Genomic DNA, 343,708 nt, shown 5'->3' on the forward strand with positions numbered 1-343,708 from the left:
ACTCAAATATAGGTGCTTTGTTTACAATTAAACTAAGAGAACAAACTATTTAAATTAGGTATAATTTCGAAATAATAACAGATGTAAGAGTGTGTTATTTAAATTTCAAGTTAAAGGGTTCATAATGAATCACATTCCTAATGGTAAGTATAAGCCTTATCCAAAGATAGATTTGCCAAATAGACAGTGGCCAAACAATAGTATAACAACTGCTCCAGCATGGTGTAGTGTTGATTTAAGAGATGGAAATCAAGCTCTTATCAACCCTATGACAATGTCGAAAAAACTTGAACTTTTTACACTCTTACTTAAACTCGGTTTTAAAGAAATAGAGGTTGGTTTTCCATCTGCTTCAAAAGTAGAGTTTGACTTCTTACGTCGTCTTGTTGATGATAAACTAATCCCTGATGACGTAACTATTCAAGTACTTGTTCAAGCTCGCGAGCACCTTATACAAAAGACGTTTGAATCATTAAAAGGTGTAAAAAAGGCAACTGTTCACCTTTATAACTCAACCTCAGTCGCACAAAGAAAGATAGTTTTCTCAAAATCTCAAGAGGAGATTATTGCTCTTGCCATAGAGGGTGTAGAACTTGTAAAAAAATATGAATCTTCTCATGATGGTCAGATATTTTTAGAGTACTCTCCTGAGAGTTTTACAGGGACTGAGTTAGAGTTTGCTGCAAAAATTTCAAATGCTGTAACAGAGTGCTGGGGAATTAGTGACAAACGTAAAGTCATCATCAACCTTCCTGCAACAGTGGAGATGTCTACACCAAATATCTATGCTGACCAAATAGAGTGGATGGCAATGCATCTTAATAATCGTGAAAATGTAATCATCTCTACACATACACATAACGATAGAGGAACATCAATAGCTGCAACAGAGTTAGCTCTTTTAGCAGGAGCGGATAGAGTTGAGGGAACACTTTTAAGTAATGGTGAGAGAACAGGTAATGTAGATATTATAACCCTAGCTCTTAACATGACAACGCAAGGTGTAGACTCAAAACTTAACTTCTCAGATATTACTGAAGTCTTAGATGTAGTTGAGAGATGTACTGAGATGGATACACATGCTCGCCATCCATATGTTGGTGAACTCGTATATACTGCATTTTCAGGTTCACACCAAGATGCTATAAATAAAGGTCTAGCTTATCAAAAAGCTAAGGATGATGCATTTTGGGAGGTTCCTTACCTTCCTATCGATCCTGCAGATGTTGGACGTACGTATGAGAGTATCATCCGTATTAATTCTCAATCTGGAAAAGGGGGAGTCGCTTATATTTTAGAGAAAAACTATGGCTACCAGCTTCCAAAAACAATGCATCCTGAGATAGGAAAAATTGTTCAAGCTCAGACTGATATAGAGGGGCGTGAACTTAGTGCTGATGAGATATACGAAATATTTTGCAATACTTACTTTAAGCCAATAGAGCATATAACTTTTGTACACGTGAACCTTTCATCAAAAGATGGGCTTTCAAAATGTACTTTAACATATGAGTATAATGGAGAGAAGATTGTTGCAAAAGGAAGTGGAAACGGTCCTATTGATGCATGTAAACATGCTCTTATGCAAAACTATAAAAACCAGTTCACTATTAAATCTTATGCTGAGCACTCTTGTGGTGATTCTAGTGAAGCAAAAGCGGTTGCTTACATTGAGATACAAGCGAAAGAAGTTTACTCATGCTACGGCGTGGGTGAAGATAACAACATCGCTACAGCTTCTATAAAAGCGATGTTTTGTGCTTTAAATAGAGCCTTTAGTTAAGAAGCTCTATTTAAAATAGTAACTCTTCTTCTGAGTCTGAAGTCATTTTCATTCTTGGAGGTTTAGAGATATCACTAAAGTACTCTTTTCTATTATCTACTTCGACTTCTATAATACCTTCAGGAACATCAAATTCTCTTTTAATCTGAGGATATAACTCAAGTACTCTTTTATAATAATGCGCAAAAGCTGGACCAGATATTCGTCCACCCGTCTCTTTTTTATACATAGGAGTGTTGTTATCATTTCCAAACCAGACTATAGTTCCAATAGTTGGTGAGTAACCAGCAAGCCAACCATCTACATTATTATTTGTAGTTCCAGTTTTACCAGCAAGTTCAATCCCTTTTACTCTAGCACGTCTTGCCGTACCACGATTTACAACATCTCGAAGTATCGTAGTCATGATAAATGACTGAGTCGGACTACTCATCTGCTCTCTCTCATCCATCTTCTCATATATAGTCTTGTTTGCCTTGTCTATGCTAAGTATCAAGTGTGGTTGCACTTGAACACCAGCATTTGAAAATGATGTATAGTATTTTGCAAGTTCAAGAGGAGACATAGACATAGTACCAAGTGAGATAGAAAGATCATGTGGAATATTCTTCACATTAAACTTTTTGAGCTCTCTTACAAGGTTGTTTAGTCCTATCTCATTTACAAGGTTTATCGTTGCTAAATTTCTTGAGTGTATAAGAGCTTCTCTTAGAGTGACCAAACCCTTATAATTTTTTTCATAATTTTTTGGCTGCCATTTCATCTCTTCACCATCTTTTTCGTACTCGTATGTCTTTGCTATATCAACAAGTTCAGAGGCTCCTGAGTATCCTAAATCAAGAGCTACTTGATATATAAATGGTTTAAACGCGGAACCAGGTTGGCGTTTACCTTGTGTTGCGCGATTATAAGAACTTTTTTTATAATCTACACTTCCTACAAGTGCCAAAATATCTCCAGAAGCGGAGTCTAAAGATACAAGTGCACCATTAAGTTGCGATACATTTACATCTTGAAGTTCAAACATCTCATTTTCTGAAGGATTATCTATTTTTTGAAACTCTGCTAATTTTTTCAGCTCTTTTTCTTTGTATTTTTCGATTCTCTCTAATGATTCATCATATGCAAATTTGAGAGACTCCTTAGCTGCACTTTGAAGTCTTAAAGATATACTCGTATATATCTCATATCCACCAGTTTTTAAGTCCTCGATTCCCATATCTCTAAACCTACGAGAGACTTCATCGACTATAAATGGTGCCTTGTTTTGAGTGAGTGTATCATCATAAACAGCAGGAGTTTCTATAAGTGCAACTTCATATGTTTTATCATCAATCCAGCCAAGAACATGCATTCTCTCTATTACACGGTTTGCTCTTCCCATAGAGATATCATAGTTTTTTGTTGGTGCATATGTACTTGGTGCTTTTGGAAGTCCAACTAAAATAGCCATCTCTTTAAGAGTTAAATCTTCAAGGCGTTTATGAAAATACCCATCAGCTGCAGTTTTAACACCATAATAACCATGCCCATAATAGATCTCATTTAAGTATCGCTCTAGAATTTGCTCCTTACTCAGATGTCTCTCTAACTTAATTGCGTAAATCGCTTCTTTAATTTTACGAGAGAGTTTTTTCTCGCGTGTTAGTAGGACATTCTTCACTAACTGTTGTGTTATTGTACTTGCACCTTCAACTGCTCTACCAGCTCTCACTACCTTTATAGCTGCACGAAAGATTGCGTCAATATTTATACCAGGGTGCTCAAAAAATGTCGTATCTTCAATGGCTACAAGCGCTTCAACAATACGTGGAGGTATCTCATCAAAAGAGGCATAATATCTGTGTTTCTTGTCAAAAATATTTGCTATTTTTTCGCCATTTCTATCATATATTCTACTCGTTACCGATGGCTTATAATCTACTAATGATGAGATATCAAAATCATCATTACTTAAATAGTAGCCGACAACCACAAAGGGAGATAGAACTCCTAAAATAAATAGTAGTATAAATAATCGTTTTATAAATTTCATGTTCTAAATTCCCTATTGGCAAAACTTGCCTCTATTAAAGTTTTTGTATACTCTTCTTTTGGAGATTGCATAACGCTCTTCATATCTCCACTTTCAAGAATCTTTCCATTTTTAATAACACAGATATTTTGACATAAATTTTTAGCTGAAACTATATCATGTGTTACAAAAAGCATTTTAAAGTTCTCTTTTTCTTGTAGATTTTTTAAAAGGTCTATTATCATCACTCGCGTTTGAGGATCAAGTGCTGTAGTTGGTTCATCAAGAAGCAATAACTTAGGTTTAGACTCTAATGCGATGGCAATTACAACACGTTGAAGCTGTCCACCTGAAAGCTCTGGTGGAAATCTATCCAACAAATCATACTCTAAACCGACTTCATCAAAAAGCTCTTTAACTCTACTCTCATCTACAAAAAACTGTTTAGAAATTTTAGTCAAAGGTGAGAGTGCAGTGAAAGGGTTTTGAGGAATAAAAGAGATATTCTTTCCAGCTATAAGCTCAAACTCTGCATCATGCTTCAACTCTAAGCTCATGTTGTAAGGTAACATACCTAAAAGAGCTTTGAGTGTTAAACTTTTACCACTCCCACTCTGACCAACCAAAGCTAATGAAGACTCTATGCTAAACGCCACATCAAGCAGTGCTTTATTCTCATATATGATTTTTAGCTTGTTGATATTCATTGTTTTATTTTAGCCAAATTTTTACATACATCTCTTAACTCATTTTCACTTTGTCCCAGTCTTACAATAAGACGTATGATAGCACTAGGAACTGTCGGCTGTCTTATAGCACCAACTCCAAAACCTAAAGCTAATAGTTCTTTTTTTATCTCTACAACTCTTTTATTGTCACCTATCAAAATAGGGACGATTAAACCCTCTACATAAACTCCAAGCTCTTCATAAACAATCTCTTGTCTTTTTTTTATCTCTTCTTTTAAACTTTTTGTGTTGTGTAAAATATATCTAAGTGCATTGTGGGCTAAAAGTGTGTCATACAGTGAAAGAGAAGTCGCATATACTATAGGTTTTGCACGGTTTATAAGATACTCTACTATATGCTCAGATGCAAGGATAAACGCACCAAAACTTCCATAAGCTTTTCCAAGTGTTCCCATTTTGATATGGTTTGCTTTAATCTCAACGCCATAATAATCAAACACACCCATAAGCTTCTCGCCTATTACTCCACTACTATGCGCCTCATCCACTATTAAGATGGCGTTTGCTTTGTCGACCAGTTCAAAGACCTCTTTAGAGCATAAATCTCCATCCATAGAGTAGATGCCTTCAACCGCGACTATCTTGCGTTTAGCAGTTGAATTTTTTAATAGTTCTTGTAACTCTTTCATATCATTATGCTTAAAAAACACAACATCTAAGTCATTAAGATTTGAAGCAAGAACACCCGATGCATGGTAAAGTTCATCCATAAAAAGAGTATCTCCCTTTCTCACAAGCGACTCTATAAGAGCAATGTTGGCGTTAAACCCACTCCCTAAAACTACTCCCGCCTCAAAACCATTAGCTTTGCAGAGTGCATCTTCAAAATCTTTATGTATTTTGTGATAACCATTAACAAGGAGTGAGGCTTTTGAACTATGTACTTCTAATGATGAGAGTTCCTTGCAGGTTTTTTCATGAAGAGTTTTGTTGTGAGAGAGTCCTAGATAGTCATTTGAAGCAAAATCTTTGAGCGAATAATCAAGTACTTCTCGAGTTCTATAACGCCCCGATTTTTTAAGTGCTTTGAGTTCATTTTCATAAAACATTAGATAAATCTTTGGAGCACTTCTACACTTAATCCCATAGCCGTACTCTCATAACCTCTCACCTCTTTTATATAACTCTTACAAAAGCCCTCTACCATACAAGCACCCGCCTTGCCTCTCCACTCTCCACTCTCTAGATATTTATCAAGTGCATCCATATCAAACTTATCAAATAGATAATCAGTTTGAGAAATGTCAATGAGTTTCATCTCTTTTGAGTGGTAAATCATACAGGTAATAATGCTAGTAATATTTCCACTTTGTGTCATTAAAATATTACGAGCGTCATCTATGCATTTTGCTTTTCTGAGGATTTGATTCTGTGAGGTTACGACGGTGTCAGCGACTAAAAGAGGATACTCATCATATCCAAAAGCTTTTAGATTCGCTTCATATTTTCCCATTGTGGCTTGATAAACAAAGTTTTTTGGGCTTGAGGCTATAATCTCTTCTTCATCAAAATCCACACTCTCTTGCACAAACGCAACTCCTGCGTTTGAGAGAAGCATATGTCTAGTTTTAGAAGAAGAGGCTAGTCGTATCATTTTATAAAACTGAAGAGAAGTATGAACCTATGAAAATAGCTATTACTCCAAGAGTGATATTGATGGGAACCATCACCGCTCCAATAAGTCCAAGTTGATTTTTAGCCAAGACAAAGTCACCCTCAGCTATGGCTTTTTGTGCTCTGTTTCTTCGCATAACCATAACGATATATGCGACAAGCATTACACTCCAGATACCCTCTTTAGCATACCCAAGAACTTTATAATCACTCGCAGAGATAGAGTAACCTTTGATCATAATGATCGCCGTAATAAAAAGCGTAAGTATGAAAGGAGCTACTATCATAAAAAGATTTTTAAGCGCGTGAGATACTCTCTCTAAGCGATGAGCAGGTGATTCTATCTGCATAAACGATGGGTGTGCCGCAAAACGCAGAGCTATCATTCCACCAACCCATACAACAGCGGAGATAACATGTAAAAATACTATAATCGTTTTATATTCAGCAAAAAACTCAGACATTATGAAAGTGCCTCCGTAATAAATTTAAGCGCTTCTTCTTTTGCCTCAGGCAATTTTGAAGCGTCTTTTCCACCAGCTTGAGCGAAGTCAGGACGACCACCGCCACCGCCACCTAAGATAGGAGCGATTTTTTTAATCCAATCACCCGCTTTAGCGTTTGCGTCTTTAACGCCGGCAGCTATTAAAACTTTATCGCCTTTTACTTGAAACAGCATTGCACAGAGTTTCTCGTTTTGGTTTTTAAGCTCATCAATTTTATCTTTAATATCTCCAGCTGGATACTCTTCAACTACAACGCTAACGCCATTTATCTCCTGTGCTAATACTTCAACTTTAGAAGACTCTTGAGCCTCTTTAAGTTCTGACTTGAGTTCAACTATGCTTGATTTAAGTCTTGAAATTCCAGCGATAAGGTCTAAATTTTTCACCTCAGACTGAGCCTCTTTTAAAAGAGCTCTCTGCTCGCTAAAGTATTTATAAGCCGCGTTTCCACAAACTGCTTCAATACGTCTAACCCCAGCTGAAACGCCAGACTCTTTTGTAATGATAAACGAGCCAATGTTTGCAGTGTTGCTTACATGAACGCCACCACAAAACTCTATAGAAGCATCAGCAAAGCTTACTACGCGAACTTCATCACCATACTTCTCGCCAAACTGAGATTTTGCGCCGCTCTTTTTAGCGTCTTCGATGCCTAAAACTTCCGTCTTAGTTGGTATTGCTCTCATAATTTCATTGTTTACTCTGTTTTCTATTTCTGAGAGTTCCGCTTCACTTACAGCCTTTGGATGAGAGAAGTCAAAACGCAGACGAGTAGCTTCATTTAGTGAGCCCGCTTGAGATATGTGATCTCCTAAAACGTCAAAAAGAATGGCATGTAATAGGTGTGTAGCTGAGTGATGTTTAATAATCTCTCCACGAGAAGTGTCAACATGAGAGTCAACAATAGTTCCAACTTTTAACTCTTTAGCAACTTCTATTTGTGCAAGAGAGAGACCAAAGAATTTTTTAGTGTCAACTACTTTTGCAAAACCCTCTAACTCTCCACTATCACCAGTTTGACCACCAGACTCTGCGTAAAAAGGAGTGACGTCTAAAAGAACCCAACCTTTCTCGCCAGCGGCTAAAACTTCTGCATGCTTAAAGTTCTCATCAAGAAGTGCTAAAACTTCTCCGGAGTGCTCAGTAAAATCATAGCCAACAAAAGCGTTCTCGCCAAACTTCTCTAAAAGCTCTTTAAAGTCACCTTGAGTTGCAGCATCTCCACTACCTTTCCAAGCAGCTTTTGCGCGAGTGCGTTGCTCAAGCATCAACTCTTCAAACTTAGCAGTGTCTAGTGCTAAGTTTTTCTCCTTTAACATATCTTCTGTAAGGTCAAGAGGGAAACCACAAGTATCATAAAGTTTAAACGCCACTTCACCTGAAAATACGTCTTTTGTATTTTTAAGCTCTTCATTAAAAAGCTCTATGCCATTTGCAATAGTCTTAAAAAATCTAGCCTCTTCAAGTTCTATCTGCTCTTTAACCGCATCTGCTTTTGGCGCTAAGTAATCATACTCGCCACCCATAATAGTGATAAGTGTATCTACGAGTTTATACATAAAAGGAGAGCGAAAACCTAAGAGGTAACCATGACGAACCGCGCGACGAAGAATACGACGAAGTACGTATCCACGACCTTCATTTGAGAAGTTTACGCCCTGAGAGAGAAGAAAAACAGCCGTTCTGATGTGGTCGGCTATAACGCGGTAAGAAGCGCCAGTCGTATACTCATACTTTTTACCTATCATCTCCTCTACTTGATTTATCATAGGCATGAAAAGTGAAGAGCCATAGTTTGAAGTTTGTCCCTCTTTTATAGCTACAACGCGTTCAAGTCCCATACCAGTATCGATAGAAGGTTTTGCGAGTGGAATTCTCTCTCCACCTTTTTCTTTTACTTCGTACTGCATGAAAACAAGGTTCCAGATCTCTAAAAATCTATCACCCTCTCCACCCATCTTATCTTCAGGGCCATTAAAATTCTCTGCGCCTTGATCGTAAAAGATTTCAGAACATGGCCCACATGGTCCAGTATCGCCCATCGACCAGAAGTTGTCTGCGTCGCCTAAACGCATGATTCTATCTTTTGAGATATGCTTCATCCAAAGTTCTTCTGCTTCGTCATCTGAGTCATGCACTGTTACCCAAAGCTTATCTACTGGTAGTTCAAGCACTTCAGTTATAAATTCCCAAGCGTGAGCGATTGCTTCTTCTTTGAAGTAATCTCCAAAAGAGAAGTTACCCATCATCTCAAAAAAAGTATGATGACGAGCAGTGTGCCCTACGTTTTCTAAGTCGTTGTGTTTTCCACCTGCGCGGATACAAGTTTGACATGAAGTTGCTCTAGGGTTGGCAGGTCGTGGGATTTCACCTGTAAATATAGACTTGAAAGGGACCATTCCCGCATTGTTAAAAAGGAGAGTTGCATCATCTGGAACTAAAGGTCCTGAGGCAATTCTATCGTGTTGTTTTGATTCAAAAAATTTTAAATACTCTTCTCTAATATCCATAATCTATACATCTCTCTTATAAAGTTGCGCGATTATATCTAAAATGGGCTAAAAATATAGAGTTTTTAGCCCTTAAAGCTGCAGCCATCCATTAAGCGTGGAGATACCTACTATAAGCAGTAGCAAACCTGCCGTTTTTTCTATAATGTTTTTATATCTTGAAAACTCTTCCACTACGCCTTTAGCCATCTTGGAGAGTATGATTCCAAAGATTAAAAACGACGCGCTAACCGCGCCGATTCCAAAAACTATTCCAAACGCCATCGATTGGTAGAGGCTACTCGCGTTTATGCTCACAGAGACCAAACTCATTACTGGTATGCAAGGATTTAAAGAGATTCCAAAACCTAACATGAAATAGCCTATTTTTGAAGAAGCGTTTTTGGATGTCGTTGAACAACATGCCGAGGTTCCCTTAAAAGCATTAAAGAGTATTATCGAAGCTATGATGATGGTAGTGGAACCTAAAATTGTTTGTGAAATTGTTTCGTTATTTATAATCCCTTTTATCCAAATGGCACTATAAAAAGCTGCTGTCGCTATAAAGGTATAACTTACTATCCTACCAATGGAAAATGGCGTTAAAACTGCAAAACTAGAACGGATACTCGAGGAGTTCGTAAGCATAAGTGGGCTCAAAAACGGCATACACGTAAACATGCATGCGGTTGAGCCATAACTAAGACCTAGTAAAAACAGAGAGGTAAACGTAGCAAACTCCAAACTATTTTTTCCACCATTTATCTATTTTCACGCGTTTTTTAAAGTATGGCTTTGAAGAACTAAAAACTGGCATTGGAGCAAATTTAAATGCCATAATATCGTCATGAGGACAAAACTCAACGCACTTTCCACAAAGAGTACAATCAGTAAATGTTATGTTTTGATTTACTACGGGTGCTTGTATCTCATAGATATCCATCGGACAAGCGCTCACGCAGCTTGAACATGTATCACATTTACTTGATCCATTTTTAACAAGTCTTAAAAGACCAAACTTTTTAAATACCGCTTGCATAGGCAACATTGGGCATATTCTACAAAATGGCTGTTTTATAAATAGTGCTAACGCTATCATCAAACCAAAAAGTAGGTCTGCAAAAATCGAGAAAGTCATATAACCGGCGGACGCGTTATCGACAACTATTTGAGAAGCGTCTCCTACCGCTAGGGTAGTTAAAATTCTACTAGGGCATATTCTACAAAAAGCATCGCCAAACTCATGTCCTAAAAAACCTAAACCTGTTAAAACAGGAAAGATAAATATAAAAAAGATAAATATAAACCACTTAATAACTCTTGTTTTTTTAACCACTTCAAATGAGAGAGAATTTACCTGTTTTATTTTTAGTTTTGTCCCTATCATGCTTATTACTTCTTGAAAAAAACCAAGTGGACAAGTCCATCCACAAAACGCTTTGTTAAGAACAACTATAAGAATAAAAAAAGTCGCTAATGTAATAGCCGTTCCCATAAGCCCAGCCATTGCCGAACTTGTTCCATCTATAACACCAGCTACGCGGTGGTCCATCTGATGTTGCAAGGGAATTAAAACACAATAGTCCCCACCATCTTGATCATAAGCACATGAGAGAGATGGGAGTGCTCCGGTGAGTTTATCTTCTGAGTAAAAAGTAGTCATAAAAAGACTTCCATAAACCAAAATAACAAAGAAAAAGAGTTGTGAGATACGTCTCAGAACTGTTAGAGTAAGTAGTTTATCCATTTTTTGACTTCCTATATATTAATATTCCAAACACTAAACCTAGTAGTGCCACTAATCCACCATACTTGCTGTTTTGCCAGTAGTCATTTGGGTTTACATGATATGGCATAGTAAAGCTAGTTTCATACTCTTTAGTATTCTCTTTTATCTTTGAACTTAAAATAAAATGCGATGGTCTGTTAGCTCGTTTTGAGTTCTTCACATCCTTAAAGTCATTTGGCAGGATTACTGAAAATCTTCCATCTTCATCGCTTGTGTACTCTACTGTAGTTCCATTTAGCGTTTGAAGGTTTATCTTTGTAGATATGGGTTTAGCGTTTAGAGTAACTATAAAGCCATACTTCTTTGAAGTTTTATACTCATCATGCTCTTTTGGCAGGGGATTTGGTTTTATTTCAAAAGCCAATTTATCTAAAAGAGTTATTTTTGTCGGTGAAACATTTGATGGTTTTCCATATTTGTATATATAGTACGAGGCTCCAACAAACTTCTCATTAGTATCTGACTTTGCGATGATGGCATGGTAGTTATCATTCTTTCCTCTTGGCATCTTCACAGGCTTTCCACTATACTCTAGATCTATTTTTTCTAAGTTTGAGAGGTAGTATGAAAGTTCTACCTTAGAGTTTTCATCCACGTCCATTAACTGATACAGAGGCGCTTTTCGCATATGCCCAGAGTGTGTGCCATCTTCTTTTTTAGCGCTCTTTTCATGATAGGGGAGAATATGCATCGCGCTACTCTCACTCACCATAAAAACGAGTGAACAGATAACTAAAAGTATTAATTTATTCATAATCATTTTCCATCTAGATTTATTTAGTCTGAAATAATAGTAAAAGAGTGTTACATAAGTGTTAAGTTTTGAGTAAATATTAAATGAATATAAAAATTATGACTTAACACTTATGTAACACTCTTTCGTTAAAGTTCCATCAATAATTTAAACCAATCAGGAAACAAAATGAAAATAAAACACTCATTAATGGCACTTCTTGCCATCTCATCACTTAATGCTCAGGAGTACTCTTTAGACTCTATGAGTATCACAGCAACTAAGATAGCTACTTCAACTAAAGACGTATCACAATCTATTGCAGTTGTAGATGAAAAAACTATTAACGATAAAAACATATTAAATATTCAAGAAGCTATAGAGAATATTCCTGGTGTAAACGCAGAATCATCATCAAACACTGCAAGTCCAAGACTTATCATTCGTGGAGCTGGACTTAAGGCTAGATATGGCGTTCGTGAAATCATGATTATGAAAGATGGTGTTCCTATGACTGACCCTGATTCATTTACAAGATTTGACTTTATAGATATGCAAGATGTATCAAGCATAGAAGTGCAAAAAGGACCAGGTTCTATCAATGCGGCAAATGCAACGGGTGGCGTTATCCAGCTTGTAACTAAGTCAGTATTTCAAGACCAATCAAACAGAATAAAAGTAGGTCTTGGAAATGATGGTCAAAGAAATATCAACTTAAAAGTAAGTGATCAACTTAGTGAGAATGATTTTATAGCTGCGACAATATCTCACCGCGCGATAGACAATGCTTGGAGAGATAACAATGAGTTTGACTCAACGCAAGCGACGCTTAGATATGGGCATATCTTCTCAGATGACTCAACTATAGAGACTGAACTCTCTTATACTGAGTCAAACTCAAACTTGCCAACAAGTATGACGGCTGCTGAATTTGCAGAGTTTGAAAAAACTGGTGAGCAAAAAAATACTTCTTACCAGTGGCAACATAGTGCAAGAGATTCTAAAATATTTTCTTTAAACGCGAAGTATGAAAAAGAGATAGGCGACGTACTTTTAAAGCCACGCGTTTATTTTAATACTTGGGAGCACTTTCACCCAGTTACGGGTATGATAAATGATAGTAGTGACAACAGCGTTTATGGTACTGATTTAGAGCTTAACTACTCGCATAAACTATTTGGAAACAAAGCAACGCTGGTAGCGGGCGTGACTGCTAAAACTGATATTACTAATAATGCTGAGAAATACCAATATGCAGACGTAAACACAACGTCTACTTTACCAGCGTTTGGTGCACCAATTCCATATGACGTAATTAACTTTACAACATCAAATAGAAAAGGGGTGTTAGCTGAAACGGAAGATAGTGCAACAACGCTTATCGGTGCTTACTTTATGGAAACACTCTCACCTACAGAGAATTTTATAGTAGATCTAAGCGTAAGAGCTGATAAGCTGAGCTTCAACATAGACACCAATGAAATAACTAGATACGACTATGGCACAAGAAGCTATAAAACTGGACAAGGAGAGTTCTCAATCAACAAAGATTATCAACTTCTATCTTCAAAACTTGGCCTTTTATATAAACTAACTAAAACGACTAATATATACGCCTCAATAGCAAGTTCTAATCAAGCTCCAACTGGTAGTGAAATTGCTGCCGCTCAAGATGAGGGCATCTCGCTTGATAAAACGACTAGCACTAACTATGAGATTGGTCTAAAAACAAGAACTCAAACCTTTTCTTATGATGTAGCAATTTATCAAAACGACGTAACAAATGAGATAGTGCAGATTCAAGACGCAGGTGGTAATGTTATATACGACAATGCTGGTGAAACACAAAAAAGAGGTTTAGAGCTTAATGGAGTTTATCAACTAATCGACTCGCTGCAACTTGGTGCTTCATATGCATATAGTGATTTTAAATTTTCTAAATTTGAAGAACAGGTTGGATATGGAAGCAGAGCAACTTGGGAATCTAGAGATGGAAACTATCTTCCATACATTCCACAGCAACAATACTCTATGTTTGCGGCGTTTAATATGGAAAATGGCTTTAAAGCGAGAGTTACGACAAAAACATGGGGTGAGTACTACATGGATAACGCAAACACGCAAAAGTATGATGGATATCAGTTTGTAACTGACCTGATGTTAGGTTATGAGTATAAAGCACATAACATTCAGTTAAACGTAAGAAACATTACAAATGAGTACTATGCAATGTCCGCTTCAAAAGACGCAAACGGCAATGAGACATACAAAGCAGCAGCTCCGATGCAAGGTATGATTACTTACAGTTACACATTTTAAGCACAACTAAAACTTCTACTTTTTATAGTAGAAGTTTAAAAATCTAACTCACTCTCTATTTTCACATCCTTGTAATGTTTTTCAAACATACTAGCAGCTATTCCACTACCTAATTTAAGAGTCTCATTTTTATCATTTAAAATAGGTGTAGTTTCATATCCACAGCTTGGACTTTTTGACTTGAGAATAATTCTATCTATATTTTTATGTAGTTGCATAAAGGAGTTTATCTCATCTTCTAAAAGTGAAGTTACGTCTTTTTGAGTAGAGTCTGTAACGATTCTATTTTGTCCATCTACCTCAACTACACTTATCCTCTCTCTAGGAGTTCCAAAAAGAGGTGCTTCGGGGCAAAAAGGAACTATCTCATAATCTTTAAAAGCATCTATGACTGCGTTTACTTCTTTTGTTTTTCCATCATAACGACACTGCTCGCCTAAAAGGCAAGCAGAGATAATGACTCTTTTTCTAGCAGATGACAACGCTTTTTATCTCTGTCATCTCTTCAATTGCAAAACGAGGACCTTCACGCCCAACTCCACTAAGTTTAACACCACCATAGGGCTGTATGTCAAAACGCAGAGTTGGCATGTCGTTTATAACGATTCCACCAGCGTCAAGTTCTGATATAGCTCTTTGCGTTAGTTTTAAGTCATTTGTAAAGACTGAAAACTGCAAACCATAAGGAGAATTGTTCATACGAGGAAGAGCGTCATCAAAAGAGTCTACTTTTACAAGACTTACTATAGGCGCAAACACCTCTTCACAGACTATGGCCATGTCGTCAGTTACGTTTGCCATAACGCAAGGATGAAACATTCGCCCTTCTCTATGAGGCGGTAGAAGTGGTACGGCGCCCTCTTCTATAGCTGACTCTACCCAACCCATAGCACGACTTGCAGCCTCATCATCTATAAGTGGTCCCATAAAAGTATCGTCATCATAAGGGGAACCAACTACTAGTTTTTTTGTCTCCTCTGCCATCAGTGAAGCAAACTCATCGTATATATCCGCTTCTACATAAATACGCTGTAGTGAGATACATACTTGACCAGAGTTTACAAACGCGCCAAGAGCGCACCTGTTTGCCGCAAGAGCTAAGTCTGCCGACTTCTCTACGTATGTAGCTGCGTTTCCACCAAGCTCTAGTCCTACCTTTTTTATCCCTGCGTTTTTAGTGATAATCTCACCCACTGGAACGGAACCAGTAAAAGATATAACGCGAGGAATGTCTGAAGTGATAAGCGCGCTTCCAACTTCAGCGTCTCCATAAACAACGCTCAATGCATCTTTGATAGCGTATTCACTCTCTATGAAAAGTTTTGCAAACTTGTAAGCAGTAAGTGGCGCTTCTGGCGTTGGCTTGAGTACTACTGTATTTCCAGCTACAAGTGCAGGTGCTAGTTTATGTGCGACTAGATTAAGAGGAAAGTTAAAAGGAGTGATGGCTACTACAACGCCTACTGGTTCACGAGTAAAAAATGCCGTAGTTTTTTTGCCACTTGGCATAGCGTCCGTGTTAATAGTTTCGCCATGCATAGTTCGCATAGTCTCAGCGGAAAGCTTAAGAGTCTCTATACAGCGTTCAACTTCTACACGAGCGAAAGTGATAGGTTTACCTACTTCATCAGTAAGCGTTTTTGCGATATCTTCTTTGTTAAGACGAAGCTTTTGCGCAACGTCTATTAACCAGCTACATCTTTGTGAAAGCGTTGAAGCTTTTGTTGCCACTTTTGCTTCTTGAGCAATCTTAAGAGCTTTTCTTGCATCTTCCGCACTGCATATCGGTGCAGTTGAGACAACTTCCCCAGAGTATGGGCTTACTCTTTCACTAAAGGTATCCGTAACGGCTTCTGTCGAGCCAAAAAATATTTTTGCTTGCATAAAATCTCCAAGTTTATAATGATAAAATTATAACATTTATAAAGTAATGTTTTCTACTAGCTCTATACTCTTTGGTGTTACAACTACGGCATCTAACATAAAATCAACATCCAAGCTGTTTTTTTTCATGTAAACATTTGCAGTCTTAATCAAACGCGAGAGTTTAGTTGGAGTGATATTTTGAATGGCGAGCTCATAATCAAGAGCACTTTTAACTTCTATGAAGTGAAGGACTTTATCTTTTGAAGCGATGATGTCTATCTCGCCAAAACGAGAGTAGAAGTTTCTCTCAAGTATAAAAAAATCTTTAGAGCTAAGAAAATCAGATGCCTTATCTTCAGCAATATTCCCTTTAGCTCTACTCATATTTATTTCTACTCAATCTAATTAAATATATTGATTATAGTCGTTATGCTTTAAGCTTATTCATTTTATGAGTGATTTTATCCATGGCTTTGTCTATCTGTTTGTAAGTTCCATGACTTGTAGCTTCCGCTTTTTTAATTGCAAGGTTCTCTTGTACTATTTTTAACTCATCATAATTATCACTTAACTTACCGTTAAGAGCATTTTTCATGTCTAGTTTTGCTTCTTCTGATATTTCCATTTTTAATTCCTAGTGATTATTTTACTATATATTTGAGAGTATATTTATACGCACTTATGCGCTAACAATTTCAACTTGTATAGACTTAAATGCAGCCGTCATAATAAGCTCATCACTCTTATCGCCAAAGATATGGTTTAGTTTTGAGTTTGCATGGTGAAACGTTGTATAGAGTGTTTTTGGACGGACTTTGTCTGTAAACTTCACCGTAAGTGGATTTGTCTCTCCATACTCAGTTTTTAATATAACCTTCTCACTTGTAAAGTCAGCTGCATCATCCTCATGCACAAGTAGTAAGTCTTCAGTGTGGCGTTTCATCAACTTCTCAGTGTACTTAGTCTGAGCGGAGTTGTTGTAGTGAGCCATAATTCTACCAGTTGTAAGGTGATACCCTTTAAGCTTTTTGTTTATGATCTCCTCTACCATGCCCGAGAGAGTATAACCATGGTATCTAAACGCGCCTATGCCATCTTGCGTTCTAAAGTCTTCACGATGAAGAACTGGAGTACCTGTTCCATCATCTTTAATTGGCCATGATATTCCCGCTTTTTCATTATCACGAAGGACTTTATATGAAGCTCCGCTAAATCTGTTTGTAGCAGTTTTTCTCACGTCTTCCCAGATATCTTCAGATGAGTTGAAGTCATAACCACCACCCATCTTCTCATCAAGAAGCTTAATAACTTCCCAATCATCAGGTAGGTCTGATTTTACTAGTGGTGTTGAAAGGTGTACTTTTCTCATAGCGTTTATGTAAATACCAGTCTTTTCATAAGCAGACTTTACACCTACAACGATGTCAGCGCGCTCTGCTATATCTGTCATAAATAGCTCTTGCACGAAGATAAGTTCTAAGTTTTCAAAAGCTTTGATAAGCTTGTTAAGATTTGGATGAATATGCGTTAAATCCTCTCCTATGTTAAGCACGCCCCTGATTGTACCATCAAGCATTCCATCTACTAGTTGAGGAGTCATAAGACCGACCTCTTTTGGTGCTTGATAATCTGGCGCGTAATAAGGAAGCATACCCATATCACATACGCCTTGAACGTTTGTCTGACCTCTTAAAGGCATAACGCCGGCACCATCTTTACCAATGTTACCAGTCATAAGAGCAAGGTGAACTATCGCCATAACAGCGTACGAGCCATCAACGTGTTCAGTAATTCCAAGTCCCCAAAGTATTAGAGATTTTTTAGTAGCATACTCACGAGCTATCTCTGGAAGCATATCAGCTAAGTACTCATAGCCTGCAACATCTCTGAAAAACTCTGGATTTGCATATGGGTCAGCTAAGATATTCTCTTTAAAATGCTCAAAGTTTTTCGTTCTATTTTTTATAAAGTCCTTGTGATACAACTCTTCTGTGATAATCGTGTAAGCTATCATATTTAAAACGAGTAGGTTTGACTCATGCGGTGTTATGGCTTTGTACTTTGAAAATTTGTGAAGCTTTATTTCACGCACGTCAAAACAAGCTATCGGCGTACCATTTTGTGCAGCTTTTATCATGCGATTACCAACAATAGGATGCGCTTCAGTCGTATTTGAACCCATAACTATCATGAACTCTGTTTTATAGATATCGTCAAATGGATTTGAAGCAGCACCTTCACCGATAGTTAAACGCATGCCCTTTAATGATGGAGAGTGACAAACGCGAGCACAGTTATCAACATGTGGAGAGTTTAGTGTAAAACGAGTAAATTTTTGGAAATAGTATGCAGATTCACAAGAGCTTCTAGCACCACCAAGAGAGCATACAGACTTCTCTCCATATTTTGCTTGAATGTCTTTAAGCTTCATCGCTCCAGCAGTTGTAGCAGAGTCTAAATCAGACTCATACCATGTATTATCTAACTCTGTAAGTGAAGTAGCTATCACTTCTTTTATGTGAGGGTTTTTCTCTAAAAAACTTTTACGGATTCTAGGTGCATTGATTCTCTCTTTAGCATCAACAAAATCGTATCCATAAGTACCCTTAACACAAAGCTTTCCTTCAGATGTAGCTCCATCGGGATGTGCAAAGATTTTTTTGATCTTATTCTCTTTTATATCAACATGAGCAGCGATATCGCAACCAACTCCACAGTATGCACATACACTATCTATAGTTACAATATTTTCCATCCCAAACCCTCAGACTTTTAGTTGAGGAATTCTACAATTTTCTCTCTTAAAAAGCTTGGAAGAATATTTAAAAATCTAATAATTAAGTAAAACCTAAATGGAAAAGCATAAAACTTTTTTTCTCTCTCTATTGCATTTTTTATTCGTCTTACTCCCTCATCAGTTTCAAGGAGAAATGGCATATTAAAGTCATTTTTGTCTGTAAGTTCACTTTTGATAAAGCCTGGAAGTATGTTTATAACCTTCACTCCATACTTACTATATTTGTAGCGCACTCCCTCTGCATATGCATTAAGAGCACGTTTTGAGGATGAATATACTTTAGAACTTGGCATAGAAAATAGAGAAGCGAGAGAGGAGATAAAAACTATCTTGCCACTCTCTTGAGCTTTAAAGTGGGGCAAAAGAACCTCAAGGATAGCATGGTTTGAGAGCACATTTACATCATAAAGATTTTTAAACTCAGCTATTGTTGGAATCTCATCAGAGTGGCCTAAAGATATGCCAGCATTTAATATAACCATATCAACGCTACCTATCTCTCTTATCTTCTCTTGGAGCATTTCAAACTGAGTAACGTCTGCAATGATTATATCAACAGATTTTGCACTCTCAAAAAGCTCGCTTCTAAGTTGAAAAAGCTTATCTTCTCTACGAGCTAAAAGTATCAACTCATTCTCTTTTGTTGCATATTGACGAGCAAGCTCTGCACCTAAGCCAGAACTTGCTCCTGTTATTAATATTTTCATTGAATTAATTGCCTATTAATATTAAGGATATATAACTTCTCTTGTTTGTGAGCTTACATTTGGTGTATCTAAAGTCTCTGTTGTAACTGGAATATCAGGAGTTTCTGGTGTTTGAGGAACTTCAGGAGTCTCCTCTACTATATCCTCTTTAATTATCTCATCTACTCTATTTTGAATGACGGTATCTTCAACATTTTCTATAACTACTATCTGATCATCTTCTTCAATCTCTTTGATCTCTTTATATCGTTTTTTATCTATTTTTTTTTCTATTTTTTTTTCTCTAAATAGACTATTTTTAAGAACCTTCAACTCTTTAGTTCCCAGGTCATTTTTTGATAGTTCAACACTCATCCCAGCATCTATAGTGCTAATAGCATCAAGATAGTCTATGGTAATCGCACCACTATAGCACTTAATAATCTCTTTGTCGGGTCGTATATCTCCAGAGAAGTCAGTTCCACGTATACCAATAGTTGCAGATGCGGTTTTCACCTTAAACCTCTCCGGAGAGAGCTTACCTATCTTTCCTGTAACAGATCTAAAAAAACCACGACTTGCATTCATTGTAACTTCTGATTTATCAGTTCCATCAAAATAAAACTTCTCAAAAGTAAATATTGCATTTTGACCTATAGTTAAGATCGTGTCATCATTGAGTTTTATCTGAACTCTTGTTTTATCTTTAGTTATAAGCTTATCATCTTTATAGACTTCCATTAGGTTTTTTACCGGAATTTCAGCACCTGCCCTATCTATATATGCTTTACCTTTCATAGCCATAACTTGACCTATTTGTGCCCAGAGTGAGACAGCTAACAAAAGCGCCAATAATATTTTAATCATAGTTAATCCTTAATATTTTATTTCTAAACCAAGCATACCAACATATTTCCTATACTCTGCGGGAACATAGTTGGAACTATTTTGGGCATACTCAAGAGATGTAAAGAGTTGAAAATTTTCATCAAAATCATGAAAAAGCTTCACTTTCACTTGGTTGTAATTGTCACTTCTTTTTGTATCACTAGCTAATAAACTATCCTCATACCTCGAACCTCGATAAAGATAATCTACTCTACTACCAAGCCATTCATTAACTCTGTAACTCATTCCCAAAGAGAGTGAATAGAGTAACTTACTCACATAAGCACCACTGTTTGAAGTTTTTGAAGAGTGGTTATTTACTTTTGCGTTTAGATAAACAAAGTTGTTTTCTAAAAGATAGTAAACTCCTAAAGAGCCGCCTATGGCACTATATCCTCGAGACTCATACTCTGCTTTTAAATATGAACGATTCAAATAACTTATATTAGATAACAAAATGAAGTTTTGATCTAATGCATAAGTGAGCTGTGGGTTTAGACTATACTGAGAAAACAGATCTGTCTCTAGATAGTGCAGTCTATTATATGCCAAAGGAATATAAAGGTTATAGTTAGCTCTTGCATATCCTACTCCAGCTTCTACTCCTCCAAAAAACATATCATAGTAGTGTGCATCTAGATTGTTTTGATAGAAGAGATTTCCCTTTGCTTTTACATACCACTCATCCTTACTTTGGAGCTCATTTTTATACTCTATCGCTCCATTTACTGTTCCAAAGAGTGTTGACTCTGCTCCTATGTTTCCGCCTACTCCGTAGTACTTATTTAACTCATCAACATCTGCGGAAACATTTATGTTTGAGTCATATCCTACTCCAGCTAAAGCTCTTAGGGAGTAAGTTTCAAGCTGTCTGCCTTGTATCTTAGAAATATACTCTTTTTGCACTTCACTTATATCTTCTTGTTCTAAAGTTTGTAGCATACTCTCACTCAGCTCAACTCTTCCACTCTCATCATAAAGTTTCAGTAATGCCAACTCAGCTTCAACATTATGCTCATCAAATATCAGTGCTCTCTCAAACGCAGCCATCGCTTCATTTGTATTTCCCAATCCAAGTTCACACTTTCCCCAGAGCAGATGTAGTTTTGCATTTTCATAGTTTAGTGTATCTTTTTTGATGTACTCTATAGCCTTCTCATAGTTTGCAATTTTATAATAAAAGTTTGCGAACTTATAATTATTGGCATATAGTGTGCCTAAAAAGACACATAAAAGTAAAATTATTTTTTTCATTTAATCCCTTTTTATTCTATTGTTATAAATACAGCACCTAATGCAGTTCCACCATTACCATCATCTACTACATAGCCGAACCCACCGAGTCCTAAAGCACTTGGAATAAATGTAATAATACCATCAATTGGTAGTGAGACAGTCCCATTAACACTCAATAAAGTATTTGTTATAGTAAGAGTATCTCCATCAGCATCTGTATCGTTTGCTAAAAGCTCTGCTACACTTATTTCAATAGGTAGAATGGAACTCGTAACATATGTAGGAATAGTTTTTGTTACAGACACTTCAACTTGTGAAGAGTCTAGCACTTTTAGTATAGATGCATCCGCATCCCCAGCTAATACTTCACCAGGACTTGAGATATATGTTGTTCCATCACTCATATATAAGTCTCCTCCAGTGTATGTTGCTTCGTAATATGTAGCAGCCGCATCTATGACTACTTCAATAGCTACATCTCCATAAATAAGACTTCCAAACACAACAGTAGAATCAGAATTGATTTTTTGCGTATAGACTTCATTTTTACCTGCATTTATCACTCTATCGACTGCTAGTGCATACTCTTCATTATTAAGTTCTGCTATTTTAACTACAACACCTTTATCAAGTTCTGTAGCCCCACCACTCAATGTACCGTTTGCATCAAACATTTGAGTGTATATATAATCTTGTGTTCCTCTTTCTCCAAACCAAGCTAGAAGCATTTTCCCATCAGGACCAATAGAGCTGATATCTGGTTTTGTATCATGTTGGTCTGTTGTACCTATAGCTTCATGTATACTTACACTACCATTTAAGGTTCCATTTGAGTTAAATATTTGAGTATAGACTGAGTTATCACCACCTTCATCTTCACCTGTCCATGCTACTGCATAAGCGCCATCTACACCAAGAGCGGTTATGCTTGGTGTTGTATCCACTTTATTTAGTACATTTATTGCTTCTAAATGAACTACAGGACCATCAAATGAGCCATCAGCAGCAAATTTTTGAGTAAATATTGAATAATCCCCACCATCTAAGTCTTGACCAGACCAAGCTACTGAGTATGCTCCACTAGTCCCTAATCCAGTTACAACTGGCATAATGTCTTGTTTTTGAATCACATCTGAGACAAGCTCAGTTACATTGCCATCTAGGCTTCCATCTGCATGAAACTTTTGTGAGTAGATAGTTAGATCATTTGTACTATCTTTACCCGACCACACCGCTACATAAGAGCCATCACTCCCTATACTAGCAAGTTGTACTTCACCATCATCTTTGTCTGTGATTCCTGTTGGTTCCAACCTTGTAGCATTTCCATCAAGAGTTCCATCCGCTGCGAATCTCTGTATAAATACTGACCAATCACCACCCTCTGATCCATCTTCTTGACCAGTAAACGCCACTATAAAAGAGCCATCCGTCTTAGGAGCAAGTATAGTAGGAAACTTATCATCTTTAGTTGTTGAACTTGGAGCTTCTAGTATTGTTGTAGCTCCATCTAAACTTCCATCAGAACTAAATTTTTGCACAAATACAGAGAATTCCCCTCCTCCATCGCTATCTTCACCATACCATGTAACTGCATAAGAACCGTCATATGCTAAACCTGTAACCTGAGGTTCAAGGTCGTCTTTATTAAACTTATTGATAGCTTCAAGGATAGTAGTATTTCCATCACGTGTTCCATCTGGATTCATCTTTTGAGTAACTATAGAATAGTCACCATCCAAATCATCTCCTTGCCATACAATGACATATCCACCAAGGTTGTCAATTTTTGCTATGCTTGGATTTGTCCCATTCATTGGACTAAAACTAAACTCTGCATTTTGTTCTAAATAGCCATCAATTCCTGCCACAGGTGCATCATTAACTCCAGTTACCGTAACCTCCACTAAACCAAGCACACTAAGGTTGCCATCACTAAGTATGTAAGAAAAAGATGCTAATCCACTAAAGTCTGCATTTGGAGTAAAAGTTATATCTCCATTGACATCATTAAATGATACTACTGCATGGATTGGATTACTCACACCTGTGATACTTATCGTATCTCCATCAGGATCACTATCATTTGCTAAAAGTGAAGAAGAAGGAATTACGAGTGAAGGGGTGTCTTCTACAGTTGTATTTACATCATTCACTGCAATCGGTGCATCATTTACAGCTGCAACTGTAATCGTTAAAGTACCTGTATCACTAAGTAAACCATCCGTCACGGTGTAGTCAACTGTATCAATTCCATTGAAGTTAAGTACTGGTGTATAAGTATATGATCCATCACTAGCAAGAACAAGTGAACCACCATTACTTGTTACTAATGTACCAGGAGTTACAGTTAATATATCTCCTTCTAGATCTGTATCGTTTGCATTTAAATTAACCGTTGAAGTAAAGAGTATATCTTCACTTGTGTTTACTACATCATCTACTGCAACTGGTGCATCATTTATAGATGCAACTGTTACAGTTACTGTTGCTGTGTCAGTAAGATTGCCATCACTTAGAGTATAGTTAAATGTAGCTTCTCCATTAAAGTTAGCATCTGGAGTAAACGTTATATCTCCGTTTGTCTCTAAAACTACAGTCGCGTTTAGAGGAGTATCTACTGCTGTGATACTTAGAGTATCTCCATCTGCATCACTATCGTTTGCTAGAAGTGTTGCTGATGTTATTGTAAGTGGATTATCTTCATCTACTGAAGCTATATCAGCTACTGCAACTGGTGCATCATTTAGTGGCGTTACTGTTACATCTACTGAACCTACCGTTGTAGTATTACCATCACTTAGAGTATATTTAAATGTTGCTACTCCATTAAAGTTTAGAGTTGGTGTAAAAGTTATATCTCCACTCACTAAAGTAACGCTACCACCAGTTTGAGTTGTTACCGCTGTTATACTTAGGGTATCTCCATCTACATCTGTATCGTTACTTAGAAGTGTTGCTACTGGTATTACTAAAGCTAAATCTTCTGTTGTACTAGCTACATCATCAACTGCAACTGGTGCATCATTTATAGATGCAACTGTTACAGTTACTGTTGCTGTGTCAGTAAGATTACCATCACTTAGAGTATAGTTAAATGTAGCTTCTCCATTAAAGTTTGCATCTGGAGTAAATGTTATATCTCCGTTTGTCTCTATAACTACAGTCGCGTTTAGAGGAGTATCTACTGCTGTGATACTTAGAGTATCTCCATCTGCATCACTATCGTTTGCTAGAAGTGTTGCTGATGTTATTGTAAGTGGATTATCTTCATCTACTGAAGCTATATCAGCTACTGCAACTGGTGCATCATTTAGTGGTGTTACTGTTACATCTACTGAACCAACTGTTGTAGTAGTTCCATCACTTAGAGTATATTTAAATGTTGCTACTCCATTAAAGTTTAGAGTTGGTGTAAAAGTAATATCTCCACTCACTAAAGTAACGCTACCACCAGTTTGAGTTGTTACCGCTGTTATACTTAGGGTATCTCCATCTACATCTGTATCGTTACTTAGAAGTGTTGCTACTGGTATTACTAAAGCTAAATCTTCTGTTGTACTAGCTACATCATCAACTGCAACTGGTGCATCATTTATAGATGCAACTGTTACAGTTACTGTTGCTGTGTCAGTAAGATTACCATCACTTAGAGTATAGTTAAATGTAGCTTCTCCATTAAAGTTAGCATCTGGAGTAAATGTTATATCTCCGTTTGTCTCTAAAACTACAGTCGCGTTTAGAGGAGTATCTACTGCTGTGATACTTAGAGTATCTCCATCTGCATCACTATCGTTTGCTAGAAGTGTTGCTGATGTTATTGTAAGTGGATTATCTTCATCTACTGAAGCTATATCAGCTACTGCAACTGGTGCATCATTTAGTGGTGTTACTGTTACATCTACTGAACCAACTGTTGTAGTAGTTCCATCACTTAGAGTATATTTAAATGTTGCTACTCCATTAAAGTTTAGAGTTGGTGTAAAAGTAATATCTCCACTCACTAAAGTAACGCTACCACCAGTTTGAGTTGTTACCGCTGTTATACTTAGGGTATCTCCATCTACATCTGTATCGTTACTTAGAAGTGTTGCTACTGGTATTACTAAAGCTAAATCTTCTGTTGTACTAGCTACATCATCAACTGCAACTGGTGCATCATTTATAGATGCAACTGTTACACTTACGGTTGCTGTGTCGGTAAGATTACCATCACTTAGAGTATAGTTAAATGTAGCTTCTCCATTAAAGTTTGCATCTGGAGTAAATGTTATATCTCCGTTTGTCTCTATAACTACAGTCGCGTTTAGAGGAGTATCTACTGCTGTGATACTTAGAGTATCTCCATCTGCATCACTATCGTTTGCTAGAAGTGTTGCTGATGTTATTGTAAGTGGATTATCTTCATCTACTGAAGCTATATCAGCTACTGCAACTGGTGCATCATTTAGTGGCGTTACTGTTACGTCTACCGAACCTACCGTTGTAGTAGTTCCATCACTTAGAGTATATTTAAATGTTGCTACTCCATTAAAGTTTAGAGTTGGTGTAAAAGTTATATCTCCACTCACTAAAGTAACACTACCACCAGTTTGAGTTGTTACTGCTGTTATACTTAAGGTATCTCCATCTACATCTGTATCGTTACTTAGAAGTGTTGCTACTGGTATTACTAAAGCTAAATCTTCTGTTGTACTAGCTACATCATCAACTGCAACTGGTGCATCATTTATAGATGCAACTGTTACAGTTACTGTTGCTGTGTCGGTAAGATTACCATCACTTAGAGTATAGTTAAATGTAGCTTCTCCATTAAAGTTAGCATCTGGAGTAAATGTTATATCTCCGTTTGTCTCTAAAACTACAGTCGCGTTTATTGGAGTATCTACTGCTGTGATACTTAGAGTATCTCCATCTGCATCGCTATCGTTTGCTAGAAGTGTTGCTGATGTTATTGTAAGTGGATTATCTTCATCTACTGAAGCTATATCAGCTACTGCAACTGGTGCATCATTTAGTGGCGTTACTGTTACATCTACTGAACCTACCGTTGTAGTATTACCATCACTTAGAGTATATTTAAATGTTGCTACTCCATTAAAGTTTAGAGTTGGTGTAAAAGTTATATCTCCACTCACTAAAGTAACGCTACCACCAGTTTGAGTTGTTACCGCTGTTATACTTAGGGTATCTCCATCTACATCTGTATCGTTACTTAGAAGTGTTGCTACTGGTATTACTAAAGCTAAATCTTCTGTTGTACTAGCTACATCATCAACTGCAACTGGTGCATCATTTATAGATGCAACTGTTACAGTTACTGTTGCTGTGTCAGTAAGATTACCATCACTTAGAGTATAGTTAAATGTAGCTTCTCCATTAAAGTTAGCATCTGGAGTAAATGTTATATCTCCGTTTGTCTCTAAAACTACAGTCGCGTTTATTGGAGTATCTACTGCTGTGATACTTAGAGTATCTCCATCTGCATCACTATCGTTTGCTAGAAGTGTTGCTGATGTTATTGTAAGTGGATTATCTTCATCTACTGAAGCTATATCAGCTACTGCAACTGGTGCATCATTTAGTGGTGTTACTGTTACATCTACTGAACCAACTGTTGTAGTAGTTCCATCACTTAGAGTATATTTAAATGTTGCTACTCCATTAAAGTTTAGAGTTGGTGTAAAAGTTATATCTCCACTCACTAAAGTAACACTACCACCAGTTTGAGTTGTTACCGCTGTTATACTTAGGGTATCTCCATCTACATCTGTATCGTTACTTAGAAGTGTTGCTACTGGTATTACTAAAGCTAAATCTTCTGTTGTACTAGCTACATCATCAACTGCAACTGGTGCATCATTTATAGATGCAACTGTTACAGTTACTGTTGCTGTGTCAGTAAGATTACCATCACTTAGAGTATAGTTAAATGTAGCTTCTCCATTAAAGTTAGCATCTGGAGTAAATGTTATATCTCCGTTTGTTTCTAAAACTACAGTCGCGTTTAGAGGAGTATCTACTGCTGTGATACTTAGAGTATCTCCATCTGCATCACTATCGTTTGCTAGAAGTGTTGCTGATGTTATTGTAAGTGGATTATCTTCATCTACTGAAGCTATATCAGCTACTGCAACTGGTGCATCATTTAGTGGTGTTACTGTTACATCTACTGAACCAACTGTTGTAGTAGTTCCATCACTTAGAGTATATTTAAATGTTGCTACTCCATTAAAGTTTAGAGTTGGTGTAAAAGTAATATCTCCACTCACTAAAGTAACGCTACCACCAGTTTGAGTTGTTACCGCTGTTATACTTAGGGTATCTCCATCTACATCTGTATCGTTACTTAGAAGTGTTGCTACTGGTATTACTAAAGCTAAATCTTCTGTTGTACTAGCTACATCATCAACTGCAACTGGTGCATCATTTATAGATGCAACTGTTACAGTTACTGTTGCTGTGTCTAATGATCCATTTACATCACGAATAGTATAAGTAAAGTTATCTGCTCCGTTAAAGTCTGCAGTTGGAGTATAAGTAAACACACCACTACTCTGCACTAAACTTCCATTTGCTGCTTGAGTGTAACTATCTATAGATATAGTATCTCCTAAGTCATTTAGTAGGACATTAATATTGATACTACTATCTTCTAAAACTGAGGCAGTATCATCTGTAGCTACAAGTCCTGCATTTATAATTACATTTAAATTCACTGTAACTATGACACTCTCAAATGTATCATTAATCGTATATGTAAAACTATCAGCCCCTAAGAAGTCACTATTTGGAGTATATGTATATGTCCCATTTGCATTATCTACTAAAGAGCCATTTGTTGGTTGAGTAAAACTCTCAATAACTATAGTGTCCCCATCTACATCACTATCATTTACTAGCAAAGAAGCACTATTAATCAATAAATTAATATTTTTATATGTACCAAAAGCATCTGTAATACCTACTGGTGCATCGTTTACTGGCGTTACCGTTACACTTACTGATGCAACTGCTGTAGTTACTCCATCACTGATTGTGTAGTTAAATGTAGCTTCTCCATTAAAGTTTGCGTTTGGAGTAACTGTTACATCTCCGTTTGATTCAAGAACTACAGTCGCGTTTACTGGGCTACTTAGTGCTGTTATGGTAAGTGTATCTCCATCTGCATCTGTATCATTTGCTAGAAGTGTTGCTGAAGTTATAACTACTGGTGTATCTTCTAGTGTTGTTGCTGTATCTGCTGTTGCTAGAGGTGCATCGTTTGTAGTTGTAACTGTTACACTTACTGTTGCTGTGTCAGTTAGATTACCATCACTCACACTATAGTTAAATGTTGCTACTCCATTAAAGTTAGCATTTGGAGTAAACGTTATATCTCCGTTTGTTTCTAAAACTACAGTTGCGTTTATTGGAGTATCTACTGCTGTGATACTTAGAGTATCTCCATCTACATCACTATCGTTTGCTAGAAGCATTGCTGATGTAATGGTTTTTTGAGTATCTTCACTCGTTGTTGATATATCATTCGCTGCAACTGGTGCATCGTTTACTGGCGTTACCGTTACACTTACTGATGCAACTGCTGTAGTTACTCCATCACTGATTGTGTAGTTAAATGTAGCTTCTCCATTAAAGTTTGCGTTTGGAGTAACTGTTACATCTCCGTTTGATTCAAGAACTACAGTCGCGTTTACTGGGCTACTTAGTGCTGTTATGGTAAGTGTATCTCCATCTGCATCTGTATCATTTGCTAGAAGTGTTGCTGAAGTTATAACTACTGGTGTATCTTCTAGTGTTGTTGCTGTATCTGCTGTTGCTAGAGGTGCATCGTTTGTAGTTGTAACTGTTACACTTACTGTTGCTGTGTCAGTTAGATTACCATCACTCACACTATAGTTAAATGTTGCTACTCCATTAAAGTTAGCATTTGGAGTAAACGTTATATCTCCGTTTGTTTCTAAAACTACAGTTGCGTTTATTGGAGTATCTACTGCTGTGATACTTAGAGTATCTCCATCTACATCACTATCGTTTGCTAGAAGCATTGCTGATGTAATGGTTTTTTGAGTATCTTCACTCGTTGTTGATATATCATTCGCTGCAACTGGTGCATCGTTTACTGGCGTTACCGTTACACTTACTGATGCAACTGCTGTAGTTACTCCATCACTGATTGTGTAGTTAAATGTAGCTTCTCCATTAAAGTTTGCGTTTGGAGTAACTGTTACATCTCCGTTTGATTCAAGAACTACAGTCGCATTTACTGGGCTACTTAGTGCTGTTATGGTAAGTGTATCTCCATCTGCATCTGTATCATTTGCTAGAAGTGTTGCTGAAGTTATAACTACTGGTGTATCTTCTAGTGTTGTTGCTGTATCTGCTGTTGCTAGAGGTGCATCGTTTGTAGTTGTAACTGTTACACTTACTGTTGCTGTGTCGCTTAAGTTACCATCACTCACACTATAGTTAAATGTTGCTACTCCATTAAAGTTTGCATCTGGAGTAAACGTTATATCTCCGTTTGTTTCTAAAACTACAGTCGCGTTTATTGGAGTATCTACTGCTGTGATACTTAAAGTATCTCCATCTACATCACTATCGTTTGCTAGAAGCATTGCTGATGTAATGGTTTTTTGAGTATCTTCACTCGTTGTTGATATATCATTCGCTGCAACTGGTGCATCGTTTACTGGTGTGACTGTTACACTTACTGATGCAACTGCTGTAGTTACTCCATCACTGATTGTGTAGTTAAATGTAGCTTCTCCATTAAAGTTTGCGTTTGGAGTAACTGTTACATCTCCGTTTGATTCAAGAACTACAGTCGCATTTACTGGGCTACTTAGTGCTGTTATGGTAAGTGTATCTCCATCTGCATCTGTATCATTTGCTAGAAGTGTTGCTGAAGTTATAACTACTGGTGTATCTTCTAGTGTTGTTGCTGTATCTGCTGTTGCTAGAGGTGCATCGTTTGTAGTTGTAACTGTTACACTTACTGTTGCTGTGTCGCTTAAGTTACCATCACTCACACTATAGTTAAATGTTGCTACTCCATTAAAGTTTGCATCTGGAGTAAACGTTATATCTCCGTTTGTTTCTAAAACTACAGTCGCGTTTATTGGAGTATCTACTGCTGTGATACTTAAAGTATCTCCATCTACATCACTATCGTTTGCTAGAAGCATTGCTGATGTAATGGTTTTTTGAGTATCTTCACTCGCTGTTGATATATCATTCGCTGCAACTGGTGCATCGTTTACTGGTGTGACTGTTACACTTACTGATGCAACTGCTGTAGTTACTCCATCACTGATTGTGTAGTTAAATGTAGCTTCTCCATTAAAGTTTGCGTTTGGAGTAACTGTTACATCTCCGTTTGATTCAAGAACTACAGTCGCATTTACTGGGCTACTTAGTGCTGTTATGGTAAGTGTATCTCCATCTGCATCTGTATCATTTGCTAGAAGTGTTGCTGAAGTTATAACTACTGGTGTATCTTCTAGTGTTGTTGCTGTATCTGCTGTTGCTAGAGGTGCATCGTTTGTAGTTGTAACTGTTACACTTACTGTTGCTGTGTCAGTTAGATTACCATCACTCACACTATAGTTAAATGTTGCTACTCCATTAAAGTTAGCATTTGGAGTAAACGTTATATCTCCGTTTGTTTCTAAAACTACAGTTGCGTTTATTGGAGTATCTACTGCTGTGATACTTAGAGTATCTCCATCTACATCACTATCGTTTGCTAGAAGCATTGCTGATGTAATGGTTTTTTGAGTATCTTCACTCGTTGTTGATATATCATTCGCTGCAACTGGTGCATCGTTTACTGGCGTTACCGTTACACTTACTGATGCAACTGCTGTAGTTACTCCATCACTGATTGTGTAGTTAAATGTAGCTTCTCCATTAAAGTTTGCGTTTGGAGTAACTGTTACATCTCCGTTTGATTCAAGAACTACAGTCGCATTTACTGGGCTACTTAGTGCTGTTATGGTAAGTGTATCTCCATCTGCATCTGTATCATTTGCTAGAAGTGTTGCTGAAGTTATAACTACTGGTGTATCTTCTAGTGTTGTTGCTGTATCTGCTGTTGCTAGAGGTGCATCGTTTGTAGTTGTAACTGTTACACTTACTGTTGCTGTGTCAGTTAGATTACCATCACTCACACTATAGTTAAATGTTGCTACTCCATTAAAGTTAGCATTTGGAGTAAACGTTATATCTCCGTTTGTTTCTAAAACTACAGTTGCGTTTATTGGAGTATCTACTGCTGTGATACTTAGAGTATCTCCATCTACATCACTATCGTTTGCTAGAAGCATTGCTGATGTAATGGTTTTTTGAGTATCTTCACTCGTTGTTGATATATCATTCGCTGCAACTGGTGCATCGTTTACTGGCGTTACCGTTACACTTACTGATGCAACTGCTGTAGTTACTCCATCACTGATTGTGTAGTTAAATGTAGCTTCTCCATTAAAGTTTGCGTTTGGAGTAACTGTTACATCTCCGTTTGATTCAAGAACTACAGTCGCATTTACTGGGCTACTTAGTGCTGTTATGGTAAGTGTATCTCCATCTGCATCTGTATCATTTGCTAGAAGTGTTGCTGAAGTTATAACTACTGGTGTATCTTCTAGTGTTGTTGCTGTATCTGCTGTTGCTAGAGGTGCATCGTTTGTAGTTGTAACTGTTACACTTACTGTTGCTGTGTCAGTTAGATTACCATCACTCACACTATAGTTAAATGTTGCTACTCCATTAAAGTTAGCATTTGGAGTAAACGTTATATCTCCGTTTGTTTCTAAAACTACAGTTGCGTTTATTGGAGTATCTACTGCTGTGATACTTAGAGTATCTCCATCTACATCACTATCGTTTGCTAGAAGCATTGCTGATGTAATGGTTTTTTGAGTATCTTCACTCGTTGTTGATATATCATTCGCTGCAACTGGTGCATCGTTTACTGGCGTTACCGTTACACTTACTGATGCAACTGCTGTAGTTACTCCATCACTGATTGTGTAGTTAAATGTAGCTTCTCCATTAAAGTTTGCGTTTGGAGTAACTGTTACATCTCCGTTTGATTCAAGAACTACAGTCGCATTTACTGGGTGTTATGGTAAGTGTATCTCCATCTGCATCTGTATCATTTGCTAGAAGTGTTGCTGAAGTTATAACTACTGGTGTATCTTCTAGTGTTGTTGCTGTATCTGCTGTTGCTAGAGGTGCATCGTTTACTGCAGCCATATTTACATTTGCTGTAGCAGTAGTTGTAACCTCTCCATCACTTAAAGTAAAACTAAATGAAGCTAATCCAACAAAATCTTTATCTGGAGTAAACGTTATATCCCCATCCGTATTTAGACTTACTGTTGCATTTGTTGGATTACTAACATTGATAATAGATAATGGATCCATACCTGAGTACTCGAGAATAAGGTCTGATGCTTTGATAATCAGTACCGTGTCTTCAGTGTTACTCAAAGCACTGCTGCGTACAACTGGTAATACGGTCGGATCTTTTACAATTTCAAATGTTTCAATACTTCCTTGTGCGCTAATACCAAACATTACATCTTTTAATTCACTATAATATATGTCACTCGCTATGATAGATGAGTTAGTTTCTATATAACTCTCTTTAGTTAATAAAGAACTATATACATCTCCTATAAGTATTTTATTATGCGAAGCTCTAAAAAATACTTTTGATGTAAAACTTTCATCGTTATAGGTATTTAATATTTTAGATTCTGACAATACACTCATTCTGCTTTTCAAGTTTGTGCCATCTAATGATGCTACAAAAACTTTACCAAGCGAGTTTAATATCATTAAAGTAGAGAGTTCAAAATGTTGATCCTTAATAATCTCTATATTTTTCACACCTCCAGGTATGCTAATACTGCTTAAAAGAGTTAAGTTCTCATCATATATAATGACACCCGAGTCATAATCTGCAAGATATACCCTTCTCTGCCCATTTTCATCTATGGCAGTTGTCACATCAAGCATAATTCCACTTGCATCTAACTCATTAAGCAGTGATGCAGTTCCATTACTCTCAAGTGTAAACTCTTTAAGACCATAATCAACTCCAACAGCATAGACCTTGTCAGTACTATTTGTATCTAAGCGACTTAGTGTGATATTTTGGATGTTATATGTAGATGCAAAAATCTCTTTTTGAACTACTTCTCCCTCGAGTAAATCTAAAAAGTGTAAACCACTACTTTTAGTTGCAACAACAAGAGAGTCACTATCTATCCACTCTAGTGCAGTAATGGTTGAGGGGAGCTCATACCTATGCAGCTCTGTAACATTTTGCAAAGTTTTATTTAAATACTCAAAAGAGTAAAATAGAAGTTCATTTGCAGAAGCTACACAGATAAGAGAGTCTGCTCCATTTTGAGATATTTTTATAAGTGAAGTAGGATGATTTAGCTCAACAGCTTCGACCTGTTGGTATGTGCTGTTTGCTTTTATGGCACTCACTTCATCTATTGCTCTAAAAGTCCAACTAGTCATATTTGTATCGAAAGGGTTTGAGTACATATCTTCTATAGTCTCAAGTAACTCAATTGTATACTCTTTGTTATACTCTAGGCTCTCTAGAGGCTTAAAGGTCAATGTGGAGTTTAGAACCTTTGTACTTCCGTTTATCTCTACTCCATTTTCATCTAGCATCTTAAAGACTTTTGTTCCAGTACTAAACTTTGATAAAAGACGATTAAACTTAAGTGAAAAGTCCATACCAGTTCCCACAATCGAGCCATCTCCTGGCTTTATATCTACCAGCACTAAGGGAGAAGTCTCAACAGCATCGTCTCTAGTCTCAAATGAATGTATAAAATCCTCTTCAAGTGATAATCCAGAGAGATCTTTTAAATCTCTAGTTACAAAAAGAGTATAAGTGCTGTTAGGGTGAAAATATTTGTATGGAGTAAGTAGTACTTTATCGTTTTGCGCACTTAGTGCTTCTACAGATAAAGTAAAAGGCACTAACTGTTGCTCAGAGTCTACAAGATAAACTGTTGCATTATTCACACTGCTTGGATCTAACTTTGAGCCAAATTCTACTGCAATCTGATTAAATGTAGATACATCAAAAGAAGCAGGTGCTTTTTTGATTGATAGGTATCTTACTTCTGAAGATGGACTAGTCTCGTTTTGCAAAGAAGTTACTTCATTTTCACTAGTACATCCAATAATAAAAAAGCTAAGCATTAAACTCAATAATAAATTATACATATTTTCTCCTATTTAAATTAAAACTATATTTTTAATTATAGCGCTCTTTAGTGATTTTATGGTGATGAAAAAAACTACTATTTTCTTCTCATTTTAAATACAGGGCTAAACTCTTTATTTGGGTTTTCTATGTAGTCAAGACATCTTGCTATATAAAACTCATAAAGCTTACTAGGGTTCTCATTTTCCAATCTAAGAAAAATATCATATGCTTTATTTAACTCAGCTGAACGAAAGAGCTTTAATGCCTTAGCATACAAATCAAGCTCCTCATCTGGAATAAGCTTATTGCTACAAAGGACTTCATAAATCTCCACTACCTTATGTCTTCCTTTTACTTCAACAAAATCTATAGGTCTGATTCTGTATTCTCCCACTAGTTCTTGAAAAGTTGCATTAGAGATTAAAATTTGTGCATTATATAGTTTTGTCAAGCCCTCTAATCTCGATGCAAGGTTCACATTATCTCCAATAATAGTGTAATCAGATCTACCAACTGAACCCATGTCACCAGCTGTTACATTACCAGTATGTATGCCAATACCTATCATAATTTCCACATCATATTTAGGTTTTATAAAAGTGTTTATCTCTTGGAGCTTTTCTATCTGCTCTATTGCGCTTTGGACTGCTTTATCAGCATGGTTTTCAACCTTTACAGGAGCATTCCAGTAAGCCATAACGGCATCACCTATAAACTTATCTATCGTACCCTTATGCTCTACAATATTATCTACCATTGGGGTCATGTACTCATTTAACATCTTAATCAGCTTATCAGGAGAGCCAACTTTTTCAGAGATAGCGGTAAAGGAGCGGATATCACTAAAGAGTATACTTACCTCTACCTCTTTAGACTTTGTCAATTCATCACTAGAGTGCTTAAGTAAATAGTCCATAACCTCAGGAGAAACTTTTTTACCAAGTACTCTTTTTACCTCTTCTTTTTGTCCAGAGACCACAATGTAATCAATACCAACTGAGACAACTAATGTTAAAGAGTAAGCCATAAGAGGGAATAATATATTTATAAGTATTCCCTCTCCAAAAAGTAGCCAATAATAGAGTTCATAAAAACCGTATATACTTACAACAGCAATGGGAATTATAAACCATGAGCGTATAATGGCAAAGAGTATAGTAAAAAGAAAAATTGTTCCCCAGATAATCATTAAATCATAAACAACTATCTCAGCAGGTTTTCTTAAAAAATCACCTTGTAAAATATTATCAATGGCGTTGGCATGTACTTCAACTCCTGCAATTGCACTATCAAATGGTATAGACCGAAGATCAAAAAGTCCAACGGCAGAGGTTCCAATGATGACAAATTTATTTTCTATATCTGTAGAATTAAAATCTCCACTTAATATATCTGCCGCACTTACATGCTTAAAATACTTTCCTTTTCCCCTGAAGTTTACACTCAAACGCCCAACTTTGTCTAGCGGTACATTGTACTCACCAAAGACCACATTGCTCGCTCCAGCATCATCGCCAAAAACTTCTACCTTAGTTACTCCACTATATATACGGATCATCTCTAGCACTAAAGAGGGATATAAGACACCATCATATTTCATTAAAAGAGGAATACTTCGAATCATCCCTCCCTCATCGGGTGTATTATTAAAAAAACCACTTGAGTACATTGCATCTTGCAGGGTTTCTATATTTAAGACTATGCCCTTAGGCTGTAAAATAGTATCTTTTGTCATCCCTTTTTCTAAAAATATTGCTGGAATCATAGGTGTATTTTCTTCATCATTTTCATCAAAAGTAAAGATGAATCCACCTATTACAGGTGTTTGACTCAAGGTTGCAGCAAGTATTTCATCATAATTTTCCAGCTCATCTGAAAGCTCTGGAAATTTTTTCTTAAACCTATGGGGTGAGGTTCTATCCTCTTCTGCAAAAACTATATCTAAACCTATTATTCCAGCTCCTGCATCAGAGAGATTATAAAGAAGTTCAGAAACCAAATCTCTTTGCCAAGGCCACTGGCCATGCTCCTTAAGAGCTTTTTCATCTATATCAACTATAACTACTTGATTATTTTTTGGAAGCTCTCCACGTATTATAAATAGAAAATCTCTAAGTCTATTGTCTAAAGAGAAAAATGATTGTGGCATGTAAAGATATGCAAGGGAGAGAGAAATAGCCAAGAGTATGGCTATTAAGATTTTATATATGTAAATTTTCATTAAGCTGTGAGTACCAAGTTCCCTTATTTTATTCCTAGATTATAGAACTTAGTAAATAAGAGAGTACTTAATATATTAAAGTGGCTAAACTATCCTAATCATAACCGGACGAGCATTAACGAACTCTAGTCCTTCAATCTCATCTATCATTGATTGAATGTCAGACTCTTTTGCTATGTGTGTCGATATCAGAAGATTTGCAGACGTATCAGTTGATTTACGCTGTAGCATTGTTTCAACTGAGATATTATGCTCTTCAAATATCTTAGTTATGCGAGCTAAAACGCCTGTCTTATCTGAGACATTTATACGTAGATAATATTTTGATTCAATGTTAGCAGTTGGTTTTAAAACTAACTGACTCCCTTCCATTGGCTTATCAAACCCTAACATTGGTGTTGATTTTCCACTTCTTGCTATGTCTATGATGTTTGCGACAACAGCTGAAGCCGTAGCATCTCCACCAGCACCAGCACCATAATAAAGTGTTTCACCAACTTTATCTCCCACAACTGAAATACCATTCATAACGCCATCTATTTTAGCAATCATTTCATCTTGAGATATAAGAGCGGCATGAACGCGAAGTTCTACTTCATTGCCATCTTTTTTAGCGATTCCTAGAAGTTTTATAGCATAGCCAAACTCTTTAGCAAACGCTATATCTTCGCTTCGTACATTGTCTATTCCCTCTATGAGGATATCTTCAGGTTTAGCGTCTATGCCATAAGCGATAGAAGCTAAAATGAGAAGCTTATGGGCCGCGTCAAAGCCGCCTACGTCAAAGGTAGGATCAGCTTCTGCATAACCTAATTCTTGTGACTCTTTTAAAATAGCATCATATGAAACGCCATTGTTTGTCATCTCTGTCATCATATAATTACAAGTACCATTCATGATTCCCATAATCGATTCTATATGATTTGCAGAGAGTCCATCACGTAGAGCGGTAATGATAGGAATACCACCAGCAACCGCCGCTTCATACTCAAACGCTATATCTTTTGCTATGTCTTGAAGTTCATATCGGTGATACGCGAGTAGCGCTTTATTTGCCGTAACTACAGCTTTTCCAGCTCCAAGTGCACGCTTAACAACTTCAAACGCTTCTTCAACGCCACCCATAAGTTCAACTACTATATCAATCTCATCATCATTTAAAATATCATCTACATTATCGGTGATGCTAATATCTAGCCCTCTGTCTTTGTTTAAGTTTTTAACAACTCCGCTCTTAACTACAATATCAACACCTGCACGTGCGGAGATAACATCAGCATTATCTCTTAATATCTCAGCGACACTTGTACCAACTGTACCAACGCCAATTATTCCAACTTTTAACATACTATTTTCCCTCTACTTCTGAGTGCTTCTCTTCACTTTGAAACTGTTTTAAAAACTCTTTAATATTTCTTGCTGCTTGACGGATACGGTTGTCGTTTTCTATAAGAGCTATACGAACGTATCCCTCACCATACTCGCCAAATCCGATACCAGGAGCAACAGCTACACCAGCCTCTGTAAGTAAACGCTTTGAAAATTCTAAAGAACCAAGATGCTCTACACATTCAGGCATTTTTGCCCATGAAAACATACTCGCTTCATTTTTTTCTATATGCCAACCAGCTCTATCAAAAGCTTCTATAAGAACCTCTTGACGATGATTATATTTGTCAGTGATATCTCTTACACACTGTTGATCACCATTAAGTGCTACAGTAGCGGCAACTTGAATAGGTGTAAACATACCGTAGTCTAACCATGACTTCATTTTTTGAAGTGCACCTATAAGCTTAGGATTTCCAACAAAGAAACCAACACGCCAGCCAGCCATGTTATAACTTTTAGAGAGTGTAAATGACTCAACTGCAACATCTTTTGCCCCAGGAACCGACATGATAGATGGAGTCTTATAGCCATCAAAAGTGATATCACCATAAGCAATATCTGAGATGATGTAAAACCTTTTCTTTTTAGCCATTGCAACAAGTTTCACATAAAACTCTGGCGTTACCGTTGCTGTAGTTGGATTATGAGGGAAGTTCACTAAAACATACTTTGGTTTTGGAGATGACTCCATAAAAACACGATTTAGATTTTCAAAAAAATGATCTTCATCAATACGATACTTCTCATCAAACTTGATACCAAACTTTACAACATTTCCACCCGCTAAGATGAAAGAGAACTCATGAATTGGGTAAGTAGGATCTGGAACAACAGCTACATCACCTGGGTTAGTTATGGCATATGTCAAGTGAGCATAACCCTCTTTAGAACCCATAGTTGCAACACATTCTGTCTCAGGGTCTAGTACACAGTCATAACGTCTCTCATACCAGTCTGCGATAGCTTTTAGGAGTTTAGGAATACCTTTAGATGTAGAGTATCCATGTGTTTTTGTCTTCTGGGCTGACTCAATAAGTTTCTCACGAATGTGTTCTGGAGTATCTCCATCAGGATTTCCCATAGAGAAATCTATAACATCTTTTCCTGCACGACGCTCTGACATTTTAATATCATTTACTTCTGCAAATACGTACTTTGGAAGCCTTTCTACTCTATTAAATCTTATCTCATCAAACATTTCTAATCCCTAGTAAATTATTAATGCTATTTTATCTAAAAATATTTAGAATAAGATAATGTTTTAGAAGTTATTTAACCTCAATTGGATAAACAACAAGCTCGTCTTTGATATTTTTCAGAGTATATAAATCACCTACTTTTATATATTTAGTAGTTTGTGGAATGTTTAATCGTATTGACTTATGTATAGTTTCTTTTTTAACCACTTTAAGTAGATGAAGCGACGCGTCATAATATGCAATATCAGGGTACCATCTATTTCGCCTAGAACTTTGAATTTCTAAGCTTGCAACTTCAGATACGTCTAACCAATGTACGTATATCGAGTGCTTTAGAGTTAAACTCTCTTTTGCATCAACTTTAGTAACATTTAAGTAACCCCCAACCATATCGACTATATATGTCCACTCAACTTGCGAGTTTCTTTGCAGGTCTATTATTTTACATCCAGATTTTGCTAACTCTTGTTGTAGAATTAAGGGATCCGTTACATACTCTGACATAAGATTAATATTCCATGTAAACTCTGAAGCATCAAGATTTGATGCTACAGTAACATAACGATAATAGCCTATATTTCTTAGTGTATCTTCCATTATTTTTACAAAGAAAAGAGGTGACCCACTTGTTTTGAAGTTAAGTCTAAGCTCCCTTGGTGATTTAAAAAATAGCTCGAGTAACCCATTCTCTTTTAGTGTTTGAACAACCTTAACACTATCTACTCTGTTGTTTACATAAAAAGAGCTTTTTGGCTCAAAAATTACATTTATAAACTCTTGGTTTTCATCATACGTAGCTTTGTCTAAAAAACTTTTAACCTTTTTTGTGAGTGGGTCATCTTCAACGATAACCTCTTCTAAAAAATCTATCTCATTTGAATAAGAGAAGCTAAAAGTAAGGAAAAAACAGATCAGTAACCTTACCATTTACGGCCTCTGTTTAATCTCTTAAACATTTTAATGCTAATTGCTTTTAGCTCTCCATCACGATATGAAAAACGTTTGTTTCCAGTAGAGTTAAAACTCTGTTTCTCTCCATCTACATATATATCTATAAAGCTATGACCAAAAAGAAGTAGCCAATCTTCATTAGGGTCCAAATCAAATTCACCTTTAAAAATTTTTTGGTTTTTCTTATTTGTTTTGATATTAATATAACCAAACCAAACTTTCTTACTGCTCTTGATTTTGAAAGATTTTTCTAGCTCTACAGCCTCTTGCATCTCTTCTACAGCACTATTTTCATTAGTGACTTCAAGAAACTCTGTAGCATTAGTTTCTGCAATAGCCTCAACACTATTCTCTTGCATAGTTTTCTCTTGAAGTTGAGTCGAATTCTCATCACCAGTAACCGTTGTAGTAACTGTCTCCTCTTCTATCTCACTATTATCTGTTATAGCTTTTTCAACTAAAGGAGTTTCTATTTTCTCATTGTTAGTTAGTATGCCTGAACTGTAAAAGTAAACACCTACGATAAGAAGAAGAACTATAAAATATATTGTGATTTTATTTTTATTCCCTTTTTTAGGGGCCATAAGATTAGTCTCTTTTTCTACAGTTTTTATTTCATTAAAGTATTTTAAACCAGCTGCTTTTAGTAGTGGCAATTCCTTTGCATACTCTCTTTCAAGTATGGATATAAAACCTAAAAACTGTACTTTTGCAAACCCTTCGAAGCTTCCATGAATTAAAGCTTGAATATGTTCAAGAGGAATATGTGTATCTTCATATATCTTCTGTGCACCTAGATTTTTTAAATCCTCTAACTCTTCATTCATTATCTCATCCTATCCATCAAAATAGCACCTGCTACACTCACATTTAGTGAGTCAAATTCATGAGCCATTTTTATACTTACTGCACAGTCAAGCTTTGAGACTACACGAGAAGTAAGTCCCTCTCCCTCGCTTCCTAAAACTAGTACTTTTTTTCTATCAATTCGAGTCTCTTTTATATCCATTCCACTCATATCTGCACCATAAATTGTAAACCCTGACATCTTCATATCATTTAAAACATCATGTATATTATTTTCTATTGCAAAAGGCATATCGTACAATGCACCCGTACTTGTTCTCAAAATAGTCTCCATTGGAAGCTGTTTTACTCCACAAGCGATAATTGCATCAACACCAAAGGCATAAGCACTTCTAACAAGCGCTCCAATATTACCAACATCAGTAAGCCCTGAGAGAATCAGAACAAACTTTTTTTCAAAAAAGAAGTCATAAGGCTGGAGTTTATAATCATCGACTTCAGCTAAAAAACCCTGATGAGAAGCATTTTTACACATTTTTTGTGCTGCCTCATTAGGTATACGTTTGATCTCAAAACCCATTTTCATAAGACGTGAGTACTCTTTTTTTTCTAGTTCTTTTGCTAGATAGAGTGTCTTGATTTTATTTGGATAATTTTCTATAAGGTAGTAAATTGGTTGTTTTGCATAAATTAACATAGAGGTATTTTAGCTAAAAAAAGCGTTACATTTGCAAGTTAGATAAAAAAACTTATATAAACTATAGTTGAAGCAGTCTTTGATAGCAAGCTTTTGTATTTTCGCCCGTGATTTTACTGATGAGTTTAGCCTGCGTTTTCTTTGGTAAATCCAATTCCAGTATATCTTTTTGACTTATTGCGGAGTCTGCTTGAGCTTCGCCGCTACTGAGTACTACAACCCACTCACCACGAAAGTTTCCACTAAGTTCATCTAGAGCTTCTCTAGCGGTTCCTCTAAAGTATTTTTGATACTTCTTCGTCAACTCTTTTGCAAGAAATATCTCGCGGTTAGGCTCTTCTTCTTCTATCTCTAAAAGTAGTTTTTCTAAACGATGAGGAGATTCATAGAGTATGGTAAAAAAGCCATTGTGTAAGGCTTTTTGCAGTCCAGCTGAACGCGAACTTCCCTTATGGTCTAAAAATCCAAAAAAGAGCATCTGAGTCTCGCCAAATCCACTTGCTACAAATGCAGTTAGCAGAGCGTTTGCGCCAGGAAGTACGTCATAAGCGATACCGTTTTTTATACAGTATGAGACTAAAAGCTGTCCAGGATCACTTATGCCTGGCATTCCAGCATCGCTTGCATAAACAATATTTTGCTCAAAAAAAGATGGTTCTAGTTTTTCAACAAAAGATTTTTCATTGTGTGAATGTAGAGATATAAACTCTTGATTTTCTTTAAAAGTAGTGTTGTATCGCTCTTTTAAAATATGAATAAGTTTTTTTGTAACGCGAGTATCTTCGCAGAGGAGTATATCAGCCTCACTCAAAGCTTCAATAGCTCTAAGTGAGATGTCGCCTATGTTACCAATCGGAGTTGGAACTAGACTAAGCAAGAAAAATCTTGACTATTTTTTAGCGTAACGTGCGTTAAACTTCTCGATACGACCAGCAGTATCTACCATTCTCTCAGAACCTGTAAAGAATGGGTGACACTCATTACAAATGTCAATTTTAAGCGTATCTTGAGCCGCTTTGTTCTCAAATGAGTTACCACAAGCACATGTTACAGTACAAGTTACGAAGTTAGGGTGTAGTTCTTTTTTCATTTTTTTGCCTTTTGCATCGCGTCTCGGTGCGCAATGCTATATATTTTTTAAATCCGTATGGGTGCAGATTTTTGAACTGAAATTATATCTAAATAATTCTTAAAGCTAAAGCTAGAGTAAAATCTTACTTGCCACCGCCATAACGGCAGACTCAGAACGAAGAACCATCGCAGAGTTTAGTCTAAATACCTCTTGCGTTTTAAGTAACTCTTTTTCATCTTTAGAAAAGCCGCCTTCACACCCTATAAGTACTCTTTTAAAGTCGCTATCTCCTTTTAATGTTTTGTCTGTAAAGTCAAAAACTTTTGTATCGGGAAACTCTTTTATAAATTCTTTTATATTTTTGTAAGCATCAAATTCCATAATTGAAGTTCTTCCACTCTGCTGCATAGAAGCTTCCACAATTCTATCGAGGCGTTTAAAATCTAACTTGAAGTTCTTTTGAGAGCGTTCACAAGAGATAAAAGAGATTCTACTTACTCCTATCTCACAAAGTGAAGGAAGCACTTTTTCTATAGACTTAGATTCTATAACGCACCAAGCTACATGAAGCTCTTTTTCACTTTTTACCTCATGAGTCTCTGATGAGACCAATCTAAGTTCGACTGAACGTCCATCTAGCTCATTTATCTCATAATTATAAAGTGTTTTTATATCTTCTTTTGCTCTTATGGAGATCTTATCACCCTCTTTATGTCGGCGAACTTTTATAAGATACTTGTACAGTTCCCCTTTTAATGTTAAACTCTCTTTGCCTGCATTATCGTCAAATATATATATCAAATCAACCACATCCATAAAGAGATAAGTAGCGTTAAAATAAATTCAACTTGTAAAATTCTACGAGCAAATGGTCTATATGCGTCAAAAGCTCGCTCTTTAGTTTCATTCATATGTTGTAAAGACTTTATGCGCTTAAACTCTAAAACCATATAGATAAGTGAGATAATTATCATCACAATATTTTCTAATGTAAAATCTAAATGCTTTGCCGCCATCATAATAATACCTGTAAAAACAAGAATTCCAAATAGAGTTAAAGTGAGAGGAATCAAAAAAATGCTCATCAATCTTTTGTATTTTTTCAACTCATTTGTAGATATTAAAAGAAAAAGATTCAAAAAAATAACCGCCAAAACAGCTATCGCACCGACGCTATGTAGGGATAAGCCCAAACTATACATTTCATTCATAACGAAATTATATTATAATATGTCCAACTAAACAAAGGCTTCAATAAAATGTCAGTTAGCGTAGAACAAGCACTCGAACTTATTTATACAAATACAAGTAAAAAGTCCCTAAAAATTTTGCCCATTGAGCATGCTCTTGGCTCAATCCTTGCCGAAGACGTCTATGCTACTCACAACCTCCCTCCTTTTGACAACTCTGCTATGGATGGCTATGCGGTAAAGATTGAAGACTCAAATAAAATAGTAAACGTTAATGCGACTATCTTTGCGGGAGACAACTTCAACGGTGAGCTTCAATCGGCTCACGCCATAAAAATAATGACTGGGGCTAGGATTCCTATGGGAACTCAGACTATTGTTCCCATAGAAGATATTATCCATCAAGAAAACGGCATCAAACTTCCTGATAATCTCACAATGAGTAAACATATTAGATTAGCGGGTGAAGACATTAAAAAAGGGGAGAAACTTCTCTGCGTTGGTGATAAAATTGATGCTCATCAAATGACCCTTTTAACTTCTCAAGGCATAACTCATATAAAGGTCTATAAAAAACCAAGAGTAGCGCTCTTTGCCTCGGGAAATGAGCTGAAGATGCATTTTGAAAACGTTACTGACTATCAACTTTATAATACAAATACACCTACCCTACTTTCACGAACTTTAGAGCTAGGCTGTGAGGTAGAGTTTATAGGTACAGCACAGGATACTCTTGAAGATATACATACTCATATAAAGAGTGCTCTAGAGTGTGACTTCATCATTACAAGCGGTGGTGTAAGTGTTGGCGATGCGGACTTTACCAAAGAGGCTTTTGGAGAGTTTGGATATAACATCCTCTTTGACAAGGTGGAGATTAAACCAGGTAAACCAACAACATTTGGCAAAATTGGTAGTACCGTAGTCTTAAATCTTCCAGGAAATCCTTTAGCCGCCGCTCTTAACTTTGAGCTTTTTGGTCGCAGTATTATCTATGCTCTAAGTGGAGCAAAGTCGAAGTTTATAAACACCATAAATGCCAAGATGAAAAGTAAGTATAAATTAAGAGCTGGTAGAAGGAGTCTAATACCTGGTTTTTTTGATGGAGAGTACTTTACAATCTGTGAGCAGTTCTCTCCTGGAATGATATCTCCACTCGCTTATGCAAATGCTTTTATAATGGTAGATGAGAGTTGTGAAATACTTGAACCAGAGAGTCCAGTTAAAATAATAAGTACTAAATTTAGCTTTAGTATGCAAAAGCCAAAGAGTCTAATTACTCTTTAGGCTCTTTGAGTTTGAGTATATAAAAATTTCTCTGTATATCGGTTATATCTTTAGATTTCCAGTACTTCAAAAACATACTCTCCCCATTTGGTCCTTTTCCATGCGTTAACCAGCGTTTCCATATAAAAACGTCAAAATCTTCAAGCTTCATATCATCTGGTAGTTTCTCTTTAAACTCAGAGTATCGATTCTCTCCGGGAATAATAAGAGAGTTGCCTTCTCTTAAAAAAGTAAAAAGTTTCTCCTGCGTATGAAGACCCACTACGTCATGTCCAAGCCAAGTGTTAAGAGAACCATATTCATTCCAGTAACTCTTGTGAAGATTGTAATCTCCTAGAGCTTTAGTGATGTTATTTTTCTTTATATACTCTTTTGCAGGGAGCATCTCTGCCTTACCTATCATTCTCATTGTAAAACCAAGCGTTAAAAAGAGTGGTATAAATGCCACAACCAAAAGTACAGGACCTCTTCTAGCTACATTTTTACTCTCATAAAAGATAAATCCTAAAGTAAAAACAAAACTAAATAGCGCTAGAGGGAAAAGTATCTCTGGCCACCACTCAGGCATAGGCGACAGGTGAAGATACAGTGCAACAATCACTAATGGAACTATGCTCAGCACGATCGCACTTAAACGCATCATCCAAACATAAACATCTTCATACTGTTTTACATAAGCTCTCCAGTAGAGATAGGCTATGAGAAGTGTAGCACTCACAGCTGGCAATGCATAAATATCTCCACGATATGGATGGATAGTAAAAAATGCCAAAGTTGGGAGGAGAATACTAAATGCCAACTTTATAAGCTTCATCTCTTTAGCATTTAAAATACGGGCTTCCATGCTAAATATCGTCTTTAATGCTATAAGGTAAGAAAAGACTGCTGCAAACATCCAAGGTGCGACAAAATATGTAAAGATCGGGAAAAAGGCTTCAGTCCAAGGAACACCATTCGCACCCTTACTCATAGACTCTTTGATTATATATTTCTCTATAAAAACTTCACCATCGTAGATCAGTATAGGTATATATGCCGCAAAACCAATCAAGATACCGATAAAGAGAGATATCCATGTATTTTTATCTAGCACTCTCTCTTTAATCTGCAGAGTAATTACCCAGTAAACTAATACACTAAAGCCTAAAAAGACACTATATGCAGGGGATTTAAACCAACCTGTCATACCTATAAAAGCCCAAAGTAAGATATTTATAAAGAGTCTGTTATCATAATCAAGACGATGTAAAAGGTACATGACAATAGCATAAAATATCACTAGTTCAGCTTCCATCTGAGAAGCGAACATATGCGAGTAGAGTCCGATACTTACAGAAAAACTTGAAGCGTAAAAAAGTCCCCAAGATTTGTCATCTAACTCTTTTACAAACATCTTATACAGAAGTAAAGTAGCTGCTATAAGGCCAAAAAAGTTCATATATACAGTTGCAAACATACTATTTGTGCCAAAGAGAAAAAAGCCGATTTTTAAAAAGATAAGATGAAGAGGACCTTTGTAGTAGTCTGGCTCGTCAAATAGAGTTTGCATAAACCAATGCCCATCACGTTGCATCTCAAGTGCCTGCGCTACATAAGTTTTTTCATCACCTGTTGTACGAAGAAGCATATCGAGTTGGAAGTATAGATAGACTATAGATATTATAAGTACAAGTGTAGTCTGTGGATATTTTAAAAGGAGTTCTCTAAGTTTATTCATACTTGAGTTATACACTTAAAGGGTTTAAAAACTTTTCACCGCGTTTCATCTTTTCAAAGAGTTCACTATCTGCCCACTCCTCTTTAACGTCTTGAGAAAAAACTATATCTTCAAGAGCTATAGTGCCCATCTGTTTACTATATGCATCATCCACAAAACACTGTGCGTATCCCGTCTGCGTTTCATGCACTATAACACTTGAGAGCTTTACCTCTTTTTCGCCATTTACACTTGTAGTAAGTTGTAAAAGTTTATCTATCATCAAAAATATAACACGAGAAAACTGCTCAGCCGAAGGAGAAACTGGAAGTTCTACCCATCTAGCAGAGTGTTTTTTCATATCTTTAACGTACTCTGCGTTATCTCCACTCCAAATGGCAATAGCATGGTCAAAACTCTCAACAAGAGCTTTCATATTTTGCTTCATCAAGCCAAAGTCATAAACCATCTGACCATTATCTAAGAAGTTTGATTCAAAAAGGAGTTCTATTTTATAAGAGTGTCCATGAACCGAGCTTCTACATTTTTCGCTTGAGCATCCACGCACTATATGAGCATTTTCAAATTTAAAAAGTTTTCTGATTATCATTTTCTGATTCCTTGAAATTCAGTTACTTTATGGATCTGTTTTAGAGACCCAGAGCGAAGCGAGGATTCGTTCTCTAAAGCGGATCCATAAAGTAACTCAAAGCTATACACCCTTGTTTTGATCCCAAATCCGTATATGAAGCCTATCGCTAAAATTATACCCTTTAGCCTTGCAAAACTCAATAAGAGGCTCAGTATTTGCCTCCACTTCAGCCTTTGTCCCACCTAGTGGCATACAGTAGACTTCCGTTTTTAAAGAGTGAATGACTATGTTAGATATCTCCTCTTCTAAACCTAAGTGAATAGATTCAAAATCTATTGAGAACTTAAAAAACGCCTCTTTAGCGTTTGATGCCAAGTTATGTATAACAGCACCATTTACACGCTTAGATTCACTCTCATTTGAGTTTGAAAGTTTCACTGAAAGAGCAAAGACGCACTCTTTATAAACCGGATATTTTTCAAAATCTACATTTATGGAGCCATTTGTCTCAAAGGTGATTCTGTGTCCATTCTTTACAAGAGTCTCTAAAAACGTAACAAAGACTTCATCATTTGCATATATGAGAGGCTCTCCACCTGTAAGTACTATGTCGACTGCTCCAGGAAGGTCGTAAAGATTTAAAATATTTAACAGCTCTGAGGCTTTTTCTACTGGAGCCCAAAGGTGCGAAAAGTTCTCTTTATTTACCGCATAGACAGTATCGCATCCTAAAACTTCAACGCCATTAGGCGCTTTTTCTTTGCAGCCAAAGCCTTCACACTTCATATTACATCCACCAAAGCGAAAAAAAAGTGAAGGCGCGCCTACATGTTTTCCTTCACCTTGTATAGAGTAGAAGTGCTCCACTAAATAGAGCATATATGCTCCGTAAAAACTTTAGTTTTTGAGCCTACTGCTGAAGTAAACCTAGCGTTAATGTAGTTACTTGGACTTTGTTCAAGTAATGTCAAAATAAACATTCTCAGCCTCCAGTCTCGTAAAATGCACGAGATGATGACTCGTCGTCTTCTCCACCCCAGCGATTTTTCTCAGGTTTAGTTCTTACTACCTCTTTTAAAACAAGAGCAGCACCTTTAATGTCTCCGCGTTTAATAGACTCGCTGATACTCATAGCCTCGTCAAAATAGAGACATGGAATAAGATTTCCCTCAGCAGTCAGACGAATGCGATTACACTGCTTACAAAAGTCATCTGCATAAGGCTCGATAATGCCAAACCTATACCCATCGTTCATACGATAATAGTGTGAAGGAGAAGTTCCATCAAAACCTTCGTCTACAAACTCGTATTTCTCTCGCAGTATACTCAGGAGTTCATCTGACTTTAGTCCAGCTATCCCCTCTTTTGCATGTTTATTTTCCATATACTCTATAAAGCGAATGGACATACCTTTCTCTTTACAGTATTCAAGTACGTCTATAATCTCATCTGCGTTTACTGTCTTCATTGGAACCATGTTTACTTTTACTTTGAGTCCAACTTTAAGCGCTTCTTCAACGCCAGCTAAAACATTTTTAAGAACGTCTTTTCCTGCAATCTCTTGAGCAACGCTTGGTATGAGAGTGTCTATACTCACATTTATGCGCTTAAGTCCCGCGTCTTTGAGTCTCTGCGCCGTACCTTTTAAAAGAAACGCGTTTGTAGTCATAGCAAGGTCAATTGATGGCTCGTAATCATAAATCATCTTAATGAATTTATCTAGATCCTCACGAAGTAGCGGTTCACCACCTGTGATACGAATCTTTTTAATGCCCTCGTCAATTGCGACTTTCATAAACTCAAAAAGCTCTTCAAAAGAGAGTAAGTTCTCTTTTGGAACCCATGAAAAGGGTTTTTCTGGCATACAGTATTGACATCTAAAATTGCAGCGTTCTGTTACTGAAACACGTAAGTAGTCTACGACTCTATCATAGCTATCAATTAACATATATTTCCCTGATTATTATTTATCTCGCAATTATATCCATTAGAGTTGAAAATATCTTGACTTAATTTAAGTAGTATTAGAGTTTATCTGTACATTCACATATTAGGCTTTCTTATTTTAAACTCTTTAACTTATTTTGTTATAATTCGGCCATGAGATTCCGCAAACTAAAACAGCAAACAAAACAGACAAAAGAGCCAGAACAACGCTATATATATGCATCTTATCCTTTAAAAGTAAAAGCTTTTATAGTAGATATGTTTATGATATATGCTCCCATACTTTATATAATTACATATGCATTTATGGATGGAAAAGATGAGTTTCAATCCTCCCAATTAGCTCCATTAATTGGCGTTAGTATCTACGGACTCATATACTCTACGTTACTGGCAAAAAATGGACAAACACCAGGGAAAAAAGCTTATGATATAAAAGTTGTAGATGATAAAAGTTTTGAAAATATTTCATTTTTAAGAGCTATTATGAGATTTATAGCATTTCTGTTTTCAGCAACCATCTTAATAGGTTTACTGGTTCCATTTTATAGAAAAGATAAAAAAGCCTTGCATGATGTTTTATGCTCAACTATTGAGATTGTTACAGAAGAGTAGAAATAGCTTGCCACTAAAGAAGTGGAAAGCTTTATATCTATCTAAATTTATTAATAAGTAAATATATATCTTACAATTGTTTCAACACCAGCTTCATCATTTTTTTGACTAAAAACGGATGAAAGATTAAATGTGTCATTATCTGAAAATATCCCTTTAAAAATCACATCAAAACCATATATTGGATCTATACTAGACATATAACCACCTACTTCTACATCTGAATCTAATGATGTACTCTTATTTGTATAGTTATTAACATCTAATGCTAAAAAAGTCGATGCTCCAACAAATCCAGATAATCCAAAGTTTGAAATAGGATAAAATGTTCCACTAAGTACTGTACTAGGCTTTACTCCTACTCCATAACTTGTTTCATCGTAGGCATAATTTAGGCCATTGTTATTATTAACAGAAAAGTCACCGCTTAATGTGTATGCGATTGCATGTAAAGCTGTTGAATTTTTCAATTTAAACATATCACCATCATATATATTTACACTAAAAGATGGTCTAATTCCCAAATAAAATCCATTTTTTTCATAACTATTATTATATATGTTTCCACTATCTGTAAATCGCCCATTCTTAAGCTTACTATCAATAACACCTGCAGTATATGAAAGTTCAAACATCTTTCCTATCATAGTGCTTGTATTAGCAGGAAGAGTTACTATTATCCCTTTATTATCATAATCAACATCACCTATTTTATCTTCAAAATAAGCATCTTCCAATGATAGTTTAACATTAAACTGAATATAACCAATACCAATCTGATTCTCGTTCATTTCAAACACTTCAATTGGTGTACTAGAAGGTAAATCCATCCCCTTGTCTTTTGCCATTAACGATGTCAACATCAATATAGATGCAAATACCAACTTCATTATCTTATTCATTTTAAACTCCTAATATTATCTTAGCCTTTAAAAATTATATTAATGGCTTATAACTATTATAGCTATTCATTAATTCATATAAAATAAAGTATATTAAATATTACTAGATTAGAGAGAAGTAAACTGTATGATTATATATCTGTAAAGAAGAAGAATGGCAGTAAAATAAAAATTAAACTACCATTAAAAGAGAAAAGAAACTCTTTTCTCTTATTGTATTATTTAGTGAAGATCTCTCCAAACTTGTTTTTTCCATAACAGTGCAAGTATCGCAAATATAACAATATAAATCATTACATTTCTACCAACTTCTGCACGTTCATGGCGTTTAGTATCTCCAGCGTCTAGTAGGTACTCAACAACTTTCTCAGCTGCATGAGCATTTACACCAACGCGAGGCATAGCGGTACCAGGTAAATAGTTCTGTGGATTTTCCACGAATGTGCTTACATAGTGCTCTCCGCGAGAACGGATATACATACTTAAGTCTGGTGGTAATGAACCCATATAAGCTTTAAGTGAATCTTTATAATCTAAGACTTGAATGTCAAACGCCAACTCATCTCTTTTATGTTTAAACGTAGGTTTAGTACCTATCTGAGTCCAGTTTTCATATCTAACTTCATGACATCTTCCACAAGCGTTCTCAAACGCTATCTCAGGAGTTAAATCTTCAGCTTTAACGGCAATGGACTGAAGGTAAGCAACCATATCTGCTACTTCTTGGTCTATATCTCCACCTGCTCCATAAAATGCCACCATTGGATGCATTTGACCTTGATTAACGTCAAACTTGTGCTCAACATTCAGAGCATGTGCAGGATTTTTGATTAGGTTCGCTAAGAACTTTGCATCATATACTGCACCGGCGTTACTTAAATCAGGAGGATTAACACCATAAGAAGCTGCTGCGGTAGTTGCATCCATAGAAGCTGGCATACCTTCAACTTCTATAGAGTGACATCCAGCACAAGCACCAGCGCCCATAACTAAATCTTTACCATTAGCCACATTGCCAGTTTTAGTGATAGCAGGCAGATCAGCATAAGCAAAAGCTTCACTCTCAATATGTTTATGCATCTGTGAGTGAGCAAATGGCTCAACAAGATAATAAGTTACAAGAGTAAAAACTGTTACGACTACTAATATTAATAATTCTTTCATTCTCTTCTCCTTATATCTTTTTTTCAAATTTTGTGATGATCGGAAGCGCTATCCATAAAAGGATAAACGCTATCGCCGCTACAAAACCTATCGTGCTAAATATTCCCTCAGGAGGGAGTTTACCCATAGCTGTCAGTACTATCATATCTACAAGCATAGCCCAGAACCAGTACTTAAACAGCCCTCTACGAGATGCTGGAACTGTGTTTGGACTTCTGTCTAAAAATGGGAGTCCTATAAAGATAACTTGAGCAAAACCAAACGCTATAAGACCAACGTCAACAGAGAAAGGACGAAGAATCTCATAAGACCACAAGAAGTACCACTCAGGGTAGATATGTGCTGGAGTCTTAAGCCCGTCTGCTGGATCAAAGTTTACAGGGTCCATTGCAAAACCATAATTATAAAATACAAGGTAGAAAAAGAAAACAAGGTAAACGCCAACAACCATCATATCCTTAGACATAAAATCATTTGCGAATCTAATAACTTTTGAACCGGCTTTATCACCTGCTAAATACTTTTTACTCTCAACATCAAAATCAATCTCGTCACCATCTTGATTGTTAACATGAGGTATACGAAGAGCTGCAAAATGAAGCCCAATAAGACCCATAATAGCTAATGGTAGTAGAAGTACATGAAGCATAAAGAATCTCGTTAAGAACGCTTGAGCGGGAACGTAATCCCCACGAATCCACTCTACTAAAAAGTCTGCATGCAGAGAACCACCAGAAAATAGATTGGTTATAACCATACCAGCCCAGTAAGACATCTGACCCCATGGAAGCATATAACCTGAAAACGCTTCAGCAGAGAAAGTTACAAAAAGAAGCATTCCAGAGATCCAAATCATCTCACGTCCCTTTTTATATGAACCATAGTATATACCTGTAAACATATGTATGTAGATTATTAAAAACACTACTGACGCAGCTACACCATGTACATGTCTCCATAACCAACCAAAGTCTACTTCTCTCATAATTGTGTAGTTTACACTATCAAACGCAGTTGCTACATTTGGTTGGTAGTACATCAAAAGAAATATTCCAGAGACTAAAAGAAGTACGAAGGTCATTACAAGAACCATTCCCATTGCCCATAAAAAGTTAATATTTTTCGGAATCCAATACTCCGACATCATTACCTTTTCTACTTTTTCGATTGCTAAACGCTGGTTCAACCAATCTTTAATACTTGTCGCTTTTGTAAAATTTGCCATTCTTTCCCTTTTAAAGCGTTATGCCAGTGTCTTTCATAGCTTGATACTCAGGTCCAACTTCGCCAAGTACTAACTTATTGCCATCTATTTTAAACGGAGGAATATCTAGGCCACGAGGAGGTGGAACTTTTGTTACTGCACCAGAGAAGTCAAACTGACCACCATGACATGCACATAAAAAGTCTTCTGTACTTGGCTTGTATGCAGGTATACATCCTAAATGTGTACATAATCCAATAGCTATCATATAGTGAGAGCCATCTATCATTACGTCACGTTCTGCTTGTACTGGAGTTTGACTAGAAACCATTTTTGCAGTTTTTTTCAAAACAAAAATCGGCTTACCTCTCCATTTTTCTACTACTAACTCATTTTCTTTGTATGCAGACATATCTAGAGTTGTAAAACCTGCTGCTTTAACACTTGGAAGGGGATCCCAAGATTTTTTCATAGCATACAATGAAGCCACAGCGCCTACTGCTGCAAAGCCACCAAATGCCTTTCCCATAAAACCTCTACGGCTGCTATCTTTCATATTTACTCACTTCTTGTGAAATTTATGAGCCTATTATATACTATTAAATTTATATTAATTATTAATTCAAGTTCTTTTTTTAAAAATTTGTAATTTACTTAGCATCTCTTTTTGCAATTTTGATATAAATGTGTAGTATCTCAATAGCCGCTGGCGTTATACCACTAATGTTCATTGCCGCCTGAAGAGTTGGTGGAGCAAAGCTTTTTAGTTTTTCTTGAACCTCTTTTGAGAGCCCACTTACTTTTGTAAAGTCAAAGCCTTCTGGAATGGCGATTTTAAGATACTTTTTCATTCTCTGTATCTCTTCGCTTTGCTTATCTATATAGCGAGCGTATTTCCCTTCAACGAGAATTTCCTCTTTTATATAATCATCAAATTTTTCTAGTTCAGGCATAATTTTAAGCATCTTTTGCACGTCAAAAGTTTTTCTTGCAACAAGTTGTTGCGCTGTTGAGACATCTTTTAAAGGTGGCTCATCCATAGATTCCAAAAGTGCGTTAAACTCTTTATTTGGAGTAAATTTTGTATCTTCTAAAAGCTGCGCTCCATACCTAATCTGCTCATCTTTTAACTTTATTCTCTCATATTCTGCATCTGAAATTAGTCCCAGTTCATGGCCATATTTACCAAGCCTCGTGTCTGCTGATTCTTCACGAAGCAGAAGTCTATACTCCGCACGTGAGGTAAACATCCTATAGGGCTCATTTGTCCCTTTTGTAACAAGGTCGTCTATTAAAACACCTATATATGCTTCATCGCGTCTAAGCACCAAAGGCTCTTTTCCTTGGAGTGAAAGTCCTGCGTTTATACCAGCCATAATACCTTGAGCGGCTGCTTCTTCATAACCAGTTGTACCGTTAATCTGACCGGCGCAATAAAGTCCACTTATCTTTTTAGTCTCTAGTGAGTGTCTAAGCTCGCGTGGATCTACAAAGTCATACTCTATTGCATATCCATAACGTACTATTTTTGCATTTTGCATTCCAACAACCGAGTGAATCATCTCGCGTTGAACTTCTGGAGGGAGAGAAGTTGAAAGGCCATTTATGTAGCACTCCGTATTGTCCCTCGTTTGTGGTTCTATAAAAAGGTGGTGTCTCTCTTTATCTGCAAATTTACTTACTTTATCCTCGATACTCGGACAGTAACGCGGTGAATTCCCCTCTATCTGGCCGGTAAAAAGTGGTGCACGGTAAAAGTTTGAAGAGATAATCTCATGCGTAAGAGGATTTGTATATGCGATGTAGCAAGGAAGTTGCACCTTATTTGCACGAAACTCTTCACGATTAGTTCTAAAAGAAAAAGGGGATGGCAACTCATCACCACCCTGCTCTTCCATCACAGAGAAGTCAATAGTTGAGCTATCTATACGTGCACAAGTTCCTGTCTTTAAACGCGATAAGTTTAGCTTAGCGTCGTTCTTAAGTGAAGCAGAGAGACCTTCACTTCTCTCCTCTCCATAACGCCCGGCTTTTTTTTGAATCTCACCAACGTGAATGATTCCATTTAAAAAAGTTCCTGACGTTATGATGACTTTAGAAGCCATATACTCATTTAAGAGATCAGTCTTTACTCCTTTAACCACATCTTTTTCAATGATTAAAGACTCAACCGTCTCTTGAGCTAAGGATAAGTTTGGAGTATTTAAGATGACGTTACGAGCGATAACTCTGTACTTGTCCATATCTATCTGAGCGCGAGATCCACGAACTGCTGGACCTTTTGTCTGGTTAAGTATGCGAAACTGTATACCCGCTTCATCGGTAATAAGACCCATCTGCCCACCAAGAGCGTCAAGTTCACGAACCAAATGCCCTTTTGCAAGTCCACCAACAGCTGGATTACAAGAAGTAGCGCCTACATTTTCCGCAAGCATAGAGATTAAAAGAGTTTTATGTCCCATTCTTGCCGCTGCAAGGGAAGCCTCAACGCCAGCATGACCACCACCAACTACTATTACATCATAATTCATTATTTATATCCTATCTGATTTCTTGCGACTGGTTTATATAAGTGGCTGCATTAGCGGATTTTGACAATCAAAAAAGAATTCAAGGATGAATTCTGATTTTCAACCCTCGCAGAAATCACAGGATGTGATTTCGAGAATGAGCTGATGAAGTCACTTATATAAACTTACAACTTTTTATTAAACCGAATTTTATCATTTTTGAGTATCATTTGCATAATATAAACAAAATTAGTAAAGAAAATCAAACTACTTTTAAAAAACTAATCAAAACAAAAAATGAGGTCACATGATAGAAGAAGCAAACGCAGCTTATAATGCAAAAGATTATGACAAAGCATTTAAGTTATTTACAGAGCTTGCAGAGCAAGGAAACGCAGATGCGCAGACGTCTTTAGGGTTTATGTACCAAAACGCTCAAGGGTGTGAGCAAAATGAAGCGAGAACACTAGAACTTTATACTGCAGCGGCAGAGGCAAAACAGCCCTATGCCCTTTTTAACCTTGCAATTTTGTATGAAAATGGAATTGGTGGCGTTGAACACGACCAATTTAAAGCGCATGAACTACATATGGAAGCAGCAACAAGAGAAGTTCCACCCGCTATGTATGAAGTAGGATTAATGCTTGAACGTGGCCTTGGCTGTATGCAAAACTACTCAGAAGCTGCTTTTTGGTACGAAGAGGGGGCTAAACGCGGACACTTACAGTGCTTTAATAACCTTGGCGTTTTATATAAAGAGGGTCATGGTGTGCCTAAAGATGATGCAAAATGTTTTATCTGCTTTACGCGAGCGGCCAATGGCGGTCTTGCTCAAGGTTACTATAATCTAGGTCTTCTGTACGACCAAGGTGTAGGGTGTGAACAAGATAATGATAAAGCGCTCGACTTATGTCGTAAAGCGGCATATGCAGGACATGAAAAAGCAAAAGAGATCATCAAAGGCCTTCAAGAAGAGGGTAAAATAGTCTTTTAGGTTTGATACATAAATCGGAACAAGTCCCGATTTACTTCGCTTCACCACACTTATGCTTTAGCAACGATGGTGTCGTCATTTAATGACAGAGCCGCTGAGGCACTAAAGCTTGCCTCTTTGAGGCAGATAAAACTTTACGATATTAAGGAAAACATTTGTTTACAGGACTAATAAGAGAAATTGCAACTGTTAAAAGCTTAGTTGGAAGTACTCTGAGCGTCAAAGCTAAACATCAGGCCTCCCTTGGTGATTCTATCGCTATAAATGGTGCATGTTTGACGGTTATTAAAGTTGCACATGATGGATTTAGCGTTGAGTTATCTCCTGAGTCACAAAGTGTCCTTGCGATGGAGAACTATAAAAACGAAGTACATATAGAGCCTGCTATGATGATGGGTGATAGATTTGAAGGTCACATCGTCCAAGGTCATGTTGATACTATTGGAACTGTAAAAGAGATAAAAAACAGTGGAAACTCTTTTGACGTTTATATAGAAGTAGATAAAAAATCTATCCCCTTTTTAGTTCCTAAAGGCTCTGTAACCATAGATGGAGTCAGTCTTACTATAAATGACGTAAACGCTAATGTTTTTAGACTGACTATCATCCCACATACGATGAAAGAGACGCTTTTTAAGAACTATAAAAAAGGCTCAAAGGTCAATGTTGAAACAGATATGTTTGCCCGCTATGTCTCTCATATAATCACTCATCAAAAACAGACTACTCTCTCTTGGGATGAAGTAGACGCTATAAACACTAGCTATTAGGAAAACTCTTATTAAACACCAAGTACTAAAAGATAGCTTTGGACACAACAGCTTTAGAGAACTTCAAGAGGATGGTGTTGACGCCATCTTAGAGAACCGCGACCTCTTAATGATACTGCCAACTGGTGGTGGAAAATCTCTAGTCTTTCAGCTCCCTACACTTATGATGGATGGGATAAGCATAGTTGTCTCTCCTCTTATAGCTCTCATGCAAGACCAAGTAGCAGCCCTGCAAGCTCAAAATATTGCTGCTGCTATGATCTCATCAGCTCAAAGCTTTGATGAAGTAGATGAGATCATTCACTTAGCTCAAACCAACAGGCTCAAGTTTTTATACCTCTCTCCTGAGCGTTTAAATAACGGCTCGACTATCAATATGCTCCACTCACTCAAGATAAACTTTTTTGTCATTGACGAAGCGCACTGTATAAGCCAGTGGGGGCATGAGTTTCGTGATGATTATAGAGCTCTTGGAAATTTAAAAGAAAATTTTCCTCACACTACCATAGCTGCGTTTACCGCCACTTCTACAGATAATGTAACCTCAGATATACTCAGAGAACTTCGCATGGAAAATCCCCTTTTACTCAAGGGAAAAATCTTTAGAAAAAACCTCTTTATATCTGCTCAAAGAAGAATAGCTAATGGCCATGCACAACTTAAAAACTTTCTCTTAAGACATGTCGATGAGAGTGGCATCATCTATGTAAGTTCTCGAAAAAAAGCCGAAGAGTTGAGCTCATTTTTAAATGTAAATGGCTATAAGTCTCTTCCTTATCACGCAGGACTTCCTCAACACGTTCGTGAGCAGAACTTCAAAATATTTGTCAATGACAAAGTTGACATCATGGTAGCTACCATCGCATTTGGAATGGGAATAGATAAGAGCGACATTCGCTTTGTTGTGCATATGTCCCTTCCAAAATCTCAGGAAAATTATTACCAAGAGATAGGACGAGCGGGACGTGATGGAGAAGATAGTGAAGTCCTACTTCTATTTAACGCAGCCGATATGGTAATGCAAAAACGATTTCTTTTAGAGATAGAAAACGAAGAGTATAAGACTCATCTAGATCAAAAAATAGACAAGATTTATAGCTATGCCACAAGTGAATTATGCTTTCATAAACAACTTGCCGAGTACTTTAACGATACGCTTGATGAGTGTGGCGATAGATGTGACAACTGCTTAAACTCTGATGATAAACGCCAAGATATAACCAAAGAGGCCCAGATGCTTCTAAGCGCTATCTACAAAAGTAACCAGAGTTTTGGAAAGAACTATATCATAGATATACTCAGAGGCTCAAAAGAGCAAAAACTCTTAAGTAATGAAGCAGATAAACTATCGGTCTATGGTATTGGAACTCATTTGAGTAAAAAAGAGTGGTTTGTCATACTAGAGCGTTTAGTAGAGTTAAAGATACTTTCGCTTGGTGAGTTCAGCGTTCTAAAACTCACTAATAGTGCTATAGAGATACTCAAGTCTCAAAAGCAAGTAGATATTAAATCTTCGCGTTTAGACATAGATGTAAAAGAGAAAAAAATCAAACAAGAAAAAGAGTTTGACTACGATGACGAACTTTTTGAGACTCTTCGACTTAAACGCAGTGAACTTGCAGCTGAGCTTGGCGTTCCAGCTTATTTAATATTTAGCGATAAAACACTCAAGCACTTAGCAAATGACAGACCTGTTGACAAGCTCTCTATGCTTGAAGTAAATGGCATAGGGATGAAGAAGTATGAGCAGTTTGGTGAAGAGTTCTTAGAAGTTTTAAACTCTTAAAAAAAGAGTTTTTAATCCTTTTTAATTAAATCGTACACAGTCCCTTCCACCATCTTTTGCTTCATAAAGAGCATCGTCTGCCCTTTTAATGAGCTCATCTTTGGAATCATTAGCATGAAACTCGCTTACGCCAATGCTTACTGTCTGCTTACCAACATCTTTAAAAATATGGTTGGCGATTAACTCTTTTAATTTGGTAGCAATTTTTATCGCTCCCTCTTTAGTAATCTCTGGCAGTAAAACTACAAACTCTTCACCACCCCAACGTCCAAACTTATCAGTGATGCGTATGGACCTAGAGATTATCTCTGTTATCTCTTTAAGTACATAATCTCCCTTGTCATGTCCATAAGTGTCATTCACCTTTTTGAAGTGATCAACATCAATCATAAGTAGAGCAAAAGCCCTTGCATATCTCTTATAATTTGCTATCTCTATATCAATCTCTTCATTTATTTTATGTCTGTTGTAGATTCCCGTAAGGGTATCTCTTGTTGCTAATGTTTTGAGCTTACTCTCAAGTTCCATTCTATTGGTTACGTCCTGTGCTGTAACTATAAAGTTATTTATCTCACCCTCTTCATCTCGCATTGGGGTGATTGTCATCTCTTGATAAAAATTTTGCTTATCTTTTTTAGTATTAATGATTATCTCTCGAAATATATTACCACTAAGTACAGTTGTCCATAATTTTTTATAAACTTCATCGCTATTGTGTCCTGACTTAAAAATTTTAACATGCTTACCGATGAGTTCTGATTTTTTATACCCTGTATGTGCTACAAGTGCTTCATTTGCATATTTAATAATTCCATTCAAGTCGACTATGCTTACAAGCTCATCCGTTTGCTCAACTGCTTGACTCAAGAGCTCAACTCTTTTTTTAATATTTACAACATCAGTGATATCAACAAAAGATACAAGAGCTGTTTTTTTTCCTTTATAGTTAATTATGCTTGAGCTTGCCCTTGCAATAATCTCTTTGCCACTTTTAGAAACAATGCCAAAATTATCATACTTAACAGTTGCTCCGCTTCCATGAATACGACTTTCTAGAAGCTCTTTAGTCTTCTCTTGCAGCTCTGGTCTTACTAACTCCCAAAGCGAGAGTTTATGCAATTCATCACGACTATAACCTGATAACTGACACGAGAGATCATTAGCGTAGACTATCTTTTCATTGTACATGAATATACCCACAAGGGAGCTCTCTACTATACTTCTAAACTTACTTTCACTATCGATTAAAGCTTTTCGTTCTTCATTTCTTTGAGAGATATCCTGTGCAATAACAATAAAAACCTCTTCATCCTCTAGCTTCATTTTATGGAGTCTAATTTCTACATCATAGACACTCCCATCTTTACGTTGATGGAGTGTCTCAAAAACTAAATGCTCTACTTCATTTTTCAATAAAGGTTTCATAAGTTTCATAAACTGTTTTTTGTTATATTGAGGTTTAAGATCATAGGGACTTAGTGTTTTAATCTCTTTGAGTGTATAACCGATATTTTTATGTGCAGACTCATTCATATAGGACATTTTAAATGTCTGAGCATCAAAGATATAGACCTCATTCATACTATTTTCAACAATAGTGGAGAGGGATTTAATCTGTTTATCTTTAGTCAAACTAAGACTTTCATCACTATACGAAACAATGATGTCACCATTTTCTAGTCTATTGACTAAATTTTTTCTCCATCCACTGATACGCTCATCTTCATAAAAGTTTATCTCTAGCTCTTTTTCAACGCCATTTTTATGTACATCCAAAAGCACATCAAAGAGTCCAAATCTTTTTATACCTGGAAAAACAGCACTTAACTTTTTATCTAAAACATCATCTAGCTCTAAGTTTTCTGTCTTAAGCGCAGATTTGTTAAAACATATAACTCTGAAATCATTCTCTTCGTAACGATATATTGCTATATTTATAGGTAAATTATCTAAAATTGTTCTAAGTTCTTGCATGCTTAATATCCATATCTATTTAGTCTACTATCATTTTATCAAAAAAACTTATAATGATATATAAATCTTTTAATCCATTAGAGGTTTGATACTAGGATTGCAAGATATCTTATGCTCCATATCCACATAATCAAAAAAAGTTAGCTGGCTAAGTGATGCAACCGTAGCGGCTCTAAAGCTCTCTCCCTTATTTAAATAGATATTAAATCCATTCTCATACAGAGCGAGTCGTGTCTGCAGGGCTATTGAGTAAGTTGTCAAAACACCCTCTTTTTTTATGGCGTTTGCTATGTCTTTAAAGTACTCTTTTGTCCAAAGAGTGGGATTTGTAGTTGGAGAAAAGGCGTCTTGATAGACTATGTCAAATTTGTTTTGAAATCTTCTTACATACTCTCTTGCATCACCTAAAAAGAGTTCTATATATAGAGTGTCATCTTCATAAACGCCATCTATAGAGATGGCGTTTATTATCTCCCTAAATTGTTCAAACTCTTGAGGATAAGAAAAACTTGTAAGTGACTTTATCAAAGAAGCATCGAGTTCTGGTGAGTATATTTTTAGTTTTGTTTGTGGAGAATTTTGTTTATAATATAAAAGAGTACAAAGAGTGTTAAAACCCAAGCCATAACAGATATCTAAAATAACAACTTCATCTTTATTGCTAAGTGATTTAAATGCAGGTATGACATGTTTTTCATAGGACTCTTTTAGAGCCCCATCTTTTGTGGAGTGATAATGCTCATCATACTCTTTAGAGTAAGCAGTATAAGAGCCATCTTCACTGAGTGTCAGAGTATGTGTTTCATCATTAAAGTTTTTCAATTATGACTTAACTTTAAGCACTATGCGTCTGGGGAGATACTATCGTAAACAGCGACTTGGTTCCTGCCGTTTTCTTTTGCCGCATAAAGAGCTGCATCGGCTTTTTTATAGAGCACATCTAAGTTATTTATATCTCCATCTGTACATGTTACTAAACCACTAGAGATGGTTAAAAAATCCGAAGCGTCGTTCTTTTTATGCTCAACTGCCTCAAGAAGAAGAGCCTCTTGAAGTCTACTGACTCTTTCTAAGAGGTCTTCTTTTTTGTTATGAGTTATGAGTACGGCAAACTCCTCTCCACCTATACGAAAAGAGAGTTCACTTGCTCTTTGAAATGTTGACTTTATCACTCTTGCAACTGTTTTAATTGCCTCATCTCCAGCTTGGTGGCCATAAGTATCGTTATAGCGTTTGAAAAAATCTATATCCATCATAAGCATACTAAAGCACAAGCCTTCGCGTTTAGCTCTATTTATCTCGAGTAAACCTTGCTCATTAAAATATTTTCTATTGTAAAGACCAGTAAGTTCATCCGTGACAGCAATGTTTGCAAGATTATCTGCCATCTCATTAATCTGAAGTTCTCTTTTTCTACTCAGTACTTTCCACATAACAAGCAGAAGTACCGTAAAGACTCCTATACTAATAGAGAGTATCAGCATCATTTTTATAAAAAGTCCTCTCTCAAATGTAGCATTTGTCAAAAATATAAAATAACCAATATCTGTACCTTGAATATCTTTTATAGGATTCACTGATGTATGGTAGTATTTCTCATTCATCTCAATATGTAAATCTATCTCCATATTTTCAGCACATAGCTTTTGCATCTCATCTGGAACAGCAACAGTATTATAAACGATATAATAATCTTTAGTCTCAACACAATCGTGAATCTCTTGCATTATATGCGTGGATGCATCCCTATATATCTCTTTCTTAACAGCCATCAAAACTTCAACATCAATGATTTTAGAGATAGCACTCATTATCTTATCTATCTCTTTACCAAGCTCTATATAGCCTATTAATTTACCATCAACAAACCAAGGATGAACATTGCGTAGAGTAAAATTCTTTTTGATACCAAACTCAAGTCCACTAAAAGGTTTTTGTAGGAGTTTTGCTTGCTTAAAAGTATATCTATCAACTATATCTGAATGGCGATTTTTATCATGCACTCTTAAGATAACTTTTCCGTTGATATCTAGAAAATATAAATGTGTAACATCCATTTTTTCATTTAATCTATTATATATTGGTTGCATAAAATCGAAAAGTTTATCAGTTTTCTTGGAGAGAAATAGCTCTTGTATCTCTTTATCATACTTAAGCAACTCTATAAGTACATCAAAGGCATTTACATTGTTTTTTACACGATTTGTAAACTCCTGTTCAAAATTAGGAGCACTCATCATCTTTCGCTCTTCTATTGCAGCGAACTGTAAATATAAAACTATTGAAAATACAGATGCAGCCACGATAAGTATGCTTATACTTACCGGAATAAAAAGATTGAGTTTATAAGATTTTGAGTTCATAGATTTAGACTAATCTTAGTTTATCTGTTTGAGTTTTTTTGCACTTAACTGAAGTGCATCATTATCCATAACACCTATTTTATGACTAAGAATATCATTTGCAATTTTCTTAGCATTTTTAAGTGAGTGCATTTTATATGTTCCACACTGGTAGAGGTTCAACTCAGGAATATCACTTTCACTTTTTACTTCTAAAACATCTTTCATAGATTTTTTCCATGCTTTTGCTACTTTTTTCTCAGCTGGTTTTCCAAGCACAGACATATAAAAACCTGTACGGCATCCCATAGGAGAGAGGTCGATTATCTCAACGTCTTTGGCGTTTAAGTGATTACGCATAAAACCTGCAAAAAGGTGTTCAAGAGTATGTATACCCTTTCCATCCATTAAGCCTTCATTTGGCTTGTAAAAACGCAGGTCATAAACGGTAATATCATCTCCTGATGGAGATTTCATTCCCTTTGCACGGCGAACTGCCGGTGCTGGCATGATAGTGTGGTCAACTGTAAATGAGTCTAGTAATGGCATATTTATAATTCCTTAATTGTATTTCATAAAATGAAGGAAACCTCCATCTTATACTCCCGTAAAGGAATAAAATCCCTTTACTCCGCTTGCGCCGCATGAGACGACTAAAGTTATTTAATTACAGATATTTTAGCGAAAAAGTTTGATTGTAAATTGAAGTCATTTTCTCTATGCTCTATTTTGCAAAAACTTCACAGCTTCTAATGCATTATCAAAGATGATATCCGTATGTTCTTGTAGTGTTTCTAAAGTGTCATACCCACTCAAAACTCCTATGGATTTTACACCTGCGTTTTTAGCACTAATGAGATCGAGTTTAGTATCCCCTATCATCCATATCTCTTGCTCCTTCGTATCAAAAGATTCTAGTGCTTTTAAAATAGGCTCTTCATGTGGTTTTGGATTCTCAACATGTTCTCTTCCTATCAAAACTCTAAAGTACTCCATAAGTTTTAAATGCTCCATAATCACTTGAGAATACTTTCCTGTTTTTGTAGTAACTATACCTAAAGAAGCAAAGGAGTGAGCTAGCATTACCGCTTCTCTAGCAGACTCTATAAGATATGTCTTTTGTGTAGATATCTTTTGATAATACTCTTTATAAGTGTTCACATAATCCCAGACAACGTCTTTCTTAACCCCAAGTTCACCATACATCACATCTAGGGGATACCCTATAAGAGCTTTTATATCTTCATCGCTTGGACATTTAGCCTCATAAGTATCAAAAGTGTGGTGAAAACCCTCTAAAATTGCATCCGTTGAGTCTATGAGTGTTCCATCTAAATCAAAAAGTATTATCAATTAAAAACTCACTTATATATCTTTAGTGTATAACGCAATAGAGTTGTTGAGTTTTTGAATCTCAACCGAGTAATCTTGAACAAACTTAGGAAGAAACTCATACTTTTTATAAAGGAGTTGCTTGTGCATCTCTGTTGCTAAAGTATTCATATCATATGCACATATAGAGCCAGAGAGACCTTTTAAGTCTAGACATAGCATTTTAGCTTGCTCATATCGATGATCTTCAATCAACTCAGCAAGGAACTCATCACTTTTTCCATATGCATCCTTAAACTCCATCAGTAACTCTTTATAGAGCATAGTATTTCCTTCTATCTGCTCAACTCCATGCTCTATATCTAGTCCATCATAAGATACTTTCTCTTGGATACCCTCATCTGTCTCCTCCACTACTTCGCTTTTTTGCATAAACATGCTAAATGCACTAAAGAGTTTCTCTTTTTTGAGTGGTTTTGCGATGTAGCCGTTCATTCCAGAGTTAAACATCTGTCTTACTTCGTCTGTTGATGTAAGTGCACTTAGTGAGATAATTGGTAACATATCAAACTTAGGATTTTCACGAATGATTTGTGAAGCTGTATAGCCATCCATAAGAGGCATATTTATATCCATCAGTACTAAGTCAAACTCTTTGTCGGAGTTAACAATCTCTACGGCCTCTTCACCATTGTTTGCTATGGTAATGCCTATACCTGATTTTCCCAAAAGACTCACAATTACTTTTTGGTTGATTAGATTATCTTCAACAAGGAGTAGTTCTCTACCTTTAAACTCAGAAAATCTCTGCAGTGTAACATTTGGAGTACTGTCAAAAACACCCCTGTTTACTTTTAGTTTTTGAGTCCTAGATGCATGTTTAGTCTCATCTAAGAGATCTTTTTTCTCTTGAGGAATGTAAGCTTCACTGAGTATATGGTAAATTCTCTCTTGAGTAAATGGTTTGTTCAGGTGTTGCACATCTAAGCCATCTATGTTTAGAGTTGAAGAGCTAAAGAAATTCTCAACTGAAACAACCTTACAATCACTCTCTTTTAAACTTGCAAGTGCTTTAGTTGTGAAGAGTCTCTCATCAATTACCACCATATCATACATGGAAAAGTCATATAAGTTTTGAAGGTACTCGTTTCTATTTTCTACTTTAACGCTGTACTTGAAGTTTAAAAATATCTTCTCTAATGCGAGTGCAGAATCTGGGTTATCATCTACAACTAAAACTTTTTTATTTGCCAATCTTTTGTCAAGCTGTCTTCTGTACTTTTTCTCAGTATCTTTTGCTGAATGAAAAGGAATCGTTAAAGAAAACTCAACATTTTTACTCTTGGTATTTTTAACACTTAACTTGCCGTCCATAAGCAGAGATAAATCTTTAGCGATAAAAAGTCCAAGTCCCTCATACTGGTTTGTCTCTTCGTTATAGTTGTAGTTAAATAGAGACTCATCAACATCAAATTTAATATCCGTAGTAATAGTAAAGTTGAGTTTTTTCACTAATGAAAACTCATTTACCTTTGTCACATGCATGAGTGTCTTTCTTGATTTGTTATACATACTATACTCAAGAATATTTCGTAAAATATTACCAAGGTTCAGAGTGTCACCCATAAGTATGTAGGGAATATCGCTATCTACATCATAAATAAGTTCGACATTAGAGTTCTTAAAATCATTTATCAGGCTACCCGAGATATCATTTAAAAGGTTTACAAATGTAAAGTTGTTATTTACTATTTCAACTTTTTTAGATTTTAAACGCAAGAACTCTATTAAGTTCCCTGTCATGTCATAAAGTTTTTTCTCTGAATCCATAACTTTTACTAAATCTCTATCTTGAGGATTCTCTTCTATTTTTTGAGATAAAAGTCCCTCTTTACTGACCACATCTTGCACTACGCTATAGATATTTTCACTCATATCAGAGATTATTTTATCTTGAGCGTCCTTGATGACGTTTTGTCTCTCTTTGACTTTAGAGTACTCTTTTTTTAACTTTATAAACTGATAAGAGGAGGATATAAGTGCTATAAGACTGGCAATACTTAGCAGTATCCAAAGAACTCTTTCAGAGTCGTTCATAAATGTCTGGTCAATTAACTCTTGAGAGAGAAGTAGCGTACTCATGCTGAGAAAGATAAAAAGGTATTTCATTTTCATGCCTTAAAAATTAGGTTTGCTTATTGTACTGAAAATAAGTTTTACTAATCTTTAGTCCACTCAATATAGTTATGCCATATACCGCCAAGAGCTGGTTTTATATTTTTTACATTCTTATTTACTGCTGATATCTCATTTGGAATATACAAAAAAAGATAGGGATTATCATCTGTTATAAGCTCAAACATCTCCTGCCAAACAAGAGAGAGTTTCTCTCTATCTATCATACTTTGAGACTTCTCAATAAGCTTGTTCACCCTAGGGTTATCATAGCCTACAAGATTAAATCCGCCCTTTGTATCACTATCTTTATGCCAAAAAAGGTATGGATCTGGCGTTGGCGAGAGTCCCCAGCCTAAAAGAACCGAGTCAAACTTATGAGGAAATACGACCATATTTAAAAATGCTTGCCACTCCATAACACGAAGATTTACCACTACTCCTGCTTTTTTTAACTGATGCTGTAAAACTTGTGCTGCATAAGGGCGAACTGGCGATGAGTTTGAAGTAACTATCTCAAATGTAAAAGGATTATTCTCATCATAGCCTGCCTTTTTAAGAAGTCTTTTTGCCTCTTGTATATTTGGCGTTGGAACTTTTACACTCTCGTTAAACGCAGAAGTTCCCGGCAAAAAAGGGCCACTGCATACTTTTGCATGTTTAAAAAAAAGTATATCTACTAACTCTTGTCTATCTACCGCTAATGAGAGTGCCTTTCTTACATCAGGATTTTTGAACTTTTCTACTCTAAGATTAAATCCAAGATAAGTATATGAGAGACTAATTTTCTCATAAATGTTAAACTTGTCAAAAAAGTCTTTATCGAGTTGTCTCTCATAAGCCATTGGCTCAACTCCACCAATGTCAAGTTCAGATGACTTGAGCATCAAAAAACGGGTCATCTGGTCTGCGATGACATGAAAAGATATCTTATCTATTTTAGCCCTGCCCTCAAAGTACTCATCAAAAGCGCTCAGTTCTATATTTTTTGAGTACTCAAGTTTTGAGAGTCTATATGCTCCTGTACCTATGGGGTTTGTGTTAAAGCTTGAGCTCATAAAGTTTTGCTCATCCCTTAAGATATGTTCAGGCAGTATTCCCATCATCCAAGTCTCTAAGGCTTTAAAATAGGGTTTAGTATACTTTACTTCTACTCTATACTTATCTAACACCTTTACACTCTGCACAAAACGAAAACCAGTGCTGTAGGGTGAAGATATTTTATCAGATATAAGGACTTGGTATGTAAAAAGAACATCTGCTGATGTAAACTCCTCCCCATCATGCCACTTTACACCTTTTTTCAGCTCAAACACTAATGTTTTATCATCAAGAAAATAAAATTTCTCTGCCAAATCACTTATAATATTTTTAGAGTCTTTATCAAACTTTACGAGACCATTAAATAGATAACCAGCTATTAAAGAGGAGCTAGAGTCAGTTGCTAGGATGGGGTTTAAACGCGATGGATTTGATGATGTCGCTAGGTGGAGCGTTGATGCAAAATAAAGGGTATAAGCAAATACTAGTAGGAAGATGGCTCTCATTCATTTACCCTCAAATTATAATTGAGGGTATTATATATCAATAGAGTTAATGTAGAAAAGCTCTTAGTTAGCTTCTACTTTTCTGTCGTGAAGTTCTTGAACTGGGCGTTCATTGTCAACATAAAACTTTCTAAAGTGTTCTATCTGCTCTTTTGAAGCAGTTATAGGTTTTTTCAATAAGTACCACTGTACATTTTCAGAACATGGTGGTGTCGTTAGAGAACCTATATAGTGATAGTAGTGAGAAGTATCTAAAGGCATGAAGTCTTGTGGATCAATCTTTACAGTTGAGCCAACATTATTTATAATTTTTTCTAAAACAACACTTTTTTCTCCCGCTTCAAAGAAAACTGCTACAACAGCAAGTTGCTCTGTTTTAGGGTTTTGATGAACCATATGAGCGACCATATCAAAACGCTTGCCATCTATAGTATGCTCACTCTTACCATGAAAGTGAAACTGTAAAAGATTAAAATCTTCGCCATGAAGAGTAATCGCTCCACCATGCTCAGGAGTTACTTTTATAGAGTGCCCATTATCTATAACTTTTGCCATACCTGTAATATCATCATGCATACTTAAATCATACTCATGATTCATAGACATAGTCTTACCTGGAATAATATTTATAGGTGATTGGTGAATCCCCTTGCCGCATGTTTTGGAAAACTCCTCCCAATGGGCAGGACCATTATGACTTCCATAATCCCAATGCTTGTCGTGTGCTGAAGCTTCTTTAGGTTTTACATTCTGCGAACCATTACATCCAACTAATGCTAATGTTACTATAGCTGTTGCTAAAAGTGTTTTTTTCATATACTTTCCTTAATTAAAATTGATAGTTTGCTATAGCTCTATACTGAGTTAATTTATCAGTCTGAGAAATAGAACCTAATTCACTTGCTAAAGTGTCATTATAAGTCAAAATAGCTTTAAGTGCAATAGAGAAGTTTTGAGAGTGTTTGTATGCTATAACTGCATTATAATCATTTTGATCTTTAAAAAATCTACTATTTGAGCTATTTAGGTATGCAAGAGTAGTGCTTAAGCCCTTAAAACCAAAAGAGTCATATTTTTGATTATAAAATATTTTCACACCCTGAGTTCCACCAATATATACACTATCAGCCTTAAGAGCATTTCCGTAAATAGATTGAAAAAGATTGTTTGAAGTAATCATATTTGTAAATAGAGGTGTACCATCCCATGGAAGCACTAAAGAGTCATGTGCATTGTCATTACTAATAACTTTTGAGTAATCAATTCCAATTTTAGCACTTTTAATGGCAAGTTCCGCCTTAAAAGCCACTGCATTTACTACAATTATTTTACCGCCAGTAAGTGAGCCTGTATTTTTTAAATTCTTATCTGCATTACCTATACTGTCTTGACGTATATACTGTGCACCTAGAGTTAGTTTATTATCAGCAATTTTCATATCTAAAGTAGAGTCAAGATAGATAGAGTTCATAAAATGATTTGCATAGTCATCATAAACTCTAAAGTTAAAATCATCACGATTATATATCACACCAACCTGTGCAAGATAATCATTTTTCGACTCTGTTATCGCATCTCTATTTGCACCTAAGGCATGTTCAATTATGCCCATAAACCTATTTGAAGTTCTCTGCTTAAACTTGTTAATAGCCACAACTTCTATTTTTAGATTTTTATTTTTTGTATACGATGCAAAAATTCCTGAAACTGCAGAGGGAAGCATTCTTACATCTTTAGCATTCATAAGTGGAGATTTAATAACTTTTCTCCCTGCATCAATGTTTATATTGGCATTTTTATAAGAGATATAAAGTTCACCAAGGGTTGAGAATCCCTCTGTTGCATCTCCACCCAATGCCCCATTATCTTTAGCGATGATAGATGTGTCTACATTTGGTGAGAGTAAAAATGGGTTGGTAGTCATAAATGTAGTGCTGGCGCTAAAACCGTTAAGAGTTGCAGTTTGCATATTAAACTGGCCACCTACAGAGTTTGCATATGCTGATGTACTTGGCAGATTTGTTTTTTCTTTATCTGTTTGAATATAGTAATATTTTATCTTTGCATTAACATTTGCCTTGTCGAAAAGCTCTGATATGTTTTGCGCTTGTGTCGCTGCAAGTAGTGTTGATGAGAATAATAGGAGTGCATATATTATATATTTCAAGGTATTCCTTTTTTTGAGAAGGAAATTTTACAACTAATATAATAAAATCTAAATAAATCTATAAAATAAATTGATAGTGTATCTTGAGTGTAGGGAGAAGTTTACCCAGAGAAAACTCTGGATAAAAAGTTTGAAAGTAGAAATATTAACGTTTAGAGAACTGACGAGAACGACGAGCTTTTCTCTTACCTGGTTTCTTACGTTCAACAACACGTGAATCACGAGTCATCATACCCTCTGGTTTAAGGATAGCTTTTATTTCTGGGTTGAATGCTACAAGTGCACGAGATATACCGTGACGAAGTGCATCAGCTTGACCACCAAAACCACCACCTAAAGTAGTAGCAACGATATCAACTGAACCATCTTGCTTAGAAAGAACTAATGGTTGTTTAACACGAAGCTTTTTAGCTTCAAGTCCACCTAACCATGCATCTAGTGAAAGACCATTAATAGTCATGTTACCAGTTCCTGGAGTTAACCATACTTTTGCGATTGACGCTTTACGGCGTCCTGTTGCATATATTGTTTTTGCCATCTAGTAAATCCTTACTTAGCTATTTGTGCAGTGTGAGGGTGTTCAGCACCTGCATATATTTTTAATTTCTTAAGCATTTTAGCACCTAACTTAGTCTTAGGAAGCATACCACGAGCTGATAACTTATAAAGTTTCTCAGGGTTTTTCTCTAAAAGTTCAGTCATTTTAACACTCTTAGTAGAACCAAAGTAACCAGAATGAGAGAAATACTCTTTGTTAGCTATTTTACCAAGACCATTAAATTTAGCCTTAGAAGCATTAATGATAACAACATAGTCACCACAATCAATATTTGGAGTCCAGCAAACTTTGTTCTTACCACGAAGAAGTGTTGCTACTTCTGTCATCATACGACCAAATGTTTTACCTTCAGCATCAATCAAAATCCATTTTTGATCAATTTGTTCAGCAGATGCAATTTTAGTAAATTTCATTTTGAACCTTTATTTGAGTAATTTGTTTAATAAACGCGAACGCTTATTTAAGTGGCGAAAGTATAGCTATATAAACTTATAAGAAGCTGAATTTAAGGATATTGTAAGTTTTTAGGATTCTATAGTAGTGGATCAATATTTATAAATTATTTTAGAAATATAATTATATCTAGATTTTTAAATATAGCCCTACTCATTACTATCTAATCAGATGAAATATGATAGTATATTCACATGAAAAAAGAATTCAATCATAATAAATTCAAATATGAAGTAGTCTCCCCAGCATCTCCTAGTAGTCTAGAACTTATGTACTATAAAGACTATCATAATGCAGATGGTATTTACTTAGGCTGTAATGAAGCTTTTGCAAAGTTTTTAAACCTGCCTATGGAGGAAATTATTGGCCATACTGATATTGAGATACTTGGCGAGAGTACTGGAGCTATAGTTCAAGCACTTGATAGAGAACTTATAGCCCAAAAGATAGCAAAAAAGAGTCAAGGGTGGATTAGACTTCAAGATGGTTCAAGTGTGCTACTCAGTACCTCAAAATCTCTTATTTATAATGCAGCACAAGAAGTCATTGGCCTTATGGGGATTAGCATTAATATTACAGACTCTTATGAAAATGAAAAAAAACTCAAAGTACGAGAAGAAGAGCTTATCAACTCTAATAATCTTTTACATACAATCATCAACACAGTTCCGGTGCGCATTTTTTGGAAAGATTTAGATTTAAACTTCCTAGGTTGTAATGAACTCTTTGCAAATGATGCACGGAAGAAAGATGAGAGTGAGATAATTGGCAAAAGCGATTATGACTTAAGCTGGAAAAATGAAGCTGAAATATATAGAGCAGATGATAGAAGTGTTTTAGATTCACAAATCCCAAAACTATTTTTTGAAGAACCCCAAACAAATTCTGATGGGGAAGAGATGTGGCTAAGAACTTCTAAAATCCCTCTCTATGATAGTGAGAATAAACTCTTTGGGCTCTTAGGTATGTATGAGAATATTACACATGCTAAAATTTCTGCTAACAAACTCAAAGAGAGCCAGCAACACCTCCAAGCTATCATAGAAAATGAGCCAGAGTGTGTAAAGCTTGTAGATCCAAATGGTAGGTTGATTACAATGAACCCTGCGGGACTAGCTATGCTTGAAGCTGAGTCTCTTGAAGTGGCACAGCAGCAAACTCTAGTAAACTATATGTGTAAAGAGTGGAGAACTCCTTTTTTAGAGCTCCATCAAAAAGTCATGCAAGGTCTAAATGCTAGCTTAGTGTTTAAAATCAAAGGATTAAAAGGAACCTCGCGTTGGCTAGAGACAAATGCAGTTCCTATGAGAGATGCAGATGGAGATATAACTGCTCTACTTGGTATAACGCGAGATATTACTCAGAGAAAAAAAGATGAAGAGAACATAATATATCTTGCAAATTACGACTCCTTGACTCAACTTCCAAATCGTGCAAACCTAGACACTACTCTACACAATACCCTAGCAAGAGCTAAACGCAACACAGAAAACTTCGCTTTGATGTTTTTAGATATTGACAACTTTAAAGAGATAAATGACAACTTAGGACATGATACAGGGGATAAACTTCTTGTTGAAGTTTCAAGATGTTTAACTTCTATACTAAGAGAAGAAGATACTGTAGCTAGACTTGGAGGGGATGAATTTATCATTTTATCCCCAAATACAAATGCGAATGGAGCACATGAAGTAGCAAAAAAAATACTCAAAGAGATTCAAAACCCACGCTACATTGATGACAATACACTTAGTGTGACTGCATCCATAGGCATTGGAATCTATCCAGATGATGGAGAAGATAAGGAGACTCTTTTTAAAAATGCCGATACTGCTATGTACAGGAGTAAACGAGAGGGGCGAAATAACTACTCATTTTTTACAAAAGAGATGCAAATTAGCTCTAAACGCAATCTTGAGCTTAGTCATGCTCTAAGAACTGCTCTTAACAACAACGAACTTCACCTAGTTTATCAGCCTCAAATCTCTCTGCATAATCAAGAAGTTATAGGTGCTGAGACTTTACTAAGATGGACACACCCGGAGTTTGGCAATATCTCGCCTGCTGAGTTTATTCCAATAGCTGAAAATAATGGACTTATTATAGAGATTGGTGAATGGGTACTTCGCAGCGCTACAAAACAGTTGCAAATATGGATAGATGAGGGAATAAAGCCCTTTGTAGTATCTGTAAATCTCTCAGCCATTCAGTTTCGTCATGCGAACCTTCCAGAGTCTATATCTGAGATACTCAAAGAGAACTCTCTTGAGGCAAAATACTTAGAGTTAGAACTCACAGAGAGTGTTACGGCAAAAGATCCGCATCAGGCTATAGAGATCATAAATGCCATCAATGAGATAGGCGTAAAAATATCTATAGATGATTTTGGAACAGGCTATTCAAACCTTAGTCATCTTAAAAAATTCAAAATCTATAAACTAAAAATTGACCAATCTTTTGTTCAAGACATAAAGGATGACCAAGAAGACAGAGCCATAGTCTCAGCCATCATAAATATGTCAGATGCACTAGGACTTAAAACTATAGCTGAAGGTGTAGAAACAATAGAGCAACTTCAGTATCTTCGCTCTCAAGGATGTCAAGAGGTGCAAGGCTACTACTTTAGTAAACCTTTAGTTGCAGAAGATTTTATCTCATTTATAAAAAAGAGTTAAATTAAAGTAGTTCCATCTTCTTTTCATACTCTTCGTTTATCTCGTCAAGCTCGCTTTGAGCTATTTCGAGTTCTTCAAAGAGCTCTTCTACTTCAGATTCCTCTTTACTTACTAGTTTAGAGAGTTCTATTAAAGAGGCACTATCGCCACTGTTTGAGACCTCAACCAACTCTTTGTGATGGAGTTCAAGCTGTTCTTCTATCTCCATAATATTTGTTTCTATCTTTTGCACTTTTTTCTTTAGAGGCGAGGTTATTTTGTTTCGCTCTCGCGTTAAATCTGCTTTTAGTTTTTTATTCTCTTTGGTATTTGATTTAGGAGCAGGTTTGTTTTTTTCAAGTTTTTCATCTTCACCTTCATCCCAACCAATTTTTTCAAGAAACTCATCATAACCGCCATCAAAATACTCAGCGCCCTCTTTGGCAAAGATAACAAGTCTGTCACAAACTCTACGGAGTAACTCTTCAGAGTGGGTTACGATGATAACTGCCCCCTCAAAGTTTCTTATGGCATTTGTAAGTGCTTCTATGGAGTCCATATCAAGGTGATTTGTAGGCTCATCCAAAAAGAGTAAGTTTACTTCTCGTGCTAAAATTTGTCCTAACATAACGCGAGACTTCTCTCCACCCGATAAAAGTGAAACCTTTTTATCCGCGCTATCGCCACTAAACATCATAGCCCCAGCTATACTTCTTATACTCTGCGTTGGGAGTTTTGTATTTGCGGAGTGTATCTCATCTATTACCGTCGCGTTTGCATGAAGTCTATCTATGTTTGTTTGACCAAAGTGGGCAAACTCTACTGATGGATGAGAGCTTATGGTTCCACTAAGTTGTTTTAACTCTCCGGCTAAAGTATTTAGGAGAGTTGATTTTCCTTTTCCATTTTTTCCGATGATGCCTAAACACTCCCCACGTTTAATAGAAAAAGAGATATTTTTAAAGAGTATGTTTTCTGGTGTATATCCAAAGCTAAGATTTTCAACCTCTAACATTAACTTTGCAGGCGTCTCTTTAAAGTTAAAGTCAAATGCCAAAGTGTTGTCAAACGCCAAGTCATCAAGAAGTTCCATCTTTTCTAATTGTTTAACCTTAGACTGTGCAAGAGACGCAGTAGACGCGCGAGCCTTATTTTTAGCTATGAACTCTTCTAACTCTTTTACTTTTTTATCTTGTGCAATTTTCTGTTTTGCATAGAGTTCATCATTGGCATTTAACTGCTCATAAAATTTATGTGTATCACCTTGGATTATCTCTATCTTTTTTCTCACGATTCCCATGGTATGGGTACAAACACTGTCCATAAAGTCACGGTTGTGTGTTATAAGAATAACCTCACCCTCAAAAGCTCTTAAAAATGACTTCAGCCAACGCAGAGAGACGATGTCAAGGTAGTTGGTAGGCTCATCGAGTAGAAGTAAGTTAGGTTCGGTCACAAGGAGTTTTGCAAGGTTGATGCGGATTTGATATCCACCTGAAAATGAGAGTGGATCTTTTTCTAAGTCCTCTTGAGTAAACCCAAGTCCAAAGAGTATCTTCTCCACTCTATAAACGTCATACTTCATCTCGTCTTCTAATGCTAAAGCCGCCTCTTCTCTAAGTGTGCTCTCACTAAACGTAAGGTGCTGTTTTAGCGTGCCTATCTTGTAGTTTTTTGGGATGATTATCTCACCGTCATCGGCAGACTCTTCACCAAGTATGAGTTTGAAAAGTGTTGACTTTCCACTTCCATTTCTTCCAACTAGTCCAGTGCGATTTCCTGCATTTAGTTTTAAGTTGAGATTGTTAAAAAGTTCTTGGGAGGCGAAATTTTTAGAGATGTTTTGTAGTTGTATCATAGGACTCTTTTTATTTATATCTGCCGTATTATATCAAGACAAAATAGTCAGTTTGCTTATTACTTTTTGTGTATTAACGAGACATTGGTTACTCTATTTCTTCCATTGAGTTTAGATTTATATAAGGCTCTATCTACAAGTTTTAAAACATGGTCTACATTTTCGCCTTCAATTATGGAAGAGTGATAGAGTCCACAACTTATTGTCTTTGAAAAACTAATATCATCAACGCTAAAGACATGTTGCTCAATGAGTTTTCTTATTTTCTCGGCAATATTGCTTACATCCGTATAATCGATACGATTGAGCAGTATCACAAACTCCTCTCCACCAGCTCTATAGACCTTATCATTTTCACGTACTGCTTCTTTTAATATCTTTGATATCTCTTTTATGACCCTATCACCAATATCATGTCCATAAGTATCATTCACATCTTTAAACCAGTCTATGTCAAACATTAAAACGGCATAAGGAGCCTTATGATCTCTCTCATGACTTATCGCTCTTTCAACATCTTTTTCAAGTGTAAGGCGATTTCTCAGTCCTGTCAGAGGGTCATGCAGTGCCAAATCTTTGAGTTTGACATTTGCATCTTCAAGTTTCATCGTTCTTATAAGCACTTCATTTTCTAAATTATTTAAGATACTTTCATTTTTACGATAGAGGTCGACTATCTCTCGTGTGAGTGGTTGAAATATAAAAATAACCTCTAGGAGTAGAACAATTATTATGAGTACCCAAGTAACAACTTCAAGCCATCTTAGATCTTTTAACTTCTCTTCGCCCTCTTCTTGGTACTCCATTACAACTCTATCTATATCTAAAAGTAAAAGTTCAGATAATCTATCCACTTTTTCTATAAGTATATCTACATCACTATGCTTACTCATTTTAAAAATTTCATATGCACTCTCGAGATACTCATCAACTCTTTTTTTTAGATTTACATCCCCAAAGTAGGTCTCATCAAGCACCCTTGAAAGTTTCACTTTACTGCCATTTGGCAAAAAACCAGTTGAGAGGATTCTATTAGCTTCTGACATCTCTTTTATATCTGCCATAAGTGTTTGGACTAAGATATTGTTATGAACAATACCCTCATTAATCTTGGAGTCCTCTATATCTTTATGTAATCTATGGAGAGCCAGAGCTATATGCTGAGAGAGCATTCGCTGTTTTCCTGAAATATTTACAATGTAGGCAGTATTTTTAGACTCTTCTAATGCTTTAAATAGGACGTAAAATGAAGCACTTGATAAAAGTGCGATTAATAAAAGCGCCACTACATACTTAAGAGTAATACTTCTTTGTAGCGATAAAATATTCATCTATCTTCCTATTTTTTAAAGAATAATTCTAAATTATATCTACATAATTAATAAAGTATACTAAATTTTAACAAGTTTAACACTATCGGCTAATATATAACAGATATATCCATTTACTAACTCTGCAGTTATATCTTCTATAGCCCGTTTATAGTAACGGACTTGTTTCACATGGTGTTCAGAAAAACTTAGTGAACTTTTATAATCAAGTATATTCCAAGAGCCCTCTTTATGTTTTACTAAAAGATCTACATAACGCAGGTTATTTTTATAACGCAGAGCTTTTTCTCTGTAACAATCGCCATCTATAAGCTTAAGCACCTCTTCATTTTCTACAAACATCTCAACTCGACGGACTATATCTTCTATCTCATCAACTTGGAGTTCAAAACCAAACTTATTTATCATCATATCTTTGGCGTTTGGTATGGACTCTTTATTAAAGGAGCTCATCATCTCCAGCATATAGTGAAGAGCTAAACCAAAATTAATGGCGTTTATATTTTCCGCTTGCTCACTCTCTAACGCCAGTATGTCACTCTGTGTTCCATAGTAAAGCTCTTTGTGTTCCAAAGGTTGAAGATCTTTTTTCTTCTCTTTTTGAACTCTTTCACATTGCAACTCACCACTACTTTTTGCATCTAACTCTAGCAGATCAAAAGAGGACTTTTTAGACTTTTTAATTATGATGAGATTCTCTCTTGCCCTTGTAAACGCCACATAGAGTGCATTGAGACTATCTTCACGCACAAGTTTCTGCTCTTTATGGAGCGCATTTTCATAACTTCTGTCTATCGCTTCTCTATTTTTAGTTCTTAGATATACGTTTTGCAAAGCTATTCCATCATATTCATAAATGATACTTGAGCGAGAAGCTGGTGGGTTTTTAAGCCTATCCATCACGATAACGTGAGCGTATTCCAAACCCTTTGACTTATGAACGGTGAGCACTCGCACGCCATTGAGGTCTGACGCTGCTGCAGAAGTATCGAGTCTTTCATACTCAAAGAGTAGTGCTTCTATGTCTTCATACCCTTTTATGGCATTTAGAAAACGCAGGAGATGAAAGTCATGCTCAAAGAGATTATATTTCTCTATGGCGCGTTTGACAACGTCAAAGAGTTTGACCTTATTAAAGTCCACAGAAGATATGCTCTGTATCTCTTGGGATATAAGCGCGAAGAAGTTATGTTTATAGATATCTTCTTTAAAGTAGAGATACTTCAAGTACTCCAAAAGAGCCTTCACGCTTCTTTGGTTTATGAGTTTTGTCGTTGTCTCTGTTACAACTTCAATCTCATTTTCTTGAAGCGAGAGCTTTATGGCTTCTCCATCCCCATTAGTCGCACATAAAATTGCAATCTCATTTAAATCAGCACCAAGAGCTATGAGTCTTTGCACCTGTGTTAGAGTCTCTTCTAAAAGTTCGTCATTCTCTAAGACCTCTACATATCCGCCTTGAGCCTCTTTGCGAACAAGTTGGTCGCTATAACCTTCTATCTTATCTCTAAAAGTAGCGTTTACAAACTCTATGACCTCTTTTTGTGAGCGGTAGTTTGTTAGAAGTTTTTCAACCTCAGTATCATTCTCTTCTACCACCTCGCCAAAAAGAGCCGAAACGCCACCACGAAACCTATAAATAGACTGCTTCACATCCCCAACAAAAAAGAAACTTCCATTTTCAAAGATTCCATTTCCAGAAGTTATCTCTTCAATGAGAGGTTTTAAAATCTTATACTGAAGTACACTCGTATCTTGGAACTCATCAAGTAGTATATGTTCTATCTTAGCATCAAGACGAAAGTATAAAAACTGACTATCGTCATTTTTATGCAGTATCTCATAAACAAGAGAGGTTACGTCTGAAAAACTCAGTTCGCTATCATCCATATAAAGAGCTTTTTTTGACTTTTGATAGATCTCAACAAGTTCATTAAGTGCATAAAAAAAGTTCTGCTCTTTAGCTCTATGATGATTTGCCACGGTAGTTTGTATGGTATGAAGGTAATGATTCATCTCAAGAGTAAAACACTTCTTAAACGCCCAGTACTCCAGAGACTCTTTTTGCACCCATGTTTTATCTTTTAGCTCTGCAAAACTCTCCACTTTAACGGCGCCTTGAAGTTGTCCACTTGCCTTGTCACAGTTGGCCACTATCCCTTGAAGTCCCGATAAAGCGCTCATGGCTTCGTCTTCAAAGGCTCTCAAGTCGATTTTTGTAAAACTTATGTTTGAGAGTTCCTCTTTTTTTATGTAAAACTCATCTAAAAGAGTAAAGATGTCACTGATTCTTTTTTTAGACTCCAAAGAGAGGTTTATGAGAATCTCGCGTTTATTGGCAGCACTTACTTCACTTAAAAAACGCGACATAAGTTTGAGCTCATGTTGAGAACTAAAAGTGGAAAAGTCTGGCATCAAAGAGGCATAGAGAGAAAACTTTCTAAGAACTTGCGTAAAAAAACTATCTATTGTCATTATTTTCGTGTGTGAGTTTAAAAACTCTTGGAGTATTTTTTTTCGGTTAGCTAGAAGATGTTCACGAGACAAACCGGTTACCTGCATAATGACATCAAGTTCACCACGAGACTCAAGCTCTTCGAGTGTTTCAACTATTCTCTCGCTCATCTCTGAAGCTGCTTTGTTTGTAAAGGTAAGTGCTAGTATCTTTGAAGGCTCCGCTTGCATAAAAAGCAGGGAGAGATAACGCACAACAAGCATAAAAGTTTTGCCACTTCCAGCACTCGCTTCGTAAGCTAGGTTATTTTTAAACATTTCATTATTCAATAGTAAACTTTCCTATTATTCCCTTTATAGAGAACATCATATTTAGAAGATTATATCAAAATTAGAGCAAAGAGAATATTTGAAATTTTTAGGCTCTTAAAAATAGTAAGCGGCACCAACAAGCAGAAGGATAGTTCCCAGCCATAAGATAGGGATTATCCTATAACTTAGCACTACATCTTTTAGTTGCATAAAATGTTCTATGACTAGTAAGCCTTTTATAAATGTGCCCAGGAGTAAGAGAGTGATGATTGCATCACTTACAAGTTTAAAGTATCCTACTAAAAAAGTAAAGCTTGTAAGTGAAACTAAAATAATCCATATTTTATCTATATTCATATCATCTCATTATATATATAAGTGGAAATAGAACTATCCAAAGTAGGTCAACTAAGTGCCAGTAGATTGCACCTGTTTGTAAACCTCTATAGTCTTCTAGTGTGTATCCACCATTCTTAGCTTTTTTTTGCATGTTAAAAAGAACTATAAGACCTAAAAGTACATGCATAAAATGAAAGACTGTGAGCATAATGTAAAACATAAAAAAGGTATTTGTACTGAGGTCTATACCTTGTTCAGACTTTTGCATAAATTCAACAATTTTGTTTATGATAAAAAAAGAGCCAAGTCCCATTGCCCCAAGTAGCCATCTTGAAGTAATATAATTTGCCTTGTCTCTATCTTTTAGTTGTATAGATTCTACAGCTTTTACAACAAAATAACTACTAGTGATTAATATAATTGTATTTACAAAGCCAAACCTCTGATCAAGCAAAAGTTGAGACTCATTAAAGAGTTCAACCTCAAGTCTACGAGAAAAGGCATAGCCTAAAAAGAGTGCACCAAAAGTCACAAGCTCTACATAAACAATTATCCATACTCCAAAATCACCTGGAGGTAGTACTTGTTTTACTCTCACGAACTAAAGTGTAAACCAATAAGTTTTCGCAGTACTTCTAAAACCTCATCTTCATCACTTAAAGACTCAACGATAGAGTGCATACAAGCTTGGTAAGGGTCAAAACCATTTACTATTAGTTTCGCACTATATACAAGTAATCTTGTTGAGACTGCCTCTTCTATATCGCTATCTGTGAGTTGTCGAATCTCTCCTGCTATGTTTACAAGCTTTTGTGCGACTTCAGCGTTTACTCCACTCTCTTTAATGATTATCTCTTTTTCTATTTCAGGTTTAGGGTAATCAAAACTAAGAGATATAAAACGCTGTTTTGTACTTGGCTTCATTCCCTTGAGTACATTTTGATATCCAGGATTATAAGAGACTACCAACATAAAATCAGGATGTGCTTCAATAAGTTCGCCTGTTCTATCTATGGGTAAAACACGACGATAATCAGCAAGTGAGTGAAGAACTACAGTTGTATCTTTTCTGGCTTCTATAATCTCATCTAGATAACAGATTCCACCCTCACGCACTGCTTTTGTAAGAGGACCATCTTGCCAAAAAGTTCCATGCTCATTTATAAGGTGACGCCCTATTAAATCTGCTGCACTCAGATCATCATGGCAAACTACAGTATAAACCTTTCTATCTAGTTTTTCGCCCATCGACTCTATAAAGCGAGTCTTTCCACATCCTGTTGGTCCCTTGATAAGTACAGGAAGATTCATAGAAGCCGCTGCTTGGAAAAGTTCAACTTCGTTTGATTGTGATAAGTAGTAAGTATTTGACATAATTGTTCTCCTTATTTTGTTAAGTTCATATATATTTCTGGCACTATAGTCGGTAGCTTTTTAGGCTCTCGTATAACTGCATAACCATTTCTTCCAAAGAGATATGGTAAGTACTCTTTGGCCTCTAAATCAATCGTGATACAAAAAGGAGTGAGTCCCATTTTCTTAGCCTCTATAATCGCTTTTTTAGTATCTTCTATACCGTAGCGACCATCATATCTATCTACGTCGTTTGGCTTTCCATCGCTGATAATCAACAGTAGTTTATTTTGTGTTTTTTGTTTTGCTAGTATCTTTGTAGACTCTCTAATTCCTGCACCCATTCTAGTGTAGTATCCAGGCTTAATGGCATCGATTCTTCCACGGGTAAAGTCACTATATTTTTCATTAAAATTTTTTACAATTTCATATCTTACATTTGTATTTTTCAGCGATGAAAAAGTATAGATGGCGAACTTGTCTTGTAGTTTCTCTAAAGCTTCTGAGAAAACTATAAGAGCATCTTTTATCATATCTATCACTCGTATCTCTTGCGTTATACCCGCTTCGGTTGAGAGTGAGACATCTGCTAATATAAGAGTAGATATATCACGGCTTTTTCTCTCATAACTTTCATAAAAATTCTGATGATGCCCTGATTTATTTAGATGTCCCTTGTAATCTATCCATGTATCTAGATTTATCTCATCTCCATAGGGAAGACGACTGTTTTTAACACGCTCAAGTTCCATGAGGTCTAGTTCTCTCTCTATTTTTTTGACCATTTTCTTTAAACGCAGAGGAAGCTTTAACTCCTCTATATTTGTAATGATATGTGTATTTATACAGACATAATTTTTAAGATAGGAGTCTGTTTTATAGTTATACTCATCTATAAAGTGACCATCACCTACTGGATACTCCTCTTGAGAGTGTACTGCTAAGTCTAAGTCCATTTTGAGTCTAGCCGAGAGATTTGCTTTTTTATTTCCTAAAGTAATCTCATCTAAATCTTCTGCATTATAAAGAGCGTCTTCATCAAAACTATCATCTTCACTTCTATCTACATTGACCTTATCCATTATACTCATCATAGACTCTGGAAGAAACGCCACTAAACCATCTGTCTCTTTGTCATCATCCATCTTCTGAGATTGCTTTTTCATCTTTAGAGTTTCAGTTAGCTCCGGCTTTTCATCTCCACGAACTGGCTCATCCTCATCGTCAAAATCACTATACTTACTTTTTGAATCCTTAGGAGGATATATCCACATCACAAATGGGTAAGCGTTAAGACTATCTATTGATTGTGCATCTACTAAAGCTTCTTCATTAAAAGATTTAATATATGACAATTTTTCATTCTGCTCTAAAAGATAAGCACTAGCAGATTCATAAAAAACTCTAAAACCTGGATATCTATTTATGAGCTCTTGTGCCGCATTATTATTTTTATAAAAAAGAGTTCCTCTGTAATAGTCTGTTTTTGTAGCCATTGCAACCAGCCAAAAGTAGAGCATCTCGTTAAGCTCTTTTGTAGCAAAGTAAGCGAATGATGCAGGCAAGTAAAGTGCCTTTTCATCTTGAGACGCAAGAAAAAAACTATTTCCTGCATTTGATATTTTCTCATACAGTGAGCGAGAAGTATCTATATGGCGTTTATCTGTAACTTGGAGCTCTTTAGCTCTTTGACCACCTAAAAGGTGATAAAAAACTTTTAAAGCTTTAGATTTGTCTTCAAAAAAAACACGCTCACTCTCATGAGACTTACTTGTTTTTTTATCTAAAAATTTGTTCCAAAACTTGCCAATAGTCTCTTCAAACTCAAGTATTGAGAGTAACACAGAACTATTTTCCTTCTTCTTTTACAAAGAAACTATAGAAGTAAGCCAAAAGTCCAGCTAAAGTCATAAGACCAAAAAGAAGACGGACTGTGTAAACTGGGATTATCTCAGCTTGAGTATCCATAAATGAAAGTACGTCTACACCAACACGCTGTAAAAATACCTGCATTGTTCCGGCTATTACGAGTGCTGATGTAATGCCAAGCATACCAATAACCATCATCCAAAAGCTTGCAAGTTCAACTTTTTGTGCCTTTACACCATTTCCATGAACTCTTCCTCTCATAATTGGCATTGCATAAGAGATGATTGTAAATAAAATCATAATATACGCGCCAAAAAACGATAGGTGACCATGAGCTGCTGTTAGCTGCGTTCCATGAGTAAAAAAGTTTACAGGAGCAAGAGTATGTAAAAATCCTAGAACACCAGCACCTAAAAATGCCATTACTGCTGTACCTTTTGCCCATGTAAGTGCTATTTTATTATCATGGTCTATTCTTCTCTGTTTTGCCATAGTAAATGCATACAAAATCATCATAAAGAATGGTAATGGCTCCACAGCAGAAGCAATAGACCCTATCCATAACCAGTAATCCGGTGTACCAATGTAGAAGAAGTGGTGACCTGTTCCTACGATTCCAGATATTAATGTCATAGCAATAATCAGGTATAGCCATTTATCAATATGTTCACGGTCAACACCAGTCACTTTAATAAGTACAAACGCAAGGATAGCCCCTAAAATAAGCTCCCAAACACCTTCCACCCATAAGTGAACTACATACCACCAGAAGAATTTATCTAAAACAAGATTATCAGGTACATAAAACGCGAATAAAAAGAATACCGCTAGACCTAAAAGACCAGTAAGTAAAACAACCGTAATAACTGTTTTTCTACCCTTAAGCACTGTCATGCCAATGTTCAAAATAAAAGAGAGAGCTACTATAACTATACCTATCTTAGTAATAGTTGGTTGTTCTAAAAACTCTCTACCCATAGTTGGCAGTAAGTTGTTATATGTGAGCTCCGCTAAGGTTGCATAAGGAACAAGTAAATATCCTAAAATTGTAGCAACACCCGCTGCAGCAAAAATCCAAAAAGTAACTTTTGCAAGCCAAGGACTCCAAAGTTCCCTCTCAGACTCTTCTGGAACTAAATAATAAGCAGCACCCATAAATCCGAATAAAATAAGTACTATAAGCAAGTTAGTGTGAACCATACGAGCAACATTAAAAGGTATCTCAGGAAATAAAAAGTCACCAGAGATATACTGAGTACCAAGTATTAGACCAAAAAGAACCTCTCCTGCAAGAAGAATCAGTGCAAAAATAAAATAATTCTTTGCAACCATTTGTGAACTGTATTTCATCTATTTATCCTTCAATGTTTGGTGGCCATTCGTTATCATCGATACGAGATGTCCATATTAAAAAGTCAGCTAAGTCGTTAACCTGAGTTTGCGTTAGGTTGAACTGTGGCATTTTTCTTCTACCAGGTTCACTAAGAGGCTGTGCAGCCATCCATCCATTTAAATACTCTTTAAATGAAGCTTCATCGCTAGCTCCGCGACGATCAAATACATTTGCAAGCTCTGGTGCATAGTAAGCACCCTCACCCATAATAGTATGGCAACCCACACAGTTGTTTGTCTCCCATAAGTTTTTACCACGCGCAACAGACTCTGTAATCTTATCTGCGTTTGATAGTTTGGGTACTTTTTGTACTGTATCTACGCTCAGGCCGGCAAATACTAAAATAGCAAACAGTCCCCCACCGAAGTAGATATTTCTAGCCATATTTTTATTAATACGTTCAGACATTGATAACTCCCTTATTTAATTCTACCTATGAGTAGTATATGAAAGTTTAGCAGAGTTATATTTAATTCTACCTTGAAGTAGTATTTAAAAGTTTATTAATATGATTAGAGTATACTTAGCAAAATAGTTGGAGAGAAGATGCAATTACACAAAACATCACAGTATGCTATTCGTATACTTTCATACATAGCTAACTCTAGTGATACCCTGCTTAGTGCTAAGGTGCTCTCAGAGACTTTAGATATCTCATATAAATACTTAACAAAAATAATGACTGAACTTGTAAATGGTGGATTTATACTCTCAATAAGAGGTAGAGAAGGTGGTTACAAGTTAGTAAAGAGCGCTTCTGAAATTACTATACTTGAAATTTTAAATTATTTTAAAGAGCTTGAGGAGTATAACGAGTGTATCTTAGGTACAGGATTTTGTAACCCTAATAACAAGTGTATCTTGCATGACCAGTGGCTTGAACCAAAAGGCCTTATAACAAAAATGTTTGCAGAAACTACTCTTGATAATTTTGATAGCGAACATTTTAAAATCTAAACTTATTCTCTACCACACATAATTTTATACTCACAGTAGAGACAATTCTTTATATCTTCGCACTGCTTAGTATCAATCTCTTCAAGTGCTAATAAATCTTTTATATGAGATTGGAGTATCGATAACTTCTCAGTTAAAAACAGTTCAGGAATAATGGTAGACTCTTTTAAATCATAAAATCCGCATCCAGTCACATTTCCTAAACTTCCCGAGAGTATATGATAAAACTCTAACTGAAAGTCTGTAGCCTCAGTGAAATTATTTTTATTGTAAAGAGTGTATGAGCCTGTTTTATAATCTAGCACTTCTATATCATTGTCTAGTTTATCTACTCTATCTATCTGTCCCATTAGAGTCATGCCATGATAAGGAGCTTTAAAACTCTCTTCCGTTGCGACTACTCTATACCCTTGAGCAAAACGCTCTATTTCATTTTTTGAAAATGCCCTAAGTCGTTTTTTTTGTATGGCTATCAAGTACTTGTCTAACTCGCTTCTACCCTTAACACCATCAAGTTCTCGCTCAAGGTCGCTTTGTAACTCTTTTTCATCTGTGTAAAAATTCTTTTTAGAGTAGAGATTCTTTAAGGCCTCATGAACTGCATTTCCTATTTCATGTTCTTGGGGCATGTCTTTAGGAATAATATGCGAGCTTAAGCGCTGAATGTATTTATGGTAATACTTGCGTTTACATGTAAGGAATGTTTTAAGTCTTGTACTTGATAGCTCCACGCCTTTAAAACTATAGGCAATAATCTTATCTTCAAACTCTACTCTTTGCTTATCCTCTCTTGTAAAGAGTAGTGATGCAACATCTACTTCTTCATGTATATTTTTATCTTTGATGCCGAGTTGTTTTAAGAACCTAGAAGCACTACTCTCACTTGAGGCTACAAAAGAGATCGCTACCTCTTTAGAGGAGTTTATAAGCATCTCATAGTAGTGGCGTTGGAGGTTCTCTCTATCACTCATGGTTGGCAAGTTTGCGTTTTCCCTAACTTGTGAGTTTAAGAACATATCTTTATCACTGCGTTTAGGCACATTTTTATCATCAAAGTCTACGATTATGACCGCATCAAACTTCACAGAACGAGTTTCAAGCACTCCCATAACGGTAACTTTACCACCCCTAACGTCATCTAAACTTCTAGCGGCCAACCTTTGCAAAAAGAGTTTTAACAAAGACTTCACACTCATATCTAACATAAAAGGGATGACTTTTTTAAAGCTATGAACCTCTTCAGCAAACACCTTTAGTTCGCGTTTATTAGATATCAGCTCTTGAATGGTTTGAAGTAGTTCTATAAAGTCAAACTCACTCGCTTTTTTACCAAAGATTCCCAGTAGTAAGTTTTGAACTTCTCTGCCCACTCTCTCAACTCTGGCATAGTTCTCTTTTGAGTCTTGTTCAATCTCTTTGAGTGACGCGTTTAACTGCTTATAAATTTCGCTCTTGCTAAATGACTCACCCATAGCAAGGTTAAGGTTTGATTTATCATCAAAACTTTTAAGAGTATCTGCCATCTTCTCATTAGGAAGTATTACGGCTATATTTTCAGGCTGATACCCTTTTTTCACAAACTCATATATTTTATTTTTAACAAACGCCACTTGAATGATAGACTCGCTAAAACTCTCACAGCTTACGTTTGTGTTTTTAACAATCTTCTCTTTTGAACTGACATCTTTTTCATTAAGTGATATTTTATACTCATATCCACTCTCAAGCCTTATACCTAACTCTTCAAATCTACTCTGCATTTTAGAATTAAATTGACTTGTCGTAAAAACTAGCTCCACTCTGCAAAACTGAGTACATTTTTCTAAAAGTTCAAACTCAAAGTTAGTCAGATGTCCATCCACTTTTATAGTGATACTACTGTGTGTTTTAGCATAAGAGTCGTTAAACTCATAAAGTTTTGGTAAAAATATTTTATCTAAGTACTCTCTCTCCTTACACAGTTTTTCATAACGTTTATAAAGCTCTTGAAGTATACTGATATGCTCTTCATACTCAGCATAAGTATCTGCGTTTAAAAGATTTTCAATCTCATACATCTCAGCGCTAAGTTCTGCAAAAAATTTAAAGATATAAGTAGAGTTTTTAGTAAAAGTAAAAAAGTTTCTCTCTATCTGAAGATTTGAGAACTCTTTGAAGTCAGAAGCCTCAAGAAGAAGTAAAACGCGACTATCATCATCTATATACTTATACCCTTTTACGATGCACAGTTTAGAGATAAAATCACTCATAGTGATGTAGTTAGGTAAAAAAAGGGTTTCTTCTTCTAAGGAGAGTTGCTCGTGGCGAATTGCACGAGCTGAGGGTAAAACTATAGTAGTCTCATCCATTTTCTAGTATTCGTATGAGGTTGGATTTCTAGTGTCAGATTTTATATTTAAAAATCTATAATTTTTTCCTATTTCTACTTTTAAAATTAGGTTCCATACGCCAGCCTTGCTAAACTTAGCATCTGTAAATGTATAGACTCCATTCTCAACAATAGTAGGACTAAGGGTTTGATCTAATTTATTTGTTTCAGGTCGACTTATTGCAAGAGTTAAGACAGCATCATTTACAGCATTCCCATTTTTATCACTAATTTTATATGAAATATCCGTATCTTCTTTTAATGTAGTGCTATTTAAATACTTTACATTATACTTTTTATCAAACTCTATTTTTGCCTGTATCAATATATTTGCATTCAGATCGGCTACTTGATACTTGCTCATATATGCATCACTCTCTTGTATCTCGGCACTCTGTGTAACAACGATAGTCGCAACACAAAATCCAAATACTAATATAATTGATGCCGCAATTGAATATGGCCAGATTCTTCCTTTACTCATTCTCTTTTCTCTTTCTTCTCATGTAAATTTTTCTCTTAATGTACATAAATACTCCATAAACTATGAAACTATAAAAGAAAAACTTCACAGCCAAAATCACATAGTCACTATTCTTACTAGAAAATGAATCTAGCCTAGTCCCTTTACTCACAGCAACCTGTTCTGCTATATCAAGATATCCATTAAACATAGAGCCAGAGTACTTTCCAAGTAGTTCACCTTTTTTAGCTTTAGAAGCTAAAAGTGGTAAAATACTTCCTCCATAATCGCTACGCATCTCATTAAAATCATCCCATGATTTTGTGTAAAATATTGCCATGAAATAAGCTTGAACGAGAGAAGCCGATGGGCTTAGTACCTGTTTTTTATTAAAATAGTTATATAAAGACATATCATTTACTGCGATATCAACCCTTGAATCCATTTCCGAAAAAGTCAGTAAAATAGTAGGCTCATTGAACTCTTTTAAGAGCTCCTTTTCATAATCTACAACATTAAGACCATTAGGTAGTTCTTTAAGCATTACAAGACGTAAAGATATACCAGTTTTTTTATAAAGTTCACTACCAAGAGATTCTATCTCTTCATTAAACTTTGGATTAAAAATCACTTCATCTTTATATAAATATTCTGCAAATAGTTGAGTTTGAAAAAACAGGGTAAGGATGAGGGCCGCAAGCCCTCGTGAGTATTTCAATAAAACTTCCTAACCAACAAAGAGATGATTTGGAGTTACGACAACATAAATTGTGTAAGCTGCCATAAGTACGAGACCAAGTGCAATAATTTTTTCCATTCTTTTCCCCTCTACTTTACATCTACAATGTGATTAACTCTACTTTGAGTATCAAACATTTTAATTGATTTTTCATCTTTTATATCATAATAGTTCGTAGCACTTTCTGTTTGATAATCATATGACAGATAAGCCAATGTCAAAACAACTACAACTAGAACTACAGTAGCAATTAAAAAGCCTACCATTCCATCAAGGACCATTAGCCCTCTTTTAGTATTTACGCGATCGTCATTCATAATTGCCTCCCTTACTTACTTAGGCTAGTGATGTATGCACCAACAGCTTCTTTTTGTTTAGCATTTAGTCTATCAATAGCTGGCATAACACCTATTGCACCCTTCATACCATGATTAAGCACATTTGTAACAAGAGCAGTGTCAAATGAAGCAATATTTGGAGCAACATACTCCATACCCATTCCTGTTTCACCATGACATGAAGCACAAGTACTAGCAAATACATCGCCACCAGCTCCATTCATACCATTTGCTACATAAGCAGATACAGCATCGATTTCAGCATCTGTAATTAAAGCACCTGTATTCATGTTGAAGAGGCCATTACGGTCTGGCATAGGATTTTCAGATCCCATTAGCATATTGTTAGAGCCATTTTCAATTACATGTTTAACAGATTTTGCTGCGATTCTTTGATTAAGATTTGCAGCTTTTCCATCAATTCCATCAGCAGCAATACCGTGACAAACTTTACACTCTGCTAAAAATACAGACTCACCCATCTCAATTAGTCTATCACCAGTTATTGAGGCATACTCTTTTTCAAATTTAGCATTATGAGCTGCTGTATCTTCATTATACTCACCAATTTGTGAATACGAATTTACAGGATAACCCATAGTAAAATACCACATTGCCCATACTAAGGTAGCAAGAAAAATAATTGCCCAACCCATTGGTATAGGATTTTTATACTCGCCAATATCATCCCATGACTCATCCGCTAATTCACCATCAGCAGTATCAACTTGCATTTGGCGAACATATTTAATTACAACAAATACTGTAATTATTACAAGTGCAATTGCACCTGCAACTGCAAGCATATTTACTATATCACCATTAAAGCCACCCTTAGAGCCAATTACTGAAACGTAAGTGAAACCAAGCATTGCAGCTGTTATTATAATTCCCCAAAGATAAATCTTATTCATATATCTCTCCTATTTCTCTTTTTCTTGCGATTTAGCGTTTACCGGAGTATCCCCTAAGTCATCATGAAGTGCAAGGTCAGCATACTCTTCATAGTCGTGACCATCTGCATCTTTTCTGTTTTTATATAAGTGATATATATATGCATACAGAGCGACTGTCATAAATACAACCACTGCAAGATAAGCATAAGCTTGAAATTCAGCAATATCCACTTTAAATCCCTCTTATTTTAGACTATTCATATAAGCAATAATAGCAACAATTTCAGGAATCTGACCATTTGCAACTGCTTCTTTAATGTTTTCGTCTTTCATATCAGCTACGATTAATTTTGCTTCTTCTAAAGCTAAACTTCTCGCATCCGCAATATTATCCCCAATTAATACTATAGATGTACTACCATCTCTCATAGGTATTAATTGTGCTTTATCTGTCCCTTTATCTTTGTTGAAAGTATAAGGTACAGCAAATACACTTTCAACTGTTAATTGCTCTGCATAAGCAGTATCAATATCAGTCATATTATCATATAACCAACCATACGGAGGCATAATAGAACCAGGTACAACACCCGCTGGATCTTTCATGTGATTTTCATGCCAGTCAGTAGTTCTGTAGTTACCAACTCTCATTAAATCTGGACCAGTACGCTTTGATCCCCAAAGGAAAGGACGATCGTATGCATACTCACCACTTAAAGAGTAGTGACCATAACGGTCAGTCTCAGACTTAAATGGGCGAATCATCTGTGAATGACAAGCATTACAGCTATTTTTAATATATATTTGACGACCAGCTAACTCTAATGTAGAGTAAGGCTTTGTCCCAACTAGAGGACGTGCAGACTGTACAAAGTTAGGGATGATCTCAACTAAACCAGCAAAAGCAATTGTAATAAATACACCTAGCGCAAAAGCAAAGGGATTTTTTTCTAACCAATGAAACATAATATAATCCTTTTATTAAGCGCCCATAGGCGATGCATTTTGTAGCTCTGACTCTTCAACACGACGAGCAGATGTAGTTTTATAGATGTTATAAGCAAACATCAAGAAACCAACTAAGTAAAGTGTACCACCAACAGCACGAATTGTGTAGTATGGGTGAAGTACTGTAACTGTATCGATGAATGAGTAAGCAAGGTTACCAAACTCATCGTGAGCACGCCACATCATACCTTGAGTAATACCTGCAATCCACATAGAAGTAAAGTAGAGTACTATACCTAATGTTTGAACCCAAAACTGTGTAGCCATTAATGACTTAGAGTAGATCTCGCGTTTAAAGAAGCGTGGAGCCATGTGATAGATTGCAGCAACTAATGTAAATCCAACCCAACCAAGTGCACCATCATGAACATGACCAACAATCCAGTCAGTAAAGTGAGCAATAGCATTTACAGATTTAATAGCTTGAATCGGACCTTCTAATGTAGAGAACATATAGAATGTTGAACCAAGAATCATAAACTTAATCAATGGAGATGAAGCAACTTGTTGCCACTCACCCTTCATTGTAAGAAGCATATTAATCGCTGAACCCCATGAAGGTAGGATTAGAACTACTGAGAAAATAGATCCCATAGTTTGAACCCAATCAGGAACAGTCGTATAAAGAACATGGTGTCCTCCAGCCCATAAATAAACAAACATTAAACCCCAAAACGAAAGTAATGAGAGTTTATATGAGTAGATTGCTTGACCAGACTCTTTTGGTAAAAAGTAATATATTACCGCAACGATTGGTGTAGTTAAAACAAATGCAACTGCATTGTGACCAAACCACCACTGAACTAATGCATCATTAGTACCAGCATACATAGAAACAGAGTGATACCATGCACCAATCATTGTCTCACCTGCTGGTGATGTAGCAAACATTGTTGGAACTTCTAAGTTGTTTAGAAGGTGAAGCATTGCCACTGCTAAGAATGTAGCAATGTAATACCATATAGAGATATAAAGTGATTTCTCACGTCTCATACCAACTAAACCAGCTATTCCAGCACCCCAAAGCAACCAAATTACAGTAATACCAAGATCTAATGGCCACTCAAATTCTGCGTACTCTTTTGATGTAGTAATTCCAAGTAATAAAGATATAACGATGACTGCTGAAGCAGCAAAGTAAATCCAGAAATGAAGTTTCCCGATAATCATAAGTGTTTTTGACTCAGCCATAGAGACTTTTAGTACACGTTGACCAACAAAATACCAACTTGACCAAACGGCACTTAGCACAAAACCATAGATAACACTATCTGTATGAAGCACTCTTAATCGACTAAAGTTTGTATATTCAGCCAAACCTTCACCAAGAAATGAGTTAAATTCAGGATAGGCCATTTGCCATGCCATTATAACCCCTACCAACATACCAACTGTACCGACGAATATTGCATTCATCATAAACAGTTTAGCTACTGTATAGTCATATTCTAAAGGACGATTTTCCATTTAGACTCCTCAAAGATTGAAATATAAAGATTTAGCTGAATATAAACTAAAACTAAATTTTTATGTTTCATATTTTATCGGTTAATTAATTTAATAATCCTTAAAAGCTGTTATTATATTCACTATATGTTTTTCTTATCTCTCTTTAAAGCTTCAATTAAGTCTTTGTTTTCAATCTGCATTTCTTTAAAAGAATCTTGTAGGTATTTATGAAGATTATCTTCGTTTACTCCTTCTTTAATTGCTTTTGAATAATAATCAAAAAAATTATTATAAGGCGTAATCCCTGATGAGACTACCATCTCTAAATCAATCTCTTTAAAGTAACTATTCCAAGATGGAGTGATCTTTTTCACTACACTCTTTTTTAGTTTCCATGTTATAGCTGCAACAACCATCATTAAAATAGATGAAAGTACTATGTAAAGTACAATACAAGTTGCAATACCTAATTTATCAAATACATATTGGTTAAAGACAACAAAGTATTCTATGACAGGGAGGGAAATAAAAAAAAGTATGTATACAATGTTACTTAATCCACCTATTGGGGCAGAATTAAATATCATAAGCTTTTTTCCGGATGAAGATGTAAATGTTGATAATATCTCTTTTAATGAGAACTCAGGATTTTTCATAACAATTCCTTGAAAATATGTGGGGTTGAAGAGAGGCTGCAACAAAAAATCTGTTGCATGATGAAGCTTAGACTTTTAAGAACTCATCTATGCTTACTAATATAATAGTTGCTAAAAAAGCACCATTAATCTGATAAAAAATAGCTCTTGCTTTTTTAAGTACAAAGTTTTTACTAAGTAGCTGTAAACTACTAGCAAAACCAAGTATAGCTGTAATTATAAGTAAGATATTAATAGTCATACTAGCAGGTTCAAATATACTAACCATAAAATAACCTGTCTGTATAGTGAAAATCAACCATACAAAAGTTAGCTTTTGCAAAGTATTTTTTCCAAAAAGACGCATAGCAGTTGGATAGCCACCATTATCATAATCACCGTAAAATAGCATTACCAATAACCAAAAGTGAGGTATCTGCCATATAAAGTAAAATAAACCTAGAGCGTAAAACTCTACTTCAAGTAGACTATGCCCAGCAGCTAGCCAGCCAATTGCTGGAGGTATCACACCAAGTAGGGCACCTGGTACAACCGCTAAAGCACTAGTCTTCTTTAATGGTGTATAAACAAGGTTATACCAAATAAATGCAAATAAAAATAAATTGAACCCTATCATACCTAGTAGGTTGTAAATAATAACTAGTGAGACAAGTATCAGTAAAGATCCTATGTATATACCACTCATAGGAGACCATTTACCAGAAGCTATTGGTCTATTTTTTGTACGTTCCATTAGTGCATCTGATTTATATTCTTGTACTTGATTAAGCGTAGACACACCCATAGCAACTAAAAGTACAGCAAACGTTGCTATATACATATCAGTCCCAGTTTCGCCCTTTGCCATTATATATGCAAAGAGAGCCGAGAGGCTCACAGCAAAAGATAGAACAAACTTAGTTAATGATATCAAATCTTTAATCACTGACAATCCTTATTTTAATAATACATCTAACCATAGTTAATTGTTGGAATCATACCATGAAACCATTTTGTTAACTTTAATTATAAACTTATATAAGATCATTCACATGAGCTTAAAAAAGTCTACAAAAAAAGTCCCCTTACCTATGTAGTAAGAGGACAATTCTTTATAAATAAGGATAAAATCCTTTAATTATTTTGTGCTATTGAGATATTCAGCAATTGCTGAAATTTCTTCTTCTGACACATAAGGGAATGCTGGCATAGTACCCATCATACCCTCTTTACCATTCTTCAATACATTACGTAAAAGGTCTGCATCGTATTCTACAAGATTTGGAGACATACCGTACATACCTTTACCATCTTCACCATGACATGAACTACATGCTGCAAATGAAGCTGGTTGATCACCTTTCATACCACTAGCAACATAAGCTGCAATCTCTTGAGCATCTGTACCAGTAGCCATACCAGCTGGCATCGCACCCATAGCATAACCAAGTTTATCTTGACCATTATTGATCACATCTAATACTTGCTCTGTAGTCAATCTTCTAGTGTTAAGAGTTGGTCCTATAAGTTGTTTATCTGTTCCAACTGCATGACAGCTTTTACATCCATGTTGTTGTAATACAGCATCACCTGATTTACCATAGTCACCTTTTGGTGTATCATCACTACTATTGAACCAAGCATTATATTCTGCTTCTGGAAGTACAACAACTCTAGAGTACATATATGAGTGATCAGTACCACAGTACTCAGCACACTCAACATCATATTCACCAATATTTTCAGCTTTAAACCACTGTTTTGTTACACGACCTGGAACCACATCCTCTTTTATACGGAAAGCTGGAACATAGAATGCATGTAAAACATCATCAATTGGTGCACTCATCTCTAAGATGATATTAGTATTAACTGGTACATAAAGTGCCGATTTACCCATTGTACCTTTTTCAAGGACATTTCCTTTGTCATCTTGCTTAGGCTTAGTAAATGCTCCACCAAGTTTGTGAACAAAACCATTTGCATTTGCTGGATATTCATATCTCCATTTCCACTTAGAGCCTTCAACTTTAACTGTAATACTTTGATCAGCATTAGGTAAGTCTCTTGCTACTGTCATAGATGAATAACCATAATAAAATAGTACAAATAGCATAGCTGTTGGGATAGCTGTCCACAAAATCTCCATTAGAGTATTATGTGTTACATTTTTGATATCTTCATTTTTAACATTACTCTCACGGTATTTCCATGCGAAATAGATCATTGGCAGTACAACAGATGCAAAAAGCACTATTGAAACTATTAAATTTATATATAAAGCTTCGTCAATACTTGCCCCGGTGATAGTACCACCAGAATCAAATCCTTGAAGAGTGTTTGCAATAACTTCTTTAGACATTTTTATGACTCCTTAGTGTTCTGCATGTGCTTCTGGAGCACTGTGTGCTGCTGGAGCACTTTTTGGTGAATTAGTGATATGTGACTCTTCAGCAAACTGAAAATTACTCACATCGTATATAACAACTAGAAAAAAGAAAATAACTAAGAAAACTGAAAACACTACAGACCATCCAATTAGTTTTTCACCTTTAAGGTGCATGTAATAGAATAGAATCATTAATGCTTTGATAAGACCAATTAATAACTGGATACCAAATATATTTTCTGTTAAGAACATTGTTGGCTGAATAAATGTTACAGCCGTTAGAACTAAAAGTCCAATAAGAACTTTATAGTATCCACCCTTCTCTGCTTGATAATCTACTTTTACATTAGTGTCCATGTGTTACTCCTCCTGTTACGTCGCCTGCACCTATCATATAGAAATATGGAAATACAAATACCCAAATTAAGTGAACTAAATCCCAGTAAAGAGCTATATTCCAATGCAATATATGGTGACCTGGAGTTACTTTGTTTGCATTAATACGTTTGATTAACCATATCATAAGACCAATACCTATAATGATGTGAAAACCGTGAAGACCAGTCATTGTAAAGTACATACCAAAGAAAAGGATTTCACCAAATGCTTTAGAGTGTGCATTTCCTGACTGAAGTGCATCAAGACCTAAAAACACTCCGTGATTATACTCAGCAGTCCACTCAACAGCTTTTACACCTAAGAAAACTATAGCAAGTAATATCGTAGCCCAAATCATAAGTTTTGCACCCTTAACATCACCACTACGCATTTTTAATAGACCAAGACCCATTGTTAGTGCTGATATCAACAGAACCACTGTATTAAAACCACCAAGGTATCTGTTAAGACTAGCAGATGCATTGATAAAATCTGCATGATGCAGTGTAAAATAGTAAGTTAATGTAAGGAACATAGCTCCAAACATCATTACCTCAGTAAGCATGAATAACCAAAATCCTAACTTACCACCGTAAAAATCACCTTGCCAACCTTGAACTTCGTATTCTTTCCCATCGCGACTAGTCGCGATTTCTGGTACATATTCGTGTCCCATTAGTCAATCCTTTTCATAGTTTCATAATCAAATTTTACCACTGGCTCACCATGGTGATACTCATAAGGCTTAAAGTCAACATAAGGAACTTTAGAATGGTTCTCTAATGGTGGTGGTGATGTTGGACAGTGCCACTCAAGTGTAGTTGCATGCCATGGATTAAGACCTGACTCTTCACCATTTCTCCATCCAGCAATTAAGTTTAAGAACATTACCGTTAAACCAACAAATATAACTACTGCACCAACTCCTGAAATTTGATGATAAATTTCAAACTCTGGTAAATAATCAAAATAACGTCTTGGCATACCGTAGTAACCAGCGATAAACATTGGGAACCAAAGTAAGTTAATACCAATAAAGTTTAGGTAAAAAGCAATTTTAGCCGTTCCTTCATTGTACATTTTACCAGTTACTAATGGGAACCAATAGTGAAGACCAGCAAATAGTAAGAATACAACACCACCAAGAATAGCATAGTGGAAGTGAGCAACTGAATAGTAAGTATCCTGTAAGTGAATATCAGCACCAATCATTGCAATTGTAACACCTGTAAGACCACCAATAGCAAAAGTAATAATTGTACCTAGTGCCCATAACATTGGTGATTTAAGGATAATTTTACCCTTATACATTGTAGCAATCCAGTCATAAAACTTAATACCAGTTGGAATAGCAACAAAAAATGTTAGGAATGAGAAAATAGTTTTAGCTATATCTGACATACCAGAAGTAAATAGGTGGTGACCCCAAACAATATAACCAATACCTGCGATTGATGCAGATGAAAGAGCAATTGTACGGTAACCAAAGATTTCTCTTCTTGAAAACACTGGAATGATTTCAGACATAATACCAAATGCTGGAAGAATCATAAGATAAACAGCTGGGTGAGAATAAATCCAAAATAGGTGCTGGAATAAAACTGGATCTCCACCTTTTGCAGGGTCAAATATACCAATACCAAAATATTTCTCTAAGATAGCAAGAACTAATGTAATACCTACAACTGGAGTCGCAAGAAGTTGAATCCATGCTGTAGCATAGATACCCCATACAAATAGTGGCATTTTAAAGAAGTCCATACCTGGAGCACGTAAACGGTGAATTGTTACAAGGAAGTTAAGACCTGTAAGAATTGAAGCCATACCAAGAACAAATGCTGCAACAAGTGTAGTAATAACATTTGTACCAGTATTTAAACTATATGGTGCATAAAATGTCCAACCAGTATCTGCAAAATTAAAGTCTAAGCCTTCGCCTGTAAAATTAAACAGTGAAGTTAGAGCGATAATACAACCTACGATGTACAACCAGAATGTAAACCAGTTAAGACGTGGGAAAGATACATCTTTAGCCCCAATCATTAATGGCATAACAATATTTCCAAAAATAGCTGGAATACCTGGAATGATAAATAAGAAAATCATAATTACACCATGTAGTGTAAAAGCCTGATTAAATGTATCCCCATCCATAAATTGTGCACCTGGTGCAAATAACTCTAATCTCATTAGCATTGCCGTAGAAACAGCAACTAAAAAGAATGTGAACATAAACAACCGCATACATAATACCAATACGTTTGTGGTCGATTGTCAACATCCACTGCCAAAATGTGCTTTTTGGGTGACCAATAGCACAGTGTGTTTCGTCGAAATAAGTTTTACTCATTGTTTTCTCCTTTTTTTTGATGGTCGTCCTCTTTTCTTCCAGACTTAACTAGAAAGTAGAAAAAGCCAAATACTAGCGTTAACATTATTATTGCTGCAAATTTTTCCCAAGCAAAGATATATGTCTTTCCTTTAGCATCATATGCAAAACAATATGGTAATGCTTTAGCGATTGTCGAGCCGATTTTACCCTCTGCAGCATCTATTAATGATATTTTAGCATTGAATGGAAGTTGCTCAATACCATTTAAGTATCGAGTCACTTTTCCTTCAGGTGATAAAACAATTAATGCAGCAGTATGAATATAATCAACTTTTCCATTATCAGCTACTGTTTTTTGGAATGAAAATCCTACAGTATCTGCCAAAACTCCCGAACTATTGTTCTCGCCAATAACAAAATGCCAAGCATCAGCGACATACTCTCTAGTCATAGATGCAAGTAAGTTTTTACGCTTTGCCGCTGCTAAATCTGCTGGTTCATCCTCAGCAAAACTAACAGTAAGAACTTTATAATCCGTGTTTTCAGCTAGGTCTAATCGACTAAGCATTTTTGCTAAATCATTTAGTTGTGGAGTACAGATACCTGCACATCTAAAATAATTAAGCGTAAGAATTGTTGGTTTTCCATCCATTAACTCTTTTAAGGTTTTACTTTTTGATTCTTCATCGATAAATGTTAAATCAAGTGGTACCATCACCCCTAACTTCTCTTTGATACCTATAGTATCTGCATTTGCAAAAGTAAGAAGTAAAGATAATACCAATATAAATTTTCTCAAATGTACCCTCCTGTAGAAAATAACGCAGAAGTATACAAAAGTTTTGTTTAAATCAAACTTGAACTAATTTATCTATTTTAGATTGATTTAAGTTTTATAACTGATAGTGATGTTGGTCGTATTAATATAAGTGTAACTAATGCTATTAACAAAAACAGATAGAAGTATAAAATCTCCCCTGAGACCTTGTATGCGATAATACCAAAGACTGTATTGCCTTGGGGTATAAGAAAATACAACAACTTAGTATGCTTTTTTATTTTTAAGTTTAAGTCATAATTATTATTACTTTTACTTAAGTCACTATTAGATTTACTTAATTTTCTGATATATCTATACATTAGAATATAATATAATACAGGTAATTCGATTAGCTTATATATAATAAGAAAATAGATAATAAAAATATTGTACTTTCCATCAAAATAAGTAACTGGATCTAATGAAAAGTTTATGTGAAAGATAAAACCAATAATGGCTATGATGAAGATTGCAGATATCATAATGATTCTGCGTTTATGAAGGTACGTAACTAGTTCTTGCATCTGCTTTAGTATAGACTTCTTATACTCACACCTATATAGATTGCAATAAGTCCAAGCAGGATGTTAATTGGTAAAAGATGTTCACTTACTAGCCACATACAGTCACTCTGTTTTTGTGGCTTACAGAGTCTACAATTTGCCTTACTTAATATCCATGTCATCAATATCATGTTCATAACCATGACTATCCAGATAATAAACTTTGCATTGATGTATTTATATGCTTCAAATTTACTACTATCTAATATAAAACCTTCTGCATCCATAGCTTCTTCTCTATAGCCCAATCCCATTAGTATTGAAGTTAGTAATGAAACACTAATAAAAGGAATTAAAGCGATAAAAAACTTTTTAAAGAGTCCTGCCCTACTTGCAAACCTACGATCTACTTGAGTATCCTTACTTGCAGCTCTAGTTAAAAAGTGAAGTGCAGCCATTCCCCCTACCCATACAGAAGCAGTTACAACATGTAAAAAAATCACTATATTTGGATAATTATCCATAATAGCATAAATTAGTTCTCTCATAAAATTCTCCACTCGATATTATATAAACTGAATCATATCAGCTAATATATTCAAACACTCTTAAATATCAACTTCCACATTTTCCAGATGCACAGCCACTCTCTTTTGAGTCCATAGCTTTCATAGTGGAGTTTGAGTTATGTAGAAATTTATCATACTGCTTGTAAGCTTTAATAAGAGTCCATCCACCATAAAAAATAACAGTTATCGCAGCTAGATTTAGCATAATTTGTCTAAATCTATTTTGTGTGAAAAGCCCTACTATAAATGCAAAGCTAAAGAGTGTTGGAATAGTAAAAATTCCAAATATAAACATTACTATTCCGCCAAGTAGTGCTGATTCAGTTGTAGTTGCGGTTACTAGCATTGTGTAAACTAATCCACACGGAAGAAGTCCATTTAACATTCCAAGTATAAAAAAACTTTTTAGGGTAGCTGAGCTAAGCTGAGCTTTGAAAATTCTCTTAAACCAATTATGTTTTGTAATAGGATACTCAATAGTGTTTAAAAATTTCAACTTACCTGCAAAGGAGAGGCCCATCAAAATCATCATAATACCAGTAAGTCCAAATAAAATTGCTCTTGAAAGCGGGGTTACATCCCATAAGGAACCAAAATATCCAAATAAAATACCCAGAAGTGTATAAGAAGTAACCCTTCCAATGTTATATAAAAAATGAGAAAATATTTGTGCTGTTTTTGAATCTTCAGGTTTGATTTTTGCAGTAGTGTATGTAACTATAAAGCCTCCACACATTCCTATGCAGTGACCGATAGAGCCTAGTAAAGCAAAACTAATAATCGCAGCTAATTCAATATTTTCCATGTGTATAATTAAGCTTTAATCTAACTATCTATTTTCTTTCATAAGAGTCACAAACTCAGAAAATATATATGCACTCTCTTTTGGACCAGGGCTAGCTTCAGGATGATGCTGTACTGAAAATATTGGAGAATCTTTATATTTCAGTCCTTCTATTGTGTTGTCAAAAAGATTAGTATGAGTTATATCAGCAATTTCAACTATATTATCAGGAACATTATAGTTATGATTTTGTGCAGTTATCTCAATAAAGCCACTCTTTTCATTTTTAACAGGATGATTTCCACCATGATGGCCAAACTTTAATTTAAAAGTATCATAACCATGTGAGATGGAGAGAAGTTGATGGCCCAAACATATACCAAACATTGGTATCTTTGCTGTGATCAGCTTTTTAATCTGCTCTTGTTCTTTTTTAAGTACAAGTGGATCACCAGGACCGTTTGATAAGAAAACACCATCTATTGACTTCTCTTTATATGCTTGTATTAAATCTTCGGCAATAAAATCATTTGGTATTACTTCTACTCCTATTCCCGCTCCAACAAGTTCATTTAAGATATTGCGTTTAACACCGAAATCTATAACTGCTATTTTTACTTCTGTTTGTGGAGCTTCATTATATTTAAACTCCGTAGAAGAGTATGTGCCACTTGTATGTTTATAAACTTTTTTTGTACTTACTTGCTCTATATAATTAATATCTTCAATACGAGGAGATGATTCAAGAATCTTTTTCAGTTCATCTTTGTCGCTTATTTCACTAGAAGCTATCATCATCATGGAACCTTCGGCTCTTAACATTTTTGTTAAATATCTTGTGTCAATATTACAGATACCCATAACATTGTGTTTAACTAAAAAACTATCAAGCGATTCTTCCGCTCTAAAGTTAGAATAACGTGGCTGGTATTTTCTTACTATCATGCCTTTAGCATGTGCGCCTGCGCTCTCCATATCCTGCTCGTTAGTCCCTACATTACCTATTTCAGGCATTGTAAATGTAACAAATTGACCAGCGTATGATGGATCAGACATAATCTCTTGATAACCGCTAAGAGAAGTGTTAAATACAATTTCACCCACTACCGTATTATCTGCACCAAAGCTATTTGCTTCTAAAAATGTTCCATTTTCAAGGTATATCCAAACTTTTTTCAATGCATCACTCATTTTTTACTCCATACCTCTTTTAGTCATCTCTTCACGATAGAGCTTTTCATGTAAAATTTCAAACTCATCAGTTCCTGGAATAAACTTTCTCTTATATGAACGAATTTTATCCATTACTGCGTCTTCAATTTCTGAAGTATCTGCAAGAAAAGACGTCATTGCGTTATAAATAATATTTTTAATGCGATTTTCCGTAACGTCAAAATGGATTAAATCTTCTTCATATAGTTCATCTAAAACTTTATGAGCAATATCTGAAAATCTCTCTTCATAATTTAAGATTACGTCAAATTCTGGAGCTAGTTTTTTCTTAATCATAAAAAAGAGTTGTCTCTCATCTGCGAGCATAAATTCTATCTCTTCTTCATTATCATCGCAGATGTCATTTACCTTATCTTCGAGTGCCATCTCTTTTTTAACATTCTCTTCAAGAATTTTTTGAGCTTCAAAAGCAACAGGCTCTAAGCCCCTAGTCATAGTTACAACACCACTTTTATTTAAATCAATCGCTATTTTATTTGATATATGAGGAATAGTTTTTAGTGATATTTTCATCTGTGTAGGACCCTACTTATTAATTAAATTTGGACATTTTACACTAATTAAAGTAAAAGTTTGATTACTTACTTAAAAGTTGTGAGAGGAGTGATGCTTTTTGTGGATCCATTTTAGTTAAAATTTTTCCTACTACTTTCGGTTTAAGTGATTGTAAAATAACTGAGGCTTCATTTGCTTGCATCTCAGAAAGTATATTGGAAGCTGCAGCTGGCTTCATCTTTGCAAATGTTTGAGCAATTTTACTCATTTTAGTATCTCTTAGCTGCTCTAAAATAGCCTCATTTTTAGCTAACATCTCTTTTATACTCTTCTCTTTTTGAGATACTTCTAAAAGCTTAGAATCAACGCCTTCTTCTTGGATAGCCAGTTTCTTCTCTTTTTGTTTTAGCAACTCTTCTGTTGCAGTTTTAAGTGCACTTAGAGACTGTTTTTGTTCATCAATTCTTTCTAGTTCAACAAGAAGTTCACTTTTTCTTTCTTGAAATATCTCTGTACATTCAAACAATCTATCACTAGTATCAAGTGAAAATAGAAGTGAATAAAAGAGAGATAAAAGTAGTATAATTTTCATGAAGCTTCCTCTATATTTCTTTTATTATCATAAGTAATAAGTGCTATATCATCTAACTCTTTGGACTCTTTTACTTTTTGAAGTTTAATCATCATTTTTATCTCTTGAACGTCAAGATAGTTAAATTTTTCAAACTCAATCATATCTAACTTTAGTCTCTCTTTAGCAGCTCTAATCTCATTTTTAGCAAAATCAACCCACTCTTCATTATGCTTTATCAATGAACGCTGAGAATCTAAAAGGGTTCTTGATGATAAAAATTCTGATATTGTGCCAGATTTAGGAGTATGTATGTTTTGAAGTTGTGTGTATGAGGATTCAAGTGCCTCTTGTGCATTTTTTAAATTATTATTAGCAGACTCTAAAACTCTCTCACTCTTTTGCATTATGTTTTTTTTAACACTTACAAGAGAGGTATATCGAGTTTTCATAACGAGTGCCTTAAAGTTTGAATTACATTAGAGTATTATTGTGTCTTCTCTCTCAGGTGATGTTGAGATTATACCAACTTTTGTTTTACTAATCTCTTCAATGATTTTTACATACTCTTGAGCTGTAGCAGGAAGTTCATCAAAAGTTCTAGCGCCTACAGATTTATCCCAGCCTTTAAAAGTTTTATAGATTGGCATTACATCTTCAAGGTTTGATGGAAGATAATCAATCTCTTTTCCATCAAGTTCATAAGCTATACATACTTTTACTTCATCAAAACCATCAAGAACATCAAGTTTCATTAAAGCTAACTCATCACAACCATTTAAACGCGAAGCATATCTAGTAGCTACTGCATCAAACCAGCCACAACGACGAGCACGACCAGTAGTAGTACCAAACTCATTGCCTTGTTCACCTAAACGCTTACCAGCTTCACCTAAGTCTTCACTTGGAAATGGTCCATTACCAACACGAGTACAGTATGCTTTTACAATTCCTGTCACTTTACCAATATCTTTTGGATTGATTCCAAGACCAGTACAAGCACCAGCACTTACAGTTGCGGAAGATGTTACATAAGGGTACGTACCATGGTCAATGTCAAGCATAGTCCCCTGTGCACCTTCTAGTAAAATTCTTTTGTTCTCGTCCAATGCTTTCCATACCATTTGTGTTGTATCTGTAATAAAAGGAGCTAACTTCTCTTTATAACCCTCAAGTTCTGCTAATAACTCAGACTGAGTTGGAGTAGGAATCTCATAAATATCAAAAATAGCTCTATTTTGCTCAAAATATTCTATGATTGAAGCAGCTAGTTTTATAGGATTTAAAAGTTCGCCAACTCGAAAACCAGTACGATTGATTTTATCAGAGTAGGCAGGCCCAATTCCTTTACCAGTAGTACCAATGGCCTTATCACCTTTGAGTCTCTCTTTGGCTTGGTCTATTAAAGCGTGATAAGAGAGGTTTAAGTGCGCTTTATCAGAGATGTATAAACGCCCTTCTAAACCTTCAAACTGTACCATCTCTTTTATAATTGATGAAGGAGAGAGAACGACACCATTTCCTACAACATTAATAGCATCAGGGTTTAAAACACCAGAAGGAATAAGATGAAGTGCGAACTTAACGCCATCTACCCAGATAGTATGACCCGCGTTGTGACCACCTTGGCTTCTACAAACCATATCGTACTCTTTTGCTAATCTATCAACTATCTTACCTTTACCTTCGTCACCCCATTGGATTCCTACAATTAAATCTGCTTTCATTATCTCTTTCCTCTTTCTCTAATTACTTCGTTAATTCTTCACAGATAGTATCTGTGTATATTGCAAAACCTACTGATGTGAGATTTTCATTTTTATATCTTCCACCACGTGCATAAACTTCATTACCATTAATACATCTAAAAAAGACTTCATCATAATAGAGCATTTTTGCATAATACAGAGGTGCAATTACCGTATTTTTACATGATATTTCAGAACACAATTTCTTCATTTTTTCTAGTTCTTCTTTTATTGCTTGTGGCGCCAAAGCTATAACATCATCTATCTGCTTAACATATTGTAAATATACAAGTTTTGTAAGCCATTCTACTTTTAAGCTTATAAACTTATCGATATTTATATGTATAAAATCATCAATACTTAGTTCATCAAACATTTCAACTAAAAGTTTAGGAATCATGATATTTGATATCTGCGTTAATGGATTAATCTCTAACTTATCAAAAATATCTATCGCTAAATTTAAAACAGTTGATAACTTCTGCTCACCCATGTACTCCACGCCAACTTGATACTGTTCATGTGTTGGATAAGTTACAACCGGCTGAATGTAAAACCACTTTTTCTGCTCTGTATTTGCTCCTAGACGCTTCTCAATAATACGAACCACGTCAATGGTAGAGTCAGCACGGAGTGATAAAGAGTTGTTCTTTTCATCGTTTACTCTAATAAGCTTTTTTTCATCAGCAATACTTAGATGCTGGTGATATGAAAAGATTGGAGTTACTATCTCTTCATATCCATCTGCATATAAAATTTCACTAGCGACATTTTCTACATGGCGTTTAACTCTTGCACTTTGGCCAAAGTAAAGTTTTGAGCCATTTGGAATTTCATGTTCAAGTATCATTATTTAGCCATTGCAAATGTAATTTCATTAAAAATTCGATTTGCAGTTCCATCATACTTTCTTCTGCCAAGCTTATCAAGTGAAAGCTCAACAGCGTTTACAACCCATGCCATTTCATAGTTTGAGATAAGCCCCATTTGGTTAATGCGAAATATTTTACCTTTTAAGTGGTCTTGCCCACCTGCTACATTTACGTCAAATTTTTCTTTTAATAGATTACGAATTTCACTAGCATTTTCATCATCTATTGTTGTCATTGACTTTGCAGGAGACTTAGGATAAATGTGCAGTCCTAAAGCTTCTAACGCAGAGCCAACGGCATTTGAGCGAACTTCAGTATCAGCATAAAGCTTATCTATTCCACCATCAACTTCAATCATTTTTAAAACTTCTAAAAGGCCAATTATTAGAGTTGTAGCAGCTGTCCATGCAGTTGTATTTTCTCTTTGCTTAGCTATTTCGGTTGCAAGATTTAAATAATAACCTTTACCTGCTCCTATTTTTTCTATAGCACTATTTGAGAGTCCTAAGATTGATAAACCTGGTGGAAGCATAAGCGCTTTTTGACTTCCAGCAATTAAACAGTCAATATTTGTAATGTCAATTGATTCAACGCCAACAGCTGTGATTCCATCAGCTATTATCATAATATTTGGGTTTATCTCTTTTGCCGCTTTAGCTATCTCTTCTACTGGGTGGCGAAGTCCACCAGCTGATTCGCTAATTTGTACCGCAATCGCATCAATACTTGAATCACTTTTAAGAGCACTAACAATAGCTTCAACACTTACAGGCGTATTCCATTCATTTTTTATCTCTTGTGAACCCAGCCCATTTGCTTTTGCTATCTTTCCAAAACGCTCACCAAATTTTCCAGAGTTAACATTTAAAAGTGTGTTATGACACAAGTTAATTACAGCCGCTTCCATAGCACCCGTACCACTTGAAGCTATCATTACAACTTCATCAGTTTTAAAAAGCTTAAAAAGATGCTTTCTTGTCTCTTCGAATATCGCTTCAAATTCAGGAGTACGGTGATGCATCGTCTCATCACTCATTGCATTACGAACATTTTGTGGAACTGGAGTTGGTCCAGGAGTAAAAAGTAACATTATAAATTCCTAACAAGGTTTAGTGTTTCATACAGATAAAAAGGTCTTCTCTATCATAAAAACCTCGTATTATATCGAAATAAGTTTAAATATAGTTCCCTGTTAATCCACTTTGGCATTCTAGCCCTCATTTTATATCTATTGAACTATTTTGATTAGAACTATAACCTCAACTATTAAGGAACTTATTTTGATGCCATTCTTGCTGTTATTTTGTCTAATGTTGTAAAAATTGTATTTTCGTTAAATGGTTTCACTAAATAACCATTTGCCCCTTTTCTTATCATCTTTAGTACATCTTTCTTTGTACCATCTGTTGTTGCCATAACTATACGTATTCTATTCCACTCTTTATGCTCGCGAACTCTATCGACGACCTCTTCACCATTCATGTTTGGCATATTCCAATCAAGAAACATAATATCAATTCGCTCTTTTTTCATAACCTCTAATGCTTCAATTCCATCTTGCGCTTCAAAGGTTTTAAATGCTTTCCAATGAGATTTATCAAAATAACGGCTTACTGCACTTGATAATACATGTCGGCTAATCTTACTGTCATCTACAATTAGTATGTTCATGCTTTTGCCTTTGTGCTATTATAATAAAATATTATCACAAATAACTACAATTGCAAATTATATAAACTCTAACCTCAAAAAGTCAAAAGCTTTTTTAGATAAAATTTGTAAAAATTAATACAAATATAAAAGTAATAAAGGATTATAATGGAGATATTTGACTCTGTCATTTTAGGTGCGATTGAAGGGTTTACTGAGTTTTTACCTATTTCATCTACTGGGCACTTAATTGTAGCTAGTGAATTTTTGGGCATAGATCAGACCAGTGTAACTAAAGCTTACGAAGTAATTATCCAGTTTGCTGCAATTTTGGCTGTAATTTTCAACTATAAAGATAAGTTTACATTTAAAAAAATAGATTTATGGAGTAAGGTTTTTTTAGCCTTTATTCCTATTGGAGCTGTTGGTTTTGTTTTTTCAAGTCAGATAAAAGAGCTTTTTACCATAAATATCGTTGCTATAATGTTTATAGTTGGTGGTGTAATTTTTTTAATAGTTGAAAAGTTTTTTATCAAAGAAAATGCAAAACTCATCGATGATGTAGAAGATGTTTCACTTAAGCAATCTTTAGTGATAGGTTTTGCACAAATTTTTGCTTTAGTTCCAGGGACGAGTAGAGCAGGTTCTACGATTATAGGTGCGTTATTAGTAGGTCTTAGTAGAAAAGCGAGTGCTGAGTTTAGTTTTTTACTTGCGTTTCCTGTGATGAGTGCTGTGACAGCTTATGACTTACTTAAGCATTACAATGAATTTACATCTGCAAACTTAGATGCATTAGCAGTTGGTTTTGTTATCTCATTTTTAGTGGCGTTTGTTACTATTAAACTACTTCTTAAATTTTTAGAAAAATTTACTTTTGTTGCATTTGGAGTCTATCGAATAATTTTTGGAGTTCTTCTTTTAATACTTTTTAATTAAGAGAAAATGGAATAAATATTGCTTAATAATCCTTGACAAATTAAATGTTAAAGGAGATATCATGAAAATAATTATTCACTATATTAACCAATTACATCTATTTTTAAAAAATCTAGAAATAAGGTTTTGTAAACTTAGTCTTAAACTCCTATAGAGTTTTTATGATTTTAGTTGCAAGACTTAATGCTTTTGAGCGGTGAGATAATTTCTTTTTTATCTCATCACTAAGTTCACCTAATGTTTTATCATAGCCACTTGGTACGAACATAGGATCATATCCAAAGCCACCCTCACCTTTTGTCTCTGTTAATGCCGTTCCATACATCCAGCCATGCACCGTTCTCTCAATCCCTTTCGTTACAATAGCAATAGCAGCTGTATAGTGTGCAGGTGAACTACTCACACCTTTTTTCTTTATATCTTCTATGAGCTTATGAAGGTTCTCTTTGTCCGTTGCATCCTCGCCTCCATACCTTGCACTATATATACCAGGCTCCCCATCAAGTACATTAACACTTATACCGCTATCATCAGCAATCACGATCACATCATCATCACCAAGTGCATTATAAACTGCTCTAGCTTTTATAAGTGCATTATCCTTAAAACTGTCTGCATCTTCAACAATGTCAAACTCTTCCATCAACTCTACATAGGGCACAACTTCATAATCTTGACATAAGGCTTTTATCTCTCGCACTTTGCCTTTATTAGATGTAGCTAAAACTAATTTCAAATTCATTTCCTTATATATATGTAACAAAATTTTGTAGTATAATCCTGCAATTATACTATAAAGGGCTTCATATGTTTAAAAAAGTGTTACCACTTTCATCCATTATCTTTCTAAGGTTTTTAGGACTATTTTTAGTTTTACCAGTTCTCTCCGTTTACGCGCTAGATCTTGAGGGAGCAACTCCCTTTCTCGTTGGTATTATTGTAGGTGGTTATGCGCTTACTCAAGCTATCTTTCAACTTCCATTTGGAAAAATGAGTGATAAGATAGGAAGAAAACCAACTATTCTTTTTGGTCTCATAATCTTTCTAGTTGGTTCAATTATTTGTGCATACTCTACAGATATTTACACTCTAATGATAGGACGTTTCCTACAAGGTGCCGGAGCAATTGGTTCAGTTGCAACAGCAATGGTTTCAGACTTAGTTGAAGAAAATAGCCGTGGAAAAGCAATGGCAATCATGGGTGGATTCATAGCGATAAGTTTTGCACTTGCAATGGGACTTGGTCCAGTTGTTGCATCATCATTTGGTATAGATACAATATTTTTAATTACAGCGGGACTAGCAGTACTTTCAATTATACTTCTTTTTACAAAAGTACCAACACCACCAAAGATTAAACATATTTATCATAATGATTCTAGAACTTTAGATATCTTAAAAGATAACAACCTTTTAAATATGATAGTTATCAACACTCTTCAAAAAGGTCTCATGACAATGGCGTTTGTATTGATTCCTATTATTTTAACAAAGCCAGAGTATGGTTTTAATTGGGAAAAGTCTGAGTTATGGATGGCATATCTTCCAGCTATGATAGCTGGTCTTATAGCTATGGGCCCAGCAGCCGTATTTGGTGAGAAAAAAAATATCCCTAAACAGATTTTCTTAATCTCTATAGTACTATTTTTAGCATCATTTTTAATTATGGGCTTTACTAGTTCAAGCACAGTGTTTGTAGTTGGTGTTGTATTTTTCTTTATCGGTTTTAACATGATGGAACCTCTTGTTCAATCTATGATTAGTAAATTTGCAAAAGTACACCAAAAAGGTGCGGCATTAGGAATCTCAAACTCTTCTGCATACTTTGCAACTTTTTTAGGTGGTACATTTGCGGGAATTTATTTAGACTTTAGTGACAGAGAGACACTAGCAGCAAGCATATCTATAGTAGTAGTACTATGGCTTATCTGGACCGCACTTAAGTTGCAAAACCCTATTAGACACTCTCATCTTTATATTTCACAAGACGAGGTAGATATGGATAAGTTAAATAAACTAGAGCATGACCATATAGCAGAGTGGTATCTTAATGAAACAGAAAATTTAGCCGTAATTAAATATGTACCAGAAGCAATTACTGAGGATGACTTAAAAGCTAAAATCATAAAATAATATACTCTTATATACTTTTAGATATAATTTTTTAAAAGTATATAAAATAGGAGTTTTTATGAACAAAAGTATGTCTTCTCTAACTAAGATACAGTATGCAAATATAATATCTTTAGGTATATTTTTCATCGCCCTTATCGTTGAAATATATAATTATGGCTTTGACATAATGAGAGTAGTTAATCTTGCCAACTTTGCTTTAGCTTGGTACATGTTTATTAACATTCGAAAAGTACAGTCAAATATCCGTCTTTTTAGCACTGCTATGGCAGATGCACAATCTGGTATCTTACATAACGAGATAAAAGATTATAAGGAAGGTGGCGAGCTTGAAGATCTACGTAACCACTTTAATTCACTACTCGTTCAACTCAATGCTTTTGTTACATCAGTATCGGCATCCATTACTGAAGCCAGTGCCAAGTCTTCATATCCTCATATAGATGAAGATAAATTCTCAGGGCAATTTCTAGAAAATATAAATATCACCAATAATGCTATAGCTAGTATGCATACAGATACAACACATATTGAAAATGCTGAAGTAAATGCTGTAATATCTCAAATAGGCCAAGGTGTTTTAGGCGAGCTAAGTATTCTCCAAGTTGATTTAAGTAAATCACTAGAAAGTATAGAAAAAATAGTAGAAGTAAGTAAAGATACAGAAGACTCTGTCTCAGCTAGTAGTGGAGCAATAGATGATGTAAGTGAAAACCTACAGCATCTCACAGAGGGAGTACTCCAAGCTTCCCAAAAGATAGATGAACTAAATCAAAAAACTGCAGATATTAACTCTGTCGTAGATTTAATAAAAGACATCGCTGATCAAACAAACTTGTTAGCGCTTAATGCAGCTATAGAGGCTGCACGTGCAGGTGAACATGGCCGTGGCTTTGCAGTTGTGGCTGATGAAGTAAGAAAACTAGCAGAACGCACTCAAAAAGCAACAGGCGAAATATCTATATCAATACAAACATTCCAACAAGATGCTTCTGACTTACAAGATGGATCCGCTTCTATGATTGAGATAGCTGAAAAGTCGAGTGAAACTATTAATAACTTCAGTAGCACATTAGAAAGCTTTAGACATGATGCTAAGGTAGCATCATCATATGCTGTAAATTTAGAGAATATGGTCTTTGTTGTTTTAGCTAAAATAGACCACACTATTTATAAGTCAAATGCCTACTCATCAGTATTTAGACGAAAAAAACGTATTGACTTTCCAGATGTACATTCATGTAATTTAGGTAAATGGTATTTAGGTTCCGCTAAAGAGAAGTTTTCTTACTCCCCTATTTATAAAGAGATTGAAAAACCTCATATCAAAATACATCAATTAGTAGATAAAAATATCTCTTATATTGAACCAGAAGATAGGGTTTTAGAAAATAGTGATGAGATAGTAGAGAATTTTCAAAATATAGAAAAACTTAGTACTCTACTCTATCAATTAATGGAAGATATGTTGGAAAATGGCCGTAAAGACTCCTTAGCAGGAACTCATTAAGTAAAATATATCTTTATAGTCTTGAGATTAATACTTCATTAATCTCATTAAAAATATCTTCTACAGCTTCACCGCTTTTCGCGGATGTTTTATAGATATTTATAATGTTATCAGATAATTTTCGTAAACTCTCAATTGATATCTTGATATTTGTTTCTAAATCATTTTTATTTAATGCTATACAAATAGGTGCATCTTTGGATGATGATAAACATAACTTTATATGATTAGGCAATGCTCTTATACTGCTCTCACAAGTCAAATCAGCTACTATTATAAAAGCTTTAGCTCCTAAAAGATACTGTTTAAAGATAGACTTCTGCTCAGTTCTTCCTTCTATATCCCACAGCATAGCGGTAGAGTCTATTTTAGTATGCAATAATTTTTTTGATATTGACACACCAATACTACTTAAATACTCTTCACTAAAACTATTATCAACAAAACGCTGGACCAAACTAGTTTTTCCAACTCCAAAGTCGCCAACCATTACTACTTTGTATATAAACATTGACTCTCCCATAATTCTTAGAGTATTATAGATTATTATAGTTAAATAGCTAGTTAAAAACACTATTTTTTTGCTATTATAATAATAAAGAAAGTGAGAAGATAAATTTTGAGTAATACAAACTATAAATCAAGTTTAAATCAAACTTTAGCAATTTTATATGCTGAATCTAATGCCGATCAAGACTACAATAAAGCAATACTTAGCTTTGTATGTAAAACTCTTGAGAGTTCCTTAACATTAGATAATATCCTTGCTCAATACATAATTTATAAAAAAAGATATGGGTATTATTTTGACTTTGTAATAGTAGATAATACATTTGACCTAAATGTAGTTGAGAAAATATTAGAAATTAATCCTCGACAAAAATTTATCATGAATGTTAAACTAGATACAGACTTTAATAAGACTGTAGATAGTACTCATGGCATAGAAAATCTTATATATGAACCCATAAAAACATCTATTATTAGCAAACTTTTCGTAGACATATTAAAATTAGAAGAAGATAACTCACTTTTAGCAAGATATTTCAGAGAAAATGAGAAAATTGAACAGGCAAATCTAGCAATTGCTGATGATAATCACAAAAAAATAATGCTATTGGAAAATAAGCTTAAATCTCAAGGTGACTTTTTTGCCAGCATGAGTCATGAAATACGTACACCGATGAATGCCATTATAGGAATGAGTCAAATACTTCTTGATGATAGCTCTTTATCCAAAAAACAAATCCAGACCGTTAAAACAGTAAATAACTCATCAAATATGCTTCTTGGAATTATCAATGACATATTAGATTATTCAAAGATCGAAGCAGGTATGCTTAAATTAGAAAGTATCTCATTTGATTTAAATATGATTTTAGATTATGTAGCAGATATGATTGGATTAAAGATACAAGAGAAGGGTTTAGAGCTCGTATTTGATGTAAACCACAATGTAAATAAACAATTTATTGGTGACCCTCTAAGAGTCTCTCAGATACTCCTAAATTTAGTAAGTAATGCTGTCAAATTTACAGATGAAGGAAGTATCCTGCTGCAAGTAAAAACCTTACAACACAATGAAAATGACTCTTTTCTTAGCTTTGAGGTTAGAGATACTGGTATAGGCATAAAAAAAGATAGATTAAACTCTCTTTTTGAAAACTATACACAAGCGGATGATGAAACAAGTAGAAAGTATGGTGGAACTGGTCTAGGTCTCTCAATTTGTAAGCAGCTTGCTACGATTATGCAGGGGGATGTATGGGCTGAGAGTGACTATGGAAATGGGAGCTCCTTTTTTGTAACATTAAAGTTACAAAACGAGTTTGATAATTCTAAAAGAAACTATAGACTTCCTTCAAAAGATTTAACCAATAAAAATATACTACTTGTAGACTCCCGTGTTAAAACTATAAATGCGCTTAAATATATGCTTGAATATTTCAAAATGCAAGTAGACTTCACACATAATATAGCTGAAGCTAAAAAGTATATAAAAGATAATAAGGTTGATATACTATTTATTGATGAAGATATATATAATCAAACTGCTTGGGATGATATATATGTTGATAAGATAGTGCTCATTGAGGACTGGATGGTTAGTATTAAAAAGAATGAAGATGAATACCTAGAACATCTTACTTATTTAAAACGACCATTTAATCAACAGATGCTATTTGAAACTATCTTAAGTCTTTATGGCTACAAAGACAAAGAGACTTTAGCAAAAGACAAAAAATATACAAAAGATGACTTAAAGAAACTAACACCACAAAAAATTCTACTTGCAGAAGACAACCATATCAATCAGGCAGTTATCAAAGGTCTACTCACTGGGACTAATATAGAGGTTTTTTGTGCTAATGATGGTGAAGAGGTTTTAGAAGAGTTGTTTACATCAGAGTACCCATACAAGCTGATTCTTATGGATATAAATATGCCAAACTTAGATGGCTATGAGGCTACATCAAAAATTAGAGAAAATTACAAATACGATGATATATCAATTATTGCACTATCTGGGGATGTATCAACTGAAGATATTGAAAGAACTAAAAATAGCGGTATGCAGGAGCATTTAGCTAAACCTATAGATATACAAGAGTTCTATAGAGTATTAATTTCTACTCTATCTTAAAGGAAGAGTAACTCAAGAAAAAATCTTGAGTTGTTAGAGTTCTACTTCTGTGGTGTTACATACATATTGAAGTAACGACCCTCAAATTTAGGTGGCTTTTCCATCACACCTATGTCTTCAACCATTGGCCAAACACGAAGAAGAACTTCTTTTCCAGCTTCAGGATGAGCCATTTCACGACCACGTAAAAATACTCTAAACTTAACATGAAAACCTTTTTCTAAAAATTCTCTTGCATGTTTCACTTTGTACTCTATATCATTTTCAGCAATTTTAACAGATAGTTTAATCTCTTTTACAACTATTTTAACTTGATTCTTACGTTGTTCTTTGAGTTTCTTCTCTTCTTGATATCTGTATTTACCGTAATCCATAATCTTAGCAACAGGTGGTTTTGCATCTGGAGCGATTAAAACTAAATCTTGTCCTAACTCATTTGCTTTTTCCATAGCCTCATCAAAAGAGATGATTCCTAGAGAATCTCCTCCATCTACATTACATCTTAACTCTGTCGCACGGATATCGTCATTCATGATGACGCGGTTTTTCTTTTGAATCAAAAATTTACCTCATTAATTTTAGTTTGTATAAGTGTTAAGAATTCTTCTTCACTTATATTGTATTGTTCTCTTGTTCTTCTATCTCTAATTGCTACTGTTTTGTTTTGAATCTCTTCATCACCAATAACTACTATCATAGGAACACGAGTTTTTTCAGCCGTTCTGATACGTTTATTTAACGAATCGTTCTTAGCGTATATTTCACTATCGGCATTAATATCAATAAGTTTATCTGATAATTCCTTAGCATAATCTTTATGACTCTCCGCAACTGGCACAATAGCTACCTGCGTTGGAGCGATGAACATTGGAAATTCTCCAGCATAATGCTCTGTTAAAATACCAATAAAACGTTCAAATGAACCTAAGATAGCACGGTGAATCATAACAGGTTGTATCTTGTCATTATCTTCACCATTATACTCAAGTTTAAATCGTTCAGGAAGATTAAAATCTAACTGAATCGTTCCACACTGCCACTCACGCCCGATTGCATCTGTGATTTTAATATCGATTTTAGGACCATAAAACGCCCCTCCACCTTCATCAATCTCATATGGAAGTTCATTTTTATCCATAGCGTTTTTAAGCGCTTGCGTTGAAACATCCCAAACCTTATCGTCACCAACTGCTTTTTCAGGTTTTGTAGATATCATCATCTTGTAATCAAACTCAAATGTTGACATTATTTTATCTACAAAGTCTACAACTTCTATAATCTGCTCTTCAATCTGATCAGCCGTACAGAAGATATGTGCATCATCTTGAGTAAATTCACGAACACGAAAGAGTCCATGAAGTGCACCTGTAAACTCATGGCGGTGAACAACGCCATACTCAAAGTATTTAATAGGTAGATCACGATATGAGTGTAAATCATCTTCATAAACTTTAATATGACCAACGCAGTTCATAGGCTTAACGCCAAACTCTACGTCATCAATACTAGTAAAATACATGTTTTCACCATAGTTTTGATAGTGCCCTGAAGTTTTCCAAAGATCTGAACGCAGCATTTCTGGACCACGAACTGGCTCGTATCCGCGTTTACGGTGAGCTTTAAAGAGTAATGATTCTAAACGAGCGCGAAGACGTCCACCTGCAGGAAGCCAGATCGGAAAACCCGCTCCAACTTCTTCACGAAAAGTGAAAAGTTTCATCTCGTTTCCAAGTTTTCTATGGTCGCGTTTTGCAGCTTCTGCCAACATGTCCATATGAGCCTTAAGAGACTCTTTATCTGCAAATGCAATACCGTAAATACGCGTTAACATCTCATTTTTAGAGTCTCCACCAAGATATGCACCAGCTATTTTTGTAAGTTTAAAGTAGCGAATCAGTCCAATATTTGGAAGATGTGGCCCGCGGCATAAATCTTCAAACTCGCCTTGCTTGTATATTGAGACAGTATCTGAGGGTATTCTCTCCATTACAGATAATTTTAAATGATCATCTTTAAACTTCTCTTTTGCTTCGTCCATGGAAATAGAGTACTTTTCTATCTCATACTTTTTCTTAGCAAATGAAAGCATCTGTTTTTCTATCTTTTTAAGATCTGCTTCACCTACTTCTTCGTTTGTTTTGAAGTCATAGTAAAAGCCCTCTTTTACAACAGGCCCAACATAAAATTCAGCATCTTTATAGATAGACTGGATAGCTTGTGCCATAAGGTGAGCAGTTGAGTGACGAAGAACTTCTAATGAGTCAGCTGAATTATCAAGATGAATTTGCTCACCCTCAAATCCAAGCTCTTTAGCCGTTTGTAGGTCAATTATCTCTTCATTATGTTTTATTGCAATTACATTCAAAGTAATATTTTCCTTTTTATAATTCTGTTTTTAATATAGCGCCGTTAGACGCGTTTGAGACTAAAAGCTGATAGCGTTTTAACCATTTAGACGTAACCTCATTTTTGTAAGGTTTCCATTTCGCACGACGTTCTGCAATGATATCTTCACTAACATTTAGCTGGAGTAAATGAGCATCTACATCTAACTCAATCTCATCACCATCTTCTACTAATGCTATAAGGCCACCTTCAGCAGCTTCAGGAGAAACATGTCCGATAGATGCGCCACGAGTAGCACCAGAGAAACGTCCATCAGTTATAAGTGCAACAGACTCACCAAGACCCATACCCATAATGAGTGAAGTAGGTGCAAGCATCTCTTGCATTCCAGGTCCACCTTTTGGTCCCTCGTAACGGATAACTACAACGTCTCCACCTTTTACTTTATGACCCATGATACCAGCTAATGCTTCTTCTTGGGAGTTAAAACATACCGCTGTACCTTTAAACTTTCTCATATCTCCTGTGATACCAGCTGTTTTAACAACCGCACCCTCTAACGCCAAGTTGCCAAAGAGTATAGATAAACCACCAACTTTAGAATAAGCGTTTTCAGTTTTATGAATAACAGCTTCGTCTAAAATCTCACAACCTTCGATACGTTCTGCTAAAGTCTCACCTGTAATCATTAAAGAGTCAAGGTTTAGGCTACCGTTACGTTTAGAGACTTCACACATTACTGCGTTTACTCCACCTGCACGGTTAACATCATCCATATGAACATCACTTTTTGATGGAGATATTTTAGCTATGTGTGCTACTTTATCTGCTATCTTATTGATATTTTCAATTTTATAATTTATATCTGATTCTCTTGCTATTGCCAAGAGATGAAGAACAGTGTTTGAGCTTCCACCCATTGCCATATCTACAACGAAAGCATTGTGAATAGCTTTTTCATTTAGAATATTTTTCATTCTAAACTTTTCATTGTTTTCCATCTTAGCTAACTCAACAATACGACGAGCTGCTTTTTTTACGAGTTCTATTCTCTCTGGTGTCATCGCTAAAATTGTTCCATTACCCGGAAGGGCTATACCCATAGCTTCACAAAGAGTATTCATTGAGTTTGCAGTAAACATACCAGAACATGAACCACCTGATGGACAAGCTTCACACTCAATCTCATAAAGTTCTTCGTCAGTCATCTTCCCTTCAGCATGTTTTCCAACAGCTTCAAATGCAGTTGCAAGGTCAATAGGAGTACCATCTTTCTTATGTCCAGCAGCCATTGGACCACCTGAAACAAAAATAGTAGGAACATTCACACGAAGTGAACCCATAATCATACCCGGAACAATTTTGTCACAGTTTGGTATACAAATCATTGCATCTAGTTTGTGAGCATTCATAACTGTTTCTATAGAATCAGCAATGATTTCTCTTGAAGGTAGAGAGTAAAGCATACCATCATGACCCATAGCGATTCCATCATCAACACCAATGGTGTTAAATACGAATGGAACTCCACCAGCTTCACGAATAGCCTCTTTAACTATCTCTCCATATTCATGTAAAAAGAAATGACCTGGAATAATATCAATATAACTATTCGCAACTCCGATAAATGGTTTATCGAAATCTTCATCTTTTAAACCTGTAGCACGTAACAGCGAACGATGAGGGGCTTTATCAAACCCCTTTTTAATAGTATCACTTCTCATAAGTATCCTTATAATTTATTATAAATGTGATTATATCATTTTTTTTGCAATTTATATTAAAAACTCTTTACAAATGAAAAACAATCGGCTATAATTCCGGCTCACTTACAAACTTGTATTGTAAGAGTATGGATGCGGGAGTAGCTCAGTGGTAGAGCATAACCTTGCCAAGGTTGGGGTCGCGAGTTCGAACCTCGTCTCCCGCTCCATTTAATTTAACATTATAAAAACTGTGATTTCATAGCAGATGCCCGGGTGGCGAAATTGGTAGACGCAGGGGACTTAAAATCCCCCGGTAGCAATACTGTGCCGGTTCGAGTCCGGCCCCGGGCACCATTGATATGAAAGATATAATTGACTGGTGCCATCGCCAAGTGGTAAGGCCGCAGCCTGCAAAGCTGCTATCCCCAGTTCAAATCTGGGTGGCACCTCCAGTTTTATGATTTTATAACAAACTACACGTGGATCTTTGGCAGAGTTGGTCGAATGCACCGGTCTTGAAAACCGGCGAGGGTTACACCTCCCAGAGTTCGAATCTCTGAGGGTCCACCACTTCATTATCCCTTTAAACACCCTAAACAACGACATCATAAGCGACTTTAAGCTTTAACCTAATTATGCATTGGTAACCTATTGGTAACCACTATTCATATTAACAATCTTTTTACTATTATCAAACTCTCTACGCCTGAGAAAGAAATTATATTTTTTCGTCCTTCTACTTACTCATTGTAATTTTACACAATGGAAGCTGTCTATAATTTCCATATTGCTCATCAAACCACTCAATAACATTTTCAATAGCTACATTTATAACTTTATATTCTTGCTCTTCATGTAAATTTATGAGATTTTGCATCTTCTGAGAAAACTGTCCAATGAATAAATTGTTTTGAACTAAGTTGTATGGTTTATTTGGATAGCGTTTTTCAAGTGAAACCTCTGAACCAGCAATTAGGGTAACTTTATTCTTATCATGTTGAGATTTATAACTCATATATAAATCGGATAATCCCATTACAAAGGTCTTCTTGTTTGGTTGTGCATAGTTCTTATTATTATCTAGATTTTCTGTAGATGTCGTTTTCTGTTGAGAGAACACTTCATTATCAGTTACAATAATCAATCTTTTCTTCGCCCTAGTCATTCCTACATAAAAAAGGCGAATGAAATCATCGTTTAATTTCATTTGATGTGCAACTAAAACTACAGTATCAAACTCTTTACCTTTTGATTTATGTATAGTAGATACCAAGACTTTATTATAAGTTGAGATAAGTTGTTCTGAGGATATTTCATCTAAATATATATGCCAAAGAGATGGAGTATATACTTCATGATCATCTATAAAGCCTTTAACTATTTTATACACAATGGTCATATTTTTGGAGCCAGCATATCTCTCTTTAACTTTCTCATAACACGCCCAAAGAAGATTTTCAGTTAAGTCTTCATCTTTTAAAAGTTCATCTAAGAACCTGATTTCTACAAGTGAATTTAGCTTAAAGCCTTCATTATCTAATAAATAATTTACCTCAATATTTCCTTCATGTAAAAGAGCATAGATATCTGCCACTTCATTATTACTAAAAGCAAGTACAGCACTACTACTCTTAGGTTCAAGATACTTTTTAATCTCTTCAACTGCAGGTTGCTGTAGATGGGGTGAAGTACAGTTTACTATAACAACTTCACCAGCTTTTTTTGAATATGCACTTAAAGGATGCTGTTTGTATCGAATGGCAACATTTTCGATGAACTTGTTTGAATAGTCGACTATATTTTGAGAGCTTCGGAAGTTTGTTAAAAGCTCATACTGAGCATAGGACTTACTATTTTCATCATCAAATCCAAATTTCTCTTCAAACTCTTTTATAAATTTTATATCTGCACCGTTTACATTGGATAAGATACATTGATCATCATCACCCACAGCAATGATTCGTTTTTTATTTTCATGTGCATTAGAAAGTGCTTGTATTAGCTTAAATCCATCACTATTGATATCTTGGTACTCATCTAATACTACAACTGTTTTAAATGGGATATCAATCTTGTTATCATTAATGTGTTGCGCTGCAAGTGCTACAACATTTTTAAGGATACTATCATTGTTGGTAACTTTTCTTCCTATGAGTTGCAATGCAAATCCATGAAATGTAAAAATATCAATATCGTAAGCGAGTTGTCCTATCAGCTCAAATAGTCTAGATTTGAACTCCATCATTGCGGTACGAGAGTAAGTTAGCATAAGGAACTGATCAGCTTTAATATCTTCTTGTAAAATCAGAGAAGCTATTTTATGTACTAAAACCTTCGTCTTACCACTTCCTGGCCCGGCTAAAATCATCATAGCTTGAGACTCTTTATCGTCAATAACTTTTTTCTGTTGGTCCGAGAGTGAATTGAATATTTTATTATAACGATACTCTGTCATAGGTCTTTTAAACTTCTCTTTTAATTCACCGTATTTATTAACAAACATTCGATACGAAAGCGTAAAGTAATCTTTCATAAAAGCTTGAGCATGTTTTGAGTTTTTAACCAATCTCTCAGAGTATTCACCGACTATATGTATGGACTCCATTTTCCTCTGGTAGTAAGGCTCTAGTCTAGATTTATATTCAAGCTTTGTATATTTTTTATTTGGAACTAACATCTTATCTAGCTTTTTTATATTCATAGGAGCATAGTAAATAAATCGTCCATTACCTAGTTCTAGTATTCTGAGTTCATGTAAATGCAATAATGCTTTATCGATAATTTTTGTACTGTGTACCTCTTTTAAATCTAATGCTTGCTGAAGTTCTAGCATAGAGAACTCAACAACCTCTTTAGTATTGTACTTTTTCTCTTGAAGGTTCGTTGATAAAAAGTTTATAATTTTCAGACCGATGTAGTGCTTGTAATCAATAATACTTTTGACTTTTTCACTATCAATGAACTCGAAGTACCACAAATCTTTTTGTCTATCAAGTCGGTTAAATTTAAATTGATGCTTGTAACCTATCCAGCTTTTAAGTAGCATTTTTATAATCGATGTAATATTTTCATCTTTTATATTTAAACTTTCCTCATCTAGTAATACTTGGTTTAATTCACTCATTCTGATACTATGGCTATGTTCTCTCATTAAATATTCAAACAATATCTTCTCTATTTGAGTATAGCTTTGATATAAGGACAAGCTTTCTTTACTAATCTTCAAACTTAAGTCTTTTGCATCTGAGACTATTTTCATATCTTTTAATTCTAAGACAGACTGAGTTACGAGTTCATGAGGATAACCAAGTATTTCAGTTAATTCATCAAGCTGAACAGCTTCTGGTTTCCCACTCCCAAGTAAGGTTTGAAGAACTCTTGATAATCTTGTTTGAGATTCTTCACTATACTCTCTGGTTTTAAATGCTTCATGTAAGATTGCTAAAGAGTCTTTTGCTACAGCATCTGCATAATATTGAACTTTATTTCTAGAACGTTCTAAATAGTCTTCTCTTTCCAGTTCAAGCAGAGCAGTTTTAACTTTCATATCGTAGTCGCTAGATTTATCTTCCGTGTCCCATCCAGCTTGAGAAGCAATCTCTCTGGTTGTAAGAGTTACTGGATTTCGACCATCATTTTTAAGAACTCTAAAGATTGCATTTATCTCATCCGGATTAATTTTAGAGCGAGTTAATGTAGTGAAGTGTTTATCTAAATCATTTTGTGAGAAAAGTAGTGGACAAGACGCTCGAATATTTTGATCTCTTGCCCCTCTTCCTGCTTCTTGAGAATAGTTTTCTAAGGATTCTGATATCTCGTAGTGGATGACATTCTTAATATTTGGCTTATCTACTCCCATTCCAAATGCAGTAGTAGCTACAACGATATCTACTGTGTCATCTATATACTCTTTTAAAATTTGCATTTTAATATCAGTATCAAGCTTTGAATGGAAAGATTTAACATTTTTACCTGTGTCTACGGCCAGCTGTTCTGCAATCTCATCGCACTTTTTCGTTGAAGATGGTATATATATAAGTGTCGAACCTTCTTTAGTATTTATAAGCTCTAGTAAGTTCGTATATTTAGCTTTATCTCCATCTAGTTCATATCCTTCATAATCAAGATTTTTTCTCTCAGGCACTGCAATATAACGATTCATTTTAACATTTAAAGAGGATTCAATATATTCAGTTATATCATCCATAACTTTTGGTTTTGCAGTTGCAGTAAAACAAGAAACTGGGATACTGTCTTGAAAAGGCTTTTGATCCAAGAGGTCATTTATAAATGCACCAATATAAAAATAGTCATGTCTAAAATCATTTCCCCATGTCGAAAGACAGTGGGCTTCATCTATTACAAATCTCTCTATAACTCTATTCTTAAGTAGATTAAACACTGCATTAGAACGTAAACTCTCTGGAGCCAAATATAAAATATCAGCATCACCATTCACAACTTTTTCCATAGTGTCAGCTCTCTCACTTGGAGACATATAGCCACTTAAAGCTACAGCTTTATAATTAGCTACTGTTTCATGAAAACTTTCCATATGATCTTTTATAAGAGCTTGTAAAGGAGAGATAACAACAGTAAGTGTTTTTAGTGATTTTGCTTTTATGATGGATGGTAGCCAGAAAGTAAAGGTTTTTCCTCCACCTGTCGGTAAAATAGCTAGAAATGATTCATTTTTAAGTCCTGCTGTTACAATCTCTTTTTGAGAGATAGTAGTTCCTGTTTCAAGTGTAGCATCTTGGCGAGGAAAATCTCTAAATGTTCCAAACCCAAAAATATCTTCAGCAGTTGAGCTAAGTTCATCTACGGAACTTTCATAATCAAAGCAAAGTCTTTCTTGTAAAGATGTTATATCTCTATAATCGTACAGCACTTTAGGCGGTTGGGCATTTACTTCAAGCTCAGGCATACGGATGGCTAATATAAAAGCAAGTTCAACTCTATTGTTTTCAAGTGCTTCATTAAGGACATCTGCACTTTTAATAATAGTTTTGAAAATATTTAATATGGAACCTTTGAGAATTATTTCACTCAGTTCTTCAAAGAGTTTTAATTTAAGTATAAGTTCAAAGAAACCTTTAAATACCTCTTCCTGTTTAAGTAAGGTATATAAAATATTTCTTTGTAATGTTGGAAGTGTTTTGAATTTTTCTACTGATTTTAAAAGTAGCTCTTTTGATAATTTAGCATCTTTAACCGGGTTATTTAAAAAATTGTCTTCACTCTTATAATTCTTTGGTAGATTATGAAATGTTTTTTCATTAAACAGTAGCATTGAAATCGGAAGTGTATCTACGAATATTTTATCATCTAGTAACTGATTAATAGAAGTGCTTTTTAGTAACTCCTTATCAAAAGCAATAACATTATGACCAGCTATATATTTAGTTGGGGTATTGTGAATATATTCATAGGCTTCTTTAATCGAATTAGTTTTTAACTCATCTTCTTGAAATATAATTCCTATTTCTTGGATATTGGAGTCAAATGTTGCTTCTAGATCTATATAAAGAGCTTCTATAATCATATATTAAAAGCCTCATGACCTCTGTCGTGAATCAAATAGTCACTCTTATTACATAAAGATTCTATAGCAGTGTTAAGAACCTTATCCTCTGCTATCTCTCTACCAATCAAAGCAACCTCTATCTGTGACTTAAATAGTAGTGGCATAGCCCGTTGATAATCATTCCAATAATTCATTATAATATCTGCTCGTTTCTCAATGAGTTTTCGAGTTGGAATCTTAGCTTTTTTCTTTTGCTGGTTAAGTATTCTGTCTGTTGGCAACATATTCCACAAATCATTGTTGAACCAAACAGAGAACGGTAATACATGATCAACATCATAGTTCTTGCCTTTTAACTCTTTCCCTGACCAAATACACTCTTTTTCTTGGCCTAGTATTTTCCTAATGGATGTTGTTTCTCTTACTTCTAGTGTGTCGCCTGATAGCTTCTCAATAATATCTTTGACAGTCTCTTGATTGGCATTTAGAGAGTTGGTTTTTTGTTTCCACTTAGCCATAATTGTTGATGTACCATAAAGTGTTTGACCTAAATAACGAAAGATATTGTAGTGCTGCTCTGATATAGAGAAATAACCAAAATCACTCATTACAAAACTAGAGTTGTACATCTCATTATTAGCCAATTTCACTGATCCAAACTTATACCTTTGGGGAGTAAAAAATTCATACTCCGACTTGCCCGTATACTTCATAGGCATATTTACAATTTTATTTGCCATTTTTTTTGAAAGATTGAGGAACTCTTTTGATAACTCTAGTGACATAGTAGGGTTTTGAAATGCTTTTGTGAATTGCGTATATCCATATACCCATTCTGTTGATATGTCTAAGTTGAGTAGTTTGAATATTTTGTTATATATATCCGTAATTGGTTTATCCAAAACAGTTGTTTTACTTGAGCCTTGCAGGATATCTTTAAATACGAAAGGCATATAGTCAAGTATCCATTGTTCAACAATAAGTCCTAGTGGGATATTAGCTCTAGAGTTTTCTATGTTTATTAAGTGGTCATATTTTTGTGAAGCATTAATAACGCTTTTGAGAAGAACATACTTATATGTACTTGATGCAGAGTCATGTTCGATGATATAGTTAATCTGTCTTAATGCTTCTGTGTTTATCATGCCGATAGATTAGCATAAAGCAAATTAAGCAATTATTTTTTAGGGACTATTATAACAATAAAATCGAAAATTAAATATAAAAAAATACTACAATTATAACTTCAACTATTAGACACTCTCTTGTTCCATAATCCCTTAAGATTTGTGGAACACGAAAAACTAATATGAGTGCTTCGTATTCCAAAACTAAGGGTTTCAGACTAAGTCTTAGCCTAAAGGATACATAAGAAGCACAGGATTAACACTGGTATCTGTATTACTAAGTGCTACACTACAAGAGTGATATTGGTTTTTGGGCGTTTATAAAAAGTAAGTTGGATACCGTTGTTAGATAACATTTCCAGCACAAAGTATTACTACTATTCGAGATATTAGCACTTTGATAAACTCTAAAAGATTCACTACATGCTGATTATGTAATACTGAATGCATTCAAAGTCGATTGACTACGATATTCCCCACTAATCGATACATGAAATTTTTCAAAATCAGAGAATTTTTTCTTACTACTTAAAATTGATTCAATGTACTCACGAGTATTATTTGATTTCTTATCTTCTATGACTATTAAGTCAAAATCCTCTGGAACATAAAATTTATACTCATTTTTATCTTCATCTAAAGCTTCGAATGTATGTTTAAGATAGTTTATTTCATAGATAATTACTTTTTTATTGTACTTCTTCTTGCGTTTATCTAAGGTTTTACGTCTTGTTTTTATTTTTTCAATTATTGTGTCCGTATCTTCTTTCAAAACCTCTGTAGAACGATTTTCATTAGGTTGAGTAATTTTAATGTAATCTATATTATCTGAATTGATGATATTTACTAGAGAACCTGCAATATTATCATCAACTTCATTTATATCAATATAATCTTCATTCAAAATGTTTTTTACGGTTTTAAAAATATCACTTATATTAGTCTCTATTTCAGTAGTCTTAGGTAAATGAACTTTCACTTGAAAACATTTTTCATATAATGAAACATAACTATTTCTATAGTCAGTATTGTTAGCGCTAGTTAAATTATTCACGGTAGGATAAACATTTTTTAAAAAATTCATTGGAATATTATGCAGACCTACACTACCGTCTGCATTATCTAATTCTATTATTAAAGTTGTAATATCTTCATCTATTATATTTTTAATATACTCAACTATACTCTCATTTATAGGGCATAATTTATCCGACATATTGTATTTGTTTTCTTTTATTTTTCCAAAAATATATTTATCAACTACAGATATATCATTATCTTCCCATTTGTCAACTTCCGTAACAAAATGATTTTCAAAGTCATCTATGGTGTTTACTTCATGTTCTTTATAAGTTGTAAACCATCCAAAACCTTCAGAATGTTTAAAAAACTGAGCCATATTATCAAATGGATCTTTTGATTCCAGCTTTAATTCTTGGATATTAGTACGGTCCAGTTTTTCATCATTATTTACATATTTTGTTTTATATGAACCCTCCATAACTTGATATAAAAGTTTTTCATAAAATCTTGCAGAACGATTAGACTTTTTGATTATATAGCCATACTCATTTTTTTCTTTTCTTTTAAATAAAAGAATTGAAAATATATTCTTTTTCTTTTTCGTATCGGTGTAAAAATTAAATAATGAATATCTCATTTTACTTCCTTATATAACTCTAGTAACGTTTCGTTTGTAGGTGTATTTTTCTCATACCAATCACTAAATGAAAGATATGAACTTGGTTGTTCAGGGCTTTTTAAATAAGAAAAAAGATTTTTATCTAGATCCTTAATACCATCTTTTTCTATAGCATCTAAAATTTCATCTTTTAAATTTGTATCTATATCAGCTCTATATTCATCTAAATACATATCAAACTTTGTCATAAATATGTCTAAGTCTGTTGGATTTACATATTCAAATCCCATACGCGGCCAAACTATTATACCATCAGCAGTTGCATCAATATGAATTTCTTTAAAAGAATTAGCTTTGTATAATTCATTTTCATTATTAGCTATTTGACGGGCAGTTCCATCTCCTTTAACACTTAACGCGAATATATGATGGTAAGCAACTTTTCCAGAATTACTTTTACCTCTTAACTTTTTATCGGCATAGTATTCTCTAACAACAGGTATATATTCTAAATCTAATGAGCATTTGTAGCGTAACTTTTGCTTGTGGTTTATAATATTCCCATTTTTATCATATAGAGAAATACATACATGTTTTATTTTAGTAACATCATCGCAATTATTATAATCAATATTAATTTTAGATAGATTATCTACATTATAAATTTTTTCAATAGTAGCATCTGATATAATAGTAGCCTTACACTGATTCATACACCCTCTTTATAATATTTTCGCGTATAATACCATATATATTAATATGTATAATTAATTATATTTCATGGGCTTTCTAGTTTTTGCAACTTCTTTAAGTAGTTCACCCGCTTTAGTAATTACTTCCATATCTGGAGTTTTTTTCTTGAAGTTACGATTGCAGCCGATATAGTCCTCTTTTCCTCCTCGCTAAATTCAAATCTCTTTAATACATCATGAACAGTAGTGCCTTTATAAAAAGCTATTTCAAGTTCCTCCGCATTAGTCATTTTTAAATACCACCGTTACCCATGTTAAACTGTCTCTATCTAAGCTGTCATTATTTGTAAGCATTTCAACGAGAGTAAATCCTTTGACATTGAATAACTCGGTAATATAATCCAAATCTACCTCTTCAAAATATCGTTCATCATTGGCTCTACTACCTTGTGAGTAACTTATAACTACTGTAGATTGACTTTTTAGAACACTCACTATACTCTCTACTACATCTTTATATTTAGAGTGTTTTAGGTGCATCCATATAGCTATAGTTATAACTACATCAAGGTCTTTTGGGAAACCTATGTCTTTTCTATCAAATGGTACGCTCTCTTCAAGGAATTGGTTTTGTTGTGAAGGAAATCTCTTTTTAGCATTTTCTACAAATTTAGCTGATGGATCTATGCCCCATATGTCATAACCATTGTCATGTAAGAACTGTAAATCTCTTCCAGAACCAAACCCAATATCTAGAATACTGCTATTTTTGGGAATATGTTTTAGTAAAAGTTGGTGAAGCGATGACATATTTGCATTATCGTATCTGTCTATGAGTTGTGTAGCATTTGTATTGTAGTAATCTATTGTTGTCATTTTTGTGTGAGCCTCATATTTAGATAATAATTCTATCATTTCCTTAATAAAATGTAATTGTAAATTTTCATTCCTATAGCATTAGAGCTAATATAGTGAGTAAAAATGATAAAAAAACAGGTATATAAGATGTAGAGATATATAGCTTATCTCTCAAATCCTCTCACTACACACAACAATCATAAAACTTTCTACTTTACAATTATTGTGTGTAGCATAAAGGAGTACCTATGTACTACTACTTCTTAAGGCATCCATTGATGCAATTTCCAAACAAACCAGCCAATAATTCAAGCTATTGTCCATTTCTTACCGAGTCATAATCATGCCATTGAAAGAAATAGCAACGGTAGTTGTAACGGTTATTGTCGTAGTTGCTGAAACAATCGGTCAATCTTGTAAAAAATAAGGAGATATAAATATTATGTCTGTATTGCCATTAAATGAAAATGAATTAAGAAATCAAGCCCCAGCACTCTTTACAGAGGAACCACACTACGATGTAAGTGATAAATATCACTTTGTATCAACAATAGATGTTATCAGTGAAATAAAATCGCTTAACTGGTATCCAGTTTCAGTAGAGCAATCATCAGTAAAAGATGAAGACAAAGAGGGATACCAAAGACACCTCGTTCGTTTTCGTCACTTTGATGATCTACTTAATCCACAAGAAAATGCAGTTGAATTATTATTGTTCAATAGCCATGATAGAAGTACAGCATTTTCCATAAGTGCTGGAATCTACCGCTTTGTCTGTAGTAATGGACTTGTTATTGCAGAAAGTGTATTTGAATCTTACAAGATAAAGCATATAGGAGACAGATATAACGACATCCAAACAGCTATAGATAAGATAACTTCTTTCAAGCCACAGTTACAGCATAAGATAAATAGCTTTGAGTCTATTACGCTCTCACAAGCAGAACAAGAATCTTTCGCTCGTTCATCACTTCCACTTAGATTTGAAAAACACTTAGAAGTAGATATCAAAGATTTACTTGTTCCACACAGAGATGAAGACATTAAAGATGACCTCTATACAACGCTCAATGTAATTCAAGAAAACCTACTTCGTGGAAATATTTCCGGTGTTAATAATGTAACAGGTCGTAAGTTTACCTCTCGTGAGATTACTTCTATAGGTAAAGATGTAGATGTAAACCAAGGTCTTTGGGATATAGCAGAGCGTATAGCTTCAATTAAACAGCCAGAGATGGCATTAGCAGCATAAGGAAAATAAAATGAAAATGACAAACTATAGATTACAAACAGAGATAGAACACTTAACACCACTAAGCCAAAAAGATTGGTTTAAAAACTATGTAAAAGAGGTACTTGAAAGCGATAAACCATACCATGTAAAAGCAGACTACATAGGATTATCGTTCCAGGAACTACAAAACAAGATTGATTATCTATCATCAGATATCAAAGAGCTACAGGCTCTTAAAAGGACTCTCACACAATCAAAAACTTTAGCACAAGAAGTTACAGCTGCTATTCTTCTAGATTATGGAATTGACCGCTTAGATGGAACATCAATATCTAGTATAACAATCCAAGCACATAAAACTAAGCTCAAAGAAACATTCAAAATTATAAATGCAGAAGCACTTATTAAACTAGGGTTTTGCACAGTAACTGTGGATGAACAAGCAGTCAAAGATGCAATGCTCACAGTTGAAGGGATGGATGAGATAGATGAGTTTGTAAAGGTTGATGTAACAAGTGAAGAAGTCCCAGCAAAAATCAAAGTAAACGCCAGAAGATCTAATCAAAATAACCAAGCTACAGAACTACTGAATTTAGTAGATTCTCAAGAAGCAGCATAAAGGAGATAATAATGTTTAACGATAAAACAAATCAGGTCTTAACTTATGATTTAGATAACAGTAGAATTAAAAGTCGCCAAAAAGGCAATATTACCCTCTCATATTTGGAAGGGTTCGATATTATCGAAACGGCTAATAGAGTCTTTGGTTTCGGTAACTGGGACTACTCAACTAAGCTAGAAGTTGTATCTCAAGAAATCAATCAAAACCAAAATAATATCATCTGCTATAAAGCACTTGTCAATATTGTTGTTCATGATGCATCACACTCTAAGCTTGTATCTCGGGAGGATGTAGGATTTGGTACAGGGATAGCAAAAACTCTAGCAGATGCTCATGAAGGTGGAGCTAAAGAAGCAGTTACGGATGCTATCAAAAGATGCTTTCGCAGTTTCGGAAATCAGTTTGGCAATTCGCTGTACGACAAGAGTCGTCAACATCAGAACCAACCGCAAAACCAAGCACAAAACTTTCAACAACCTGCACAGCTACAACAACAGCAACAGCAACAACAACCATCAACGCAACAAGTGCAAAACAACGCACCACTAGACTATTCCTCATTGTATAACTTAGGTTTAACGGTAATGGAACAAGGTCAAAACTTAGTAGTCATTGGTGATGACATCTTTTCTAAAAAAGACAGTATTAAAGCTTGCGGTTTTAGATGGGATGGTGCTAGTAAGATGTGGTACAAGCCAATAGAACAGCAATCAGCTGCATAAAAAAGGAAAATAAATGCTACAAGCAATGAAAGACAAAGCACTATCAACAGGTGCAAAAATATCTATAAATCAATATATCAAAGAGTATGGCGAAATAGTAAAACTCAATCTCAACTCTCAATTCAAGAGTATGGTCTTAGAAGTAAAGCTTGATGGCGAGAATGAAAACCTAAGAGTTGAAATCGAAAACTATAAGATCACTGAAGATGATTGTCTGAAGATTAGTGGTGTCACAACTTCTAGGACTTGGATAAACAGATTGGCTTCACAGCACCTAGAAAGTAAAGAGTTTAAAGTACCAGCGGAATATGCTCAGGTGTTAAGAACAATAGTTTAAGAGGACGAGACTTTGAAAAAAACATTAAAACGGAATACTCCCTATATTACTTTATTAACCTTTATCTCAATTGGCTTAATAGTAGTTAGTTACAGATCTCAAAAGGAGAAAAATTATGAGTAAGTTAATACCACAAACACTCTTGTCTGATATACCAGACCTATATGAAACAGAAGGATCTCTAAATCCAATTTGTCATGTGAAACTATTTACCCCTGATAGTTGTTTTACATGGTATGTCATTGAGTTATCTCAAACTGATGTAAACACTTGTTATGGGTATGTGCAAGGGCCAGAGAGTGAACTAGGTTACTTTACACTAGAAGAACTTGAGTCTATTCATGGTCCACTCGGACTTACAATTGAAAGGGACTTATCTTTTAGTCCTATATCCTTTTCTCAAATTAAGAAGGACAAATATGACAACTCTTACCAAAAATGAAACTAATATTAGATTTATGTTATGAGTTTTTTAGATCTCATCATTTATCTTGTAATTAGATTACTACAGTTCATTGTTTTTCTCTCCCGTGCTTTCTCTGATGCTATAAATTAACCACTCCTTGGAGTGGTTGAATATCATTTATTTTTTAGCTTGCATTTCTAAAAAGCTATTTGCCTACATCTCATAAGTTAATATATAGCTCTAGTTAATTATTTATTGTCTTCTTCTTAAATTATTCACAACTTCATGTAATACTATGTTAGAATATCTTCTATTATAATCAAAGAAAAGGACACTATCATGGGGAAAATCTTACTAGCAGTTATCTTTACAGTTACTTTAACACAAGCATGGGATTCACCATTAATTTACTGTAAACCAGGCACTCATCAAGTAAATATATATAGTGGCAAATGGGTAACAGATAACAAGACAGGAGAAGTTACATATGTTCAAGATAAGGGAAGGCCTATTATTAAATGCGTAAAAGACGAAAGTAAAAAATAATATTTGGAAGCATATGAAAGTGATAGTTTCACTTAAAGCACTAGATTCATCTACCTCGTTTAGAGGTGTGACAATATCAGTATTATCAAGTGAAGGATTTTCTTCAATGGAAAGGTCCTGAGAATGTAGCTAAAATCATTAGTTATTCACAACCTCCATTAATAAACCCTAGTTAAATATAAAAGTCTTGCTATCAAGCAAGTTGATTATAAATTACAGAACTTCTAGTTTTCCAATCATAAAATTCAGAATGAGAACCATGTGTATGAGCAGCCATTTCACATTCAATATTCTTAAACTTATAGTCTTCCACACTTTTTGCATGTTCTATTTTTAATATCTCATCAATGTGCTTAGGTTCCCATAAATAAAAAGTGCTTTTTGAACCTTTTAAATAACCTTCATTGTCTATTTTGGAGTTCAAATAAGGACGACTTGTTAGTCTATCTACGAAAGACTGATCTCGCCTTTTTTGAACACGAATAATCTCCATCCCAATAAAAGCTTTGAACATTTCTTCTTTAAGACTGTAAGTAATAACAGGCTGTCTAAGCATTAGTTTATCAAACATTTTTGACTTTGATAGAATAATAAAATTATGGAGTAGTCTTTGTGTAAGTAATTCTATAAGATTCTGATCTCTTGTGTGACCTTGTAAATAGATATTACATAGATGAATGAACTCAGATTGAGAGATAAGATGTGAAACCCTAATAACAGATGTCTTTTTGCAGTAATTACACTTAATACGTCGCCTTACATCATTGTTAAAACCATGTGTACTAAGATCACTCATTCCACACTTGTCACAATGCAAAAGAGGTTTTTCTAGATTCTGTCGACTAGATAAATGCATGTTGTATTTCCGAATTAATCTATAACAGTAGCCTGCTAGTATATAAGTTACATCCCCATCATATTTATTAAGAAGAAAGTGCCATGAATCTTTAACTTTACTAGCTTCATCTGAATCTATTCTATCTGCTTGTATACAAGCTTGAATAAAAGTGTATCTATCTTTTTCATTATCTGAATATGATTTATCTGTGTCGGTCTCAATAATAGAACTATCGATGTATTCATGTACCTTCTTATTATTTTGTATCATTTTTAAGATACGATTTTTATACTGAATACTTACTTCTCGTCCATGATCAATAAAGCCATCTTCAAAAAACTCAGAAAACAATTTAGTTAGATTCCAAACCTTCCAATTAACAGTAAAGCTTTTTCCACACTTACATTTTCGTCTGATTCTGCCTTTTTTGTCACGACCATTCCTTTTACAGTTCTTTCCATCACAATAGGGACAGCACCTAAAGGATGCTTCATGAAATAGTCGGTCTCCCGTGTATGCACACCCTTCTTTTTGTGGCTTAATTTTTATTTCCCTAGGTTTAGGTTTTTCCACTAAAGTTGTAATTCTCGGTTTTAAACTTAATGGGTATTTTGAGGTCTCGGCTAAAGGATTAATAAACGCTTGCCCTAATGGTAAGCATTTATTATTGTCATCAGTGCACACTTGTAGAGAAAAAATCATTTGAGACCTTCTCTTTATACACTAAGAAGTGCTACTGAAGCACACTTACTAGCTAGGTATTCACTATATAGAACTTTAGTATGTTCTGGGTTTAAAATTGTGCCATCGTCAAGTACACCCCATGCAGTCCAATAACTTATTCTCTGTGCTTCAGTGGCTTCTAGTGATTCTACTAGGTAATGCTCACGACCAAAATCTACATTAATGAAGAAATATACATCAACCAGATTACTCCTTACATTAGGAACGGAATTTTTCAATTGTGCAAATTGCTCTGGAGAGTTCTGCTTCATTTCACTTCGTATAATATTGCATATCTCTTCCTTAGATAAAGAGTTATCACACGTTACAAAACGGTTTTCTCCAAGATGGTACACGCCATAGCGTTCTTTGGAAGGTATATAGAATGGATTTCTAGAGTATCCTGATAGTGTTAACTCCACTCGATCTAATGTTATGTCTAAATTTATTCTTGATTCGTTTTTCATAGTATTTTCCTTTTATGTAATTACTTTTCTTGTCTCTTATATAGTAAGGAACAATAGATATTTTAAATATCTCTTCAATCTCCCTGCTACACGTATGATTCTCTCTATTTCTAAAACTTAAAATTGGGAATTGCCTTGTAGAAATCAACAGCCTTGTTAAAGGTCTTACTATCTAATGATAGTTCCTTACAAATAGCTGCTCTTCTACCCTTCACAAAACGATTAACCTTCATTGGTTTTAGCTTATTTGCCTTCATCCAGCTCAAAAATCTGTCTCTTTTTTCTAATGCTTCCTTAATACGAAAGTAGTCTTTATACTTATAAGTATCTCCATGAGCAAATGCTACGAAATCAGTAAGTACAGAGTCTACATCAATATTCAATGTGTATTTTGTAAGTCCATCATTAGAATAAACTTCAATCTTATCTCTAAAGTATTCGTCTGTTTTTTTTATTACCTTCTCAAAACTATTTCTATTCTCAATCAGGTCTGTAACTTTCCAAGATGTTAGCTGAGAGCTAAGTCGTAACTCCAATCTAGTTAAGTCTGTCGAAAATATCTTTAGTTGAGCAGATTTATCATAAGCGGTAAAGACATGCCCTCTAGCGTTATTGTAAGTAGTTGATTTTTGCCGTTGATTATTAGATATAGTCTTTGATAAATTTTTAACTATCAAATCATCCCGTTTTTTGTTAATATCAACTGCAATATCAATTCTTCCAATAGAAATTTTTCTATCAGAAAAATATGAAAAAAGCTCTTGAAGCAACTCATACCGATGTAGGTTTGTGCTATAATTCAATAGTTTTCCTATCTCAAACTTCATAGTTCTGGATCTGAAATGATATGTAGCTGTAATTGACTCTCCGTCCGCCAAGAAGAGGAGCCATTTACACTGATATATTAAACAATCTTTAGTCTTACATACATAACTTTTATCCTTGCAAAGCCTTTTTAAGTCGAATCTATTCATATCAATTATGACATGCACAGAATCTATCCCTACGGTTACTTTTAATGCTTCTTGTATTAATATTGGTGGTGCATTTATATTAAGCATTCTTTTTTCTCTTATTTAAGTGATTTCACTTTATTTTGTAGTCGAATTTTAAGTTCAAGTTTTTGAATTTCACTGAAGTTTGTTTTTTCAATATATATATTTAGACACTCGTTAACAGTGCCGACATTATGTGTAAGAAGTTTTATGGAGTTTTTGTAAAGTTGATATACAACTTCCTGTTCATCAAAAAGATCATTTGCAAGCATTAAACATCTACAGTAATCCATTGAAGTAGTTGCCGATTCAATCGCTAGTGGAAGAAACCTTCTTGTTTCAAGCTCATTCTCTAGCCTATTGATAATGTCAAAAGCAGACTTTTCTATCTCACTATAGCTTTCATAACTATCAGCTAGCACCTGATTAATTTGAAATACATTACCATTTAAAGTTTTCAGTAAACTATCCATTTCATAATCAATAGCTGGAGTTAAATCTCTCATACGTTTAATCTCATTAAGTCTTTCAGTGGGATTTATGTATTCATCATGGCTATCTTCTGCATATTCTATGAATGTAGCGAACGGTGTTGGATCCACACTATCGTCTGAATAAATTGCCGATACATCTTGTTGTTCAGCTTCTGTAGGCACTAGAATTGCCTGGTATTTTAAAGTAATTTCTTTCATCTTATTTTCCTTGTGTTTTAATTGATTAGGTTCATATGAACCAGCCCTACTTTCGATTTTATGCACTATTTCAGGTGCATTTCCTATAGCTTTAACAGTAATTATTTAAAGAACTCAGGTAAAGATATCTTTACCTGCTCAAAATGCTTCAGCAAGCACTTTAAGCAGCTAGAGAAAGGACAAAACCTAACTCTTTGTCATGCTGTTTGTATAGTTTTTGAAGCAAAGAAATTAGCTACACTAATCAAACTAAACATGACTTTTGCATTCTTAGCATCACCCATTTTTTTATAATTAGGAAGACCATAACCGAGTTTAATTTGATTGTCGACTGTAGAAAGAGAACAGCCAGAAATTGTTGCATATTGTTTTTTAGATATAAGTAGAGGATAACCTTCAGCTTTTAATTCGCTATATAAAGCTTCCGCTTCTAGGTTAATAAGTAGTTGAGATACTGTTGTAGATAAGTTTGAATTTGTTTCCATAAATTTCGCCTTCTTTGGATAAGATGACAAAATTATAGTGGTTGAGTGAAACCTTTTCTAGAAGTCTTTACCGCAATTTTGCGGAGGTAACATTTTTGGTGCATGTACACATTTTATAGCAATTGGTTCTGATGTATCCTTAAGTTCTTTTTTTGAATATATCTTTTTTAAAATTTTTTCATACTGTGGGGTTCTTTTATAACCAAAAAAAGTTGTAGCAATAACCTTCCCAATATCAAGAGTATTTTTATCTCTAGGGTTATAAGGTAAGTAGTCTAAATCCATTAGCATATTCTCGACTATCGTAGATTTATTATCAGGTATAATTAGAGTTGTTTCGATAAAAGAGTATTTTTTTATCTCTTCGTAATTTTTTTTGATAGTTGCAGTATCTCTATTGTAATCACTCTCACTAATCGTAAACCCTTGAAATATTTTAATTTTATATTTTGCATCTAGCAATATCTTAATAAAACTTGGTTTGTCTAGAATGTCAAACATTGAAAAAAAATAAATTAGTTCGTCCATAAATGATGCTGTTTTGAAAGATTCATATTCAGATAGCCTCTTGTTTATCCGTCTGAGAATGGAGAGTGTACGATCAGCTTCTCCCTCTTCCATTAATTCATAAATACACCTATTTTTATATTTACTATCTTTAAATGCGATATAACCATCATGGTATTGAAGCTCAATTAACTCAACATCATGTTTAATTGCACTTATTTCATCATCAATTATTTGTAGTATTAACTCTTTATCATCCATGTTTACTGCTCCTTGTAAAACTACTACCTAGTATTTTAGTTTGTTGTAATACTTTAATTATAAAGTCCCTCTACAGCATCTCTACCAGTATCAGGGGCAAGTTTTGCATATCGTAAAGTCATATTTATATCTTTGTGGTTCATCAACTTTTTTATGGTGTAGATAGGTGTTCCATTGATTGCGAGATGTGAAGCAAAAGTATGACGTAGTGTATGAGGAACAACTTTGTACTTAGGATCAGTCACTTCTTTGTTAAACATCTTATGCAATACTACTCCAACTTTATCTTTCATCTGGTCATATAACTTTGCACCGTTCTCTTGTAAAATAGGTGTATCTTTTTTCCTATTAGCACACCGGATTTCAAGTAACCTCTCTAACTCTTCGTTACATATAAAGGTTGTGTATCTTTCATCATTCTTTTCATCAATAGTATCTATAGTTTTAGTCTTTAAGTTTATATCTCTCGGTGTAATTTGTACAAGTGCTCCAATCCTAGCACCTATATTTAGAGCCAATAAAATACAAAGATAAACTTGTTCATTATCTTTTGTATATTCAAGCAATTCATTAATCTCTTCTTGATCTAAATATCTCAGTCTCTTATTGTCAAATTTCAATGGTTTAACTTTTCTTACTGGATTTTCATTGTGAATATTATTTTCAAGAGCATATGTATAAACTGTTCCCAACTCTCCAATAATAGTATTGACCATTTTAGGTGCAAACTTTTTAGCATGTATAGATTGTAGCTTTTGTATTTCTTCTGTAGTTATTCTTGTAATATCTTTTTGACCCAATGTTGGAGATACATGCATTTCATATTTTCTTTTAGATGTTTGATTACTTTTATTATGTAATGCTTTGATTGTATAACTCATCTCTGCAACAGCATCAAGGGTAATGATATTCTTTTTCTTCTTCTTAGTAACAGCAGGAGGTTCTTCTCCAAGATTGATTTGATTGATAAATTCATTTCGCTTGTTATAAGCATAAGTCTCTGTGATACCAGCTGATTTTTTACCTACCGTAAAACGCTTTGTTTTATTGTCTTCATCTTTATATGTAATAGAATAGCTCATATCTCCATCAGCAAGTTCATTAAGATAAACACCTGTATATTTTTTACTTTTAATTCTACTCATAGCGCCCTCAAAATATAGTAAGTTTATATTATATAATTTTTCATGTTTGTGCTCCATGAATATATCAAGAAACATATATTATGTGTAAAAAATACAACTTATTACCCATATAGTATTAATTTAGGTAAAATATCTTATAAATTACTCATATAGTAAAAATAGGTGTAAAAATGAATAATGAGTACACACATCCTTTTCTTCCTTTAAAACAAGAGATAGAAAGTAAAAAAGTATTAAAAAAGATTGTCAGTGCCAACATTGCCCTTGCAGAACTAAAAGGTGCAGTGAAGTCTATCCCTAATCAAAGTATCTTAATCAATGCTCTATCTCTTCAAGAGGCTAAAGATAGTTCTGAAGTTGAAAACATTGTAACTACACATGATGAACTATATCGTGCTGATATAAGTACATCTAACATATCTCATCAAGCTAAAGAGGTACAGAATTACAGAGAAGCTCTTTATAGAGGCTTTAGTTTAGTACAAGAACATAAACTACTTCTTAAGAAGCATATTATAGAGATCCAGCAAGTCCTGGAAAAGAATAATGCAGGGATAAGAACACAAGCTGGTACAATGCTGAAAAACGAAAAAACTGGAGAAGTGATATACACACCTCCTCAAAACCATCAAGATATTCAAAATCTAATGGATAACCTAGAACAATATATTAATGATCCGGATATGGATGATTATGATACTCTTGTTAAAATGGCAATTATTCATTATCAATTTGAATCTATACATCCATTTTATGATGGAAATGGAAGAACAGGTAGAATTATCAACATTCTCTATCTCATGCTAAATGGTTTACTAGAGCTACCTATACTTTATCTAAGCTCTTATATCATTAGCAACAAAAATGACTACTATAGACTATTAACAGAAGTAAGAACTGAAAATTCTTGGGAAGAGTGGATCCTCTACATGCTTGATGGTATAGAGCAAACTTCAAAAGAAAGTGTAAAGCTAATTGCAAATATCAATGTAACTATGACTGAAGTCAAATTATCTCTTAAAAGCAAACTGCCAAAGATATACAGTAAAGATTTACTTGAGCTTATCTTTAAACACCCTTATACAAAAATAAGTTTTTTAGTAGATGAACTTGGAGTAACAAGAAAAACTGCTACTTCATATCTTAGAGCTATTGAAGATATTGGTATATTAGAAAGTACAAAAGTTGGTCGGGATGTTTACTTCATTAATAAGCAATTATTTTCTTTGTTACAGAATAGATAAGCAATGGATTGGTAACCTATTGGTAACCACTATATGTAAAACATGGTAAAACTCTCCATAACTTGCTATAATGATATATTCTCTACAGAGCCTATTAGTAGGTAACTTGAAGAGGTTTTACATGACTTTAAGGAACTTTGCAAATACATATGGATAGAATTCGAATCTCTGAGGGTCCACCACTTCAAAACCCCTATTTTACAGCACTTAATCAAAATTTTTCAAAAACAAAACAATAATATTATATGACTTAAGCTTTCTATGGTTCACACTTTCACTTGTATTAAACAGTACTACAATCGCCAATTCAAATAGCCATCAATGATACAATGAAAGTACATAAATGAATCAAAAAATGATACAATTATCTTATGAAAACATATCATCAAGCAAAAAAGTGGATTTGGGAAGATAGTAACTTTCCTAACTTTGCCTATGAAAATATCAGCTTAGATACACTAAATTACAAATTTGGTCAGTTAGATATGGTTAAAAAGTTTATGAATGAAGATGATACCAATCAACTGCAATTAGAGCAACTATTAAATGAAGCACTTTCTACTTCAGCTATTGAGGGTGAAACACTCCAACGTTCTTCTGTACGATCTTCTATCAATAAAATTCTCAAGCTTGGACTTGAAGATGACTATAGCTACACAAGAGAATCAGATGCACTCATAGAGATATTAATTGATGCAAAAACAAATAAAGAGCCACTCGATAAACCAAGAATACTGCAGTGGCACAAAGCCCTTTTTCCAACAGGAAGTTCAGGGCTACGAGATATCAATGTTGGGCACTTTAGAACAGATAATGAAGATATGCAAATTGTTTCAGGTGCTTGGAACAGAGAAAAGGTTCACTATGTAGCACCACCATCTTCTAAGATAGAAGAACTAATGGATGGATTTCTTCTTTGGCTCAATAGTGATAGTGAGTTAGGTAGCATCTATAAAGCTACCATAGCCCATCTGTACTTCGTACTCATACACCCTTTTGATGATGGTAATGGAAGGATAGCAAGAGCCATTACTGATTATGTTCTTGCAGAGTCATCCTTTGCCAATCCTAAATTTTACTCTATCTCAACTATTATCTACCAAAAGAGAAAAGAATACTATGAGGTGCTTGATAAGGTTTGTATTGCGACTGACCAAGATATATCATTATGGATGCGATGGTTTATAAAACTTCTAGAGGAGTCTATTGACTCTACACTTATAGCGATAGAGGCTGTTGGGGTTAAAGCAAAGTTCTGGGACAGACAAAGAGAGACTAAACTCAACGAGAGGCAAAAGAAAGTGATTCTCAAGATGCTATCATATTTGCCCCAAGAGTTTGAGGGTGGTATGCGAGTACAAAAGTATATGAGTGTAACAAAAACAACAAGACTAACTGCTAGTAGAGATCTTTCTGATTTAGTCTCAAAAGGTGTAATGTTAAGTCATGGAAAAGGTAGAGGTGTATACTATAGTTTAGTGCTTTAAGATTAAAATTGGACAGATATTAGGTAAGATATTCTTTTGCTCAAAGGGGTTATATAATACTTTTATAGAATCTTTCTAGAACTATATTGCTTAAAATGGTAATATAATACTTTTTTAGTATTATTTTCAGATTATTTCGCTAAAATAGTACTATATTACTTTTTAATAAAAGCACTAAAAATGGAAAATGAAAATTATGAATGAAAAGAAAGCCATCAAAAGCACTGAGCAGAATTCAATACAAACCAAATTAGGTAAAGCTCTCAACCTAAATAAACATGTGAGCAGCGTAGTTGGGAAAAAAATAGGAAAACAAGTAGTTCCTTCAAAAAAACCCCAAAGCGAAACAATCAAAGATTTAATGACTCTTGGAGAAATGATTAAGTATAAACGTACTAAATCAAAATTGTCAATCAAAAAAACAGCTCAACTATGTGGAATAAGTGATAAAACACTTAGAACTGTAGAAAACGGTGGAAATATAAATACCTTAACCCTTATGACAATTATAAATATGCTTGGTTTAAAGATGACTCTAGGAGAATAAAGGTGAATTTACTCTATATACACTGCAACAAATCTTTAGTAGGAACTATCTCGTATGAAGCCCTAAACAAAAGCTATTCTCTTGAGTATGATGAAGATTGGAAAAATGATGGTTTTGAGATTAGTCCCTCTATAGGTTTTAATAATCCTAGTAACGAAGCTGTTGGAAGATTTATAGAGAATCTTCTTCCTGAGGGAAATGGATTGGAAGAACTTAGCGTTTATTTTCAAATATCTAAAAGTGAAAAATTTTCCATTTTAAAACAGATAGGATTAGAAACAACGGGTGCATTGACTTTCACTGATAGTAAAGTATTTGAACCCAATACCACTTTCGAAGAAATCACAGTGGACGAGTTAGAAGTAAAAGTCACCACTAGAGAGAGTAATCCAATCCATATTTGGAATGGTAAGCCTAGACTAAGCGTAGCCGGAGTTCAAACAAAACTTCCTTTGACAATACTTACGGAAAAGTTTGGATTTGGAGAAGGGGATATCTGTTCAACCCATATATTAAAATTCAATAGAGTTGGAGAAAATGTAGTTACCAATGAATTTATCTCTATGAAGTTGGCGTTAGCGATGGGCTACAACGTTGCCGAAGTTGCTTGTGCAGAGCTAGCGAATGAGTGTGTTTTATTTGTAACAAGATTTGATAGAGAAATAATTAATGATGAACTAATAGAGAGAAAGCACATCATAGATAGCGTTCAAGCGCTTGGTTTTCCAATTTCATACAAGTATGAGAGAAATCTAGGTATTAATATGCCTAATTATCGAGAAGGGGTCTCATTTTCGAAACTTTTTTCATTAGCGAACAAAGCAATCGTTCCAGCACTTTTTAAAGAGCAAGTAATTAAATGGAGTATTTTAAATATTATTTTAGGTAATAGCGATGCTCATGGTAAAAATATATCATTTTTTGTAAGCAAAGAGGGATTGGAAGTAGCACCCTTTTATGATTTGGTTAATGTCACAATGTATCAAGATAAATATGAACAGGATATGGCTATGGCAATTGAGGATGTATTTCAATTTGACAGCCTAAATGAACTTTCTTTTCGTGAGTTCTTTGATGAAAATAATATCTCAACAGAGTTCTATTTCAATGAATTTAAAAGTAGTGCAATGAAGCTAAAGAGAGCATTTAAAGATATGGCATTTTTAGATGATAATGACTTCGTGAAGAAAAATGAAGATTTTATTCTGAAATACATAGAAAATGTTAAAAACAGAGTGAACTTCATATCTGACCTATTAAACTCGGTAAGATATTTAATGCCTTTAGAAGATCAAACACATGGTGAATTTTTCAAAGAGAGTATTAGGGATATTAAAAAACTCTTAGGTAAAGAATACAGTGCAGTAGATACTCCTGATAATATCGTTAAAAAATATATTTCTAAAGTTACAGGAAACTTTATTGTTAAGCTATAAATATCCTAAGCCCATTATTGATTCTAGGTTCTATCTCTTTAAGTTTAAAAGTTGTACGCTCGTTTATACGCTCTTAGCTATGGATTAGTTCTGTTTTAGCTATTTATTATGCAGATCAAGGGGCATAAATTGAACAAATGATATCTTTTTAAATCCCATAAAATAGGGATAAACCTCTATAATAGGTACATTTAAAGCATCCTAAGATATACTTTTAAATTGAATTCGAATCTCTGAGGGTCCACCACTTCTAAACATACAACAAGCTCCCTAAAACAAGAACTTCAAACACTTTTAAAACAACTAAAATTTATTTTAATATGTGCCAGCAATATAATGCTCATATATTCGTTACAGTTTTGACTTGGAATTTTTGTCAAAATAATATTATCACAAATAGCTACAGAAGATAAAAAAGGATTACTGTAAATGAGTAAAAATATACTGGACCAAAGATCAGATGAAGAGAAGAAACAAAGTAAAATGAGAGCTGCTTATATGGATGCTGAGACATATGCTCTCGAGGCTATATTAGAAGAAGAGATGGCTAAAGACAGCAATAACTTAGAACATTTTTTTCTTCATGTTAAGTATGAAAAGTTAAAAAAAGACTGTAAAGTAAACAAACTAATTTACCTATATGTAGGCATAGTGGTAGGTATAATCTCATCTCTATTTATGGCCGTCCTTTTTTCATAAATTAAATACAAAGGAACACTAATGACTCCAGAAGAATATAAAGAATATGTCAATTTAATATTTGATAATTATCTCAGAAAGCTATTATATGCAGGTGCAATTATTATAAGTATATTTTTAGTAATCAAATATTTAAATGATGGAGATAAATTCTTAGAATCTGTTATGGTAATAATGGGCGTCCTTATTTTTGGAGAACTTTTCCTACAAACTTTTAGATGGTTGTTCAGTAAGGCTCCCTCACTTTTTAGAGTTCCTGCTGCTGCACGACAACTAGCAGATACTAAAGAGATGAAGAAAAAGAATAAGTCCCGCAAGAAAAAGAACAATATAACCAATAAACCATTTTGACTACTCTCATTACCCAATCCTTTGTAGTCTATAAAAAAGATGATAAAATACCAAAAATAAAAAGGATACAACATGTCACATACACTAGTTCATAATGAAGCAGAATCTAAATATGAGTACCACATTGATAAATATATAGCTTACATCACTTACGATGAAGATAAAGATGGGAATATGCATCTTACACATACCATAGTCCCTGATGAACTTGCAGGTAAAGGTCTTGCGAAAATACTTCTTGAAGATGTTTTAGCCGAATTAAAAAAGAATAATAAAAAAGCAGTTGCACAATGTTCATATATTGTAAAGTACCAAGAAAAACACCCTGAGTTAAGTGACCTATTTGCTTAGAAGTTAGGATGTCATAACTATAAAACACTCTCTCTTAGAGCCTTTCTTGTGGTTCTGTCAACTAGAGTAAAAATTTCATCTATCTTATTTTTGGTAGATGACTTTTTATGCCCTTTCACCTTAATAAATTCACAATCTAAAATATCTAACCTTTTAAAAAAATCTTTATATAGTTCATGATTTTTTATCACTTTATCTTTACTCGTCATATACTCATTTTTTTCAAGCCTTTCTCTTCTATCTTTAAGGCCTATTATATTTTGACAATCTGTATATACTTCTATTTTATAGTTTATTAGACTCTCCTCATTTAGTGCCCATAAGAGTGTCTCTAGCTCTAGTTTTGTTGAAGAGCTATCCTTAAACCTTTTAACTTTTATCTTTTTTTGTAGTTCGTTAGGCAGGACTTCTAGAGTATCTAAAAGTAAATAAGCGCCAAATCCTATTTTACTCTGAGGACTGACGCTTCCATCTGTAAATAAATAGATTTTTGCTTTAGTTTTATTCATATTTTATTTTACTGTAATAATCAATTTTTTCAATAGCTTACATTTATAAATGTTCTAAATAATATTATCTGCTATACTTTTTAAAATTTATACAAAAAGAGAGTGTATGGCAGCAAATGCAACAATATATAAGGCTAATATAAACATAGCAAATATGGATACTCACTATTATGCGGAGCACAGTCTTACACTGGCCAAACATCCATCAGAAAATGACTTAAGATTAATGGTTCGATTATTAGCTTTTATCTTTAACGCCAACGAAGAGTTAGTTTTTTGTAAGGGAATATCTCAAGACGACGAACCTGATATTTGGCAAAAAAATTTAAGTGGAGATATCGAACTTTGGATAGACCTAGGGCAACCTGATGAGAAGAGAATAAAAAAGGCTTGTGGTCGCTCAAAAAAAGTCATAATATATTTATATCAAGAGGGAATGGCTGAGGCATGGTTTAAGCAAAATAAAAAACTTTTAAACAGGTTTGATAATCTTAGTCTAATCTATCTAAACATAGAGGGTGACATAGAAGAGTTATGTGATCGATCTATGTCGCTACAATCAAATATAAGTGATGCAGAACTTAGTTTAATCAATGATGAAAATACAGTTTTAGTAACTGAGGTAAATTGGAAATAAAATGAAAAAACAACAAAGTAACATAGCAATGTTTATAGATTGCGATAACGTAAGTGCAAAATACATAGAAAGTATATTTGATGATTTGTCGCAATATGGAACTGTCAATATCAGAAGAGCCTATGGGGACTGGAAAGATAAAAAACTTCACGGCTGGGAAAATATTTTGCAAGACTACAACATTAAACCCATTCAGCAATTTGCATATACAAAAGGTAAAAATGCTACTGATATCGCTATGATAATAGATATCATGGACATTCTCTACACTAAAGAGCTTGAAGCCGTTGTTTTGATAACCAGCGATAGTGACTTTACTCCTATAGTTACAAGAATACTCTCCGATGGACTAACGGTATATGGCTATGGAGAGTCAAAAACTCCTATGGCGTTTGTAAACGCATGTTCACAATTTATATATGTTGAGAAATTAAGTATTTTAGAGGATGAAGATGAAGATGAAGTTGAAAATAGAGTTATAAATAATAATCAACATGCCGTAACTGAAGCTGTAACAAAATATGTTGGGAACAACTATGACATCCGTAAGGACTATAAGCTTATCAATATACTTAAACAAGGTGTTGAAAGAACATCAGATGAACAAGGATGGGCAGATGTTAAAGATATGTCTATGTATATAAGAAAAAACTCTTCTTTTTCTCAAGTTAACTACGGATTTAAAAAAATGGCCGACCTAATCAAAGCCTTAGATTTGTTTGAGATGGAGTATATTGGGGAGAGAAAAACCCAATTAATAATTAGAATAAAAGGTAAGCGAAATAGATAACTATCTATTTCTAACCTTGATCTTTTTTAAGCTTTTTGTCATTACGCTTCTCTTTTAAACTTTTTGTAGGTGCTTTTTTAACTGATTTTTGACTATCTTTGCCTTTTGCCATCATTTCTCCTTTAGTAGAAATTTACTAACTATCTAGTCTTGTATACATTGTATAGGAGTTATACTTAAAGGAGACACTTTTGGCAGTTTATCCCCATTTACGGATTGTATTAGCTATTAACCCTGCTTGCCAATGAATAATTTCATCGGAATTATCTTGCACTATAGTTGATGTTTGAGATGAAGTCCAAGGGCGTATAGCTATAATAGGTTTTTTATATACTTTAGCCAGCTCTATCTCTTTATTTATCCATTTGCTATAAGTAAAGTATTTACCAGCCATTATCACCAGACAACTCGACTCTTTTATTTTTTTCTCTATTGCACTTGCTAGCTCTTTTTCTGTTCCATTGACATGAACAGGGTCCTCTTCAGCAATAGAGTACTTTTGAAACTCTATACCCTCATTTTTAATAATCTCTTCAAGCCCATCATAGATATCTCCATCTGTCCATGAGTGGCTCATAAATATTTTATATTTTTTACTCATAATATAGTTTCCTCTTGTGTTTAAATAATTAGCGATGAAAAAAGTCTTAGAAGATGCATGGAGGTTTTCTCTATATTAAGCATAATTTTCTTTAATTTGTATATTTTATATAAATCTAGCTTAAAAATAAAAATTATATTTGTTATAAGAGGTTTCTATAAAGAATAGTTCGCAAAATACTAATAACGCCAATATATATTTTTCTTCTGTTTTGTATTAATATTTTCATGATAATTTAACTGACAAGAGTTTAAGCCTTCTACTGCTTCTCTAAAAGTTAAAAATATGTTTTCTTGAGCTACTAGTTCCGGAATCAGCTCAATATTTTTGAGCATATCTTTTGGTTGCTTTTGAATCTCACTCAACACCACAGTGATATTCTTTTTATGTAACTCTAAGATGGCATCTTCTATTGCATACATTCCGGACTGGTCAATAGATGGAACATTATGCATTCTAAAAATAACTATACTAACACTAGGTAGCTCTTTCATCATCTTTTTAAAGTGTGCCGTAAATCCAAAAAATATAGGGCCATCGAAATGTTGAATGTATACTTGATTTTTAATATCATCAGGGATAGCTTTTTCATCATCTTCAAGGTCACGATGATGAAAATCATCCAACAGCGTCGAACTTACGGCTTTAGATTCTGATATGTCTCCCATCTGCTTCATAAACAAAAGAGAAGCCATAACTAGCCCCATGGCAACTGCTTGAAGTAAGTCTACAAAAACAGTTATCACCACAACAATAATCATAACCACTGCATCAGAACGAGGTATACGAAAGAGATGTTTTATGCCCTTATAATCAATGATACCAATACCTACAGTAATTAAAATCCCTGCTAATACAGGAAGTGGAATAAGTTTAGCATAGTCACCAACGCCAAAAAGCACTATAAGAAGTACTAAGGAGTGTACAACTCCAGACAATCTCCCCCTTCCCCCAGCATGAATATTTACAACCGTACGCATAGTGGCCCCTGCACCTGGAAGCCCACCAATGATACCTGCAACCATATTCCCAATACCCTGACCGATGAGTTCTTTGTTTGAGTCATGTTGCGTTTTTGTCATGTTATCTGCTACAACGGAGGTTAAAAGTGAATCAATTGCTCCAAGGGAAGCTAAGGTAAGAGCGGGAATAATCATAACCATTGGATGATGCCAATCCATACCTATCAAAGTATCTAAGTGAATATCAGGAAGGCCCTTAGGGATGTCTCCTATTATTGGTACGTTTAGAGCCATCATAGAAGAGATTATAGATAGGCTCAAGAGTGCAACTAATGTAGATGGTACAGCTTTAGTTACTTTTGGAAATGTATATATTATTGCTATAGTCGCAAACGCGAGTATCATTGCATTTATATTTAGACTATTTTCTATTGTGCCAAGATTGGAGAATATATCTATTATACTCCCTGGTGATTTCATTCCAAAAACTGGAAAAATCTGCATAAGTATAATAATTATACCTATACCACTCATAAAACCAGAGATTACAGGGTATGGCATATATCTTATATACTGACCAATGCGAGATATCCCCATCAGCACCATAAATAGACCTGCTAAAACAAATGTTGCCACTATGGTTCCAATAGCTGCTTCTATGGAACCATAAATTGCGATTTCTCCAGCGATTATTGCTGATGATACTACTGTCATGGGGCCTGTTGGACCAGATATCTGAGTGTGTGTTCCTCCAAAAAGAGAAGCAAAAAAGCCCAGAGCTATCGCTCCATAAAGCCCCGCTATTGCTCCCATACCAGATTGAACTCCAAATGCTAGAGCAAGAGGAAGAGCAACTATGGCCGCTGTCATACCACCAAAGAGATCGCCAGATAAATTTTTATTTTTTAGCACTTAATTTCCTATTATTTTTGTTTTTCTTAATTTATAGTTTTCTTAAATATAAAATTTATTATATACAAATTTATTATAATTGTACTCTTTTTGCTATAATATCTTATGGGCTAAACAATAAATCATATTTTAAGGTATTAATTGAGTACAACTATTAAAAACTCTGAAATCATCGATAAAGTTCGTAGACTTATGTATGTGCTTATCGGCATTATCACCATTATTGTTTTGCTATTCTTATATATGGGTTATCTACATAATAAGTATGCTTTTGAGACTATAGAAAAAGAAGAAAAAAAAATTGCCTCTAAGATATATGAAAACACCTTTAATGATTTTATTAAAAAATATGAGTCCATCGCTGAAAATATTTTGCTCGATAACAATGTACTCCAAGCACTTAAAAATAGTGATAGAAAAGCCCTTTTAGATATTACACTACCAATTTATAAAAACCTCAATAAAGAGAATCCATTTCTGCAAGTAATGCATTTTCACACAAAAGATACAGTAAGTTTTTTAAGACTCCATAAACCAGAAAAATTTGGAGATGATCTTAGTTCTATTCGACATATGATTAATAAAGTAAATAGTACACATAAAAAACAGATAGGCATAGAGGTAGGTCGTTATGGTATATACTCTAGAGTAGCTCTGCCTATCATAAACAAAAAAAACGAGTTTTTAGGTGTCTTGGAATTTGGTATAAATATAAACTATATACTTGATGTTTTTGGCAAGAAGTATGACTTTCACCCTATCCTTCTTATAGAAAAAAAGCTCTTTACTATCATTTATAAAGGCTATGAAGGAGTTGCATATAGCTCCTATTCAGATGGGTATTACGCTATTGACTCACAAAGTGAAAATGAAAGAGAAAAATCCTGCAACAATAGTATAACTTTTAAAGTTACCGATCTCAAAAGTGCAACTAACGACAATATTGGTCAGATTCTTTTTACAAAGGATATGACACTCTATATGAATCTAAAAAATACGACTAGAAACTTATCTATAATCTCTGCTCTGATTATGGTTTTTATAGCCTTATATATCATTCGCATCATACTTAAACGCCATATCCATGTCATTAATGAGTATGAGAGTAGGCTAAATATTAAACATAGATCGCTTCTCAAACTAAGTAACACTGACCACCTAACAAAAATAAATAATCGTCAAGCAATAGAAAGATACCTCTCAAAAGAGTTAAAACGCGCTAAAAGACACAATGTGCAACTCTCTTTACTTATGATAGATATAGACAACTTTAAAAGTATAAATGATACTTTTGGTCATAATACTGGAGATCATGTAATAAAAAATATTGCTAAAATAATCTCCACAACTATTCGTGATACTGACTACTGTGGTAGATGGGGTGGTGAGGAGTTTATAATTCTCTGTCCTGAAACATCATCCACAAACGCCATTGTACTTGCTGAGAAAATCAGAGAAGCCGTACACGCATTTAACTTTAAAATAGGTAGAGATTTAACATGTAGCATTGGCGTATGTGAATATGCAGAGGGCTATGATGCTGAAATGTTAGTTGGCAATGCCGACAGTGCACTCTATAGTGCAAAAAACAGTGGAAAAAATAGAGTCATCGTTTATCAGACTCCATAGTGCGGATATAGCGCGCTTGCACAGCTAGTACACAAAAAATTGATACTATTCTTTAATATAAAGGATACAAATCATGAAATTTTTTCTTTTCTTTCTACTCTGTTTTACTCTAAACGCTAAAACTATCAGTTTAGATGATGCTATAAACTTAGCCTTAAAAAACAACCCCTCCCTAGAATCAATAAATAAAAAAATCGAGATAAATAGACAAAATATAAAACTATCTACAAAATTTTCAAACCCTCAACTACAGCTTACTAAAAACACTCTAGATAGCTCACAAGCAATGAGTCAAACCACTCTAACTCTCTCTCAAAAACTTCCCCTTACGTCTAAACGCCACTTAAGAGAAAGAGTAAGCATGGCAGAACAGGAGCTTATCTATGAAGAGATGCGAGATGCCAAAGTGGCGTTAGTCAAGGAAGTTAAACTTGAAGCTTACACTCTTTGGGAACTCCAAGAGTTAAAACAGATAATAAAAGAGTATATAAACCTAACAGAGCAAAACATTGAACTCTATGAGTCTTATACCAGCATAAGCGATAACCAACATATGGGAATCATGAAAGCTAAACTATCACTTTCAGATTTAAAGATTGGGATAAATATAATCAATACTAAAATCAAATCCTCCTATGCAAGGCTCTCATATCTTTGCTCATCTGATATCTCCGACTTAGAGGTAAAACTTCTTATGGGAGACAAACCTGAGTTTCCTAGACTTCAAGACTCACTAAAGAACAATACAAAGATAGCTATAAAAGCCAAAGAGAGACTCAAACAAAATGCAAAAATAGAAGTTGCTTCCATTGAGAACTACCCAGATATTAATCTTATGGCAGGCTACTCGCATAGAGAAAACTTTGATGACTTTCTCAACATTGGCATAGGTCTCTCTCTTCCCATCTACTCTAGAGAAGATTTAAAAGAGGAAAAAGAACGCCAAGAGTCGCTCCGTATCTCTTCTTTAAGCGAAGATGTTACTAACACTATAAACACAGAGCTAAATATCTACTACTTACAAATGCTCTCATCATATGATATCTATCACATCATACAAGATGATTCACTCCCACAAGTAGAACATATGTTTGAGCTAACACACACTTCCATCTCTACTGGCTCCGATCTTTTTAAATACGTGGACATTCTATTTAGCAAACTTAAATTAGAGCAAAAAAGTATAAACGCCATAAGTAACTATAACCGAGCAAAAGCTGAAATATCTGCTCTAGGAGGAGCGCTACAATGAAACTTATAAAATTATTTTTACTACTCTTACCCATTCTACTTACCGCTAAAGAGTCTACCGTAGAGCAACTCTTTAACGTACAAACCATAAAAGCAAAAAGCATTCAGACAAGTCATACGAAAAAGGCATATGCTTATGTAAAGCCTGATGATGAGAGAGTCTATCATGTCACTCCGCGTTATAGTGGGTTTGTTATAAAAGTACATGCAAATAAAATCTATCAGTATGTAAAAAAAGGAGAACCTCTCGTCACTCTCTACTCTCCCGAAGTCTACAAGGCTAAAGAGGAGTACATAAATAGTTACAACTACACCAAAGGAAGAGACAACAAAGGAATGTTAGAGAGTGCTAAGTTAAAGCTTCAACTTCTAGGTATCAGTAACAAGGAGATAAAGTCGCTACTAAAAAGTAAAACGGTTTCTCAAAACACTACTATCTACTCTCCAGTGAGTGGTTATATATTTATAAAAAATATCACCAATGGCTCTGCGTTTAATGCAAAATCAATGCTTTATGAGATAGTAAATCTAGATAAAGTTTGGCTTGAAGCGAAGATATTTGAAGAAGATATCTCTTGGATAAAAAACGCCAACTCTTTTGAAGTGGCTTTTAAAAGTACAAATAAGCTATACACAACAAATAAAATGTTTTTATATCCAAACCTAGATCCAAAAGAGGCAAGCGTGACTATGCGTTTAGTCTTAAACAACAAAGAGCACCAGCTGTTTCCAGGTATGTATGCCACTATAATCATAAAAGACAAAAAACAGACATATCTTACCCTTCCATCAACTGCGGTTATTCGTAAAAACGCAACCCACTATGTTTTTATAAGTGGAGAGTATGAAGGTGAATATGAGCCTAAAGAGGTTCACGTCAAAGCTTTAAATAACGAAACGTACATAATAGTAGATGGACTTACAGAGGGTGATGAAGTTGTAAATAATGCCCTCTTTATGATGGATAGCGATGCTCAAATAAATGGGCTTTACTAGGAGCATATGATGATAGAAAAACTCATAGCGTTTAGCATACACAACAAGTTTCTTATCCTTATATCTTCTCTATTTTTAGTTATAGCCTCTTTTTGGAGTATAAAGAACACTCCACTTGATGCCCTGCCAGACCTCTCTCCTCCTCAGGTCATAGTTCACCTCAAGTGGAGAGGTCAATCTCCAAAAATCATAGAAGAACAAGGGACTTATCCTCTAGTATCTCAATTTTTATCTATCTCAAATATAAAGAGTGTTCGTGGTTACTCTAGCTATGAAAATGGTCTTATCTACATCATATTTAAAGACTCGACCGATTTATACTGGGCGAGAACTCGCGTCTTAGAGCAACTCTCCTCTATCTCTTCACAGCTTCCTAGTTCTATGGAAGTGACGCTAGGGCCAGACGCAAGTGGCGTTGGATGGATTTATGAGTATGCTCTGAGCTCTAAAACAAAAAACTTAGCCGAGCTAAGAACGCTACAAGATTACTACTACAAGTATGCGTTGCTAAGCGTTGATGGCGTTAGCGAGGTTGCTAGCATTGGTGGATTTGTCCCTAACTATCAGGTAAGTATAAACAACGACAACCTCATCCGTTATGATTTAAGCATACAAGATGTCGCTAATGTCATCAAAAAAAACAATAATGACACCGGAGGCAGGATAGTTATAGAAAATGGGTATGAGTGGATGATTCAAGCCAAAGGATATCTCAAAAACCTTAACGACATCCGCTCCCTAGTTATTCCATCAAAAAGAGAAACGCCACTCACCATAGGAGACATAGCAAGGGTTGAGATAGTTCCTTCCGCTCGTCGTGGCATGGCTGACTTAAATGGTCAAGGTGAAGTAGTTGGTGGCATAGTAATGGTTCGTTATGGTGAAGACGTTTACTCAGCGATAAAACGAGTAAATGAGAAGATGAAATCGCTCAAGGTTGACGATGTAGACATTACAGTCGTTTATGATCGCTCCGGGCTTATTGACAAAGCCGTAGACACTCTCACAAGTACGTTGGTTGAAGAGAGTATCATAGTCGTACTCATCATTGCTCTATTTTTAATGCACCTGCGTTCATCGCTTATCGTTCTTCTTATCTTACCACTTACTATTGGGGCTACGTTTACGCTTATGAAACTCTTTGGTATTAGCTCAAATATTATGAGCTTAGGTGGCATCGCTATTGCCATTGGCGCCATGGTAGACGCAAGCATAGTGATGATAGAAAACTCCCATAAGGCGCTTAACAAGTTTGAAGAACATAACGCAAGGGTTCCAAATGAGAAAGAGAGAGTTCAAATCATCCTCAAATCTTCTCAAGTTGTCGGTCGTCCAATCTTCTTCGCGCTTGCGCTTATAGTCGTCTCATTTTTACCTATCTTTGCGCTCAGTGGCCAAGAGGGCCTACTTTTTACTCCCCTAGCCTATACAAAAACATTTACCATGTCTGCAGGAGCACTCTTAAGCATAACTCTCGTACCTGTACTTATGGTTTTTTTCATAAAGGGGAAAATCGCCAAAGAGAGTAAAAACCCAATCAATAGATTTTTTATATGGGTATACCATCCAATAATCACTTATGGTTTAAAACTAAAATATCTTCTACTCATACTTACTCTTTTATCTCTAGGTTATACATATCCTCTTTATAAGGGCCTTAAGTGGGAGTTTATGCCTATGCTTAACGAGCAGACATTTATGTATATGCCTGTTACTCCTTATGGGATTTCAGTAGACCAGAGTAAGGCCTTAACGCAAAAAACAGACGCTATCATAAAGTCATTTCCCGAAGTAAAAAATGTCTTTGGAAAAGCTGGTCGTGCTTCAACTGCAACAGACCCCGCTCCACTAGGCATGATAGAGAGCATAATTACCTTTAAAGATAAGTCTCAGTGGAGAGATGGCGTTACATATGCAAGCCTTCAACAAGAGATGGAAGATGCACTGCAGGTTCCAGGCCTTATAAACTCATGGACCTATCCAATTCGTGGTCGTATAGATATGCTTTTAAGTGGTATTAGAACTCCTTTGGGGATTAAACTCTATGGACCATCTTCAAAAGGTCTGCAACACTATGGCAAACTCATAGAAAAGAAGCTTCGAGCATTTGATAAAACGCTATCCGTCTTTGGAGACCAAGCGAGTGCGGGCTACTATCTCAACATAGATATAGATGAGAAGAAACTTCAAAGGTATGGAATGAGCAAAAATACTCTACTAGAGCAGACTTCTTTAGCCATAGGAGGGATGAGAGTTTCCACCCTTTACAAAGGACTAGAGCGTTATCCCATTAGTCTGCGTTTAGAAGATGAGCAGAGAAGATCGATTGAGTCTCTCAAAAATATTCAGATTAAAACAAAACTTGGCTTTGTTCCCTTTGACACGTTAGCGAATCTCTCTTACCAAGAGAGCGCTTCAATTATAAAGAGTGAAATGGCGTCGCCCGTTACCTACATATATATAACGCCAAAAGAGGGAGTAAGTGCCACTGCATATAAAAGCCAAGCAAAAGAGCTTCTAGATGAGATTAACTTTGAGAGTGGGTATCACATAGAGTGGGCGGGACAGTCTGAGTATTTAGAGTCTGCGATGGCTAAAATTATTTGGATTATTCCTATTGTTTTAATGCTTATATTTATGCTTATTTATCTAGCCCTTAAAGATTTGATACCTACAATAATAGTCTTTTTTACTCTTCCCTTTGCTCTTCTTGGTGGACTTATATATATTGAGTACTTAAATTTTTCTATGAGCATAGCTGTCATAGTTGGATTTTTAGCCCTTCTTGGAGTTGCTGCTGAGACTGCCATAGTGATGATAGTCTATCTTCAAGAGAGTATATCTGAGTCAAAAAAACTGCATGGAACCTCATTTGGTAAAACTCACTTAAGCAGTGCCATATATGAAGGTGCCGTTCAGCGTTTACGTCCTAAGCTTATGACCCTCTTTTCTATTTTAATAGGTCTGGCTCCCATTATGTACATTAGCGGAGTTGGAAGTGAAGTGATGCAGAGAATCGCTGCTCCCATGATAGGAGGTCTTGTAAGTTCTGCTATTTTAACCCTTGTTATCATCCCTATTTTATTTGAGATCTATAATAGTTATCTTTTAAAAAAGAGTTCTTAATGCTAAGGAGTGCACACTCTTTGCACATACGCTCAGTATACTATCTTCATAATATATAGGAGAAAAAATGAAAACTTTAACAAAAATCTTACTCATACTATTTATGGGAGTCACTCTAATCCATGCTTCAGCGTTTACAAAAGAAGCTAAGTATAAAAAGACAAAGATAGTACTAAGCTCTCAAAAGCCCTTAAGTGTTGGAACAAATACCCTAACATTACATATTACGAAAAAATCAAAAGTTATTAAGAACGCTAAAGTCTCCATCAAAGCCTTTATGCCTGCTATGCCAGGAATGCCTGCGATGGAGTATGAAACAGATACTAAAGAGCTTAAAGATGGTGTTTATGAAGGAAAAGTACAACTCTCTATGCATGGGACATGGCAAATCCATATTTTTATAACTCCCCAGAGTGGCAAAAAATCAAGAGTAAAAAGCTCTCTTACCTTTTAAGAGAGCTTCGCTAACTCTTTTTTAATCTCATCTGCCACTCTAAATGAGTTGGCGTATATGGTCCATGTGTATGGTACGCTCCCCCCTGTTGGCATAAATGAAGCGTCACTTACATAGAGGTTTTCTAAGTCGTGTGCCTTACAGTTTCTATCTAGAACGGATGTTTTAGCATCATCACCAAACCTACATCCACCTGCTACAAGGTTCGGTGGAGGAGATGCTGAGATGGAGTAGTCTATCTCCTCGGCCCCCATCTCTTCTAGAACCTTAACGGCTTTTTTAGCCAAATGCTCCCCTACCGCTAAGTCATGAGGATGTCCATAGAGGTTTATAACGCCAACTGGCACGCCATACTTATCAACTTCTTTTTCATCTACACCTACAAAACAGTTGTCAGTTGGCAACCAATCATTAAAAACTTCAAAGGTTAGCACTCTAGAGGTGGTAAGACGACTATGGAGCTTGTCTGCAAGTTTTTCTCCCCACATGATATTTCCCTCATCGTCATACAGCTCTCTGCTTGCTCGTGAGATGATGTTTTGATGCTCAAAGAGAAAGTCTATAGTCCCACCCTTATATATTCGACATCCATCATTATAATCATACCAATCTTGAAGCGACCGGTTAAAAAAGAGTCCCGGTTGCATTAGCTCAGACTGCTGCTCTTTTGTTAAGTTCTCAAAATTAAACCTACCACTTCCACTTCCTCCTGCTGAGAAAATAAGGTTTTTACCAACTTCACCACTCGAATTTGCTAAACCATTAGGAAAAAATTGATTTTTTGAATTTAGTAGTAAACGCGAGCTCTCTATCGCTTGAGCACTAAGAATAAATATCTTTGCTTTAACAGCATGAGAAAACCCATGCTGAGTATAATAGTATGCCTTAGTCACTCTCTCTTGTGTACTTTTTAACTTATAAACAAAAGCATCTGTTATAATCTTCACATCACACTTTTGAAGAAGTGCCGCTCTTGCACTCCCTTTTGCCCCGCTCGCACACCCATAACTTCCACAAAAGTTTGAGTAGTAGCATCCATGGCGTTTAAGAGAGTCACCTGATAGTACTGCACGAGGAGTGGGAATGCTCTCAAAGCCCAATACGTCACAAGCCTTATCAAACCATTTTGTAGCACCATTGGTAGCGAGTTCTTTTTGTGGAAAATCCTCAGTTGAACGCGGCTCTTGATGTTTGTGTTTTACAACTCTGCCACTTACCCCTATGACCTCTTCTACTTTAGTATAGTAAGGTTCTAGATCCTCATAACTGATAGCCCAATCAACAATGTTTGCCCCTTGTATCTTCCCATAAGAGGAGAGGAGTTTAAAGTCTCTAGGTTTCATTCTATGAAAGTAGCCACTCATAAGGTTTGATGAGCCTCCAACCATAGAGCCATTCCAAAAACTCCATCCAGCTTTAGCCCCATCATACCTTGTAAAGTCACTGGAATTACTATATTCGTTGATAATGTGCTTTTGCTCATTTAATGGTGGAGTAAACATATCTCTACGAGAGACTGCCAACTCATCTTTAGAAAAATCCTCTTCAGTGTAATTTTCCCCTTTTTCTAGTACTACAACTTTATATCCTGCGTTTGAAAGTTCATATGCTATAGGAGAGCCTCCCGCACCACTTCCAATGATACAGACATCATACTTCATAGGTAGACCTTTTTTGGACTAGGTTTTCCACCCTCATAAGCCAACCATTTCCAAGCAGCTTCATTTTTGTCTCCTCTATAGATGGGGTCACCCAGTGTCGCTTCAAGAATGTATTGCATCATATACCTTATCCAACTCTCACCCCAGTCTGTTTTTGCAATAGATTGAAGTACTTTTTGGCGATTTAAATCGGAGAGTTTTATGTATGTTGTTTTAAAAAGTAGAAGTGCTTCTTCATTGAGCCATTTAACGCCATTTTTTAAAAAATCTTTATCTTCTTGAGTAATTCGTGAGTGGTTAAAGACTATCTTCATATAGTCTGCTGTATCGATATTTAATTCTTTTGCTTTTGGAAAAAGATCCTTATGAACTACCCTGATAGTATCATGAAGAGTAACTATGCCAAACACATCACACCCGTTCATAATAACAACGCCACTAGAGAAAAAACCCAACTTCATAAAAGTTCTTCGAGAGTTCATCCAATACATATCTAGTCTATAGATCTTCTAGGAGTGAGTGAAAAAATGACTTCTTTTTCTTTGGTTTGTATGCAGACGTTCGCTCATCAACAAAATCAGGGTCACCCTTCTCAAATTGTTCTTTAGAAACTTTTTGTATATGCTTAGGCGGTTTTACTTCTTTGACAAAACCATTACTTTTTGAGCCCATGGCTCCATGAGGGATACACATAGGATCCTCCTTTGACTCTATTTAACATTATTATATCTCAAATCTGTGTATAAACTGTGCATAAATTTTAATACAAGTATGAAAATATAACCGATCCATATTTATGGTTTCCCTTCTCTTTTTTAAACTTTTTAGAGTTTATAGTGTATATAAAATCAAGTTCGTACTTTTCATACCTTGCACTAAAACCAAATGAAGCATTTGCCACAAAAGGCTCTTTTTCGACTGAATGACTATCAGTAAGCAGATTTCCATCAAGTAGCATACTTTTTACAACTGCCTCTCCTGCTAATGTGAGGTTAAGAGTGTAACTAATATCTTTTTCATCTAAGCACAAGCAATCTTTTTTGATTGGAATACCATTTTCTCCACCAATATCTATAGAAGAAGAACCAAAGTCCTCTGCTGGATTTAGCCCTATACGCATGAGTATTCCTGTTCTTGCATATGTTTTCACATTTCCTATGCCTACTTCACCAAAGGGAATATAACTCTGTTCAAACCACCCTATTGGCTCAGGGGTATAACGCCACTTATGCTGGTATATAAGGTTAAGTCCAAGCTCATCTTCAAGCTGGTTGTCCCATCCTTTTGGAGAGTCTATACTGATGAGTGAGTGTAAAGCTTTTTGAAACTGTTCAGCTCCAGAAGCTCTGCCTCCTACAACTCCTACCTGCATCACTAAAGAGTCTAACTCTGCAGGACAGCTATAGTGCATTCCAAGCTCAAGATATGTCCAACCCGAGTAGGGTCTCTCATCTAACACAACTTCTGTAGATTCTGTATCTTTGGGTGTATAGATTTGCTGTGCAACTGCAACTGAGAAGAAAGTTGAGTCTTCATCTGATTTTAAAAATGGAATCTCTATAAAATCAGGCTCATCTGATGGTAGATAGTAAACATTTGAGAGTTTATAACCGCCTGTATACTCATTATCAGTCTCGGCAAAAGTATCATTTTCAAAATAGAGGTTGAATCTCTTTAGAGTCCATGTAGAGCTATCAGCAAAAAGAGATAAATTCATAATCAATAATAAGAGAATACTATTTCTTAATTTCATGCTCAATTATAACTCATTTAAGTTTTAAAAACTAATCTTCTTTGTCTTTAAATAAAAACCTATCGAGTGAAAAACTACCTGCTCCATGAGATAAAAAGAGAAACAGAAATAACATATAATAAAGTGGTATTTCATAACCATTATCTCCCGCTGAGAAGCCATGAGGGAGGTGGACTGTTACTATTGCCACTATCATCACAACTATAAGTGGTAAGGATATAGCTCTTGTAAATAATCCTAAAGTTAGTAAAAGCACACCTAATGCTTCTGTACTAGCTGCCATATAAGCGTTTAACGTTGGAAATGGAATGCCCATAGAGCCAAACCAAGTAGCAACTGACTCTATACCACTCCACTTCATTTTAGCAGGTTCATAAAATCCATAAGCAACAACTAGCCTTGCTAATAACAGGCTAAATGATTTAGCGTAACTTGTCACTCTCGTAAACTCTAGATAAAAATCTTTGCACTTCATAATGCACTCCTTAAAATAGCTTTAACACAATCTTACTCTTTGGCTGTGCAAAGTTTGTGTACAAAACTAAACGGATATAATATCTTTAATTCTGCCTTACACAGTTGATGCACAATCTTTTTGCTATACTACATCATATAATAATCACACCCTTTAGAATACTTATTTGGAGAACATCGTGAAACAATTCTTTTTAATGACACTGACACTTTATTGTAACTTACTCTTTGCAAGCAAGGTAGAGCTAGAAATTCTAGGTGCGGGTGGACCAGAAATAGATGGAATGGCTAGCTCTTCATATATACTATGGGTAGATAATGAAGCAAGACTTATTGTAGATATGGGAAGTGGTTCACTACTAAACTTTGAAAAATCAGGTGCAAAGATAGAAACACTTGAAGCCGTTGTACTAACTCACTTACATATAGATCATTGTGTTGACTTACCTGCATTTGTCAAGGCTGGCTATTTTACTTCAAGACGAAAGTCTTTAGATATATTGGGGCCAGATGGTGGAGTAATGTTTCCATCAACTACTGCCTATGTAGAGACACTTTTTGGTAAGAATGGTGCATATAGATACATGCATGATGTTCTAACTCCACAAAGTGAATCATTTGAGATAAAACCTTATGACATCAAAAAAAGGACCTCAAGAGAGTATCCAAGTTTTAAACTCTCATTTATAAAAGTGCCCCATGGCCCAGTCCCATCATTAGCATTAAAGATAGATATTCAAGGAAAAATTATCATCATAAGTGGTGATACAAATAATGAAAGTGGTATGCTAGAGGAGTTTGCTAAAAATGCAGATCTTTTTGTAGCAGATCATGCCGTACCTGAAACAGCTGAGGGACATGCAACAAAACTTCATATGTCTCCATCCATCATTGCCAAGATTGCTAAAACCGCTAACGTTAAAAAGGTTGTTTTAACGCATAGAATGAATAGAACGCTAAGAGTTGAACAGAGAAGTATGATGATAATAAATAAAATATATTCTAAAGAGATTCTGTTTGGAGAAGATAGAATGAAGTTGAAGATTTAAAAAGAGTAGAGCGGGAAGATTAACTTCCGCACTTTCCTTTACCGCATTTACTAGCTGGAGCTTTTTTCGCACCACCACATTTACTTTTTATTGCCTTTTTATTACAAGAAGTACATTTTGGATTCACTTTAGTATCTGTACAGATACAATTCTTGTTTTTCATGGCTTTTCCACATTTACCACTATCGCCACATTTCATTGACTTTGCTTTTTTAGCTTTACCACATTTTCCGCTGTCGCCACACTTCATAGCTTTAGCATTTTTGCCATTGCCACACTTTGCAACACCACACTTTGCTTCTTGTGCATTAAGTGATACAGCCCCTAAACCCATAAATAGTGCTGCACCGAGTAGCATAGCAACCATGTTTAACTTTTTCATTTTCATTTCCTTGAATGTGAGATTTTAAGTATTATACTTATGAAGTGTGTAATGTTTGTGCATACTCACTTAAGAGCTAAATATGCTACACTTCGACAATACAAAAAGGAGCTTACCTTGATAGCAAAAGTAAAAAAATATGCAACAACAAACACTCTTGTAATAGTTGGTATACTTCTGGGTGCTCTCTTTGGTAGCATTTTACCAGAACTTGCACTCAAACAAAAAGTTTTAGGTACTGCATTTGTTTACTTTTTAAAGATGCTAGTAGTTCCTCTTGTTTTTTCAAGTATCTATGTTGCTATCTTAGGTCTTGGCTCAGTCGAACACCTCAAACGCATGGGATTAAAGACTATAGGGCTCTATCTTCTCACTACCACATTAGCAGTTTTAACTGCAATAATTGCTATGAATATATTTCATATTGGTGAGCATGTAAGTAGTGCAGGTTTAGAATTTTCACAAGCATCAACTCTTGCTCCTTTTTCTTTTGAGAGTATGATTTTAAGTTTTATCCCCACCAACATCTTTCATGCGTTAAGTAGTGGTTCTATGATGCAGATCATAGTTTTTGCTATTTTATTTGGTGTGGCGTCTTTGTATCTTTCAAAAAGTCAACAGGAGCCAATGATAAATCTCTTTACTTCAGTGAGTGAAGCGATGCTTAAAATGGCTGAGTGGGTTATTTTACTGACCCCTATAGGTGTTTTCTCGCTTATCTCTTATGTCATAGCTGAACAAGGGATAGAAGTTATCTTTGGTCTATACAAGTACATCTTAGTCGTAGTTGGCGTTATACTTTTTCATGCACTTTTTACTCTGCCTGCTGTGCTAAGATTATTTACAAAGATAAATCCATACAGATATCTCTCTGATGTTAGAGAAGCACCTATCATGGCCTTTTCAACTGCCTCTTCTGCTGCTACTCTTCCTGTATCTATGAGAGTAGTCGAAGAGATGGGAGGAGTCGATAAGAAAAATGCCTCTTTCGTTCTTCCTTTGGGTGCGACAGTCTCTATGGATGGGACAGCTGCATATCTGAGTGTCGCTGTTTTATACATAGCAAATCTAGCGGGAGTTCCTCTTAGCTTTGGCGATCAGGTTTTACTTGGCGTTACAGTAGTAGCTCTTAGTGTAGGTGTAGCAGCACTCCCTAGTGCTTCACTTGTTATGATGGTAGTTATCTTAAATCAAATCGGTCTACCTGTAGAATATATGGCTCTCATCGTTGCCGTTGATAGAATCTTAGACATGTGTAGAACTTCACTAAATGTGACGTCTGATCTTATAGTTACTAAAATAATTGACGAATATGAAAAACGAAGATAGACTCTACCAATACCTCTTAGCTCTGGCTATGCTCTTTTGGGGTGGAGGTTGGACCGCACTGAAAATTTTAACCTATGAGCTACCTATGGACGTTATCATCTTTTGGCGTTTCTTTTTGATGACTCTCTCGTTCATACCTATTTTATACTTTTTTAAAATGCCAATAAAGTTAAACCTACACTCTATAAAGTATATAGCAAGTAGTTCAGTTTTAAATATCTCTTTTATGGTCTCTTCATTTTTAGGCATAAAGTATGGATTTGCGGGTGCCGGGAGTGTTATCATCACTTCACTTAGTCCCATTATGACCTTCTTGCTTGTTTTGGTTTTGTTTAGAAAAAGAGTTGAGACTCTGCAGCAGTTTGGATTGGCGTTAGGTGTTGTTGGAGGGTTTATCATTTTACAGCTTAATGATTTAAGCCTCTTTTTTAATGGTTCAAACACATACTTTTTACTTTGTGCCATAATCTGGGCTGGTGTTACTGTGCTATCTCAACACTCTCAAAAACATATACATCCAGTTCACTATAGTTTTTTTATATCTCTCATCGCAACTTTTGCTTCATTTATATATGCGTTTAATTCTAATCTTTTAGCCGTTTTTGAGCAAGGTCTTATCTTTTGGATAGCACTTATATATCTCGCTGTCTTTGGTCAAACCGTTGCAACTACCATATTTTACATGGCTTCTGGGAAGTTAGGGAGTGAGAAAACAAGCTCTTTTATGTTTTTAGTTCCGGTGTTTGCGCTTTTAAGTGCTTGGATAGTACTTGATGAACCCTTCCAATTACACATAATAATTGGTGGATTCATAAGTATTCTAGCTGTTATGTTTATAAATAAGCGAAAAACTACTTAACTAGTTTATTTTGCTATAATCAAAGCAAATAGATAAGGTGGGAAATATGAAAAAAGTTATTTTGGGTATGTTTTTGGTTTTTAGTTTGAATCTTCATGCAGATTTGGGAAGTGATGCAATCAAAGAGTATAGATGGGGAAATGAGACAAAAGCAGCCACTATGTTTGAAGAAGCATGTAACAGCGGTGATGATCAAGCTTGTTACAATCTTGGGGTACTCCATGCAAGTGTAAGAGGATATCAACGCGACTTTAGAGTTGCCGCTCACTACTACAAAAAAGCATGTGACAACAACTATGGAGATGCTTGTGCTAACCTTGGCGTTTTGTATGACAACGGCGAAGATGTACAAAGAAACTATAAATATGCAAGAGTACTTTTCTCAAAAGCTTGTAAACTTGGAAATCAAACGGGATGCCATAATCTTGGAGTGATTTATGAAAAAGGAAAAGGTGTAGAGACTGACTATGCAAAGGCTAGAAAATACTATAATACTTCTTGCCAAAATAATGTAGGACAAGGATGCTATAACCTTGGCTATCTTTACAAAAAAGGTAAAGGTGTTAGACAAGACCTTAGTATTGCCAAAGAGCTTTATGGAAAAGCATGTGATTTAGGAAACTCAAATGGGTGTCGAAAATATAGAAGATTGAATGAGGATGGTGTTATTTAACATCTCTTTAATATCATTTTATGTAATATTTATTATTTAAAATACATATACAAGGATATATAAATGAAAAAAATACTCATTTTAGGCGGTGGTTTTGCTGGTTTAGACAGTGCCATCCATCTTAGAAAAATGGACTATGATGTTACACTTGTAAGCGATAGAGACTATTTTTATATATATCCTACTTCTATCTGGATACCTACTAGAGAGAGTGAATTTAAAGACATATGTGTAGACTTAAATGCCCTTCAAAAAGCTCACGGCTTTAAACTTCTCATAGATAAAGTAGAGAGCATAAACGCCAAACAAAATAGAGTAACTCTCACAAGCTCGAAAGTTTTAGATGATTATGACTATCTTATTCTCGCAATGGGTGCTTCAAAGATGAAACACAAGGGCATGGAGAATACTCTTTCCATCTGTGGAGCTCCAGAACAGTCACTTCAAATACGAGATGAGCTTGATAGACTTATAGAAAGAGGAAGTGGAAAGATTGCTATGGGCTTTGGTGGTAATCCAAATGATACTTCGGCAGTTCGTGGTGGACCTGGCTTTGAGCTTATGTTTAACGTTCATAACATGCTCAAGAAAAAAGGAATAAGAGAAAACTTTGAACTGACTTTCTTTGCTCCAATGCCAGAACCAGGCAAGCGTTTAGGACCAAAAGCACTGAAGATGATGGATAAGATGTTTAACTCTCTTGGTATCAAGCAACACTTTGGGAAAAAGATGAAGATGTTTGAAAAAGATGGCATTATTTTTGAAGATGACTCAAAACTCGAAGTAGACTTTACTATGTTTATTCCTGCAGGAGATGGTCATCAGGTTATCAAAGATTCTGACCTTCCAACAAATAACGCTGGTTTTGTAAAAACGGATGATTATTCTTGTGTACTAAGTGAAGATGAAACTCAGTCAAATATCTATGCAATTGGAGACATAGCATCTCTTGAGGGTTATGACTGGAGAGCAAAACAGGGTCATATCGCTGAAGTTATGGCTAAAAATGTCGCTTTCAATATTGTAAGTAGGGATAAAGGATTATCAAACTTTAAGGGCTATCATAAGCATCTAAATATATTATGTATGATGGATACGGGAAATGGTGCAGCACTTTTTTATAGAGATGATAAAAAAGCATACATGATTCCAATGCCAATCTTTGGGCACTGGATAAAAAAAGGCTGGGGGAATTATTGTCGTCTCTCTAAACTTGGTAAAATGCCTAGAATAAAAGGTATGTAAAAAGAGTTTTACATGAGGAGCATTAAGACTCCTCTTTAGCCTTGCGTTTAAGTTTCATATGCCGTTTTGCAAGTTCTCGCATATCTTCAGTCGTATCACTCTCATCCATAATCTCAATGCCTAGAATTGTCTCAATACAATCCTCAAGAGTTAATATCCCTTCCGTTTGATCATAGTTGTCCATAACCAAGAACATATGATCTTTTTTACTTATAAACCTATCAAGAGCTTTGCTTACAGGAACGTTTTCATTGATGGCAAATATATCTTTTTTAATTGACTTTAGTGTTACGCTATCATCTAGAAGTGCTTGTTTGAAGATTTTTTTAGTTAAAACAAGACCTGTGACATCTTCTATACTGCCTTTATAAACAGGTATACGAGAGAACTTAAAAATTGACTCTTGGGTATTTACTACCTCTTTGATAGTCATATTCTCATCCATTGCAAACACAACACTTCTTGGCGTTAAAACATCCGCAATCTTAATGTTATGTAGATTTAAAATATTTTCTATTACATCTGACTCTTGCTCACCAATAACGCCTTCATCTTCACCTTGAAGCATACTCTCTAAGAGTTCCTCTTTTGTAAGTGAATTTGCATCATCATTTCCACTTGAGATTTTGTTTGTAACAGCTAGAGTAGTTAAAATAATCGGATAAGTTATCCATATGAAAACTCTTATAAACTGTGCAGCGATAGGTGCTAATTTTTTCCAGTGAATAGCACCTATGGTTTTTGGAATAATCTCAGATAAAAATAAAATAGCAAAAGTAAGAACTACAGATACCACAACGACCGCATCATTTCCAAAAACTAAAGAAGCTTGCGCACCTACTGCTGCTGCACCAAGCGTATTGGCTATTGTGTTTAGGATGAGTATAGAAGCTATAGACTTGTTAATATTTTCTTTTTGTGAGCGAAGAAGACTACCTACAGCAGGACTTTCTCTCTCTAAAACTGCTACATACGACATATTGATAGATAATAGAACAGATTCTAAAATAGAGCATAAAAATGACACTCCAACAGATAACACAAAAAATATTATTAGTAAATCCAATTTTTACAAATTCCTTATAGTAAAATATATGTTGCTAAGCCTAAAAAGCTAAAAAATCCTACAACATCTGTAACAGTAGTAAGTATAACGGTACTTCCAATAGCGGGATCTATATCCATTTTTTTTAAAAAAAGTGGTACAGAAGCCCCAAAAAAACCGGCCATAAAGAGGTTTATAATCATACTTAGGCCTATGACAACACCAAGCATTCCTTTGTCAAACCAGACTGCTGCAATTATTCCTATAATTATAGCGAATAAGATACCATTTATAAGTGATATGATTACCTCTTTTTTAATTATCCGCATCGCGTCACCCTGAGAAATATCTCCAAGTGCCAATTGACGTACGACGACAGTCAAACTTTGTGTCCCTGCGTTTCCACCCATCGAAGCGACTATAGGCATTAAAATAGCAAGGGCTACCATACTCTCTAGCGTAGTGGAAAATAGTCCGATAACAAGAGAAGCTGCAATAGCCGTTATAAGATTAAACGCGAGCCAAGTTGCACGTTTTTTACCAGCGGGAAGTATCTCATCATCCTCTTCAGCCTCATCGTCAAGACCTGCAAGGTGGTACATCTGCTCTGTTGCATGTTCGTTGATAATGTCATACATATCATCAGAAGTAATCCGTCCAAGTAAAACGCCATAAGCATTTACTATGGCTAAAACGGAGAGATCAAACTCTTCAAAAATATGTACTACCTCTTTAATATCTTGAGTATCAATTGCTTTAATAGGCTCAAAACTCTCATCTGATGCTTCTATATTTTCTATTACAGTTTTAGAGAAGTCAAATATAAGTAGATCATCTAAACCTACTGCATACTCTAGTTTATTATCTTTGTTGGTAATAAAAAGGTTTTGAACGTTTTCTACTTCATTCTCTTTGCGCAGTCTTGCAAAACGCTTGATTACGTCTTGAACTATTTCATCTTTAAACGCAGTAAAAAGTTCAAACTGCATGTGAGAACCAGCTTCATCTTCATCATAGTTATGAAGCTTTATTATCTCCTCTTGGTCATCTTCGTGAAGAGACTCAAAGACTTCTGACGCCTTGTCTACATCTACTTCACCAAGCTCAAGCATAAATGCCGCCTGATCATCAGACTCTAGTTCTCTAACAGCATGCGAGAGCTCATCTACACTTAAACTCTCTACAACATCATCAAAAAGTCTATCTGGAAGTGCAAGTGCAACATCACCTAGTAAATCTTTTGGCACAAGCTTTATAGCTTGAGTTAATTCATCATCACTAAGTGTTTTTAGAATCTTGACAATAGAGGCGGGATGCATCTCACTAAGTTCATGAGAATCAAGATAATCTTGTAGGTTTTTCATACTCGGATTATATCACTATTTATCCATAAGTATCTCAAAAATTAAATCTTGTTAACGATCTCATTTGTTAAATCAACAAATACTTTTGCATACATTCCAGGAAAAATCATATCGCTTGTTTTTTCAAAATGAACTCGTATCTTAAAAGTGTGTGCCATAGGGTTAGCACTTGGGACTATCGCTTTTATATAACCAGATGCCTTGTAGTTGAGTGATGGTATCTTTATGCGAACAACCTTATGTCTTCTGACATATTTTAAATCAGATTCTGCAACTTCAGCCTCAACTTCTAAATGGTCCATATCTACAAGTATCATCGTTAGCATACCTGGCGCAACCATATCACCTACCTGGATTCGTTTATCTACCAAAATTCCATTATTGGGCGCTTTTATTTTTAAGTAACCCGCAATTGTTGCAAACTGTTTTGTCTTCTCACTTACTTGTTCAACTAAAACTTGAGCTGACTCTATAGAAGCTGTAACATTATCCATGCTATCACTCATCTCTTCCATATCAGCTCTATAGTTACTAGCAGACATCAACTTTCTATCGCGTTTTAATCTCTTCTTTCGATTTTTATAAACATTAAGTCTTGTTTGATAAACATCAACCATAAGTTTTGCTTGTTCAAGTGCTAAGTCTGCTTGGGATTCAAGTATGTCGAACTCTGCTGATTCTAGTTCAAAAAGGGTATCTTCTCTCTCCACACTATCTCCAACTTCAAAGTGGATTTTTTTTACATAACCCATATACCTAGCGGGTATCATCTTTTGATTATTTGAGATTACTGTACCTGTTAAAATTAACTCAGCACCATAAAGCGAACTTAGCATAAAGAGTAGAAGAAGAGTATATTTCATAATTCCTACCAGTTACGCATTTCGTTATGGCACTTTACACACTGACCCATAATCTTTGTGTAAGCTTGAACAGCTTGAGTAGTGTCACCACTTTTAAATCGTTGTAGTATTGTAAGTGCCTTTTTATTTATCTTCTTTACAATCTTATTTGACATTTGAACCTTTTGATTCATAAACTTTGCCATTATGTCTTTTTCATTTAGCTCTTCTGTAGGAGGTCTCATCTTTGCTACAACCGTAGTAAGATCATCAACACCTGCAGCAACAGTTTCATAGTTGTTGTAAAAGAAACCGCTTTGAATGACATTCATTGCATTTGCCATGCCATTCATATCTCTGATTCTATCCTCTTTTGTGTAGCTAGCTCCAAAGAGTAAACCACTAAATATAACTAATCCAATAACTGCTTTTTTCATTTTTTCCCCTTCGTAATTTCAACTATTATAGCCTAAATAAATTTAAAAATTTGAAAAAAAACTAGGACATTTCTTAATTTAAAATAAATCTTACAAAATAACTATTACTAAATATCTAAATATAAGATTAACTCATAATTTTAACTATTTTTAAGTTTTGATACAGCTTCAAAGGGTTATAGTATAACCAGAACAAATATAAAAAAAGGGTGTAACATGACAAAAAAAGTAATAATAAGTGCTGTGGCAGCATTAGCGCTTACAACTAACTTATCGGCTGAATTTAGCTTTGGAGATATGTTCAAAGATATGAAAGATGGTATAACATCTATGAGTAAAGATGCTAAAGAAGCTGTTCAGTCTGGTGTTGATGGTGGTGTTGAAGTATCTAAAAGTGGTGAGCGTACTGTAACAAGTGTGAGTCACGATGCAAAAGATACAGCTGTAAAAGCTTCCGATGACCTTAAAACTGCAGAAATTGCAACTGTTAAAAGTGGATCAGACACTACAACTGGTATCTCAAAAGATTTAAGAGACTCTACTATAGAGATCGCTGAAGACTCTAAAGACTCTATTTCTAATACTACAAGAGACTTTAAAGATAGTTCAACAATGGCTACTAAAGACTTTAAAGATTCAACTATATCAGTTTCTCATGATGTAAATGATGCAACAAAGAACACTTCAAATAATTTAAATGACTCAACTAAGACAATGTCAAATAACTTGAATGATTCAACAAAGACAACTTCGAACAACATGAATGACTCAACTAAGACAATGTCAAACAACTTAAATGATTCAACAAAGACAACTTCGAACAACATGAATGACTCGACTAAGACAATGTCAAATAATTTGAATGATTCAACAAAGACTACTTCGAACAACATGAATGACTCAACTAAGACTATTTCAAATAACTTAAATGATTCAGCTAAGACAACTTCGAATAATATGAATGATTCAACGAAAACAATTTCAAATAATATTAATGACTCAGCTAAAACTACGTCAAATAATATGAATGATTCAACTAAGACAATCTCTAACGATTTAAGAGATAGCTCTAATACTGCTACTAACAATGTTAATGATAGTACAAAGACTATGTCAAACAATCTCAATGATTCAACTAAGACAATCTCTAATGATTTAAGAGACTCTTCTAACACTGCTACAAACAATGCTAATGACAGTACAAAAACGATTTCAAATAATGCTAATGACTCAGTTAAAACTTCGTCAAATAACTTTAATGATTCAACAAAGACAATCTCTAACGATTTAAGAGACTCTTCTAATACTGTTTCTAACAATGTAAACGATAGCACGAAAACCATTTCAAATAATGTTAATGACTCAACTAAGACTACGTCAAATAACTTTAATGATTCTACAAAGACAATCTCTAACGATTTAAGAGACTCTTCTAACACTGCTACAAACAATGCTAATGACAGTACAAAAACGATTTCAAATAATGCTAATGACTCGGCTAAAACTTCGTCAAATAACTTTAATGATTCTACAAAGACTATCTCTAACGATTTAAGAGACTCTTCTAATACAGTTTCAAACAATGCTAATGACTCGGCGAAGACTACGTCAAATAACTTTAATGACTCGACTAAGACTGTTTCTAACAATGCTAATGACAGTACTAAAACTATCTCTAACAACCTAGATGATAGCACAAGAAGTATCTCAGACAATGCAAATGACTCAACTAAGTCAGTTTCAAATAATATCAACTCAAATGATTATGATGACTACTTAAAATTAAAAGCTAAATATGAAAAAGGTAAACTTTAATCTTTAGCTTTTTCTACAACTTCTCAAGCTAAATGCTTGGGAAGCTTACTTTCCTAAACAAACCTCAATCATTCACAAATCACAAGTTATCTTCTTTAAAATTATAAATCTTTTCTAGCTCTACTGTATTGTATTTTGACCTTGAGGAAATCTGTTGCTAATCATTGATGAAAGAGTAGAGCTAGAGGGAAGGAAGTGCAGTAAAGCATACAACTCCTCTAAGATGAATAGAGTTGAGTTACATTAATCTTTTAACTCACACTCCTCAGAATGCATATCTTCTTCTAGTGGACATATCGCTTTTGCCTTAGCCATAAGAACTGGAATATAAAAAAGAGACACAAGTGTTGAAGCGATACTACCGAAAATAAGTGCAATTCCTAGGCCACCAAAGATTGGATCTGTTGCAAGCAGTAGTGAACCTAGTATAATTGCCACGGCAGTTAGTAAGATAGGTTTAGCACGAGTAGCTGTTGAGATAGCTATCGCTCTATTTTTCTCTATACCGCTTGCTACAAGAGACTTTGTAAAATCTATAAGGAGTAGAGAACTTCTAGCACTTATCCCCATTAAAGAGATAAATCCAATAAGCGAAGTGGCAGTAAGATAAAAATGAACCCCTGTAAAGAAAAGAGCTATAAGGTCAGTAATATAGTGTCCTATTATAACACCAATAATAGAAAGGAAGCTCCCCACAAGTACTATTCCGCTTAAAGCAAAAGATTTATAATAAACAACCATTAGTAGAAACATTAAAACAAGAGCAGCAATAAACGCACCACCCAAATCTCTGAACGTATCAAGGGAAACCTTCATCTCTCCATCCCATCTTAAAAGAATTTTATCTCCGCTCTCTTTATGAACAAGTGCTAAATCAAACATATACGTACTTGCACCTATGAGTCTATCTATCTCAAAGTCTCTCTCTAACTTCGTAATCATCAACTCTCTTGCATCCATAAGAGGATAGACCTGAGAGACCATGTCACACTCAGCTGTAACTGAGACCATATTTCTCATATTTTTCTTAAAAATAGTTGGATTTGCCACAGTCGGAATAATCTCAACTACCTCTTTAATAGGAACCATTATTCCCTGCTTATTTAAAAGTTTTAAACGCGAAAGCTTTAGTTCCAACTCTCTTTTACTTCCACTCTCAAGAGTCTTAGTCTCTTCATTTAGTGAAACAAATATTGGTATTTGATCTTGTTGTAGGGTTGAATTTTTTGTTGCGATTACACTCCCTTTAAACGCCATATAGAGTATCTCACTTACCTGATTTACTCCCAGATTTGAGCTAATAATCTTTTCTACGTTAGGAATAATTTCATATTTTTCATAAACATCATCTTGCATTATATCTATGTCTACTAAGCCCTCCGTCTCTTTTAACGCCTCTTCGACCACTTTAGATGTGTCTCTTAGAAGGAGAGAATTTTTTCCATAAAGGTTTACAACTATAGTAGCAAAAGTAGGAGGTCCAGATGGCATCTCAATAAATCTTACCGTAGTCCCTTTATAGAGTGACTCACACTTATTTTGAATAATTGGTCTTATGCGATGAACCATCATATATGAAGGTTCATCACGGCTATGTTTATCGGAGAGGTTAATAACAATCTCTGCTTGATTCTTCAAACTTTTAAATGTACTTCCCTTTACTAATCCAGCATAATCAAGAGGAGCACCTTGACCTAAAAACATCTCCATATTTTGAACATTTTCTTCCTTTCTCATAACGCTTGAAACACACTCTACAACCTCTTTTGTTTGCTTAATAGTTGAGTTTGTTGCAGTATCTACATATATGGTAAAAGTATTTGCACTTTTTCCTGGAAGCATTTTTGCGAGTACAATTTCTGTGGGAATCATCATGAGTGAAAAGATCAAGAATCCTAAAACGATAAAACCAACTCTTCTTTGAGCTGACTTGGAGCTCACTATTTTGTATATTCTCTCTTCCATTTCTAGTGAGTCCCTTTCGTACGTTTAATAAGTTTTCTCGCTAAATATGGTGCAAAGACGTAAGCTACAAATAATGAAATAGCTAAAGCTACCGGGACATTAAGTGGAATTGGTAGCATAAACTGTCCCATCATTCCCCCAACAAACGCCATTGGAATCATTGTGAGCATAATCGCGATTGTTGCAATATTTGTTGATGGTCCTATCTCGTCTGTTGCTTCAATAATAATCTGATTAAAACTTTGATTTTCAGTCTCTTTTAGATGCATCCGTCTGTGAATATTTTCTATAACAATAATAGCATCGTCAACAATTAGACCAAGTGAAAGTAAGAATGCAAATAGTGTAATTCTATTTATAGTTTGATCTGTCATAAATGCTATAAAAAGTGTAGCTGCAAGTATCATAGGCACAGCAATTGTTACAACAAGAGACTCTCTCCAACCCAAAAAAGGAATAAGAATAAGAGAGATTATTCCAATAGTTAAAACAAGGTGATGCACAAGTTCATTTACTGCTTCATTTGCCCTTTCACCATAGTTACGAGTAACTATATAACCTAATCCATTTTTATCTAAATCCTCTATATTCTCTTCTAGCGTTTGAATGATTTTCTCAGCTAAATGAACTGCATTAGTCCCTTTTAGTTTTGATACAGTCATAGTCACTTGGTCTTGTGAATCTGTAAATGAAATACCATCTGCCTGAAATGAGATAAGTGCCTCTTGATAATTTTGTATATCATAGTAATAGTTTACATCTGCAATATCTTTGAGATATATGAGTGAACCCATATATTTGGCAATAACAAGATTCCTCAAATCATCTATAGAGTTAATAGCATTTTTCACACCAAAAACAACAAGTCTACTATCTCTAGTTGGTAGATCAATTTCTGGAGCATTCTTTGCTATGGCCTGAATAGATTGCACAACTTGACCAATTGAGATGTGGTATGCTGAGAGTCTATCAAGATCAAGTAAAACATTAAACTGTGGCTTTTTTGCTCCCTTGAGAGTAGTCTTAGAGATATTTTCAATAGAGTTTATCTCTTGTTGTATATCTTTAATCTGCTTATAGAGTCGAATATGATCAATTCCTAAATCTTTCTTTTTGTAAAAGGCTATAGTGACTATGGGCACGTCTATGTCTATATCAAAAGGCTTAACCATTGGCATCATTGTCCCACCAGGGAGTGAGTCCATATTTTGCATGACTTTATCATAAAGCTTGAGATTTGAAGACTCTCTATCCTCTCCTATATCATACTGAATATTTAACATTCCTACATTATGCATTGCAGTAGAGTAGATATCTTTTATACCCTTAATTTCACTAATTCGGCGTTCAAGCGGTTTTAAGATTGCATTATTAATCTCATCTGGCGATGCTCCAGGCATAGGAACTATGATGGAACCACCACTCACGGCAATTTGAGGATCTTCTTCTCTTGGCATTACTTCTAAAGATATATACCCCAAGGACATGATTGAAAAAGCTAAAATGGCAGTAAGTGGATTTGTCAAAAAAATTTTTGCTAGTTTACCAGCTATATTTTTACTTTTAATTTCAGGGCTTTTTGACATTATTTAATTCCCTTATACTCTTCATAGGACTCTTCTATCATCTTTACTATTTTCTCTATCTCCTCATCATTGAGTAATTTCTCTTTATGTTGTAGGTTGATTTGACTCATAAATCTAGCAGCATTATCTTTTACTGCCATCATTGCTATATTATTTTCAAACCACTGATCACGTCTGAGTTTTCCATAAGAGGCAACATCTGCTAAAAATTTCTCTCTTTGTGTATATACAACACCTTTTATCTTTGTTAAGTTCTTATACTGAAACTCATCAATTCCATGTTCTACTAAGTGCTTCAAAAGATTTTCACTCAAAGTATAAGATGATGCTTTTTTTAAGTAGTTATCAGAATGATAAAGCTCAACTCTCCTCTTATCAAATATCATATATGTAAATATTTGTACGGTGTAGAATTCACTCTTTTTTGCCAGTTGTAAAAATTTTTTAATTTTTTCTATCTCTTCTTCATTTAAGGTAGTGGAGTACTTACGAAACATATCTTTTTCTTCATCTTGCTCGATAGTAATTACATACTCTACTCTAGGTAAAATATTTTTTACTTGTTTAATATTTATTTTAGAATTTTGATACTCATAGAAGTTTGATGATTTCTCATTTATTATGTTTACTTCATAGGCTATGAAGATTAATACTATTAGAATAGATACTATTGTAACCTTTACCAAACTATCCAATATTCTCATCCGCTTCTCCTAAAATATTAGTACACGATTCTATATAGTAGCTAATAAATATAAATTCTAAGCTTTTATAAAATAAATATTAATATTTGTAATTACTATATTACACACAGTAATTATAAATAATTACAAAAATTTAACTATAAAGTTTATTTATATATTTATAGTGCTACTCTAGTATAAATTCTAATATAAAAGGGGTATTTATAATGAATAAAAATTTAATAGTTTCTCTATTGGTTATCTTTCTGGGTTTTAATCTTTATGCAAAAAATATAGATGCAAGACTTATCGTTAAAAAAGAGGGCATAGCTTATGAGAAGTCAAAACAAGATCCATTTACGGGTAATGCATACTTCTTTTTCAAAAATGGAAAAACAAAAAAAATAGTACCTTACTATCAAGGTGAAATTGATGGCCGTTTGACGGAATGGCGAGAAAATGGCACCATTAAAACTGTAGCTTATTTTAGAAAAGGAAAACAAGATGGTGAGTACATTGGTAATTACACCAATGGAAAAAAATCTGTTATTGCTTATTACAGAAAAGGGAAACAAGATGGTGAGGTTGCAACATGGTATGCAAATGGACGCAAAAAGAGCTCAGCTTATTATAAAAATGACATCCAAGATGGTGAAGCGAAGACTTGGTATGACAACGGAAAGTTGAAGATACATGCTAATTATAAAAATGGAACAAAAGTTGGTATTTATAAGCAGTGGCATAAAAATGGTAAATTAGCAATCGAGGTAAACTTTAATGATGGCAAAATTATGGGCTCACCAAGAGAGTGGAATGAGGATGGCACTGAAATTGCTTCTAAGTAACATCTATTTTATAGGATATGCTTAATGACAAAAAATCTAAATAGCCGTTTATGTTCCGCTAACTTTATAGTTATAATTACTATTCCTACTCTATTTTTTGTAGCTATGGTTCTTGGCTACTTAAATGTAATACCTTTAAATGTCCCTATTCACTCGCTAGGAGTGATAGCATTCATACTTTTTATATTTTTACTCTTTGCAAAACATAATGCAAATTATTCAATTTGTAAAATGCGTTCATCCTATGCTAGCTTAGAACATTCACTTCATGTTGAACTTAGCAGATCATCTTTAACTATAGAGAAAGAAACAAAATCTGTACTTAATTTAAAAGAGTTTCTTAACCGCTACTATTCTGATATCAGAAATGACAACTTTGTTTCTGTGGCCTCTTCTATCTTCCCAATGCTTGGGATTCTAGGTACATTCATCGCAATAGCCCTTTCTATGCCAAACTTTACAGTAGCAGATACAGATGCACTTGATAGAGAGATTTCAGTACTCTTAAGTGGTGTGGGCTCAGCTTTTTTCGCTTCTATCTATGGAATTTTACTCTCTCTCATTTGGACCTACTTTGAAAAACGCGGGCTAAGTAAAATTGACAACTATTTTAATTCTATAAAAAAAGAGTTTACTAAAGATATGTGGACACAAGAAGAGCTTCTCATCTACAAATATACTCAGTATGATTTAAAAGAGAACAGATTTATAGGTGCATTGAAAGAGACTTTTAATCTTGATTTTATTAAAGAACTCTCTAAAGAACATGTTTCTGGCTTTAGCTCTGTAATGGATGACACAAGCAAAAATTTTGCTTCACTTACATCAAACCTTCAGGATGTCTCAACAGAGCTTAGAAAGTCTCTTAATGAGATCGATAAAGGCACTACAGCAATTGGAGCGCAAAACAGTATTAATAAAGCGCTTGTTGACTTTACTGTAGCTACACGTTCATTTGAAAAAACATCTAAACTTTACAGTGCACAATTAAATAACTCTCTAAATAGAACATTTGAAAAGATAGATACAGAGATTGGTGAGATTGTTATCAAACTTGCAGACTTTGCCACCCATGTAAGTCTAGAAAGCAGAGAAGTGCAAGACTCAATCGCAAAATACCATAAGATTGTTGCTGATAATATAAAAGATAAGTAAAGAGATGTTTTACAAAAATGAAAGAGATGAGGGCACAAACTTCTGGCTCTCTTATGCTGACCTTATGGCTGGATTACTTTTTGTCTTCATTCTATTAATAGGAGCTATTCTTGTTAAATCTATGGTCCTTAAATCAAATCTTCATTCAAAAGAGAGCTCACTTGAGAATTCATTGAGTCTACTCCTGCTACGTGATACTGAGGTACAAAAACTACAAAAACTTCTCGCTCAGCGAAGTGCAGAGTTAAATACAACTAAAGATAAGCTTTTAATCTCTAAGGATGCTCTTAAGCTTAAAACTGATGAGTTAGTAAACCTAAATAATATTCTTCTCTCTCAAAATATGAAAATCGATGACTTTAACGATAAAGTAATAATAATGCAGAATCTCTTAGATGAATCAAATGCTAGCATATCTGAACAAAACATAAAAATACAAGATTATGAAAATAAGGTACTTGTACTTTCAAATACACTTAATCAGAAGGAAAATAGTTTAGAGTTAAAGGATCAGGAGCTACTTACACTTTTAAGAAATATTGAGGCAAAAGAGACAAAGTATGATACTTTAATAGCAAAACTACAAGCACAAAAAGCAAAAATAAAAAACTTAACTGGTATTAAGATTAAATTAATAGCCGAACTAAAACAGAGTCTTGGGAAAAACATAAAAATTGACCCGCAAAGTGGATCTCTACGTTTATCATCTAACATTCTCTTTGACAAAAATAGTGCCACACTCAAAGAGAGCTCAAAAAAAGAGCTTAAAAAAGTTTTTATTAACTATATAGGAGCACTCACCTCTAATAGAAATATAAAGGATCATCTAGAACGTATAATTATAGAGGGTCATACAGACAGTGATGGTGGCTATCTTCTTAATCTTAATCTCTCTCAGCAAAGAGCTTATGCGGTAATGAACTATCTTTTAACTTTAGACTTTACTAAGAAAAACAATATCAAACCTCTCCTAGTTGCTAGCGGTCGCTCATATCTAGATGCAATTAAAGATAAAATAGGAAAAGAGAATAAAGATGCATCAAGAAGAATTGAAATTAAGTTTAGTCTTAAAAATGATGATGCGATGCATGAGATAGACAAGATACTTGATTATGAATAACTTTGAAGCTAAGTACATCAAGATATCTTTAAAATATCTTGATGATAAACTCAAGAATTTACATATAAGTAAGGATACTAAAGTTACTCAAAGTGATAAAAAAGCTTCTACACTCAACAGATTTGTTGCAGCGGTATTTAAAAAATAATTATTTTACTGAAGAGTTAATAGATATCCATTTTTTAGCTCTTTAGATGTATATCTATAATAACCATCAAGCTCCATAACTACACGATAAAATTCATTATGATTTCCCACCTTAACCTTAGTCACAATACCACTACTGCTCAACTCTTTTTCATAGCTTCTAATGTCAATCTCTCTCTTAAAATCGCAAACAATTCTATGAGGTTTTGTAAGTAAAAAGTTCCTTATCATTTTATCATTAGTCATAATTTTGATTCTTTTATTATCTAAAGAGAGATTAAGAAATTTAAGTGATATTAGCTTAATAGCCTTTGTTTTTTTAGCTTTATTTTTAGATGAAGTAATTTTGTTAAGACTATTACTTGTAGTACTTTCTGAGCTATTATAATTTTGAGAAATAAAAATTGGTAAATGCCAATCAATCGAATTATTTAAAATCTCTTTTTTATCTACTATGGAGCCATCAAGATTTTTATATCGTATCGTTATACTCTGAATCTCTCTTGCTGTAGAGGGGAGTGTGTAACTTGCTCTTTTTAAAGGTTCTACAAATCTAGTTTGATTTGATGTCATTGGAATATCAATTTCATTTTCAATAGGAAAAAATGGATTTTCTCTAGCATATAAAGAAAATATCATAAGTGAGAAGATAGTTAAAAATTTAATCATGAAAGAAGCCTAATTTGCATTTGAATGTATTATAGCAAATTTGCTAGGGTTATTGTGCTGAAATCTCTTTTAGCTCAAAGTACTCGCGTTGTAAATCTGCATTTTCAAGTTTAAGCCGTACTATCTCATTTTCAAGATAGTTACCATACTCTTGAAGTCCAAAAAGAACTTCGAGTGAACTCGTTCCATAGAGTAAAATACCAAGGTATATTCCAAGTACAACTACTATAGAAAAAAGGAAAAGAAACCTTCTAGAGGATAAACCTAGATACCTTTGAGTGATACTCTCAGTAGTGTCTATCTCATCATAGAGTTCTTCGTTATCCATAAAATTTCTTAGTTAAAAAGAGCAGAACCTAGATACTCACCGTAAACAACTTCATTTTCTATCTCTAAAAGACGGTTATATTTAGCAGTTCTCTCTCCACGTGCAGTTGAACCAGTTTTGATCTGACCACAGTTAAGTGCAACAGCAAAATCAGCTATAAAAGCATCTTCGCTCTCACCTGAACGATGACTCATAACACAAGTATAGCCATTACGCTGTGCTAAACGCACAGTTAACATAGTCTCAGAGACTGTACCAATTTGATTTGGTTTGATAAGAATTGAGTTAGCTATACCTTCATCAATACCTCTTGCTAAAATGTTTGCATTTGTAACAAAAAGGTCATCACCAACAATCTGAATCTTATCACCAAGCTTCTCAGTCATAAGTTTAAACCCATCCCAATCATCTTCATTAAGACCATCTTCAATAGAAACGATAGGGTATTTAGCACATAAATCTACATAATAATCTACTAACTCAGCAGAAGTAACAGTACGATTTTCAGAGTCTAGTCTATATCCACCATCAGCGATAATCTCTGAAGCAGCAACATCTAAAGCAATACCAATCTGCTCGCCTGGTTTGTAACCAGCTTTCTCGATAGCTTCCATAATAATTTGGATAGGCTCTTCATTTGAAGATAAATCAGGTGCAAAACCACCTTCGTCACCAAGTGCTGTATTATGCTTTTTAGCTTTTAAAATAGCTTTTAAGTTATGGTAAACTTCAGCTGATGCACGAAGGCCTTCTGCAAAATCTTCAAAACCAACAGGCATAATCATATACTCTTGAAAATCAACTGAATTATCAGCATGGCTTCCACCATTAATGATATTCAACATTGGTGTAGGGATTGTCATAGCATTAGCACCACCAAGATAGCGATAAAGAGGCATACCTAAGCTTTTCGCAGCTGCACGAGCTACAGCCATAGAAACACCAAGAACTGCATTAGCACCTAGTTTTCCATAGTTTTCAGTTCCATCTATCTCTTTCATTGTTGCATCAATTACTGCTTGATTAAATGGAGATTGACCTACTAGAGCATCTGAAATTTCATTATTAACATGAGAAACTGCTTTTAAAACACCTTTACCCATATAACGCTCATCACCATCACGAAGCTCTAATGCTTCGCGTTTACCTGTACTTGCACCACTTGGAACGATAGCGCTCTCAATTGTTCCATCACTTAACTCTACTGTCGCCTTTACTGTTGGATTTCCACGTGAATCCATTACTTCAATTGCACTTATACTATCTATGTACATATATCTACCTTTTATATTTGCATAATTATTGGCAATATTTTATCTAAATCTAATTAATATAAAGTTATAAATTAAAACTACTCTGCATCAGAGTCGTTTATCTCTGTTGTATCCATAACCATAAGTTCACTTACACCCATAGCAACTTTTATCTTCTCTTCTATCTCACGTGCAAGTTCTGGCTCGTCTTTAAACTTTTGCTTAACATTTTCACGACCTTGGCCAAGTTTAGAATCACCATATGCAAACCATGCTCCAGCTTTGTCAATGACATCAAGCTTCACACCATAGTCAACGAGTTCACCCTCTTTAGAGATTCCCTCTCCAAACATAATGTCAAATTCAGCTTGACGAAATGGTGGTGCAACTTTATTTTTAATAACTTTTGCTTTAACGCGATTTCCTATCTGACTTTCACCCTGCTTTAGTGAAGCGATACGACGTACGTCTATACGAACAGAAGCATAAAATTTAAGTGCATTTCCACCAGTAGTTGTTTCAGGTGAACCATAACCCATCATTCCAATTTTCATACGAATCTGATTAATAAATATAACCGTACAGTTCATTTTAGAGATGACACCCGTCAGTTTTCTCAAAGCTTTTGACATTAAACGAGCTTGAACACCTACATTTTGATCAGACATTTCACCTTCTATCTCTGACTTAGGAGTAAGTGCTGCAACTGAATCTATAACGATTAAGTCCACTGCTCCACTTCGAGCTATCGTCTCAACTATGTCAAGAGCTTGCTCACCATAATCAGGTTGTGAAACTAAAAGGTTTTCTACGTCTACGCCGAGGTTTTTAGCGTATATAACGTCAAGTGCATGCTCTGCGTCAATAAATGCGCAAACCCCTCCACCTTTTTGACACTCTGCGGTGATTTGAAGCGCTAAAGTTGTTTTACCTGATGACTCAGGGCCATAGATTTCAACAACACGACCCTCTGGAACACCACCTATACCAAGTGCTAAGTCAAGTCCAATTGAACCTGTACTAATAGCTTTAATTGGTTCTATATTTTTATCACCAAGTCTCATTAAAGCACCTTTTCCGAATGCTTTATCAATCTGCTTCATTGCAAGGTCTAAAGATTTTTGTTTATTTGCGTCCATCATTGGGCTCACTTATTTTAAATTTTCACTAATTCTATATAAATTAAGTTCGAGGTATAAATTATATGTCAATTTGCCATATAATAATAAAATTTCTTTTTATTATATTTTATAGAACTAGGCAGGGTATGATTGAAATTGTATTATACTTTGTAATAAACAATGATATAAATATCATTTCATTTATTTTTTGAAGATAAAGATTGAATAAGGATTATAGAGATAGACTTAACTAATCTTAAGTGCTATCTCTAATAAAAATGAATAAACCAAGAAGTTAACCTTGATTTATTTTGTTGAAAAATAAACCTCTTCTATGCGTTGAAGAACTTTCTGAGGGCTTACTCTAGAGTTTGACTCTCCCGTAAACATACTTTGTATGCGACTAACATCAGCGAACATACTACTATCAGGTGCTTTAGACATATATAAAACAACTACAGTAGGTTTTCCATTATTAGAGAGAGAAGACATAGAAACTTTATCCCCATGTGAATTTAAAACTTCCATATCTGGAAATTTTGTCAACAACATTGGATACTTTTTAGAGTAACTAAAGCCAGAGAGAAACGAGTCCGTATTATCTTTTGGAAACTCTACAACTTTATCATCATCAAAGTCAGCTTCATCACCATCTAAAACAAATTTCTCCATCGCTTCATCAAATGATATTCGATCGGCCCCAGTCAGTCCATAATCATAGACTCCTTGTGCATTTTCAATATCATTATCTTTAAAACTACCACTCCATGCTACAACACCATTTTTGTCTATTATGTATACTTTATTTAATAACACCGAATAGGCATTTAAATAATCAGCTAACATTTTTGGTTCTCCACTATACTCTTTAGTTAGAGTATCTCCGAGCACATATTTTACATTAGTATGTACATCCTGCTCTTGAACTTGCAACTCTGGTGTTGTTGCAACCATAATATTTGGAAGCATAGCTTTTTCGACATGATTCATATCTGGATTAACTGGTTTTGCACCAGCACCTACACCAATAACATCTACTTTGCCAAGATAGGATTTTTCAGCGAAACATCCACTCATAAATAGAGTTATACCTGTTATGATTAACATATTAATTAGAGTTTTCATAACATCCTCCTTATAGTTTGCTTATACTTTACTTTACTCCTATATTTATTAAAGTTTATTTAAAACATCACTATTTATATTTGGATAAACAAGTAGAAAATAAGCTATTTTTATACTTATTAGGTTAAAATCTACTTATGAAAAAAACACTAATAGCACACTCCCCTGATGCCGATGATATATTTATGTACTATGCCATAAAGTTTGGTTGGGTAGATATGAAAGATACTCACTTTGACAACATAGCAAAAGATATTCAAACCCTCAACGAAGATGCTTTAAATGGCGTTTATGACATTGTAGCTATTAGTTTTGCCCTTTATCCACATATCAAATCAGAGTATGCACCTCTTCGCACCGCTGTAAGTTTTGGAGAGGGATATGGACCAAAAGTTATTAAACGCAAGGGTGAAAGGTTAAAAAGAAACTTCAAAGTAGCCCTGAGTGGAGAACACACCACCAATGCCATGCTATTTCGCATAGCATATCCTGAAGCTCGTGTTACCTATATGAACTTTTTAGATATAGAACAAGCCGTTATAGATGGTGACGTTCATGCTGGTGTTTTAATACATGAGTCTATTTTAACTTATGCCAATGAGCTTGAAGTAGAACGTGAGATGTGGGATATCTGGCAGGAGTTAGCAGGAAAAGAGCTGCCTCTTCCTCTTGGTGGCATGGCTATTCGTCGCTCACTTCCACTTACTAAGTCCATAGAGTATGAAAATACGCTTACCAAAGCCGTTCAAGTAGCGCGAGATCATAAAGATAGACTCTCTAAAATGCTACTTGAACGCGACTTAGTTCGTATAGATGCGCAAACTTTAGATAAATACTTAGAGCTCTATGCAAACGACGAGTCAATCACACTGAGTGCTATACAGTATGAAGCAATAAACAAGCTCTTTGAAATAGGTTATAAGCATGGATTTTATGATACTCCGGTAGATATAAAAGATTATCTAATCCCTACAGAGTACACTGAGCTTAGGAACTCTTAGATGGAAGCGAAACTAGTAGCACTTGGCGTTGAAACATTTAAAATTGCTCTATTACTCGCTCTTCCTGGCCTTCTCACAGGTATGTTTTTAGGGCTAGCCGTAAGTATCTTTCAGGCTACAACGCAGATAAATGAGATGACACTATCTTTCATCCCTAAAATTCTTGGCGTTGTTATCGTTATAGTTCTTACAATGCCATGGATGCTCAATGAGATGACTGACTTTGCTACACATGTCTTTAACCTAATGCCTTCATTTGTTGAGTGATGAAAACAAAAACTGTAAACTTTAAGAAATACTCCTCTTTTAAAATTGGTGATACTTTTGAGGTTTCGCTTTTAGAGAATGATTTTTCTAATGTAAACGACTACTACCTAATAGGTTCTTGTAACAATACTCTTGTTAGCCCAAACCCTCCCGCTCTACTTATGCTTGATAAAATGTATGACTATATTAAAGTGGAAGATAATCTTATCAAGATTGGAGGAGCAACGCCATCTGGGAAAATTGCCTCTTTTTGTAAAAAAAACAATATTGCAAACTTTGAATTTGTCTCCCATCTTCCTGGAAAACTTGGAGGTCTTGTTTATATGAATGCAGGCCTTAAAGAGTATGAAATTTTCAATCATTTAGTAGAGATAAAAACAACAGACGGAACCAAAAAAAAAGATGAGATAAAATATGGCTACCGCTTTACAAATATCTCTTCGCCAATACTAGAAGCAACATTTGAGATTAGTTATGGGTTCGATAAAGACAAGGTAGAGATGTTTAAAAAGATGCGTTCAAACCAGCCCTCCACTCCAAGTGCCGGAAGTTGTTTTAAAAACCCTCCTGGAGATTATGCCGGACGACTTATAGAAGAAGTTGGACTCAAAGGAGTGCTTAAAGGTGATATGTGTTTTAGCCAAGAGCATGCAAATTTTCTTGTAAACAATGGAGATGGAAAGTATGAAGATGCTATGTATCTTATAAAAGAGGCAAAAAAAAGGGTTTTTGAAAAGTTTGGGATTAAACTGGAGTGCGAGATAGTTATTTTAGATAAAAGAGAGATGAGTGACAAATCGTCACTCATATAAAGAGATTAAAAACGTAGCATTAGACCTGCATAAACACCTGCAAAATCAAGTTTAAAGTCCACATCATCCGCTTCAGCAGTTTCAAATTTTTGAACTCTATATCCAATCTCAATACCCGGTTGAATAAGTGGAGTAATATCAAAAGTATAATCTACTTTTATTCTTGCATCATAAATTGTTGTAGATCCATAAGAGATATATTTTATATCTGCTTCTGCAGCTAAATCAGTAATAGGAAGTTGAAATCTCGTTCTTACATATCCCATAGGAATTGGTAGCATTTGAGCTTTATCATACTCTGTTCCAGTTGCACCAGCAGTAGTTAAAGTTGCATTAGCAACATTGTAATTAAGATTTATCATTTTCAAGTCTACCCCTAAATCAAGAGTCAACCAAAAAGTGTTATCTAAAATATTGTAGTAAGGAATGATATCGTACTGAGTCATCTCTAAAGTAGACTTGCCTGCAGTAGCAGTAAAGCCAGCAAAACTACCTTTTGCTACACCTTCATTTGTCACACTTGCATATTCTAAACGTAAATTAGGAATAATAGGAACGAAATGTTTTACAAGTAACCAAGCATATCCCCCAGTGTTTTGAGTTTCTGAAGAAGTATCAGAACCAGTTAACCCACTATTACTTGACACAAGAGCACCAGATGGAGTTTGAGCCCACATACCTGCCCCAACTTCAGCTCTTAAAAAATCTGCACTCACACTCGTAGCTAACATCACACCTAATGCTAATGTACTTAATACTTTTTTCATATCTTACACCTTTTTATATTTTTGTAGATTATACCAAACTCTCTTACTCTCAAACATTAAATGAATATCTGTAAAATTAATAATATTAGAAAAGTAAACGGATTGAATAGTAAAAATGAGTTTTAAAAAAGTTGAAGAAGAGCTTTACTACCCAAGAGGGCAGTAGGAGTAAATAATAAGGGCTTAGCTTACTGCAGCGATTGCAGCATCGTAGTTAGGCTCTTCAGTGATCTCTGGAACGATCTCTTTGTAAGTTACAACACCTTCTTCGTTTACTGCGAAGATTGCACGACATGTAACACCAGCAAGAACAGAACCACCAAGTAGTACACCGTAAGCATTAGCGAAATCTTTGTTTCTAAAGTCAGAAGTAACAGTTAAGTCATTGATTCCCTCAGCTTGACAAAAACGTCCAGAAGCAAATGGTAAGTCAAGAGAAACGATAGTTGCAGCAACACCTTCTAATGCAGAAGCTTTAGAGTTAAAGTTACGAGTTTCAGTAGCACATACACCTGTGTCTAATGAAGGAACAACGATAATAAGTTGCTTTTTACCTTGAGCTCCACCAACTACTACATCACCTAAACCATCAGAGTTTACAACTGTAACTTCTGGTGCTTTATCACCTACATTTACTTCATTTCCTAATAATTCTACGTCTGTACCTTTGAACTTTGTAGTTGCCATTGGGGCTCCTTGTTATTTTTAATTTCAAGAAGTATATTTGAAATCGGATAATAATCCTCTTATTTCCAAACCAAACAGTTTATCATAAGTCTTGTTTAAGACTATATGTTACTTTTAGGAGAAATATCCAATGAGTCAAGAGCACTAAACATCTTTTGTTTATACATCTCCACCCCTACTCGTCCAATCATAGCTGCATTATCGGAACAGTACTTTAACTCACTCAATAGTAAAGTAGCGTTATGAGGTTTCAAAAGTTCTTCTATTTGTGAACGCAAGTAAAGGTTCGCACTTGCGCCTCCAACTATGGCAAAAGTTTTTGGTCTTACTGTTTTAAAGTACTTCTTTAGTTTCATAGTTATATGTTTTGTAGCAATATGCTCAAATGAAGCTGCGATATCTTTGTACTGAGACTTATCTTCACCTGCATCTTCTACCGCTAAACGCACAGCATTTTTAAGACCAGAATAAGAAAATGCGATAAGAGGCGATTGATGTAGAGGAACCGTAAAGTTATGAGAAAGTCTATCTCCATCTTTTGCAAGTTCTTGAATTAAAGGACCACCGGGATAACCTAAGCCCATCATTTTTGCAGACTTGTCAAAACTCTCTCCAAAACTATCATCCATACTTTTTGCAACTGTTTTTATATCTGTTAAACTTTTTACTTCCATCACCTGAGTATGACCACCAGACACCAGCAAGACTGTAAGAGGAAAAACAGTCTCTTTTTCTATAAAAAGTGAGTATATATGTCCTACTAAATGATTTACGCCAATTAAAGGGATATTTAGAGCTACTGCTATAGCCTTAGCCATAGTTACTCCCTCTACAAGAGTAACGGCAAGTCCAGGAGTAGAAGTAACCGCAACCGCCTTTAAATCTTTAAAATAGGGCTCACACTCTTGGAGTATTTTAGGTAAAGCTTCAGCATGAAGACGGGCAGCAAGCTCAGGGACTACACCACCATAAACACTATGCTCTAACTCCTGACTTATTTTTTTATGAAAAAGAAGCTTATTTGTTGCAATTTCAGTGATAGCTATAGCACTATCATCGCAAGAACTCTCTATACTTAAAATCATTTTATTCCCCTTTATGAGCAGTTGTACATTTTATGTAGCTCGTCCAATGTCACACTATTTGCTATCATAAAAGCGCTATTTACTCTATATACTTTTGATAGTATCTCTGTTTTATCATCTGCTGAGTGTATCTCTCTATGGCAGGTTGGACATAAAGAGACAATATTCTCTACATCATCTAAATCAAACCTATAGTTCTTTTGCTGAAACATCGGTATAACATGATGTCCTTCAACATAATTGTATCCTTTAGATACAAAGGTCTCATGATTTTTATCTACTTTACAACTGTAGCCATCTCTACTCTTTGCTTGTAAAATCAATCTTGCATCGCGTTTATAGCGCTCATGTGCCGTGTTGTCATCAAGCTGGCATAGAAGAGTATCATCATTAAAAAAGAATGATTCAAGGGATAAATTTTTATAAAGAACTTCTACCTCTTCATAAATATCCTCAGCTACAAAATAGTTCTTTTCTTTTTTCAAAATCCCTATATCAACAAGAGAGTTTATAACCCATGTATAAAACTTATCGTATGGCAACTCTTTTTGAATTTTTTCTAAACTCTTCTCTTTTAAGTAAAGGGCCAAATCATCATATTCTCTTAAATAAACAAGTTGCTTAATTAAAAACTCTTTACTCAGCCCTCTCTCTTTTTCAAGTAGTAGAAGTTTAAAGAGAATCCTAAAAGGGAAGAGTTGTAGTTTTATTTTTTGAGTCCCTAGATTTGGATACTTAGTATTATCTAGCTGATTTAAAACATACTTTTTACATTTAACATACTCACCTAACTCATAGAAGTGTAAAAATTTATCACCCTCTAATGTTAGCTCTATTAGTTTACTCGAACTTATTTTGATAAAACCGAGAAAGAGTAAGGGGCGAAAAAAATGTGCTGGGGTTGATTTGTTTTTTTCATACTCTGTAGAGTCTTGTAAGTAAGCTTTTATCTCTCTTTCAAACATACTCTGAGATACTTTTTTCTTCTCTTGTATATATTTGAGTACATGAATACTTCTCGTATTCATGTAGCTCCCCTGACCTAAAGGAGCATCAAATACCTTTGCATTCCCAGGGGCCTGCCATCTATATTGATTTGTTGGCATTATTTCTTTGGAATAGTTGAGAGAAGTCTATCTATGAGTCGTGGAGGCACTCCCTCGCCTATCACTTGACGAATAAGATTTTCACTTGCCCACTCAGGAGGTGTCCAATCATCAGGTAAGCCCGTCAAAATAAAAATCTCTTTAAGTGTTAAAACACGAGCGTCTGAGAATGTACCATCTTTCTTTTGACGACCGGGATGGACATTGTTTTGGCTTGAAACTGAACCATTTGCCATTGTAATGGTAGGTGCTGGCTTATCCCACTCTATGCGTTTATAAGTTGTATCATAACCTTTTATTCGCGTTCCATCTACTTTTTTTGGATAGTGCACCTTGTTATGTAGAGCAGTTTTTCCTGTTGGAGTATGCTTTAAAAAACTAATATGTCTCGCATTATGTACTTTTGCTCTATGAAAAATTATGTCTGAACTCTCTCCACTCTCTAATGGTGGGAGATGTTCTATCATTTGGCGAACAGTTAGTTTCTCTTCTTTAGGTGGTAAATCCCATTTCTTCAGTTTTGAGATAAGATATATAGCGCGTTTGCGACTTTGTGGCGTTCCATAATCAGCTGCATCAACAACTACTGGATTGATGATGTAACCTAAAGGTTCTAGCTCTTTTTTAATAAAGTCACTTATCTTTATCTTTTCACCCTTATGCACAAGATAAGTTTTTAAAACTTTTGGTACATTTTCTATAAGTATGTTTGTCGGTTTAAGCTCTTGGGCAAGCTTTATAACATACTTGATAAGAGAGTTTCGTGGATCGTCCTCTTGCATCTTTCCAGCAAGACTCATCCCTTGACATGGAGGTGTGGCAATAAGAAAGTCACACTTTTGTTTTTTTGCTTCTTTTGCAACTGCATTAAAAACTTCATCACTTGTGATATCGCCTTGAATCATCTTACATTCTTTATGCATCTGTTGATGAAACTCTGCTCTATTTTTAAGTAGTTCATTTGCTACAGTGATTTTTATATCATGATTATTAATGTAAGTTTCTGCTATTCCCACATTTGCAAAGAGTGAGACACCATTTATCATATTTTACCCTTCACGAAAGCCCTAACTTCCTCATCGATAAGAAAAACCTCTTCAATACTTTTAGGAAGTTGTGTAAACTTCTCAAATGCTCTAATAATATCTTTACTAATATCCATAAAACCTATCTCTTTATTTATAAATTTCTCAATCGCTGCTTCATTAGCTGCATTTACCACTGCACCTCGAGCGGGATTTTTTAGAAGCTCTTTTTTTATCTCCCATACAGGGTATCTATCAGTAGTAATCTCGCGAAACTCTAAAGAACCAACTTTAAGTAAATCAACATGTGAGAGTATATTTTCATCCATTTTTTGATTTAGGGCATATGCTATTGGCAACTGCATAGAAGCATGAGCTAAGTGAGCTGTAGTTGAACCATCTTTAAAGTCTATAAGAGCGTGAATAAGAGACTTTGTTTCTATGATAGCATCAAACTCACTTACTCCATTTGTGCCCTCCCCAAAAAGCCATCGCGCCTCTAAGAGTTCAAACATTTTGTTTACCATAGTAGCTGAGTCTATAGTTATCTTTTGACCCATAGACCAGTTTGGATGATTTTGAGTGTCTGCAAGTGTAGCATTTTGAAGTTTTTTAATATCCCAGTCACGAAAAGCACCACCACTTGCTGTGATAATCATCTTGCTAACAGGTCTATCTTGGAGTAGATACCACAGACCAAAATGCTCACTATCAATGGGTTGAATCTGCTTGGGATCTATAAAAGCACCACAAGCAACTAAACTCTCTTTATTTGCTAGAGCTACTTTTTTATTGCACTCTATAGCTTTGAGAGTTGGAGCTAAACCTAAAAAACCCACAAGTGCATTGACAACTAAAGAGCTTGAAGCATCTTCAATTATCTCTAAAATAGCTTCACTTCCAGAATAAACACGAGAGTGATTGACTAAAGAAATATCCTCTTTATCTGCTATAACTACGACTTTTGGATTGTGCTCTTTTATCTGCTCGTTCAGGAGTTTGATATTTTTTCCACAAACTAAAACCTCAACAGAAATACCAAATTTTTTTGCGACTATAAGTGTATTTACACCAATAGAGCCCGTTGAGCCAAGAAGTATCAAATTAGACAAGTCCTCTTAAAAGAACAAGCATAACAATCCCAGCAAAAAGGTAACCGTCAATGCGGTCGAGAATTCCACCATGACCAGGTAAAATATCTCCACTATCTTTTACGTCTGCCCCACGTTTAAGTGAGCTCTCAAAAAGATCACCAAATATAGAACTCACAGCAACCATAAAAGAGACTACAAACGCCACTCCAACATCTACAATACTCAGGCCAACAAACATACCACCTAGAGTTGCAACGGCTATACCACCGACAACGCCTTCCATGGTTTTATTTGGACTTGTCTCACTAAACTGAGTTTTTCCTATGCTTTTTCCAACCGCATAAGCGCCAACGTCAGTAAGAGCAACCACGGCGAGTAACCAAAGAAGTGATAGTACACCATACTCTTGATACATTGTGAAAATAAAAAGCATTCCCGCAGTTGGATAAATAAATGGAAGGAAATCTTTCCATACAAACTCTTTGTTAAACGCCACTACACTCGCATATGCAATACCCGCCAACATAAAGAGATCATCCCCATAAGGATAAACACCAGCAACTATCCATAAGCCAGCAGCATATGGTAAAAGATTGTCTTTCTCTACTCCAAACAGAGCTGATGCTTCCTTAAATGCTAGAAGATATATTGCGCCAAAAACAAACCATGTAAGAAAAAAGTTGTCTATATAACCTATACCTATTACAGCGACTAAAAGGACTAAGCCTGTGATAATTCTCTCTTTGTGATCTTCAAAAATACTCATAAAAAAATCCTATTAACATTTATATGAGAGATTATATCTAATCAGACTTTAATATCCAATCTATGAAGAGGTTGAACTTCTTCTTCCTCCTCTTCATCATCCTCTTTTTTGCTTCTTTTAGTCTCTCTATCTGCTTCATCACGTGTGTGATCTTTATCTTCATCTACCTCTTGGTTCTCTTCAGTAGGACGAACTTCAAGGACTTTTTCATCCTTTTCATTAGCAGCAGCTTGAGCGACCATATTTTGAAAATCTATTCTATTATTGTGAGCATTTGCAGCAGCACTCGCAACGGGAGTCATCTGATTTGTAAATATTGCACTTCCAACAGGACCAATCGCCATCTTATATCCTTGTATCTACCTCGATAGTTTTATACTTATTATAAAGTACGTTTGCACCACTTTGTATAGTGACTTCTCTTCGTGGAGTATAATCGACCAAAAACTTATCTTGCGCAGTTGTTGTAAAGTCTACACAGAGTCTTGCAGCTGATTTTATGATATTTTCTGGTAGGTTTTGCTTATCAGTTGTAATGATAACATGGCAAGATGGCTGATCTTTTAAATGCAGCCAAATATCTTTTGCTCGTGCATTTTTAAGGACATCTATATTTCCTTTTTCATTTTTCCCAAGTTGTACTTTATAGCCCTCAATCCAAAATATCTCTATAGAATCATTCACTTTAACTTTTTTATTTTGTATGCGTTTAGGAAAAAGTAGTTCTATCTTTGAGATATCTTTAGCCATTGACACGGTATGCATAAAAAGCTCAATATGATCTATCTTCGAGCGAAGCGACTCCTCTTCGATATGAAGGTGTTTAGCTCTCTGTTTTGCTTTTTTACTCTTTGCAAAAAACATATTCGAGATTAAAAAAGCATTTGGATACGCTTTTGGAAGTTCAAGCTCTATTTCACTCTCATCAAAATAGTCTTGAAGAGTTATCTTTGTAGCATATGGCTTAATTTCATGCGCGTTTGCAAGAACTAGATTTCCATAATGCTCGCTCAGTGTCGCCTCTTTTTCTAGTTCCTCTTTTGAGTCTAGCTTTTCATAAAGTTTTTGTAGTTTTTTAAGTTTTTTATTTAAAAAAGCTCTCTTTTGCTTTTTAAGATTTTCTAGCTTATCGTTTTGCTCTTTCTCATAAGTCTCAAACAGGAACTTCTCAACGCTCTGCAGCGGATACTCTTTTGCGACAAAGGGTGCATTAGGAACGTCTAAGAGTTTTTGTCCGACACGCACTTCACGAAAAGAGGAGTAAAGGTCTACGTGACGGAGGGCTTCTAGAACTAGGTTTTGCTCATCCAATATAATTATATTGGTATATTTTCCCGTAAACTCTATCTGAAGATATGTTATCTCTTCTTTGTAAGCAGATGCTACGGAAGTTTTAAAGCGGATGATTTTATCACCATTTAAAAGTTCTATATTTAAGATGTTAGAGCGATTAAAGCGCTTTGCAAGAATGACGTCAAAAGGAGCATTGTAAACTTTTGAGCGTGGATACTCTTGGCACTTAAATATACTAGAGTTTGAACGCATCATATTAAAATAGATCTCATCATTTTTATCAAACACCACTTTGATGATAGTATCACTTACTCTATGAATGGCCGATATTTTTTTGAAATTTTGAAGATAGCCGATAATCTGTTTTAAATGGGAGAGTTTCATGGGAGTATTTTATCCTAGTTTTTAGTTATAATTCGAAAAAACAAAAGAGCAGCCGTGCAAGTACCTAAAGGTTTTGGAAAAAACTATTTCTCCTTAGCAGCGATACAAGCCTACATATCTCTTAAGAAGATATTTGCTCTTAGTAGTTCAGTATGCACACTTGATGGCAAACCTCTTAGACTTCAGATAAACTCTCCTCCCTCTTCTTAAACATATACTAAATAAGTCAAATACAAAATATAAAAATGTTTAAGGACAACTATGAAAAAAACACTACAACTATCACTAATTTCAGCCGCTTTAATTAGCTCACTCTCTGCAGCAGAACTAACGCTAATACCAATAGAAATTACTTCTACGGCTATCTCTACAGATGAACTACGAGCAACTGACGCGGTAGAAGTTTATACTCAAGAAGACATAGAAAAAGCGCATGTTCAAAATATTTATGAGTTCTTAACAACTCAAACTTCTATTTTTGCCACAAGCGCTTACGGTAATCCATACTCACAAAAAATTGATATGCGAGGATATGGAGTAGCCGATGGTTACCAAAATATTGTTGTCAGCGTAAATGGGCGTAGAATGAACAATGCAGATATGGTTTCACAACTTTTAGCATCCATTTCTCCCTCGTCAATTAAAAAAATAGAAATCATCAAATCAAGTGGGGTTGTAATAGCTGGCGATGGTGCAAACGCAGGCGTGATTAATATCATTACAAAAGAGAGTAATGACAAAGAGATCTCTTTTTATATGGGAAATTATAATCTTGTTAATGGCTCTTTTTACCTTGGTCACACAGATGATAAGCTCTCTATAAACGCAAGTGGAGAGCTTCAAAGAAGTGAAGGCATTAGAGATATTGATACTGATGGGGATAAAGACGCGAATAGCATGGCTACATTTTCTTTTAATGCCGCCTATAGAGCAACGCAAGATTTAGAGCTGCGTTTAGGCGCTATGCTTACTAGAACTGACGTTATTTACGCATCGACAATGAGTGAGCAAGAGTACAAAGAGAATCCTACACAGCAGGGAACAAGTTATGGTTTTGCTAGTAACTACGCAAATCAAAAATTTGATTCCAACGTCCTCAGTGCAGGTTTTACTTATAAAATAAACAATGAGCTTTCACTTCAAACTGATATATCAAAAGAGAAAAAGAAGTCTCTGTATGATATCCCCGCTTATGGTTCTAATTCACGAACGGACTATGACTATACGCAGTTCAAGACATATTTAGATTATTCTAATGAATCACTTGCACTCAAGCTTGGGGTTGATACATTTTATGCTGGACTTGATTATATAAATAGTTACAATGTAGACTTGGCTATGAACAAAGAGAATGAAGCTCTTTTCATAATGTCTGAGTTTTATCTGAATGACTTTACTCTTAAAGCTGGTTATAGATATGAAAATATGAACTTTAACGAGTCGGGTGGTGAGCATGAGAGTGAAAACCTTCATGGCGTTGAGCTTGGCGCAAATTACTTACTCAATAAAACCAGTTCTACTTTTTTAAACTACTCGCATGGCTATCAAACAGCCTCGCTTGACAGAATGTTTAGCTATTTTGGCACTGGATATATGGGATATGTAAAACCATCTCAAAGTGATAACTACACTCTAGGTTATTCAAATATACAAGCAAGTAACAAGCTAAAAGTTTCTCTTTTCTATCTCTCATTAAAAGATGAGATTTATTACTATGCTGATCCTAGCTTCATAAATTCAAAAAATACAAATATAGACAAGTCTCATAAATATGGTCTTGATATATATGACAATATACTTATAAATCAAGAGTTAAATTTAGTTTTAAACTATAACTATGTTCAAGCCATTATGGATGAAGAGATTGAAAATGGTGAAGATTACTCAGGGAATAAACTTCCAGGAGTCTCAAATCATAATCTCAAAGCTACGCTCAACTATCTTCCAAATAAGTTTAGCACTCTATCTTTAGTGCAAGTTTATCGTTCAGACGCATATGCCGCTGAAGACTTTCACAACAACTTCTCTCAAAAACAAGATGCTGTTTACTCTACAGATATTTCAGCTACCCTAGCAAAAGACAATTGGGAAGTTTTCGCTAAAATAAACAATATATTCAATCAAAGTAATGGTTTATGGATAAGAAATGATGCTATCTATCCAATGAACTATGCTACAACTGGCTTTGTAGGTTTTAAGCTTAAATACTAACATGGAGTAACTTTGCTAAAATTAAACATAAGAGAGTTTATAAAGTATAAGCTTCTAAACTCTCTTTTTCTCGGGATTAGCGTTGGGAGTATTTTCATACTCTATGCGCCTCTACAACCATCCATATACAGCATGGGAGGGATTCTCTTAGCACTTGCTATGCTAGTAGTTGCAAAGTTCTACTACAAGATAATGAACATAGAGTACTTTTTTAAAATATCTCTAACGGTTGAGCTAACGCTTCTGTTTGTTATAACTCTCTTTTTACTCTTTGCATACTCATATACTACTGCGCTGATCATCTATATAGGCTACCAGATTACCTTTACTTTTGGCTCTTATCTTATCCGTGCCGAGACCCTATTTTTAAAGCACTCTAAACCTTTAGAGCTTGTTGACGTTGCAAAACAAAAAGGGTATCTTCTAGGGATGCTTCTTTCATACATTTTCTACAGATTCTTGGAACTCGGCTTTGGTATTGATAACAAACAAACAGAGGTTTATCTCATACACTTTTTACTTCTTCTAAATCAAGTATCTATCATTTTTTATCTTTTCAAATCATTTAAGAGAATCAAATGACTTATAAAAATTGGTTTGATGAGCATGCCATTAAGCATAAAAACATAGTTAAAAAACTCACCTCTCAGGGCTATGATAAAGAGCAAATCACCCAGTACTTTGATTTTGACAACATGGTAAAAAATGAGAAAGATTTTTGCCTTTTATATGAGAGCAATAAAAAATGCCATGATATAGAGACTCTAAACTGTTACCTCTGTGCATGTCCGCATTTTCGTTTCAATGATAATGGACTCTCAAAAAAGAATGAGCAAACTCTGTATAGTAAGTGCGAGCTAGATCTTGGAGATAACTTTACATATGAAAATAGTGTGCATCACGACTGTACAAACTGCCTTATTCCACATAAGCTTCACTTTGTGAGTAAAACGTTTGATTTAGAGTGGAAAAACATTATGAGTGAGTGCGAGACGAAAGAGGAAGTAAAAATATGAAAATAGTAAATATCTTAAACAACCAAGAAGAGCTTTTTTTAGAAGGCAAAGCCGACTTTATCTTTGCCTCTTTTAAAAAGAGTGAAAACTTTTTCACCTCTAAAGAGCTTATGATAAATGAAGATAAAACCATAAGCCCTTCCATTATAAGCAGAGCCATAAATGCGACAGTGCCATTTAGCGCAACGCAGCTTTTAGATCTCAGTCATCTTTGTGATTCAACTGCCAAAGAGATTGTCATAGAGGGGATGAAATTAGGTGCTGAGTATGAGTTAAAAGGACATTTTCTCATACTCTCACAAGACTCTTTAGCATATGACAGTGATGAAAATATCAATTCACTCCAAGAGCTAAATAAGTTCAAAAACAAAACACTTCTTTTTTATGCTGGTTTTTTACTTGAAGCCTCTAGAAGGTTCCATATTGTTCTCTCCGGGGCGGAAGATATGGCAACTTGCTTGCTTATTGCAGACAACTTAAGAGAAGATATTCTCATGAGAGTTAAACACGATAACATCACTCTAACCTCCGCTACTTTTTCACAAGATAAATCCCAAGAGCAAACGAAAGAGATACTCAAAAAGTTAAGTTACACACCAAAAGTTCTCACACTAAACTTTAGTTTTGAAGACTCAGAGATAGAACTTCTCAAAGTCTCTCAAGACAAAATGAAAGATACTCATGGAGCGGGAGCGGCTCTTTGTATTGCTGTGTTTAATAATTTAAATGAGCAAGAGATATTAGATGCCATAGAGCTCACTATTTATACTATAGATATTTAATCAACACTTTTTGAAACTCAGCATTATCTATAGGTTTTGCAAGATAATCATCAAAACCCTCTTCTAAGTACTTCTGTTTATCTCCAGCCACTGCATTAGCGGTTAAGGCAACTATTGGCGTTTTATCACCTCTTTGTTTGATATCTTTCATTGCCTCACTACCATTCTTATTTGGCATGTTTATATCCATTAAGATTAGATCAAATTCTTGTGCTTTAGAGAGTTCTACAGCTTCAACTCCATCATTAGCGATAGTCACATCAATCTCATAATCTTCAAGTAAAATTTCTATAAGCATCTGGTTTGTTTTATTGTCTTCTGCGACTAGGATATGCTTTGTACTAAAGAGTAGTTCCCTCTCTTGTTCTTCTTCCTCTTGTTCATGTTCAACCAGTTCTACTGGAAGCTCAAAGTAAAAGCTACTCCCTACTCCAAATTCACTTCTTATCTGAAGTTCACTCTTTTGGAGTGTAAGAAATTTTGATACTATCGAGAGGCCAAGTCCCGTACCTCCATATTTTCTTGCTACACTATCATCTGCTTGAGTGAACTCCCCAGTGATTTTTTTCATATTTTCACTATCAATGCCTATGCCTTCATCTCTTACCTCAACATAGAGCATTGCTTTTTCCTTATTGAAACTCGAGATAAGTTCAATATCTTTTCCCTCTTTAGTAAACTTAAGAGCATTTGATAGTAGATTAGAGACAATCTGCTTTAAACGCAGAGAATCACCTATAATATATTGAGGTAAATCAGGCGAAATAGAATTTATTATTTTTATTTTCTTCTGAGAACAAGCCACTTTGTAAAGATTAAAAACACTCTCTAACTCTTTGGTAGGTTCATATTCAACAGACTCTATTACTACTTTGCCTGACTCTATTTTTGTCAGATCTAATATATCGTTAATAACATTCATTAGCATTTCTGAAGATTTATCTACTATCTCAAGATAACTCTTTTTTTGTGGATCTTTTTCTGACTTTTCAAGAATCTGTACAAAACCTATGATGGCGTTAAGAGGCGTTCTTATCTCATGTGACATAACAGAGAGAAATTTTGACTTCGCGTTGTTATCGGAGTTAGCCTCTTTTACTTTTAGCTCTAAATTATTGATAAGGTTCTTATTTTCATACTCTAGAGTCATACTAGCAATAATTCTGTTTGACATTTTTTTCGATATTACCGTTAAAAAGAGCATATAAAATATGGAAGTTGTGAGTAATGAGTTAGCAAGTTGGCTTTCATTCATCATAAAAACATACACAAAAGGACCCATCGAAAAGATAATAAAGATATAAAATAGCTTTACATTCGAGGCAAGACTAAGTGCGGCTCCTGTAGAGAGACCACCAACCATCATTAAGAGTAAAACTTGTAGCTCTAGCTCTTGAGGAAGCAGAATTACCCCAGTAATTCCCCATAACACGGAGGAGGTAAGAACGGTAATGGCAAATACATTGTAATAAAAATTTAAATTACACTCTGCAGGAGAGCACTTTTTATACATCATGTAAAAAATAATTCTTATAAAGCTTAATAAAAAAGTTAAAAAAAGCCAAATATTCAAAAGGACTGGATCTACATGCCCACTGATACTGAAGTAAAGTAAAACAGCGATGCCCATAGCCCCAACCATAGAGTTTAGTAGACTTGAGTAGAGATAATCTAACTTGTTAATTTTAAGTTCTAACTCCTTAGCATTCATCTAGTTCCTCTTTTTATTCTCTTATCTTTGATTATAGCTTATTAAATATAAAATATTATAAAATAACATGTCCAACAAACTTGCTCATATTGTCAAGTATCTCCGCACCTTTTCTAAAACCTAGTCCGCAGGCTCCATCGCTATAAAAGACCCCTGCTTGGTAGTAACTATTTTCTTCATCTTTTACAAAAGGCGTATACTCTTGATAGATTGCTTTATACTCATCATAGATACCTTCTGTCGAGGTTAAAACTTCTCCCCTCTCGTCTACTATATCTATGTTCGCGCCCTCTCGACCAAACATTCTTTTTTTTACATACTTCTTCTTTATAGGCTTAAACGATGTCTCTAGAAGATAGGGTGAATCTGGAAAAAGTTTATAAAGGATTGCTAACATCCCTTTGGATTGATAAAGAAGAGTGTAGGATGGATTTAGCATACTAATGTTTTGACTCTCCTCGAATGACTCCATCTCTTCCCAGGGATAGAGTTTAAACATAAAGTCATGTTTATCATCAAGATAAGTATCTTCTAGGTAAGAAAACTCTGTTAGTAGTCCTTCGTCTTGTGCTATTTTTTGGAGAAGTTTTGTTGTGTTAAGCTCCTCTTCTATGCCTGAAATGCAACTAAATAAAAAACGACTATACTCTGCACTTTTACTCTTAGAGATGCTCTTTATCTTTTTGCCAATACTCTCATATATATTGTTAAACTGCTTTTTATCCTCAAGAGAGTTACTCTTTAACATCAAAAGTTGGATAAGGCTTGACTCAAGTAACATGGTTGGAGTGTCTGCGTTAAACTCTATAAGTTTAATTGGTGTCCCATCAATTCCACCACTAAGGTCAAAACGGCTATAGAGATGATTGTCTCTCTCATTTTTAAAAGAGTTTTTTATACTTTGAATTAAACTCTTTGGTATGTCTAAAAGTTCAAATAGTTCATTTTCTATGACATACTCAGCCGCTTTTTCATACATTTCATAGAGTTCATTAGCCGCATCGTGGTAAGCCAAAGCTTCTTGCTCGGTAATAGCGAGTAATTTATCTCCAACTACGTACTCTCCATCGCTATCCGTATGCCATGAAAGGCCCATGACACTTAGGGCTTTTGTAGATATCGGGGTTATATCTAAAAAGTTTGGCACTTACTCATACTTTACTAAGGTTTGTGAGCCATTCATCTCTTTTTTATCAAAGCCTCTGCTTTTACCCCAGTAAGAGATGATTTTTTGCATCAGTTTTGCGGCAAAAACTTGTGAGACGGTAGACGCTTCAGGAATAAGCTCCATTATGTCTACGCCTTTTATCACCGCTTTTTTATTCTCAAATAGCGCTTCTATGATATCTAACGCGAAGTACCAGTCAAGCCCTCCAGGCTGTGGTGTACCTACGCTTGGAACGTAAGCGGGATTAAAAGCATCCATGTCAATACTGAGATAGACCTCCCCTTCTATGCTCGAGATAAGAGAGAGAAGTTTCTCTTTCATCCCGGGTTTACGAAGCTCTCTATCTAAAAAGCACTCTATCATCTCATCACTCTCTATGCGTGCCGCCTCTGTTTCAAACAAAGAGCGAATCCCAGCCATAATGACTTTGTGACCTTGCGCTAAAAGATGATGCACAGGCGTTGCGTGACTAAACTCATACCCTTGATAAGACTCTCTTAAATCCCCATGCGCGTCTAAAAAGATTATAGTGGCACCCGAAGATAATCTACTCGCCGTGATTTGAGGAGTGATAGAGTGCTCTCCGCCTAAAGATATAAGTAGTTTTTCCTCTTTAAACGCATATGTAGAGACCTTTTCATCTATCTGCGCATACTCTCTTATCTCCTCTTCCACTCTTACTTTCATGTACTTCATAGGAGACCATTTTAAGTCCTCTTCGTAGTACTCAAGCTGTTCGGATATCTCCACTATGGCTTTTGGCGCATCAGCGGTTCCACCCTGCCCACAAACGCTCTCTTCGTAACCAATAGGCAATATTACAATATCCGCATCCTCCAAAGACGCATTTGGTAGCTCTTGATATTCCATAAATTTACTCCGTAAATATATTTTTGATTTAAATAGCGATAATTAATGCAAGAATTATATTCTAATCTCCCTTAACTATAAAAATAAAATGAAATCAGTTATAATTCGCATACAAGGACTATTTTAATGATTCTCACAAAGATGAACTGTATGTATAAAAGACTTATCTCTGCGCTCAAAGAGACAAATAATCGCTGGATTTATGGAAAAGAGATCTCAGACGAGAGTGTTGAGAATTTTCTTGGAACATTGGCTCTCTTATATGCCGCTGCCAATGTTGATGAGATAGATAAAACCGAACAACAGGTAGTGGCTCTTTACAAATATAATATGAAAAGAGCACTAGATAGACCAGATAAAAAAGGCTTACGAGATATATTTTATGGTTACTCTCACATGGTAAATGAGATAGAGTCTATGAAGCATACCATAAAACTCTCAGAGGCACTAGAGTACTTCCCACATAGTGAATCTGGAGTATCGCCAGAGCTAAAAGAGAGTCTCATCGAGCTCACAAGTGAAGTTATCGACGTTGATGGCAAGATAACTAAAAAAGAAGAGGAGTTTCGAGAGAGACTCTGTATCTACATTCAAAAGGGCTATCCTGCGGTTAAAGAGATACGAAAACTTGAAGCTTAAATAGCTCCAAACTCTTTAACAACCTCATATAAAGCTCCTGTTAAAGTGCTAAGTTCCTCTTTACTTATGATGTAAGGAGGCATTATGTAGACTAGGTTTAAAAATGGTCTTACCCAAATGCCATGTGCTATAAACTTCTCAGTCATCCAAGCCAAGTCTACGTCTGCGTTTAACTCTATAACGCCAATGGCTCCAAGAACTCTTATCTCTTTGACAATATCTAACTCTTCACACTTTTGAAGTTCATTTTTGAGTTGGGATTCTATGCCCTCAACTCTCTCTTGCCATGGTGACTTTAGCAACAGTTCAAGACTCGCATTTGCGATGGCACAAGCTAAGGGGTTTGCCATAAAAGTTGGTCCATGCATCAAAACGTTGCCATTAGCCTCAACTCCTTGCATCACTTTTTTACTTGTAAGCGTTGCCGCCATAGAGAGATACCCACCAGTTAAAGCCTTTCCAACACAGAGTATATCTGGAGTAACTTCTGCATGCTCATAAGCAAAGAGCTTACCCGTTCGTCCAAAGCCAGTGGCAACCTCATCTAAGATAAGTAAGATATCATACTTGTCACACAATGTTCTTACACTTGTTAAGAGAGAGGGCGAGTAGATTCGCATCCCACCAGCGCCTTGAACTATGGGTTCTAAAATAACCGCCGCAATCTCAGTATGATAATGCTCTAGTTTAGATTTAAAATCCTCTATATGCTTCTCGTCCCACTCATCATTAAACGCCGGTGAAGGAGCATCTGCAAAGATATTTTTATGTAAAATTCCTTCAAACGCAGAGTGCATTCCCGTTACGGGATCGCATACGCTCATGGCACCAAATGTATCGCCATGGTAACCCTTGCTAAACGCCAGAATCTTATTTTTTTGCTTATTTCCCTGAGAGTTCCAGTACTGATAAGCCATCTTAAGAGCCACTTCAACACTCACGCTCCCTGAATCACTAAAGAAAATATGTTCGAGTGACTCATCCGTAATCTCTAAAAGAGTTTTTGCAAGTTTTATAGCCGGTTCATGTGTCAGTCCACCAAACATAACGTGACTCATTTTGCTCAGTTGCTCAGATGCCGCCGCGTTTAACTCAGGTACATTATATCCGTGAATAACCGACCACCAAGAGCTCATGCCATCTATGATTTTTCTACCATCTTCTAACTCTAAGTAAACCCCAGAAGCGGACTTGACAAACTGCATATCCATCGAAGGAATCGAGGGAGCGTAAGGGTGCAAAATATGCTCTTTATCGTATGCTAACAAATTAGTATCTCCTCATCACTATTAGTGAATTTTATATCTCTTTGATACAAATATTTTATTTAAAATTATACTTGTTTTTTACTGAAAATCTTTTAGATAAATCAGGCTAACTCCCTGCCCCGTTTGACGAACGTCAACATCTACTCTTGTAGACTTTCCAAGGTTATACTGCAAGATAACGCTAGAAACTGTGTCATTTTTATAGACTATTCGCATATCTTTACTTAAACGCGAGCCAACTTCATAGCCTATGGAGCCATCGCTTTTTGTCAATATATTAAGCGTGTCTATCTGCACAGTAGAGTTTTTGTTAAAGAGCTCTTTCATGCCCGTTCCCAAAAGTAGAGACGTTTTGGAAGTGTCACCCGAGGAGTTAAACATTGAGTTAGCGCTCTCTCCAAAAAGTATATAAGACATAATGTCGTTTTGACTCAAGGCGGGATTTGATGAGAAGATAAAAACGGGCTCTTCTAGGGTGTGAGTCACATATATATGAATATCTATATAATCAAGTGTATAGTAGTGTAGATTTAAATTGAGTTTTGGATTTATAGGCATATTTCCATCAAAATAGAGTTCACTTTTATCTACTAGAAATTTTTTATCGCTTAAGCTCAACTCCCCTTTTGAGATAAACACTTTACCCTCAACATGAGTATCTTTTGTAGCTGTTTTTATAACTCGTAGATCTGGATGAAAAAAGATAGTCGCATTTTCATGTATGTAACGAATATCACTTGTAGAGTCAACCTTTATATCCATTAACATATCAGATCCTTTATTCTTCTTTTTGATATCTTGAATGATTATAATATCTGAATCATTGATAGTATAGTCCGACTTTGGCATGTATGAAATATTTCCATCTAAAAGAGTCACTCCACCCGCTACTTTTGTTGCGTTAGCATCAAAGCTAGCGCTTAGATCCATCTTGAGTGTTACGTCAAACTCTTTATCTTTGTAGTGAACCTTGTCGCCCTTTAGAGTAAAGTCTCCCGATTTTTTCTTAGTTTTGTAACTACCCGCTAAAAGGATATTGTCAAATATCCAAAACTCTTTAAAGAGAATCTCTGAACTCTTTTTCAGTGAAATTTTCGAACTTTTATTTGAGTAGACAGAGTGCTCTTTATACTTCAGATCATAACTATGAAGAGTAAGTATATCCTCGCTAAAAGTTATTTTTGCCCTAATGTCATTGAGAAGATGCGTTGTCTGCATATCCGCTTTGTACGCTATGCTTGGAACGTAGAGAGATGATTTCACAATGAAGGGCTCGCTTAAAACCACGCTACTATTTATATCTAGCATGATGTCGGATATATCGCTCAGACTTGTATCACTCATCTCAAACGCTATAAGCATATTTTTTAAAGAAGTTACTTTCATATCAAGACTTAATGCCATTGGCTTCTCTTTATCTATCCGAGTTGCTAAAGTAAATCTATTTGATGCAAGCTTACCGTCTCCTGTGATACTTTCGCCTTTTTTAAGAAGCTTCATCTCTAAAAGATTCGCTTTTATCTTCACTCTTTCATCCACTCCATTGGCGATATAATTACCCTTTAGTGGAGAGAATTTCTCAAGAGGATAGCCTTCAAAGAGCGCGTTTTCTCTCTTTGGGTTGAGAGTATAAAAAGCTGAGATATTGCCATCTTGCCAAGTGGCGTTTGTTGCAAGCACGTAGTACAGAGAGTCGACCTCGAGTTTCGCACTCAAGCTCAGTGGAGAGAGTTGCAGCATTGCGCTATTTTTAAAAGAGATGACGTCTTTTTGTAAAAGTTCAGGCAACTCTTTAACAAAAGAGAGCTCAAAATCTTTAGCCTCACCCTCAATAAAAAACTTTTTATAGTCATCGCTTGTGAACTTATAGCGCAGTTTGTTTGCGTCTAGGCTCACAGCTATTTTTTTAGGACTTCCTGAGGCTCTGGCGTTTATCTCTTTAAATGGCAAAACAAAAGGAGTCTCTTTCACCTCTGCGTTTATAGTTGAGTTAAAGTTGCCATTTAGACCAAGAAGAAGCTTTTGCTTAGCTTGTAGAATAAACCTCTCATAATAAAGTTTATATCTGAAGTCCCCATTTAACTTTTGCTCTTTAAAGGAGTAGTTTAACTCTAGGGCTATCTCTTTGAGTTCTAACTCTTCTCTCTCTTTGAGTTTGAGACTCTTAAGCTTAGTAGAGAGTTTTGCACCTTTAGTATCAGCTTCAAGCATGCAGTTTAATCTCTTGGGTGGCGTTTGTAAAAAGCTAAGATATTTTTTACTTATTGAGGAGTTGACGCTAATGACGCTATCGCTATAGAGTGTGTTAGAATTTATGTAACCATTTAGCAAAACATCTCCATAGGAAGATCTAAAATCCAGTGCCATTTTCTTTACACTTAAACTCTCTTCGTACTCTATCTTTGTGGCATTTACGTCAAAACCGTACAGCTCTTTGTTGTACATAATTTGTACATTTTTTAGCAAGAGTGTTTTGATGCTAAACGCAGGAGTTGAAACCCCACTTTCATTACTATCGGAAGTGGGAAGCTTATCTGCGTTTAGATATAAAGAGTCGCTTGTTATCTTACTAATCTTTGGAGAGAGGGCTAAAAGTGAGAAAAAGTCGTAACGAACCGTGAGTGATTTGGCTTTTAAAAAATCTTTATACTCTAGCTCTTTTACAGTGATGCCAAAAAAAAGTGTTCCCTCTACTTTTGAGTACTTTAGTCCATACTCTCCTGCATACTTTTGTGCTAAATATGGAACGACCTCTTTGTTAATGAGAAGCACACCAAGCAGAATAAAAATCGTAATAAAAAATAGAATAATGTTTCGATACAAGAGATAAAGATAGGAGATCAAAAAAGTTCTCCTATGTGAAAGTGAAAAGCAAACTGTGAAGAGGGATTACTCAAGTCAAAACCAACATCAAACGCGATAGGACCAATAGGTGAAATATATCGTAGACCCACACCTCCACTATAGTAAGCAGTTTGACTATCGGGGAGATAACTATCACCCACAAAGCTATTATCACTAAATAGCACCGCTCTAAAGTCTCCATAGAGAGGAAATCGGTACTCAAGAGTACTCTCAACAATTGTGTCGAATCCTGATGGGTTACCATTACTATTTTTAGGGCCTAAATCACGGTAGGTGTAGGCACGGTTACTATGCATACCTCCAGCAAAGTACCTATAAGAAGCCGGTATGACTCCATCAAATACATTCAAGGCTCCAAAAGTTACTTTTGCTCCAAGAGTTGATGATTTTATGGGGTAGAGATAAGCTCCTTTGATATTTCCTTTTAGGTAAGAGGCATCTGAGAGTGTACTTTTAATCGAACCCATTATGTCACTACTAAAGAAGTAACCATTTTTTGGATCAAGTAGACTATCTCTTGTATCGTACATCCACTCTAACTTTGGGGAGACCACAAGTAAAACAGCCTCTGGAAAAAGCACTGTATCCTGGGCATTATAAGTACTCGTGCGATCTAAAATAAGACTCTCTTTAAAAGTAGATGGGATGTAGCGTTGTGTTAAATAAGCAGAGCTAAAGAGTCTATACTCTGTAAAACCACTAAATATTTCATTTTCCAAACCAACTTCAAAGCCTGTCGCATCTTTATATAAAAGAGGCATATCAAACTGCATTTTAATACTCTGTTTTACCTCTGTAACTCGTGTTTCAACACCTAAACTTTTTAAATTACCATAAAAGTTCCTATGCTTAAGACCCATTTGTCCCATCAGTCCCTCATCACTACTGATACCTAAACCCGCTATAAAACGCAGTGGTTTTTCATTTTCTTCTATTTCTAGTTTTATGTTAACGCTACTATTATTCTCCACTTGTGTCTCTATCAAAACCTTTGAAACACCATCATATGCATAAATGTTTTTATAGCTTTTTTTGATATTTTCTATACTAAAGAGATCTCCCTCTTCAAAATACAGAAGCGACTTTGCAATATCTGCAGATATGTTTTTAGAGCTATTAACTTCAATCTTCTTAAAATGACACAACTCGTTTTCTACAACCTTATAGACAAGTCTGACACTATTTTTTTGAGTATCTACATAAGCCTTTGAGTCTAGTGAAATGTCACAATAGCTCTCTTTTGAATAAAGAAGTTTAATATCCTTTTTGCTTTTAGAAAAAGCATCCGCATTAAATAACTCACTCTTCTTAAAAGGTAAAACTGGGACTATATCGAGTTTTGAGTCTATCTCGATACTTTCTACGAGCATAGGTTCATTCTCTTTTATCGAGATTATTACACTCCCTTCTCTCTCATAGTAAGAGACCTCTGTATGGTAAAAACCTTTTGTTCTATAGTAGTTTTGAATCACTTGGAGAAGAAGCTTTATACTCTTAATATCAACCTTAGGTTCCTCTTTATAGAACTCATATAAATAAAGTTTTTTAAGATTTAGTGCTTCGTAGAGCCCCCTCTCTTGTAACTCACTTTGGCCTTCAAAAAGAAGGGGAATCTTTTGCGCAAAGAGATGCGAAGAGAGTAAAAACAATAAAATAAATTGCACTACTAGATGTATATTTTTCTTTTTCAAAAGTATATAAGCTCTCTTATATGTTTAATCATATATTCTATATATAAATCACTTAATTTAGAGTCAGTTTTGATTTATTTGATTATAATTCCATATTACCATAACAAGGAAATTTAAACAATGAATAATGAGATTATTTTAACTTTAGCGCTTATTTTAGGAACTATTGCTAGCCTTAGATCTTTAGACTATTTTTTAACTAAATTAGGGGCGATTAAAAAGGTCTCTGAGAAAAGAACTTACTATATATCTAAGAGTATCTCTTTTTTAGTCATCGTAGTAGCCTTTTTGCTTCTTGCTATTATCTGGAGTGTAAGTCTTGATGGTGTTTTAATCTTTGCTTCATCTATATTTACAGTCGTTGGTGTGGCTCTTTTTGCACAATGGTCTATTCTTAGTAACCTTACTGCAAGCATAATTATATTTTTTACATTTCCTGCTCGCGTTGGGGATACCATCACAATTATAGATGGAGATAACACCGTTACTGGAACCATAATTGAAATATCACTTTTTACAATTGAGCTTTTAGACGCCGATGGTGAAACTATTATGTATCCAAACAACCTTTTTATACAAAAGCCTATTAAAAAGTTAAAAAAAACTAAGGAAGATATGTGCTTGGAATCATAGTTGCAACACTATTTATAGCGTTAGTGGCAAATATATTTTTAAAAAAATTCGCACTTCCCACACTAATAGGCTATATCCTCACAGGTACTATTATCTCTTACCTATTTGGTCTGCATGACGCCGTAAACAACCATGAGCTCAAAGAGATAGCGGAATTTGGCGTTGTTTTTTTGATGTTTACCATAGGACTTGAGTTTTCGTTTAAGCACCTCAAAGAGATGAAGTATGAGGTTCTTGTTGTTGGAAGCTTACAGATTCTCATAACTTCACTTGTTATTTTTCTTATTGCGTTTTACATTTTTGATTTAGCCAAATATAGCGCTTTTATTATCTCTATGGCTGTAGCAATGTCATCTACAGCCATAGTGCTCAAAACTTTTAACGAAACAGGAGAGATAAATAAACAGTATGGAAAAAATGCTTTAGGCATTTTGATTATGCAAGATATTGCAGTTATCCCTGTTTTAATAATCATAGGAATACTCGCTTCTAGTGAGACAAGTATAAGGAGTGTAATCTCTGAAATTATTCTTGGCGTGGTAATTTTAATGGCAGCCCTCTATGTTATAGGAAGGTATCTTTTAGAGCCATTTTTCACGCAAATAATAAAGACACACTCGGATGAACTCTTTATAGGCTCAATTCTTTTTTTAGCTATTGGTGCATCATATGGTGCTCACTTACTCGGTTTCTCCTATTCACTTGGAGCATTTATAGCCGGAATGCTAATCTCAGAGACTAAGTACAAACATCAAGCAGAAGCCGACCTCATTCCTTTTAGAGACATCTTACTTGGGGTGTTTTTTATAACCGTTGGTATGCAGATAAAGTTTGGGATTATATTCGAGTATGCCTTTTTGATTCTTTTTTTACTCCTTCTCATCATGGTAGTAAAGTTTTTTATCATTTATTTCATTGTCAAATTTGGCAAAAACAACAACAGAAGAACTACCTTAAAAACTGCATTTTCGCTTCTTCAAGTTGGTGAATTTTCTTTAGTTATCTTAGAGTTAGCAAGAGCACACTCTTTAGTAGAGGCTCCTTATGGGCAAGTGATGATTATCGTCATTGTAATCTCCATGATTATGACACCTTTTATACTCTCCAACCTGAGTAGACTTACAGATATGTTCATCAAAGAACTCGAAGCCAAACCTGATGACACGAAGTTCTTTAGTACTGAAATTAGTGAGCATGTTGTAGTTTTGGGTTATGGAGAATTTGGACAAAATCTTAGCACGAAACTTAAAGCAGATGGTCAATTTTATATCGTTATAGAGAATAACGCCGATCGGTATGAGCTGGCGGTAAAAAATAAAGAACCTGTAATCTATGGCAATGCCGCCAATAGAGAGATACTCAAAAAGTCTTATCTCACAAAAGCTAAAAAGGTTGTCATCGCCATAGACAATGAGAAAAAACTCCACCTTGTATGTCAAATCGTACAGAAGCTAGTACATAATGATAAAGTCATTGTTAAAGTTCACTCCATCAAGGAGAGAGCTTATTTACAAGAGTTGGGTCTTCAGCATATTATTGTTGAGAATGAAGAGACAAGTAGAGCTATATTAAATTATATTTAGAGGATTATTATGGAAGAATTTTATGACATTTTAAAACAACTGATTCGTATACCAAGTGTAGTTGGAGCGGAGCATCCATTTTTTATGTTTGTTAAACGCGAACTTGAAGAGATAGGCGTCGAAGTTGAGTACTACGATGGCGTTTTAGTTGCTAAGGGGAGTAAACCATCAAGTGGTTATATGTCTTCGCATGCAGATAGACATGGGCTCATATGTACAGGGCACAATGAGTTTCAATACGCTGCGTTTATTGCAAAAAATAGAGCAGACTTAACGGGCACATCCAACTCTGAAAAACTTTTACATAACTTTAATGCCCGTTTTGTTGGTGAGAAAGTCCAAGCATATGAGCCTTGGTCTGGCACCTATTTAGGAATGGGAGTTATAACAGAAGCTTCACTATGTGAGCGACGAAATAATATCATCTTTAAAGTTGATGATTTTTCACACCTTTTTCCTGGAACTCCCATCGCATTTATGGATAAGCTAGAGTTTAAAGATGATCATTTATCAGCGCAAATCGACAATGTAATCTCTGTAGCAATAATGATATATATGTACCACATAGGCTATAAAGGCACCGCATTTTTCACCGCGTCTGAAGAGGCTGGAAAGAGTTGGAGATTTTTACTCGAGTACTTTAAACGTTTTGACATCACCACAAACGAGCTTTTAGTTTTAGATACAAGTCCTTATGCATCACTTGAGGACATGCAAAACTTAGATGTAATTCTAAGACATCGTGATGAAAACGCAGTTTTTAAATCACCCCTAAAAAACACTATTAAAAAAATAGCGATGGACAATGGAATTAAATATCATTTCAAAGATGCATATTTAAAAAATATCATGAAGCAAAATGGAACAAAAAACTCTCTAGGAACTACGGAACTCGGTCGTATTATCCATGCCACAAAAGGTGAGATACAAGGGACGACTCTTCAACTTCCTACTATTGGATATCATACGGTTGATGAGACAACAAGCATCAAGTCAGTTGAGAGTATGATTACTATTTTAAGTAAACTATATCAAATAGATAGTTAAGACGGCGATAATACTATGAATATTTCATTGAGACTACAAGTTATCTTTGTTCTAATGCTTATGATAACTTCAATGGATGCCCAAGAAATAAATAAAACTTACAACTCTTCTCAAAAACAAAATATGAGTGCCATAGTTTTCATGTATCACCGCTTTGGAGAGAGTACTTACCCCTCAACAAATATACGTCTTGAGCAGTTTAAACGCCAACTTGATTACTTAGAACAAAAGAGCTTTAAGGTATGGCCCTTTTCAAAAATAGCTCGTTACGTTCTTGAGGGAAAGAATATTCCACATAAAACAGTAGCCCTAACAATAGACGATGCTTATATAAGTGTCTACACAAAAGCTTTTCCCCTGTTAAAGGAGAAAAAATATCCATTTACCGTTTTTGTAAATACTTCTGCAGTAGGTGGCAAGTCTATCAACTATGTGAGTTGGGAACAGATACGAGAGATGCGTTTACATGGGGGTGAGTTTGCAAATCATTCGCTAACTCATGATGTTTTACTCCCTTGCAAAGATGAAAGTAAGCAGAAATGGCAAAGCCGTTTAAAAAAAGAGATAGAAGGTGCACAAGAAAAACTTCATGAAGAGCTCGGCATACATACAAACGAAAATCCAAAACTACTCTCTTATCCATTTGGCGAGTATAGTCAAGCGACTGCTGAGTTTATAAAAAGGCTAGGCTATATTGGAGTAACTCAAACATCAGGTGCCATTGATTTAAATAGCGATTTAAAAGCCCTACCGCGTTTTGCGATGTCGGAGACTTTTTCAGACCTTGATGGGTTTGTTTTGAAGTTAAACACCCTTGCGTTACCTATAGCCTCCCTATCTCCATATGAGCCGCTTGTCAAAGAGAACAATCCACCTAAATTAACTTTAAAACTAAAATATCCTATGAAAAGAATGAACTGTTTTACGTCTAATGGCGAAGGGATTAGCATTAAATGGCTCTCTGATTTAGAGGCGGAAGTTCAAGCAAGTAAAACGCTTAATGCTCCACGAGATAGATACACCTGCACCGCTCCATCAGAAGATGGCAAATGGTTTTGGTATAGTCATCTATGGATTATAAACTAGCTTACTTATCTATCCCTGTTAGTTTAGCGAACAATAATCATAGGAGTAACTTCTAAGACAATTCTTCTTTGAAGTTTTTTCTCTATACTCTGTTTTATCTTGACATACTCTTCATGTGTTAACGGTTTCTCAGAAATACTCTGCAAATCTACAACCAATACATCATTATTTAACTTCACATCATAGATGTTAAGTTCTATTTTTTCCTCATGTAAAATAATGCTTTTAACACTCTCTAAATCACTCATATACTTATTTTTTTCAATCATGTCGGCAAAGGAAAATATTAGTGGAATAGTTATAATGGTTAAAAGAACACTCGTGTAGTAGATCCCTTTTTTTGCCGTTGTAACTGGCGAGTAGCCCAGAACTATAAACGTTAACGCAGCACTTAGGGTAATCCCTATAAGGTTTGTTATAAAGAGTAAAAATGAGCCGTAGATAACGTCAAAACTACCAAGTCCTATTCCTATTCCAGTAACGCTTAGAGGTGGAACGAGTGCTACAGCTATTGCAACGCCAGCTAAAGACTTTGCTACCTCTTCTTTTGAGTTAGCATAAGCACCCGCTATTCCAGATAATATCGCAACCATCAGGTCTAATATGTTTGGATTTAACCGGCCTTGCATCTCTGGCGTAATTCTCTCTAACGGTATGATAAATGTAAAAATTGCAGAGAAAAACAGTGCCATGACTATTCCTATAGAGAGCGTTCTTATGCTTTGTGAAATAAGTAAATTTTCCGCTCGAACCACGCCCATAGAAAGTGAGATTATAGGTGCCATAAGTGGTGCTAGAATCATAGCACCTATGATTACAGGAGCTGAGTTTGCAAACAATCCGGTAGTTGCTAAAAGAGTACTTAGAATCATTAGTATTAAAAATACATATGTGAACTTAGCACTTGAGCGTAAATTTAAAAATAACTCTTTAAAATCATCCTCACTAGCCTTTTTAAATAGAGGAAGTTTTTTATCTATCAAAAACTTATTCATCTCTCCGTGAGGAAGAGCGTTAAGGTTTATGATATCTTTAGATTCTACTTGATTATTTTCTACTTTTACATTATCTATAAGCGAGCGACCCAGGTGTACTTTCATTGTGTCGCGCATTGTATTTAATTCAACTTCTTGAGCACTAAGAAGCGCACCATCTAACATATACTCTATTGGCTCACTTGAACTGATAGTTAAGTTTGCAGTTTTAATGTAGCCTAAACTTCTTGGTAATGCCTTGATTGATACTTTTTGATAAAAAAATATTGAGAGTAGATACCAAAGGTAAGATATTAAAGACGTTGGGGCAAGAATAAAGGCATTGAGTTTACCGTCATGAATAGAGAGGCTATCTTTGAGTGCTAATTTTTCATCTTGAATCGTGTGTTCAAGAATTGTTATACCAGAAGCTACAGTTTTGATTGTATGCTCTTTTGACGTGCTCAAAGAGTAGCTTTTAAACTTTATATTTTTCAGATTATTAAAAAAGTATTTGACCTTCTGCCATCTGCTACTTTCATTTAGGTTTAATCTATTCATCCCATGCATATCGCCAATTACGACACTGTTAAAGGCGATGAGTTCATTACAAATTAAAAGATCAATTTCACTACGGCACTCAATATTTAAAGCATCATCAACTGCCTCAAATAAATCTTTAGATATCCCATAGTTTTTCATGGCCAACGCCGCTTTGTCGTTTGGGAGTATTCCAATGTTAAGCTTAGATTGAAGATGATTTTTGAAAAATATTTTTATTTCATCATCATCCAAATATAATAAGTAGAGTTCATTTTCATCTCCCTCTTCAAACATATCCATGTGAGAGTGAATATCTGGAACTATTTTGTACTGTGTTTTTATATAATTTAATAGCTCATCAAACGTCTCAGATGAAGCCAACTCATCCACGATGAGATATATTTTTTTATACATTAATAGGAGACTCTTCATCTTTTTTTATATGTAAATCTAACTGAGGGAACGGAATTGTAATATTGTGCTCGTAAAGTGCCTCATAAATGAGTATCAAAAATCTTGACTCTGTTCTTTTTGGATTGAAGATTTCATTTCCTTTAATCCAGACATTTAATGTAAAGTTCACACTACTATCACCCATACCGGTCATCAAGACTCTTGTAACTCTCTCCTTACTCACATAGACATCACTAAAAGTACTATTTTTAACTGCGTCTTCAATTACTTGGATAACTTGTTTTATATCTGCACCATAAGCAACACCAAAATGCATATCAAACCTTTTAATACTGTCGTTCATTGTCCAGTTGACTACATTGTTTTGTATAAAGTTCTGATTAGGTACAATAACGTCAATATTTGCGTTTGTAGTTATCACCGTAGAGCGCATTCTTATATCTGTGATTCTACCTCGAAGTGTATCTGAGAGTTCCACATAGTCATGAATCTTAACACTTTTTTCAAACATCAAGATTAATCCAGAGATAAAGTTAGATACTATATTTTGTAATCCAAAACCGATTCCCACAGACAAAGCACCTGCTATTAACGCTACTGAAGAGAGGTTAATCCCTAAAGTGTTAAGTGATATGAAAAGTCCAATTATCACGATTATATAATAGCCAAGATTTGAGAGAAGAATAGTAGTCGAGCCACTTATAACTTCGCTTTTTGTACTTACGAATCTTATGTATTTTTTATATGATCCACCAAGATAAAAACCAAAAACAAATATTAAAACCGCAACCATTAATTTTAAGAAGCTTATCTCAACATCATTTATACTAAAGAGAGTTTTATTTAACATATTTAATAGATCAGTGATAGATTCTTGAATACTTTGATTTGTTGAGGCAGTTATAGTTGTTAAGACTCCCATATGTTCTGATGATAGTGAGTTGATAAAATTTAAAACACTATTTTTAAACTCAGGAGATAGCAACATTTGATTTAAAATAGTTTTGATTTCTGTTTGAATATCAAAAACTTTTTCATTTTTTTGCTGCAGGTATAGAGTAAAGTATAAGAACTTTTGAGCTAGTTGTTTCTCCTTAACTTCTTGAAGCTTTTTTTGCTCTGTTTCTATCATTGCTATCACATCATTCGTCTCTTTAAGATTATCTAGTAGTTGAAACTTCTCTTTTTCTAATTTTAATTTTGTTATTAACTCTAGTAACTTCTTCTCTGATGTATATGAGATACTCAAATCATTCTCAAGACTTTTTTTATCTATTTTTATCCTCATAAGATTGCTAGAGATAAGCTCTTTTTGAGTATCTACTGCTTTTTGCAGACCTGCTACTTTATTTTTACTGTAGAGTAACTTTTTTTTGTGATATGCATATTGTAACTGTTGCGTTAGTATTGATTCTACTTTATCACTACTTTCAAGATTCTCTTGTAGTAATAGTAGTGTATGCTCTGTATTTTCAAGAGAAGCCTTAGCCACAAATAGCTCTTGCATATTTAGATAATAATTTTTTAATAATTTTCTGTACTCTACTTCACCTGTTATAGTTGTATTAACGTCCCCATTAACCTTATACTCTGTATCAAATGATTCTAATTTTTTAATAAGTACTTTTTGAAGAAGGGTATCACTATCTGTTTGTTTCTTCATTTCAACTTGTTTGTACAATGCTTCAAGTGTGCTATTGTCAGCATCAATAATCTTACTATCTAGCTGAGCTGCATATAATGACAATGTCATAAAACTGAGTAATATAATTAACTTGTAAATCATCTGTTTTTCTCTCTTTTAAATTTCATTTTAAATAGATTAAATAAACTTAAGTCTATTTATTTAATATCTTTTTACCTTTTTGTATCTGCAAGGTAATAATATCTAGCTCCTCTTGGCACTCTTTGTGGTTCTCTTTATTGGACTCGTCTTTGAGAGATTTAAGGATTTTTAATCTGCGTTTTTTTAGCTTCTTTAGAAGGTTTTTTACAGACTTTCTTTTTCCAGACTGTATAAAATTCTTGAGCCCCAAGGTCTCTACCACCCTATCTATAAACTTTTGCTCACTCATCTCTAATCCTTTTTATCCAAAATAGATGTCACTTCACTATCACTTATAATCGCACTCTCATGCAAACTTTTTATATCACTACTGTTATCTATAAAAAGTGTCTCTGCCATAGAAATCATATTTTTACTAATGTTAAAGACATAAGTACTATCATTCATCAAAGAGGTAGCCATCTGATTTGTAATAAGACGATTTCTAATTAAATTATCTAGTGTTCCATTAGAGATAATGTCATACTTTTGTGCATGTACTTTAGCTTTTGCAAGTAGTAGTACTATAACATCCTCTTCATCTGTTGTTGCTATTATATTTATATTTCTCAAAAGTTCAGCCAAGTTTCTTTTCATCTTGCGATACTCTTCTTGGAGATGCTTATTTGGGTGAGTAGAGAACTTCACTAAGTTTTTCTGTAGATGTTTTGTATCTTTGACTGCTTCTACTATGTCTCTATTTGCTAGTTTTAGTTTATATAAATTTTGAATATACTCCGGACTCATATTTGTCTGAGCTCTTGTAGCAAAGTCTAAAATATCACCATATATCTCTTTAATCTTATGATGATAAAAATCTTCTATGTCAATATATTTTTTAGAGTAGTGTACTTTTAAAACCTCATCTAACTCCATGGATGAAACAATATTTCTTTTTTTAATGTTTATGCCGTGAGCGATTATCTCAAATGCATTTTCATAAAGGTGTTTTGTCTCTTTTTTTATCGACTCCATTGCCGCATCTTGAAAGTCAAGTGATGCTTCACTAAGATAGATAGCTCTATCAAAGCCTATCTCATCATTTGTAGTAGTAGTTGTAATTTTAGTTTCTAAGAAAGTAACTAATCTACCTATAAATGGCAACATCACGACTACACCTATTACATTAAAAACAGTATGAAACACAGCAAGTTTCAAGGTATAATCATCGCTCATTATTCCAAAATAGTTTGCAATCATATCAACTAAAAATATGATTTGATGGATAAAGACAATAGCAATAACACCGGTGGTAACATTAAAAATAAAATGAGCACCTGCAAGTCTTTTCCCATCAATATTAGAGCTAAGAGAACCTATAATTGCGGTAATTGTAGTACCGATATTAGTTCCTATCGCTAAAGCTAAGGCATTCTCATAACTAATCTGCCCTACTGCCAATGCAGTAATGATAAGAACTAGCGTTGCATGGGAAGATTGCATCACCACAGTAGCAAATATACCTATACCAACAAAGATAAAGAGACCTTTGTAGCCATCAACCGAATAAGCTGACAAATCAATAGTACTCTTAAAGGCTTCAAAGCCATCTTTCATATAGTGAATACCAAGAAACAAAAATCCTAGTCCGGCTAAAATATATCCCAATCCTTTGATAGAACTATTTTTTTGAAAAATAAAAACAATACCAAAAACAAGCATCGGCATTGCATAAGCTGCGATATCAACCTTAAGACCAAAACCAGCGATTAGCCAAGCTCCAGTAGTCGTACCAAGATTTGCTCCAAATATAATACCGATACTTTGAGTAAGACCGATAAGTCCTGCACTTAAAAAAGATATCGTAAGTATAGAGACCAAAGAGCTTGATTGCATAAAGGTAGTCGATATTGCGCCAAAGAGTATACTTTTATAAAGTTTGTCAGTAGACTTTTTGAGAACTTTTTCTAAAAGCCCCCCAGTAAAAGCCTGAAAACCTTGCTCAAGTGCGAGCATTCCAAATAAAAATATTGAAATTCCCGCAGCTATCTCTTTAAAGTTTGGGCTAATCCAAAAGCCATAAGCCAGCAGAGCTAAGATTGAAGGTAAAAATATTTTTTTTAGCATCGCTTAGCCCAATCCCTGTTATTCACCATCATCTACTTTTGCTTTTGTAGATGGTTTAGAACTTTTTAATTTGATATTTCCAGAGTCGCTATAGGCCTGTAGAAGTTTAATAGAAATTTCACCACGCATTTTTGAAGCTACTTTATAGTTTATATTATAAGATATAAGTCCGATGATGCCTGTTTTTAAATTGTTCAAAGTAAAAGTAATTTTAAAATCACTCTCAAGTTTACTAAAGACATCCGAAGTGATTTTTTCTACTTCGCTAAAGTCTGTTGCGGGAGTAAACTCGAACTCTATAAGATCATTTATCAGACCATCTTTTTTACGAGAGTAGTTGTAAAATACTTTTGTAAAAACATAACTATTAGGTACATATATAGTCCTTCCGACATTTTTAATCTCTTTTAAATTACTATAGTCTTCTATCTCATTGAGTTTAATTTTCATTAATGATATGTCAACTATATCACCTATAGTATGCTTAGTCTCAAACTGAACCATGATTCTATCGCCAACTCTTACCATGTTACTAAAAAAGATATATATTGAACCAATTATGTTGAGTATTATCTCTCTTGTGGCTATTGTAAGTGCTGCTGCAACCACACTTAAAAATGTAACAATATACAAAAAGTCTTCCATATATCTTACAACTAGGAATATAAAAGTTCCTAAAAAGAAAAATATTGATAAAACCTTTTTGTATCTAATTTGACTAGTTTCTTTGTGCAGTTTACTCTCAATATATAGTAAAAAATAGCTAAATATTTTATAGATAATATAAGCGGCCAAGAGAATATAAGAGGTAATGAGATGCTTTTGTAACTTATTCTCAAGATATAGTTCATACTTTTCATCTAGCTCATTTTTGGCTTCAATAAGATTAGAGTATGTTTTATCAATATTTTGTGAGAACTCTTTGAAATATTCAAGGTCGGCTTTTCGTACAAGTTTCTCTTTTTTAGCAGAACTCTTAAGTAAAGAGTGTGCCTTATAAAATTCATTTTTCAGCTCTATATATTTGTCTATAGTTTTAGAGAGTTGGTTTTTTGCATCTTTAAATACATAGTCTTGAATCGTAATCTCTTGAACTTCAAACTTGTATGGCAGGAGCAACCTATCAAAACTCTTATTTCTCTCATATAAGTTAAGTTTAGACTTTTGAACCTCTAGACGAGAATGTAACTCCTCTAAATATTCCATATCGTACTTTACTTTTTTAATCTTTTGCTCAATTTTTACAATATTGTTAATGATAATCTTATAGTTTCTATTGTTAGCATAAGTTTTAATCCAGATATTATCATTATCCCAGATATTCTTTTTTATAGGTGCGGTAGTATTCGTATCTGCGAGTATAAAACAGAAACTAAAAAGTAGTGAAAATATTATTTTTATCAATCTTACTCCTCTCTTTCTCTTTTTTTCTTATATGAAAGAAATTTTTTTGTTACATCAACAACAAAACCTTTATTTAAAAGTTCTCGTCCTATAAGTAGCGGATAGAGCATCTCTCCTCTTGAACTCAAAGAAAGCTCTATCTCATATACTTTACCATATATAAGTATTTTTGTATTTATAAAGTATCTTTTTTCCGCTTTACCATTTGAACTTTTAACCTTAGATACTCTTGATATATCTTTTACTACATAGCCATTACTTAAGCTGTTGTTTTTACTATCCATCACTATAAATTTAACTTTATTATAGCCAGTAGGCATGATTGAGCTACAATGTAGCGATGATGTTTTTGCACCTGTATCTAACTTCGCTTTTATATTAGATATATTAAACTCTGGTAAATCAAACTTGTCTATACGCCCTATAGTCTCTTGAGCATTTAAAGCAAGCACTAAAAAAAGTAAAAATATATATTTCATCATTATTCAATAGCCTCTGCATCATTATAATCTATAAATTCACAATCATCTAAAGCACCCTCACAAAAATAGCCTATTTTACTATCTGCAATTTTAAGTTTTTTAAAATTTGCTATATGAAAAACAGCATCTCCCTCTTGGATTAAAGGCATTTCTGATTTTCCTATAATAATCCCATCATAAGGAGCAACTATCTCATAAATATTATCATCCAATGGTTCATTTATATAAGCCATTATTTCACCCTCTTGTACGGTATCACCTAGTGCTTTTACTGTTCTAATAATACCGCTATCAGTAGCTCGTAGCCATTGACTACTTCTAGCAACTACTGGAAACTTTTTACTCTTAGTAGTAAGCAAATCAGGAAGCATACCATTGGCACTAAGAACATTCACTATCCCTTTAACACCAATGCGTATACTCTGCTCATCAAAACGCAGAGCTTCCCCAGATTCATAAAGCAGTGTTGGCACACCTGCATCTTGAGCAACCGCTCTAAGAGATCCATCACGAAGTTCTGAGTGCAAAACTACTGGCGCTTCAAAGGCTGTAGCCAACCTAAAAGTATATTTGTTATCTAAATTTGTTCTAATCTGAGGCAAGTTAGACCTATGAAGCGAGCCCGTATGAAGGTCTATACCTAAATCGCATTTTTTGACTATTTCATTAAAAAAGATGTCTGCGATTCTTGCAGCTAAAGAGCCTTTATCACTTCCTGGAAAGTTTCTATTTAAGTCCCTTCTATCAGGTAGGTATCTTGATTGGTTCATAACGCCATAAATATTAACTATGGGGACGAGGATCAGAGTTCCTTTTAAACCCTGCAGTAACTCCAGGTTTCGTAATCTTCTAATAATTTCGATTCCATTAAGTTCATCACCATGTATAGCCGCACTGATAAAAACAACAGGGCCATCTTCTTTACCACGAATAACTCTCACTGGGAGCTCAGTTGCGGTATTATAAAACTTTGGTAGTTCAATATTGATGGTTACAGTAGTTCCTCTTAATACTTCTACTCCACCTAAGATAAACTTTTTATCAGTGGCTTGGGCTAGCAAAAGAGACGTAAACAGTGAGATTAGAATAAGAAGTCTCATGGTTTACTCTATTGTATCTTCGTTATTAAGTTCATAAAATTCACTCTCTTCAATCATGTTTTCATGGAAATGTTCTATCTTGTCTTCAGCCTGTTCTAGATTTTTAAATCTAGCTATATGAAAGACAGCATCACCGGCTTGTACTAGAGGAATTTCAGACTTACCGATGATAATACCATCAAATGGCGATCTCACTTCAAAACTCTCATCATCAAGTGGCTCATCAATATAAGCAATTATCTCATCTTGTGCGACTGTATCTCCAAGTGCCTTGATAGTTCGCAGCATCCCACTTTCACTAGAGCGAATCCATTTACTACTTCTAGTGATTACAGGAACTTTATGCACCTTTTTACTCACCTTTGGAAGCATCTCATTTTCTCTAAGCACATTTACTAAGCCATGAACGCCAATACGAATTGAAGTCTCATCAAAACGCAGGGCTTCTCCAGCTTCATATAGTAAAATAGGTACACCCTCTTCTTGAGCTACAGCACGAAGGGAGCCATCACGAAGTTCCGAATGCAGAACTACAGCTGCCCCAAATGCTTTAGCAAGTCTAAAGGTATACTCATTATCTGTGTTTGTTCTCACTTGAGGAAGATTTGATTTATGAATTGATGCCGTATGCAGGTCAATCCCTAAATCACATTTTTTTACAATCTCATCAAAAAATATTCTCGCTACACGCCCAGCTAAAGAGCCCTTTGCATTTCCTGGAAAACTTCTGTTTAAATCTCTTCTATCTGGCAAGTAACGTGAAAGAGTCATAATCCCATATACGTTGACAATAGGTACTAAAATAAGAGTACCTTTTAACTTTTTTAAAATACTTAGCTTTCTAAAACGTCTAATTATCTCAATACCATTAAGCTCATCACCATGAATAGCCGCACTTATAAAAACAACTGGTCCACTGCGTTTACCACGAATAACCCTTACGGGGAGTTGAGTAGGTGTATTATAAAGCTTAGGGAGTTCAAGATTTATGGTTACATTTACCCCTCTTGGAATATCAACGCCACCTAAATTAAACATGGGTGCTGGCATCTCTATGCTCCAATATTATCGCGTTTTATTTTTTTCTTTTTAGTTGTTGTATCTGTGGCTGGCGTTACATTTTTTTCTATATAATCCATAACTTTACCAGCTATATCTAGCTTTGTAGACTTCTCAATTCCTTCAAGGCCTGGAGATGAGTTAACTTCCATTACAAGCGGACCACGAGCTGACTCAATCATATCAACGCCACAAACACCAAGACCCATAGCTTTAGCAGCCGCAAGCGCAGTTGACTTCTCTTTACGAGTAAGTTTGTGAGATGTCGCGCTTCCACCTTGATGTAGGTTAGATCTAAAGTCACCCTTTGCACCTTGGCGTTTCATTGCTCCAACAACTTCTCCATCAACAACAAAGGCACGGATATCAGCCCCACCAGCTTCTTCAATGAACTCTTGAACAAGTAGGTTAACATCCATGCCGTAAAATGCGTCAAGAACGGACTTTGCAGCTTTTTCAGTGTCCACTAAAACAACACCTACACCCTGTGTTCCCTCAAGTATCTTTAAAACTAAAGGTGCCCCGCCACTTAAGGCTATAACGTCTTTAGCAGTTGATTTATTTGAGGCGAAAACGGTTCTAGGCATATCTACATTATGCTTTGAGAGCACCTGCAGACTTCTAAGCTTATCTCTACTTCTAGCTATTGCCAAGTTCCCTGAAGTTGAAAAAACGTCCATCATCTCAAAGTGTCTAACCATTGCAGTACCATAAAATGTTCTACTAGCACCTATTCTTGGTATGACTGCATCTGGAACTGGTAGTTGCTTACCTAAATAGTTAATATGAAGCTCCCCTTTCATAATCTCAATAGAGCATTTTAAATAATCGATAACTTGAATATCCCAGCCCTTAGCTTCTCCTGCTTCAATTAATCTTTTTGTCGAATACAACTCTTTATTTCTTGATAATATATATACTTTCATTATTTTTCCTTTGTTTTATGACTCTTTTGATAAATATTCTTGCGATACGTCTACTAAAAACTTACCACTTAAAAATTTTCTTCCTATAAGCATTGGGTACTTCATATCGGCTCTATTTGTTAAAGAGATAATAGTTTTATATCTTTTCCCCATAAACTCAACGCTAACCTTAATGGAAGGTCTCTCTTGGAGCTCTCCATTTGAACTTCTAACTTTTTTGACCTTATACAAAGGCATGCTCATTCTTTTTCCATGATATGACGCATGGACTTCATCAAGTAGATGAAAGTGAACAAAGCCACTCTTATCTATCTCTATATGATCGCAATGCAAAGCATTTGAATCAGCCCCGGTATCTACCTTGGCATCTAAATCAAAAAGCTCTAAATCTAAAATAGATATAATCTCTTTTTTTCCAACAATTTTTTTGTCATTCATAAAGTACCTCTTATTTTGTTAGCTATATTCAATTATACAGACTTCTCATTATACGATAATATAAACTTTAGTCATATTTTACTAACTTGTTAAATCGTATAACCTGGCTCAACTCTTTACCATATTTTGCACCTATTTCAGAGTACTTGTCTAGCTTTTTTACAAGCTGATGAGGGTCATTTGTTTTGAGTCTCAAAGCGCGAAATTCTTTATAAGCTTTTCCTCTAGCCATTAGTCTATAGTAAGCTTTTACACTTGCTTCTACAGAGTTAAACTTTCTAAGCCAAATTGTTCTTTTACCACCGCGTTTCTCATTGGCTGCGATTCTAGGTTCATTTTTATTTGTACTCCAAACACCAAAAATATTATAAGCTTTTACAAAAAACCTCGAAGTTGCCCAAGAGCTCTCCATCGCGGCTTGAGCCAATGCTATACTTTGTGGATGAGGCTTTAAGCATGCTAAAAGTTCATTATCTGTTTTGACATTGTATGTAGTTTTTAATGCAGCAATCTTTGCCTTGTTTTTACCATTTTTCATATCTTTTGCAACACTAAGATACTCTTTCATTAAGTCCGAATACACTTTTTTTACAGCTGGTGCAACAAGTGCATAAAATCTCTTTTTTTTTGTCTGAACACTCATATTTTTTGGAACGACATTGGCAACAAATTTCGGAGTGACAGTTGATGCCGCTAAACTCGAAACTAGTAATGTGATGTAAATTAATTTCATTTTATTTTATTTCCTAGTATCTTTTACTCTTTTATATTACAAGGAAGTTAATTTTGCAACCACATCATTAATACTATCACTAAAAAGCATATGCAACAATGGTGCTACGTCTTTAGAGTTATATGATGGCGAGATCCATTTTCCACTCTGTTGCTTAAAGTTGAAAGTTAAAGTTTTATCCCCTTTTTTAACGCTAGCCTCGATCATTATTTTGCCCTTTAGATTTTCATCAAATGATTCGTTTGTGTAAACTACGTTAATCTCTTTTATAAAAATGTTAACTACAAGAGTCGCTTCATTTTTTTTCACATCAGTGTCAAATCCAGCTATGTTTAATGCATGCCCTAGTCCATCTTTGTACTTTTTTTCGAAGTCGTCTTCACTAAATAAAGTAACTGCTTTTTTGTCACCTTCTAAAACATAACCGATTGATCTTTTATCTAACCTTGTATCTTTAACACTAGAGAGAAAAACAGTTGTATTCTTTGGTGCTATCTCTCCACTATAATCTGCCTTGTATGACTCCAAAACAACTGGATTATTTTTATAACTACATCCTACTAGCATAAGTGCTAGAACTACTATATAACTTAATTTTTTCATTTTTAAATCCTTTTTTTTAATAATAAATGGCGATTATTGTAAACGCCATAAAGAACATTAGATGAGACATACCTTCAAAGTAGTTGGTTTGTCCCTCATCAGTTGTTTTCCAAGCTAAAATGACCGTAAGTATTAAAGCACCAATTTCAAGTGGATTAAAGTCCAATGTAAATCGAATACCACTTGCGTACGCTAATGCCATCAAGATTGGCACCGTTAAAAGTATGGAGACTGTTGAAGCACCCATAGCGATGTTTACAACCCTTTGAATCTCATCATTTTTAGCAGCCTTAATCGCTGTAACTATCTCAGGAGCAACAGCAACTATCGCAATGATAAGACCTGAGAGGCCCGCTGAAATGCCATACTCTTTTGCTAGTTTAATTCCATCATTGGCAAAAACTTCTGCACCTAAAGCGATTATAGCAATAAACACAAATATAGACAAGATAAGTCCAAGCATATTGAACTTTTCAAATATGTAATCATCATCTTCATCCTCATGTTCATCTAACTCTAACTCCTCCTCGCTCATCTTTCTTTTTACTCTAAAAACCCTACTTTTTGTATTACTTTTAAAAAGATGTGTATGCGTTCTTGTTTGAAATACCAATATAACTATATAAAAAGCCATAAGTAAAACCGCAATTGCGATGGAGGCATCTTCTATAATAGTTGGCGAATGCTTACCAAAGCTTAATACACCTGGTACCAACAGTGCCGCCGCCGTTACAAAAAGAATAGTCGTATATGTACTTGATGTCTTTTTGTTATGCTGTTGTTCCGTAAACCTTAAGCCACCTAAAAAGACGGCCAAACCTAAAAGAACATTCATATCTACAATAATTGCAGAGATGATACCTCCTTTTACAGTGTTAACCACTTCTGGATCACTCACAGCTTGAAGCAATATGATATATAAAAGTATAATCTCAACCACAACGGCGCTTAGAGTTAATACAAAGCTACCATAAGGCTCTTGTAGTCGCTCTGAGAGTATCTCAGCAACTTCAGAAACCGTTAATGAAAGCGAGCCAATTCCAATAGCTGCAAAAAGAGTAGCAAGACCACCCTGTCCCATCTTATGAAAATAAAAAGCGATAATCATGCTCATTATTCCTAAAAATATATCCCAATAATCTTCGATAAAATATTTTAATTTTTTATCTTGTTTTTCTATAGTTTGTTCCAAATCTTCTCCTTATAAAAGTATGATGCTAGCTAAGCCTAAAAAGCTAAAAAATCCTACGACATCAGTTACAGTTGTAAGTAGAACCGTACTTCCTATAGCAGGGTCCACTCCAGCTTTTTGTAAAACTAACGGTATAACGCTACCAAAAAATCCAGCTCCTAAGAGATTGATTATCATTGATAATCCTATGACAACTCCTAACATCGGCATATTAAACCAGAGATAAGCGATAACCCCTATCAAAACGGCAAACAGAGTTCCATTTACCAAAGAGATTATCACCTCTTTGTAGATTGTTTTTTTTGCATCATCACCCTCAATATCTCCAAGAGCCATCTGACGAACAGTAACCGTAAGCGTTTGGGTTCCCGCGTTTCCACCCATAGATGCCACTATTGGCATTAAAATTGCAAGCGCGACAAGAGATTGAATCGTTGCGTCAAACATTCCAATAACCAAAGATGCAGCGATTGCCGTTAAAAGATTAAGCCCAAGCCATATAGCTCGAGTTTTACCAATTTGGAACATATTCTCTTCTTGCTCCGCCTCATCATTTACACCAGCGAGGTTAAAGATTTGCTCAGTTGCACTCTCTTGAATAATATCTATGATATCATCAGAGGTAATCCTACCTACAAGACGGTTTTTGTCATCTAAAACAGCAATGGCGTTTAAGTTGTAGTTTGTTACCATCTCTACAACTTCTTTAATATTTTGCTTATGGTTGACGGAGTAGTTTTTATGCTTCTCATATGGTACGTCTTCAAAGTTCAAGTCACGATCAAAGATAATCAACTCTTCAAGTCCAATCGAACCTAAATATTTATTTCTCTCATTTACAAGATGAACATGCCAAATATTATCAACATCACCACTAGTTTTGAGTCCTCTGAGTCTCTCTAAAGCTTTACCAATATTCTCATCAATCTTTGCATGAAAGAGCTCAGTTTGCATGTAAGAACCTGCTTCATACTCTTCATAAGAGATTAGTTGCTCTATTATCTCTTTATCTTCCTCAGTAAAACGCTCCAAAATATTTTGAGAAACATCTTCATGATCTTCACTAATATTTTGGATTAAAGTAGCAGCATCATCAGTATCCATATGCAGTGCGATATTTGCAAGCTTTTTAACACTTAAAATATCCGCCGTCTCTTCTTGAACATGATTAGGTAGTTCAGATAAAATATCTGCAAAGAGACTACTTGGTATTTTCTTAATTATCTGCTCATACGCTTGATTGCTTAAACCTCTTACTTTTAAAAGCTGTTCGGCAATATCATAAGGGTGCACACTTGTTTCACTCTCTTTATACTGATTTATTTCAGTCTCAAGTATATGCAAGATAGACGTTAACTCTTCTTGATCTATTTCCAATTGCATCTCCTTATTTGGTCTATTTTACTATTCATATATATCTTTTAAACTTCACTATATTTCATAGCAAAGTATAGAATAGTCTTTCAATTAAAAGTATACTATATTTTATAATGAATTAAGTTATATATTTCAAATAATATTTTATATTTTAAAATTATGATATACTTGCACATGGAAAAAACAATAGCAGAAAAATTAGAATTGCTCAAAAGAGACCTTTACCTGGAAGTTGCAGCTAAAATATTCGATGAAGTAGGATATGAAAATGTGACTGTTTCGGACTTGGCAGACTCTTTTGATATTTCAGTTGGAACATTTTATAAAATATTTGAAACAAAAGAAAATTTATATTTTGAATATATTTTATATCAATTTAGAACTTTTGTTGAGAGACTAGAGGATAACTCTACTGATGACCCCATTCAAAACCTCAAACTATTTTTACACTACACATATGAGCCTTTTATAAAAAATAAAAAGGGCAAGAGTATTAATATCTCACTTGAAAACGACCCTTTCTTTTTTCACAACTTAAACACTAATGATTCACAGCCCATGGATGGTCTTTACAAGTATCTAGCAAAACAGTTTGAAGAAATATTAAAAAATGAGAAAATCGACTGCTACCATACAGCAGTGCTATTTAAAAAATTAGCTGATGGGTATACTCAAAGTTATATGATTAAAAAGTTTGATACAACGAATGTCATTGATGACACGATTACTCTGTTTTTTAGTGGGATTGCTAAAATTTCAAAACAAGATATCTAAATGCCGCTTCAATCAAAAAATTGACAATCCCGTTTTATCACTAAAGAGTTCTAAGGCCTTGGTTCCAACAAGCGAGTTTCCTTGAGTGTTTAGTCCGGGAGCCCATACAGATATACCCATAAGCTTAGGTACGACTACAACTATGCCTCCGCCAACACCACTTTTTCCAGGTAGTCCAACGCGAAATGCAAAATCTCCAGAAGCGTCATAGTGCCCACATGTCAACATCACGGTATTTATACGTTTAGCTCGCTGCACTGATACATATCTAATCCCTGTTATTGGATCTACTCCATGATTTGCAAGATAGAGCATTGCACGAGAGAGCATCTTTGTATTCATCTCAATTGAGCAGTGTTTAAAGTAAACACTTACAACATCGTCTACTTCATTATCTAGATTACCAAAACTTTTCATTAAGTTTGCTAGAGCCATATTTCTATGGCCATATTTCATTTCTGATTTAGAAACTATCTCATTAGAGCTTATAGAGTTATCATCAGCTATAGAGCGAATAAACTCCATTACCTCTTCACAAGCGACTTCTTCACTCTCATAGTGACTAATGAGCGCGTCTGTCACGTTAATGGCACCTGCGTTTATAAATGGATTTCTTGGTTTTCCATGCTCATATTCTAATTGCACTAGAGAGTTAAAAGGATTTCCTGAAGGCTCACGTCCTATACGTTTATACAGACTACTACCATAAATATTTAAGCCAAGGGTAAAGGTAAAAACTTTTGAAATGCTCTGAATGGAGAAGAGTCTATCGGCATAGCCTACATTATACTGAGTGCCATCAAAGAGCGTGACACTCATGGCAAACTGTTCAGGATCAACGCTAGCAAGTGCTGGTATGTAGTCAGCAACTTTGCCATCTTTTAAAAAAGGAGTGACTTCTTGGGCTATCTCATTTATAATTTTTTGATAGTCCACTTTTCATTCCTTTCTTATACTCCACTGAAATAACCTTCTATATAGCGAGTGTATAATCGATATTCAAATTCAGTTTGTTCATCAATCATATTAATAATATACCGAATATCATCTATACTAAACTTGTTCATAGTCCACTCATACGACTCTAGATAGTTAGCCAAATCCATCTTATTTAATTTTACACTATGGTTAGAACCCTTAAATCCAGTAATCATTTTTTTTAGTTTAGTAGCAATTATATCTATGTTTGAACTATCAACATCCTCAACTTCTAAGGCTACTTTTTTAGCAGCTGTAGCGTGTACTTTTATTTTAAGATTATATATCGCATTGAGATACTCAAAGGCAGACCTATAACTTGAAAAGTTTAGAGTATTGCCATTTGAAAACTCAACCTTAGTTTTATTGTGAGGGGTAGTCACGATTTTATCTATTACGATATGTCCAAGATTATTTAAGCATTTGTTATTGACAACTTCTACTATATCAATTTGATTGATATCTAAATAATTAGAATCGCTTTTTATCTCTTTCATCATTTTATTTAAAGACTTTTTGATAGTTATACAAAGTTTTTACTCGCTCAATTGCTTATCTAGCAATTTTAAGTCGCCTAGCATATTTATATTACGGATTTTTCCATCTATAACCCGTATAAATGATCTGTTGATTAATTCTCTGTTCGCCATTGCTAAGCCTCTAATCTTGATAGTGATTCTTATGTGGGAATTTTTCTATTGAATAATACTCATCATCGTCAAAACTATCATATTCATCATAATCTACAGTGAAAACTTTAGGATAACCTTTTTTTAAAAGCTCATCATCTAAAAAGTCACTATTAAAGCCTTTGCTTTTGCAAAGAGCAAGGATGCTTTCAATATCTGAAGCATCAACGCCAGCAAGTTCCATTTCAAACTCTACGTCAGAAATTTCCATTGTGTCCTCGATAAAATAAATTATGTTATACATAAAGAAAACGTTTGATAGAAGGTATCAAACACAGCCAAAAAAAACCTGAATTACTATATGCTAGTAGCTCTTTTGACTCAAAGGTTTCGCAAAGAAAATAAACCATAAACTTGAGTACAAAATTATACTCTTTTTTTAAAAAAAATAGTAACTACTCTTTAAAATCACAAATCCCATAGAGTTCAGCTCTTCTAATAATTTCTAAAGAGTATGGCTTCATGGTCTTTATCTCTGCCATTTTTCTATTGATTGCACTTAGGGCTTTGTCACTTTTAGAGATGTAAAGTGCTTCGTCATACTCCTCTTTTGTGACCTTATAAAGTTCATTTGTAATTTCTATCTGTTTGGGATGAATAATGGTTTTAGAGAAGAGCCCCTCTCTTAGATCGCGTTTGACATCCCTAATAAAACCTGCATCATCTTTAAAGCATGGATAAACACCACCACTTACTCCAAAGCCCGCACTTTTAAATATGGCAATAAAAGTTCCAAGAACAGATGCCGGAGCACTATAGTCAAAGATACTATACTCACAACTGCGCTTCATTCTTAGTTGTCTAAGCATATCCTCAAGTCCAAAACGAACTAAAAGTATTTGTTCTTTATATGGAAGAAGTATATCTCTAAGCTCATATAGTTCGGCTTGGTTAAAAAGTTCACTTCCCTCTATGCTAGGCATAATAAAAAACTTTTTTTTCTCTAATATTTTTAAATACTCTTTTGCATTAGAGAGTGAAAACTTTGGAAGAATAAAGCCATCTACTTTTTCAATACCCTCAAGGCTTAATAACTCTCTTAATCCATCACAATTTTTAGGGCGAATAAATAGTAAAAGTTTTTGCTTATCATAAGTTCTCAAGACTCTTTGAATTTTTTCTAAAGCTACTTCATACTTTTCATCTTCTATGCCATCTTCTGTATCTATCAAAACACTTTTAAGCTCAGGATATTTTTGAGCATTCAAAATATCCTCGAGATTCTTATGAGTGCTTGGAACAAATAGTGTCGCACCCAAATCTATATAGTTAACTTTTTTCATCTTTATCAATCCTAAACCACCCAGCTATCGAGTAGCGTTTCACTTTAGCAGGCAACACCTCATGAGGAAACTTATCACTTAAAAAGAGTACGAGTGTGTTGAATCTGGGTATCACTTTTGTTAAAAAATTATCATTCTCATCATATATAACAAGCTCTCCACCATTCTCATCACTCCACTCTTCGTTTAGATAGTAGACAGTTGTAAGAATACGATTTTTTGAATTTTTAAAAGCATCGAAATGTTTTTCATAAAAATCACCCTCTTCATAAATTGCAAAATGCGATTCATAATATTTTAAACCCAAAAATAGCGATCTATTTAAGTATTCACTTAAGTCATTTGTAAAAAAGAGATACTCAGCTTCATGCTTGTTTTTAGCATCAATCCATCTTATCTTGTTTCGTCTACGGTTTCTATCAACCTTCTTTTTAGTGCCTCCTGCAATTCCTCCGAGTTTAAAGCCTACGTCTATCTTTGCAAGGTCTACTAAACTATGTGCAAGTTCTAAGTCTAATGCATCATCAATGATAACATATCCAGTATTAACCAATTCATCAATTATCTTCTCGTAAAGTGCCTTATACACCTAGTTATTTCTAACTAAATGCATGATACTCATAAGGGCATCTCCACTACTATATTTTATTTTCAATAATATTGTCCATTATTTAATTTGGTAAAAAGAATTAAGTTTATGCCCATCAGTGAATTTGTGAGCAGTTGTAGTAGAAGTGTTGTGAATAGCTATTCACTATTATATTACAGCCTAATGCTAATGCGTAGTTTACAGTAATATATTTGAAAGTAAGTGTGAAAATATTTAAGACCTCATAAGAGGTCTATAAATTAGATTGGTAAAACGCGGATCTTATCTGAAAGTTTTTCTTTAAGTGTTGACTCAATTGCATAAAGCGTACCAGTTGAACTAGAAGCACAACCATCACAAGAACCTAAATAACGGATATAAATATCGATGAACTCTTCATTTTTCTTAATATCAATGATTTCCATATTACCACCATCCATAATAAGAAACTGACGAACGTTTTCATCAATAACCGCATCAACAGCTTTAATCTGCTGAACAAGAGTCATAGTCTCAAAGTTTCCACCACCAGCTGCCATTGCGTCTGCTGCCGCTTTCATTTTCTCTTCATCCATCTCTTGTCTAGTGTCTGCTAAGATATCTACTAAATAGTAATCCATAGCTTCGTGTCCACCAGGACGGATACAAGACTTACAAAAACCACCAGCTTTAGTATAATCTGTAATCTGCTCAACTGTTTTAAGGTCATTTAACTTGATAACCTCTTTAAGCGTACCAAGTGAAACGCGTGCACATTCACAAACAATAGTTTCAGTTTCAAAACTATCTGCATCAACACCCATGTAAATTCCAGCAGCTTTTTTGATAACGTCATAAGCCATAACGGAACAGTGCATTTTTTGAGGCGGAACAGCTGGAACATCTGGTGTGTCACGAAGTGCCATCTCAACATCAATATTTGTAATTTTAACAGCTTCTTCAACTTTTTTACCGATACAAAGTTCAGTCATAACATCAGATGATGCGATAGCTGTACCACAACCAAAAGACTTAAACTTTGAATTTACAATAGTATCATTCTTAGGGTCAATTTCCCAATATAAACGTACTGCATCACCACAAGATTCTGCACCGAAGTCAGCAACAATAAGTTTGTTACCACGTTCTGTTGCCTCTTCTTCAAAGATCTCTCCTTGGTGCTGAGGGTTGTTCATAAGAGTTGTAACTTTATTTGAATAAGCGTCCCAAAGGGACTCGTTTAACATATCTGCTTTTGCCATAATATTTTCCTTTAATCTATAATTTATTATTTATATTTATTATTTAGTGGTGATGAAGTTCACACTCTTGAACTTCTCCACCTTTTGATGGACCTTGCTTTGCAAAAGAACTAGAGATATTTCTCAGTCTCGCAACAGCACCTTTAAAATGTGAAATAACATAATCAACTTCTGCGTCTGTAGTAAAACGCGAAAGTGAAAGTCTTATACCCGTATGAGCAAGCTCATTGTCAGCTCCAATTGCAAGCATAACTGTGTTTGCTTCTAAATCTTCTGATGCACAAGCTGAACCAGTTGATGCTCCAATTTGACCATTATTTAAGTCCCAAAGCATACCTTCACCTTCAACTCCCTTGATAGAGATTAGAATAGTGTTTGGTGTACGATTATTTCTATCACCAACAACAAAAGTATCACTAAGTTCTAAAAGAGCATCTTCTAAACGATCGCGTTTTGCACGGATAGAAGCCATAGTAGATTGAATGTTTTGTGTTGCGAGTTCAATCGCTTTTCCCATACCTATGATATAAGGAACATTTAGTGTTCCAGAACGACGTCCACCCATTTGTGATCCACCATGTAAAAGCGGAGAGAGTGCTTGAGAATCTTTTATATAAAGTCCACCTATACCTTTTGGTCCGTGAAATTTATGTGCAGAAAAAGATAAGAAGTCAACATGAACATCTTGTAAATCAACTGGAATTTTCCCAATAGCTTGTACACCATCTGTATGAAAAAGTACTCCTTTTTCTTTACAAATCTCTCCAATCTCTTTAATTGGGTTAATCATTCCAGTCTCATTTGAAGCCCACATTACACTTACAAGTGCTGTTTTTTCAGTAATAAAACTTTTAACAGTATGCACTTCAACAACTCCCTCATGATTTACAGGAAGATATGTAACTTTTACACCTTGGTCTTCTAAAAACTTACATGTAGCAAGAATCGCTGGGTGTTCAACTTCAGTTGTCACGATATGATTTTTATCACCATTAAGTATGTGATCAATCCAAACTGATTGTAATACCCAGTTATTTGACTCTGTTGCACCAGACGTAAACACAATATCATCAGCATCAGCTGCATTTAAAGCAGTGTATGTTTGATTAATTGCATTCATTAACGCTGGATGTATTGATGAACCAAATTTATGTAACGAGTTTGGATTTCCATACTGCTCGCTAAAGTATGGCTGCATTACTTCTACTACTTGTGGATCACACATTGTTGTAGCGTTGTTATCTAAATATACTTGCATTTTATACCTCTTTGTTTTAAGAATGATTTTCACTCTTTTTTTAAACAAGACAATTTTTGTCCTCTTTTAGTTTTGACATAATAATAGCTTTGTGATTATGATTACCTTAAGTAAAACTGATATGACTTTTGCCTTAAGAATTAAAACAGAGTAGAATGATGATATAATATCCTACAAAAGGACAAGAATGTGCAATTTTAATAAGCAAAATGAAGATACAAAAATGCTAATCCATCTCTTTATGGTAAAAGCAGCAGATAATGTTGGTGGAGAGAACTATCTTCTCTCTCTTATAGAGGCGATGAAAAAAAGTCGACCAAATGCACTTATGGCTAAAAGTTGTCAAATAGCATCCAACAATACAATCATAAAATGGAATAAAGTAGTCTTTAAAGATAAGGTTGACTTGCTTGATCTGATTTTACTCCAACATAAAAGTTCTGAAAATCCAGATTTCAATATTCTCAATGAAGAAAATACAAAAAAAAGAAAAAACATTATAAATATGGTTAGAGCCCTCTCTCCTATAGAGTTTACCGTTACTCCTCAAAATCCAAATGATGGTGGTGGCTTTAACTTTAAAGTCTTTGAGAGCATAGAAGATGATGTGGTGAAGCTAAACCCTATCTTTATTACGATGTTTTTCTGCTCTGGCGAGTTTATTAAAAAAGCTTTACGATATAAAATATAGTAGTGCTTTTAAACAAGGGATTAAACTAATATTTAAGTCTATGAATAAAAGTGCATGAAGCTTTGCTGTCAAATCAATTCCAAGATGCGAAAAGTTTCGTAAATTCTCAGAAAAGAGCATAGCAAAATATACATATTTTATATAAAAAAATAGTACACAAACAGCCTCTGCTAAAACAACTTTAAACTCACTACAGAATAATTTTAAAGCTTAGATGGTATAATCGCAAAATTATTACACTTTTAAAAGGTTTATTATGGCTCAAACTATAACTGAAAAAATATTCTCTCAACATTTAGGTCGTGAAGTTTTCGCTGGTGAGATTATCCGCTGCGATATCGATATGGTTATTGGTAATGATATAACTACCCCTATCTCGATTAAAGCTTTTGAAGATAGCGGTGCTGAGTCCTTAGCAAATCCAGATGGTTTTTCTATTGTTCTAGATCACTTTATCCCTGCAAAAGATATTGCATCTGCAAATCAAGCAAGAATATCTCGTGATTTTGCAAAAAAGCATACACTTAAAAACTTTTTTGATGAAAAAGACATGGGAATAGAACATGCACTTTTACCTGAAAAAGGTCTTATCTCTCCGGGTGATGTAATCATCGGTGCAGATTCTCATACATGTACGCATGGTGCGTTAGGAGCATTTTCAACTGGTATGGGTTCAACTGACCTAGCTTTTGCAATGATAACTGGTGGGAACTGGTTTAAAGTACCTGAGTCAATCAAAGTAGTTTTAAGTGGAAAACCAGAAAAATATACAACTGGAAAAGATATTATCCTCGAAATTATTCGTCTAATCGGTGTTGATGGTGCACTTTATAAAACTCTAGAGTTTACAGGAAGCACAATTGAGCACTTAAACATGGACGACAGGTTCTCTATGTGTAATATGGCCATAGAAGCTGGTGCAAAAAGTGGAATTGTTGCATATGATGATGTTACAAAAGAGTTTTTAGCAGATAAAAATCTTGCACGTGAACCTCGAATACATTACTCTGATGAAGATGCTAACTACACTCAAATATTAGAGATAAATGTAGCTGAACTTGAACCAGTTATTGCTTATCCATTTTTACCGTCTAATGGACACTCAATTACACAAGCAGTAAGTGATAAAATCAAAATTGATCAAGCATTTATAGGAAGCTGTACAAATGGACGTCTAGGCGATCTTAAAACAGCAGCCGAAATTCTAGAGGGTAAAAAAGTTCATGAGGATGTCCGCTTAATAGTAACGCCAGGAACACAAAAGATACTTAAAGAAGCTTATAAACTAGGATATATGGATATAATAATTGATGCAGGTGGCGTTGTGAGCAATCCAACTTGTGGTGCTTGTCTTGGTGGATATATGGGTATTTTAGGTGATGGCGAAAGAGCAGTCTCTACAACAAATAGAAATTTTGTAGGACGTATGGGTTCACGCTCATCTGAAGTTTATTTAGCAAACTCTGCTGTTGCAGCAATATCTGCGATTACAGGTTATATTACAGATCCAAGATAATATCACTCATAGCTCACTAATGTCTGATATAATTTTTCTATAATTAAAACTAAAAGGAAAAAAAATGAAAAAATTACTACTTATTCCGGCTCTACTTACTACATTAGCTATGGCGGAACAAAAGAAAATCGAAATCTCTCCTATGATAGGTTATGATATTGCTGAGGGTAACCTTGGATTTAAGGACGATGGTTATCTAGTTGGTGGATTAGAAGTTCAGTTTAATTCTCCAGATTCAAAGATCTCTCCTGAGTTTTCTCTTTTATACTCTAAAGCAGATTATGCAGTAGCTGGTGATACAAAAGTAATTCGTGGTGCATTCAACGGTGTTTATACATTTGATGAAACAAGTGCAATGATTCCATTTGCAAAACTAGGAGCGGGTTTTGAGTCTATTGGTGATGAGAATATAGACAATCAATCTGGTTTCTTTTTAGATGCTGGAGTAGGTGCAAAAGTTCCTTTTACAGATAATATAGCTCTTAAATTAGAGGCACTATATATGGCTAAACTTGCACATAGAAATGGTATTGCAGATAGCAACCTCATAGCTATGGCAGGTCTTACATTTGCATTTGGTGATAGCGCACCAAAAGCTGTTCCTGTTGTTGATGGTGATGATGATAGAGATGGTGTTTTAAACTCTAAAGATATGTGTAAAGCTACACCTGCTGGAACAACTGTAGATGCTAAAGGTTGTAAAGTTGATGGTGATGACGATAGAGATGGTGTTTTAAATTCTAAAGATATGTGTAAAGCTACACCTGCTGGAACAACTGTAGATGCTAAAGGTTGTAAAGTTGATGGTGATGACGATAGAGATGGTGTTTTAAATTCTAAAGATATGTGTAAAGCTACACCTGCTGGAACAACTGTAGATGCTAAAGGTTGTAAAGTTGATGGTGATGACGATAGAGATGGCGTTTTAAACTCTAAAGATATGTGTAAAGCTACACCTGCTGGAACAACTGTAGATGCTAAAGGTTGTAAAGTTGATGGTGATGATGACAGAGATGGTGTTTTAAACTCTAAAGATCAATGTAAAAACTCTCCTAAAAATGCGGTAGTTGATAGCTCAGGATGTATTGCCCAAGTAGATCTTCATATTGTATTTGAGAATGCTTCATACAAAGTAAATGCACAGTCTAAAGAGAACATTACTAAGTTTGCAAACTTCTTAAAAGAGAGAAGTAACTTCACTGCTAAAATAGTTGGTTATACTGATGATAGAGGTGCTGCATCGTTTAATCAATCTCTTTCAGAAAAACGTGCAAAAGTTGTAAGTGACTTAATAGTTGCAGAGGGTGTTAAGGCATCTAGAGTAACTCACTTAGGTATGGGTGAAAGTAGCCCAGTTGCAGATAATGCTACAAAAGCTGGTCGTGCACAAAACAGAAGAATAGAAGCTAAACTTACAAGAAACTAGATGATAAATATCCCCTGCGTTATTTTCGCTGGTGGCAAAAGTTCAAGAATGAAAGAAGATAAATCTCTTCTTCCATTCCGAGGCTTTAGTACTCTAACAGAGTACCAATTCTCACATTTAAGTAAAATTTTCTCCACAGTATATATCTCATGTAAAGACAAAAAAAAGTTTGACTTTCAAGCAGATTTTTTAGAAGATGATAAAAACTCAACTCTGTTTGCTCCTACTCAAGGATTTCTTAGTAGCTTTAAAACATTAAGCACGGATAGGTTCTTTGTAATTAGTGTAGACTCTCCCTTCATAAATTTAGATATCATTGAAAAAATAATCTCTTCTGATAACAAAGATTGTGATGCAACAATAGCTAGAGTAAATTCAAATGTTCAGCCCTTGTGTGGAATCTATCATCGATCACTTAATGCAAAATTTCAAGATATGCTGCAAAACAATACTCATAAGCTTGGATTTCTACTACAAAACTCTCGAGTAAACTATGTTGACTTTAAAGATGAAAAACTATTTTTAAACTTAAACTATCCGCATGAATACCAAGAAGCACTAAAACTATCTACAAACTAATTATTAACACCTCTTCGCTATAATAATAAAAAATAAAAAGACTTTAATGATGAATTTAACACATTTAGATGAAAATCAAAGACCAAAAATGGTTGATGTAAGCGATAAGAATCAAACTACAAGAGTAGCAGTGGCAAGTGGAATTATAGAAATGAGCCAAGATGCTTATGATGCTATTGTTAATGAAAAAACAAAAAAAGGACCAGTATTACAAACTGCAGTTATTGCCGCAATTATGGGAGTTAAAAAAACTAGTGATTTAATTCCTATGTGTCACCCACTAAATCTTAGTGGAATTAATTGTGATGTTGATGAGCTTAGCTCCCTTCCAGGATTTAAGCTTACAGTAACTGCAAAGCTTACAGGTCAAACTGGTGTTGAAATGGAAGCATTAACAGGAACAAGTATCGGACTACTTACAATTTATGACATGGTAAAAGCCATAGATAAGGGTATGATTATACGAAATGTTCAACTAGAAGAGAAATCAGGAGGTAAAAATGGAGATTTTAAACGATAGTCAAAAAAAACTTGAACTTACATATCCTTGTACTTGGTGCTATAAAATAATTGCAACAGAAAAAAAAGCCCTTGAAAAAGCGATTCGGGATGTATTAGATGAGAGAGAACATAGTTTAGTTCACTCAAACAAATCTAAAACTGGAAAGTATGTAAGTATGAATTTAGATATGTTAGTCCATAATGAGGATGACAGAACCTTTATATTTGAAGCTTTGAGAAAGCATCAAAATATTAAAATGGTAATTTAAAAGGTTGCATAATGAGCACTTCAAATTTAGAAGAAAAAATACATTTAGCTTATGCTAAAAAACTAGAGTCAGCAGATAAAAGAATAGTTGGTGCAGTTCAAGAGTGCGAACTAGATATAAAAGAGATGTCATTCCAGGATATAAAAGAGATTACTACTACTATCGTCTCCCTTGAAACACTCTCATTAGAGTCTGATTTAAATGAGCTTTTAGAAAAAAAAGAAGCTATAGAAAGAGCTTTAGAGAAAAAACATGATGAACTTCAAAACTCTAAATATGAAATCTTTAATGTTCTTGAAGAACAATTTAGTTCAAGTGAATACGCTCTCTCAAAACTTCATCAAGTCAAACTTCAATCTATAGATTTATATAATATACTTAGTGAAATGGTTGAATCAGCAATTATCACTGCTTTAGAAAAAGATACAGATGGTGATATTATAGAATCTACTACTGAAGTTATAAAAGAGATAACATTTGAAGCGATAAAAGAGGGTTCTCTTAACACTATAAGAGTGAGAAAAATTCTATCTACTATTTTGATGACGGCAATTGATGTAGCAGATGCAATGCCAAATAGAGCAGACAAAATTTTAAAATCTACTCTTAGGGGAATGAGAAGTGGCCTTATTAAGTCTATTGATAGATTCAAAAAAAGACTTGCGTTTATGCCTATGGAAGCAAAACATATACTTATCGAAGATTACGACACTATTATTGAAGATTTAAATCAGACTGATACACTCTTTTCTCAAGTTGTATCAACTCAAGCAATTCAATGTAATGAACCAATTAAAACCATTCTAACAAAACTCAACAAAGAGATGTCATATGATTTAGAAGAGCTAGTTCATATATCAAAAGAAACAGCAGAGGTAATGAGGGAGAGATTTTCTAGCTTTGCAAAAATTGCAGTCAAAAAAGCAGATATCGCTCTTAACTCACCAAAAGCAAAAGAAGCTAAAAGAATGGGAACACAAGCTTGGGGCGTTGCTAAAGTCGCTCTAGGAAGTGCCATTAAATCAGCAAAAAATGCTATTGACAAATAAACTCAACAAAAAAGGATAATTTATGATGTTACACCCAGCAACAGTTCACTTCGCAATGGTTCTCCCAGTAGTTGCCTCAGTATTTGGAATTATATATCTTATAAAGAAAGACAAGATGAGTGCTCAACTATCTTCTTTAAGCACTCTCGTCGCTGCATTTGCCATGATAGTAGCTTGGTATACCGGGAGTGAAGCAGGACCACAGATATATGATTATCTTAGTGAGGCAGGACAACATGAGCTTATAGAACACAAAGAGTTAGGTCTATACTTAGCTATTGCATTATCTATTGTAGCAATTTTAAAAATTCTTGGATGTAAAATGCAAAAGTTTTTTATCGAGGCAATCTCGATTATCTTATTATTGCTTATTACTGCTACTACTTTCCTTCAAGGAAAAGATGGTGGGGAAATTGTGTATGAGCATGGAATGCCCTTTAAAGCATATATGATTGAAGACTCTCTAAATGAAGCACAAGTAAATGCTGAGGAAGAAGAAGATCCTGAAGCAAAAGTAGAAATATATGAAGAAACGATAGAGGATATCAAGCTACTTTCTCAAGAAGTTAACGAGCTCTACTCTGATAAATCTTCTGCAGAAGAGAGTCAAGAAGAAGAAAAAGAAGAAGAATAAATATGGATGAAAATCTCAAGATACAAATACTTCGTGATATAGAGAGATATAAAAATGATAAAAGTAGCTTTAAAAACCTTGTTGAGAATATGAAAGAGATAACAAAGTGGCTAGAAGAGAAAAGTAAATAATGAATATTTTATGTACACCTCTTTATGAGGAACAGCTTATGTATATCTTAGAGGGTATGCATAATGAAAATAAAAGTTTAACAAAGAAGTTCAAACTCTACCTAGATACAATCATCATCAATCTACCAACAAAAGCACAAAAATATAAATCATCTATCTATTTTGATGATGAGACAATAAAAGATATAGAACATGAGGGTTACACTATAATTTTTTACACAGATAAAGAGAGTAGTACCTATCTCATTTTATCTATTCTCAAGAAATAATCTCTTAGACACTGTTTCATTTTGTAACCTAAGTAGCCTTGATATTCTAAGATAATATTACTGCTTCCACATATTACCTATTTGGTAACAACCCTAAATTTCAAATTAAGTATAAAATGGCATAATTGTATGGTAAAAACTATGCTTATAATCTGTATAAGAGGCATAGAACTAATTATATTAACTAATTAAAGGAGAGAATATGGATAATAAAAAATCTCAACAAGATAATGTTCTTGGCAGAAGAGACTTTTTCAGTAAAGTAGCTGCAATGTCAGCAACTGCTCTTGCTGGAACATCACTTTTAGCAAATGAATCAGCCGGAGAAGGCGATCCTGCCATAATGCATCATACAAAATGGGGGCAAGTTTGGGGAGATCCTGTAACTACAAACCTATATGGTGTTCCTTCGCCGTATGAGCATAATAACACAAGAAGAAGTACTAAACTTCTTGCTTCTGGTAACTTTAGAGCATCAATTGCTGTAACACCTATACATGAATCAGAAGGAATTATTACTCCAAATGGTCTTTTCTTTTCTCGTTCACATGGTGGTACTGCACATGTTGATCCAAATGAATACCGTTTAATGATTCACGGTTTAGTGGAAAAGCCAATAGTATTAACTCTTGCTCAGCTTAAGCGCTATCCAAGTGTTACACGTACTCACTTTATTGAGTGTCCAGCAAATGGTGGACAAGAGTGGAGAGGGCCACAGTTCAACTCTGTACAATTTGCTAAAGGTTTTATGGCATCTGCTGAGTGGACTGGTGTTTACATTAAAACTATCCTTGAAGACTTAGGCCTTAAGCCAGAAGCACAATGGATGCTTGCTGAAGGTTCTGATAACTCTAAAATGGGAAGAACAGTGCCTGTAGATAAAGTAATGGACGATGCGATGATCGTTTGGGGACAAAATGGTGAAGCACTACGTCCTGAGCAAGGTTATCCAGTAAGATTACTTCTTCCAGGTTGGGAAGGTAACTTATGTGTTAAGTGGTTACGTAGATTAGAATTTGCTGTTGAACCTTGGTACTGTAAAGAAGAGACTTCTAAATATACAGATCTTAAGCCAACTGGTAAAGCTATCCAACACTTCTATGCAAATGAAGTTAACTCAACAGTTACTTCTCCATCTCCAGAGATTCCTTGGACTGACCTCAAAGAGGGCGATCAAGTAGAAATTGAAGGACTTGCATGGTCTGGTATGGGTACAATTACAACAGTAGATCTTTCATTTGATGGTGGTAGAAACTATGTTGAAGCACAAATCAAAGGTTTAGTATTACCAAAATCTTGGACTAGATGGTCATATATGTTTACTATACCAAAAGACTTTCAGGTGAATGGTAAGCAAATTATTCTTGCTTCACGTGCTATAGATGATGCTGGGTATATTCAGCCAACTATCGATGAAGAAATAGGTATCATGGGTGTAGAAGCTGTATATCACAGAAATGCAGTTGAGACTTGGGAAGTAACAAAAGAAGGAAAGGTGAATCATGTTCAAATTAGAAGTATATAGTAAATTAGTAGTTTCAAGCACAATAGCTGCTACTGTAGCACTATTTGCCGCTGGTTGTATGTCTGGAGGCACAGCTCCTTCTTCATCACCTGCATCTAGTGAACTAAGTATAGATGGTGGTGTTACTTATCCAGTAGTTAATGGAAAAACTGGTCCTTACCATGTTATATCAGTTAGCGATGAGTATAAAAAACAAAATAATGGCCGTGTTCCTAATCATGCGGAACTAAAAAAATGGAATACAGATGTTATGGCATCTTATGTGTACAATGAAGACCCAACAGCAGAAGGTTTACCAGAAGGTGAAGGTTCTGTTGAAGAAGGTGAAGCTTTATACGAGAAACAATGTGTAATGTGTCACGGTGACTTTGGTTCAGGTGGTGGTGGATATCCAGCACTTTCCAAAGGTAATGCATATGAATTACAAAAGACTTTAAAAAATAACAGATACAAAGACCCAGAAGCTGATGGTCCAGTTCGTCTTTTTGGTTCATACTGGCCTCAAGCTAGTACAATGTTCTGGTATATTAGAGATGGTATGCCTCACCCTAAATCTGACACATTAAGTGTTAATGAGACTTATGCACTGACTGCATACATGCTAAACATTAATGAAATGATAGTAGATGGTGAAGAAGTAGATGATGAGTATGTACTTAATCGTGAGAAATTTTTAAAAATTAAAATGCCAAATGAAGATGGATTTGAACCAAACATTAAAGGTCCAAATACTTTACCTGGAGTAAAAGCATACTTTGGTAAAGCAGAAAACTTCGGTGCTAAAAATCTTAACCAAGGGGCAGAGCGCTGTATGACTGATTGTCAAAAACCAACTGCTAAAACTAAGTACATCCAAAATGGTGGTATCAAAGACTTTATTCCAGATATGAATACAGTAAGAGATTTACCAGTAAAAGAAGAAGTTGCAGTTGATCCAAAAGAAGTGTATGCAAATGCTTGTGCTATGTGTCACTCTGCATTCCTTTCACCAGGTGCACCTGAGTGGGCTGGCTATACTGCTAAAGGTATGGACAAAGTTTATGCTAATGGAATTAACGGAACTGAGGGTGGTATGCCTGCTAAAGGTGGAGCAAACCTTTCAGACAAAAACTTTAAAACTGTAGTTGACTATTTAGTTAACGGTAAATAAAAAAAGAAGGAATTATTATGGAAAGAAGACAATTTTTAAGTATGACTCTAGGTGCATTAGCTTTAGCTACTGTTCCTGCAAGTGTAAGAGCGGAAGATTTTAGAAAAACTAAGCCAACTGTATGGTCTGCACACACTGTTGATGATGCTATCAAAGCAATGTATGGCTCAACTAACTTAGTTATGCAAGGCGTTACTTTAACGGCTCCAGATGTTGCAAGTAATGGTGGAGCAATCCCTGTTGATTTTGGTACTTCAATCGATGCTAAAACTATCGCAGTGTTTCAAGATGCAAATCCTGAAGCTGCTGTATGTGTTTATACATTAAATAAGTATAGTAAAAATGATTACTCTATAAAAATCAAAATGGCAAAATCAGGAACTATAACTATCGTTGCTGAAGGTAAAGATGGAAAGCTATACGCAGCTAAGAAAACTCTAGACGTTGCTCTTGGTGGATGTGAAGGTTAATTCCTTAGCATTTAATAACAAAATATTAATAATTAATTAAAGGTATATTATGAAAGTAAAAGCAAAATTAAAAAATGGCGTTGTTAAAGTTAAGTGTATGGCTAAACATGACATGACTACTTACAACCAGATGGAAAAGAAAACAGGTAATAGAGAAGATGCAAACTTTATTACATATATGACTGCTAAAATCGGTAATGAAACTGTATTTGAAGCTTCAACTTCTCAGTTTTTATCTAAAAACCCAATCTTCAAGTTTCAATTTCAAGGTATTGGCGCTAAAGGCGACAAACTTGTAATGGAATGGACAGACCGTAAAGGTAATAAAGGTAAAGGTAAAGGTAAAATTAAATAATTTTACTCTTTATCAAACTACTTTAGGAAATGAGCTAGTCTCATTTCCCACTTTTAACCCTTCCCTTCCCCTAACAAACAAATACCTACAGTAAAAAAATCTATATATTTCATTTTTTATAAAGCATAGCTTTGACCAAAAATATAAATATTGATATACTTAGTTAATGAAAAATAATAAAACTGAGAGAATCTAATCAAATGACAGTACACTCACAAGGTAAAGTTATACAGCTTTATGTAACAAATAAAGATACTACTAAAGGTAGACAGACTACAAAAAAAGTACACTTAGATGAGAAGGGTATAATTGATGACAAGTTCTATAATAAAAACCTTCAGCGCTCTATACTTATAGCCTCAATCGATAGTTACACTATAGCTAAAGAGAACGGTATAGAGATAGAAGATGGATCGCTAGGTGAAAACATTTTAATAGATATAAACCCCTACCACCTTAAAAGTGGCGATACTCTCATAATAGGTAAAAATGAGCTAAAGATAACTCAAAACTGTACAATCTGTCAAGGATTATCTTCAGTTGACTCCAAGTTACCAAAACTACTAAAAAATGATAGAGGTATCTTTGCAAGATATGTAAAGGGTAATTCAGAAATAAAAATAGGTGATAGTGTCCTAATTACTAAATCTTAATATAATTTATAGAAAAATGATGTTAGAATCTAAAACAAAATTTACTCACAAGGAATAAATATGAAAAAAATAATATCACTGATAATGGCTGCATTAGTAGCACTATCAATAGTTGGTTGCTCAAGTGCAGAAGCTACTCCAGCAAAACCTAAAAAGATCCAAGATGTACAGGTATTCTCTACACCTAATGCAGATGGAAAAATAACAACTAAGACAATTGAAAAGGCTTTTGACTCAGTTGGTCTAAGTGTGCCAGGAAACAACGATATGAATAAGCCTTTTAGTCAAAGGTTTCCTAAGCTACACTACAAAGTTTATAACTTAGCAATGTATGTAAATAATGACTTAACATATAAGTTAATAAAAAAATATCCTAACTTTGGTGCTTTAACTCCGCTAACAATGTCAATATGGGAAGGTAAAGAAGGATGCATGAATGTAGCAACCCTAACTATTAACGGTATGGCAAGATCAACTGGTATTCCTCTTACAGACCCAGACTTAATTGCTTATGCTGCTTTAATACATAAAGGTTTAAAAACTGCAATGCCACATGGTAGTTTTAAAAACTTAGACCATACAGTTAAGTTTCCTAATAAGACGCTAGCGACTAACTTTGAAATGGAACTTGAACTTGATGGTGAATCCCCAGAGGACTTTATAGAAAACTTTGAAGCAGAATTTGAAGCAGAAATGGAGCCATTAGGTTTCTTGATGCCAAACTATTCTAACCTTAATGAAGAAATATTTGACGAAGCTGGTTATGAAGCATATGACTTTTATCATACATATTCAATCTGTAAATTTGATGTAATTTACCCAGTCTCTGAAAAACATCCTGAAGCAGGTGCTTGGGCTCCATGTTCATTTTATCTTTATAAGAAAAAAGGTGAGAATAAAATGTACTTAGGTTTCCTTTCAGTAGATAACTGGATTACAACAATCGGAATTACAGAAGATGAAGAAGGTGCTAAAAAACTTCGTGAGGCTCAAGGTTTTATTGAAAGAATTATTAATGAGATGACTGAGTAAAATCTTTATAGACCTGCCAATGTGGTAGGTTTATAATTTAGTTAAAAAACATATGAACTTACATGAAGTTTATATGTTTTTTAATTCATAACTTCAGGGGTAAAAATGAGACTACTAAATCAAATACTTTCCGCAGCTGCTATTACAACAGCAATTCTAACTAATATACAAGCACAAACACAATTTTCACCAAGTGACAATAAAAAGCTGGCAGTAGAATACACTATAAATGGGAATATTGACGATGATTTTTTTGAATTTACAAAAGATCCATTGGCGGATATTGGTTTTTACTTAAATGATCCTCACCACAATGTAAATGTCGTGTATGAACAGCAAGTAGGAGCTACATCACTTGAGCAACTTGCATTTTCATCTTTAGTAAACGATAATAAAGCAAGAGAACTTATGAATATAGATCCAAGAATAGGTGGATTTACACCTTTTAATCTTGTTATTTATAGAAAAAAGTCTAATCATCAAACCGTTATAACTCACATAATGCCAGAAGCTGCATTAGATGTTTTGCAAATTACAGACAAAGATGTTAGAAGTAAATTTGTAGAGATGTTTAAGCCCCTAGATGCAACAATCGAAGCAAAATATCCTAAAGCAACAAAAGACTACACATTGATTCAAGGATTTGCTGAGAAAACAATGATGAACTTTGAAATTCCTTTTGAAGAGCCAGAGGATATTGATGATTTTTTTGATGAATTTCAAGAAACATTTGAATCCTCTTTTGAGACTAAAGGGTATATCATTGCTGGCTTTTATAATATGAAATACAGTCTAAATACAGAAGCAGACGTACTACCTGATTATGCACAATATGTAGTATGGTCACTCTGTCATGTACCATTCTCTTACACAATATTTGATGGAAAGAATCCTATACCTAGAGCAGCAATATTTGCACCATGTTCTATGTATGCATATATTAAACCAGGTGAGAATAAAATAGTTATTGGAATGCCAACACTTACAGCATGGGCTTCTGCATTAGGTATTACAGATAAAGATAAGCTTGCAAAAATAGCTCAACTAGATACTGAAATTCCAGCAATAATACACTCACTTGGTGGAATCGATACTGACAATACTAATCCTCTGGCTAAGTAGCCTTTAATTCTATCAATCGAGGCTATTTGAATACTTAGCCTTGATAAAGAGTCTTTAACTATAGTATTTTCTAACACCTTCCATATTTGAACCCATATTTAGTAGTAACATGTCAGCAATAACCAATGCAGCCATTGACTCACATACAACTGTTCCTCTAACAGCCACACAAGGGTCATGTCGGCCCTTAAGAGAAAAATCTACCTCTTCATTTGTAGTTGTAACAGTATGTTGTTCTTTAAAGATAGATGGAGTTGGCTTAAAATAGACATTTAAAACTATATCATCTCCATTACTAATTCCACCAAGAATACCGCCTGAGTGATTTGTCTCAAAGCCATTTGAACGAATCTCATCATTATTTTGTGAACCCAATACTCTAGAGCTGAGTACTCCATCACCTATCTCAACAGCTTTAACAGCATTTAAGCCCATCATAGCATCAGCTAATACTCCATCAAGTTTATAGTACAGAGGTTGTCCTAATCCAATGGGTACTCCCTGAATAAGAACACGAGAGACACCCCCAACAGAGTCGTGATTATTTTTGGCTTTTAAAATTGCTTCTTTTTGTTCTTCTTCTTTAGCCGAATCAAGCGCATAAATAATACTGCTTTTTGCCTTATCATAATCAAATACTTCACTTTTAATACCTGCCACTTCACTGATACCACTTAATACGCTTATTCCCATCTTAGTTAGCATAAGTTTAGCAATAGCACCAGCAGATACACGAGCAGCTGTCTCACGAGCAGAGCTTCTACCACCACCACGATAATCTCTTATGCCATACTTATTAAAGTAGGTAAAATCTGCATGCCCCGGGCGAAAAATGTCTTTTATGTTAGTGTAATCTTTTGATTTTTGATTTGTATTATATATCAGCATTGCTATAGGTGTACCTGTACTTACACCCTCAAATACACCACTTAATATCTCTACTTTATCCGCTTCCTTGCGTGCAGTTTCAAATTCACTCTTTCCAGGTTTACGTCGGTCAAGTTCACTCTGAATATACTCTTCATCTATCTCTAATCCAGCAGGCACTCCATCCAAAAGACAGCCTATAGCTTTTCCGTGAGACTCGCCAAACGTGCTAAAACGTAATTTCATTCCAAAACTATTCACTACTTTTCCTTCTTTAGTAACTCTATTGTCATTTTTGCTGACTCTTGTTGCGCTATTTTTTTACTCTTTCCCGATGCCCTAGCATACTCTTTGCCTTCTATAAAGACACCGACTTCAAACTCTTTTTTATGGTCCGGGCCACTACTACTCAAAACTCTATACTCAGGAGTAATTCCAAAGCTCGCTTGCGTTAACTCTTGAAGAGTTGTTTTAAAGTCTCGAAATAGAGAATCAAGTGATATCTCATCATGATTCTTCTCTATCAAGTCAATGGCAATTTTACTAACAACCTCAAGGCCTGCTTCAAGGTAAATCGCACCCATGATAGCTTCAAAAGCATTTGAAAGAAGTGATGATTTTTCACGTCCTCCATTATTATCTTCTGCATTAGAAAGCAATATATAACTTCCTAAGTCTAAATGACGTGCTAACTTATCGAAACCTGTCTCGTTTACCAATGATGCTCTTATCTTAGAAAGTTTCCCCTCATTTGAAGTTCTAAACTTAGTAAAAAGGTACTCTCCTACTATAAGGTCTAAAACTGCATCGCCAAGAAATTCTAATCGCTCATTATCGTAGGGCTGTTTATAACTTTTATGTGTCAGCGCTTCGATAATGAGCTTTTGATTTTTAAACTTATAATCTAGTTTTTTTTCTAAACTCTCTATATTTTTATTCATAACTCCCTCTTTATAACAAATCTGTTATTCTATTTATTTCCTACATCATACTCAAGAGCTTTAAGTAAATTCTTACTGAAAAGAGTTGTTCTCTTGAGTATAATCTTGATAAAAATCCTTAGATAAATGCCATTCTACTCTTAATGTATCTAGAGAGTGGCATGATGAACATCTATTAAATGCGAAGGGATAAACCTGTTTACATCCATCACATACATATTCAAAAATAAGTGTAGCACCACCCTTGTTTTGAAGCTTTATCAAAACATTTAATTCAAAAATAGAACTCGATTTTGAAAGTGCAATATCACCTCTGGCACTATATAAATCGCGTAAATAACCATTTTGTGAAATTATATCTAAATTCAACTCTTTGGTATCTATAGCCCAGAAAATGTCACTAAGGAGTTCGCTTTTTGAGCTATCTAAGTTTTGCCAAGCAAGCTTAGGGTTTACTCTAAACAAGTACTCAAATATCATATAGGTTAATTTATGAGTTTCATTATGTATTGCTAAGAGTTTATCCGCTTTTTTATCAATGCTTATGTCACTCCTACTTAAGATATGCATAACTTTTAAATATGCACTCTCGAGTGCGACATCCTCGTGAAGTTCATCTAATGGCTCGAGTACATCTAACGCGGAGTTATAATCTCTCATATACTCATATACTAGCAAAAGATAATGTAGTGCTTGAGGAGTTCGTGGGCTCTTTTTTAGTATCTCCAAAAAGATTTGTTTGGAACGTTCTAAAAAACCTGCTTTAAAGTATGTTTTACCTAAAAGAAACATTGTCTCTTTAGTGTTTGAGCTACTCTTTATCTTTAGAAGTTCCTGATAGATCTCAATACTTTTTTCATAATCTCCACTCTTGTAATAAGAGTTTGCTAGAAGCAGCCAGGACTTTTCAGACAACTCGCCACTAGAAATAAGAACTTCTAGTTCATTTTTTGATGGAAGTGAGTTAAACTGTTTTAGAAATCTATCGAGATATTTTGAGTCCTCTTTGCGTTTATATCGCCCCCACCAATAAGAAAAAAATGTAATCATAAAAATAATTGTAAAAAATATTATAATTGAGAAAAGGGGATCGCGGAACTCTATAAAAAATGTATTCATCAGTCGTAAACCACCACTCCATAGTCATCTTTTAATCTATAGTAAGTCGAATCAAGTGTAATTTCTAAATCTTTTGCTTTGCCAAGTTGAATGATAGAATTTTTAGAGACCTTAATGCCATTCTCTTTAAAGAACTTTCTAATATTGACAAACTTAACGTCTTCTACAAACTTATACTCAAACTCTCTATAAAGTCTCATTTTATCATAAGAGAATATATGCTCATTTACATGAAGTTGGTCTGATGCGTATTTTATAGGAAGATATCCGGAGAGGTCTGTTAATATCTTTTCTACATGTTCGTGCTTAGGCGGTAGCGTCTCTTTTTTAATAAAAATATACTTATTATTGAGTTTTAGACTTGGTGTATTTTTCCAGTACTTGTATGCTGGATTTGATACGCCAAGTTTTGAAGAGACTTCTCTCCAAAGCCAAAAGGAGTTAAGTGTGCTAGGTAGATGAGACATGGCGTTTAACTCCTTTGGCAGTATTTTAATAAATTATATAATCTTTTATGTCATAGTGCCCTTAAAGAGGTTTTTGTAAAAGTATATCCTTACAATAGACTAATAAGTAAGGCACTAAATATCAACTGTAGAGCAAATAAAAGTGATGAGACTTTAAACGCCGTTCCAGCAGTTTTAACAATTGTTCCAAAGTGAATCATTAAACCTATTGCACTCATCGCTATAAGAGTAATATAGTGACTAACAGAGCCAATAACTGCTTCAAGTTCTTTTGGTAACCATCCAAGTGAAGCTACAACAGAAAAACCTACAAACCAAAGTATAAAAGACGGTACTCCTACCTTTGCTGTTCCCGTTACTTCATCAGCGTTCTTTAAACTCTCCCTTTTTGCAATATATATTAAGATAAGCACTAGTGGAACAAGTAATAAAACTCTTCCCATTTTCACAACAGTCGCATAGTGACCAGATTCAGCAGAGATGCTAAATCCTGCTGCAACGGCTTGTCCAACCGCCTGAAGGGTATTTCCTGTAAAAACACCCGCTTGAATATTACTAAAACCAATAAGATGTGCTAAAGCAGGTGCTAAAAATATACCTATAGTTCCCATAAGGTTTACAAGTGCTATACTCACGCCAACATCAGCACTTTTAACTTTTGCAATTCCAGACGTAGCCGCGATAGCAGAACTTCCACATACACCATTTCCTATTCCTATCATAAGTGAAAGTTTAGGATTTAGTTTAAAAAGTTTTCCAAGAAGTAGACCCATAAAAATTGTAAACGCCATCCCTAAAACAATAATCAAAATAGTTTTAAAACCTAGGTTTGCAAGCATTGTAAAGTTAAGATTTATTCCCATAAGAGCAATAGCAAACATTAAAAGATCTTTTTCTGCCCACTTCACACCACTTTTATACTCAGACTCATCTGAATGAAAAGTACTATAAAAATAATTTCCTACTATCATTCCAAGTATGATTGCTACGGTTGCTGTACTAAAAGAGATAAAGTGAGTGATGATACTAGCTACAATAGCCACTGCAATACTAGCTAGCAGACCTTTTGTATATGTTTTATATTTAGATATGTTGAACATCTAAGTCCTTTGTATTTTATAAGTATCGAATTATACCAAAAAGCTATTTTACTTCTATCTCCATCTTTACTTTTACAATATTTTCTTCTGAATCATCCACTGTTACAACTTTAGACTTACTAATACGAGCAACAGAAATCGACTTCTCCTGTGTTAGATAGCTCACTATTGCCTCAGCTCTAGACTCTGCTAAAGCACTCATCTCCTCTATCGTTACAGGTTGGATTTCCCTGCATAGTTTAAGGAGTCGAGTATGATACTCGCGTTTAATCTCATCATCTTCATACTTATCTCTTAAGCTCTCTTTGAGTTCATCAAGCTTATCATCATCTTTAGACTCTTCATATATATCTTCTAGAATTTCTATACTCTGAGCACTCACATTTTCATTTATATTTTTTATATCACTTTTTTGCATAACCAGCTTACTTAACTTCTCTTCTCTGAGAGCTCTCAAATCTGAACTTGCATCATATGCAGGAGTTACCTTTAGAGATATTTTTGGTCGTTTCATCATCATTGTATATATCTGATCGAGTTTTTCACGTTCTGTCGCTTCTATCATACTTTTTGATGCTTCAAATTCCAAGAACTCAAGAGAGTCAGCATCTATTCCCATAAGTGCACCTAAAAATTTAAAAGGTGCTGTAACGGCTTTTGTAATGACTCCTACAACAGTTTTAAAAACTAGTTCTCCATACTTAAAGTCAGGCTCATCTACATTTCCTTCTACTGGCATATCTATATCGATAACTCCATCATTATCCTCTAGTAAAGCAATTACAAAACCTAACGGAAGTACAGTTATATTTTCATCTTCGACCTCATCACCTAGCTCTATATTTTTGATTATTATCTTATTACTCCCCTCTAAATCAGAGTTGAGCATTTTATAGCCAAGGTCAAGGTATAGTTTTCCGGAATCTATCTCATGTCCTGCAAAAGATGCACTGTATCCGCTAAGAGAGTTAAGATCTAAGTTTTTAAAGTTAAAGTTAATATCTGTGTATGCCTTGGGGTCTGAAGCATCAAGACTACCCTCTAACTTTGTTGAACCATACCTGTCTACTTCCCCGCTTATATCCACATAGCTTGTCTCCCCTGGAGTGTTTGATATAGAGTAGATAACGCCATTTAAATCATGAATATGTGTATGGAATTTAATAGGTATGGAGTAGTCTGCAAACTCAGCACTTCCAAGTGATACATTTACTTTTGCTATCTTGATAGGAAAAGAGCTCTCTTTTGAACTATTTGATTCATTCCTTACTTCGGGCTTATCTTCTTTCTCTATTTTTGTTGTTTTTGACAACTCGGAAAAGTTTATTACCTTATTCTTATCTATCTTAGCATTCAGATAGAAAGAGTCCACATCTATTTCATCCACATAGAGACGATTTGGAAACATTTCAAAAGTAAATGACTTTACATCTACATCATTTAAAGAGAGGAGTAGTGCATCTTTTTTAGTGTCATTTACAAATAGCGAGCTTAAATTTAGTGAGCTTTTAACTCTTAAATCTGCACTAGAAGATGATTTAGCATACTGTGTAGTTCCTTTTAGAGAAAGTTTTCCACTCTCAATTTCAAGGTATGTGCTCTCTTGAAGATACGGTGTTATGCTTTTAAGAGGTAGATTTTTAATTTGAAACTTCCCTCTTTGTTTTAACGGAGTGTGTCTTAGTTTTCCATCTGCGTTTATATAACCCTTTTTGTTCACTCTCGCTAAAAGGTCATACTCCAGCCAACTCTTCTCTTTGATATCTATGTTATAAGCATTCAAGTTAATCTTATCTAGAGTGTTTTGTGCTTCTTTTTCTAAAGAGTAGTCTCTGAAATCTACCTTTGCTTGACTAAGTGTAAACTTCTTTAAATTTACCTCATAAGGAAGCTCTTGCTTAGTCTTTGCAGCTTTTATCTTTTTCACTTTTTCTTTTTTAGCCACAAGTAGGTTTTCTAAATTTAATCTGCCATTTTTAAATTTCTTCACATCTACTTCAAGATTTTTTAACTCCGTAGCGTCTATTAAGATTTTTCTACTCTGCATATCTAAATTTATCCCAGAGATTTTCAACTCTTTAAAGCTAACAAGTTTTTTAGCGCCACTGCGTTTACTTGCCTCAAATGCTTCAAGTGTAATATTTGTATCTTTTACTTTTGCAAATATTTCATTCTCTATATCAATAATATTTACTTTAGCATCCACTCCAAACAGACTCTTTTGTAATTTTAAATCATATAAGGCAAGAGACTCTTTAGCAAGCTCATCAATATAAGGTCTATAATGAATAACATCGAACTCTTTGCAGCTTATGTTTGTATCTATATCTATCTGCTTATGTCTAATATCTCCATCCACACTACATCTCATTCTATCATTGAGTAATATATTCATCTGATAACTAAATGGTTTTTCTCCCAGCAGAGTAATATCTTGAGCAAAAATATTTAATTCGTTTATCTCACTTTTAACATTGGGTGATATTGCTCTGTCATCAAAACTTACTCTTATCTTTTCTAGTGCAACATCCTCAACCCTAACACTCCAGTTAGTTTGCTCTTTCTTTGTGCCATTTTTATCTGTTGAATTATTGTCGCCACCCTCTACTTGTATGTACCCTAGCCAGTCTATGCTTTTATTTTTATTGCGTTTACTCTTTATATCTAACTCTGCAATACCCATGTTTTTAATATGCAAACTCTTTTGAAATGGCAACAGCGTTGCATCCCTAAGATAGAATGATTTTAGATTTAAAATATCTTGATCTTTATTTTTAGGCTTTATTCTTAACTTCTCAAGAGAAATATTAATCGCATCTATTTTTGTAGCATTTATCTCATCCAAATCAAAGTGATAATTTGAACTAAAGGAGATTTTTCCATCTGCCACTTCAAGATTGAGAATATCTTTAAAATATTTCCACTGTGTATAAAGTTTACTTGCCTCAAAGTCTAAGCTTCCCTCAACTACAAATGGTTCAAATCCAACTACCCGACTTTTAAAGTCTATAAAACCACCATCGCCTAGGTGTGAATAAAAACGGAGTTTTGCTTCACTCGTATTTACATCATCTGTATCCACATCCTTAAGCCTAAAACCTATATCATCAAAAGAGAACTCAAAAGGCTCTTTTTTGGTATAGTCCACATATTTAACACTACCCTCTACTATCTCCATAGCGTCAATAATAACTCTTGGCAGTTGAGACTCTTGAGGAACAGTCTCATCTTGGCTTTTTTTCTCTTTTAAAATTTTCAAAAGATTAATTGAGTTATCCCTCTCATGTACTAAGGAGATTTGAGGAGAAGTTAACGTTAAGTTTTTTAAATGGATAGCCGCTCTTAATAGTGAGTAAACCTCAACGTTTAAAAGAAGCGAATCAAACGTAACTAGGGAATTGTTCTCTAAATCTTTTAACGCCACACCACTAAGTTCAAGTTTAAAAATAAAAGGATTAAAGTAAACACTATCTATCTCTATCTTGGCGTTTAGTGCTTTATTTGTATTGCTAATTATTTGTGATTTTAAGATATATGGCAAGGCTACAAAGCCAAAGAGGGTATAAAAAAGAAGAGTATATAGAATTATTTTTTTGTACATGATAAACTCCACACAATATATAGTGTGAGTTTATCTCATTTGGTGTTAAAGAGGCTTTATTTTGACTCTAGTAGAATGCTTTTTTTAGGAAAAACAAATGTTGAATCTCTAAATACAGAGATTCTCTCGCTCTTTTTCCCATCTTTATCTAATGCATAAGCATGAATAGTAATAGGGATAATAGTGTTTTTTCTATCATCATCAACCAGTACTTCCGTTGTTCTAAGTGTAACTATTTTCTTCTTTTTACTTCCAGGTACAACAGTAAATGCTTTAGTTGGCTTAGCTATAGTTATCTTTCCTTCCATACCTTTTGGAGGAATGATGTCGAAGAAAAACTTCATCTTCTCGTTTTCAGTGTTTTGAAGTAAGAAAATGTATGAGTTATCTACTCTTACTCTTCCATCAGGAAGACGTTTATCTGAAAAGAGTCTATTCTCTTTATTGATATTTAAAAGCATATGCTCTTTTGTACTTCCCATAAATCCCAGTGCAACCGTAATCCCGACAAGAAGAACGATATAAGCAATAATCTTAGGACGGAAATACTGTGTTTTACCTTTTTGATCTATTATCTCATACTCACTAGACCATGTTACAAGCGATGGCTTACCAAGTTTACCCATAACGGTTGTACAAGCATCTACACACTCCAAACAGTTGATACACTCTAGCTGAAGACCTTTACGGATATCTATATGAGTTGGACAAACAGTAACACATGACTCACACGTAGTACACTCAGCCGCTGGCTCAAAAGCTTGTAAATCTTTTTGTTTTGTAAAGTTTTTATTATGCTCTTCATCGTAGATATCTCCACCTCTATTTGTATTGTAGAGTGCCATTACAGTATGGTCGTCATATAAAACAGACTGTATACGAGAGTATGGACAAACATAAGCACAAAAATCCTCTTGTAAAAAAACGATATCATAGACTAAAAAGAGAGCAACACCGACCCAAATACCAATAAGTGCCCAGTGGTTACTATAATCCATCGCATAAGGTATAAAATCTTCCGGTGGAACAAAAAACCATAAAAAGTCTGCTGCGGCTAAATGAGCAAGAACAATAGCCATAACAAGTGCTATGGCCTTTTTAATCTTGTTCTCCATTTTAGTCATATCAGGCTCAATCTGTTTGTTTTTTATACGTTTACGTAGACCAAGAATTTTTGTCTCTATCAGATCACGATAAGAAGCACGAAATACTGTCTGAGGACAAACCCAACCACAAAACACGCGACCGCCCAACACAGTCATACCAAAAACACCTAGAAAAACTAGCATCAAGATAAATGGCATAAGATACAACTCTTGCATATCAAACTGAATAAACGCAAGGTGTAGTTTAAGTTTATCAAAACTTAAAAGAAAGAAGTGATTCCCATCTATTTGAATCCATGGCAAAGCCAATGTAAACAGTGTTGCAAACATAAACACTACATAGCGTTTATATCTCCATGGCATTGGTATTTTAAAATCCGTTGTTTTTGTACTCATTTTACTTCTCCTAATGTTAGTCTGGACAAGTAATCGTATTAATTACTTGATTCTCAGCATCTTCAACTGGTTGTGGTAGTAGTGAACCAAACGCCACTTGCTTTAACTCGCGTGACTCAATAAAGTCTTTGAGGGAGCTTCTGCTCACACCTAAGAGTCGTGCCATCTCACTGACACTTTTTTTCTCCTTAATAAAGGAGAGTATTTCATTAACATATTTATCAAACTTAGAGTTTGATTTACTTCCCTTAGGTCTACCAATAACTTTTTTAGCATCATCTTGTATGGTCTGTCTAAGCTGATCTATTAATCCACAAATTAACATAGGATTACTCTCTCTACTCATCACAACTGATTGCTTTATGAAGTGAACTTGAAAGTTATTTTTCATTAAACAGCTAAACATCTGCACTAAGTCTTCCATATTAGTACTCAGAACCCATGTGTCATATATTAAAAGCGTTGCATTCTCTTTTGGTTGTAAAAAAGACGTTACATTTTGGCGTTGAGATAAGCGTTTGTTTTGAGAGAGGTGGTCTATAAGCTCTTCATCAATAGACATATCGTGAGAAATTGCATAAGAGTTTATATGTTGGAGTTGTTCATGAACAGAGTCAAAATTTTTATCTGGACGTATGTATGTTATTATCATTTTAACGATTAAACCTCACTATTAGTTAAATTTCACCGTCATTATAGCAACTATTGACGATGAAAGTCAATAGTTGCTATAATTATTTCGTCATAATTACCAGCCGATACCTAATTTAGCCATATATCTTCTATCAGGATTACTAGCTGTTCCTGTCCCTACTTCCTCTTGGTATGTAGCAACATTTAATTTAAAAAGTAAGAATTCTAAGTCTATACCTGCTGTATATGCACCTTGATAGATACCACCACTTAATGCTAAAGATAAGTACGTACTATCTAAAACACCTAGATTAGCACCTAGTCTTAGTCTCTTTTTCATATCTGACTCATCTAAATCTGCATCAACATTTCCATTAATATCATAAAATCTTACTTTATTAGCATTTAGCATATCAACATAATCAACTGCTAAAGTGAAACTCTCTAGCACAGGAACTTCAGGCGAGATAGACATACCAATATTAAGTGTCATTGGCTGCCTACCATAATTATCATCCATACCCATTGAACCGATATTTAAGATACTAATTCCAACTGCTGGATGTAAAGAGCTTTCTGCAAATGGAAAGAGTGTCGCACCAATATCTCCACCAAAGCCTGTGCTCTCTTTTTTATACTTATCTTCTAACCTAGTCGCGATATCATCACTTGCTAAGAGATCATTAATAGTTAATCCTCCCTCAAAAGAGATCTGTTTAATAAACTTAAGCCCAACACCAACATCTAAGCGACCAATATCAGTCGAGTATGATTTTGCAGCGCCCAGTAAAACACCACCGTATGTTCTACTGCTCGTTTCTAAAAATGAAGATCCACCATTTGCATGAACCTTATAGTTAATATCTGCAGCTGCCAATAAACCTACAGACCAAGCAAATAAATCAGAATTTTTTGAGATTGCACTATAGTTATCTACACCCATATGAAAATGCTCACCCGAGTATTTTTTCAAAACATCTATCATGTCGTTGGTAGCATTAGGATTAGAAGAGCTTGTATCTACATCGCCCATATCTTTGATAAACTCCGTTGTTTTTTCACTAACAGAAACACCAAGACCTAAGAGATCAAAAACAAATCCATGCTCTTTTTTAATACTTGCAAGACCTGCGGGATTAGAAAAAACAGAAGTAGAGTATCCCCCTACTGCAACATTTGCTCCACCCATACCCATAATGCGAGGATCTTTATAAAGATATGCATGTTCTCCATCAAGTGCCATTAGTGATGTTGTTGCACAGATTAGTGCTAAAGATATTATTTTTTTCATTTGATCTCTCCTGCTAAGTAATTTGCTATTGCTTCAGCTGTAATATTTCCATCAGAAGCAATCTCTTTTCTAAACTCTTCTATATCTTTTTTCATATCTTCGGGAGCAATCGTAGCTAAAGTATCAAAAGAGTTGTTTAAAGTATCAACAAGAGCTTTAGATATTGTCGTCACATTTCCATCTATTAAAATTGGTGCAGTATTACTATCTTTATAATCTGTCAAAAGCATCTCTTTTTTAGCGGGGTCGGCAAACTTCAATCTATAGTAAATTGCAGTACTAGCAATATCTGAAATAGAAATTTTTCTATAATCACCATCTATTCCTCCATCTGTAATAGAAAATCTAGTACAATAAGTTGGTAATCCGCTAGTTGAATATACATATGAAATAGCACATGCCGAAGCTAATATATTTGGGTCATCCGTTGTAGTGTCCCCTAGTTTTTGCACATCACCAAGATAACTTAGCACTACCGTGGCCTTAGTCATATAAGCTAAACTTAAAAAGAGATCTCTATCTCCCGTAGTAGTTGAGGGATTTGCAGAAGCTTTATATGCAGGAGCAGCAGTAACCGAAGTTCCAGTTATTGCTTCATAGTAACTTATTGCCTTTTGTAGATTAGCTAAAGTCTCAGGATTTTTTTTCTTCTCAATCTCTTTTGCATAATTTGCAAAACTTTTATTATCATTTGTGCTGTTTGCATTAGAAACTAATGCAACTGTATCTGTAAAACTAAGACCAGCCTTTCCCATATATGCAGAAGCTAGTAGCATATAATCTTCAGTAGTCTTAACCGATTTACTTTCTAAGTTTGAGATTGTAGTTGAAAAATCTCCTTTATCCAGAGCTTGTTGTGCACTTAGTCTATCTTCAGCATTATTTTCACCACAACCACTAAAAAGCAGAGCTGATGCGACAAGTGAACTTGCAACTATTTTCTTTATCATGAGTACCCCTTTTATTTCTTATCTGAAATATTATAGCACAAAGAATACTAGAAACCATTAAAAGCTATTTAGGCTTTTTTTGACAGCAATAATTATGTTCATTTTTGATAAAATAACTCCAACTATATTTAAAATAAAAGATTTTATACGATGAATACAAAACAGTACATATTAGAGACAATTAAAAAACGCCCACTTATTATAGATGGTGCGATGGGTACACAACTCCAACAACGCGACGATAAGATACCTAAAGAGGCTTGGGAAGATAACGAAGGGTGTAACGAACTTCTTAATGTTACTTGTCCCGAAGTTTTAAGTGAAATATTTTCCGCTTACCTTAAAGCTGGTGCCGACTTTATCACTACAAATACTTTTGGCTCATTTTCGTGGGTACTTGATGAGTACCAGATTGGTCATCGTGCATATGAACTTACAAAGGCTGGAGCAGCACTTGTAAAAAAAGAGTGCGAAAAATTCTCAACTCCAGAGCATCCGCGTTTAGTTCTAGGTTCAGTCGGACCAGGAACTAAACTACCTTCACTTGGACACATTACTTACGATGAAATGTATACGGGCTATACAGAGTTTTGTAAGGCACTTATTGATGGAGGCGTTGACGTCTTTTTACTTGAGACATGCCAGGATCCTCTTCAGATAAAAGCAGCGCTTCACGCCTGCCAAGAAGCTAACCGTGAGAGAGAAGTAGAGATTCCCATTATGGTCTCCGTAACGATTGAGCTTAGTGGGACTATGCTTATAGGTACGGATGCGCAAACAATTGCAACTATTTTAGAGCCTTTTGACATTATCTCTCTTGGATTTAACTGTGGAACGGGACCTGAACAAGTTTTAAAACATGTAAAAACTCTCAGCGAGCTTTGGCACAAGCCTATCTCCGTTCACGCAAACGCAGGTCTTCCACAAAATCGTGGTGGTTATACTTACTATCCAATGGGACCAGACGAGTTTGTAGAGCAGCAAGAAAAGATGCTAGCCTATGATGGCGTTTCATTTTTAGGTGGATGTTGTGGGACTACTCCTCAGCATATTCGTGCACTTACAGACGCAGTTACAACACAAACGCCAAAAGTGCCAAGTGGTTCACATGAAAACTCAATAGCTTCACTTTTCAACACTGTTCCTCTTATGCAAGAGCCAGCCCCTCTACTTGTAGGTGAACGCTCAAACGCGACTGGTTCAAAGGCCTTTAGAGAACTTCTTTTGGCTGAAGACTATGAGGGAACACTTAGCGTTGCGCAACAGCAAGTTCGTGCAGGTGCCCACTTGGTAGACGTTAACGTTGGTTTTGCAGGTCGGGATGAGACAAAAGACATGACGGAAGTTATGGCTATGTATGCGCAAAAAATTGCCCTACCTCTTATGCCAGACTCTACACAGACTACAGGACTTGAGACAGCACTCAAGCACATCGGTGGAAAACCAATCCTTAACTCAGTCAATCTTGAAGATGGCGAGCCAAAATTTGATGCGGTATGCGCCTTAGCTAAAAAATACGGTGCAAGTCTTGTATGTTTAACTATCGATGAAGTAGGAATGGCTAAAACCGTAGAAGAGAAACTAAAAGTTGCAGATCGTATCATCGACCTTGCCACTAATCGTCACGGAATAAAGAAAGAGGATTTAGTGTTTGACGTGCTTACGTTTACACTTGGTTCAGGAGATGAAGAGTACTTTGACGCAGGGATAAATACCATAGAAGCTATTCGTCAACTTCGCATCAAGCATCCAGAAGTTGGAGCAATACTCGGCCTTTCAAATATCTCATTTGGACTCGATAAAGACGCTAGACCATACCTTAACTCTATGTTTTTGCACCACTGTATCCAGGCCGGAATGACATCCGTTATCATTAATGTAAAACATATAATTCCTCTTAACAAAATATCAGAAGAAGACCAAAAAATCTGTGACGACTTGATTTTTAATCGTCTTCCAAATGGAGAAGCACTTTTCGCATTTATAGAGCACTTTTCAACAAAAGAAGCAGTTGATAACGATGCGGTCGATGAAGCGTATCTAGCTATGAGCGATGAAGAAAAGATCGCTCAGCTTCTTATGGATGGAGATAAAGACAGAATGATTCCTCTTGTGGAAGAGGCTCGTCACAAAATCGCTCCCGAAGTCATAGTAAATGAGATTCTCATTGACGCGATGAAAGTCGTTGGTGAGCTTTTTGGCTCAGGCCAGATGCAACTACCGTTTGTACTTCAGTCTGCTGAGACTATGAAAAAAACGGTTGACCATCTTAACCCATACCTTCCAAAGGTAGAAAAGACAGTTGATACTACTCTAGCTCTAGGGACTGTAAAAGGCGACGTGCACGACGTTGGTAAAAACCTTGTAGACATCATTCTCTCAAACAATGGTTATAAAGTGCAAAACCTTGGGATAAAAGTAGAACTTGACCGCTTTTTAGAAACTATGGAGCAAGGTCATATTTCAGCTCTAGGTATGAGTGGCCTACTTGTAAAGTCAACGCAAGTCATGCTTGAAAATCTCAATATCTTAAAAGAAAAAGGGATTACCATTCCGATTCTTTTAGGTGGCGCCGCGCTCACTCGCGCTTTTATTGACGACTTTTGTCGCCCAGCTTATGATGGTCCCATCTTTTATTGTAAAGACGCTTTTGATGGCGTTACGGCGATGAGCCGCATAGAAGCTGGTAACTTTGACACAAATCTGCATCCTGATGCTCCTGAGATAGAGAGAAAAGAGAAAAAAGAGGTAATCATACCTCCATTTTCTGAGCTTAAAATGCCCTCTCGAGATGTGAAAGTTCCTACTCCTCCATTTTGGGGAAGACGTGAGATTAAACTCACACAGCAGCAGATAGAGATGGCGTTTGAGTGGATAAACCATAAGATACTTTTCAAATCTCGTTGGGGTTATAGCTCTAAGGGAATGGAAAAAGAGGCTTATGAAAAGCAACTTGAAGAAGTCGTTTGGCCGGCTTATGAGCGACTCAAGTCTGAATTTTTAGATAAAAAACTATTTGAACCCACTATTATTTATGGTTACTGGCCTTGTAGGAGCGATGATAACACTTTACTTATTTTTGATGAGAGTGAAGGGTACAATTCTCTCAGCGAAGTTAATACCGAACCACTTGATCATGTAATGGGAAGAGCTGTAAAACAGTTTACGTTTCCTAGACAAACAAAACAACCACATCGTGCGTTAAGCGACTTCTTTCATAACGATAGACATGACGTTATAGCACTAACATGCGTTAGCGCTGGAGCTAAACTAAGTGATGCTGAAAGAGTTATTTACGATGAAGGAAATTATACTGAGTACTATCAGTTTCATGGACTTGGCGTTGAGTTAGCGGAAGCTCTTGCAGAGATAGTACATAAACAGATACGACTTGACTTAAACATTGCAGAGAACGAAAAACCAACCTTAGCGGATGTTCAAATGAATAAATATCAAGGTTCACGTTATAGTTTTGGTTATGCGGCTTGTCCTGATTTAGAACTTAATCGTCCACTCTTTGACCTACTCAAACCAGAAGAGTTTGGGATAGAGCTTAGTGAGACTTTCCAAATTCATCCCGAGCAATCAACTTCTGCGTTAGTTGTATATCATCCAAACGCTACATATTATAATATCTAGGAGTTTATTATGGGATTTGAATCTATAGTTGAGAGAGTAAAAGCTATTCCGCCACTACCGGCATCGGTTGTGAAAATGGAAGAGCTTTATGCAAGAGGAAATCCCGAACTCAAAAAACTTGTAAAAATAGTAGAAGAAGATCCTGTTTTAACTGCAAATATCTTAGCCGCAGTTAACTCCCCTCTTTACTCCTTTAGTCATAATGTCATTACAGTCCATCAAGCAGTCACTCTCTTTGGAATGTCCTCTGTTCGTGGTTTTGTTCTCTCCTCTGCTAAAAAAAGTACTTTTGATTTGGATATGTCTCCCTATGGCATCACCAATGAGGAGTTCCAAAACATCTCAACGCTTCAAAGCATGCTTATGTTTCAATGGTATATGAGTATCGACGTCGAAAAAGCAAACCTGCTTGTTCCCATCGCTTTTTTAATGGATATTGGTCAAATTATCATCGCTAAAGAAGTTTCTCAGAGTGACTACAAAGATGAGTTTACAAGAATGATACAAGAAGAGGCCTCCATTTCTCAAACAGAAAAACTCTTTACTGGAATGAGCTCCGCAGAAGTGACTGCGTTACTATTTGAACACTGGAACTTTAATGAAACTTTTGTTGAAATAATTAGAAATAGTGATGAACCAAGTTTGGCTGATAGAGAGTATCAGCAGTACTGTGAAGCAGTGGACGTTGTCAAAACTTGCATAAACATTCAAAATAAAATAAGTGATAAAAGCTTTAAAAACTCAAAACTTAAAGCCCTCTCTTATGGTTTTAAAGTAGATAGATATATAAAAACCGTTGAGCGAATAAGGGACAAAGCCAACTTATAATCTTTCAAACTGACCAACAGTCAATCATTTATTTCCCCTTAAGCCAAACTCTAATATAATTCCTTAATTGACTGATGGTCGGTCATTATATTTTAAGGAATCATTTTGGCGATAATCGTAGACAAAATACAAAAGAAAAAAGATATAGCACTCTCGTGTAAAGAGCTTTTTGTGGAAAATGGCATCAACAACTTAACCATTGCGCAAGTTGCAAAAACTGCTGGAGTAGGTAAAGGGACTATATATGAGTACTTCAACAACAAAGAAGATATTGTTTTTGAAATTATAAACATCCTTTTACAAGAACATAACGTTAAAAAACATGCCAAACTTGAGTCCCTTAGTTCATCAAAAGATAAGATAAAAACATTCTTTCATACCTTTTATGAAGAAGAGGGTGAACACCTTCGTAAACTCTATAAAGAGTTTATCTCTATCTCTTTGATGAATAGAAATCAGGAGATGGTAGATTTTCAAACAAAATGTTCAAAAACTTATTTCCAATGGTTTGAGACAATAATCCAAGAAGGAATTGACTCTAAAGAACTTATTCCAAACGCTATCAAGCTCTCTCGAGGTCTCTTTGTTCTTGGAGAGGGCATGTTTATACTTAACGAGACAACGGACGCCATTGAAAATATCGAAGAAGAGTTTGATATTTTCTTTGAAACGCTATTTCAAATTATAGAGGTACAACAGTGATAAAACTAAAACACCTACTCATTTTAACGCTTCCCCTACTCTCTTATGGGGATACGCTTAAAGAACTTCTTAACTATGCTACTATAAACAATAACTTAGTAGTGGCAAAGCAGTATACTCAAGACGCCGCTAAAAAAGAGTTAGATTTTAAAGAGAGTTCTTTTTATCCAACTATAGATATAGGCGCAGCTTATAAACGCGACGATGACGTCTCTCCGTTTCAAGCGGGGGACACTCTTAACGCATTTGCAAAAATTGGATTTGACATATACGATGGCGGTAAAACTTCTGCAAATATTAACCAAGCAAAAGAGTCTCTAAAATCATCTGAATTTGACGCCAAAGCGTATAAAGAGTCGCTCTCTTTAGAGATTGTTCAGGATTTTTTCAATATTAAAAGTTTGGAGTCGTCTTTAAACGCAAAGAGAGAAGCCCAAGAGACGCTAAAAGCTCAACTCCAACGCATTAAAAAGTTTTACGCAGCAAAGCTTGCAACGCAAGACGCCATCGATAGAGTTCAAGCTGATTTTGACACAAATAGATACGCTATGGAGTCAACAAAGTTTCAAATTCTCTCATTAAAATCATCACTAGAGTTAAAAGTCGGCAAGAGAATAAGTTCACTCACGGACTCTACATTTAAAAAAGAGTTATCCACAGAGTATGAAGTTCAAGATAGCATAAAAGCCCTTATCTCACAAAAGGGCTCTATCAAATATGCGGCTGAAGCGGTAGATAGTTTTTACTATCCTAATATTAAAATTGAAGATACCTATAACCTCTATAGTTTTGATCGATTAGCAATTCCCCCAGGGCTCAACGCCGAGCCTTTGGAAAATCAAAACACCCTACTTTTAAGTCTGAATTTTAGAGTTTTTGACTTTGGTGAAATCTCTCAAGTAAAAGAGGCAACCCTTCTTAAAGCAAAAGCGTTAGAGTCACAAATTGCTTACAAAACAAAAGCTCAAGAGCTTCAGTATGAGCTCTCTAAAAGAAGAATAAGCACTACCCTAGCAAAGATAAATAGCGCAAAGAGCGCTTTAATAGCGGCAAAAAGCGCGTTTGAGACCATAGAAAAAAAATATAACGCAGGAATAGTTGACTATATCGTCTATCTTGACACGCTTACAAAAAAGACAGGCTCTCAAGCTTTGTATGAGAGTAGCTTAAATGAGTTAGAGATCGCTTATGCCATACTCTACTATAACAGTGCAAAAAATTTACAAGAGGAACTAAAATAATGAAAAACATAATCCTAACCACCATACTACTCCTAAGTTTTGCCGACGCAAAAGAGATATACGCGACTTTTAGCGTTGAGCCGTACAAAGACGCAAAGTTGGCGTTTATATCTAGCGGTATTGTAGAGTCTGTAAACACAGATATTGGCTCATTTGTAAGAAAAGGCGAAGTAATAGCCGAACTTGAAAATAGCGATATAAACGCGATGCTTGAAGTCTCAAAAACAGCTTATAAATACTCTAAAAAAGATTATGAACGCCAGATGAAGATTAAAGAGCTTATCGATGAAGGAAAGTTCGACATCGCAGCGAACAAATATGAGAGTGCAAAGAATCAACTTGCATACCAGCAAGCGCTTTACAATAAGACATTTTTAAAAGCTCCATTTGATGGCGTTATTTATGACAAAGAGCTTGAAGTGGGAGACGCCGTAAGCGGCATGATGCTCAAGACCGTATTTAAAATCCAGAGTAAATCACAAAGAAAACTTGTCATAGAGTTTGATCAAAAAAACTATAAAGATGTAAAAGTAGGAAATATTTTTACTTATAAAGTTGATGGAGACACTGCTTCTTATAAGGGGAAGATTTCTAAAGTATATCCGCACGCAAGTAGAGAAAACAGAAAAATAAAAGCTGAAGTATTGGCAAAAGATTTTCTTCCAGGTCTGTTTGGCGATGGTTATATAACTACAGCAGGTAAAGAGTAGCTTTATGTATAAAATATCCATAAACAGACCCATAGCGACGCTCATGTACGTTATAACGTTAGTTATATTTGGCTACATGAGTTTTAAGTCTATGCCATCCGCTCTATTTCCAAATATTGACTTTCCTATTGTTACAGTTAAGACTATCTATCCAGGCGCAGAGTCAGCTACGGTTGAGTCTCAAGTAACCGACAAGATAGAAGAGGCGCTATCGCGTATTGGCGGGGTTGACAGTATTACCTCAACAAGTAGTGAAGGCGCTTCCGTCGTCATAGTAAAGTTCTTTTTAGAACGCGAAATAAACGAGGCGACAAATGACGTGAGGGACAAGGTGTCGGCCGTGCTTCTTCCTCGTGAAGCTAAAACGCCACTTGTTAGTAAGTTAGACATAGGTGGTGCGTCGGTCGTTAACGTTTTTCTAACTGCAAAAAATGACACTGTTGCAAATCTTATGTTATTTGCAGATGAAAAAGTAAAACCAACTCTTCAAAAAATCAATGGCGTTGGTGGAATAAATATCATTGGCTACAAAGATAGAGAGATAAAAATCTATCCAGACGTAAACTTGCTCAATAAGTTTGGTATTACCATCACTGAACTAAACGCAATTGTAGCTCGTGAAAACGTAAAAATCGGCGGAGGAAAACTCGTTACCGCGACAAATGAGTTTACGCTAAAAACAAAAGCGGACGCGCTAAGCGTAGATGAGTTAAAAAACATACAGATAAAAGACAACCTCAGACTCAAAGACGTTGCAAGAGTACAAGATACGCTCAGCGACGCAAAGAGTTATGCCTCATATAATGGAGTGGAGGGGATTATGCTCGAAGTGCAAAAAATCTCTGGCACAAATACTATAGAGATTATACAAAGAGTAAAAGAGGCTCTGCCTGGCTTAGAAAAACTTGCAGGAGATAGATTTGGCGTTCAAGCTCTTCAAGATACTTCTCCTTTTATTGTAAGCTCATTGGAGCAAGTTGAATTTGACCTTCTCTATGGTACGTTTCTAGCAGTTATCATTATCTTCGTTTTTTTACGTAACTTTACCATTACCATCGTCTCCGCTCTGTCTATTCCAGTCTCTATCTTTGGAACTATTGCGCTGATGAACTACATGGGTTTTGATTTAAATAAAATGACGCTTATTGGTCTTACTCTCTCTATAGGTATCATCATAGATGACGCCATCGTTGTACTCGAAAACATCTACAAAAAGATGGAAGCGGGCATGGGAAAATTTGAAGCTGCATTTGAAGGGACTAAAGAGATGGCGTTTGCCATTCTTGCTATCTCCGCTATGCTCCTAGCTGTTTTCATTCCAGTAGCAAATATGAGCGGTATAGTAGGAAAGTTCTTTGAGAGTTTTGCTATGACCGTTGGCTTTGCAGTTGTTATCTCTTTTACTATCGCTATGACGCTTATGCCAAGCATGAGCGCTAGAGTTCTTCATAAGGGAGAGAGTAGGTTTTATAACGTTACTGAGCCATTTTTTAAACTACTCGAGAAAATCTATGACGTTCTACTAAAGTTGGTTCTGAGATTTAAAATTATTACTCTTATTTTAGTTATTGGCATATTTGTTGGGAGTTTGAGTCTTTTTCCAAAAATCGGTATGGACTTTATTCCTAAAGAGGATAAAGCGGAGTTTGAAGTTCAACTAAGAGCTGCTGCAGGTATCTCTTTAGAGGAGATGATAGTAAAGTCTAAAAAGATTGAAGAGCTTATCCAAGAAGATAAAACAGTGGCATTTACAACTCTTAGCGTTGGATATAACAGTGTTGCAGAGAAAAATAAAGCACTCATCTATGTAAAACTTGTTGATAAAAAAGATAGAGTGCTTAATCAAGAGCAGATTATTCAAGATTTTAGAGATAAGTTTAAACCCTATCAAAAAGATCTATTTATAACTGCGGCACAGATTCCAAACATAAAAGGCGCTGGCGTTTCCGTTCCTTATCAGATAATCCTAAAATCTGACTCATTTGATGATTTAGCGGTTGCGACTAAAAACCTTACTGAGTATCTTGCACAGAAAAAGGGTTTTGTGGACATTGACACAAATCTTGATGAGGGAAAACCCCAAATTGACATAAACATCATCAGAGAAAATGCAAATCGTCTTGGCGTTTCCGCTTCACAGATCTCGCAAGCCATCTCTACCGCGTTTTCAAGCGATTTAGAGATTTCATACTTTGAAGAGAATGGTAAGCAGTACAACATTACCCTGCGTTTTGATGATGAAAACAGAGTAAGCATAGAAGATATCAAGAAGATTCAACTTCGCGCTTCAAATGGCCAACTTGTATATCTAGATGGTTTAGTGAAGTTTACGCAGACTAAATCTTTAGCGTCTATCTATCACTTCGATAGACAACGCCAAGTTACTGTATATGCTGACCTTTTTGGGCTTGACCTTGGAGGTGCTGTAAACTATACAAATGAGAAGATAGATTCTCTTATGCCTGCTGGCGTTATATATAGATTTACAGGTTTTGCCGAAGAGATGGTAAAAACGGGTCAAGCGTTTGGAGCTGCCATTGGTCTCTCAGTTATACTAATGTTCATCATTCTTGCAGTTTTATATGAGTCGCTCATACAGCCTATCATTATTATGATGGCGTTGCCTCTGAGTATTATTGGAGTTATGCTCGCGTTATACATAAGTGGGCAACAATTTAGTCTTTTTGTTATGATTGGATTTATGCTTCTAATGGGTATGGTTGGTAAAAACGCCGTACTACTTGTTGACTTTGCCAATACGGCGATTAAAGATGGTAAAGACGTAAATGAAGCGCTTCTTGAAGCGGGTGAAAAACGTCTTCGTCCAATCCTTATGACAACGATGGCAATGATATTTGCGATGATACCACTTGCAATGAGTACAGGTCTAGGAAGCGAGACAAACGCGCCAATGGCGATATCTGTTATAGGTGGGCTTATAAGTTCTATGATACTTACTCTTCTTGTAGTGCCAGCCATATATAAGCTCATCAACCCTATAGATAGATGGCTAAGAAAATGGTATGAGTCAGGTAAGGTAGAGTAAATATAAAATCATGAGAAAAATAAAAACTGGCACAAAAATAATGCTACTCTCACTCTCAATGTTGACTATCATGTCAAATGTAGCGGTAGTTACTATGCTACCTCATTTGAGTGACGTTTTTTCTTATGAACCAAACATAGAGCTTTATTCAAGACTTATGATAACGCTGCCCTCTCTTGCCATAGCTCTACTTGCACCTTTTTTAGGTCATCTAATCCATAACTTTGGCAAAAGAAGAGCGGCTATCTCTGCGCTTCTTGCATTTACTCTCTTTGGAACGGCAGGTCTCTACTTAGAGACCATATATGAACTCCTTATTTCACGATTTTTCTTTGGTATCTCCATAGCTGTTTTAATGATAGTCTCAACGTCTCTAGTCGGTGATTATTTCTCAGCACAGACGCGCCATAAGTTTATGGGTATGCAGAGTGCTTTTATCTCTCTTGGTGGAATAGTATTTATAGTGGGAGGAGGCATCCTCTCAGATATAAACTGGCGTTACCCATTTTCTATATACTTTTTAGGGCTCTTAGTCCTTATATTTGTTATTGCTTATCTTGTAGAGTTTAAAGGGAGTCACACTCAAGAGAGTGAAGATAAAAACATCAATAGCAATCTCTTTTTCATCTATCTCCTAGCGTTTGCGTTTATGCTTGTGTTTTATATCTTACCAACGCAGATGCCTTTTTTAATGATAGATGTTTTTCATGCGAGTGGTTCTATGACAGGGCAGATAATCGCCACGGCATTTGTTTTTAACGCCCTTGGAGCACTAAGTTTTTCAAAATTAAAAAACTATTTTAACTTTAGCACTTTATATATTTTGGGACTCTCTATAGTCGGTATTGGTTTCTTCGCCATAGGTCAGGTTAATGATATTAGATTTTTCTTTCTAACCTCGCCTATCGTTGGTTTTGGAGGGGGAATACTCATGACAAATACAACTGCGTGGATGCTAAGTAAAGCCCATAGTACAAAGCGAGTTAAAGCTTCTGCTTATCTGACTAGCTCTCTGTTTTTAGGACAGTTCCTCTCACCACTAGCTACTATGCCTATAGTACACCATTATGGAGTTCAAAACTTTTTTAGTATATGTGGTATCACTATTTTAGTTTTAATACTCTTGTTTAAAGTATCTCTTTATTTATTATCAAGTTCATCTTTTAAAGTACGGTAAAGTACTTTATATGTGGAGCGATTAAATATATACTCTTTAGTATTAAAAAGCGTATCAAACATTATTTTCCAAAGGGTTGAAAAGTTGGCTTCATCTTTTTTGTCACACAACTGTTTTTGCATTTGAAGCTCCAGTTCTGCTAACTTTGTAGCTTGCTTTACATACTCTTTGAGTATCTCATAATCAACGCCAACCTCTTTAAAATTTTCTATGAGAGTAATGACTGAAGCCTCTTTTTGCGTAAAATCATCTTCAGATAAAGGCATTAAAATCCGCTCTTGAAGTAACTCCTCAAGTAAAACTTCATCAATGTCAAAATACTCTATAAACTCTTTTTTACAAAAGTGTTGAGAGTTAACAGGTATACTACTTAGAGTCTGCATAAGAGGAGCGAGCATTGTGTATGAGCTAGAAAATGAGTTGTTTTTCTGTTTAAGAGCTATTTTGATATGCTCATTAGTACTTCCCATCTCCTCTTTCATGTATTTTATATACTTGATGAGTTCTAGATGCTCATCATTGTATCTATGCACATTTGACTTTAACTTTTTTGCCTTTGGTAAAAGACCCTCTTTTATATAATATAATATGGTCGATTTTGGTGTACCACTCTTAGCTACAAGTTCAGAGATTTTAAATTCCACATTAGCACCTTGTTAATAATTGATTAAGGATTATATCATATAATTCAAAACGACAAGTAGCACTTTACATTTTAAAGGAAATAGATTATGAATTATATTTGGAAGATATTTGTAAAAATAGTTAAAGGCATTTGGGACGTTCTCTCATACTTTTTTGGTTTTCCCTATGAAGCTCAAGCAAATAAGATAGACTCGGAGAAGATAGATCCGCTCTTTAGAGGTCCCGAAAATGAAAAAAGTGATCAAAAAATATATAGAGCTAACAAAGTTAGTAATTAACAAGGAATCTTCATGTTTCAAAAAAAAACTATTCTCTTAGGCTTTTTTCTACTTAGCACTTTACTAAATGCTTCAACAATGTACTCTCTATCTGGCGTCAAGAAAGTCTATCCAGTAGTAGAAATTTCAGCTAGAAGCGTCCCTGCTGAGTACAAAGCGTTAGCACAAAATGAAATTATTGCCATTGCAAAAGAGTTAAACATTGATACAAGTGGTTATGATTCAACATCTTTAGCGCTTTTAGTTAATGAAAAAAATATTAACGATACAACTCTAATAAGCATGAGGTTGCTTATTGGTGAAACGGTTATAAGAGCTTCAAACAAAGAGAATATTTTTGCGCTTACTTACGATAATAAAGAGAGCTTTATACTTGAGGAGATCGATGAGATAGAAGATAAGTTTGAAGATACTCTAGATAGTCTTCTAACAAAGTTTTCCGAGCAATACAAAGAGGAGAATAAGCCCTCAATCAAAACAACTATATCCGAGCATGACTTTGCGTCACAGATGCGGTATGAAACTAACTATGACGAGGCTGTAAGAAAAGCAAAAAAATATCACAAAAACATTATGTTTGTACTTGTATCTAACTACTGTCCTTGGTGTCGTAAATTTGAGCAAAAAGTTTTGATGAATCCAAAAGTAGATAAAACTATACAATCTAAATATATTCCTCTTATTCTTAATAAAGAAAAAGACAAGTTTCCACAAAAATTTAACAGCTCATTTACTCCAATAATGAACTTTTTAGATTACAAAACGCTAAAAAGTTATAAAAATATCATTGGATACAATAATAAAGATGAGTTTACTTACTTTATAAAAAAAGACAAATAGGATGAATAACATAAGACTTATATGTCTCATTCTAATTCTATTTCTAAGCAATGTAAATGCTAGTGAGTACAAGTCAGTCTTTGACTGTAGCTCTTCTGACGCACAGTATATTGCAAGTCGCATCTCCCTTATTGACAAAACAATAGATATGATAGAGAATGATGGCGACAGTATTAAAGTTGCGCTAACGCTTCATGGGGCATGTGTAGCGATGGTTTCAAGCTCCTATGAAGATATAACTGCAGATGAAGATTTAAAGTATATTCAAAAAGCCCAAGAGAGGCTAATCTCTCTATCTAAAAGAAAAAATGTTGAAATAGTAGCTTGCGCAATGTCCCTAAACGCCAACGCAATAGAAAAAGAAGAAGTTCTTCCATTTATACATATCTCTAAAAATAGCTTTATTGACACCATAAAGTATCAAAATCATGGCTATGCTTTGATGACGTTCAAGTAATCTAGAGGAACTCTTTTTTAGCGTTTTCTATAACTCAAGGCCTCTAGTATATGTGCCTTTTGTATAGTCTCGCTTTCATCTAAATCTGCAATGGTTCGTGCAAGTTTTTGTACCTTTTTAATCCCTCTAAACGTTAGAGTAAATCTCTCTACCGCCATTGTTAGGGTTTCATCTGCTTCTTTAGATAAAATACAATATTTTGATATATCACTATCTTCTATATGCGCGTTGAATGTATTTTGCCCTCTTTTTTTAGAAAATATGTGCGCTGCGACTACCATCTTATGCATCTCTTTAGAACTTATGGTAGAAATGTCACTTGCACTTACATTTTGCATCACCACATTCATATCTATCCTATCTAAAAAAGGATCTGAGAGTCTATTTTTATACCTCTGTATTTCAAGTTCGTTACATCGGCACTCTTTATTGGCATTAAGCAAGTTGCCGCATGGACATGGATTCATAGCACCTACAAACAAAAAGTTTGCAGGATACTCTACTTTTGAGTTTACCCTAGATATTCTTATCTTTTTATCTTGCATAGGCTCCCTAAGAGACTCCAAAACACTCTTAGAAAAGTGAGGTAGCTCATCGAAAAAAAGTATTCCATTATGAGATAGTCCCACTTCGCCAATTTTTGCCTTATGGCTTCCACCTCCAAACACACTTGCTGAAGTAGATGTATGATGTACACTCTGCATAGCTCTTTGAGGTTTAAAATCAGCCTCTTTTGAATCTAGCACCTGTAGTTTAGCTAAGTCTAGTATTTCACTTGTCGTCATTGGTGGGAGTATATATCTTAAACGATTTGCTATCATACTTTTTCCACAACCTGGACTCCCTTCATATATTATGTTATGAAATCCAGCAGCAGCTATAAGTGCTGCTCGTTTTGCTACTTCTTGCCCTTTCACATCTATAAAATCATAGTCATACTCTTTGATATAAAAATATTTCTCTTTATTTATTTCATAGAAGGGGTGCTCTATTTCGCTAGAAGCAAAGCTTGGAGTTGCACTCTGCTGGTTTTTTAATATATCTACGGCTTCTTTTATATGTTTGATGCCATAAAACTCTATATTAGGTATCTTAGAGAGTTTAGCAAGAGCTTCATAAGGTACGATAGCCTTTTTAATAAGGCTTTGATTTGCTAGTGATAAAAGAAGTGGATAGAGCTGTACATTTTCTTTGACGTTTCCATCTAGGCCTAGTTCGCCAAATATGAACCATTCTTGTAAATCTATGTCGGCATCATTAAGCAAAATTAGAAGGGCTATGCTCAAATCAAACTGACTGCCTGACTTTGTTAGTTCAGAAGGAGCAAGCGAGAATGTTATGCGTTTAGGAGGAAAAGAGAAGTCGTTACTTAAGAGTGCGGATTTAACTCTCTCTTTAGACTCCGTTATAGCGGTAGAGGCCATCCCAACTATAGAAAAAGAGGGAAGACCCTTAGTTAGAGTAGACTCCACTTCAACTATCTTTGCGTCAAAACCTTCATATGTAGCACAGTAGACAGACTTCATAACTCTAACCTTCTTTAAGATTAGAGTATGATAACTCTTTTATTGCTCTTTTACTTGAAAAATGACATATTGTCATATTTAAATTATTTTTTCTCTTTTAACATTCTTTTATACTCTTTTTCAAACTTTTTTCGTCGTGAGTATGAAAGCTTGTCTATAAAAAGAATACCCTCTAAATGGTCTATCTCATGCTGTATTGCTATACTTAGGAGTCCATCTGCTTCAAGAGTTTTTGTGTTTCCATCTCTATCTTGATAGTTGATAACAATATTTTCATATCTTGAAATATCTTCGTAGAACTTTGGCACGCTTAAACAGCCCTCTTGATATACCGTTTCACCAGATTTGTGAGTAATTATGGGATTTATTATCTCTAGAAGATTTTCATATGGCTGTTCGCCGTCATCATCAGGTATATTTAAAATAAGTGCGCGAATTGGTTTTGCTACTTGAATAGCGGCTAATCCTATCCCATTTGTATCCATCATAACTGGATACATTGCATCTAAAAAATCATGAAGTTTTTTATCAAATACTTCTACATCGGTAGATTTTTGACGAAGTCTTTTATCTGGGTATTCTACTATGTTTAATTTCATGCTATAACTCTTTATCAAGACCTAAGAGATACAAAATAATCTTTATCTTCAGCAAGGTATGCTTTTTCAATGCCATCCATGGATGACACAACAATTTCTTCAACAGAAAGCGTAGAATCAACGTCCGTTATACCAATAGATATCTTTAAGAGTATCTCTCTATCTGCTAAGAAGAAGTTAGAGCTAGCAACTAAGTCACAAAGTCTTTCACTCGCTTTTTTTGCGCTCTCTATGTCTGTATGTTTTAAAAGCATAGAAAAGACGCCATTGCCATAATGAGCAACAATATCGCTTCGTCTTGAAGTTTTTAGCAGAAGCCTAGCAATAGTTCTAGTCATAAGAGTTATCGCTTTTTCGTTCTTTACGCTTGCTTTTAAGTCACGTGAAAGTTCAATCATAATAAGAGAACTCTGGTGATTAAACTCACTAATAAGCCCTATCTCTTGCTCTATTTTTGTTAAAAGGTAGCGTTTGTTATAAACGCCATATTGATTATCAAATATCGTCTCATTCTCAACGTTTTTAACAATTTTAGCGGTATCGTCATAGATACTCTTCATCTTAGAGCTTTGCGTTCTAAGAATGCTATTGAGCTTAGATACATCACCTTCAAGCGTTCCCACTATTGCCAATGCGTCTTTGAGTTCTGGATTATTACTAAGTTCATTCTTGCGTTTATCTAAAATCTTTGTCATTAAAGACATGTTTTTGTAAAGTGTCGCCGTAACGTTTAATATACTTTTTACCGATGTAAAGCCTTGTTTTAAACTCTGCTCTAAAAGTATTGTATTTTCAGCGTCATTACTCTCTTCTAGTTCTAGCATAGAGTGAATCTGTTTACGTAAGTTGTCACTTTTCTCTTCTAAAAGTCTATCAAAATAGAGAGAAAAGTTATTTGGAGTAGGAGGTAGATTATCAGCTATAAGAGAGTGTAAAACCTCTTTAGAGTAGAGTTCAATATCACTAGACGGAGCATCCATATTTAAGGCGTTAACCATTGGATCTTCTGTTATTTCACCCTCTTTAGTAATATTTCTTCTACTTCTAGCTGAGTCTGACATTTTACTGCTCCTTACTCTTTATCTTTCTTTGTAAGCACTTCATCTATCATACCATAAACTCTAGCCTCTTCAGCACTCATGAAGTTATCGCGATCTGTGTCTTTTTCAACTTGCTTTATGCTTTTGCCCGTATTTGCAGCGATAATAGCATTTAACTCAGCTTTCATACGTTGTATTTCGGCAGCTTGAATCTGAATGTCAGAAGCTTGACCTTGCGCGCCACCTAGAGGTTGGTGAATCATAATACGTGCGTGAGGAAGAGCGTAACGCTTACCTTTTTCTCCTGCTGTTAGTAAAAAAGCACCCATAGAAGCAGCTTGACCTATACAAATAGTTGCAACATGTGGACGAATATAATTCATAGTGTCAAAGATAGCCATTCCAGCAGTTACTACTCCACCTGGAGAGTTAATGTAGAAGTAGATATCTTTTTCAGGATCTTCAGCTTCAAGAAAAAGAAACTGTGCAACTATAGTAGAAGCAACTTGATCATTTACTTCTCCACTAAGCATAACAATTCTATCTTTTAAAAGACGAGAGTAGATATCATAAGAACGCTCACCGCGTCCCGTCTTTTCAACTACATAAGGAATATAGCTCATGATTTATGCTTCTAACTTTTCGTTTAAAAGAGTTGTAAGAACTCTATCTTCTACCATTGACATTTGAATTGCAGGTAAGTATCCAGCGTCTTTATACTGTTCATATGCTTTTTGAGGATCTTGACCTGTCTGCATTGCTTCATAGTATATAGTTTGCATAACTTCTTGCTCTTCTATCTTAACGCCTTTGTCTTGAGCTAAAGAGTCTATGATAAACGTAGCTCTAACGCTTCTAGAAGCGTCATCACGGAAAGTTTCACGAAGTGAAGTTAATTTATCTGCGTTTTCACGTAGTTCTTTAATCTCATCTTCACTCATAGTTCCAGCTTTTTTGTTTAACGCCATGTCAATCTCTTGCTCAACTACAAATTCTGGTAAGTCAAATGATAGAGTATTTACTAACTTCTCTAAAAGTTGAGGCTTTAAATCTTCGTTATAAACTTTTGAAAGCGCTTCATTTTCAAGTTGAATTTTTACTTGTTTTTTAAGCTCTTCAACTGTAGCGTTTTCTTCACCTGGAAGCATTTTTTGAGCAAATTCATCGTTAATTTCAACTTCTGCTTTTACTTGAATCTGATTTACTTTTACTTTGAACTCCGCATCTTTACCTGAAAGTGCTTCTGAACCGTAATTTTCTGGGAAAGTAACTTTGATTACTACTTCTTCATCACGTTTTACGCCTATTAGTTGATCTTCAAAACCTGGAATAAACTGATTTGAACCTAAAGTAAGTGCGAAGTTTTTACCTGTACCGCCCTCAAAAAGAACGCCATCAATAGAACCTTCAAAGTCAATAACGGCTACATCGCCCTCTTTCATTTTACGATTACGTTTAATATCTTCAAGTGGAGCTTGGTTTTGAGCGATATCTTTAAGTCTAGCGTCAACGTCTGCATCGCTAACAACTGGTTTTTCAAAATCTGGAACCATAGAAGCATACTCACCTAAATCAATAGCTGGACGCATAGCAACTTTTACAGCAACTTCTATTTTATCATCAGATTTTTCAAACTTAGAAATATTTGGCTCACCAATTAAAGACTCATTAGAGATTTCTAATTCTGCTAAACCACTACTTAAAACCTCACGTAAAGACTCAGACTCAGCGTCTTCTACAAGCTTCTGACCATACTGTTTTTTAACTATAGCTACAGGTACTTTACCTTTACGAAAACCTTGAACGTTAGCTGTTTTAGAAAGTTGCTTAGCAATTTTTTCTATATTTTTATTTACCTCATCCATTGAGATTGTTGCTTCTATTAAAGCGTTAGCACTGTCGATTTTAGTTGATTTGATTTCCATCAATTTCCTTTATTTATATTACATTTATCTAGTTATAGAACTATTATTTTGAGCAATAATACCAAAAATCTGCTTTTATCTAGCTTTTACAAATATGCGGTTTAAAATTTAAAATAAGTATCCACAATACTGCTACGTCTATCATTACGTCTGCAAAATTAAAAACTGCAAAATTAAATCCACAGTGCCAGTAGACCATATCTACTACGCCCTCATGAATAAACCTATCATATATGTTTGAAAATGCTCCGCCAAGAAGTATGCCTACGGGGAATGCGTAACAGAGTTTATTTAAGTAAAAGATATAAAAAACAACGCCACTTACTATTAGTAATTGTAAATATTTCAAGTACTCATCTAAAAACGCAAACATTGAAAACGCCACGCCCTTATTGTATACAAGTATCAAGTCTATACACTCCGTGTAGTATCGAAATCCATCCACAAAAAGCATTTTTATATTTTGATCAATAATAAAAATCCCTACAAGTGAAAAAAGAAGTATAACTCCTAAACGCAACCTATGATTAGCCATTAAGCGCCGCTTGCAAAAAATCTACCATTTCATCCATTCTTTTATTCATCAACTTACTGTCTTTTGCTTCTAAAAGAATTCTAAGTTTGTTTTCTGTTCCTGAGTATCTTATTAAGTGGCGAATACTTTCTTTATCCAATGCTTCAAGTTTCTCTTTTAAGCCAACTATTTCAGCTAATGGAAGCTTATTCTTTATGCGAATATTAACCAATTTTTGAGGATAGAGAGAGAATGGACGCAATAATTCTGATGCAGGCTTTTTCTTATCTATTAAAAGTGCTAAAACTTGTAAAGCGCTTACAAGCCCATCTCCAGTTTTTGCATAATCATTAATGATTACATGACCACTCTGTTCACCCCCGAAGTTGATTCCCTCTTTTTTCATAATTTCTAAAACATGTTTATCGCCAACATTTGAGCGAAAGAGCTTAAGTGAATTTGCATTCATATAATCTTCAAGGCCTTGGTTACTCATAACAGTAGCAACAATACCTCCACCTTTTAGTGCTTTTCTCTCATGAAGATAAACGCCCAGAGCACCTAAAAGCTGGTCACCATCTACTACCTCGCCTTTTTCATCTACAACTACGAGTCTATCTGCATCACCATCAAGAGCAATACCTAAGTCTGCTCTGTATTTTCTAACGCAATCACTTAAATCTTTGGGATGAAGAGCACCACATCCCTCATTTATATTAAAGCCATCTGGTTTATTATGTAACACTATAACATCAGCTCCTAACTCTTCAAGCACAGTTGGACCAACCTTATATGCAGCGCCATTTGATGTGTCAAGCACTATTCTTATACCTTGAAGTGTCATGTGAACCGGAAATGAGTTTTTAAGCTGCACTATATAACGACCTATTACATCATCTATACGTTTTGCTTTTCCAATGGATCTTGCAGTAACTTGTGCATCTTGAATTAACTCTTCATTATAATAAATCTCTTCGATTTTTGCTTCAACTTCAGTAGTAAACTTATCTCCATGAGCATTAAAAAACTTTATTCCATTATCTTCAAAAGAGTTATGTGATGCGCTTATCATTATTCCAGCGTCACAACGCATATTTTCAGTAATAAATGCGATAGCAGGAGTTGGCATAGGACCAATTTCAATTACGTCATACCCTATCGCAGTCAAGCCGCTCACTATTGCATTTTCTATCATATAACCGCTTCTACGCGTATCTTTTCCAACAAGAATCTTGTTTGTAAGCGCAGTGGGTTTTAGGTATATGCCCGCAGCCATAGCGATTTTCATAGCCATTTCAGCGCTTAAAAATGAGCCTGCCTCTCCGCGAACTCCATCTGTTCCAAATAGTTTCATCTTTCTTCCTATTAGTAGTTTTAAAATCACTAAAAGAAAATTCTTTTTAGCATAGTTTTTATAATGGTATTAAAAAAGAGACTCAGACCAAAGGGAGGATTTGCTCTCTTTTTTAATGCCATTATGAAGATGGTAACATCTAATATAGTGATTTTAATGCATTTTACCACCCTTTAACTTAATTTTAATTATCTTTAAGCTATTATTGCGCACTTAAATTCCAAAAAGGACTAATAATGGCAAATCACAAGTCATCAATTAAGAGAATTCGTCAAACTATCGTTCGTACAGAGCGTAACCGTTTTTACAGAACTCGTCTTAAAAACATAGTAAAAGACGTTAACTCTGCAGTTGAAGCGGGTAACAAAGAAGAAGCAACTGCTGCATTTAAAGTAGCTAACCAACAAATTCACAAGTTTGTAAGCAAAGGTATTCTTAAAAAAGAGACTGCAGCTAGAAAAGTAAGTCGTCTACACAAATCTGTAAACGCTATATAATTAGAGCATAAAAATATGCTCTCAGATAAACTAACTCCGTTTATCAACCGCTATAACGAACTTAGCGACTTGCTAAGTTCACCTGACATTACTTCTGACATCAAACGTATGACAGACCTCTCAAGAGAACAATCAAATCTTTTACCTATTGTTGAAAAAGCAAAAGAGTATAAAACTCTTATTCAAGATATCACTGATACAAAAGAGATGCTTGGTGATTCTGAGATGGGTGATATGGCAAAAGAAGAGCTCAAAGAACTTGAACCTCAGATAGCGCTTTTAGAAGAAGATATCAAAATGCTTCTTCTTCCAAAAGATCCAAATGATGATAGAAATATCATTGTGGAACTTCGCGCTGGAGCTGGTGGAGATGAAGCAGCTATATTTGTAGGTGACCTGTTTGACGCATATACTCGTTATGCCGACCTTCGTGGTTGGAATATTGAAATTATGAGCACATCGCCATCTGACGCAGGTGGATACAAAGAGGTAACTGCGCTTATAAAGGGCGACCAGGTATATAGTAGGTTGAAATATGAAGGTGGAACACATCGTGTACAACGTGTTCCAGCAACAGAATCTCAAGGTCGCGTTCACACGTCAGCTATAACAGTAGCAGTAATGCCTGAAGTAGATGATGTTGAAATTAACATTGACGAAAAAGATTTAAAGATAGACGTTATGCGTTCTTCTGGTTGTGGTGGCCAATCTGTAAATACTACAGATTCCGCCGTTAGAATTACTCACTTGCCATCTGGTCTAGTAGTAACCAACCAGGACCAAAAATCACAGCATAAAAACCGTGAAAAAGCGATGAAAGTTCTTAAAGCTAGACTTTATGATCAGCAAATGCAAGAGCAACAGTCTGAAAACGCGGCAGAGCGTGCAGCACAAGTAGGAAGTGGGGATAGAAGTGGTCGTATTCGTACATATAACTATCCACAAAACCGCATAAGCGATCATAGAATAAATCTAACGCTCTACAGACTTGGTGAGATTATGGGAAGTGGGCTTCTAGATGAAGTTGTTGAACCTCTTATAGCTGACCATCAAGCAAAAATAGTTGAAGCAGCTGGACTCTAATATTGATTTTCTGCCTCGATAGAGGCTAGCTTTAGTGCCTTAGCGGCTAGCGAAACTATATGGGCTTTTGCTCATATAGTGTTTTAAATAGTAGTTTCCCACTCAGTAATAAAAGTATTTTTCACTAATCCCTTAAATGTAATAGTTCTATCATTCATCCCCAAGTATAAAGTCTCTCCACTCGTAGGATAAACCTCTATATTATTACCTACTAAACCTTCTTGTAGCGCTCTATAGAAACATGCAGCCATTCCCGTGCCGCAAGCGAGTGTCTCATCCTCAACGCCACGCTCATATGTGCGAACTCTGAGATTTTCTCCATCTACACAAGCTATGTTCACATTTGCATCATACTTATAACGCAGCTCCCTGAGCTCCTCTATATCAAACTCTTCCACACTCTCTCTAAAATTTACCAGATGAGGAACGCCTGTATTTAAATGCCACCAAGATCTTCCATTAAAAGTTATCTCTTTGTCTATGATAATAGGAGGCGTTAATTCACTTAGAACAATTCCGCTCTTTTCATCTGACTCTTCAACTCTCGCTTTTATAACGCCAGCTCCCGTTAAAAAGCTCATTTCCTTAGGAGCCAGTTTATTTATAAACGCATAATGGGCAGCTGCTCTAGAAGCATTTCCACACATATCGGCATGACTTCCATCAGAGTTATAAAATTGCCACTCAAAATCATACTTATCACTTGGTAAAAGTACCACAAGACCATCTGCACCAATTCCATGCTGGCGATGACATAATATTTTGGTTAACTCCGTTCTGTCTTCTTTAATATCTGCGTGAAACATAACAAAGTCATTCCCACTAGCACTATATTTTGCTATTTTCATAAATACTTAGCCTTAATTTTTTCTACAAAATCTTCACACTCTTGCTGAAGATGTTTTAAGTCTTTTGAATTATCTATTACCCATGTTGCACGATCGCGTTTTTCATCTATGGGAAACTGAGTTGCTATTCGCTTTAAAGATTCCTCTTTTGAGTAACCATTACGTTGCATAAAACGCTCAAGTTGAACATCTGCGGGAGTGTATACGACAACGCTATCTTTTATATCATAGTTATTATTTTCAAAAAAGAGGGGTATGTCTATGAGGTAGGGAAATTTTAATCTATCTTGTTTTTCACTGCGTTTAAGAATTTCAGCACGAATTTTAGGGTGTAAATAATCTTCTAAAATCTTTTTTGCATCTTCATTTGCAAATATATATTCGCCAAGTTTAGGTCTATCAACCTTTGCTAGTCTTATATATTTTGAACCAAATGTCTCCTCAACCCAAGAAACCGAAGCATCAAGAATTTCATGACTTATGGTATCTGCGTCAATAATCCGCATTCCATTAAGAGCCATAAGCGAAGCAACAGTACTTTTTCCAGTAGCTATGCTACCAGTTAAAGCTATAGCATATTGAAATGCCATTAGTTTTTAATGATGCCTAAGTACTCTTTACGCACATTGTTACCCATCGCAAATGCTGCAGGATGAACGTCGCAGTTATAGTAATCTAAGTTATCAAGCATATCAGCACGATGAAGTATAATATCTGCAGTTGGATGATACTCTTTAGAAGCTAAAAGAGCAGTCTCGCCATTACCAATGTTAAAAGGCATGATTACTTTAGTGTAACGACCAAGTATTTCCATAATAGCCTTATTCTCATCTGTATTATCTAAAGATGGATGTGTAGTAACTAAGAGGCCATCCTCTTTTAGTACACGGTTGTGGTGAGCAAGTATCGCTGCATCGGAATCTAACTCTGATATAACAACATCATAACTACCATCAGTTAACTCACGTAATTTACTTAGGTCAGCACCGATAACATCAAATGGGATGTTATCATGCTTTTGAACTTCAGCAACTAATGCATCTGCATTATCACTCACAATTAAAATATTCTCAGGGTTCTTGTTTGTACAAAGTGCAACATGTACCATCATTTCGTTATATATAAAATCTTTCATATTAATTTATCCTTATTTATTAGTGCGATTTTATCCAGTTTTGGATTAATTTTACTTAATATAGATATAATTGCAAAATATTTATAAAAACATAAAGGTAACTCCATGGATATTAATTTTTACAAAATAAGAAGAAATTGTAGAGTATTTCGTATAATACTTGGTGCTGTATTAATAGTTGCAGCATTTATAGTTGAGGCTAGCTGGTCAAATTGGTTATATCTAGGTGTATTACCTCTAATTGCGGGATTAGTAAACTTTTGTCCATTATGTTTAATAACAAAAAAATGCGATTTACCTGAAGCATCGGAAAAAAACTAATGAGTCAAATTAGTTATAAAGATGCTGGAGTAGACATAGATGCTGGAAATAGCTTTATAGAAAATATTAAACCTTTAGTTAAAGCTACAAAAATTCCAGGCGTTATGGGTGGAATTGGCTCATTTGCCGGTGCATTTGAACTGCCAAAAGGATTTAAAGAGCCTGTTATGCTTGCAGCCACTGATGGCGTTGGAACAAAGCTAAAGCTAGCTATAGATAGCGGTATTCACCATACAGTTGGAATTGATTTGGTTGCTATGTGTGTAAATGATTTACTCTGTAATTTTGGAACTCCATCTTTTTTCCTAGATTACTATGCTACTGGTAAACTAGATGTTAAAAATGCCACAAATGTAGTGGCAGGGATAGCTGAGGGATGTAAACGTAGCGAGTGTGCACTTATTGGTGGAGAAACTGCTGAAATGCCAGGAATGTACTCTGAAGATGATTATGACTTAGCTGGATTTGCTGTAGGTGTCGCAGAAAAATCAGAAATGGATAGAGTATCTCTGGTTAGAGCCGGTCATAAACTTATAGCGCTACCTAGTTCTGGTCTTCACTCAAATGGCTTCTCGCTTGCAAGAAAAGTTCTTTTTGAAAAAATGAATATGAAATTTGAAGATGACTTTAATGGTAAACCTTTAATCGAGACCCTGCTAGAGCCTACTACCATTTACGTTAAAACATTTAAAGCCCTTAGAAATGAGATAGTAGCGATGGCGCATATTACAGGTGGTGGAATAGTAGAAAACTTACCTCGTGTGCTACCTGAAAACCTTATGGCGGAAGTTCAAAAAGATTCAATAAAGGTCCTTCCAATATTTGAGTTAATGGCGGAGCATGTTGATCGTGATGAGATGTTTAGAGCATTCAATATGGGTGTTGGAATGATACTAGTTGTTGAAGAGTCTAATGTCGAATCTGTACTCTCTAAGACTGATGGTTATTTAATAGGTGAGATAAAAAAGGGTAAACGCGAAGCTAAAATGATATAAGTTTCAGAGTTTATATCATCAAGTATTTCAAAGAAATACTTGATTGATTACTAAACTATTTAAATGGTTTAGATAAATCTTTTTTAATTGCACCTGGAACAGATGCAATCGTAGTAAATTCACCCATACTTAAAAGTGGATATGAAAGTGCTAGATAGTACTTTGCTTCAAGTGACTTAGCCTCACCATTTTCAATACTAATACAGTATGGTAACACAGCACCATTGGCACGTCCAATCTTTTTAACAAACTTCTTTGTTCTTCTTCCCAAATCATAGCCTAAAAGTGTACTATTATCTGATAGCTTGATTTCAAAAAGAAGAAGTTTACCTTTTTTATACGATTTAGCTTTTGCAAGAAGTTCTTCATTAGAACCTTTTGCTAAAGTATCATAATCTTCATAATAAGGCATTCCCATCATAAAGTGGTATCCAGCGATATCATCATCTTCCAAGATATCTTTTGAACCTTTTAAGCCTCGGAACTCTTTATTTATAACTTTAAGTTGAGACTCAAATACGGAAGCTTTGTAATCATCTTGCATATATGCTATACCAAAATACTCAGGGTTAGTAAAACTAATCATCTTATCTTTAGCATCAACAAAAACACGTAAAACTGCAGCAAATGCTCTACCCTCTTTTGCAGCCTCTTTCTTCAGTGCAGAGTTAGTAAAAACAATAGTAGTACCTTTTTTTACACTCTCATAACTCGCTACTACCTCGAAGCCTGCATTAGCAAGCTTCTCTTTTACACTCTTCTCATCAATATACTTACCAGTTAAATAAGCACTAATATCTTTTGCGAATGAACTTGTTGCAAAAGCCAAAAGAGTTATAAACGATACTAAAAATAATTTTTTCATCTTAATTTCCTAAAGGATTATTTGAATATTTTCTCTAAATCTTTAACAACTGCACCTGGTACTGTCATAATTCCCATAAAACCATTCATATCAAGAAGTGGGTAAGAAATAGCGATGTAATACTTTGCACTTAATGCTGTAGCCTTGTTATCTTCAATAGTTACACACCAAGGAAGGATTGCTGCATTTGCACGGCCTACTTTTTTAACAAACTTGCTTGTACGTTTACCAAGAGCATATCCTAAAAGAGTACTAGTATCAGAAAGCTTAAGTTCAAAAACAAGTTGTTTACCTTTTTTATACTTTCTAGCTTTTTCTAAAAGTTCAGCATTTGGACCTTGATCTAAAGTATCAACATCTTTATAATAAGGCATACTAATCATAAAATGATAATCTGCTAGACCATCAAAATCCCACACATCTTTAGAAGGCTTAAGCCCTGGAAATGCACTGTTAATACTTACTAAAGCACCGTTAAATACAGAGTGGTCATACTCCTCTTGCATAAATGCTTTTCCAAAATAAACTGGATTAGTGAAACTAATCATTTTATCTTTGTCATCAACAAATAGACGTAAAACAGCAGCATTCGCACGCATAGGTTTAGCAGCTTCAGCTTTAAGTGCATCATTTGTAAATACAATAGTTGTACCTTTTTTTACAGACTTATAGTTTGCAACTATTTCAAATCCAGCAGCTTTAAGTTTCTCTTCTGCAGCCTTAACTGATACATGTGCACCAGTAAGGTAAGTATTAACCTTAATACCTTCTAATCCGGTTTTCATTTCAACTTTAACTGTAGCTGGATCTATTTTTGTAAAAGCTTTTGCTCCAACTGAATCTTTCGGATTATATGGTAAAAAATTAGTTTCTGCAAAACTATTTGAAAACATAACTATCGATAACGATAGAATACTGAGTATTAATTTTCTCATTTTTCAACTCCTCCTAAATCTTTCATAATTCCAATAATCTCAACATCTAAGTCCATTGCGGATTTTATTTTATCTTTGTCCGTTATCTTCATAACATGTAACCAAGTCTCTAAACGTGGCATACCAACTACCATCTTATTTGAGCCGGGCTTGATGTAAAAGTACATAGCACATGGAGCTAAAGCGCCAGCATCTGGACGACCCTTATTGAAAATACCATACGAGTATGTAAAGTGACAAAGACCATATACAAAAAACTGGTCATACTCTTCAAAATCCATTTCTAAATCTTCTTCATATGTAGATTTAAAGTTTTTGAATCCAGCGATAATATATTTTTTTTCTTCAAATGCAGCTTCAAATTCCTCTTGAAATCCTTCAGCCCACTCTACGATATCACCTTCTCTATCTACTTCAAACTCAAAAGTCATCATAGGTTTTGCAGGAAGTGTATCATACTCACTAATTACAACTTTACCCCCAAAAGTATCAGTAGTCCATTTATCTAATGGCTCATACATTTTAATATATGCTTCTCTAACTGCTTTATCTTTTACGCCTGTAACATCTAGCATTAAAGCTGGGTCAAGGTGTCCAACATAAGTTTTATCTTCAGCTACATATTTATAAATATGGTAGTTAAAAGGTTGAAAACCTGCTGCTTGTGGTGCTTTTTTCAAGATGTCATAAAGTGCTTTATCATTTGCAATTGAAAAGAAGCCAAGGTTATCTAAGTTTGTTGTCCAAGCCTTATCATAATCAGGGTCTTCAGGGTTACCATAACGCTTTGAATAAGCATCATTGATTTTTTCATGTGGATCAGAAACACCAAATCCAGTATCTTCATTTAAAGTTCCGCCAAGAACTAACTCTTCGAACTTATCTTCTATATCTCCAGGTACTACATTAAAACGTACTGCTGGCGCTGCAAATGCAACTGAAGCCACTAGAGATAACGCAACTGTTGATTTTATCAGTTTATTTATCATTTTTATTTCCTTATTAAAGACAGATGGAATTATTTTATCATAACTATTATGAGTTTTATATTTTATTATTCATCAAGTAGGTTTTTTTTTAATTTGTGTGAATAATAGGATGTCGCCAAGAGAGGCGACATCAAAGTGTAAGAAGGTCTATTTAACTCTTAGACTAGAATTTGTATGTCATTGCAATGTTAACACCCATTTGTGAGTGAGTAACATCTGCTGATGAAGCTGCAGTTTGCCCAGCTATTGCTCCCGCTAACATATCTGTAGGAGTTCCAGTATATGGTGTTGCACCACCAGCTAATTGATATGCTGCTCCTTCAGTAAGACCAGATGTATCATAAGAAAGAGTAACTTCTGGTGCATATATGAATGCTGCATCTAGAGATAATGAATCTGAAAGATTTATACCACCACCAACTGTCATATGGCTTTCAACTACACCTGGGAAGCCTGAAAGATTAAAAAAGTTTTTAACAGCACCAACATAGTTTTCACCAGGTTGAGTAGTACCTTTTGCTCCATTTTGTTCTGTTATAGGATTAGTTCCATGGTTATAACCAATACGAAATGCCCAGTTATTTTCTGCATATTCGTAACCAACTGCAATTACAGTTTGATCTTCCCAACCAAAGTCGCTGTATCCAGCTGCATCACCCCAAGCTATTTGCTTATAATCTAATGCGATTGTGTTTCCATCAGTAGTGTAAGAAATACCTAAACCAATTTCAGCTGGTTGAGCAAGGTGATCCCCAGATGTAATTGCATCATTTACACCAAATATAGTAGTAGAAGCTGAAATTACATTTTCATATTCCATATCAATCTTAGACTTATATACAGCACCAAGTGTTAAACCATCAACACCGTCTACATCATATGCTAAACCAACTTCATAACCGAAGCTTGTATCATCAGCTAAAGGACTTTTTTGTGGTGCTGCAGGATTAAATGTATCATGAGCCATTTGAAGAGAACCATACTGAAGAATTGGTGTTACACCTAATGTCAATCCAGATGTTATATCAATAGCTAAAGGTGTAGCTACTTTTAAAAGTGCCAAGCTAGTGTACATAGAAAATGATCCATTTGTTTTACCTGTATAATCAGTTCCCATTCCAGCAGTACCAGTCATTGATACACCCCATACAACACTATCGCTTATTCTGCTAGCAAATGCAATTTCAGGAATAATGCTGAAATTTGCTAAAGAGTCAGAAGATGTAATTGCTGCACTAGGACCAGCAACTACATCGGCTGGGTTTCCAGTTGCAAATGCACTACCTGCAACTGGAGGAGTTGAAGTACCTTGGTAGCCATTTGCTCCAAAAGCTTGATTAATATTATCACCAGCATTAGAACCAAAAGCTACATTTGGCATAAAAAAAGTAACAGCACCAGTAACTTCCATATCTTTAACAGTAGAGATTAAAGCAGGATTTGCAAGGCCTGATTCAGCACCGAAAGATTTAGCAATACCAACTCCACCCATCGAACGTGATTTAGCACCTTGACCAATCATAACATCACCATTAGTTGCGAATGCAGATGTTGAGCCTAAAGCTAATGCAGCTACTACTGCTAATTTAATCGTTTTTTTCATTTTCTCTCCTCAGAGTAATTGTTTATCGAAATAGACTTTGCTATTTCTACTGCAGGTATTATATGTGAGTTATTTTTAAACGAAACTTAAAATAATTTCATTAATGATAACTTTTACTTATATAGTTTATTTTTATAGATTTATCTATTATAAAATAATATAAATATTATAAATATAACTCTTGATAGTAGTAAAAAAGGGCTTTAAAAGGGTATAAATAAATAAAAATAAATATATAATAATTTATATAATTAAAATTATGCTTTATTATAAAATATCTTATATGTGAATATAAGTAACATTCTTAATTCATAAGCTCCTAAAACATTCTATTAATTACTTTTGTACAGGGCAATATCATCTATATCATTAGCTTATAGGAAACAAAAATATAAAAAGTATAGGTGATGTTAATAATTGTATTGTATATAAAGAGTGTAAAGTAAATGTAAAATGGAATATTGATAAGAATAATATAAGCAAAAAAGGTTAAAGCCAATAAATAAAGTAATGATTAGAAGTAAAAAAGAAGAAATAACGATTAACTAGGCAGCGACCTACGTTTCCAATCCTGAAAGGATAAGTATTATCAGCGATGAGGGGCTTAGCTTCTGGGTTCGGAATGGAGCCAGGCGTTTCCCCCTCTCTATAGCCACCTAGACAATCAAAGCTAAAGACATCATCTGTACTCCACTTACGCTTTAGCGACGGGAGTATCGGCATTTAGTGCCAGATGTTCTTAACTTTGACTGTAAAAGTCAGTTAAAAGGGTAAATTGTAATTGTTAAAGTCAACAGAGCTAAATGCTCTAACTAAATAACTAATTCAGATATTCTATATTAATGTAATTGTTTACACTAAATAAGGTAGTGAACGAATTGTGTTCATTTAAGAACTTAATAAAAAAGACGAACGTACTATTAGTACTGGTCAGCTAAACATCTTGCGATGCGTACACACCCAGCCTATCAAGCTTGTAGTCTTCAAGCGTACTTCAGGGATTGTTCATCTTGGAGTTGGCTTCCCGCTTAGATGCTTTCAGCGGTTATCTCATCCGTGCGTAGCTACCCAGCGATGCTCTTGGCAGAACAACTGGTGCACCAGTGGCACGTTCAACCCGGTCCTCTCGTACTAGGGTCAACTCTCCTCAACAATCCTACGCCCACGGAAGATAGGGACCGAACTGTCTCACGACGTTCTGAACCCAGCTCGCGTACCGCTTTAAATGGCGAACAGCCATACCCTTGGGACCTGCTCCAGCCCCAGGATGCGATGAGCCGACATCGAGGTGCCAAACCTCCCCGTCGATGTGAGCTCTTGGGGGAGATCAGCCTGTTATCCCCGGCGTACCTTTTATCCTTTGAGCGATGGCCCTTCCACACAGAACCACCGGATCACTATGACCGTCTTTCGACTCTGCTCGACTTGTATGTCTCACAGTCAGTCCGGCTTATGCCATTATACTCTACGGTGGATTTCCAACCCACCTGAGCCGAACTTTGTAAGCCTCCGTTACTTTTTAGGAGGCGACCGCCCCAGTCAAACTACCCACCAGACATTGTCCTCGCACAAGATAATTGTACGGAGTTAGCTATCAGAATATTCAAGGGTGGTATCTCAAGGATGCCTCATCATAAACTGGCGTCTATGAATCAAAGGCTCCCACCTATCCTGCACATGAATATCCCAATAGCAGTGTCAAGCTATAGTAAAGGTGCACGGGGTCTTTCCGTCTTTCCGCGGGTAGGAGGAATTTTCACCTCCACTACAATTTCACTGGATCCATTGTTGAGACAGCTCCCATCTCGTTACGCCATTCATGCAGGTCGGTATTTAACCGACAAGGAATTTCGCTACCTTAGGACCGTTATAGTTACGGCCGCCGTTTACTCGGGCTTCAATTCACCGCTTCGCAAAGCTAACGGATCCTTTTAACCTTCGAGCACCGGGCAGGCGTCACACCCTATACATCCTCTTACGAGTTAGCAGAGTGCTGTGTTTTTGGTAAACAGTCGGGAGGGACACTTTGCTGCCACCCATCAATGCTTTTGAGAGTAAATCTCATAACAAATAGGGCACACCTTATACCGAAGATACGGTGCTAGTTTGCAGAGTTCCTTAACAATGGTTCATCCACGCGCCTTAGAATACTCATCTCACCCACCTGTGTTGGTTTACGGTACGGGCAACATTATATCTCGTTTAGAGGCTTTTCTCGGCACGACAGTATCGACGATTCAAACCGCTCTCCGAAGAGATTGGTCTGCCTGTAAGATCTCGGTCTCATGTGAAGCGGATTTGCCTACTTCACGACCTACGTCCTTCGAGCCACTATTCCATCAGTGACCTCGTCTAACTCTATGCGTCCCCCCATCACTCAAACGATATAATGTCGGTATCGGAATATTAACCGATTTGCCATCGTCTACCCCTTTCGGACTCGACTTAGGTCCCGACTAACCCTACGATGACGAGCATCGCGTAGGAAACCTTGGGTTTACGGCGAAGAAGATTCTCACTTCTTTTCTCGCTACTCATGCCTGCATGCTCACTTCCATCCGCTCCAGTACTCCTTGCCGGTATACCTTCAGCGCTGAATGGAACGCTCTCCTACCACTTGGTATAAATACCAAATCTAAAGCTTCGGTGCTTGTCTTAGCCCCGTTATATTTTCGGCGCAGAATCGCTAGACCAGTGAGCTGTTACGCTTTCTTTAAAGGATGGCTGCTTCTAAGCCAACCTCCTGGTTGTCACAGCAACTCCACATCCTTTTCCACTTAGACAAGACTTTGGGACCTTAGCTGTTAGTCTGGGTTGTTCCCCTCTCGACATAGGATTTTATCACCCTACGCCTGACTCCCGAGGTTACACATGAAGTATTCGGAGTTTGATAGGGTTTGGTACCGCGGTAAGCAGCCCTAGCCCTGTCAGTGCTCTACCCCTTCATGCTAATGCTCGAGGCTATACCTAAATATATTTCGGAGAGAACCAGCTATCACTAAGTTTGATTGGCCTTTCACCCCTATCCACATGTCATCCCAACAGTTTTCAACCTATACGGGTTCGGTCCTCCACTGGCTCTTACACCAGCTTCAACCTGCACATGGATAGATCACTTAGTTTCGGGTCTGCAGCATCTGACTAATTCGCCCTATTAAGACTCGCTTTCGCTACGGCTTCTCGTTCGATTAACCTTGCCAGATACCACAACTCGCAGGCTCATTATGCAAAAGGCAGTCCGTCACACATTAAAATAGTGCTCCGAATGATTGTAAGCCATAGGTTTCAGGTTCTATTTCACTCCGCTCACCGCGGTCCTTTTCACCTTTCCCTCACGGTACTAGTTCGCTATCGGTCTGGTAGTAGTATTTAGGGTTGGAGGGTGGTCCCCCCATATTCAGTCAAGATAACACGTGTCCCGACCTACTCGTTCGTTAACCTAGTACCACATAAATATTTTCGCTTACGGGAGTATCACCCTCTATGCCGAGTCTTTCCAAACTCTTCTGCTAATAAATATGCTATCGCTAACCGCCCTAATCCCATTTCGCTCGCCGCTACTCTGGGAATCTCGTTTGATTTCTCTTCCTCTAGGTACTGAGATGTTTCACTTCCCTAGGTTCGCCCCCCGAAGGGTAACATGATTCGCACCATGCTGGGTTGCCCCATTCAGAAATCCCCGGATCAAAGCTCATTGGCAGCTCCCCGAGGCTTATCGCAGCCTATTACGTCTTTCATCGCCTCTACCAGCCAAGGCATCCACCTATGGCCCTTAATATCTTTTTTTTCTAATTTGCGTTCACTACCTTATTTAATGTATCTCTACACTTCAATAAGATGAATGATCTGTTTATTGTAGTTATTTAGTTTAATTATATTTCTATAATTAAGTTGTTGACTTTAACAATTGTAATTTAATGAACTTTTTGGTTTAAAAACCAAATATAAACTTTCTATTTAAAAGCTTATATTTAATTTTAAAACTTGTTTTTGTGCTAGTTGTGCTTTAAAAGGTGACGAAGCATCCTTGAGGATGTGAGTTAACTTTTAAAGTGCAAATAGTGCAAAAAATGGTGGGCCTACCAGGACTTGAACCTGGGACCTCACCCTTATCAGGGGTGCACTCTAACCAGCTGAGCTATAGGCCCTAAAGTGTCTATTAATAGTCCGATTAAGGAATGAAATCCCTTTATCTCGCTTGGACCGCTGTGGTCACTAAAGCTTAACTCTAAAGAGTTAGAATACTAATTTCTATTTCAAATGAACATAGATCACTGAAGACTAAGCAAGTAGAAGAACTAAATAATAACATCTCTCGTGAGATTTTCTTTGTAAGATAAACAATCGAATGTTTACTCTTTACTCTAGAAAGGAGGTGATCCAACCGCAGGTTCTCCTACGGTTACCTTGTTACGACTTCACCCCAGTCGCTAATTCCACCGTAAGTGGTAGCCTCCCGAAGGTTAGCTTCCCAATTTCGGGTGAAATCAACTCCCATGGTGTGACGGGCGGTGAGTACAAGACCCGGGAACGTATTCACCGTAGCATTGCTGATCTACGATTACTAGTGATTCCAGCTTCATGAAGTCGAGTTGCAGACTTCAATCCGAACTGAGAGACGCTTTATGAGATTGGCTCCACCTCGCGGTATCGCAACTCTCTGTACGCCCCATTGTAGCACGTGTGTAGCCCTAGCCATAAGGGCCATGATGACTTGACGTCGTCCTCACCTTCCTCCTCCTTGCGAAGGCAGTCTCCTTAGAGTGCCCAGCTTAACCTGCTGGCAACTAAGGACGAGGGTTGCGCTCGTTGCGGGACTTAACCCAACATCTCACGACACGAGCTGACGACAGCCGTGCAGCACCTGTTTTCAAGTTCCCCGAAGGGCACCACTCTATCTCTAGTGTGTTCTATCAATGTCAAGGCTAGGTAAGGTTCTTCGCGTATCTTCGAATTAAACCACATGCTCCACCACTTGTGCGGGTCCCCGTCTATTCCTTTGAGTTTTAATCTTGCGACCGTACTCCCCAGGCGGAACACTTAATCTGTTAAGTGCATCACCGAGATGACTAGCATCCCGACGACTAGTGTTCATCGTTTAGGGCGTGGACTACCGGGGTATCTAATCCCGTTTGCTCCCCACGCTTTCACACCTTAGCGTCAGTAATGTTCCAGGAGATCGCCTTCGCTTTCGGTATTCCTAGTGATATCTACGGATTTTACCCCTACACCACTAATTCCATCTCCCCCTCCCATACTCTAGGTAACCAGTTTCCAATGCAGTTCTACAGTTAAGCTGTAGGATTTCACATCAGACTTGGCTACCCGCCTACGTGTCCTTTACGCCCAGTGATTCCGAGTAACGCTTGCACCCTCCGTATTACCGCGGCTGCTGGCACGGAGTTAGCCGGTGCTTATTCATAAGGTACCGTCATTTTCTTCCCTTATAAAAGGAGTTTACACACCGAAATGCGTCATCCTCCACGCGGCGTTGCTGCATCAGAGTTTCCTCCATTGTGCAATATTCCTCACTGCTGCCTCCCGTAGGAGTCTGGTCCGTGTCTCAGTACCAGTGTGGCGGATCATCCTCTCAAACCCGCTACCCGTCATTGCCTTGGTAGGCCATTACCCTACCAACTAACTGATGGGATATAGACTGATCTCTTAGCGAAAAACTTTCCCGACTTCAATTAGAAGAAGAAGGAGTATCTAGTATTAATCATCGTTTCCAATGGCTATCCCAGACTAAGAGGTACATTATCTATATATTACTCACCCGTGCGCCACTAATCCACCTAGCAAGCTAGGCTTCATCGTTCGACTTGCATGTGTTAAGCACGCCGCCAGCGTTCACTCTGAGCCAGGATCAAACTCTCCATAATTGTTGTCCGAAGACTTGATTATGTAAAGATCACATTGCTGTGATTATTTACTGATCTTTTGCCCAAGAATTAAATTCATTGGCTTTGTTTTTACTCGTACTAATCTGCTTAAAGAATTAGTCAGAGCTTCTAATACTAGTTAAAGTATTAAAGTATAGTTATCTACACTATTGGGAAACCATAAAAGCTATAAAACTAATGTGGATTTCAAAATAGAATAGACGGTTGTTGTTATATTAGTTATTTCTAAGTAATACCAACTGATTCGTTAAAATCTAGTCTTCTTACTTGCTTAGTTTTCAATGATCTTCAAACAATCTCTTAACTCTTCAACATGAAGTGTTCGTATCCTCGTTTTAAACAAGGTGTCTCTGTTTGTGGATGGGAATTATAGGAGATTAAACCTTTAATGTCAATAGTAATCTAAAAGAATTTATATATTCTTTTTTGGATGTTTCATTTAGGGGTAATAATGTTATTAATCATTTATGAATATAGAAACTCTATTATATGTAAGTCATTATGTGTTGCTATTGATTTACTCTTTACATATATTATTCTATAAATTAATGGTGTCTTCTATAGACACTTATAAAGGAATTAATTATGGGATTATATGATCGTGATTATGCAAGAGGCAACTCGTTTACTTCTGGTGTACAAAGTCGTGATGATTCACAAATAGTATCGTTTGTTAAAGAAACATACAAACTATTTGCTGCTTCTATGATGGCTGGTGCCGTTGGTGCTTATGTTGGTGTTCCTTTAGCTGGAACCATAGCAGCTTATTTTTGGCCGCTATTTGCTTTAGAAATTGGACTATTAATAGGCTTACAGTTTGTTAAACATAAACAAGGGATAAACCTTATGGTTATGTTTGGTTTTGTTTTTATGACAGGACTAATGCTTGCTCCTTTGCTTGCTCGTACACTTGGAATGAGTGGAGGTGCTAGTATTATTGGTAATGCGTTTGCTATGACTTCTGTCGTTTTTGGTGCTATGAGCTTTTATGCTATAAAAACTACTAAAGATTTTACAAGCTATGGAAAACCATTAATGATTGCTCTTTTTGTAATCATCGGTTTTTCTATTCTTAATATCTTTATTGGTAACCCAATGCTTCATGTTATTATCTCTGGAGCTGTTGTTGTACTTTTTAGTATCTTAGTTATCTATGATACACAAAATATTATGAGAGGTGCTTATGAAACACCTATTGATGGAGCTATTGCTCTTTATTTAGATTTTTTAAATATCTTTACTGCGTTATTACAACTATTTGGTATCTTTGGTAGTGACGACTAATTCGCTCTCACCCGAACTCTTTCGGGTGGTAGATGCAAACCTTAACCGCTTAAAAGAAGGCATACGTGTCGTCGAAGACATCATGCGTTACCGAGACAACAACAAAGAGCTCTCATCAAAACTCAAATCACTCAGACACAAAGCAAGAGTAAAAGAGACAAAAGAGCTTCTTATGCATAGAGATAGCATTAATGACGTACTTCGTGCTTCTATGCAAAGTGAACTTAACCGTAGCGATGTGTCAAGTATACTAACAGCTAACTTTAAACGCGGACAAGAGTCTGCAAGAGTATTAGAAGAGCTTTATAAACTTGAAAACATAGAATATAGTGAAAACTTCAAATATATACGCTACGAACTTTACAATCTAGAAAAAGAGATACTTCTCCAAGAAAAATAATAAACTCTAAATATATTATAAGATTACATTAATAAGTATTTCTTATATATATTTCACAATTTCTTCATCTTAAGTTGATACAATTAAAACTGAATTTTTACTAAAGGAAATTGTATGCAAAAGTTTATTAAGGTTTTAACATCTCTCATTGCCCTATTTGGGTTAACATTATCCGCTGAAAACACAAGTTTTACAACTGCTCACTTTAACGGGTCTGGAACTTGTGTGCAATGTCATGATGGTTTAAGTGACAGCATAGGAGAAGATGTTTCAATTGTAAAAGAGTGGAGCTCTTCAATGATGGCAAACGCCACTAAAGATCCACTATGGAAAGCAAAAGTAAGAACTGAGATAAACAGAAACCCTCAGCTTGAGAGCATAATCAATGATAAGTGTACAAAATGTCATGCGCCAATGGCAAATACAGAAGCACACGCTGATGGTAACACTGTAAAACTCTTTGATGACGGTTTTTTAAATCCAAATAATCAGTATCATGATGCGGCCATGAATGGCGTTAGCTGTACGTTATGCCACCAAGTCAGTGACAATGGAAAATTAGGAACGCTTGCCGGCACGTCTGGAAAATATGAAGTAAATGAAAATAGAATCATTTATGGCCCATATGACAATGTCAACGCAGGACCAATGAGAAATAATGTAAACTACAATATTCAATTTAGCTCACATATAAAAGATTCGAAAATGTGTGCAACATGTCATAATCTAAAAACTCCATACGTAGATGAAAATGGGAATATTTTAAGTACTACTCCTGAGAGCGAATTTGCTGAGCAGATGCCGTATAGTGAGTGGGAACATAGTGATTATAAAGATACGAAAAGCTGTCAAGATTGTCACATGCAAAGAACCGATGGCGTTAAAATATCTACTAGACCTCGTAATCTTCCAAGAAGAGATGGTTTTGCGCGACATGTATTTATTGGTGCAAATAAAACAATGTTAAGCATCCTTAATGATAACAAAACGGCACTTGGCGTTAACTCTAATAACTTTGAAGCTACGTTAGCAAAAACAGAGACTATGCTAAGAGGATCTGCTTCTCTTGAAATTGTAAATGAGTCCTTAGCCAATGGAGAACTTGAAGTTACATACAAAGTAAATAGTGCAACTGGGCATAAATTACCTACAAGTTTTCCATCTCGTCGCGTTTTCTTGCATACAACTGTAAAAGACAGCCAAGGCAATATAGTTTTTGAATCTGGTAAAGTAAATGCCAATGGAAGTATTGTAGGAGCTGATTCAGACATAGACAATACTACGTTTGAGCCTCACTATGACCTGATTACATCAGAGGATCAAGTACAAATCTATGAGACTATAATGGCAGATAACTTAAACAATGTTACATATACGCTTCTTCGTGCATTAGATTATAAAAAAGACAACAGACTTTTACCAACTGGTTTTGATAAAACGACTGCTATTAACGATGTAAAAGTTGCTGGTGGCGCTTACAATGATGCAAACTTCGTTGGGGGAAGTGATACAATTACTTATAGAGTGGCTAATTTAGGTGACACTGCATACAGTGTTGAAACTGAGCTACTCTACCAAACTGTAGGGTTTAACTTTGCGACAGATCTGTTTTCTGATAATTCTAGCGAAGTAGCGGAATTTGAAAGTATGTACAATGCATCCAATATGAAAACATCTCAGATTGGGGCTGTGTCAACAACTTTAACGCAAAATGGCGGAGTTACACCACCTCCACCAGCACCAATGGCATGTAACGATGGGCTAGACAATGATGGTGACGGACTTGTTGATTTAAATGATCCAGGATGTACTGATATCAACGATAATGACGAGTTTAATGAAATCATACCACCAACGCCTACATTTGAGTGTAACGATGGAATCGATAACGATGGTGATGGTAGAATCGATATGGCGGATAGTGGATGTAGCAGTCCCGAAGATAACACTGAGTTTAGAAGAGGAAGACGTTAAACTCAAAGGTAGCTTTTATGAATAAATAAAAGCTACTTCAAACTCTAAATAACCCAAGGGGTATTCGCTCATAAGTTTTTTCATCTCTTTGTAGCTGAGTAGATTTCTAGAGCCACTTACCCCACTGCGTTTAATATATACAAACATATCTCTCACGCTCTCAAAATCTAGTCTATACTTTAAAACTTCAAACTGAGCGTTAAAGTACTTTTTCTGAAGCTTTTCTATCTCTTGAGCGGAACGAAGAAGAGGCTTGATAGACGCTGTTTCATTAAGCGTCTTAAAAGTTCCCGAGGTAAAAAGAGCTAAAGACATAGGGGCCTTTAACTTTGAGATAGACTCAAATACGCTTTCTAGGTTTACTGCCCACTGTAATGAAGATGCTGAGAGGATATAATCATATTCACGTGTTTGCAAGTTCTCAAACAGTAAAGAATCGTTAAAATTTCCATTAATGCACTCTATTTTTTCTGATTTAGGATGCAGCTCAAGCATTCCTGGCGCAAAATCCACACCAGTAAAATTCTCATAATTCCAATTTATACTCTTACAGAGCACTCCACTGCCACACCCTAAATCTAAAATATGTTTAGGATGAGACTTAACAAGCGAAAGTAATTTCTCTGCAACAAGCTTTTGAACTGTATTATGCTCCTCATAATGAGTAGCGTGTTTTGAGAACTCTTTGCTAATTTTCATTTTTTGTTGATAATAAGCGAGAGTATAAAGATAAAGATAATACTCAAGACTATCGTTGCGCCAGAAGGAAGTGAAAAGTAAAAAGATATGCTCATTCCCGCTATAACGCTAAAAAGCGCAAAAAAGAGCGATATAAGCATAGTATTTCTAAATCCCACTCTATACTGAAGAGCAGCAACGGTAGGTATGACCATAAGCGCTCCGACTAAAAGGCTTCCGACAACACGAATAGAAAGCGCAATGATTATGGCTACAACGGTTACAAGAAGGAAGTTTAAAAATTTTACTTTGAGACCACTAGTTTTTGCAACCTCCTCATCATAAGCTATAAAATACAACTCTTTTGAAAATAGAAGTAAAAATGCTAAAGAGAGACTTCCAAAAAAGAGAATAGTCATAACGTCTTCGCTACTTACAGAAAGAATGGAGCCGAAGAGATAAGAGAATAAGGAGTTATTAAACGCACCACCTAAAGATACTATAATAACTGCAATGGCAAGAGAGCCTGAGAGAATAATAGAGAGTATCGCATCCGAATAAAGAGAGAAGGCACTTCTTAAATACTCAATAAGCCAAGCTGAAAGTATGGCAACGACAACTGCCATCCACAGAGGGTTATATCCTGCGACAAGTCCAACGGCAACTCCCACAAGCGCAGAATGAGCCAATGTTTCACTCATTAAAGAGTAGCGTTTAAGCACTATAAACGTTCCACTAATAGAAGCGAGAGTTGCAATGAAAAGACCGGCTATAAATGCTCTTTGCATAAAATCATATTCAAACATTTCAAACATCATATATTCCTAATGCTCATGTTTATGGTTATGAATAAGATGTGCGTCAATTCCATAAAGTTGTGTCATATCCTCACAACTCATAGCCTCTTTTGGATTATTGCATATCGTTGCGTTTTCATTTATAGTAAAAAGTCTACCTATGTCATCTGCGATAACGCCAATGTCATGAGTGATAAAAACTATAGTAATATTGTCTTCTTTATTGAGTTTTGAGAGCAGTTTATAAAAACGCTGTTGTGAGACGATGTCTACTCCGGTATTTGGCTCATCAAGGATTAGTATTTCAGGTGATGAAGCTAATGCTCGAGCAATCATGGCGCGTTGGCGTTGGCCTCCTGAGAGTGTGCCGACCATCTTATTTTTAAGATGTACTATATCCATTTTAAGCATTGCGTCTTCTACCATTTTTGCATCTTCAAGGCTAAATGTAGAAAACATCCCGCGTTTAGCCACCCTACCCATCTTTACTATGTCTTCTACCGTAGCAGGAAAATTTGCGTCTACTAAAGAGGCACGCTGGGGAACATAACCTATTTTATACCACTCTTTAAAGTTTTTTATCTTTTTACCAAATATTTTCACGCTACCGCTTGTAGCTTTTTCTAATCCTAATAAAATTCTAATTAGTGTCGTTTTTCCTCCACCATTAGGACCTATTATAGCTATATACTCACCATTAAAAATCTCTAAAGAGATGTTTGAAAGTATATCAACCCCTCTAACGCTAAAGTTAAGATTTTTTACATCAAAGATAGGAACTTTAAACTTTAGTTGCACTCAAGAACCTTAGACAATTTTTCTAAGTTTGTGTACATGATATCTTCATAGCTTAGATTTTGGTCCGCTTCATCCGGTGTGATATTTCCTAAAGAGTGCAGTGAGTCAATTTTTATATTTTCATCTTTCGCTATACTTTTTATGACACTATTATTTACAAAGTTTTCAAAAAATATTGTTTTTACGCCATCTTTATCTATCTCTTTTATAATTCTTTTAATATCACTTGCTGTAGGCTCTGCTTCGGGAGTTAAGCCACTTAAAGATTTTGTCTCAAAGTTATATTTATGCGCTAAATAACTTATTGAGTTATGGTTAATAATAATAGTATTTAGTCTACAAAGAGAAAGATCCTTTTTAAACGCATTGTCAAGTTTTTTAAGTCCATTGAGGTATTTGTCTCGATTTTTTTCATATTTTTCTTTGTGCTCTGGCTGAAGATTAATAAGTTCATCAGTTATCAACTTTGTTGCTTTTTGCATATTTTCAAAATCAAGCCAGTAGTGTGGATCAAGCGTTCCGTGCGCGCACTGCTCATCATGATGCTCATGAAATTCAAACTCGTCTGATTCAAGTTCTCTTAATTTAACGTGTTTGCTTACGTCAAGCGCTCTGTTTTTAAACTCCATATTCTCTATCCAGTGCTCAAGTCCAACGCCACTATAAAAGAGCAAAGAACTATCTTCTATCTCTCCCATCAGTTTGGGACTTGGCTCAAAACTGTGAGGGTTAGAACCAAAAGGAATGATATTCACAATCTTAATACTTTCTCCAGCAATGTGTTTTGCTATATCGTAAAGTGCAAAAGTACTTACTGCTATACTTTTTTGCGATGGCTTAGTCTCTTTTTGGGAGTTAAAAATAAAAAATTGTAAAATAGCCAAAAGAGCTATTAATATTAGTGCTACTATCTTCAAATTTTTCATGTGCATATCCATATATTATAAGTTTTTAGATTTCTTTAAATAGTTTTAATTATGAAATTATACCTTTTTTTCTCCTCCTTTATAATTAAGCAATCATTTGAGAGAGTAAAAAACATTCGACTCAAGAGTAGTAAAGTTTGATAATATAAGTTTTTTCAGATATAATTCGCCACTTTTAACTTAGGAAATTATATATGACAACTAGTTTATTACTTATAGTGCAAATTGTTTTAGTCATCATTTTGGTTATACTTGTATTACTTCAAAAGAGCTCAAGCATCGGTCTTGGTGCTTATAGTGGCTCAAATGAATCAGTATTTGGAGCGAAGGGTCCAGCTAGCTTTTTAGCAAAGGCTACTTTTAGTATTGGTTTCTTATTTGTTGTAAATACAATCACTTTAGGCTACATGTATTCACAAGCTTCTCAAGCGTCTGTTGTTGATGAGATGGTTGAAGACAATAACATCGTTGCGCCAGCGCCAACAACTCTTCCTACAATACCTACAAAAGAAACAAACGCTACAAAATAGTTGCATTTTATTGCAACTACTTTAGCCCTTAAAACAGGCTTTTAACCCCTCTTAAATTTATCTTGCTACAATGCTATAATAATTTTTACTAAACCATTAAGGATAAGACAATGCTAAATGAAATTTACAGTGAATGTGAAGACAAAATGCAAAAAAGCATAGCGCATATGCAAAGAGACTTTAAAACATTAAGAACAGGTAAGGTTACGACTTCTGTTTTAGATAATGTTAAAATAGACTACTATGGAACGCCTACTCCTCTTGATCAAGTAGGCTCAGTAATAGCGACGGACGCAACGACAATAGTTGTAAATCCATGGGAAAAAAACTTACTCGCAGATATTGAGTCGGCTATTATGAAAGCAAACATTGGAACAACTCCTAATAACGATGGCGATCAAATCAAACTGTTTTTTCCAGCTATGACGGTTGAGCAACGTAAAGAGTCTGTAAAACAGATGAAAGGCATGGGTGAAAATGCTAAGGTTTCTCTTAGAAATGATAGAAAACACGCAAATGACCAGATAAAAAAACTTGAAAAAGAGAAAGAGATAACTGTCGATGAGTCAAAAGCTGCACAAGATGTTATCCAAAAAACAACTGACAAGTATTCAGCTAGCATCGAACAAATCCTCAAAGATAAAGAAGTAGAGATACTAAAGGTTTAATAATGGATGTTAAAAAAATATATATGGATGCAGATGCTCTTCTAGAGGGGCACTTTAAACTCAGTAGTGGAAACCACTCTCAGTTTTATTTACAATCTGCGAAAGTTTTAGAAGATCCAAAAACTGCAAAACTTCTTGCTGAGGCATTAGCATCTCAAATTAAAGAGAGTGGCTTAGAAATCGATACTGTTTGTGCTCCTGCACTTGGTGGTTTAATCGCTGGATTTGCACTAGCTACCGCTCTTGATGTGCGTTTCATCTTTGCTGAGAGAGTAAATGGTGAGATGAGTATTCGCCGTGGTTTTGAAGTAAGCCAGGGTGAAAAAGTCCTCATGTGTGAAGATATCATTACAACTGGCGGTTCTGCTATGGAAGCTGCTGCCGTTGTAAAAGAACTTGGTGGGGAAATCGTTGGAGCGGCCGCACTTGCCAACCGTGGTTTTTGTAAACGCGAACATAGCGATATAACTACAAAACCAAACTGTAAGCTACCTCAAGATATTCCATTTTTTGCTCTTGCAGACTTCACATTTGAGATGTATGCGCCAGACGCTTGTCCACTCTGTAAAGATGGAAGCGAGGCTATAAAGCCTGGCTCACGTGGAAACTAAAACTCTTAAGAAAAAAGTCTTGTAACATTCGAAGCCGAAGCGTTTGCTTGGGCTTGAGAAAACGAACCTATCTGAGAGAGAATGTTCTGTTTTGAAAAGTTGGCACTCTCCGCTGCAAAATCAATATCTCTAATATTTGACTCAGCTGCTGCAATATTTATCTGTGTTAAAGACGTATTTCTTATACTTGCCATGAGTGAATTTTGCGAAGCGCCTAAATCTGCACGAGTATCACTAATACTTGCCAACGCGCTATCTATAGAATCTAAACCTGTGCTACGTCCAGCTTCAGTTGTAATATCAATCGTTCCAACCAAAGACGCAATGCTTGAATCATTAATGCTTAGATTTTGAGTACTCTGTGCATCACTACCACTTTGTGTAACAAAGGTTCCATCACCATTACTTCCACCTGTTCCATCTAAGAGATTAATTCCATTGTAGCTTGTCTGCTTAGCTATGTCATCCGATGACTTTAAAAGCGTATCTATCTCTTTTTGAATGATTGCTCTATCTCCATCATTTAAAATTCCATTAGATGCCTGAAGCGTTAAAGTTCTGATTCTTTGCATATTCTCTTCTATGCCACTCATCGCGCCGTCTGCTATCTGAATCATTCCAATACTCTCATTTGAGTTTTGAATCGCTTGACCCATGCCTGAGACTTGAGCCGAGAGTTGATTTGCTATGCCTAAACCTGATGCGTCATAAGCCGCACTCGACACTGATGAACCTGAAGATAGGTTATTAAGACTACTATTTAAACCTTGATTACTTAATGTTGACTGTAGGTTTGCTCTCATTGCACTGATATTGCTATTTATTGAAAATGCCATAACATACTCCTTATGAATAATCCTATGTTTATATTATACGTACTTTATTTGTAGAGATTTATTAATATTTTAATTTAAAATGACAGCTTGACATACGCTCTACTAAAACTCTAGCAACCTCAACCTTTCCATCAACCATGACTGCAATATTTAAATCTTTTAAACTATTTTTCTCTTCTAATGAGATTACTTTCACTATAAGGTTTACATTTTTTGTATGATTGGTTATAGCTTCACAAATAAGTCTTTTCTTCTCAGGATTGTCAAGCGTAACAATTACAGAAGAGGCAGTATCTACATGTATCGCATCTAAAATAGAGTTTTTAGACGCATCACCAAGATATGCTTCATGTCCATCGTTTATTGCTTGCATTACATGTTTGTGCGAGTTATCTATTATCACATAGCTTGCACCCAAATCATCTAAAAAAGAGGTGACAAACTTTCCTACTACGCCATATCCAGCAATTATTACATGATTTTTTCTAGCAGAGAGAGCTGACATATCTTCTACAACATCCTGCTTTCCACTAATATATTCTACAAATATACCAATTTTAGATATAAAAAATGGAGTTACCATCATGGAAAATATCACTATTAAAACAAGTAGTTGTGCCAATTCATCTTCTATGAGTCCACCCATACTTGCCAATGCAAATATAACAAATGAAAACTCTCCAACTTGAGAGAGTGCAAGTGCCGCTTTTAAAGAACGTCTATGAGAAGACGTCATTCTAAGAAGTCCATAAATAGTTAAACTTTTAAGTATGGCAACCCCAACAAACGCTCCTACGATAAAAAATATATTATCTATAAAAACCATCACGTCTATCTTCATTCCAACAACCACAAAAAATGTACCTAGCAGTATGTCTTTAAATGGTGCTATGTCTGACTCTACTTTATGATGGTACTTTGTCTCTGCAATAATCATCCCTGCAATAAATGCACCTAGTGAATAGGTAAAACCCATATAGTGCGCAAGCAAAGAAGCGGAGATAACTATAAAAAGAACAGAGCCCATAAAGAGCTCTTCCACCTCTGAAGAGGCAGAAAAGTGTAGTAGCCATGTCATCATCTTTTTCCCAACTATAAACAATAACACTAAAACAAGTAAGACACTAAAGAGAGTATTGCTAATTATTATATAAAGGGACTCATTTGCCTCAGAGGTCATAAATCCGATAAGTATAAGTATAGGGATAACTGCGATATCTTGAAATACTAAAATTCCCGTTGATATCTGTCCATAAGGTCTATATATCTCTTTTGAACTTTTGAGATAGCTTAAAACTACGGCAGTAGAAGATAAAGAGAAAGATAATGCAATTATAAGTGACGTTTGTAGAGGTAAGCTAAAGCCATAATAAGCTATTAAATAGACAAGAAGCGCGGTAAATGAGACCTGCATAAGTCCGTTTCCAAATATCTCTTTTTTCATTGTTCCCATCTTGGCAAGAGATATCTCTAGACCAATCGTAAACATCAAAAATACAATACCAAATTCACCCACCATCTCAAGGGTATGCGAGCTACTAATATCCCTCAGATCAAATGCATACACGATAATAGTACCTGTTAATATATAGCCAATAATCTGAGAGACACCCAGTTTTTTTAGCAGTATATTCACTACTATTGAGACACCCAAAGCAGCTATAACATACAGAAGTGTTGTTTCCATCTTATTTTCTCACTTTGTTATAATTTTTTAATTTATATTTATTTGATTCTTATTATACTACAATTAATTACTTGCTAAATTAGGGAAGTGTGTTACTCATACTTTTAGCTATTGTCTTTTTTACTAAGGAGAAAAATATGCAAAGACTTACTCATACAGATAGCATACTTACATTTGGAGATAGCATAACTTATGGGTATGGAGTACGACATGAGCAAAGCTACCCTTTTATTCTCTCTAAACTATCCAATCGCAAGATTATAAACGCAGGAGTTAATGGAGACACGTCAAAAGATGGACTTCTAAGGCTTGATAATCTACTAAAAGATGATTCCATAAAACTCATGTTACTCTGCTTTGGTGGCAATGATATTATTCAAAAAAAATCTACTCATGCTATAAAAGAAAACCTGAGTACTATGATAAAAATTGCTAAAAATAAAAATGTTGAAGTAATTCTTATATCTGTACCAAATGTCTTCTTATTTGAGCCAACTCCTCTCCCCTTTTATAAAGAACTTTCAGATGAAGAAGATGTAAAGATTATTGAAAATTTACTCTCAGATATTCTCTCAGATGATTCATTTAAAAATGACTACATCCACCCAAATGCTGCTGGATACAAAGAGATAGCCGAGAAAATTTATGAGTATCTTTTAGTAAATGATTACTTAAGTGAAAATCCATAAATAAAATACAACAGGCTTATATACTGATTTTAAGTGAGTATTGTATATAATCGCGGTTATAATTAATATTTGTGGAGCTAGGCATGACTAAATACATTTTTGTTACGGGTGGGGTTTTAAGTTCTCTTGGAAAAGGGATAACAGCTGCTAGTATTGGTACACTTTTAAAACACTCTGGCAAAAAAGTAGGTATGCTAAAAATAGATCCATACATAAATGTTGACCCTGGAACCATGTCTCCCCTAGAGCATGGTGAAGTTTTTGTTACAAAAGATGGAGCTGAAACTGACCTTGACATCGGAAACTATGAGCGTTTCTTAGACTCTTCATATCTTAAGTCGTCTAACTTCACAACAGGTCAAGTCTACTCGTCCGTAATAGAACGCGAACGTGCTGGTGGTTACCTTGGACAGACTATTCAAGTTATTCCTCATATCGTTGGTGAAATCGTTAAACGCATCAAAGAAGCTGGTGAAGGTCATGAAATACTTGTAGTGGAACTTGGTGGAACGGTTGGCGACATAGAGGGTCTTCCTTTTATGGAAGCGATTCGTCAGATGAAACATGACGAAGAAGTTGAGGGTACGTATTTTGTTCATGTAACACTTATTCCCTACATCAAAGCAGCTGGTGAGTTAAAGTCTAAACCAACGCAACACTCTGTTCAAGAGCTTCGCCGTATAGGTATAACGCCACAGATGATAATCGCAAGAAGCGAAAATGGTCTTCCAAAAACATTCAAGAAAAAGCTTGCTATGAGTTGTGACGTACATCCAGAGTGTGTTATAGAAGCACTTGATGCAAAATCTATCTACGGAATCCCAGTTACGTTTTTAAGTCAAAATATTCTAAAACCTATCGCTAAAGAGCTTGAACTTGGTGAGCTTAATCCTGACATGGAAGAGTGGGACATACTCGTTAAAAAAATAGTACAACCAAAAAACAAAACAGTCGTTGGTTTTGTAGGAAAATATCTTGAACTTAAAGAGGCTTACAAATCTTTAACAGAAGCGCTCATCCATTGTGGCGCTCACCTTGATACAAGAGTTGAGATTAACTGGATAGACTCTGAAGAGATAGAAGAAAAAGGCGCAGAGGCGCTTCTAAGCGACTGTGATAGCGTTTTAGTTGCAGGTGGTTTTGGAAACCGTGGTGTTGAGGGTAAAATCTTAGCTATTGAGTATGCTCGCGTTAATAAAGTGCCTTATTTAGGCATCTGTCTTGGTATGCAGTTAACTCTTGTTGAGTATGCGAGAAACGTTCTTGGTCTAGAGGGTGCAAACTCCATAGAGTTTGACGTAAACACTCCATACCCTATGATATATCTCATAGACAACTTTATGGACCAAAGTGGCCAATCACAACTTAGAACTCACCAATCCCCTATGGGAGGGACTATGCGTTTAGGAGAGTATCCATGTGACACTAAAGATGGCTCAATCATCCAAAAGGCTTATGGTGGCGCAAAAACAATTCATGAACGCCACCGTCACCGTTATGAAGCAAATCCAACATACCGTGAACAACTAGAAAAAGCGGGAATGATAGTTACCGGCGAATCAAATGGTCTCATAGAGACTGTTGAGATAGAGGGCCATCCATGGTTTTTAGGAGTACAGTTTCATCCAGAGTTTACGTCTCGTCTTCAAACGCCAAACCCATCTATCCTTGCGTTTGTTGAGGCTAGCTTAAACGCTAAATAAAAAAGTATACTCTGCTTAAAGAAAAATAAAGAGAATCATAAGAGTAATAGTAATATCATATAGTTATTAAAATACAAAAGGTAACATATGAAAACAGTAAATATTAGAGTATTTTTCTCTGTAATGTTTCTTATTCCTCTCTCAAGTGCTTTATTCCTAAGTGCTTGCTGTGAAAATCAATCATTCGACAACTTTCCCACAGAAAACCTACCTAGAACAATAGCTTATACCGTACAAGTAGCTGATGATAATGTCATTGATGCAACAGTTCAAGCAAATGCATGTGACAATGGAGTAGAAGTTGGCAATGGCATTTATAAACTCATGTGCTCATCTAAGCCAACCCTTATTAGAGCTAGTGGTGGCTACTATCTAGATGGAAATAGCACACATACTATAGATATCCCCCTACAACTTAATACCACCTATTTAGAAGAGGGAAATGACCTCGTACTTACTCCTGCTACTACAATGGTATCAAGCCTTACAGATAAAGAGGATATAGAGGCTTTTGCTCTGTCAATTGGTCTTGATTTGAATACTATTTATGGATTACCAACCGTTTATTCTCAAGAACTCTACAGGTATCTCAACCTCATAAATACTCTTGCTGCAGAGAATGGAATAAGTGATATAGCGGCATTTAGAAATTTCGCTGTTGATAAAATAAAATCTAAAGGCCCTGTTCTCACATTTGCACAAGCTCTCACTAATATTAAAGATGCCATAGCGGAGTTAACAAATAACACAGATTTAATCACTGCATTTACATTTGGTCTCGAAGGGTTTAAAAAAGAGTTCAATGATATTAATGTAACGGACATCAGTGCATCTCTCAAAAAATATGCACTTGCTCAAAATGATGTGGTTTTTACTGGATACATATATGATAAACTGATTCCAGGTGCTACAATTACTGCTTCTTTAAATGGTGTCATTTTAAAGAGTGTCGTAGCGGATGCAAATGGAAAGTGGAAAATAGAACTAGATTTATCTGGCTTTAGCGATACTTCCCTTATTATTTTTACCGCAGTCTTTCCAAAACTTAATGGAAAAACTGACATTGAGTTTAAATCAATGATTAGCGCAGGTGAAATAGGTAATTCAAAGAAAGTAAACCTTATCGACAATTCTAGTTTAGCACTCTCGAATGTTACAACTGCAGAGTATGTTTTAGTAGAAAAAGCTATCGCAGATAAAAACTCATCAACTTGGACTTCTCAACAGATTGTTCAAACCAAAAAAGATGTAAAAGAAAATCAAGCTGCATTGTTACTCGATTTATCCGCTGCAATTAAAGTTATTGTCGATACCAACATATCAGTCCCTGAAAACACATTGGCATTTGCTCAAAAAATACTCAAAGAGAGTCAAGTAACTACGAATACTCTTGTTATCTCCTTTGATGATTATAACAGTACTGTTCAAGCTGATATAGGCACTCAATTACCAATACAAAGAATAGCAATACAAGAAGATATAGTACTTAATGCTCAGACCATTATTGAAGTTAAAGAAGAAGTAATTATTGAAGAGCCAGTAGTACCTACAGGTGCTATAGGTGAAAACTAAAAGGACCATAAGATGAAAAAAATAAGAATTATATTACTAGTTACACTGCTTCTAAATATTACGATTTTAAATGCTGACACACAATTAGATTTACGCAAACAAAATGGCTATAGTTATTTCACCGCATCCACACAATGCATGAACTTTAGTACGGACTACACTACGGTTAGTGGAGATAATATTTCCACAAATGCTAGCTCAAACAATCAAGTTTATAGCACAGGATCTATTTTTAATCTAAATAATAAATTTGCCTTCTCGACTGAGGTAACTACAACTCTTTTCCCTCAACGCGCATATGAGCAAACATCCATAAATGGTGTTTTGTCACAAAAAAATTATGCAGATATGATGAATAATTCACTTCAAGGACTTGGCCACTATAAATTTAGCGATGAGCATAGGGTAGTTTTTGGTTCTCTGTATAATATAAGTAGCTGGAAACGCTATAAGTTTATAGCTCCCTCTGGACCTGAGTCAACATCTAATGTTATAGAACAAAGATCAATGACATTAGCTTTACAGATTGGCTACTGGTACGAAGACTATTTCTTAGAAGATTCAAAATTGCACCTTAGCTTTCGATCATTAGTCGGCTTACCAATTTGGGGTACAACTGAAAACACTTCTGATGATGTTGTATTCTCAAATAGAGGAGGATACAATGTCGACATTGTTTTAAATATTGGCTACCCTCTATATGACAATAAAGAGTATGGATTAATGCTTGGATACTCAGAAATAAATAGAGATTCAGCACGAGAAGGTACTATAATCGTACCTAAAGGAAATATCCAAAATACATCTATAGGTCTTTATGTGGCATTTTAGAGTTATGATAGGATACTCAATTTACAATTTATCGCTACAATAGATAATATGATGCAAACACTCAACAAACAAGAACTTTTCAATCTTCTCTCTTCGCGTTTTGATTCGCAAGAGAAGAGACTCTCACAGATTCCGGACCCAGCTCTACTTCAAGACGCTTCAAAGGCCGCTAAAAAAATAGCGGATGCCATAAGAGAAAACAAGAAAATCACTCTTGTTGGTGATTACGATGTTGATGGTGTTAGCTCGACCGCCATAATGGTTGATTTTTTTAGACAGATTCCTTATCCTCTTGAGGCGATCATTCCAAATCGTTTTCGTGATGGTTATGGCGTTAGTCCAAATGTGTTAGAGAGAATAGATGCGGACTTAGTTATAACGGTAGACAATGGTATCTCAGCCGTTGGAGCAGCTCAGATATGTAAAGAGAGAGGCATAGAGCTTATCATTACAGATCATCATACTCCTGGAGATATACTTCCTGAAGCTTTTGCTATCGTTGATCCTAAACTCTCTTCTTGTGAGTACCCATTTACAGAGATATGTGGAGCACAGGTTGCTTGGCTATTACTTGCTCTAATCAAACGCGAGCTCTCCCTTAAAATAGACATGAAGCAGTTTTTAGACATTTTAGCTATCGCTATCATTGCAGACATAATGCCACTCATAGACATTAACCGCACTATAGTCAAAGAAGGTCTAAAGCTTATTGAGAGTTCAAATAGACCCGCTTCTATAATCATCCGAGACTTTTTAAACAAATCTAATATCACTTCAGAAGACATAGGCTTTCAGATTGCTCCGCGTTTAAACTCTGCTGGTCGTCTTGAAGATGCTTCTATCGCGTTAGAGTTTTACACAGCTACAGATACAAACAAAGCCTACAAGCAGTTTGAACTCCTAGGTAAGCTTAATGAGCTTAGAAAAGAGACGGAAGCAAAAACGACAAAAGAAGCTATCGAGATGGTTGAGAGTTTTGATGCCCTACCTCATGTCATAGTTGTAGCAGGAAAAGGATGGCACGAAGGCGTTGTCGGAATAGTAGCCGCAAGACTTGTAGATAAATTTGGCAGACCTGCGATTGTCCTTAGTATAGAAGAAGGGTTTGCAAAAGGGAGTGCCCGAAGCATTGGCGAGGTAAATATTTATGAGCTAATCAAAGAGAATAAATCTTACTTAAGTAAATTTGGCGGACATAAAATGGCTGCTGGAATGGGTCTAGAAGAAGAGAACATATCAACTTTTAGGGATGCTCTAAACGTTACTGCTTCACAACTAGACCCTAAAGACTTCATCCCAACCGAGCAAGTAAGTGGAATCCTACAGATGGAAGATGTTGATCTTGAGTTACTCTCACTTCTAGAAAACTTTGAACCCTATGGAGAAGCAAATCCAAGACCTAGTTTTCTTCTTAAAAATGCGCAAGTAGTAAACATAAAACTAATGGGTGCAGATAAGTCACACTCTAGGATTGAAGTAAAACAGCATCAAGATAGTAGTAAAACTATAGAACTTATTGCATTTAGAACAGTCTTTGAGATGCCTCACGATAAAAAGATAAGCTGTAGCTACACTGTAAATAAAAATGAGTTTAACTCCAGAATCACTCCTCAACTTCTTATTAATTCAATATACTAAAAAAACTCTTGAGAGTGCTTGTTCACAATTTCATCACATTTAGTTTCTCTTTTTAGTTTCTCTTAGATATACTAAATCTTTAGAGCTATAATTAAGTATCCATTATGTAAAATATAAGCAAACAGGAGTTTCAAATGAAAAATAATATTTTTGAAGATTTAAAACAAAAAGTAGATTCTGATAAGAGTCATATGTCACGTCGTGATGCCTTAAAGTTTATGGGAATCTCTCCGATTGCAGCATCAGTTCTAGCAACTACTACTACATCTTCAGTTGCAAATGCAAGTGAAGATGTTCAAGGTAAAATTGTTATTGTTGGTGGTGGAGCTGGTGGAATAATGGCACTCTCTCGCCTTAGTAGTACTATTAAAAATCCAGATATTACTATCATTGCTCCAAATGAAGTTCACCTCTATCAGCCTGGTCAAGTCTTTGTTGGTGCTGGTGAGATGAAAGTTGAAGATCTCAAAATTGATAACAACAACTATATAGACCAAGACAAAGTAACTTGGGTTAAAGATGAAGTTGCTACATTCGATGCAGATAACAACTTAGTTGTAACGCGAGCAGGCAAAGAGATAAAGTATGATGTTTTAGTTGTGGCTTCAGGTATACAGTACCATTATGAGCAAATCAAGGGTCTTAAAGAAGAGGACATTGGAACAAATGGTATAACAAGTGTTTATCTTAGTGACTTAGAAAAAGGTACAGCCGTAGGTGCGACTGCTACTTGGGATTGGTTTAACGAGCTCAAAGAAGCTGCAAAAACTAAAAAACCAAAAGTTATATACACACAACCAAACACTCCTATAAAATGTGGTGGAGCACCTCAAAAGATGCTCTATCTAAGTGCTGACTTCCTTAAACAAGATGGATTAAGTGCAGAGTACAGTTTTGTAAGTAGTAAAAAAGAGCTCTTTCACCTACCAGAAGTTGATAAGGCACTCCATGAAGTACAATCTGGATACGACAAGATTACAAGTATGTTTAAACATCACCTCAACTCAATAGATGTAAAAGCTAAAAAAGCTACATTTATTCATGCATATGAAAAAGAGGTTTATGATGAAGATATGGAAGAGACTGAAGTTGTAAGTTTTGCAGACAAAGTTGTTATGGACTATGATTTTATTCATATCGTTCCACCGATGAGTCCTGTGGATTCAGTTGTAAAATCCAAGCTTATAAATGATGCTGGCTGGTTAGATGTAGATAAAAATAGCCTTCAACATAAACGCTATAAAAATGTATTTGGTATTGGTGATGTATGTGGTATCCCAATGGGTAAAACTGGTGGGTCTGCTCGTCACCACGGTCCAATTTTAGTAGATAATATTATCTCTTTTATGAAAAAAGAGGAACCTAAAGCTATATTTGATGGCTACACTGTTTGTCCTATCAAAACTCAGTACGGTAAGATTATGATGGCCGAGTTTAATTATGATGGACCAGCTCCAAGTTTTCCACTAGCTATCGACCAATCAAGATGGGTTTGGTGGGCATTTGACTTGTATATGCTAAAACCTATGTACCAGTACCTAATGCTACCAGGCAGAATGTAGTATTAGGTAGATGACCCACATAGATGTTTGAGAGAGAAAACTGTACTAAAGCCCGCTCAGAAGTAACTGCTTTTAGTGTCTTAAAAGATGATAGAGTGGCATTTAGTACACAAGTACATGGTGCTAAAATATTTTCATCCATCAGCTGTAGTTCTATTAAAAATCTCTCCATAGAACTACTTGGCTATCAGACAACTGCGGTGGCGTTTAGTACAGAGTACGACCTACTTGCCTTTGCTAACTCAAATACTATCTATGTAATTAACACTAACAACAAAGAGCTCCTCCAAACCATACATACTAACGATGGAATCATCGAACTTATCTCTTTTGTTCCCAACTCAATGTATCTCGTAGCAGGAACAAAACAGGGTCGCGTTCTTCAGTATAGATATGATGGACGCTCACAACTCTCAAGAATATGCTCTTTTGGGCATGGTTCCAAGTCCACTGGAAGACTGAAAAATAACTATGTAAGCGCCTTTGCTTCAAATGATGAGTACTTCGCGTTTAGTGGTTTTGGTGGGATAATCACCGTTCTGAAGATGCACTCACTTGCAAATAAACATAGTATCGAATCCTCCTATGTAAGAATAAACGCCCTATGTTTTTTAGATGGCTACAGACTAGTGAGTGGAAATGTTGATGGACTCATACAGATTCACTCTCTTATAAATATAGACGAGTGTAAAAATATTGACACGCCCTTTATTAACATCAAGCAGATTTTAGTTATGCCAAATCCAAAGTATATTATGGTTTGTGCCGAATCTAAAAATCTTATCATTATAGATACCCACACTGCTAAAGTTGTAAGTAGAAACTATCTCAGCTTTGAATCAGATGTAGCAAGGATAGCGCTTACCTTAGATAATCATCTCCTTGTTGTACTAGAAAACAATCTTATAGAGAAAATACAACTACCCTCTAAAGAGCTTATCAAGGAGCACCTTGTAAATAATGAACTCCACAAAGCTTACGAAATAATAGAGAATGACCCTATGCTAGAGGGAACACGTGAATATAAACGCGTTGAAGTACTATATGATAAACTCTATACTCAAGCAATAACCTCTCTCATAAACGGTAATGCTAAAGAAGCAAGAGAACTGCTTGCTATGTTTAATGAGTTAGAGAGTAAAAAAGATGATATAAAGCAGATGTTTAAAGCTTTTGAATACTATCCAAGGTTTAAGACACTTTATCTTGAGAAGAAGTATGCCCTAGCCTATGCAATGTCGGATAAGCATCCTGTGCTACAACATACGATGCAGTATCAAAAAATGGAAGAGGTGTATAATGAAAACTTCTCCTTCGCACAAAAACAGATACTTAGAGGCAGACTTGATGTTGCTAAAGAGATTCTTATGCCATATACTACCGTGGCATCAAAAAAAGATACTATAAAAATAGTACTTCGATACTCTAGTGAGTATATTGCTCTCTTAAAAGCGATAACTCAAAAGGACTTTATAGAGGCCGAGGAGATTGTGAAGAGAAATAAACAACTTTCAAAACTTCCTATGTATGATTCTTTTAAAAATGCAACAGACAATGCGTTGATACAAGTCCAAGAGTTAATACATGAGGGTGAAATCGATCTTGCCATCAAGCATATCAAACAGCTAATGAAAAACCCAACACTCAAAGAGAAACTTCAAGCACTCTATAGGGAGTGCATGATAGTAAGAAAACTAGAACAGACTTATGAGAAAAAAGAGTTTAGAGAGTGTTATGAGATTATGGACAGAAGTGTTTTTTTAGGCAACCTGGAGCTTAGTGAGCAGTTAGAGATTCACTGGGCTAAGCTGATGAATGAGTGTGAGGAACATGCTCTTAAAGGTGATCTAAAAAGTATTAAAAAAGTTTTAGGCGATTTAATACTTGTAAAATCACGTGTAAATAAAATAGGCGATCTCATTCGCGTTAGCTTTCATACTAAAATAAAATTTTTAATGGCAAAAAAGAGTTTTGGAGCTGCTGAGAGTATCATCTACTCTTACATAGATATCTTTGGAACAGATAGAGAGGCTCTTGTCCTTATGAAAACATACGAGAAAGCATCAAATAAAAAACTAGCCATTACAAGCACTCAGATAGAAAGAGTACCAAGAAACCATTGGCTTAGTTCCCCTATGATAGTTGAGCAGGAGAAGATTTAGCACCCATCATCTCTACTAAGTTATTAGAAGTATCTTCAAAACTCTCTTTTATTCTTGCACCTTGAGAGATAAACTTCTGCATCGCATCTTTTTTATTTATAGCCTCATCAAGTTCAGGGTCAGTCCCTTTTGTGTACGCGCCAATGCGTATAAGTGTTTCATTCTCTTTTAAAAGTGTATAGAGCCTTCTAAAACGCATCACTGCACGGAAATGCTCTTGAGATATGATGTCGTTCATTACTCTTGATGCTGAGTTTAAAATATGTACTGGAGGATAGATACCAAAGTCTGTCATCTCACGCGAAAGTACTATGTGGCCATCTAAGATTGAACGCGATTGATCAGCGATAGGATCACTCATATCATCCCCTTCTATTAAGACTGTAAAAAAAGCGGTAATAGACCCCTTACCTTTCTCTTTTCCAGCACGTTCCATCAGTTGTGGCAGAAGTGTTAAGGATGATGGTGGATACCCTTTTGAAGTTGGTGGCTCACCAAGGGCTAGACCAATCTCGCGTTGTGCCATAGCAAAACGGGTAACAGAATCCATAATAAAAAGAACATCTTTACCTTGGTCTTTGAAGTGCTCAGCTACACTCATAGCGGCAAACGCACCATACTTTCGCATAAGAGGAGAGTCATCTGACGTTGCAACTATAATAACAGTATTTTCAAGGTTACCACCCAAGTTTTTCTCTATAAACTCAGGGACCTCACGTCCTCTCTCACCAATGAGTGCTACAACTTTTATGGGAGCATCAGAACCGCGGACAATCATACCCATAAGAGTAGACTTCCCTACCCCACTTCCAGCAAAGATTCCAAGTTTTTGTCCCTTACCGCATGTCAGTAGTCCATCTATGCTCTTAACGCCAACACTAAAGACCTCATCTATCATTCCGCGTTTCATCGCAGCTATGGGAGACTTTATGATTGGGACGAGTTTAGTATTATGGATACTTCCTCTATCATCAATCGGCCTCATAAATGGATCAACAACGCGACCCAAAAGTTCATCGCCAACAGGAATATTTAGCCCAGCAGAGTCTAAAAAAACTTTATCGCCTGATCGAAACCCCTCTACAAAACTAAATGGAGTTATAAAAAATGTAGGACCATCTATCTCTGTAACCATACCTACAGTCTCAAGAGCACTATCCTCTGAGACTATTTTAACCATATCACTTATACTGACTCTCAAGCCCTTTGCAGTAATGACTGTGGCATTTATCTTCACCACCTGACCAAATGATACGGAGTGGCTTTTTGCTGAGATTCTTGTCTTAAGTGAGGAGAAGGGCATTTTCTAGTATCTACTAGCCGTTGGAGAGTTTATGAGAGAGAAAAACTCACTTCTTGTTTTTTCGTCTCTTTTAAAAAGACCTCGAAGGGCGGATGAAGTAGTCGTAGAGTTTATCTTCTCAACACCACGCATCTCCATACACATATGACGAGCCTGTATGACAACAGCTACTCCTTTTGGCGTGATAGTATCCATAATCGCATCGGCAATCTGCTCAGTAAGCTGCTCTTGAATCTGCATACGGCGAGCAAAAACATTTACTACACGAGGAATTTTTGAAAGACCCACAACCTTTCCATCTGGAATATATGCAACATGCACACGCCCAATAATAGGAAGCAGATGATGCTCACAAGTAGAGTAAAACTCTATATCTTTAATAAGAACCATCTCATCATTAGAGCTTGTAAAAAGTGCTTTTGCAAGTATCTCTTTTGGATCTTCTTTATAGCCACCATAGATAAACTCATATGCTTTTTTTACTCGCTTTGGCGTTTCAAGAAGCCCTTCACGCTCCGGATTTTCGCCTACATGAAGCATCATTGATTTTACGGCATTTTCAAATTCTAAATCTTTACTGTCTGACATTTCTAGCCTCTACTGTTTTAATAGTGTAGCATATCAATAAATAGCTGAGAAAGTGATTGAAGCTCTTAGTTATTTTTTAATGTAATCTTATTTCTAGCAATACTATTTTCAGCTTAATTGGTATTTCTGTAATTCTACCAATAAAGAGACTAAATAATAATTTTATCTCTTCCATTCTCTTTTGCAAAGTATAGTTTTTTATCTGCGTTTTTAATCATATCATCCAAGGATTTGTCATATTCAGATATCTGATGTATGCCAGCGCTAAACCTATACATTATAGAGTCTTGTCCTATCTTAACCCCATTGCTTTGTATAATTCTACTTCTGATACGATTTAAAATTTGCAAAGCATCCTCGGCTGAAGTGTGAGGAAGCATAACGATAAACTCCTCTCCTCCAAATCTATATGCCTGGTCTCCATCCCTTATGATAGATCTTATGTGACGTGCAAAATCTTTTAGCACTATATCCCCAACATCATGTCCATAAGTGTCATTTACTTTTTTAAAATGATCTAAATCAAACATGGCTACACAAAGTGGATAATTGTACCTTTTTGCATTGATAAACTCTTTTTGACCATTTTCTTGTAGAAAATGTCTATTATAGAGTTTAGTTAGTGAGTCCGTTATAGAATCTTTAAAAAAATGGTTTTTCTCTGCTTCAAGTTTATAATGCTCGATTGTTTTACTAAGCATAATGTTAAAAGGTATTTGAAATTTTTTTAATATATCAATCTGATACTGCTGAAGAGTTTTGTCTGCATCAAATACAAAAAATATCACTCCGATAACTCTGTTTATGTCATCAATGGCTATAAATCCATATATAAGCTGTTCAGCCTTAAAGTCTAGATCAAATAGATGCGATAGCTTTTCAACAGATACTGAAGAGTTTAAAAACATCTCAGGGTATCTCTCTTTAACGTCTGAAATAGTTATTTCGGATTTATATGCTCTTTTATTTGTAGAGTCAAAAAGCACGACGTCGCCGTCTACAAAACCAAAGGAGACGCTCCTTTTAATATCAAAAAGTTCAGCCATATCTTCATGAACCTTGTTTATTACTTCAAAAGCATTTGTATTATAGGCAACCTCTGTAAAGATTTTTGTAAGTACCTCTTGCGCTCTGGTTAATAGTTTTACATCTCTTGTATCATTAAACTTTAAAAACAGTCCAACGTCCAAATCCCTAAGTTGCGTAAATATTGTTTCAATGAACTCTTTTTTTATTATGGAGCCATGCTGGGGCAAAATCATATCCAACTCATACTTGGAGATGTTGTCAAGTCCATGATTTACTATCTCTCTAGTTGGCATATAGTGCGTATGAAATGGTTTCATCTGTTCAAAATAGCTCTGGGCGTCTTTTGCATAGAGTTGAAATGTTTCTGTAAATCCACCAAAAATGTCGCTACTAAATAGAATCTTATTATTTGAGTCATAACTACAAAACGCGCCTGGGAAATGCATATATGGCGTAAATATAAATTTTAGTATTGTCGACTTAGTTTTTAATTCCCAGTCATTCTCCTCTATCTCATAAAAATCCACGCCCCAGTCATAATGTTTTAGCAGCGCTATGGTTCTCCAATGTGATACAACCATACGCCCCTTCGTGCCAATTTCGGAAAATATATCTTCAATACAGGCTGTTATATCTGGGTCTTGGTGCTGAGTAACAAAATATTTTATATCTTCTAGTGGCATTATCTGCAAAATCTTTTTACGCGTTTCAGCCCATGTAATCTTTGAACCGGGATCTATCAAAATGGACTCATCGCCATTTTTTATTAGATAAACGTGGCATTGAAAAGGATCGTTTGGTATAACGTAACCAACCCAGTATATATTTTTCGCAATTTCGATTGGGGAATTTATTTCATTCATATTTAGCCTTTTTTAGCATTACTTATCTTTTAATACTAAACTATTACTCCTAGAGATAATATCTTCTAGTTTTATTAATGAATCTATCTCATCATCGACTATACTAAACTCTTTAGAGCTCAGCGTTACATCTGTCCCATGAAAAAACTCTGCCTTTAGAAACTCTTCTATATTTATCTCACAAGAAGAGTCACTAACTACTACAAAATCATCTCCATGCACTCTAAATATAAGTTTATCAGGAAACTTTGTTTTCAAAAAATCTGAAAATGCTTGTAAAAGTTTATCTCCCTTGTGCCAACCATAGGTCTCATTGTAGTTAGCAAACTTATGCATAAAGAGAACAGATAGATCAGAAAATTTTCTTGTATCTACATTTTTTACTAAAAGTAAATTTAGATAATTTGGATTGTAGAGTGAAGTGAGTTGGTCTTTGTAAAAGTAAGCAAAACGCTCCTCTTCAAGCTCTGTTTTTGGAAGCTGTGATATATCATTGCTTATCTCTACACTAGAGAGAACATTTACTGCGCTCTTAACAACTTCAGGATCAAAGTGAATACCACTTAATGATTTTATCTCTGCTATAGCTTCTTCTATACTCTTGCGTGCCTTATAGATTCTACTCGTTGTCATAGCATCAAAGGCATCTGCTACTATCATGATTCTAGCCATAGGAGGAATCTTGTCACCCTTTAGGCCATGAGGGTATCCTGATCCATCATAGTGCTCATGATGTGCTATTATTATCTCAATAAATGACTCATACATAGGTATCTTCTCAAGTACAGTACGACTCATATTTACATGCTCTTGGATAATTTTATACTCTAAGTTATTGAGTTTTCCAGGCTTTAGTAAAATAGCGTCAGGTGTGGTTATTTTCCCTATATCATGAAGTATTCCCGCTCTATATATGAGTTCACACTCTTTTTTGGTATATCCCATATCTTCTGCCATGAGCCTGGAGTACTTTGCTACCCTTTGGGAGTGACCTCCCGTATAAGTATCGCGTTTATCTATCATCGTAACCAATGATAGTATGGTCTTCTCATAGTTTTCACTCTGCTCTTTTGATTTTTCTTCAACAAGAACTTCAAGGTTTACTTTATACTGCTCATTTTCTTTAAATCTTTCAAGTTTATAGAGAATTTTATAAAGTGTTTCATTTATCTGCTTAAAGTCTGCAGGCTTTATGATGTATCCACTAACTCCAATGCGAATCGATTCTAAAAAGTAATCACTTCGAGAGTATGCAGAGACTACTACAATGTCTTGCGCATCATTTATCTTTTTAATCTCTGTAGCCATCTCAATGCCATTCATGCTTGGCATCTCTATGTCTGTAATAACTAAGTCATATCTAGAGTTTTTGTACAGCTCTAAACCCTCTTTACCATCAAATGCTACAGCTACTCTCTTAAAAAAACTCTCAAGATAGTGCAAAAAACTACTCCGCACACTCTCATCATCTTCCACATATAAAACAGTATAATTCTGTGCTAATTTTTTGAGCTCTACGATTGGAGTCATCTACTCTCTTCCTTTAGTTCTTCTTTGGCTATCTTTGGTACTCGCACGCTAAAGCAGGCTCCCTCTTTAGTGTTTTTTACACTTAATGTCCCGCCTAAGTGCTTCTCTACTATAGTTTGTGACATATAAAGACCTAAGCCTGTACCATTTCTTTCATCTTTAGTTGTAAAGTAAGGCTCAAATATTTTTTCTAAAAGCTCAGGCTCTACTCCACCTGCGTTATCACAAATCTCTGTAATGATGTCTTGTTCATCTTCTCTTATAGTTATAAATATTTTAGCGTCTTTTATCTCATTTTCCAAAAGTGCTTCTTTAGCATTTTTAATTAGGTTGATATAGACTTGAAGCAGCTCTCTAGAGTATGTTGAGATAATAAGTTGGGATTTGATCTCTTTAATAACTTCTACATTGTGGTTTACAAGCGAACTTCCTATAATGCTTAAGGCCTCTTCAAGCACTAAACTAAACTGTGTATCTTCGCGTTTTTTATTTGGCTTAAAAAAGTCTCTAAAGTCATCTATAGTTTTAGAGAGATGCTGTGTTTGTTCAAGTATCTCTGTAGCGAACTTCTCTAGGGATGCATCATTTATAGTCCCTAACGCCGTATCGACAATGATATTGTTAGCTCCCATAGCGATAGTCGATATAGGTTGGCGCCACTGATGAGCTATCATACCTATCATCTCACCCATTGCGGCATGACGAGATTGAGAGAGCATAATCTCCTCTTGTTTATGGAGCTCGTCTTCTAACTTTTTCTCTTTAGTGAAGTCGGTAAGACTCCCAACGACCCCCATTATCTCTCCATTTTCCGCTCTTAGCGGCGATTTTACGACTAACATATAAGCCTTCTCCTCATTAGGGTATTTTACCCACTCAAAATGTGAAGTCGCTTCTTTTTTTGAAAATATATCTTTATCATTGTCATGAAATCTTTGAGCTATCTCTTTATCAAAAAAATCATTATCCTTATGTCCTATGATCTGCTCTTGAGTCCTACCTAATAATTTTTCAAAAGCCAAGTTACATGCAAGATAGTTAAACTCTTTGTCTTTAACAAAGATCAGATTATCAATAGAGTTGATAATCTTCTTAGTAAACTCATGACTTCTTTGTAGCTCAACTCCAGCTTCTTCTATCTGCGTAATATCATCAAATACAACTAGACTGCGTTCATTCTCATCAAGTTTCAACTTTTGTGCTTTGAGTGTATAGATTTTCTCTTCATCTATGTTTATCTTTACCCTATGTTGTATGCTTGGATTTGCATATATATACTCTAGCCAATTTATCCCATCCATTTGCGTATGCACATAACCCTCTTCATTTACAAAATAGTCACAAAAACAATCATGCTCTTTTTTAAATGCTTCTATTGATTCATATTTAGTTATTTTAAGCAACTCCAAGTTTACTCTATCTATTACCGCTCCATTTGTTGTAAATACTGGGTCAGGCATAGAGTCAAAGACTAGCTTTAGGTACTCTTCGTTAAACCTTAGTAGTTCGTGCTGTCTCTTTTTTTCCGTTATGTTTTCAAAAAGACACTGGGCTTGCAAAAGCTTATTATCCTTACTATATGTAGCTTCAATGTCCAGGTTTATAATAACTATCTTTGCATTTTCTCTTAAAACTTCCAACTCAATATCTTCTATTAAGCCTTTACTTTGTAACTCTCTAAAGCATTTTCCAAATACCTCTTGTGATTTTGGTGTCAAAAAATCCTTAAAATCTCTTCCAATCACCTCTTTTTCTTCATATGCAAACTCTCGCATCCAGCGTCTATTTACCATAAGTATATGGCCATCTTTATCAAGTGATTGGTAAGCTTGTGGAGCGGACATGAAAAGATGTTCAAACTTCTCCTTGCTCTCTTTGAGTTTGTTTAGATACGACTCATAGAGCTTTTCTAAGTACTTTTGTACTTTCTTTGTAGAGAAGTATGTATAGATAAGTATAAATCCAAGTATTAGGATAATAGTGCTCACAACAATCATCAACATATTGTTACGTTGGGTATAAAAAGCACTTAAGTCTTGAAATGCAACTATCTCAGCTTTTACTTCGCCCTTGTAATCTTTCAAAGGAAGCTTATGAAGATAAAACATTTTCCCATCAATATCTAAGACATAGTTATTACTAAAGTCATATCTTTTCTCAACTAAACGCTCTAGATATTTTTGCATTTTTGAGTCTATATCACTCATTAGTGTATACTCATCAAATATATACTCACTACGAGGACCTCTGTAACTCTCTAAGGATTCATTACTGACAAATAAAAGGGCATCATAACCAAGAAATTTTTTAAATCTCTCAACGAGATAGTTAGGATTTAGTCCAAGCTCTAAGGCACCTAAATAGGTACTGTTTTGATCAAATATTGGCGTTATAATTCTTTGTGCAATTGAGTTACATGCACTCTCATAGCCTATGATTTTTTTATGATTTTTATGTACCTCTTCTATCATCTCTCGAGACATAGGCATCTTATCCCCATACTTATCGGGTTTATTTAAACGTAAAAATGAACTTCCATCTGCCAAGTGGAAATGTAAAACACTAAAATAATAATTCTCCTCCTGAAATAATTCCCATCTCTCTTTTAGTGAATCATAAAGCTTATCTCTCTGTTTTGTAACAATATAGTTTTGTGTGTGATGCATAGTTAATATTCTACGGGAGAGGTAATCATGTCTTTTGAGAAAAACATTTTGAATGTTAAGCATACTTGTATGGAGTTTTTCATTCTCTTGGCTTATAATGGTATTGATTCTATCTTCAAAAAAGAGATAGATAAATAATGAGAGCATAAGAGTTACTATAAATAGGGCCATAATTGTATATCTTATATACTGTGCTCTTAAAGAAGTGAGATTTAACTGCTTCATTTTATTAAACCTTTTAATACTATGTATCTGTAGTATTTTATTATATCTAATATTAGTGTAGAGTTAATGCAAAAGTGTAGAAAATTGACGGAGAAAGGGCTCTTTTAGAAGTCTATATTTCTAAAAGAGCATTTGTTTATGATATATTGTTTTAGTGTACTAAAACATGTGGAACGATAAGAGGATACTTCTTCATTTTTCTAAAGATGTGCTTTCTAACAACTTGACGAAGGTCATTTTCTAAAGCTCTTGAGTTCTCTATAAGTCCTGGCTTGATGTTTGTTAAGAAAATTTCTAGAACATCTTCCATCTCTTTAGCAAATGCTTTATCTTGCTTATCAGCAACGATACCAAATGTAGTAACTTTTGGCTTGTCAAGCATTTTAGAGTTTTGCTCACTTACTTCAACAACCATCATTACGATACCATCAGTTGCAAGTTTTTGACGATCAAGAACGATGTCATCTTCAATCTGGTGATTGTTTTGGTTGTCTATGTAAGTTTTACCAGTTTTCACTGTTTTAACTTTTCTCATGTACTTAGGTGCGACTTCTATCTGCTCACCATCTGTCATAAGTAAAATATTTCTCTCAGGAACACCACACATCATTCCTGTCTCTTTATGCTTTGTAACGTGGTTATACTCACCGTGAATTGGTAAGAAGAATTTAGGATTAACTAAACGCAGCATTAACTTCTGCTCTTCCATAGAAGCATGGCCAGATACGTGAATATCTTTATCATGCGTTACTTTTGCACCTGCACGTTGTAGGTGATTTAACATTCCAGAGATAGAACCTTCATTTCCAGGAATAGCACGAGATGAAAGAACAATTAAATCAGTTGGTTTGATTTTAATGTGTCTATGCTCGCCAATACTCATTCTAAATAGTGCAGAATTCGCTTCACCCTGAGAACCAGTTGTAACGATAAGAACTTCTTTATCGTTCATACGAGCTACTTCATCAGCATCAATGAAGATGTTTTTAGGAAAACGTACATAATCATACTGCATTGCTATTTCAATATTACGCTCCATAGAACGCCCTATTACACAAACTTTACGACCATACTTAATACCATACTGTATAGCTTGTTGTACACGGTGGATGTTTGAACTAAATGTTGAAAGAAGGATTCTTCCCTCTGCTCTTGAAAAAACACGATCAAGCGCTGGACCAACACTAAGCTCTGAACCTGTTGGAACAGTGTTGTATGAGTTAGTTGAATCACTCATCAGACATAAAACACCCTTATCACCATAGTAAGCTAAACGGTGTAAATCTGCAGTATAACCATCAACAGGAGTATAATCTATCTTGAAGTCACCCGTATGAATAATAGTACCAGCATCAGTAGTAATTGCAATTGATGAAGAGTCAATGATAGAGTGAGTCATGTGCATCCACTCAACTTGGAAATCATTACCAATCTTAATCATTTGTCTTTTTTCAATTGGGTTAAAGTACTTTCTGTACTCTTTCATGTGATGCTCATCAAACTTATTTCCAATCATTGCTAATGGAAGTGATGTACCAAATATTGGAAATTGCATCTCTTTATATAGGTATGGCATTGCACCAATATGATCTTCGTGAGCGTGAGTAATAACTACACCAACGATTTTATGCTTGATTTCACGTAGATATGTAAAGTCAGGAACTAAAATATCTACACCATGCATATCTTCATCTGGAAAGCTCATTCCAACATCTACAAGAATCGCTTCTTTGTCTGTTTCAAATACTGCAATATTTCCACCGATCTCGCCAAGACCACCTAGTGGTGTTATACGTACTTTTGCAGTTGAGTTTAAATCAAGTTTATAGTGAGGGTTAAGTCTTTGCTTATGTGCTTCTTGGTTTTTTGTAACAAAAGCTCTTAAGTTTTCATCAACTGGCGTTGGCTGTCTACGGTGACGGTTTCTATTTTTGTTGTTGTTAGGCTTATTGCCCGCAGGCTTATTTCCTGTCTTTTCACCATTACCTCTGTTTTGATTAGGGTTAGGTTTACGATTATTGTTTGGTCTTCTATTGTTGTTGTTACTGTTTTGTTTGTTGTCTGATAAAGGTACTGCTGTATTAGGTGCTGTTTTTTCAGCAACCCCGCTATTTTCTTCTGCCATCCAAACTCCTTTTATTTTATTAATGTATAGAGTTGGTGATAGTCTTTAGTGGAAACTTGATGAGGACGAGTCGTTTGTATAAGTTTTAGCTTTTCAAAAACTTCTTGAAGTAAACTTTTTTCATACTTTGCAGATAGATTTTTCATAAGAGTTTTTCGAGGTTGGCTAAATGCAACTCTTAGCATATCCTCGAAATCTTTATCACTTCTATCTGTTTCTTTTTGTATAAGAAAAACTGCAGAGTCTATTTTGGGCTGAGGATCAAACGCTGTTGGTGGAACTTTTACAATTATTTTTGCAGTTCCTACACTTTGGGTAATAATACCCAAAGAACCAAATACTTTTTGACCTTCAATAGCACAAAATTTCTCTGCCACTTCAAGCTGTACCATTACAAGTATATTTTTACACATTGGATCTGCGAGTGCTTTTAGGATGATATTTGTCGCAATATAATAGGGCAGGTTCGCCACTAAATCATACGGTTCATCAACTAAGCTACTCTTCCAAGCTTGTAGAACATCCCCACAATTGATGTGGAGTCGCTTGGTAGCAATCTCTTCTTTAAATGTACTTTGTAATAGTTTACACAAATCGGTATCTACCTCAAAAGCTTCAACACTTTTGACATCAACTAAAAATTTAGTTAAATCACCTAAGCCAGGCCCAATTTCAACAAGTCTATTCTCATTTTTGGGCATCGCTTCGACTATTTTTACTAAAATCGATTGGTCTTTAAGAAAGTTTTGTCCAAACTTCTTTTTTGCTACTACACTTTCTTTATTCATAACCGGTATATTATACCTTATTTACTTACAAAAAGGTAATAGATGCTAAATAAATGAACATTCGTTACTTTATGCACCTAATGCACTTATCTTTTCATCAGATACTGCACCTAAACGTCTTTCAAGTCTACTAATCTCTTCGAACAACTCTTTTGCTGTTGCTTGCATTTTTTTAAACTCTGTTTTCACTCTCTCTTTATCATCTGCATCTATATCTTTTATCTTAGAGTCAAAGAAGTTTGTGAAAAAACCTTTTTTTGGTACTGCTGAAAAATATATATTAAAAATATTTGAATATGTAGTATGAAAACTCAAATGAAGTTTTTCTATATTTTGCATACATTCGAGTGGATTATTAGAGAGTGAACTTAGAAGTTGTCCACTACCATAAAACCATAGTCCAAAATCACACTCTGTTGGATTTACTGGAGTAGCACTTTTTTGTATTTCAAAACCATTCATAAGTCTTCTAGCATGATCAACCCACTCAGTATGAGATAATTTTGCAACTTCTACTTGAGCGAGTACATCTTCTTTGTTCATTAATTGCCTTTAATAAAATAACCTTAGATTATAGTCCCTGCTTTATTAAAAAGAGATAAATTGCTCCTAATCTTTATCAGCACTTTTACATATGTTTCACGTGAAACACACAACAAAATATAAGTCTAAAAAGATATAATTGCATTTATATACTTCTCTGTATGAGAAGCTCCATAAACAAAGGTATATTTCATTATGAACTATTTTGCAAAAAGAATAATTCCTTGTCTTGATGTTAAAGATGGACGAGTTGTAAAAGGTGTAAACTTTGTAGGCTTAAAAGATGCAGGAGATCCTGTTGAAGTTGCACGCCGATATAATGAAGAGGGTGCAGATGAACTTACATTTTTAGACATAACAGCATCTTCTGATAATCGTGACACTATAGTAGATATAGTAGCTCAAGTAGCTCGAGAGATTTTCATCCCCTTAACTGTAGGTGGTGGAATACGTAAGTTAGATGATATATACAAACTTTTAAATGTAGGCTGCGATAAGGTAAGTGTAAACTCAGCTGCCATTAAACGCCCAGAACTTATAGATGAAGGTGCTAAGCGTTTTGGTTCTCAATGCATAGTGACTGCCATAGATGTTAAAAGAACAGGTGACAAGTACCATGTCTTTTTAAATGGTGGCCGCGTTGATACAGGCCTTGATGCTGTAGAGTGGGCAAAAGAGGTAGTAGGGCGCGGTAGTGGAGAGATACTTCTTACTTCGATGGATGCAGATGGAACAAAGGCTGGATTTGAGCTAAACATCACTGAGCAAATATCTCGCGCAGTAAACGTGCCAGTAATAGCAAGTGGTGGAGCCGGTACGATGGAGCATATAAAAGATGCATTTACTCACGGTGCTGATGCTGCACTTGCTGCTAGTATCTTTCACTATAAAGAGATAGATATAATGGATCTCAAACGCTACTTACATAAAGAAAACATACCCGTTAGATTATAAACTCTAAAGAAGTGATTTAGTTCTTGTAGAAATAGAACTCTTCTTAGAAACAATGAAATAAATTTAAGGAATAATAAAATGATCATATGTGCTGGAAATAGCGAAAACTTTAGTTTTGCACAACCGATGGGTGTAGGACTTGTTGAGACTGCCATGAACCTAACTCGTCTTTGTCTTTTTGATAAACCAGAATTTTTACTCTTTGTTGGAACTGCTGGAAGTTATGGAGATGCAAAACTCTTCGACATAATAGAATCTAAAACAGCTTCAAACATAGAGTTAGCATTTCTTTCTAATGATGCGTATACACCTTTAGACAATGTTGTCACAACAAACATAACTAACGAAAAAGATATAGTAGTTAACTCTTCTAACTATATATCTACAAACGCAGAACTAACTAAAAACTTTTTAAAGTTTGGAGTAGGGATAGAAAATATGGAATTTTTTGCCATATTGAAAATTGCTCAAGAGTTTGGAATACCTGCTGGTGGTGTTTTTTGTATAACAAACTATACTGATGAAAATGCCCATGAAGATTTTATAAAAAATCATGAAAAAGCAAAAGAGCTTTTAGAAGCTCACGTTATAAAAAGAATCAAAGAGCTAACGTCAGTATGAGTGAGCTAAAACCATCGCTAATGGATTACACTCAAAAAGAGTTAACAGAGTTAATCAAACCATCCTTTCGTGTAAAACAGATATATGGATGGTTATACCATAACTATGCAAGTTCATATGAAGATATGAAAAATATTCCAAAGGCACTTAAAGAAGAGTTGTCTCAAAAATATCTAGTTAACCCTTTAACTATTAAACATAAAGAGAAATCTAGTGATGGAACAATAAAGTATCTTCTAGAGCTTCAAGATGGTAAAACAATGGAAGCTGTTTGGCTAAAAATGAAAGATGAACTTATAGATGAGTCTGGAAATGTCTACCAAGAAGCTAAGTATACCATCTGTGTTTCAACGCAAGTTGGATGTAAAGTAGGGTGCACATTTTGCTTAACGGCAAAGGGTGGTTTTACTAGAGACCTTAGTGCTGGTGAGATAGTAGCCCAAGTTGTTACACTCAAAAAAGATAACGAACACAAACATAACCGTAAACTCAACATTGTTTATATGGGTATGGGTGAACCTCTTGATAACCTAGCAAACCTCGCAAAAGCTATTCAGATATTTAAAGAGGAAGAGGGGTTAGCCATAGGTGGTAAACGCCAAACAGTCTCTACAAGTGGTCTTAGTACAAAAATAGATAAGCTAGGGGAAATGGACCTAGGTGTTCATATAGCTATATCTCTTCATGCTGTTGATGATGAGCTTAGAAGTGAGCTTATACCTATGAATAAGGCACATAACATCAACTCCATTATAGAAGCTGTTAAACGCTTTCCAATTGACACACGAAAGCGCGTTATGTTTGAGTACCTAGTTATAAAAGATAAAAATGATGACTTAGGCTCTGCAAAAAAGTTAGTAAAACTACTAACAGATATAAAAGCAAAAGTAAACCTTATCTTTTTTAACCCTTATCCAGGAACAGAGTATAAGCGACCAAGCAGATCAGATATGGTTGCCTTTCAAGAGTACTTAATTAAACATGGACTTCTGTGTACTATACGTGACTCTAAAGGGATAGATATAAGTGCGGCTTGTGGTCAACTCAAAGAGAAGACTGAACAAGATGAGCTTGAAAGAGAAACTCTATAATGAATTATGTAGATATTGGTCAGATAATTTTTCTTCTTATAGTATTCGCTATTGGTATCACTGGTTTTGTCCGAGCGGTAAATAGCGATGATAAAAAATAGCTATGTAATCCTTATACAACCAAAAATATGCTAAACTTTAATTATAAAATTAAGGAGTAAATTATGGCTGAAAAAACAGATGCAGATAGAATAAAAGAGATATATAAACTATGTAAAGGTCACTTTGGTGATGTTAGGTTCGTAGGACTAAAGTACCATAGCCAAATAGGTTGGGTAGCAAAAGCTCAATTTAATAGCGATGAAGTGGGTAATCTAACTTCTGATGGTAAAACAAGTAGTGATGCTCTGAGAGCTTTAAGAAATCGTATTAAGAAGATAATCAAGAGATATAACGGCGTTTAAAGAGAGTAAGGCGACCAACACACCAGGGAGGTCGTCTATGAGTGTAATAATACCAAAGTATTCTTATAGAAAACTAACAGAATATTTTTAAAATAAAACAAATCATTTGTGCTAAAAACCCCTTTAAAAAAATATTATCCTATCCCTCAAATTTCAAAATTTTCTTAAAAGTGTGTAGTATTCACACATTGTTCTAAAGCGTGAATGAAATAGGCTTTTAACATAAAAAAATATAGAAATTTCTAGAATTATTAAGAAAAAATTTATATAAATATAAACTGAAATAAAATAAAATAATCTTTGAAAGCCCTATAATAGGGGTTATAAAGAAATTATTAGAGTATATAAATTATTTATATACATTATAAGTGAAAAACTTAAAGTTATTCACACTCAAGATGATTAAAACAAACATCTTCGAAATTTACATTGCTTTTTATATTATAAACTTTATCATAAAGCTCAAACTCTAATTCACAAGCATGTAGTAATAATCTAGTAGCGCCACTCTTTCTTACTCTATCAGCTGGCGTTAACTCTCTATCAAGAAATTTAACCATATCCTCATTACTCTGTCCATATATAGGATCACCAACTATTGGATGTTTCACGTGAAACAAATGAACGCGTATTTGATGCTGTCTGCCTGTATGAGGTGAACACTCAATAAGAGTCATATCTTTATCTTTAAAATACTTTAGAGGCTTAAAAGAGGTTTTAGACGCTTTTCCGCTCTCATGAACTTTAACAACCATACGAACAACAGCACTCTCATCTTGAGCTCTCAAAAGTGGAGCCTCAACTATAGCCTCCTCCTTAAATTCTCCGTGAACCAAGGCAAGATATTTTTTTTTCATATCTCTCTCTTGAAACATCATCTTAATCTCGCGTTCACTACTTTTATTTGTAGAGCAAAGAACAAGTCCGCTTGTCTCTTGATCGATTCGATGTCCGATATTTGCATCCATGCCAAACTGATTTTTTAACTCATCTATTAGGGAGTAGGGCGTAGCTTTCGTTTGAGGATGCACTAAAACGCCACTTGGCTTATCAAAGACTACAAACTGCTCTTCAACATAAGTAGGAATAAGTCCTTTAGTAATGGGTTCAAAGTAGATAAACTCTATCTCACCTTCAATCTCTCCAGCAGTTTTTAGCATCTTCTCACCATTAACAAGTATGCGTCCCTTAGATATATAGCGCTGTGCTTCTCTTTGAGGATAGTTAAATTCATTCATCAAATAAAACAGTGCTTTTTGTTTCTCTTTAACAAAGTACTTCTTCTTTACAAATGGCATACTTAATTCCTCTATTATGATACTTATAGTAAAATGCCACTATTGATATACGAGCCATAATGAGCAAAGCCCATTATAACTGCATGGACTCAAAGTCCCTACAATCCCCTAAAGCTACAAAAACTAATGTTTTTGAGATAGGTCGTAATGTCACATATTTAATAAGTCGAATTTTAGCATAAATTTATAAGAGACAAACCTGAAGGAATAGAAATGGTAGAGAGATATTCAAGACCAGAGATGGCAGAAAAATGGACACAACATGCAAGATATGCAGCATGGCTAGAAGTTGAAAAAGCAGCTGTAAAAGCTTGGGCTAAACTTGGAAAGATTCCTCAAGAAGACGCAGATAAAATTGTAAAAAACGCAACATTCTCAGTAGAGAGAATCGAAGAGATAGAAGCTGTAACTAAACATGACTTAATAGCGTTTAATACAAGTGTTAGTGAATCTCTTGGAGAAGAGTCTAGATGGTTTCACTATGGTATGACATCTTCAGATGCAGTAGATACTGGAGTAGCTCTTCAGATGAAAGCTTCTTTAGAGATTATTATCGCTGACGTAAAAATGCTTATGGCATCTATCAAAACAAGAGCAGAGGAACACAAGCTTACATTAATGGTTGGTCGTTCACACGGTATTCATGGTGAGCCAATTACATTTGGTTTAACTCTAGCTGTTTGGTATGATGAAATGGCTCGTCACTTGCTAAACCTAGAGCAGACTATGGATGTTATATCTGTAGGTCAGATCTCTGGTGCAATGGGTAACTTTGCTCACGCTCCATTAGAACTTGAAGAGTATGCAATGGCTGAGCTTGGTCTAAAACCTGAACCTTGTTCAAACCAAGTTGTTCACCGAGATAGATATGCAAGACTTGCAACGGCGTTAGCATCTATGGCTTCTTCTATAGAGAAGTTTGCTGTACAAGTAAGACACCTACAACGTACAGAAGTATATGAGGCTGAGGAGTTCTTTGCAAAAGGACAAAAGGGAAGCTCTGCTATGCCTCACAAACGTAACCCTATCCTAACAGAAAACATAACTGGACTTGCTCGTATGATTCGCTCTTATGCTATGCCTGCTATGGAGAACGTTGCGTTATGGCATGAGCGTGACATCTCTCACTCATCTACTGAGCGTTTTTGGTTACCAGATGCATTTATCACAACTAACTTTATGCTTCACCGTATGAACAGCGTTATATCTAAACTAACTGTTTATCCAGAGAACATGATGAAAAACTTAAACCTAACAGGTGGACTAGTTTTCTCTCAGCGTGTTTTACTTGAACTTCCACTTCAAGGCGTATCTCGTGAAGATGCATATAAAATAGTTCAAAGAAATGCAATGAAAGTTTGGGAAGAGATTCAACAAGGAAAGCCTACTACAAATGAAGCTGGTGAATCACTATACCTTAACCACTTATTAGCAGATGAAGAGTTAAGAAACTCACTTAGCGAAGAGCAAATTCGTGAGTGTTTTAACTATGATTATTACACTAAGAATGTTGACAACATTTTCAAACGCGTTTTTAAATAACAGCCTCTAGCATAGCCATTTGGTTATGCTAATTATTAGTTAAAATAATGCTAATATTTGGGTGTTACATTTACACTTAATTTTAAAAAAACTATCTCTAATTTAAACTCCAATTAACTATACTTAGATAAAATCCAACTAACTTAAAATATTTTTTCGAGAAGAATTTTTTAAATTTTTATCCAAAAAATATTTACTATAACTTCAGGAAAGCACTTATGATTACTATTATAAAACGTAACGGTAGAACAGAACCTCTAGACATCACTAAAATACAAAAATATACGTCAGCGGCAGTTAAAGGTTTAAGCAATGTATCACAGAGTGAACTAGAAGTTGACGCTCAAATTCACTTTCGAGATGGCATAACGTCAAAAGAGATTCAAGAGACGCTTATAAAAACGGCGGTTGATAAGATTGACATAGACGCTCCTAACTGGACTTTTGTAGCATCGCGTTTATTTCTTTTTAATATGTATCATCAAGTTAATGGTTTCACAGGCTACTGTAGTTTAGAGAAGTACTTTGAAAAAGGTGAAAAAGAGGGTCGTATACTTCTTGGACTAAAAGAGATGTATAACCTTGAAGAGCTTGAAAAACATTTAGTTCCTGAACGCGACTTACAGTTTAACTATCTTGGTATAAAAACACTTTATGACAGATACCTTATTAAAGACTCTAAAGGTTGTCCAATAGAGCTTCCTCAACATATGTTTATGGGTATAGCAATGTTCTTGGCACAACGCGAAGAAAAAAGAGAAGAGTGGGCTATCAAGTTCTATAACATGATAAGTACGTTTGAAGTTATGCTTGCAACTCCAACTCTTTCAAATGCTAGAACTCCTAGACATCAACTAAGCTCTTGTTATATTGGTTCTATGCCCGATAACATTGAAGGGATTTTTGACGCTTATCAAGAGATGGCTATGCTTTCTAAATTTGGTGGTGGTATTGGTTGGGATTGGACTGGTATACGTTCAATGGGTTCTTTTATCGATGGACATAAAAACGCAGCGGGCGGAACGGTTCCATTTCTAAAAATAACAAATGACATTGCAATTGCTGTTGATCAACTAGGAACTAGAAAAGGTGCCATCGCTGTTTATATGGAACCATGGCACATAGATATTAATGACTTTTTAGATCTTAAGAAAAACTCTGGAGAAGAGCGTCGTCGTGCACATGACCTTTTCCCTTCTATGTGGCTAAACGATATCTTTATGCAAAGGGTTCAAGAGGATGCTATCTGGACTCTATTTGACCCATATGACACAAGAGAGTTAACTACGCTTTATGGTGAAGCATTTAACAAACGCTACAAAGAACTTGAGAGTGATGAGAGCATCATAAAAGAAAAAGTAAAAGCAAAAGATCTTTGGAAAAAGATTCTTACGTCTTACTTTGAAACTGGTTCTCCATTTCTCTGTTTTAAAGATAACGCAAATCGTGCTAACCCAAATGATCACTTTGGAATTATCCGTAGTTCAAACCTTTGTACAGAGATTTTTCAAAACACAGAACCTAACCACTACAAGATAAAGTTTGTATTTGAAAATGGTGATAGCGTTAGTTATGAAGAAGATGAGATAGTAAAAGTTGATAGCGGCATAGAAAAACCAGCCAAAAAAGTAACGGCACTCGATTCACTTGGTGGACTTCCTATATTTGTTGTTGAAAAAGAAAAAGTGGATGGTGCAACTGCTGTATGTAATCTAGCATCTATAAATCTATCTCGTATAAATACAAAAGAGCAAATCGAGAGAATCGTTCCAACTGCCGTAAGATGTTTGGATAATGTTATAGATTTGAACTTCTATCCTGTAGAGAAAGTAAAACGTACAAATATGAAAACGCGTTCTATTGGTCTTGGCGTTATGGGTGAAGCACAGATGTTAGCTGAACAAGGTATCATGTGGGGAAGCCAAGAGCACTTTGATAAGATAGATGAAGTTATGGAGTCAGTTTGTTATAGTACTATCTCAGCCTCATCAGATTTAGCGTTAGAAAAAGGAAAGTATCCAGAGTTTGATGGAAGTAAGTGGAGTAGAGGCATCTTTCCTCAAGACCATGCAAATGCGGAAGTTATAAACCTTGTTGACCGTGGTGGACTTTTTGCTTCAACATATGAGTGGGAAGAACTTCGAACTAAGGTAAAAACTCAAGGTATGAGAAATGGTTACCTAATGGCTGTAGCACCAACTAGTTCTATCTCTATACTAACGGGAACTACACAAGCAATCGAGCCTGTCTTTAAACGCAAGTGGAGTGAAGAGAATCTATCTGGTCTTATACCTGTAGTGGTACCAAATCTTTCACCAGAGACTTGGAGTTACTATACGCCGGCTTATGATCTCAATCAAACAGTTCTAATCCGTGCTGCAGCAATTCGTCAAAAATGGATAGACCAAGGGCAATCTTTAAACATCTTTATCACTCTTGATAAAGCAAGTGGAAAATACCTTAATGAGATTTATATGTTAGCATGGAAGTTAGGACTAAAATCTACTTACTATCTACGTTCACAATCTCCAGAAATGGCAAGCGATGTAGAAGATAGAAGTATGGAATGTGTTGGCTGCCAATAGATGAAACCACTGAGTAAAAATGAAATACCCTCCTTTTTAGAAAGATTTGGAAATTTTAAAGATGCGGAGTTTCGCTCTTTAGAAGTTCTCTCCGCTTCACAAATAAAACTTACCTTTGCCCTTCAAGATAAAGCCCGTGCATTTGACTGGATTACTTTAGAGTTAGAGTTTTCTAGCATAGAAGATGCAAGACTTCTCGACAATAATAAACTTTCATTTGTTGATATGGGTGATGGATGCTCTTTGATTCATGATGATGAAAAGTTTGCGTTTGGTATTGGAGAATGCTATAATATATCTATTATCAAAAACTCAACATGCTATCTGGTTAGTAACAACCTAAAGTATCAAGAGGGATTATTTTAAAGGAAGAAAAATGAGCTACGACGTACGTGGAGAGATTCTAGGTTTTGAAGATACACAAAAGGTAAATATAACTGAGGTTGATACACTTATATCAACTATGACAGATGTAAATAATGAAAATATTACATTCACTATTGTAAACCCTTATTCACTCAGAGAGTATTCATTTGATGTACCATCAGATATAAAAGTTTTACTAGAGATAAATGAGAAGTCAAATGTTAGTGTTTATAATATCTTAGTTCTTCAAAAACCACTTGAAAAATCTACTATTAACTTCCTAGCACCCATAGTTGTAAATAATGACAACAACAAACTAGCACAAGTAATACTTGACTCTAAAAAGAATCCTGACTTTGGAATGGCCGAGACGATAGAGTCGTTTAGGAAAAAGTAATTGACATGCTTGGTTATCGATGATTCAAAATTTGCGAGACTAATGTTAACAACTCTACTTGAAGAGTACTCTCCTCACTCGAAGATAATTCAAGCAACAAATGGTCTTGAAGCAATACAGATGGTAAAAGAAGAAAAGCCTGATTTGATCTTTATCGACCTAACCATGCCAACAATGGATGGATATGAAGCAATACCTAAACTCTTAAAACTTTATCCAAATACCCATATAGCTGTTATCACTGCTGATATACAAGAAAAAGCACAACAAAAAGTGATAGAACTTGGAGCTAAAATGCATATAGAAAAACCTATAAATGGCAAAAAAATAGAAAATATTTTAAAAATCTTTGAAAACCTTTGAAAATGAATATTTATAAATTAACAGATGATGAAAAAGATCTATTACAAGAGTTAATGAATATCGCTTATGGTAATGCCACTTCAATTATTGCAAGTATGATGGATGCTTTTGCCTCTCTCAGCATTCCAAATATTACAATTATGCCAGTTCCTCAACTCATCAAATCATTTGAAAAATTAAAAATATCAAATTACTTTTTTACGAGTCAAATATTTACAGGCCAATTTAGTGGAGAGAGTGCTTTTTTTATAAGTCTACAAAGTGCCAAGAACCTTGCAACACATCTAAAAGTAGAAGATGAGCATGAGTTGGATGATGTTATACTCGAACTAACAAACATCTTAACTTCATCATTAATATCACGACTAGCGCAAGAGATGCAAACTGAAGTAGATTTTTCACCACCTAAACTCTTAAATATCAATATTTGCCATACAAACAGTGTCAACTCCTTTAAGAAATTCTCACAAGTAATCGTAATAGAAACCCAGATGAATTTTAAAGAACAAGAGATACATGGACAAATATTTATCCTAACACAAGATGAGTCTATAACATGGCTAAAACAGAAAATCAACACTATCATCAACAATTTAATATAATACAAAATATTGTCTCAAATATAGACAGTGGTATTATAGTTCTAGATGAAGAGTTACATATTCACTATACAAACAAATGGTTAGAACATCGAACAAACATAAAACTTGATCAGATGCTTTATAAAAAAATAGATACTCTCTTTCCTGTAATAGATACAAGTATATTAACTCGTAAGATTAAAACTGCTTTGAGTATGAAAAGTCCTACATTTTATACTGCCTGCTCATCAAACTATCTAATACCTATAAAAATCAATCAAATAGTGAATAATATGTTTGATTATATGCAACAAGACATAACTCTAATTCCTATAGATTATGAAAAGGGTCTTGTCGCTTTAATAATTAGTGATCAAACAAGTATTATAAATACAAATGCAATTTTAAAATCAAATATAGAAACTATCAATGATTTAAATATAAAACTAACTAGAGAGAAAGAGACTATAGATAAAAAGGTTCTTTTTATCAGGCTAACATTAACAGGTGTTATTACCGATATATCTACAGCTCTTCTTGAGATGTTAGCTTATAGTAAAGCAAATATAGTTGGGAAGAACTTTTTTATATATGAGGAGTCTAGTCTAAGTGAAGATTTAAAACTCAATATAATAACACATATGCAAAATAGAGAACCCTATAGCTTTGAGCAAAATATCAAACTTAGTAAAACGCAGAGCTATTGGCTAAAAAATAATCTTTTACCAGAATATGACTACCATGGTGAACTTTGTGGATATATACTTTTTAGAGAGGATATCACTAGTGCAAAACATATAGAGATGAATACTCAAAAAATGCTAATCTCTTCTAGAAATATTGCAAGGGGAGAGACTCTAAGCATGATAGCACATCAATGGAGACAACCTCTCTCAGTCATAACAACAATACTTGGAAGTATAAAAATAGACCAAGCACTAAACACTCTCGACGAACAAGAACTAAATAGTTCCATCGATACTATAAATGAAACTGTTCAATCTCTCTCTGATACTATAAATAACTTTCGAGAGTATTTTACTCCCGAAGAAACTCTTAGTAATTTTACCCTTGAAGATATGTTTGAAAAACCTATCTTATTTTTAAAAGAGGAGATGGATAGACTTGCTATAAAATATGAGATACAATCATCAGCTCCAAGCATAATAACGAGTTATAAAAATGAGTTACTCCAATGTGTTATAAATATTCTTAAAAACTCTATAGATGCATTTAAAAAAAATGAAGCTCTAATAGACAATAAATCTATAATCATAAGTATAAAAAAATTCCAAGATTATATAACTATAACATTTGAAGATAACGCTGGTGGAATATCTCAAGAAAATCTTCCTAAAGTATTTGAACCCTACTTTTCAACAAAGTCTAAAAATAAGACTGGGTTAGGCCTCTATATATGTCATAATATTATTGTAAACGAACTTTGTGGTGAAATAAGTATTAGTTCTAAAGATAAAAAAACAGAACTCTTAATTAAGCTTCCATATAAATTAAAGGAGAAATAAAATCATGAGAGTAATATGTCCGCACTGTTTAAGTGTAAATAATGTTCCAAAAAAAGATAGTTATAAAAAAGCAAACTGTGGTTCTTGTAAAAAGTCTCTTCTTGAAACAATGCCAATAAACTTAACTGATTCAAATTTTGACGAAGTAGTAGTAAATAGTGACAACTTAGTCGTTGTTGACTTCTGGGCACCTTGGTGCGGTCCGTGCAAGATGATGGGACCTACCTTTGAAAAGGCAGCAACAAACTATCCTTTAAAAGCGCTTTTTACAAAGGTAAACACCGAAGATGAACAAAACTTAGGTGCGCGGTTTAAGATAAGAAGCATTCCAACGCTAATACTCTTTAAAAATGGCAAAGAGGTAAATAGAGTATCTGGCGCTTTAGATGCAACAAGTTTAAATAAATTAGTAGACTCATTTCTTTAGATGATTTTTACTAACCCTTACATATAATTTAATATTACATAAGGAGTCTGTTATGAAAAATACGCAAAAGTACAAATGTGAAGTATGTGATTATATTTATGACCCTGAACTTGGTGATATAGAAAATGGAATAGAAGCGGGTACCGCCTTTGAAGACTTACCAGATAGTTGGACCTGTCCTGATTGTGGAGAGCCTAAAGATAGCTTTGAGCCATATGATGGCTAAATTGATTAGAGAGCCTTAGGCTTCTCTAATTTACTTTATATAAGAACAACAGTAATCAGTAACTGTTTTTATTTTTAAATCAAACGAAGAGTTAGCAGGAACATTGAATGTCTCTGGTGTATTCAAAGTTTTCCAATCTTCACCTGGAAGTTTAATATCAAGCTCTCCACTTAACATTTCCATTATTTCTGCTTCATTAGTGCCAAATGTATACTCACCTGGTAACATAATTCCCAAAGACTTAGTAGTTCCATCACTGAACTCTAAAGTACGACTAGTAACGTTTCCATTATGATAAATATTTGCTTCTTTAACGGCTGTAACGTTTTCAAATTTTGACATTTTTGTTTCTCCAATTTTTTTGTAATTTTACCTAAGTTTTCTACTTTTTAAGTCTAACACGTTGTGAATGCGTAATTGCGACGGCTATGGCATCAGAAATATCCAAAGGTTTTATCTCTTTTTTTATGTTTAAAAGTCTTTTTACCATGAAATTAACCTGTTCTTTGCTCGCCTTACCTTTTCCCGTCAAAGCTTTTTTTACTTGCAGGGCAGTATACTCACTAAACTGTCCAAACTCTTGAAGTAGCTTGAGCATAATCGCTCCACGAAATTGAGCTAGTTTAATGGTAGTAGCTGGATTATGAGCGTAAAATATATCTTCCATGGCCACTTCATCTATCTTGTGTGCATCAAAGACTCTAGAGAGGCCTTCAACCATCTGCGGTATTTGATACTGCAGATCCTCAGCCTTCATCTTTATAAGACCTGCTTCAATGAGAGCTATTTTACCTTTTTCTAAAGATATTAGTGCATAACCCATATTTCTAGTTCCTGGGTCTATTCCAAGTATTGTCATCAGAGTCCAAATTTTTTATTTATTATATAACAGAGTTCTTACAAAAGAGCTATAAGAGTTTTAAAGGCCTTATTCACGTAAAAATATTTT

314 protein-coding genes, 5 tRNA genes, 3 rRNA genes and 2 pseudogenes (1 of these 324 only partly in view) are annotated in these 343,708 nt (G+C 35.2%); 119 read left to right on the plus strand and 205 right to left on the minus strand.

Features of this window, described 5'->3' with window-relative positions; translation table 11 throughout:
* Nucleotides 1-53, plus strand: partial view of a sensor histidine kinase gene (locus GJV85_RS11625; protein ID WP_207561546.1) — the 3' end only. It extends 862 nt beyond the left edge of the window; only the last 53 of its 915 coding nucleotides appear in the window; the start codon falls outside the window, past its left edge; the stop codon is at nucleotides 51-53.
* Nucleotides 54-124: 71 nt separating this feature from the next.
* Nucleotides 125-1,783, plus strand: coding sequence for a 2-isopropylmalate synthase (leuA, locus tag GJV85_RS11630; protein WP_207561547.1), 1,659 nt, complete (start codon nucleotides 125-127; stop codon nucleotides 1,781-1,783).
* A 10-nt stretch (nucleotides 1,784-1,793) separates the two neighbouring features.
* Here leuA and GJV85_RS11635 read toward each other — a convergent pair whose 3' ends face one another.
* The 9 genes from GJV85_RS11635 to GJV85_RS11675 all read right to left on the minus strand — a co-directional run bounded on the left by GJV85_RS11635 (nucleotide 1,794) and on the right by GJV85_RS11675 (nucleotide 11,698).
* Complete coding sequence (locus GJV85_RS11635; RefSeq protein ID WP_207561548.1) at nucleotides 1,794-3,818, minus strand: penicillin-binding protein 1A; 2,025 nt, start codon at nucleotides 3,816-3,818, stop codon at nucleotides 1,794-1,796.
* Nucleotides 3,815-4,504 carry an ABC transporter ATP-binding protein gene (locus tag GJV85_RS11640; RefSeq protein WP_207561549.1) on the minus strand — a complete coding sequence of 230 codons (690 nt, stop codon included), beginning with the start codon at nucleotides 4,502-4,504 and terminating at the stop codon, nucleotides 3,815-3,817. Before GJV85_RS11640 ends, GJV85_RS11635 begins: the two co-directional genes overlap by 4 nt.
* On the minus strand, nucleotides 4,501-5,595 hold the full coding sequence (locus GJV85_RS11645) for an aminotransferase class I/II-fold pyridoxal phosphate-dependent enzyme (RefSeq protein ID WP_207561550.1): 1,095 nt from the start codon (nucleotides 5,593-5,595) through the stop codon (nucleotides 4,501-4,503). Before GJV85_RS11645 ends, GJV85_RS11640 begins: the two co-directional genes overlap by 4 nt.
* The gene (gene maf, locus GJV85_RS11650; RefSeq protein WP_207561551.1) at nucleotides 5,595-6,140 is read right to left on the minus strand and encodes a septum formation inhibitor Maf; all 546 of its coding nucleotides are present in this window, start codon (nucleotides 6,138-6,140) and stop codon (nucleotides 5,595-5,597) included. The genes GJV85_RS11645 and maf overlap by 1 nt, the downstream gene beginning before the upstream one ends.
* A gap of 1 nt (nucleotide 6,141) precedes the next feature.
* Complete coding sequence (locus tag GJV85_RS11655; RefSeq protein ID WP_207561552.1) at nucleotides 6,142-6,624, minus strand: hypothetical protein; 483 nt, start codon at nucleotides 6,622-6,624, stop codon at nucleotides 6,142-6,144.
* Complete coding sequence (gene alaS / locus GJV85_RS11660) at nucleotides 6,624-9,176, minus strand: alanine--tRNA ligase (RefSeq protein ID WP_207561553.1); 2,553 nt, start codon at nucleotides 9,174-9,176, stop codon at nucleotides 6,624-6,626. The genes GJV85_RS11655 and alaS overlap by 1 nt, the downstream gene beginning before the upstream one ends.
* Before the next feature lie 72 nt (nucleotides 9,177-9,248).
* Nucleotides 9,249-9,899: a sulfite exporter TauE/SafE family protein gene (locus GJV85_RS11665; RefSeq protein ID WP_207561554.1), complete on the minus strand. Its 651-nt coding sequence runs from the start codon at nucleotides 9,897-9,899 to the stop codon at nucleotides 9,249-9,251.
* Nucleotide 9,900: 1 nt separating this feature from the next.
* Entirely contained in the window at nucleotides 9,901-10,902 is a 1,002-nt protein-coding gene (locus tag GJV85_RS11670; RefSeq protein WP_207561555.1) for a 4Fe-4S binding protein, read from the minus strand.
* A complete protein-coding gene (locus GJV85_RS11675; RefSeq protein WP_207561556.1) occupies nucleotides 10,895-11,698 on the minus strand; it encodes a hypothetical protein in 804 nt (267 codons plus the stop codon). The genes GJV85_RS11670 and GJV85_RS11675 overlap by 8 nt, the downstream gene beginning before the upstream one ends.
* 168 nt (nucleotides 11,699-11,866) lie before the next feature.
* Between GJV85_RS11675 and GJV85_RS11680 the strand changes: the two genes are divergently transcribed.
* Complete coding sequence (locus tag GJV85_RS11680) at nucleotides 11,867-13,996, plus strand: TonB-dependent receptor (RefSeq protein ID WP_207561557.1); 2,130 nt, start codon at nucleotides 11,867-11,869, stop codon at nucleotides 13,994-13,996.
* Between the two features lie 35 nt (nucleotides 13,997-14,031).
* Here GJV85_RS11680 and GJV85_RS11685 read toward each other — a convergent pair whose 3' ends face one another.
* The 21 genes and pseudogenes from GJV85_RS11685 to GJV85_RS11780 all read right to left on the minus strand — a co-directional run bounded on the left by GJV85_RS11685 (nucleotide 14,032) and on the right by GJV85_RS11780 (nucleotide 44,253).
* Nucleotides 14,032-14,478: a 2-thiouracil desulfurase family protein gene (locus GJV85_RS11685; protein ID WP_207561558.1), complete on the minus strand. Its 447-nt coding sequence runs from the start codon at nucleotides 14,476-14,478 to the stop codon at nucleotides 14,032-14,034.
* Nucleotides 14,465-15,880, minus strand: a complete 1,416-nt coding sequence (locus GJV85_RS11690; protein WP_207561559.1) for an aldehyde dehydrogenase family protein — start codon at nucleotides 15,878-15,880, stop codon at nucleotides 14,465-14,467. Before GJV85_RS11690 ends, GJV85_RS11685 begins: the two co-directional genes overlap by 14 nt.
* A 36-nt stretch (nucleotides 15,881-15,916) precedes the next feature.
* Entirely contained in the window at nucleotides 15,917-16,246 is a 330-nt protein-coding gene (locus GJV85_RS11695; RefSeq protein ID WP_207561560.1) for a YraN family protein, read from the minus strand.
* Between the two features lie 43 nt (nucleotides 16,247-16,289).
* Nucleotides 16,290-16,487, minus strand: coding sequence for a hypothetical protein (locus GJV85_RS11700; RefSeq protein ID WP_207561561.1), 198 nt, complete (start codon nucleotides 16,485-16,487; stop codon nucleotides 16,290-16,292).
* 54 nt (nucleotides 16,488-16,541) lie between these two features.
* On the minus strand, nucleotides 16,542-18,617 hold the full coding sequence (locus GJV85_RS11705; RefSeq protein ID WP_207561562.1) for a molybdopterin oxidoreductase family protein: 2,076 nt from the start codon (nucleotides 18,615-18,617) through the stop codon (nucleotides 16,542-16,544).
* 17 nt (nucleotides 18,618-18,634) lie between these two features.
* Entirely contained in the window at nucleotides 18,635-19,366 is a 732-nt protein-coding gene (locus GJV85_RS11710; RefSeq protein ID WP_207561563.1) for an SDR family NAD(P)-dependent oxidoreductase, read from the minus strand.
* Between the two features lie 21 nt (nucleotides 19,367-19,387).
* Nucleotides 19,388-20,212: a FecR family protein gene (locus tag GJV85_RS11715; RefSeq protein ID WP_207561564.1), complete on the minus strand. Its 825-nt coding sequence runs from the start codon at nucleotides 20,210-20,212 to the stop codon at nucleotides 19,388-19,390.
* A gap of 9 nt (nucleotides 20,213-20,221) precedes the next feature.
* A complete protein-coding gene (locus GJV85_RS11720) occupies nucleotides 20,222-21,487 on the minus strand; it encodes a tetratricopeptide repeat protein (protein WP_207561565.1) in 1,266 nt (421 codons plus the stop codon).
* An 11-nt stretch (nucleotides 21,488-21,498) separates the two neighbouring features.
* Nucleotides 21,499-23,286 carry a cadherin-like domain-containing protein gene (locus GJV85_RS13865; protein ID WP_430739174.1) on the minus strand — a complete coding sequence of 596 codons (1,788 nt, stop codon included), beginning with the start codon at nucleotides 23,284-23,286 and terminating at the stop codon, nucleotides 21,499-21,501.
* Between the two features lie 51 nt (nucleotides 23,287-23,337).
* A pseudogene (locus GJV85_RS11725) lies at nucleotides 23,338-32,529 on the minus strand (cadherin-like domain-containing protein); the annotation flags it as partial.
* A gap of 34 nt (nucleotides 32,530-32,563) precedes the next feature.
* Entirely contained in the window at nucleotides 32,564-34,729 is a 2,166-nt protein-coding gene (locus GJV85_RS11730; RefSeq protein WP_207561567.1) for a cadherin-like domain-containing protein, read from the minus strand.
* A 77-nt stretch (nucleotides 34,730-34,806) separates the two neighbouring features.
* The gene (locus tag GJV85_RS11735; protein ID WP_207561568.1) at nucleotides 34,807-36,933 is read right to left on the minus strand and encodes a CHASE2 domain-containing protein; all 2,127 of its coding nucleotides are present in this window, start codon (nucleotides 36,931-36,933) and stop codon (nucleotides 34,807-34,809) included.
* Between the two features lie 84 nt (nucleotides 36,934-37,017).
* On the minus strand, nucleotides 37,018-38,280 hold the full coding sequence (locus tag GJV85_RS11740) for a homoserine dehydrogenase (protein ID WP_207561569.1): 1,263 nt from the start codon (nucleotides 38,278-38,280) through the stop codon (nucleotides 37,018-37,020).
* A 1-nt stretch (nucleotide 38,281) separates the two neighbouring features.
* Complete coding sequence (locus tag GJV85_RS11745) at nucleotides 38,282-39,523, minus strand: LL-diaminopimelate aminotransferase (protein WP_207561570.1); 1,242 nt, start codon at nucleotides 39,521-39,523, stop codon at nucleotides 38,282-38,284.
* Nucleotides 39,524-39,593: 70 nt separating this feature from the next.
* Complete coding sequence (locus GJV85_RS11750) at nucleotides 39,594-40,451, minus strand: hypothetical protein (RefSeq protein WP_207561571.1); 858 nt, start codon at nucleotides 40,449-40,451, stop codon at nucleotides 39,594-39,596.
* A complete protein-coding gene (locus tag GJV85_RS11755; protein WP_207561572.1) occupies nucleotides 40,445-41,302 on the minus strand; it encodes a hypothetical protein in 858 nt (285 codons plus the stop codon). The genes GJV85_RS11750 and GJV85_RS11755 overlap by 7 nt, the downstream gene beginning before the upstream one ends.
* Nucleotides 41,302-41,979: a 23S rRNA (guanosine(2251)-2'-O)-methyltransferase RlmB gene (gene rlmB / locus GJV85_RS11760; RefSeq protein WP_207561573.1), complete on the minus strand. Its 678-nt coding sequence runs from the start codon at nucleotides 41,977-41,979 to the stop codon at nucleotides 41,302-41,304. The genes GJV85_RS11755 and rlmB overlap by 1 nt, the downstream gene beginning before the upstream one ends.
* Before the next feature lie 61 nt (nucleotides 41,980-42,040).
* On the minus strand, nucleotides 42,041-42,856 hold the full coding sequence (rsmI, locus tag GJV85_RS11765) for a 16S rRNA (cytidine(1402)-2'-O)-methyltransferase (protein ID WP_207561574.1): 816 nt from the start codon (nucleotides 42,854-42,856) through the stop codon (nucleotides 42,041-42,043).
* A gap of 12 nt (nucleotides 42,857-42,868) precedes the next feature.
* Nucleotides 42,869-43,069 (minus strand): 50S ribosomal protein L31, encoded by a 201-nt coding sequence (gene rpmE, locus GJV85_RS11770; protein ID WP_207561575.1) that lies wholly within the window; start codon nucleotides 43,067-43,069, stop codon nucleotides 42,869-42,871.
* A gap of 111 nt (nucleotides 43,070-43,180) precedes the next feature.
* A complete protein-coding gene (locus GJV85_RS11775; RefSeq protein ID WP_207561576.1) occupies nucleotides 43,181-43,867 on the minus strand; it encodes a 16S rRNA (uracil(1498)-N(3))-methyltransferase in 687 nt (228 codons plus the stop codon).
* The gene (locus GJV85_RS11780; protein ID WP_207561577.1) at nucleotides 43,849-44,253 is read right to left on the minus strand and encodes a hypothetical protein; all 405 of its coding nucleotides are present in this window, start codon (nucleotides 44,251-44,253) and stop codon (nucleotides 43,849-43,851) included. The genes GJV85_RS11775 and GJV85_RS11780 overlap by 19 nt, the downstream gene beginning before the upstream one ends.
* Before the next feature lie 57 nt (nucleotides 44,254-44,310).
* On the opposite strand from GJV85_RS11780, the gene GJV85_RS11785 reads away from it, so the two are divergent.
* Nucleotides 44,311-45,528, plus strand: coding sequence for a molybdopterin molybdotransferase MoeA (locus GJV85_RS11785; RefSeq protein WP_207561578.1), 1,218 nt, complete (start codon nucleotides 44,311-44,313; stop codon nucleotides 45,526-45,528).
* Here GJV85_RS11785 and GJV85_RS11790 read toward each other — a convergent pair.
* From GJV85_RS11790 to moaA, 4 genes are all read right to left on the minus strand, one after another.
* Nucleotides 45,518-47,245, minus strand: a complete 1,728-nt coding sequence (locus tag GJV85_RS11790) for an ArnT family glycosyltransferase (protein ID WP_207561579.1) — start codon at nucleotides 47,243-47,245, stop codon at nucleotides 45,518-45,520. The two genes, GJV85_RS11785 and GJV85_RS11790, sit on opposite strands and share 11 nt — an antisense overlap.
* Before the next feature lie 7 nt (nucleotides 47,246-47,252).
* Complete coding sequence (locus GJV85_RS11795) at nucleotides 47,253-47,834, minus strand: 6-pyruvoyl trahydropterin synthase family protein (protein ID WP_207561580.1); 582 nt, start codon at nucleotides 47,832-47,834, stop codon at nucleotides 47,253-47,255.
* Nucleotides 47,835-47,936: 102 nt separating this feature from the next.
* Nucleotides 47,937-48,695 carry a 7-carboxy-7-deazaguanine synthase QueE gene (locus GJV85_RS11800; RefSeq protein ID WP_207561581.1) on the minus strand — a complete coding sequence of 253 codons (759 nt, stop codon included), beginning with the start codon at nucleotides 48,693-48,695 and terminating at the stop codon, nucleotides 47,937-47,939.
* A 103-nt stretch (nucleotides 48,696-48,798) separates the two neighbouring features.
* Complete coding sequence (gene moaA / locus GJV85_RS11805; RefSeq protein ID WP_207561582.1) at nucleotides 48,799-49,764, minus strand: GTP 3',8-cyclase MoaA; 966 nt, start codon at nucleotides 49,762-49,764, stop codon at nucleotides 48,799-48,801.
* Nucleotides 49,765-49,916: 152 nt separating this feature from the next.
* Between moaA and GJV85_RS11810 the strand changes: the two genes are divergently transcribed.
* Nucleotides 49,917-50,378, plus strand: coding sequence for an RDD family protein (locus tag GJV85_RS11810; RefSeq protein WP_207561583.1), 462 nt, complete (start codon nucleotides 49,917-49,919; stop codon nucleotides 50,376-50,378).
* 50 nt (nucleotides 50,379-50,428) lie between these two features.
* On the opposite strand, the gene GJV85_RS11815 is transcribed toward GJV85_RS11810, so the two are convergent.
* From GJV85_RS11815 to mnmG, 5 genes are all read right to left on the minus strand, one after another.
* On the minus strand, nucleotides 50,429-51,280 hold the full coding sequence (locus tag GJV85_RS11815) for a hypothetical protein (protein ID WP_207561584.1): 852 nt from the start codon (nucleotides 51,278-51,280) through the stop codon (nucleotides 50,429-50,431).
* A 222-nt stretch (nucleotides 51,281-51,502) separates the two neighbouring features.
* Entirely contained in the window at nucleotides 51,503-52,444 is a 942-nt protein-coding gene (locus tag GJV85_RS11820) for a c-type cytochrome (RefSeq protein WP_207561585.1), read from the minus strand.
* Nucleotides 52,445-52,454: 10 nt separating this feature from the next.
* Nucleotides 52,455-53,669 carry a cytochrome b gene (locus tag GJV85_RS11825; protein ID WP_207561586.1) on the minus strand — a complete coding sequence of 405 codons (1,215 nt, stop codon included), beginning with the start codon at nucleotides 53,667-53,669 and terminating at the stop codon, nucleotides 52,455-52,457.
* A gap of 10 nt (nucleotides 53,670-53,679) precedes the next feature.
* On the minus strand, nucleotides 53,680-54,204 hold the full coding sequence (petA, locus tag GJV85_RS11830) for a ubiquinol-cytochrome c reductase iron-sulfur subunit (RefSeq protein ID WP_207561587.1): 525 nt from the start codon (nucleotides 54,202-54,204) through the stop codon (nucleotides 53,680-53,682).
* Between the two features lie 94 nt (nucleotides 54,205-54,298).
* Nucleotides 54,299-56,179 carry a tRNA uridine-5-carboxymethylaminomethyl(34) synthesis enzyme MnmG gene (gene mnmG / locus GJV85_RS11835; RefSeq protein WP_207561588.1) on the minus strand — a complete coding sequence of 627 codons (1,881 nt, stop codon included), beginning with the start codon at nucleotides 56,177-56,179 and terminating at the stop codon, nucleotides 54,299-54,301.
* Nucleotides 56,180-56,465: 286 nt separating this feature from the next.
* Between mnmG and GJV85_RS11840 the strand changes: the two genes are divergently transcribed.
* From GJV85_RS11840 to recQ, 3 genes are all read left to right on the plus strand, one after another.
* The gene (locus GJV85_RS11840) at nucleotides 56,466-57,152 is read left to right on the plus strand and encodes a tetratricopeptide repeat protein (protein ID WP_207561589.1); all 687 of its coding nucleotides are present in this window, start codon (nucleotides 56,466-56,468) and stop codon (nucleotides 57,150-57,152) included.
* A gap of 155 nt (nucleotides 57,153-57,307) precedes the next feature.
* Entirely contained in the window at nucleotides 57,308-57,922 is a 615-nt protein-coding gene (gene ribE / locus GJV85_RS11845) for a riboflavin synthase (RefSeq protein WP_207561590.1), read from the plus strand.
* Nucleotides 57,923-57,932: 10 nt separating this feature from the next.
* Nucleotides 57,933-59,708, plus strand: a complete 1,776-nt coding sequence (gene recQ, locus GJV85_RS11850; protein ID WP_207563190.1) for a DNA helicase RecQ — start codon at nucleotides 57,933-57,935, stop codon at nucleotides 59,706-59,708.
* 21 nt (nucleotides 59,709-59,729) lie between these two features.
* On the opposite strand, the gene GJV85_RS11855 is transcribed toward recQ, so the two are convergent.
* The 11 genes from GJV85_RS11855 to rplM form a co-directional block, all read right to left on the minus strand.
* Nucleotides 59,730-61,682 carry a sensor domain-containing diguanylate cyclase gene (locus GJV85_RS11855; protein ID WP_207561591.1) on the minus strand — a complete coding sequence of 651 codons (1,953 nt, stop codon included), beginning with the start codon at nucleotides 61,680-61,682 and terminating at the stop codon, nucleotides 59,730-59,732.
* A 69-nt stretch (nucleotides 61,683-61,751) separates the two neighbouring features.
* Nucleotides 61,752-62,504 (minus strand): tRNA (5-methylaminomethyl-2-thiouridine)(34)-methyltransferase MnmD, encoded by a 753-nt coding sequence (locus tag GJV85_RS11860; protein ID WP_207561592.1) that lies wholly within the window; start codon nucleotides 62,502-62,504, stop codon nucleotides 61,752-61,754.
* A gap of 20 nt (nucleotides 62,505-62,524) precedes the next feature.
* Nucleotides 62,525-64,045 (minus strand): sensor domain-containing diguanylate cyclase, encoded by a 1,521-nt coding sequence (locus GJV85_RS11865; RefSeq protein WP_207561593.1) that lies wholly within the window; start codon nucleotides 64,043-64,045, stop codon nucleotides 62,525-62,527.
* A gap of 15 nt (nucleotides 64,046-64,060) precedes the next feature.
* The gene (gene luxS, locus GJV85_RS11870; RefSeq protein WP_207561594.1) at nucleotides 64,061-64,573 is read right to left on the minus strand and encodes an S-ribosylhomocysteine lyase; all 513 of its coding nucleotides are present in this window, start codon (nucleotides 64,571-64,573) and stop codon (nucleotides 64,061-64,063) included.
* Nucleotides 64,574-64,741: 168 nt separating this feature from the next.
* Nucleotides 64,742-65,377, minus strand: coding sequence for an HAD family hydrolase (locus tag GJV85_RS11875; protein ID WP_207561595.1), 636 nt, complete (start codon nucleotides 65,375-65,377; stop codon nucleotides 64,742-64,744).
* A 12-nt stretch (nucleotides 65,378-65,389) separates the two neighbouring features.
* Nucleotides 65,390-67,525: a response regulator gene (locus GJV85_RS11880; protein ID WP_207561596.1), complete on the minus strand. Its 2,136-nt coding sequence runs from the start codon at nucleotides 67,523-67,525 to the stop codon at nucleotides 65,390-65,392.
* A 50-nt stretch (nucleotides 67,526-67,575) separates the two neighbouring features.
* Nucleotides 67,576-69,078 (minus strand): peptide-binding protein, encoded by a 1,503-nt coding sequence (locus tag GJV85_RS11885; RefSeq protein ID WP_207561597.1) that lies wholly within the window; start codon nucleotides 69,076-69,078, stop codon nucleotides 67,576-67,578.
* A gap of 63 nt (nucleotides 69,079-69,141) precedes the next feature.
* Nucleotides 69,142-69,894: a carbonic anhydrase gene (locus GJV85_RS11890; protein ID WP_207561598.1), complete on the minus strand. Its 753-nt coding sequence runs from the start codon at nucleotides 69,892-69,894 to the stop codon at nucleotides 69,142-69,144.
* Between the two features lie 13 nt (nucleotides 69,895-69,907).
* Entirely contained in the window at nucleotides 69,908-71,245 is a 1,338-nt protein-coding gene (locus tag GJV85_RS11895) for an OprD family outer membrane porin (RefSeq protein WP_207561599.1), read from the minus strand.
* Nucleotides 71,246-71,390: 145 nt separating this feature from the next.
* On the minus strand, nucleotides 71,391-71,783 hold the full coding sequence (gene rpsI, locus GJV85_RS11900) for a 30S ribosomal protein S9 (protein ID WP_207561600.1): 393 nt from the start codon (nucleotides 71,781-71,783) through the stop codon (nucleotides 71,391-71,393).
* A gap of 11 nt (nucleotides 71,784-71,794) precedes the next feature.
* On the minus strand, nucleotides 71,795-72,217 hold the full coding sequence (rplM, locus tag GJV85_RS11905) for a 50S ribosomal protein L13 (RefSeq protein WP_207561601.1): 423 nt from the start codon (nucleotides 72,215-72,217) through the stop codon (nucleotides 71,795-71,797).
* A gap of 234 nt (nucleotides 72,218-72,451) precedes the next feature.
* Here rplM and GJV85_RS11910 point away from each other — a divergent pair, with 234 nt between their 5' ends.
* Entirely contained in the window at nucleotides 72,452-74,932 is a 2,481-nt protein-coding gene (locus tag GJV85_RS11910; protein WP_207561602.1) for an EAL domain-containing protein, read from the plus strand.
* 1 nt (nucleotide 74,933) lies between these two features.
* Here the strand turns inward: GJV85_RS11910 and GJV85_RS11915 are convergent, their stop codons facing one another.
* From GJV85_RS11915 to GJV85_RS11955, 9 genes are all read right to left on the minus strand, one after another.
* Nucleotides 74,934-76,769 (minus strand): ABC-F family ATP-binding cassette domain-containing protein, encoded by a 1,836-nt coding sequence (locus tag GJV85_RS11915; protein WP_207561603.1) that lies wholly within the window; start codon nucleotides 76,767-76,769, stop codon nucleotides 74,934-74,936.
* Nucleotides 76,770-76,828: 59 nt separating this feature from the next.
* On the minus strand, nucleotides 76,829-78,100 hold the full coding sequence (locus GJV85_RS11920; protein ID WP_207561604.1) for a GGDEF domain-containing protein: 1,272 nt from the start codon (nucleotides 78,098-78,100) through the stop codon (nucleotides 76,829-76,831).
* A gap of 60 nt (nucleotides 78,101-78,160) precedes the next feature.
* On the minus strand, nucleotides 78,161-80,884 hold the full coding sequence (locus tag GJV85_RS11925) for a RecB-like helicase (protein ID WP_242689787.1): 2,724 nt from the start codon (nucleotides 80,882-80,884) through the stop codon (nucleotides 78,161-78,163).
* Nucleotides 80,885-80,980: 96 nt separating this feature from the next.
* Entirely contained in the window at nucleotides 80,981-81,223 is a 243-nt protein-coding gene (locus tag GJV85_RS11930) for a cytochrome C oxidase subunit IV family protein (RefSeq protein ID WP_207561605.1), read from the minus strand.
* A gap of 1 nt (nucleotide 81,224) precedes the next feature.
* Entirely contained in the window at nucleotides 81,225-81,803 is a 579-nt protein-coding gene (locus tag GJV85_RS11935; RefSeq protein ID WP_207561606.1) for a cytochrome c oxidase subunit 3 family protein, read from the minus strand.
* Nucleotides 81,800-82,579 (minus strand): CbbQ/NirQ/NorQ/GpvN family protein, encoded by a 780-nt coding sequence (locus GJV85_RS11940; protein ID WP_207561607.1) that lies wholly within the window; start codon nucleotides 82,577-82,579, stop codon nucleotides 81,800-81,802. The genes GJV85_RS11935 and GJV85_RS11940 overlap by 4 nt, the downstream gene beginning before the upstream one ends.
* 11 nt (nucleotides 82,580-82,590) lie before the next feature.
* Complete coding sequence (locus tag GJV85_RS11945) at nucleotides 82,591-84,402, minus strand: nitric oxide reductase activation protein NorD (RefSeq protein WP_207561608.1); 1,812 nt, start codon at nucleotides 84,400-84,402, stop codon at nucleotides 82,591-82,593.
* 4 nt (nucleotides 84,403-84,406) lie between these two features.
* Nucleotides 84,407-85,777, minus strand: coding sequence for a cbb3-type cytochrome c oxidase subunit I (locus tag GJV85_RS11950; RefSeq protein WP_207561609.1), 1,371 nt, complete (start codon nucleotides 85,775-85,777; stop codon nucleotides 84,407-84,409).
* 4 nt (nucleotides 85,778-85,781) lie between these two features.
* Nucleotides 85,782-86,228 carry a c-type cytochrome gene (locus tag GJV85_RS11955; RefSeq protein WP_207561610.1) on the minus strand — a complete coding sequence of 149 codons (447 nt, stop codon included), beginning with the start codon at nucleotides 86,226-86,228 and terminating at the stop codon, nucleotides 85,782-85,784.
* 138 nt (nucleotides 86,229-86,366) lie between these two features.
* Between GJV85_RS11955 and GJV85_RS11960 the strand changes: the two genes are divergently transcribed.
* On the plus strand, nucleotides 86,367-86,777 hold the full coding sequence (locus GJV85_RS11960; RefSeq protein WP_207561611.1) for an RrF2 family transcriptional regulator: 411 nt from the start codon (nucleotides 86,367-86,369) through the stop codon (nucleotides 86,775-86,777).
* A gap of 2 nt (nucleotides 86,778-86,779) precedes the next feature.
* Here the strand turns inward: GJV85_RS11960 and GJV85_RS11965 are convergent, their stop codons facing one another.
* The 26 genes from GJV85_RS11965 to GJV85_RS12090 form a co-directional block, all read right to left on the minus strand.
* On the minus strand, nucleotides 86,780-89,125 hold the full coding sequence (locus GJV85_RS11965; protein ID WP_207561612.1) for a PD-(D/E)XK nuclease family protein: 2,346 nt from the start codon (nucleotides 89,123-89,125) through the stop codon (nucleotides 86,780-86,782).
* Between the two features lie 3 nt (nucleotides 89,126-89,128).
* On the minus strand, nucleotides 89,129-89,629 hold the full coding sequence (locus tag GJV85_RS11970; protein WP_207561613.1) for a FixH family protein: 501 nt from the start codon (nucleotides 89,627-89,629) through the stop codon (nucleotides 89,129-89,131).
* Nucleotides 89,622-90,326 carry a 3-dehydroquinate dehydratase gene (locus GJV85_RS11975; RefSeq protein ID WP_207561614.1) on the minus strand — a complete coding sequence of 235 codons (705 nt, stop codon included), beginning with the start codon at nucleotides 90,324-90,326 and terminating at the stop codon, nucleotides 89,622-89,624. The genes GJV85_RS11970 and GJV85_RS11975 overlap by 8 nt, the downstream gene beginning before the upstream one ends.
* Nucleotides 90,327-90,436: 110 nt before the next feature.
* A complete protein-coding gene (locus tag GJV85_RS11980; RefSeq protein ID WP_207561615.1) occupies nucleotides 90,437-90,664 on the minus strand; it encodes a DUF4006 family protein in 228 nt (75 codons plus the stop codon).
* Nucleotides 90,665-90,675: 11 nt separating this feature from the next.
* Complete coding sequence (locus GJV85_RS11985) at nucleotides 90,676-91,599, minus strand: cbb3-type cytochrome c oxidase N-terminal domain-containing protein (protein ID WP_207561616.1); 924 nt, start codon at nucleotides 91,597-91,599, stop codon at nucleotides 90,676-90,678.
* A gap of 9 nt (nucleotides 91,600-91,608) precedes the next feature.
* A complete protein-coding gene (locus tag GJV85_RS11990) occupies nucleotides 91,609-91,812 on the minus strand; it encodes a cytochrome c oxidase, cbb3-type, CcoQ subunit (RefSeq protein ID WP_207561617.1) in 204 nt (67 codons plus the stop codon).
* Nucleotides 91,813-91,824: 12 nt separating this feature from the next.
* Nucleotides 91,825-92,547: a cytochrome-c oxidase, cbb3-type subunit II gene (gene ccoO / locus GJV85_RS11995; RefSeq protein ID WP_207561618.1), complete on the minus strand. Its 723-nt coding sequence runs from the start codon at nucleotides 92,545-92,547 to the stop codon at nucleotides 91,825-91,827.
* Between the two features lie 15 nt (nucleotides 92,548-92,562).
* Nucleotides 92,563-94,056, minus strand: coding sequence for a cytochrome-c oxidase, cbb3-type subunit I (gene ccoN / locus GJV85_RS12000; protein ID WP_207561619.1), 1,494 nt, complete (start codon nucleotides 94,054-94,056; stop codon nucleotides 92,563-92,565).
* Between the two features lie 122 nt (nucleotides 94,057-94,178).
* On the minus strand, nucleotides 94,179-94,694 hold the full coding sequence (locus GJV85_RS12005; protein ID WP_207561620.1) for a hypothetical protein: 516 nt from the start codon (nucleotides 94,692-94,694) through the stop codon (nucleotides 94,179-94,181).
* A gap of 67 nt (nucleotides 94,695-94,761) precedes the next feature.
* Nucleotides 94,762-95,619, minus strand: a complete 858-nt coding sequence (locus GJV85_RS12010; RefSeq protein ID WP_207561621.1) for a UbiA family prenyltransferase — start codon at nucleotides 95,617-95,619, stop codon at nucleotides 94,762-94,764.
* Between the two features lie 192 nt (nucleotides 95,620-95,811).
* Entirely contained in the window at nucleotides 95,812-97,035 is a 1,224-nt protein-coding gene (coxB, locus tag GJV85_RS12015) for a cytochrome c oxidase subunit II (RefSeq protein WP_207561622.1), read from the minus strand.
* Nucleotides 97,036-97,047: 12 nt separating this feature from the next.
* The gene (locus tag GJV85_RS12020) at nucleotides 97,048-97,419 is read right to left on the minus strand and encodes a cytochrome C oxidase subunit IV family protein (protein ID WP_207561623.1); all 372 of its coding nucleotides are present in this window, start codon (nucleotides 97,417-97,419) and stop codon (nucleotides 97,048-97,050) included.
* Nucleotides 97,409-98,116 (minus strand): cytochrome c oxidase subunit 3, encoded by a 708-nt coding sequence (locus tag GJV85_RS12025; RefSeq protein ID WP_207561624.1) that lies wholly within the window; start codon nucleotides 98,114-98,116, stop codon nucleotides 97,409-97,411. Before GJV85_RS12025 ends, GJV85_RS12020 begins: the two co-directional genes overlap by 11 nt.
* Nucleotides 98,116-99,684, minus strand: a complete 1,569-nt coding sequence (locus tag GJV85_RS12030; protein WP_430739165.1) for a cytochrome c oxidase subunit I — start codon at nucleotides 99,682-99,684, stop codon at nucleotides 98,116-98,118. The genes GJV85_RS12025 and GJV85_RS12030 overlap by 1 nt, the downstream gene beginning before the upstream one ends.
* A 98-nt stretch (nucleotides 99,685-99,782) precedes the next feature.
* The gene (locus GJV85_RS12035; RefSeq protein ID WP_207561626.1) at nucleotides 99,783-100,571 is read right to left on the minus strand and encodes an SCO family protein; all 789 of its coding nucleotides are present in this window, start codon (nucleotides 100,569-100,571) and stop codon (nucleotides 99,783-99,785) included.
* A 77-nt stretch (nucleotides 100,572-100,648) separates the two neighbouring features.
* The gene (locus GJV85_RS12040) at nucleotides 100,649-101,116 is read right to left on the minus strand and encodes a hypothetical protein (RefSeq protein ID WP_207561627.1); all 468 of its coding nucleotides are present in this window, start codon (nucleotides 101,114-101,116) and stop codon (nucleotides 100,649-100,651) included.
* A gap of 5 nt (nucleotides 101,117-101,121) precedes the next feature.
* Complete coding sequence (locus GJV85_RS12045) at nucleotides 101,122-101,643, minus strand: hypothetical protein (protein WP_207561628.1); 522 nt, start codon at nucleotides 101,641-101,643, stop codon at nucleotides 101,122-101,124.
* A 67-nt stretch (nucleotides 101,644-101,710) separates the two neighbouring features.
* Nucleotides 101,711-102,469: a sulfite exporter TauE/SafE family protein gene (locus tag GJV85_RS12050; RefSeq protein ID WP_207561629.1), complete on the minus strand. Its 759-nt coding sequence runs from the start codon at nucleotides 102,467-102,469 to the stop codon at nucleotides 101,711-101,713.
* A 24-nt stretch (nucleotides 102,470-102,493) separates the two neighbouring features.
* Entirely contained in the window at nucleotides 102,494-103,639 is a 1,146-nt protein-coding gene (carA, locus tag GJV85_RS12055) for a glutamine-hydrolyzing carbamoyl-phosphate synthase small subunit (RefSeq protein WP_242689789.1), read from the minus strand.
* Nucleotides 103,640-103,642: 3 nt separating this feature from the next.
* Nucleotides 103,643-104,194 carry a DUF507 family protein gene (locus GJV85_RS12060; RefSeq protein WP_207561630.1) on the minus strand — a complete coding sequence of 184 codons (552 nt, stop codon included), beginning with the start codon at nucleotides 104,192-104,194 and terminating at the stop codon, nucleotides 103,643-103,645.
* Nucleotides 104,195-104,258: 64 nt separating this feature from the next.
* Complete coding sequence (locus tag GJV85_RS12065) at nucleotides 104,259-104,768, minus strand: MotE family protein (RefSeq protein WP_207561631.1); 510 nt, start codon at nucleotides 104,766-104,768, stop codon at nucleotides 104,259-104,261.
* The gene (locus tag GJV85_RS12070; RefSeq protein ID WP_242689790.1) at nucleotides 104,765-105,199 is read right to left on the minus strand and encodes a flagellar export protein FliJ; all 435 of its coding nucleotides are present in this window, start codon (nucleotides 105,197-105,199) and stop codon (nucleotides 104,765-104,767) included. The genes GJV85_RS12065 and GJV85_RS12070 overlap by 4 nt, the downstream gene beginning before the upstream one ends.
* 27 nt (nucleotides 105,200-105,226) lie before the next feature.
* Nucleotides 105,227-106,477, minus strand: a complete 1,251-nt coding sequence (locus tag GJV85_RS12075; protein WP_207563194.1) for an adenylosuccinate synthase — start codon at nucleotides 106,475-106,477, stop codon at nucleotides 105,227-105,229.
* A 19-nt stretch (nucleotides 106,478-106,496) separates the two neighbouring features.
* A complete protein-coding gene (locus GJV85_RS12080; protein WP_207561632.1) occupies nucleotides 106,497-107,345 on the minus strand; it encodes an ATP phosphoribosyltransferase regulatory subunit in 849 nt (282 codons plus the stop codon).
* Nucleotides 107,345-108,457: a pyridoxal-phosphate-dependent aminotransferase family protein gene (locus GJV85_RS12085; protein ID WP_207561633.1), complete on the minus strand. Its 1,113-nt coding sequence runs from the start codon at nucleotides 108,455-108,457 to the stop codon at nucleotides 107,345-107,347. The genes GJV85_RS12080 and GJV85_RS12085 overlap by 1 nt, the downstream gene beginning before the upstream one ends.
* A 185-nt stretch (nucleotides 108,458-108,642) precedes the next feature.
* Nucleotides 108,643-109,038, minus strand: a complete 396-nt coding sequence (locus tag GJV85_RS12090) for a response regulator (protein WP_207561634.1) — start codon at nucleotides 109,036-109,038, stop codon at nucleotides 108,643-108,645.
* Between the two features lie 147 nt (nucleotides 109,039-109,185).
* Between GJV85_RS12090 and GJV85_RS12095 the strand changes: the two genes are divergently transcribed.
* Nucleotides 109,186-109,956, plus strand: coding sequence for an undecaprenyl-diphosphate phosphatase (locus tag GJV85_RS12095; protein WP_207561635.1), 771 nt, complete (start codon nucleotides 109,186-109,188; stop codon nucleotides 109,954-109,956).
* A 148-nt stretch (nucleotides 109,957-110,104) separates the two neighbouring features.
* Here the strand turns inward: GJV85_RS12095 and rdgB are convergent, their stop codons facing one another.
* Nucleotides 110,105-110,692, minus strand: a complete 588-nt coding sequence (gene rdgB, locus GJV85_RS12100) for an RdgB/HAM1 family non-canonical purine NTP pyrophosphatase (protein ID WP_207561636.1) — start codon at nucleotides 110,690-110,692, stop codon at nucleotides 110,105-110,107.
* 71 nt (nucleotides 110,693-110,763) lie between these two features.
* Here rdgB and GJV85_RS12105 point away from each other — a divergent pair, with 71 nt between their 5' ends.
* Nucleotides 110,764-112,089 (plus strand): MFS transporter, encoded by a 1,326-nt coding sequence (locus GJV85_RS12105; protein WP_207561637.1) that lies wholly within the window; start codon nucleotides 110,764-110,766, stop codon nucleotides 112,087-112,089.
* Nucleotides 112,090-112,879: 790 nt separating this feature from the next.
* Nucleotides 112,880-113,599: pseudogene (locus GJV85_RS13870) on the plus strand (methyl-accepting chemotaxis protein); the annotation flags it as partial.
* A 13-nt stretch (nucleotides 113,600-113,612) separates the two neighbouring features.
* Here the strand turns inward: GJV85_RS13870 and GJV85_RS12115 are convergent.
* Nucleotides 113,613-114,110 (minus strand): Rab family GTPase, encoded by a 498-nt coding sequence (locus GJV85_RS12115; protein WP_207561639.1) that lies wholly within the window; start codon nucleotides 114,108-114,110, stop codon nucleotides 113,613-113,615.
* Nucleotides 114,111-114,218: 108 nt separating this feature from the next.
* Here GJV85_RS12115 and GJV85_RS12120 point away from each other — a divergent pair, with 108 nt between their 5' ends.
* Entirely contained in the window at nucleotides 114,219-116,243 is a 2,025-nt protein-coding gene (locus tag GJV85_RS12120; RefSeq protein ID WP_207561640.1) for an ATP-binding protein, read from the plus strand.
* A 41-nt stretch (nucleotides 116,244-116,284) separates the two neighbouring features.
* Here GJV85_RS12120 and infC read toward each other — a convergent pair whose 3' ends face one another.
* Genes infC through ilvD form a run of 3 tightly spaced genes read right to left on the minus strand, consistent with a single transcriptional unit; the run spans nucleotide 116,285 to nucleotide 120,313 of the window.
* Nucleotides 116,285-116,803: a translation initiation factor IF-3 gene (gene infC / locus GJV85_RS12125; RefSeq protein ID WP_255550551.1), complete on the minus strand. Its 519-nt coding sequence runs from the start codon at nucleotides 116,801-116,803 to the stop codon at nucleotides 116,285-116,287.
* Entirely contained in the window at nucleotides 116,800-118,614 is a 1,815-nt protein-coding gene (gene thrS, locus GJV85_RS12130) for a threonine--tRNA ligase (RefSeq protein ID WP_242689880.1), read from the minus strand. Before thrS ends, infC begins: the two co-directional genes overlap by 4 nt.
* Before the next feature lie 10 nt (nucleotides 118,615-118,624).
* On the minus strand, nucleotides 118,625-120,313 hold the full coding sequence (gene ilvD, locus GJV85_RS12135; protein ID WP_207561642.1) for a dihydroxy-acid dehydratase: 1,689 nt from the start codon (nucleotides 120,311-120,313) through the stop codon (nucleotides 118,625-118,627).
* 134 nt (nucleotides 120,314-120,447) lie between these two features.
* Here ilvD and GJV85_RS12140 point away from each other — a divergent pair.
* The 4 genes from GJV85_RS12140 to GJV85_RS12155 all read left to right on the plus strand — a co-directional run bounded on the left by GJV85_RS12140 (nucleotide 120,448) and on the right by GJV85_RS12155 (nucleotide 120,865).
* Nucleotides 120,448-120,522, plus strand: a tRNA-Gly gene (locus GJV85_RS12140).
* A gap of 40 nt (nucleotides 120,523-120,562) precedes the next feature.
* Nucleotides 120,563-120,649, plus strand: a tRNA-Leu gene (locus GJV85_RS12145).
* Nucleotides 120,650-120,673: 24 nt separating this feature from the next.
* A tRNA-Cys gene (locus GJV85_RS12150) sits at nucleotides 120,674-120,747 on the plus strand.
* A 29-nt stretch (nucleotides 120,748-120,776) separates the two neighbouring features.
* A tRNA-Ser gene (locus GJV85_RS12155) sits at nucleotides 120,777-120,865 on the plus strand.
* A 166-nt stretch (nucleotides 120,866-121,031) separates the two neighbouring features.
* Here the strand turns inward: GJV85_RS12155 and GJV85_RS12160 are convergent.
* The 5 genes from GJV85_RS12160 to GJV85_RS12180 form a co-directional block, all read right to left on the minus strand.
* Entirely contained in the window at nucleotides 121,032-125,840 is a 4,809-nt protein-coding gene (locus tag GJV85_RS12160; RefSeq protein ID WP_207561643.1) for a RecQ family ATP-dependent DNA helicase, read from the minus strand.
* Complete coding sequence (locus GJV85_RS12165) at nucleotides 125,837-126,967, minus strand: HNH endonuclease domain-containing protein (protein ID WP_207561644.1); 1,131 nt, start codon at nucleotides 126,965-126,967, stop codon at nucleotides 125,837-125,839. The genes GJV85_RS12160 and GJV85_RS12165 overlap by 4 nt, the downstream gene beginning before the upstream one ends.
* Nucleotides 126,968-127,379: 412 nt before the next feature.
* The gene (locus GJV85_RS12170; RefSeq protein ID WP_207561645.1) at nucleotides 127,380-128,609 is read right to left on the minus strand and encodes a hypothetical protein; all 1,230 of its coding nucleotides are present in this window, start codon (nucleotides 128,607-128,609) and stop codon (nucleotides 127,380-127,382) included.
* Nucleotides 128,606-129,304, minus strand: coding sequence for a hypothetical protein (locus GJV85_RS12175; protein WP_207561646.1), 699 nt, complete (start codon nucleotides 129,302-129,304; stop codon nucleotides 128,606-128,608). The genes GJV85_RS12170 and GJV85_RS12175 overlap by 4 nt, the downstream gene beginning before the upstream one ends.
* 261 nt (nucleotides 129,305-129,565) lie before the next feature.
* Entirely contained in the window at nucleotides 129,566-130,198 is a 633-nt protein-coding gene (locus GJV85_RS12180) for a class I SAM-dependent methyltransferase (RefSeq protein WP_242689791.1), read from the minus strand.
* Between the two features lie 385 nt (nucleotides 130,199-130,583).
* Between GJV85_RS12180 and GJV85_RS12185 the strand changes: the two genes are divergently transcribed.
* The 6 genes from GJV85_RS12185 to GJV85_RS12210 all read left to right on the plus strand — a co-directional run bounded on the left by GJV85_RS12185 (nucleotide 130,584) and on the right by GJV85_RS12210 (nucleotide 134,008).
* The gene (locus tag GJV85_RS12185) at nucleotides 130,584-131,393 is read left to right on the plus strand and encodes a DUF932 domain-containing protein (protein WP_207561647.1); all 810 of its coding nucleotides are present in this window, start codon (nucleotides 130,584-130,586) and stop codon (nucleotides 131,391-131,393) included.
* A gap of 10 nt (nucleotides 131,394-131,403) precedes the next feature.
* Nucleotides 131,404-131,994: a hypothetical protein gene (locus GJV85_RS12190; RefSeq protein ID WP_207561648.1), complete on the plus strand. Its 591-nt coding sequence runs from the start codon at nucleotides 131,404-131,406 to the stop codon at nucleotides 131,992-131,994.
* Between the two features lie 11 nt (nucleotides 131,995-132,005).
* Complete coding sequence (locus tag GJV85_RS12195) at nucleotides 132,006-132,719, plus strand: Rad52/Rad22 family DNA repair protein (RefSeq protein WP_207561649.1); 714 nt, start codon at nucleotides 132,006-132,008, stop codon at nucleotides 132,717-132,719.
* A gap of 13 nt (nucleotides 132,720-132,732) precedes the next feature.
* Complete coding sequence (locus GJV85_RS12200; protein ID WP_207561650.1) at nucleotides 132,733-133,056, plus strand: hypothetical protein; 324 nt, start codon at nucleotides 132,733-132,735, stop codon at nucleotides 133,054-133,056.
* A gap of 115 nt (nucleotides 133,057-133,171) precedes the next feature.
* Nucleotides 133,172-133,498 carry a DUF2958 domain-containing protein gene (locus GJV85_RS12205; protein ID WP_207561651.1) on the plus strand — a complete coding sequence of 109 codons (327 nt, stop codon included), beginning with the start codon at nucleotides 133,172-133,174 and terminating at the stop codon, nucleotides 133,496-133,498.
* Between the two features lie 303 nt (nucleotides 133,499-133,801).
* Nucleotides 133,802-134,008 (plus strand): hypothetical protein, encoded by a 207-nt coding sequence (locus tag GJV85_RS12210; protein ID WP_207561652.1) that lies wholly within the window; start codon nucleotides 133,802-133,804, stop codon nucleotides 134,006-134,008.
* A 193-nt stretch (nucleotides 134,009-134,201) separates the two neighbouring features.
* Here the strand turns inward: GJV85_RS12210 and GJV85_RS12215 are convergent, their stop codons facing one another.
* The 7 genes from GJV85_RS12215 to GJV85_RS12245 all read right to left on the minus strand — a co-directional run bounded on the left by GJV85_RS12215 (nucleotide 134,202) and on the right by GJV85_RS12245 (nucleotide 140,121).
* Nucleotides 134,202-135,197 carry a hypothetical protein gene (locus tag GJV85_RS12215; protein ID WP_207561653.1) on the minus strand — a complete coding sequence of 332 codons (996 nt, stop codon included), beginning with the start codon at nucleotides 135,195-135,197 and terminating at the stop codon, nucleotides 134,202-134,204.
* Nucleotides 135,198-135,562: 365 nt separating this feature from the next.
* Nucleotides 135,563-136,036: a hypothetical protein gene (locus GJV85_RS12220; protein ID WP_207561654.1), complete on the minus strand. Its 474-nt coding sequence runs from the start codon at nucleotides 136,034-136,036 to the stop codon at nucleotides 135,563-135,565.
* Nucleotides 136,037-136,146: 110 nt separating this feature from the next.
* The gene (locus GJV85_RS12225) at nucleotides 136,147-136,839 is read right to left on the minus strand and encodes a hypothetical protein (protein WP_207561655.1); all 693 of its coding nucleotides are present in this window, start codon (nucleotides 136,837-136,839) and stop codon (nucleotides 136,147-136,149) included.
* Between the two features lie 269 nt (nucleotides 136,840-137,108).
* Nucleotides 137,109-137,723: a hypothetical protein gene (locus GJV85_RS12230; protein ID WP_207561656.1), complete on the minus strand. Its 615-nt coding sequence runs from the start codon at nucleotides 137,721-137,723 to the stop codon at nucleotides 137,109-137,111.
* 197 nt (nucleotides 137,724-137,920) lie between these two features.
* Nucleotides 137,921-138,208, minus strand: a complete 288-nt coding sequence (locus GJV85_RS12235; protein ID WP_207561657.1) for a hypothetical protein — start codon at nucleotides 138,206-138,208, stop codon at nucleotides 137,921-137,923.
* Between the two features lie 57 nt (nucleotides 138,209-138,265).
* Complete coding sequence (locus GJV85_RS12240) at nucleotides 138,266-138,976, minus strand: hypothetical protein (protein WP_207561658.1); 711 nt, start codon at nucleotides 138,974-138,976, stop codon at nucleotides 138,266-138,268.
* Between the two features lie 53 nt (nucleotides 138,977-139,029).
* Nucleotides 139,030-140,121 (minus strand): tyrosine-type recombinase/integrase, encoded by a 1,092-nt coding sequence (locus tag GJV85_RS12245; RefSeq protein WP_207561659.1) that lies wholly within the window; start codon nucleotides 140,119-140,121, stop codon nucleotides 139,030-139,032.
* 170 nt (nucleotides 140,122-140,291) lie between these two features.
* Between GJV85_RS12245 and GJV85_RS12250 the strand changes: the two genes are divergently transcribed.
* The 7 genes from GJV85_RS12250 (at nucleotide 140,292) to GJV85_RS12280 (ending at nucleotide 146,236) form a co-directional block, all read left to right on the plus strand.
* Nucleotides 140,292-141,365: a Fic family protein gene (locus GJV85_RS12250; protein WP_207561660.1), complete on the plus strand. Its 1,074-nt coding sequence runs from the start codon at nucleotides 140,292-140,294 to the stop codon at nucleotides 141,363-141,365.
* A gap of 371 nt (nucleotides 141,366-141,736) precedes the next feature.
* Nucleotides 141,737-142,852, plus strand: a complete 1,116-nt coding sequence (locus tag GJV85_RS12255) for a Fic family protein (RefSeq protein WP_207561661.1) — start codon at nucleotides 141,737-141,739, stop codon at nucleotides 142,850-142,852.
* Between the two features lie 196 nt (nucleotides 142,853-143,048).
* Entirely contained in the window at nucleotides 143,049-143,399 is a 351-nt protein-coding gene (locus GJV85_RS12260; RefSeq protein ID WP_207561662.1) for a helix-turn-helix domain-containing protein, read from the plus strand.
* A gap of 2 nt (nucleotides 143,400-143,401) precedes the next feature.
* Entirely contained in the window at nucleotides 143,402-144,835 is a 1,434-nt protein-coding gene (locus GJV85_RS12265) for a HipA domain-containing protein (RefSeq protein WP_207561663.1), read from the plus strand.
* 429 nt (nucleotides 144,836-145,264) lie between these two features.
* A complete protein-coding gene (locus tag GJV85_RS12270; protein ID WP_207561664.1) occupies nucleotides 145,265-145,534 on the plus strand; it encodes a hypothetical protein in 270 nt (89 codons plus the stop codon).
* A gap of 21 nt (nucleotides 145,535-145,555) precedes the next feature.
* On the plus strand, nucleotides 145,556-145,885 hold the full coding sequence (locus GJV85_RS12275) for a hypothetical protein (protein WP_207561665.1): 330 nt from the start codon (nucleotides 145,556-145,558) through the stop codon (nucleotides 145,883-145,885).
* A 72-nt stretch (nucleotides 145,886-145,957) separates the two neighbouring features.
* A complete protein-coding gene (locus tag GJV85_RS12280) occupies nucleotides 145,958-146,236 on the plus strand; it encodes a GNAT family N-acetyltransferase (protein ID WP_207561666.1) in 279 nt (92 codons plus the stop codon).
* Between the two features lie 17 nt (nucleotides 146,237-146,253).
* Here the strand turns inward: GJV85_RS12280 and GJV85_RS12285 are convergent, their stop codons facing one another.
* Nucleotides 146,254-146,745 carry a ribonuclease HI gene (locus GJV85_RS12285; RefSeq protein WP_207561667.1) on the minus strand — a complete coding sequence of 164 codons (492 nt, stop codon included), beginning with the start codon at nucleotides 146,743-146,745 and terminating at the stop codon, nucleotides 146,254-146,256.
* Between the two features lie 106 nt (nucleotides 146,746-146,851).
* On the opposite strand from GJV85_RS12285, the gene GJV85_RS12290 reads away from it, so the two are divergent.
* Together GJV85_RS12290 and GJV85_RS12295 are read left to right on the plus strand one after the other, a co-directional pair.
* Nucleotides 146,852-147,382, plus strand: a complete 531-nt coding sequence (locus GJV85_RS12290) for a YaeQ family protein (RefSeq protein ID WP_207561668.1) — start codon at nucleotides 146,852-146,854, stop codon at nucleotides 147,380-147,382.
* Between the two features lies 1 nt (nucleotide 147,383).
* On the plus strand, nucleotides 147,384-148,172 hold the full coding sequence (locus GJV85_RS12295; protein WP_207561669.1) for an NYN domain-containing protein: 789 nt from the start codon (nucleotides 147,384-147,386) through the stop codon (nucleotides 148,170-148,172).
* 199 nt (nucleotides 148,173-148,371) lie between these two features.
* Here GJV85_RS12295 and GJV85_RS12300 read toward each other — a convergent pair whose 3' ends face one another.
* Together GJV85_RS12300 and GJV85_RS12305 are read right to left on the minus strand one after the other, a co-directional pair.
* The gene (locus tag GJV85_RS12300; RefSeq protein ID WP_207561670.1) at nucleotides 148,372-148,773 is read right to left on the minus strand and encodes a TIR domain-containing protein; all 402 of its coding nucleotides are present in this window, start codon (nucleotides 148,771-148,773) and stop codon (nucleotides 148,372-148,374) included.
* Between the two features lie 179 nt (nucleotides 148,774-148,952).
* Nucleotides 148,953-150,647 (minus strand): SulP family inorganic anion transporter, encoded by a 1,695-nt coding sequence (locus GJV85_RS12305; RefSeq protein ID WP_207561671.1) that lies wholly within the window; start codon nucleotides 150,645-150,647, stop codon nucleotides 148,953-148,955.
* Nucleotides 150,648-150,788: 141 nt separating this feature from the next.
* Here GJV85_RS12305 and GJV85_RS12310 point away from each other — a divergent pair, with 141 nt between their 5' ends.
* From GJV85_RS12310 to GJV85_RS12330, 5 genes are all read left to right on the plus strand, one after another.
* Nucleotides 150,789-152,276: a sensor domain-containing diguanylate cyclase gene (locus tag GJV85_RS12310; RefSeq protein ID WP_242689792.1), complete on the plus strand. Its 1,488-nt coding sequence runs from the start codon at nucleotides 150,789-150,791 to the stop codon at nucleotides 152,274-152,276.
* 73 nt (nucleotides 152,277-152,349) lie between these two features.
* Nucleotides 152,350-153,528: a TolC family protein gene (locus tag GJV85_RS12315; protein WP_207561672.1), complete on the plus strand. Its 1,179-nt coding sequence runs from the start codon at nucleotides 152,350-152,352 to the stop codon at nucleotides 153,526-153,528.
* On the plus strand, nucleotides 153,525-154,523 hold the full coding sequence (locus GJV85_RS12320) for an efflux RND transporter periplasmic adaptor subunit (RefSeq protein ID WP_207561673.1): 999 nt from the start codon (nucleotides 153,525-153,527) through the stop codon (nucleotides 154,521-154,523). The genes GJV85_RS12315 and GJV85_RS12320 overlap by 4 nt, the downstream gene beginning before the upstream one ends.
* A 9-nt stretch (nucleotides 154,524-154,532) precedes the next feature.
* On the plus strand, nucleotides 154,533-157,649 hold the full coding sequence (locus tag GJV85_RS12325; protein WP_207561674.1) for an efflux RND transporter permease subunit: 3,117 nt from the start codon (nucleotides 154,533-154,535) through the stop codon (nucleotides 157,647-157,649).
* 67 nt (nucleotides 157,650-157,716) lie between these two features.
* Entirely contained in the window at nucleotides 157,717-158,103 is a 387-nt protein-coding gene (locus GJV85_RS12330) for a FixH family protein (RefSeq protein ID WP_207561675.1), read from the plus strand.
* Here GJV85_RS12330 and GJV85_RS12335 read toward each other — a convergent pair.
* The 5 genes from GJV85_RS12335 to GJV85_RS12355 form a co-directional block, all read right to left on the minus strand.
* Entirely contained in the window at nucleotides 158,100-159,764 is a 1,665-nt protein-coding gene (locus tag GJV85_RS12335; protein ID WP_207561676.1) for a GMC family oxidoreductase, read from the minus strand. The two genes, GJV85_RS12330 and GJV85_RS12335, sit on opposite strands and share 4 nt — an antisense overlap.
* On the minus strand, nucleotides 159,761-160,225 hold the full coding sequence (locus tag GJV85_RS12340) for a gluconate 2-dehydrogenase subunit 3 family protein (protein WP_207561677.1): 465 nt from the start codon (nucleotides 160,223-160,225) through the stop codon (nucleotides 159,761-159,763). Before GJV85_RS12340 ends, GJV85_RS12335 begins: the two co-directional genes overlap by 4 nt.
* Before the next feature lie 37 nt (nucleotides 160,226-160,262).
* Nucleotides 160,263-160,457 (minus strand): hypothetical protein, encoded by a 195-nt coding sequence (locus tag GJV85_RS12345; RefSeq protein ID WP_207561678.1) that lies wholly within the window; start codon nucleotides 160,455-160,457, stop codon nucleotides 160,263-160,265.
* Between the two features lie 67 nt (nucleotides 160,458-160,524).
* Entirely contained in the window at nucleotides 160,525-161,517 is a 993-nt protein-coding gene (locus tag GJV85_RS12350; protein WP_242689881.1) for a lipid A deacylase LpxR family protein, read from the minus strand.
* A 31-nt stretch (nucleotides 161,518-161,548) separates the two neighbouring features.
* Entirely contained in the window at nucleotides 161,549-161,992 is a 444-nt protein-coding gene (locus GJV85_RS12355) for an HvfX family Cu-binding RiPP maturation protein (RefSeq protein WP_207561680.1), read from the minus strand.
* Nucleotides 161,993-162,170: 178 nt separating this feature from the next.
* Here GJV85_RS12355 and GJV85_RS12360 point away from each other — a divergent pair, with 178 nt between their 5' ends.
* Entirely contained in the window at nucleotides 162,171-163,040 is an 870-nt protein-coding gene (locus GJV85_RS12360) for an MBL fold metallo-hydrolase (protein WP_207561681.1), read from the plus strand.
* A 19-nt stretch (nucleotides 163,041-163,059) separates the two neighbouring features.
* Here the strand turns inward: GJV85_RS12360 and GJV85_RS12365 are convergent, their stop codons facing one another.
* Nucleotides 163,060-163,422, minus strand: a complete 363-nt coding sequence (locus GJV85_RS12365; protein ID WP_207561682.1) for a hypothetical protein — start codon at nucleotides 163,420-163,422, stop codon at nucleotides 163,060-163,062.
* Nucleotides 163,423-163,539: 117 nt separating this feature from the next.
* On the opposite strand from GJV85_RS12365, the gene GJV85_RS12370 reads away from it, so the two are divergent.
* The 4 genes from GJV85_RS12370 (at nucleotide 163,540) to GJV85_RS12385 (ending at nucleotide 167,528) form a co-directional block, all read left to right on the plus strand.
* The gene (locus tag GJV85_RS12370) at nucleotides 163,540-164,751 is read left to right on the plus strand and encodes a dicarboxylate/amino acid:cation symporter (RefSeq protein ID WP_207561683.1); all 1,212 of its coding nucleotides are present in this window, start codon (nucleotides 163,540-163,542) and stop codon (nucleotides 164,749-164,751) included.
* The gene (locus GJV85_RS12375; RefSeq protein WP_207561684.1) at nucleotides 164,735-165,610 is read left to right on the plus strand and encodes a DMT family transporter; all 876 of its coding nucleotides are present in this window, start codon (nucleotides 164,735-164,737) and stop codon (nucleotides 165,608-165,610) included. The genes GJV85_RS12370 and GJV85_RS12375 overlap by 17 nt, the downstream gene beginning before the upstream one ends.
* Before the next feature lie 46 nt (nucleotides 165,611-165,656).
* Nucleotides 165,657-166,283 carry a tetratricopeptide repeat protein gene (locus GJV85_RS12380; RefSeq protein WP_207561685.1) on the plus strand — a complete coding sequence of 209 codons (627 nt, stop codon included), beginning with the start codon at nucleotides 165,657-165,659 and terminating at the stop codon, nucleotides 166,281-166,283.
* Between the two features lie 63 nt (nucleotides 166,284-166,346).
* Entirely contained in the window at nucleotides 166,347-167,528 is a 1,182-nt protein-coding gene (locus tag GJV85_RS12385; protein WP_207561686.1) for an NAD(P)/FAD-dependent oxidoreductase, read from the plus strand.
* 22 nt (nucleotides 167,529-167,550) lie between these two features.
* Here the strand turns inward: GJV85_RS12385 and GJV85_RS12390 are convergent, their stop codons facing one another.
* The 4 genes from GJV85_RS12390 to GJV85_RS12405 are packed head-to-tail and all read right to left on the minus strand — an operon-like array spanning nucleotide 167,551 to nucleotide 171,216.
* Nucleotides 167,551-168,594: a CNNM domain-containing protein gene (locus GJV85_RS12390; RefSeq protein ID WP_207561687.1), complete on the minus strand. Its 1,044-nt coding sequence runs from the start codon at nucleotides 168,592-168,594 to the stop codon at nucleotides 167,551-167,553.
* 14 nt (nucleotides 168,595-168,608) lie between these two features.
* Complete coding sequence (gene mgtE, locus GJV85_RS12395; protein WP_207561688.1) at nucleotides 168,609-169,937, minus strand: magnesium transporter; 1,329 nt, start codon at nucleotides 169,935-169,937, stop codon at nucleotides 168,609-168,611.
* Nucleotides 169,938-169,978: 41 nt separating this feature from the next.
* A complete protein-coding gene (locus GJV85_RS12400; RefSeq protein WP_242689793.1) occupies nucleotides 169,979-170,800 on the minus strand; it encodes an efflux RND transporter periplasmic adaptor subunit in 822 nt (273 codons plus the stop codon).
* Between the two features lie 5 nt (nucleotides 170,801-170,805).
* Nucleotides 170,806-171,216: a cytochrome C gene (locus GJV85_RS12405; RefSeq protein ID WP_207561689.1), complete on the minus strand. Its 411-nt coding sequence runs from the start codon at nucleotides 171,214-171,216 to the stop codon at nucleotides 170,806-170,808.
* A 216-nt stretch (nucleotides 171,217-171,432) separates the two neighbouring features.
* On the opposite strand from GJV85_RS12405, the gene GJV85_RS13725 reads away from it, so the two are divergent.
* Nucleotides 171,433-173,031 carry a beta strand repeat-containing protein gene (locus tag GJV85_RS13725; protein WP_242689794.1) on the plus strand — a complete coding sequence of 533 codons (1,599 nt, stop codon included), beginning with the start codon at nucleotides 171,433-171,435 and terminating at the stop codon, nucleotides 173,029-173,031.
* 243 nt (nucleotides 173,032-173,274) lie between these two features.
* Here the strand turns inward: GJV85_RS13725 and GJV85_RS13795 are convergent, their stop codons facing one another.
* From GJV85_RS13795 to GJV85_RS12425, 3 genes are read right to left on the minus strand one after another with little or no spacing between them, the layout of a single operon-like run.
* A complete protein-coding gene (locus GJV85_RS13795) occupies nucleotides 173,275-174,996 on the minus strand; it encodes an efflux RND transporter permease subunit (RefSeq protein ID WP_207561690.1) in 1,722 nt (573 codons plus the stop codon).
* Nucleotides 174,997-174,998: 2 nt separating this feature from the next.
* Nucleotides 174,999-176,582, minus strand: coding sequence for an efflux RND transporter permease subunit (locus GJV85_RS13800; protein ID WP_207561691.1), 1,584 nt, complete (start codon nucleotides 176,580-176,582; stop codon nucleotides 174,999-175,001).
* The gene (locus GJV85_RS12425; RefSeq protein ID WP_207561692.1) at nucleotides 176,582-177,286 is read right to left on the minus strand and encodes a hypothetical protein; all 705 of its coding nucleotides are present in this window, start codon (nucleotides 177,284-177,286) and stop codon (nucleotides 176,582-176,584) included. The genes GJV85_RS13800 and GJV85_RS12425 overlap by 1 nt, the downstream gene beginning before the upstream one ends.
* Before the next feature lie 206 nt (nucleotides 177,287-177,492).
* Between GJV85_RS12425 and GJV85_RS12430 the strand changes: the two genes are divergently transcribed.
* From GJV85_RS12430 to GJV85_RS12445, 4 genes are read left to right on the plus strand one after another with little or no spacing between them, the layout of a single operon-like run.
* Nucleotides 177,493-178,110 carry a toxin-antitoxin system YwqK family antitoxin gene (locus tag GJV85_RS12430; protein ID WP_207561693.1) on the plus strand — a complete coding sequence of 206 codons (618 nt, stop codon included), beginning with the start codon at nucleotides 177,493-177,495 and terminating at the stop codon, nucleotides 178,108-178,110.
* A gap of 24 nt (nucleotides 178,111-178,134) precedes the next feature.
* The gene (locus GJV85_RS12435) at nucleotides 178,135-179,265 is read left to right on the plus strand and encodes a MotA/TolQ/ExbB proton channel family protein (RefSeq protein ID WP_207561694.1); all 1,131 of its coding nucleotides are present in this window, start codon (nucleotides 178,135-178,137) and stop codon (nucleotides 179,263-179,265) included.
* Between the two features lie 4 nt (nucleotides 179,266-179,269).
* The gene (locus GJV85_RS12440; protein ID WP_207561695.1) at nucleotides 179,270-180,385 is read left to right on the plus strand and encodes an OmpA family protein; all 1,116 of its coding nucleotides are present in this window, start codon (nucleotides 179,270-179,272) and stop codon (nucleotides 180,383-180,385) included.
* On the plus strand, nucleotides 180,378-180,533 hold the full coding sequence (locus tag GJV85_RS12445; RefSeq protein WP_207561696.1) for a hypothetical protein: 156 nt from the start codon (nucleotides 180,378-180,380) through the stop codon (nucleotides 180,531-180,533). Before GJV85_RS12440 ends, GJV85_RS12445 begins: the two co-directional genes overlap by 8 nt.
* A gap of 5 nt (nucleotides 180,534-180,538) precedes the next feature.
* On the opposite strand, the gene GJV85_RS12450 is transcribed toward GJV85_RS12445, so the two are convergent.
* The 5 genes from GJV85_RS12450 to GJV85_RS12470 form a co-directional block, all read right to left on the minus strand.
* Nucleotides 180,539-181,201, minus strand: coding sequence for an AMIN domain-containing protein (locus GJV85_RS12450; RefSeq protein ID WP_207561697.1), 663 nt, complete (start codon nucleotides 181,199-181,201; stop codon nucleotides 180,539-180,541).
* Between the two features lie 49 nt (nucleotides 181,202-181,250).
* Nucleotides 181,251-181,529, minus strand: a complete 279-nt coding sequence (locus GJV85_RS12455; RefSeq protein WP_207561698.1) for a hypothetical protein — start codon at nucleotides 181,527-181,529, stop codon at nucleotides 181,251-181,253.
* Nucleotides 181,530-181,537: 8 nt separating this feature from the next.
* The gene (gene eno, locus GJV85_RS12460) at nucleotides 181,538-182,803 is read right to left on the minus strand and encodes a phosphopyruvate hydratase (RefSeq protein ID WP_207561699.1); all 1,266 of its coding nucleotides are present in this window, start codon (nucleotides 182,801-182,803) and stop codon (nucleotides 181,538-181,540) included.
* A gap of 77 nt (nucleotides 182,804-182,880) precedes the next feature.
* On the minus strand, nucleotides 182,881-183,921 hold the full coding sequence (gene recA, locus GJV85_RS12465) for a recombinase RecA (RefSeq protein WP_207563199.1): 1,041 nt from the start codon (nucleotides 183,919-183,921) through the stop codon (nucleotides 182,881-182,883).
* 288 nt (nucleotides 183,922-184,209) lie between these two features.
* On the minus strand, nucleotides 184,210-185,028 hold the full coding sequence (locus GJV85_RS12470; protein ID WP_207561700.1) for a hypothetical protein: 819 nt from the start codon (nucleotides 185,026-185,028) through the stop codon (nucleotides 184,210-184,212).
* Nucleotides 185,029-185,165: 137 nt separating this feature from the next.
* Between GJV85_RS12470 and GJV85_RS12475 the strand changes: the two genes are divergently transcribed.
* Genes GJV85_RS12475 through GJV85_RS12485 form a run of 3 tightly spaced genes read left to right on the plus strand, consistent with a single transcriptional unit; the run spans nucleotide 185,166 to nucleotide 187,108 of the window.
* Entirely contained in the window at nucleotides 185,166-186,029 is an 864-nt protein-coding gene (locus tag GJV85_RS12475; protein ID WP_207561701.1) for a menaquinone biosynthesis family protein, read from the plus strand.
* Nucleotides 186,030-186,296 carry a flagellar biosynthesis protein FliQ gene (gene fliQ, locus GJV85_RS12480; protein ID WP_207561702.1) on the plus strand — a complete coding sequence of 89 codons (267 nt, stop codon included), beginning with the start codon at nucleotides 186,030-186,032 and terminating at the stop codon, nucleotides 186,294-186,296.
* A complete protein-coding gene (locus GJV85_RS12485) occupies nucleotides 186,296-187,108 on the plus strand; it encodes a UDP-N-acetylmuramate dehydrogenase (protein ID WP_207561703.1) in 813 nt (270 codons plus the stop codon). The genes fliQ and GJV85_RS12485 overlap by 1 nt, the downstream gene beginning before the upstream one ends.
* 5 nt (nucleotides 187,109-187,113) lie before the next feature.
* Here the strand turns inward: GJV85_RS12485 and GJV85_RS12490 are convergent, their stop codons facing one another.
* The 9 genes from GJV85_RS12490 to GJV85_RS12530 form a co-directional block, all read right to left on the minus strand.
* Nucleotides 187,114-187,875 (minus strand): TIGR04219 family outer membrane beta-barrel protein, encoded by a 762-nt coding sequence (locus GJV85_RS12490; protein WP_207561704.1) that lies wholly within the window; start codon nucleotides 187,873-187,875, stop codon nucleotides 187,114-187,116.
* 183 nt (nucleotides 187,876-188,058) lie between these two features.
* Nucleotides 188,059-188,562 (minus strand): thiol peroxidase, encoded by a 504-nt coding sequence (gene tpx, locus GJV85_RS12495; RefSeq protein ID WP_207561705.1) that lies wholly within the window; start codon nucleotides 188,560-188,562, stop codon nucleotides 188,059-188,061.
* Nucleotides 188,563-188,663: 101 nt separating this feature from the next.
* A complete protein-coding gene (gene tsaD / locus GJV85_RS12500) occupies nucleotides 188,664-189,647 on the minus strand; it encodes a tRNA (adenosine(37)-N6)-threonylcarbamoyltransferase complex transferase subunit TsaD (protein ID WP_207561706.1) in 984 nt (327 codons plus the stop codon).
* An 11-nt stretch (nucleotides 189,648-189,658) separates the two neighbouring features.
* Nucleotides 189,659-190,753 (minus strand): HNH endonuclease, encoded by a 1,095-nt coding sequence (locus tag GJV85_RS12505; RefSeq protein WP_207561707.1) that lies wholly within the window; start codon nucleotides 190,751-190,753, stop codon nucleotides 189,659-189,661.
* The gene (locus tag GJV85_RS12510) at nucleotides 190,753-191,799 is read right to left on the minus strand and encodes a DNA cytosine methyltransferase (protein ID WP_207561708.1); all 1,047 of its coding nucleotides are present in this window, start codon (nucleotides 191,797-191,799) and stop codon (nucleotides 190,753-190,755) included. Before GJV85_RS12510 ends, GJV85_RS12505 begins: the two co-directional genes overlap by 1 nt.
* Nucleotides 191,796-192,881, minus strand: a complete 1,086-nt coding sequence (gene dxr / locus GJV85_RS12515; RefSeq protein WP_207563200.1) for a 1-deoxy-D-xylulose-5-phosphate reductoisomerase — start codon at nucleotides 192,879-192,881, stop codon at nucleotides 191,796-191,798. Before dxr ends, GJV85_RS12510 begins: the two co-directional genes overlap by 4 nt.
* 1 nt (nucleotide 192,882) lies before the next feature.
* Nucleotides 192,883-193,638, minus strand: coding sequence for a phosphatidate cytidylyltransferase (locus tag GJV85_RS12520; protein ID WP_207561709.1), 756 nt, complete (start codon nucleotides 193,636-193,638; stop codon nucleotides 192,883-192,885).
* 41 nt (nucleotides 193,639-193,679) lie between these two features.
* Nucleotides 193,680-193,982 carry a hypothetical protein gene (locus tag GJV85_RS12525; RefSeq protein WP_207561710.1) on the minus strand — a complete coding sequence of 101 codons (303 nt, stop codon included), beginning with the start codon at nucleotides 193,980-193,982 and terminating at the stop codon, nucleotides 193,680-193,682.
* A 1-nt stretch (nucleotide 193,983) separates the two neighbouring features.
* Nucleotides 193,984-195,315 carry an NFACT family protein gene (locus GJV85_RS12530; protein WP_207561711.1) on the minus strand — a complete coding sequence of 444 codons (1,332 nt, stop codon included), beginning with the start codon at nucleotides 195,313-195,315 and terminating at the stop codon, nucleotides 193,984-193,986.
* Nucleotides 195,316-195,369: 54 nt separating this feature from the next.
* On the opposite strand from GJV85_RS12530, the gene GJV85_RS12535 reads away from it, so the two are divergent.
* The 5 genes from GJV85_RS12535 to GJV85_RS12555 are packed head-to-tail and all read left to right on the plus strand — an operon-like array spanning nucleotide 195,370 to nucleotide 199,324.
* Complete coding sequence (locus GJV85_RS12535) at nucleotides 195,370-195,525, plus strand: hypothetical protein (protein ID WP_207561712.1); 156 nt, start codon at nucleotides 195,370-195,372, stop codon at nucleotides 195,523-195,525.
* Nucleotides 195,526-195,576: 51 nt separating this feature from the next.
* Entirely contained in the window at nucleotides 195,577-197,526 is a 1,950-nt protein-coding gene (locus GJV85_RS12540; protein ID WP_207561713.1) for a TonB-dependent receptor plug domain-containing protein, read from the plus strand.
* A gap of 12 nt (nucleotides 197,527-197,538) precedes the next feature.
* A complete protein-coding gene (locus tag GJV85_RS12545; RefSeq protein WP_207561714.1) occupies nucleotides 197,539-198,108 on the plus strand; it encodes a hypothetical protein in 570 nt (189 codons plus the stop codon).
* Nucleotides 198,105-198,542 carry a hypothetical protein gene (locus GJV85_RS12550; protein WP_207561715.1) on the plus strand — a complete coding sequence of 146 codons (438 nt, stop codon included), beginning with the start codon at nucleotides 198,105-198,107 and terminating at the stop codon, nucleotides 198,540-198,542. The genes GJV85_RS12545 and GJV85_RS12550 overlap by 4 nt, the downstream gene beginning before the upstream one ends.
* Complete coding sequence (locus tag GJV85_RS12555) at nucleotides 198,539-199,324, plus strand: nicotinate-nucleotide--dimethylbenzimidazole phosphoribosyltransferase family protein (protein WP_207561716.1); 786 nt, start codon at nucleotides 198,539-198,541, stop codon at nucleotides 199,322-199,324. The genes GJV85_RS12550 and GJV85_RS12555 overlap by 4 nt, the downstream gene beginning before the upstream one ends.
* Here GJV85_RS12555 and GJV85_RS12560 read toward each other — a convergent pair.
* The 3 genes from GJV85_RS12560 to speB are packed head-to-tail and all read right to left on the minus strand — an operon-like array spanning nucleotide 199,311 to nucleotide 203,073.
* Complete coding sequence (locus GJV85_RS12560; RefSeq protein ID WP_207561717.1) at nucleotides 199,311-201,035, minus strand: response regulator; 1,725 nt, start codon at nucleotides 201,033-201,035, stop codon at nucleotides 199,311-199,313. The two genes, GJV85_RS12555 and GJV85_RS12560, sit on opposite strands and share 14 nt — an antisense overlap.
* Nucleotides 201,036-201,090: 55 nt before the next feature.
* Nucleotides 201,091-202,182 (minus strand): glutathionylspermidine synthase family protein, encoded by a 1,092-nt coding sequence (locus GJV85_RS12565; protein ID WP_347402365.1) that lies wholly within the window; start codon nucleotides 202,180-202,182, stop codon nucleotides 201,091-201,093.
* Nucleotides 202,183-203,073 carry an agmatinase gene (gene speB, locus GJV85_RS12570; protein ID WP_207561718.1) on the minus strand — a complete coding sequence of 297 codons (891 nt, stop codon included), beginning with the start codon at nucleotides 203,071-203,073 and terminating at the stop codon, nucleotides 202,183-202,185. It lies immediately after the preceding gene.
* A gap of 126 nt (nucleotides 203,074-203,199) precedes the next feature.
* On the opposite strand from speB, the gene GJV85_RS12575 reads away from it, so the two are divergent.
* Entirely contained in the window at nucleotides 203,200-203,712 is a 513-nt protein-coding gene (locus tag GJV85_RS12575; RefSeq protein WP_207561719.1) for a hypothetical protein, read from the plus strand.
* On the opposite strand, the gene bioA is transcribed toward GJV85_RS12575, so the two are convergent.
* From bioA to GJV85_RS12590, 3 genes are all read right to left on the minus strand, one after another.
* Nucleotides 203,709-204,980 (minus strand): adenosylmethionine--8-amino-7-oxononanoate transaminase, encoded by a 1,272-nt coding sequence (gene bioA / locus GJV85_RS12580; protein ID WP_207561720.1) that lies wholly within the window; start codon nucleotides 204,978-204,980, stop codon nucleotides 203,709-203,711. The genes GJV85_RS12575 and bioA overlap by 4 nt on opposite strands.
* Before the next feature lie 78 nt (nucleotides 204,981-205,058).
* Nucleotides 205,059-207,824: a translocation/assembly module TamB domain-containing protein gene (locus GJV85_RS12585; protein ID WP_207561721.1), complete on the minus strand. Its 2,766-nt coding sequence runs from the start codon at nucleotides 207,822-207,824 to the stop codon at nucleotides 205,059-205,061.
* A complete protein-coding gene (locus GJV85_RS12590; RefSeq protein ID WP_207561722.1) occupies nucleotides 207,821-209,536 on the minus strand; it encodes an autotransporter assembly complex protein TamA in 1,716 nt (571 codons plus the stop codon). The genes GJV85_RS12585 and GJV85_RS12590 overlap by 4 nt, the downstream gene beginning before the upstream one ends.
* Nucleotides 209,537-209,656: 120 nt before the next feature.
* On the opposite strand from GJV85_RS12590, the gene GJV85_RS12595 reads away from it, so the two are divergent.
* From GJV85_RS12595 to GJV85_RS12610, 4 genes are read left to right on the plus strand one after another with little or no spacing between them, the layout of a single operon-like run.
* Entirely contained in the window at nucleotides 209,657-210,169 is a 513-nt protein-coding gene (locus GJV85_RS12595; RefSeq protein WP_207561723.1) for a mechanosensitive ion channel domain-containing protein, read from the plus strand.
* The gene (locus tag GJV85_RS12600; RefSeq protein ID WP_207561724.1) at nucleotides 210,154-211,752 is read left to right on the plus strand and encodes a cation:proton antiporter; all 1,599 of its coding nucleotides are present in this window, start codon (nucleotides 210,154-210,156) and stop codon (nucleotides 211,750-211,752) included. The genes GJV85_RS12595 and GJV85_RS12600 overlap by 16 nt, the downstream gene beginning before the upstream one ends.
* 9 nt (nucleotides 211,753-211,761) lie before the next feature.
* The gene (locus GJV85_RS12605) at nucleotides 211,762-212,799 is read left to right on the plus strand and encodes a peptidase M42 (RefSeq protein ID WP_207561725.1); all 1,038 of its coding nucleotides are present in this window, start codon (nucleotides 211,762-211,764) and stop codon (nucleotides 212,797-212,799) included.
* Between the two features lie 15 nt (nucleotides 212,800-212,814).
* On the plus strand, nucleotides 212,815-213,885 hold the full coding sequence (locus GJV85_RS12610; RefSeq protein ID WP_207561726.1) for a polysaccharide deacetylase family protein: 1,071 nt from the start codon (nucleotides 212,815-212,817) through the stop codon (nucleotides 213,883-213,885).
* A 23-nt stretch (nucleotides 213,886-213,908) separates the two neighbouring features.
* Here the strand turns inward: GJV85_RS12610 and GJV85_RS12615 are convergent, their stop codons facing one another.
* From GJV85_RS12615 to mgtE (GJV85_RS12680), 14 genes are all read right to left on the minus strand, one after another.
* Nucleotides 213,909-215,816, minus strand: coding sequence for a TIGR00341 family protein (locus tag GJV85_RS12615; RefSeq protein ID WP_207561727.1), 1,908 nt, complete (start codon nucleotides 215,814-215,816; stop codon nucleotides 213,909-213,911).
* Nucleotides 215,809-217,602 carry a mechanosensitive ion channel family protein gene (locus GJV85_RS12620; RefSeq protein ID WP_207561728.1) on the minus strand — a complete coding sequence of 598 codons (1,794 nt, stop codon included), beginning with the start codon at nucleotides 217,600-217,602 and terminating at the stop codon, nucleotides 215,809-215,811. Before GJV85_RS12620 ends, GJV85_RS12615 begins: the two co-directional genes overlap by 8 nt.
* 52 nt (nucleotides 217,603-217,654) lie before the next feature.
* Nucleotides 217,655-217,891, minus strand: coding sequence for a hypothetical protein (locus tag GJV85_RS12625; protein ID WP_207561729.1), 237 nt, complete (start codon nucleotides 217,889-217,891; stop codon nucleotides 217,655-217,657).
* Nucleotides 217,892-217,893: 2 nt separating this feature from the next.
* Nucleotides 217,894-219,708, minus strand: a complete 1,815-nt coding sequence (locus tag GJV85_RS12630) for a Na/Pi cotransporter family protein (protein WP_207561730.1) — start codon at nucleotides 219,706-219,708, stop codon at nucleotides 217,894-217,896.
* Between the two features lie 18 nt (nucleotides 219,709-219,726).
* The gene (locus GJV85_RS12635) at nucleotides 219,727-221,112 is read right to left on the minus strand and encodes a mechanosensitive ion channel family protein (RefSeq protein ID WP_207561731.1); all 1,386 of its coding nucleotides are present in this window, start codon (nucleotides 221,110-221,112) and stop codon (nucleotides 219,727-219,729) included.
* A 2-nt stretch (nucleotides 221,113-221,114) separates the two neighbouring features.
* Nucleotides 221,115-221,594, minus strand: coding sequence for an ATP-dependent zinc protease family protein (locus GJV85_RS12640; protein WP_207561732.1), 480 nt, complete (start codon nucleotides 221,592-221,594; stop codon nucleotides 221,115-221,117).
* A complete protein-coding gene (locus GJV85_RS12645) occupies nucleotides 221,594-222,694 on the minus strand; it encodes a succinylglutamate desuccinylase/aspartoacylase family protein (RefSeq protein WP_207561733.1) in 1,101 nt (366 codons plus the stop codon). The genes GJV85_RS12640 and GJV85_RS12645 overlap by 1 nt, the downstream gene beginning before the upstream one ends.
* 3 nt (nucleotides 222,695-222,697) lie before the next feature.
* Nucleotides 222,698-223,744, minus strand: a complete 1,047-nt coding sequence (locus GJV85_RS12650) for a succinylglutamate desuccinylase/aspartoacylase family protein (RefSeq protein WP_207561734.1) — start codon at nucleotides 223,742-223,744, stop codon at nucleotides 222,698-222,700.
* Between the two features lie 2 nt (nucleotides 223,745-223,746).
* On the minus strand, nucleotides 223,747-224,679 hold the full coding sequence (gene rimK, locus GJV85_RS12655) for a 30S ribosomal protein S6--L-glutamate ligase (RefSeq protein WP_207561735.1): 933 nt from the start codon (nucleotides 224,677-224,679) through the stop codon (nucleotides 223,747-223,749).
* A gap of 15 nt (nucleotides 224,680-224,694) precedes the next feature.
* Entirely contained in the window at nucleotides 224,695-225,117 is a 423-nt protein-coding gene (locus GJV85_RS12660) for an ATP-dependent zinc protease family protein (protein WP_207561736.1), read from the minus strand.
* A gap of 67 nt (nucleotides 225,118-225,184) precedes the next feature.
* Nucleotides 225,185-225,850, minus strand: coding sequence for a glucosaminidase domain-containing protein (locus GJV85_RS12665; RefSeq protein ID WP_207561737.1), 666 nt, complete (start codon nucleotides 225,848-225,850; stop codon nucleotides 225,185-225,187).
* A 36-nt stretch (nucleotides 225,851-225,886) separates the two neighbouring features.
* Complete coding sequence (locus GJV85_RS12670) at nucleotides 225,887-226,453, minus strand: YajG family lipoprotein (RefSeq protein ID WP_207561738.1); 567 nt, start codon at nucleotides 226,451-226,453, stop codon at nucleotides 225,887-225,889.
* 16 nt (nucleotides 226,454-226,469) lie between these two features.
* A complete protein-coding gene (locus GJV85_RS12675) occupies nucleotides 226,470-227,645 on the minus strand; it encodes a calcium:cation antiporter (RefSeq protein ID WP_207561739.1) in 1,176 nt (391 codons plus the stop codon).
* A gap of 9 nt (nucleotides 227,646-227,654) precedes the next feature.
* Nucleotides 227,655-229,022, minus strand: a complete 1,368-nt coding sequence (mgtE, locus tag GJV85_RS12680) for a magnesium transporter (protein ID WP_207561740.1) — start codon at nucleotides 229,020-229,022, stop codon at nucleotides 227,655-227,657.
* 174 nt (nucleotides 229,023-229,196) lie between these two features.
* Here mgtE (GJV85_RS12680) and GJV85_RS12685 point away from each other — a divergent pair, with 174 nt between their 5' ends.
* Entirely contained in the window at nucleotides 229,197-229,796 is a 600-nt protein-coding gene (locus tag GJV85_RS12685) for a TetR/AcrR family transcriptional regulator (RefSeq protein ID WP_207561741.1), read from the plus strand.
* Nucleotides 229,797-229,808: 12 nt separating this feature from the next.
* On the opposite strand, the gene GJV85_RS12690 is transcribed toward GJV85_RS12685, so the two are convergent.
* The 7 genes from GJV85_RS12690 to GJV85_RS12720 all read right to left on the minus strand — a co-directional run bounded on the left by GJV85_RS12690 (nucleotide 229,809) and on the right by GJV85_RS12720 (nucleotide 235,834).
* A complete protein-coding gene (locus tag GJV85_RS12690) occupies nucleotides 229,809-230,732 on the minus strand; it encodes a glutaminase (RefSeq protein WP_207561742.1) in 924 nt (307 codons plus the stop codon).
* Nucleotides 230,733-230,746: 14 nt separating this feature from the next.
* Nucleotides 230,747-231,271 (minus strand): hypothetical protein, encoded by a 525-nt coding sequence (locus tag GJV85_RS12695; RefSeq protein WP_207561743.1) that lies wholly within the window; start codon nucleotides 231,269-231,271, stop codon nucleotides 230,747-230,749.
* 163 nt (nucleotides 231,272-231,434) lie between these two features.
* Nucleotides 231,435-231,674: a hypothetical protein gene (locus GJV85_RS12700; protein ID WP_207561744.1), complete on the minus strand. Its 240-nt coding sequence runs from the start codon at nucleotides 231,672-231,674 to the stop codon at nucleotides 231,435-231,437.
* A gap of 184 nt (nucleotides 231,675-231,858) precedes the next feature.
* Nucleotides 231,859-232,746 carry an HpcH/HpaI aldolase/citrate lyase family protein gene (locus GJV85_RS12705; protein ID WP_207561745.1) on the minus strand — a complete coding sequence of 296 codons (888 nt, stop codon included), beginning with the start codon at nucleotides 232,744-232,746 and terminating at the stop codon, nucleotides 231,859-231,861.
* Entirely contained in the window at nucleotides 232,733-233,335 is a 603-nt protein-coding gene (locus tag GJV85_RS12710; RefSeq protein ID WP_207561746.1) for a 2OG-Fe(II) oxygenase, read from the minus strand. Before GJV85_RS12710 ends, GJV85_RS12705 begins: the two co-directional genes overlap by 14 nt.
* Nucleotides 233,336-233,595: 260 nt before the next feature.
* Nucleotides 233,596-234,576 (minus strand): iron-sulfur cluster assembly scaffold protein, encoded by a 981-nt coding sequence (locus tag GJV85_RS12715; RefSeq protein ID WP_207561747.1) that lies wholly within the window; start codon nucleotides 234,574-234,576, stop codon nucleotides 233,596-233,598.
* Nucleotides 234,577-234,619: 43 nt separating this feature from the next.
* Nucleotides 234,620-235,834: a NifS family cysteine desulfurase gene (locus tag GJV85_RS12720; RefSeq protein WP_207561748.1), complete on the minus strand. Its 1,215-nt coding sequence runs from the start codon at nucleotides 235,832-235,834 to the stop codon at nucleotides 234,620-234,622.
* Nucleotides 235,835-236,021: 187 nt separating this feature from the next.
* Between GJV85_RS12720 and GJV85_RS12725 the strand changes: the two genes are divergently transcribed.
* The 17 genes from GJV85_RS12725 (at nucleotide 236,022) to GJV85_RS12800 (ending at nucleotide 249,206) form a co-directional block, all read left to right on the plus strand.
* Nucleotides 236,022-236,525, plus strand: a complete 504-nt coding sequence (locus GJV85_RS12725) for a hypothetical protein (protein WP_207561749.1) — start codon at nucleotides 236,022-236,024, stop codon at nucleotides 236,523-236,525.
* Nucleotides 236,526-236,781: 256 nt separating this feature from the next.
* Nucleotides 236,782-238,041 carry a 3-isopropylmalate dehydratase large subunit gene (locus GJV85_RS12730; protein ID WP_207561750.1) on the plus strand — a complete coding sequence of 420 codons (1,260 nt, stop codon included), beginning with the start codon at nucleotides 236,782-236,784 and terminating at the stop codon, nucleotides 238,039-238,041.
* 64 nt (nucleotides 238,042-238,105) lie between these two features.
* Nucleotides 238,106-239,467, plus strand: coding sequence for an OmpA family protein (locus GJV85_RS12735; protein ID WP_207561751.1), 1,362 nt, complete (start codon nucleotides 238,106-238,108; stop codon nucleotides 239,465-239,467).
* A complete protein-coding gene (mobA, locus tag GJV85_RS12740; RefSeq protein WP_207561752.1) occupies nucleotides 239,468-240,046 on the plus strand; it encodes a molybdenum cofactor guanylyltransferase MobA in 579 nt (192 codons plus the stop codon). It abuts the gene before it with no gap.
* Between the two features lie 49 nt (nucleotides 240,047-240,095).
* Complete coding sequence (gene moaC / locus GJV85_RS12745) at nucleotides 240,096-240,566, plus strand: cyclic pyranopterin monophosphate synthase MoaC (RefSeq protein WP_207563202.1); 471 nt, start codon at nucleotides 240,096-240,098, stop codon at nucleotides 240,564-240,566.
* Entirely contained in the window at nucleotides 240,547-240,816 is a 270-nt protein-coding gene (locus tag GJV85_RS12750; RefSeq protein ID WP_207561753.1) for an HP0495 family protein, read from the plus strand. The genes moaC and GJV85_RS12750 overlap by 20 nt, the downstream gene beginning before the upstream one ends.
* 11 nt (nucleotides 240,817-240,827) lie before the next feature.
* Nucleotides 240,828-241,865 (plus strand): DUF6781 family protein, encoded by a 1,038-nt coding sequence (locus GJV85_RS12755; protein ID WP_242689795.1) that lies wholly within the window; start codon nucleotides 240,828-240,830, stop codon nucleotides 241,863-241,865.
* Between the two features lie 22 nt (nucleotides 241,866-241,887).
* Nucleotides 241,888-242,499: a DUF2231 domain-containing protein gene (locus tag GJV85_RS12760; protein ID WP_207561754.1), complete on the plus strand. Its 612-nt coding sequence runs from the start codon at nucleotides 241,888-241,890 to the stop codon at nucleotides 242,497-242,499.
* A 2-nt stretch (nucleotides 242,500-242,501) separates the two neighbouring features.
* A complete protein-coding gene (locus tag GJV85_RS13805) occupies nucleotides 242,502-242,630 on the plus strand; it encodes a hypothetical protein (RefSeq protein ID WP_255550553.1) in 129 nt (42 codons plus the stop codon).
* Nucleotides 242,631-242,668: 38 nt separating this feature from the next.
* Nucleotides 242,669-242,899 carry a hypothetical protein gene (locus tag GJV85_RS12765; RefSeq protein ID WP_242689796.1) on the plus strand — a complete coding sequence of 77 codons (231 nt, stop codon included), beginning with the start codon at nucleotides 242,669-242,671 and terminating at the stop codon, nucleotides 242,897-242,899.
* Between the two features lie 202 nt (nucleotides 242,900-243,101).
* A complete protein-coding gene (gene soxC / locus GJV85_RS12770) occupies nucleotides 243,102-244,424 on the plus strand; it encodes a sulfite dehydrogenase (protein ID WP_207561756.1) in 1,323 nt (440 codons plus the stop codon).
* Nucleotides 244,402-245,574: a c-type cytochrome gene (locus GJV85_RS12775; protein ID WP_207561757.1), complete on the plus strand. Its 1,173-nt coding sequence runs from the start codon at nucleotides 244,402-244,404 to the stop codon at nucleotides 245,572-245,574. The genes soxC and GJV85_RS12775 overlap by 23 nt, the downstream gene beginning before the upstream one ends.
* 17 nt (nucleotides 245,575-245,591) lie before the next feature.
* Nucleotides 245,592-246,044 carry a thiosulfate oxidation carrier protein SoxY gene (locus GJV85_RS12780; protein WP_207561758.1) on the plus strand — a complete coding sequence of 151 codons (453 nt, stop codon included), beginning with the start codon at nucleotides 245,592-245,594 and terminating at the stop codon, nucleotides 246,042-246,044.
* A 49-nt stretch (nucleotides 246,045-246,093) separates the two neighbouring features.
* Nucleotides 246,094-246,399, plus strand: a complete 306-nt coding sequence (gene soxZ / locus GJV85_RS12785) for a thiosulfate oxidation carrier complex protein SoxZ (protein WP_207561759.1) — start codon at nucleotides 246,094-246,096, stop codon at nucleotides 246,397-246,399.
* 200 nt (nucleotides 246,400-246,599) lie between these two features.
* The gene (locus GJV85_RS12790) at nucleotides 246,600-247,052 is read left to right on the plus strand and encodes an MOSC domain-containing protein (RefSeq protein WP_207561760.1); all 453 of its coding nucleotides are present in this window, start codon (nucleotides 246,600-246,602) and stop codon (nucleotides 247,050-247,052) included.
* A gap of 60 nt (nucleotides 247,053-247,112) precedes the next feature.
* Complete coding sequence (locus GJV85_RS12795; RefSeq protein ID WP_207561761.1) at nucleotides 247,113-248,084, plus strand: DUF302 domain-containing protein; 972 nt, start codon at nucleotides 247,113-247,115, stop codon at nucleotides 248,082-248,084.
* Between the two features lie 105 nt (nucleotides 248,085-248,189).
* Nucleotides 248,190-249,206, plus strand: a complete 1,017-nt coding sequence (locus GJV85_RS12800) for a DUF302 domain-containing protein (protein ID WP_207561762.1) — start codon at nucleotides 248,190-248,192, stop codon at nucleotides 249,204-249,206.
* A 54-nt stretch (nucleotides 249,207-249,260) separates the two neighbouring features.
* On the opposite strand, the gene aroC is transcribed toward GJV85_RS12800, so the two are convergent.
* The 10 genes from aroC to GJV85_RS12850 all read right to left on the minus strand — a co-directional run bounded on the left by aroC (nucleotide 249,261) and on the right by GJV85_RS12850 (nucleotide 261,677).
* Nucleotides 249,261-250,334 carry a chorismate synthase gene (aroC, locus tag GJV85_RS12805; RefSeq protein ID WP_207561763.1) on the minus strand — a complete coding sequence of 358 codons (1,074 nt, stop codon included), beginning with the start codon at nucleotides 250,332-250,334 and terminating at the stop codon, nucleotides 249,261-249,263.
* The gene (rnc, locus tag GJV85_RS12810; protein ID WP_207561764.1) at nucleotides 250,334-251,014 is read right to left on the minus strand and encodes a ribonuclease III; all 681 of its coding nucleotides are present in this window, start codon (nucleotides 251,012-251,014) and stop codon (nucleotides 250,334-250,336) included. The genes aroC and rnc overlap by 1 nt, the downstream gene beginning before the upstream one ends.
* 72 nt (nucleotides 251,015-251,086) lie before the next feature.
* Nucleotides 251,087-252,064 carry a tetratricopeptide repeat protein gene (locus GJV85_RS12815; RefSeq protein ID WP_242689797.1) on the minus strand — a complete coding sequence of 326 codons (978 nt, stop codon included), beginning with the start codon at nucleotides 252,062-252,064 and terminating at the stop codon, nucleotides 251,087-251,089.
* A 68-nt stretch (nucleotides 252,065-252,132) separates the two neighbouring features.
* Complete coding sequence (locus GJV85_RS12820; protein ID WP_207561766.1) at nucleotides 252,133-252,600, minus strand: hypothetical protein; 468 nt, start codon at nucleotides 252,598-252,600, stop codon at nucleotides 252,133-252,135.
* A gap of 89 nt (nucleotides 252,601-252,689) precedes the next feature.
* Nucleotides 252,690-253,700 carry a YeiH family protein gene (locus GJV85_RS12825; RefSeq protein WP_207561767.1) on the minus strand — a complete coding sequence of 337 codons (1,011 nt, stop codon included), beginning with the start codon at nucleotides 253,698-253,700 and terminating at the stop codon, nucleotides 252,690-252,692.
* A gap of 43 nt (nucleotides 253,701-253,743) precedes the next feature.
* Nucleotides 253,744-257,301 (minus strand): DUF748 domain-containing protein, encoded by a 3,558-nt coding sequence (locus GJV85_RS12830; RefSeq protein WP_207561768.1) that lies wholly within the window; start codon nucleotides 257,299-257,301, stop codon nucleotides 253,744-253,746.
* Between the two features lie 56 nt (nucleotides 257,302-257,357).
* The gene (gene ccoG / locus GJV85_RS12835; protein WP_207561769.1) at nucleotides 257,358-258,803 is read right to left on the minus strand and encodes a cytochrome c oxidase accessory protein CcoG; all 1,446 of its coding nucleotides are present in this window, start codon (nucleotides 258,801-258,803) and stop codon (nucleotides 257,358-257,360) included.
* A gap of 16 nt (nucleotides 258,804-258,819) precedes the next feature.
* Complete coding sequence (locus GJV85_RS12840) at nucleotides 258,820-259,455, minus strand: recombinase family protein (protein ID WP_207561770.1); 636 nt, start codon at nucleotides 259,453-259,455, stop codon at nucleotides 258,820-258,822.
* 96 nt (nucleotides 259,456-259,551) lie between these two features.
* Complete coding sequence (locus GJV85_RS12845) at nucleotides 259,552-260,727, minus strand: PorV/PorQ family protein (RefSeq protein ID WP_207561771.1); 1,176 nt, start codon at nucleotides 260,725-260,727, stop codon at nucleotides 259,552-259,554.
* Nucleotides 260,724-261,677, minus strand: coding sequence for a hypothetical protein (locus GJV85_RS12850; RefSeq protein WP_207561772.1), 954 nt, complete (start codon nucleotides 261,675-261,677; stop codon nucleotides 260,724-260,726). Before GJV85_RS12850 ends, GJV85_RS12845 begins: the two co-directional genes overlap by 4 nt.
* 150 nt (nucleotides 261,678-261,827) lie before the next feature.
* On the opposite strand from GJV85_RS12850, the gene metH reads away from it, so the two are divergent.
* From metH to GJV85_RS12885, 7 genes are all read left to right on the plus strand, one after another.
* Nucleotides 261,828-265,316 (plus strand): methionine synthase, encoded by a 3,489-nt coding sequence (gene metH / locus GJV85_RS12855; protein WP_207561773.1) that lies wholly within the window; start codon nucleotides 261,828-261,830, stop codon nucleotides 265,314-265,316.
* A 9-nt stretch (nucleotides 265,317-265,325) separates the two neighbouring features.
* Complete coding sequence (locus tag GJV85_RS12860; protein ID WP_207561774.1) at nucleotides 265,326-266,144, plus strand: HDOD domain-containing protein; 819 nt, start codon at nucleotides 265,326-265,328, stop codon at nucleotides 266,142-266,144.
* Nucleotides 266,145-266,249: 105 nt separating this feature from the next.
* Nucleotides 266,250-266,846 (plus strand): TetR/AcrR family transcriptional regulator, encoded by a 597-nt coding sequence (locus tag GJV85_RS12865; protein ID WP_207561775.1) that lies wholly within the window; start codon nucleotides 266,250-266,252, stop codon nucleotides 266,844-266,846.
* Nucleotides 266,843-268,087 carry a TolC family protein gene (locus GJV85_RS12870; RefSeq protein ID WP_242689798.1) on the plus strand — a complete coding sequence of 415 codons (1,245 nt, stop codon included), beginning with the start codon at nucleotides 266,843-266,845 and terminating at the stop codon, nucleotides 268,085-268,087. The genes GJV85_RS12865 and GJV85_RS12870 overlap by 4 nt, the downstream gene beginning before the upstream one ends.
* Nucleotides 268,087-268,797, plus strand: coding sequence for an efflux RND transporter periplasmic adaptor subunit (locus GJV85_RS12875; RefSeq protein WP_207561776.1), 711 nt, complete (start codon nucleotides 268,087-268,089; stop codon nucleotides 268,795-268,797). Before GJV85_RS12870 ends, GJV85_RS12875 begins: the two co-directional genes overlap by 1 nt.
* Nucleotides 268,798-268,801: 4 nt before the next feature.
* Nucleotides 268,802-271,843: an efflux RND transporter permease subunit gene (locus GJV85_RS12880; RefSeq protein ID WP_207561777.1), complete on the plus strand. Its 3,042-nt coding sequence runs from the start codon at nucleotides 268,802-268,804 to the stop codon at nucleotides 271,841-271,843.
* 10 nt (nucleotides 271,844-271,853) lie between these two features.
* Nucleotides 271,854-273,020, plus strand: coding sequence for an MFS transporter (locus GJV85_RS12885; protein WP_207561778.1), 1,167 nt, complete (start codon nucleotides 271,854-271,856; stop codon nucleotides 273,018-273,020).
* Here GJV85_RS12885 and GJV85_RS12890 read toward each other — a convergent pair.
* The gene (locus tag GJV85_RS12890; protein ID WP_207561779.1) at nucleotides 272,984-273,664 is read right to left on the minus strand and encodes a MerR family transcriptional regulator; all 681 of its coding nucleotides are present in this window, start codon (nucleotides 273,662-273,664) and stop codon (nucleotides 272,984-272,986) included. The genes GJV85_RS12885 and GJV85_RS12890 overlap by 37 nt on opposite strands.
* 87 nt (nucleotides 273,665-273,751) lie before the next feature.
* Between GJV85_RS12890 and GJV85_RS12895 the strand changes: the two genes are divergently transcribed.
* The 3 genes from GJV85_RS12895 to GJV85_RS12905 are packed head-to-tail and all read left to right on the plus strand — an operon-like array spanning nucleotide 273,752 to nucleotide 275,240.
* On the plus strand, nucleotides 273,752-273,943 hold the full coding sequence (locus GJV85_RS12895; protein WP_207561780.1) for a hypothetical protein: 192 nt from the start codon (nucleotides 273,752-273,754) through the stop codon (nucleotides 273,941-273,943).
* A gap of 12 nt (nucleotides 273,944-273,955) precedes the next feature.
* Complete coding sequence (locus GJV85_RS12900) at nucleotides 273,956-274,783, plus strand: thioredoxin fold domain-containing protein (RefSeq protein WP_207561781.1); 828 nt, start codon at nucleotides 273,956-273,958, stop codon at nucleotides 274,781-274,783.
* A 1-nt stretch (nucleotide 274,784) separates the two neighbouring features.
* Entirely contained in the window at nucleotides 274,785-275,240 is a 456-nt protein-coding gene (locus GJV85_RS12905) for a DsrE family protein (RefSeq protein ID WP_207561782.1), read from the plus strand.
* 17 nt (nucleotides 275,241-275,257) lie between these two features.
* Here the strand turns inward: GJV85_RS12905 and GJV85_RS12910 are convergent, their stop codons facing one another.
* The 7 genes from GJV85_RS12910 to glmM form a co-directional block, all read right to left on the minus strand.
* Nucleotides 275,258-276,766: a YifB family Mg chelatase-like AAA ATPase gene (locus GJV85_RS12910; RefSeq protein ID WP_207561783.1), complete on the minus strand. Its 1,509-nt coding sequence runs from the start codon at nucleotides 276,764-276,766 to the stop codon at nucleotides 275,258-275,260.
* A gap of 83 nt (nucleotides 276,767-276,849) precedes the next feature.
* On the minus strand, nucleotides 276,850-277,365 hold the full coding sequence (gene def / locus GJV85_RS12915) for a peptide deformylase (RefSeq protein WP_207561784.1): 516 nt from the start codon (nucleotides 277,363-277,365) through the stop codon (nucleotides 276,850-276,852).
* 14 nt (nucleotides 277,366-277,379) lie between these two features.
* The gene (locus GJV85_RS12920; protein WP_207561785.1) at nucleotides 277,380-278,426 is read right to left on the minus strand and encodes a diguanylate cyclase; all 1,047 of its coding nucleotides are present in this window, start codon (nucleotides 278,424-278,426) and stop codon (nucleotides 277,380-277,382) included.
* An 11-nt stretch (nucleotides 278,427-278,437) separates the two neighbouring features.
* Nucleotides 278,438-279,028, minus strand: coding sequence for an ATP-dependent Clp endopeptidase proteolytic subunit ClpP (clpP, locus tag GJV85_RS12925; protein WP_207561786.1), 591 nt, complete (start codon nucleotides 279,026-279,028; stop codon nucleotides 278,438-278,440).
* A 3-nt stretch (nucleotides 279,029-279,031) separates the two neighbouring features.
* Nucleotides 279,032-280,330 (minus strand): trigger factor, encoded by a 1,299-nt coding sequence (gene tig, locus GJV85_RS12930; RefSeq protein ID WP_207561787.1) that lies wholly within the window; start codon nucleotides 280,328-280,330, stop codon nucleotides 279,032-279,034.
* Nucleotides 280,331-280,409: 79 nt separating this feature from the next.
* Nucleotides 280,410-280,865, minus strand: coding sequence for a signal peptidase II (gene lspA, locus GJV85_RS12935; RefSeq protein ID WP_207561788.1), 456 nt, complete (start codon nucleotides 280,863-280,865; stop codon nucleotides 280,410-280,412).
* Nucleotides 280,858-282,198 (minus strand): phosphoglucosamine mutase, encoded by a 1,341-nt coding sequence (glmM, locus tag GJV85_RS12940; protein ID WP_207561789.1) that lies wholly within the window; start codon nucleotides 282,196-282,198, stop codon nucleotides 280,858-280,860. Before glmM ends, lspA begins: the two co-directional genes overlap by 8 nt.
* Nucleotides 282,199-282,434: 236 nt before the next feature.
* On the opposite strand from glmM, the gene rpsT reads away from it, so the two are divergent.
* On the plus strand, nucleotides 282,435-282,695 hold the full coding sequence (gene rpsT / locus GJV85_RS12945; protein WP_207561790.1) for a 30S ribosomal protein S20: 261 nt from the start codon (nucleotides 282,435-282,437) through the stop codon (nucleotides 282,693-282,695).
* 15 nt (nucleotides 282,696-282,710) lie between these two features.
* The gene (gene prfA, locus GJV85_RS12950; RefSeq protein ID WP_207561791.1) at nucleotides 282,711-283,778 is read left to right on the plus strand and encodes a peptide chain release factor 1; all 1,068 of its coding nucleotides are present in this window, start codon (nucleotides 282,711-282,713) and stop codon (nucleotides 283,776-283,778) included.
* Between the two features lie 83 nt (nucleotides 283,779-283,861).
* On the opposite strand, the gene dapF is transcribed toward prfA, so the two are convergent.
* From dapF to GJV85_RS12965, 3 genes are read right to left on the minus strand one after another with little or no spacing between them, the layout of a single operon-like run.
* Nucleotides 283,862-284,626 carry a diaminopimelate epimerase gene (dapF, locus tag GJV85_RS12955; protein WP_207561792.1) on the minus strand — a complete coding sequence of 255 codons (765 nt, stop codon included), beginning with the start codon at nucleotides 284,624-284,626 and terminating at the stop codon, nucleotides 283,862-283,864.
* Complete coding sequence (gene coaE / locus GJV85_RS12960) at nucleotides 284,623-285,216, minus strand: dephospho-CoA kinase (RefSeq protein ID WP_207561793.1); 594 nt, start codon at nucleotides 285,214-285,216, stop codon at nucleotides 284,623-284,625. Before coaE ends, dapF begins: the two co-directional genes overlap by 4 nt.
* Nucleotides 285,216-285,761 (minus strand): spermine/spermidine synthase domain-containing protein, encoded by a 546-nt coding sequence (locus GJV85_RS12965; protein WP_207561794.1) that lies wholly within the window; start codon nucleotides 285,759-285,761, stop codon nucleotides 285,216-285,218. The genes coaE and GJV85_RS12965 overlap by 1 nt, the downstream gene beginning before the upstream one ends.
* 105 nt (nucleotides 285,762-285,866) lie before the next feature.
* Between GJV85_RS12965 and GJV85_RS12970 the strand changes: the two genes are divergently transcribed.
* Together GJV85_RS12970 and purM are read left to right on the plus strand one after the other, a co-directional pair.
* Nucleotides 285,867-286,082, plus strand: coding sequence for a YgaP family membrane protein (locus GJV85_RS12970; protein WP_207561795.1), 216 nt, complete (start codon nucleotides 285,867-285,869; stop codon nucleotides 286,080-286,082).
* The gene (gene purM / locus GJV85_RS12975; RefSeq protein ID WP_207561796.1) at nucleotides 286,082-287,077 is read left to right on the plus strand and encodes a phosphoribosylformylglycinamidine cyclo-ligase; all 996 of its coding nucleotides are present in this window, start codon (nucleotides 286,082-286,084) and stop codon (nucleotides 287,075-287,077) included. Before GJV85_RS12970 ends, purM begins: the two co-directional genes overlap by 1 nt.
* 55 nt (nucleotides 287,078-287,132) lie before the next feature.
* On the opposite strand, the gene GJV85_RS12980 is transcribed toward purM, so the two are convergent.
* From GJV85_RS12980 to GJV85_RS13015, 8 genes are all read right to left on the minus strand, one after another.
* Nucleotides 287,133-287,942 (minus strand): hypothetical protein, encoded by an 810-nt coding sequence (locus tag GJV85_RS12980; protein ID WP_207561797.1) that lies wholly within the window; start codon nucleotides 287,940-287,942, stop codon nucleotides 287,133-287,135.
* A gap of 17 nt (nucleotides 287,943-287,959) precedes the next feature.
* Nucleotides 287,960-288,877, minus strand: a complete 918-nt coding sequence (locus GJV85_RS12985; protein WP_207561798.1) for a hypothetical protein — start codon at nucleotides 288,875-288,877, stop codon at nucleotides 287,960-287,962.
* Nucleotides 288,874-289,866 carry a hypothetical protein gene (locus GJV85_RS12990; protein ID WP_207561799.1) on the minus strand — a complete coding sequence of 331 codons (993 nt, stop codon included), beginning with the start codon at nucleotides 289,864-289,866 and terminating at the stop codon, nucleotides 288,874-288,876. The genes GJV85_RS12985 and GJV85_RS12990 overlap by 4 nt, the downstream gene beginning before the upstream one ends.
* 163 nt (nucleotides 289,867-290,029) lie before the next feature.
* Nucleotides 290,030-291,469 carry an OmpP1/FadL family transporter gene (locus tag GJV85_RS12995; RefSeq protein ID WP_207561800.1) on the minus strand — a complete coding sequence of 480 codons (1,440 nt, stop codon included), beginning with the start codon at nucleotides 291,467-291,469 and terminating at the stop codon, nucleotides 290,030-290,032.
* Between the two features lie 544 nt (nucleotides 291,470-292,013).
* Nucleotides 292,014-292,129: ribosomal RNA gene (gene rrf / locus GJV85_RS13000) — 5S ribosomal RNA — on the minus strand.
* Between the two features lie 239 nt (nucleotides 292,130-292,368).
* Nucleotides 292,369-295,255: ribosomal RNA gene (locus tag GJV85_RS13005) — 23S ribosomal RNA — on the minus strand.
* A gap of 285 nt (nucleotides 295,256-295,540) precedes the next feature.
* Nucleotides 295,541-295,617: transfer RNA gene (locus GJV85_RS13010), tRNA-Ile, on the minus strand.
* A 220-nt stretch (nucleotides 295,618-295,837) separates the two neighbouring features.
* Nucleotides 295,838-297,351: ribosomal RNA gene (locus tag GJV85_RS13015) — 16S ribosomal RNA — on the minus strand.
* Together the 16S, 23S and 5S rRNA genes with 1 tRNA gene alongside form the textbook arrangement of a ribosomal RNA operon.
* Nucleotides 297,352-297,957: 606 nt before the next feature.
* Between GJV85_RS13015 and GJV85_RS13020 the strand changes: the two genes are divergently transcribed.
* From GJV85_RS13020 to GJV85_RS13030, 3 genes are all read left to right on the plus strand, one after another.
* Nucleotides 297,958-298,656 carry a Bax inhibitor-1/YccA family protein gene (locus tag GJV85_RS13020; RefSeq protein ID WP_207561801.1) on the plus strand — a complete coding sequence of 233 codons (699 nt, stop codon included), beginning with the start codon at nucleotides 297,958-297,960 and terminating at the stop codon, nucleotides 298,654-298,656.
* Nucleotides 298,646-299,056, plus strand: a complete 411-nt coding sequence (locus GJV85_RS13025; protein WP_255550554.1) for a thiamine-phosphate pyrophosphorylase — start codon at nucleotides 298,646-298,648, stop codon at nucleotides 299,054-299,056. Before GJV85_RS13020 ends, GJV85_RS13025 begins: the two co-directional genes overlap by 11 nt.
* Before the next feature lie 114 nt (nucleotides 299,057-299,170).
* Complete coding sequence (locus GJV85_RS13030) at nucleotides 299,171-301,030, plus strand: multiheme c-type cytochrome (protein WP_207561802.1); 1,860 nt, start codon at nucleotides 299,171-299,173, stop codon at nucleotides 301,028-301,030.
* Nucleotides 301,031-301,045: 15 nt separating this feature from the next.
* On the opposite strand, the gene GJV85_RS13035 is transcribed toward GJV85_RS13030, so the two are convergent.
* Genes GJV85_RS13035 through GJV85_RS13050 form a run of 4 tightly spaced genes read right to left on the minus strand, consistent with a single transcriptional unit; the run spans nucleotide 301,046 to nucleotide 304,229 of the window.
* Nucleotides 301,046-301,729, minus strand: a complete 684-nt coding sequence (locus GJV85_RS13035; RefSeq protein ID WP_207561803.1) for a methyltransferase domain-containing protein — start codon at nucleotides 301,727-301,729, stop codon at nucleotides 301,046-301,048.
* Nucleotides 301,726-302,523 carry a metal ABC transporter permease gene (locus tag GJV85_RS13040; protein ID WP_207561804.1) on the minus strand — a complete coding sequence of 266 codons (798 nt, stop codon included), beginning with the start codon at nucleotides 302,521-302,523 and terminating at the stop codon, nucleotides 301,726-301,728. Before GJV85_RS13040 ends, GJV85_RS13035 begins: the two co-directional genes overlap by 4 nt.
* A 9-nt stretch (nucleotides 302,524-302,532) precedes the next feature.
* Complete coding sequence (locus GJV85_RS13045) at nucleotides 302,533-303,303, minus strand: metal ABC transporter ATP-binding protein (RefSeq protein ID WP_207561805.1); 771 nt, start codon at nucleotides 303,301-303,303, stop codon at nucleotides 302,533-302,535.
* On the minus strand, nucleotides 303,294-304,229 hold the full coding sequence (locus GJV85_RS13050; protein WP_207561806.1) for a metal ABC transporter substrate-binding protein: 936 nt from the start codon (nucleotides 304,227-304,229) through the stop codon (nucleotides 303,294-303,296). The genes GJV85_RS13045 and GJV85_RS13050 overlap by 10 nt, the downstream gene beginning before the upstream one ends.
* Before the next feature lie 194 nt (nucleotides 304,230-304,423).
* On the opposite strand from GJV85_RS13050, the gene secG reads away from it, so the two are divergent.
* The 3 genes from secG (at nucleotide 304,424) to pyrE (ending at nucleotide 306,038) form a co-directional block, all read left to right on the plus strand.
* The gene (secG, locus tag GJV85_RS13055; protein ID WP_207561807.1) at nucleotides 304,424-304,759 is read left to right on the plus strand and encodes a preprotein translocase subunit SecG; all 336 of its coding nucleotides are present in this window, start codon (nucleotides 304,424-304,426) and stop codon (nucleotides 304,757-304,759) included.
* 110 nt (nucleotides 304,760-304,869) lie between these two features.
* Nucleotides 304,870-305,427, plus strand: a complete 558-nt coding sequence (gene frr, locus GJV85_RS13060; RefSeq protein WP_207561808.1) for a ribosome recycling factor — start codon at nucleotides 304,870-304,872, stop codon at nucleotides 305,425-305,427.
* A 2-nt stretch (nucleotides 305,428-305,429) separates the two neighbouring features.
* Complete coding sequence (gene pyrE, locus GJV85_RS13065; RefSeq protein ID WP_207561809.1) at nucleotides 305,430-306,038, plus strand: orotate phosphoribosyltransferase; 609 nt, start codon at nucleotides 305,430-305,432, stop codon at nucleotides 306,036-306,038.
* A gap of 5 nt (nucleotides 306,039-306,043) precedes the next feature.
* On the opposite strand, the gene GJV85_RS13070 is transcribed toward pyrE, so the two are convergent.
* Both GJV85_RS13070 and GJV85_RS13075 read right to left on the minus strand, forming a co-directional pair.
* The gene (locus GJV85_RS13070) at nucleotides 306,044-306,874 is read right to left on the minus strand and encodes a flagellin N-terminal helical domain-containing protein (protein ID WP_207561810.1); all 831 of its coding nucleotides are present in this window, start codon (nucleotides 306,872-306,874) and stop codon (nucleotides 306,044-306,046) included.
* 61 nt (nucleotides 306,875-306,935) lie between these two features.
* Nucleotides 306,936-308,561 (minus strand): cation:proton antiporter domain-containing protein, encoded by a 1,626-nt coding sequence (locus GJV85_RS13075; RefSeq protein WP_207561811.1) that lies wholly within the window; start codon nucleotides 308,559-308,561, stop codon nucleotides 306,936-306,938.
* A 137-nt stretch (nucleotides 308,562-308,698) separates the two neighbouring features.
* Between GJV85_RS13075 and GJV85_RS13080 the strand changes: the two genes are divergently transcribed.
* From GJV85_RS13080 to GJV85_RS13110, 7 genes are all read left to right on the plus strand, one after another.
* Nucleotides 308,699-309,250 carry a GDSL-type esterase/lipase family protein gene (locus GJV85_RS13080; protein WP_207561812.1) on the plus strand — a complete coding sequence of 184 codons (552 nt, stop codon included), beginning with the start codon at nucleotides 308,699-308,701 and terminating at the stop codon, nucleotides 309,248-309,250.
* An 83-nt stretch (nucleotides 309,251-309,333) separates the two neighbouring features.
* On the plus strand, nucleotides 309,334-310,953 hold the full coding sequence (gene pyrG / locus GJV85_RS13085; RefSeq protein WP_207561813.1) for a CTP synthase: 1,620 nt from the start codon (nucleotides 309,334-309,336) through the stop codon (nucleotides 310,951-310,953).
* Nucleotides 310,954-311,040: 87 nt separating this feature from the next.
* Nucleotides 311,041-312,525: a hypothetical protein gene (locus tag GJV85_RS13090; protein ID WP_207561814.1), complete on the plus strand. Its 1,485-nt coding sequence runs from the start codon at nucleotides 311,041-311,043 to the stop codon at nucleotides 312,523-312,525.
* 12 nt (nucleotides 312,526-312,537) lie between these two features.
* Complete coding sequence (locus GJV85_RS13095; RefSeq protein ID WP_207561815.1) at nucleotides 312,538-313,356, plus strand: hypothetical protein; 819 nt, start codon at nucleotides 312,538-312,540, stop codon at nucleotides 313,354-313,356.
* A 51-nt stretch (nucleotides 313,357-313,407) separates the two neighbouring features.
* Nucleotides 313,408-314,994 (plus strand): single-stranded-DNA-specific exonuclease RecJ, encoded by a 1,587-nt coding sequence (recJ, locus tag GJV85_RS13100; protein ID WP_242689799.1) that lies wholly within the window; start codon nucleotides 313,408-313,410, stop codon nucleotides 314,992-314,994.
* A 134-nt stretch (nucleotides 314,995-315,128) separates the two neighbouring features.
* Nucleotides 315,129-316,556 carry an NAD(P)/FAD-dependent oxidoreductase gene (locus GJV85_RS13105; protein WP_207561817.1) on the plus strand — a complete coding sequence of 476 codons (1,428 nt, stop codon included), beginning with the start codon at nucleotides 315,129-315,131 and terminating at the stop codon, nucleotides 316,554-316,556.
* Nucleotides 316,557-316,579: 23 nt separating this feature from the next.
* Entirely contained in the window at nucleotides 316,580-318,718 is a 2,139-nt protein-coding gene (locus GJV85_RS13110) for a WD40 repeat domain-containing protein (RefSeq protein WP_207561818.1), read from the plus strand.
* On the opposite strand, the gene fliI is transcribed toward GJV85_RS13110, so the two are convergent.
* The 8 genes from fliI to GJV85_RS13150 all read right to left on the minus strand — a co-directional run bounded on the left by fliI (nucleotide 318,690) and on the right by GJV85_RS13150 (nucleotide 330,378).
* Nucleotides 318,690-320,021, minus strand: a complete 1,332-nt coding sequence (gene fliI, locus GJV85_RS13115) for a flagellar protein export ATPase FliI (RefSeq protein WP_207561819.1) — start codon at nucleotides 320,019-320,021, stop codon at nucleotides 318,690-318,692. The genes GJV85_RS13110 and fliI overlap by 29 nt on opposite strands.
* 3 nt (nucleotides 320,022-320,024) lie before the next feature.
* The gene (gene folE, locus GJV85_RS13120; RefSeq protein ID WP_207561820.1) at nucleotides 320,025-320,609 is read right to left on the minus strand and encodes a GTP cyclohydrolase I FolE; all 585 of its coding nucleotides are present in this window, start codon (nucleotides 320,607-320,609) and stop codon (nucleotides 320,025-320,027) included.
* 149 nt (nucleotides 320,610-320,758) lie between these two features.
* Nucleotides 320,759-322,501 carry an oxygen-binding di-iron domain-containing protein gene (locus tag GJV85_RS13125; RefSeq protein WP_207561821.1) on the minus strand — a complete coding sequence of 581 codons (1,743 nt, stop codon included), beginning with the start codon at nucleotides 322,499-322,501 and terminating at the stop codon, nucleotides 320,759-320,761.
* Nucleotides 322,502-322,519: 18 nt separating this feature from the next.
* On the minus strand, nucleotides 322,520-324,031 hold the full coding sequence (locus GJV85_RS13130; protein WP_207561822.1) for a bifunctional diguanylate cyclase/phosphohydrolase: 1,512 nt from the start codon (nucleotides 324,029-324,031) through the stop codon (nucleotides 322,520-322,522).
* Nucleotides 324,028-326,922: a PAS domain S-box protein gene (locus GJV85_RS13135; protein ID WP_207561823.1), complete on the minus strand. Its 2,895-nt coding sequence runs from the start codon at nucleotides 326,920-326,922 to the stop codon at nucleotides 324,028-324,030. The genes GJV85_RS13130 and GJV85_RS13135 overlap by 4 nt, the downstream gene beginning before the upstream one ends.
* A 151-nt stretch (nucleotides 326,923-327,073) precedes the next feature.
* On the minus strand, nucleotides 327,074-329,047 hold the full coding sequence (locus GJV85_RS13140) for a ribonuclease J (protein WP_207561824.1): 1,974 nt from the start codon (nucleotides 329,045-329,047) through the stop codon (nucleotides 327,074-327,076).
* Nucleotides 329,048-329,058: 11 nt separating this feature from the next.
* Nucleotides 329,059-329,835, minus strand: coding sequence for a 16S rRNA (adenine(1518)-N(6)/adenine(1519)-N(6))-dimethyltransferase RsmA (gene rsmA, locus GJV85_RS13145; RefSeq protein WP_207561825.1), 777 nt, complete (start codon nucleotides 329,833-329,835; stop codon nucleotides 329,059-329,061).
* A gap of 69 nt (nucleotides 329,836-329,904) precedes the next feature.
* Nucleotides 329,905-330,378, minus strand: coding sequence for a CZB domain-containing protein (locus GJV85_RS13150; RefSeq protein ID WP_207561826.1), 474 nt, complete (start codon nucleotides 330,376-330,378; stop codon nucleotides 329,905-329,907).
* Between the two features lie 195 nt (nucleotides 330,379-330,573).
* Here GJV85_RS13150 and hisF point away from each other — a divergent pair, with 195 nt between their 5' ends.
* The 4 genes from hisF (at nucleotide 330,574) to GJV85_RS13170 (ending at nucleotide 333,448) form a co-directional block, all read left to right on the plus strand.
* Nucleotides 330,574-331,332 (plus strand): imidazole glycerol phosphate synthase subunit HisF, encoded by a 759-nt coding sequence (hisF, locus tag GJV85_RS13155; protein WP_207561827.1) that lies wholly within the window; start codon nucleotides 330,574-330,576, stop codon nucleotides 331,330-331,332.
* Between the two features lie 78 nt (nucleotides 331,333-331,410).
* Nucleotides 331,411-331,953 (plus strand): phosphorylase family protein, encoded by a 543-nt coding sequence (locus GJV85_RS13160; RefSeq protein ID WP_207561828.1) that lies wholly within the window; start codon nucleotides 331,411-331,413, stop codon nucleotides 331,951-331,953.
* Nucleotides 331,950-333,044 (plus strand): dual-specificity RNA methyltransferase RlmN, encoded by a 1,095-nt coding sequence (gene rlmN, locus GJV85_RS13165; RefSeq protein WP_207561829.1) that lies wholly within the window; start codon nucleotides 331,950-331,952, stop codon nucleotides 333,042-333,044. Before GJV85_RS13160 ends, rlmN begins: the two co-directional genes overlap by 4 nt.
* 164 nt (nucleotides 333,045-333,208) lie before the next feature.
* On the plus strand, nucleotides 333,209-333,448 hold the full coding sequence (locus GJV85_RS13170; RefSeq protein WP_207561830.1) for a glycoside hydrolase family protein: 240 nt from the start codon (nucleotides 333,209-333,211) through the stop codon (nucleotides 333,446-333,448).
* Between the two features lie 383 nt (nucleotides 333,449-333,831).
* On the opposite strand, the gene GJV85_RS13175 is transcribed toward GJV85_RS13170, so the two are convergent.
* On the minus strand, nucleotides 333,832-334,746 hold the full coding sequence (locus GJV85_RS13175) for an RluA family pseudouridine synthase (protein WP_207561831.1): 915 nt from the start codon (nucleotides 334,744-334,746) through the stop codon (nucleotides 333,832-333,834).
* 213 nt (nucleotides 334,747-334,959) lie between these two features.
* On the opposite strand from GJV85_RS13175, the gene purB reads away from it, so the two are divergent.
* The 9 genes from purB to GJV85_RS13220 all read left to right on the plus strand — a co-directional run bounded on the left by purB (nucleotide 334,960) and on the right by GJV85_RS13220 (nucleotide 342,759).
* Entirely contained in the window at nucleotides 334,960-336,288 is a 1,329-nt protein-coding gene (purB, locus tag GJV85_RS13180) for an adenylosuccinate lyase (RefSeq protein WP_207561832.1), read from the plus strand.
* Between the two features lie 218 nt (nucleotides 336,289-336,506).
* Nucleotides 336,507-338,873 carry a ribonucleoside-diphosphate reductase subunit alpha gene (locus GJV85_RS13185; protein WP_207561833.1) on the plus strand — a complete coding sequence of 789 codons (2,367 nt, stop codon included), beginning with the start codon at nucleotides 336,507-336,509 and terminating at the stop codon, nucleotides 338,871-338,873.
* Nucleotides 338,874-339,239, plus strand: a complete 366-nt coding sequence (locus GJV85_RS13190) for a hypothetical protein (RefSeq protein WP_207561834.1) — start codon at nucleotides 338,874-338,876, stop codon at nucleotides 339,237-339,239.
* A gap of 10 nt (nucleotides 339,240-339,249) precedes the next feature.
* Complete coding sequence (gene fliW, locus GJV85_RS13195; RefSeq protein WP_207561835.1) at nucleotides 339,250-339,636, plus strand: flagellar assembly protein FliW; 387 nt, start codon at nucleotides 339,250-339,252, stop codon at nucleotides 339,634-339,636.
* Nucleotides 339,637-339,999: a response regulator transcription factor gene (locus GJV85_RS13200; protein ID WP_207561836.1), complete on the plus strand. Its 363-nt coding sequence runs from the start codon at nucleotides 339,637-339,639 to the stop codon at nucleotides 339,997-339,999.
* A 2-nt stretch (nucleotides 340,000-340,001) separates the two neighbouring features.
* Nucleotides 340,002-340,601: a chemotaxis protein CheC gene (locus tag GJV85_RS13205; RefSeq protein ID WP_207561837.1), complete on the plus strand. Its 600-nt coding sequence runs from the start codon at nucleotides 340,002-340,004 to the stop codon at nucleotides 340,599-340,601.
* On the plus strand, nucleotides 340,556-342,106 hold the full coding sequence (locus tag GJV85_RS13210; protein ID WP_207561838.1) for a PAS domain-containing sensor histidine kinase: 1,551 nt from the start codon (nucleotides 340,556-340,558) through the stop codon (nucleotides 342,104-342,106). The genes GJV85_RS13205 and GJV85_RS13210 overlap by 46 nt, the downstream gene beginning before the upstream one ends.
* Before the next feature lie 4 nt (nucleotides 342,107-342,110).
* Complete coding sequence (trxC, locus tag GJV85_RS13215; RefSeq protein ID WP_207561839.1) at nucleotides 342,111-342,533, plus strand: thioredoxin TrxC; 423 nt, start codon at nucleotides 342,111-342,113, stop codon at nucleotides 342,531-342,533.
* A gap of 52 nt (nucleotides 342,534-342,585) precedes the next feature.
* Nucleotides 342,586-342,759 (plus strand): rubredoxin, encoded by a 174-nt coding sequence (locus GJV85_RS13220; protein ID WP_207561840.1) that lies wholly within the window; start codon nucleotides 342,586-342,588, stop codon nucleotides 342,757-342,759.
* A 30-nt stretch (nucleotides 342,760-342,789) separates the two neighbouring features.
* Here GJV85_RS13220 and ppnP read toward each other — a convergent pair whose 3' ends face one another.
* Together ppnP and ruvC are read right to left on the minus strand one after the other, a co-directional pair.
* Complete coding sequence (gene ppnP / locus GJV85_RS13225; RefSeq protein WP_207561841.1) at nucleotides 342,790-343,101, minus strand: pyrimidine/purine nucleoside phosphorylase; 312 nt, start codon at nucleotides 343,099-343,101, stop codon at nucleotides 342,790-342,792.
* A gap of 40 nt (nucleotides 343,102-343,141) precedes the next feature.
* Nucleotides 343,142-343,618: a crossover junction endodeoxyribonuclease RuvC gene (gene ruvC / locus GJV85_RS13230; protein WP_207561842.1), complete on the minus strand. Its 477-nt coding sequence runs from the start codon at nucleotides 343,616-343,618 to the stop codon at nucleotides 343,142-343,144.
* Between the last annotated feature and the right edge of the window lie 90 nt (nucleotides 343,619-343,708).

Source organism: Sulfurimonas aquatica (assembly GCF_017357825.1).
In the GTDB taxonomy this organism is placed as follows: Bacteria; Campylobacterota; Campylobacteria; order Campylobacterales; family Sulfurimonadaceae; genus Sulfurimonas; species Sulfurimonas aquatica.

What these genes read in the sequence shown, in the direction of transcription:
- GJV85_RS11645 (WP_207561550.1), bottom strand. Translation starts at nt 5,595, where the DNA reads ATGTTTTATGAAAATGAACTCAAAGCACTTAAAAAATCGGGGCGTTAT.
- GJV85_RS12505 (WP_207561707.1), bottom strand. Translation starts at nt 190,753, where the DNA reads ATGCCAACAAATCAATATAGATGGCAGGCCCCTGGGAATGCAAAGGTA.
- GJV85_RS11695 (WP_207561560.1), bottom strand. Translation starts at nt 16,246, where the DNA reads ATGAGTAGAGCTAAAGGGAATATTGCTGAAGATAAGGCATCTGATTTT.
- GJV85_RS12990 (WP_207561799.1), bottom strand. Translation starts at nt 289,866, where the DNA reads ATGATAAATAAACTGATAAAATCAACAGTTGCGTTATCTCTAGTGGCT.
- GJV85_RS12450 (WP_207561697.1), bottom strand. Translation starts at nt 181,201, where the DNA reads ATGATTAAATTTTTAACTATCTTCTCACTTATGATATTTTCTTTATAT.
- GJV85_RS12425 (WP_207561692.1), bottom strand. Translation starts at nt 177,286, where the DNA reads ATGAGAATATTGGATAGTTTGGTAAAGGTTACAATAGTATCTATTCTA.
- GJV85_RS12530 (WP_207561711.1), bottom strand. Translation starts at nt 195,315, where the DNA reads ATGAAACTCTCCCATTTAAAACAGATTATCGGCTATCTTCAAAATTTC.
- GJV85_RS12885 (WP_207561778.1), top strand. Translation starts at nt 271,854, where the DNA reads ATGAGAAAAATAAAAACTGGCACAAAAATAATGCTACTCTCACTCTCA.
- GJV85_RS12650 (WP_207561734.1), bottom strand. Translation starts at nt 223,744, where the DNA reads ATGCCAGCACCCATGTTTAATTTAGGTGGCGTTGATATTCCAAGAGGG.
- rlmN (WP_207561829.1), top strand. Translation starts at nt 331,950, where the DNA reads ATGAGTGAGCTAAAACCATCGCTAATGGATTACACTCAAAAAGAGTTA.
- recA (WP_207563199.1), bottom strand. Translation starts at nt 183,921, where the DNA reads ATGGACGCAAATAAACAAAAATCTTTAGACCTTGCAATGAAGCAGATT.
- fliQ (WP_207561702.1), top strand. Translation starts at nt 186,030, where the DNA reads ATGGAAGCGAAACTAGTAGCACTTGGCGTTGAAACATTTAAAATTGCT.
- GJV85_RS11780 (WP_207561577.1), bottom strand. Translation starts at nt 44,253, where the DNA reads ATGTATAGTTTGGGCTTATCCCTACATAGCGTCGGTGCGATAGCTGTT.
- GJV85_RS11965 (WP_207561612.1), bottom strand. Translation starts at nt 89,125, where the DNA reads ATGGATGAGACTACTATAGTTTTACCCTCAGCTCGTGCAATTCGCCAC.
- dapF (WP_207561792.1), bottom strand. Translation starts at nt 284,626, where the DNA reads ATGAAAATAGCAAAATATAGTGCTAGTGGGAATGACTTTGTTATGTTT.
- GJV85_RS13035 (WP_207561803.1), bottom strand. Translation starts at nt 301,729, where the DNA reads ATGAAAATTAGCAAAGAGTTCTCAAAACACGCTACTCATTATGAGGAG.
- purB (WP_207561832.1), top strand. Translation starts at nt 334,960, where the DNA reads ATGGTAGAGAGATATTCAAGACCAGAGATGGCAGAAAAATGGACACAA.
- GJV85_RS13205 (WP_207561837.1), top strand. Translation starts at nt 340,002, where the DNA reads ATGAATATTTATAAATTAACAGATGATGAAAAAGATCTATTACAAGAG.
- def (WP_207561784.1), bottom strand. Translation starts at nt 277,365, where the DNA reads ATGAAATTAAACATAGTAGAATACCCAGATAAAAGACTTCGTCAAAAA.
- GJV85_RS13040 (WP_207561804.1), bottom strand. Translation starts at nt 302,523, where the DNA reads ATGTTTGAAATGTTTGAATATGATTTTATGCAAAGAGCATTTATAGCC.
- GJV85_RS13135 (WP_207561823.1), bottom strand. Translation starts at nt 326,922, where the DNA reads ATGAAGCAGTTAAATCTCACTTCTTTAAGAGCACAGTATATAAGATAT.
- GJV85_RS12605 (WP_207561725.1), top strand. Translation starts at nt 211,762, where the DNA reads ATGGAAGAATTTTATGACATTTTAAAACAACTGATTCGTATACCAAGT.
- carA (WP_242689789.1), bottom strand. Translation starts at nt 103,639, where the DNA reads ATGAGTGATGCATTGAAAAAAGTTTGGATATACCTTGAAAATGGAACA.
- GJV85_RS11680 (WP_207561557.1), top strand. Translation starts at nt 11,867, where the DNA reads ATGAAAATAAAACACTCATTAATGGCACTTCTTGCCATCTCATCACTT.
- GJV85_RS12165 (WP_207561644.1), bottom strand. Translation starts at nt 126,967, where the DNA reads ATGATAAACACAGAAGCATTAAGACAGATTAACTATATCATCGAACAT.
- ccoG (WP_207561769.1), bottom strand. Translation starts at nt 258,803, where the DNA reads ATGAGTACAAAAACAACGGATTTTAAAATACCAATGCCATGGAGATAT.
- GJV85_RS12860 (WP_207561774.1), top strand. Translation starts at nt 265,326, where the DNA reads ATGGGATTTGAATCTATAGTTGAGAGAGTAAAAGCTATTCCGCCACTA.
- GJV85_RS12755 (WP_242689795.1), top strand. Translation starts at nt 240,828, where the DNA reads ATGAGCACTTCAAATTTAGAAGAAAAAATACATTTAGCTTATGCTAAA.
- luxS (WP_207561594.1), bottom strand. Translation starts at nt 64,573, where the DNA reads ATGCCATTACTAGACTCATTTACAGTTGACCACACTATCATGCCAGCA.
- GJV85_RS11940 (WP_207561607.1), bottom strand. Translation starts at nt 82,579, where the DNA reads ATGTCAAATACTTACTACTTATCACAATCAAACGAAGTTGAACTTTTC.
- coaE (WP_207561793.1), bottom strand. Translation starts at nt 285,216, where the DNA reads ATGGCATTTCAATATGCTATAGCTTTAACTGGTAGCATAGCTACTGGA.
- GJV85_RS12230 (WP_207561656.1), bottom strand. Translation starts at nt 137,723, where the DNA reads ATGAAAGAAATTACTTTAAAATACCAGGCAATTCTAGTGCCTACAGAA.
- mgtE (WP_207561688.1), bottom strand. Translation starts at nt 169,937, where the DNA reads ATGAAAAACCTACAAGATTATCTTGATTCTCATGAACTTAGTGAGATG.
- GJV85_RS11980 (WP_207561615.1), bottom strand. Translation starts at nt 90,664, where the DNA reads ATGAATGACGATCGCGTAAATACTAAAAGAGGGCTAATGGTCCTTGAT.
- GJV85_RS11865 (WP_207561593.1), bottom strand. Translation starts at nt 64,045, where the DNA reads ATGAACTCAAAATCTTATAAACTCAATCTTTTTATTCCGGTAAGTATA.
- frr (WP_207561808.1), top strand. Translation starts at nt 304,870, where the DNA reads ATGCTAAATGAAATTTACAGTGAATGTGAAGACAAAATGCAAAAAAGC.
- ppnP (WP_207561841.1), bottom strand. Translation starts at nt 343,101, where the DNA reads ATGTCAAAATTTGAAAACGTTACAGCCGTTAAAGAAGCAAATATTTAT.
- mnmG (WP_207561588.1), bottom strand. Translation starts at nt 56,179, where the DNA reads ATGAATTATGATGTAATAGTAGTTGGTGGTGGTCATGCTGGCGTTGAG.
- GJV85_RS12725 (WP_207561749.1), top strand. Translation starts at nt 236,022, where the DNA reads ATGTGCAATTTTAATAAGCAAAATGAAGATACAAAAATGCTAATCCAT.
- GJV85_RS12285 (WP_207561667.1), bottom strand. Translation starts at nt 146,745, where the DNA reads ATGAATAAAACTAAAGCAAAAATCTATTTATTTACAGATGGAAGCGTC.
- GJV85_RS11710 (WP_207561563.1), bottom strand. Translation starts at nt 19,366, where the DNA reads ATGAAAATATTAATAACAGGAGCAAGTTCTGGCTTAGGTGCAGAGCTT.
- GJV85_RS13185 (WP_207561833.1), top strand. Translation starts at nt 336,507, where the DNA reads ATGATTACTATTATAAAACGTAACGGTAGAACAGAACCTCTAGACATC.
- GJV85_RS12965 (WP_207561794.1), bottom strand. Translation starts at nt 285,761, where the DNA reads ATGAAAGATTTTATATATAACGAAATGATGGTACATGTTGCACTTTGT.
- GJV85_RS12900 (WP_207561781.1), top strand. Translation starts at nt 273,956, where the DNA reads ATGTTTCAAAAAAAAACTATTCTCTTAGGCTTTTTTCTACTTAGCACT.
- GJV85_RS12025 (WP_207561624.1), bottom strand. Translation starts at nt 98,116, where the DNA reads ATGGGACACGAATATGTACCAGAAATCGCGACTAGTCGCGATGGGAAA.
- GJV85_RS12595 (WP_207561723.1), top strand. Translation starts at nt 209,657, where the DNA reads ATGAATAATGAGATTATTTTAACTTTAGCGCTTATTTTAGGAACTATT.
- GJV85_RS11815 (WP_207561584.1), bottom strand. Translation starts at nt 51,280, where the DNA reads ATGAATAAGATAATGAAGTTGGTATTTGCATCTATATTGATGTTGACA.
- GJV85_RS13050 (WP_207561806.1), bottom strand. Translation starts at nt 304,229, where the DNA reads ATGAAAAATTTGAAGATAGTAGCACTAATATTAATAGCTCTTTTGGCT.
- GJV85_RS12115 (WP_207561639.1), bottom strand. Translation starts at nt 114,110, where the DNA reads ATGTTTATATACAAAGTAGTAATGGTTGGCGACTTTGGAGTTGGAAAA.
- rpsI (WP_207561600.1), bottom strand. Translation starts at nt 71,783, where the DNA reads ATGGCAAAAACAATATATGCAACAGGACGCCGTAAAGCGTCAATCGCA.
- GJV85_RS13090 (WP_207561814.1), top strand. Translation starts at nt 311,041, where the DNA reads ATGAAAACAGTAAATATTAGAGTATTTTTCTCTGTAATGTTTCTTATT.
- GJV85_RS11700 (WP_207561561.1), bottom strand. Translation starts at nt 16,487, where the DNA reads ATGGAAATATCAGAAGAAGCAAAACTAGACATGAAAAATGCTCTTAAC.
- GJV85_RS12880 (WP_207561777.1), top strand. Translation starts at nt 268,802, where the DNA reads ATGTATAAAATATCCATAAACAGACCCATAGCGACGCTCATGTACGTT.
- GJV85_RS12045 (WP_207561628.1), bottom strand. Translation starts at nt 101,643, where the DNA reads ATGAGAGAACTAATTTATGCTATTATGGATAATTATCCAAATATAGTG.
- ccoN (WP_207561619.1), bottom strand. Translation starts at nt 94,056, where the DNA reads ATGGAAAATCGTCCTTTAGAATATGACTATACAGTAGCTAAACTGTTT.
- GJV85_RS11800 (WP_207561581.1), bottom strand. Translation starts at nt 48,695, where the DNA reads ATGCTCTATTTAGTGGAGCACTTCTACTCTATACAAGGTGAAGGAAAA.
- GJV85_RS11910 (WP_207561602.1), top strand. Translation starts at nt 72,452, where the DNA reads ATGAAAAAAGAATTCAATCATAATAAATTCAAATATGAAGTAGTCTCC.
- GJV85_RS13030 (WP_207561802.1), top strand. Translation starts at nt 299,171, where the DNA reads ATGCAAAAGTTTATTAAGGTTTTAACATCTCTCATTGCCCTATTTGGG.
- hisF (WP_207561827.1), top strand. Translation starts at nt 330,574, where the DNA reads ATGAACTATTTTGCAAAAAGAATAATTCCTTGTCTTGATGTTAAAGAT.
- moaA (WP_207561582.1), bottom strand. Translation starts at nt 49,764, where the DNA reads ATGTTAATTGATAGCTATGATAGAGTCGTAGACTACTTACGTGTTTCA.
- coxB (WP_207561622.1), bottom strand. Translation starts at nt 97,035, where the DNA reads ATGTCTAAAGAAGTTATTGCAAACACTCTTCAAGGATTTGATTCTGGT.
- GJV85_RS13150 (WP_207561826.1), bottom strand. Translation starts at nt 330,378, where the DNA reads ATGAACAAAGAAGATGTACTCGCTCAAGTAGAAGTTGCAAAATTATCT.
- GJV85_RS13725 (WP_242689794.1), top strand. Translation starts at nt 171,433, where the DNA reads ATGACAAAAAAAGTAATAATAAGTGCTGTGGCAGCATTAGCGCTTACA.
- GJV85_RS12490 (WP_207561704.1), bottom strand. Translation starts at nt 187,875, where the DNA reads ATGAAAAAAGTATTAAGTACATTAGCATTAGGTGTGATGTTAGCTACG.
- clpP (WP_207561786.1), bottom strand. Translation starts at nt 279,028, where the DNA reads ATGAGCTATATTCCTTATGTAGTTGAAAAGACGGGACGCGGTGAGCGT.
- GJV85_RS13190 (WP_207561834.1), top strand. Translation starts at nt 338,874, where the DNA reads ATGAAACCACTGAGTAAAAATGAAATACCCTCCTTTTTAGAAAGATTT.
- GJV85_RS12510 (WP_207561708.1), bottom strand. Translation starts at nt 191,799, where the DNA reads ATGATAAATGGTGTCTCACTCTTTGCAAATGTGGGAATAGCAGAAACT.
- trxC (WP_207561839.1), top strand. Translation starts at nt 342,111, where the DNA reads ATGAGAGTAATATGTCCGCACTGTTTAAGTGTAAATAATGTTCCAAAA.
- GJV85_RS13865 (WP_430739174.1), bottom strand. Translation starts at nt 23,286, where the DNA reads ATGAATGGGACAAATCCAAGCATAGCAAAAATTGACAACCTTGGTGGA.
- GJV85_RS13020 (WP_207561801.1), top strand. Translation starts at nt 297,958, where the DNA reads ATGGGATTATATGATCGTGATTATGCAAGAGGCAACTCGTTTACTTCT.
- GJV85_RS11855 (WP_207561591.1), bottom strand. Translation starts at nt 61,682, where the DNA reads ATGCAAGAACTTAGAACAATTTTAGATAATTTACCTATAAATATAGCA.
- GJV85_RS12445 (WP_207561696.1), top strand. Translation starts at nt 180,378, where the DNA reads ATGAATAACTTTGAAGCTAAGTACATCAAGATATCTTTAAAATATCTT.
- GJV85_RS12970 (WP_207561795.1), top strand. Translation starts at nt 285,867, where the DNA reads ATGGATATTAATTTTTACAAAATAAGAAGAAATTGTAGAGTATTTCGT.
- GJV85_RS12290 (WP_207561668.1), top strand. Translation starts at nt 146,852, where the DNA reads ATGGCAGCAAATGCAACAATATATAAGGCTAATATAAACATAGCAAAT.
- GJV85_RS13160 (WP_207561828.1), top strand. Translation starts at nt 331,411, where the DNA reads ATGATCATATGTGCTGGAAATAGCGAAAACTTTAGTTTTGCACAACCG.
- GJV85_RS12820 (WP_207561766.1), bottom strand. Translation starts at nt 252,600, where the DNA reads ATGTCTCATCTACCTAGCACACTTAACTCCTTTTGGCTTTGGAGAGAA.
- GJV85_RS11775 (WP_207561576.1), bottom strand. Translation starts at nt 43,867, where the DNA reads ATGGATGTGGTTGATTTGATATATATATTTGACGATAATGCAGGCAAA.
- GJV85_RS12475 (WP_207561701.1), top strand. Translation starts at nt 185,166, where the DNA reads ATGAAAAAAACACTAATAGCACACTCCCCTGATGCCGATGATATATTT.
- GJV85_RS12440 (WP_207561695.1), top strand. Translation starts at nt 179,270, where the DNA reads ATGTTTTACAAAAATGAAAGAGATGAGGGCACAAACTTCTGGCTCTCT.
- GJV85_RS11735 (WP_207561568.1), bottom strand. Translation starts at nt 36,933, where the DNA reads ATGAAAATTTACATATATAAAATCTTAATAGCCATACTCTTGGCTATT.
- GJV85_RS12825 (WP_207561767.1), bottom strand. Translation starts at nt 253,700, where the DNA reads ATGTTCAACATATCTAAATATAAAACATATACAAAAGGTCTGCTAGCT.
- GJV85_RS12160 (WP_207561643.1), bottom strand. Translation starts at nt 125,840, where the DNA reads ATGATTATAGAAGCTCTTTATATAGATCTAGAAGCAACATTTGACTCC.
- GJV85_RS12920 (WP_207561785.1), bottom strand. Translation starts at nt 278,426, where the DNA reads ATGTCAGACTCAGCTAGAAGTAGAAGAAATATTACTAAAGAGGGTGAA.
- GJV85_RS11930 (WP_207561605.1), bottom strand. Translation starts at nt 81,223, where the DNA reads ATGAATATAGATAAAATATGGATTATTTTAGTTTCACTTACAAGCTTT.
- GJV85_RS12190 (WP_207561648.1), top strand. Translation starts at nt 131,404, where the DNA reads ATGAAAATGACAAACTATAGATTACAAACAGAGATAGAACACTTAACA.
- GJV85_RS12375 (WP_207561684.1), top strand. Translation starts at nt 164,735, where the DNA reads ATGAAAAACGAAGATAGACTCTACCAATACCTCTTAGCTCTGGCTATG.
- GJV85_RS11825 (WP_207561586.1), bottom strand. Translation starts at nt 53,669, where the DNA reads ATGGCAAATTTTACAAAAGCGACAAGTATTAAAGATTGGTTGAACCAG.
- GJV85_RS12270 (WP_207561664.1), top strand. Translation starts at nt 145,265, where the DNA reads ATGAGTAAAAATATACTGGACCAAAGATCAGATGAAGAGAAGAAACAA.
- purM (WP_207561796.1), top strand. Translation starts at nt 286,082, where the DNA reads ATGAGTCAAATTAGTTATAAAGATGCTGGAGTAGACATAGATGCTGGA.
- GJV85_RS11750 (WP_207561571.1), bottom strand. Translation starts at nt 40,451, where the DNA reads ATGGTAAGGTTACTGATCTGTTTTTTCCTTACTTTTAGCTTCTCTTAT.
- GJV85_RS11670 (WP_207561555.1), bottom strand. Translation starts at nt 10,902, where the DNA reads ATGGATAAACTACTTACTCTAACAGTTCTGAGACGTATCTCACAACTC.
- GJV85_RS12800 (WP_207561762.1), top strand. Translation starts at nt 248,190, where the DNA reads ATGAGACTACTAAATCAAATACTTTCCGCAGCTGCTATTACAACAGCA.
- speB (WP_207561718.1), bottom strand. Translation starts at nt 203,073, where the DNA reads ATGGAATATCAAGAGCTACCAAATGCGTCTTTGGAGGATGCGGATATT.
- GJV85_RS11890 (WP_207561598.1), bottom strand. Translation starts at nt 69,894, where the DNA reads ATGAAAAAAACACTTTTAGCAACAGCTATAGTAACATTAGCATTAGTT.
- GJV85_RS12355 (WP_207561680.1), bottom strand. Translation starts at nt 161,992, where the DNA reads ATGAAGTGCAAAGATTTTTATCTAGAGTTTACGAGAGTGACAAGTTAC.
- GJV85_RS12430 (WP_207561693.1), top strand. Translation starts at nt 177,493, where the DNA reads ATGAATAAAAATTTAATAGTTTCTCTATTGGTTATCTTTCTGGGTTTT.
- GJV85_RS13130 (WP_207561822.1), bottom strand. Translation starts at nt 324,031, where the DNA reads ATGACTCCAATCGTAGAGCTCAAAAAATTAGCACAGAATTATACTGTT.
- moaC (WP_207563202.1), top strand. Translation starts at nt 240,096, where the DNA reads ATGAATTTAACACATTTAGATGAAAATCAAAGACCAAAAATGGTTGAT.
- GJV85_RS12065 (WP_207561631.1), bottom strand. Translation starts at nt 104,768, where the DNA reads ATGAAAATTATACTACTTTTATCTCTCTTTTATTCACTTCTATTTTCA.
- GJV85_RS12325 (WP_207561674.1), top strand. Translation starts at nt 154,533, where the DNA reads ATGATAGAAAAACTCATAGCGTTTAGCATACACAACAAGTTTCTTATC.
- GJV85_RS12090 (WP_207561634.1), bottom strand. Translation starts at nt 109,038, where the DNA reads ATGAACATACTAATTGTAGATGACAGTAAGATTAGCCGACATGTATTA.
- GJV85_RS12050 (WP_207561629.1), bottom strand. Translation starts at nt 102,469, where the DNA reads ATGGAAAATATTGAATTAGCTGCGATTATTAGTTTTGCTTTACTAGGC.
- GJV85_RS12350 (WP_242689881.1), bottom strand. Translation starts at nt 161,517, where the DNA reads ATGAAATTAAGAAATAGTATTCTCTTATTATTGATTATGAATTTATCT.
- GJV85_RS12005 (WP_207561620.1), bottom strand. Translation starts at nt 94,694, where the DNA reads ATGAAAAATCCTGAGTTCTCATTAAAAGAGATATTATCAACATTTACA.
- GJV85_RS11880 (WP_207561596.1), bottom strand. Translation starts at nt 67,525, where the DNA reads ATGAAATACCTTTTTATCTTTCTCAGCATGAGTACGCTACTTCTCTCT.
- GJV85_RS12555 (WP_207561716.1), top strand. Translation starts at nt 198,539, where the DNA reads ATGAAAATAGTAAATATCTTAAACAACCAAGAAGAGCTTTTTTTAGAA.
- GJV85_RS11635 (WP_207561548.1), bottom strand. Translation starts at nt 3,818, where the DNA reads ATGAAATTTATAAAACGATTATTTATACTACTATTTATTTTAGGAGTT.
- GJV85_RS12715 (WP_207561747.1), bottom strand. Translation starts at nt 234,576, where the DNA reads ATGGCAAAAGCAGATATGTTAAACGAGTCCCTTTGGGACGCTTATTCA.
- rpsT (WP_207561790.1), top strand. Translation starts at nt 282,435, where the DNA reads ATGGCAAATCACAAGTCATCAATTAAGAGAATTCGTCAAACTATCGTT.
- secG (WP_207561807.1), top strand. Translation starts at nt 304,424, where the DNA reads ATGACAACTAGTTTATTACTTATAGTGCAAATTGTTTTAGTCATCATT.
- ccoO (WP_207561618.1), bottom strand. Translation starts at nt 92,547, where the DNA reads ATGTTTCATTGGTTAGAAAAAAATCCCTTTGCTTTTGCGCTAGGTGTA.
- rpmE (WP_207561575.1), bottom strand. Translation starts at nt 43,069, where the DNA reads ATGAAAAAAGAACTACACCCTAACTTCGTAACTTGTACTGTAACATGT.
- GJV85_RS12435 (WP_207561694.1), top strand. Translation starts at nt 178,135, where the DNA reads ATGACAAAAAATCTAAATAGCCGTTTATGTTCCGCTAACTTTATAGTT.
- mobA (WP_207561752.1), top strand. Translation starts at nt 239,468, where the DNA reads ATGATAAATATCCCCTGCGTTATTTTCGCTGGTGGCAAAAGTTCAAGA.
- GJV85_RS12775 (WP_207561757.1), top strand. Translation starts at nt 244,402, where the DNA reads ATGTTCAAATTAGAAGTATATAGTAAATTAGTAGTTTCAAGCACAATA.
- GJV85_RS12550 (WP_207561715.1), top strand. Translation starts at nt 198,105, where the DNA reads ATGACTTATAAAAATTGGTTTGATGAGCATGCCATTAAGCATAAAAAC.
- GJV85_RS12255 (WP_207561661.1), top strand. Translation starts at nt 141,737, where the DNA reads ATGAAAACATATCATCAAGCAAAAAAGTGGATTTGGGAAGATAGTAAC.
- GJV85_RS12695 (WP_207561743.1), bottom strand. Translation starts at nt 231,271, where the DNA reads ATGAAAGAGATAAAAAGCGATTCTAATTATTTAGATATCAATCAAATT.
- metH (WP_207561773.1), top strand. Translation starts at nt 261,828, where the DNA reads ATGAATACAAAACAGTACATATTAGAGACAATTAAAAAACGCCCACTT.
- GJV85_RS12340 (WP_207561677.1), bottom strand. Translation starts at nt 160,225, where the DNA reads ATGAAGTTGGGTTTTTTCTCTAGTGGCGTTGTTATTATGAACGGGTGT.
- GJV85_RS11720 (WP_207561565.1), bottom strand. Translation starts at nt 21,487, where the DNA reads ATGAAAAAAATAATTTTACTTTTATGTGTCTTTTTAGGCACACTATAT.
- GJV85_RS12840 (WP_207561770.1), bottom strand. Translation starts at nt 259,455, where the DNA reads ATGATAATAACATACATACGTCCAGATAAAAATTTTGACTCTGTTCAT.
- GJV85_RS12210 (WP_207561652.1), top strand. Translation starts at nt 133,802, where the DNA reads ATGGGGAAAATCTTACTAGCAGTTATCTTTACAGTTACTTTAACACAA.
- leuA (WP_207561547.1), top strand. Translation starts at nt 125, where the DNA reads ATGAATCACATTCCTAATGGTAAGTATAAGCCTTATCCAAAGATAGAT.
- GJV85_RS12830 (WP_207561768.1), bottom strand. Translation starts at nt 257,301, where the DNA reads ATGTACAAAAAAATAATTCTATATACTCTTCTTTTTTATACCCTCTTT.
- GJV85_RS13210 (WP_207561838.1), top strand. Translation starts at nt 340,556, where the DNA reads ATGGCTAAAACAGAAAATCAACACTATCATCAACAATTTAATATAATA.
- GJV85_RS11915 (WP_207561603.1), bottom strand. Translation starts at nt 76,769, where the DNA reads ATGATACAACTACAAAACATCTCTAAAAATTTCGCCTCCCAAGAACTT.
- pyrE (WP_207561809.1), top strand. Translation starts at nt 305,430, where the DNA reads ATGGATGTTAAAAAAATATATATGGATGCAGATGCTCTTCTAGAGGGG.
- eno (WP_207561699.1), bottom strand. Translation starts at nt 182,803, where the DNA reads ATGTACATAGATAGTATAAGTGCAATTGAAGTAATGGATTCACGTGGA.
- GJV85_RS11840 (WP_207561589.1), top strand. Translation starts at nt 56,466, where the DNA reads ATGATAGAAGAAGCAAACGCAGCTTATAATGCAAAAGATTATGACAAA.
- GJV85_RS12665 (WP_207561737.1), bottom strand. Translation starts at nt 225,850, where the DNA reads ATGAAATTAATTTACATCACATTACTAGTTTCGAGTTTAGCGGCATCA.
- GJV85_RS12995 (WP_207561800.1), bottom strand. Translation starts at nt 291,469, where the DNA reads ATGAAAAAAACGATTAAATTAGCAGTAGTAGCTGCATTAGCTTTAGGC.
- GJV85_RS13110 (WP_207561818.1), top strand. Translation starts at nt 316,580, where the DNA reads ATGTTTGAGAGAGAAAACTGTACTAAAGCCCGCTCAGAAGTAACTGCT.
- GJV85_RS12240 (WP_207561658.1), bottom strand. Translation starts at nt 138,976, where the DNA reads ATGGATGATAAAGAGTTAATACTACAAATAATTGATGATGAAATAAGT.
- ilvD (WP_207561642.1), bottom strand. Translation starts at nt 120,313, where the DNA reads ATGAGAAGTGATACTATTAAAAAGGGGTTTGATAAAGCCCCTCATCGT.
- GJV85_RS11730 (WP_207561567.1), bottom strand. Translation starts at nt 34,729, where the DNA reads ATGTATAATTTATTATTGAGTTTAATGCTTAGCTTTTTTATTATTGGA.
- GJV85_RS12520 (WP_207561709.1), bottom strand. Translation starts at nt 193,638, where the DNA reads ATGAGTATTTTTGAAGATCACAAAGAGAGAATTATCACAGGCTTAGTC.
- GJV85_RS12750 (WP_207561753.1), top strand. Translation starts at nt 240,547, where the DNA reads ATGGAGATTTTAAACGATAGTCAAAAAAAACTTGAACTTACATATCCT.
- recJ (WP_242689799.1), top strand. Translation starts at nt 313,408, where the DNA reads ATGCAAACACTCAACAAACAAGAACTTTTCAATCTTCTCTCTTCGCGT.
- GJV85_RS13070 (WP_207561810.1), bottom strand. Translation starts at nt 306,874, where the DNA reads ATGGCATTTTCAATAAATAGCAATATCAGTGCAATGAGAGCAAACCTA.
- prfA (WP_207561791.1), top strand. Translation starts at nt 282,711, where the DNA reads ATGCTCTCAGATAAACTAACTCCGTTTATCAACCGCTATAACGAACTT.
- GJV85_RS11705 (WP_207561562.1), bottom strand. Translation starts at nt 18,617, where the DNA reads ATGGAAAATATTGTAACTATAGATAGTGTATGTGCATACTGTGGAGTT.
- folE (WP_207561820.1), bottom strand. Translation starts at nt 320,609, where the DNA reads ATGTCAGACAGTAAAGATTTAGAATTTGAAAATGCCGTAAAATCAATG.
- GJV85_RS12780 (WP_207561758.1), top strand. Translation starts at nt 245,592, where the DNA reads ATGGAAAGAAGACAATTTTTAAGTATGACTCTAGGTGCATTAGCTTTA.
- GJV85_RS11790 (WP_207561579.1), bottom strand. Translation starts at nt 47,245, where the DNA reads ATGAATAAACTTAGAGAACTCCTTTTAAAATATCCACAGACTACACTT.
- GJV85_RS11985 (WP_207561616.1), bottom strand. Translation starts at nt 91,599, where the DNA reads ATGAATAAGATTTATCTTTGGGGAATTATAATAACAGCTGCAATGCTT.
- GJV85_RS12085 (WP_207561633.1), bottom strand. Translation starts at nt 108,457, where the DNA reads ATGTTACTTTTTACTCCTGGACCAACTCCAGTTCCACAAAATGTTCGT.
- GJV85_RS11640 (WP_207561549.1), bottom strand. Translation starts at nt 4,504, where the DNA reads ATGAATATCAACAAGCTAAAAATCATATATGAGAATAAAGCACTGCTT.
- GJV85_RS11785 (WP_207561578.1), top strand. Translation starts at nt 44,311, where the DNA reads ATGTCAGTTAGCGTAGAACAAGCACTCGAACTTATTTATACAAATACA.
- rsmA (WP_207561825.1), bottom strand. Translation starts at nt 329,835, where the DNA reads ATGAATAAAGAAAGTGTAGTAGCAAAAAAGAAGTTTGGACAAAACTTT.
- alaS (WP_207561553.1), bottom strand. Translation starts at nt 9,176, where the DNA reads ATGGATATTAGAGAAGAGTATTTAAAATTTTTTGAATCAAAACAACAC.
- GJV85_RS12235 (WP_207561657.1), bottom strand. Translation starts at nt 138,208, where the DNA reads ATGGAAACAAATTCAAACTTATCTACAACAGTATCTCAACTACTTATT.
- GJV85_RS12180 (WP_242689791.1), bottom strand. Translation starts at nt 130,198, where the DNA reads ATGATAGAATTATTATCTAAATATGAGGCTCACACAAAAATGACAACA.
- GJV85_RS13170 (WP_207561830.1), top strand. Translation starts at nt 333,209, where the DNA reads ATGGCTGAAAAAACAGATGCAGATAGAATAAAAGAGATATATAAACTA.
- GJV85_RS13080 (WP_207561812.1), top strand. Translation starts at nt 308,699, where the DNA reads ATGCAAAGACTTACTCATACAGATAGCATACTTACATTTGGAGATAGC.
- GJV85_RS11655 (WP_207561552.1), bottom strand. Translation starts at nt 6,624, where the DNA reads ATGTCTGAGTTTTTTGCTGAATATAAAACGATTATAGTATTTTTACAT.
- GJV85_RS12845 (WP_207561771.1), bottom strand. Translation starts at nt 260,727, where the DNA reads ATGAAAAAAATAATATCTTTAGCACTAATCTGTGCAACAACATCACTA.
- GJV85_RS12080 (WP_207561632.1), bottom strand. Translation starts at nt 107,345, where the DNA reads ATGATACTTGAACATGAAATTCCAAATGGCTCAAAACTTTACTTTGGC.
- GJV85_RS12630 (WP_207561730.1), bottom strand. Translation starts at nt 219,708, where the DNA reads ATGCTAAAAAAAATATTTTTACCTTCAATCTTAGCTCTGCTGGCTTAT.
- GJV85_RS12345 (WP_207561678.1), bottom strand. Translation starts at nt 160,457, where the DNA reads ATGTGTATCCCTCATGGAGCCATGGGCTCAAAAAGTAATGGTTTTGTC.
- GJV85_RS11950 (WP_207561609.1), bottom strand. Translation starts at nt 85,777, where the DNA reads ATGAAATACAGTTCACAAATGGTTGCAAAGAATTATTTTATTTTTGCA.
- GJV85_RS11955 (WP_207561610.1), bottom strand. Translation starts at nt 86,228, where the DNA reads ATGTCTGAACGTATTAATAAAAATATGGCTAGAAATATCTACTTCGGT.
- GJV85_RS12525 (WP_207561710.1), bottom strand. Translation starts at nt 193,982, where the DNA reads ATGGCGATTGGTCCTGTTGGAAGTGCAATATTTACAAATCAGATGACT.
- GJV85_RS12175 (WP_207561646.1), bottom strand. Translation starts at nt 129,304, where the DNA reads ATGAATCAGTGTAAGGCTACTATTATATCAGATGCTACTATTGAAAAA.
- pyrG (WP_207561813.1), top strand. Translation starts at nt 309,334, where the DNA reads ATGACTAAATACATTTTTGTTACGGGTGGGGTTTTAAGTTCTCTTGGA.
- GJV85_RS12485 (WP_207561703.1), top strand. Translation starts at nt 186,296, where the DNA reads ATGAAAACAAAAACTGTAAACTTTAAGAAATACTCCTCTTTTAAAATT.
- GJV85_RS11745 (WP_207561570.1), bottom strand. Translation starts at nt 39,523, where the DNA reads ATGTTTGATGAGATAAGATTTAATAGAGTAGAAAGGCTTCCAAAGTAC.
- GJV85_RS11795 (WP_207561580.1), bottom strand. Translation starts at nt 47,834, where the DNA reads ATGATAATCAGAAAACTTTTTAAATTTGAAAATGCTCATATAGTGCGT.
- GJV85_RS12720 (WP_207561748.1), bottom strand. Translation starts at nt 235,834, where the DNA reads ATGCAAGTATATTTAGATAACAACGCTACAACAATGTGTGATCCACAA.
- GJV85_RS12875 (WP_207561776.1), top strand. Translation starts at nt 268,087, where the DNA reads ATGAAAAACATAATCCTAACCACCATACTACTCCTAAGTTTTGCCGAC.
- GJV85_RS13125 (WP_207561821.1), bottom strand. Translation starts at nt 322,501, where the DNA reads ATGAATGAAATAAATTCCCCAATCGAAATTGCGAAAAATATATACTGG.
- GJV85_RS12060 (WP_207561630.1), bottom strand. Translation starts at nt 104,194, where the DNA reads ATGAAAATATCACTAAAAACTATTCCTCATATATCAAATAAAATAGCG.
- rlmB (WP_207561573.1), bottom strand. Translation starts at nt 41,979, where the DNA reads ATGTTAATTTATGCAAAACAACCAATTTACTACCTTATAGAAAATTAT.
- GJV85_RS11960 (WP_207561611.1), top strand. Translation starts at nt 86,367, where the DNA reads ATGCAATTACACAAAACATCACAGTATGCTATTCGTATACTTTCATAC.
- GJV85_RS12315 (WP_207561672.1), top strand. Translation starts at nt 152,350, where the DNA reads ATGAAATTTTTTCTTTTCTTTCTACTCTGTTTTACTCTAAACGCTAAA.
- GJV85_RS12275 (WP_207561665.1), top strand. Translation starts at nt 145,556, where the DNA reads ATGACTCCAGAAGAATATAAAGAATATGTCAATTTAATATTTGATAAT.
- GJV85_RS12670 (WP_207561738.1), bottom strand. Translation starts at nt 226,453, where the DNA reads ATGAAAAAATTAAGTTATATAGTAGTTCTAGCACTTATGCTAGTAGGA.
- GJV85_RS12640 (WP_207561732.1), bottom strand. Translation starts at nt 221,594, where the DNA reads ATGATGAAATATATATTTTTACTTTTTTTAGTGCTTGCTTTAAATGCT.
- rplM (WP_207561601.1), bottom strand. Translation starts at nt 72,217, where the DNA reads ATGAAATTTACTAAAATTGCATCTGCTGAACAAATTGATCAAAAATGG.
- GJV85_RS12645 (WP_207561733.1), bottom strand. Translation starts at nt 222,694, where the DNA reads ATGAGACTTCTTATTCTAATCTCACTGTTTACGTCTCTTTTGCTAGCC.
- GJV85_RS13220 (WP_207561840.1), top strand. Translation starts at nt 342,586, where the DNA reads ATGAAAAATACGCAAAAGTACAAATGTGAAGTATGTGATTATATTTAT.
- GJV85_RS12980 (WP_207561797.1), bottom strand. Translation starts at nt 287,942, where the DNA reads ATGAAAAAATTATTTTTAGTATCGTTTATAACTCTTTTGGCTTTTGCA.
- GJV85_RS12405 (WP_207561689.1), bottom strand. Translation starts at nt 171,216, where the DNA reads ATGAAAAAAGCAGTTATTGGATTAGTTATATTTAGTGGTTTACTCTTT.
- GJV85_RS12540 (WP_207561713.1), top strand. Translation starts at nt 195,577, where the DNA reads ATGAAAAAAACACTACAACTATCACTAATTTCAGCCGCTTTAATTAGC.
- GJV85_RS12735 (WP_207561751.1), top strand. Translation starts at nt 238,106, where the DNA reads ATGAAAAAATTACTACTTATTCCGGCTCTACTTACTACATTAGCTATG.
- GJV85_RS13795 (WP_207561690.1), bottom strand. Translation starts at nt 174,996, where the DNA reads ATGGAAGAGAGAATATACAAAATAGTGAGCTCCAAGTCAGCTCAAAGA.
- GJV85_RS12575 (WP_207561719.1), top strand. Translation starts at nt 203,200, where the DNA reads ATGATTCTCACAAAGATGAACTGTATGTATAAAAGACTTATCTCTGCG.
- rimK (WP_207561735.1), bottom strand. Translation starts at nt 224,679, where the DNA reads ATGAAAGTATATATATTATCAAGAAATAAAGAGTTGTATTCGACAAAA.
- GJV85_RS13140 (WP_207561824.1), bottom strand. Translation starts at nt 329,047, where the DNA reads ATGGCAGAAGAAAATAGCGGGGTTGCTGAAAAAACAGCACCTAATACA.
- GJV85_RS12280 (WP_207561666.1), top strand. Translation starts at nt 145,958, where the DNA reads ATGTCACATACACTAGTTCATAATGAAGCAGAATCTAAATATGAGTAC.
- GJV85_RS12895 (WP_207561780.1), top strand. Translation starts at nt 273,752, where the DNA reads ATGAATTATATTTGGAAGATATTTGTAAAAATAGTTAAAGGCATTTGG.
- GJV85_RS12620 (WP_207561728.1), bottom strand. Translation starts at nt 217,602, where the DNA reads ATGATTTACAAGTTAATTATATTACTCAGTTTTATGACATTGTCATTA.
- GJV85_RS12320 (WP_207561673.1), top strand. Translation starts at nt 153,525, where the DNA reads ATGAAACTTATAAAATTATTTTTACTACTCTTACCCATTCTACTTACC.
- GJV85_RS12195 (WP_207561649.1), top strand. Translation starts at nt 132,006, where the DNA reads ATGTTTAACGATAAAACAAATCAGGTCTTAACTTATGATTTAGATAAC.
- GJV85_RS12910 (WP_207561783.1), bottom strand. Translation starts at nt 276,766, where the DNA reads ATGAAGTCTGTCTACTGTGCTACATATGAAGGTTTTGACGCAAAGATA.
- GJV85_RS13095 (WP_207561815.1), top strand. Translation starts at nt 312,538, where the DNA reads ATGAAAAAAATAAGAATTATATTACTAGTTACACTGCTTCTAAATATT.
- GJV85_RS12295 (WP_207561669.1), top strand. Translation starts at nt 147,384, where the DNA reads ATGAAAAAACAACAAAGTAACATAGCAATGTTTATAGATTGCGATAAC.
- GJV85_RS11740 (WP_207561569.1), bottom strand. Translation starts at nt 38,280, where the DNA reads ATGTTAAAAGTTGGAATAATTGGCGTTGGTACAGTTGGTACAAGTGTC.
- GJV85_RS12260 (WP_207561662.1), top strand. Translation starts at nt 143,049, where the DNA reads ATGAATGAAAAGAAAGCCATCAAAAGCACTGAGCAGAATTCAATACAA.
- GJV85_RS12795 (WP_207561761.1), top strand. Translation starts at nt 247,113, where the DNA reads ATGAAAAAAATAATATCACTGATAATGGCTGCATTAGTAGCACTATCA.
- GJV85_RS11885 (WP_207561597.1), bottom strand. Translation starts at nt 69,078, where the DNA reads ATGAGAGCCATCTTCCTACTAGTATTTGCTTATACCCTTTATTTTGCA.
- GJV85_RS13075 (WP_207561811.1), bottom strand. Translation starts at nt 308,561, where the DNA reads ATGGAAACAACACTTCTGTATGTTATAGCTGCTTTGGGTGTCTCAATA.
- GJV85_RS11715 (WP_207561564.1), bottom strand. Translation starts at nt 20,212, where the DNA reads ATGATTAAAATATTATTGGCGCTTTTGTTAGCTGTCTCACTCTGGGCA.
- GJV85_RS12560 (WP_207561717.1), bottom strand. Translation starts at nt 201,035, where the DNA reads ATGAATGCTAAGGAGTTAGAACTTAAAATTAACAAGTTAGATTATCTC.
- GJV85_RS12300 (WP_207561670.1), bottom strand. Translation starts at nt 148,773, where the DNA reads ATGAGTAAAAAATATAAAATATTTATGAGCCACTCATGGACAGATGGA.
- GJV85_RS11810 (WP_207561583.1), top strand. Translation starts at nt 49,917, where the DNA reads ATGAGATTCCGCAAACTAAAACAGCAAACAAAACAGACAAAAGAGCCA.
- GJV85_RS11675 (WP_207561556.1), bottom strand. Translation starts at nt 11,698, where the DNA reads ATGAATAAATTAATACTTTTAGTTATCTGTTCACTCGTTTTTATGGTG.
- GJV85_RS12470 (WP_207561700.1), bottom strand. Translation starts at nt 185,028, where the DNA reads ATGAAAACTCTAATTAATATGTTAATCATAACAGGTATAACTCTATTT.
- glmM (WP_207561789.1), bottom strand. Translation starts at nt 282,198, where the DNA reads ATGAAACTATTTGGAACAGATGGAGTTCGCGGAGAGGCAGGCTCATTT.
- GJV85_RS12400 (WP_242689793.1), bottom strand. Translation starts at nt 170,800, where the DNA reads ATGAAATATACTCTTCTTCTACTCTTTATGCTAAGTTCGCTTTATGGT.
- GJV85_RS12705 (WP_207561745.1), bottom strand. Translation starts at nt 232,746, where the DNA reads ATGAAAAAAGTTAACTATATAGATTTGGGTGCGACACTATTTGTTCCA.
- GJV85_RS12730 (WP_207561750.1), top strand. Translation starts at nt 236,782, where the DNA reads ATGGCTCAAACTATAACTGAAAAAATATTCTCTCAACATTTAGGTCGT.
- GJV85_RS12765 (WP_242689796.1), top strand. Translation starts at nt 242,669, where the DNA reads ATGTATATCTTAGAGGGTATGCATAATGAAAATAAAAGTTTAACAAAG.
- GJV85_RS12245 (WP_207561659.1), bottom strand. Translation starts at nt 140,121, where the DNA reads ATGAGTAGAATTAAAAGTAAAAAATATACAGGTGTTTATCTTAATGAA.
- GJV85_RS12250 (WP_207561660.1), top strand. Translation starts at nt 140,292, where the DNA reads ATGAATAATGAGTACACACATCCTTTTCTTCCTTTAAAACAAGAGATA.
- GJV85_RS12020 (WP_207561623.1), bottom strand. Translation starts at nt 97,419, where the DNA reads ATGGACACTAATGTAAAAGTAGATTATCAAGCAGAGAAGGGTGGATAC.
- GJV85_RS13805 (WP_255550553.1), top strand. Translation starts at nt 242,502, where the DNA reads ATGGATGAAAATCTCAAGATACAAATACTTCGTGATATAGAGAGATAT.
- GJV85_RS11920 (WP_207561604.1), bottom strand. Translation starts at nt 78,100, where the DNA reads ATGAATATTTTATCGCTACAAAGAAGTATTACTCTTAAGTATGTAGTG.
- GJV85_RS12660 (WP_207561736.1), bottom strand. Translation starts at nt 225,117, where the DNA reads ATGAATGACAAAAAAATTGTTGGAAAAAAAGAGATTATATCTATTTTA.
- GJV85_RS12610 (WP_207561726.1), top strand. Translation starts at nt 212,815, where the DNA reads ATGAATATTTCATTGAGACTACAAGTTATCTTTGTTCTAATGCTTATG.
- GJV85_RS12455 (WP_207561698.1), bottom strand. Translation starts at nt 181,529, where the DNA reads ATGGATAACGAAGAACTCTATGATGAGATAGACACTACTGAGAGTATC.
- GJV85_RS12760 (WP_207561754.1), top strand. Translation starts at nt 241,888, where the DNA reads ATGATGTTACACCCAGCAACAGTTCACTTCGCAATGGTTCTCCCAGTA.
- GJV85_RS13175 (WP_207561831.1), bottom strand. Translation starts at nt 334,746, where the DNA reads ATGCCATTTGTAAAGAAGAAGTACTTTGTTAAAGAGAAACAAAAAGCA.
- GJV85_RS12615 (WP_207561727.1), bottom strand. Translation starts at nt 215,816, where the DNA reads ATGTATAAAAAAATATATCTCATCGTGGATGAGTTGGCTTCATCTGAG.
- GJV85_RS12790 (WP_207561760.1), top strand. Translation starts at nt 246,600, where the DNA reads ATGACAGTACACTCACAAGGTAAAGTTATACAGCTTTATGTAACAAAT.
- GJV85_RS12625 (WP_207561729.1), bottom strand. Translation starts at nt 217,891, where the DNA reads ATGAGTGAGCAAAAGTTTATAGATAGGGTGGTAGAGACCTTGGGGCTC.
- rnc (WP_207561764.1), bottom strand. Translation starts at nt 251,014, where the DNA reads ATGAATAAAAATATAGAGAGTTTAGAAAAAAAACTAGATTATAAGTTT.
- GJV85_RS11755 (WP_207561572.1), bottom strand. Translation starts at nt 41,302, where the DNA reads ATGAATGAAGAGTTAGAGGATTTAAAAAATCTAGGTGCACAGAAGATA.
- GJV85_RS12685 (WP_207561741.1), top strand. Translation starts at nt 229,197, where the DNA reads ATGGAAAAAACAATAGCAGAAAAATTAGAATTGCTCAAAAGAGACCTT.
- GJV85_RS12205 (WP_207561651.1), top strand. Translation starts at nt 133,172, where the DNA reads ATGAGTAAGTTAATACCACAAACACTCTTGTCTGATATACCAGACCTA.
- GJV85_RS12040 (WP_207561627.1), bottom strand. Translation starts at nt 101,116, where the DNA reads ATGCAAGAACTAGTTACGTACCTTCATAAACGCAGAATCATTATGATA.
- lspA (WP_207561788.1), bottom strand. Translation starts at nt 280,865, where the DNA reads ATGGCTAATCATAGGTTGCGTTTAGGAGTTATACTTCTTTTTTCACTT.
- petA (WP_207561587.1), bottom strand. Translation starts at nt 54,204, where the DNA reads ATGAAAGATAGCAGCCGTAGAGGTTTTATGGGAAAGGCATTTGGTGGC.
- GJV85_RS12985 (WP_207561798.1), bottom strand. Translation starts at nt 288,877, where the DNA reads ATGAGAAAATTAATACTCAGTATTCTATCGTTATCGATAGTTATGTTT.
- maf (WP_207561551.1), bottom strand. Translation starts at nt 6,140, where the DNA reads ATGATACGACTAGCCTCTTCTTCTAAAACTAGACATATGCTTCTCTCA.
- tig (WP_207561787.1), bottom strand. Translation starts at nt 280,330, where the DNA reads ATGGAAATCAAATCAACTAAAATCGACAGTGCTAACGCTTTAATAGAA.
- GJV85_RS12170 (WP_207561645.1), bottom strand. Translation starts at nt 128,609, where the DNA reads ATGAGATATTCATTATTTAATTTTTACACCGATACGAAAAAGAAAAAG.
- GJV85_RS13800 (WP_207561691.1), bottom strand. Translation starts at nt 176,582, where the DNA reads ATGTCAAAAAGCCCTGAAATTAAAAGTAAAAATATAGCTGGTAAACTA.
- GJV85_RS11820 (WP_207561585.1), bottom strand. Translation starts at nt 52,444, where the DNA reads ATGAAAGAATTATTAATATTAGTAGTCGTAACAGTTTTTACTCTTGTA.
- fliW (WP_207561835.1), top strand. Translation starts at nt 339,250, where the DNA reads ATGAGCTACGACGTACGTGGAGAGATTCTAGGTTTTGAAGATACACAA.
- GJV85_RS11690 (WP_207561559.1), bottom strand. Translation starts at nt 15,880, where the DNA reads ATGCAAGCAAAAATATTTTTTGGCTCGACAGAAGCCGTTACGGATACC.
- GJV85_RS12335 (WP_207561676.1), bottom strand. Translation starts at nt 159,764, where the DNA reads ATGAAGTATGATGTCTGTATCATTGGAAGTGGTGCGGGAGGCTCTCCT.
- GJV85_RS12220 (WP_207561654.1), bottom strand. Translation starts at nt 136,036, where the DNA reads ATGAAAAACGAATCAAGAATAAATTTAGACATAACATTAGATCGAGTG.
- GJV85_RS12815 (WP_242689797.1), bottom strand. Translation starts at nt 252,064, where the DNA reads ATGATTACATTTTTTTCTTATTGGTGGGGGCGATATAAACGCAAAGAG.
- GJV85_RS12385 (WP_207561686.1), top strand. Translation starts at nt 166,347, where the DNA reads ATGAAAAAAATACTCATTTTAGGCGGTGGTTTTGCTGGTTTAGACAGT.
- GJV85_RS12105 (WP_207561637.1), top strand. Translation starts at nt 110,764, where the DNA reads ATGTTTAAAAAAGTGTTACCACTTTCATCCATTATCTTTCTAAGGTTT.
- GJV85_RS12070 (WP_242689790.1), bottom strand. Translation starts at nt 105,199, where the DNA reads ATGAAAACTCGATATACCTCTCTTGTAAGTGTTAAAAAAAACATAATG.
- soxZ (WP_207561759.1), top strand. Translation starts at nt 246,094, where the DNA reads ATGAAAGTAAAAGCAAAATTAAAAAATGGCGTTGTTAAAGTTAAGTGT.
- soxC (WP_207561756.1), top strand. Translation starts at nt 243,102, where the DNA reads ATGGATAATAAAAAATCTCAACAAGATAATGTTCTTGGCAGAAGAGAC.
- GJV85_RS12095 (WP_207561635.1), top strand. Translation starts at nt 109,186, where the DNA reads ATGGAGATATTTGACTCTGTCATTTTAGGTGCGATTGAAGGGTTTACT.
- GJV85_RS12380 (WP_207561685.1), top strand. Translation starts at nt 165,657, where the DNA reads ATGAAAAAAGTTATTTTGGGTATGTTTTTGGTTTTTAGTTTGAATCTT.
- GJV85_RS12185 (WP_207561647.1), top strand. Translation starts at nt 130,584, where the DNA reads ATGTCTGTATTGCCATTAAATGAAAATGAATTAAGAAATCAAGCCCCA.
- ruvC (WP_207561842.1), bottom strand. Translation starts at nt 343,618, where the DNA reads ATGACAATACTTGGAATAGACCCAGGAACTAGAAATATGGGTTATGCA.
- tsaD (WP_207561706.1), bottom strand. Translation starts at nt 189,647, where the DNA reads ATGATTTTAAGTATAGAGAGTTCTTGCGATGATAGTGCTATAGCTATC.
- GJV85_RS12200 (WP_207561650.1), top strand. Translation starts at nt 132,733, where the DNA reads ATGCTACAAGCAATGAAAGACAAAGCACTATCAACAGGTGCAAAAATA.
- GJV85_RS12850 (WP_207561772.1), bottom strand. Translation starts at nt 261,677, where the DNA reads ATGATAAAGAAAATAGTTGCAAGTTCACTTGTCGCATCAGCTCTGCTT.
- GJV85_RS12700 (WP_207561744.1), bottom strand. Translation starts at nt 231,674, where the DNA reads ATGGAAATTTCTGACGTAGAGTTTGAAATGGAACTTGCTGGCGTTGAT.
- fliI (WP_207561819.1), bottom strand. Translation starts at nt 320,021, where the DNA reads ATGCCCTTCTCCTCACTTAAGACAAGAATCTCAGCAAAAAGCCACTCC.
- GJV85_RS12030 (WP_430739165.1), bottom strand. Translation starts at nt 99,684, where the DNA reads ATGCGGTTGTTTATGTTCACATTCTTTTTAGTTGCTGTTTCTACGGCA.
- GJV85_RS13105 (WP_207561817.1), top strand. Translation starts at nt 315,129, where the DNA reads ATGAAAAATAATATTTTTGAAGATTTAAAACAAAAAGTAGATTCTGAT.
- GJV85_RS12365 (WP_207561682.1), bottom strand. Translation starts at nt 163,422, where the DNA reads ATGAAAAAGTTAAACATGGTTGCTATGCTACTCGGTGCAGCACTATTT.
- GJV85_RS12330 (WP_207561675.1), top strand. Translation starts at nt 157,717, where the DNA reads ATGAAAACTTTAACAAAAATCTTACTCATACTATTTATGGGAGTCACT.
- GJV85_RS11970 (WP_207561613.1), bottom strand. Translation starts at nt 89,629, where the DNA reads ATGAGTAAAGGAAGAATCTGGCCATATTCAATTGCGGCATCAATTATA.
- GJV85_RS12905 (WP_207561782.1), top strand. Translation starts at nt 274,785, where the DNA reads ATGAATAACATAAGACTTATATGTCTCATTCTAATTCTATTTCTAAGC.
- tpx (WP_207561705.1), bottom strand. Translation starts at nt 188,562, where the DNA reads ATGGCAACTACAAAGTTCAAAGGTACAGACGTAGAATTATTAGGAAAT.